This window comes from Bradyrhizobium tunisiense (genome assembly GCF_042263385.1).
GTDB classification, from domain to species: Bacteria; Pseudomonadota; Alphaproteobacteria; order Rhizobiales; family Xanthobacteraceae; genus Bradyrhizobium; species Bradyrhizobium tunisiense.
In genome coordinates, this window is record NZ_JBHLEV010000001.1 from 168084 (window position 1) to 625187 (window position 457104).

Genomic DNA, 457104 nt, shown 5'->3' on the forward strand with positions numbered 1-457104 from the left:
AGGAACGCCATGAAGGCGAAGCCGGCCGCCGCCGACAGGATCTCGAGCGCACGCTGCACCGGCGCCGGCACGTTCTTGAGCAGCAGCACGACGCGGATGTGGCCGCCGACGCGCAGGGTCATGGCGGCGCCGAAGGTGAAGGACGCCGCCATCAGATAGGACGAGTATTCCCAGGCGATCGAGATCGACGGCGGGAAGAATGAGAGGAAGTTGGAAAGGAAGCGCGTTGCGACCTCGCACAGCATCAGCAGCGTCAGCATCACGAGACAGCCGCCGCCGATCCAGCCGTCGAGCCGGCCAAGACGGTCGATGCCGTCGAGCAGGATCCGCAGCGGCACCGGCGCCGCTGCATTGAGACTCTGCGGAGCTTCGGGCGAGACGCTCACCACGGCCGCACCCTCACCCACGCTTCATCTCGGCGAGATAGGCTCGCACCGGCTTGTCGGCAGCCGGCACGCGCTTGAGAAACGCGTCGAGTTGCGGCGCGGTCTTGCCGCGAATGTCCTTCATCATGGCGTCCGAGACCGGCACGACCTCCATGCCGCCCTCCTTGAGACGGTTGAGGCTGTCGACGTCGGCCTTGAGCGAGTTCGCCCAGAAGGTCGGCTCCATCTTCGTCGCGATATCCGCAACCAGCTTCTGTTGGTCGGCGGACAGCGCCTTCCAGGCATCGAGATTGACGGTGAGCATCTGCGACGACCAGACGTGGTTGGTCGGGTAGACGTATTTCAGGAATTCCCAGAACTTGCCGTCGACACCCGAGACGGACGAGGTGGACACACCCGAGACCGCACCCGACGCCAGCGCCGGTATCGTTTCGCCCCAGGGGATCATCACCGGCGCCATGCCGACCACGGCCAGCATGTCGACGGCGTTTTTGTCGGGCACGCGGATCTTGATGTTCTTGAGGCCCTCGACGTCGGCGACCTTGACCTTGAGGTGCAGATACTGCGTCGGCCACGGCACGACGTAGAGGATCTTCTGGTTGTTGCGCGCGGCGACCTTCTCGTATTCGGGCCGCACATATTTGTGCAGCACCTTCAGCTCGTCCATCGAACTGCACAGGAAGGGAATGCTCTCGACGCCCATGAAGGGCTCGTCGCCGACCTGCTGGATGTTGAGGACGTCGGCGAGCGGCACCAGACCGTCGCGTACGGCGCGCAGATGCTCGGGGCCCTTGAATCCGAGCTGACCGCCCGCCTTCACGGTGATCGCGACCGTGCCGCCGCTCTGCTTCTTCACCTCCTCGGCGAAAGCAAACGCGTTCTGGGTGTGGAAATTGCCGTCGGGCCAGACCGTCGACATGTCCCAGCTCACGCTCGCCGCCCGGGCGCGCGTGGAGATTTGGCCGGCGGCAAGCAGCGTCGCTGCCCCCGCGGTGAAGTTCCGACGTGTGATCATCAACCCCCTCCGTTCGTTATGCCCGTCGCCGGATGGCGTCAGCGCGCATACCCATAAACTGCAACCGCATTGTCGGCAGACACGAGGCCGCTTTCGATGTCGTCCCTGATCGCTGCACGGTCACGCTCGGTTGGCGCACCGATGCCGGCACCGCCCGGCGTCAGCACCACGAGACGATCATCCGGCGGCACCTGCTGAAAGCCCTTGCCGCGCAGCTTCTTGCCGGACTTCAGGCCGACATAGCCGGCCTCTCCGTTCTTGCCGCCATCGCGGCCGCGCGGCGGATGATCGATGCGGTCGAACGCCGCCAGGATATCGAACGGCGCGTCGACGCCGCTGCCGACCTCGATGATCTGGCCGAGGCCGCCGCGGGTGCGCCCTGCCCCGCCGGAATCCGGCCGCAGCTCCTTGCGCCAGAAGATCAAGGGCGTCTGCGTCTCCGCGATCTCGACCGGCGTGCCGCGCACGCCGCTGGGATAGGCGGTCGCCGACAGTCCGTCCTTGCCGAAGCGCGCGCCCGTGCCGCCGTTGGACGTCACCGCCATCGAGAACCCGTAATTGCCGCCGACGCCGCTTCGCGTCTGGCCGCGCACGTTGAGATTCCACAGGCACGAGGTGCCCTCCGCCGGCACGCGCTCGGGAATGATCTGGCGCAGGCAGCCGAACACGACGTCTGGCAGCATCTGGCCGATGATGTGGCGCGAGGCGACCGGCGCGGGCTTCGGCGCATTGAGGATCGCCCCAGGGGGAGCGGATACCGTCAGCGGCGAGAGCGAGCCGGCATTGTTCGGGATCTGCGAGGCGACGACACAGCCGAGGCCGAACACGGTGTAGGCGGTTGTATATGAAAGGGGCACGTTGATGCCGAACTTCGAGGCCGCCGAGGTGCCGTCGAAATCGACGTGAATGCCCGTATCCGAGATCGTCAGCGTCGCGGCCAGCGTCACCGGCGCATCATAGCCGTCGACCACCATGGTGTTGCGCCAGCTGCCCTTCGGCAGCTTTGCGATCTCGGCCAGCACGGCCTCGCGGGAGCGCTCGCAGATGTAGTCGCCGAGATCGTCGAGCGTGTCGATGCCGAACTCGGTCATCATCTCGACCAGCCGCTCGCAGCCGACGTCGTTGCAGCCGGCGAGCGAATAGGTGTCGCCCTCGGTGTCGATGGGCAGCCGCGTGTTGGTGCGGATCATCGCCATCAGCGTCTCGTTGACGACGCCCTGGTCGATCAGCTTCAGCATGGGGATGTAGAGACCCTCCATGAACACGTCGGTCGCGTCGGGTCCGAAGCCGATGCCGCCGATGTCCATGAGATGGCTGGTGCAGGAGAACAGCGCCACCGGCTTGCCGTCCTTGAAGCAGGGCGTGGTGACGACGAAGTCGTTGAGGTGGCCGGTGCCCATCCAGGGATCGTTGGTGATGTAGGCGTCACCCTCCTTCATCGTCTCGATCGGAAAGTGGGCGATGAAATGCTTGACCGATTCCGCCATCGAGTTGACGTGACCGGGCGTGCCGGTCACCGCCTGCGCCAGCATCCGGCCCCTGAGGTCGAACACGCCGGCCGAGAGGTCGCCGCATTCACGCACGATCGGGCTGAAGGCGGTGCGCAGCAGCACCTGCGCCTGCTCTTCGACCACCGCGATCAGCCGGTGCCACATGATCTGAAGATCGATCAGGCTCGCGCCATTTGCCTTGCTCATGATCAGGCTGCCTTTCGTTCCATGACGATGCTGCCGGCACCGTCGATGTGGGCGTCGAAACTGTTGGAGACGAAGGTCGAGGTCTCGTCCTCCGCGATCACGGCCGGGCCCGCGATGGTCGCGCCCGGCGCCATGTCCTCGCGGCGATAGAGCGGGATCTCGATCACCTCGCCGGCGCGGCCATCGAAGAATTTGCGGCTGCCGGTGGCCTTTCCGGCGGGCTTGCGCGCGACGGCGGCGACCGCGGACGGATTGCGCGCGTCGGTGGTGGCCAGCACCGACCAGCTCAACACCTCGATCGCGGCACCCGGGATCGACCGCTCGAACATCGCGGAATAGTCCGCCTCGAACTTCCGGCGAAGGCCGGCGAGATCGGCCGCCGTCAGCCGCCGGTTAGGCAGCTCGACCGAGATCTCGTGACCCTGGCCGACATAGCGCATGAAGGCGGCGCGGCGCTCGCGCACCGGCGCACCGGCCGCGCCAGGCTCGACCAATGCGCGCGCTTCGGTCACCATCTCCTGCAGGAGGTCGGAGACCGCTTCGGTGTCGAAATCGTCGAGCCGGACATGACGGCTGCGCACCAGCTCATAGGCGATCGGCGCGGCCAGGAACCCGACAGCCGAGCCGACACCGGCATTCGACGGCACGATCACCCGGGAGACGCCGATCTTCTCTGCGACCCGCGCCGCATGCAGCGGCGCGGCACCGCCGAAGGCGATCAACGTGTGCTGGCCGACAATCTCGCCGCGCTCGACCGCATGGACGCGCGCCGCGCTCGCCATGTTCTCGCAGACGACTTCATGAACGGCATAGGCCGCGGTTTCCGCGGACAGGCCGAGCGGCTCGCCGACATCGCGCAGCAGCGCCTGCTTGGAAAGCTCCGGATCGAGCTTGATCGTCCCGGCTGCAAACGCGTCGGGATCGATCATGCCGAGAGCGACGTCCGCATCCGTCACGGCCGGACGCCGGCCGCCGCGGCCGTAGCAGGCCGGTCCCGGCTCCGATGAGGCACTTTCAGGCCCGACGGTGACGCGCTTCATGGCATCGACATGCGCGATCGAGCCGCCGCCGGCGCCGATCTCGACCATCTCGATCACGGGAATGCGCACCGGCAGGCCGGAGCCCTTGAGGAAACGCGCCGCGCGATCGACCTCGAACACGCGCGAGGTCTCGGGCTGGTACTTCTCGATCAGGCAGATCTTCGCGGTGGTGCCGCCCATGTCGAAGGACAGCACCTTGCTCTCGCCAAGACGCGCCGCGATCTGTGCCGCGAAAATGGCGCCGCCGGCGGGGCCGGATTCGACGAGACGCACCGGAAAGCGCCGCGCCGTCTCGATCGAGGTGACGCCGCCGCCGGAGGTGACGAGGTAGATCGCGCCGCGGAACTGCTCGACCTGCAGGGCGTCCGCCATGCGGGCGAGATAGCCGTCGATCAGCGGTTGCACATAGGCGTTGGCCACCGCTGTCGACGTGCGCTCATATTCGCGGATCTCGGGACACACGGCGGAGGACACGGTCACGGAGATCCCGGGCATCTCGTCCGCCAAAATCGCGGCCGCTCGTCGCTCATGCTCGGGATTGGCGTAGGAGTGCAGGAAGGCGATGGCGACGCTCTCGACACCCAGCTCACGCAATTTCGGCGCGAGTGCGCGCACCGAAGTTTCGTCGAGCGCGAGGCGGACGACGCCGTGGGCGTCGACGCGCTCGGGCACGGTGAAACGCAGGCTGCGCGGCGCCAGGGGCCTCGGCTTGTCGATGCCGAGATCGTACTGGTCGTAGCGGCTTTCGGTGCCGATATCGAGCACGTCGCGAAAGCCTTCGGTCGCGATCAGCGCGGTTTTCGCGCCGCGGCGCTCGATGATGGCGTTGGTGGCGAGCGTGGTGCCGTGAATGAAGACATCGATGTCGCTGATATGCGCGCGCGCGTCAGTGAGAATGAGGCGCATGCCGTCCAGAACTGCCTGTTCGGGCCGCTGCGGCGTGGTCAGCAGCTTGCGCGTCTTCCGTATCTCGCCCACGTCCAGCACGATGTCGGTGAACGTGCCACCGATATCCACGGCAAGCCGTACCTCGGCTCCCTCAAGCATTCCAAATTCTCCGTGCTGATCGTCGAGACTGAGGTCGAAAGCGCAGCAATTTCCATGCCATGGACGACGAGGACAACGCCGCGCCCGGCTATTCTGCTTGGCACCTATGCAATAGGCAAGGCGTGTTCGCCGCCGGTGCGATCAGAGCAGGAATGCAAGCGCCGCTTCGCAGCGCTCCTCGACCTTCAACGTCAAGAGATCGTCGGCGCGAGTGCGTCCGAGATTGACCGCCGCGATCGGGATCTGCAGTTTCGCAGCCGCCTGCACGAAGCGGAATCCCGAATAGACCATCAATGACGAACCGACGACGAGCATCGCGTCGGCCTGCGCCAGATGGTCGTGCGCCGTAGCGACGATGTCGCGCGGGACGTTCTCGCCGAAGAACACGACATCGGGCTTGAGGATGCCGCCACAGGCCTCGCAAGGAGGCACTTCGAACGACGAAAAATCTTCGTGCTCGAGATCAGCGTCGCCATCCGGCGCATCGGCGGCATCAAGCTTCAACCACGCCGCATTGGCGTGGCCAAGCGCACGCTGAAATTCCTCGCGCGGCATCTTCGCTTCGCAGCCCATGCAGCGGACCAGATCGAGCCGGCCATGCAGGTCGATCACCTGACGGTGGCCGGCGGACTGATGCAGCCGGTCGACGTTCTGGGTCAGCAGCATCCCGCACCGCCCGTTCGCCTCGAGCCGGGCCAGCGCGCGATGCGCATCGTTCGGCCGCGCCTGGCCGAACCGCCGCCAGCCGATCAGGCTGCGCGCCCAATAGCGCCGGCGCGTATGCTCGTCCGAGATGAAGGCCTGGAAATTGACCGGCTGGGTGCGCTTCCAATTGCCGTTTCTATCGCGATAATCGGGAATGCCCGAATTGGTGCTGCAGCCGGCGCCGGTCAGCACGAACAGATTTTCGTGGCGGCCGATGAAATCCTGGAGCGGAGGGTTTGCCTGCGGAGCATTGGTCATGGCACATGATGTAGTTCGCGCCGGCAGGTTTTGCCAGATCACGGGAGAGCCGGCTATTGCGGGGACCGGCGCCCGGTGAGATCGAGCGGACGAGCTTTTTCCTGTCCAGCAATGCGGGCGGCTTGCTGCAGCGTCAGACGGAATTCGTCCCGCTTCTCGTGCACCGAGGCGATGGCATGTCCGACCGCAACGCCGAGACCGACCAGGGCCGCTTCGGAAAGCTGCAGGCTTGCCTCGATGGTTTCGGGCACCGCGTCGGTTGCGCCGATCGCATAGAGGTGGCGGGCGTGATCGGCGTCCCGCGCGCGTGAAACGATCAGCACATCCGGTCGCGCCGCGCGAATCCGCTCGACGACGGCATCGATCGCCGGCCGCGACTGGATGGTGATGATCACACCGGTCGTCTGCATCAGGCCGCAAGCTTCGAGGAAGCCCGGCTCCGTCGCGTCGCCAAAATAGACCTTGTGGCCGTCGCGCCGGTCGCGCGCCACGGCAACGGCCTCGTGATCGACCGCGATGTAGTTCAGGCCATGGCCGGTCAGCAGCGAGCAGACGACCTTTCCGACGCGGCCGTAGCCGATCACGATCGCCTGCGCCTGGTCGCCGGGCGGCCGAACCGACAGCTCGGGATCAGGCGAGCGCTCGGGACCCAGCTTTGCGGCTAATCGTCGTCCGAGCATGCTCAGAAGCGGCGTCAACGCCATCGTCACGGCGGTGACGGCGACGGCAAAGCTCGACACGCGAGGCTCGATCAGACCGCCGGCCACCGCCATTCCGATGCTGACGAAAGCGAATTCGCCGACGGGACCCAGCAGGAAGCCGATTTCGATCGCCGCGGGCCAGGAGAGCCTGAAGAGACGGCCGAGGAGGATGAGCACGATCGCCTTGCCGGCGACAATGCCGATGACGGCGGCCAGCAGCCAACCGGGCTCGCGCATGAACACGCGGAAGTCGATGGCCATGCCGACGGTGAAGAAGAAGATGCCGAGCAGCAGGCCCTTGAACGGCTCGACGGTGGCCTCGATGGCCTTGCCATACTCCGTTTCCGCCAGCATCAGCCCCGCAACGAATGCCCCGAGCGCCATGGAGAGGCCGGCCTGGTGCGCGGCAAGCCCCGCGCCGACGATGACGAACAAGGTCGCTGCGACGAACAACTCCGTCGAATGAGTGCCTGCAACCATCTGGAACAGCGGACGCATCAGCAGCCGCCCGACCAGAGTGAGAAAAGCGACCGCCAGTGCGGCCTTCAGGACAGCACTGGAAATGTGAGTCAGGACCGAGCCGCCGCTGTCCGCCCCGAGCACCGAGACGAAAACCAGAATGGGGACCACGGCGAGGTCCTGGGCCAGCAGCACCGAGAAGCTGGCGCGACCGGCCGTGGTCGCAAGGCGCCTCTCGCTGGACAGAAGCTCGAGCACGATCGCCGTCGAGGACAGCGCAAGGCTCGCGCCGAGGATCACGGCCGTATCGGAGCCCTGCCCGGCGAGAAGCGCCACGCCGAAAATGATGGCTGAGGTCAGAAGGACCTGCAGGCCGCCAAGCCCGAACACCAGGCGTCGCATCGTGACCAGCCGCCGGAAAGACAGCTCGAGCCCGATCAGGAAGAGCAGGAACACGATGCCCAGATTGGCGATCCCCTCGACGTTCTGCGCGTCCGTCACCGTGAACCAGTACAGGAACGGGACTTCGCGAACGAGCGAACCAAGGCCGAGCGGACCGAGGATGGCGCCCGCACCGAGATAGCCCAGCACGGGATTGATGCCCCAATGGCGGACGATCGGCACCACGACGCCGGCGGTACCGAGCACCACCAGCGCGTCGCTATAGGCATTGATGTTGATCGCTGTGGTCACGAGCCCTTCACGTGTCGGCGACTGCCAATAGCGGCAGCGTCGTCCACGGTCGATAGCACACAGCGCCGCAGACGCCCAACTCGGCCTGCCCTCTAGCCTCACGAGGCATGGGGCGGCCGAAGCGGACGTTCAACTCGCCCAATTCTCCCGGAATTCGGGAAACAGCGTCAAGCCTCCGCAGGCATAGAGGGTCTGACCGGTGATGTAGCTGGCGTCGTCCGAGGCGAGGAAAGCAAACACGGCGGCGATCTCTTCCGGCGTGCCCACGCGTCCCATGGGAATGTGGGAGGTGACAACGCCGCGCTTCTCGGGATCTCCCGTCCAGGCCGCGTTGATCGGCGTGTCGATCGCGCCGGGACCGACCGCATTGACTCGGATGCCTTGGCCGGCGAATTCGAGCGCGAGAGTGCGCGTCAGATTGGCCATGCCGCCCTTGCTGATGGAATAAGCGAGATAGCCGGGCTTGGGAATGATCTGATGCACGCTCGAGCAGTTGATGATGCTGCCGCCTCCGCCGCGCTTGACGAAGTGCGCGAGTGCCTTCTGCGCGCAGAGCACGGCGCCGTTCAGGTTGACGTCGATGATGCGGCGATAGGTTTCGATGTCGAGCGCCTCGCTCGGCGATTCCTTCTGGAAGCCGGCGTTGTTGACGAGACAATCGAGGCGCTTCCAGCGCGCAAGGATCGTTTCGAACATCGCGGCGATGTCCTGTTCGTTGCCGACATTGGCCTTGACAATGCAATGTTCGGGCTCGCCGTGACCGCGATCGCGCGAAGCGGCCTGCGCGAGCGCGCGGGTTTCTTCCGCCCGGTCCTCGTGCTCGAAATAATTGATGGCGACGGTCGCGCCTTCCTGGGCAAGCCGGACGGCGACCGCACGGCCAATGCCTTGCGAGGCGCCGGTCACCAGCGCGTATTGGCCGACGAGGCGCGAGGGAAAGACGCTTGGGCGATCGGTTTGTGGCATGAGTGATCTCCGGGGATGCTGATCATCGACGGAACCGGCGCTTTGTTCCATCCCTCAGCGCATTGCTGTACTTCAGCCAGCGTGCCGGGCCCGGGTCAAGGTCAGGATCTGGTACAGGATGATGGCGCCGAAGGTTGCGGTGCCGATTCCGCCAATCGTGAACGCGCCGAATTTCAGTGTGAGATCGCCGGCGCCTGCGGTGAGCGCCACTGCGACGGTGATCAGGTTTGCAGGATCTGCAAAGTCGACCTTGTTCTCGACCCAGATCCGGCCAGCCATCGCCGCAATCAACCCGAACAGCACGATCGAGAGGCCGCCGATGACGGGCCCCGGGATCGACAGGATCAGCGCGCCGAATTTCGGCGAGAAGCCGAGCAGGATCGATACGATGGCGGCGAAGGCAAACAACAGCGTCGAATAGACCTTCGTCGCCGCCATCACGCCGATATTCTCGGCATAGGTGGTCACGCCGGTGCCGCCGCCGCAGGCCGCCACGATGGTGGCGAGGCTGTCGGCGAACAGGGCGCGGCCGAGATAGGCATCGAGGCTCCGGCCCGTCATGGCGGCGACAGCCTTGATGTGACCGAGGTTCTCGGCGACGAGAATGACCGCAACCGGCGCGATCAGGAAGATCGCATCGGCCTGGAACGTCGGCGTGGTGAAGTTCGGCAGCCCGAACCACGGCGCGGCCGCCAGTTGCGCGAAGTCGATCGGCTTGCCGAATCCGAGACCATTCGCGAGCAGCAAATACAAAAGATATCCGCCGATCGCGCCGAGGATGATCGGCAGCCGGCGCCACAGCCCTGGCGCTGCCACGGCAACCACGCCGATGATCAGAACGGTCGCGAGCCCGATTCCAGTGTCGAACCCATTGGCGCTCACCGCCTTGACCGCCACGGGCGCGAGGTTGAGGCCGATCGCCGCGACCACGGCGCCGGTGACGGCCGGCGGCAGCAGTCTCTCGACCCAGCCGACCCCCGACCACATCACGATCAGCGCGATCACGCCGTACAGGACCCCGGCGCCGACGATGCCGCCGAGCGCAACCGACAAATTCGGGTTCGGCCCCTGCCCGGCATACCCGGTCGCGGCGATGACGACGGCGATGAACGCGAAGCTCGAGCCCAGATAGCTTGGCACGCGCCCGGCGACGATGACGAAGAAGATCAGCGTGCCGATGCCGGAGAACAGGACTGCAACATTGGGATCGAACCCCATCAGCAGCGGCGCGATGATCGTCGAGCCCGACATGGCGACGCAATGCTGGAAGCCGGACACCGCGGTCTGCCCCCATGACAGCCGCTCCTCCGGCATGATCACGCCCGAGGTCTTGAGCTTCCAGCGGGGAAAATAGCCTTGGTCGGAGCTGGTTGCGGTCGCCATGTTCCCCCCAATGTCGGTGCAATGATCGATCTTCGTGCGATCCGACAAAAATGTGATTGTCACTTCTGCGGCGGCCGTCACATGGTGCGGATCAAGCACGATCCAAATCCCGCAAGATCAATGCGGTCCGGGGCACATTCTATGTCACAAGTCGCGATCCAGCCAGCCATCCAGCGCCGGCATCAACCCTGGTACAAGATCCTCTACATCCAGGTCCTGGTCGCGATCGCGCTCGGCGTGCTCATCGGCTACCTCTATCCCGATCTCGGCAAGGCCCTGAAACCGCTCGGCGATGGCTTCATCGCGCTGATCAAGATGATGATCGCGCCGGTGATCTTCTGCACCGTGGTGCACGGCATCTCCTCGATGGGCGACCTCAAGCGTGTCGGCCGGGTCGGGCTGAAGTCGCTGATCTATTTCGAGACGGTCTCGACCGTCGCGCTCGCGGTCGGCCTCCTGGTCGGCGAGGTTCTCCAGCCCGGGCGCGGCTTCAACATCGATCCCGCCACGATCGATCCGAAATCGGTGGCGACCTACGTCACCAAGGCCCACGAAGAAGGCATCGTCGCCCATCTGATGGCGATCATTCCCGACAGCTATCTGGGCGCGATCGCGCGGGGCGATCTCCTGCAGGTGCTGTTGATCTCGATCCTCTCGGGCTTCGCCATCGCCTTTCTCGGCAAGGCCGGCGAACCCATTGCGGACGCGATCGACAAGGCCGCGAAGATGTTCTTCGGCATCATCCGCATCATCGTGCGCGTGGCCCCGATCGGCGCTTTCGGTGCGATGGCGTTCACGGTCGGCGCCTACGGCCTCGGCTCGCTGCTCAACCTCGCAGCCCTGATCGGCACGTTCTATCTCACCAGCATGCTGTTCGTGCTGATCGTGCTGGGCGCGATCGCCCGGCTCGCCGGCTTCTCGATCCTGCGCTTCATCGCCTACATCAAGGACGAGCTGCTGATCGTGCTCGGCACCTCGTCCTCCGAGACGGTGCTGCCGCAGATGATCCAGAAGATGGAGCATCTTGGCGCCTCGCGCTCGGTGGTCGGCCTCGTCATCCCGACCGGCTACAGCTTCAACCTCGACGGCACCAACATCTACATGACGCTGGCGACGCTTTTTTTGGCGCAGGCCACCAACACCCATCTGACCATCTGGCAGGAGCTGGGCATCCTCGGCATAGCCATGATCACCTCGAAGGGCGCTTCCGGAGTCACCGGCGCCGGCTTCATCACGCTCGCCGCGACGCTCTCGATCGTGCCCGACATCCCGATCCAGTCGATCGCGATCCTGGTCGGCATCGACAAGTTCATGAGCGAGTGCCGTGCCCTCACCAATCTGATCGGCAACGGCGTCGCCTGCGTCGTCATCAGCATCTCCGAGGGTGAGCTCGACCGCGACGCGCTGCACGAGACCATGGCCCACCCGCTGGAGATGGGCGAAGCCCTGGAGCCCGGCGGGGGCGGATCCTCGTAGTTGCACATGTCGGGCACCGTCCGCTTCCGATGCGGTAGTATCCCGGAGTAGCAAATTGATGCGGCGCGAGTCACAACAGCGACGTTGGGATCACGGATTGATACTCAGTTTTTCCGCCCGACGCGCTGGGGGCAGGGCGTCGGGCTTTTGAAGATCTTCGCTACATTTTGACCGGGCGATGGGATCACACGATCCCATCATTAGCGTGCGACCTCATGGTCGCAAGATCGAGCCGTCGTGTGATTTCAATTGACTGCAGGAATGCCTCGTCGTGGCTGACGACGAGCAGCGCGCCGTCATAGCCTCTCAAGCCAGCTTCAACGGCCTCGATGGACTCGATGTCGAGATGATTGGTCGGCTCGTCCAGGATCAGCAGGGATGGCGGCCTCGTCCCGCCCAGCACGCAGGCAAGCCCCGCACGGAACGTTTGTCCGCCGCTCAGATTGCCGACGATTTGCAACGCTGCATCGGCGCGAAACATGAACCGGGCCAGCGCGGCATGGCACGCATTCGCGCCCGCCGCTGGATTGAGGCGGCCGAAGTTCTCCAGGATCGATAGGGCGGGATCGAGGAGGCTCACTCTCTGATCGAACAGCGCGAAGTCGGATCTGACCCGGACGGTTCCCGAGAACGGGCGCAACTCGCCGGCAATGAGTTTCAGCAACGTCGTCTTGCCCGAGCCATTGGGCCCGACGAACGCGACGCGCTCCGGACCGACGATCGTGAACGACAGATCACGCAAGACCGGCTGCTCCGGCCGATAGCCGGCGGTGACGCCGTCGAGCCAAGCCACCTCCTTGCCCGCCGGCAGACCAGTCGCCGGCAACTTCACCGACAGCGGCTGAAGAACCTCGATGCGGCGGCGCGCCGTGTCGACGGCCTCGCGCGCTTCCGCACGCTGCCGCTCGGCGATCTGCGCGCTCTTTCCGCCGCTGTCCTCGCTGCGGTCCTTGCGCGCGCCGGCCAGGATGCGCGGTATGTCGCCCTTGGCGCGCTTCTTCTTCCCGCCGCTGTCCTTGCGTTGTTTCCGCTCGGCAGCCTCCTGGGCTTTGCCATCGATGTCGGACAGGCGCCGCTCGGCGTGCGCGAGATCGTGCCTGACGGAAGCGAGCTCGATTGCCCTCTGCTCGCGGTATCGGCTCCAATTGCCGCCGTATCGGGTTGCGCCCAGCGACGTCAGCTCGACGATCGCATCCATGGTTTGGAGCAGATCCCGATCATGGCTGACGACGATCGCACCGCCGCGCCAGGCGGCGAGGAGGTCGGCCACCGCCTTGCGTCCGTCCCGGTCGAGATTGTTGGTGGGCTCGTCCAGCAGCAGGAAGTCGGGCTCGGCAAACACCAGCGCGGCGAGACGGACGCGCGTGATCTGGCCGCCGGACAGGCGCGAGAGCTGCGTCTCGGGCGATGGATCGGAGCCGAGGCGCGCCAGCGCGGCCTGAAGCCGCGCTTCGAGCGTCCAGTCGATCGCGGCGATGTCGTCAGCGGAGGCCTCGCCCCGCTCCGCACGGTGCATCAGCTCCAGGGCGTGGCGCACACCGAACAGTTCAGCCACCGTGCTATCTGCAGGCGGCTGCACGTCCTGGCGCAGCAGGCCGATGGTGCCATCGATCAGAACACCGCCGGACTGGGGAACGTGCTCCCCCAAGATCGACGCAAGCAGCGTCGTCTTGCCGACGCCGTTGCGGCCGACGAGCCCCGTGCGCTCGGCCGCAAATGTCAGATCGATGCCGGAAAGAAGTGAACGGCCGTCAGGCGTGGACAGCGAGAGGTTCGACAGGATGATCGAGGCAGGCATGGAGTTCCCCGTGAGCAAGGCGGATGGGCGTTGCGATCGGGGTGAAATCCATGGCTGCGAAGTTCCTGATTGAGAGGTCTCTAACTAGTCCCGCAAGTGGGCTAGATCAAGCCGCGGTTCGAGGGAACGACAGCGCCACGGAAAGCGCTGTCGTCGATAGGCCTGCGATCAACCCTTCAGCGCTGTCACCACCACCTCGATCAGAGCACCGCCGCCGAGGTCGGCGACGCCCACGGTGGCGCGGGTCGGCAGATTGTCACCGAAGAATTCGGTCCAGGCGGCATCCATCTCCTTCTTCTTGGAGAGGTCCGTGACGAAGATCGAGGCGCTGACGACGCGGCTCTTGTCGGTTCCCGCTTCCTTCAGATAGCCGGCGATCTTGCCGAGGATGTTGCGGGTCTGATCGCCCATCGAGACCGAGGTGTCGTCGGCGATGGTGCCACCGAGGAAGACGAAGCCATTGGCCTCGACGGCGCGGTGCATGATCGGCGTGCGGATGCTGCGGGTAATGCTCATGATGTCCTCGTGTTGCTAGAGCGTCGTGGGATGGAAGCGGTCGATGCCGAGATCGCTGACGCGGGTCTGGGTGCCGCCGTTGACGATCAGCTCCGCCATGACGGCACCGGCGCCGGGGCCGAGCTGGAAGCCGTGCAGCGAGAAGCCGAACTGGTGATAGAGGCCCTTGTGACGGCTGCTCGGTCCGAACACGGGGATATCGTCCTTCATCTTCGCCTCGATGCCGGCCCAGGCCCGCACGATGGTCGCGCTGCGCATCACCGGAAAGAGCTCGAACACGGTGCGGGCGCTGATCGCAAGGCTCTTCCAGTCCAGCACCGTCTCGTTGCGGTCCTGATAGGGCGTCGCCAGATGGCCGCCGCCGATCAGCACGGTGCCGTTCTTGAACTGCTTGAAGGACAATTTTCGACCGCGAAGGATGACGACGGGGTCGATGAAGTGCGGCACGCGCGAGGTGATCATCAGCATCGGCGCGACGGTCTCGACCGGCACGGGCTCGCCGAGCGCGGCCGCGATCTTGCCGGCCCAGGCGCCGGCGGCGTTGACCAGCACCGGCGCGGCGTAGGTGTCCAGGCCGACGTCGACATGCCAGAGGCCGTCACGGTACCGGATATTGCCGGCCGCCACGCCCTCACGCACGGTCGCGCCAAGCTGCTCGGCCTTGCGGCGGAATGCCGTCGTCGCCTGCGCCGGGTTGGCTGCGCCGTCGCGGCGCGAGACCACGCCGCCGGGACAGGTCTCGGCGACCGCCGGCACGAGACGACGCAGTTCGGCCGCGTCGATCAGCTCTTCATGGGTGAAGCCGAGTGCATTGAGCTCAGCAACACGCGCGCGGCAGACCGCGAGCTCCTCATCGTTCTCCGCAACCAGCACCTGGCCGTAGCTCTCAAAGCTGCAATCGTCATCGAGGAGATCAGAAATCTTCTCCCAGATCCCCATCGAGCGGATCGAGAGTGGAATTTCGGGGACGTGCCGCGCGAGCTGGCGCACGCCTCCAGCGTTGACGCCAGAGGCGTGACGGCCGGCATAGTCCTTCTCGATCAGCACCGGCTTCATGCCGGCAAGGCACAGATGCAGCGCGGTCGAGCACCCGTGGATGCCGCCGCCGACGACGATCGCATCCGCGTTCCTGGTCATCCGCGCACCACCGCCTTGACGTCGGCCTCGCTCTTCGGGACGGCAGCGAGCTCGGCCAGCGTGATCGGCTTCACCGGCGCGCGCAGCCGGTAGTATCCAATTTCCTGCGGAGTCTTGCCGCGGGCCTGCGCCATCAGCTCGGTGACGGTGAGACCGCAGAGCCGGCCCTGGCACGGACCCATGCCGGTGCGGCGATAGGCCTTGAGCTGGTTCGGCCCGGTCGCGCCGATCGCGACCGCGTCGAGAATGTCCTTCGCGGTGACCTCCTCGCAGCGGCAGACGATGGTGTCGCCTGCGGGAATACGGAACTGCGGTGAAGGACGAAACAACGTGTCGAGGAAGACGCGGCCGCGCTCGGCCTTGGCGAGATCGGAACGGAGCGTTGCCAGCGACGGCAGCTTCGCGCCGGCCGCAGGCGCCAATGCCTCCACCGCCGCGCGTGCCGCGATGCGACCGCGCACCACGGCCGCGTTGGCGCCACCGATGCCGGCGCCGTCGCCGGCAATCGCGATGCCGGCCACCGACGAATTACCGCTCGCATCGAGCACCGGCGACCAGCACAGTTGCAATTCATCCCAGCGATGCTCGACGCCTGCCGCCATCGCCAGATTGACGTTGGGCACGACGCCCTGATGCAGCAGCAGCAGATCGGCAGGAATGGTTCCGCGCTTGCCGCCGGCGACATAGCTCACGCTCGCGAGCTGGCCGTCACCGGATGCCGAGAGCTCGGTGACGCCGGAGACGACCTGCACCTTGGCCTTCACCTCGCGCATCATCGAGAGACCCTTGGCGAAATAGGGCGAGGTCAGGAAGGCAAAGGCGTGCGGGAGCGCCGCGAAGTAATTGCCGCGCTCGGTGGTGTCGAGAATGCGGTCGATGCGGCCGCCGAGCCGCAGGATCTGCGCGGCGAGCAGCCAGAGCAGCGGCCCCTGCCCTGCGATGACCGTGCGTCCGTCGGGCACGAGCGCCGACGATTTCAGCATCGTCTGCGCGGCGCCCGCGGTCATCACCCCCGGCAGCGTCCAGCCGGGAATCGGAAACGGCCGCTCCAGCGCGCCGGTCGCGAGGATCACGCGCTTGGCCTTGACGAAGGCGGACGCGCCGCCGATCGACACGGCGATATCGAGATTGCGATCGAGGCTCCAGACGGTGGCACGATGAATGACCTCGGCCTTGCTTGCGTGCAGCGACTGCACGAGATCGGCACCGGCCCAGTAATCGGCGCCGAGCTGGTCGCGCTCGGTGACCGGCGTCGAGGCGATGGCACGGAACACCTGGCCGCCGGGGCCGATATTCTCGTCGAGCAGCAGCGTCGACAGTCCTGCTTCGGCGGATGTCGCGGCGGCCGCCAGGCCCGCGGGCCCCGCGCCGATCACCACGACGTCGTAGTCTTCGCGCTTGGGAGCCATACTCATCTTCCGATCTCCCGCTTGCCCTTCTGAATCTCGATCTGCATGCCCTCGGCGACGGGCACGAGGCAGCCCTGGCGGTTGCCGACGCCGTCGATGGTGACGAGGCAGTCGAAGCACACGCCCATCATGCAATAGGGCAGACGCGGCGCGCCGCTCACCGCGGTCGAGCGACGCGCGTCGCAGCCAGATGCCAGCAAGGCTGCGGAGACGGTATCGCCCTGGCGCGCCGCTACGGCAACGCTGTCGACGAAGATCTGCACCTGTGGGCGCTTGTCCCGTTCGGATCGTCTAAACATCTGGCTTCCTCAATATCTCTAGTAGCCGCTGTTGTTCGCCGCGCCCGCAGCGCCAAAGCGCCTGGCGGAGAACGCGCCGACCAGCTCCGGCTCGAGCGCGCCCTGCGCCACCATGCGTGCGATCTCGAAGGCGTGGTTGGAGGCGAGCGTCACGCCGGAATGGCAGCAGGCGACGAAGGCGCCGGGATGCGTCTCCGACTGGTCGTAGATCGGAAAGCCGTCCTGCGGCATGACGCGGATGCCGGCCCAGCTCCTGACCACGTTGAGCCGCGAGAGATGCGGGAACATGCGCTGGGCGCGATCGGTCATCACGGCGCTGATCGAATGCTTCAGCGCGCGATCGTCCAGCTCGTCCTCCTTGCTGTCGCCGATCATCACCGTACCCTCGTCGGTCTGGCGGATCGTGGTCAGCGGATGCGGCAGGAACGGCATGGTGCGCTCGGTCACCACGATCTGGCCGCGGGTCGGCCCCATCGGCGCATACAGGCCCACCATCGGCGCCAGCGTCTGGTTGGCATTGCCGGCGGCAAGGACGATTTTCGCGGCGCGCAACTCGCCCTTCGGCGTGGCCAGGCGGAATTCGCCGCCGCTCTTGCTAATCGCCGAGACCGGACGCTCCGGAAGATAGTCGATGCCGAACGCCTTGAAGCCGGTGTGGAACGCACGGAACGTGCGCAGCGAATTGACATGGCCGTCGAGCGGGCAGTAGCTGCCGCCGGACACTTCGGGCCCGATCAGCGGCAACGCCTTCTTCACCTCGGAGGCCGGCAGCATCTCCATCTTGTAGTCGGCCGCGCCAGTCTGGTTGTGCATGCGCTTGACGAGCTCGGTGCGCTGGCCGAATTCGTCCTCGCCGAGCGTGAGATGAAAGCCGCCGTTCTGCTGGAGCGAAACGTCGAGACCGGTCTGCTGCTTCAGTTCGGAGGCAAGCCGGCTCCATGCCTGTGACGCCTGTACGGTCCAGACCGTATAGGCGGGCATGCCGAGCCCCTTGCTCTGGACCCACACCAGCGCAAAGTTCGCGCGCGAGGCGCGCTTGGTGATGTCGCCCTCGTCGAGCACGGCCACCTTCTTGCCGAGCCGGCCGAGGCCCCAGGCAATGGCGGAGCCGAGCAGCCCGCCGCCGACGACGGCGACGTCGTAGTCCCCTGACATAAGATTCTCCTATCGTCCGGCGTCGCCACCCTTGCCGGCGAGCACGCGGTCGAGCCCGTAGAAGCGGTCGAGCAGAATGAGGGCGGTCATGGTGATCGCGATCACGCAGGCCGAGACCGACGTGACCAGCGGATCGATGTTGTCCTGGATGTAGAGAAACATGCGCACCGGCAACGTCTCGGTGCCGGGTGCCGCGAGGAAGACGGTCATGGTGAGATCGTCGAAGGACTGGATGAAGGCGAGCGCCCAGCCGCTGATGACGCCGGGCAGGATCAGCGGCAGCGTGACCCGACGGAACAGGGTCCAGCCGCCGGCGCCGAGCGAGACCGCAGCCATCTCGACCGTGCGGTCCATGCCGGTCGCTGCCGCCAGGGTCAGCCGCAGCGCAAAGGGAAACACGATGATGACATGCGCGATGATCAGCGCCGCAAAACTGCCGCCGAGACCGGCCGACGTAAAGAAGCGCAGGAAGGCGATGCCGAGCACGACATGCGGGATCATCAGCGGCGACAGGAACAGCGCTGCGAGCGCATCACGTCCGCGGAAGCGATAGCGCGCGATCGCCAGCGCCGCCGGCACCGCGAACAGCAGCGCCACCAGGGACGACAGCGCGCCGAGCCCGAGGCTGACCCAGAACGCGTGAATGAACTCCGGGTAGTTCGCGATCGTCCTGAACCAGCGCAGCGAAAAGCCGTTGGTCGGCAGCGAAAGGAAACCTTCGGGAGTGAAGGCGACGAGGCAGACCACCAGGATCGGCGCCACCATGATGATGACGAAGACGGTGTGGAAGATCAGCGCGAGCGGGCCGTTCCGTCTCATCGAAACACCTCCGCATAGCGTCGCTCGATCAGCGCGTTGCTGCCGACGACGATCAGCACCAGTGCCGCCAGCAGCAGCGTGGCGACCGCAGCCCCGAGCGGCCAGTTCAAGGTGTTGAGGAATTCGTCATAAGCGAGCGTCGCAGCGACCTTGAGCCGGCGGCCGCCGATGATCGCCGGCGTCGCAAAGGCGCTGGCCGAAAGCGAGAACACGATGATGGCGCCGGACAGCACGCCCGGCATGATCTGCGGCATGATGATGCGGCGGATGATGGTGGCGGGGCCCGCGCCGAGCGACATCGCGGCATTCTCGATCTGCGGATCGAGCCGCTGCAGCGCCGCCCAGACCGACAGCACCATGAACGGCATCATCACATGCGCGAGCGCAATCACCATGCCGGTTTCAGTGAACATGAAGGGAATCGGCGAGCCGATCACGCCGAGCGACATCAGGAACTTGTTGACGAGCCCGTTATTGCCGCCGAACAGCAGCGCCCAGCCCAGCGTGCGCGCCACCACGGAGATCAAGAGCGGCCCGAGGATGATCAGCAGGAAGAAGCTCTTCCAGCGTCCGCTCATACGGTTGAGAATGTAGGCTTCGGGCGCGCCGAGCAGCGCGGTCAGCAGCGTCGTCAGGATCGCAACGCGAAACGTCCGCCAGAACATTTCCGCGTAATAGGGATCGGTCGCGATCTCGTGCCAGTTCTTGAGGATGAAGACCGGCTCGATGCCCTTGTACTGACCCCAATCGTGGAACGACAGCATCACCGTCATCGCCAGCGGAATCAGCAGCACGCCGACGAACAGCAACAGGGCGGGCGCGGTCAGGGCCCATGGCGCGCGTACGCTGCGCTCTTCCTCCGCGGCCATGCTCATGCAGCGGCCCTCGCGCGAACGCTCATGTCCTCAGGACGCCACGACAACCGAACCGCGTCGCCTTCGGCCGGCTGCGCCTGGCCGTCGTTCTGGCGGACCACGATCGCCGGGCCGCATTCGCTGTCGCACTGGAACAGCCAGTGATTGCCCTGGAAGATGCGCGTGACGATCTTGGCGCTGAGACCGACGTCGCCAAAGCCGATCCGCTCGGGGCGAATGCTGACGGTCACGGGGCCGCCAAACCCGGCCGGCGCCGGTGCGCGCCAGGAGCCCGCCACCAATTGTGTCGGCGAGACGGTCCGATCGATCGTCGCGGCAAAGTCGTTGGTCTTGCCCAGGAACTGCGAGACGAAGGCCGAGGCCGGCATCTCGTAAGTCTCCTGCGGCGTGCCGATCTGCTCGATCTTGCCCTGGCTCATCACCACGATGCGGTCGGACAGCGACATCGCCTCGTTCTGGTCGTGGGTGACCAGGATCGTGGTGGTGCCGATGGTGCGCTGGATCTGGCGCAGCTCGATCTGCATCTCCTCGCGCAGCTTGGCGTCGAGATTGGACAGCGGCTCGTCGAGCAGGAGCACGCTCGGCTTGATCACCAGCGCACGCGCCAACGCGACGCGCTGCTGCTGGCCGCCGGACATGCGGCGCGGATGGCGGTCCTCGTAGCCGGCGAGACCCACCATCGCCAGCGCGGCACGAACACGTTCGGCCCGCTCGCTACGCGGCACATTGCGCATCTCGAGGCCAAAGGCGACGTTCTCCGCTGCGGTCATGTGCGGAAACAGCGCGTAGCTCTGGAACACGATGCCGAGCCCGCGCCTGGCCGGGTGAATCGCGGTCAGATCCTTGCCCTCCAGGCGGATCGCGCCGCGCGTGGGGTCGAGGAAGCCCGCGATCATCTGCAACGTCGTGGTCTTGCCGCAGCCGGACGGGCCGAGGAAGGAGACGAACTCCCCCTTCCCCACCGACAGACTGAAGTCGTCGACCACAGTCTGCGTGCCGAACTGTTTTGCGACCCGATCGAGCTCGAGATAGGCCATGCGCTGTCTCCGCTAGCGACGATCAGATCAACGCTCGACCTCGCGATTCCAGCGCTTGGTCCATTCCTCGCGCTTCTCGTTGATGACGGTCCAGTCCGGATTGTAGAGCTTTGCCGCGCGCTCGCCGATCGGGGCCATCTTGCCGAGGTCGGGCGGGATCACCAGCGATTTCAGCACCGGGCCGTAGCCGTAATCCTTCAGCAGCACGAGCTGGATCTTGGGATCGAGCAGCATCTTGACGAAGCTTGCCGCGAGCGGCGAGGCGTTCGGCTTGTTGATCGGGCACGCCGTCGTCAGCAGCGTCGCCGCGCCTTCCTTGGGATAGACGAAATCGACGGGGAAGCCGGTATTGGCAAAGCTCTGCACGCGGCCGGTGCCCCACACCGCGATCACGGCCTGGCCGGACTGGAACAGCTCGGTCATCTTGCCGGGCGACGGCTCATAGGCGAGCACATTCGGATTGACCTCTTCCTTGAAGATCTTGAAGCCGGAATCGACGTTGGTCTCGCCGCCGCCGTTCATCTTCGACAGCATCACCAGCGCCTCAAGGCCATAGGTGTTGTTGATCGGCGGGATCACGAGCTGCTTGGCGTATTTCTTGTCCTTCAGGTCGTTCCACGAGGTCGGCGGCGCCCAGCCTTTCTCCTTGAACACCTTGGTGTTGTACATCAGGCCCGTCGCGACGATGCCGATCGCGACCGCGCGATCGTCCTTGAAGCGCGCGGTGTCGTAGAGATCGGCCGGCAGTCCCTCGAGCTTGCTGCAGAAGCCGAGCTGGATCGCCTGGTACATCGGGCCGTCATCGACGATGGCGACGTCGATCTGCTGATTGCCCTTCTGCGCCTGAAGCTTGGCCAGCGTGTCCGTGGAATTGCCGGCGACGTATTCGACCTTGACGCCGTTCTCCTTCTCGAAGGCCGGGATCACCTCATCGCGAATGGTCTTTTCGAACGAGCCGCCATAGCCGGCGATGTAGAGCGTCTTTTGCTGGGCCGAGCCGGCCGACGGGACGGCGATGAGCGCTGCGATGCTGACCGCGGTCAGAAGGCGAAAAGTTGTCATGTGGACCGATCTCCATACCGGAATGAGGTGACGCGCCGACAAATCTCCGGCTGGGGCGCCTTCCGCATTTCCTTCCGCGCAAATTCCTCTCAGATCAGGGCTCCGGCCCCTGATCGGCGGGTTTTGACGCGATTTGGAGGTTTGAACCCCTCCAATCTGCCGAAAAAGCGGGCTGGCTCCAGCGCTGATGAAAAAGATCGCAGAACCAGGCTTCCATCGTCCAATGAATAATGGCACCCTTTGCATGCCAGAATGTTATGAATGGACTTCGAGATGGCGCGGATCAATTCGCGGCAGGTGGAAGCCTTCCGCGCGACGATGCTCACCGGCAGCGTCACCGAGGCGGCAAAGCTGATGGTGGTGACGCAACCGGCGGTCAGCCGGCTGCTGCGCGACTTCCAGGCGCTGCTGAAGATGGAGCTGTTCGAGCGGCGGGGCACTGGCCTCGTGCCGACTGCCGCGGCCATGGCGCTCTATACGGAAGTGGAGCGCTCCTTCGTTGGCCTCGAACGTATCACCGCGGCGGCCGAAGAAATCCGTGGCCGCCGCACCGGCTCGCTGCGCATCGCCGCGCTGCCGGCGCTGGCGAACGGCTATCTGCCGCGGCTGGCCGGCCACTTTCTGATGGAGCGACCTAACCTGAACCTCGCCTTCTTCGGCGTGATCTCGCCGATCGTGGTCGATTGGGTGTTGAACAACCAGTGCGACATCGGCTTTGCCGAGGTGCCGATCGCCCATTCCGGCCTGCCAAGTCTGCGGCTGCCGGCGCCCGCGCGCGTCGCGGTGCTGCCGACCGGTCATCGCCTCGCGGAAAAGGAGGTTCTGGAGCCGCGGGATTTCGAGGGCGAGACGTTCATCTCGCTGTCGGCGGGATCATCGAGCCGGCATCTCGTTGACCAGGTCTTTCACCGTCACGATGTCCGCCGCGTGCTCAGGGTCGAGACGACGTTGTCGGAGATCATGTGCGGCATGGTCTCGTCAGGGCTTGGCGTCGCGATCTGCGATCCTTTCACCGCAGCGGAATTCGCCACCCGCGGCGTGGTCGCGCGTCGCTTCCTGCCGCGCATCGACTTCGAATTCTCCGCCGTCTTCCCGGCGCAGCGCAGTCCTTCACCGGTGGCGCTGGATCTGGTGGAGACGATGCGCAAGGCGCTCGTCGAACTCGAGCACGAATCCACACCGGATTTTGCGCCCGGCTGACTTGGACGCCTTGCGATTCCTGCTGTATCCTTCACGTCTCGCAGGCAGCACATGGCACGCATCACCATCATCGAGACCGGGCTCGTCCCGCAAGAATATCGCGAGCGTCACGGCTCGTTCCCGGACATGTTCGAGCGCATGGTCCGTGCCGAGGATCCCGAAGTCACGGTGGATGTCATCAGCATCCCGAAAGGCGATACACTTCCCGATCCGCGCCAGCTCAAGGCGGTGCTGATCACCGGCGCTGCGGCCGGCGTCTATGACGGGCTCGACTGGATCGCGCCACTGGAAGATTTCGTGCGCGCCGCTTACGCCAACAAGACGCCGATGGTCGGCGTCTGCTTCGGCCATCAGCTGATCGCGCAGGCACTCGGCGGCACCGTGCGCAAGTCGGAGAAAGGCTGGGGCATCGGCCGGCATGTCTATCAGGTACTGCCGGAGAACGGCGTCATTGCCGGCGAGGAAGTCGCCATCGCCGCCTCGCATCAGGACCAGGTGATCGAGCGGCCGAACGACGCGCTCACGATCCTCTCGTCAGAATTTACGCCACATGCCGGCCTGCTCTACGCCAACGGCACCACGCTGACCGTGCAGCCGCATCCCGAGTTCGACGTGGCGTTTGCGCAAGTGTGCTGCGACCTGCGCGACGGCAAGGCGCCGGATGACATCGTCGCCACGGCAAGGGCATCGCTGGCGGAGCCGATGGACAACGCGAAACTGGGTGGGGCGATCGCGCGGTTCTTGACGCGGCGCGTCTAGGGAACGGCACGCTCCCTTCCCTTCTCCCCTTGCGGGAGAAGGTGGTGCGAAGCGCCGGATGAGGGGTTCTACCCACTCGCTGGACTGCTCGTGAAGAGAGATACCCCTCACCCGTCTCGCCGCTGCGCGACGAGCCACCCGCTCCCACAGGGGGAGAGGGTGCAGGGTGCTCGCCGGCGAAATTCTAGAACGGTTCGGTCCCCAGCCCCGCCACATCCGCCGGCCGCGGCCCCGGCGCGGCCCAATGAAATCGTCGATCCTTCTCAGCTATCGCAATATCGTTGATCGAGGCCTCGCGCCGCTTCATCAGGCCGTGCTCGTCGAACTCCCATTGCTCGTTGCCGTAGGAGCGATACCACTGGCCGCCGGCATCGTGCCATTCGTACTGGAAGCGCACGGCGATGCGATTCTCGTCGAAGGCCCAGAGGTCCTTGATCAGGCGGTAGTCCTGCTCCTTCTCCCATTTGCGGGTGAGGAAGGCGACGATGGCCTCGCGACCCTGAAAAACCTCCGAACGATTGCGCCAGCGGCTGTCCTCGGTATAGGCGAGCGAGACGCGCACCGGATCGCGCGAATTCCAGGCGTCCTCGGCCATGCGCGCCTTTTGCGCGGCGGTCTCACGGGTAAAGGGCGGAAGCGGCGGGCGCGACATGATGAGCCTCATGGGTTGGCGAAAGCGCAATCTATCGCCACACGCCACGGAGTCGAGAGGCCGTCCCCAATCGGGCGATCACGAAACCAGATCGGCCTTCATCAAGGTCCGGATCGATTTCGGGATCGGCTGGGCCCGGCCGCCGCTGATGAAGGCGACACGCACCTCGGCTTTCACCAGCACGTCTTCACCCTTCTTCACCTCCTGCGCAAGCATGATGGAGGCACCCTTCACCGCGATCGGCCAGGTCACGACGTCGAGCACGTCGTCCATCCGCGCCGGCTTGAGGAAATCCAGATGCATCGAGCGCACCACGAAGGCAAAACCCGCGCCCTCGGTCTCGACCTGATCGAACAGCGCCTGCTGCTCGGCGCCCATCAGCCTGAGATGATTGGTCCGTCCGCGCTCCATGTAGCGCAGATAGTTGGCGTGATAGACGATCCCCGAAAAGTCGGTGTCCTCGTAATAGACGCGGACCTGCATGTGGTGGCGGCCGTCGCGGATCTCGCCGTCGAGATGGGCAGTCACGTCGCGAGCCTCTTCACTTGTCGATCACCGGCCCGTTTTGCGCAAAAACGGCCGGCCGCGCAAGCGTGTTAGGACACAACCGGTGAGGCTCGCCCCAGCGTCACCTCGACGATCTCCGGCGGAACGCCGAAGCGGAGCGGCATGATGCTGCAACCAAGGCCGCCCGAGATGATGATATCGCATTTCAGCCTGACGTGCCCGTAGGCGAGCTGGATGCCCTGCTGCGGCGGCACCGCCGGCGACCAGCCGAGCAGGCGGACCTGGCCACCATGGGTATGGCCGGACAGCTGCAGCGCGACGCGCGCGGGCACGCGCGGCGCAATGTTGGGCTCATGCGCCAACAAGATGATGGGCGCATTGTCCGTGACCTTGGCGAGCGTCGCGCTGAGATCGTCGGCGCCGAACCGAGCCATGCTGCGAAACCGGCGTGCCGGCAGGAAGGCGAGCTGATCGCCGAGGCCGGCAAGCCAGAACGGGCGGCCGTCCTTGACGAGGCGCACGGCGTCGTTCTCGTAAACAGGGATGCCGGCGGCCTCCAACGCACGATGCGCGATCGTCGGCCCGAGCCCGGTCCGCTGCACCGTCCTGTCGTCCCAATAATCGTGGTTGCCCATGACGGCATGGACGCCGAGCGGCGCCTTGAGGCCGGCCAACACCCTCGCCCACTCCCGCGACGGGATGAGGCGCGTGACCTGATGAAGGCCGGCGACATAGTCGCCGAGCAGCACGATGATATCAGGCTTCAGCGCATTGGTGCGCTCGACGATGCCCTCGATCCGCTCCAGCGACATCCAGGGATCGCAGGCATGGATGTCGGCGATGGCGGCGATCTTCAGCGGAAAATCCGCCGGCCACTGCCGCGGCGTTGGATGATAGCGGGTGACGCGAAGCCGTAGCACCGGCTCGACGCCCACGCCATAGGCGGCGGTCGAGACGCCGAGAGCGGACAGCCCGCCGATGGAACGAATGAAATGACGGCGCGTGATCATGGAAGCCCGTTTCTGATGCAGCCTCTCGATGCGATCCGATTGGAGCGGAATTGGGGTGCGCTCGTGCAGGCCGTTTGCATCCGTGTGCAGAGGCCTGCACAAACATTACCAGCGGCTCTCGCCGATCAGCGCATCCAGCCGTGCTTTCAATTCGTCGGGCGCGCGGTAGTACCAGATACCGCCGAGCAGATCGCGAAAGCGTTCGTTGACACGCGCCTCGCGCTCGATGCGGTCGATCGTGGCAGCGTTGATCACGTCTTCGAGGGGACCTGCGGCCAGCAGCGACAGCAGCACGGGGTTGGCCTCGATCTTCAGGACTTCGAGAACCAGGTCGATCAGGCCATCCGGGTCCTCTTCGCGCAGGTCGCGCTCGAAATCCATGATCGCGAACAGATTGTCATCCTGGTCACGGTCCGACTTGGAATATTGCTCGACCCAGGCGCGGGCGAGCGCTGCGGTCGACAGGCTGGCGCAATCGAGCGGCTCGCGCGGCGTGCGCTTGGCCAGATGGTCGGCCTGCCAAGCCTCGCTATCGGCATGCTCTGCAAGGCGCGACATCAAGGGATCGTCGGGCGCGACGTGCACACCGCCGAGCAGCCAGCGCAATCGGTCATTCTGCATGGCCTCGTGCTCGATACGCTCGATCACGGCCTCGCCGTGCGCATAGAGCAGCGACAGCAAGAACTTGTCGTTGAGCTGCATCACCGTGGGCTTGTCGGCCTCGGTCTTGAGCACCTCCAGCACGAGATCGAGCGCCTGTTGCGGCCGGCGGTGCGGCAGATGGTCGAAATACAGTTTCAAGGCCCAGATGCTGCCGGCCTGGTCGCGCCGGCTCACGCGCTGGAGCGCGCACCACATCGACGCCAGCTCACTGATCGGCATCGGATCGAGGAACGCCTCGGTCTCATCCGGCGTGCGCAGCTGCGGCGCGGCCACGATGACCTCGAGCAAAGCGGTATCGTTCGGCGGCCGCATTCTTCCTACTCCAATCCGTGTGCGTCAGCGGCACTCCAGATCGCCGCGTGTTCGGATTAGTGAGGGGATTGACGCCGCGGGTTCACCGGTTGCGGCTCTCAGTCGTCCTCGGGCGAATCCGTGCCAAACAAGCCGAATTGCGCGGCCGCATCGCGCGAGGGCTCGGCGATGCCGAGATGGCGGAAGGCGTGCGAGGTCAGCAGGCGGCCGCGCGGGGTGCGCTGGAGATAGCCACACTGGATCAGATAGGGCTCGATGATGTCCTCGATCGCATCGCGCGGCTCGGACAGGGCGGCAGCCATGGTCTCGACGCCTACGGGACCGCCGCCATAGTTCATCGCGATGGTCGTGAGATAGCGGCGGTCCATGGCGTCGAGCCCCGCGGCGTCGACCTCGAGCGCGCTCAGCGCGTGGTCGGCAATCTTGCGGTCGATCTTGTCCGCATCGGCCGCCGAGGCGAAATCGCGCACGCGGCGGAGCAGGCGGCCGGCAATGCGCGGCGTGCCGCGGGCACGGCGCGCGATCTCGTTGGCGCCATCGGCGCTCATGCCGACATTGAGCACGCGCGCGCCGCGACTGACGATGCTCTCCAATTCCTCGATCGTGTAGAAATTCAGCCGCACCGGAATGCCGAAGCGATCGCGCAAGGGATTGGTGAGCAGGCCAGCGCGCGTGGTGGCGCCGACGAGGGTGAATTTCGACAGCTCGATCTTCACCGAGCGCGCGGCCGGACCTTCGCCGATGATGAGGTCGAGCTGAAAATCCTCCATCGCGGGATAGAGCACCTCTTCGACCGCCGGGCTGAGGCGATGGATCTCGTCGATGAAGAGCACGTCGCGCTCTTCGAGATTGGTCAGCAGCGCAGCAAGATCGCCGGCCTTGGCGATGACAGGCCCTGACGTGGCGCGGAAACCGACGCCGAGCTCCTTGGCCACGATCTGCGCCAGCGTGGTCTTGCCGAGGCCGGGGGGACCGACGAACAGCACGTGATCCAGCGCCTCGCCGCGCTTGCGCGCCGCCTCGATGAAGATCGAGAGGTTCTTGCGCGCCTGCTGCTGGCCGACGAAATCGGACAGCGATTGCGGACGCAGCGCGGTATCGCCGACATCGTCGCTGCGGCGTTCGGGCGAGACCATGCGGTTGGCCTTGGGATCGCTCACTTCGCGAGCTCCTTCAGGCCGAGACGAATGAGCTGTGCCGTTTCGACATTCTCACCGGCACTACGCGACGCAGACGCAATCGCCGCAGCCGCCTGCGGCTGGCCATAGCCGAGATTGACCAATGCAGAGATCGCATCCGCCACGGGGCGCGGCGCGCGCTGGTCATCGACGGCGCCGGCGAGATGCACCACGGCCGGATCGACATTGGCGAAGGCCGGCGCCTTGTCCTTCAACTCGGTGACGATGCGCTCGGCGACCTTGGGGCCGACGCCGGGTGTCCGCGCCACCGCCGCCTTGTCACGCAACGCAATGGCATTGGCGAGATCGGACGGCGCCAGCGTGCCGAGCACCGCGAGCGCGACCTTGGCGCCGACGCCCTGCACGGTCTGAAGCAGGCGAAACCATTCGCGCTCCTGATCGGTGCGAAAGCCGAACAGCTTGATCTGGTCCTCGCGGACATAGGTCTCGATCGACAGCACGGCGGCTTCGCCCGGCGAGGGCAGATGCTGCAAGGTGCGTGAGGAGCAATGCACCTGATAGCCGACGCCGCCGACGTCGAGGATGACGAAATCCTCGCCGTAGGAATCGATCAGGCCCTTGAGCTTGCCGATCATATCCCCACCACCTTCAGCCTGAGCGCGGTGCTCTGGCGGTGATGGGCGTGGGTGATGGCGATGGCGAGTGCGTCGGCGGCATCCGCGGACGGCGGCTCGGCCTTGGGCAGCAGGATCTTCAGCATCATCGCGATCTGTTGCTTGTCGGCGTGACCGGCGCCGACCACGGTTTTCTTGACCTGGTTCGGCGCGTATTCGGCGACCGGGATGCCGAACATCGCGGGCGCCAGCATGGCGACGCCGCGGGCCTGGCCGAGCTTCAGCGTCGCAACGCCGTCCTTATTGACGAAAGTCTGCTCGACCGCGGCTTCCATCGGCTGATGATTCGCGAGCACGGCCGCGAGCCCCTCATGGATCGCGAGCAGCCGGCTCGCCAGCGGCAGATCGTCCGGCGGCTCCACCGAACCGCAGGCGATGTAGATCAGGCGGTTGCCCTCGGTCTCGATCACGCCCCAGCCGGTACGGCGCAGGCCGGGGTCAATGCCGATGATGCGAACGGGGCCACGAATCGGGAGCGCAGTCATGGGCCAGTGATAGCGGCTGGCCGTCGTGGGGGAAACAGAAACAGAACGGAAGTAACAGGGGAGTGGGGGTCCCGGATGAGCACCGCCGCCCAACCTACATTCCGTCGTCATACCCCGCGAAAGCGGGGTATCCAGTACGCCGCGGCTTATCCGTATCCCTCTGGCGTCTCTGGAATACTGGGTCGCCCGGTCAAGCCGGGCGACGACGGCAGAATTCGGAGCTGGCTATCAGCCGCCCATCTTCGCCATCAGCGCGTCCGACACCTCGAAATTGGCGTAGACCTGCTGGACGTCGTCGTGCTCGTTGAGCAAATCCATCAGCTTGAGCAGCTTCTCGCCGGTCTCGTCGTCGACCGCGACCGTGTTCTGCGGCTTCCAGATCAAAGCGGCCTTGCGCGGCTCGCCGAACTTGGCTTCCAGCGCCTTGGCGACGTCGCGGTAGCCTTCGGTCGAGGCGTAGATCTCGTGGCCGCCCTCGCCGGAGACCACGTCGTCGGCGCCGGCCTCGATTGCGGCATCCAGCACGGCGTCATCGGAGGCGACGCTGCGGTCGTATTCGATGATGCCGGTACGGTCGAACATGAAGGAGACCGAGCCGGTTTCGCCGAGATTGCCGCCCGATTTGGTGAAGAAGGAGCGGATGTCGGAGGCGGCGCGGTTGCGATTGTCGGTCAGCGCCTCGACGATGACGGCGACGCCACCGGGGCCATAGCCCTCGTAGCGGATTTCGTCATAGTTCTCGCCCTCATTGCCGAGCGCCTTCTTGACGGCACGCTCGATATTGTCCTTCGGCATGTTCTCCTGGCGCGCCGCGATGATGGCGGCACGCAGGCGGGGGTTCATGTTGGGGTCGGGCGTGCCCAGCTTGGCGGCGACCGTGATTTCCCGCGCCAGCTTGCCGAACAGCTTCGACTTCTGCGCATCCTGCCGCCCCTTGCGGTGCATGATGTTCTTGAATTGGGAATGTCCGGCCATGCGTGGTCTCTTGAATGGTCTTTGGAGGTGTTCGCCGATGGGGTGGGAAGCGCGGCCTTATAGGCCGCCGGCCCACCGGAATCAAAGGGCTCTGGTGCCCTAAGGTAGCACTGTAGAGGTAGCCGCCGTAATGGTTCGTGCCTAGAGGTCGGGCATCGTTAACCCTGATTTCATTCCGGACTGCGAAAATAGCGTCCACCCGTTCCACGACAAGAGAGACGTGATGGCGTTCGGACTATTTCGGAAGCGTCTGCCGGAGGCGGCTGCGCCTGCACCAGCCCTGCAGGCTGCGCAGCCGGCGGCCCATTCCGAGCCCGTGGCCGCGGCCCAAACTGATTCCGCCCGGGAAATCCTCGAACTGCTGGAACTCGAGCTCGGCGCCATGATCCGCCAGCTCGAGCGCGCCGCCAATTCGGTGGCCGGCGGCGCCGAGGCGACCGCGACGACGCTTGCCGCCATTCGCGACCGCACCGACGCCCTGACCGGCCGCACCAATGCCGCGCAATCGAACGCCTCCACCTTCGCCCATGCCGCCGACAAATTCACCCAGTCCGCCCTCGGCATCGGGGCCCAGGTCCGCGAAGCCGGCAAGCTTGCCGACGAGGCCAGTGCCGCGGCGCAGGAAGCCCGTGCCAATGTCGACCGCTTGCGCGAATCCTCTGCCGCCATCGGCAACGTCGTCAATCTGATCGCCCAGATCGCGCGACAGACGACGCTGCTCGCGCTCAACTCGACCATCGAGGCCGCGCGTGCGGGTGCCGCCGGCAGGGGCTTTGCGGTCGTCGCAACCGAGGTCAAGGCCCTCGCGGTGCAGACGCAAGGCGCCACGGAAGAGATCACGAAGAAGATCGACGCGCTGCAGCGCGACGCCGCCGGCTCGGCAGATGCCGTGCACCGCATTTCGCAGGCGATCGAGGCGATCCGCCCCGTGTTCGAAACCGTCAACGGCGCGGTCGCCGAGCAGAACGCCACCACCAGCGAAGTCTCCGGCAATGCCGCCAGCGCCTCGGAGTTCATCGTCGCGGTCGGCGAGAGCGCGGCCGAAATCGACGCCGCGACCAAGGCGGCCGAGAGCCACGGCGAAAACGTCGCCAGCGCCGGCAAGGCCGTCACGACTTTTGCTCAAAAGCTGAAATCGCGCTGCGCCGTGCTGCTCCGCCAGAGCGAGCACGACGATCGCCGCAAGACGGAACGGCTGCCCTGCCACCTCAAGTTCGAGAGCGCGCGCGGCGTGATGCCGGTCTATGAAATCTCGATGGACGGTGTGTTGATCGGCGGCGCGGATGCAGGCCGGCTCACACCGCAAGCGATGATCGAAGGCACGCTCGAAAACGTCGGCGCCTGCCGTCTGCGCGTGATCGAGCAATCCAAGGCCGGCGCCCGCGCGCAATTCGCCAGCCCCGATGCCGAGCTCCGCGAAAAGATCGAGGACAGGCTCTGGTCGATCCACGAGGAGAACACCGAGTTCGTCACCCGCGCCATGGAGGCGGGCAATGCGCTGACGAAGATATTCGAACAGGCGGTTGCGCGCGGCGAGGTCAAGATCGACGACCTCTTCGACACCGACTATGTCGAAATCGCCGGAACCGACCCCCAGCAATACCGCACGAAATATCTCGACTGGGCCGACCGCGCCCTGCCGCCGTTCCAGGAAGCATTCCTGGCGAAGGACCCGCGCATGGCGTTCTGCGCCATGGTCGATCGCAACGGCTTCCTGCCGGTGCACAACAAGATCTATTCGCATCCGCAGCGGCCGGGCGACGTCGTCTGGAACACGGCCAACAGCCGCAACCGGCGGATATTCAACGATCCGGCGGGGTTGGCCGCCGCACGCAACCTGCGATCGTATCTGGTCCAGAGCTATGCGCGCGACATGGGCAACGGGAATACCGTCATGATGCGGGAGATCGACGTCGCGATCCGCGTGCAGGGCCGTCACTGGGGTGGATTCAGGACGGCCTACAAACTGTAGTGCACGCTCAGGCAAGACGCCGGGCGCGAATCATCCCTTAAGATCGAAATTGGAATGGGAATGCCGCCGTGAGCCGGCTTACGGCTCTGACTGGAGGACTCATCGAACATGTCCGTCGCACAACTTGCCGTCATGGACACCGGCTCCAACCGCACGCTGGCCGAACGGCTGATTGATCAGCTCGCCGACCGCATCGGCGGCCTCGGCGTGGAACTCGCCGACATTGCCGGCAACGTTCAGGAAGTCGCAAACCGCGTCGCGAACCAGTCGGAACGGTTCCACCACCTCCAGAAGACGGCCGAGACGATGGTCTCGGCCAACCACGACATCGCCAATGCATCGCAGGCGGTGCAAACGACCACGACCGCCGCGGTCGGCGAGATCGCGCAGTCGCGCGGCGCCGTCGACACCGCGGTCAGCCACATCTCCGAGCTGGTCGCAGCGGTGGAGCGCATCGAAGCGCGCCTCAGCGCCGTCGGCTCGGCGCTGGCGCAGGTCGCGAAAGTCTCCGGTTCGATCGAGGCGATCGCGAAGCAGACCAATCTGCTCGCGCTGAATGCGACGATCGAAGCCGCGCGCGCCGGCAACGCCGGCCGCGGCTTCGCAGTGGTCGCGAGCGAGGTGAAGAACCTCGCGGAGGCCACCCGCCAGGCCACGCATCAGATCTCCGACACCGTGCGCGATCTCGACGGCCAGATCGAAGGCCTGATCGGCGAAAGCAGCGACGCATCGCAGCGCGCGAAGACCGCAGGTGAAGGCGCGCAAGCGATCTCCGGCATCATCTCGCGGGTCCAGCAGGGCTTTGCCTCCGTGGAGGCGGAGATCGGCAGCGTCACGCGCGCGGCGACCTCCAATCTCGGACATTGCGACACCGTCATCAGCGAGCTGAACGAGCTCGCCAAGGGCGTCGACCTCTCCTCTCGCGATCTCAAAAGCGCCGATCAGCGGGTGACGAAGCTGCTCGACACCTCCGAAGGCCTGATCGCGTTGATCGCGGACAGCGGCGTCGAGACATCGGACGCACCGCTGATCCGAATCGTCGTCGATACCGCGAAGCGGATCTCGGCCGAATTCGAGGCCGCGATCGACCGCGGCGACATCACGCTCGACCGGCTCATGGACGAGACCTATCGCGAGATCCCCGGCACCGATCCGAAGCAGTACCTCACCAACTACGTCGACTTCACCGACCGCGTGCTGCCCGCGATCCAGGACCCGATCCAGAAATGCGATCCCCGCATCGTGTTCTGCGTCGCCTGGGCCAGGGGCGGCTATCTGCCGACCCACAATCCCAACTACCGCCTGCCGCAGGGCAAGGACCCGGTCTGGAATAACGCCAACTGCCGCAACCGCCGCCTGTTCACCGACCGCGCGGTGCAGAAGGTCGCAGGCAACACCAAACCGTTCCTGCTGCAAACCTACCGCCGCGACATGGGCGGCGGACAGTTCGTGCTGATGAAGGACCTGTCCTCACCGATCATGGTTCGCGGCAAGCACTGGGGCGCGTTCAGGATGGGTTTCCGGCAGAGCTGACGGCCGCGGGAAGGCGTCCTTGAAACCATAAAATCTCGAAAACAACCCCATGCACAGTAGCCGGGGCGTGCGGAATCAATGGCTTGCGACGGCAGGTCATGGGCGTATTTTGACACGTCGGGCAAAACAGGAGCGTGATGCTCCTGTTCTGAAAGACCATCGTCGCATTGCCGTCGTCTCCGCCGGGATAGAGCTGCTCCGCGCTGCAGCCCGGGCTTTTCCAAGCATTGGTTCGGCACATCGTGCATCGGTGCAGGCATCTCGTCCGCCCGCACCGATGCGCTTTCCTCATGTGATCGCGATGGGGCAGCCGTTGCTTCCGGTAGCGCCCTTGATCGGGGCCGGGGTGAAACTATAGACGAACTGGTACTTCTTGTCGGCGATCAGCTCGTCGAAGATCAGGTTCTCGTGGTTGTGGATGCCGTTCTTGGTTTGCAGTTCGGCGTGAACCACGAAGGCGAGCGTCTTGTCGGGATTGGGCACCACCTCGACTGCCCAGGTGTCGGCCCCCGTCAGCGCGAGATCCTTCTCGACGATCCATTTCGCAGCGTCGAGGCCGATGCCCGGCTCTCCGCTGTTGAAGCGATCGTTGTTCTTCATCCAGAGCGAGCCCCAACCGGTGTGGAACATGATCGCGTCGCCGGGCTTGATGTCGCTCTCGGGGATATTCTGCTTCGCCAGCGCCGCCTTGATATCGGCTGAGGTGATCTCCTGCCCCACATCCATCATGCCGCCCTTGAGCGCGACCATGTCGATCAGATGCGCGCGGGTGAAAATTGGCTTGAGCTTCTCGATGCCGAGCTTCTTCAGGCCGTAGGCGTCGCTGATCTCGGCCGCTGTGAAGCCGTTGTAGAATCGCATCTCGCTCTTGTCGCCCTCCTTGCCCATCTGGATGCCGATGTGACCAAGACCGTCGAACTGCGTGCCGGTCTGGCCGATCTCGGTCGCAAGAAACTCGTCGTGATACACGAGCTTGTTGTCGCCGAACGGTCCGCCAGTCGGGCTGCCGGGAATACGCAGTGCGAACACGCGCGCGCCGAACAGCGGCATCGCGGCCTCATAGACGCGACCGATCTTGTAGATCTTGCCGTCCTTGATCCATTTCGCCGCGTCGAGGACCTTCGCCGGGGTGATGTGGTTGGATGCGCCAGCCTCGTCATCCTTGCCCCATTTCGAGGGCCACCATGGCTTGTCGACGTTCTTGGGCATGGAGGCTGCAGTCTGTGCCTGGGCTTGGCTGATCGGCGCGAGCGAGAACTTGCCGTGCATCGAGCCGGCGAGCGCCGCGCCGGCGACGCCAGCGATGCCCGCAGTGCGGAGCAAGGTCCGGCGGTCGGTCGTGGCGCCGCTGGCGTCTTGATCTACGTCGTTGATCTCATTAGACATTGCACCCTCCCAGGTTGTGGCCCAGATAAGCCTGGACTCTAAAATGATTTCTGCCACCCTCCTCCTCAGCTAGGTTGTTGTCCAGCGACAAAAATAAGACCGTTGGTGCGAGTGATTCCAATGAGCCTATTTGAAGGCGACAAATCCGCGCAGCGACTTCCTGTTTCGCTGATCACCGGCTTTCTCGGCAGCGGCAAGACGACGTTGCTCAATCGCCTGCTGCGCCACGACGGTATGAAGGACAGCGCCGTTATCATCAACGAGTATGGCGAGGTCAGTCTCGATCATCTTCTGGTCGAGCGCGTCGATGGCGAGGTCGCCGTGCTCGCAAGTGGCTGCATCTGCTGCACCATCCGCAGCGATCTCGAGGAGACGCTGCGAAGCCTTCTTGTGAAGCGCGACCGCGGCGAGATTCCGCCATTCCGGCGTATCCTGGTCGAGACCACCGGTCTTGCCGACCCCGCGCCGATCGTGCAGCTCCTGCTCAACAATCCCCTCGTCTCCCACTTCCTGCGGCTCGACACGGTCGTGACCACGGTCGATGCCATCAACGCGCCGCATCAACTCGATCGGCAATATGAGGCGGTGAAGCAGGTGGCGCTGGCCGACCGGCTGCTGATCACAAAGGGCGATCTGGTCGAGAACATCGCGACGCTGGAGCTACGCCTGCGGCGGCTCAATCCCGGTGCCAGAATCGAAAGCGTCAGTCATGGCGAGATCGATCCCGCGCGGCTATTCGGTGCCGGCCTTATCGATCCCGAGTTGAAGAGGATAGACGTAGAGCGGTGGCTCAACGAGCGGGCCTTCGCGGAACCCCATACGCATGCCGGTCAGTCGCATCGCGATCATCACGCGCACCATGACCACGGCCATCATGATCACGATGCGTCGATTGCCAGCTTCATGCTAGCGTTCGACGAGCCGCTCGACTGGATGGCGGTGACGCACTGGCTTTCCTATCTGCGCAACGCGCGCGGAGAGGACCTGCTGCGAGTAAAGGGAATTCTCAATCTCCGTGGGGAGCCGACGCCGATCGTGATCCACGGCGTGCACCACGTCTTCCATCCGCCGGTCGCGCTTGGTGACTGGCCCGATAGCGATCGCCGCTCGCGCATCGTTTTCATCACGCGCGGGATCGCGCGTGATGAAGTGCTCGAGCTCTGGCAGGCCGTCCGCGCGGCGGCCTGAGACAGCCGAACTTGCCGTCAGCTCAACCAGAATTTCGGCGTTGCCGGCTCCAGCCTTCCCCCGACGCGCACCGGCGCAATCTTGAGCGCAAGGCCCGTCGCGTCGTCCGTCTCCACCGCGACGCCGCTGAGCGTTGCAGCACCCGCGGCCGGCTCGAACCGGCCTGACGGAATTCCCGATGTGAACCGCCGCAGCGGTTCTTCCTTCTGCATGCCGATGATGGAATCGTAGTCGCCGGTCATGCCGGCATCGGTCATGTAGGCGGTGCCGCCCGAGAGGATCTGGTGATCGGCGGTGGGCACATGGGTGTGTGTGCCGACGACGAGGCTGGCGCGGCCGTCGCAGAAGAAGCCGATGCCCTGCTTCTCGCTCGACGCCTCGCAATGGAAATCGACGACGATGGCGTCGGCGGCAACGCCGAGCGGGCAAGCGCCGAGCTCGCGCTCCAGCGCGGCGAAGGGATCGTCGAACGGGGTCATGAAGACGCGGCCGAGCGCGTTGACGACGAGCGCATGCTTGCCGTTCTTGGTCTCGACCAGAGCGGCACCGCGGCCGGGCGTGCCGCGCGGATAGTTCGCCGGACGCACCAGGCGCTCGGCGCGTTCGATGAACACCAGGGCTTCGCGCTGATCCCAGGAGTGATTGCCGAGCGTCACCGCATCGGCGCCGGCATCGAGAAACTCCTGATAGATCGCTTCCGTGATGCCGAAGCCTCCGGCCGAATTCTCGCCGTTGACGACGACGAAATCGAGCGACCAGTCCTTGACCAAGCCGGGGAGATATTCGGCGATGGCATTGCGGCCGCTGCGGCCGACGACATCACCCACGAAGAGAATGCGCAACTTCAGAACTCCGGAAATCGAACACGTCCGATTCCGTTAGCACATAATCCAGCGCCACGTCGTGGGCCAATGCCGGAACCGCCTTGATCTCCTGCGCTGCAAAAGCGAGCCCGATGCCGACGATGTTCTTGGTCTTGCGCAAATGCGCGAAGGTGAAATCGTAATGCCCCGCACCATAGCCGATGCGGTGGCCGAGACGGTCGAACGCCGCGAGCGGCGTCAGCATGACGTCCGGAATGACTTCGGCCGCTGCCGGCGACGGCTCGGGGATGCCGAGCGGGCCGAGCATCAGACGATCGTTCGGATGGAAGATGCGGAAGATCAGCGACTGCCCGCGCGCGGAGACGCAAGGCAGCGCCAGCCTGGCCCCCTGCTCCGCGAGCCTCGTGAGCAGCGGCATCGGATCGATCTCGCTGCGGATCGGCGAATAGCCGGAGACGATGCTGCCGGGCAGCAGGTCGAACGGCAGCCCGCGCTTGGCGAGCTTTGCGGCCGCAGTGGCGCGCTTCTTCTCGCTCAGCGCGTCACGCGCCGCGAGAGCTTTGGCGCGGAGTTCGGCTTTGGTGTTGGGCATGTGCGTTTTCCCCCGAAGGCAGAGCCTTGCTCCGCCGTCATCGTCCGCCTTGTGCGCCTTTGCGCAGTGGGGCGGACGATCCAGTATTCCAGAGACGCCAGTGCTAGACCTCGACGCGGCGGCGTACTGGATGCCCCGCTTTCGCGGGGCATGACACCGAGATTGATTGAACCGCAGGCGTGTCGGGGACGCAATTCGACAGGCACGAACCAGAAGGAAGAAACAGTGCGAAGCCGCGTACGCCGTTGAAGCACTCGATCCCGGAGTTCCCTACGAAAGTAGGTGGGCACCATATGTCCGGGCCCACGGGCCCGGCCAGGGACAGTTCCCTAAAGGATCGATAAGGCCCCGGGGATATATGGCTCCTGACGCGCGTCGCAGCCTCGCGGAGCCAATGTAACAACGATACTGACGAATCGCCAGTGGCGTGAAGTGGGGCTGTGGCCATCCTTCGAGACGCCCGCTTGGCGGGCTCCTCAGGATGAGGACTGAGCGCTTGGCAGCAATTCTATAGGCAAAGCTGTCGGTCAGCCTCATCCTGAGGAGACCGCGGAGCGGTCGTCTCGAAGGACGAGGCGCTTGCGCAGGCCGCGCGGCAGCCCCCTAGCCGATCGCTATGCCATTGCCGACCGTCCGGTTCAGGACCTGGGTCGACTTCTCGATGCGTTCGGCGGCGGCGTTCAGGGCGTTCACCACCGCGGTCTGCGTCATCCTGGCGCGCTCGACGGCCGCATTGCGGAAATCGCGAAGCTCGGTCAACTCCTGCTCCATGGCGCGGACACGGTTGCCGACGTCGACAAGCTCGTCGCAGACGGTCAGCGCCGCCATCACGGTGAGGCGCGCATCGCCGATCTCGCCGAATTTTCCGCGCAGCGACTGAATCCGAGTCTCCAGGCTTTCGGCGAGCTTGAGCAGCCGCACCTCCTGGCCCTCCTCGCAGGCCATGCGGTATTGCCGGCCGTTGATGGTGACGTTGATGTGGCTCATCCGTCCTCTCCGGTATCGAGCACCGAGCGTATCGTGACGATCGCGGAATCCAGCCGATCGGAGATCTCGCGATTGGTGCGCTCGAGCTTGCGCGCCTTCACCAGCGCGCCGTCGAGCTCGTCGGCGAGGCGCGAGCGGTCGGCGCCGAGGGCCTGGATCCGCGCCGCGAGCTCGTTCTCGTCGCGATCGGCATCGCGCCGCCGCTCCACCGCGCTTTCGAGCGCGTCGAGCGCCGCCATCAGCCTGCGGGTCGCGATCTCGATCTCGACCGCGGAGGACTCCGTCATGGCGGAACTGTTGGACACGCGATCGTTCATTGCAGTCAGCGGTGGAACCTGGCGGCCTTTGCCCAGTGGCCTTTTTCCTGGGGCTTGCCGCCCGGCAAAAGACTCGGTTCGGCAAGCGGTTAGAAGCAGAAATTTACGTGGCAAGCTAGGGAAGCGCAACGTCGCCGCGAAACTATGCACCGATAGATCGGAAGGAGCCCGTCCCAATTCGACCGTTGCTCCCACGCGCGGGCCCGGCGGAAAAGCGATCTCCACAGAGGCAACTTTTGCGGCCAAATCCGCGTTTGACTGCCTTGGACTCCCGGAACCGAGGTGCTATCCCAGCCCCGACCTTCAGTGGCCGCCAGGCTCCTCCCGCGCGGGCGTGCATCGCCAAGCGCCTCATTTCAGACGGATTTCAGACATGACGCAGGTCGATCACTCCCGTATGGCCAACGCGATCCGCGGCCTTTCGATGGACGCTGTCGAGAAGGCGAAATCGGGCCATCCCGGCCTGCCGATGGGCGCCGCCGACATCGCCACGGTGCTGTTCACGCAGTTCCTGAAATTCGACGCCGCCGCGCCCGCCTGGCCGGACCGCGACCGCTTCGTGCTCTCGGCCGGTCACGGCTCGATGCTGCTCTATTCGCTGCTGTATCTGACCGGTAATGCCGAGATGACGCTGGACCAGATCAAGCAATTCCGCCAGGTGGACTCGCTCACCCCTGGCCATCCCGAGAATTTCCGTACCAAGGGCATCGAGACCACGACCGGTCCGCTCGGCCAGGGCATCTCGACCGCGGTCGGCATGGCGCTCGCCGAGAAGATGCTCGCCGCCGAGTTCGGCAAGAAGATCGTCGATCACCACACCTATGTGCTCGCCTCCGACGGCGACCTGATGGAGGGCGTGTCGCAGGAAGCGATCGCGATGGCCGGGCACTGGAAGCTCAACAAGCTGATCGTGCTCTACGACGACAACGGCATCTCGATCGACGGCCCGACCTCGATCTCCGATTCCGTCGACCAGGTGAAGCGCTTCAAGTCGGCGGGCTGGGCCGCCGAGAAGATCGACGGCCACGACCAGGCGGCGATCGCCGACGCGATCACGCGCGCCAAGAAGTCCAACAAGCCGACGCTGATCGCCTGCCGCACCACCATCGGCTTCGGCGCGCCCACCAAGGCCGGCACCTCGAAGGTGCATGGCGAGGCGCTGGGGGCCGACGAGCTCAAGGCCGCCAAGGAGAAGCTCGGTCTCTCGCTCGAGCCGTTCGCGGTCGCCGAGGACGTGCTGAAGGCGTGGCGCGCAGCCGGTAGCCGCGGCGCAGCCGCACGACAGGAATGGGAAACACGACTTGGCGAGCTCGGCAGCCGCAAGCGCGCCGAATTCGAACGCCGCCTGCGCCATGAGCGTCCGGCCTCGCTGGCAAAGGCGCTGCGCGCGTACAAGAAGGAATTGCTGGAAAAGCCGATGACCGCGGCGACCCGCAAATCCTCGGAAGCCGTGATCGAAGTCATTGCCGGCGCGATGCCGATGGAATTCCTGGCAGGCTCCGCCGATCTGACCGGCTCCAACAACAACAAGGCGAAATCGGCGACCGCGTTCTCGGCCAAGACGCCGAAGGGGCGTTTCATCCATTACGGCATTCGCGAGCACGGCATGGCCGCCGCGATGAACGGCATCTTCCTGCACGGCGGCTACGCGCCGAACGGCGCGACCTTCCTGGTGTTCACCGACTACGCACGTCCAGCGATGCGGCTTGCCGCGCTGATGGGCTCCGGCGTCGTCTATGTGATGACGCATGATTCCATCGGCCTCGGCGAAGACGGTCCGACCCATCAGCCGGTCGAGCATCTCGCCGCGCTTCGCGCCATTCCGAACATGCGCGTGTTCCGCCCGTGCGATGCGATGGAGGTCGCCGAATGCTGGGAGCTCGCGCTCAATCGCGTGGACGGACCGACCGTGCTGGCACTGACGCGCCAGAACCTGCCGCAGCTCCGCACCACCGCACCGAACGACAATCCGTGCGCGGCCGGCGCCTATGAGCTGGTCGCAGCCCAGGGCGAAGCCAAGGCGACGCTGTTCGCGTCCGGCTCCGAGGTCGAGATCGCGGTCGCCGCCCAGAAGCAGCTTGCGGAACGCGGCATCGCCTCGCGCGTTGTCTCCGTTCCCTCGCTCGAGCTGTTGTTAGCGCAACCAGAGGCCAAGCGCGCAGCCATCATCGGCAACGCGCCGGTCAGGATTGCAATCGAGGCCGCCGTGCGCTGGGGTTGGGACGCCGTGATCGGCCAGGATGGCGAATTCATCGGCATGCATTCCTTCGGCGAAAGCGGTCCTGCCAAGGAGCTATACAAGCATTTCGGCATTACCGCCGAGGCCGCGGTTAACGCCGTGCTGAAACGCGTTTCCTGAGAGTTGAGCTTGCCCCAAAAAAGGACTACGTAGTCTCTCATATGATCAAGCACCGCCCGGCCGAACCGGGCGCCCGCCCCTAAAAAACCCTCGCAGGCGCGCATAGCGCGTTGTGCGGGATGACAACGGTCATTGAAGGAGACGAAACATGGCAGTCCGCGTTGGAATTAACGGTTTTGGCCGCATTGGCCGCAACATCCTGCGGGCTATTGCCGAGTCGGGCCGCAAGGACATCGAGGTCGTCGGCATCAACGACCTCGGTCCGGTCGAAACCAACGCCCATCTGCTCCGCTTCGACAGCGTCCATGGCCGTTTTCCCGGTACCGTCACCGTCGACGGCGACTCGATCAACCTCGGCGGCGGCAAGATCAAGGTGACCGCCGAGCGCGATCCCTCGAAGCTGCCGTGGAAGGATCTCGGCGTCGACATCGCGATGGAATGCACCGGCATCTTCACCTCGAAGGACAAGGCTTCCGCGCACCTGACCGCCGGCGCCAAGCGCGTTCTGGTCTCCGCGCCCGCCGACGGCGCCGATGCCACCATCGTCTACGGCGTCAACCACGACACGCTGACCAGGGATCATCTGGTCATCTCGAACGGTTCCTGCACCACCAACTGCCTCGCGCCAGTCGCCAAGGTGCTGAACGACCTCGTCGGCATCGAGACCGGCTTCATGACCACGATCCACGCCTATACCGGCGACCAGCCGACGCTCGATACAATGCACAAGGATCTCTATCGCGGCCGTGCGGCTGCGATGTCGATGATCCCGACCTCGACCGGTGCGGCGAAGGCGATCGGCCTCGTGCTACCCGAGCTGAAGGGCAAGCTCGACGGCGTCGCGATTCGCGTGCCGACCCCGAACGTCTCGGTGGTCGATCTCAAGATCGTCGCCAAGCGCGCCACCGACGCCAAGGAAATCAACGCGGCGATGAAGCGCGCCAGCGAGCAGCAGCTCAAGGGCATCCTCGGCTACACCAGTGCGCCGAACGTCTCGATCGACTTCAACCACGACCCGCACTCCTCGACCTTCCACGAGGACCAGACCAAGGTGCAGAACGGCACGCTGGTGCGCGTGATGTCCTGGTACGACAACGAGTGGGGCTTCTCGAACCGCATGGCGGACACCGCCGCTGCGATCGCGAAGGTGATCTGAGGATTGGGCGCGTTCCAACTGCGCCGTCATTCCGGGATGGTCCGAAGGACCAGACCCGGAATCTCGAGATTCCGGGTTCGGTGCTAGCGCACCGCCCCGGAATGACCTCCTAGAGGCCCGGGACAAGAGAACTCAGAGATGACCAACAAATTCCGCACCCTCGACGACGTCGACGTGAAGGGCAAGCGCGTGCTGCTGCGCGTCGATCTCAACGTCCCCATGGACAATGGCCGCGTCAGCGACACGACCCGGCTCGAGCGCGTCGCGCCGACCATCACCGAAATCGCGGACAAGGGCGGCAAGGTCATCCTGCTCGCGCATTTCGGCCGGCCGAAGGGACGCGATGCCAAGGACTCGCTCAAGCCGGTTGCCGAGGCGCTGTCGAAGGTCGTGAAGAAGCCCGTCGCCTTCGCTGAAGACTGCATCGGCGAGCCCGCGGCCAAGGCGGTCGCCAGCCTGAAGGACGGCGATATCCTCTGTCTCGAAAACACCCGCTTCCACAAGGAAGAGGAAAAGAACGATGCCGCCTTCGTCGCGGAGCTCGCAAAGCTCGGCGACATCTGGGTCAATGACGCGTTCTCGGCGGCGCACCGCGCCCACGCATCGACCGAAGGTCTCGGCCACAAGCTGCCCGCCTATGCCGGCCGCACCATGCAGGCCGAGCTCGACGCGCTGGAGAAGGCGCTGGGCTCGCCGACCAAGCCTGTCATCGCGATCATCGGAGGCGCCAAGGTCTCGACCAAGATCGACCTGCTCGAAAACCTCGTCAGCAAGGTCGATGCGCTGGTGATCGGCGGCGGCATGGCCAACACTTTCCTGCACGCCCAGGGCGTCGGCGTCGGCAAGTCGCTGGCCGAGAAGGATCTCGCCGCCACCGCGCTGCGCATCATGGAGAAGGCGGAAGCCGCCAACTGCGCCATCATCCTCCCCGTGGACGCCACCGTCGCCTATCATTTCGCCGCCAACGCGCCCTCGCATGCCTATGGGCTCGACGCGATCCCGGCCGACGGCATGATCCTCGACGTCGGTCCGCAGTCGATCGCCCGCGTCCACGCCGCGATCGACGACGCTGCGACGCTGGTCTGGAACGGACCGCTGGGCGCCTTCGAGATGCAGCCGTTCGACCGCGGCACGGTCGCGGCCGCCAAGCACGCTGCCGAGCGCACCAAGGCCAAGAAGCTGATCTCGATCGCGGGCGGCGGCGACACCGTCGCGGCGCTCAACCAGGCCGGCGTCGCCGGCAGTTTCACCTATGTCTCGACCGCCGGTGGCGCGTTCCTTGAATGGATGGAAGGCAAGCCCCTGCCCGGCGTTGAGGTGCTGCGCGTCAAGTAAGCTTCGATCGGCAAACATTGAGCGGCCTTGGAAGGCCCAAACGGGAGAAAAAGACAGATGGCTCGGATCACGTTACGTCAATTGCTCGACCACGCGGCGGAGAACGATTACGGCGTACCGGCCTTCAACATCAACAACATGGAGCAGGCGCTGGCGATCATGGACGCGGCCAACCAGGTCGATGCCCCCGTCATCATCCAGGCCTCGCGCGGCGCGCGCTCCTATGCCAACGACATCATGCTCAAGCACATGATGGACGCGGTCACCGAAATCTACCCGCACATCCCGGTCTGCGTTCATCTCGACCACGGCAATGAAGCGGCGACCTGCATGACCGCGATCCAGGCCGGCTTCACCTCGGTGATGATGGACGGCTCGCTCAAGGCCGACGGCAAGACCCCCGGCGACTGGGCCTACAATGTCGGCGTCACCAAGACCGTGACCGACATGGCCCATCTCGGCGGCATCTCGGTCGAAGGCGAGCTCGGGGTGCTCGGCTCGCTCGAAACCGGCATGGGCGACAAGGAAGACGGCCACGGCGCCGAAGGCAAGCTCAGCCACGACCAGCTCCTGACCAATCCGGACGAAGCCGTGAAGTTCGTCCAGGAGACCAAGGTTGACGCGCTCGCGATCGCGATGGGGACTTCTCACGGCGCCTACAAGTTCACCCGCAAGCCCGATGGCGACATCCTCGCCATGAACGTGATCGAGGAGATCCATCGCAAGCTGCCGAACATGCATCTCGTCATGCACGGCTCCTCCTCCGTGCCGCAGGACCTGCAGGAGATCATCAACGCCAATGGCGGCAAGATGAAGCCGACCTGGGGCGTGCCGGTGGCCGAGATCCAGCGCGGCATCAAGAACGGCGTGCGCAAGATCAACATCGACACCGACAACCGCATGGCGATGACCGGCCAGATCCGCAAGGTGCTCAAGGACAGCCCGGAAGAGTTCGATCCGCGCAAGTACCTGAAGCCGGCGATGGAAGCCATGACCAAGCTGTGCAAGCAGCGGCTCCAGGAGTTCAACACCGCAGGGCAAGCCTCCAAGATCAAGCGGGTCCTGACCACCGCCGAGATGGCCAAGCGCTACGCCAAGGGCGAGCTGGATCCGAAGGTGGCGTAAGCGACGTAAGGGCAGGCACCGTCATTCCGGGGCGCGCGCAGCGCGGGCCCCGGAATCCACGGTGCCACCGTCGACGCGGCTCAATGGATTCCGGGCTCGCGCCAAGGGGCGCGCCCCGGAATGACCGGCCTCCCCCCTTTACCCTGCGACGAACGTTAACTCGGCAATTGCCCGAGAACGGTCTATTTTCACGGGCAAGGGCAGAATCGTTTTGGGAGGACCTCTCGATGAATCTGACTGAGCTCAACAAGGTGGCGACCGCCATGGTCGCATCAGGCAAGGGTATCCTTGCCGCCGACGAATCCTCCGGCACCATCAAGAAGCGCTTTGACGCGATCGGCGTGGACTCGACCGAAGAGAACCGCCGCGACTATCGCGAGATGCTGTTCCGCTCCAAGGATGCCATGAGCCAGTACATCTCCGGCGTGATCCTCTATGATGAGACGATCTGGCAGGATGCCAAGGACGGCACACCGCTGGTCAGGTTGATCGAACAGAGCGGCGCCATTCCCGGCATCAAGGTGGACGAGGGCACGCAAGCCGTGCCGATGTGCCCGGGAGAACTCGTCACCGTCGGGCTCGACAAGCTCGCCGAGCGGCTGAAGAAATATCATGAGCGCGGTGCACGCTTCGCCAAATGGCGCGCCGTGATCGACATCGGCGGCGGGATTCCCTCGATGACCGCGATCAGCGTCAACGCCCACGCGCTGGCGCGCTATGCCGCGCTGTGCCAGGCCGCCCAGATCGTGCCGATCGTCGAGCCCGAGGTGCTGATGGATGGCGACCACGACATCGACCGCTGCTATGACGTCACGCAACGCGTGCTCAACAAGACGTTTCAGGAATTGCGGGTGCAACGGGTCGCACTCGAAGGCATGGTGCTGAAGCCCAACATGGCGATCTCAGGCAAGAAATGCGCGAAACAGGCCTCCGTCGAGGAAGTCGCGGAGAAGACGATCCGGCTCTTGAAGGCCTGCGTGCCCGCGGCGGTGCCCGGCATCGCCTTCCTGTCCGGCGGACAGTCGGATGAAGAGGCGACCGCGCATCTCAACGCCATGCACAAGCTGGGCCCGCTACCCTGGGGCCTGACTTTCTCCTACGGCCGCGCGCTGCAGGCCGCGCCGCAGAAGGCCTGGTCCGGCAAGGCCGAGAACGTCGCGGCCGGGCAACGCGCCTTCAGCCATCGCGCGCGGATGAACGGACTGGCTTCCAAGGGCGAATGGCAAAGCAGCCTGGAAAAGAAGGCGGCCTAGATCTTGTCGAACAAACCACCTCCGCCGCGCCCGGCGCCGCGTCTCTATCTCGCGACGCCTGTCGTCGATGATCCCGCTTCGCTTCTTGCCGAGCTGCCGGGCCTGCTCGCCGCCGCCGATGTCGCGGCCGTGCTGCTGCGGCTGAAGGAGACCGACCAGCGCACCATGATCTCGCGCATCAAGGCCTTCGCACCGCCGGTGCAGAAGGCGGGCGCCGCGCTGCTGGTCGACGGCCACGCCGAGCTGGTCGCGCGGGGCGGTGCCGACGGCGCGCACCTGCCCGGCATCGCCGCGCTGAAGGAGGCGCTGCCATCGCTGAAGCCCGATCGCATCGCCGGCGTCGGCGGGCTGACGACGCGGCACCATTCCATGGATGCGGGCGAGATGGGAGCGGATTATTTGCTGTTCGGCGAGCCCGATGCGAAAGGCCAGCGTCCCCAGGCGCAAGCGATCGCGGAACGGCTGGACTGGTGGGCCGAGCTGTTCGAGCCGCCCTGCGTCGGCTTTGCGATGTCGCTGGAAGAAGCCCATGACTTCGCCGCCAGCGGCGCCGATTTCGTGCTGGTCGGCGACTTCATCTGGTCCGATCCGCGCGGGCCCAAGGCCGCGCTGATCGAGGCGGATGCCGCGATCAAGAAGGCCCATGCGACCGCGAGCCAAGATCCTGCGAGCCATGATCCTGCGAGCCGGGAGCACGGCTAGCGCCCGACATGAAGCTCCCGCGCATCACCATCTTGGTCACGCTGCTGCTCGCGACGCCCGCGGCGGCACAGCTCCAGATCACCCCGCCGGCCACGACGCCGAGCGCGGCGCCTGAGAAGCAGAAGGCCAAGCCGCCCGCGCCTGCCAAGAAGAAAGAGGCAGCGCCGGCGCCGAAGGCGTCACCATCCCCCAAGCCGTCGCCGTCGCCCTCGCCCAAGCCCGCGACCGTCATCCCCGCGCCTCCGGCCGACAATCCCAATGTCGATCTGGTGTACGGCGCCTATCAGCGCGGCCAGTACAAGACGGCGTTCGAGCTGGCCACCGCCCGCGCGCAAGCCGGCGATCCCAAGGCGATGACCATGCTCGGCGAACTCTATTCCAACGCCATGGGGATCCGGCGCGACTACGCCAAGGCTGCCGAATGGTACAAGCGCGCTGCGGACGCCGGCGACCGCGAGGCGATGTTCGCGCTCGCCATGCTGCGCATTTCGGGCCGCGGCGGCACGGTCGACAAGGGCGAAGCGGTGAAGCTGATGGCGTCCGCCGCCAAGCTCGGCGAGCCCAAGGCGGCCTACAATCTCGCTTTGCTCTATCTCGACGGCCAGACCCTGCCACAGGACGTCAAGCGCTCCGCCGAGCTGCTGCGCCAGGCCGCCGATGCCGGCCTGCCTGAGGCGCAATACGCGCTCGCGACCTTCTACAAGGAGGGCACCGGCGTCGCGAAGGACGCGGAACGCGCCGTGCGGCTGCTTCAAGCCGCCTCGCTCGCCGACAATGTCGACGCCGAGGTCGAATATGCCATCGCCATGTTCAACGGCACGGGCACGCCGAAGAACCAGCCGGCCGCCGTAGCCTTGCTCCGCAAGGCGTCCCGCCAGGGCAGTGCGGTCGCGCAGAACCGGCTGGCGTGGGTGCTGATCAACGGCGTGGGCACATCCGTGGACAAGGTCGAGGGCTTCAAATGGCACCTGGTGGCCAAGACCGCCGGCAAGGGCGACCCGGAGCTCGACAAGCAATTGTCCGACTTGCCGGCCGAAGACCGGGCCAAGGCGGAGGCCGCCGCCAAAAAATGGCTCGGAACCAAATGACTTGACCCAATGACTTGACGCAAGCGCCCTCGCAGGGCACCCCATTGCTCAAACAGGCGCGATTTCCCGCCCTTTCCCCCGATCAAGTCCGAAGGCTCATGCTGTATTCCGCCACAATCAATGTCATGGTCAAGGCCGCGCGCCGCGCCGGCCGCAGCCTCAAGCGCGATCTCGGCGAGATCGAGCATCTCCAGGTCTCGCTGAAAGGGCCGGCGAATTTCGTGTCGCTCGCCGACAAGCGCGCCGAGGAGATCGTCTATCAGGATCTCGCCAAGGCCCGCCCCGGCTACGGCTTCATCGGCGAGGAAGGCGGCACCCGCGAGGGCAGCGACAAGAGCCACACCTGGATCGTCGACCCGCTCGACGGCACCACCAACTTCCTGCACGGCATCCCGCAATTTGCGATCTCGATCGGCCTCGTGCGCGAGGGCACGATCATTGCGGGCGTGATCTACAACCCCGCCAATGACGAGCTGTACATCGCCGAGCGCGGCAAGGGCGCGTTCCTCAACGACCAGCGTCTGCGGGTGGCCGGGCGCCGCCAGCTCAACGAATGCGTGGTCGCCTGCGGCCTGCCCCATATCGGCCGCGGCGACCACGAGGAATTCCGCCGCGAGATGACCGCGATCCAGGACCGCGTCGCAGGCCTGCGCCGCTTCGGCGCCGCCTCGCTCGACCTCGCCTTCGTCGCCGCCGGCCGCCTCGACGGCTATTGGGAGCGCAACCTGCAATCCTGGGACATCGCCGCCGGCATGCTGATGGTGCGCGAGGCAGGTGGAACGGTGAGCGACATCGCGACTCCCGGCGATCCGCTGGTCACGGGCCACGTGGTATGCGGCAACGAGTTCGTGCACGGAGAATTGGTTAAGATCTTGAGGAAGCCCGCGTAAGGCGGCGCTCCCTCATCGGGGCCGCGCCTTTTGGCGCTGGCCGGAATCCATTGATCAGCGTCGCGATGGATTCTCAGATGCGCATTTGCGCATCCGAGTTCGCGCTACGCGCCCCGGAATGACGGAAAAACCGTCAGTGGCCGGTCCTTGCCGGCGCGGGCGGTCCGTACGCCGCACCCTCCTTCGCCTTCGGCTCCCGGTCTCCCGCGAGCACGCGCTGCACCGAGACGAAGAACACCGGCACCATCAAGAGCGCCAGGATCACGACCGCGATCATGCCGCCCATCACGACGCTGCCGAGCGCCTGCTGGCTGGCGCCGCCGGCGCCATGCGCAATCGCCATCGGCAGCACGCCGCAGATGAAGGCAAGACCCGTCATCAGGATCGGGCGGAAGCGCAGGCGGCAGGCTTCGATGGTGGCTTCCACCAGCGGCTTGCCCTCTTTTCGCAGATCCTTGGCGAATTCGATGATCAGGATCGCGTCCTTTGCCGCGAGGCCGATGATGGTGATCAGGCCGACGGTGAAGTAGACGTCGTTGGGCAGGCTCCGCAGCGTCGCTGCGACGACCGCACCGACGATGCCCAGCGGCACGGTGAGCAGCACCGCGAGCGGGATGGTCCAGCTCTCGTAGAGTGCCGCGAGGCACAGGAACACCACGAACACCGACAGCGCCAGCAGGAACGGCGCCTGCGAGCCCGAGAGCTTCTCCTGGAGCGACTGCCCGGTCCATTCATAGCCGAAGCCGCGCGGCAGCCTGCCGGCGAGCCGCTCCATCTCGGCGATGGCGTCGCCCGAGGTGAAGCCGGGTTTCGCCTCACCGGAGATGCGCACCGCCGGATAATAATTGAAACCGGCGATCTGCGTCGGTCCCCGCGCCCATTCCACCGTGGCAAAGGACGAGAACGGCACAAGCTGGCCGCGGCTGTTCTTGACGTTGTAGTTGAGGATGTCCTCAGTCCGCATCCGGTCGCGGGCGTCGGCCTGCACCACGACGCGCTGCATGCGGCCGCGGTTCGGGAAGTCGTTGATGTAGTTCGAGCCGAGATTGGTCGAGATCGTGTTGTTGATGTCCTCGAAGGTGACGCCGAAGGCGCCGGCCTTCTCGCGATCGATCATGAGATTGACCACGCCTGCCTCGGGCAGGCCCTCGATATAGACCTTCTGCAGCACCGGGCTCGCATTGGCCTCGGCAATCAGTTGATCGGCGGCGCGCATCAATTGCTGATAGCCCTTCTGGCCGCGGTCCTGGAGGCGGAACGAGAAGCCAGAGGAGTTGCCGAGATTGTCGATCGGCGGCGGCTGCAGCGCCGAGATTTTTGCGTCGCGGATCGACGAGCCCAGGTCGCGGTTGACGTCGTTGACGATCGCTGAAGCGGAATCCTTCGGCCCGCGCTCCGACCAGTCCTTCAAGGTGATGAAGGCCTGCGCGGTGTTCATGCCCTGGCCGGAGAAGCTGAAGCCGGTGAGGAAGGTGACGTTGTCGACGCCCGGCCGTGCGGCAAGGTATTTTTCCACCTTCTCGATCACGGCCTCGGTACGGGCATAGGACGAATCCGAGGGCGTCTGCACGTCGGTGGTGATGAAGCCCTGGTCGTCGACGGGCAGGAAGCCGCCAGGCAGATTGACGAAGGCCCAGGACAGGCCGACCAGCAGAGCGACATAGACCAGCATCAGGCGGCCGGTGCGGTTCAGCGAGAAGCCGACGGTGCGCGAATAGCGTTCCTTGATGCCTTCGAGCAGGCGGTTGAACCAGCCGAACACGCCCTTCTTCGCATGACCGTGCCCGGCCGCGACCGGCTTGAGCAGGGTCGCGCACAGCGCCGGTGTCAACGACAGCGCAAGGAAGGCGGAGAAACCGATCGCGGCGACCATGGTCACCGAGAACTGGCGATAGATGATGCCGACCGACCCCGGGAAGAATGCCATCGGCACGAACACTGCCATCAGCACCAGCGTGATGCCGATGATGGCGCCGGATATCTGCGACATCGCCTTGCGCGTCGCTTCCTTCGGCGGCAGTCCTTCCTCGGACATGATGCGCTCGACGTTCTCGACCACGACGATGGCGTCGTCGACGAGGATGCCGACCGCGAGCACCATGCCGAACATCGAGAGCATGTTGATGGAGTAGCCGGCGAGCAGAAGCGTGGTGCAGGCGCCCAGAAGCGCCACGGGCACCACGATGGTGGGGATGATGGTATAGCGGATGTTCTGGAGGAACAGGAACATCACCACGAACACCAGCACCACGGCTTCGACGAGCGTCGTCAGCACCTTCTTGATCGAGGCCTCGACCACGGGCGTGATGTTGTAGGGGATCTCGTAGGTGATGTTGGCCGGGAAGAAGCGCGACAGCTCCTTCATCTTCTCTTCGACCGCGCTCGCGGTCGCCAGCGCGTTGCCGGTCGGCGACATCAGGACGGAGAGGCCCGCGGTCGGCTTGCCGTCGAGCCGCGTGTTGAACTGATAGCTGAGACCACCGACCTCGACACGCGCGACGTCGCGCAAGCGTACGGTCGAACCGTCGGCATTGGCGCGCAGGATGATGGCGCCGAACTCGTCCGGTGACGAGAGCTGGCCTTTGACCAGCACCAGCGCGGAGGTGCGCTGGCTCGACGTCGACGGCTCGGCGCCGATGCTGCCCGAGGCGACCTGCGCGTTCTGTGCGGTGATGGCCTTGTTGACGTCGTCGGCGGTCAACCCGTAGCCGACGAGCTTGGCCGGATCGACCCAGACGCGCAAGCTGCGCTCGGTAGAGTACAGCGTGGCGCGGCCCACGCCGGGAATGCGGCGGACCTCGCCCAGCACGTTGCGGATCATGAAGTCGCCGAGGCCGACCTCGTCGAGGCTGCCATCGGTCGAATTCAGCGTGATGATCTGCAGCACCGCGCTGGATGCTTCCTCGATCAGAATGCCCTGCTGCATCACCGCGCGCGGCAGGCGCGCCTCGACGCGCTTGATGCGGTTCTGCACCTCGACCGAGGCGGCGCTGGTATCGGTGCCCGGCTGGAAGTTGGCGATGATCTCGACCTGGCCGAGCGAGTCGCTGGTCGATTCGAAGTTGAGGATGTTGGCGGCGCCGTTGAGTTCCTCCTCGATCAGCCGCGTGACGCTGTTGTAGAGGTTTTCCGGCGAGGCGCCGGGATAGCTGGTCGAGATAGAGATCGAGGGCGGCGCGATGATCGGATATTGCGCGATCGGGAGCAGCGGCACGGCGATCGCGCCGATCAAGCAGATGAACAGCGCGACCACCCAGGCGAAGATTGGCCTGTCGATGAAGAAGCTCGCCATGCCGCGTTACCGCGTGAGTTGCTGGGCGGCGTGCCGGTTGTCCGCGGTCGCGTCGGCTTCCGACCAGGATTGCGGTTTGACCTTGTCGCCGGCTGCGAACTTCTGGAAGCCTTCGACCACGACCTTGTCACCGGCTTTCAGGCCTTCAGTGACGAACCAGAGGCCGTCCTGCACCGAGCCGGTGCGCACCGCCTGCACGGCGATGTGGTTGTCGTCCTTGACGACGAACACCTCGCTGCCGCCGCCGCCATTGCGCTGGATCGCCTGCTGCGGCACCGCGATCGCGTCGGAATCGAGACCCTGGTCGAGACGGACGCGGACATACATGCCGGGCAGGAGCTCACGCTTGGGATTGGGAAACTGGCCACGCAGCGTCACCTGTCCGGTATGGGCATCGACCTTGGCATCGGAGAACAACAGCTTGCCGTCGAGCGCATAGATCGTGTTGTCGTCGAGCACGAGCCGGACCTTGGCGGTGTCGGACGCAATACGCTCGAGATCGCCGGTTTCGAAGGCGCGGCGAAGCTGATTGAGTTCGTTCACCGACTGGGTGAAGTCTGCATAGATCGGATCGAGCTGCTGGATGCTGGCGAGATTGGTCTCGTTCTGCACGACGAGCGCGCCCTCGCTGACGAGGGCCGCACCGACGACGCCGTCGATCGGCGCACGCACGGTCGCATAGTCGAGATTGAGCTTGGCGCGCGCGAGGTCCGCCTTGCGTCCCTCGACGTCGGCATGGGCCTGGCGCTCGGCCGCGATCGCCTTCTCGTTTTCGGCCTCCGGCGCGGCGCGGTCCTTGGTGAGCGCAGCGACGCGGCGTGCCTGCTGATGCGCCTGCATCGCAGCGGCCTCGGCCTTGGCCAGCGCCGCCTCGTTAGCTTGCACCTCGACCTCGAACGGGCGCGTATCGATGCGGTAGAGCGGATCGCCCGCCTTCACCTCGCTGCCCTGGCGGAACAGGCGCTCCACCACGATGCCGGAGACGCGCGGCCGCACGTCGGAGACGCGGGTCGGCGCGATGCGGCCCGGCAGCTCACGCACGATGGCGCGCGACTGCGGCTTCACGATCACGATGCTGACGTCAGGAGCCGACGGAGGCGCGGCAGAAATCGCGGAGCTGGATTCATCGCAGCCCGCCAACAGCGGCGCCAAGGCCGCGAGCATCATTGCAACGCATGCCGATCGCGCACGAAGTCCTGACATGAAGTGGGGTGCCCCAAAATTGTTGAAACTGGTCATGCTCGCGCGAGGCCCGTTCTGGGCCTTTTGCACGCGGCTGATGCCGCCAAAATAGAGTGCATCTGCTGCAATGCAACGCATCGCGCGGGCGGCTCAATGTCACACGGGCTATGGTGCTGAGTTCTTGGCGTTTTTTACAGCTCACCCGATTGTGAGTCCGGTTCCATCCCCGCGTGCCGCGACAGAAGACCGCAACGAGCGGTGCTCCCGCCCCCGGCAGGCGGCGTCGATCACCAGGTGAGGCGGAAGCCGCCGGTACCCTTGTAATTGCGGTTGTCCGCACTGTTGTTGAGGCTCGCATTGTAGGAGACCTCGCCGAACACAGCGTAGCGCCCATTGGCCCAGCTATAGGTGCCGCCACCGCCGATGCTGCCCCACAGCCGGTCCTGCGCATTGGCAAAACCGGTGCCGGCGACATCGACGTTGGTGCCGTCGAGAAACTCGTAGCGCAGGTTGGCGATGCCGTAGACGTCGGAGCGCACGATGCCGGTGCCGTCGTTCCAGGTCCTCTGATGGTTGAGGGCAAGCCCGGCGCGGCCGAGCAGGCTGTCGCCATCGCGCAACGCCACCGGCGCGCCGAACCGATCGGCAAAGCCGTCGAAGGCAACCTTCGAATAGGACAACTGCGCCTGCGGCGTCAGCAGCCAGCCGCTGCCCAAACCGATCCGCTTGCCGGCTTCGGCGCTGAAGGCGTAGCCGAAGCCTTCATTGCCGTGGATCAGGCTGCCGGCCGGCACGGAGGACAGATCGCTGCGATAGAACATCGACTGCGCCTGACCGTCGACATAGAAGCCGTTGTCGCCATACCAGGTCAGGGTGCTGCCGACGCCCGTGCCCTCGACGCGGATACGCCCGTTGCCGAAGAACGAGGCGACATCGGCGGTCGTCAGGCCGTATTGCGCCGTGAGGCCGACGAACAAGCGGCCCCGCTCGTTCTCCAGCACAAGGCCGTCGAGCCCGGTCTGCACTTTCAGATGGTCGGCCTTGTAGGTCGAGCCGGTGGTGCTGGAGGGCTGCAGGTCGGAATGCCCGCCTTCGATACGGCTCCAGAACGCCGTCGGCGGCGGTGAAGCCGCGCCCGGCATCGTCGTCGCGCCACCGGCGCGCGCAAACGCATCGCTGCCGCCCCAATAACGGTTGCCGACGCGCTGCTGCAGCGTCGGCAGATCGTTCATGCCGAGCAGCACCTGCGCATAATTCTCGTACAGCGGAACGCCGGGCTGGTAGAGCGGACCGGGGGGTGTCACCGGCGGCGGGTTGATCAGGCTCGAGCGCAGATACCAATCGCCGTCGCCGGGACTAGCGATGCCGTTCTTCTGCAACGTATAGGCATAGGCCCCGCCGACCACCGCCTGCTCGCCGTGAAAGACATAGCTGCCCAGCAGCGAAAAGCTGCCGTTGGACGCGCCTGCTACGTCGACCACCTTGATGCCCTCGACGGTCTGCGCGCCGCTGCCGCCGACATTGGTGATGCGCAGCGACGATGTGCCCGACGTGCTCCCCTGCACCCGCAACAGGTCGGTCGGCGAACTGTCGTCGCCGAGCCGGGTGTTGAGCTGCACGGTGCCGCCATTGCCGACATAATTGCCGGCCACGGTCAGCGTGGTGCCCGACGCGCCGCCGAGGCTGACCGTGCCGGCATTGTCCAGCGAAGTCAGCGTTTGATTGAAGCCGGCCAGGTCGAGCGTGCCGCCGGAGGCCACGGTGAAGGCCGAGGCGGCGCTGAATGTATTCGCGGCTCCGGCGCGGAGGATGCCGCCGTTCACAGTGGTCGCGCCGGTGTAATTGTTGCTCCCCGACAGCGTCTGGGTGCCGCCAGCGAGCGTCACGCCGCCGGTGCCGCCGATCACTCCGGCGAACTGATCGTTCGCGTTGGTGATGGTGAGATTCTTCGCGCCCAGCGCGACGGTGCCGGTTCCTGCCAGGCTTTGAATGCTGGTGCCGGCAGCAGTGATGCCCGAGATGCTGAAGGCTCCGTTTGCGACGACCCGGCTCGACGCTGCAACCGAGCCACTGCTGGCGAGGGCGAGCGTGCCGGCCTGGATCACCGTCGCACCAGCATAGGTATTGGCTGCGCGGAGATTGAAGGTGCCCGCGCCGGTCTTGGTCAATCCGCCGACGCCGGAAAAACCGGCGCCCGCGCTCACAGTGAAAGCCTGGCTGTCGACGGTCAGGCCGCCCGCCGCGATATTGAGCGTCCCTGGCGAAAATCCACTGATGAAGAAGTTGTTGTTTATCCGGGCGCGCAGGGTGGCGTTATCGAAATTGACCTGCCCGGCTCCTGAACCGCCCTTCGCGAGGTTGATCGTCTCGAGCGTGCCGCCACTATTGATATTCAGCGTGCCTGTGCCGCCTGCGAAGGTTCCGAGAAAAACCCCTGTTTGGGCGACGACTCTGGCGCCACTCTGGATGTTGAGCGTACCGTTGCCACTGGCGCCGATTTCGATCTGATCGCCGGATGTGATCCATTGCGATCCGGCGCCGCTGACAGTCACGGTGCCGTTATTCCCGCCTGCGACTCCAATCGCGAGAGACGCGCCGTTGCTCGTCAGCGTGCTGCCGTTCTGAATCGTCAGACTGCTGGAAGATCCGCCAAGGAAGAGGCTTCCGGTCGCTCCGACCGCTGCGCCACTGGCGCCGAGCACGGTCGGGTTTGGCGAGGTCGAATTGATGTTGACGACGTTGCCCGCGATTGGGACCACTCCGCCCGACCAGTTGCTGCCGACCGTCCAGTCGTTGCTGGTCGCGCCGGTCCAGTTGGCCTGGGCCGAGGCCGATCCTATCGAGGCGACCGTCAGCGCCGCTGCCGACAGGCTGGCCAGAAGCAAGCGAAATATTCGGGTACAGAGGGAAGATGGTCTGGTTCGAAACTGATTCCGGAAGGGCCGATTTTCCTGCCGTCTACGGATCGAGGCAGCCCGGATGCATTCACGCATACACTATTCCAATTGGGTCCACAGCTTCGAGGGTGCGGATTTTCTTATCATGTGATTCACGAAGGACGTCTGCGAGGCTTAAGCGAGCGGAAACAATCAGACAACAATCGAAACGTGTTTGCTCGAAGAAATACCCGGCGTGTGCCGTCCGCACAACGCAACACACTTAACGACTTCTTTAGAAGTCAATCCGCTCCGGCCGCTTTCATCCGATACTGGCTGACGCCCCATTCGGTTCCATCGGCGTAGCCGAACAGGCCCGATGTCGCGAGCAGGAACCAGCGCCAGCGCCGCAGCCAAAGTGCGGTCTGCTCGCCATGGGCCTTGCGCAACGACGCCTCGATCGCGTCCCGATGCGTATCGAAATTGGCGAGCCAGTCGTTCGCGGTGCGCTGATAATGCGTGCCGCTCCAGCACCATTCCTTTTCGACCGTGAAGATGTCGCCGAATTGCCTCACGAGGTGATGGCTCGGCATCAGCCCGCCGGTGAAGACGTGCTGCGCGATCCAGTCGTCGCGATCCAGCCGGTCGAACAGCTGCGAGCCGGAGCGATGGGTGACGATCTGCATGAAGAAGCGGCCGTCGGGCGCGAGCCATGTCCGCAGGCGCGTCATCAGCTTCCGCCAGTTCATCATCCGCTCGAACATCTCGACCGAGACGATGCGGTCGAACTGGCCGTCGGGCGCGAACACGTTCATGTCCGCTGTGACCACGCGAAGGTTCGGCAAGCCGCGCCGCTGCGCCTGCTCCTCGACATGGGCGCGCTGCGCCTGCGAGGTCGCCACCGCCGTCACCTCAGCATGCGGAAACTGCCGGGCCATCCACAGCGACAGCGAGCCCCAGCCGCAACCGAGCTCGAGGATGGTCTGGCCGTCGGCAAGACCGGCATGCTCGACAGTCTGGCGCAGCGCCTCCTCCTCCGCCTCCTGCAGGGTGGTCGCACCGGTCTTGTAGAAACAGCAGGAGAATTTGCGGCTGGGGCCGAGCATGTCGGCGAAGAACGAAGCGGGCACCTCGCCGCCCCCGGCCTCGGCATCCCCAGCGATCGGCCGCAGCATCATCCGGCCGGCGAAAGCGGCGTCGGCGGCGGCGTCATGTGCGGCGAGGCGGGTTGCGCTGCGGGAGCACAGGCGCTGGATCGCGGCGCGGATCACCACGTCCGGAAGCGGCACCCGTTCGGCAGTCCCGATGATCGCGGAAACGACGCTCATGCGCCCCCCCGAATGGCGAACTTCTGCAGATACCCGGCTATCAAAGCGCCGCTTCGGCTCCGGGTTCCCCGAGCTGTCCCCGAAATCGGCTCATCCGGCGCTTTTTTTGGGCCGGCGCTGTGCCATAGTGCGCGCCGCAAGCAAGCTTACGTAATGGATGATACCGGCCATGCCGCCTGGCACTTCCCGCTCCACCATGGATATCGAGTACACCAAACTGTCCTCACCCAGCGTCTTCCTGGTGCGGATGCTCGTCTTCCTGGTGCTGTGCACGCTGGTGGGCGTGGTGCTCTACAAGCAGATCATCCAGGCCTTCTTCGCCAATCCCGGGCTCAATGCCCTGATCGGGGCGGTGCTGTTCATCGGCATCATCCTGGCCTTCCGCCAGGTCATCCGGCTCTATCCTGAAGTGTCCTGGGTCAACAATTTCCGCATCGCCGATCCCGGCCTGGCGCCGGCGCGGCACCCGAAACTGCTGGCGCCTATGGCGGCGATCCTCGGCGGCGAGCGCTCGGGGCGGATGTCGATCACCCAGACCACCATGCGGCACCTGCTCGATTCGATCGCGACCCGCCTGGACGAAGCCCGCGACATCTCGCGCTACATGACCGGCCTTTTGGTCTTCCTCGGCCTGCTCGGCACCTTCTGGGGCCTGATCGAGACGGTCGGCTCGGTCGGCAAGGTGATCGACGGGCTCAAGGTCGGCGGCGATTCCGGCGCATTGTTCGACACGCTGAAGGAGGGCCTCGCCGCCCCGCTCGGCGGCATGGGCATCTCGTTCTCGAGCTCCCTGTTCGGCCTTGCCGGCTCGCTGATCCTCGGCTTCCTCGATCTGCAATCGAGCCAGGCGCAGAACCGCTTCTACACCGACCTCGAAGACTGGCTCGCCACCACGGTGCGGGAATATGGCAGCGGCGAAGTCGCGGTCGCTTCCGGTGGCGGCGGCGGGGTCGCCAGCGGCGAGCTCCAGGCCGCGGTCGAACGCTTGCGCTCCGTGCTCGAGGAAGGCAGCGCCAGCCGCGGCACCACGGCCGCGATGGCAAGCCTTGCCGAAGCCATCCAGGCACTGGTCTCGCACATGCGCACCGAGCAGCAGATGATCCGCGAATGGGCCGATGGCCAGGGCGAGCAGAACCGCGAGATCCGGCGGCTGCTGGAACGGCTCGCACGCCAGCCGGAGAAGAGTTAGCGATATGGCTCTAGCGCGCGGCCGCCGCAGCGACGGCGGCCTCAACTACTGGCCCGGCTTCGTCGACGCACTGTCGACGCTGGTGCTGTCGATCGTGTTCCTGCTGTCGGTATTCCTGGTGGTGCAGTTCTTCCTGTCGCAGGAGGTCACTGGCAAGGACAAGGCGCTGGAGCAACTCAACGCCAAGATCGCGCAGCTCAACGAGCTGTTGTCGCTCGAAAAGCTCGGCAAGCTCACGCTCGACGATCAGGTCTCATCGCTGAAGGCCGGCCTCGCCTCCGCCGAGAGCGAGCGCGACCGCATCAAGGGCCTCTATGACGGCCTGGCTGCCGCCGGCAACGACGCGCAAGGCAAGACCTCGGAGCTCGGCAAGGCGCTGGACTCGGAGAAGGCCGTTTCGGCGCGGGCGCTGGCGCAGATCGAGGTGCTAAACCAGCAGATCAGCGCTTTGCGCCGGCAGCTGGCGGCGCTGGAAGAAGCGCTCGACGCCAGCGAGAAGCGCGACAAGGAATCACAGAACCGGATCGCCGATCTCGGCTCTCGCCTCAACGTGGCACTGGCGCAGCGCGTGCAGGAATTGTCGCGCTACCGCTCGGAGTTCTTCGGCCGGCTGCGCGCCATCCTCGGCAACCGGCCCGACATCCGCATCGTCGGCGACCGCTTCGTGTTCCAGTCCGAAGTGTTCTTCGACACCGGACAGGCGATGCTTCTGCCCGAGGGCCGTGCGGAACTCGACACATTGGCGACCGCGCTGATCGAGCTCGACAAGAAGATCCCGAGCGAGATCCCCTGGGTGCTGCGCGTCGACGGCCATACCGACGTCCGCCCGGTGAGCGGTGCGAACTTCAAGTCGAACTGGGACCTGTCGGCTGCGCGCTCGATCTCGGTGGTGCAATATCTGGTCTCGCTCGGCGTGCCGGCCCAGCGCCTCGTCGCGGCCGGTTTCGGCGAATTCCAGCCGCTCGATGCCGGCAACACCGAAGAAGCCTACAAGCGGAACCGCCGCATCGAGCTGAAGCTGACGGAGCGGTAGTGAGCGCCCTCCACCTCCGCGCCTATCGCCCCGAGGACGAAGCAGCCTCGATCGACCTCTGGCATCGCACCTGGCAGCAGGCCTATCCGCAGATCGACTTCGCGGCCCGTCTGGAATGGTGGCGCGAGCGCTGGCGCAAGGATCTGGTGCCGAAGGCCCGGATCGTGGTGGCGGAACTGAATGGCGGGCCGATCGGTTTCGTCACGATCGATGGCGAGGGCTATCTCGACCAGCTCGTGGTCGACCCCGATCACTGGGGCTCGGATGCCGCAAAGCTGCTGGTCGAAGAGGCCAAGCGCCTGTCGCCATCAGGCATCACGCTGCTCGTCAACAAGGACAACAGCCGCGCCATCCGCTTCTACGAACGCAACGGCTTTGCCCATGCCGGGGACGATGTGAACCCGACCTCCGGGCGGCCGGTGCTGAAGATGGAATGGCGCGGGCGATGACAGTGCGGGTGAGGCGACGATCGCAGCGCTTCACCTCGCCCGGCTCGCCGCCTCAAGCGCCCTCGAACTGCAGCCGCGCCAGCCGCGCATAAAGCCCGTTCGCAGCCACGAGCTCGGCATGCGTGCCCTGCTCGACGATCCTGCCCTGGTCCATCACCAGGATGCGGTCGCAGGACAGCACGGTGGCGAGGCGATGCGCGATCACCAGCGTGGTGCGGTGGCGCATCAGCTCTTCGAGCGCGGTCTGCACCAGCGTCTCGCTTTCGGCATCGAGCGCGGAGGTGGCTTCATCGAGCAGAAGCAGAGGCGCATCGCGCAGAATCGCGCGGGCGATCGCGATGCGCTGGCGCTGGCCGCCTGACAGCGTCACGCCGCGCTCGCCGAGCGGGGTGTCGAAACCTTCGGGCAGGCGGCGGATGAATTCGGCGGCATGGGCGAGCTCGGCGGCGCGCTCGACCTCGGCGTCGGTCGCATCGGGCCGGCCGAAGCGGATGTTCTCGCGCGCGCTCGCGGCGAACACGTTGGATTCCTGCGGCACCAGCGCGATGCGCGCGCGGAAATCCCGGGGATCGGCGGATTTGACCGGCACGCCGTCGAGCGAGATCGCGCCGCTGCGCGGATCGTAGAAGCGCAGCAAGAGGTGAAAGATCGTGCTCTTGCCGGCGCCGGACGGACCGACGATCGCGACCTTCTCGCCGGGGCGCACCGTGAATGACACGGCATCGAGCACATTGACGTCGCGCCGCACCGGATAGGCAAAGCTGACCTGATCGAAACTGACCTCGCCGCGCGCCGGCACCGGCAGCGCTCGGGGGGACGCAGGCGCCTCGATGTCCGGCTTCACGTGCAAGATCTCGAACAGGCGCTCGGCCGCGCCTGATGCCGCCGACACCTCGCCCCAGACCTCGCTGAGCTGGCCGAGGCCGGCTGCGGCGAACACCGCATACAGCACGAACTGACCGAGCCGGCCCGGCGAGATCGCGCCTGACAGCACGTCGTGCGAGCCGATCCAGAGGATCGCGACCACGCTTGCGAACACGATGAAGATGATGATGGCGGTGAGCACCGCGCGGGCCTGCGTCGAGGTGCGCGCAGCCTCATAGGCCTGCTCGACCTCGCCGCCGAAACGCTTCTCGGCGAATTGCTCGCTGGTATAGGCTTGCACGGTGCGGATCGCGCCAACCAGCTCGCCGGCATAGGCCGAGGCGTCGGCGAGCGTGTCCTGCGCATTGCGCGACAGCCGCCGCACCCAGCGGCCGAAGGCGACCAGCGGCAGCACGATCAAGGGGATGGCCAGCAGCACGAAGCCCGACAGCTTGGGGCTCGTGATCACCATCATCGCCGCGGCGCCCAGGAACATCATCAAATTGCGCAGTGCGATCGACACGGAGGCGCCGACGGCCGATTTGAGCTGGGTGGTGTCGGCGGTGAGCCGCGAGATCAACTCGCCGCTGCGCGCGGAATCGAAGAAGGCTGGGGAGAGCGAGAGCAGATGAGCGAAGACGTCGCCTCTGAGGTCGGCAACGATGCGCTCGCCGATCGTCATCACGAGGTAGTAGCGCGCGGCGCTGGCGAGCGCGAGCACGGCGACCACCGCGAGCATGACCGAGAAGTAGCTGTTGATCAGCTCGATGCCCTCGGGCGTCAGGCCGAAATCGATCATCCGGCGCACCGCGATGGGCACCAGCAGCGTGGTCATCGCCGCGACCGTGAGTGCGACGAAGGCCAGCGCCGCCCGGCCGCGATAGCGGATGACATAGGGCGCCAGCGCGAGCAGCGGCCGCAGCTTGGCGCGACCTTTGGCCGGCTCTTCGATCAGCTCGGCTTCGATCGAGGGGGTCTCGGCCGAATTCACTTGGGAATTCATTCCAGGCCGATCGACATACTGGTCATCAAGCCGTTCCACTGCGCTCATGAGATCCGACCCATTGCATTCGTTTGCTCCCAATAGGCCGGTGCAAGAGTAGTGGCAAATCCGGGATGTCCCTTAGGGGGAAGCCCGGTTCGCGGCCTGCCATGTCTTGTTTTACCTGATATCGTGGGGTATAGAGCCGCCCAAATCCGTCATTCGTTAGCCACCAGAAGGCGCCGGGGCGCCGAGGAATTGCCATGAAAGCCGAAATTCACCCGAACTATCATACGATTAAGGTCGTGATGACCGACGGAACCGAGTACCTGACCCGCTCCACCTGGGGCAAGGAAGGCGACACGCTGAACCTCGACATCGACCCGAAATCGCACCCGGCCTGGACCGGCGGCAACGCCCAGCTGATGGATCGCGGCGGCCGCGTCTCGCGCTTCCAGAAGAAGTTTTCGGGCTTCCTCAAGAAGGACTGATCCGGCCCGCAAGGTTGGACACGAAAAACGCCCCCGGGAGAGCCGGGGGCGTTTTTGTTTGCGGGGTGCCTGAGCAAGGCCTAGATTTCGAAAGGTGGTCAAAGCGAAAGCGTGCCCACGAAACTCCAGCTGTAGTCCCAGGTGAAAGATGGTGGGCACAGCGCTACGCGCCTTTGCCCACCCTACGGCAGCGTGCCCTTAGGGCACGTAAGCTTTAACGCTCGAACGCCGCCTTCAGCGCGTTGAGATGCGGCACCAGCGGATTGCCGATCGCGACGTGCTCGGCCGGCGGGGTGTGGATGGTGGTGTCGAGGCGGCGCACGCGGGTCTGCAGGCTCATCGAGCGATGGATCAGGTCCTGGAGCTGCGAGGGCAGCCTCTCGATGGTGTCGGCGGGGCCGGGATCGGCCGCGCTGAGCTTGACCTTGGTCTTCTCGCGATTGGCCTGGCTCAGCGTCATCTCGCCTTCCTTCACCGCGCGGTGCAACAGCAGCCACGAAGCGAGCTGCATCAGGCGGGTGGTGAGACGCATGCTCTCGGTTGCGTAGGTGAGGCTCACGGCACGGTCGAGGGCCTTGGCCTCGGTGCGGCCGTCGCCGTCGAGATAGGCGGCAGTCTCTTCGACGAGGTCCATGCCCTCGCGGAACAGGACGCCGAACGCCGCAGAATTGGTAAACCGCTCGCTGAGTTGAACGAGAGCGCCGTCGGCCTGCAAACGTTCCATGGTTAACGCCTCTTACGCAACTGTTTGACGATCCGGCTTTGGCGCCGGCTTATGATGAACAAATCATTGCGCGCCGGGAGCGCCGAGTCCAGTGACAAGCGCGGATATGGTTTCCGCGGGTCAATCCCGGGAATTCAACCGCAACGCGATACAAAAACGTAAAAAAAGAGCCGCCGGAGACCGGCGGCTTTGAAAGTTGATAACAGGGAGGCGTCAAACAGAGTGGACAGGAGCCACTCGGTGTCCAAACGAGGACAGCTCCAGTCATAAACCCGAAAGCTTAATCGACGGTAAACGAGCCAATTTTTTGAGAGTTCGTTAGCCATATCGGCCAGTGGCCGAGCTAGGTCTCGTTCCCCGGAACGCGGTGCGGCACGAGGTGCTGCACTGCTGAGCCGGGGCCCAGTTCTTTGGCCGAGGCGTTCGGTGAGGCATGGGTCCCGGCTCTGCGGAGCGTCACTGCGTGCCGCACCGCGTCCGGGACACGAGAGCGTGAATCCTATTTCTTGAAGAAATGATCCGCCGCATCGCGCGAGGCGCGCTTTTTGGTGGCGGCTTCCTCCAGTCTGGCGATCTCGGTCTTGAGCAGCGTGACGCGCTCGGTCAGTTCCTCCACCGACAACAGTGAGAGATCCTGTCCGATTTCATGCGTGATCTTCTTGCGCGGGCGGTCATCGTCTTCCGTCGCCATCTCGTTCCTCCTGCGTTCGCGGCACAATGCTGAGGCGGTTGCCAGCGTCGGCCGCGCTGGCTAAGCAATGGCCTCGTTCTCCCGCACCTTTGCTCAAGGACACATCATGGACAAGCTGCCCGCGCAAATGACCGTGGTCGCCATCTCCAAGCCCGGCGGACCTGAGGTGCTGGTTCCGGAACAACGCGCGCTGCCGCAGCCGGGACCGGACGAGATCCTGGTCAAGGTGATGGCTGCCGGCGTCAACCGGCCCGACGTCGCGCAGCGCTCCGGCGCGTATCCGCCGCCGCCCGGCGCCAGCGACCTGCCGGGTCTGGAGATTGCGGGCGAAGTGGTTGCGGTCGGCAGCAACGCCAAGCGGCACAAGATCGGCGACAAGGTGATGTCGCTGGTCGCAGGCGGCGGTTATGCGCAGTACTGTATCGCGCAGGACGCCCAGGCGATGAGCGTGCCGCCGGCGCTGTCGATCAAGGAAGCCGGCGCGCTGCCGGAAACGCTGATGACGGTCTGGCACAACGTGTTCGAACGCGGCGGCCTGAAGGCCGGCGAGACGCTGTTGATCCATGGCGGCTCCTCCGGCATCGGTACCATGGCAATCCAGCTCGCGAAGGCGTTCGGTGCGAAGGTGTTCGTCACCGTGGGATCGCAGGACAAGATCGATGCCTGTCTCAAGCTCGGGGCTGATCGCGCCATCAACTACAAGAACGAAGACTTCGTCGCCGTGGTCAAGGAAGAGACAGGCAAGGAAGGCGTCAATCTGATCCTCGACATGGTCGCGGGCGACTATGTCGATCGCAACTATGATGCCGCCGCGATCGACGGCCGCATCGTGCAGATCGCGACGCTGAACGGGCCCAAGGTCAGCGTCAACATCGCCAAGGTGATGGTCAAACGCCTCACCCATACCGGCTCGACCCTGCGCCCCCGTAGTAATGCGGACAAGGCGGCCATGGTGGCGGCGATCGAACAGAAAGTGATGCCGCTTTTGCGTGAAGGCCGCGTCAAGCCGCTGATGGACAGCACTTTCCCGCTGGAAAAGGCAGCCGATGCTCATCGGCGCATGGAAACCAGCGCACATATTGGCAAAATTGTGTTGGAAGTGTAGGCCGCCGGCCCACAGGGCTGGGCGGAAACCCTTTGATTTTCCTTGCTTTCGTGGCATCTATCGCGACGCACCGGACGTTTCCGTCCGGCCGAAATCGCCTTTTAGAATCGCCTTGTAGAGTTGCCTTGCACTCGAAATTTGCGTCAAACGCGGAGAACTGACCTTGCGTCTGATCAGGTGCCTCGCGCCCATCGCGCTGGGCCTCATGATGCTCGTTGCCGCGTCTCCTGCACGCGCGCTCGACGCTGTCAGCGTTCGCAGCGACGCGCCCGCGATCGACCTCACCGGCGTGCTCGAGCACCAGCGCAGTGACGCCGATCGTATCCAGGTCTCCACCGCGCCCGGCACCGACGGCATCGTCCGCCGCATCGAGGTGCGCGCCCGCGAGGGCGGCCAGAACTGGATCGTGTTCGCGCTCGCCAACAACACCGACGACCAGCTCGACCGGCTGATCGTCGCTCCGCATTACCGCATCGTCTCCTCGGGGCTGCTGTGGCCCGACCTCGGCCTGTCGCGCATCGCCACCATCACGCCCTCGATCGGCGATCGGCCCGAGCGTCAGGAAAGCGCAACCGCCGACGTGTTCCGCATCACGCTCGATCCCGGCGCCGTCGTCACCTTCGTCGCCGAGCTGCGCACCGACAAGCTGCCGCAGCTCTATCTGTGGGAGCCGGAATCTTACAAGGACAAGGTCAACTCGTTCACGCTGTACCAGGGCATCGTGATCGGCATCTCCGGCTTGCTCGCGCTGGTGCTGACGATCCTGTTCGTGGTGAAGGGCAGCATCATGTTCCCGGCCGCCGCGGCGCTGGCCTGGGCGGTGCTGGTCTATATCGGCGTCGATTTCGGCTTCTGGGGCAAGGTGCTCGACATGTCGAACAACGCCGAGCGCATCTGGCGCGCGGCGGGTGAAGCGATCCTGGCGGCAACGCTGCTGGTGTTCCTGTTCGCCTATCTCAATCTCAGCCGATGGCATGTGCGCTATTCGCACATCACCGTGGGCTGGCTGGCCTTCCTGGGGTCCCTGGTCGCGCTCGCGCTGTTCGATCCCGCCGTCGCCTCCGGCATCGCGCGCATATCGCTGGTGCTGATCGCCTTCGCGGGCTTCGCGCTGATCGTCTATCTCTCCACCCACGGCTTCGACCGTGCCGTGCTCTTGATCCCGACCTGGTTCCTCCTGGTGGTCTGGGTGGTCGCGGCCGGCATGACGGTCGCGGGTTCCGTGACCAACGACATCGTGGGCCCTGCCCTGCTCGGCGGCCTCGTGCTGATCGTGATGCTGATCGGCTTCACGGTGATGCAGCACGCCTTCGCCGGCGGCGGCGCCAGCACCGGCGTCGTCTCCGACATCGAGCGGCGGGCGCTCGCCCTGGCCGGCTCCGGCGATCTGATCTGGGACTGGGACGTTTCCGCCGACAAGGTCTTCACCAGCCCCGAGACCGAAGCCCTGCTCGGACTGAAGCGCGGCACGCTCGAGGGACCGGCGGCCTCGTGGCTCGAGGTGCTGCATCCGCTCGACCAGGATCGTTTCCGCGCCGCGCTCGACAGCGTGCTCGACCAGCGCCGCGGCCGCCTGGTGCAGGATTTCCGCCTGCGCACGCCGGACGGCCATTTCATGTGGTTCGCGCTGAAGGCGCGCCCGGTGGTCGGCTCCGACGGCGAGGTCTCGCGCGTGGTCGGAACGCTCACCGACGTCACCGATCTGCGCAACGCGGAAGAGCGCCTGCTGCACGATTCCGTGCATGACAACCTCACCGGCCTGCCGAACCGCAAGCTGTTCATGGACCGGCTGGGTGCGGTCGCGCATTTCGCCAAGACCATGCCGACGCTGCGGCCGACGCTGATGGTGATCGATCTCGACCGCTTCAAGCAGGTCAACGATTCCGTCGGCATCGCGGTCGGCGATTCCATTCTGCTGACACTGGCCCGCCGCCTCACCCGCATCCTGAAGCCGCAGGATACGCTGGCCCGCATGGCCGGAGATCAGTTCGGCCTGATCCTTCTGTCGGAGCAGGACCCGGCCCGCATCACGGCCTTCGCCGAGACCATCCGCAAGACCATCCGCGCGCCGATCGCCTTCAACGACCGCGAGATCTTCCTCACCGCGTCGATCGGTCTGGCACTGTCCGATCCGCAAGTTCAGCTCACGGACGAGATCATCAAGGACGCCGAGCTGGCGATGTATCACTCCAAGCGCATCGGCGGCGACCGCATCGACGTCTACAAGCCCGCGATGCGGGCGCGGAAGACGGACCGCCTGACGTTGGAGAGCGAGCTGCGCCGCGCCATCGAGCGACAGGAGCTCACCATCCTGTACCAGCCGATCGTGCGGCTGGAGGATCGCTCCGTCGCCGGCTTCGAAGCGCTGGTGCGCTGGGATCACCCCAAGCTCGGACGCATGGCGCCGTCGGAGTTCATCACCATCGCGGAAGAGACCGGCCTGATCGTCGACCTCGGCATGTTCGTGCTCGACCAGACCGCCAAGCAGCTGTCGATCTGGCAGCGCGCGATGCGCTCCCGCGAGCCGATCTTCGCCTCCGTCAACGTCTCGTCACGGCAATTGCTGCGCCACGACCTGATCCACGACATCCGCACCGTGCTGTCGCGCTCCTCGGTGGCGCGCGGCACGCTCAAGCTCGAATTGACGGAATCGCTGGTGATGGAGAACCCGGAGCACGCGGCACAGATGCTGACGCGAATTCGCGAGCTCGGCACCGGGCTCTCGCTCGACGATTTCGGCACCGGCCATTCCTCGCTGGCCTATCTGCAGCGCTTCCCGTTCGACACCATCAAGATCGACCAGTCCTTCGTCCGCACCACCAACCGCGGCACGCGGCCGGTGATCCTGAAGTCGATCATCGCGCTCGCGCACGACCTCGGCATGGACGTGGTGGCCGAGGGCGCCGAGACCGATTCGGATGCGGTCGAGCTCTACCAGATGGGCTGCGAATACGCCCAAGGCTTCGCCTTCGGCGAGCCGATGGACGCCGATGCCGCGATGCGCCTGCTGACGGAAGTGCGGCTGGAAGCGGCGAGCTAGGTTGCAGCGCGCGCCGCCTTCCCTTCTCCCCTTGTGGGAAAAGGTGGCGAGAAGCGCACACAAGAGAAACAACGGCGCTCTATCCCGGCCTGCGCCCGTCCTTCTTCAGCCTCGTGAACCGCACGCTCGCCCCGTCGGGCATCCGCACGGCCTTGAACCCCGCGGCGAGACAGGCTTCGCGTTGCGGCATCTGGATGTCGGGGCTGCGCAGGCTGTCCCACCATGAGGCACGATTGGCCGCGCGCGGCAGCGCCGCGCCGATGATCTCCTCGATCTGTTCGAAGCTCAGGACGAATTCGGCCTGCTTCTGCCGCATCAGATAGTCGCGCAACGCGTCGTAGTCGTTCACAATCGTCCTCTCGCCTGGACCGTCCCATCGAGGTCTGCCCAAAACCGTGGGCCGTGTAAACCGATCCTTAACTCATTGTGGCAGCGAAATCCCGCCTTAAACACTGCTCAAGCTTTCGGGCGCATCCACTGATGTCGGGAGCAAGCGATGTTGTCTGGATGGCGCGAGTTCACGGTCCGCCGGCCGTGGCGGATTTCGGCGAAGCTGCTGATTATCTCGTCCGTGGTGACGGTGATCGGCTTTTCCGCCATTTGCGTCAACGTGATGCTCGACATGCGCCGGGGCGAGGAGGCGCTCGCCCGCCAGACGCTGGAGAACCTCGCGACGAGCATCGAGTCCGACGTCAGCCGTAACGTCGAGATCTACGATTTGTCGCTGAAGGCGGTGGCCGGCAACATGCTGCTGCCCGAGCTCGCAACCGTCTCCAAGACGATCCGTCACCTGATCCTGTTCGACCATGCAACCACCGCCAAGCATTTCGGCGCCATCCAGGTGTTCGATGCCGACGGCCGGCTGACCATCGACGCCTCCACGCTCGATCCCCTGCCGGAGAGCCGGGGCGAGGAGGACTACTTCAAGGTTCATCGCGATAATCCCAAAGCCGGGCTCTTCATCAGCCGCCCGATGCTGTTCCGCGGGGCCTATTCCATCGTGCTGAGCCGGCGCATCAGCGACACCGACGGCGGGTTCCTCGGCGTCGTAGCCGGCTCGATCCGCTTCAGCTATTTCCACGAATTGTTCGAAAGGCTGAACCTCGATCCCGAAGACACCATTACCGTGCTCAAGCGTGACCGCACCATCATGATGCGGCGGCCTTTCGACCTCGACGTGATCGGCACGAACCTGAACGACCGCAGAGCCTGGAAGCCCGAGAATCTCCCGATTGGCGCCTCCTATTCGGGACAGGGCCCGGTCGATCCGACGCCGCGGCTCTATGTCCGTAGCTCGGACAGCGGACCGCTGTTCGTGGTGGCGGGCAAGCCTCTGGCTGCGGTGTTCGCGCTCTGGCAGAGGGAAGCGTTTCGCATTGGCGCGGTGGTGCTGGTCCTTGCCCTGTTCGTGCTGGGATCGACGCTGGTGCTGGCGCGCGAGATCGGCCGGCGCGCCGAGGCCGAGCGCAAGCTCGAGGAGATGGCGACGACCGATGCGCTCACCGGCCTGAAGAACCGCCGCAAGTTCGATTCCGTCATCGACGTCGAATGGCGGCGCGCCATGCGCCAGAAGACCCCGCTCGCGCTGCTGATGATCGATGCCGATCACTTCAAGGCCTACAACGACACGTTCGGCCATCAGGCGGGCGACCAGGTGCTGGTCGGCATCGCCATTTGCATTTCCGATTCGGTGAGCCGGGCCGGCGACTGCGCCGCCCGCTATGGCGGCGAGGAGTTCGCCGTGCTGCTGCCGAACGTTTCGGCCAGCGATGCCTTCAAGGTCGCCGAGGCGATCCGCCTCAAGGTGCAGGGCTGGTCCGACGAGCCGGTGATTTCAACGGTCTCCTGCGGCGTCGCCAGCCTCATTCCCACTGCCGGCATGGACTGGCCGGTCCTGGTCGCCGCCGCCGACAAGGCGCTCTACGCCGCGAAGGCTGGCGGGCGAAACCAGTCGGTGGTTGCGAGCCTGCCGAAGCTGTCGCTGGTGGCGTGAAGCGCTCCCTCCACGTCATTGCGAGCGAAGCGAAGCAATCCAGACTTTCTCCTCGGAAGCAGTCTGGATTGCTTCGTCGCTTCGTTCCTCGCAATGACGAGGGGCGCTACTGCCCCAGATACTTCTTTATCTCTGCGATCAGCCCGTCGCGCAGCTCCGGCCGCTTCAGGCCGTAGGCGATGTTGGCGCGGAGGAAGCCGGGCTTTGAGCCGCAATCGTGGCGCTCGCCCTCGAACTCGACGCCGTAGAATTTCTGCGACTTGGCGAGCCCGATCATGGCGTCGGTGAGCTGGATCTCGCCGCCGGCGCCGCGCTCCTGCGTCTCCAGTATCTTGAAGATCTCGGGCTGGAGGATGTAGCGGCCGGTGATCGAGAGGTTGGAGGGCGCGGTGCCCTTGGCCGGCTTCTCGACCATGCCGTCGACCTCGAACATCTTGCCGCTGCGCTTGCCGACGCCGCAGATGCCGTATTGATGTGTGAGATGGTCGGGCACCGCCTCGACCGCGACCAGATTGGATTTCTCGCCAAGCGAGGATGCCATCTCGATCATCTGCTTGAGGCAGCCCGGGGTGTTGAGCACGAGCTCGTCGGGCAGCACGACCGCGAACGGCTCGTCGCCGACGATGTCGCGCGCGCACCAGACCGCGTGACCGAGGCCGAGCGGCGCCTGCTGCCGGGTGAAGCTGACGGCGCCAGCTTCGGGCTGGTTCTGCGCCAGGATGTCCTGCTCGGCCTTCTTGCCGCGCGCCGCGAGCGTGGCGTCGAGCTCGAACATCCGGTCGAAATGATCTTCAATGACATTCTTGTTGCGGCCGGTCACGAAGACGAAGTGCTCGATGCCGGCCTCCCTCGCCTCGTCATAGACGTATTGGATCAGCGGCTTGTCGACGATGGTCAGCATTTCCTTCGGCATCGCCTTGGTGGCGGGCAGGACGCGGGTGCCGAGGCCGGCGACGGGGAATACGGCTTTGCGAATTTTCATGTGATTGTTCGAATACCTGGGGGCACATGGGGACGGAGCAATCGGATCTTGCTAACCTGTTTGCAACCGCCAACAAAGGCGGTTGTGGGGCCTCATCCGCGCAGAGTTAAGAAAAAGGCCGCCACCAAAATTTCACCTTTGTTAAGCTATTGGCAACCGTAACCAGGCCTCCTGATGGCGGATTCCAGAGGCCGACGGGTGGGACATGATGCAATCGGTGGCAGGGCAGGCAGGACGGGTGGTATCCGCGACCGGCGCAATGATGATTGCCGCCGCTTTGCTGCTGCCCACCAGCGCGCACGCCCAGGCGCAGAACGGCCTTTCCAACCTGTTCGGCGGCATCTTCTCCGGTGCAAGCCCCGCACCTTCGCAAGCGGCGCCCAGCCCGGGCGGCGCGCCAACGGGAGCGATCCCCTGGAGCGGCGAGGACGGCGCTTCGGGCCATCCGCTGATGACGGCCGCGGCGATCCGCGAGGCCGCCGGCAATTTTGGCAATTGCGTCGCCGGGATGTGGCCCGATGCCGCACGGCGCAACATCACCCAGGAGAATTTCCAGCGCTTCACGGCCGGGCTCTCGCCTGACCTGCGCATCATGGACCTGATGGATTCGCAGCCGGAGTTCACCAAGTCGATCTGGGCCTATCTCGACATCCTCGTGAACGACAACCGCCTCGCCAGGGGCCGCGAGATCCTCACCCAATACAAGGCGCAGTTCGACGCCACGGAAAAGGCCACCGGCGTCGACCGCTACATCATCGCCTCGATCTGGGGCATCGAGTCCAATTACTCGACGCAGATGGGCGACCGTAGCGTGCTGCAATCGACCGCGACGCTCGCCTGCATTGGCCGCCGCCAGGCCTATTTCAAGGACGAATTCCTCTCCGCACTGGAAATCCTGAACCGCGGTGATCTCAGGCCCGAGCAGCTGCGCGGCTCCTGGGCCGGCGCGTTCGGCCCGACCCAATTCATGCCGACCGCGTTCAAGCGCTTTGCCGTCGACGGCGACGGCGACGGACGGCGCGACGTCGTCGACAATCCGACCGACCTGATCGCCTCGACCGCCAACAATCTGAAGAAGGACGGCTGGCAGGCCGGCCAGACCTGGGGCTTTGAAGTCGTGGTGCCGCAAGGCTTCAACTACATGCTGGCCGACCGCGCCAAGGCGATGACCATCGCGCAATGGGAGAAGCTCGGGCTGAAGCGGGCGACGGGGCAGCCATTCCCGCATCCGGCGGAGAAAGCCTATTTGCTGGCCCCGGCGGGCGCGCAAGGACCCGGCTTCCTGATGCTGCAGAATTACCGCGTCATCATGAAGTACAATCCGGCCGAGGCCTATGCGCTGGCGATCGGCCATTTCGCCGACCGCCTGCGCGGCGGGCAGCCTTTCGTGCAGCCCTGGCCGCGGCAGGAGCGCGAACTGTCGCGCACCGAGCGGCTGGAACTGCAGCAGCTGCTGGCCCAGCGTGGCTTCTACAAAGGCACTCCGGATGGCCAGTTCGGCGGCCAGACCAGGGAAGCGCTGCGCAACTTCCAGGTCTCGATCGGGGTCCCCGCGGACGGCTTTGCCTCCTCGAATGCACTGGATCGACTGCGCGGACGGTAAAATCGCCCCGAAAGTAACCCTGAACAGGGATTTTGGCACGCAGCCTTGACGGAGGCGGCTGTTCCCCGGTGTATGGGGCAAGAATCTGCAACGGAATTTGCCTGTTTGGCGCCCGATTCCGTTATTATGTTAAGCCGCTTCCGATCCCCGTTGCGCGTGCCCGAGATCGCATGTCGAAAAAGTCCCTGTTCAAGGCGCTGACCGAGACCGGCCCATTGATCGCGCTGGGGACGGCGCTCGCGATTCTGGTGGCGGTCGCGGGCCCCGCCTCTGCGCAGTTCTTCAACTTCCCCGGCTTCGGCGGCCCGCCGCAGCGCGCGGCCCCACCGCCACAACGCGGCGGCGGCGGTGGCGGCGGCTGGTTCGGCGGCGACTTCTTCGCGCCGTTCCAACAGCAACAGCAGCAGGCACCGCGCCAGGATTTTTCACGCGCGCCGGCGCCGGCGAAACGCGACACCATCCCCGAGAAGAACGTGCTGGTGATCGGCGACGCCATGGCCGACTGGCTCGCCTACGGACTGGAGGACGCCTACAGCGAGCAGCCCGACATGGGCGTGATCCGCAAGCACAGGACCACCTCTGGCCTGATCAAGTACCAGCCGAAGGGTGAGCCCTCGGATTGGGCGGCAGCGGCCAGGGGTATCCTCGAGACCGAGAAGCCCGACGTCATCGTCGTCATGCTCGGCCTCAACGACCGCGCCGCAATCCGCGAGCCTGTCGCCGACAAGCCGGACAAGGCCACGGAGAAGGACAAGAAGAACGACAAGGGCGCCCGCGCCAAACCACCGGCAAAACCCGGCGAGACCAAGCCCGGCACCGACAGCGCCGCCAAACCGGACGACAAGCCTGCCGATGCCGACTTGCCGCAGGACGACGCCGACAATGCCGACACACCTGCGGCCACGCCGGAAAAGACCGCACGCAATGCGAGCGGCCTCTACGAATTCCGTGACGAGCGCTGGATCGAGCTCTACGGCAAGAAGATCGAGGAACTGGCCAATATCCTCAAGGCCAAGGGCGTGCCGGTGCTCTGGGTCGGCCTTCCCGCCATCCGCGGCCAGAAGGGCACGGCGGACATGCTGTTCCTCGATTCGCTCTATCGCGAAGGCGCGGCCAAGGCCGGCATCACTTATGTCGACGTCTGGGATGGTTTTGTCGACGAGGCCGGCCGCTTCCTTCAGAAGGGCCCCGATTTCGAAGGCCAGATCCGTCAGCTCCGCAGCTCCGACGGCGTCTTTTTCACCAAGCCCGGCGCGCGCAAGCTCGCCCATTACGTCGAGCGCGAGATCACACGCCTGCTCGCAGGACGCTCCGGCCCGATCGCGCTGCCGAGCGAGCCGGCGACCCCCGACACCAGCGTCGAGCCCGGCAAGCCCGCGCCACGGCCGCTGGCGGGCCCGATCGTGCCACTGGTTGCGGCCTCGATCTCGGCCGATCAATTGCTGGGCGGACCGGGCTCGCGTCCCGCCGCCGTCGATGCGCTCGCTGCGAAGACGATGGTGAAGGGCGAGCCGCTGACGGCTCCGGCCGGCCGTGCCGACGACTATGCCTGGCCGCGCCGCGAAGTCGGCCGCGAGCAGGCCAAGGGCGATACGCCTGTTGCGGCGACGACGCCTGACGGCAATGCGGCTGCGGGCGCAGCGGCCGTGATCGCGCCGCCAAAGCTCGCACCGAAAAGGCCGCCGATGCAGCAGCCGGCCCAGGCCCAGCCGTTATTCCGGGATTTCTTTGGCTTCGGTTCGCCGCAGCCACCGCCGCCGCGTCAACTGGCGCCGCCGCCCGGGCCACGCAATCCGAATCTCAATCCCGGGGCTCCACGTCCGCCCGGGAACGTCGGGCGCTCAGCCGAGATGTTCCGGTAATTGCCGCCATGTCTGCCGCCGTGTCCTGGACGCGGCGCAGCACTTCTTGGTGATGCGCCGCAGCCGGGACCCAGCTCTCTCACGCCAACTCTCTTGCAAAAGAATGGGCCCCGGCTCTGCGCAGCAGCGCTCTGGCGCTGCGGCGCGTCCGGGGCACGAGTGCGCGTGCTTGTCGCCTAGCTGTTAGTAGCGCCAGCGCGGCGGCGGACGGCGGGCAGGCCGCGACATCAGAAGCGCGAGCGCAAACCCGATGCCGCCGGCCACCAGCAGCGAGCCGAGCGGATTGTCCTGCACCTTCTTCGTCAGTGCCTGGGTCCCGTCGCGGAAAGTCTCGCCGCTGTTCTCATAGGCGTCCTTGGCGTAGCCGGCCGCAGTCTCGCCGGCGTCGCGCACGGCATCCTTGGCCTGGCCGTACAGATTCTGCACTGTACCCGCGGCTTCCCGAGCCTTGCCCGATGCCTGCGTCTTCGCATCGCCTGCCATGTCTCCGATCGCGCCTTCCGCGCGTCCGGCATATTCCTTGGCCGATCCAACAATCCGATCCGTGTCCATGATGATCCTCCTCGGGGGTCAGCCGAAGTAACCGATCAGGCGCGGCACAGTTCCAAGTCGCGACGAAAGTGTAGCTCGCTCGACTACAAGATCAGCCCGCCGTCGACGACCAGCGTCTGGCCGATGATGTAGGACGACAGCGGCGAGGCCAGGAACAGCGCGGCGCCCGCCATGTCGGCCGGCGTGCCTAATCGCCGCAGCGGAATACGCGCAAGCGCGCCTTCGAGCCGCTTCGGATTGTCGGTCGTCACCTTCGTCATCTTGGTGTCGACGAGCCCGGGCGCGATGCCGTTGACGCGGATGCCGTCCTCGGCCCAGGCCTCGCCCAGCGTCCGCGTCAATCCGACAGCGCCGGTCTTCGAGGCGTTATAGGCGGGATTGCCCATGGTGGAATGATAGGCCGCGGTCGAGGACACCATGATCAGCGAGCCCTTCGCATCCCGCAAAATGGAATGAAACCGCGTCGCGCAGGCCATCAGACTCATGAGATTGACCTCGACCACCTTGCGGAAGCCGCTCATCTCGAATTCGCCGCGGCGATAGAGCACCGCGCCTTGCGCGAGCACGAGCACGTCGAGCCTGTCGAAGGACGGCTTGAACGCCTCGATCGCACCGGGGTTGCCGACATCGAGCTGCGCATAAGAGAGGCCCGTGAGATCAGAGCCTTCCTCGATCGAATAGTCCTTCGGCTGTGCCCGCGTGCCGCAAACCGCGACAAGCGCGCCCCTCGTGCGAAAAGCCTGCGCGATGCCGTTGCCGATCCCGCTCGAACCGCCGACGACCAGCACCTGCCTGCCTGAGAAATCCAGCTCGTTCGCCATCGCGGCCTCCCTTTTGTCTTGTTTGTTTGACCTGTCTGCGGATCGATGCCAGCCTTGTCAATCATAACAAGAACAAGCAGGCCGCGAGGAAACAGCATGCCCGATTTCAAGCAGCTCAGCCGGTCCGTCAAGGGCTTGACCGTTCTCGTCACCGGCGCGGCCAGCGGCATGGGGCGCGCGACCGCGCGCGTGTTCGCCGCGGAAGGCGCCAACGTCGCCGTCACCGACTTCGATGCGCAGGGCGCGCAGGCTGTGGCCGGGGAGATTGCCGCGAGCGGCGGCTCAGGAAGGGCGTGGAAGCTCGACGTTGCCGCTGGTGACGAGATCAAGCGCGTGGTCGGCGAGGCCGCCGCGCATTTCGGCGGGCTCGACATCGTCGTCAACAATGCCGGCATCTCCGTGCGGGTTGCGATCGACGACGAGGGCTATGAGGACGCCTGGGCCAAGGGGATCGCGGTGATGCTGACGGCGCATCCGCGCATCATCCGCGCTGCGCTGCCCTATTTACGCAAATCGAACAGTCCGCGGATCGTCAACATTGCCTCGACCGAGGCGCTCGGCGCGACCGCATTGCACAGCCCTTATTCGGCAGCGAAGGGCGGCGTTGCGAGCCTCACCCGCTCGCTCGCCGTCGAGCTCGGTCGCGAGGGCATCACCGTCAACTGCATCTGTCCGGGCCCGATCCGCACGGCGATCACCGACCGCATCTCGGAGGAGCACAAGACCATCTACGCCAAGCGCCGCACCGCACTCGGCCGCTACGGCGATCCCGAAGAGGTCGCGCATATGACGCTGAGCCTGTGCCTGCCGGCCGCGTCCTTCCTCACCGGCGCGGTGATCCCGGTCGACGGCGGGCTGATGGCGCGGAACGCGTGAGTGCCATGCGTGCTGCGCGTTGACATCGCCGGACGCGCGAGTCATTTTTTCCGCAAACAGAGCGGAGAAACCGCTCGCAGATGCGGGAGAGAACGTCATGACGATCGCCATCCGGCAGCTTCAGAAGCATTTCGTCGGCGAGGTGTCCGGCCTCGATTTGCGCAAGCCGCTCACGGCAGATGAGGCGCGCGAGATCGAGGCCGCCATGGACAAATACGCGGTTCTCGTCTTCCACGACCAGGATATCACCGACGAGCAGCAGATGGCGTTCGCGCTGAATTTCGGCCAGCGCGAGGAAGCGCGCGGCGGCAACATCACCAAGGCGGATGAATACCGCCTCACCTCGGGCCTGAACGACGTCTCCAACCTTGGCAAGGACGGCAAGCCGCTGCCGAAGGACAGTCGCGCCAATCTGTTCAACCTCGGCAATTGCCTGTGGCACTCCGACAGCTCGTTCCGTCCCATCCCGGCAAAATTCTCGCTGCTGTCCGCGCGCGTGGTGAACCCGAAGGGCGGCAACACCGAATTCGCCGACATGCGCGCGGCCTACGACGCGCTCGACGACGACATCAAGGCGGAGATCGAGGATCTCGTCTGCGAACACTCGCTGATGTATTCGCGCGGATCGCTCGGCTTCACCGAATATACCGACGAAGAGAAGGAGATGTTCAAGCCGGTGCTGCAACGGCTGGTGCGCACGCACCCCGTGCATCGGCGCAAGTCGCTGTACCTCTCATCGCATGCCGGCAAGATCGTCGGCATGAGCGTGCCGGAAGGCCGGCTGCTGCTGCGCGATCTCAACGAGCACGCGACGCAAGGAGAGTTCGTCTATGTGCACAAATGGAAGCTGCATGACCTCGTGATGTGGGACAACCGCCAGACCATGCACCGCGTCCGCCGCTACGACCAGTCGCAACCTCGCGACATGCGCCGCGCGACGGTGGCGGGCACGGAGCCGACGGTGCAGCAGCAGGCGGCGGAGTAGGCGCGGCACAGCCCCGCTCGGCAAATGGTGTCGTCGCCAGGTCAAGCCGGGCGACGACAGCGGTGGGCGGGGCAGATACAGCGGAGCCTAACGCTACGCGTGCCCGGCCTCGTTCGAGAGCATGCCGGGATCGATACCGATCTTGCGGAGCGCGCGGGAATATTTGTCGTCGACGTCGTCGCCGAAAATCAAATCCGCGTCTGCATCGCAATGCAGCCAGCCGTTGCTCTGGATCTCGGTCTCGAGCTGGCCCGGCGCCCAGCCGGCATAGCCGAGCGCGAGAATGGCGTGCTTGGGGCCGGAGCCGTTGGCGATGGCGCGCAGGATGTCGACGGTCGCCGTGAGGCAGACGCCGTCATCGATCCGCAACGTCGCGTTTTCGATGTAGAAGTCGCTGGAATGCAGCACGAAGCCGCGGCCGGTATCGACCGGGCCGCCACGCAGCACCTTCATGCTTTCGGCATTCTCCGGCAGCTTGATGTGCTCGCCCTTCCTGATGATGCCAAGCTGCTGCAAGAGCTCGGGGAAGTCGATGCTGCCGGCCGGGTGGTTCACGATGATGCCCATCGCTCCCTCCGCCGAATGGGCGCAGAGATAGATCACCGAACGCTCGAAGCGGGAATCGCCCATCACGGGCATCGCGATCAGCAGCCGGCCGTCCAGATAACCGGCCGAATTGGGAAGAGCGGGGCTTGCGCTGCGGGTGCTTTCGCCCGTCCTCTTGCCTGTGGGAGCCATCGGTGAAGCACTCCGGTTTCAATTCCTATCCTGATGTCGGACCTGGCCGCTGTCAAATCAAGGCTAGCAGAGGCTCGATTCAAGTGCACCATCACAAGCAATTCAATGGTTTGCCTAGGTTCGACCCTGTAAAGACGTGCCATGCTCACAAGAGTTCCCCTGCGTGCGGCGATTGGCGTCGCGACCGCCCTGCTTGCGTCGTCGCTGGCCATCGTAGCCCGCGCCGATGACGCTTCGCCGTGGCAGCGCGACGGACATTCCGCGGTGCGGCTATTGGCGGGATCGCGCAGCGGCGCTGTCCTGCTCGGCGGTATCGCCTTCCAGCTTCAGCAGGGGTGGAAGACCTATTGGCGCACCCCCGGGGATTCCGGTGTGCCGCCACGATTCGACTTCTCGAAGTCGGACAATGTCGAGGCGGTGACGGTGATGTGGCCGGCGCCGCTGAAATTCGCCGATGGCGCGGGCGGCCATTCGATCGGCTATCACAACCAGATCGTGCTGCCCTTGCGGATCGTCCCCAAGGCGGCCGACAAGCCGGTGACATTGCGTGCCGAGATCAACTACGCGGTATGCGAGAAGCTATGCATTCCGGTCGAGGCAAGCGTCGAACTCGGCTTCAACAGCGTCGCCTCGACCGAGGATGCCAATTTGCGTGCCGCGCTCGACACGGTGCCCAAGCCCGCCAATATCGGCGATCCCAATCCGCTCACCATCCGCGACGTCAAGCGCGATGGACCCAAGAACGTGGTGGTCGACGTGGTGACGCCGGACAGCCGCAACGTCAATCTGTTCGTGGAAGGGCCGACGCCCGATTGGGCGTTGCCGATCCCGGCCCCGGTGCAGCATAGCCCGCCCGGGGTGATGCGATTTTCCTTCGAGCTCGACGGCCTGCCGCCGGGCGCCAAGCCCGAGGGAGCAGCGCTGAAATTCACGCTGGTCGGGCCGGAGAAGTCTTACGAGTTCAATACGAATTTGGAGTGAGCAATAGTCGCGGCCTGGTTGCGCAGTGAGCAACGGAGCGCGACTGGATCACGATCGTATTGCACCGCCAATCCAATCACCGTGCCGGGATGGGACGCCCACCCAACCCAATCTTAACGAATGGTTGCTAATCCCTCACCTGCCACAGCATGCCTAGCGACCTGAGGGACCGTTCGAATTGGCCGTGATGGATGCAGAACCCGCAACGACCGGACCCGCCGGGCTGTTCGCAAGGCTGCGGGCCAAGCTGACGGGCGGCCCGAGCGAGGCCTCGCTGACGCGGCGGCTTGCCGGCACCATCTTCATCATCCGCGTGATCAGCGCCGGGCTCGCCTATGTCTCGCAGGTGCTGCTCGCCCGCTGGATGGGCACCTCCGATTACGGCGTCTATGTCTATGTCTGGACCTGGGTGCTGCTGCTCGGCAGCATGATGGATTTCGGCATCTCCGCCTCGGCGCAGAAAATCATTCCCGAGTATCGCAGCAGCGGCGAGCAGGCGTTGCTGCGCGGCTTTCTCTCCGGCAGCCGCTGGCTGACCTTTGCCGTCTCCACGCTGGTCTCGCTCGCCCTTGCCGGCACCGTCAGGCTGCTGTCGCCCTGGATCGACCCGGCCGAAATACTGCCGCTCTATATCGGCTGCATGACGCTGCCGGCCTTCGTCGTTGCCAACACCCAGGACGGCATCGCGCGCTCGCATGACTGGATGCAGCTCGGCCTGATGCCGCAATTCATCATCCGCCAGGCGCTGATCATCGGCATCACGGGCGCCGCCTTCCTGCTCGGCTACCATCTCGGCGCAGTCGCCGCGATGGCCGCGAGCGCCGGCGCGGTGTGGATCGCGATGACGGGGCAGATGGTGGTGCTGAACCGCAAGCTCGCCGACCACATCGAGCCCGGCCCCAAGACCTACGACATCGGCGGCTGGCTCGCCGTCTCGCTGCCGATCCTGCTGGTCGAGAGCTTCTACCTGCTGCTGTCCTACACCGACGTGCTGGTGCTGCAGCAATTTCGCCCCTCCGAAGAGGTCGGCGTCTATTTCGCTGTCGTGAAGACGCTGGCGCTGGTCTCCTTCATCCACTACGCGATGTCCGCGACGACGGCGCATCGCTTCGCCGAATACAACGCAAGCGGCGACAAGGCACGGCTATCGGCCTATGTCGCGCATGCGATCAGCTGGACGTTCTGGCCGTCGCTGGCGGCGACGATCGTGCTGCTCGCGCTCGGCAAGCCGTTGCTCTGGCTGTTCGGGCCGCAATTCACGATCGGCTACGACATCATGTTCGTCGCCGCGATTGGCCTGGTGGTGCGCTCTGCGATCGGGCCGGTCGAGCGGCTGCTCAACATGCTCGGTCAGCAGAAGATCTGCGCGCTCGCTTATGCGCTGGCCTTCGTGATGAACCTCGTGCTCTGCATCGCGCTGGTGCCGCGCTACGGCGGCCACGGAGCCGCGGCCGCAACCTCGATCTCCCTCACATTCGAGACCGTCCTCTTGTTCTGGATCGTACGGCAACGGCTCGGACTGCACGTGCTGGCTTTCGGCAAATAGGCGCCGCGCGCTCGCCGTGCCCGCTGCTTTCCAGGGGAACGGCTTTGTCAGAGCGCCCAAGCAAACGAGGCAAACCGCCTCCCCTTATTGAACCTAAAGCAAAATATTTCTTATTCCGCCCAAGCAGTTGCGCATTGGGGGAACTTTATTCTACGCCATATTGCCCAGTCAACGAGATCAACCTAAGATTTCCCTGACATGTTCGATCCACTTTACGTCGCCTCCGGCTTCGGCGTCGGCCTGCTTGTCGGGATGACCGGCGTGGGCGGCGGCTCGTTGATGACGCCGCTCTTGATCCTGCTGTTCGGCGTCCACCCCTCCACAGCGGTCGGAACCGACCTGCTCTATGCCGCAGCCACCAAGACCGGCGGCAGCGTGGTGCACGGCTGGTCGCGCAGCGTGCACTGGCCGGCGGTGCTGCGGCTTGCCTGCGGCAGCATTCCGGCGAGCGCGCTGACGCTGCTGGTGCTGTGGAAGCTCGACCTCAGAAGCGATTCCGAACGGAGCCTGGTCAATCTGGTGCTGTGCTTCGCGCTGCTGCTGACCGCGACCTCGCTGATCTTCCGCAAGTCCATCATGGAGCGTTATCGCGGTCGGCTCGAACGGGTCGACGAGCGCACCACCGCGATTGCGACCGTCGTCACCGGCATTCTGCTCGGCGTGCTGGTATCGATCTCGTCGGTCGGCGCCGGTGCGGTCGGCGTGACCGTGCTGCTGCTGCTCTACCCTCGCCTGCCCATGGTGACCATCGTCGGCTCCGATATCGCCCATGCGGTGCCCCTGACGCTGGTCGCCGGCATCGGACACTGGGCGCTCGGTGACGTGGATTGGGCCCTGATGGGCGTGCTGCTGCTGGGTTCGCTGCCCGGCATCATCGTCGGCAGCTTCAGCGCCACACGCGTGCCCGAGACGGTGCTGCGCCTGACGCTTGCCAGCGTGCTGTTCGTGGTCGCAGGCAAGATGTTGTTTGCCGAGCTGAACTTGTCGTCCGCCTTTGTGACGGCGCTGGCCTGGGGACATTGAGCGGGAAACGAACGCCGGAATCGCAGGGTAGGCAAAGCGCAAGCGTGCCCACCCTTTTCCCAATCACGGACAGGTGGTGGGCACGGCGCAAGTGCGCCTTTGCCCACCCCATAGCACCGCGCCCTACGCCGCGGTCCAGCCGCCGTCGATCGAGAGGTTGGTGCCGGTTATCTGCGCGGCATCGTCGCCGCACAGGAACAGCGCCAGCGCGGCGACCTGCTCGGAGGTGACGAACTCCTTGGTCGGCTGCGCATCGAGCAGCACGTCGTTGATGACCTGCTCGCGCGTCAGGTTGCGCGCCTTCATCGTATCGGGGATCTGCTTCTCGACCAGCGGCGTCCAGACGTAGCCGGGGCTGATGCAGTTGCAGGTGATCTTGTGGGTCGCGACCTCCAGAGCCACGGTCTTGGTGAGACCGGCAATGCCGTGCTTGGCCGAGACATAGGCCGACTTGAAGGGCGAGGCGACCAGCGAGTGCGCCGATGCCGTGTTGATGATGCGGCCCCAGCCCTTCTTCTTCATGCCGGGGACGGCTGCGCGGATGGCATGGAAGGCCGAGGACAGGTTGATCGCGATGATCTGGTCCCACTTCTCGAGCGGAAACTCCTCGATCGGCGAGACGAACTGGATGCCGGCATTGTTGACGAGGATATCGACCGAGCCGAAGGTCTTCTCGCCGAGCGCGATCATCCCGGCAATTTCGGCCGGCTTGGTCATGTCGGCAGGCGAATAGATCGCCTTGACGCCGAATTCGGACTCGATCTTCGCGCGTTCCTTTTCGATGTCCTCCGCCGAGCCGAAGCCGTTGATGACGACGTTGGCGCCGGCTGCGGCGAAGGCACGCGCATAAGCGAGCCCGATGCCGCTGGTGGACCCGGTCACGACGGCGTTCTTGCCTGACAGACTAACCATTTGATTCGCTCCTTTTTGCCGGGGATGCGGAGACGTCCCCCGTGAGATCGTAGGTCACCATGGTCTCGCCGGACTGCGGCCGCTCGAGCCAATCCCTGTGGCGCATCGACAGATGCACGTCGTTCACGCCGGCGTCCCAATGCTCGACCATGGCGACGTGCGAGAAGTCGTAATCCTTGGACGAGGATTCGTAGTTCTTGCTGCGGTAGATCAGATGCACCACGGTGACGGTGCTTTCGCGCGACACCTTCGCGAGGAATTCGACGGAAGGATCGTTCTTGAGATAATCAGGCAATTTGCCGATCAGGTCGCGCACAGCCCTACGGGCGTTGTGCAGCTGCTTGTTCTTGTCGGTGTTCATTCGCGTGCGGCTGGAATAGCGGATGTCCTTCTCGCGCTCGGCGGCTTCCAGCAGCGACGTGGGCAGATCGCCGCGCGCGGAAAACAGGTCGACCTGGAAGATCAGCATATCGCGATCGACCTCGGCATCGAGCACATAGTCGAGCGGGGTGTTGGAGGCGATGCCGCCGTCCCAATAATGCTCGCCGTCGATCATGACGGACGGAAAGCCGGGCGGCAGCGCGCCGGAGGCCATGATGTGCTCGGGGCCGATGGTCTTGCCGAGCTTCTTGAACTCATAACTGTCGAAATACCTGAAATTGCCGGAGGTGACGCCGACCGCCCCAACCGACAGGCGCGTCTTCAGGTCGTTGATGCGGTCGAAATCGACCAGACGCTCCAGCGTCTTCTTCAGCGGTCCGGTGTCGTAATAGCTCTCGGCCTCGGCATGCCCCGGCGGCCAGAACGGCGCGGGCGGCACGCGCGGAACGAAGAAGCCGGGCACCCCGAAAGTGGCGATCAGCGCGGCGCTGGTCGAGTTGAACAGCTCGCGGCTGTGATCGCTCTTGCCGAGCGGCTTCCACGGCACCGGCGCGGAGACCATTTCCCAGAATTCCTTGAGCCGCCTGACGCGCGTCGGGCCCTCATTGCCGGCGATGATGGCGGCATTGACCGCGCCGATCGAGATGCCGGCGACCCATTCCGGCTCGAAGCCGTGGCCGCATAGCGCCTGATAGGCGCCGGCCTGGTAGGAGCCAAGCGCGCCGCCGCCCTGCAGGACCAGGACGCGTTGCGCATTCGCGGGGATGCTGGGGGATTCCGGGCTATGATCGGTCATGGAGGATTAATAGCAAATGGCGCGCCACCGTGGCGACACACCGCCGCGGCGTCAATGCATGCCGGGATCAAGTCTGGCTTATCGAGGCTCGGTGGAGGCCAGGATCATGGTCCAGAACACCTTGTATTTGGTGCCGGGAGCATAGCTCGCCGCGATGCCCAATTTTGTGACACCGCCCTTGAGCATGTTGGCGCGGTGCGGAGGCGAGTCACGCCAGCCGGAAAACGCTTCCGCCAGCGTATGATAGCCGGCCGAGATGTTCTCGACCGCCACGGTTGCGGGATAGCCGCCGGCGGCCAGGCGCTTGGCCAGCGGCGCGCGGACGTCATGATCCATCTTGTTGGCAGCGGCCATGGCATTGGACTGGGATTCGGCAAGCCGCATCAGGTCGGGGTCGATGACCACGGTGCCGAGGGCGTTGTTCTGGCGGTATTGCGAGATCATGATCGCGGCCGCCTGCGCATCGAGCTTGGAGCCCGGGACCGCCATATCGGCATACATGGACGGCTGCTGGACCGGTGCCTCGTTGCCGGCACAGCCGGCGAGCAGCAAAGTGATGAGAATTGCGGCCGCAGCGCGCATGGAGGTGCCCCCGAATGAGCGGCCGTTGTTGCATACCAACCGTGGCTGAAAGGTGAATTTTGAAGAAAATCTGACCGGTGTCATTCCGGGGCAGCGCGAAGCGCTTAACTATGGTGCGCAATCGCGCCCCTGAGAGTCTCGCGCCACAATCCCGGGATTCCGGGTTCGATGCTCCGCATCGCCCCGACATGACGGTCGCTTACCCCGCAAAAATCCGGTAGTGGCGGGGCTCGAGCCCGATGGTGTCGCCGGCGCGCAGTTCCTTGCCGCGGGGCGCGTCGATCTCGATCGTCTGGCCGCCCGACAATGCGACCTCAGCCCGCTGCACCGGACCGAAATTGCGGACATGCTGCACGGCGCCCTCGAAGGCGCCGCTGCCGGGCGGGCCGACCAACATGTCATGTCGCCGCACGAACAGTTTCGACGCGCCAGACGCAAGCCCATCCGCCGCCAGCCGCAGCGGCCGGTCGCCGAGCCTGACGACGCCGCCTTCGACCTGAACCGGCAGCTCGATGGATTCGCCGATGAACCCGTGGACGAACGCGCTTGCCGGCCTTTCATAGACGTCGTCGGGCGAGCCGATCTGCTCGATCCGGCCCTTGTCCATCACTACGACGCGGTTGGCGACTTCCAGCGCTTCCTCCTGATCGTGGGTAACGAAGATCGAGGTGACGTGGATCTCGTGATGCAGCGAGCGTAGCCACCTTCGCAACTCTTTCCGCACCTTGGCATCGAGCGCACCGAACGGCTCGTCGAGCAGCAGGATGCGCGGCTCGATCGCCAGCGCGCGGGCGAGTGCGATGCGCTGGCGCTGGCCGCCGGACAGCTGGCTCGGATAACGATCGGCGAGCCAGTCGAGCTGCACGAGATCGAGCAGCTCTTTCACCCGCGCACGGATTGTGGCCTCGTCTTTCCGTATCGCGCGCGGCTGCACGCGCAGCCCGAAGGCGACGTTCTCGAACACCGTCATGTGGCGGAACAGCGCGTAATGCTGGAACACGAAGCCGACATGCCGCTCGCGCGCGCCCTGTGCCAGCGCGTCCTCGCCGTTGAAGAAGACCTCGCCGGCATCGGGCCAGTCGAGGCCTGCGATGATCCGCAGCAGCGTGGTCTTGCCGGAGCCGGAGGGGCCGAGCAGCGCGAGCAGCTCGCCGTCATTGACCTTGAGGTCCACGCCGTCGAGGGCCGCAAAGCCTCCGAATTTCTTGACGAGATTTCTGACTTCAATGGTCACTTGCGTCGTATCCTTCGTCGAGGTGACGTTCGAGAATGGTTTTCGCGATCAGCGTGATCAGCGCCAGCATCGCCAGCAGCGAGGCGATCGCGAAGGCGGCGACGAACTGGTATTCGTTGTACAGGATCTCGACCAGCAGCGGCATCGTATTTGTCTCGCCGCGGATGTGGCCCGAGACGACGGAGACCGCGCCGAACTCACCCATCGCGCGCGCGTTGCAGAGCAGGACGCCGTAGAGCACGCCCCACTTGATGTTGGGCAGCGTGACGCGGAAGAACGTTTGCAGGCCCGAGGCGCCGAGCGAGATCGCGGCCTCCTCCTCCTGCGTGCCCTGCTCCTGCATCAGGGGGATCAGAGCGCGCGCCACGAAGGGGAAGGTCACGAAGGTGGTGGCAAGCGCGATGCCGGGCACCGCGAACAGGATCTGGATGTCATGACCGCTGAGCCAGCTGCCGAAATAGCCCTGCGCGCCGAACAGCAGCACGAAGACGAGGCCCGAGATCACCGGGCTCACCGAGAACGGCAGGTCGATCAGGGTGATCAGGAAAGACTTGCCCGGGAATTCGAATTTGGCAATCGCCCAGGCGGCGACGAGGCCGAAAACGAGATTGAGGCCGACCGAAATCGCCGCAACCAGCAGCGTCAGCTTGATCGCCGCCAGCGCTTCGGGCTCGGCGAGCGCGGCAAAATAGGCGAGGATCCCCTTCGAAAACGCCTGCGCGAACACCAGGACAAGCGGCAGCACGACGAAGACGGAGAGAAACAGGACCGCCAGTGTGATGATGACGATGCGCACCGCAGGCGACTCGGTACGAAGACTGTCGCGCGCCGCGGCGGCGCGCGCACGCGCATCGGGCGAAGGTAGCGAAACTGAATCTGCGATTTGCATCGTCATGGTCCGCCCCTCAATGCGCCGGCATCCGGCTCTGCGCCCAGCGCTGGAGCCGGTTGACCGCGAAGATGATCACGAAGGAAACGACGAGCATGACCACCGCGATCGCGGTCGCGTCGGCGTAGCGGAATTCGGACAGGCGGATCACGATCAACAGCGGGGCGATCTCGGACACGTTGGGCAGATTTCCTGCGATGAAGATCACCGAGCCGTATTCACCGACCGCGCGCGCGAAGGCGAGCGCGAGCCCGGTCAGCAGCGCCGGTGCCAGCGAGGGCAGGATCACGCGGATGATGGTCTGCCAACGGCTGGCCCCCAGGCTGCCCGCGGCCTCCTCGATCTCGGGATCGAGATCCTGCAGCACCGGCTGCACCGTGCGCACCACGAAGGGAATACCGATGAAGATCATGGCGACGAAGATACCGACCGGCGTAAACGCCACCTTGATGCCGGCCGCGGCCAGCGGCGCGCCCAGCCAGCCCTTCTCGGCGAACAGCGCGGTCAGCGCCACGCCGGCGACCGCCGTCGGCAGCGCGAACGGCACATCGACGATGGCATCGAACAGCCGCCGGCCGGGGAAGCGGTACCGCACGAGCGCCCAGACGATGATGCTGCCCATCACGAGATTGACGCAGGCCGCCGCGAAGGCAAGGCCAAAGGACACGCGCAAGGCATTCAGGGTGCGGCGGCTGGTGAGGATATTCCAGAACTGCTCGGGGCTGAGCTCGAGCGATTTCAGGAACAGCCCGGCGAGCGGAATCAGGATGATGACGGACAGCCATGACAGCGTCAGTCCCATGGTGAGACCGAAGCCCGGCAATGTCCGACGTCTTGCTGCGAGTGCGCTCACCAGGCCCCCCTGCTAAAGCCCTTAAGACGGCGCTCGATCAGTTCTTGTAGATCCGGTCAAAGACGCCTCCGTCGGCAAAATGTTCCTTCTGCGCCTTGGTCCAACCCCCGAAAACGTCGTCGATCGTGAATAGTTCGACCTTGGCGAAGGCGTTTTCGTATTTTTTTGCGATATCGGCATCGCGCGGGCGGTAAAAATTGCGCGCAGCAATCTCCTGCCCCTCTTTGGTGTACCAGTACCGCAGGTAGGCGTCAGCCGCGTTGCGGGTGCCCTTTTTGTCGGCAACCTTGTCCACGATGGTGACCGGCGGCTCGGCGAGGATCGACTGCGGCGGCGCCACGATCTCGAACTTGTTCGCGCCGAACTCCTTCAGCGCGAGGAACGCCTCGTTCTCCCAGGCCAGCAGCACGTCGCCGACACCGCGCTCGACGAAGGTGACGGTGGCGCCGCGCGCGCCGGTGTCGAGCACCGGCACCTGCTGGTAGAGTTTTCCGATGAAATCCCTGGCCTTGTCGGCCGAGCCGTACTTCTTCTGCGCAAAGCCCCAGGCCGCCAGATAATTCCAGCGCGCCCCGCCCGACGTCTTCGGGTTCGGCGTGATCACGGCGACACCAGGCTTGACCAGATCGTCCCAGTCCTTGATGGCCTTGGGATTGCCCTTGCGCACCAGGAAGACGATGGTCGAGGTGTAGGGTGACGAATTCTGCGGCAGCCGCTTCTGCCAATCGGCCGTGGTGAGGCCCTTGGCAGCGATGGCGTCGACGTCATAGGCGAGCGCGAGGGTCACCACATCGGCCTGCAACCCGTCGATCACCGCGCGCGCCTGCGAGCCGCTGCCGCCATGCGACTGCTTGATCTCGACGCTCTTGCCGGTCTCCTTCTGATAGGCATTTGCAAACGCCTTGTTGAACTCGGCATAGAGCTCACGCGTCGGATCGTACGACACGTTCAACAGGTTGATTTCAGCAGCGAGAGCCGAGCTTGCCCAGAACAGTCCTGCGGCGAGCAGGACGATGCGGCGCATCATGTCCATCTCCATTCACCTCGACGACATCGGCGTCGTCGATGGCACGCGGGCATAACTCAGGGCGAAAGGCGCTCAAGTCAACGGAACCAGATTTTCTTGTTCGCAGCGTGGCAGCGCAAGCGTGCTACGAAGCCTTCATCGTGTGAATGCCGCATTCTGTCTTGGCCCGTCCGCGCCAGCGTCCGGCTCGAGAATCCTCACCTTCGGCCGTTCTGCTCGTGCAAGGCATACAACCGACCGACAAGAATCCTGACACAACCAGAGGATGCCGCGGCAATTCAGCGCGGACAAAGATCGCCTCGAGTTCCTCGCGCGAGACGTTGGCGAAGGGGTTGAACTTCAACCGGGCGCCATCCTCTTCGACGACCGGAATGTCGGCGCGTGTATTGCCCTGAAAGCGCTTGCGGCCGTTGATCCAGGCCGAGAACGGCTTCAGCGCACGCGCCAGCGGTTCCACCTTGCGAATGCGGCAGCAGGCGTCGGGATCGGAGAACCAGAGGTCGCGATCGGGATCCTCGCGCGACAGCGCTTCGTCGGCCGGCTTGATCGAACGGACGTCCTTCAGGCCCAGCGTGGCGATCAGCGTGTCGCGATAGGCGAGCGTCTCCTCGAACAACCAGCCGGTGTCGAGGAAGATCACCGGGATCGCCGGATCGACATCCGCCATGACCTTGAGCAGCGTCGCCGATTCCGTGCCGAAGGATGACACCAGCGCGAGCTTGTCGCGCCCGACCGTCTTCAGGGCCGCGGCGATGACCTCCGCGGGCGAGGCATCGCGCAGAGCGCGATCGAGCTCATCCGCCGAAGGTAGCGCGGACACGGAGGATATCCGAGGAGCGATCGCGTTCACGTGCCGATTCCTTCGGAGTGGCGCAGCTGCATGCGCCGGTGCAGCGCCGTGATGCGGCCGTCACCGGTCGGCTGGTAGAACACTGAATAGCGCTTGGCAGTCTGCATGAAGGCTTCCGCATCGGCCTGCTTCTTGACCTCGAAGGCATCGAAGCCGGCGCGCAGCATGAACACGAACTGGTCGCGCAGCACCTGACCGGTGGCGCGCAATTCGCCGCGGTAGTTATAGCGCTCGCGCAGCAGGCGGGCCTGGCTGTAGGCACGGCCGTCGCGGAAAGTCGGAAACACCAGCGCGACGACCGCGATCTTGCCGAGAAACGGCACGAGCTCGGCGATATCGCGACTGTTCGGCCAGATTACGCCGACCTTGCCGGCGCGCTTGACCAACGCATCCGCCTCGCCGAGGAACCGCTCGGCCGGCACCAGGATGTCGCCGCCCTCGGGCAGCGGCGTATCGACGGCCAGCTTCACGAAGCTGTCGTCGGCGATCTTTCCGCCGTTAACGAGTGGCATAGACGCGCTCCTTGAAGGGTTCGACGCCGAGACGCTTCACCGTGTCCATGAACAGCTCTTCGGGCCGCTCGCGCAGCGCCAGATAGGCTTCCACGACGTCCTCGATGACATCGGCGACTTCGTCGAATTTGACGCCGGGCCCGATCAGGGTTCCGAGCGCAGCGTTCTCGTCGGCACGGCCGCCGATGGTGATCTGGTAGACCTCCTCGCCGTTCTTCTCGACGCCGAGAATGCCGATATGGCCGACATGGTGATGGCCGCATGCGTTGATGCAGCCGGAGATGTTGATGTGGAGCCGGCCGATCAGGTTCGCAAGCTCGTGATTGGCAAAGCGCCGCGTCAGCTCCTGCGCGATCGGGATCGAGCGCGCATTCGCCAGCGAACAGTAGTCGAGCCCGGGGCAGGCGATGATGTCGGTGATCAGATTGACGTTCGGCGTCGCGAGCCCGAGCTTGTCGAGCGCCTTCCACAGCGCCGGCAGGTCGCGCTTGGCGACATGCGGCAGCGCCAGGTTCTGCTCATGGCCGACGCGGATCTCTCCGAAGGAATATTTGTCGGCGAGATCGGCCAGCGCATCCATCTGCTCGGCGGTGGCATCGCCCGGAGGGGCTCCGATCGGCTTCAGCGAGATCGTGACGATGGAATAGCCCTGTACCTTGTGCGGAGCCACCGAGTTCTTGCGCCACGCCTCGAAATCCGGATCGGCCGCGGCCTGCCGCAGCTCATCCGGCATGTGCGGCAGTTTCTCGTAAGAAGGATAGGTGAAGCGCGAACGGATGTCCTCGATCACCTCGTCGTCGATCTGGAGCGAGGAATTGCGGATATTCTGCCACTCCTCCTCGACCTCGCGGGAGAATTTCTCGATGCCGAGCTCGTGCACCAGGATCTTGATGCGCGCCTTGTAGATGTTGTCGCGCCGGCCGTACTGATTGTAGACGCGCAGGATCGCCTCGATATAGCTGAGGATGTCGCGGCCGTGCACGAAGTGCTTGATGGTCTTGGCGATGAACGGCGTACGGCCGAGACCGCCGCCGACCAGCACTTCGAAGCCGGTCTCGCCCTTCTCGTTCTTGATCAGCCTCAGGCCGATGTCGTGGATCTTGATCGCAGCGCGATCATGGTCCGATGCGGTGATCGCGATCTTGAACTTGCGCGGCAGGAACGAGAATTCCGGATGCAGCGTGGTGTGCTGGCGGATCAGCTCCGACCAGATGCGAGGATCCTCGATCTCGCCCGGCGCAACGCCGGCCCACTGGTCCGAGGTGACATTGCGCATGTTGTTGCCGGAGGTCTGCATCGCATGGATGCCGACCTTGGCGAGATCCTCCAGCGCGTCCGGCAGCTCGGCGAGCTTGATCCAGTTGAACTGAATGTTCTGCCGCGTGGTGAAGTGGCCGTAGCCGCGGTCGTATTTGCGCGCGACATGGGCAAGCGCCCGCAACTGGTCCGTCGCCAGCGTACCGTAGGGGATCGCGACGCGGAACATATACGCGTGCAGTTGCAGATAGACGCCGTTCTGCAGGCGCAGGATCTTGAACTCGTCCTCGGTGAGCTCGCCGGAGAGGCGCCGCTTCACCTGGTCGCGGAACTCCGAGACGCGCTCGTTGACGAGCGTGCGGTCGATTTCGTCGTAAGCGTACATAGGAAGGTGCCTTAAGCCTGGGCCGACTGTCCGATGGTCACGCCGGTGCGGCGGATCTGCTCGCGCAGATTGCCGGGTTCGATCTTGCCGTCCGCGCCGACCTGCACCGGGGCGATATAGGGCCCGATCGCGCCGACGTCGTCGGCGACGGACTCAGCAAGCAACGCCTTGGCCTCGTCGGAGTTGCGCACGATCGCAGCTTCCGACAGGTCCGCAGACCAGCTCTTGGCGGCGGTGCGATACACGACGATGCCGTCCCAGGTCCGGTTGGCGGTTACGATCGAGGGGCCGGCGATCTTGATCTTCTTCTGTTCAAGCGGGGAGGTCATTCGGCTGCATCCAGGAGGTCAGAGATGATTTGCTTTGGGGTGTGGCGGCTAAGCGGGCCGGCATGCCGGACCACCTCGCCGATGATGAGGATGGCAGGACCGCCTTGGGTCCGCCGCACCAGTTCGGGCAGATCGCGCAGCGTGCCGATCGCGCCCTGCGCATCGGGACGCGTGACGCGGGCGAACACGCCGACCGGCGTCTCCGGCGAGCGGCCGGCGGCGAACAGGCCGGCGCGTATCGCGGGCGCCGCGGTCATGCCCATGTAGACCACGACGGTCATCTTGGTGTCGGTCAGCGTCGACCAGTCCACGACTTCCGCATCGCGCGCCTTGTGCGCGGTGAGGAAGGTGATGCGGGTCGCTTCGTGACGATAGGTGAGCGGCACCTCGAAATCGGCGGCGCCGCCGAGCCCTGCGGTGATACCGGGAATGATCGAATAGGCGATGCCGGCGGCGCGCAGCGCTTCCACCTCTTCGCCGCCACGGCCAAACACGAAGGGATCGCCGCCCTTCAGCCGCACCACGCGCTGGCCGGATTGCGCGGCCTCGATCATGCGCTTGTTGATGGCGTCCTGGCCGATGCCGGGCTTGCCGACGCGGCGTCCGACGGCAACGCGCGTGGTGTCGCGGCGGATGCGGTCCAGAATCTCGGGCGAGACCAGCTCGTCATGGAAGACGATGTCCGCGTCCTGCAACGCACGCAGCGCCTTGATGGTGAGGAGGTCGGGATCGCCAGGTCCGGCGCCGACCAGCGCAACCGAGCCTTCCGGCTTGTCTGCGCGCGCGAATTCGGAGGGATCAGCGATAGCTTTGAGCGAGGCCTCCGCCTCGGACCTACGGCCTGAGAGCACGGCGGCGCCGATCGAGCCGTCGATGACGCGCTCCCAGAACCGGCGGCGCAGCGGAAACTCGGCGATGCGCTCGTTGATGGACTTGCGAAAGCCGCCGATGAACTCGGCCAGCTCGCCGATGCGCGCGGGAAGCAGCGCCTCGATCTTCTCGCGCACGCGCCGCGCGACCACCGGAGACGTGCCGCCGGTGCCGACAGCGACCACGACATCGCCGCGATCGACGATCGCGGGAAAGATGAAGCTGGAATGCTCGAGATCGTCCATGACGTTGACGGGGAGGCCGAGCGCCTTGGCGCGAACGGACATCGCAATGCCGACATCGCCTGCTCCTGCGCAGACGATCGCAATGACGCCCGAGAGCTCAGCGGTCAGCGGGTCACCGGCTGCGATTTCGATGCGCGCGTCGTCGGAGCCGAGGCCAAAATCCCGATTGCCGTCGATCGCATGCACGCGGACGCGCGCGCCGGCGGCGGCGAGCACGCGCAGCTTGGCGCGCAAAAGCTCGCCCGCGCCGATGAGGACCACCGGACCGGCCTTGAGATCGAGAAACACCGGCAAGAACCGCATACGATACTCGCTCCCCCACAAACGGGGTTGACTGGAATTATTTTCTATATATGTCTCGTTTCGAGGGCGCAAAGAGAAAATTTTTTCTTCTCTTCCGCGCTGCAACTATAGAATTTTCGCCTTCAAACGCAAAGTGGCAGAGATGCATCTTCTCAAGAACGATTCCGCTGCTGATCGAATGACCAACCCGGCGCTGGCCGAGCGCGTGCGCGCGCAAGAATTTTCTGCCGAACTTGCCCCGGGCATGGACCATCTCGACCAGCTCGAAGCGCAGAGCATCTACATCTTCCGCGAGGCCTTCGCCCGCCTCAAGAAGATTGCCCTGCTGTGGTCGCTCGGCAAGGACTCCAACGTCATGATCTGGCTGGCGCGGAAGGCCTTCTTCGGCAAGATGCCGTTCCCCGCCCTTCATGTCGATACCGGCAAGAAGTTTCCGGAGATGTATCGGTTCCGCGATCATTACGGCAAAGAGTGGGATCTCGATTTGCGCGTCGAGCCCTGCCCGCCGATCGATGCCGTCGACCCAACGCTGCCGCCGGCCGCGCGTTCCGCCGCGCGCAAGACCGAAGGCCTCAAGATGGCGCTCGCCAAATACGGCTTTGACGGCCTGATCGCCGGCATCCGCCGCGACGAGGAGGCGACGCGGGCCAAGGAGCGCGTGTTCTCGCCGCGAGGCCTCGAAGGCAATTGGGACGTGCGCGACCAGCCGCCCGAGTTCTGGGACCATTTCAACGCCTCGCCGCCGCAGGGGGCACACTTGCGCATCCACCCGATCCTGCATTGGACCGAGGCCGACATCTGGGCCTACACCAAGCGCGAGAACATCCCGATCATCCCGCTCTATCTGTCGCAGAACGGCAAGCGCTACCGCTCGCTCGGCGATCAGGACATCACCAACCCGGTCGTCTCGACTGCGTCGAGCATCGACGAGATCCTGATCGAGCTCGAACAGACCAAGGTGCCGGAGCGCGCCGGACGCGCGCTGGACCACGAGACCGAGGACGCCTTCGAGCGCCTTCGCGTCGCCGGCTATCTCTGATCCTGAGGACGCGAGCGCGCTATGAATATGATCGTCACCCCCGCTTCGCCCGCCACCCCGACCGGTACCACGTCGATGCCAAATGGCACGACGCGTCCGCAAGTGCGCATCGTCATCGTCGGCCATGTCGATCATGGCAAGTCGACGCTGGTCGGCCGCCTGCTGCACGAGACCGGCAGCCTGCCCGACGGCAAGCTGGAAATGCTGAAAGCGGTCAGCGCGCGGCGCGGCATGCCGTTCGAATGGTCGTTCCTGCTCGATGCGCTCCAGACCGAGCGCGATCAGGGCATCACCATCGACACCACCCAGATCCGCTTCCGCACCAATTCGCGCGACATCGTGCTGATCGACGCGCCCGGCCATGCCGAATTCCTGCGCAACATGATCACCGGCGCCTCACAGGCCGACGGCGCGGTGCTGATCATCGACGCGCTCGAAGGCGTGCGTGACCAGACCAGGCGGCACGGCTATCTCCTGCATCTGCTCGGCGTGAAGCAGGTCGCGATCGTCGTCAACAAGATGGACCGCGTCGACTTCTCCGCCGATCGCTTCAGGGAAATCAGCGATGAGATCACGGCTCATCTCAATGGTCTCGGCGTGAAGCCCACGGCCGTGATTCCGATTTCCGCCCGCGACGGCGACGGCGTCGCCGAGCGTACCGACCGGATCGGCTGGTACAAGGGACCGACGGTGGTCGAGGCGCTGGACCAGCTCGAGCCGGCGCGCCCGCTGGAAGCGCTGGCGCTGCGCCTGCCGGTGCAGGCGATCTACAAGTTCGACGATCGCCGCATCGTGGCGGGCCGCATCGAATCCGGCAGCCTGGTTGCCGGCGACGAGATCGTGATCATGCCGGCCGGCAAGATCGCCAAGATCAAGTCGGTCGAGAGCTGGCCGGCGACGCCGGTCGCGGGACGGCAGGGCGCGGGCCGCTCCGTCGGGATCACACTCGACCGTGAATTGTTCATCGAGCGCGGCGACATCGTCGCGCATGCCGGCACCGCCCCGCGCGAGACGCGCCGGCTGCGCGCGCGCATCTTCTGGCTGCACGACAAGCCGCTCGCCAAGGGCGACCAGCTCCTGGTGCGCTGCGGGCCGAAGGAAAGCCGCGCCACTGTGGTCGCCATCGAGAAGGCGGTCGATCCCGGCGAATTGTCGAGCAGCGAGAACAAGGCGATCGGCCGCAATCATGTCGGCGAGATCGATATTTCTCTTTCGAATCCGATTGCCACCGATCCCTATACCGAGAATCCGCGCACCGGCCGCCTCGTGATCGAAGTGTCCGGACGCATTGCCGGCGGCGGCCTGGTGCTGTCGGTTGATGCGGGCCAGCGCGCCGTGCCCGTCGACATCGTGCCGGTGGAATCGGCGCTGCGTCCCGATGAACGCTCCGCGCGCTACCGCCACAACGGTGCCGTGGTCTGGCTGACCGGCCTGCCCGCCTCCGGCAAGTCGACGCTGGCCAAGGCGCTGGAGCGGCGGCTGTTCACCAATGGCGGCTCGCCGATCCTGCTCGACGGCGACACGCTGCGCGCCGGGCTCAATAGCGATCTCGGTTTCTCCGCTGCCGATCGCAGCGAGAACATCCGCCGCCTCGCAGAAGTTGCGACGCATCTCGCGCGTAACGGCCACATCGCCATCGTCGCCGCGGTCTCGCCGGCCCGCGAGGATCGCGCGACCGCGCGCCGCATCGCCGACACCGCGTTCCGCGAGATCCACGTCGCGACACCGGCCGAGGTGTGCGAGGAGCGCGACCCCAAGGGTCATTATAAAAAGGCGAGAGCCGGCGCGCTGGCTTCCTTCACCGGCATCGGCAACGACTACGAGCAGCCTGAGTCCGCCGAGCTCGTGATCGACACATCGAAGCGGACGGTCGCCGAGGCCGCCGACGAGATCGAGCTGATGCTGAAGACCACGGGCGTGCTGTTCGACGAAGTCGTGGACCTCGCCGCGAATATTTGAGTGCGTCCTAATCCCCGCTGTCGTCGCCCGGCCTTGTGCGCAATTGCGCACTGGGACCGGGGCGACCCAGTATTCCAGAGACAGCATTGGGATACGGAAAGGCTGCGGCGTACTGGATTCCCCGCTTTCGCGGGGAATGCCAGTGGTATGCTGGGCCGTCACCTCCTTGACATTTTGACAGACCTTTGAGGTCTTCTCACCGCCCCTTTTTTGGGGCTAATAAGGCCCCGAAAGTCGCTCTCTATGGGCGCATTTTGCTGCTGACGGGTCAAAAGCAGCCAAAAACAGCCATTTCCAACAAGAAAGCCCATCATGAAACGCGTCGACGCCCACGGATTGAAGATCGCTCCCGTCCTGTTCGATTTCATCGCCAAGGAAGCTGCCCCGAAAACGGGGATCGCGCCGGATGCGTTCTGGGCCGGGCTTGCCGCCATCATCAAGGAGCTGGGGCCGAAGAACCGGTCGCTGCTGGCATTCCGCGACACGCTGCAGGCCAAGATCGACGACTGGCACCGTGCCAACAAAGGCAAGGCATTCGACCTCGACGCCTATACCGCCTTCCTGAAGGAGATCGGCTATCTCGTCCCTGAGCCTGCGACGCAGAAGGTCGAGACCGCCAATGTCGACGAGGAGATCGGCAAGATCTGCGGCCCGCAGCTCGTCGTGCCCCTCACCAACGCGCGTTACGCGCTCAACGCGGCGAATGCGCGCTGGGGCTCGCTCTATGACGCCTTCTACGGCACCGACGCGATCCCCCACGACGCTGCCGAGAGCGGCAAGGGCTACAACAAGGCGCGCGGCGACAAGGTGATCGCCAAGGCCAAGGCGTTCCTCGATACCGCCGTGCCGCTCGCGACCGGCAGCCACACCGACGTCACGGCCTACAGCGTCGTCGCGGGTCAGCTCGCGGTGAAGCTGAAGAGCGGCAACGCCACCGCATTGAAGAACGCCGCGCAGTTCGCCGGCTTCCAGGGCGATGCGGCGGCGCCATCCGCGGTGCTGCTCGTCAACAACGGCCTGCATGTCGAAGTGAAGGTCGACCGCAGCAGCGCGATCGGCAAGGACGATCCGGCCGGCGTCGCCGACATGATCATGGAGTCTGCGGTCTCGACCATCCTCGACATGGAGGACTCGGTCGCCGCGGTCGATGCCGAGGACAAGGTGCTGGTCTACCGCAACACGCTGGGCCTCATGAACGGCACGCTGTCGGCCGATTTCGAGAAGGGCGGCAAGACGCTGACGCGCTCGCTCAATGCCGACCGCAGCTACAAGACGCCAGACGGCAAGGGCGAGCTCAAGCTGCATGGCCGCAGCCTGCTGCTGATGCGCAATTGCGGTCACCACATGTTCACCGACGCCGTGCTGGACGAGAAGGGCGAGGAGATTCCGGAGGGCCTGCTCGACGCCGCCGTGTCCGGCCTGCTCGCCATTCACGACCTCAAGGGCAATTCCAAGGTCAAGAACAGCCGCACCGGCTCTGCCTATATCGTCAAGCCGAAGATGCACGGCCCGGACGAGGTGTCGCTGACCTGCGAGATCTTCGACCGGGTCGAGAAGATGCTGTCGCTGCCCGAGAATACGCTCAAGGTCGGCATCATGGACGAGGAGCGGCGTACCACCGTGAACCTCAAGGCCTGCATCCAGCGCGCCTCCAAGCGCATCATGTTCATCAACACCGGCTTCCTCGACCGCACCGGCGACGAGATCCACACCTCGATGGAAGCCGGCCCCATGATCCGCAAGAACGAGATGAAGGCGCAGGCCTGGATCAAGGCCTATGAGGACTGGAACGTCGACATGGGCCTGACCTGTGGCCTGCCCGGCCATGCCCAGATCGGCAAGGGCATGTGGGCCGCGCCCGACAAGATGGCGGACATGCTGGCGCAGAAGCTTGGCCATCCGCAGGCCGGCGCCACCACCGCCTGGGTGCCCTCGCCGACCGCCGCGACGCTGCACGCGCTGCACTACCACCAGATCAACGTCATCGCGCGCCAGGAGGAACTGACCAAGGGCGGCCCCCGCGCCAAGCTGTCCGACATCCTCACCATTCCGGTGTCGAAGTCGAACTGGGCCCCCGACGACGTCAAGCAGGAGATCGACAACAACTGCCAGGGCATCCTCGGCTATGTCGTGCGCTGGATCGACCAGGGCGTCGGCTGCTCCAAGGTGCCCGACATCCACGACGTCGGCCTGATGGAAGACCGCGCGACGTTGCGCATCTCCAGCCAGCATCTCGCCAACTGGCTGCACCAGGGCGTGATCACCGAAGCTCAGGTGATGGAATCGCTCAAGCGCATGGCGGTCGTCGTCGACAAGCAGAACGCCGCCGATGCCATCTACAAGCCCATGGCGCCCGCCTTCGACGGCGTCGCTTTCAAGGCCGCTTGCGACCTCATCTTCAAGGGGCGAGAGCAGCCGAACGGCTACACCGAATATATCCTCACCGCGCGCCGCCGCGAAGCCAAGGCCGACGGTTAGGTTCAGTCACTCGAATGGCAAAAGCCCCGGCACCCGCCGGGGCTTTTTTGTTGGACGAAACGTCGCGTCGCGCATCGGAACGGCCGCGCGCGCCTCGCGTTGTTCGGCCATCAACCAACGGGAGATGGTCATGGACTGGAATCGGATCGAAGGAAACTGGAAGCAGTTCAAGGGCTCGGCCAAGGAGAAATGGGGCAAGCTCACCGACGACGACCTCAGCTTGATCGAGGGACGCCGCGAGCAGCTCGAGGGCCGGCTCCAGGAACGCTACGGCAAAGCCAAGGACCAGGTTCGCCAGGACGTCGACGACTGGCTGAAATCGCTGCATTGAAGCAGGTACAAACCAAGCCCCGGCTCACGCCGGGGCTTTTTGGTTCGGCACAGCGACAAGCGCCTCCGCTAGAACACCGCGAGATATTTCAGCAACGAGACGATACCGATGATGATGACGATCACGCGCGCGATCTGTTTGGCGCGGCCGTCCATCGGCAACATGTTGATGAGATAAAGGACGAGAATGACGACAAGAAAAGTGACGAGTACACCCACCAGCATCGCGAGACCCCCTTCAGGCAAATTGCGACCGCTGCTCTAACGCGCGTCTCGGGTCCTGGTTCCATCACTGCAACCCGCTGCAATGTCTCGCGAATATGCACTTGTCCGACTGGCTGCAGGCGACGTCGGCCGGAATTCAGGCTCCGGGGCGCCGCGAACGCGGGCTAGCGCGGCAATGCAGCTAACGCCACCCTACTCCTTCGCCACCACCGGCACCTGGCGGAATTTGGCGCGCACCGAGTCCGGCAGCGGCGAGAAGTTCATCGCGACACCACCGCGCTCGTTGGCATTGCGGCTGGCGACCACGAGGCCGTCGGCGCCGGCGACGATATCACCCTTGCGTAAGGTAGGATCGTCCTCGACCTTGACCGATGCCAGCCCGGCCGGATCCTTGCCGTTGCAGGTGCAGCCCGCGACGATCTCGTTGCGATAGCGGAAGGCGTTCGGCAGGCTGGAATAGGATTTTCCGCTGTCCGTGGTGGCGTCGTCGATATTGCTGCCATAGACCAGCGAGGTTTCGGAAGCCGGACAGAAGCTCTTGCAGGATTGCACCTTGCTCTCGGCGTCGTTGCCTTGCGCCGGGAAGTAGCGGCCATCGCAGCTACGCACGCAGTAGGCTGTGCCCCCGCCATAGGCGGCCCGTTGGCGCGGCACATCGTAACGCGGCATGTCGTCATGGGGAAACGGCGCCCGGATTTGCGGAGGTCGGCCCCCAAACGCGCCGAACAGCGCCGAGAAGAAATCTTGCGCTTGTGCCGGCGACGTCAGCGCAAGTCCGGAGAGAGCAACGGCGAGCATTGCCGTCGTACCAGGGGCCAGTTTGCGGATCGAGCGTTTACTCATGTGACCTCACTGAAGCCTAGTTCACGGACGACGCCGATATATTCAGCGCCTGCCGCCCCGGGGGCATCGCCGTCACCACCGGGCGCTTGCGCATGGTGTCGCCGCCCTTGGCCATCAACGGCGCGTTCTTCGGCAGCACCACGACCTTGGCACCGACATTGACGCGGCCGAACAGGTCGATGACGTCCTCATTGGTCATGCGGATACAGCCGGAGGATACGAACTTGCCGATGGTAGAGGGATCGTTGGTGCCGTGGATGCGGTACGCGCTGGAGCCGAGATACATCGCACGAGCGCCGAGCGGGTTGCCGGGACCGCCGGCGACGAACCGCGGCAGATAGGGCTGACGCGCGATCATCTCGACCGGCGGATGCCAGTCCGGCCACTCCGCCTTGCGGCTGACGCTCTGCACGCCGGACCAGGTAAAGCCTTCGCGGCCGACGCCGACGCCATAACGGATCGCACGGCCGTTGCCGAGCACGTAGTAGAGATAGGTATTGTTGGTGTCGATCACGATGGTGCCGGCCGGCTCGCTGCGGTCGAAGCCGACGATCTGCCTGCGCAGGCGATCGGGCAGCTGGGTATCCTCGTCAGCCGCCTGCGGCGCCTCGTCCACGTAGCCCTGCGAATAATCCTGGTCCTGCGGGTACGCTTGCGGCTGCATCGGCACATAACCGAGGGTTTGCCCGCTCGCGCCGCCGAAGGGCACCGCGGCCAGAGCAGCTGCGAAGGCGAATGCGGCGACGGCGCGCGGCGAAAAGCTGCGACGGATTGCAGAGAACTTTGTCATGTGCTGCCCCGTTGGATGTGTGCATCAGGGTGATGCGCGTCCCAGTGAACTCCGCAGATGCGATCCAAGTTCCGGCGCGGTGCGCGGCAGCCTTGTCACAGTCAAGCGAGCGCGTGTTCACGAAGCCGCGATGGAACCGACCCGATGCTCACGCATTGTCAATCAGTCAATGGGCGCGCGGATCGAGGCTTCCGTGCGGGAGAGAGATTGTGCGCGTCCTTCCCAGTGAACGTCTGATTCCGGGCAACGGCGAAGGCGAGCCGCTCCCCGAGAGACATACCGAGCTACCGCCGGTCATCCGCCGCACCGAATTTGTCGCCTTCGCGCTCGCTGGCTTGCTCCTGATTGCCGTCGTCGCCGTGCTCTATCTCGGGAGGGCGTTCTTCCTGCCCGTGGTGATGGCCTTCGTCACCGGTACGATGCTGTCGCCGGCTGCGAATTTCCTCGAGCGATGCAAGGTGCCGCGCGGGCTCGGCGCCGCCCTGATCGTGATCGCGGTGACCGCCGTCGTTGCCTTCATTGTCGCACTGATCGCTGCTCCCGCCATGGAATGGAGCACGCGCCTGCCGGAACTCGGCGCGCAGTTGAAAGACAAGCTGCACGTGTTCGATCGGCCGCTGGCGCTTTGGCGTGAGCTGCAAGGCATGGTCGGCGGCTCCGAGGGGTTTCCCAGCATTCACATGCCGAAGGTGGAGTGGGTGCAGCCCACGCTGGAATACCTGTCGCCGACCTTTACCGAATTCCTGCTGTTCTTCGTCACCCTCATCCTGTTCATCGCAAGCTGGCGCGACCTGCGGCGGGCGGTGATCATGACTTTCAGCGATCATGAGGCGCGGCTGCGTACGCTCCGGATCCTCAACGAGATCGAGGTCCATCTCGGCAATTACCTGTTGACCGTCACCATCATCAATGTCGGCGTCGGCGTCGCCACCGGGATCATCTGCGCGCTCACCGGCATGCCCAATCCGGCGGGGCTCGGCGCGCTGGCGGCAACGCTCAATTTCATCCCGATCATCGGGCCCATCGCAATGTTCGTGGTGCTGGTCGTGGTGGGGCTGGTCGCCTTCCCGACCATCAGCGGCGGCCTCATGGCGGCGCTCGCCTTCGGCGGCCTCACCTTCCTGGAAGGACACTTCATCACCCCGACCATCATCGGCCGGCGGCTGGCGCTGAACGCACTTGCGGTCCTGCTTGCGCTGGCATTCTGGACCTGGATGTGGGGCCCGATGGGCGCCTTCCTGTCGTCGCCGCTGCTGATCGTCGCGCTGATCCTCAAGGAGCATCTGTTGCCGGCGGATGCGCCGCAGCTGCCGCAGGACTGACCGGTTTCCGCGATCGGAACTTCCCCGACGACGAAACGTTCTCCGGCTATCTCAGCCGTCAACAGTGCGGAGCTCCTGATGTCCATGCCCAATGCCGAAGCCGGGATGAGAGACTGGACCGACAAAGCCACCAGAGAACGCCTCGAGAAGGATGTAGCAGCCGTGAAAAGCGATATCGCCGCCCTCACCGACCAGATTACCGACGCGCTCAATACCTTCGCCAATTCCACCAGCAAACAGGCCCGCCGAGGCTATCGCCAGGCCCGCGAGAACGTGGACTCCGCGATGGACGACATGTCGGAGCGCGGCAGCGCAATGATGGGCGCGGCCCAGGAGGCCTACGGATCGATCGAAGAGACGCTCGAAGACGCGATCACGCAGCGCCCGCTCGCGACCGTCGGGCTCGCGCTCGGCATCGGCTTCCTGATCGGCGCCGCCTGGCGCCGGTAGGCAGCGCAAACGGATATTGAGACGGCGGCGCTACCGCGCCGCCGATGGCGGCCTGTGGACGATTCGGCTTGTGGGGATTTGAGGAGCAAGGCCATGTTTCAGCGCATCATCGACGGGATCAGTGCGTCCACCGGCACGACTGTGCGGCTGACCTCCCTGGCCGCGGGCGCGGCGTTCGCGCTGTTCATCACCACCTGCTTCCTGTGCGCGGCGGCGTTCATCTCGGTGCTCAACAAGTATGGTCCGGTGCAAGCCTGCCTCGCGGGTGCTGGCGTCTTCTTTCTCCTGACCGTGGCCGCAGCGGTGAGCTACTGGGTCTACAAGCGGGAGCTGCGCAAGCAAGCCCAGATCGCGGCCGAGCGGGCCGCGAAGTCGGCGGCGCAAAGCATGCTCGCGGATCCTATGCTGCTCGCCACCGGGCTCCAGATCGTTCGTGCCATCGGCGTCAAGCGGCTGCTGCCGATCCTGGCGATCGGCGGCGTCGCCCTCGGCATCATGGCGAGCCGCGCCGGCGTGTCCGACGAGGTATCGGCCGAACCGGCCGAGTAACGGTCCGATCGGGTTAGAAATTTCGTTACAATTATTGCATGCAGACGGCGCCGCTCAATTTGTCGCCATGCGGCGGGAATGCCCCCGCTCACGCAAACGCTACTCGGATGGGCAGGCGGTTGCCGGTAAAAGCATCACCCTGATTCCCAAAGCTATTTTACTCAATGAAACCTTCCGTCAAGGCGAACCTCTCCGCATTCCAGCACGACGCCAGGCTGTACTTGACGCTCGGCATCGCCAATTGGTCGATTTTCGTCGACCATATCCCGAACAACGTCGTCAACCTGCTGACGCTGCGCAACTTCGGCTTCAGCGGCGCCGCCGATTTGTTCGTATTCGTGGTCGGCTATGGCGTTGCCATCATCCACGGCCGGATGGCGCTGGAGCGCGGCTACATGGTCGCGGCGACGCGCATCTTCCGCCGCGTCTGGCGGCTCTATGCCGCCTATGTCGTGCTGTTCGTGATCTATATCGACACCATCGCCTATGTCGCCTCGCAGTCGATGGCGCCGGAAATCATCCACCAATACAACATCTCGGGAATTCTCGAGCACCCACTGCGCATCCTGGTCCGCGGCCTGGTGCTCCAGGAGGAGCCGCTGAACCTCGACCTGCTGCAACTGATGATCCCGTTGATGGCCTTCTTTCCATTTGCACTGTGGGGCCTGTTGCGGCGGCCGAACGTGACACTGGCGGCATCGGTCGCGCTGTATCTCGCCGCACGCTGGTTCGACTGGAATTTCCGGGTCTATCCGGACCAGGAGTGGACCTTCAATCCGCTCTGCTGGCAGATGCTGATGGTGCTCGGGGGCTGGTTCGCCGTGACAGGCGCGCCCGGACGCGCGTTACGCGACATGCCCTGGCTGCGGATACTGGCCGGGACCTATCTCGTGTTCGCGATGGCCGTCACCTTGCTGCGCCGTTCGCCGGAACTGTCCGCTTATTTGCCGGACCTTGTGCTCGACAGCATCGCGCCGACGGACAAGGAAAATCTTGCACCCTATCGCGTGGTTCACTTCCTCGCGCTCGCCTTCCTGGCGACCCATCTCATTCCAGCCGATCACCCCGGATTGCGGCTGAAGCCGCTCCAGGCGGTCATCAGATGCGGCGAGGAATGGCTCGCCGTGTTCTGCGTCGGAGTGTTCCTGTCCTTCGCCGGCCATCTCATCCTGATCACCAGTGCCAATCTGATGGTGATGCAGGTCGTGGTGAGCCTCGCCGGATTCGCCGCCATGACCGCAGTGGCCTACTACGTCGCCTGGTCGAAATGGCAGGATCTGCCCGCCGCTTTGCGGCAGCAAGCCTAGCCGGTCGCGATTCCGCTAGGTTGACCGTCGCGGCTGCGCTATCCCGGAACGGCAGCGGATTGCGCGAGGGAGATCGGGCGTGGTGACGGCGAATGGCGGGGGTGACGGGGCCGACAGCGCTCCTCGGCGCGGCCGGCCGCGGTCGATCGAGACCAGCAACGCCATTCTCGAAAGCGCCTACACGCTGATGGCGTCCACCGGACTTGCCGCCACCACCATCGACGCGGTCGCCCGCCACTCCAGCGTCTCCAAGATGACGATCTACAAATGGTGGCCGTCGCGCGAGGCGCTTTTGATCGACGCCTTTCTCCAGCATGCCGCGCAGATGCTGCCGCTGCCCCCGGCGAGTTACGGCAGCCCCGCGGCGCGCACTCGCCGCCATGCGGCGGCCTACGCCGAAGCGCTCCAGGGCGAGTTCGGCAGGGTTCAACTCGCCGTCATCTCCGAATGCATTTCCAAGACGGGCTCGGCCGAGTTGTTCTACGCCCGCTATCTGCAATTCCGTCGCGACGCGCTGGTGGAGATGATTGCGGCGGGCCAGGACGACGGCAGCATACTGGCCGAAGGCCCGGCTGAGGATCTCTACGACGCGATCTACGGCGGCCTCTTCTATCGCTACGTCTTCGGCATCGCGCCGATCACGCCTGGCTACGCCCGCCATCTGGTCGACGTCGTGTTGCGGCCGAAACCTTAGCCGCACGACGTTTATCGCGCAGGCCTCACCGGGGCCGAGATCCTGTCCGTGCGATCGCGTTCGGTCATGTCGACCACCGTCTCCATCGGTGCGGTCAGCTCATAGACGTAGGAGGCATCGGTGAAATAGCGCTTGGCCGTACCGCCGAGCGCCTCGGGGGCGACACGGTCGAGCAGGATCAGCCCGAAATCGGAATCGGGACGGCGCGTCGCCTCGCTGGTGTTGAGCTCCTCCCAGCGGAAATGGAAGACCTCGTCAGTCCCCTCGCCCGTCACCGTCCAACTGGCGGTGATGTGCGGATGCTTTCCGACCAGCGACAGTCCCTCGTCGGAATGCGAGGCCAGTTCGAAGAACAACAATGAGAGGCTCTGCGCCGCGCGCGCGCTGACGGCGATGTCGGGACCGGTCACGGCGATGCGATCGGCATGCGGAATGGCGCGTGCCTCGAACAGGCCCTTCAGCTTGACTCCCTGCCATTGGCTCTCGCTGAGCAGAGAAACCACGTTCGACATGGCGTGGATGCGACCGATCAGGAGCTCTCGGGCGACGTCGATGTCCGAGCCGTGACGCAAGGTTCGCGTCACGATCGACTGGATGACCGCAAGGATGTTCTTGACCCGGTGGTTGAGCTCGTCGATCACTGCGGTCAGTCGGCGCTCGAAGCCGATTCTTACCTGGATTTCCCGGCTGAGCCTCAGATTGTTGTAGGCAACATAGCCGAACAGCCCGCAGACCATCGCAGTGATCGCAAAGCCGATCGCCGCCACGATGATTGCGGTCTGCTCGGCACGGCGCAGCGAGTTGGTCTTCGCGTAGTAGCCGAGCTGCCAATCGCGGCCACCGAAGCTCACGGTGCGCGTTGCCGACGGCGCCGGTCCGTCCACCAACGCCCTGCGCGTCGAAACCACGCCTTGGTCGTTGGCGATCAGCTCGCCGCCTTCCTTGCGCGGATCCCTGAGCGCGACCGAAAACAACGACATGTCGTCATTGGTCAGCATCAGCGAGGCGAGCTCGTAGGAGAACGTAACGAACCCGGCCGGCTCGGTTGCCCCCTCGGGAACGACGGGCGCGGCCACGATGACGCCGACCGGCCCGTTGGCGTGCAACAGCGGAACCGGATCCGAAGCCACCGACCTCTTCTCGATCCGGGCGCGCGTCAACATGGCGCTGCGAACCGGGTCCTGATCGTAACTACGGCCCGGCAGGGCCTTGGTCTCGTCGCTGCGCGGCTCGAGATCCAACAGCACGTCGATCGGTTGCGTGATCTCGGCGGGATTGATCGGCTTGTCGTCATAGGTGCGGATCTTCGGATTCGGGAAGCCGGCGCCGCCAATGGCAGCCTGCGCCGCCGTAAGCTCGTTCGGCTTCAGCCGGGCGATCCAGCCGGCCACCACGAAATCCGTCTTGAAGGCGTAGATGGCCGAGCGCAGCGGCTCCAGCATGTTCGGCTTGATCACGGATGGCGTGCGGAACAGGCCTGAAGCGACGCGTGCGAGCAGCTCGCGCTCGGTGAGTCGATCCTGGACCAAACTGGCGTGAACGTCGATCGCACGCGCGAGCGCGATCCGATCCAGCGCCAGCTCCTGATCGTGGACGCGATAAGCCGCAAGCCCCGAGAGCAAGACTCCGAGCAGAGCAATGAAACCAATGATGAAACCCAGCCGGACCACGCGACTACTCAGGCGAACGCTGGAGGTCGGCAATAAACAACAAGCATATGAACGCCGTTCGAACGGCCACGTGCCGAAACAGGGTGGACCCCAGTGGCAGAGATAATGGAGGAGGAGACATCGGTACGCAACTTCGGTCGCCTGAAAAGCTTAATCGGCCCGGCCGAGGGTCTGGCGGGGATGGACTGCCCAGCGCCGGAGGTAATCAATCGCCGTGTCCGAAATTTGTTCCGCAGGTGCGGCGAGCCCCCAACGTTAACGACGAAAAGCGCATGCGCCAAGTCGTCGCGCCGTCAGCCGGCCCGTTTCAAACCGCCTTTGGCCTCGATGAAGCCGACGATGCGGTCAAGCCCCTCGCTCTTCTTCAGGTTGGTCATGACGAAAGGGCGCTCGCCGCGCATGCGCCTGGCATCCGTGTCCATCTTCTCCAGGGAGGCGCCGACATGGGGGGCGAGGTCGATCTTGTTGATGACCAGAAGGTCGGACCTGGTGATGCCGGGGCCGCCCTTGGACGGGATCTTGTCGCCGGCGGCGACGTCGATGACGTAAATGGTCAGGTCGGCCAGCTCCGGGGAAAAAGTGGCAGCGAGATTGTCGCCGCCAGACTCGATCAGCACGAGATCGAGCCCGGGAAACTTGGCGCGCATGTCCGCGACCGCGGCGAGATTCATCGAGGCATCCTCGCGGATCGCGGTGTGCGGGCAGCCGCCGGTCTCGACGCCGGCAATGCGGTCCGGCGTCAGCGAGCCCGAGCGCACGAGGAACTCCGCATCCCATTTGGTGTAGATGTCGTTGGTGATCGCAGCGATGTCATAGCGTTCGCGCATGGTCTTGCAGAGCAGGTCCATCAGCGCCGTCTTGCCCGATCCGACCGGGCCGCCGACGCCAACACGCAAGGGGCCGTGAGATTTCGACATGGATTTTGCTCGCTCTCGATGGGTTGAAGGCCGCCTCGCTCTCACGATCGAAACAGCCTGGTATATTGCGTCTCGTGCCGCAGGCTGGCGAGATCGGCGCGGAAGGTCGCGCTGCCGAGATCATCCAATATCGCATTCAGTGCACGATTGGCGGTCGCGGCCACAATGGCTTCCAGCCTCACCAGCACGCGCTGGCTGTCGGTCTGGCCGAGCGGGATGAGCCGGCTGGCCGCGGAAATCCAGTTCGAGACCAGCGCATGCAGGAAGGCGTGAAGCGTCGGCGCCAGCGGCACACCGTGCTTGGCCGCGACCACGCCGACCGCGACCGGATAGACCAATGGCGTGCGGCATGCCGCAACCATGGCATCCAGGCCGTCGGCATCCCACGCGGCGCGGGTGATGTCGATGAAGGCGCGGCCCTGCGAGCTCGTCTCCAGCTGCCGCTCGCGCGACGGCACGAAAGCAGCAGCGAGCTCTGCGATATCGTTCAAAGTGACCTCATCGCCCGCCTCCGTGGCGCGATAGGCATGGACCAGAAACGTCGCATCGCAGAAGCCGGAGCCGTCGCAGAGCATCGCGTCGAGCCAATCCGCCAGCGTCGCAGTATCCGTGATGTCGCCGGCCTCGACCGCCCATTCGATGCCGCTGGAGTAGGAGAATCCGCCGACCGGGAATGCGGGCGACAACCAGGTCATCAACCGGTACAGCGCCGCCGCCTCGCGCGCGGCGAGGTCACCGGCGCCGACCGGCTCATTTGTGGTCATGAGCATGCGTGTGGCCGTGGTGATGATCGGGATGGTCGCAATGTTCGTCGTGGTGATGGTGGTGATCGTGCCCATGGTCATGCGCGGCGTGATCATGGACATGATGATCGTGGCCGTGATGATCATGGTGATCGTGATCATGACGATGGCCGTGATCGTGATGCGCATGGTCATCGTGCCCTTGCGCGTGGCCGGCATCGGCATAGGCGCCGCCTTCGGGATCGAACGGCGCCTCGATCTCGATCACACGCGCGCCGAGCCCCTTCACCATGGCTTCGATGACGTGGTCACGGCGGATGCGCAAGGCTTTGGCCATGATCTGCGTCGGCAGATGACGATTGCCGAGATGCCAGCCGACGCGGATGAGATGGTGCGGATCGTGGCCGCGGATCTCGAGCAGCGGCTCGGGCGCCGCGACCACCTCGACCAGCCTTCCGTCCTCCAGTACCAGCGCATCACCGCCGCGCAGCGCGACGGCGTGCTCCAGGTCGAGCAGGAATTCGAGCCCCCGCGTCCCCGTCATCGCCATGCGGCGGCGGTGCCGATCGTCGAAATCGAGCACGACCGTATCCGCCGGCGCTTCCGTAAAGCGGTGCTGTCCCTTAACCTGCGTCGCCCGGATCATGCGCTTTTACCCTGTTACCGTGTCTCGACCTTCTCGGGCGTGATCACCTCGATCTTCGGCGGCGCGGTGAAGCACTTCACCGCGACCCGACCGAAGGTCTTCATGTGTTCCATGGCACGATGAGGCACCAGCGCCTCGGCATTCTCCCATTGCTCGACGAACACCATCTTGCTGGGGTCGGTGACGCTCTCATGCATGTCATAGGCGATATTGCCGGGCTCTTTCCGCGTCTCCTTGATGCAAGCGGTGGCGGCTGCAATGAATTCGGCGCGCGTTTCGGGCTTGATGGTCAAGGTGGCAACGACGTAGATCACGAGAAATCCTCCCGGCTTTTCTTCTGGGTTACGATACCGGGCGGGACATTAGACCAGGCGGGATCGAACGCAACAGCGGAAAGGCCATCCTGGACGCCGGCCAGGACATGCGTTGAGGCGCTATTTCAGTACATGAAATATCGCTGCGCCATCGGCAGCACTTCGGCGGGGGCGCAGGTGAGCAGCTCGCCATCGGCCCGCACCTCGTAGGTCTCGGGATCGACCTCGATATTGGGCGTGGCGTCGTTGTGGATCATGCTTTTCTTGGAGATCCTGCCGCGGGTGTTCTGGACGGCATAGAGCTTCTTGTCGATGCCGAGCTTTCGCGCGAGGCCGCCGGTGACGGCAGCCTTAGAGGTGAACACCACGGAGGATGCCGTGCGCGCCTTGCCGTAGGCGCCGAACATCGGCTGATAGTGCACCGGCTGCGGTGTCGGGATCGAGGCATTCGGATCGCCCATGGGCGCGGCCACGATGCTGCCGCCCTTGACGATGCAATCCGGCTTGACGCCGAAGAAGGCGGGCGACCACAGCACGAGATCGGCGAGCTTGCCCTTCTCCACGGAGCCGATCAGTTTCGAAACGCCATGCGCGATCGCCGGATTGATGGTGTATTTGGCGATGTAGCGCTTGACGCGAAAGTTGTCGTTGTCCTTGCCCTTGTCCTGCGGCAACGCCCCACGCTGCTTCTTCATCTTGTCGGCGGTCTGCCAGGTCCGGATGATGACCTCGCCGAGACGGCCCATGGCCTGCGAGTCCGAGGACATCATCGATAGCGCGCCGAGATCGTGCAGGATGTCCTCGGCGGCGATGGTTTCCTTGCGGATACGGCTCTCGGCGAAGGCGAGATCTTCGGCGATCGAGGGATCGAGGTGGTGGCACACCATCAGCATGTCCAGATGCTCGTCGATGGTGTTGCGCGTAAAGGGCCGCGTCGGGTTGGTCGAGGACGGCAGCACGTTTTTGAGCCCGGCGACCTTGATGATATCAGGGGCATGGCCGCCGCCGGCGCCTTCGGTGTGGAAGGCGTGGATGGTGCGACCCTTGAAGGCCTTGATGGTGTCTTCGACGAAGCCGGACTCGTTCAGCGTGTCGGTGTGGATCATCACCTGGATGTCGTGAGCATCGGCCACCGACAGGCAGTTGTCGATCGCCGCCGGCGTCGTGCCCCAGTCCTCGTGCAGCTTCAGCGCGCAGGCGCCGGCCTTGATCATCTCGACCAGTGCGGCCGGGCGTGATGCGTTGCCCTTGCCGGAAATGCCGAGATTGACCGGGAAGGCGTCGAACGACTGGATCATCCGCGCGATGTGCCACGGGCCCGGTGTACAGGTGGTGGCGAAGGTGCCATGCGAGGGGCCGGTGCCGCCGCCAAGCATCGAGGTGACGCCGGACATGAGCGCGTGCTCGATCTGCTGCGGGCAGATGAAATGGATGTGGCTGTCGAACCCGCCGGCGGTGAGGATCTTGCCTTCGCCCGCGATCACATCGGTGCCGGGGCCGATGATGATGGTCACGCCCGGCTGGATGTCGGGATTGCCGGCCTTGCCGATGCCGGCGATCATGCCGTCCTTGATGGCGACGTCCGCCTTCACGATGCCCCAGTGATCGACGATCAGCGCATTGGTGATGACGGTGTCGGCCGCGCCCTGCTTGTTGGTGACCTGCGACTGGCCCATGCCGTCGCGGATCACCTTGCCGCCGCCGAACTTAACCTCCTCGCCATAGGTGGTGAAATCCTTCTCGACCTCGATGATGAGATCGGTGTCGGCGAGCCGCACCTTGTCGCCGGTGGTCGGGCCGAACATGTCGGCGTAGACAGAACGCTTCATCTTGACGGACATCACAAGCCCCGTTTGCGTTTGAATGTTTGGTGGGTCACAGCAAGGCCCTCGCTGCTTTCACGGCATCATCGAATTTCTCGTCGAGCCAGACATTGCCGCCGCGGCAGCCCGCAACGACCTGCGTGGCCCAGCCGATGTAATCGGCGAGATCATCACGCTCCTCGGCGCTCAGGTCGGTGTGAATGCGCGCCCCTGTATTGCTGATCTTGTCGGCGATCTTGATCAGCTTGGCACCCGGCGATTTGTTGGGCGCGTCCTCGATCTGCTTCTGCCGCCGCTGCGCTTTCGGCAAGCTCATGTCGTCGGTGCACTCGGCGACGAGCGAGGCGACACGCTCCGAAAATCTGTGCGCAAGCTCCTCGCGCGTGGTGTCAGTGTCCTCGATGGTGTCGTGCAGCCAGCCGGCCGCGACCAGCTCGGCATCAGCACCGTCGGTCGCAGTCGCGAGCAGGTTCGCGACCTCGGCGAGATGATTGGTATAGGGCTCATTGCCGCGGCCCTTGCGCGCCATGCCGTTATGACGATGCGCGGCGAGCTCGGCAGCTTCTGAGACGAGGCGGATGGGGGACAGCATGATCATGCCTCCTCGACGCCGGGAGACGCGCCACTCTTGTCATCAGTCAGGGACGCATCGCTGGACGGGGTCCCTCCCCCCTTGCGGGGGAGGGTTAGGGAGAGGGGTACCGCTTGCTCCGCTGCTTCGATAATGGAAAGAACAACCCCCTCGAGATTTTTCATCACGTCGTCGTTGGTGAAACGCAGCACACGGTATCCGCGGGATACGAACCATTGGTCGCGTCGCTCATCGTGGCGTACGCGGTCTTCGAAATCGTGGCTCTCACCATCGAGCTCAACGATGAGCTTGCAGGAATGAGCGACGAAATCGGCGATGTAGGGGCCCATGGGTGTTTGACGGCGAAAGGCCAGGCCCGCGAGGCGATCGGCCTTCAGGTAGCGCCACAGCAGCGTCTCCGCGCGAGTCATCTCGCGCCTCAGTCGCTTGGCGCGGGTTCTTTGCAACTGAGGGACCTCGTCGTGTGGCATACCCCTCTCCCCAACCCTCCCCCGCAAGGGGGGAGGGAGCCCGACCGGCGTGCTAACCTCACTGTGGACCACGGCACTCGCCTCGGCTTACGTCACAGCTTCCCCATGACCTCGCCACGGAAGCCGTAAATCGTCTTCTTCCCCGCCACCGCGACGAGTTGCACGTCGCGGGTCTGGCCGGGCTCGAAGCGGACTGCCGTGCCGGCGGCGATGTCGAGGCGCATGCCACGAGCTTTCTTGCGGTCGAACTTCAGGGCCGGGTTGGTTTCGAAGAAATGATAGTGCGAGCCGACCTGGATCGGGCGATCGCCGGTGTTGGCCACCGTTAGCGTCACGGTCTTGCGGCCGGCATTGAGCTCGATCTCGCCGTTCTGGATGAAGAGTTCGCCGGGGATCATGTCGCGCTCCTACCTGATTGGCTCATGCACGGTCACGAGCTTCGTCCCGTCCGGAAAGGTCGCCTCGACCTGGATGTCGTGAATCATCTCGGGAATGCCCGGCATCACCTGGTCGCGGGTGAGAACCTGCGCGCCGGATTGCATCAGCTCGGCGACGGTGCGGCCGTCGCGCGCACCTTCGAGGATGAAATCAGAGATGATCGCGATCGCCTCGGGATGGTTGAGCTTGACGCCGCGATCCAGCCTGCGGCGCGCCACGATCGCCGCCATCGAGATCAAAAGCTTGTCCTTTTCGCGGGGAGACAGGTTCATGCAGAATCTCTTCCGTTCAACTCGTCAATTCAGCCAGTCAGTTCAGCCAGAGCCGCGGCAGGGCCGCACCGGTGCGCGCCAGCACGGCCATCATGTCGGCGCGCAAGCGCGCCGCATCTTGGGCACAGAACCGCGCCATTGCAAAGCCATTCCACGAGGAGATTCCGACCTCGCCGGAGAACGACTCCGAAGCCTCCCGAATGCGCTCGACCAGTGTCTCGTCACCGGGCACGATCAGAGCGGTCCCGATCGCGGCACCGGTTTTGGCCACGGCAGATCGCCCAAGTCTTGCGCCGATATCGCCGTCGAGCCGGACCGTCTCGGCGAATACCAGCCTGCCGCCGCGACGCAGCCGCCAGCGATCGACGAACTCGCCCTGCTCCATCCGCTCGCCCATAGCGATCCGGCCGAATACGACAATTTCACAAAGGAGCAGCGAGGCCGCCTCGTCGAGTTCGATGTCGAAGCAGCGATGGACCCGCGCGCGGTCGAACAGGATGGTTTCCTGCGGCAGCCAAGACAAATGCGCGCCTGCGCCGACCTTCAGCGCGATGCCGAGCTGCGCCGCCGCGCCCGGCGCGCGATAGACCTTTTCGGCCGCCGCCGTCGTCAAGGTCAGCCGCGAGCGATCCGCCGCCGAGATCTCGATGTCGAAGCGATCGCCGCCGGCAACGCCGCCGGCCGTGTTGACGAACACGCCGGAGAGTCCGTCGTCTTCCGGCGAAGGAAAGCGCACGCGCAACGAGCCGGATTCATGCAAAGTCCCGCGCCGTGTCACACCATCGCGCGCATGCACGTCGAAGCGCACCGCGCCGCGGGCCCGGTTCGCCTCGAAAACCCCTGACGTGACCAAAACGTCGCTGCGCATCCGCCTCCCCAGCCGATCGCGGCAGAATGGCTTACAGCGCCATCTGGCGGCTGATCTCGCCCGGATCGAGATTGGAGCGGTCGCAGCTGAACTTCACCGCGCCGCGATCCATCACGGCGAAACTGTCGCCGAGTTCGCAGGCAAAGTCGAGATATTGTTCGACCAGCACGATGGCGATGTTGCCGAGATTGCGCAGGTACGAGATCGCACGGCCGATGTCCTTGATGATCGAGGGCTGGATGCCCTCGGTCGGCTCGTCGAGCAGCAGCAATTTTGGTCGCATCACCAGTGCGCGGCCTATCGCGAGCTGCTGCTGCTGACCACCGGAGAGATCGCCGCCGCGCCGGCCCAACATGGACTGCAGCACCGGAAACAGCGAGAATACGTCGTCCGGAATGTGCCTGTCCTCGCGCTTGAGCGGACCGAAGCCGGTCTTGAGGTTTTCCTCGACCGTCAGCAGCGGAAAAATCTCGCGGCCCTGCGGCACGAAGCCGATGCCCTTACGCGCCCGCTCATAGGGCTTCAGGGCCGTGATGTCGCTGCCGTCGAGCACGATCGCACCCGACGAGATCGGATATTGCCCGACCATCGCGCGCAACAGCGACGTCTTGCCGACGCCGTTGCGCCCGAGCACGCAAGTGACCTTGCCCGGCTCGGCCGCGATGGAGACGCCGCGCAGCGCCTGCGCCGCGCCGTAGAACAGGTTGATGTCCTTGACCTCAAGCATCACTCAGCGCCCCAGATAAACTTCAATGACCCGCTCGTTGGACGAGACCTGGTCGATGGTTCCTTCCGCCAGCACCGTGCCTTCGTGCAGGCAGGTAACCTTGACGCCGAGCTCGCGCACGAACGTCATGTCGTGCTCGACCACCATCACGGTATGTGTCTTGTTGATCTCCTTGAGCAGCTCGGCGGTGAGATGGGTCTCGACGTCGGTCATCCCGGCGACCGGTTCGTCGACGAGAAGCAGCTTCGGATCCTGCGCCAGCAGCATTCCGATCTCGAGCCACTGCTTCTGGCCGTGGCTGAGGCTGCCTGCGAGACGGTTGCGGGCGTCGGTGAGACGGATCGTCTCCAGCACCTTGTCGATGCGCTCGGACTCGGCCTTGCTGCCGCGCCAGAACAGCGTGCCGCGGACCGAGTGGTCGACATTGAGCGCAAGCAGGAGATTGTCCTGCACCGTCTGGCTCTCGAACACGGTCGGCTTCTGGAACTTGCGGCCGATGCCGAGCTCGGCGATGCGGGTCTCGTCCAGGCGCGTCAGATCGGTGACGCCGTCGAACAGCACGGTGCCCTCATCCGGCTTGGTCTTGCCGGTGATGATGTCCATCATCGTGGTCTTGCCGGCCCCGTTGGGGCCGATGATGGCGCGCATCTCGCCGGGCTCGAGCGTCAGCGAAAGATTGTTGATGGCGTGGAAGCCGTCGAACGAGACGTGCACGCCGTCGAGATACAGCATCGCGGAAGTCGTGCGAGTATCCATGACGTTCATCGCGCTACTCCGCCATCTTGGGTTCGGTGACACCCTCTTCGGCCGCAGCGCTCGCCAGGTTCGCGGCGTTGCGCTTTTCCTTCGACTGGTCCCACCAGGCATTGAAAGTGCCGACAATCCCCTTCGGCAGCAGCAGCGTCACCAGGATGAACAGCGCGCCCAGCATGAACAGCCAGTACGGCGCCAGCATGCCGGAGGTGAAGAACGTCTTGGCATAGTTGACGACGACGGCACCGAGCGCGGCGCCGACCAGCGTGCCGCGGCCGCCGACTGCAACCCAGATCACCGCCTCGATCGAATTGCCCGGCGCGAATTCGGATGGATTGATGATGCCGACCTGCGGCACGTAGAGCGCGCCGGCGACGCCGGCCATGCAGGCCGACACCGTGAACACGAACAGCTTGTAGGATTCGACGCGGTAGCCGAGGAAGCGCGTGCGCGATTCCGCGTCCCGCACTGCAATCAGCACCTTGCCGAGCTTGGACGAGACGATGGCGCGGCAGATCAGGAAGCCGATGATCAGCGCCAGGCAGCTCAACGCGAACAATGCGGCGCGCGTGCCTTCGGCCTGGACGTTGAAACCGAGGATGTCCTTGAAGTCGGTCAGGCCGTTGTTGCCGCCGAAGCCGAAATCGTTGCGGAAGAAGGCGAGCAGCAGCGCATAGGTCATCGCCTGCGTGATGATCGACAGATAGACTCCCGTGACGCGGGAGCGGAAGGCGAGCCAGCCGAAGCAGAAGGCGAGCAGGCCGGGCACGACCAGCACCATCAGGGCGGCGAACCAGAACATGTCGAAGCCGTACCAGTACCAAGGCAGATTCGAATAGTTCAGGAACACCATGAAGTCGGGCAGAACAGGGTTGCCGTAGACGCCGCGGGTGCCGATCTGCCGCATCAGATACATACCCATGGCGTAGCCGCCGAGAGCGAAGAAGGCGCCGTGGCCGAGCGAGAGGATGCCGCAATAGCCCCAGATCAGGTCGATCGCGAGCGCGAGGAGGGCATAGCAGACATATTTGCCCCAGAGCGCGACGAGATAGGTCGGCACCTGCAGGAACGAGCCTGCGGGCAGCAGCAGGTTGGAGAGCGGGATGAGGATGCCGCAAGCCGCAACGACGGCAAGGAAGATCGTCGCGCTGCGGTCCAGCGATCGCGTCAGCATGTGAGGGGTCATGCTTCCACCGCACGGCCCTTGAGCGCGAACAGGCCGCGCGGCCGCTTTTGAATGAACAGGATGATCAGAACCAGGATGGCGATCTTGCCGAGGACGGCGCCGGCGACCGGCTCCAGGAATTTATTGGCGATGCCGAGCGTGAAGGCACCGACCAGCGTGCCCCAGAGATTGCCGACGCCGCCGAACACCACGACCATGAAACTGTCGATGATGTAGCTCTGGCCGAGATTGGGGCTGACATTGTCGATCTGCGACAGCGCCACCCCGGCGATGCCTGCAATGCCCGAACCCAGGCCGAAGGTCAGCGCGTCGACGCGCGAGGTGGCGATGCCCATCGAGGCCGCCATGCGGCGGTTCTGCGTCACCGCGCGCATCTCGAGGCCCAGCGCGGTGTAGCGCAGCATCGCGAGCAGGATGGCGAACACGGCAAGCGTGAACACCAGGATCCAGAGCCGGTTATAGGTGATGGTGATCTGCCCGAGCTCGAATGCGCCGCTCATCCAGGAGGGGTTGCCGACCTCGCGGTTGGTCGGGCCGAACATGGTGCGCACCGCCTGCTGCAGCACCAGCGACAGGCCCCAGGTCGCCAGCAGCGTCTCCAGCGGACGGCCATAGAGGAAGCGGATGATGCTGCGCTCGATCAATACGCCGATCGCGCCGGCGACGACAAAGGCAAGCGGCACGGCGATCAGCAGCGAATAGTCGAACAGGCCGGGATAGCGGGTGCGGATCACCTCCTGGACCACGAATGTGGTGTAGGCCCCGATCATCACCATCTCGCCATGCGCCATGTTGATCACGCCCATCACGCCGAAGGTGATGGCGAGCCCGATCGCGGCGAGCAGCAGCACCGAGCCGAGCGAGAGGCCGTACCAGGCATTCTGAACCGTGGACCAGATGGCGAGCGAAGACTGGATTGATCCGATCGCGCTCGCGGCGGCCTTGGTCACCGAAGCCGGCTGGTCGCCCATGCCGGTGAGCAGCGCCATCGCCTCCTGGTCGCCGCGGGCCTTGAGCGTGGCAACCGCGTCGAGCTTCTCGACCTCGGAGGCATCCGCCTTGAACAGCAGGATGGCCGCGCGGGCCTCGCCCAGCACCGTCTTGACGGATCTGTTGGTTTCCTTGGCAAGCGCGGCGTCGACGGCCTCGAGCGCGGTCTCCTCATGCGACTTGAAGACGGATTGCGCCGCCTGAAGCCGCGTCCCGACGTCCGGCGACTGGAGCGTCAGGCCGCCGAGCGCGGCATCGACGCTGCGGCGCAGACGGTTGTTGAGGCGGACCGCGCTCGCGCTGTCGGGAACGCTGGCCACCGCCTGACCCGTCGCGGCATCGATCGACTTGCCGTCGGTGCCGGTGACGTAGACCTTCTTGCTGTCGGGGTCGGCCATGAGGCGGCCGTCCTGGAGCGCGCTGATGATGGGGAAAGCCAGGGGATTGCCGCTGCCCGCGACCGCGCCGATTGCCTCTTCCGTGTCGGAAAAATCGTCATTGGCGAATTTGGCGACCCCGTCCTCGAACGGACCGGCGAAGGCCGGCAGTGCGAACGCGATCAGCAACATCGAGAGCGCAAGCGAGCAGAGGCGCGCGGACAAATAGGCTGGCACTGTGAATGACCCCGGCGGAAATGAGTGGAGAAGGCGGCGGGATCGCCGCCTTCTCCTATCGTGCAATGCGTGTCAGATCCGGATCAGGAGCCCGAACCGAGGCACTTGTTGGTCTTGGTGTTGAAGTTGCCGCACTTCTTGCCGACCCAGTCGCCGATCAGGTCCTTGGAACCGTCGAGCTCCTTCGACCAGGCATCGCCCGCCACGAGACCGGGGGTCTTCCAGACCACGTCGAACTGACCGTTGGCCTTGATCTCGCCGATGAACACCGGCTTGGTGATGTGGTGGTTCGGCAGCATCTTCGACACGCCACCGGTCAGGTTCGGCGCCTCGATGCCGGGAAGCGCATCGATCACCTTGTCCGCATCGGTCGACTTCACCTTCTCGACGGCCTTCACCCACATGTTGAAGCCGATCACATGCGCTTCCATCGGATCGTTGGTCACGCGCTTCGGGTTCTTGGTGTAGGTCTGCCAGTCCTTGATGAACTTCTCGTTCGATCCGTCCTTGGTCTTGATCGATTCGAAGTAGTTCCAGGCGGCGAGATGGCCGACCAGCGGCTTGGTGTCGATACCGGCGAGCTCTTCCTCACCCACCGAGAACGCCACGACGGGGATGTCCTTGGCCTTGATGCCCTGGTTGCCGAGCTCCTTGTAGAAGGGAACGTTGGCGTCGCCATTGATGGTCGAGACCACCGCGGTCTTCTTGCCGGCCGAGCCGAACTTCTTGATGTCGGCCACGATCGTCTGCCAGTCGGAGTGACCGAACGGCGTATAGTTGATCATGATGTCTTCCTGGGCGACACCCTTGGACTTCAGATAGGCTTCCAGGATCTTGTTGGTGGTGCGCGGATAGACGTAATCGGTGCCCGCGAGCACCCAGCGCTTCACCTTCTCTTCCTTCATCAGGTAGTCGACGGCGGGGATCGCCTGCTGGTTCGGCGCCGCACCCGTGTAGAACACGTTGCGCTCGCTTTCTTCACCCTCGTACTGCACGGGATAGAACAGGACGCTGTTCAGCTCCTTGAACACCGGAAGCACCGACTTGCGCGACACCGAGGTCCAGCAGCCGAACACCACCGAGACCTTCTCCTTGGTGATCAGCTCGCGCGCCTTCTCGGCGAACAGCGGCCAGTTGGAGGCCGGATCGACGACGACGGCCTCGAGCTTCTTGCCGTTCACGCCGCCTTTCTTGTTCTGCTGGTCGATCAGGAAGAGGATGGTGTCCTTCAGCGTGGTTTCGCTGATGGCCATGGTGCCGGAAAGGGAGTGCAGCACGCCGACCTTGATGGTGTCGTCGGCGGCTTTCGCGCCGGTCAATGGAGCCAGGCCGAGCATCAGGCCGGCGGTCGCAGCGAGAACGCCGCGGCGGCTAAATGACGCCGCTATATCGTGAATGGATTTGCTAAGCATGAGTGTCTGTTCTCCCTGACGCAGACGTGAAAAACGCTGCGAAACGGCCCCACGGCCGCCTGCGATTAACGGATTCGCAAGAACCGTGCCATGGACGAAACACCCATCAACATCTTGATTTCGCTGGAATAACTGGCAGAAATCAAAGTTTGGCCACTATCAATCAGCTCAAATATTGAGCACTTCAAATGTATGCCAAAGCGGCATTGAGGTTATCTTTTAGGCAGATCGCCAGCTCTGGCTAAATTTCCGGCAAAACTATTTCTGCACCGCAATCGCTATTTCGGGCGCCCCTGCCTTGAAACCGCCCCCTCGATGTTCCATATGAACAACCGAGATCTCTTGCGAATCAAGGGGTCGTTGCGAGCCGCGTGTTCTTAAGCCCCTACGGGCCTCTGGCTTGCCCCATATCTCCCAAGCCATCCGACACCCTAAACACGCAGGTGTCTTCTCGACACCCTCTTGCGCGCGCCGCGCTGAATGCGCCGGGCGCCCGCTTTTGACATGGAAAGAACCCATCTTTTGACTTCGTTTCAGGATTTCGGCCTCGCCGAACCGATCGCGCGTGCTCTCACCGAAGAGAACTACGTCACTCCCACCCCCATCCAGGCCCAGACCGTTCCGATCGCACTGACCGGCCGCGACGTCGTCGGCATCGCCCAGACGGGCACCGGCAAGACGGCGTCCTTCGCGCTGCCGATTCTGCATCGCCTGCTGGAGAACCGCATCAAGCCGCAGCCCAAGACCTGCCGGGTCCTGGTGCTGTCACCCACCCGCGAGCTGTCGGGCCAGATCCTCGACAGCTTCAACGCCTATGGCCGCCACATCCGCCTGTCCTCGACACTTGCCATCGGCGGCGTGCCGATGGGCCGTCAGGTCCGCGCTCTGATGCCGGGTGTCGATGTGCTGGTGGCCACCCCCGGCCGCCTGCTCGACCTCGTGCAGAGCAACGGGCTGAAGCTCGGAAGCGTCGAGTTCCTCGTGCTCGACGAAGCCGATCGCATGCTCGACATGGGCTTCATCAACGACATCCGCAAAATCGTCGCCAAGCTGCCGATCAAGCGGCAGACGCTGTTCTTCTCGGCCACCATGCCGAAGGACATCGCCGAGCTCGCCGACGCCATGCTGCGTGACCCCGCCCGCGTCGCGGTGACCCCGGTCTCCTCGACCGCCGAGCGGATCAACCAGCGCATCGTCCAGGTCGACTTCTCCGCCAAGCCCGCCTTCCTGACCAAGCTTCTGAAAGACGAGCCGGTCAACCGCGCACTGGTCTTCACCCGCACCAAGCACGGCGCCGACAAGGTGGTGAAGTCGCTCGAGAAGGCCGGCATCCCGGCCAGCGCCATCCACGGCAACAAGTCGCAGAACCATCGCGAGCGCACGCTCGCCCAGTTCCGCTCGGGCGAGATCCGGACCCTGGTCGCCACCGACATTGCCGCCCGCGGCATCGACGTCGACGGCATCAGCCACGTCATCAATTTCGACCTGCCCAACGTGCCGGAAACCTACGTCCATCGCATCGGCCGCACCGCGCGCGCCGGCGCCGACGGCACCGCGATCTCGCTGGTCGCAGGCGGCGAGGAGCTCAGCTATCTCCGCGACATCGAACGGCTGATCCGCGTGGCGCTGCCGCGCGAAGACCACCGCACCGACGCCGGCCGCCGCGATGCCGGCCCTCCCCCGGCGCAGCAGCGACAGGGCCGGTCAGGCCGCCCCGGCCAGCGCCCACAGGGTGCCCGGCACGGCGACGGACGGCGTAGCGACGACAGGCATGCCGACGGACGCCATCATAGCGCCAGCAGGCAGGGCGACGGACGACCCGGCGAAGGACGCCATGGCGAGGGCAGGCCTGTTGATGGCAGGCCCGGTGAGGGCCACAAGGCCTCCAAGGGGTCTCGCCGCCGCCACGGTTCCGGTGGTAAGATGAACTCCTCACCCGCCGATCGGTCGGAACAGCGTCCCGCGCATAGCGCCGGCAAGCCTGATGGAATACAAGGCGTTGCCTTTTTGCGTCGCGAGAGTCGCCCCAACGGCCGACCGAATCGCAATCCTCATTCGAACTAACAGTCCACGACTGGAGACCCCCCACATGGCTAAGGAAGAGCTGATCCAGTTCGAAGGACTGGTCACCGAAATCCTCCCCGACGCCCGCTACCGCGTGCAGCTCGACGCCGGACACGAGATCGTTGCCTATACCGCCGGCAAGATGAAGAAGAACCGCATCAAGACGCTGGCGGGCGACCGCGTGACGGTGGAGATGTCGCCTTATGATCTCGAGAAGGGCCGGCTGATTTTCCGCCACAAGGACGAGCGTCCCAGCGGGGTGGGTGGACCGCCTCGTCCGGGCCAGCGCGGCGGCCAGTTCCGCCGCCGCTAGGCGGTTGCCGGCGCGCGCGCCGCCAGCCAGATTCCGGCCTGCCTGTCGATCCGCCGTGGCCCCCGCGGCGGATCAAAAAATCGTGCATGGCCGGATTGTTTTGAGGCCTCAATTCCGATAAAATGAATTAATCGATTTTCGGCCGGACGACATTAGCATCCACCGGTACAGCCGGTTCAGACACGCTGACGACCCTTCCAAAAATTCGATCTAACCGGCCTGCGCGAGCGGGCTCCAACATTGTGTTATCTGAGAAGGGACTACCCCCGTGAGCATGGGAACCGTGAAGTGGTTTAACGCGACCAAAGGCTTCGGCTTCATTCAGCCCGACGACGGCGGCCAGGACGTGTTCGTTCACATCAGCGCTGTTGAGCGTGCAGGCCTCGGCACGCTGCGTGAAGGTCAGAAGATCTCCTACGAGATCGTGGCCGACCGCCGTTCCGGCAAGTCGGCAGCGGACAACCTGCGCTCCGCAGGCTGAACCGCAGGGCGCCTGGCCGATCGGCTTGCGTCACCAAAGAAAGCAGGAAGGCCGTGCGCGACGCACGGCCTTTTTCATTCCGGAAGCCCGCTCGTGGAAGTCAGCACGAGGACGGCACGCCGTTGTAGGGAACGCAGGTGACCTGGCGCGGCCGCGTGTAGGACAGATCGCTCAGCGGTATGCTCGACTTCAGCACGTAGCCCACGGAAGGTATGTAAGTGTAGCTCGCCTCGCTGAGTATGAGGTAGGTCGACGGAATCAACAGGGTCGAGGGAAGCTCGCTGGTGACCTTGTCGCCGGCCTTCCGAGCCGAGGTCGCCAGCGTCGCCTGCGTCGCCCCGCTCGCAATGGTCCCGGCCTTGCTCCACTGGACCGTGGCAATGCTGTTGGCGTCGATATAGATCTGGGAGATCGAGCCTTTCACAAGTGTCGCGTCGTAAGGCATGATGATCGAGATGCTTGCCGTGAACGCGTTCTGCATGTCGGAATCGGTCAGCGTCGTCGACTGCGATGTCAGGTCGGACAGCGTCCGTGCAATCAATGTGACTTTGCGATCGATCGCCACGGCCGACGAGAATTCGACGGTACCGAAGAACATCACCAGCATCAGCGGAACGATGACCGCGAACTCGGTCGCCGCGAGCGCGCGGCTGTCGTCGACGAAGTCGCGCATCGAACTGCGCACGTTCCTCGAGAAATTCGCAATCGTCTGCATCGGTGCGCTCAGATCCATCTGCCTCAGAAGGGTTCGTTCTTGAAGGCTGCGGTCGCCACCAGCAGCCGCTTGCTGCTGCAACCGATGTTGTAGCCGAGACCGGTGACGATGAGCGGCCACTGATAGAACAGCCGCACCACGACGACCTGGCTGGAGCTGCCGGGATTATATTGCACGCCGGTCGGATTGAAGTTGCAGGAATCGCCGTAGCTGGTGAGACTGAGCGCCGAGAAGGAGCTGGTGCTCACCACGTCGACGTAAAGCTTGCTGCAATCGAAGAGCGCCGGGATCTGGCTGCAGACATAGGTCTTGAACGTGTTTTGATCACAAGCCGAGACCACATTGGGCGTGGTCTGACAGGCTGCCACGGAGCCGCCCTGCGCTTGCGCCTGGCCGGTCAGAATGGCACGCGCGGAGTTCTGGGTGACGGTCTCGAGCACCTGGCCTGCGAAGAACACCAGCGCCGTCTCGATGATGGCGAACAGCAGCGCGAAGAAGATCGGAGCGACCAGCGCGAACTCGACCGCCGCGGAGCCGCGGCGGCTGCCATGAAACCGGGATAGCGCTTTCCGGAGCGTGAACCTCGTAGGTGGAAGCGATGGCATCGCGTCAAATTCTCCAGCAGAGGCGATCCTCTGCTTCGATCAATAGCTAAAACTGATTGTTTAAGTGTTGCAGACGATTCACGTCCGGCGAACCGCATCGTCAAGGATGCGTTAACCGTGCGCGCCGCGAGACAGTGGAAAGACGGCGCGCGCGAAGCGAGCTCGCCCTGACATCCGGAAAATGCCCCGGCGGGATCATGCGACCCAGCCCGGGCGAACCCGCCAGTCGGCGGGCTAATTGGGCTTGGTGCCGGTACCGGCATTGCCGCTGGCACTGCTGCTCAGCGAACCGGCCTGGCTCATCGTGTTGTTGAAGTAGTTGTCACTGTCGCCGAGCGTCACGCGACGCTGGCAAAGCGGCACGCAGCTGTAGGACTCGCGCTCGATCCCGCGATAGACGGTGACGAGCCGGTCACTCGGACCCTCGACCTGGATCTGGCGGTCGACCAGAATCTCGCCGCTCCGGTCGAGCGCAATGAAATTGGTGGCACCATACCCCTTGCCGGTCACGACGATCATGCCGCCGGGCTGGAGGGTGACGTCCGCGATCAGGGGATTGCCGACCACGATGGTCGCTACCTTGCCGGGCAGCCGCACCAGCTTGGCCTGATCGACATTGACGGCGATGGTATCGGCGGTGGGCTCGGCGAGGCCGGCAGCCGGCGATACCAGCATGGCGGCAGCAACCAGCAGACAGACGCGCCCATGACGGCGCAGCAATTCTTTACGCATACTCTTACCCCCGGGACGTCACAAACCGGCAGAAGCGACCAGATATTGGCGGAGCCAGTGCCCGACCCCGGTAACCTGCCTTTAATTCGTGAACGTTCCGCAAACTCGCCGACTATTGTTTGAACGGACTGCCTTTACGCGCCAATATTCCAATCCTATTGGCGGAACGGATAGGCCAGCTGGCCCCCGAACTCCTTCGGCATGGTCGCTTCATCCTTGCCGTAGTCCTGCGGCAACTGCCCCTCCGGCATGCGGAAGGTGCCGAACAGCACATCCCAGATCGGGAACGTCCCGGCGAAGTTGGTGTTGCCACCCTCTTCGAGGGAGGTGTGGTGCCAACGATGGAATACCGGCGTTGCCAGCAAATATTTGAACGGTCCGAAGGTCCAGTTCAGGTTGGCATGCACGAAGGCCGAATGAAAGGTGGTGAACGGGCCGACCCAGATCATGACGTTCGGGGAGATGCCGGCCATCAGCAACACGACGTCGACGCTGATCGTCCCGAGCATGAGATTGACGGGATGGAATCGGGCCGCGGAAATCCACCCGATTTCCTCCGACGAATGATGGACGGCGTGGTACTTCCAGAAGCCGCCGTCATGGAAGAGCCGGTGCAGCCAATACAACATGAAATCGGACAGCACCAGGAACAGCACGGCCTGCACCCACAGGGGCAGCTGCGCCAGCGGGCCATGGCCGTTGTCGTAGAAGGCGATGAGCCCGTCGGCATCGTGGATGTTGAAGATGGCGCTGGCGCCGACGATCAGAAGCCCGATCCGCATGGTGCGGGCGAACACCGGAACGAAGAACCAGTAACAGATGTCGGTGACGATCTCCCGCTTGCGCCACCACGGCGCACCGGGATTGCAGGCCCAGAAATGCTCGAGCACGGTGAACACGGCCGCGAGCGCGAAGGTGACGGGGATGACCTTCACGATGGTCTCGCCGAGCATCAGGGCGACTTGCATGGGCAGGCTCGACATCATCGCCTCTCTCCGCGGAATCCAGTTCTCTTATGCCTACTCCGCTAGATTTAAGGGACGGTGAAGCCGCCGTCGTGCTCCCGCTGCATCTGGAACCGGAGCGGATTCCAACCGCGGCTTTAAGGGGAAATTCACTCTGGGCGAAAGCATCGCGCCGGAATCGGGTTTGCTCGATCGAATTAACTCTACCGAAAGAGCTCGGCTCTCATGGTCAAGGGGTCAAAGACGGCGCCGAACGAGGCGATCTTCACCCCAGATGGAGTTTTGTTCATGAAGAACTTGATTGCGCGTTTCGCGAAGGATGAATCCGGCGCCACCGCCATCGAATACGGTCTGATCGCCGCCGGCATCGCGCTGGCCATCATCACCGTCGTCAACAATCTCGGCACCACGCTGAACACCAAGTTCACCTCGATCAGCACGTCGCTGAAGTAAGCGACCGACGAACGACGGCAAGAGCCCCGGATCTCCGGGGCCTTTGTTTTTGAAGACGGCGAGTTCCAGTGGCGTTGCGCGAGTACAGAACCGATGCCGCGGTCGCGGCGAACCAGGCAGGGGCTGCGCAGGCCGGCTCGCCGGTCTATTGGGTCTGCCTTGCGCTGCTGCTTGCGACAGTCGCGCTCGCCGCGCGCATTGCCGGCTCCTGGTGAGCCCGCGTTCCGCGGCTTCGGCGCCCGCGACTCATACTGCCGTTGTCGGTTTATTTAGCAGTCCCGATTAGCATCGCCGGACGCCAGTTCCCGCGGCAAAACCCTCGGCCACAAGACGCAGCCCATGATCCTCGACCTTGCGCGCCTTCTGCTCTTCCCGGCCCTGATGGCGTTCGCCGCCGCGAGCGATCTCTTCACGATGACGATCTCGAATCGCGTGTCGCTGGCGCTGGTCGCGGGCTTCTTCGCACTTGCCCTCGCCGGTGGCATGGCACCTTACGAGATGCTGACTCATGTCGGTGCCGGCGCGCTTGTCCTGGTCGTGGCCTTCACCTGTTTTGCGATGGGCTGGGTCGGCGGCGGCGACGCAAAGGTCGCGGCCTCGGTCGCGCTCTGGTTCGGATTCGCGCAGTTGATGAACTTCCTGCTCTACGCATCGCTGTTCGGCGGCGCGCTGACGCTGCTCCTGCTCCAGTTCCGGCAATGGCCCCTGCCCTATGGGCTGGCGGGTCAGGCCTGGCTTGCGCGGCTGCACGCCAAGGAGAGCGGCATCCCCTATGGCATCGCGCTCGCCCTGAGCGCGCTGATGGTCTACCCGGAGACCGAATGGGTGAAGGCGATCGACCTCGCCCACCTCGCGCTGCGCTGAACGCACTGGGTAAACCCAGCGTTAAGGCGATTTAGATACGCCTCATTAACCATGCTTTGACGAATAGCTGGTCAACTGCCGATTACGGCGGCGGCAGCGTCGCGGCGTTTTGTTGGAAAGTGAAGCGTATGAATAGGGCACGCATTGTCGTCCTGGCGGTCGCCATCTGCGCCGGCGGCGTCGCCGCGTACCTGGCGAGCGGCACGGACAATTCTGCGCCGCCTCCGGCCCCGGTCGCGCAGCTTCCGACCGTCGACGTTCTCGTGGCCAAGAACGACATCGGCCTCGGTCAGACCGTGAAGCTGGAAGACGTGCAATGGCAGACCTGGCCGGCCGCGACCGCCAGCGCTACCTTCATCCGGCGCAACGAGCGTCCCGAGGGCGCGACCCAGGTCAGCGGATCGATTGCGCGTGCCCCCTTCATCCAGGGTGAGCCGATTCGCGACCAGAAGCTGGTCAAGGCCGAGGGTTCCGGCTTCATGGCGGCAATCCTGCCCACCGGCATGCGGGCGATCTCGACCGAGATCTCGCCGGAGACCGGCGCAGGCGGCTTCATCCTGCCCAACGATCGCGTCGACGTCCTTCTCACACGCCGGCTGAAGAACCCGGACCAGAGCAGCGGCGCTCCCGACGTCGTCACCTCCGAGATCATCCTGGCCAATATCCGAGTCCTCGCCATCGATCAGGCGCCGAAGGAGAAGGACGGCCAGAACGCGGTGGTCGGCAAGACCGTCACCCTCGAGCTCAATCCCGCGCAGACCGCGACGCTCTCTGCAGCCCGCCAGAGCGGCACGCTGTCGCTGGCGTTGCGCAGCATCGTCGACGTCAAGATGAGCGAAATCACGCTCGATGATTCCGCGCAGAAGCGGGACGGTATTTCGATCATTCGCTACGGCATTCCAAGTCAGACGGCGAAAGCACGATGAAGACAGTCGATATGAAATGCAGGGTGGATCTGGCGACGATGCGGACCTCCGTGGTCCGCGCCCTGTCGTTTTCGGCCGCTATCGCGCTGGCGCTCAACCCGGTGCTGAGCCCCGTGGTCGCCGCCGATTACCGACCCGCGGCATCGGCTGCGGCGGACGGCCAGATGAACGCGCGCTTCCTCTCGCTCGGCGTCGGCAAGTCCATCGTGATCGACCTGCCCCGCGACATCAAGGACGTGCTCGTCGCCGATCCCAAGATCGCCAATGCGGTGGTCCGCTCGGCGCAGCGCGCCTATATCATCGGCGCCGCGGTCGGCCAGACCAACATCGTCTTCTTCGATTCCGCCGGGCAGCAGATTGCGGCCTATGACATCGCGGTCAAGCGCGACCTCAACGGTGTGCGGGCGGCGCTGAAGCAGGTCCTGCCCCATGCAGACATCCAGATCGACGGGCTCGGCGACGGCATCGTCCTGACCGGCACGGCGGCGAACCCCTTGGAAGCGCAGCAGGCCAATGATCTTGCCGCGCGCCTGGCCGGCGGCGCCGACAAGGTGGTGAACTCGATCATGGTCCGCGGCCGCGACCAGGTCATGCTCAAGGTGACGGTGGCCGAGGTCCAGCGCAACATCGTCAAGCAGCTCGGCATCGACCTGACCGCCAACCTCAACTACGGCACCTCCGTGGTGAGCTTCTCCAACTCGAATCCGTTCACGGCTCTCGGCAAGAATCTCGTGGACGGCAACAATCTGACCACGAAGTTCGGCGGCGCGCCGTCGGTGCAGGCCACCCTGCGCGCGATGGAAACCGCGGGCGTGATCCGCACGCTGGCCGAACCGAACCTGACCGCGATCTCCGGTGAATCGGCAACGTTCATCGCCGGCGGTGAATTCCCGGTCCCGGCAGGTTATGCGTGCGATCCCGTCACGCATGTCTGTACCACCCAGATCAGCTTCAAGAAGTTCGGTATCTCGCTCAATTTCACCCCCGTCGTGCTGAGCGAAGGCAAGATCAGCCTGCGGGTGATGACCGAGGTCTCCGAGCTCTCGAACGAAAATGCGATCACGCTGTCGCAGGCCGTCAGCTCGACGTCGGTGAACTCGCTGACGGTGCCCTCGATCAGGACCCGGCGCGCGGAGACCTCGCTGGAAATTCCCTCCGGCGGCGCGATGGCGATGGCCGGCCTGATCCAGCAGCAGACCAAGCAGGCGATCAACGGACTGCCGGGGCTGATGCAGCTCCCGATCCTCGGCACGCTGTTCCGCAGCCGTGACTTCGTCAACAACGCGACCGAGCTCGTCGTGATCGTGACGCCTTACGTCGTTCGCGCGGTGGCGCCGAAGGACCTGTCGCGGCCGGATGACGGCTTTGCCCCGCCGGCGGACCCGCAGGCCCAGCTGATCGGCAACATCAACCGCATCTACGGCGTGCCTGGCCGGACCGAACCGGCCAAGAACTACCGCGGCACCTACGGCTTCATCACCGACTGAAGCGGAACGGGGACTTCACGATGATCACAAGACCACCCCAGCTTCGCAAACGCGCCATCCGCCTCGGTGGCGCGCTCGTCGGCATCGCGCTGGCGCTCTGCGGCTGCCAGCACGACGAAGTCCTCACCGCTTCCATTCCCGACGACTACAAGCAGCGCCATCCGATCGCGATCGAGGAGCAGAACCGCTCGATCGTCGTCTTCGTCGGTCATGCCCGCGGCGGATTGACCGCCGCCCAGCGCGCAGACGTGATGGGTGTCGCATCGGCGTGGTTGCGCGAAGGTACGGGCGCCATCCGCATCGACGTTCCATCCGGCACGCCCAACACGCGTCCGGTCGCGGACACGATGCGTGAAATCCAGGCGATGCTGGCAGGCGCAGGCGTTCCGCCGCGCGGCGTCAACATTCGTCCCTACCAGCCGGAAGACAAACGTTTCCTGCCGCCGATCCGGCTCACCTATTCCAAGATCGCCGCGGTCGCGGGTCCTTGCGGCCTGTGGCCGGAGGACATCGGTCCTTCGATGAAGAACAAGAGGTGGTTCGAGAACAAGGACTACTACAATTACGGCTGCGCCTATCAGCGCAACCTCGCGGCGATGGTCGACAATCCGTCGGACCTGGAGCAGCCGCGGCCTGAAACGCCGTCCTACACGGCCCGACGCATCACTGGTCTCGAGAAGTACCGCAAGGGACTCTCGACGTCGACCACCTATTCCGACGCCGACAAGGCCAAACTCAGCGACACCGGCAAATGATCAGCTACGCTCGCCAGACACACGAAGAGCAGCCGGAAGCAGCTCCTCCCCCGGTCGAGGAGCATATTGCGCCCGCGCCGCGCGTCTCGGTCCAGGCCTTTTGCGAGACTGTGGAAACTGCTGCCGCCGTCCAGTCGGCCGGCGAGGATCGTCGGCTCGGCAAGGCTCATCTGAAGATCCAGATGGGCGGCATGGCGGCCGCGGTCGAAGCCTACCGCTCGGCCCCCACGCCGAACGTGATCGTGCTCGAGAGCGACGGCCGCAACGACCTCTTGGGTGGGCTCGACCAGCTCGCCACCGTCTGCGACGCCGGCACCCGCGTGGTCGTGATCGGCCGCATCAACGACGTCACGCTCTACCGCGAGCTGGTGCGCCGCGGCGTCAGCGACTATGTGCTCGCGCCGGTCGGCGCGATCGACGTCGTGCGCTCGATCTGCAACCTGTTCTCGGCCCCGGAAGCCAAGGCGGTCGGCCGCATCATCGCCGTGGTCGGCGCCAAGGGCGGCGTCGGGGCTTCCACCATCTCCCACAATGTCGCCTGGGCGATCGCGCGCGACCTTGCAATGGACGCCGTCGTCGCCGACCTCGACCTCGCGTTCGGCACCGCCGGGCTCGACTACAACCAGGATCCGCCGCAAGGCATTGCCGACGCCGTGTTCTCACCCGATCGCGTCGACACCGCCTTCATCGACCGCCTGCTGTCGAAATGCACCGACCATCTCAGCCTGCTGGCCGCGCCGGCGACGCTCGATCGGGTCTATGATTTCGGCAGCGACGCATTCGACTCCGTTTTCGACACGCTGCGTTCCACCATGCCCTGCATCGTGCTCGACATTCCGCATCAATGGTCGGGCTGGACCAAGCGCGCCCTGATCGGAGCGGATGACATCCTGATCGTGGCCGCTCCTGACCTCGCCAATCTGCGCAATACCAAGAACCTCTTTGATCTGCTGAAGGCCGCGCGTCCCAACGACCGGCCGCCGCTCTACTGCCTGAACCAGGTGGGCGTGCCGAAGCGGCCCGAAATCGCCGCTGCCGAGTTCGCCAAGGCGATCGAGAGCCAGCCGATCGTCTCGATCCCGTTCGAGCCGCAGATTTTCGGCTCTGCGGCCAACAACGGCCAGATGATCGCGGAGATCTCCGCCAACCACAAGTCGATCGAGATGTTCCTCCAGATCGCCCAGCGCCTGACCGGCCGCAGCGAGACCAAGAAACAAAAGTCGTCCCTGTTTTCACCCCTGATTGACAAGTTGCGGGGAAAATAAGCCGCCGCATGGAGTTGTTAAGTGTTCGGTAAGCGTAGCGGAACAGACACCGACCTTCGGGCGCCCAAGCCCGGCGCCGTGTCGCCCGAGCCTGTCCAGGCTCCGGCGCCGACGGTGTCGCGCGCCCCGCCTCCGCCGGCCGTCGCCTCCCCGCCGCTTGCGCCTGCCAAGGCTCCACCACCTCCGCCCATGGAGAGCCGGCGCTCGGACAATTATTACGAGGTCAAGGCGACCATCTTCGGCGCGCTGATCGAGGCGATCGACCTGGCCCAGCTCGCCAAGCTCGATTCGGAGTCCGCGCGCGAGGAAATCCGCGACATCGTCAACGAGATCATCGCGATCAAGAACATCGTGATGTCGATTGCCGAGCAGGAGGAACTGCTCGACGACATCTGCAACGACGTCCTCGGCTACGGCCCGCTCGAGCCGCTGCTGTCGCGCGACGACATCGCCGACATCATGGTCAACGGCGCCAACACCGTCTACATCGAAGTCGCCGGCAAGATCCAGCGCACGGGTATTCGCTTCCGCGACAACCAGCAGCTCCTCAACATCTGCCAACGCATCGTCAGCCAGGTCGGCCGGCGCGTCGACGAATCCTCGCCGATCTGCGACGCGCGCCTGGCCGATGGCTCCCGCGTCAACGCCATCGTGCCGCCGCTGTCGATCGACGGGCCGACGCTCACCATCCGCAAGTTCAAGAAGGACAAGCTGACGCTGGATCAGCTCGTCAAATTCGGCGCGATCTCACCGGAAGGCGCGGAGATCCTCCAGATCATCGGCCGCGTCCGCTGCAACGTCCTGATTTCCGGCGGTACCGGCTCGGGCAAGACCACGCTGCTCAACTGTCTGACCAACTATATCGAGCACGATGAACGCATCATCACCTGCGAGGATGCGGCCGAACTGCAACTGCAGCAGCCTCACGTGGTGCGACTGGAAACCCGTCCGCCCAACATCGAGGGCGAGGGCCAGGTCACCATGCGGGAGCTGGTGCGCAACTGCCTGCGCATGCGTCCTGAACGCATCATCGTCGGCGAAGTCCGCGGCCCGGAGGCGTTCGACCTGCTCCAGGCCATGAACACCGGCCACGACGGTTCGATGGGGACGCTGCACGCCAACAACCCGCGCGAGGCGCTGTCGCGCTGCGAATCCATGATCACGATGGGCGGCTTTTCGCTCCCTTCGCGCACCATCCGCGAGATGATCTGCGCCTCGATCGACGTCATCGTCCAGGCCGCGCGCCTGCGCGACGGCTCGCGCCGCATCACCCACATCACCGAGGTGATGGGCATGGAAGGCGACACCATCATCACCCAGGACGTCTTCCTCTACGACATGGTCGGCGAGGACGCCAACGGAAAGATCATCGGCCGGCACCGCTCGACCGGCATCGGCCGTCCGAGATTCTGGGAACGCGCCCGCTATTACGGCGACGAGAAGCGCCTTGCCGCTGCGTTGGACGCGGCGGAAGTCAAGCCGACGACGTGAGCAGGACGGCACCGCCATGAACATGCAAGTCCTCGCCCTCGCATTTCTTGCCACCGCAGCCGTCGGCGGCATCGCCTGGGTCTTTCTCTATCCGCTGTTGTCCGGGGAACGAAAGGCCGAAAGCCGTCGAGCCTCGATCTCGCGCGCCGAGGTGCCCACGGCTCGCCAGGCCGAGAAGACCCAGCGCTCACGCCGCGAACAGGTCGAGACCACCCTGAAGGATCTCGAAGCGCGTCGCCTTCAGGAAAAGAGCGTTTCGCTCAGCGTCCGCCTGACACAGGCTGGGCTCGACTGGACGACACAGAAATTCTGGGTGGTCTCCGCCGTTGTGGCGGGCGTCCTCTTCGCGGTCGCCCTGTTTGCCGGCGGCGGCCTGATCGGTGCGGCCGGCCTTGCCTTTGCCGGCGGATTCGGGCTGCCGCGCTGGGCGTTGGGCTTCCTGAAGAAGCGTCGCGAGACCAAATTCCTGGCGGCGCTGCCGGACGCAGTCGACGTGATCGTCCGCGGCATCAAGGCGGGCCTGCCGCTGTTCGAATCGATCAAGGTCGTTGCCGCAGACGCGCCCGAGCCGCTGCGCAGTGAATTCCTGTCGATCATCGAGACGCAGGCGATCGGCATGCCCCTCGGCGAGGCCTGCTCGCGGCTCTATGAGCGCATGCCGCTGCCTGAGGCCAATTTCTTCGGCATCGTGGTTTCGATCCAGCAGAAGTCTGGCGGCAACCTTTCCGAGGCACTCGGCAACCTCTCCAAGGTGCTGCGCGACCGCAAGAAAATGAAGGAGAAGATCCAGGCGATGTCGATGGAAGCCAAGGCTTCGGCCGGCATCATCGGTTCGCTGCCGCCGATCGTGATGTTCCTCGTCTATCTCACGACGCCGCAATACATCTCGCTGCTTTGGACTCATCCTACCGGCCAGCTGATGCTGGTCGGCTGCGTCGTCTGGATGTCGATCGGCATCATGGTGATGAAAAAGATGATCAATTTCGATTTTTGACGGTGCCGTATGGTCGATTTTCTCGTCTCGAAACTGCACGACGTTCGCTTCATGACCATGCTGCTGGCGGCCATTGCCGCCAGTGCCACCGTGTATACGCTGGTGATGCCACTGCTCGCCGGCGAAGGACTTTCCAAGCGCATGAAGGCGGTCGCGAGCGAGCGTGAACGCATTCGGCAGCGCGAGCGTGAGCGCCTTAACAAGAACGAAAAGGTCTCGCTGCGCCAGACCCCGAAGCAACTCGTCTCCAAGGTCGTCGAGGACTTCAACCTCACCAAATGGCTCGCGCAGGAGGCTGCGCGGGACAAGCTCATCATGGCTGGCTACCGCGGCCATGCGCCCTACATCACCTTCCTGTTTGCCCGCATGGTCGCGCCGATCGTGCTCTTCATCGGCTCGGTCATCTACGTTTTCGGGATCGCGCATATGGAGCAGGCGCTGCCGATCAAGATCGGCATCTGCGTCGGCGCCGCCTATCTCGGCCTCCAGGCGCCGATGCTGTTCCTCAGGAACGCGATTTCCAAACGTCAGCTCTCGATCAAGCGCGCCTTTCCCGATGCGCTCGACCTGCTCCTGATCTGCATCGAATCCGGCATGTCGGTGGAGATGGCGTTCCGGAAAGTCGCCACCGAGATCGTGGGGCAGTCGATCGCGCTGTCCGAAGAGTTCACGCTGACCACGGCCGAATTGTCCTACCTGCAGGATCGCAAGGTTGCCTATGAGAATCTGGCGCGACGCACCGGGCTCGAGGGCGTCAAGTCGGTGTGTCTCGCACTCATGCAGGCAGAGCGTTACGGCACCCCGCTCGGGCATTCCTTGCGGGTCATGGCGCAGGAAAACCGCGACATGCGCATGAACGAAGCCGAGAAGAAGGCGGCCGCCCTGCCGCCGAAGCTGACGGTGCCGATGATTCTGTTCTTCCTGCCGGTGCTGTTCGTCGTCATTCTCGGGCCGACCGGCATCAAGATCACCGAGCTGCATTGAGACGGGGCGATCCGCGCGGTTCCCCCTGACGCCGCAGTCTAGGGATCTGATCAGTCGGGCTGGCTGAGCGAAGCGACCGGTGTCCGCTTCGGTCCGCCGCGCGGGCCCTCGCTGCGGCTGAGCATGTCCTTGAGATAGGCGACGTTGGCGGCAGCCTGGTCCGGGGGCAGATCTGCCTTCACGATGGTCTCGGCTTCCGCGAAGCGGCCCTGAAGGCCGACGACGAGGCCGAGATTCTGCCGCACGCGGGTGCTCGCCCGCGGCGAAGCGTAGGCCTGCCGCAGCGCCTCTTCGGCCTTGGGAAGATCTCTCGACAACATGTAGGACAGGCCGAGATTGGAGAGCACGCCGGGATCGCCCGGTGCGATCTTGAGCGCGCTGGCGTAATAGGAACGCGCCTCCTCGTGACGGCCCATCTGGTCCAGCGCAGTGCCCTGCACCGAGAGCAGGCGCCAGTCCGGATTATCAGGCGAATGCGCTTTCGCCAGGACGTCGTAGGCTTGCTGGAATTTGCCGTTGTCGGCGAGCGCGCGACCATACAGGGCGAGGAGTGTCTTGTTGCCAGGATTGGCGATGGTCGCCTGCTCGAGCACGGCCGCGGCCTGGGCGCGCTGGCCGTTGCTGCGCAAGGCCTGCCCATAGGCAAGCGCGGCATCGGCATCCTTGGGATTGGCACGGTAGCGCTCGCCATAGGCTTCGACGGCGTGCACCGGATCTGCCGGTGTGCGATCGGTGGGAGGCGCCTCTGCCCGTGATCCGCCGACCGAGCCCGTCACGTCGGAGAGTTTCGACATGGCCGTGCAGCCGCCGAGGCCCATGGCCAATGCCGCGACCACTGACGTGGACGCAAGAAGTCGGGCTAGCCTGAACCGTTGACGCATGACGCCTTGACTCTCGAGCCGATTGATCGAGCCGAACGCGCCAGCAATAGACTGTTAACCCTAACGGCCGGTTAACGCCGCCTTGCAGTCCGCACCTCTCAGGGCGCCGTTTGGGGCGGCGCCTCACCGCCGAGATCCAGATCGAGGCCGAGCGCCATCATCGGTTCGTTCATCTCCCGCAGCAACTCCCGCCTTTGCCGCGCCGCCGGCTGGGTATCGACACCCTCGCCGGACAGGCTCGGCAGTTGGCGCAGGAAGTCGTCACGGTTGATCGAGCGCCTGCCGGAGAGCGAATCGAGCTGAGCGCGGTCGACGCCGAGCACCTCGGCGGACTGCGCGATCAATCGAGCGAGCAGTGTTCTCACCGCGGACAATGCGACGATGTCAGACCTCGGTCCCGACCTCACGACCTTGCCTTCGAGGTCCCTCCAGGCATGAGACGAGACGACGTAGGTGTAGAACGCGTTCGCCCAGTCCGGTTCGGCTTCATCGTAGAAGCCGCGGCGCGCGAACAATCGGCGGGCGAACGCGGCGACCTGATTCCGCTTCAGCGAGACGCATGAGGCGATCTCGATTGCCGACTGAACCGCCGGATCACGGGAAAAGTCCCGCCCTGCCGGCAGCCTGATGATTCCGTCCGGCAGGTTCGAATCGAGCAGCCTGAAAGCGCCTTCGTTGCGCGGTCTCGAGTAGCGCGCGACCGCGAAACGGTAGTCCATACGGCCGGCATGGGACACAGGACTAAAATGGATGATGTTGAAGCCGGCATCGTCGCCGGCTTGCCCGGTCGAGGACGGACAGGAGAGCACGTAGATGGTGCGCCAGAACGCTTCGCCGCTCTCGCTCGAGGTCGCGCGTGGATCGGGAATGGAATAGCGGGTCAATCCCTCGACATGCCGGTGACCGTGCAGCACCAGATCGACGTTGAGGGAGGTTGCCGCTTCGAGGAAGGTTGCGGGCGCTGCCAGATACATCAGCGGCTCGTCGGGCACGCCGAGAAAGCGCTTTCCTTCCCCGGTCGCCTGCGGCAGCGGATGATGATGCAGGGCCAGCACGCGCACCAGATTCTCCGTCGGTTCGGCATAGTCGGCGCGCCCCGCAGAGCCCATGCTGCCCGCGAGCTCGACGCTCAGCCGGGCGGAATCCGCGACCATCGTCTTGTACGTGCCCTCATCGATGTTGCCGCTCGCAAGCGTCGTCAGGCTTGCGCGGTTGGAATCCAGCAGCACCAAGTCGAGGCCGGCCTGCCGGTAATAGACGCTCTTCGAGGTCCGCGGCAGATTGAAGTAATCATAGACGTCGTGGCGGCCGGTCCAGCGGCTCGGCCGCTTGACGTCGTGATTGCCGGCAACGGCCTGGATGTCGGTGAACACGCGTGTCTGCCGGAGGGACGCGATGACGGCGAGCGCTTCGTCGAGCGCGCGCGGCGTCGGATCGTCCACGAGATCTCCCGTGATCAGCAGGATGCGGTCGGGGACGTCGGCGAGGCCCGCCATTCTCTCGCGGAGAGCGGCACTGAGCGTTTCGATCGCCGCAAGCAGCCGGCCCGATCCGTCGAGATGCAGATCGGAAATCTGCGCAATAACGAACGATCTATCCATTTTGCGCCGCTCATTTGCCGATGCTGCGCCGCCCAAAACGATGCGAGAAATACCTTTGACGAAACAGATCGAAGCCAGTCATAGCTCGGGCAAAGATCTTGCTCTTGAGGCGTGCAGAGGCGCACGACACAATCTAAAATATTCACCAATCATGACACAACCGTGGCGCTAGTAAAGCCCCGCGGCAACACTCGGGTGAACGGCAGTTCTCAACATGAAATACGAGACCTGCCGTACGACGGTTTCATTTCGTCCGATCAATATTCGATGGCAAGCCGCTTGCGGATTTCGTCGACGCGCCTGTCCAGCGCATCGAACCGCGCGTGGACGGATCGGTCATGGAGATAAAACACGTAACCGCCGACCAGGAGCGCGAAGATCCAGTGATGGTGCTCGATATAGCCAAAAATAGCCTCGACGGCCTGTCCGATGAATGTGACCACGCTCCACACAAATTCCATTGCGCTTCCTCCCGGCGGGCTTTGTCGTCGGTCGCCCGGTTTCCATCTCTGGCGGCCTTGCCGGAACCTAGCATGGGCCCCTAGCCGCGAGTAGCGCTCGCTGAACGGTGACGGCAAAGCCGATTGCAGCAGCGGCCAAACTCTGCGAAGTCTCGTCCGGTCGTATGACCCGTTTGATCTGACGATCGGGACCCGCCAATGCCTTCTGTCTTCGAGACGTCACCCGCCGCCATCCCGATCATCTTCGTCACCAAAGCGAGCTGGGATCAGGTCGCCGAGACGCTGCCGCCAGCGCAACGCCTGTTCGCCACGGCATGCGCCTTCACCGCCAAGCCGGGCGCCCATCTCGCGCTGCCCGCGCCCGACGGCGCGATTGCGCAGGTGCTGTTCGGCCTCGAGGACGAGGGCGCAAGATCGCGCGACCTGTTCCGGCCTGGCGCCCTGCCCGGGCTTTTGCCGCCGGGCACTTATCGCTTTGCCAATGCGCCGCATGATACGCGGCTGGCAGCGCTCGCCTTCGCGCTGGGATGCTACCGCTTCGCGCGCTACCGCAAGGCTAATCGCCCCGACGTCCGGCTGGTGCCTCCTGATGGCGTCGATGCGGCCGGGATCGAGCGGGTCGCTGAGGCCGCAATGCTCGCGCGCGACCTCATCAACACGCCGTCCAACGACATGGGACCGGCAGAGCTGGCCGCCGCCGCGCAAGACCTCGCGGCCGAGTTCGGTGCAAGTTTCGCCTGCACCATCGGCGAAGAGCTGGAGAAGAATTTCCCGCTCATCCACGCCGTTGGCATGGCATCCAGCCGCGCCCCGCGGCTGATCGACATCGGCTGGGGCGACCTTGCTCATCCCAAGGTGACGCTGGTCGGCAAGGGCGTCTGTTTCGACACCGGCGGGCTCGATCTGAAGCCGTCGAGCGGCATGCTGATCATGAAGAAGGACATGGGCGGCGCTGCCAACGTGCTGGCGCTGGCACGCATGGTGATGGTCGCCAAGCTGAAGGTGCGGCTGCGCGTGCTGATTCCGGCGGTCGAGAACGCGGTTGCCGGCAACGCCTTCCGCCCGCTCGATGTCTTCACCTCGCGCAAAGGGATCACGGTCGAGATCGGCAACACCGACGCTGAAGGGCGGCTGGTGCTCGCCGACGCGCTGGCGCTGGCCGACGAGGAGAAGCCCGACCTGCTGATCGATTTGGGCACACTGACCGGCGCGGCGCGGGTCGCGCTGGGTCCGGAACTGCCGCCGTTCTACACCAATGACGAAACCCTTGCCGCCGACCTCGCGCGCTGCGCGGTGCAGGAGAACGATCCGTTGTGGCGCATGCCGCTGTGGCCGCCTTACGATTCCTGGCTGGACTCCAAGACCGCCACCATCACAAACGCGCCGTCAGGCGGTTTTGCCGGCTCGATCACCTGCGCGCTGTTCCTGCAGCGCTTCGTCGAGCACGCCAAGAGCTGGCTGCATGTCGACATATACGGCTGGACGCCGTCGGCCAAGCCGGCGCGGCCCGAAGGGGGCGAGTGCCAGGCCGCCCGAGCCATCTACACCTTGCTGGGCGAGCGCTATGCATGATCCAAAATACGATCCGCGGCTGACGCCGGCGCGGGGCGACCTCGCCGCGAAATATCTCGAAGGCGAAGTTGAGGCTGATCGCTTCGTCACTGGTGAGGAATTCGAGGTGGTCGAACCGATCGCGCCGGTCCGCGAGCAGCCGTCTTCGAACGCGATGCTGATGACGGAGGCACTGCGCGGCGAACGCGTCACGGTTTACGACCGCAACGGCGAAGGCTGGGCCTGGGGCCAGCTCAATGACGACGGCTATGTCGGCTGGCTGCCGGACGCGGCGCTCGCGAAGCCCACGGCGGGCCCGACCCACAAGGTCAGCGCCCTCAGGACGTTTGCGTTTCCCGGCCCCTCTATCAAGCTGCCGCCGGCCGAGACGCTGGTGATGGGATCCAGGCTCGCGGTGGCGCGCCAAGACGGCAGCTTCGCCGTGACGCGGGACGGCAGGTATCTGCCGAAGTCCCATCTCGCCGCGCTCGATCACCGCGAGCCGGATTTCGTCGCCGTCGCCGAGCGCTTCGTCGGCACGCCCTATCTGTGGGGCGGCAAGAGCAGTTCTGGCATCGATTGCTCCGGCCTGGTTCAAGTCTCGCTGACAGCGTCAGGCACCGGCTGCCCGCGCGACAGCGACATGCAGCAGGCCGGGCTGGGCCGCGCACTGGAGCCGCATGAGCGAAGCCGCTTGCAGCGCGGCGATCTGATCTTCTGGAAGGGACATGTCGCGATCGTCCGCGACGGCAGCACCATGGTTCATGCCAACGCGCATCACATGGCGACTGTGATCGAGCCGATCGAGCCGGCCATCGCACGGATCAAGCAGGCCGGCAGCGAAGTCGTCGCGATCAAGCGGTTGTGACGGGGCTTACGTCGCCGCCGAGCCGTTCCCGGCGGCCTCCAGCCGGAACGCCGCCGCGAACAGCGCCCGCGTGTAATCCGTCTTCGGGGACTTGAACAGCTCGGCGGCCTGTCCCTCTTCGACGACCTTGCCGCCGCGCATCACGATCAGGTGGCTCGCAAGGGAAGCGACGACGCGCAAATCGTGCGAGATGAACATGTAGGTGAGCTCGCGCTTGCGCTGGAGCTCGCGCAAGAGATCGACCATCTGCGCCTGGAACAGCATGTCGAGCGCGCTTGTCGGCTCGTCCAGCACGACGAAATCCGGCTCCAGCACCACCGCCCGCGCGATGCTGATGCGCTGGCGCTGGCCGCCGGAGAATTCGTGCGGATAGCGGAAGCGCGTCTCAGGATTGAGCCCGACATCCTCGAGCGCCTTGACGACGCGCGCCTCGCGTTCTTCGCCCGACAGCTTCGGCTGATGCACGGAGAGACCTTCGGCGATGATATCGGCGACCGACATGCGTGGGCTGAGCGAGCCGAACGGATCCTGGAACACGATCTGCATGTCGCGGCGGAAAGGCCGCATCTCCTTGAAACGCAGTCCCTGGATGTCTTTTCCCAGGAATACGATGCGCCCGTTCGAGGAGATCAGCCGCAGCAGTGCCAGCCCCAGCGTGGTCTTGCCCGAGCCGGACTCGCCGACGACGCCGAGCGTCTCGCCCTTGCGCACGGCGACGCTGACGCCGTCGACCGCCTTGATGTGGCCGACCGTCTTGCGCATCAGGCCGCGCTTGATCGGAAACCAGACCTTCAAATCGTCCGCCGACATCACCACCGGCGCATCCGGCTGCGGCGGCGCCGGGTCCGGCTTCGGCTCGGCCGCGAGCAGATCGCGCGTATAGGGATGCTTCGGCGACTTGAAGACCTGCTCGACCGGTCCCTGCTCGACGATCTCGCCGCTCTTCATGACGCAGACGGTGTCGGCGATGCGGCGCACGATGCCGAGATCATGGGTGATGAAGAGCAGGCTCATGCCGAGCCGCGAGCGGATCTCGGCGAGCAGCGCCAGGATCTGTGCCTGCACGGTGACGTCGAGCGCCGTCGTCGGCTCGTCCGCGATCAGCAGATCCGGCTCGTTGGCGAGCGCCATCGCGATCATCACACGCTGGCGCTGACCGCCGGAGAGCTGATGCGGATAGCTCTTCAGCCGCGTCTCGGGCTCGGGGATGCCGACCTGCGTCAGCAGCTCCAGCGTCCGTTTGCGCGCCTCGGCATTACTGGTCGGATTGTGCAGCTGGATGATCTCGCCGATCTGCGCCTCGATCGTGTGCAACGGATTGAGCGAGGTCATCGGCTCCTGGAAGATGATGGAGATGTCACTGCCGCGAATCTCCCGCATCTGCTGCTCGGATCGGTCGATCAGCTCCTGCCCCTTGAAGCGGATGCTGCCCGAGGGATGCGAGGCGTTCGGATAGGGCAGGAGCTTGAGGATCGAGAGCGCGCTGACGGACTTGCCGGAACCGGATTCGCCGACCAATGCCAGGCATTCGCCGCGCTTGATCTGGAACGTGACCTTGTCGACCGCAAGCGTGGTGGCGCCGCCCTGGTGGAAGGCCACCGAGAGGTCGCGCACGCTGAGCAGGGGCTGGTTGATCGCGTCCATCGGCCTACCTGAACGTCTTGCGCGGATCGAAGGCGTCGCGAACGGCTTCGCCGATGAAAATCAGGAGTGACAGCATGATCGCGACCGAGAAGAAGCCGGAGAACCCGAGCCAGGGTGCCTGCACATTGGACTTGGCCTGCGACAGCAATTCGCCGAGCGAAGGTGACCCCGGCGGCAGGCCGAAGCCGAGGAAATCCAGCGCCGTCAATGTCATCACCGAACTCGACACGATGAAGGGCAGGAACGTCATGGTCGCCACCATCGCGTTCGGCAGCAGGTGGCGGAACATGATGGTCGGGTTGGAGACGCCGAGCGCCCGCGCCGCCTGGATGTACTCGAAGTTGCGCCCGCGCAGGAACTCGGCCCGCACGAGGCCGACCAGCGAGACCCAGGAAAACAGCAAGAGGATGCCGAGCAGCACGAAGAAGCCGGGCACGAGGACCGAGGACAGGATCAGGAGAAGATAGAGCGAGGGGATAGCCGTCCAGATCTCGATGAAGCGCTGGAAGATGAGATCGACCCGGCCGCCGAAATAGCCCTGCACCGCGCCCGCTGCGATGCCGATGACCGACGAAACGATCGTGAGACAAAGGCCGAACAGCACCGAGATGCGGAAGCCGTAGATCAGCCGTGCGACCACGTCGCGCCCCTGGTCGTCGGTGCCGAGCCAATTGTATTCGAGGTCGCGGCAACTCGTCAGCCCCTTCTTTTCCACCACCGGCTTGCATTGCTTCTCGGTCAGCATCCAGGTCGGCGGCGACGGCGCCGGCGTCGGCAAGTCGAGATTGTGGGTGTCGTAAGAGTAACGGATCAGCGGCCAGACGATGGTGCCGTTCTTCTCCTTGATCAGCTTCTGCAAATAGGGATCGCGGTAGTCAGCTGCGGTTTCGAAGTCCCCGCCGAAGGTGGTTTCGGAATAGGTCACGAACGCGGGCCAGTAGAGGCGACCGTCGAACTTGATCAGAAAAGGCCGATCGTTGGCGATCAACTCCGCGAACAGCGAGAGCACGAACAGCGCAATGAATAACCAGAACGACCAGTAGCCGCGGCGGTTGGCCTTGAAGTTCTGCCACCGCCGCCTGTTGAGCGGCGAAGGAGCGAACGGCTTGCGTGTGATCGGAACGACCTCGCCCAATGGGGACTGGGCCGTGGTCTCGATCGGCGTCGGTGCGGTGATCGTCATCAGACCTCCCGCGCTTCGAAATCGATCCGGGGGTCGATCCACATATACGTCAGGTCGGAGACCAGGTTGATCACGAGGCCGACCAGCGAGAAGATGTAGAGCGTGCCGAACACCACGGGATAGTCGCGGTTGAGCACGCTCTCGAAGCTGAGCAGGCCCAACCCGTCCAGCGAGAAGATGGTCTCGATCAGCAGCGAGCCGGAAAAGAAGGCGTGGATGAAGGTCCCCGGGAAGCCGGCGATCACGATGAGCATGGCATTGCGGAAGACGTGACCGTAGAGCACCCGGCCCTCGCTACAGCCCTTGGCGCGCGCGGTCATCACGTATTGCTTGCGAATCTCGTCCAGGAACGAGTTCTTGGTCAGGAACGTCATGGTGGTGAAGGCACCTAACCCCATGGCGATCAGCGGCAGCGTCAGATGCCAGAAATAGTCGATGATCTGCCAGTACCAGGGAAACTGCGACCAGCCGTCCGAGGTCAGTCCGCGCAGCGGGAACCAGTTGAAGAAGGAGCCGCCGGCGAACAGGATGATGAGAAGGATGGCGAACAGGAAGCCGGGAATGGCATAGCCCAGCACGAGAATGGTCGACGTCCAGGTGTCGAAGCGCGTGCCATCCTTCACCGCCTTGCGGATGCCGAGCGGAATCGAGATCAGATAGGTGATCAGCGTCAACCACAGGCCGAGCGAGATCGAAACCGGCAGCTTCTCCTTGATGAGTTGCAGAACGCTGACGTCGCGGAAATAGCTCTTGCCGAAATCGAAGCGGGCAAAATTCCACACCATCAGTGCGAAGCGTTCCGGTGCCGGCTTGTCGAAGCCGAACTGCACCTCGAGCTTCTTGATGAAGTCGGGATCAAGACCCTGCGCACCGCGATATTTCGAGTTGATGGCGTCGCCACCGGCCCCGACCTGCCCGGGCGCGCGCTGCGCAAAGTCGCTGCCGCCCGAAATGCGCGAAGTGCCGCCGGTGTCAGCCCCGGAGAGTTGCGCGATCACGCGCTCGACCGGGCCGCCCGGCGCGAACTGCACGACGACGAAAGACACGAAGAGAATCCCCAGCAGCGTAGGGATCATCAGGAGGATGCGGCGGGCGATATAGGCGCTCATGATTATTTCGCCTGTTCGAGCTTGGCGGCCTTGGCGGGTTCATGCCACCAGATGTCGGGCGCGCCGACGCCGTTGGCATAACGCGGCAGCTTCTGCGGGTGGCCGAACTGATCCCAATAGGCCAGCCGGTGCGTCTTGTTGTACCATTGCGGCACCCAGTAGCGGCCGGCGCGAAACAGGCGGTCGAAAGCACGACAAGCAAAGGTCAATTCCTCGCGGCTGTCGGCTGCCATGATCTTCTCGATCATGGCGTCGATGGCCGGGTTTGCGATGCCCGCGAGATTGTACGAGCCCTTGGTGTTCGCGACCTGCGAGGAGAAGAACGAGCGCATGGCATCGCCCGGCGTTGCCGACATGCTGAAGCGCTGGATCGTCAGGTCGAAATCGAAGTCATCCTGACGCGCCCTGTATTGCACCGCATCAACAAGGCGCACGTTCGCCTCGATGCCGAGCGTCGCGAGATTCTTGATGTAGGGCGCGTGATGCGGCTGGAAGGAGGGTTCGTCCAACAGGAACTCGATCTTGAACACCTCGCCGTTGGGCAGCATCCGCTTGCCATCCTTGATCGGCACGCCAGCCTCGCTCAGCAATTGCTGCGCCTTGCGCAACAGGCTGCGGTCCTGCCCGGAGCCGTCCGTGACCGGAGGCGTGAACGGTGCGGTGAAAACTTCGTCGGGAACCTGGCCGCGAAACGGCTCCAGCAGCTTCAGCTCTTCCGGCGAAGGCGGCACACCGCCCGCCATGAGGTCCGAATTCTGGAACGGCGACACGGTACGGGCATAGGCGCCGTACATGATGGTCTTGTTGGTCCATTCGAAATCGAAGGCGTTGATCAGGGCCTCGCGCACGCGCGGGTCCTTGAACTTGTCGCGCCTCGTATTGATGAACCAGCCCTGCGCGCCGGAGGGCGTGTCGTCGGGCACGACCTCCATCTTGACGCGGCCGTCCTTGACGGCCGGAAAGTCGTAGCGCGTTGCCCAGATGCGCGAGGTGAACTCTTCGCGATAGAGATAACTCTTGCCGGTGAAGCCCTCGAAGGCGACATCGCGGTCGCGATAGAATTCATAGCGCACGACATCGAAATTGTAGGTGCCGCGGCAGGGCGGCAGATCGGCCGCCCACCAATCCTTGACCCGCTCGAACTCGATGTAGCGATTGACCTCGAACCTCCCGACCTTGTACGGACCGGAGCCGAGCGGAATATCCAGCGTCGATTCATCGAACGGCCGGGACGTGTAATACGCTTTCGAAAAGATCGGAAGACCGGCGACATAGAGCGGCACGTCGCGGGCGCGTCCCTTGGCGAAGGTGACGACGAGCGTTGCGTCGTCGATGGCTTCCGCGCTCACGAAGTCGCGCATGTTCACGACGATCAGCGGGTGGCCCTTCGCCTTCAGCGTCGTCAGCGAGAACGCCGCATCATGCGCGGTGAGCCTGGTGCCGTCGTGGAATTTCGCTTCGGGCCGCATCGTGAAACGATAGACCAGCCTGTCCGGCGATATCTGCACGGATTTGGCGGCAAGCCCATACATCGCGTCGGGCTCGTCGCTCGCGCGCACCATCAGCGGCGAGAACGTCATGTCCATGCCTTGCGCGCCATCGCCCTTCAGAATGAACGCGTTGAGCGAGTTGAAGGTCTGGTAGGACTGGTTATGCGATTTCGTCGACGGAATCAGCGAGAACGTGCCCCCCTTCGGGGCAGCCGGATTGACGTAGTTGAAATGGTGGAAATCGGCGGGATATTTTAGATCGCCGAACGCGGAGATGCCATGGGCCTCGATTCCGGCCTCCGACGCGCCAGCCTTGCGCAACGGCGGCACGCCAAGGGACACCCCAAAGGCGCCGCCAACACCCAGGGCCAGCACATGGCGGCGTGACATCTGCGTCATGCGGGGGATGTCCTTCACGACTTCTTTGCGATCCGTGCCGCCTTGTCTGCGTCGTACCACCAGATGAACGGGAAGCCGGATTGGCCGTATTTGGGCAGTTCCGAGGGCCGCCCAAAGCGATCCCAGCGGGCGGTGCGGACCTTGTTGTAGGTCCACTGCGGCACGACGTAGTGATTCCACAGCAGCACGCGGTCAAGCGCCTTGGTAGCCGCGACGAGATCATCACGATCGGTAGCGTAGATCACCCGTTCGATCAGCTTGTCGATCGCCGGGTTCTTGATGCCGGCAATGTTGCGGGAGCCGGCGATATCAGCCGATTTGGACGACCAGAACTCGCGCTGCTCGTTGCCCGGCGACTGCGACTCGCCCCACGAGTTGGTGACGATGTCGAAATCCCACTCGCGTGTCCTGTTCTCGTACTGGGTCGGATCGACGGTACGCACGCTGACCGCGATGCCGAGCCGCTCCAGCGACGGCTTATAGAACAGCGTGATCCGCTCGAAGCTGGGATCCGAGTTCAGCAATTCGAGGGTGAACTGGGCGCCGGTCTTGACGTCGACCAGCTTGCGGTCGCGTACCTCGTAGCCGGCCTCCTTGAACAGGCGCAGCGCCTCGCGGAGATTATCGCGCACGGCTTCCGGATTACCGCCGACCGGATTGGTGTAGGCCGTGGTGAAGACTTCGGGCGGGACCTGGGCGCGGACGGTCTCGAGGATCTCGAGCTCCTTGCCCTGCGGCACGCCGGTTGCCATGAGCTCGTCGATGCCGTCGAAATAGCTGCTGACGCGCTTGTACTGGCCGAAGAAGATCTGCTTGTTCATCTCCTCGAAGTCGAACGCATAGTTGAGCGCACGCCGCACGCGCGGATCGCTGAACTTGCCGCGGCGCAGGTTCGGCACGAAGGCCTGCATCACGCCCGAACTGCGATTGGCGAACTCTTCGAGGATCACGCGCTTTTCGGTCACGGCCGGGAAGTCGTAGGCGGTCGCCCAGTTCTTCGCGCTGTTCTCGGTGCGCCAATCGACCTGGTCGGCCTTGAAAGCCTCGATCGCCACGGTGGCGTCGCGGAAATATTCGTAGCGTAGCTCGTCGAAATTGTTGCGGCCGACATTGGCAGGCAGATCGCGGCCCCAATAGTCCTTGACGCGCTCCAGCGCGATCGACCGTCCCGCCACGAAGTCCTTGATCTTGTAGGGACCGGAGCCGAGCGGAACTTCGAGCGTGGTCGCGGAGACATCGCGCTTGCGGCCCTGCGCGTCCGTTCCCTCCCACCAATGCTTCGGCAGGACCGTGAGCTGCCCCACGATCTGCGGCAGCTCGCGGTTGCCCGGCGCGTCGAATACGAACTTCACCTCGCGCTCGCCAACCTTCTCGGCCTTCACGACGTGGCTGTAATAGGCCGAGTACATCGGGTGATGCTTCTTGAAGGAATCCAGCGAGAAGATCACGTCCTCCGCGGTAACGGGCTTGCCGTCGTGCCATTTGGCCTGCGGCCGCAAACGGTAAGTGACGAAGGCGAAATCGTCGGGGTGGCTGACGGCCTCGGCCAGCGCGCCGTATTCGGTCGAGACTTCGTCGAGCGAGGCCGTCGTGAGGGACTCGTAGATGAATGCGACAGCGCCGGCGACCTGGCCCTTCACGCCCGACACAACGATGTTGAAATTGTCGAAGGTGCCGACGGCGATCTGGCGGGCGATGCCGCCCTTGGGCGCTTCCGGATTGACATAGTCGAAGCGCTTGAAATCAGCGGGGTACTTAACCTTCCCGAACAGGGACAGCGCGTGGCGCCAAGGCAGCTCATTCGCCGATTGCGCCGCGGCACTGCCGACGACGGAAAGGCCCGCTACGGAACCGAGGGCGGGAAGCGCTGCGGCCGCAGTGCCGGTGAGCAGGAGATCGCGTCGGGTAATGGCCAAATCAACATCCCTGTCTTGAAGGAGGCTACTCCTTTAAGTTCCCAATATAGGCGAGGTTTCGACCGAATATGTTGCTTTTTCCTCATCTTGGAAGCCCCGGCCGCCGATCGGATGCGGCCAAACGCCCCGATAAATTCACTGGGAGGGCCGGATAAGGAAACGGCCAGGCTTTTGAGCCTGGCCGCACATTCCAAGACGAGTTTGGGCGACGTTATTTCGCCGCCGTTGGCAGCGGCTGGGGTTTCTCCGACAGCGAATTCAGATAGGCAATGACGTCGGCCCGCTCGGAATCCTTCTGGATGCCGGCGAATCCCATCGCGGTACCCGGGACAAAGCCCTTCGGATTGGCGATGAACTTGTTGAGGTCATCGAACGTCCAGTTGCCGCCCTTGCCCTTGAGGGCCGCCGAGAAGTTGAAGCCGCCGCGGCCCTGGCCCTTTGGCTCGCCGACGACGCCATAGAGGTTGGGACCGACGCGATTCGGGCCACCCTTTTCGAAGGTGTGGCAGGCGCCGCACTTCTTGGCGGCGGCAGAGCCCTTTTCGACGGAGGCGGTCTGGAGCAGCTTTTCGATCGGTTCGGAGGCTGCCGCGGCGGCGCCTTCCTTGCCGTGGCCGGCATCTTCCTTCACGGCGATCTCGAAGCCGGGCTTTTCCGGCATCTTGGGCGAGAAAAGAGCCTGGGCGGTAAAGCTGGTCACCAGGAGAAAGAGACAGGTACCGAGCACGGCACCCATGATCTTATTGAGTTCGAAAGAGTCCATTTCCGGCCAGGCCCCACCGCAAGAAGGAAACAGCGGCGCAATCGGCCGCCAGGACGAGCCTCGGGAGAATCAAACGTACCCTATTGTTTCCCCGAGTTTTGCCATTGAGATATCGGTTTGCCCGGGGTCTGGCAACCCGTATAAGCGACCCGGCTTTCAACCCGTCCCACCTCCATTTCTCGGCGCGGAAAACGCCCTGTTTGCAGGCTCTTGACCCGATGATCGATCCTCGCATCCTGGTGCTGATCCCGGCCCGCATGGCCGCCACCCGCCTGCCCGGCAAGCCGCTCGCCGATATCGCGGGCCAGCCGATGATCGTGCATGTGCTGCGCCGCGCCGAGGCCGCCGGTATCGGCCGGGTCGCGGTCGCAACCGATACGCCGGAGATCGCCTCGGTCGTGACGGCCCATGGCGGCGAAGCCGTGATGACGCGCGCCGACCACCCCTCCGGTTCGGACCGCATCCACGAGGCCATGCAGAAGCTCGACCCGGACGGCAAGGCCGAGATCGTGATCAACCTGCAGGGCGATTTCCCGACCATCACGCCGCAGACCATCCGCGAGGTGCTGCCGCCCTTTTCCGAACCCGCGGTCGACATCGTGACGCTGGCCTCGCAGATCCACACCGAGGAGGAGGACCTCGCCCCCAGCGTCGTGAAGGCCATCGGCTCGCCGATCGGGCCGCGGCGGCTGCGGGCACTCTATTTTACCCGCGCCACAGCCCCTTACGGCAATGGACCGCGTTACCACCACATCGGCCTCTATGCATACCGCCGCGCGGCGCTGGAGCGGTTCGTGGCACTGCCGCCTTCGCCGCTGGAGCGTCAGGAAAGCCTGGAGCAGCTCCGGGCGGTCGAAGCCGGCATGCGCATCGACATCATGATCGTCGACAGCGTACCTCGCGGCGTCGACACGCCGCCTGATCTCGAAACCGCGCGCAGCATCCTTTCCAAATCCTGAGCGGCTGGTACAAGGCGCCGCAGGAGCACTATTAAGACATGAGCAAGCTGAAAATCGCATTCCAGGGCGAGCCCGGAGCCAATTCCCACATCGCCATCGTCGAAGCCTATCCCGACGCCGAGCCGATGCCCTGTGCCACCTTCGAGGATGCGCTGTCTGCGATCTCGTCGGGCGAGGCCGATCTCGGCATGATCCCGATCGAGAACTCGGTCGCCGGCCGCGTCGCCGACATCCATCATCTCTTGCCGGCCTCCGGTCTCTTCATCATCGGCGAGTGGTTTCTCCCCGTTCGGCATCAGCTGATGGCGGTGAAGGGCACCAGGCTCGACGACATCAAGAGCGTCGAGAGCCATGTGCATGCGCTCGGCCAGTGCCGCCGCATCATCCGCAAGCTCGGCATCAAGCCGATCGTGCACGCCGACACTGCCGGCAGCGCCCGCGACATCTCGGAACGCAAGGACAAGACGGTCGCCGCGATCGCCTCGCGCCTCGCCGCCAAGATCTATGGCCTCGACATCCTCGCCGAGGACATCGAGGACGAGGCCCACAACACGACGCGCTTCGTGGTGCTGGCGCGCGAGCCGAAATGGGCCGCGCAAGGCACGGGTCCGCTGGTCACGACCTTCGTCTTCCGGGTGCGCAATTTGCCGGCCGCGCTGTACAAGGCACTCGGCGGCTTTGCCACCAACGGCGTCAACATGACCAAGCTGGAAAGCTACATGGTCGACGGCAATTTCTTCGCCACGCAGTTCTATGCCGACGTCGATGGCCACCCCGAGGACAAGGGCCTCGCCTTCGCCATCGAGGAGCTGAAATTCTTCTCGCGCGAATTCCGCATCGTCGGCGTCTATCCGGGCCATCCGTTCCGCGCGACGTTCAGCGAAGCGCAGCAGGATTGAACTCGTGTCCCGGACGCGCGAAGCGCGAGCCGGGGCACGAGAGCGGGTTACGCGACTTCGCTTTTCGTCAGCCCAAACCCCTCCGCCAGCAGCGAATACGACTTCTTTCGCGCCTCGTGGTCATACACGGCGGTGATCACCATCAATTCGTCCGGCTTGCTCGCGTCCATCAGCGGCTGCAGCTTCCTCCGCACCGTCGTTGGGCTGCCGACGAACAGGCGGGAGCGGTTGCGGAGGATCGAGGTGCGCTCGGCGTCGGAGTAAGGATAGGCCAGCGCCTCCTCGACGCTCGGTAGCGGCAGATACTGACCGCGGTCGCGGCGCAGCCGGTTGAGGTCGAACGAAGAGGCGAGACGTTCGGCTTCCTCATCGGTATCGGCCGCGATGGCCGCGACTGCGAGGATCGCGTGCGGACTCGCACGCCAGGCCGACGGCTGGAAGCGGTTGCGGTAATGCACCATCGCATCGATCGCATCGTGGGACGCGAAATGATGGGCGAAGGCGAAGCCCATGCCGACTTGCGCGGCCAGCTCCGAGGAATAATCGCTGGAGCCGAGCAGCCAGATCGGCGGCAAAGCGGTGTCGTCAGGCATGGCGACGACATTGTTGTAGGGGTGGCCTGCAGGGAATTCGCGCGTCTGCCACAGAATCAGTTCGTGGAGCCGCTCCAGGAAATCGTCGCCTTCGCGGCGGTCGAGCCGGCTGCGCAGCGCGTAAGCCGTTGCTCCGTCGGTGCCGGGCGCACGGCCGAGGCCGAGGTCGATGCGGCCGGGAAACAGCGCCTCCAGCATCTTGAAGCGCTCGGCCACCACTAGCGGCGCGTGATTGGGCAGCATCACCCCGCCGGAGCCGACGCGGATATGCTTCGTCACGGCGGCGATCTGCCCGATCATGACGTCGGGCGCGGGGCTCGCCACCGAGGCGAGATTGTGGTGCTCGGCGAGCCAGTAGCGGACATAGCCAAGCCCGTCGACGTGGCGGGCCAGATCAATGCTGTTGCGCAGCGCCGCGGCAGGCTTGGTGCCCGTGGTGACGACGGAGAGGTCGAGAACGGAGAGCGGAATCATGGCGCGCTAAGTTAGTTGCGTGCGGCGACGCGGCAATGGGTCGGCTGCGCAGGTCTGACGTGTGCGGGAGGCGAGCCGGCCATCTGGCGACGTTGGGACAATTTACAGAGGCATGACCGCAAAATCATTCTGCCCACCTTCGTTCTCGGCGTGCATCATGGTCACGGCTGCGGTATTTTATTGAATTTTCATGATATTTTAGATCAATCTCACTTCCCACCGCTCAGTCAAAAGATGACGATACTCAGATTATCTCGCATGAAGTGGGCCACTTCCCATCCGCGATGGGCTGTAGATCAAACTGCCTTTGCCGTATCTTAGGTCATCCAAGCGAGAACCTGACTGTCGGCCGCCGAAACCCGGCGACAAATCTGGAGTGACTGGGGCCATGACCGATCTGACGATTCCTGCCCGCGCCGACGGGCAAGACGGGCACCTGAAGCGGCCTGCGATCTCCTTCGAGTTCTTTCCGCCGAAGACGGAAGAGATGGAGCGCAATCTCTGGGAGACCATCAACCGCCTCGCCCCGCTCGACCCGAAATTCGTGTCGGTGACTTACGGCGCCGGCGGCTCGACCCGCGAGCGGACGCACTCCACCATCTCGCGCATTCTGAAGGAGACCGCGCTGCTGCCGGCGGCGCATCTGACCTGCGTCGGCGCCTCGCGCGGCGAGATCGACGAGATCGTCGACCGCTATCACGAGGTCGGCGTCCGCCACATCGTGGGCCTGCGCGGCGATCCCGCCGGCGGCATCGGCACGCCCTATGCCAGCCATCCCGACGGCTACCAGAGCTCGGCGGAGCTCGTCGCGGGGATCAAGAGGCGGCATGCCGATATCGAGGTGTCGGTCTCGGCCTATCCAGAGAAGCACCCGGAGGCGCGCGACTTCGACGCCGACATCGACACACTGAGGGCCAAGGTCGACGCCGGCGCGAGCCGCGCGATCACCCAGGTGTTCTTCGACAACGATCTCTACTTCCGCTATCTCGACCGCGTCCGCGCCCGCGGCATCAGCATTCCGATCGTGCCCGGCATCATGCCCATGCACAATTTCAAGCAGGCGCGCAATTTCGTCACCCGCGCCGGCACGAGCGTGCCCGACTGGTTCGCCGCGAAGTTCGAGGGCCTCGATGACGACGCCGAGACCCGCAAGCTGGTGGCCGCGACGGTTGCGGCCGGCCAGGTGCAGAAGCTCGCCAAGCACGGCGTCGACACCTTCCACTTCTACACCATGAACCGCGCCGATCTCGTGTTCGCGATCAGCCATTTGCTCGGCATCCGCGCCAAGAGCGCGCAGAAGGCGGCTTAAGACACCATGACAGTATCCACCTCTCCGAAGCGAACTGCCCTGCTCAACGCCGCGCGCGAACGCATTCTCGTGCTCGATGGCGCCATGGGCACGATGATCCAGAACCTCCAGTTCGACGAGGCCGCCTTCCGCGGCGAGCGCTTCAAGAACTTCCATCGCGACCTGCGCGGCAACAACGACCTGCTGATCCTGACGCAGCCGCAGGCGATCGAGGACATCCACGCGGCGTATTTGCGTGCCGGCGCCGACATCGTCGCCACCAACACCTTCTCCACGACCTCGATCGCGCAGGCCGATTACGACCTCACCGACATCGTCTACGAGATGGCGCGCGAAGGCGCCCGCCTCGCCGGCAATGCCGCAAGGCGCGTCGAAGCCGAGGACGGCAAGCCGCGCTTCGTCGCGGGCGCCATCGGCCCGACCAACCGCACCGCCTCGATCTCGCCCGACGTGTCCAATCCCGGCTACCGCGCCGTCACCTTCGACGATCTGCGCAAGTCCTATGGCGAGCAGATCAACGGCATGCTTGACGGCGGCGTCGACCTGCTGCTGGTCGAAACCATCTTCGATACGCTGAACGCCAAGGCGGCGCTTTATGCGATCGCCGAGATTACCGAAGAACGCGGCATCGACATGCCCGTGATGGTGTCGGGCACCATCACCGACAAGTCCGGCCGCCTGCTCTCGGGCCAGATGCCGGAGGCGTTCTGGAATTCGGTGCGGCACGCCAAGCCCATCACCATCGGCTTCAACTGCGCGCTCGGCGCCGAAGATTTGCGCGCGCATATCGCCGATATCGGCCGCGTCGCCGACACGCTCGTCTGCGCCTACCCCAATGCCGGCCTGCCCAACGAATTCGGCCAATATGACGAGACGCCCGAATACATGGCGCGCCTGGTCGGCGAGTTCGCACGCGACGGCCTCGTCAACCTCGTAGGCGGCTGCTGTGGCACCACGCCGGACCATATCGCGGCGATTGCCGCCGCCGTTGCCTCGCACAAGCCGCGCATCGTGCCGGAGATTACGCCGCGACTACGGCTCTCCGGCCTCGAGCCGTTCGTGCTGACGGATGCGATTCCTTTCGTCAATGTCGGCGAGCGCACCAACGTCACGGGCTCGGCCCGCTTCCGCAAGCTGATCACCGCCGGCGACTACACCGCAGCGCTCCAGGTCGCGCGCGACCAGGTCGAGAACGGCGCGCAGATCATCGACGTCAACATGGACGAGGGGCTGCTCGATTCCGAAGCCGCGATGGTGACCTTCCTCAACCTCGTTGCCGCCGAGCCCGACATCGCCCGCGTCCCCGTCATGGTCGATTCCTCGAAATTCTCGGTGATCGAGGCCGGCCTGAAATGCGTGCAGGGCAAGCCGGTCGTCAACTCGATCTCGATGAAGGAAGGCGAGGAGAAGTTCATCCACGAGGCCAAGATTGCCCGCCGCCACGGCGCGGCCGTCGTCGTCATGGCGTTCGACGAGGTCGGCCAGGCCGATACGTTCGCGCGCAAAACCGAGATCTGCAAGCGCGCCTACGACATCCTGGTGAACAAGGTCGGCTTCCCGCCCGAGGACATCATCTTCGATCCCAACATTTTTGCGATCGCGACCGGCATCGAGGAGCACAACAATTACGGCGTCGACTTCATCGAGGCGACGCGCTGGATCCGCCAGAACCTGCCGGGCGCGCACATCTCCGGCGGCGTCTCCAACCTGTCGTTCTCGTTCCGCGGCAACGAGCCGGTGCGCGAGGCCATGCACTCGGTGTTCCTGTATCATGCCATCAAGGCCGGCATGGACATGGGCATCGTCAATGCCGGGCAGATGATCGTCTATGACGACATCGACCCCGAGCTGCGCCAGACCTGCGAGGACGTCGTCCTCAACCGCGATCCCGGTGCCTCCGAGCGCCTGCTGGCACTCGCCGAGAAGTTCCGCAGCAAGAAGACGGAGAGCAAGGAAGCCGATCTCGCCTGGCGTGAATGGCCGGTGGAGAAGCGGCTGTCGCATTCGCTGGTGCACGGCATCACCGAATTCATCGAAACTGACACTGAGGAGGCTCGCAAAGCTTCGAAGCGCCCGCTCGACGTGATCGAGGGACCGCTGATGGCCGGCATGAACGTGGTCGGCGATCTCTTTGGCGACGGCAAAATGTTCTTGCCGCAGGTGGTGAAGTCCGCGCGCGTGATGAAGCAGGCGGTCGCGTGGCTGATGCCGTTCATGGAGGAGGAGAAGGCGCGCAACCTCGCCAACGGCATCGGCACCGAGGGCTCCTCCTCCGCCGGCAAGATCGTGCTGGCGACGGTCAAGGGCGACGTCCACGACATCGGCAAGAACATCGTCGGCATCGTGCTCCAGTGCAACAATTTCGAGGTCATCGACCTCGGCGTGATGGTGCCAGCGGCCAAGATCGTCGAGACCGTGAAGGCGGAGAAGGCCGACATCGTCGGGCTCTCCGGCCTGATTACGCCCTCGCTCGACGAGATGGCGTTCTTCGCCGGCGAATTGCAGCGCGAAGGCCTCAAGCTGCCGCTGCTGATCGGCGGCGCCACCACCAGCCGCGTGCATACCGCGGTGAAAATCGACCCGAGCTATCGCGCCGGTCCGGTCGTGCACGTCAACGACGCCAGCCGCGCCGTCGGCGTCGCCTCCTCGCTGCTCTCGCCGGAGAAGCGCGAGGCCTATGCCGCCGAGGTGCGCGCCGAATATGCCAAGATCTCGGATGCACATCTGCGCGCGCAGGCCGACAAGAAGCGCCTGAAACTCGCCGCTGCCCGCGCCAACCGCGTGCCGGTCGATTTCGCCAGGAGCAGACCGCTGAAACCGACCTTCCTCGGCATCCGCAGCTTCGACGATTACGATCTCGGCGAGCTCGTGCCCTACATCGACTGGACGCCGTTCTTCCAGACCTGGGAGCTCGCCGGCCGCTTCCCCGCCATCCTCGACGACGCCAAGGTCGGCGAGGTCGCGCGCTCGCTCTATGACGACGCCCACAAGATGCTCGACACCATCGTCAAGGAAAAGTGGTTCCGCGCGCGCGCGACGATCGGCTTCTGGCCGGCGAATGCCGAAGGCGACGATATCGCGCTCTATGCGGACGATAGCCGCACGAAGAAGGTCGCGACGCTGCACACGCTGCGCCAGCAGCTCGAGAAGCGCGAGGGCCGCTTCAACGCGGCGCTCGCCGATTTCGTCGCGCCCGCGGGCGTGCCCGACTATGTCGGCGGCTTCGTCGTCACCGCCGGCATCGGCGAGGATGCGGTGGCCGATCGCTTCAAGATGGCGAACGACGATTACTCCTCGATCCTGTGCAAGGCGCTGGCCGATCGCCTGGCCGAAGCCTTCGCCGAGCGCATGCATGCCCGCGTGCGCCGCGAGTTCTGGGCCTATGCGCCGGACGAGACGCTCTCGACCGAGGAACTGATCCTCGAAAAGTACCAGGGCATCCGCCCCGCGCCCGGCTATCCCGCCCAGCCCGATCACACCGAGAAGGCAACGCTGTTCGAGCTGCTCGATGCGGAGGCCACGGCCGGCGTGAAGCTGACCGAGAGCTTTGCGATGTGGCCGGGCTCCTCCGTATCCGGGCTCTATTTCGCTGCGCCTGAGAGCTATTATTTCGGCGTCGGCAAGATCGAGCGCGACCAGGTCGAGGATTACGCCGCGCGCAAGGGCATGACGGTCGCGGAGACCGAGCGTTGGCTCGCGCCGGTGCTGAACTACATCCCGTCGCAACAGACCGACAAAGTCTTTGCGGCAACGCCGGCGAACGACGAGACGTCAAAGGATCTCGCCTCGCATCCGCCAGGCTGTACCTGCGCGGTGCATCTGGTCTGGCAGAAGAAGCGCGCGGGGGCGGGTTAGGCGCCTCCAAATCAAAAATTGAGAAAACAACCCCATGCACAGTAGTGATGGGGTTGAAAAGCTTGAACAATTTCGGTGTTGCCGAAATGGTGCTCCGTCGGGCAAAACACCTGTACTATTTCATCATCGGCTGCTGCGTGGCCTCAGGCTTTCGCCTCGCCGTCATTCCGGGGCGCGCCTCTTGGCGCGAGCCCGGAATCCATTTCTCCGCATCATCCGCCGCACGATGGATTCCGGGCTCGCGCTTCGCGCGCCCCGGAATGACAGAGGGGGGCCTCACCCCTTCGGCGGCGCCAGCGGCTGCACGATCTCCTTGAACGGAGCCAAGGCCTCGCAGCGCTCGGCATGCGCTGACAACGCCGGATAGCGCGAAGCATCGAACAACTGCGGATGCGCTTCGCGGGTGAAGCGAACGACGCAGGCCACCGCGACGTCGGCATGGCCGATGCGCGTCCCCAGCCAGTACGGCGTCGTCACCTTGACGCGCTCGGCCTCCAGCACTTTCAGGACGTCGCCGATCTGCGCCTGGCAACGCTCGACCCACAGCGCAAGCTGCTCCTTCCGCAGCACGCGCTCGTAGAGCAGGCTGACTGCCTTGTCGCCGAGGCCGGATGCGAGCGCGCAGATGCGCAAATGCCTGCGGCGTTCGGTGCCGGCGCGCGGCAGCATCGCCTTCTCGGGACCAACGAGGTCGTCGAGATAATCGAGAATGATGGTGCTCTCGATCAGCGCCTCGCCGTCGTCCAGCACCAGCGTCGGCACCCGGCGCAGCGGATTGTACGGCGCGATCTTGTCGGCATCGCCGAAGGTCGACCACGGCCGGTGCTCGAAGGCGAGCCCGTAAAGCCGCAGCGCAATCGCGACGCGGCGGACGAAGGGGGAATCATATTGGCCGATCAGGAACATGGTTCGCGTTCTTCCTGGTTGGACGAGGCAGGGCCGATCAGTCTCCACGACCAGCTCGGTGCGGCGCAACAGATATCTTGGAAATGGTGCGTTGCGCCGGTTGCAACGACGCCGGCGACAGCGTCACGTACCACGCGGTCAAAGCCCCTCCTGGATCGATCGCTTGATCGCAGCGATGGCCGTCTCGTTGCGCTTGTACATCGTCCACTGCTTGATCCGCTTGGCACGCACCAGCTTGGCTGATGTCAGCACCCGCATGTGCTCGCTCACCGTCGGGGCGCTGACGCCGAGCTTTTCGGCGATCAGCAATCCGCAAACACCGTCCTCGACCAGGTCGCCATCGGCCTGCTCGCGAAAATGCTTCCGCGGATCACGCAGCCAGTCCAGGATCTGCAGGCGGCGCTCGTTGGCGAGCGCGCGCAAGGCAACGGCAAATTTCATTTAGCCATTTTGCTAATTACCTAATTGATGTCAACCGGCCAATGGGGTATTCTGAACGCATCATGACAGCGACAATTGACATCACGCGGGAGCGGATTGCGGCGACCGAGGCCGTCATCCGTCCGCACATCAGACGCACGCCCCTTGTTCAGGTCGACCTCGCCGATTTCGGCCTGCCGGCAGCGCCCGTCACGCTCAAGCTTGAGATGCTGCAGCATTCCGGATCGTTCAAGGCGCGCGGAGCCTTCGCCAATCTGTTGCTGCGGCAGGTACCGCAAACCGGTGTCGTCGCCGCGTCCGGCGGCAATCACGGCGCGGCCGTCGCCTATGCGGCGCAGCGGCTCGGCCTTCCCGCCACGATCTTCGTGCCCGATATCACCTCGCCGGCCAAGGCCGAGCGCATCAGGGGTTATGGCGCAAAGCTCGTGATTGCCGGAAGTCGCTATGCCGATGCGCTGGCTGCGAGCGAGTCCCACGTCGCGCAGACCGGCGCGCTTGCGGTCCACGCCTACGATCAGGCCGAAACCCTGCTCGGCCAGGGCAGCGTCGGCCTGGAGCTGGAGCAGGACGCGCCCGGCACCGACACGCTGCTGGTCGCGGTCGGCGGCGGCGGATTGATCGGCGGCATCGCGGCGTGGTTCGCCGGCAGGACACGCATCATCGCGGTCGAGCCGGAGCAATCGCCAACCCTGCACGCCGCGTTCGCGGCGGGCGCGCCGGTCGATGCGCCCGCCGGCGGCATCGCCGCCGACAGCCTTGCGCCGCGGCGCGTCGGCGAGCTGATGTTTCCGATCGCGCGCGTACATGTGCACCGCGTCGTCCTCGTCAGCGACGAGGAAATCCGGCAGGCGCAGGAGGCGTTGTGGACCAGCGTGCGTCTGGTGGCCGAGCCCGGCGGCGCGGCCGCGTTTGCCGCGGTGCTCTCCGGCCGCTATCGTCCCTCGCCCGGCGAGCGGGTCGCGGTGCTGGTCTGCGGCGCCAACACCACGGCCGTGAATTTCGACGGCTAGTTAGGAGGCGACATGATCGGCCCGCGCGAGCTAATCCTGGTAGCGCTTCTCACGGCGGTCAGCACCGCCGTCCATGCCCAGGACCGTCCGATCGGCTTTCTGACGCCATCGAAAAACATCGTCTGCCAGTTCTTCACCGACAACGGACAGGGCGTGCTCCGTTGCGACATCATGAACATGGAGACCCGCGCGCGCCGCCCCGCCGATTGCGAGCTCGATTATGGCCACGCCTTCGAGATGAGCGCGAAGGGAGCCGCGGGGCGCATCTGCGCCGGCGACACCGTGATGGATGCCTCGCTGCCGGTGCTGGCCTATGGCGAGGTGTGGCAGCGCGCGGGATTCACATGCCGGTCGGAGCAGACGGGGCTGACGTGCTTCAACGCGATGCAGCGGGGGTTTTCGTTGGCAAGGAACAAGCAGGAGGTGTTTTGATAAGTCGTAGCCCGCATGAGCGTGGCGACATGCGGGCTACGACTGCTCAATGATCGGCACATGCTTCGCCGCGTCGCGCGGCGCCGTGCCGTCGAGGCGCGGGTCGTCGGCGATCTCGATCTGGCGGCGGAAGGGACGGAAGCCGGAGCGCTGGTAGAAGGCGACGGCGGAGGGATGATCGAGGGTGCAGGTGTGGACCCAGACGCGGCGGACCTCGCGCGACCACGCGCGCTCCAGCGCACGGTTCATCAGGAAGCGGGCGGCGCCGGTGCCGATCAAGGGTGCGGTGACGCCGAAATAGACCAGCTCGCACTGGCCGGGCTCGCGGAAATCCAGCTCGAGCAGGCCCTCATCGCGGCCGTCCACGCCCAGCGCGTAGACCTCGACATTGGGCGCGTGAATGATCGCGGCGAGCTCGGCATCGTTCATGCGGGCGCGCGAGAACCACAGCCAGTCCTCACCGACGCGGCGATGGAGGTCGCGGTACCAGGGAAGCGGCGGCGCGTCGGCCTTGCGCAGAGTCCACGCTCCCGGCGGATCGTCGCGGCGCTCGGGAGGTGCGGTCATCTCCAGATGGGTGACGACGGCGGCGATCTTGCCGGCGGGGACGTCGGAATAGCCGTCGGGGAGGATCATGGTTGGTTGGTACCCTTGATATTGAGCCGGCGGGCGGTGCCGTTTCTAGGAGCGACAGCAGCTTCACACTCCGTCATTGCGAGCGTAGCGAAGCAATCCAGGATCTTTCCGCGGAGGGACTCTGGATTGCTTCGTCGCAAGAACTCCTCGCAATGACGTGGAGAGACAGCGTGTACCGCTACCCCTCCCCCTCGTCGCTCGCCAGCACGCCTTTCACCGCGCGCGCCCAACCCGCAAGCTTCCGTTCGCGCGTTGCCTGGCTCATGTTCGGCTTGAAGCGGTGCTCGAGGCGCCAGTTGTCGGCGAACTTGGTCGGCTCGGGATAGACGCCGGCCTGGAGGCCGGCGAGGTAGGCGGCGCCGAGGGCCGTGGTCTCCTGGATCACGGGGCGGTCGACGGGCGCATCCAGGAGATCGGCGAGGCGCTGCATGGTCCAGTCGGACGCGGTCATGCCGCCGTCGACGCGGAGCACGACGCTGGCGGTTTCCGAGCTCGGCCAGTCCGCGCGCATCGCGGCCCAGAGATCGAAGGTCTGGTAGCAGACGCTTTCCAGCGCGGCATGGGCCAGCTCGGCAGGGCCAGTGTTGCGGGTGAGGCCGAACAGCGCGCCGCGCACCCGTGGATTCCAGTACGGCGCGCCCATGCCGACGAAAGCCGGCACGAGATAAACGCTCTGCATGGAGTCCGACTGATCGGCGAGAGGTCCCGTCTCGGCGGCGTGCTTGATGATGCCGAGGCCGTCGCGCAGCCATTGCACGGCTGAGCCTGCGACGAAGATCGAACCTTCGAGCGCGTAGGTGCGCTTGCCGTCGAGCTGATAGGCGACGGTGGTGAGCAGCTTGTTCTTCGACCCCACAGGCGTGGTGCCGGTGTTGAGCAAGGCAAAACAGCCGGTGCCATAGGTCGACTTCATCATGCCCGGGCGGAAGCAGGCTTGTCCAATGGTCGCGGCCTGCTGGTCGCCGGCGATGCCGGAGATGACGATGGGGCCGCCGAACAGATCGGGCGTGCTCTCGCCGAAGCGCGCGGAGGAATCCTTCACCTCGGGCAGCATCGAGCGCGGCACGCCGATGATCTCCAGGAGCTCGTCGTCCCACTCGCCCGTGTGGATGTTGAACAGCAGCGTGCGCGAGGCGTTGGTGGCGTCGGTGGCGTGCACCTTGCCGCCGGTGAGGCGCCAGAGCAGATAGCAGTCGACGGTGCCGAACATCAGCTCGCCGCGCGCGGCCCGTGCCCGCGCGCCGGGAACGTGATCCAGGATCCAGGCGACCTTGGTGCCGGAGAAATAGGGATCGATGATCAGTCCGGTCTTCCTGGAGATCACCGGCTCGCGGCCGTCGGCTTTCAGTTTCGCGCAGATGTCGGCAGTGCGGCGGTCCTGCCAGACGATGGCGCGGTGCACCGCCTGCCCGGTGGCGCGATCCCACACCACCGTGGTCTCGCGCTGGTTGGTGATGCCGATCGCCGCGATGTCCTTAGGCTTGATTCCGGCCTGCGCGATCGCGTCGCGGCACACGTTCACGGTCGAGGTCCAGATGTCCTCCGGCTCGTGCTCGACCCAGCCCGAAGCCGGGAAATGCTGCGGAAACTCGGCTTGCGCCTTCGCCGCAATGGAAATGTCGCCGCGAAACACGATAGCGCGCGAGGAGGTGGTGCCCTGGTCGATGGCGAGAACGAAAGACATGGCGGCTTACCCTTGGCGTATGTCGGCGTTTTGTTGGCAGTTTCTTGGCGTTGCCCCCGGAGGGATCATTGTGTCGCGCCAAAGGGAGCGGATTGGAGGCGGAAGGTCAAGACTCGCTTACCCTCCCCTGGAGGGGGAGGGTCGGCTCACATTGAGCAACGCGAAATGTGAGACGGGGTGGGGTGACGGTCTCTCCGCGTCGCACAGTCGTAGTCCTGCGCAAGGCTAGGACCGCTCCCGCAAAAATGCTACACGCCGGAGCGGGCACGCGGGGCGGCATGACTTTCACCTCCTTTCAGTTCGGCATCTTCGTCGCGGTCGTGTTCGGCGCGTATTACCTGCCGCCTCTGCGCCGCTTCCAGGTGCAGTTGCTGGTGGCCGCAAGCGTGTTCTTCTACGGCTTGGGGCAAACGGAGTTGCTGCCGCTGTTGCTCGTCGCGGTTCTGGGCACCCATGTCTGCCTGGTGCTCGCGTTCGAGAACCGCGCTGTCTGGATGCCGGCCGGCATCGTCTTCAATCTCGGCCTGCTGGCGTTCTTCAAGTACAAATTCCTGTTCGTCGACGCCGGCGCGGCCGATCTGAGCGGCGCCGCACCGATCGACTTCCTGCTGCGGCTACCGCTGCCGATCGGCATTTCGTTCTTCGCGTTCCACAATATCAGCCTGCTGGTCGACCTGACCCGCGAGAAACGCACCGCGCCCCTGCGCGACGTATTCCTCTACATCATCTTCTTCCCGCAGCTCGTCTCCGGGCCGATCACGCGCGCCGCCCAGTTCATGCCGCAGATCGTTCCCAAGCAGATCGGTGACGTCGCCTTCGTCGAGGCGGCGAAGTGGATTCTCGTCGGCTATTTCTTCAAGCTGTACGTCGCGAACAATCTGAACGAGATGACGGCCTACATGGACTTCCCGCTCTACGAGACGCTGCGCACGCAGGACCGCTGGCTGCTCGTGTTCCTCTACAGCTACCAGATCTATGCCGACTTCTTCGGCTACTCCGCGATCGCGCTCGGGCTCGGGCTGCTGTTCGGCTATCGGCTGCCCGTAAACTTCAACCTGCCCTACATCTCGACCTCGTTCTCCGAATTCTGGACGCGCTGGCATATCTCGCTGTCGAGCTGGCTCAGGACCTATCTGTACATTCCGCTCGGCGGCAACCGGCATGGACGGCTGCGAACTATCTCAACCTGATGATCGTGATGACGCTCGGCGGCCTCTGGCATGGCGCGAGCCTGAGCTACGCGCTGTGGGGCATGGCGCACGGGCTGCTGCTGGTCATCGAGCGGCCGTTCCTGAACCTTCTCGGCAATACAAGCCCCGCGGTGCGGGTGATCCGGATGGGCATCGTGTTCTTCTGCGTCACGATGCTCTGGATCTTCTTCAAGTTGCCGAATTTCGATCACGCGCTTGGCTACCTCAAGGGGATGTTCATCGCGACCGACGTCCCCAATCCGCCAAAGTTGTTCACCAATCTCGCTTTGCTCTACGCCTTGCCGGTGATCATCCAGCACATCGGCATCGGCACGTTCGTCGAAGGACGGTTGCGGCGATGGGAGCCCTAACTCTATGGTGCGCTCGCGGCGCTCGCTTATCTCGAAGCGGGACCCGACAGCGCGTTCATCTACTTCCAGTTCTGACATGCGGCAGGAATCAACGCTTTCGTGGACGATCAAATTCGCGGCAGATGTCGCTGCGCTGTTGCTTGCCTGCGGCCTGGCCACGGCGCGGTTCGGCTTGGACCGCAGCAGCCGGCGGTCACGACCCGCGGCGGCAGCCTCGTCAGCCTCAACCGCTATGTGCGGGATCCCATGCCTGATATCGTGCTGGTCGGCAGCTCGATCGCCTGGCGCCTCAAGGAAGGGTATTTCTCGCCTCCGCGCGTCCGCAATCTTTCGTTGGCGGGCGGCTCGCCGGTGACAGGTCTCGAGATCGTCGCGAACCGGCCGAACTCGCCGAAGATCGTTCTGATCGAGACGAATATCCTGACGCGCGAGCCGGACACCGCGCTCATCGAGAGATTTTCCGGCGGCGCGCGCACGGAAGCGCCGCTCTTGCGCCCGGTGCGAACAGCGGTCGCGGGCTATGAAACGTGGAAACACGGTGAACCCGATCCCGCCCAGGCACGCGCCGAGTGGGATCGCCTGCTCGGCCAGCCGCCGAGCACGTTCGACAACAAGGTCTATCTCGACCGTGCGCTGGCGCAGATGGACGAAGCCGACCCGGCCGTCGCTCGCGCGAGTGTAGCCCGCATCAGGCAGCTCATCGACGAGCTGCAGCGGCGTGGCACCCGCGCATTTCTGATCCGCGTTCCCTTTGCGCCGGAGGTCGAAGGCTCCCGCATGGTCCGGATGACCAACGAGATCGTCGACGAAGCCTTCCCTGATCGCGCGCTTTGGCTTCAAATCGATCCGCCGCGCCGCGAGCTGCGTTGGGACGACGGCGTGCACCTCGACGAACGTTCGGCGCTGATCGTCGTACGCGCCATCGAACGCGCCTTGGCCGAGCGCGACGCCCGTAACGGAAGACCGGCAGCTACACCGCCGCCGTCGTCACACCGCCGTCGATGACGATCGTCTGGCCGGTCATGAAGCTCGAGGCGTCGGAGGCGAGGTAGGCAACGGCGCCGGCGATTTCATCAGGCTCGCCGATGCGGCGCAGCGGCGTGGTCGCGGTGCGGCGCTTCAGCATGGCTTCGTCTTCCCACAGCGCACGCGCGAAATCGGTCTTGACCAGGCCAGGCGCGATGCAGTTGACGCGGACGCCTTTCGGACCCCATTCGCCGGCGAGGGAACGGCACAGCGCGAAATCGGCCGCCTTCGAGATGCCGTAAGCGCCGATCACGGTGGAGCCGCGCAAGCCGCCGATGGAAGAAATGATGATCACGGAGCCGCCGCCGCGCTCGGCCATTTGCGGGATCGCGAGCGCAGAGAGCCAGATGTTGCTCTTGACGTTCGAGCCCATGATCTTGTCGAAGGCCTCGTCGGTGATATCGAGCAACGGGCCATAATAGGGATTGACGGCGGCGTTGCAGACGAGGATGTCGATCTTGCCGTAATGCCTGGTCGCGCCCGCGATCAGCGCCTCGACCTCGGCCTTGCGGGCGATGTTGCAGGGGATGACGGTGGCCTCTCCGCCGGACGCGATGATGCCGTCGGCAACGTCCTTGCACGCATCCGCCTTGCGCGAGGACACCACGACCTTGGCCCCGAGCCTGGCGAGCAGCTCGGCGGAGGAGCGGCCGATGCCGCGGCTGGAGCCGGTGACCACGGCGACCTTGCCGGTGAGATCGAACGGGGTGTTTTTCATTGTTGTTGCTCCGCTGCGTCCGCTTGTTCGGTGTCATCGCCCGACGTGATCGGGCGATCCAGTACTCCGCGGCCGGAGTTACGTGGACCAACTGCCGCTGCGGAGTACTGGATGCCCCGGTCAAGCCGGGGCATGACAGTCGTCGTTGTCAGATCAACCCGCCCGCATCCGCGACGCGGCGCTGGTGGTAGTCGGTGTCGCCGAAGCTGTTCTCGATCATGGTGAGGCGCTTGAAGTAGTGGCCGATCTTCGCCTCCATGGTCATGCCGATGCCGCCGTGGAGCTGGATCGCCTGCTGCCCCACGAATTTCAGCGACTTGCCGATCTGCACCTTGGCCGCAGCGATCGCATTGCTGCGCTCTGCGGCGTCCTCGAAATCGCCAGCCATGGTCGCGAACATCGACATCGATCGCGCCTGCTCGGCCGCCACGAACATATCGGAGGCGCGGTGCTGCAGCGACTGGAACGAGCCGATCGCGACGCCGAACTGTTTTCGGGTCTTGATATACTCGACGGTGGTCTTCAGCGATTCGTCCATCAGGCCGACCGCCTCGGCGCAAAGCGCGATGCGGGCTTCATCGACCACGCGCTCGATCAGCGCGAGCGAGTCGTCGGGATTGCCGATCGCGGCATCCGGGCCGATTTCGACGCCGGTGAAGGTGATGTCGGCGGCATGCAGGCCGTCCTGGGTCGGGTAGGACTTCCTGGTCACGCCCTTGGCATTGGCAGGAACCAGGAACACGCCGATGCCGGTCTTGTCACGGCGGTCGCCCTTGGTGCGCGCGGTGACGATCAGCGTGTCGGCATTCTCGCCGTTGAGCACGACGAACTTCTCGCCGTCGATGACCCAGCCGTCGCCCTTCTTCTTCGCCGTCGTGGTGACGTCGAACAGATCGTAGCGCGAGTTCTTCTCGAGCTGGGCGAACGCCAGCGTCTTGCTGCCGTCGATGATCCCGGGCACGTAGGCGGCCTTCTGCGCATCGGTGCCGGCATGGCGCAGGAAGCCGCCGCCGATCACGACCGTCGCCAGATACGGCTCGAGCACCAGCGCCTTGCCGAGCGCCTCCATCACGATCATGGTCTCGACGCCGCCGCCGCCGAAGCCGCCATCGGCTTCGCTGAAGGGCAGGCCGAGCAGGCCATGCTCGGCGAGCTTGAGCCAGACCGTTTTGCTCCAGCCGCCCTTCTCCTTCATGTATTTCTTGCGCTGCTCGAAATCGTAGGAATCGGTCAGCAGGCCGTCGATGCTTTCCTTGAGAAGCCGCTGCTCCTCGTTCAGATCAAAATCCATTCTCTTGGTTCCTCGTACCGGGACTTACTTTGCTTCGTCATTCCGGGATGGCCCGAAGGGCCAGGCCCGAAAATCCATTTCACCTTTGAACGTGCGGCCCGATGGACTCCGGGTTCGCGACTTCGTCGCGCCCCGGAATGACGGTGGAAACATTGCCCTCCCCGCCTCGCGGAGAGGGAGAAGATCACAGCCCCAGCACCGCCTTGGCGATGATGTTGCGCTGGATCTCGTTGGAGCCGCCGTAGATCGAGACCTTGCGGTTGTTGAAGTAGCTCGGCGCGATCTGGGCAGTCCAGTCCATGGCTTCGTTCGAGCCGTCGTCGCCGTGTACATCGTAAGGCGCGGCGAAGGGGCCGATCACTTCCATGAGCAGCTCGGTGGTGGTCTGCTGGATCTCGGAGCCCTTGATCTTCAGCACCGAGGAGGCCGGATTGGGCTTGCCCTTGCCGTGCTTGCCTTCGTCGGCGACGACGCGAAGCTGCGTCAGCTCGAGTGCCTTCAGCTCGATCTCGCAGGCGGCGAGCTTTTCGCGGAAGGCGGGATCCTGGATGATCGGCTTGCCGCCTGACTCGACCTTGCCGGCGAGATCCCTGATGCGGCGGATGCGCTCCTTGGATACGCCGACGCGGGCGATGCCGGTGCGCTCATTGCCGAGCAGGAATTTGGCGTAATCCCAGCCCTTGTTCTCCTCGCCGATCAGGTTCTCGTAGGGCACCTCGACGTCGTCGAAGAACACCTCGTTGACCTCGACGCCGCCGTCGATGGTTTGGATCGGGCGCACGGTGACGCCCTTCGACTTCATCGAGAACACGATGAAGGAGATGCCCATCTGCTTCTTCGCATTGTTGTCGGTGCGGCACAGACAGAAGATCATGTCGGCGTGCTGGGCCAGCGTGGTCCAGGTCTTCTGGCCGTTGATGATCCACTTGTCGCCCTTGCGCTCGGCCTTGGTCTTGAGCGAGGCGAGGTCGGAGCCGGAGCCGGGCTCGGAGAAGCCCTGGCACCACCAATCGTCGACATTGGCGATACGCGGCAAATACTTCTTCTTCTGCTCCTCGTTGCCGAAGGTGTAGATGACCGGACCGACCATGCTGACGCCGAAGGCGAGCGGCTGCGGCGCCGGATAGGACTGCAGCTCCTCGTTGAAGATGTAATGCTGCACTGAGGTCCAGCCCGTGCCGCCATATTGCGTCGGCCAGTGGCTGACGCCCCAGCCCTTCTTGTTGAGGATGCGCCACCACGTCACCATCTCGTCCTTCGAGAGGTGGCGGCCCTCGACCATCTTGCGCCGCGTATCCGGCGGCACATTGTCGCGGAAGAACTGTCGCACTTCCTCGCGAAACGCCTGTTCTTCTTTCGTGAATGCGAGATCCATCGGATCCTCCTGTGAGCTTTCTTCTATGCGGATTGTGCTGGTTTCTGCCGCTGGCGCAATTCGTGGCGCGACAATTTTCCGACCGGCGTACGCGGCAGGTCGTCGACGAATTCGGCCGCGGCCGGCAATTCATGCTTGCCGAGCTTGCCGGCCAGCTGCGCGCGCAGCTGGTCGAGGGAAAACGGTTTTGCGTCCGGCCGCAGCTTGATGAAGGCCTTTGCGGCTTCGCCGCGATAGGGGTCGGGAATGCCGAGCACGATCACCTCGTGCACGCCCGGGATGGTGTAGATCGCCTGCTCGATCATCTGCGGATAGACGTTGAAGCCGCCGGAGATGATCATGTCCTTCTTGCGATCGACCAGGAAGAAGTAGCCATCGGTGTCGACATAGCCGATGTCGCCGGTGAGGAAGCGGCCATCGACGAAGGCCTCGGCCGACCCCTCCGGCTTGTTCCAATACCCCTTGGTGACGTTGGGGCCCTTGATGCGGATCTCGCCGACTTCGCCGGGTGGCAACACGCGCTTGGGATCGTCGAGCGCGACCACATCGAGCTCGATGCCGGGCAGCATCAGGCCGATCGAGCCCGGCTTGTCGGGACCGGTGGGCGGATGGCCGGTGCCGGGCGAGCAGGTCTCGGTCATGCCCCAGCCGCTGCGCAGCTTCTTGCCGACCTTGCGCTCGAAGAAGTTCGCGATCTCCACCGGCAGCGGCGCGCCGCCGGAGCCGATGCTGGCGAGCGAGGAGAAATCGCGCTTGTCGAGATCAGGCAGCGCGGCGATCGCGATCCACATCGTCGGCACGCCGGGAAAGTACGTCGCGCGTTTGACCTCGATGTCGCGCATGACCGCTTCGACGTCGAAACGCTGATGCAGCGAGATCAGATTGCCGCGGCTGAGTGAGGAGAGCAGCACCACGGTGAGCGCATAGATGTGGAACAGCGGGAGCACGCAGATCACGCGCTCGACCACGTCGCCGCGCGCAGCGCGCGACGGCTTGCCCCAGACGTCGTAGATCGACACGGCGGACGTGAGATTGCCGTGCGTCAGCATCGCGCCCTTGGGCAGGCCGGTGGTGCCGCCGGTATATTGCAGCAGCGCGACGTCGTCGGCCGTCACGTTCGGCCATCGTGCCGGCGCGGTCGCGCCCTCCACAAAAGCCTTGAAGGTGATGATGCGGGGATCATTCGGGATCGCCGCCTGCGGCGTGCCGACTTTGCCCCAATCGTCGTCCTCGCAAACGACGAGGCGGTCGATCAGGCCCTTCTCCAGGAATTTCAGCGCCGTCGGCAGCAGCGTCTGAAGGTTCGAGGTGACGAGCAGACGCGATCCTGAATCGGAAACCTTGTGCGTCAGCGCGATCTCGCCGTCGAGCGGCGACAGATGCGCTATGCGGGCGCCCGCCTTCAGCGCGCCGAAGAAGTTGACGGGGTGATCCGGCGTGTTGCCGAGGAATAGCGCGACGGAGGCGTTCTTGCCGATGCCTTCGCGCAGGAACGCCGCGGCGGCCCGCTCGGCCTGAGCTGCGAGCTCGGTGTAGGTGATGGGACGATCCCGGAATTCGAGCGCGGTGCGCGGGCCGTAGTCGGAAGCTGCGTTCGACAAAAGATCCGGAAGCGTGCCCTCGACGATGGCGTCGTCCCAACGCACGCCATCGGGATAAAATTGTTCGCCGGGATGGGTCATTTTCTGCATCATATTCCGTCGTCATTCCGGGGCGCGACAAAGTCGCGAGCCCGGAATCCATCAGGCCGCACGCTCCGAGGAGAGATGGATTCCGGGCCTGGCCCTTCGGGCCATCCCGGAATGACGTGCGGATAGACTGCGGCCATCACGCCGCCTTCGACGCCGCCGCCAGCGAGGCAAACGTCTTGCCTTCGGCCGCCAGCTTCTTCAGCAGCGGGGCGGGCTCGAGGCTGGGGTCGTCGGTCTCCTTGGCGTAGAAGGCCAGGCGATCGGCGATGTGCTTGAGGCCGACGCTGTCGGCCCAGAACATCGGGCCGCCGCGGTAGATCGGCCAGCCATAGCCGTAGAGCCAGACCACGTCGATGTCGGAGGGGCGCGCGGCGATGCCCTCTTCCAGGATTTTCGCGCCCTCGTTGATCATCGGATACATCATGCGCTCGAGGATCTCCTCGTCGCTGACGACGCGCTTCTTGCGGCCGAGGCGCAGCAGCGTCTCGTCGATCAGCTTCTCGACCTCGGGATCGGGCAGCGCCGAGCGCGAACCTGCCTCGTACTTGTAATAGCCCTTGCCGGTCTTCTGGCCGAAGCGGCCGGCTTCGCACAGCGCATCCGCGATCTCCGACTTGATGCCGCGGTCCTTGCGCGAGCGCCAGCCGATGTCGAGGCCGGCGAGGTCGCCCATCGCGAACGGTCCCATCGGCATGCCGAACTTCGTCACCACGGCATCGACCTGCTGCGGCAGGGCGCCTTCGAACAACAGCTTCTCGGACTGCTTGCCGCGCTGGGCGAGCATGCGGTTGCCGACGAAACCGTCGCAGACGCCGACCACGGCCGGCACTTTTGCAATCTTGCGCGCGATGGTGACCGCCGTCACGAGAGCGTCCGGCGCGGTCTTGTCGGCGCGCACGATCTCGCACAGCTTCATGACATTGGCCGGGGAGAAGAAGTGCATCCCGAGCACGTCCTGCGGACGCTTGGTCGACTTCGCGATCTCGTCGATGTTGAGATACGAGGTGTTGGAGGCCAGCACTGCGCCGGGCTTGACGTATTGGTCGAGCTTGCCGAACACTTCCTTCTTGACCGCCATGGTCTCGAACACCGCTTCGATGACCAGATCGGCATCGCCGACATTCTCGATGCCGACGACACCGTTGATCAGCGCCATGCGCTTGGCGGGCGCGTCAGCCGGGATACCGCCGCGCGCCGCGGTCGCTTCCCAGTTCTTCTGCATGATGCCCATGCCGCGCTTGAGCTGCTCCTCACCGGTCTCGATCAGGGTGACGGGAACGCCAGCATTGGCAAAGGACATCGCGATGCCGCCGCCCATGGTGCCGGCGCCGAGAATGGCGACGCGGTTCACGGGACGCGCCTTGGTGCCTTCAGGGACACCTGCGATCTTGCTGGCTTCGCGCTCGGCGAAGAAGGCATAGCGCTGCGCCTTGGACTGGTCGCTGGCGACGAGCTTCAGGAAGCCCTCGCGCTCCTTCTTCAGACCTTCGTCGAACGGCAGGTCAATGGCGTAGCCCACCGCGTCGGCGGCGGCGAAGGGCGCCTCGAGGCCGCGCGACTTCTTGGTCATCGCAGCAACCGCATTGGTGAAGATCGAACGATCGGCCTTGGCGGCCGCGATCTTGGAATCGTCGTCCCGCAGGCGGCGCAGCGGACGCTTCTCGGCGAGCAGCTTGCGCACGAAGGCCTCGCCGCCCGATGCCGGTCCCTCGACGATTTCCTCGATCAGGCCGTTCTTCAGCGCGTCCGCAGCACCAATGGGATCACCGCCGACGATCATCTTGACCGCGAGCTCGGGACCGACCGCGCGCGGCAGGCGCTGGGTCCCGCCGGCGCCCGGCAGCAGGCCGAGCTTCACCTCCGGCAGGCCGAGCTTGGCTTCCTTGACGGCGACGCGGAAATGACAGGCGAGCGCGACCTCGAGGCCGCCGCCAAGCGCCGTGCCATGGATCGCAGCAACCACCGGCTTCGGTGAGTTCTCGATCTCCGACAGCACATCGTTGAGGGCGGGCGGCTTCGGCGGCTTGCCGAATTCAGTGATGTCGGCCCCCGCAATGAAGGTACGGCCGGCACAGGTCAGCACGATGCCCTTGATGGCGGGATCGGCGATCGCGGCCTTGATGCATTCCAGGATCCCCCCGCGGACTGCGGCACTCAGCGCATTGACCGGAGGGCTATTGACCGTGACGATCCCGACTTCGTCATGACGCTCAAGCTTGACCACTTCGCTCACGGTGTCCCTCCTTGGTGGGGCTATGTACTTTTGTCGATTTCGCGGTGCGGAATTTAATTCCGCATCTTGACGGCAGGGTTATTTTGAAGCACGGACGTTGTCAACGACTCCGCGCAAGAAGCAGATCAGGGATGAAGCGTACAGGAAAGAAGACCGCGACCGATCGGAACTTCGTCGTCGCGCTTTCCCGCGGACTGGACGTATTGCGCGCATTCCAACCCAATGACGGCCTTCTCGGCAATCAGGAGATCGCGGCGCGGACCAACTTGCCGAAGCCGACCGTGTCGCGGCTGACCTATACGCTGACCAAGCTCGGCTATCTGGCGCCGGTTCCCCGCTTCGAGAAGTACCAGCTCACGCCCGCCGCCATGTCGCTCGGCTATGCAGCGCTCGCCAATCTCGGCGTTCGGCATTTGTCCGAACCGTTTCGCGAGGACCTGATGCGCGCGACCGGGGGCGCCGTCGCCGTCGGCGGCCGCGATCGTCACAGCATGATCTATTTCGGGCAGAGTCGCGGCACGGAAACGGTCGGTGTTCAACTTGACGTCGGCTCCCGCGTGCCGATTGCAACCAGCGCGATGGGGCGCGCCTATTTCTGGGCGCTCGACCCCGACGATCGCGCAGAACTCTCGCGTCTGCTGCGCGAGCATTACGGCAGCCGCTGGACCAAGATGCGCGACGGGCTGGAACGTTCCGGGGAGACCGTGGCGAAATACGGCTTTGCGATCTCCGTCGGCGACTGGCACGACGACATCGGCGCCGCCGGCGTCGCGCTCAAGCTCAACGACGGAACTGGTCCTTACGCCTTCAATTGCGGCGCGCCCGCATTCCGCTTCACGGAAGAGCGTTTGATCAAGGACATTGGACCGCGTCTCTTAGCGATGGTAAGGAACATCGAAGCGGCGCTCGGGGGTCTGATGCCGCATTCCAAAAAAGACATCGGCAAAAAGCTGAAATCAGGAGGAAAAGTTGCGCGTGTGGCCGAGGGGATCAGATAGCTTTTGTCATCACTGGGAGCGGTTCGCATCGCCCCTTCGCTCACTCAATGATGTGAGCGAGACGAGATGACGCAGGCACAGCTCGCGCAGGGGACATCGCCCCTGCTCGCGGTTCGCGACGTCAGCGTCGTGTTCGGCGGCATCGTCGCGCTCAACGGCGTGTCCTTCGACATGCACAAGGGCCAGATCCTCGGACTGATCGGCCCCAACGGCGCCGGCAAGACCACGCTCTTCAACTGCCTGTCCCGGCTCTATCAGCCATCGTCCGGCGATATCCTGATGGAAGGCGCGAGCATCCTGACGCGGGCGCCGCACCGGATCGCGGAGATCGGCATCGGCCGCACCTTCCAGAACGTGGCGCTGTTTCCGAACTTGTCGGTGATGGACAACGTCCGCGTCGGCGCGCATTCGAAGACCTCCAGCGACATCATCAGCGACTCCCTGAAGCTTGCCTGGGTCCGGCGCAGCGAGGCCACCGTCAACAAGAAGGTGCATGAGATCCTCGCTTATCTCAACCTCGAGGACGTCGCCCACACCGTCGTCTCCGGCCTGCCCTTCGGCACGCAGAAGCGCGTCGAGCTGGCGCGCGCGCTGGCAGCCGATCCGAAGATCCTGCTGCTCGACGAGCCGGCCGGCGGCCTCAACCATGAGGAAGTCCATGTTCTCGGCGACCTCATTCGCCGCATCCGCGACGAGCGCCACATGACCGTGCTGCTGGTCGAGCACCACATGGGCCTCGTGATGTCGATCGCCGACCACGTGGTCGCGTTGAATTTCGGCAAGAAGCTCGCGGAAGGCACGCCCGCCCAGGTGCAGGCGGACCCGGACGTCATCAAAGCCTATCTCGGGAGCAAGGATCAATGACGCCACTGCTCAACGTCAAGGACCTGCGCGCCTATTACGGCCAGGTTCAGGCGCTTCATGGCCTGTCCTTCTCGCTCAACGAAGGCTCGCTCGTGACGCTGCTGGGTGCCAACGGCGCCGGCAAGACCACCACGCTGCGCGCGATCTGCAACATGGTGCGCTCCACCGGCGGCGTCGAGTTCGAAGGCAAGCCGCTGAACAACCGCTCGACCGAGAGCATCGTGCGGTTCGGCATCGCCCACGTGCCGCAGGGCCGCGGCACCTTCACCAACATGACGGTGGAGGAGAATCTTCAGCTAGGGGCGATCACCCGTAAGGACCGCGCCGGCATCGTCTCCGACATCGAGCGCATGTATGCGCACTTCCCGGTCCTGAAGCAGCGCCACACCCAGCAGGCCGGCACGCTGTCCGGCGGCGAGCAGCAGATGCTCGCGGTCGCGCGCGCGCTGATGCTGCGCCCGCGGCTGATGCTGCTGGACGAGCCGTCCTTCGGCCTCGCGCCGCTGGTGGTGCGCGACCTGTTCGGCATCCTCGGCAAAATCAACCGCGAGGACAAGGTGTCGATCCTGGTGGTCGAGCAGAACGCCCAACTCGCGCTCGAACTCGCCGACCAGGCCTATGTGATCGAGACCGGTCGCATCGTGATGTCCGGCAAGGCCAAGGACATCGCGAACAACGAAGAAATCCGCAAATCCTATCTGGGTTACTGAGGGAGCCGGGACAATGGAGCTGTTCACCAACCAAGTCCTGGCCGGCATCGCCACGGGCGCGATCTACGCCTGCATGGCGCTCGCCGTGGTCATGATCTACCAGGCCATCGACCATCTCAACTTCGCGCAAGGCGAGATGGCGATGTTCTCGACCTTCATCTCCTGGCAGCTGATGCAATGGGGCGTGTCCTACTGGGCCGCCTTCGTGATCACGCTGGCCTTCTCCTTCGTCGCCGGCATCGCGATCGAGCGCATCCTGTTCAAGCCGCTGGCGAAAGCGCCGGTGCTGACCAACGTCGCCGGCTTCATCGCGCTCTTTGCGATCATCAACTCCTCGGCCGGCCTGATCTGGGACTTCACGATCAAGCAGTATCCGACCCCGTTCGGCTCCGCACCGTTCCTCGGCAGTCAGCTGATCTCCACCCACCAAGCTGGCATGATCGGCGTCACGATAGCGCTGCTGCTCGCGCTGTACTTCTTCTTCCAGTACACGCGGATCGGTCTTGCGATGCGCGCCGCCGCCTCGGTGCCTGAGTCGGCCCGCCTCGTCGGCATCAACACCAGCTGGATGATCGCGCTCGGCTGGGGCATGGCAACCGCGATCGGCTCGATCGCCGGCATGCTGATCGCCCCGGTCGTGTTCCTCGAGCCCAACATGATGGGCGGCGTCTTGATCTACGGGTTCGCCGCCGCGGTGCTCGGCGGACTGTCGAGCCCGTTCGGCGCGGTGGTCGGCGGCTTCCTGGTCGGCGTGTTCGAGAACCTCGCCGGCACCTACATCCCCGGCGTCGGCAACGAGCTGAAACTCCCGATCGCGCTTGCGCTGATCATCTCCGTCCTGGTCGTCAAACCCGCTGGCCTGTTCGGCCGGCACATCGTCAAGCGAGTTTGATCATGAGCGCAGCAGAAGAAGTCGTTGGCCAAGGCCACGAGGCGGTCGAGGCGGTTCCGAAGCGGGCCATGACGCTGGGCACCGGCACGTCGCTGGTGGTGCTGGCGGCGCTGTTGGTCGTGCCGTTGTTCGTCAAGAACTTCATCATCTTCCAGATGACGATGCTCCTGATCTACGGGCTCGCCGTGCTGGCGCTGAACATCCTGACCGGCGGAAGCGGCCAGTTCTCGCTCGGCCAGAGCGCGTTCTACGCCGTCGGCGCCTATGTGTCCGCGGTGCTGATGGAGCATGCGAACGTCAACTATGCGCTGACCATTCCGATTTCCGCGGCGATCTGCTTCGGCTTCGGATACCTGTTCGGCAAGCCGGCGTTGCGGTTGTCGGGCATCTATCTCGCGCTCGCGACCTTTGCGCTCGCCACCGCGATGCCGCAGCTGCTCAAGCTGAACTTCCTCGAGCACTGGACCGGCGGCGTGCAGGGCCTCGTCGTCACCAAGCCTGACGCGCCGTTCGGCCTGCCGATGTCGCAGGACATGTGGCTGTATTATTTCACCCTCCTCGTGACGCTCGCGATCTACATCTTCTCGGTGAACCTGCTGCGCTCCCGCTCGGGCCGCGCCTTCATGGCGATCCGCGACAACGAGATCGCGGCCTCCTCGATGGGTGTCAACGTCGCGCTGTACAAGACGCTGGCTTTCGGGGTGTCCGCCGGCATCACCGGCGTTGCCGGCTCGCTCGGCGCCATCGCCGTGCAGTTCGTCGCGCCCGACAGCTACACCATCACGCTGGCGATTTCGCTGTTCCTCGGCATGGTCGTCGGCGGCGTCGGCTGGCTGCCCGGCTCGTTCGTCGGCGCTGCCTTCATCATCTTCGTGCCGAACATGGCGGAGAGCATCTCCAAGGGCCTCTCCGGCGCCGTGTTCGGCGTGCTGCTGTTCCTGGTCATCTACCTCGTGCCGCACGGCGCACGGCAGGTGGCGATCCTGGGCCAACAACTTGCCGGCAAGCTCAAAAGAAACTGAAACTCTCTACAACTGTTGTTTAACGAAGGAGACCCAATTGCTTTCTGGAAGAACACTGCGAGCCGCCGCGCTGGTCACGGCAACGGCGGCCATTGCCCTCACCTCCGGCGCTGCACTCGCTCAGAAGAAATACGACACCGGCGCGTCCGATACCGAGATCAAGATCGGCAACATCATGCCGTACAGCGGTCCGGCGTCGGCTTATGGCATCATCGGCAAGACCGAAGAAGCCTATTTCAAGATGATCAACGACAAGGGCGGCATCAACGGCCGCAAGATCAACTTCGTCACCTATGACGACGGCTATTCGCCGCCCAAGGCCGTCGAGCAGGTCCGCAAGCTGATCGAGAGCGATGAAGTGCTGGCGGTGTTCAACCCGCTCGGCACGCCCTCGAACACGGCGATCCAGAAATACCTCAACTCCAAGAAGATCCCGCAGCTCTTCGTCGCGACCGGCGCCACCAAGTGGAACGACCCGAAGAACTTCCCCTGGACCATCGGCTGGCAGCCGTCCTACCAGAGCGAAGCGCAGATCTACGCGAAATGGCTGATGAAGGAGAAGCCGGACGCCAAGATCGCGATCCTCTACCAGAACGACGATTTCGGCAAAGACTACCTCAAGGGCACCAAGGACGGCCTCGGCGCCAAGGCCTCTTCCATGATCATCATGGAAGAAAGCTACGAAGTGTCCGAGCCGTCGATCGACGGCCACATCGTCAAGATCAAGGCCGCCAATCCCGACGTGCTGCTGATCTACACCACGCCGAAGTTCGCGGCCCAGACCATCAAGAAGACCGCCGAGCTGAGCTGGAAGCCGCTTCAGATCCTCACCAACGTGTCGATCTCGGTCGGCAGCGTGATGAAGCCGGCCGGCTTCGAGAACGCGCAGGGCGTGCTGTCGGCAGCCTATGCCAAGGATTCGACGGATCCGCAGTGGGCCAACGACCCCGGCATGAAGAAGTGGAACGAGTTCGTCGACAAGTATATGCCGGGTGCCGACAAGTCCGACACCAGCATGGTCTACGGCTATGGCGCCGCCTCGACGCTCGCCAAGGTGCTGGAAATGTGCGGCGACGATCTGACCCGCGCCAACATCATGAAGCAGGCGGCGAGCCTGAAGGACTTCGTGCCGGATACCCTGTTGCCGGGCGTCAAGATCAACACCAGCCCGACCGACTTCGCGCCGATCGCCCAGCTCCAGATGATGCGCTTCAAGGGCGAGAAGTGGGAACTGTTCGGCGAGATCATCAGCGGCGACGTCGCTTCCGAGTGACGCGCTGACGCAGCAGACCGAGCCCAGGAAGCCCCCGCGAACCATCGCGGGGGCTTTTTGTTGACGGCAGGCGCCAAACTTGTTCAATGCGGCGATCCAACCCGGGGTAGGAGAACAATGCCCGCCGTTCGTTTTCAGGTTGTAGCCCTGTGGACCGCGCTCGCTTTGTGCACTGCGACGAGCAGCCCGACACTGGCGCAGAAGAAATACGACAGCGGCGCTTCCGATGCCGAGATCAAGATCGGCAACATCATGCCCTATAGCGGCCCGGCCTCGGCCTATGCCGCGATCGGCAAGACGGAGCAGGCCTATTTCAACAAGATCAATGCCGAGGGCGGCATCAACGGACGCAAGATCAAGCTCATCTCCTATGACGACGCCTATTCGCCGCCGAAGACCGTGGAGCAGGCACGCAGGCTGGTCGAGAGCGACGGGGTGCTCCTGATCTTCGGCTCGCTCGGCACGTCCACCAACGGCGCCATCCGCAAATACATGAACGAGAAAAAGGTGCCGCAATTGTTCGTGGCGAGCGGCGCGTCCAAGTGGAACGATCCCAAGCAATATCCCTGGACCATGGGCTGGCAACCGAGCTATGCGAGCGAAGCGCGCATCTACGCCAAGTACATCATGAAGGAAAAGCCCGACGGAAAAATCGGGGTGCTCTACCAGAACGACGATTTCGGCAAGGACTATCTGAAAGGGCTGAAGGACGGTCTCGGCGCCAAGGCCTCGATGATCGTGATGCAGGAGACCTACGATACCTCCGAGCCCGCGATCGACGAACACGTCGTCAAGCTGAAGGCCTCGGGTGCCGACGTGTTCATCAGCATCACGACGCCGAAATTCGCCGCGCAGGCGATCAAGAAGGCGGCCGAGATCAACTGGCATCCGGTCCACATCGTCTCGAACGTCTCGGCCTCGGTCGGCGGCGTGATCGAGCCGGCCGGCCTCGAGATCTCCCAGGGCATCCTGTCGGCAAGCTACCTCAAGGACGGCTCCGATCCGCAGTGGAACGCCGACGACGGCATGAAGAAGTTCTATAACTTCCTCGCGCAATACGATCCCAAGGCCAACAAGCTCGAGGCCGGCGTGGTGTTCGGCTATGCCGCAGCTCAAACCATGGTGAAGGTGCTGCAGATGTGCGGCGACGATCTCACCCGCGAGAACGTCATGAAGCAGGCCGCCTCCTTAAAGGATTTCGAACCCGACACGCTGCTGCCCGGCATCAAGATCAACACCGCGCCGGACAATTTTGCCCCGATCGAGCAGCTCCAGATGATGCGTTTCAAGGGCCGGAAGTGGGAGCTGTTCGGCGACATCATATCGAGCGAGATCGGCCATTGAAGCCGCACACGACGCAATTATAAATTGCGTATGTTCCAGAAGGCAATTTTGGCGTAGCTGAGTGATGGCGCGCTTCATCTCGCGCGCCGGAATATTCCGCATCCCCTCGCAGAAGAAGACCTGGTGCGACGGCGCGTTCTCCTTGCTGGGCACCTGAGAAGGGTATTCAATGCGTGCTGGAGCGACGCGCAATGATCGCTCACGACAAGAACAATCGACACATTCAAACCGACCTAGGGAGATCAAGATGCCTGCAATGCATGTGCGATTGGGGGCCTTCTCGGCTGCCCTCGTGCTGGCTGCCACCCTGTCCACAACAGCGTCCGCGCAGAAGAAATACGACACCGGCGCATCCGACAGCGAGATCAAGATCGGCAATATCATGCCCTACAGCGGACCAGCCTCCGCCTACGGCGTGATCGGCAAGACCGAGGAGGCGTATTTCCGCAAGATCAATGCAGAAGGCGGCATCAACGGCCGCAAGATCAACTTCGTGACCTATGACGACGCCTATTCGCCGCCGAAGACCGTGGAGCAGGCGCGCAAGCTCATCGAGAGCGACGAGGTGCTGCTCATCTTCAACTCGCTTGGCACACCGCCGAACACCGCGATCCAGAAATACATGAACCAGAAGAAGGTGCCGCAGCTGTTCGTCGCCACCGGCGCCACCAAATGGGACGATCCCAAGGAGTTTCCGTGGACCATCGGCTGGCAGCCGAACTACCAGACTGAGGCCCGCATCTATGCAAAGTACATTCTGAAGGAAAGGCCGGACGCCAGGATAGCCATCCTCTACCAGAATGACGACTACGGCAAAGATTACGTCAAAGGCCTGAAGGACGGCCTGGGCGCCAAGGCGGCGTCGATGATCGTGGCCGAGGAAAGCTACGAGGTGGCGCAGCCGACCATCGACTCCAGCATCGTCAAGCTCAAGTCAACGGATGCCGACGTCTTCTTCGACGTCACCACGCCGAAATTTGCTGCTCAGACGATCAAGAAGATGCATGAGATCGGCTGGAAGCCGATGCATTTCCTCAACAACGTCTCGGTTTCCATCGGCAGCGTCATGAAGCCGGCCGGCTTCGAAGCCTCGCAAGGCATCATCTCCTCGAACTACTACAAGGATCCGACCGACACGCAATGGAAGAACGATCCGGCGATGAAGGCCTGGAATGAGTTCCTCGACAAGTACTATCCGGATGCCAACCGCACGGATTCGGCTGTGATGTACGGATACATCGTAGCCCAGGGTCTTGCGCATGTATTGAAGGCGTGCGGCGACGATCTGACGCGAGCCAACGTCATGAAGCAGGCAGCCGCCCTCCGGGACTTCGAACCCGGAGGCCTGCTGCCGGGCATCAAGGTTAACACCAGCCCCACCGACTTCGCGCCGCTGTCCCAAGTGCAACTCATGCGCTTCAAGGGCGAAAGCTGGGAGCTGTTCGGGGACGTCCTCAGTAGCGAGGTAGGCGGCTAAGGGCGCGGCCCTGCCCAATGACTACTAAAGAAGCAGCCCCTGCGGCGTCGTCGCAGGGGCTTTTTCTTGAAGGCGGCAACCAAATCGTATTGAATTGCGGCAGCGTCGCCAAAAACAATCAAGCCAAGAAAAGGGACGCCCACATCAAGAAAATAGGGAGAATGGAATGCCTGCTGTCACCGGCAAATTTGCCGCCGCGTCACTGGCGCTTGCGCTCATTGCGGCCTCGACCTCCACTGCATCGGCCCAGAAGAAATACGATACCGGCGCGACCGATACCGAAATCAAGATCGGCAACATCATGCCCTACAGCGGACCGGCCTCCGCCTACGGCATCATCGGCCGGACCGAAGCCGCCTATTTCAAGAAGATCAACGACGAGGGCGGAATCAACGGCCGCAAGATCAATTTCGTCTCTTACGACGACGCCTATTCGCCGCCCAAGACGGTGGAGCAGGCGCGCAAGCTGGTCGAGAGCGACGAGGTGCTGCTCGTCTTCAACTCGCTCGGCACCCCGCCGAACTCGGCGATCCAGAAGTACATGAACTCGAAGAAGGTGCCGCAGCTGTTCGTCGCAACCGGCGCCACCAAGTGGAACGATCCGCAGAACTTCCCCTGGACGATGGGCTGGCAGCCCAACTACCAGAGCGAGACGCAGATCTATGCAAAGTACATCCTGAAGGCCATGCCCAACGCCAAGATCGGCGTCCTGTACCAGAACGACGATTACGGCAAGGACTACCTGAAGGGCCTGAAGGACGGCCTCGGCGCCAAGGCCGCAAGCATGATCGTGCTGGAGGAAAGCTACGAGACGTCGGAGCCAACCATCGACAATCACATCGTCAAGCTGAAGGCGACCGGCGCCGACGTCTTCATCAACATCACCACGCCGAAGTTCGCGGCGCAGGCGATCAAGAAGATCTCCGAGATCGGCTGGAAGCCGACGCACTTCCTCAACAACGTCTCGGCCTCGGTCGGCAGCGTGATCAAGCCCGCGGGCTTCGAGAACTCGCAGGACATCATCTCGGCCGCGTATCTGAAGGACGTCTCCGATCCGCAGTGGAAGGACGACGCCGGCATGAAGGGCTTCCTGGACTTCATGGCGAAGTACTTCCCGGAAGGCGACAAGCTCGACGGCGGCACCATCGTCGGCTACGGCGTGGCACAGACGCTGGTCGAAGTGCTGAAGAAGTGCGGCGACAATCTCACGCGCGAGAACGTCATGAAACAGGCGGCCAGTCTGAAGGACTTCCGTACCGAAGTGCTGCTGCCCGGCATCAAGATCAACACCGGCGCGAACGACTTCGCACCGATCAGCTCGCTCCAGCTCATGAAGTTCAAGGGCGACAAGTGGGATCTGTTCGGCGACGTGATCAGCGCCGACGCCGGCGGCTAGTCGCTGGAAGACGTGGACGGCAGGCTCCCTGCGATGCTCTCGCAGGGAGCTTTTGTTTGCCCGCCGATTGCGATCACGCGATTGCACAATCGAATGATGGCCAAGGCCGCTTACGCTTTGGCGCCTGATGGGGTAGGCATGTGACCGGGGGCGCTTGCCGCCGATCCCTCCTGTTCGCCCAAGGCTTTTCGTCATGACCGACCGACGTCCCCTGCTCCGCGCGCTCTACGATGCCGCCGTTGCCGCCGCCCATCCCAACGTCGTGCTGGCACCGCATCTGCGCCCCGCGCCGAGGGGACGCGTGATCTGCCTTGCCGCCGGCAAGGGCGCGGGCGCGATGGCCGCGGCGGCGGAGCGGCATTATCTCGACACCCTGGGACTGGCGCCGGAGCGGCTGGTCGGCATCGCCACCACGCGCCACGGTTACGGCGTGCCGACGCGCCGCATCCGCGTGGTCGAGGCCGGCCATCCCGTGCCCGACGAGGCCGGCCTGAAGGGCGCGGCCGACACGCTCGCGCTGGCCGGCGAGGCCGGCCCTGACGATCTGCTCCTGGTGCTGCTCACCGGCGGCGGCTCGGCGAACTGGATCGCGCCGGTGGAGGGTATCAGCTTCGCGCAGAAGCAGGCGGTCAACAAGGCGCTGCTGCGCTCGGGCGCGCCGATCGGCGAGATGAACGTCGTGCGCAAGCATCTGTCGCGGATCAAGGGCGGCCGTCTCGCGCGCGCCGGCAGGAATGCCGCCGAGATCGTGACGCTCGCGATCTCCGACGTGCCGCATGACGATCCCTCCGCGATCGCCTCCGGCCCCACGGTGGCGGATCCGACCACCCTGGCCGATGCGCGCGCGATCGTGGCAAAGTACAGGCTCGACATCGACGATGCCGTTCGCCGCGCGCTCGACGATCCCGCCAACGAGAGCTGCAAGCCTGACGATGCGGCCTTTGCCCGGGCCCATTTCGAGCTGATCGCGCGGCCCAAGCAGTCGTTCGACGCCGCGGTGAAGCTCGCGCGCGAGGCCGGTTACGAGACCATCGGTCTCGGCGCCGATCTCGAAGGCGAGGCCCGCGAGGTCGCGGCCGATCATGCGAAGCTCGCGCTTCAGGCACGCGCGCAAGGCAAGCGCGTCGCGATCCTCTCCGGCGGCGAGCTCACGGTTACCGTGCGCGGCCAGGGGCGCGGCGGACCGAACCAGGAATACGCGCTGGCGCTCGCCAGCCTGCTGAAGGACACGCCGGATATCTCGGCGCTGGCCGCCGATACCGACGGTGCCGATGGCGGCGCCGGCAACCCCACCGATCCCGCCGGCGCGCTGATCGACGCGGCGACGTTCGCGAAGATGAAGGCGCAGGGACTTCAGCCACAGGCCTACCTCGACAACAACGACGCCACCACGTTCTTCGAGGCGACGGGGGATCTGCTGCTGCCCGGCCCGACGCTGACCAACGTGAACGACATAAGGGTGATCCTGGTGGATTGAGGCCGCCAGCCCCAACGACGGGGTCATTCCCCGCGCAGGCGGGGAATCCAGTACGCCGCAGCCTCTCGATGAACCACAACCGTCTCGGAGTACTGGATCGCTCGATCATGTCGGGCGATGACAGCGGAGAATGTGGGTTGGGCTCGTCACAAGCCAGCTTGGGCTCGACGGCCGCCCCTCAAAACTCGTTCGCGATCTTCGAGAGCATCGCGATGAGCGCCTCGCGGTTGCTCTGCCCGAGCAAGTCGTTCAGCCGGGCCTCGTGCTTGGTGGCGACGAGCTTCTTGGCGCGGGAAAGCACGGCCTTGCCCTTGTCGGTCAGCACCAGGATGTGTGAGCGGCGGTCGTTGGTGGAGCGGATCCGGGCGCAAAGATCGCGGCTCTCGAGATTGTCGAGCATCGCCACGAAGTTCGGCCTGAGGATGCCGAGGGTCGAGGCGATCTCGGTCTGGTTACGGCCGGGATTCTTCTCGACCAGCAGCAGCACGGAGAATTGCGCCGGCGTCAGCTGGAGCGAGGCCATGCAGCGCAGGAAGTTCTCGAACACCTTGAGCTGCGCCCGCTTCAGCACATAGCCGAGCTGCTCCGAGAGCTCGCCGAGCTGGAGGGCTTCGGCGGACCCCTGACCCTGCGCCTCGGCCACGTCCTTGCGGCCCTTGGCCGTATCGGCAGGCTTTTCAGAGGACTTTTCAGCAGCTTTGGAAACGGTCATCGCCTCGTGCTCGTAATCCCGCTAAATTCGGGACGGGTCATCCACCCCGCCCTTGATGTTATATTTGATAATTGTTATGGACCATATCAAATATCGCATGCGTTTTTCAATGGCTGTGAGCGTACCGTCCACCGCAATCCAGGGGACCGGTCCGTAATCTTTAGGGGGAGCGTCCGGTCTTGAATACCACCATCATGCTGTTCCTGGTGCAGGATGGCATCACCAATGGCGCGATCTACGCGCTGCTCGGCCTCGCGCTGGTGCTGGTGTTCGCCGTCACCCGGGTGATCCTCATTCCCCAGGGCGAGTTCGTCACCTACGGTGCGCTGACCTATGCCTCGCTGGCGGCAGGCCAGATGCCGGGCACGGCCAAGCTCGCGCTTGCGCTGGGCATCGGCGCCTTCGCGTTCGACCTGTTCGTGGCACGCAAGGCGCTGCATGGGCGGCTGATCGTGCGCAGCTTCGTCACCAACGTCGTGCTGCCGGCCATCGTGCTGGCGCTGACCGTGTATTTCGCCGCCCAGAAGCCGCCGGTCGCGATTTGCATCGCACTGTCGCTGGTGATCGTGGCGATGATCGGCCTCTATCTCTACCGCGTCGCGTTCCAGCCGCTGGCCCACACCTCCGTGCTGGTGCTGCTGATCGCCTCGGTGGGCGTCCATCTCGCGCTGCAGGGACTTGGCCTGCTTTTCTTCGGCGCCGAAGGCCAGCGCGGGCCGGCGGTGCTGTCCGGCGCCTTCACCGCCGGCGCATTGCGCTTCACCGGCCAGAGCCTCACCGTCTACGGCATCACCATCGCCTTCATCATCGGGCTCTGGCTGTTCTTCGGCCTGACGCTCTACGGCAAGGCGCTGCGCGCGACCGCCGTGAACCGGCTGGGGGCGCGGCTCGCGGGCATCCGCACCACGCTATCGGGGCAGATCGCCTTCCTGCTGGCATCCGTCATCGGCGCGCTGTCGGGCATCCTGATCGTGCCGATCACGACGCTCTACTATGACAGCGGCTTCCTGATCGGCCTGAAGGGTTTCGTCGCCGCGATCATCGGCGGCCTCGTCAGCTATCCCCTCACCGCCGCCGCGGCGCTGGTCGTCGGCCTCGTCGAGGCGTTCTCGTCCTTCTATGCCTCCAACTACAAGGAGGTGATCGTTTTCATGCTGCTGATCCCCGTGCTGCTGCTGCGCTCGCTCGCCGCGCCGGCGGTCGAGGAAGAGAAGGACTGACGCCAAGATGCAGAGCCGGCTTCCCATTCTCGTCTTCGCACTCGTCATGGCGGCGATCCCGTTCATCCCCGGCATGCCGCCGTTCTGGATCGTGCTGCTGGACAATATCGGCCTCGCGGCCCTGGTCGCGATGGGCCTCGTGCTGCTGACCGGCGTCGGCGGCCTGACCTCGTTCGGCCAGGCGGCCTTCGTCGGCTTCGGCGCCTACACCACCGCGGTGCTGTCGACGGCCTATGGCGTGTCGCCGTGGCTGACCCTTCCGCTGTCGCTCCTGGTCAGCGGATCGCTGGCGGTGCTGCTCGGACTGATCACCGTCCGCCTGTCCGGCCATTATCTGCCGCTCGGCACCCTCGCCTGGGGCCTCGGCCTGTTCTATCTCTTCAGCAAGCTGGAATTCCTGGGAAGAAACGACGGCATCTCGGCGATCCCGCCGCTGTCGATCGGCACGTTCAAGATGCTCTCGCCCGGCTCGATCTACTACGCGATCTGGTTCGCCGTGATCCTGTCGGCGCTGCTGACGATGAACCTGCTGGATTCCCGCACCGGCCGCGCCATCCGCGCGCTCAGGCGCGGCCATGTCGCGGCGGAAGCCTTTGGCGTGCACACGCCGCGCGCAAAGCTCCTGGTGTTCATCCACGCCGCCGTGCTTGCCGGGCTCTCGGGATGGCTCTACGCGCATCTTCAGCGTGCGGTGAACCCGACGCCGTTTGGCGCACATATGGGCATCGAATATCTCTTCATCGCCGTGGTCGGCGGCGCCGGCTATGTCTGGGGCGGCGTGCTGGGTGCCGCGATCGTCGTGATCCTGAAAGAGGTGCTGCAGAGCTATTTGCCGCTGCTTCTGCCCGGCTCCGGCCAAGTCGAGACCATCGTGTTCGGCATCATGCTGGTGGCGCTGCTCCAGCTTGCACCCGGCGGGCTCTGGCCCTGGCTGATATCGTTCTTCCCCGAGCGTACCAGTGGCAAGAAGCCCGACACCTCGCTGAAACTGGAGCATCGCGCCCGCGCACCCGGCCAGTCCAGCGCCCTGCTCCAGGTCGACAAGGCGCGGAAGCAATTCGGCGGCGTGGTCGCGGTCAACAACGTCTCCTTCGACGTCCAGGCCCGCGAGATCGTCGCGCTGATCGGCCCGAACGGCGCCGGCAAGAGCACGACGTTCAACCTGATCACGGGCGTCCTGTCGGCAACGTCGGGCTCGGTCTCGGTGCTCGGCAAGAAGGTCGACAAGGCGCCGCCGCAGGAGATCGTCAAGCTCGGCATCAGCAGGACCTTCCAGCACGTCAAGCTGGTCCCTGACATGACCGTGCTGGAGAATGTCGCGATCGGCGCGCATCTGCGCGGCCATTCGGGCCCCATCTCCTCGATGCTGCGGCTCGACCGCGCCGACGAGGCCAAGTTGCTCGCGGAGGCCGCCCGCCAGATCGAGCGTGTCGGCCTCGCTGAGCAGATGCACCAGCTCGCAGGCAGCCTTTCGCTCGGCCAGCAGCGCATCGTCGAGATCGCGCGCGCGCTCTGCGTCGATCCGATGCTGTTGCTGCTCGACGAGCCGGCCGCGGGCCTGCGCCACATGGAGAAACAGCAGCTCGCCACCCTGCTCCGCGAATTGCGCGACGGCGGCATGAGCGTCCTGCTGGTCGAGCACGACATGGGCTTCGTCATGAACCTCGCCGACCGCATCGTCGTGCTCGATTTCGGCACCAAGATCGCGGAGGGCACACCTGCCACGATCAAGTCAAATCCTGAAGTGATCAAGGCCTATCTCGGAGTGGCGGCATGAGCGCGCTGTTGTCCGTCACCGACGCCCATGTCGCCTATGGCAAGGTCGAGGCCGTGCGCTCGGTCTCGCTCGAGGTCGGCCAGAACCAGATCGTCACCATCGTCGGCGCCAACGGCGCCGGCAAGACCACGCTGCTTTCAGCCGTCATGGGCATCCTGCCGCTGAAGGGCCGCGTCACCTTTGCCGGCCAGGATCTCGCCCGGCTCGACATCGAGGATCGCGTCGCGATGGGACTTGGCCTCGTCCCGGAGCACCGCGAACTGTTCGTGACCATGAATGTCGAGGACAATCTCGAGTTGGGGGCCTTCCGCATCGAGCGAAGCAAGGCGAAGGCTTCGATGGAGCGCGTCTATACGCTGTTCCCGCGGCTGAAGGAGCGCCGCAAGCAGCTCGCCGGCACGCTCTCCGGCGGCGAGCAGCAGATGCTCGCGATGGGCCGCGCGCTCATGGGCGAGCCGAAGCTCCTGATGCTGGACGAGCCCAGCCTCGGCCTTGCCCCGATCATCGTCGCCGACATTTTCCGCATCGTCACCGAGCTCCGCGCCAGCGGCGTCTCGGTGCTGCTGGTGGAGCAGAATGCGCAGGCCGCCCTGAAGATCGCGGACCAGGCCTATGTGATGGAGCTCGGCGAGTTCGTGCTGAGCGGCAAGGCCAGCGACATCGCCGCGAACGAGCGCGTTGCGGCAAGCTACCTCGGCTTCCAGCACGAAGGCACGAGCGCGATCTGATTTCGTGCTGGGCGGTGACAGCTAGGCTCACGCTCTTTCCTCCTCGTCATTGCGAGCGCAGCGAAGCAATCCAGAATCCCTCCACGGAAAGCCTCTGGATTGCTTCGCTGCGCTCGCAATGACGGCGTTGACGGAGCGCGCGCTATCTCGGCTGGATGAATTCGCGGAGACTCCCGCCGGCCCCGCCCGAACTCATCGCGCCTGAATCTCTCCCCTCGCACGTTAATGCGTGATGCGAGGCTCGATGACCGCTCCACGATTGACGCTGACCGCTGATCTCTTCCGGCCCTATCTGGTCGGAACGACCTGGGAAAGCGGAACCTGGAAGCACGTCCGTTGGCTCGACGGCATTGTCGGCACCGCTGCGCGGCTCGGCGGATGGCAGGTCGGCACGGCGTCGTGGGATGCGCGGCTACGCGGGGACCATCACTATTTTCACACGCCCGATCTGTACGAGCAGGCCGGCTTGCCGCTGACAACGGAAGGATGGGGCAAGCTCCTGTCGCTCGAGACCCTGCCCGCCGGGATCGCGAACGCCGTGACCGAGCTGTTTCGCGGCACCACCGTGGTCGGCTACGAACTGCCGGATCTGATGTGCAGGCTGCTGGACCAGGCTGGAATCGCCGTCATCGATCTGATCCTCTATCCGGTCCGCTTCCTCGACGATGTGGTGTTCGCGGCCCGCACCAACCGAGCTTCGATCCATCGGATGCTGCTGCACAACATGCTCGATCTCCGCGACGCCGCGCTCCGCGCCGGCTTCGTCAGGAGCAAGGCGAGTTTCATGACACCGTTGAATCTCAGGCCCGGCACCACCCTCATCCTCGGGCAGGTTCCGGACGACCGTGCGGCGCTCGATCTCGAGACCGGACGCTTCGTTCAGCTTGGCGATTATCTTTCAGACCTGATCGAGCTGTCGGTGCGCTCGTCGGCGGTCCTGTTCAAGCCGCACCCCTATGACCAGCCGCACTCGGCGGCGCGCAAGGCCATCAAGAGCCTGCGCTCGGTCGGCTGGACCGACCTCAACCTCTACCAGCTCCTCGCGCAGCCGGAGATCGAGACCGTCTGCGCACTGAACTCGAGCGGCCTCGTCGAGGCAGAGCTGTTCGGCAAGCGGACGATCGCGTTGAAGCCGCCGCTCTGCCGCTTCGGCACCGGCGCCCCCGGCACCGACGGCGGATTCGGCGATGCGGTCCCGCAGAGCGCCGGCTGGTACAGCCCGCAGACGTGGCACTGTCTGCTGGATGAGAGCCACAGCCTGCCCAAATTCTCGCATGGCCTGGAGAAGGATCGTCTGCGTCGCGCGCTCAATGCGGATTGGGGCTTTAGTGCAATCGACAGAGTGGTGGCGTGATGCCCGGAAGCTGGAGCTCGGTCCTGTCGCTGCTGGAAGAGCAACGCTTTACCGACGTGGTCGCTCACCTCGATGCGACGCTGCGCAGCCAGCCGACCAATATCGAGGCTCTGCTGCTGCGCTCGATCGCCAGAGCCAATATCGGACTGACGCAGGAGGCCGAGGCGGACCTGTGGCGCGCACTCGTCGTCAATCCCGCTGCGCCCGGGATCCGAACCGCACTTGGCGATCGCTTCGTGCGCAATCCGGCGGCCAAGCTCGACGGCCACGATCTCTCGCTCGACAGCGGCGAACGTCAGACCGCGCATGAGGTCGGAGCCGTCAGACGGGACCACACCGCCCGCTACGAATTCGCCGCGCGCTGGCTCGGCCGCCACTTGACGGCGCCCCACGCGGCCAGCGGTCTCGACCTCTTTTGCGGCAACGGCTACGGAGCCAGAATCATCGCCGATCGCTGCGGTGCAAGAGTGATTGGCATCGACGGCTCCGCGCCGGCCGTTACACTGGCCGAACGATCCTACGGCGATCATCGCGTCGTCTTCACACAAGCCTACTTTCCGTTCGAGCTCGCTGCGGCGTCTGCCGACTTCGCGGTCTGCTTCGAATCGATCGAGCACGTCACCGAGTGCGACGAATTCCTCCGGCAGGCCGGCAAGGCCACCGCGGGACCGATTTTACTGTCGTGCCCGCTTGAAAGCGGTTTGCCTTTTGCTTTCCACAAATCGTCGTTCCGCTTCCATGTGCGGCATTTCACGATTGAGGAGATCGAGGACAAGCTCTGGCGCCTTGCCGGACGCCGCATCGCCGAGATCCGCGGACAAATGGTCTATCGTCTCGAGGCCGGCCGCCTTGCCGGCCTGCTCGCGCCTGCGCAAATGGAGCTTTCTCGCCTGAACGGCGACAGCCAGTTCGCAATCGTGGCCGCCGTCTAGGTCGCCGACTGTCCCTTCAGCGCCGCCACTTCCGCCTCCAACTCCGCTATCCTCGCGTCCCGCGCCGCCAGCGCCGCCGCGACATCACCCGCATCGAACTTCTGCGGGATGTGCTGCGGGCAGTTGGTGTCCCACGCGGAGATCTTGAACAGGATCACCTGCTCCGGCCGCGCGCGATAGCCTTTTGGCATCAGCGACGTGGTCAGTGCCTCGTCGTCCTCGACGACGCGCGCCTCGCCCCAGATCTTCACGCGGCGGCGGTGGGCGTAATCCATGACGAAGATGTAGGCCTTGGGGTTCTCCGAGAGGTTACCCTGCGTGATGTATTGCCGGTTGCCGGCATAGTCGGTGAAAGCCAGCGTCTGCTTGTCCAGCACCTTGAGAAAGCCCTTCGGGCCGCCGCGGTGCTGGATGTAGGGCTGGCCGTCGGCCGATGCCGTTGCAAGATAGAAGCTGTTGGCGTCAGCCAGGAACGCCGCGAGGTTCTCGTCGACCTCGGTGCGCCATCCGCGCTGCTCGGCATGGGCATAGCCCTCGCGCGACCCCTTTCGGGTCTGGATCGATTTCACCGCCGGCGAAAAGGCGATATCGCTGGCGTAGGTCTGAGTTGCCGTCATCGGAATGGCTCCTGAAATTCCGGCGCATTGCTACGTCTTTCGACGACCAATCTGGGTTTTTCTGCAGCCAGAACAATCCGGCCGCTTGACACTTCATCATTGCGATATATGCAATAATGCCATGGACCGCCTCGAAGCCATGCACGTCTTCGTCACCGTCGCCGATCTGCGAGGCTTTGCGCCGGCGGCGCGCAAGCTGCGACTCTCGCCCTCGGCGGTGACGCGGCTGATCGCGGCGCTGGAGGAGCATCTCGGCGCGCGGCTGCTGCAGCGGACCACGCGGCAGGTGAGATTGACCGATGTCGGCACGCGCTATCTGGAGCGCGCGCAGCGCATTCTCGCCGATGTCGAGGAAGCCGACGGCTCCGCGCGGCAAGAGCGCAACCGGCCGAGCGGACGGCTCGTGGTCTCGGCGCCGGTCGGCTTCGGCCGGCTGCATGTCGGGCCGGTCATGACCGCTTATCTCAAGCGCTATCCCGAGGTCGCCGGCGAATTGCGGCTCTCCGACCATCTCGTCAACCTGGTAGAGGATGCCGTCGACGCCGCGGTGCGGATCGGCCATCTCGCCGATTCCTCGCTGGTGGCACGCCAGGTCGGGGAGATGAGGCGGATCGTGGTGGCCTCGCCCGGCTATCTCAAGCGCCACGGCGAACCCAAGACGCCGGAAGCCCTCCCCGCACATCAGACCATCCAGTTCGGCCCCTGGTCGGAATGGCGCTTCCAGCACGACGGCCACGACATCGAGGTGAAGCCGTCTCCCCGCTTCATCAGCAACAGCGCCGACGCGGCGCTGCAATATGCCGAGGCCGGCGGCGGCGTGACGCGCGTGCTGGCCTATCAGGCGGCCGACGGGCTGAAACGCGGACGGCTCAAAATCGTGCTCGCGGCATATGAACAGCCGGCGCTTCCGATCCACATCGTCTATCCGACCTCGCGCCTGCTCTCGGCGAAGGTGCGTGCGTTCGTCGATCTCGTGGTGGAGATGGCAGAGTGGAGGTTCGGGTAGGTCTTGTGCCGGACGCGCTGCAACGCGTAGCGTTGCTGCGCAGAGCCGGGACCCGGTCGGCGGTACTGTAGCGTGTCGATGGATGGGCCCCGGCTCCGCGGAGCGCCACTTCGCGCCGCACCGCGTCCGGGGCACGGGAGAGCTTCACCCCTTCTTCGGCACCACGCGAAACGTCCCGCTCGCTCGCGCGATCAGGGCGTCGTCGGCCCTCACCAGGCATTGCGCGAAACAGATCGTGGAGCCGGTCTTGATCGCCTCGCCCTCGACCGCGAGCCATTGGCCGATCTCGGCCGCGCCGACATAATCGACCGACAGTGAGATTGTGACGAAGGACGTCGTCCAGCCGGTCGCCTGGGCGCAGCTATAGCCCATGGCGGCATCCGCCAGCGCCGCAATCAGCCCGCCATGGATCAGCCCGCGCGCGTTGGTGTGGGGCGTAGCCAGCCGCAATCCCACGGTGACGCCCTTGTCGGTCTTCCTGGAGTAGAGCGGCTCCCAGGGATCGGTGAGCGGCGCCTTGCGGAAATGCGGCTCGAAGCCGGAGGGGATGTCGGGAGAGGTCATTTCTGTCTCGCGCTGCTGTGTTGCCGGCATTGAACGCGATGTGCGTGACCGTTGCACCAATTACAAAGTTTTAAACGAAATTTGCGCAGGCGTTTGAAACGGACGATGCTGCAATGACGGAGCCGTAGGGTGGGCAAAGGCGCGAAGCGCCGTGCCCACGATCTCTCATAATTGAGAAAGCTGGTGGGCACGCTTACGCTTCGCCCACCCTACGGCACCTGCGCTCGTCCTAAAACGGCAGCCCGACATAATTCTCCGAGAGCGACGTCATCGCGGCCTGCGACTGCGTGACATAATCGAGCTCGGCAAGCTGGATGCGGGCACCGATGGTGCCGGTGTCGGGGAATTTGTGCAGCATCGAGGTCATCCACCAGGAGAAGCGCACGGCCTTCCAGACCCGCGCCAGCGCGGTGGCGGAATAGGCGTCGATCCCGGCGCTGGATTTCTCGTCATAGAACTCGCGCAAGGCGCTCGATAAATAATGCGCGTCGGAAGCGGCGAGGTTCAGGCCCTTGGCTCCGGTCGGCGGCACGATGTGCGCGGCATCGCCGCACAAGAACATCCGGCCGAAGCGCATCGGCTCGGCAACGAAGCTGCGCAAGGGCGCGATGCTCTTTTCGATCGACGGGCCCGTGACGAGGCTGTCGGCCGCCTCCTGGTCGAGCCGGCCCTTCAATTCGTCCCAGAAGCGATCGTCCGGCCATTGGTCGACGTGATCGTCGAGCGAACATTGGACATAGTAACGGCTGCGCTTCATCGAGCGCATGGTGCACAGCGCAAAGCCGCGCGCGTGGTTGGAATAGATCAGCTCGTGGCTGACCGGCGGCGTATCGGACAGAATGCCGAGCCAACCGAACGGATAGACCCGCTCGAACTCCTCGATCGAGGTCGCCGGAACGCTGGCGCGGCTGACGCCGTGGAAACCATCACAGCCGGCGATGAAATCGCAATCCAGCGTGTGGGTGACGCCGTCCTTCACCCAGGTTACGCGCGGGTGACTGCCGTCGAAATCATGCGGCTGCACGTCCCTGGCCTCGTAGACGGAGACGAGACCGGCAGCCTTGCGGGCATTCATCAGGTCGAGCGTAACCTCGGTCTGGCCATAGATCATCACCGTCTTGCCGGTCGCGCCCTTCATGTCGATGCGGTGACGGCGGCCGGAAAAGGCGAGTTCGATGCCCTCATGCACCAAGCCCTCGGCATGTGCCCGCGCGCCGGCGCCGATCTGGTCGAGCAGCGCGACGGTTCCCTCCTCCAGCAGGCCGGCGCGGATACGGCCGAGCACATAGTCCGGGCTCTGCCGCTCCAGAATGACGTTGTCGATGCCATATGCGTGCAGCAGTTGCCCAAGCAACAATCCGGCCGGCCCGGCCCCGATGATTGCGACTCTTGTCCGCAACACTTGCTCCTTCCGATCCTGTAGGCTTTGCGCGCGGCCCGCTTGTCGCGCCGGCCCGCAGACGATAATTATACTACATAATTGTTAGGCAGAAGGGGAGCGGTCGTCGCCCGAGCAGCGACAAATCCATGCAACATGGCTGACGTAGACGACGCGGCAAGGCCGCATGCCAGTTCCGGCTTGAACGCGCCAGCCAATTAGATAACATGTTAAGTAATGAGACCGGGCCATCGAAGCCCGCCGTCGAAAACAGGGAGAGACGCGTGATGAGAAAAGCCTGTCTGGCATTGCTGCTGGCCGCGAGCGTGACGCCTGCCTACGCGCAGGACAAGACCTTCGATTTGAAGATCTCGCATTGGGTGCCAGCCTCGCATCCCCTGCAGAAATCGCTGGAGGACTGGGCCGCGGCGGTCGAGAAGGATTCCGGCGGCACCATCAAGGGCAAGGTGTTTCCGGCCCAGCAACTCGGCAAGGCCTTCGACCATTACGACATGGCACGCGACGGCATCGCCGACGTCACCTATGTCAATCCCGGCTACCAGCCCGGCCGCTTCCCGGTCATCGGCGCCGGGGAATTGCCGTTCCTGATCTCGGATGCCAAGGGCGGCTCGATGGGGCTCGACGCCTGGTATCGCAAATATGCCGAGAAGGAGATGAAGGACGTCAAATACTGCCTCGCCTTCGTCCACTCGCCCTCCTCCTTCCATTCCAAGACCAAGAAAATCGTCAGCCCTGAGGACGTGAAGGGCATGAAGATCCGCCCTGCGCACGCCACCATGGCAAACTTCGTCACCTCGCTCGGCGGCACCAATGTGCAGTCCTCGGCACCGGAAGTGCGCGATATCATCGAGCGCGGCGTCGCCGACGGCGTCACCTTTCCCTGGGGCTCCCTGGTGCTGTTCGGCATCGACAAGGTGACCAAATACGACATGGAGGCGCCGCTCTACACCACGACGTTCGTGTTCGTGATCAACAAGGACAAGTACAATGCGATGTCCGACAAGCAGAAGGCCGCGATCGACAAGAACTGCACGGTCGAGACGGCAGGCGCGGTCGGCGAGCATTGGGGCAAGTTCGAGGACGCCGGCATCGCCAAGGTGAAGGCGGAATCCAGCCACGAGGTCTACAAGCTGACACCCGAGCAGACCGCCGCCTGGAAGAAGGCCGCCGAGCCGCTGGTCAAGACGTGGGGCGACAATGCCAAGAAGACCGGCGCCGATCCTGATGCGGCTCTCGCGGATCTGAAGGCCTCGCTGAAGAAGTACAACGCGCTGGCAGAGTGACGCCGCACCCGATCGGCCCTCCCTCTCCCTCTCCCCTTCTTGGTGGGAGAGGGCCGGGGGGAGGGCTGCTTCCGGCATGAAAGTGAGGGATGGGCTCGCCGAGCGGGTCCCTTCACCCGCATCGCGTCTTCGATGCGATGCCGCTCTTCCCGCACGCGGGGAGAGGCGAAGAACCGCCGCTGGAGTCGAGATCAAGCAATGACAGAACCCGACGGGCCACAGCCGACAAGACGCTCCTGGATGGATCGCGTGATCGACTCGATCGAATGGATCGCGGCCGGCTTCGTCGGCATCGTCGCGCTCGATATCTTCCTGTCGGTGCTGCTGCGCAACACGCTGAACTATTCGATCCCCGACAGCTTCGACATCGGCCGCATGCTACTCGGCATCCTCATCTTCTGGGGCATCGCGGCGACGTCCTATCGCGGCACCCACATCACCGTGGACCTGATCTGGGCCAATGTCGGGCCGCGCTACCAGCGCATGATCGACATATTTGCGACGCTGGTGCTGCTGTTCGTCGTCACCGTGCAGACCTGGACGCTGTTCGATAAGGTCCGGCTGACCTACAACGACAATGTTCAGACCTTCGACCTGCACATGCCGACATGGCCATTCTTCCTCGTCGCCTGGATCGGCGACGTCTGCGCCGTGCTGTTGATCGCGATCCGCACGTACCGCCTGATCTTCCATCCCGAAGAGATACATGAACCGAAAATCAAGGTGACGGAGTAAGCATGGATACCGACGCCGTCGCCGTCATCGGCTTTGTTGCCCTGTTCGCCCTGATGCTGCTGCGTGTGCCGGTCGGCATGGCAATGGGTCTCGTTGGCGTGTGCGGCTTCAGCTATCTCGTCGGCTCGACGCCGGCCCTGAAGATGGTCGGACAGGTCACGATGCGGACGGTGACCGACTACACCTTCGGCGTGATCCCGATGTTCCTGCTGATGGGCGCCTTCGTCACCAACTCCGGCATGAGCCGCGAGCTATTCCGCGCAGCCAACGGCTTCGTCGGCCATTTGCGCGGCGGGCTGGGCATCGCGACCGTCGGCGCCTGCGGCGGCTTTGCCGCGATCTGCGGCTCCTCGGTCGCGACGGCCGCAACCTTCTCCGCGGTCGCTTATCCGGAAATGCGGCGCTTCGGCTACCCGCAGTCCTTTGCCACGGGCGTGATCGCGGCCGGCGGCACGTTGGGTGCGATGCTGCCGCCCTCCACCGTGCTTGCGGTGTACGGCATCATCACCGAGCAGGACATCGGAAAGCTGTTCATCGCCGGCATCATCCCGGGCCTGCTCGCGATGACAATGTACATGCTGACGATCTTCCTGATCGGTTATTTCCGCCCTGACTTCCTGCCGAAGGGCAAGGTGACACCCTGGCGCGAGCGCTTCGCCGGATTGAAGGACATCTGGGCTCCGGTTCTGCTGTTCATATTCGTGATCGGCGGCCTCTACGGTCTGCCCTTCCTGCCGCGCTTCACGCCGACGGAAGCCGGCGGCGTCGGCGCCACCGGCGCCTTCATCATCGGCGTGGTGACGGGCCGGCTGGACCGCGAGAAGGTGCTGGCCTCGCTACTGCAGGCGACGCGCACCGCGGCCGCCGTCTTTACCGTGCTGATCGGCGCGCTGATCTTCGGCTATTTCCTGACGGTGACGCAGACGCCGCAGAAGGTCACGGAATTTCTGACCGGCCTTGGCCTAGGTCCCTACGGCGTGCTGGCGCTGATCATGGTGATGTATCTCGCGCTCGGCTGCCTGATGGATGCGATGGCGATGATCATCCTGACCGTGCCGATCGTCTTCCCTGTCATCATGCATCTCGGCTTCGACCCGATCTGGTTCGGCGTCATCATCGTCGTGACCGTCGAGCTCGGCCTGATCACTCCGCCGGTGGGCATGAATGTCTTCGTCATAAAAAGTGTGGTGAAGGGCGTCTCCTTCTCCACCATCTTCAAGGGCGTAAGCCCGTTCGTGGCAACGGACGTCGTGCGCCTCGTGATCCTGATCGCGTTCCCGCTGCTGGCGACCTGGCTGCCGACACGCATGATGGCGCATTGATGAGGGGAAGCGATGACCACACCGACGCTTGAGACCAGATACGTCTTCACCGTCACCGCCCGCATCGGCGATGTCGTCACCGCCGGCGAGACCGGCATCGGGGTGCGCCGCATCATTCCGATCGTCGGCGGTGAGGTGACGGGCGCGATCAATGGCAGAGTGCTTCCGTTCGGCGCCGATTTCCAGACCATCCGCCCCAATGAGCTGATCGATCTCGAGGCGAAATACGCCTTCGAGACCGATGACGGCGCGATCATCTATGTCGAGAACAAGGGCATGCGCTTCGGCCCGGTCGAACTGCTGCAGAAGCTCAAGCGCGGCGAGCCGGTCGATCCGAAGCTGATCTATTTCCGCACCGTGCCGAAGTTCGAGACCGGACACGAGAAATATCGCTGGCTGATGGAGCACATTTTCGTCGGCTCGGCGGCGCGGCACGCGGACCGGGTGGTGATCGACGTGCATCAGGTGATGTAACCGCACGCTCCGCCGTCGTCCCTGCCTGGTATGCAATTGCGCACCAGGCAGGGACGACACCGGATCCGGAGAACGAACTTGGCCGCCTGACCGGTACCATCCGCATTTCCCCTGCGTCCCCTTCTTGACTCCCCCAGAATTCGTTATACAACATAACTATTCTGACAAGGACGCAAATGACACAGGGAAACGCCGAGACCGCTGACGCGGGTGCCTCCGGGCTATTGAGGATCGAGCGGGCGGACCGGGTTCTGACGGTGGGTCTGAACCGGCCGGCCAAGCGCAATGCGCTCAACGACGGCATCATCCTGGAAATCGGCGAGTGTTTCGCGTCCCTACCCGAGGATATCGGCGCGGTCGTCATCCACGGCATCGGCGATCATTTCTCCAGTGGCCTGGATCTCTCCGAGCTGACCGAGCATGACGCGACCGGCGGACTGCTCCATTCCCAGATGTGGCACCGGGTGTTCGACCGCATCCAGTACAGCCGCGTGCCCGTGATCGCGGCCCTCAGGGGTGCGGTGATCGGCGGCGGGCTTGAGCTTGCCTGCTCGGCGCATATCCGCGTCGCCGAGCCCTCGACCTATTTCGCGCTGCCGGAGGGGCAACGCGGCATCTTCGTCGGCGGCGGCGGCTCGGTGCGGCTGCCGCGGCTGATCGGCGTCGCCAGGATGATGGACATGATGCTGACAGGGCGCGTGTATAGCGCCACCGAAGGCGCCTCCTACGGCTTCGCGCAATATGTGACGGAAGCCGGCAACGCCCTCGGCAAGGCGCTGGAGCTCGCGACCAAGGTCGCCTCCAACGCGCCGCTGACGAATTTCGCCGTGCTCCAGGCGCTGCCGATGATCGCGGAGGCCAATCCGCAGACCGGCCTCTTGATGGAATCGCTGATGGCGACCGTGGCGCAGAGCGACAAAGAGGCGAAGCGCAGGATCCGCGAATTCCTCGAGCACAAGACCGCAAAGGTGAAGCCAAAATCATGAGCGCGCAGCCGTCCTCTTCCAGCACGGAGCGCGGCGCGAGCACTTTTCCGCTGCGGCCCATTTCGTTCGGCGATCCCGTCGTCAACATCGAGCGCCGCGACGACGGCACGATCTACCTGCGGCCCAAACAGCCGCTCGGCGACTATCCCGTCCGCATCACCGACCGCCTGCATCATTGGGCCAAGACCACGCCGGACCGCGTCTTCATGGCCGAGCGCGAGGGCGGCCGCGGCTGGCGCAAGATCACTTACGCCGAGCTGCTCACCGCGAGCCGGCACATCGCGTCGAGCCTGATTGCGCGCGGCCTGTCGGCGGAGCGGCCGGTGGTGATCCTCTCCGGCAACTCGATCGACCATGCGTTGCTTGCGTTCGGCGCTTTCTATGCCGGCATCCCGTTCTGCCCGGTGTCGCCGGCTTATTCGCTGGTGTCGAAGGATTACGGCAAGCTGTCTTACCTGATGAAGCTGCTGACGCCCGGCCTCGTCTTTGCCGAGGATGCCGACAGATTCGCCGATGCGCTCACCGCCAATGTCTCGCTCGGCACCGAGATCGCGGCGTCCTATGGCCACGTGCCGGGCCGCGACGTCACCCTGCTCGCCGACCTCATGGCGACGCCGATCCGCAGCGATCTCGACGACGTCCATGGCAGGATAGGCCCTGACACGATCGCGAAATTCCTGCTGACCTCGGGTTCGACCGGCAACCCCAAGGCCGTCATCAACACGCAGCGCATGATCTGCGCCAACCAGGTGATGCTGCGCGAGACGCTCGCCTTCCTGAAGGACGAGCCGCCCGTCATCATCGACTGGCTGCCCTGGAATCACACCTTCGGCGGGAACCACAATATCGGGCTGACGCTCTACAATGGCGGCTCGATGTATCTGGACGCCGGCAAGCCGATGCCCGGGGGCATCGAGGAGACCGTGCGCAATCTCCAGGAGATCTCGCCGACGGTCTATTTCAACGTGCCCAAGGGTTATGAATCGCTGCTGCCCTATTTGCGCGACGACCAGGGCCTGCGGGCAAAGTTCTTCGACCGGCTGCATGCGATGTTCTTCTCGGGCGCCGCGCTGTCACCGTTCATCTGGGACAGCCTCGACGAGCTCGCTGTGAAGGAAAAAGGCTACCGCGTGCCGATGCTGACCGGCTTGGGTGCGACCGAAACTGCGCCGTTCTTCATGTCAGTCAATCCACGCACCAGCCGCTCCGGCCATGTCGGCCTGCCTGTTTCGGGCAACGACGCCAAGCTCGTTCCGAACAACGGCAAGCTGGAAGTGCGCGCCAAGGGGCCGAACGTCATGCCCGGTTACTGGCGCCAGCCCGACATCAGCGCGAAATCCTTCGACGAAGAAGGATTCTACAAGATGGGGGATGCGCTCAAGCCCGCCGATCCCGACGATCTCAACGCCGGGTTCGATTTCGACGGCCGTGTCGGTGAAGACTTCAAGCTCGCCAGCGGTACCTGGGTCAGCGTCGGCCCCTTACGCGCGCGCCTCACCGCGGCCTGCGCGCCGCTGGTGCGCGACGTCGTCATCGCCGGCATCAACCGCGACGAGGTCTCCGCGCTGGTCGTGCTCGACCTCGACGGTTGCCGGCTGATCAACCCGACGCTGCCGACCGACGACCTCGTCGTCGCGACGCGCGACCGGCTGGTGCGCGACGCCTTTCGCGAGCGCCTGACGCGCTTCCTCAGCCAGGCCACGGGATCCTCGACGCGGATCACGCGCGCGATCCTGATGGACGCGCCGCTCTCCATCGACAAGGGCGAGGTCACCGACAAGGGCTCGATCAACCAGCGCGCGGTGCTCGAGCATCGCGCCGCGCTGATCGAGGAGCTCTACGCTGCCAATCCGTCGGACCGTGTGATATCGGTCGGGTAAGAAACCAACGCCACAGGAGAACGCCATGTTGTTGAAGGATCAGGCAGCCATCGTCACCGGCGGTGCATCGGGGCTCGGCGCTGCCACTGCGCGAAAGCTGGCGGCGCAGGGCGCCAAGGTCGCGGTGTGCGATCTCAATGCCAAGCTTGCCGAGACGGTTGCCGCCGAGATCAACGGCGTGGCCGTGACTTGCGATGTCTCCGATGCCGCCTCCGCCGAGGCCGCGGTCGCGCAGGCTGCCAAAGCCCATGGCCCGGCCCGTGTGCTGGTCAATTGCGCCGGCATCGGCGTCGCCAAGCGCGTGGTCGGCCGCGACGGCCCGATGGCGCTCGCGGATTTCGACAAGGTGATCAAGGTCAATCTGATCGGCACCTTCAACATGTTGCGCCTGGCCGCGACCGAGATGTCAAAGCTGGAGCCGCAGGCAACCGGCGAGCGCGGCGTCATCATCAACACCGCTTCCGTTGCCGCCTATGACGGCCAGATCGGCCAATCCGCCTATTCGGCTTCGAAGGGCGGCATCGTCGGCATGACGCTGCCGATCGCGCGCGAGCTCGCGCAGTTCGGCGTCCGCGTGCTGACCATCGCGCCCGGCCTATTCCTGACGCCGCTGCTCGCGAACCTGCCGCAGGAAGCCCAGGACTCGCTCGCCGCCGCGATCCCGTTCCCGCGCCGGCTCGGCCAGGCCGACGAGTTCGCCGCGCTTGCGCTGCACATGGTCGAGAATGCGTACCTGAACGGCGAAGTGGTGCGCCTCGACGGCTCGCTGCGCATGGCGCCGAAATAAGGCACCGCGCATGTTCGTGAACCGGCGCGACGTCCAGATCCAGTGGGGTGATTGCGACCCCGCCAACATCGTTTACTACCCGCGCTATTTCGCGATGTTCGACGATTCGACCTCGACCCTGTTCGAGGTCGCCGGCTTCTCCAAGCAGGACCTGGTCCGCAAATACGGCCTGGTGGGGATTCCCATGGTCGACACGCGGGCCAAGTTCTACATCCCGTCGACCTATGGCGACTGGATCACCATCGAAACCAAGATCGAGAGCATCAAGCGCTCGAGCTTCGAGGTGAAGCACAATGTCTACAAGGACGATGCGCTGGCGATCGAGGGTTTCGAAACCCGCGTTCTGGTCGGCCGCGATCCCGTTAACTCCGACAAGCTGAAATCGGCACCATTCCCGGCGGAAATGGTAGCCAAATTCACGGGAAGCTAAATCGCCGCATCACCAAAAGAGGGGGCTGAATTACCCCCCGATTTCTGCTTTCAAGGACACACGTAAAGGGAGGAATAGATGAAACGCTTTTACCTGACTGCCGCCATCACCGCGGCGACACTGGCCCTGCCGGCCCTGCCCGCGCTGGCTCAGACCAGCGAAGTCACCATCGGCATCACCACCACCACGACCGGCCCCGGCGCAGCGCTGGGCATTCCCGAGCGCAACGCGCTGGAGTTCGTGCCGAAAGAGATCGGCGGCGTACCGCTCAAGGTGATCGTGCTCGACGACGGCGGCGATCCCACCACCGCGACGACCAACGCCCGCCGCTTCGTGACCGAATCCAAAGCCGACATCATCATGGGCTCGGCGCTGACGCCGCCGACGATCGCGGTCTCCAACGTCGCCAACGAAGCCGGCATCCCACATTTCGGCCTCGCGCCCTTCCCGATCACCCCCGAGCGCATGAAGTGGTCGGTGGCGATGCCGCAGCCGATCCCGATCGTGGGCAAGGTGCTGTACGAACACATGAAGTCCAAGGGCGTGAAGACGCTCGGCTATATCGGCTATTCCGACTCCTACGGCGACCTCTGGTTCAACGACCTCAAGGCCCAGGCCGTGCCGATGGGCATGACCATCGTCGACGAGGAGCGCTTCGCCCGTCCCGACACCTCGGTGACCGGACAGGTGCTCAAGCTCGTTGCCGCCAATCCCGACGCGATCCTGGTCGGCGCCTCCGGCACCGCGGCCGCCCTCCCGCAGACCGAGCTGCGTGAGCGTGGCTATCAGGGCCTGATCTACCAGACCCACGGCGCGGCCAGCATGGACTTCATCCGCATCGCCGGCAAAGCGGCCGAGGGCGTGCTGATGGCCTCCGGCCCCGTCATGGATCCCGAGGACCAGCCGGACACCGCGCTCACCAAGAAGCCGGGCCTCGCTCTCAACTCGGCCTATGAAGCCAAGTACGGTCCGAACAGCCGCAGCCAGTTCGCCGGCCATTCCTACGATGCATTCGAGATCCTCAAGCGCATCATTCCGGCGGCATTGAAGACGGCCAAGCCGGGCACGCCGGAATTCCGCGAAGCGATCCGCCAGGCGCTGCTGACGGAGAAGGAGCTGGCGGCGAGCCAGGGCGTCTACAATTTCACCGAAAAGGACCGCTATGGCCTCGACGAGCGTTCGCGCATCCTGCTGACGGTGAAGAACGGCAAGTACACGCTGGTGAAGTAACGGCAAGCGAGACTTCTGTGACGACGAGAGCCGGCCCGAGGGCCGGCTCTTTTGTTTTGTGCTTTACGCTGAGCTGCCGGCGTCGTTAACAGGCTTCCGTCCTACGAGCGTCAAGCCGCCTGCCGCAGCGGGGTCCAGGCGAACTCCGGGTAGTAATCGTCCATCATGCGGTCGACGTAAGCCGTGAGGTTCGGAAAGCCCTCGGCGCGCTCGCGCAGGATCGATTCGAAGAACGGCGAGAGGATACCGGCCAGCATGCCGAAGGCCGTGGCATCGACGCCGCAGGGCCTGTTGCCCATCAGGTACGCCTTGTCGCCGAGCTGCACCGACAATGCGAACAGCGAACGCACCGCGAGGTCGACGTCGTCATCGGGCGCGTGGCGGCCAAGGCCCGAGAGCAGATAGTTCTCGGCGACGCGGAATTGCGCATCCTCTCGCAACTTCTCGCGGTTGTGCTCCGGTGCGCCGTCGAAGAAGTGGGCAGGCCCCTTGGCGAAATTGACCGGGTCGACCCAGCGCGCCCCGACCAATCCCCAATAGACGTGGTGCTCGATCATCCGTTCGAACGCCCAGGCCTGGGCGCGCTCGGCCAGCGACAGGCCGGCGTCGAAATCGAAGCCGTAGCGCCGCTCGATATGGGCGCGGATGAAGGTGGAATCGGCCACCGCCTCACCGCCGTCGTCGATGAACGGCAGTTGCCCCTTGGGCGAGGCCGGCGGCATCGCCCGCTCCTTCCGGTAGGGCAATCCCGCCATCTTGAGCTGCACCTCGGTCTTGGTGACGAAGGGGCTGATTTCCGGCAGGCCAAAGCCGGCGCCAAAGCCGTAAAGCGTGATCATGCGTGCTCTCCTGAACCTCTCGAAGACGGAACCTAGCGACCGGCTGCTGCCACCATGGTGGCAGCAGCCGTGATATCTTCTGCGAAGCGGGCGCCTCGCCAGGCGCGGCCCATCACATGCCGCACCAGCGCGTCGGCGGCCTGGACCAGCGAACGTGTCACCACGCTCGCGAGCGCCAATCGGAGGTCGACGGCCATGAGATCGAGCGAAGCGAGGCGGCTGAGCGCCAATGCTTGCCAATTCCGGGCCTGCCACATCTGGGCGCGCCACAACGGAACGGCCGGGCCGAAATGGGTTGGAATGATCATGGACAAATCCTCTTCAGTCGATGTGTTGTCCCGGTATAGAACCCCCCTGCTGCCAACATCCTGTCAGCAGCCGCGCGCCGCCTTCTGAAAAGATCACCGACAAGGGACCACTCATGAGACGCGCCGACCGGCTGTTTCAAATCATCCAGGTGCTGAGGCGCACGCGTAAGCCGCTGACGGCGGATGCCATCGCGGCCGAGCTCGAGACCTCGAAGCGCACGATCTATCGCGATATCGCCACGCTGATCGGTCAGCGCGTGCCGATCCGCGGCGAAGCCGGCATGGGCTACATCCTGGAAAAGGGTTTTGACCTGCCGCCCTTGATGCTGACACCCGACGAGATCGAGGCGGCTGTGCTGGGCGCGCAATGGGTGGCGGGCCACGCCGACTCCGCGCTGGCACGCGCCGCCGAAGACCTGATGGCCAAGATCGCCGACACCGTCCCCGAGCGCCTGCGGCCCTTCGTGCTGGAGCCGGCGAGCCGCGCGCGGCCAAGCTGGAACAGGGAGCCGGACCGGCTGGACATGGCGCGCACGCGCACTCAGATCCACGAAGGCAAGAAGATCATGCTTCGCTATCGCGACGAGCAGGGCCGCGCCAGCGAGCGCATGATCTGGCCGATCTCGGTCGGCTATCTCGAAGCCGTGAGGCTGCTCGCAGCCTGGTGCGAGCTGCGCGGCGACTTCCGCAGCTTCCGCACCGACCGCGTCGTGGAGGCGAACTATCTCGACGAGAAATATCCGGAACGACGCGACGTGCTGCGCGCAAGATGGCGGCAGAGCCTGGTCTGGGGCCCTCCCAAAGACACTTGAAGAATACGTGACGATGATGGAAGAGCACTCCCCCACCGATCCGTCGAGCTGTTGCCAGAATTGCGGCGCGTGCTGCGGCTATTCGGCCAACTGGCCGCGCTTCTCGATCGAGAGCGACGAGGAGCTTGCAGCGATTCCGGAGACGCTGGTCAACGAACGCCAATCCGGCATGCGTTGCGAGGGCGATCGCTGCTCGGCCCTGCAGGGGGAAATTGGGAAAGCGACCGCCTGCGGCATCTATGCGCTGCGGCCGGAGGTGTGCCGCACCTGCATGCCGGGCGACGCCGAATGCGCGATGGCGCGGCGGAAGTTCGGGTTGCCGGCGATAGAGGCCGCTTAGGCCGGAACGGCTTCGCTGATCTCGTCGTCGAATTCGTCCTCGAGCGGTGCGAGCACCGAGAGCGGCTTGGTCGACAGCGTGATCGGCTTGCGGCCGCCCGACAGCGACGGCGAGGATTTCGCCGTGCCTTCGCGCGCCAGCGCGTACAGCGTCGAGCCGACGCGGCCACCATTCTCGATCAGGTCGCGCTCGCTGCAGCTTCCGGCGATCGCGACCGCCAGCGAATGCAGATGGCTGCGGCGATAGCAGAACAGCGCCAGCCTGGCGCGCGCGTCAGGGGAAACACTCTCGACCAACCTCGGCAGGCCACTCTCGCTGGCGCGATACATCTCGCCAAGGAGCTCGTCGCGGACCGGGCAGAAATCGCTTTCAATGGAATCGCGGCTTGAAAACATTGCAGTTCTCCCTCGTACGGCGAAGATGCAGCGCAATTCTCTAATGAAAGGTTAACCACGCTGCCCGGTAGTCACCCGGGGTGGTTGCGCCCTGGCCGCGAATCAGGCGGCCGCTTTGCCGATTGCCATCATTCCGGGCTCGCGAAGCGAGAACACGGAAATGACGGGTGCGGGCCAGCCTCAGTTCGCCGCCATATAGATGGAGAGGCCGAAGCCGGTGAGGTGATGCAGGGCCTGGTCGACGCCGATCAAGGTCCAGAACCAGGGATGCGCAAGGTCGACCCCGAAATTGGCCGAGACGAACCCTTTGGCGCGGTCGATCGTGATGTGGATCACGAAATCGATCAGCGCCACAAACCAGAATTTCGGCGCCACGATCAGGATCAGCGGCAACGCAACCGCAAGATGAACGAGGCAGTGCACCAGAAGTGGCAGGGCCCAGCCATGCTTCTGGTCCTTGCCGTGCGCCATCCAGGCGGTCTGGAGGACGAAATCGGCGATGATGTGCTTGAAGGTGAGCAGCAACATCCAGCCAATGAGCGCTTCGACCGGAACCGCCGATGACATGGGTGGAAACGACAAGCTGACGCCCTCATTGACGTGACAAGAAAAATTGGAGCGTTCAGCGCAACTTCTTCTTGGACCGGTCAAATCGCCGGGACGCGCGATTTATGACATCTCCCGCGGCGGAATGCAGCCGGGGGAACCGGAAAATCGCCAAGTGTGGCTAACTTGTGATATGATGACTAATCGCCGCGGCGGCCTGGAGTAAGGTTACCTCCGGCTCGAAATTTGCTTTCCGCTGCCTTCGCGCTATCATTGACGGCAGCGAATATCGTTCTTTTTTCAGATGTTTATGAATTGCAGAGGCGCCCGCCGCGATCACGTCCGCGAGCCGCCGGCCACCTAAAGAATAAGGCCCGAGTGCTGCCATGAGTACTGAAGGCCCCATTTCATCACCGACCGAGCCGCCGCCCCGGCGTCCCAAGGTCATCAAGACCAATCAGCAGCAGGTCTTTCTCTACGTCGTGCTGACCCTGTTGTTGTCGCTCGCCACTGTCTGGGGCGGCCGCGCCATGCTGCACAATTCGGAAACGCTGACTTTTGCCGTCAGCGCTCCCAACAGCGACGAGGCGCTGTTCGCGGCCAAGTTCGCCACCGTGCTGAAGACCAACGCCTCGCGCTTCCGGATCAAGATCGTCAACAACGCGGACAATGCCAAGGCGCTCGCACAGTTCGACCGCAAGGAGGCCGACCTTGCCGTCCTGCGCACCGACGCCAAGGTGCCGCTGCGGGCGCGCACGCTCGCGATTCTCGAGCACGATCTCGTGCTTCTGCTCGGTCCCGGCAGCAAGAAGATCAAGTCGATCGCCGAGTTGAGGAAGAAAAAGGTCGCGGTCGTCGCCGAGAACGAGTCGTCCCTCGCTTTCGTCCGCAGCATCCTCGACATCCCCGACGGTCCGGACGCCGCAAAAATCCAGATGGCGCCGCAGGGCTCGACGCTCGACAAGCTGTTTGCAGCGCCAAACGGCTTCGGCGCGGTGATCGCCATCGTCCATGCCTCCAGGGCAGTGCGGGACAAGACCTATGAGCAGGCCGCCAAGCGCGGCGGCTTCACGCTCAACGCGATCGACGAGGCCAAGGTGCTGGCGCGGAGATTGCCGGGCATTTCCAGCGAGACGCTGGCGGCGGGCACGCTGTCGGCCTCGCCGCAAATTCCCGAAGACGATCTCGACACGATCGGGCTTGAATGGCTGCTGGTCGCGCAATCCAGAATGTCGCCGAGCACGGCAGGCGAGCTCGCACGCATCATCTATGAAAACAAATCAGCGCTCGGGCTCGACAACGGCTTTGCCACCAGGATAGAGCCGGCTTCGGTCGAGAAGGACGCCTTCGTGATCGCGCATCAGGGCGCGGCCGACTACATCAACGACGACACCAAGTCGTTCATGGATAAGTACAGCGACCTGATGTATCTGGGCGCCGTCGCGCTCAGCGTCATCGGCTCGATCTTCGCCGCGATCTACGCCAAGATCACCCGCATCGCGCCCGAGAAGGCCAGCGAGCTCTCCACAGCCATCCTCGACATCGGCGAGCGGATCGAGCACGCTCACTCTCTGGATCAGCTCGAATGTCTCCAGGACGAATTGGAGGGGATCTTGCGCCGCGCCGTCATCGGCTTGCGCGACGGCACGATCAGTACTGACGGGCTCGACACCTTCAAGCTCGGCTACGAATTCGTCCGCGACGAAATCGGCATGCGTCGCGGCTATCTGAAACGTCATGCCGGCGAGGCCGAAAAGGCGCCCCGCGAGGCGGGTCCTGCCCAGCACGATGAGAGCAATGTCGTGGTGGTGAAGACCGCCCAGAGCGCCTGAAGGAGTCGATGCAGCTCGCCCGGAGCCCTGCCGGGTTCCCCGTCTAGCACGGGGCGAAATTCGGGAACCGCCGCGATCTGCAACCGTTGGTTTCCGGTTACAACCGGAGACCGCAGCATGCGTGCACTCCTCGTCGTCCTCCTCCTGGGAATGCTGGCGGCGGCCGGCTACTTCGCTTACTCCGCAATGGCGGTCGAAGGTGAGCCGATCCCGACGGAAGGCTATGTGGCGCTGGCGCTGGGCGCGGGATTTTCCATCATTATCGGCATCGGACTGATGGTGCTGCTGTTTTTCAGCAGCCGCCGCGGTTACGACGAGCCGCCACATTTCAGGTAGCGGCCCCAGCCGCTTTCTCATCGGCCCTCGGCCTGTTTCGACGACGCCGAGGCCCGGGCCTGTCGTTGACGGCCTCGACCCGTGCGGGCACTTTGGCGCCGACGTCCCAGCCGGGACCGTAAGAGCCAGAACCGAGCCGCCTTTCCGCATGTCCAAGCCGATGATCTCCGCTCTGGCCCAGTTCGCGGCCGCCACGGCCGGCCGCAACATGCCAAAGCAGCCCCTGCGCGGCACCCGGATCTCGCCGAGACCATCGACGCCGAGGCGAAACGGCGCGCGCTCGAAAACAGCTAAATGGAGACAAGAATGTCGGACATCACCGACGCAGCCACCGGCCCCCTGCTCGAACGCCGCGGCGCACGCGCCACCATCCGCCTCAACAGGCCCAAGCATCTCAACCGGCTCCAGGCGGAGGATCTCGACGAGCTCGTCAGACTGTTCGACCAGATCGAGACAGATCCAGCCATCCGCGTGCTGGTGCTGACCGGCACCGGCCGCGTCTTCTCCGCCGGTTACGACCTCAATTCGGTCGCCGAGCGCGCCGTCAGCGCAAACGAGCAGCAGAGCGCGGGCTCCGCCTTCGAAGTGGTCGTCAACCGGTTGGAGGATTTGGGCGTGCCGACGATCTGCCGGCTCAATGGCGGCGTCTACGGGGGCTCGACCGATCTCGCGCTCGCCTGCGATTTCCGCGTCGGGGTCGACACCGCCGAGATGTTCATGCCGGCGGCGCGGCTCGGGCTGCATTATTACCGGAGCGGCATCAAACGCTACGTCACGCGGCTCGGCGTCGACAATGCGAAAAAACTGTTCCTGACCGCGCAGAAGATCAGTGCACCGGAGATGCTGCGCATCGGCTATCTCACCGACATGGTGCCGGTGGAATTCCTGGACGAGGAGGTCGACAAGCTCGCTGGCGTCCTCGCCGGCAACGCGCCGCAGGCGATGCGTGGCATGAAGCGGGCGATCAACGAGTTCGCCCGCGGCGAGCTCGATGATCGCGCCGCCGACCAGCGCCACCGCGACAGCATGCGCGGTGACGAGATCAAGGAAGGCATCAAGGCGTTCGCGGAGAAGAGAGCGCCGAAGTTTTAGCTCCGAATCTTCGCAAAACACCACCCTGTGGTTATGGGTCCCGGGTCTGCGCTTACGCTTGCCCGGGACGACACCGAACGTGAGGCGCGCGCCCTCAGCCTCCGACCGCCTTGGCATGCTGCGCCGCCATCTCGTCGTCCGCCGCATTGACTCGCTGGAACGCCGGCCGTGCGGTCATGCGCTCGGCATAGCGGACGAAGACGTCCTTCCTCGGCACGATGCCGAACATCATGGTCCAGCTGAACGCGACGCCCCACAGCACATCGGCAGCCGTCATACGCTCGCCCAGCAAATACGGCCCCTTCGACAGCTGCGCTTCGAGCGCGCCGAGCATGGTGTCGTAGTCGGCATAGGGCGACTGCGTGATGGGCGCCGGCTCGCGCTGCATGAACTTATCGATCAGCGCCGGCTCGAAGGATGAGCCGTAATAGGCGATCCAGCGCAGATAGGGACCGCGCAACGAATCGTTCAGCGCCGGCGTCAGCCCCGCCTGCGGAAACAGATCGGCGAGATGGATGGTGATCGCGACCTGCTCGGTTACCAGGGCGTCGCCGTGGCGAATCGCCGGCACCTTGCCGAGCGGATTGATGGCGAGATAGGCGGGTTGACGCTGCTCGCCGGCCTTCATGTTGAGGACATGGAGATCGTAGGGCGCCCCCAGCTCCTCCAGCAGCACCCGCGTGCCGGTGGCGCGGCTTTGCGGCGAGTAGTACAGCGTGATGCGGCTCGGATCGGTCATGGCAGGTCCGGTCATAACAGGTCTCCTGGGGTGTCGTCTGACGACGCGTCTTGTAGAGACCCATACCTGACATCCTGTGTCAGGTATGGTTAAAGCAATCATGCGCGCGAGCCGGATGCTGTCGATCCTCACCACCCTCCAGGCCAGGGGGCAGGTTACCGCGCCCGAGCTCGCGGAGGCCTGCGAGGTCTCCGTGCGCACGATCTATCGCGACATCGACGCGCTGGCGGCGTCCGGCGTTCCCGTTTACGCCGATCGCGGCGCGGAGGGCGGCTATCGCCTGCTCGACGGCTATCGCGTGCGGCTGAACGGCCTGTCGCAGAGCGAGGCGGGCGCACTGTTCCTGGCGGGATTGCCGGGGCCGGCCGCGGCGCTCGGGTTCGATGCTGCGATGATCGCCGCGCAGAACAAGCTGATGGCCGCGCTGCCGGCTAATCTGCGCGAGGACGCCGGACGGATGCAGGAGCGTTTTCACCTGGACGCGCCGGGCTGGTTTGGCGAGACCGAAGACCCAAAGCACCTGCGCACGATCGCCGGGGCGGCCTTGCGCGGGTCGCTAATCAAGATTCGCTACCAGAGCTGGCGCTCAGAGAAGCAGCGCCGCGTTGCGCCGCTCGGCCTCGTGCTGAAGGGCGGCAGCTGGTATCTCGCAGGGCAGGTCGACGGCAACGTCCGCACCTATCGCGTCGCGCGCGTGCTCGACTGCACGGCGCTCGACGATCGCTTCGAGCGCCCCGCCGATTTCGATCTCGCCGCATATTGGCAGGCTTCGACGCTTCGTCTCGAGGCCGAGATGCATCCCAATGTCGCTGTCGTGCGGCTGTCGCCGTTCGGCGTCAAGCTGCTCGATGCCTTGAGCCAGCCCTATGTCAAGGCGCGCACGCAGCTCGAAGAGACCGCTGATGCCGACGGCTGGCGCATTGCGCGCGTGCCCGTCGGCAAGACATCCTGGCATGCTGCGGCCGAATTGTTGCGGCTGGGTCCCGAGGTGGAGGTGCTGGAGCCCGCCGATCTCCGCGACAAGATGACGGAGCTGACGCAGGCCATGGCCGCGCGCTACCGCGCGGCGCATAAAACCTGACCGCGGCGTGCATCGCCGCAGCCGACGAAACAATCCTGAAACACGATTCTCGGCCAACGGCGTGAACGCATTCGCGTCTCGGCCCGACCGAGATGCAGGGACACAGCAATGGCCCTAGCGCCAAATGGAGAATGAAGATGTTTCGTAAGCTTGCACTTGGTCTGATCGCCGCCGGCTCGCTCGCTGTCGCCGCTCTCGCCCCCACCGCCGCTTCTGCCGGCGGCTTCCATCATCACCACGGTCATCACCACTGGGGTCCCGGCTGGGGCTTTGGCGGCATCTACCTCAACACCGGCGTCAGCAACTGCTACCAGGAGCGCCTTGTCCGCACCCGTCACGGCATGCGCGTCCGCGTCGTGAATGTCTGCGCCTACGGGATCTACTGATATCGCCTTCACGACAAAGCTCCGGTCGCACCGCGACCGGAGTTTTGCATTTGACTAGCCGCCCTGCCGTTGCCGGCGAAACCAGGCCCAGGTCTCGCGCGTCGTTCTGAGGTAGCCGCGGCCGCGATAGACGATCTCGCCGTCGACGATCTCGTTCAGCTTCGGCAGCGCATGGAAGGGGATCGAGGGATAAGCATGGTGCTCGACGTGGTAGGGCATGTTCCACGCGAACCATTTGACGACCGCGCCGGTGTAGGTGGTGCGGGTGTTCTGGAAGGCGCTGCGGGTGCGGTCGCAGCCAGTATGCTCGGCATAGAGATAGGGCCGCAGGAAGAACTGCCCGATGACGAGCGGCACGATCCAGACCCAAAGCAGCAACGCTGACGAGAACCACAGCGAGAGCGCGAGCATCAGGACATAGAGCGCGACATAGGCGCGCGCCTCGATGACGATGGTGGCGCGCTTGCCCTCGGGAATCCAGGGGACAGTGACCTTGCCCGTGACGGCATGGCCGAGCATCAGCCGCAGACGGCCGGCGACCTGGAGCAGGCCGCTATAGGCAATCGCGAGCTGCGTGTCGGATTTGGGCTTCACGCCGACGACCAACTCGGGGTCCTTGTCCGGATCCTGGGTGTAACGGTGATGATCCCAGTGGAACAGGCAGTAATATTCGTAAGGCAATCCGACGATGAAGCCTGAGAGATAGCCGACCGCGAGGTTGAGACCGCGGCTTTTGAAGGCGGTCTTGTGCGCCGTCTCGTGCACAGCCATGAACAGGAAGGCGACGAAGTAGCCCTGCACCGCCATCAACGGCAGCGCCCAGAGGACGCCGTATGTCGCAGTAACCTTCCATATCAGCGTGCCGACCAGCGTGATCACGCCATAATGGCAGAGGCTACGCGCCGCGCCCTGGACATTGGAGCGAACCGACAATTCGCGCAGCATCGCGGGCGTCAGCGGCTTCAGGCGGTGGCCGGACTCTGAAACGGTCGCGTCAGTCATGGTCGGATGCCTCTGTCACTTGCCGAGAAGGGCTGCGATCTCTGCCTTGATGAAGGCCTGGTCGCGCGGATTGCCAACGGGGTTGCCGGCGCGATGGCCGTGCAGGGACGGGATCGGATGCAGCACGGCCGATCTCGCGTTGGTCAGCCGGCCGAGTTCGTCCTCGTTGTCGCGGACGTCGAAATAACGATCGGTCGCGCCCGGCATCAGCAGCATGTGCGCCCTGATCGCCGCCAGCGCCCGATCGAGGTTGCCGCCGAATGCTCCACAGCGACTGATGTCGCCACGCTGCCAGATGCCGATCTGCGCCAGGAGATCATTGGCGTCGCGGCGGGCAAAGGCCGCATCCCAGGTGCGAACGAGGTAGTCCTCCAGCGAGGCGAAGCCGGCCTCGCGCCAGAGCTCGTCGCGATAGAACCCGTGTGACATCGCCCAGCCGGCATAGACGCGCCCCATGGCGCGATAGCCGGCGACGGGCTTCCCGGCGAAACGGCCGTCGCGGAAGGCGGGATCGGCGGTGAGCGCCGCCTTCACGCTTTCCAGGAAAACGTAATTATAGGGCGCGCAACGTGCACTCCCGCAGACCACGGCCGCGCGCGCGACCATATCGGGATGCAGTGCCGCCCAGTGATAGGCCTGCATGCCGCCCATCGACCAGCCGTAGACGAGGGCAAGCCTTGCGATGCCGAAGCGTTCGGTGAGCAGCCGGTGCTGGACTGCGACCGCATCGTGATAAGTCACCTCGGGGAACGGCGCCGCGGTATTCGATGGCGAGGACGACAGGCCGTTGCCGAACAAGTTCGGGACAATGATGAAATAGCGCGTCGGATCGAGCACGCCGTCCGGGCTAATCAGCCACTCAGTGTCGAAATGCTGCGCGCTGAACGAGGTCGGATAGAGGATGACGTTGTCCTTTGCCGGGCTCAACGTGCCGTAGGTCTTGTAGGCGAGCTTCAGCGAGGAGAAGACGGCCCCGGACTGGAGGGGGACGTCGCCGGCTTCGAAGATGTCGTAATGTGCCGTCAAGAATCGAACTCCCGTTCGCCACCCGGAATGCGCCGCTTGAGGCGGGATGCATCGATCATGCCGAACCGGCAGACGCGCCGTTGCGTCACGCCACATAACTGTACTTATAGTACAGTTATTTTGGACCGGCAAGATACATCAGCGAACCGACTGCTCAGGCGATGGCGGCGATATAGCGCTCGACCGATGCCGCGAAAGCCGCCTTGGCCCCAGTGGCAATATTGCGCCCCCACCAAGCGCCGTAGATCCGATCGAAGGCGAGCGGCTCGACGGCGGTCGCGATCCGCCGCACCGCGGCGGCATTGAGCGGCATGTAATTGGGGTAGGAATACATGAAGCTGACGAAGCGGCGGTCCATCGTCACCTGGGCGATGTCGCCGGTGAGCAGCGCGCCCCTGCCGTCCGCGCCGCGCGCAGCGTGCAGCATGGTGGCGCCGGCGAAATGACCGCCGGTGCGCAGCAGCAGCACATCGTCGGAGATGCGGTGGTTCTCGCCGGTCCAGTGCACGATCGAGGGATGCGGTCGCGTCACGAAAGCGCGATCGTCGGCATGCAGGTAGACCGGCACTCCGCCAAATGTGTCGCTCCAGTCGGCGACCGCGCCGTAATAGTGCGGATGCGAGATCGCGATCGCCTTCAGTCCGCCGAGTGCCGCAACGTATTGGACGGCTTCATCGGTTACGAGCGGAATGCAATCCCACATCACGCAGCCGTGGCCTTGAGGCACCAGCAGCGCGCGCTGCCCGATGGCGAAGCTCGGCTCCAGACCGATGCCGGTGAGGCCGAGATCGTCGCGTCCCACCAGTCGGTACCCCCGCATGAGCTCCTCACGCGTGAGGAAGCTCTGCCCTTTCCAGTTCACGAATTGCCGCTCGTCCTCGCAAATCGGGCATGAGACGGGCGGATTTCTGCCGCTCGGGAATTGAGCGCCGCAGGTTTCGCAGGACCAGAGAGGCATGACGCGAGCTCCGTGGGGAATGATCGCAGGATGACATTACGAGCAAGCGTTCAGCAAGGTCGATGAGCAGCAAAGGAGTGCCTGGAACCAACGCGGCCAGCGCTCGTTACGCTTCAGATCAACGCCAGAGCGATCGGCAAGAGGATCACGACACACGAAGAGCATGTTCGAGTTTCGATGACATCGAGATCCCCTTCTCCGTCCCGTCTCTGGCCCCTGTTCGCGCTCAATTTCTTCATGGCCGACATGCAGTCGGGCATCGGGCCGTTCGTCGGCGTATTCCTCCAGGAGCGCGGCTGGGCGACCGGACTGATCGGCACTGCGCTGACGATCGGCAATGTCGCGGGCATGCTGATCACGACGCCGATCGGCGGCTTCATCGATGCCAGCCGCAACAAGCGGATGTGGGTCGTGATTCCCGGCATCTGCGTCGTTCTCGCCTCCTCCATCATCCTGATCTCGCAAAATTTCTGGGCGGTGACGTTCTCGCAAGTCGCGCAATCGCTGGCGAGCGCCGCGATCGTACCGGCGGTGACAGGCATCACGCTGGGCATCGCCAAGCAGAAGGGCTTCAATGCGCTCAACGGCCGCAACCAGGCGTACAACCACGCGGGCAACATGGTCGGCGCCGCCCTGTCGGGCTATCTCGGCTACAAATACGGCTATGTCGCCGTGTTCATGCTGGCGGCCTTGTTCGGTGCCATCGCGATCGCCTGCGTGCTGATGATTCCGGCCAAGGCAATCGATGACCGGGCCGCGCGCGGCAGCAAGGAGGATGACTCCAAGGCTCCGCCGGATGCGATGGCGATGCTGCTCAAGCACAAGGCACTGCTCGTGCTGGCACTCGCGCTCGCACTATTCCACCTCGGCAATGCCGCGATCGTTCCACTCTACGGGCTCGCGGCGGTCGCCGAGGGACAGGCCAACGGCCCGAGCTTCGTCGCGACCACCGTCGTCATTGCACAAGGCGTGATGGTCGTGACGTCGCTGATCGCGATGAAGGCCGCGAGCAAGCGCAATTACTGGCCGGTGATCCTGGTGTCCTTCATGTTCCTGCCCATCCGCGGCGTGCTCGCCTTCTTCGTGACGGGATGGTGGGGCGTCGTGCCGATGCAGGTGCTCGACGGCATCGGCACGGGTCTGCAGACCGTTGCCGTCCCCGGCATGGTCGCGCGCGCGCTCAACGGCACCGGCCGTATCAATCTCGGCCAGGGCGCCGTGATCACGGTGCAGGGTGTCGGCGCCAGCCTCAGCCCCGCGCTCGGCGGCTGGATCGCGCAATGGACCGGCTACGGTCCGGCCTTCCTGCTGCTCGGCGCGTTCGGGCTCGCATCAATGGCGCTGTGGTTCGCGTTCGGAGCGGCGGTGAAGAAGTATTGAGCTTCGCCCCCGCGCGAACACCATAGCGGGAATTGCCTGTGTGATCCCGGCGTACCGAACTGCGGCACCTGGTCGCGGTCCCCGCACGTCATCGCGAGTGGCTTATCACGCAATCCCGCGCTTTTGCCGTTGCGGCGCATCAGCCTGACGGTACAACCTGCCGGCAGATCGCCGACAAACCTGCGCCTTCCGATCGATGACACAGCCACAACTCTCGTTCAACGGCGATCCGACGGGGCCGGCCTATGAGGGGTGGCGCGAGCAGTTCTGCCGGCGGGTGATGGGGACCGACTTCGTTCCGATCGGAGACGGCCCGGTGCACCGAATGATCACGCCGGCCATCCTTCCGCGCCTGCGGCTGTCCGCCTCCTACGGTACGCCGATGAGCTTCGTGTCCATGGGCACCAACGACGAATTGGTTGTCGCCATGTCACCGAATTCGGCTCTGAACGGAACCATGGGCAGGCGCGGACTGAACATTGCGGCCGGCGACCTCACGATCGGCGATCCCTCGATCAAGGGTGCCCAAATCACCCAGACAGGGTACGGCAACTTCCAGACCGCACTGTTGCCCCGCAAGGCGTTACTGCGGGCGTGCCCGAATGCCGAGGACCTGATTGCCCAGTCGATTCCCGGCGCCAATCCGATCACGTCGATGTTCCTGCGGTATTACGATCTCGCGCATGCTTATCCCGACAAGCTCGCGCCTGCGGAGCTCGATGCGGTCTCCCAGCATTTGTTCGACCTTTCGGTGCTGATGATCGGAGCCCGCGGCGATGTCGCCGAGGAAGCTCGGACGCGCGGCCTTGCCGCAGCACGTCTCGAGACTCTCAAATCCGACATCCTGGCACAGTTGGACAGCCCCGCGCTGTCACTCACCGTCCTGTCGGCCATGCACCGGGTCAGCCCACGCACGATCCAGCTTCTGTTCGAGCAGGCCGGCATCACTTATAGCGGGTTCGTGCTGGAGCATCGCTTGCTGCGCGCCGAACGGCTGCTTCGAAACCCTGCCATGCGCACCCGCAAGATCATCGAGATCGCGCATCTCGCGGGCTTCCACGACGTATCCTACTTCCATCGCGCGTTTCGCCGCCGCTTCGGACAGACGCCCGACGACGTCAGGAAGCTGGCCGGCAACGTCGGCTAGCGAAGCTCGACCGCGACGCTGCCCAGCGCCGCCCGGTTCTATGCCCCAAAATTCTTCTGGATCGCCTTGTCCAGCGTCTCGCCGCCGACGAAGCGCTGGCGCAGCTCGCGCTTGAGCAGCTTGCCGCTCGGATTCTTCGGCAAGGCATCGACGAAAATGACGCGCTTGGGCACCTTGAAATGCGCCATCTGGGCAGCGCAGTGCTTGATGACGGCGTCCTCGTCCAGCTTTTCACCGCTCTTGACCACGACGATGGCGGTGACCGCCTCGATCCACCGCGGATCAGGCAAGCCGACGACGGCGACCTCCGAGACCGCGGGGATGCGGTAGACCATCTCTTCGACCTCGCGGCTGGCGACGTTCTCGCCGCCGGTCTTGATCATGTCCTTAACCCGATCGACCACGGTGATGTGGCCTTCCTCGTCGACCGTGGCGAGGTCTCCCGAGTGAAACCAGCCGCCCGAAAATGCTGCCGCAGTCTTCACCGGATCGTTGTAATAGCCGGACAGCAAATGCGGCGAGCGGTGCACGATCTCGCCGACTTCACCGACCTTGACGTCCTCCATCGCGGTGTTGACCACCCGAGTCTCGACATTGAGCACAGGCTTGCCAGCCGAGCCGGCTTTGCGCAGTTGGTCCTCCGGCCGCAGCACGGTCGCGAGCGGCGCGATCTCGGTTTGGCCGTAGAAGTTCCAGAACTTGACGTTGGGCAGGCGGCGCTGAAGCTCGAGCAACACCTCCACAGGCATGATCGAGGCGCCGTAATAGCCCTTCTGCAGGGTCGACAGATCGGTCTTGTCGAAGTTCGGCGAGCGCAGCATCGCAATCCAGATCGTCGGCGGCGCGAAGAACGACGTGATCCTGTGCGCCTGGATCAGCGCCAGGATGTTGTCGGCGGTCGGCTTGCCGGTGATCACGCAGGAGGCGCCGAGATAGATCTGCGGTCCCAGGAACACGTCGAGCTGGGCGCAGTGATAGAGCGGCAGCGCGTGCAGGAACTTGTCCTCCACGCTCATGCCGCCATCGATGATGCAGCTGACATACTGCCACATCACGGCTTCATGGGTCAGCATCGCGCCCTTTGGCAGCGATTCCGTGCCGCTGGTATAGACGATCTGAGCCAGATCGCGGCTGTCGACCGACGCTTCCAGGAACGAGCGGTCGGCATGAAGCAGATCGTCGAAGGTGGTGAGGCCCGCAGGCGCGGACGCAGGGTCTTCACCCGGCAGCCAGATCATCTTCTCGACCGCACAATCCCTCGCGCTGGCTGCGCGCGCAGGCTCGACGAAATCCGGTCCGGTCGCGAGCAGCTTTGCGCCGGAGCTCTTGAGGATGAAATTGATCTCGTCCGGATTGAGCATGAAGTTGATCGGCACCAGCACCGCGCCGATCCGCGCCACCGCGAAACGCAGCGCGGCAAAGGCGTGCGAATTGCGCGAGAGCACCGCAATGCGATCACCCTTTCCGACGCCGAGGCCGAGCAGGCCGCGGCCGAGCCGGTTGCAGATCGCATCCATCTCGGCGAAGGTCCAGCTCACGCCGCCGCAGCTCACCGCAAGCTTGCTCGGCTCTCGGCCGGCGGAACGGCGCAAGAGATCGCCGATTGAATGCTCGCGCGCTTTCGAGATGGTGGCTGCGGTGTCGCCGGTCATACGTTCCTCCACGTGATGTCTTTTTTGCTGGATTTATTACTTGAGATCTTGCGTCTTGTTTGTTTGCGCTACTTATGCCGGGCCGCCCGCGCGTGCTCCATGTACATGTGCTCGACCGAACGATCGAGCGAAGCAATCTTCTCGAATCCGCGGCGCCAGTCCTGAAGATGCCGGCGCGTCCACAGCACGCCGGCCTCGCGGTCGCGGTGACGGATCGCCTCGATGAGATGGCGGTGCGCCGCGACGAGACGCGGGCCGCCTTCGGCGACATTGGTCACGATCATCTCGGTGGTCGGATAGAACAATTGCGCTGCCGGCTCGCGCGCGAGCTGGAGCACGCGGTTCTGCGAGGCCTTGGCGACCAGAACGTGGAATTCGGCATCGCATTCGGCAAGCATCGCGGCATCGCCGACCACGGACTCGCTGCGCGCGAGGTTGTCATCGAGCTCGGCGAGATTCTCCTCGTTCGCCCGCTCCACCGCGCCTTCGATGCTGGCGACCTCCAGTGTCATGGAGGCCTCGTAGAGCTCGCGGAAGGTGACCTCGTGCAGGACCAGCGCACGGCTGAGACGGCTTGCGAGCTTGCTGTAGCGCGGCAGACAAGCGTGCAGGCGGCGCGAGGAATCGCGCCGGATCAGCCCGCCCTCCTCCAGCACACGGATGCCCTCACGGATGGTCGAACGGTTGACGCCGAACTGACGGACCAGATCGTGTTCGGTGCCGATGGGATCGCCCGGCTTGAGGCGGCCATTGACGATCTCGCGTTCGATGGCGTCCGCGACCTTCTGATAGGCCGGGGCGACATCGATCGGTCGGAAGAGCGGCGCGACAGGCAAAATCGACCTCCAATGGCGATTGTCGGACAAATCATACGCACGGGCGCCTTAGGCGTCAAACTCCGGCTATTCATGAGATCTTGGAGGAAATTGACTCTGTTGGGAGCCCGATCTAGCTTTGTCGGACAAAGGGACAGAATAGTCCCGTGTAAGAGGAAACGTATCCATGAGATTTATCGCACTCGTGTCCGCGGCCGGCTTGCTGTCCGCTGCCCTCATCGCCCCCACCTCCGCCCAGCAGGCACCGCTCAAGATCGGCGTGCTCTCCGACTTCTCCTCCGTCTATTCCGACATCGGCGGCATGGGGAATGTCGAGGCGACCAAAATGGCGATCGAGGACTTCGGCGGCCAGATGTTCGGCAGGCCGATCGAGATGCTCAGTGCCGACGTGCTCAACAAGCCCGACGTCGCCTCCACCATCGCCCGCAAATGGTGGGAGACCGAAGGCGTCGACATGATCATCGACCTGCCGACCTCGGCGACCGCGCTTGCCGTGATGGAGCTGTCGAAGCAGTACGAGAAGATCATGATCGTGACGGACGCGGCGAGCTCCGACATCACCGGAAAGTCGTGCTCGCCCTACACCGCGCACTGGACCTACGACACCTACGCCAACGCCCACACCGTCGGCAGCGCCATCGTCAAGACCGGCGGCGACACTTGGTTCTTCCTCACCGCCGACTACGTGTTCGGTCATTCGGTCGAACGCGATACCGGCGACGTGGTGAAGGCGGCGGGCGGCAAGGTGCTCGGCAGCGTCAAGCATCCGCTCAACACGGCGGATTTCTCCTCGTTCCTGCTCCAGGCGCAGGCCTCAAAGGCCAAGATCATCGGGCTCGCCAATGGCGGCGGCGACACCATCAACGCGATCAAGCAGGCGGGCGAGTTCGGCATCGTCGCCGGCGGCCAGAACCTGGCTGCGATCGTCATGTTCATCTCCGACGTGCACAGCCTCGGCCTCAAGCTCGCGCAGGGGCTGATCATCACCGAGGCGTATTACTGGGATCTCAACGACAAGACCCGCGCCTTCGGCAAGCGGTTCCTGGAGCGCGTCAAACGCATGCCGACGATGAACCAGGCCGCGACCTACAGCGCCACGCTGCATTACCTCAAGGCCGTACAGGCTGCGGGCACCCGCGATACCAAGACGGTGATGGCAAAGATGCGGGAGCTGCCGGTGCGCGACGCCTTCACCGACAACGGCGTGCTGCGCGAAGACGGCCGCATGGTGCACAGCATGTACCTGTTCCAGGTGAAGAAGCCGGAGGAGTCGAAAGGACCGTGGGATTACTACAAGCTGCTCGCCGAGGTGCCCGCCGACCAGGCGTTCCGGCCTCTGAAGGATGGCGGCTGCCCGCTGGTGAAGTGAGGCGGCCCGGATCGGGCCCATAGTCATCCGTTCGACAAGCCTCGCTCGTCCGCTTGACAATCTGGGCGGACGAGCGGCAAGGGCGCGCAGCTCAAAAAGCGGGCAGAGACGCCTCGCGCCGCCGTCTGATCTGCATCAAGCTGCGGTGCAAAATTCGCTGCAATGTTGAGGCCGCCCTTCCGCGCGTTCCGCGGCCGGGCGTTCGTATCTCAACAATGGGCGCCGCCGCACGGCGTTTTGAACAGATGAACTTCACGCCGGGTCGAGTCATCGCCGCGATCGCCGTGCTCGTTGCAGGTGGCGGCTACTATTATTGGCAGCACCGCGATGCCAACACGCTGCCGGCAGGCTTCGCCCGCGGCAACGGCCGCATCGAAGCGGTCGAGATCGACATCGCCACCAAGACGCCGGGACGGATTCGCGAGATCCTGGTCGGCGAAGGCGACTTCGTCCGCGCAGGTCAGATTCTGGCGCGCATGGACACCGAGCAGTTGCAGGCCCAGCGCCGCCAGGCCGATGCGCAGCTCCAGCGCGCAGCGATCAACGTCGAGACCGCGAAGAGCCTGGTGAACCAGCGCGAGGCCGAACGCAAAGCCGCCGAAGCCATGGTCGACCAGCGCATCGCCCAACTCGACAGCACGAGCCGCAAGCTCGATCGCTCCGAACAATTGATCAAGACGAGCGCGGTGTCGCAGCAGGTCCTGGACGACGACCGCTCCTCCAACGCCACCGCAAAGGCCGCGCTCGCCGCGTCCCACGCCCAGGTCGCAGCGTCCGAGGCCGCGATCAGCTCCGCTCGCGCGATGGTGATCGACGCTGGCGCCGCGGTCGACGCCGCCAAGGCCGCGATCGAGAGCATCAATGCCGACCTCAACGACAGCGTGCTGAAGGCGCCGCGCGACGGCCGCGTGCAGTATCGCGTGTCGCAGCCCGGCGAGGTGCTCGCCGCCGGCGGCCGCGTCCTCAACATGGTCGATCTCGGCGACGTCTACATGACGTTCTTCCTGCCGACGGCGGATGCGGGCCGCGTCGCGATCGGCGCCGAGGTTCGCCTCGTGCTCGACGCCATCCCCCAATATGTGATTCCCGCCAAGGCCACCTTCGTCGCCGACGTCGCACAATTCACGCCCAAGACCGTCGAGACCGAGGAAGAACGCCAGAAGCTGATGTTCCGCATCAAGGCGCATATCGCACCCGATCTGCTGCGCCAGCACATCGAGCACGTGAAGACCGGCCTGCCCGGCATGGCCTATGTGCAGCTCGATCCGGCCGCGCAATGGCCCGGCAATCTCAACATCAAGCTGACGAGATGAGCACGGCTGCCGCAGCCGAGCGACCTGCCGAGCGCGGCAGCGTGGCGCATCTCGACGACGTGGGCCTCAACTACGGCAAGACCCGCGCACTGGATGCCATCACGCTCGACCTCCCATCCGGCTGCATGGTCGGACTGATTGGCCCCGACGGCGTCGGCAAATCCAGCCTGCTCTCGCTGATCGCCGGGGCCCGCGCGATCCAGCAGGGACGTGTCCACGTGCTCGGCGGCGACATGGCGAGTTCGCGCCATCGCCGCAACGTGTGTCCCGACATCGCCTACATGCCGCAGGGGCTCGGCAAGAACCTATATCCGACACTGTCGGTGTTCGAGAATATCGACTTCTTCGGCCGCCTGTTCGGACACGACAAGGCCGAACGCAGCAGGCGGATCGCCGGCCTGCTGCGCGACACCGGGCTAACGCCGTTCGCCGACCGGCCGGCGGCAAAACTCTCCGGCGGCATGAAGCAGAAGGTCGGCCTGTGCTGCGCCCTGATCCACGATCCCGAGCTGCTGATCCTGGACGAGCCGACCACCGGCGTCGATCCGCTGTCGCGCCGCCAGTTCTGGGAACTGATCACCTCGATCCGCGCCAGCCGCCCCGGCATGAGCGTGATCGTCTCGACCGCCTACATGGAGGAGGCCGCGCAGTTCGATGTCCTGATCGCGATGAATGCCGGCCGCGTGCTGGCGACGGGAACGCCAGCCGAGCTCAAGCGGCAGACCGGCGCCGATACGCTCGATGACGCCTTCATCCGTCTCCTGCCCGATGCGGATCGCAGTAACTACACCAATATCGTCATCCCGCCGCGCGGCGAGGGGCATGACGAGATCGCGATCGAGGCCGATCATTTGACCCGACGGTTCAACGGCTTCGTGGCCGTCGACGATGTCAGCTTCCGCATCAGGAAGGGCGAGATCTTCGGCTTCCTCGGCTCGAACGGGTGCGGCAAGACCACGACCATGAAAATGCTCACCGGCCTCCTGCCGGTGAGCGAAGGCACCGCGCGATTGTTCGGCAAGACCATCGACGCCGGCGACATGTCGGTGCGGCGGCGCATTGGTTACATGTCGCAGGGGTTCTCGCTCTATTCGGAGCTCACGGTCGCGCAAAATCTCGATCTGCATGCGCGGCTGTTCAGGCTGCCGGCGGACACCATCGCCGCGCGCACCAAGGAGATGATCGCGCGGTTCGATCTCGCCGACGTCGCCGATTCCTTGCCCGACACGTTGCCGCTGGGTGTGCGGCAGCGTTTGTCGCTGGCAGTCGCCATGATCCATGCGCCCGACATTCTCATCCTCGACGAGCCGACGTCCGGCGTCGATCCAGTCGCCCGCGACCGCTTCTGGCAGATCCTCGCCGAGCTATCCCGCAAGGACAACGTCACGATTTTCGTCTCGACCCATTTCATGAACGAGGCCGAGCGCTGCGACCGGGTCTCGCTGATGCATGCGGGCAAGGTGCTGATATCGGACACGCCCGCGGCGATCGTGGCTGCACGCGGCACCGCCACGCTGGAGCAGGCCTTCATCGCCTGCCTGGAAGAGGCGATCGCGGACGGGGCGGAGCCGGCCGGCCGGCCGGCGGCCGTCTTGCCAACTCCCGCATCGGCAACCGCCGCCCCGCCCGCTCGGCGCAATGCTGCATTCAATCCGACGCGCATGCTCGCCTATTCCAGGCGGGAGACGCTCGAGCTGCGGCGCGATCCGATCCGCGCCACCCTCGCGATCCTCGGCAGCGTGCTGCTGCTGTTCGTGCTCGGATACGGCATCAGCATGGACGTCGCGAACCTGACCTTCGCCGTGCTCGACCGCGACGACAGCGCGATCAGCCGCGACTACAGCCTTCAGATCGCGGGCTCGCGCTACTTCACCCAGAAATCGCCGATCACGGATTATGCCGACCTCGACCGCCGTATGCGCGCCGGCGAGATCGGACTTGCCATCGAGCTGCCGCCGGGCTTCGGCCGCGACGTCAGCCGCGGCCGCCGTGTCGAGATCGGCGCCTGGGTCGACGGCGCCAATCCGACGCGGGCCGAGACGCTGCGCTCCTACGCGCAGGCGATCCACGCGACCTGGCTTGCGCAGAAGAGCCGCGAGCTCTACGGCGACGCGGCAATCACCGGCGCGTATCAGCTCCAGCTGCGCTACCGCTACAATCCTGATGTCATCAGCGTCGTCGCCATGGCGCCGGGCATCATCCCGCTTCTGCTGGTCATGATTCCGGCGGTGCTCGCAGCGCTTGCGGTGGTGCGCGAGAAGGAACTCGGCTCGATCGTCAATTTCTACGTCACGCCGGTGACCCGGCTGGAATTTCTGCTCGGCACGCAGCTGCCTTACGTCGTGCTGGCGTTCGGAAACTTCCTGCTCCTGGTCGCCTTCGCGCTCACCGTCTTCGGCGTCCCCTTCACGGGGAGCTTTGCGACCTACGCACTGGCCGCGCTCCTCTACGTCACGGCCACGACCGGCCTGGGGCTGGTGATCTCGGCCTTCATGAACAGCCAGATCGCGGCCTTGTTCGGCACCGTGCTGATCACCCTGATACCCGCCATCCAGTATTCCGGCCTGATCGATCCGGTCTCATCGTTGCAGGGACTGGGCGCCGTGATCGGGCGACTCTATCCCACCACCTATTTCGTCACGATCTCGCGCGGCACCTTCTCCAAGGGCCTGGCGTTCGACACCCTCCACAACGATCTCCTGGTGCTCGCCATCATGGTCCCCGTCCTGATGATTGCCGGCACGATGCTGCTGAAGAAACAGGCTCGCTGACCATGCGCTTCGACAATTTATTCCAGCTCGGTGTCAAGGAATTGCGCGGCCTGGTGCGCGACCCGATGCTGCTCGTGCTGATCGTCTATTCCTTCACGCTCGCGATCTATGCCGGAGCCAAGGCACTGCCCGAAACCTTGAACCACGCCGCGATCGCCATCGTCGACGAGGACCGTTCGCCGGTTTCCAGCCGCATCGAACTGGCATTCACGCCGCCATACTTCTCCGAGCCGCGCCTGATCTCGCAATATGAAATGGACCGGCGGATGGACGCGGGGCTCGACACGTTTGCGCTGAACATTCCCCCGGAATTCCAGCGCGACTTGCTGGCAGGGAAGTCGCCGGCGATTCAGCTCAACATCGACGCGACGCGGATCTCGCAGGCGTTCAACGGCGGCGGCTATATCGAGCAGATCGTCAGCGCGGAAATCGCCGAGTTCCTGGCGCGGACGCGCAATGCGCAGACCGCGCCGATCGAGCTGACCCTGCGGGCACGCTTCAACCCGGAGCTGAAGAAATCCTGGTTCGGCGCCGTCGACGAGGTCATTAACTCGATCACCATGCTCTCGATCATCCTGACGGGCGCCGCGCTGATCCGCGAGCGCGAGCACGGCACGATCGAGCACCTGCTGGTGATGCCGGTCACGCCGCTCGAGATCATGGTCAGCAAGGTGTGGTCGATGGGGCTGGTGGTGCTGGCCGCTTCGGCGTTGTCGATCGTCTTCGTGGTCAAGGGATGGCTTGCGGTGACCATCGACGGCTCGATCGCACTGTTCCTGCTCGGCGCGGCGCTGCAGCTGTTTGCGACGACCAGCATGGGCATCTTCCTCGCCACCGTCGCCGGATCGATGCCGCAGTTCGGATTGCTCCTGATGATGACCCTGCTGCCGCTGCAGACGCTGTCCGGCAGCATGACGCCGCGGGAGAGCATGCCGCAATTCGTCCAGGACATCATGTTGGCGGCGCCCAATACGCATTTCGTGATGCTCGCGCAGGCGATCCTGTTCCGTGGGGCGGGACTGGAGTCCGTGTGGCCGCAGCTCGTCGCGCTCGCCGTGATCGGCTGCGTCTTCTTCGTGATCGCGCTGCGGCGATTTCGCGCGTTCCTGGCGTGAGCCGCGAAGGGCTTCGCCTCAAATCTGCGAAAACAACCCCATGCACAGTAGCTAAGCTATTGCCTTGCCTGCAGAATTTTTTTGACCCGTCGAGCAGATTTGGTGCATCGCGGCGCTGACCCCGGCAGGCGGGGTCAGGTCAGCTCATTTCCCCGGGCGAGCAGCCCGGCCAGCATCGCCTCGGCCTTGCTCTGGAGCGGCTGCGCGCCGCATTCGGAGGCGATCGCGATCGCCGCGCGCAGAGCGGCGAGGATCGCGGCCTTGTTCGCCTCGCTCGAAGGAGGCGTCACCACGGCTTCACCGAACAGGGCCTCGGCTTCGAGGCCTGAAAACCCCTGCTGGCGGGCGGTGTTGCGCGCCTCGCGCAGCATGTACTGCGCCGCCTGGACGTCGTCGAGGCGGGAGGTCGCGAGCGCAAGGTAGATCGAGCTGCGCAGCACCGCCGAGGTATAGCCGACCGCCTTCGCCTCCTCGCGCGCTTCGGTCAGCATGCCGCGCGCCCGCTCGAACAGACCCCGCTCGAGATAGGCCATGCCGAGATGGCAACCGAGCACCGGCACGAACAGCCGGATGCCGTGCTTCTGCGCAAGAACGAAGCCGTCCTCGAGGATGGCGGCGGCCGCAGCGGGATCGTTCTGAGCGAGCTTCAGCCAGCCGCCACTATAAGCGGCGGCGACGCGGTCGTAGGGACGGCCCGTCTCCTCGGCAATGGCGGAAGCCTCGCGCTGGAGCTGCTCGGCGGCATCGAGCTCGCCCATGACGGCGTGGGTGATGCTGTTCATCATGCAGCAAAGCAACAACGCAGATTTCGGCGTCGAGCCGAAAGGAGCACTGGCCTCCGGCCCCGTCAGCTGGGCGCAGGTCCGCGCGAAGAGCCCATCAGCTTCACGATAGCGCCCGGCAAGGAAATACACCTGGCCAAGACCGTATTGCGCAGCGTTGAGCCAACCCGGATTGCCCCACTCCCGTGCAAGGCGCACCACCTCCTCGCCGACGATGACCGCTTCGACTGGGGTCCCGTAGAAATTCTGTGCAGCCGCCATGACCGTCAAAGCAGCTACTTTCCGCCCGATGTCGTTGATTGCGTCGGCACGACGCTCGGCCTCCTTGCCGAGGTTCAGCCATTCAGCAATCTGGCCGGACGCAATGAACGCCGCACGCGCTTCGATGCGAACGTCCACGGCATTCGCTTCCCTTGCGGGATTGGCCGGCGTCATGTCCAGCGATCTCATCGCGGTCTCGAAATAATCTGCCGCATCGCTAAATGCCGACCGCGCCAGACATCGTCTCGCCGAGGCCCTGCCGTAGACGAACGACTTGTCCCAATCCTTCGCTCGCGTGGCGTGATAGCAGAGCTTGTCGGGATCGTCGGCGCCACCTTCGCTGCCCTCCAGGGCTGAAAGAATGCGCGCGTGGATGTCTTCACGCACCTTTTCGACCATAGAGTCATAGGTGACCTGCCGGACCATCTCGTGCCGGAACTCCAGCGAATTTTCCAGTTCGCTGTCGATCCTGACGAGCAACTCGGCGCGATCAAGCGCTGCGAGGCACCCTTGCAGGACATCCTCGGGCAGGGCTGCGATCTTGCCCAGCATGGCTTCGTTCGATCTCGGCCCCAAGGTGGCGGCGATCTGCAATATGGATCGCTCTTGCTTGGACATCCGATCGAGACGCGCTGCAATCACGCCCTGGATGCTGGTGGGAATACCGAGTTCGTCGATCGGACGCACGAGCGCGAGATCGCCCCATTGGCCGCGCAGCGTGCCGCTATCCTTCAATCCGCGGCAGACCTCCTCGATGAACAGGGGGACGTTGGCGGTATGAGATATGATCCGGCTCTTCAGATCGGCGTTCGTCTCGGAGGAGCCAAGCATGTCTGCCAGCATGGCCAGCCCTGAATCGTCGTCGAGCGGCCGCATCGCGACGATCTCCGCCTGACAACGCGCAATCCAGACCGGCATGCCATTCGGCCGCGAGGTGAGGAGCACGAGAAGGCCGGCCGTCTGTAGCGAGGCGATGGCGGCCACGACGACGTCGCTGGCCCGATCGATCCAGTGCAGGTCCTCGAGCAGAACCACCGTTCGCTGGCGGCTGGCGAGGCCTCCGATGATGGCACAGCTTGCATCGGAGAACGCTCGCCCCCGTGCATGAGGCTCCAGCTCATCCCAGTGCGGATTCGATACAGGCAGATCAAGCACCGCGTCGAGCGCAGTTTGCTGGATCGCCGGCAGGTCCTTGCGAGGATCCTCCGCGCCGTGGGCTTCCTTCGCCGCATCCATCGCCGCCAGCAAAATCCGCTTGAGCGTGCTGAACGGGGCCCCCTGCAGGTTCGGGCTGGACTCCGCGTCGATCAACCGCCAACCATCGGCTTTCAACTGCTGGGCAAACTCATGCGCAAGCCGCGATTTGCCGATACCCGCATCGCCCAGCAGCAGGATTGTCTGTCGGGCGGCCCTGGCGTTTCCGGCGGCGCGCTCCAGCAGAGCCCGCTCGGTCGTTCGATCGACGAAGCGGGAGACGCTGCGCGCCCGGCGCACCCGCCAGCTCGACAGGTCGCTCGCGCCTACGATCCGATAGACCGGCACGGGCTGGCTGAATCCGCGCAGGGACTTGCCGCCCAGCGCTTCGAACCGGACATGTCCCTCGGCGAGCTTTTGACAGGCTTCCGAGGCATAGATCTGGTTCGCCTCAGCCGCCGTCTCCAGCCGTGCGGCCAGATGCTGGGCCGCGCCACCGATCTCGTAGACTTTCGAGAACTCGCTGGCGACCATGTAGGCAACGACATGGCCGGAGTGGAGGCCGACCCGCACCTGAAGCCCGGGATCACCCAGGCTTGCGACGCGCCTGACCAGCTCGATCGCCGCGTGGCAGGCCATGGGCGCATGGTTGTCGTCGGCGATCGGGGCACCGAACACCGCGGCGAGCCCGTCGCCCAGCTCCTTGCTGACGATGCCGCCGAACTGCCGAACCGCCCCTCGCATAGCCGCCAAGGCTGGCTCCAGCCGCGAGACTGCCTCCTCCGGGTCCAGTTCGGCAACCAGCCCGGTGGAATCGACGACATCGGCCCGGAGAATTGTGACAAACCGTCGTTCGCTGTCGGGATCGACGCGCTGGCGGACGGCCGCTCCGCATTTGGGGCATCGGCTATCGCCCTGGTCGATCGTCGACTGACACGCCGTGCAAAGCATTCCCGTGCTCTCAGGACATTGCGGCGGCATCCTCTGTCGGCCTCCGCAATCGATGGCGATAAGATCGCTTAAGGAAACCTGCTTAGCAACGGCGCATGCAATTCATCTCGGGCATAGCGTCCTCCACCGGTTGGCGATCTGGACGATTCACAGTTCCAGGTGGTAGCTTGCAGGAGCTGCGCGAAAAAGAGGCTGCGAACAACGGACCGTCAGGCCCGTGTTCAAGCCGTCGACAAGCTGCATATTTCCCGAGGAAGCCAAGCACTTACTGAGAGGCAAGATACATGGGTATGTTAGTCTATACGGGTAAGCCATTTAAAGACCTGATGAACAGCAATTACTATCCCCTCGCGAACATGAAGAGGAGCGTCGCCAAGCTCAAGGCATCCGAAGACATCGATCTGCCCACCCTCGAATACGGCCAGTATCACCTGATCTTGAACCCGCCTTCGACGTGGCCGCAGGGAAGCGCCAAATACTGGCACAAGGAGAAGGGCCGGGCCCGCGTCGATCTCAGCACCCAGCCGAACACCGTTCCTCTGTCCAAGGACGAGCCCGGCGTCATCCCGCTGACGCGATGCGACCTGCTCGATGCCTGCGTCCGGAAGTGCTTCAATTCCGAACCGCCGATCCCGATGAAGACGAAGGTCATCACTCACGCTGCCAGCGACGCCTATGCGCACCGGCATGAGATCCGGCTGGAGTGGGAATACAAGAAGGGCTCGGACAAGCCGACGCTGCTCCATCTGACGATGGTGTGCCCGTTCAGATCGTGATTGGAAACGTTTGACGCCGTTGAAATGATCGTCGCCCGCGCCACAGGCGCGGGCCTTTTGTATGCTGCCTGACTGCGGAGAAGGCCCGGCGGACTCGCCGTGGTCCGGCATCTGCCCTATACGGCCTCACCCCAAGGCTTCAGGATGATCTTGCCCGCACTGGCTCGCTCGGCGAGGATACGATGCGCCTCTGCCGCCTTGCTCAGGGGGAGAATGTGGCCGATCTGAACGTCGATATCGCCGGACCTGATGAATCCGATCAGCTTCCGCAAGGCGGCGGCCGCTTCTTGCGGCCGTGACTGAAACCAGCCACCAACATAATACGTGATCAGCGACTGATTCAGGCCAAGCATGGCGTAGGGATTGACCGGCTTACGTTCGCGGGACGCCGCGCCGTATACGACGATACGGCCGAACGGTCCCATGGTTTGAAGACTTTGGTTCAGAACATCACCGCCGGTGGCCTCGAGCACCACGTCAATGCCCTTGCCAGCGGTGAGCTCGCGCGCCTCTTTGACCCAATCGGGCTTGGTGTAATCGATGGCGGCATCCGCACCGAGCTTCAAGGCGAGTTCGCGCTTGGCCGGGGTACTGGCGGCGGCGATGACCTTGCCGGCGCCCAGCAGCTTGGCGAGCTGCACCGCGTAGGTGCCGACACCGCCGCCGGCCGCCTGCACCAGGACGGTTTCGCCCGGCTGCAACCGGGCGCAATCGGCAAGCGTTTGAAATGCGGTCATGCCGGCCACCACCAGCGAACAGGCTTGGTCCGGGGTCAGGCCATCCGGGAGAGGGATGACCTTCCCGAGTTTGGCGACCGCATATTGAGCGTAGCCCCCGGCCCCACCGTTTTCGAGCGAGGCAAAGACCTTGGCTCCGACCGGAATGGTCGTCACGCCCTCGCCAGCAGCTTCGACCACACCCGCGACCTCGCTGCCGGGAATAAACGGAAGCGGCGAAGGAAACGGATAGGGATCGTTGTTGCGCCTGACGACGTCGGCAAAATTGACGCTCGCGGATTCAACCTTGATCAGGACCTCGCCGGCAGCAGGTGTCGGCTTTGGCGCGTCCTCGTAGACCAGAACGTCCGGTCCGCCATACTCGTGCAGTTGGGCAACTTTCATTGCACTCACTCCGCAGCTTCCGCCGATTCAAGCGCGGGGTAGTCGACGTAACCGGGCGCGCCGCCGCCATAGAAGGTCGCGCGATCGTAGGGATTGAGCGGAGCGCCGATCTGCAGGCGGCGCGGCAAATCCGGATTGGCGATGAAGTGCCGCCCGAAGGCAACGGCGTCGCCCTGCCCAGCTCGGATCGCCGCATCCGCCGACGGGCCGATGAAGCCGCCGGCGAGAATCAAGGTGCCGGGCCAGAACGGACGTAGATCGTTGATCGCGAGCGGCGCTCCGGCCTCCCCCGCATCGGTGTTACGGGATTCGATCAGGTGGACATAGGCGATATCGAGCGGAGCAAGCTGGGACAGGACGTGGCCGTAGAGTCCGATCGGGTCGGCCTCGCCGGCATCATTGACCACGCCGAACGGAGAGAACCGGACGCCGACGCGATCTCCGCCCCAGATCTCGACCAGCGCTGTCATCACCTCGATCAGCAGGCGCGAGCGGTTTTCGACCGAGCCGCCATAAGCGTCCGTGCGGTGATTGGTCTTGCTGTGAAGGAATTGCTCGATCAGATAGCCGTTCGCCCCGTGAAGCTCGACGCCGTCGAAGCCGGCAGCCAGCGCATTGCGGGCGCCTTCGCGATAGGCTTCGACGATTCCCGGAATTTCGGCGAGATCGAGCGCACGCGGCGTCTCGAACGGCACCATCGCGAAAGAGGGCGTGAACGCCTTGCCCGCCGGGGTGATCGCCGAAGGCGCGACAGGCTGCACGCCACCCGGCTGGAAGCTCGAATGAGAGATCCGACCGGTGTGCCAGAGCTGCAGAAAGATGATGCCGCCCTTGGCGTGAACCGCGTCGGTGATCTTCTTCCATCCGGCAACCTGTTCGGCGGAATGAATGCCCGGCGTTGCCGGATAGCCCTGCCCATAAGGTGTGACCTGGGACGCCTCGGTGATGATCAACCCGCCGGATGATGCGCGCTGCGAATAATAGGCGATGGCGAGGTCCGTCGGCACATTGCCGGTCGAGCGCATCCGCGTGAGCGGCGCCATCACGACGCGATGCGAGAGCGTGTAGCGGCCGAGCTTGAGCGGGGCGAACAAGTCCGTGGAAGTCATGGCGTCATCCTTCGTTTCGGAACGAGCTGGAAGCCCGGGAGATGGGGCCCTCATTCTGGTTTAATCTTGAAACCATCGACAAGATGGCCGAGATGGTTTAAATTTGCAACCAGTTAATTCATCACATCGCCGTGGGCGGGTGGCAGACGAGGGAAGGCATGAAAGGCAAGCGGACCAACCTCGATGATGCAGGCTGCGCCATTGCGCGCTCGCTCGGCGTGATCGGCGACTGGTGGTCGCTCCTGATCATCCGCGATGCGCTGGGTGGAAAGCGGCGGTTCGGCGAGCTTCAGAAAAGCCTTGGGATGGCCAAGAACATCTTGTCGGCGCGGCTGCAGAAGCTCGTCGAGCACGGCATTCTCGCCACCGCGCCAGCTTCGGATGGCACCGCCTACAAGGAGTATGTCCTCACCCCCAAGGGAAAGAAGCTCTATCTCGTCCTGGTTGCGCTCTGGCAGTGGGGCGAGGAATTCTGCTTCGCGCCCGGCGAGCTCACCTATGACATGGTCGACAGACAGACGCAGAAGCCATTCCAGCCGCTCGAACTCAAGGCGCGCGATGGAGGCCTGCGCGGACCGGACGATATGCGGGCATTGTCGCGTCCGGCGGCAAAGGCGCCGCGCAGAGCTTCAGTGAGGCGCTAGAGGCAAAGTACGCCCCACGGAATGCTGCCGTCCACCGCCGCGCCGAATTTCTGAAAGCGGCGCTGCTCAATCATCCCCAAAACAAAAATGGCCCGCTTCAAGCGGGCCATTTTCGTATCGGATCCGGTAAAAATCCGAATTTGGTTGCGGGGATAGGATTTGAACCTATGACCTTCAGGTTATGAGCCTGACGAGCTACCGGGCTGCTCCACCCCGCGTTAACACTTGCACGCCTTCAGCCAGATCCTGGGGACGGTCGGTTGAGGCCGACGCTGTTCGCGTGGCTTTCCTCTTCCGTCCCAAAGGTTTCCTTGGAAGGCAACCCCGGGGCAGTGCCCATCGGGTGCGGGGCGTATGTATCAAGGCGTGCTGACTTTGGAAAGGGCTGCGGGAACGTTTTTTTCGACTTTATGACAGGAGAAGCGACCGATTTTCGCGGCGTTCCGCGTGCTCTTGCCAGAAGTTCCACAAAGGGCCAGCTTGCGGCAACAAGATTAAGGCCAAAGTGCCGGCTGAGGGAGGAACGCCCGTGGACAATGCCTGATCAGCGCCCCGCGGCGGGCGCCGGAGGAGGCCTTCCGCGCCATGGTTGCGTTCTCGCGGGACGAGCTCGGCCTGGATGGCGCCGCAGCGGATCGCGATTTTCCGGGCTCGCGACTTCGTCGCGCCGGGGAATGACGACCAACAAGAAGACTCTCGGGGGGAACAAACATTGAGTGACACATTCGATTTCGTCGTCGTGGGCGCTGGCTCCGGCGGCTGCACCGTTGCGGGCCGCCTGTCGGAGGATGCGGCCACGTCGGTGGCGCTGCTCGATGCGGGCGGCCGGAACGACAATTGGCGGATCAGCACGCCGTTCGGGCTCGCTTTGCCGTACAGTCCGGCCAACTGGGCCTTCGATACGGTGCCGCAGAAGGGATTGAACGGCCGCATCGGCTATCAGCCGCGCGGCAAGGGTCTCGGCGGCTCCTCGGCGATCAACGCCATGGTCTACATCCGCGGCAACAAATGGGACTACGACCACTGGGCCGCGCTCGGCAACACCGGCTGGTCGTATGCGGACGTGCTGCCCTATTTCAAGGCTTCCGAGAACAACGCCGATTTTGACGGCGCGCATCATGGCAAGGGCGGCCCGCTGCACGTCAACAGGCTGCGCTCGGACAATCCGATCCATGACGTCTTCCATCAGGCCGCGCGCGAGGCGCAGTTCCGCATCCGCGAAGATTTCAATGCGGAGGACCAGGAAGGGCTCGGCAGCTACCAGGTGACGCAGCACAATGGCGAGCGCTGGAGCGCGGCGCGCGCCTATGTGCACCCCTACATGAACAAGCGCCCCAATCTGCGCGTCGAGATTGGAGCACAGGCCACGAAGATCCTGTTCGAAGCCGGCCGCGCGGTCGGCATCGAATATGTGCAGGGGAAGCAGACCAAGCGGCTGCTCGCCCGGCGCGAGGTGATCCTCGCCGCAGGAGCCTTCCAGTCACCGCAACTGCTGATGCTGTCGGGCATAGGTGAAGGCGATGCGCTGCGTTCGCATGGCATTGGCGTCATGCATCATTTGCCGGGCGTCGGGCGCAACCTGCAGGATCATCCGGATTTCGTTTTCGTCTACGCCTCCGACTATCCGCACTTCGTGCACTCGTCGATCCGTCGGCTGCCGTCCCTGCTCCGCGCCGTCCGGCGGTACCGCCGCGAGCGACGCGGCCTGATGACCACCAATTTCGCCGAATGCGGCGGCTTCCTGAAGACGCAGGTCCACCTCGACGTGCCTGACATCCAGCTGCACTTCGTCATCGCGATGCTCGACGACCATGGCCGCAAGAAGCACAAGGAGGCAGGGTTCTCGTGCCATGTCTGCCTGCTCAGACCGAAGAGCCGTGGCAGTGTCTGGCTGAAAAGCGCCGATCCGCTCGCAGCGCCGATGATCGATCCGAATTTTCTGGGCGAGGAGGAGGATCTCGAAACCCTGGTCGCGGGCTTCAAGACCACGCGGCGGCTGATGGAGACGCCTGCGCTACGCGCGTTGCAGAAGAAGGACATGTTCACCGCGAACGTGAAAACGGACGACGACATCCGCGCCATCCTGCGCAACCGCGTCGACACCGTCTATCACCCGGTCGGCACCTGCAAGATGGGGACGGATGCGATGGCCGTGGTCGATCCCACATTGAAGGTGCACGGGGTCGAGGGCTTGCGCGTCGTCGATGCCTCCATCATGCCGACCTTGATCGGCGGCAACACCAATGCGCCGACCATCATGATCGGAGAGAAGGCTGCGGACATGATCAGGGCGGAGATGCGGGCGAGTTAGGCGATAACGTCGCGCCAAGCGACGTTATCGAAGCCAGCAGCAGCATCGCGCCAGTGATGGTTTCTTTACTGACGCCGAATAGGTCTGACATGACGATCACCCTGACGCACCCCTGAGCTTTCGGAGGCACCAATACAGACGATTTTATCGATCTGAAACCGGAATGACCGGTCCGGCGTTCATTCGTTCCATCGAGGCGGGGTTTTGCTCATGAACAGTTTCGATCTCGCCGTCTATGCCGCGCTCGCCATCGCGGTCGGATTCGGCTTCAGGACCGGCCTGCTGCGCAGCGCCATGACCATCCTCGCCTATCTTCTTGCCGCGCCGATCGCGGTTGCGCTGATGCCGCTGATTGCGCCGCAAATCGCAGGTAACCCGAATTCACCGTTGCTGCAGAACTGGATCTGGTTCTTCGCCATCTTCGTCGTGGTCGGCATGCTGTTCGGGCATATCGGCCGCATCGCGCTGAACGACACCATCGGAGAGGCCGGCATCGGCGACCGGCTCGGCGGCGCCGCGCTCGGCGCCATCAGGGTCGGTCTCGTCGCCACCACGCTGGTCCTGGTGTTCGACCAGATCGTGCCGGCCAATCGCCAGCCGCCCTTTCTCGCCGGCTCGTATTTGCGGCCGCTGTTCTCGACGGCAGGTCAGATGGGGTTCAAGTCATTGCCGCCGGAAGCAGCCTCCGCAATCGACCGCCTCAAGCAGGAGCAGCGCATCTAGAGCGCATTTGCATCGCCGCAGACCGCGCCATGCATTTTGACGTGGGCCCCTCCCTTATCAGCGGCGCCACGATTGGCTAGAGTGCCGCCATCCAAAACCTGCCTGACATTACGGGAGTGAAACAGTGGATCTTGGGATCAAAGGTCGCCGCGCCATCGTCTGCGCATCCAGCAAGGGCCTCGGCCGAGCCTGCGCCATCTCGCTTGCCGACGCCGGCGTTCACGTCACGCTGACCGCGCGCGGCGCCGAGGCTCTGAAGAAGACGGCCGACGACATCCGCAAGGCCTATCCCGACGTGACGGTCACCGAGATCGTCGGCGACATCACGACGCCGGCGGGCCGCGAAGCCGTGCTGAAGGCGTGCCCCGAGCCCGACATCCTGATCAACAATGCCGGCGGCCCGCCGCCTGGCGATTTCCGCAACTGGACCCGGGACGACTGGATCAAGGCGATCGACGCCAACATGCTGACGCCGATCGAGCTGATCAAGGCGACCGTGGACGGCATGATGGCGCGCAAGTTCGGCCGCATCGTCAACATCACCTCGGCCGCGGTGAAGGCGCCGATCGACATTCTCGGCCTCTCCAACGGTGCGCGCGCCGGCCTCACCGGTTTCATCGCCGGCCTGTCGCGCAAGACCGTGATCAACAACGTCACCATCAACGGCCTGCTGCCGGGTCCGTTCGAGACCGATCGCTTGACCAGCACCGCGAAGGGCGAAGCCGACAAGCGTGGCGTGACGCCGCAACAAATCCTGGCCGAGCGCGCCAAGCTCAATCCCGCCGGCCGCTTCGGCCAGCCCGACGAGTTCGGCTACGCCTGCGCCTTCCTGTGCGGCGCCAAGGCCGGCTTCATCACCGGGCAGAACATTCTGCTCGATGGTGGTGCATTCCCGGGGACGTTGTAACGCCCCCTTCGCTCTCTCCCCTCGATGCGGGGAGAGAGCGCTTCGCGGATCACCGCTGCCTGGTCGGCTCGTCTTCGTCCTGCTGACTGGGACCGGAGGAATCGGCCGTCGTGCGCTCGTCGGTCCAGTCGACGCCGAATTCGTCGAGCCCGTCCGCGAGCAGGTCGCCCAGCATCGGCTCGCCGAGCAGGTAGTGCACCGTTTCGCGGCGCGGGCTGCGGTACTCGGCGCGCGCCTCGACCGCGCGGGCGCGCAGATCGTCCCAATCATCGATCGTGCCGTCGCCGCGACCGAGCCAGGTCAGCGCGACGAGATCGACCTGCTCGTCCTCGTTCAAGGCGATCATAAAACTTCCGAGCTCGTTGACGACAGGATCGGAGCCGTCGTCCGCGAGCACATCGACCGCATCGTCATCGGCCGGGTTCGAGCCGGAATCCGGATCGGAATCGCCCTCCTTGACGTCGAATTCGCGCGCCTTCTCGATGATGAAGGCAACCTTCTCCGCGGATATTGCAAGCTCTGGCATGGCTCTCTCCAGGGTTCCGGCGATAACGCCGCACCGCGTCAGATGATCCATTGCGCATCATGGCGGAACACCGCATGTTTCGGCGTTCTCTCCTCGTCATTCCGGGGCGAAGCGCAGTCGCGAACCGGGAATCTCGTGAAACAAGAAAATGGGAAGGTGCCGGATGCAGTGGAAGGTCGGCCAGGTCAAAATCACCAAGGTTGTGGAATTGGAGACGGTCGGCTCGACCCGTTTCATCCTGCCGCTCGCGAGCAATGATGAAATCCGCAGGCTGCCCTGGCTGATCCCGCATTTCGCCACCGAAGAGGGCCGCCTGAAAATGTCGATCCATTCGCTGGTGGTGGAGACGCCTTCGCAGCGCATCGTGGTCGACACCGGCCTTGGCAACGACAAGCAGGGCCGCAGCGTTCCGACCTGGAATAACCGCACCACGCCGTTCCTGGCGACGATGATGGCGGCAGGCTTTGCGCCCGACAGCATCGACACGGTGCTGTGCACGCATCTTCATGTCGATCATGTCGGCTGGAATACGAAGCTGGTCGAGGACCGATGGGTGCCGACCTTTCCCAAGGCGCGCTACGTCTTCGGCAAGACCGAGTACGAATACTGGCTGGAGCATTCGACCGAGCCGGACAAGCGGGCCGTGTTTGACGATTCCGTCAAGCCGATCGTCGATGCCGGCAGGGCCGATCTGATCCCGAGCGACCACCGGCTCTGCGAGGAGATCAGCATGATCCCGACACCGGGCCACAGTCCCGGCCATATGAGCATTCTGATCCGATCGGACGGCGAACAGGCCCTGCTCACCGGAGACGTCGCCCATCATCCCTGCCAGATGACACATCTCGACTGGTCCTCGACCGCGGATTCCGACCAGACGCAGTCTGCCACGACGCGCCGTGAACTGTTCGGCCGATTTGCCGATACGCCGACGCTGGTGATCGGCGGCCATTTCTCGGCCGGGCATATCAAGCGGGATGGGGATGCGTTCAGGCTCGAGGCGCTGGGGTGATCTCCGTTTTTGGGCGGTTGAATTTCCGGCCGCCCTGTTCCATGAAGCTGTTAACCGATCGGTCCAATCCCAAGGGAGAAACGAAAATGAAGCTTGTTCGCTATGGCGAGAAGGGTGCGGAAAAGCCCGGCCTGATCGACAAATCCGGCCAGTTGCGCGACCTGTCGGCGCATCTGAAGGACCTCACCGGCGAGGCCTATTCGCCCGAGAGCCTGAAGAAGCTGGCAGGCCTCGATCCCGCCTCGCTGCCTGCCGTATCGGGCAAGCCGCGTTTCGGCGCGCCGGTCACCGGCATTTCGAAATTCGTCGCCATCGGCCTCAACTACTCCGACCATGCCAAGGAGACGGGCGCTGCGATCCCGACCGAGCCGATCATCTTCATGAAGGCGAACACGTCGCTATCAGGCCCGAACGACGCCGTCGAGAAGCCGCGCGGCTCGACCAAGCTCGATTGGGAGGTCGAGATCGCTGCCGTCATCGGCACCCGTGCGAAATATGTCTCGGAAGCCGATGCGCTGGACCACGTCGCCGGCTACTGCGTCTGCAACGACGTCTCCGAGCGCGCCTTCCAGATCGAGCGCCTGGGACAGTGGACGAAGGGCAAGTCGCACGACACGTTCGGCCCGCTCGGACCGTGGCTTGCCACCAAGGACGAGATCAAGGACGTGCAGAACCTGTCGATGTGGCTGGATGTCAACGGCCAGCGCCGCCAGACCGGCTCGACCAAGACCATGATCTTCTCCATGGCCAAGTGCATTTCCTATGTCTCGCAGTTCATGACGCTGCTGCCCGGCGACGTCATCACGACAGGCACCCCGCCCGGTGTCGGCCTCGGCATGAAGCCGCCGACCTTCCTCAATGTCGGCGACGTCGTGACGCTTGGCATCGAGGGTCTCGGCGAGCAGCGCCAGGAGATCATCGCGGCGTAAGGGCCTCCGGCCCTCTCCACGTCATTGCGAGGGAAGCGAAGCAATCCAGAATCCCTCCGCGGCGACACTCTGGATTGCTTCGTCGCTTCGCTCCTCGCAATGACGAAGCAAAACGTTCATTTGTGGGATACTCTGGATGAAACTCACCTTCTCCCCCGCCTCGCCCTTCGCCCGCAAGGTGCGCATCGCCGCGATCGAGCTCGGACTGATCGACAAGATCGAGCTGACGCCGGCGACCGTTGCGCCCGGCACGGCCAATGAGGACTATTCGAAGATCACGCCGCTGAAGAAGCTGCCGGTGCTGATCACCAATGACGGCGACGTCATCTTGGATTCCTACGTCATCGTCGAATATCTCAACGAGATGGCCGGCGGCAGCCTGATCCCGGATTACGGCCCGCGGCGCTGGAAGGCCAAGACCAATCACTCCCTGATCAACGGCATGCTCGATTCGATGCTGCTGTGCCGTTACGAGAAGATGGTGCGGCCGCAGGGCCTGCAATGGCAGGCGTGGTCGGACGACCACTGGAACCGGGCCTGGATCGGCATGGCGCGCTTCGAGAACATGCCCGACGTCCTGGATGGCCCGTTCGACATCTCGCAGATCGGCCTCGTTTGCGTGCTCGGCTATGCCGACTTCCGCTTCGCCGATTGCAACTGGCGCAAGGCCTATCCGAAGCTCGATGCCTTCCACCAGAAGATGCTGGAGCGGCCCTCGGTCAAGATCTCGGTGCCGCCGGCGGCGTAACAGGAACATGCCGGGAGAATGATGATGCGCGATCGCTTCTCCCGTCTCACACGTCTCGGCGCGAGCCTCGTGCTCGCGCTCTCCGTCTCAGCCACTCCTCCACGGGCCGAGAGCATGTCGCCTGGACCAGCCGATCAGGCCTGCGGATCGCCGTCATCGATCGACGATGGCTGGGAGATCGCCTCGCCCGCCAGCGTAGGCATGGACGGCGCGCAGCTGTGCACAGTCGCCGTGCGACTCACGCAGCGGTCAACCGCGGTCCATTCGGTCGTCGTCGCCAGGCATGGCAAGCTCGTCTTCGAGCAATATTTTCCCGGCTACGACCAGCCTTGGGGACAGCCCGACGGCCAATACGAATTCACCGCAGTAACCAAGCACGACATGCGCTCGGCGTCCAAGAGCGTGACCTCGCTGCTGATTGGAATCGCGATCGACCGCAAGCTCATCGCGGGCGTCGACGAGCCCGTCCTGAAATTCTTCCCCGACACCGCAGCGGTGAAGCAGCCGGGATGGGACGCGATCACGCTGCGTCATCTGCTGACGATGTCATCGGGCTTCACATGGGATGAGGCACGCGCCTGGACTGATCCGAAGAACGACGAGCCGCATCTTGTCTTCGAGCCGGACCCGATTGGCTATGTGTTGTCGCGACCGATCGCGGCACCACCCGATATGCTATGGACCTATAATGGCGGCGGCACCGAGCTGCTCGGCAACATCATCGAACGCGTCTCGAACAAATCTCTGGAGGCCTTCGCGCGCGAGACACTGTTTCAGCCGCTCGGCATCACCGATGTCAAATGGAAGTCATACAAGAACGGCAAGATCGCAGCGGCCTCGGGCCTGCGCCTGCGGCCGCGCGATGCGGCGAAGATCGGCCAGATCGTGCTCAGTCGCGGCCAGTGGAACGGCCGACAGATCGTCCCGGCCGACTGGATCGCACAATCGATCACGCCGCGCTTCCAGGCGGTCGGCTTTTTCGGCGGCACGCTGTTCTACGGCTATCAATGGTGGATGGGCCGCTCGTTCGCCGGCGGCAAGGAGATCAAATGGGTTGCCGCATTCGGCTGGGGCGGGCAACGCATCTTCATCGTACCGGAGCTTGATCTCGTCATGATGACGACTGCCGCGCAATACGGCCAACCCAAAGAAGGCCTGACTGCGATCGACATCCTCTCCAATATCGTCATTCCGTCCGTGCGCGACGCGCACTGATCACGAGGGAAGCGAACATGAGTCTGAAATTCTCGGTCGGCGATCTCACCATCCATCGCGTCATCGAGCAGGAAACCTCGTTCGTCCCGGCGCTGGAGATGCTGCCGGACCTGACGAGCGACGTGCTGGCCGAGAACCGCGCATGGATGCGCGAAGCGAAGGCGCTGGACGAGGAGGATGTGCTGCTGCTGTGCTTCCAGTCCTATGTGGTGAAGACGCCGCACCACACCATTCTGATCGACAGCTGCATCGGCAACGACAAGCCGCGGCCGCAGCGGCCGAAATGGAACATGAAGACCGACGATACTTATTTGCGCGGCCTCGACGCCGCCGGGTTCTCGGTCGACGACATCGACTTCGTGATGTGCACGCATCTGCATGTCGACCACGTCGGCTGGAACACGCGGCTCGAGAACGGCCACTGGGTGCCGACCTTCCCCAAGGCACGCTACGTCTTCGCCAGGCAGGAATTCGACCACTGGTCGGCGCAGAACGCGAAGGCGGCGGTCCCGCCCTTCGCCGACAGCGTCCTGCCGGTGGTCGAGGCCAAGCGCCACGAGCTCGTCGGCAATGATCATCAGATCGGCGACCACGTCCGCATCCTGCCGACGCCCGGCCACACGCCGGGCCATATCGCCATCACGATGGGCCGCAGCAAGGACGATGCCGTGTTCTCGGGCGACCTGATGCACTCGCCGTTGCAGACGCTCTATCCGGAGCTGTCGATCAAGTTCGACGTCGATCCGGCCAGGGCGGCGACGACGCGCCGCAGCTTCCTGGAACGCTATTGCGACACCGACACGCTGTGCTGCACCGCGCATTTCCCCTCGCCATCGGTCGGGAAGATCAGGCGCAAGGGCAGCGGCTTCGTTTGTGCTGCGGTTTGATGTAAGGCGGTTGCACCGCGAACTCCCGTCCTCCCCTGGAGGGGGAGGATCGGTTCGCATGCAGCGCTGCGGAATGCGAACCGAGGTGGGGTGACGGTCTCTCCACAACGGACGCTGCCCGTGTTGAGAGATCACCCACCCCGCTCGCGCTTCGCGCGATCGACCCTCCCCCTCCGGGGAGGGTAAGGAGGAAGCACCGATGGCCGATCTTCCCGACGTTCCTCTCCCCGCCAGCATCCGCTCGCGCTATGTCGACGGCATCAACGGCTTGCGCATGCATGTGCTGGAGGCCGGCTTCGAGAGCAAGGGCCGTCCCTGCATCCTTCTGCTGCACGGCTTTCCCGAGCTGGCCTTCTCCTGGCGCAAGGTGATGCCTACGCTCGCTGCGGCCGGCTACCACGTGATCGCACCGGATCAGCGCGGCTATGGCCGCACCACGGGATGGAGCGCGGACTATGACGGCGATCTGGTCCCGTTCTCGCTGCTCAACCTGGTGCGGGATGCGCTGGCCCTCGTGTCTGCGTTCGGTTACAGGCAGGTCGACGTCGTCGGGCACGATTTCGGCAGTCCGGTCGCGGCCTGGTGCTCGCTGATCCGGCCCGACGTGTTTCGGTCGGTGACGATGATGAGCGCGCCGTTCGGCGGACCGCCATCGCTGCCCTTCAACACCGCGGGCGAGCCCGCCAAGCCCGCGGTGGAAGACCCCGTCCATCGCGAGCTCGCCGCGCTGCCGCGTCCACGCAAGCATTATCAATGGTATTATTCGACACGGCAGGCCAATGGCGACATGCAGCACGCGCCGCAGGGCGTGCATGATTTCCTGCGCGCCTATTATCATCACAAGAGCGCGGACTGGACCGGCAACAAGCCCTATCCGCTAAGATCGTGGTCGGCGAGCGAGCTGGCAAAGCTGCCGACGTATTATGTGATGGATGCCGGCGAGACCATGGCCGAGACGGTGGCGAAGGAGATGCCCTCACCGGCCACGATTGCCGCCAACCAATGGCTGCCGGATAGCGACCTCGCCTATTACAGCGCCGAATATGGCCGCACCGGCTTCCAGGGCGGCCTGCAATGGTATCGCTGCGGCACGTCAGGCGCTTTCAACTCCGAACTGCAATTGTTCGCCGGCCGCAGCATCGACGTTCCCTCATGCTTCATCTCGGGCATGCAGGATTGGGGCACATATCAGCGCCCGGGCGTGTTCGAGACGATGCAGGCGCGCGCGTGTACGCAGATGCTCGGCTGCCATCTCATCGACGGCGCCGGCCATTGGGTCCAGCAGGAGCAGCCCGGGGAGGTGAGCCGGCGGCTGTTGGACTTCCTCGCCCAAACCCGCAAGGCCTGATTTGACCCGGGAACCTCGGCTCCCTATATAGTTTAGAACAATTCTAAACTATGGGACATTGGGTTACCGTGAAGAATTTTGCCGATCTCACTGAGCGCGAGGTGCTTGCGGTCGCGATCTCCTCCGAAGAGGAGGACAGCCGTATCTACATGACCTTCGCAGAGGATCTCCGCGAGCGTTACCCGGACACGGCGAAGATTTTTGAAGAGATGGCCGAGGAGGAGCACGGCCACCGCCACATGTTGCTGGAATTGTACGAGCAGCGCTTCGGCCCGCATCTGCCACCGATCCGCCGCGAGGACGTCAAGGGATTCCTGCGCCGCCGCCCGGTCTGGCTCACCAAGAACCTGTCGCTCGATGCCATCCGCAGGGAAGTCGAGACCATGGAGATGCAGGCGGAGCGCTTCTACGTGAAGGCCGCCGAAAAGGCTCAGGACGTCGGCGTGCGCCGCCTGCTCGGCGATCTCGCCGAAGCAGAGAAAGGTCACGAGGAGACCGCCGCAAAGCTCACGGGCGAGATCCTGAGTTCCGACGTCCGCGCCGAGGAGGACCGCACCAACCGCCGCATGTTCGTGCTGCAATATGTGCAGCCGGGCCTCGCAGGCTTGATGGATGGTTCGGTCTCGACGCTGGCGCCGCTGTTTGCGGCGGCGTTCGCCACTCACCAGAACTGGCAGACGTTCCTCGTCGGCCTTGCCGCCTCGATCGGCGCCGGCATCAGCATGGGCTTCGCCGAAGCACTGTCCGACGACGGCTCGCTGACGGGACGCGGATCGCCTTGGCTGCGCGGGGTCACCTGCGGCGCGATGACGACGCTTGGCGGGCTCGGCCACACCGCGCCCTATCTCGTGCCGGATAGCTGGGCCAATGCGTTCTGGATCGCAACGGCCATCGCCTGCGTCGTGGTGTTCTTCGAATTGTGGGCGATCGCATTCATCCGCTCGCGCTACATGGACACGCCGTTCCTCCAGGCGGCGTTCCAGATCGTGCTCGGCGGCGCGATCGTGCTCGCGGTGGGGATATTGATCGGGGCGGCGTAGTCGTGGTCTCCGCTGTCGTCCCGGACAAGCGGGATATGGGTCCCGGCCTTCGCCGGGACGACAGCGAATGCGTGGCGGAGCTTTCGCGTCTCGCTCGACCTCTCCGGCATAGCAATCGCCATCAAACGCCGGTTGCGGCATTCGGCCAAACTGCGCATCATCCTTCGACAAGAACAGGAGAAACGCCGTGGCCAAATCGCAGTGGAGTTTCAGGAGCGCCGTCGAGCTATCGGCCGCGCTGGCGGCGAAGAAGGTCTCGTCAGTCGAGCTCACGAGGGACGCGATCGACCGCATCGAGCGGCACGACGGCAAGGTCAACGCCATCTGCGTGCGGGATTTCGACCGCGCGCTCAGTGCCGCGCGAGACGCGGACGCTGCTTTGGCACGCGGCGAGCGCAAGCCTTTGCTCGGCCTGCCCGTGACCGTGAAGGAATCCTTCAACATCGCGGGCCTGCCGACGACTTGGGGCTGGACGCCGCAGAAGGATTTCAGGCCGCCGGAGGACGCGCTCTCGATCAGCCGGGTGAAGACCGCCGGCGGCGTCATTGTCGGCAAGACCAACGTTCCCGTCGGCTTGGGAGACTGGCAGAGCTACAACGACATCTATGGCACGACGAACAATCCGTACGATCTCGGCCGCACGCCCGGCGGCTCGTCTGGCGGCTCGTCGGCAGCGCTTGCCGCCGGCTACGGGCCGCTGTCGCTCGGTTCCGACATTGGCGGCTCGCTGCGCGTGCCGGCCTTCCATTGCGGGGTCTATGCGCACAAGCCGACCTACAATCTCTGTCCGACGCGCGGCCACACGCCGCCGCCATTTCCCGCGATCCCGATGGAGCGCGATATGGCGGTGATCGGTCCGATGGCGCGGAGTGCCGTCGATCTGACGCTGCTGCTGGACGTGATGGCCGGCCCCGATCCGCTCGACCTCGGCGTCGGATACAGGCTTGCGCTGCCGGAGGCGCGCCACGCCGGGCTGAAGGATTTCCGCCTCCTGATGATCGACGGCCATCCGCTGCTGCCCGCGAATGCCGAAATTCGCGGCGCGATCGAAAAGCTGGCCGGGCAGCTGACGAACGCCGGCGCGAAAGTCGCGCGCGAGAGCCCGCTGTTTCCGGACTTCCGGGAGGCCTCGCGGCTCTACATGCGCATGCTCATGGGCTTTCTCGGCGCGTTCTTTCCGCCTGATATTCTCGCCGGCGCACGTGCCGGCGCGGCGCAGCTCTCACCCGACGACAAGAGCCTTGCGGCCGAGCGGCTGCGCGGCATGACCTCCAGCCATCAGGCCTGGGTGTTCGACGAGGGCGCGCGCGCCGGCCTGCGCGCGCAATGGCGGCAATTGTTCAGGACGTTCGATGCCGTGATCTGCCCGATCATGCCGACCCCAGCCTATCCGCATGATCATTCGCCGGAGCAGGAGAAGCGGCGGATCAATATCGACGGCAAGGACCATTCCTATCCGGACCAGCTCGCCTGGCCCGGAATCGCCACGCTGACGGGCCTGCCGGCCACGGCCGTCCCGCTCGGCCTGTCGAAGGACGGCCTGCCGGTCGGCGTCCAGATCATCGGGCCTTTCCTCGAAGACCGCACGCCGCTCAAGCTCGCCGAGCTGATCGAGCGCGAGTTCGGCGGGTTCGTGCCGCCGAAGATGTTCGACGATTAGTGCCGCCTCGTCATTGCGAGCGTGGCGAAGCAATCCAGGCTGCATCCGCGGAGACACTTCCGGATTGCTTCGCTACGCTCGCAATGACGGAGCAAGACAATGTCGGGATTTCCGGGGTCGCCCTTCGCGCGCCCCGGAATGACAGGGAGGCAGGAACACCATGAGCAACGACCTCGATCAACTCACCGCGCTCAACCGCGACTACGTTGCCTCCGTGCAGAACTGCGACGTCAGGCGTTTCGACGAGATCCTGGCGCCGGATTTCTATTGCTCCAATCCCGACAAGACGCTGGTCGACCGCGCGGCTTTCCTGGAGCAAACGGCACGGCCGATCGCGATCCGCAATCTGCATGCACATGATGTCATCATCCGCATCTTGGGCGACTTCGCGATCATTCATGCCGCGACGAGCTACACCACCGCGGACGGACAGCGGGCGACCGGGCGATATACCGATTGCTGGGCGAAGCAGAACGGCAGATGGCTGGCGGTGTCCGCGCACGTGTCGCGGTGAGATGGCAAGCCATTCTCATACCCACCGTCATGCCCCGGCTTGCCGCCTTCGCTGAAGCTTCGGCGAGCCTTGGCGGAGCCGGGACCGGGGCATCCAGTACCCGGCGGCCGTCATCAGCCCACACAACTCCGCCACGGCGTACTGGACGCCCGGTCGAGCGGGGCGATGACACCGATTTTGGAGCGACGCTGGGGAGCGCCAGCGCTCAACTGTCAAACATGATCACGCTCCGCAGCGTCTTGCCGGCTTTCATGTTGGCAAAGCCGTCGTTGATCTCGCTCAGCTTCAGCTTGGCCGAGATCCAGTCCTCCAGGTGCAGCCGTCCTCGCAGGTAGAAATCGACCAGGCGCGGCATGTCGACGCGAAAATGGTTCGAGCCCATCGAGGAGCCCTGGATCTTGCGCTCGCGCAGGAAGTCGAAGCCGTGCAGCTCGATCTTCTGGCCGAACGGAATCATGCCGACGATGGTGGCGGTGCCGCCGGAGGCGAGCATGCCGAACGCCTGCTCCGCCGTTTCCTTGCGGCCGAGCACCTCGAAGGAATGATGCACGCCGCCATTGGTGAGATCGCGCACCTGTTTCACGACGTCGCCATCGGCGGGATTGATGATGTCGGTCGCACCCAGCTTGGTCGCGAGCTGGAGCTTCGCCGGATTGGTGTCGATGGCGATGATGCGGCCGGCGCCCGCGATTTGCGCGCCGTTGATCGCGGCCATGCCGACGCCGCCGCAGCCGATCACGGCAACGGTCTCGCCCGCCGTCACTTTGGCCGTGTTCACGACCGCGCCGTAGCCCGTGATGACCCCGCAGCCGATCAGCGCGGCGAGATCGAGCGGCATCTCCTTGCGGATTTTGACGATCGCGTTCTCGTGCACCAGCATCTGCTCGGCAAAGGACGAGAGATTGAGGAACTGGTGCAGCTTTTCCGGCTTGGACCATTGCATCCGGTTGGAGACACCCGGCAGCAGCTTAACCGTGGTGTCGGTGCAGAGCACGGTGCGGCCGGTGGTGCAGTTGTCGCAGGTGCCGCAGAACACCGACAGGCAAGTGACGACGTGATCGCCCGGCTTGACGTAAGTGACGTCGGAGCCGACCTGTTCGACGACGCCGGCGGATTCGTGGCCGAGGACCGCTGGCAGCGGATGCGGATAGAGCCCTTCCATGAAGTGCAAATCGGAATGGCAGAGCCCGGCGACCGCCGTGCGGATCAGCACTTCGCGCGGGCCCGGTTTCGGCAGGCTGACATCCTCGATGACCAGCGGCTGGTTGACTTCATAGAGGACGGCGGCCTTCATCGAGCACTCCCTGTCGCTTCTTTTGGTTGAGCGTGGCGCGCAGCCTACGCCGCCAGAACGAGTTCGCCAACCTCGCTCATGCCGGCTGAGCTGTCGCCGAGCAGCAGCGCGGCGATCTTCGCCTGCACGGCATTTTCCGTGAGCCGGAACGGATCGTTCGGTGATACCCGGTGATCGATCACGAGCCGCGACAACAGCAGCCGGCGCGCATCGCCGCGCATCTCGTGGATGCGGTGGGCCTCCCAGGCGAGCGCGACCGCACTTGCGACATGATAGAGCAGGCTGGTGGCACGCCGCGCATCGGATTCGTTGTCGGCCTTGCCCGCCACTTCGCGCGCGAAGCCGACGGCGCGATCGACGAGACCGCGCAAACGGTCGCGCCAGGCCTGCGGCACCGAGGCGCTGTCGTCGAGCCGGGCGTGCAGATCGGCGGCGAGCGCGGACTCCGCACCGTGACGTCCGACCGCGCGCCTGAGCGCATCGATGGCGACGATGTTGCCGGTGCCCTCCCAGACCGAGCCGAGATGTGCATCGCGAAGCAAGCGGGCCGTGGCGAACTCCTCGATATAGCCGATGCCGCCGCGCATCTCGAGCGCATCGCCGCAAACCTTTCGCGCATCGCGCGTGGCGCGGAATTTCAGCGTCGGGGTGAGGATACGCAGCAGCGCTGCCGCATCCTGGCTGCCGGCTTCGGCGCGGTCGAGAGCATCTGCGGTGAGAAAACTCATCGAGAGGGCCTGCTCGACCGGCAGCATGATTTTCAGCATCTGCCGCCGTCCGAGCGGCAGATCGATGATGCGCTGACCGAACACGACACGGTTGGTCGCCACGGTCATCGCATCATGATAGGCGCGGCGCATCAGCGCGGTGGATTTGACGCCGTTGGACAGCCGCGAGGAGTTCACCATCTCGGCCATCTGCACGAAGCCGCGGTCGAGCTTGCCAACCGCGTACGCAATTGCGCCTTCGAGCTTGATCTCGCCCGAGGCCATCGAGCGGGTGCCGAGCTTGTCCTTGAGGCGGACGATCCGGTAGTGGTTTTGCGAGCCGTCGTCGAGGAAGCGCGGCATCAGGAACAGGCCGACGCCGCGCGTGCCGGGACCGGCGCCTTCGGGACGCGCCAGCAGCATCACGACCTTGGCATCGGCATTCGAGCAGAACCATTTCTCGCCGGTGAGGCGCCAATGGTCGCCTTCCTGCACCGCCCGCGTCGTCAGCGTGCCGACATCGGAGCCGCCCTCCTTCTCGGTCATGAACTGGCCGCCTTGCGTCAGCTTGCTCATGTCGGTCGATGTCAGGCCGTCCAGATATTTCGCCTTCAGTGCCTCGCTGCCGAAATTCGCCAGCAGCTTGGCGCAGCCGTCGGTCACGTTGATCGGGCAGCCCATGCCGAATTCGGTCTGGTTGAACAGGAAGGTGAAGGCGTGTTTGGCCACGACAGGATATTTGTCCGGCCAGCCCATGATGCCCTTGCGGATCGAGAGCGCGTGGATGCCGAATTCGCCGAACGCTGCATTCTCCAGCTCGCGATAGGCCGGGTGATATTCGATCCACTGCACGTCGCGGCCGAACTTGTCGCGCTGGTGCAGCACCGGCGTGTGCCGGTCGGCGAGCCGCGCGCACTCGTCGAGACGGCCGCCGGCCAGTTCGCCGAGACGGTCGAGATGCGGCTCGATGTGACGGAACAGCATGTCCGGCAGATGGATGCGCAAGAGATCGGTGAGCGCGGGATCGGCGCGGTAGAAGTTCATGCCTGACGTATCGGGTGCCAGCAGACCGGGTTGCTCGGCCGCGACGTGTTTCGGCTGCGCCGTGACCGGCTTGTGCATGATGGTTCTCTCGTTTCCGCTGGCCCGGACGTTCAACGCCACTTTAGCGCTTGCCGCTCGGGATGATGTCGATCATGCTCCAGCCGCAGACACGTATAAAGCCGCAAATTGTCAGGGCGGCATGATCGCCGTGAGGGAGCAATTCGCCGCCCTGCGGAATTGTGACCGCGCCGGCTGGTTGTTCGCGCGGCCCATGCATAGATCAGCGTCGCCCTGTCCCAAGAGATCACGCCCATGGAACATCCGAATTACAAGATCGCCCTCATCGTCGGCGCCGGCGAAGGCCTGAGCGCCTCGCTGGCGCGCTTGCTCGCCGCGCAAGGCATTCGCGTTGCGCTGGCCGCCCGAAAGATCGAGAAGCTTGGCGCGCTCTGCACTGAGACCGGCGCGAAGGCCTATTCCTGCAATGCCACCGAGCCTGACGAGGTCGAGCGCCTGTTCGGCCTCGTCGAGCGCGAGATCGGCACCCCCGATCTCGTCATCTACAACGCCAGCGGCCGCGCCCGCGGGCCCATCGTGGATCTCGTCCCGGCCGATGTCGCGCAGGCGATCGCGGTCAGTGCCTATGGCGGCTTTCTGGTGGCGCAGCAGGCGGCCAAGCGCATGCTGCCGAACAAGCACGGCGCGATCCTGTTCACCGGCGCCTCTGCCAGCGTCAAGGGCTACGCGCAGTCCGCCTCCTTCGCGATGGGCAAGTTCGCGTTGCGTGGACTCGCACAGAGCCTGGCGCGCGAATTGTCGCCGCAAGGCATCCATGTCGCGCATTTCGTGATCGACGGCGGCATCAAGAGCGCAGCGCGGAGCGAGCCGGATGACAAGCCGGATTCGATGCTCGATCCCGACGCGATCGCGGAGAGCTACTGGAACGTGTTGCAGCAGCCGCGTAGCGCCTGGAGCTGGGAGATCGAGCTGCGGCCCTGGGTGGAGACGTTTTGAGCACCAACGTCGCCACAATCCTCATTGCGAGGAGCCCTGGCGACGAAGCAATCCAGGGCTGTCACCGCGGAAACATCTCTGGATTGCTTCGCTTCGCTCGCAATGACGGCAAGGAGGAACGATGAGCACGGAAACCACCATCGATACCGGCACCAATGAACTCCTCTGCAGCATCCGCGACCGGGTCGCAATCATCACGCTGAACCGACCGGAGGCGCGCAATTCGTTGTCGGACACGCTGACGCCGGCGCTGCGCACGATGATCCGGAGCTGCGGCGAGAATCCCGATGTCGGCGCGCTGCTGCTGACGGGTGCGGGTGAAGCCTTCTGCGCCGGCGGCAACGTCAAGGGCATGGGCGCGCATCGCGATCCGAAGAAGCTGGAGATGTCGCTCGACGAGCGCATTGCCGACCTCCAGGAGCGGCAGCGGCTGCTCACGGGTGCGCTGGTGTCGGTGCGCAAGCCGACTATCGCCGCGCTGCCCGGCCCCGCCGTCGGCGCCGGGCTCGCCATCGCCATGGCCTGCGACATCCGCATTGCCGCGCAATCGGCTTTCGTCGCCACCGGCTATGCGCGCATCGCGCTGTCAGGCGATTACGGCATCGCCTGGCTGCTGACGCGGCTGGTCGGCACCGCGCGGGCGCGCGAATTGATGTTCACCGGCGATCGGATTGATGCTGTCAGGTGCGAGACGATCGGGCTCGTCAATCGCGTCGTGCCCGACGACAAGCTGCAGACCGAGGCCTTTGCTCTGGCCAAGTCGCTCGCCGAAGGTCCGCGCCTGGCGCTGCGCTACATGAAGGACAATCTCGACGAGGCACTGCTGTTCGACTTCGAGACGGCGCGCGACCACGAGGCCGAACGTCTGACCCGCCTGACCACGACCGCCGACCACAAGGAGGCGGTGCAGGCCTTCATCGAGAAGCGCAAGGCGATGTTCACGGGGAGGTAGGTGCTCGCTTTGCAACAGGCCGTCGAGACGGGTAACCGGCTGTCATTCCGGGCGATGCGAAGCATCGAGCCCGGAATCCATCTGGCCGCAAGACACGTCGTGAAGTAGATTCCGGGTTCGCGCTACGCGCGCCCCGGAATGACGATGTGGGGAGGGTCTTCGCACGAACCGCAACCGGGCAAAAAGAAGACCCGGCACTGGGGTCGCCAGGCCGGGCTGCAGTGGTGTCAGACCGAGGCTGAGGGGCTATCGGCCTGACGGGAAAGCGCGGCGAGGCGCCAGCTCGCGCAGGGAATGTCTTTCGGGGCGACCGAGATTTCCTTGTCGAAGTGCACCAGCTTCCAATCATCAGGATGATTGACGAAGGCGAACCCGGATTTGCGGGCGAGCGAGAGCATGGTTTCGTTGGAGCGCAGCGTCTCGCCGAAGATGCGCTCGGCGCCGAGCGCCGCGGCGCGGCATTCGAGGTTCTTCAACAGCGCGGTGGCGATGCCGTGGCCCTGCCAGCGATCATCGACCGACAGGCCGAATTCGAACATTGCGGTTTCGGCATTCAGCGCGTATCGCGCCTCGGCCACGATGGTCTCGAAGCCGTCGATGATCATGGTCGCGACCACGCTAAAACGTTCGCGCTCGCCGACCTGAAGGAAGTCGTGCAGCAGTCCGTACGGCAGCTCGCTGATCGCGCCGAAAAAACGGTTGTAGCGCGAGCGAGTCGAGAGCGAGCGGAAATAGTGCTGGAGCTCGTCCGCGTCACGCGGCTCGACAAAGCGGACGTCGAGCGCCTCGCCATGACGGGTGCGCAGCGTGTCCGAATATTGCCGGAGGTCTTCGAGGCGAAGGGTGCTCATCACACAAGCCCTGCGGAAAAGGGTCCGCCGGCGCCCCTGTCTTCAGGCGGCGCCGGCCTGGCGGCCAATCAGGCCCGCCAGAAGGGTTTGTCGGCCTCGTAGGCGATGTCGCTCCAGGACAGTCCGACGTCCTGGAGATCACGCGCGGTCCAATGGGTGAGCTCGCGCCTGTTGCGGTAGCGCTCGTACCAGACGTGAAGCGTCTCAAGGACCTGATTGATCAGGCCGGGCGCATGATGATTTGTCATCGAGGTGTGGGTCAAAGTAGACATTTTGAGCTCCTAGAGCTAACTTGGATGCAAATATCTGCTTCTTGGTGCACTGCGACAAACGACAATTTGTACCTTTTCGCATGAAATAACGTCATGTATCCTGCTGCCAAATGACTGCCAGATTGCCGTCCCTGAACGGATTGCGGGCGTTCGAGGCCGCCGCGCGCCATCTCAGCTTCACGCTGGCAGCCAGCGAGCTGAACGTGACGCAGACCGCGATCAGCCATCAGATCCGAAGGCTGGAGGAGGAGCTCGGCATCCGCCTGTTCATCCGGCAGAACCGCGCGCTGGCGCTGACGCCGGAAGCGCGCGACTACCTCCCGGGCGTCCGTGCCGCCTTCAACGACCTCCGGCTTGCAACCGACCGGTTGCTGCGCAAGGACGACGACAAGGTGCTGACGGTCTCGACGTTGGCCTCGCTCGCCGCGAAATGGCTGCTGCCGCGGCTGACGGATTTCCAGGAGCAGCATCCCGGCATCGATGTCCGCATCACCACCTCGGCCAGCCTGGTCGATTTCCAGCGCGACAATGTCGATGCTGCGATCCGCTACGGCCGCGGCCAGTGGCCCGGCCTGCGCGCCGACTGGCTGATGGCCGATGAGCTGTTTCCGGTGTGCAGCCCCTCCCTGCTGCGCGGCGACAAGCCGCTGCGCCGTCCAGAGGATCTCCGACACCATCCGCTGCTGCACACCTCGAGCTCCAACAGCGATGATTGGCGGCTGTGGCTGACCGCGGCGGGCCTGCCGGCCGACATCGCCAGGCACCCCGGCATCACCTTCGACATGATCTTCATGACCATCCAGGCAGCGATCGACGGCATCGGCGTGGCGATGGGGCGGACGTCCTACGTCCAGGACGACATCGCCAAGGGCCGCCTCGTGGTCCCCTTCAAGATCGCCCTGCCGGCGGATGCCGGCTTCTACCTTGTGGCGCCCGAGGGGCGCCGGGAAGCGCCGAAGCTGATGGCGTTCCGGAACTGGATGCTTGCTGCAACGCAAAATAAGGCCTGAAAAATCAGCGGCTTCCGCGGCGAAAGCGATTGACTTGCACCGCCCCGCGCGGGAAGGGGTATGACAGATTGTCGCAGCATCAATCTGTCGCCTTGCCGGGAAGACGATTTCCGGCAGGCGCGCCTTTCCAAGGGGAGAACGCCATGGCTGGATCAGCCGCATCGACCAATTCACCCGCGATCAAGTCGCGCGTCGGCGCGATCCTGCGCGCCACGTCAGGCAATTTCCTCGAGCAGTTCGACTTCTTCCTGTTCGGCTTCTATGCGGCCGCGATCGGCAAGGCGTTCTTCCCCTCCTCCGACGAGACCGCATCGCTGCTCAACACCTTCGGCGTGTTCTGGCTCGGCGCCTTGATGCGGCCGGTCGGCGCGATCGTGCTCGGCTCTTACATCGATCGCATCGGCCGCCGCCAGGGCCTGATCGTCACGCTCGGCATCATGGCCTTCGGCACCGTGGTGATCGCGTTCTGCCCGAGCTATGCGACCATCGGCATCGCCGCGCCCGTGATCGTGCTGCTCGGCCGGCTGCTGCAGGGCTTCTCGGCGGGCGTCGAGCTCGGCGGTGTCTCGGTCTATCTCGCGGAGATCGCAACGCCCGGCAATCGCGGCTTCTACACCTCGTTCCAGTCGGCGAGCCAGCAGGTCGCGATCTTCGTAGCCTCGATCCTCGGCTTCATCCTGTCCGAAGTGATGCCCGCCGACACGGTGGCCGCCTGGGGCTGGCGCATTCCCTTCTTCGTCGGCTGCCTGATCATTCCGCTGATCTTTGTCCTGCGGCGGACGCTCGAGGAGACGCCGGCCTTCCTCGCCATGAAGAAGCATCCGACAACGAACGAGGTATTCGCTTCCGCGCTCGCCAACTGGCGCATCGTCGTCCTCGGCATGATGATCGCGATCCTGACCACGACGACGTTCTATTTCGTCACCGTCTACACGCCGACCTTCGGCAAGACCGTGCTGAAGCTGTCGACACAGGACGCGTTGCTGGTGACCCTGCTGGTCGCGGTGAGCAACTTCATCTGGAATCCGGTCGGCGGCGCGCTGTCCGATCGCATCGGCCGCAAGCCGGTGCTGCTCGCCATCGCCGGCCTCTCGCTCGTCACCGCCTACCCTGCGCTGCACTGGCTGGTCATCGCGCCGAGCTTCGGCAAGCTGCTCGCGGTCGAGATGATGTTCTCGTTCTATTTCGGCGTCTACAGCGGCACCATGTTAGGTGCGCTCGTCGAGATCGTGCCGGCGCATGTCCGCACCACCTGCTTCTCACTCGCCTTCGCGCTCGCCGCCGCCCTGTTCGGCACCTTCACGCCGTTCGCCTCGACCTGGTTGATCGAGCGCACCGGCGACAAGGCTTCGCCCGGCTTCTGGCTGATGCTCGCCGCCCTGCTCGGCATCATCGCGGCCACCACGGTGTATCGCGGTGGCGGCAAGGCGGCGCCGGCATATGATGCGGTCCCGGAGCCGGTCGCGGGGCGCTAGGACAGTGTCATTCCGGGGCGCCTCTTACCCTCCCCTTCCAGGGGAGGGTCATGCGCCGCCTACAGCTCCACCACCACGTAATCGCTCTCGACCCTGACCGGGATGGTCTCGGCGACATACGGCCCCTTCACGACGCTCGCGCCCGGCTCGACATGGGCGGGATAAGCCTTCACGCGGAAGCGGCGAGGGTCGCAATAGGACTGGCCGGTGCGGATGTCGAACTCCCAGCCGTGCCAGGGGCAACGGATGATCTCCCCTAGTTTGGTATATTCGATTTCGCCGGGCTCGCTGGATTGCGCGAGCCCGATCAATGGCCCCTCGCACAGCGCGGCGCCCTGATGCGGGCAGCGGTTCATCAGGCCGAAATATTCGCCCTTGATGTTGAAGACCGCGATCGGCCGTCCGTCGATCTCCAGGAATTTCCGCGTGCCCGGCGGAAGCTCGTCGACCGCGGCAATGACGTGTCTTGCCATCATGAAACGCCGTAGAGCTTCTTCGCATTACCGAGGTAGAACGCCTCGCGATCGGCCTCGCTGACGCCCGCCGGGAGCACGCGCGACGGCTCGTCATAGTCCCAATGCGGATAGTCGGTGGCGAACAAAAGCCGGTCCCAGCCGATCCAGTTGATGACGTCGAAAAGATCCTCGCGCCGCTCCGGATCCTCCATCGGCTGTGTCGTCCACCACACCTGCTCGCGGATATATTCCGACGGCGGCCGCTTCACATGCGGCACCTCGCTGCGCAGGCGCTGCCAGGCCTTGTCGAGCCGCCACGCCAGCGACGGCGCCCAGCCGAAGCCGGCCTCGATCATCACCATCTTCAGCTTCGGGAAGCGCTCGAACACGCCTTCCAGAACGAGGCTCGCCAGCGCGGATTGCTGGCACTGCGAATGCCCCACCATCTCCTCGATGTAATAGGAGGGCCAGCCCGACGGCGTGATCGGATTGCCGCCGAAGCCGAAGGCGTGCACGCCGACGGGCAGCCCTGCTTCTTCCGCGGCCTGATAGATCGGCCAGTAGCGGCGCTGGCCGAGCGGTTCGACATTGCGGCTGAGCAGCAGCACTTGCACGAAGTTCTTGTCGCCGGCGCGCTCGCGGATCTCGGCGGCGGCCGACAAACCATCCTCGTTACCGACGACGATCGACGCCTTCAGCCGCTTGTCCCTACTGGTCCATTTGTCGATCTGCCAGTCGTTGATCGCCGAGCACAAGGCGGCCGAGAGCTCGTGATTGCGGATGCCCTGCCCTGTGTTGAGCGGATTGAGCACGCCCAATTGCACGTTGTTGGGATCGAGCAGCTGCTTCTGCATGAAGGAAAGCGAGGAGCCCTGCGGCCCGCCTTCCGGTGGATAGGCATCGCGGCGCGAGGCATTGGGCTGGGCTTTGGGATAGGGCGGGCCGTCCATCATACCCTGATAGGCATGAACCCCGTAGACTTCGAGATGATGCTGCCAGCGTTTGGCGAGATAAGGATAAAGCTCGGTGCGGGTGGCGCGGGCCGGATGGATGTCGCAGTCCGCGATCGCGGTCTTCGTCGTCAGTGGGGAAGCAGCTTCTTGGCTCTCGCGGAACTGGATATTCATCGCCTTGCCTCCTTTGGCAGCGGGCTCACCTCAGGCGGGGATAGGTCGCATGCGGATTGTCGATCATGATCTTGCGCACGAGATCGGGGGTGAGACCTTCGGGCAGCGCGTCCTGGCCGTCGAACTGCCAGTGCGGATAGTCCGTGGAGAATAGGACCAATTCGTCCGACTGCATATGATCAAACAGGCGAATTAATGTCGCGTCGTCTGGCGGTGCATCAAATGGCTGCAACGAGAAACGGATGTTGCTGCGCACAATCTCCAGCGGCGCACGATCGACCCAAGGCGTCTCCATCCGCACCCCGCGCCAGAACTTGTGCAGGCGCCAGAGATAGGGGGAGATCCAGGAGACGCCCGACTCCAGCATCACCATTTTCAGCCGCGGATATTTGGCAAACACGCCCTCGACGATCAGGCTGGTGAGCTGGGTCTGGAACGCCTGGGCCTGCCCGACATAATCCTCGATATGGTAGGACCCCCATCCCACGGCGGTCGGCGGATTGTGATAGGCGGAACCCGCGTGGACACCGACGGGAAGTTCCAGACGTTCCGCGGCTTCGTAGATCGGCCACAGCGCGCGCTTGCCGAGCGGCGTGTCACCCATGACCAGCACCAGCACCTGCACGAAACGCTTGTCCTGTGCGCAGCGCTCGATCTCGGCAACGGCCTTCTCGACGTTTTGCGCCGGAATCACGATCGAGCCGCGCAGCCGGGAATCGCGATCGAGCCATTCCTTCGCGAGCCAATCGTTCAGCGCGCGGCAGAAGGCTGCCTGCATGTCTTCCGAAAATACCATCTGCACGCCGTAGAGCGGATTGCATATGGCGAGCTCGAGCTTGAAAGGATCGAGCACATGGCGCTGCATGTCCTCCAGGCTCTCGCCCGGCTTGCCGCGTTCGGGACGCCAGTCGGGCCGGGCCGTGATCGGCGAATTCTCCGGATAGGATTGCGAGACGAGATCGGCCATGCCACGCGTCGTCACCTGATCGCGCCAGTAGTCGTTCAGGTACGGCAAAAGGCTGGTCAGATGCGGCACGGCCGGATGCACATCGCAATCGACCCCGCCCGCGATCAGGGACGCCATGAGGTCTCCTTTGCGTTTCCTCGTCTCTCGACTTGTGTTCCCGCTATTCAAGCAGGCCTGCCCGTCGCCCGCAACTCGGCCAAGGCTTCCGTCATATGCTAGGAAGGCTGAGCTCGATTGCGAGGGAATGAGAGGTCAAAAGAGATGAAAGAGCTCGTCGGCATTGCGGAGCAGGTCGCCGCCAAACTGATCGCAAGCAAACAGACCGTCGCGGTGGCTGAGTCCTCGACCGGCGGACTGATCTCCGCCAGCCTGCTCGCGGTGCCCGGCGCCTCCGCTTATTTCCTCGGCGGCGCCGTGGTCTACACCCGCGATGCCAGGCGCGTGCTGATGGATATTTCGGATGAAGGAATGAAGGGCTTTCGCTCCTCGTCGGAGCCCTACGCAAGCCTGCTGGCCGAGCAGATTCGGACGCGCTTCAAAAGCGACTGGGGCCTGTCCGAGACCGGGGCCGCCGGCCCCACCGGCAACCGCTACGGCGATGCCGCCGGCCACAGCTGCATGGCAGTTGCGGGGCCGGCGGTGGAGGTGATGACGCTGGAGACGGGCAGTAACGACCGGTTCGCCAACATGCAGGTGTTCGCGGCGACGGCACTGAAATTGTTGTTGAGGAAGCTGGAGCGATGAGTTGCGCGATGTGAGTGAGTTGGGACCGTCTCACCTCAACCACTGTCGTCGCCGGGCTTGACCGGGCGATCGAGTACCCCGAGGCCGTCGTGATGGAATCGACAGGCCGCGGCGTGGTGGGACGCCCCGGTCCCGGCTCCGCCAAGGCTACGCCGAGGCTCACGGAGTTTAATCGGCGCGCCGGAGCTTCAGCGAAGGCGGCAAGCCCGGGGGGCATGACAGCGCCGGGCGTGGCGGCGCTACCGCCCCAGATGCCGCATGAAAATCCGCACCACGTAGCCCTGGAAGCGCGGTGCCTCGTCGTACAGATCTGACGCGATCCGCTCGATGGTCTCGCGCAGCGACAGGAATTGTGCCTGCCGCGCGCTGCTTTCGGTGCCCTGCATGCCCGCGAGCTCGTCCATTGCGGCGTCGCTGATCTGGCACTGCACGACCTCGTCGTCGTTCAGCATGGTGAAGCGAAAGGCCAGCCGTTCGAGATCATGGCCAATGATCTTGTCGCGCATCAACGGCATCAAGTCGTCCCGGTCGAGCCCCCGCGCCGACAATGCTGAAAATCCGCCGCCTTGTCAGCAGCAAAGAGCGGCTTCGTCCTACTGGAACGCGACTTCGGCGAAACTGCGGAGCTTTCGCGAATGCAGCCGCTCCGATTCCTGCTGCTTGAGCCGCTCCAGCGCCTTCAGGCCGATCTCCAGATGCTGGCCCACGCGGCGGCGGTAGAATTCGCTGGCCATGCCGGCGAGCTTGATCTCGCCGTGCAGCGGCTTGTCGGAGACGCAGAGCAGCGTGCCGTAGGGCACGCGGAAGCGGTATCCATTGGCGGCGATCGCGGCCGATTCCATGTCGAGCGCGACCGCGCGCGATTGCGACAGGCGGCGGATCACCCCTGGGCCCGAGATCTCCCAATTGCGATTGTCGACGCTCGCGACGGTGCCCGTGCGCATCAGCCGCTTCAGCTCGAAACCTTCCAGCCCGGTGACGTCCTCGACCGCCTCTTCGAGCGCGACCTGCATCTCGGCCAGTGCCGGGATCGGCACCCAGAGCGGCAGCTCGCGGTCGAGCACGTGATCCTCGCGCACGTAGCCATGCGCGAGCACGTAGTCGCCGAGCCGCTGCGTGTTGCGCAGGCCCGCGCAATGGCCGAGCATCAGCCAGGCATGCGGGCGCAGCACCGCGACGTGGTCGGTGACGTTGCGTGCGTTGGACGGACCGGTACCGATGTTGATCAGGGTGATGCCGCGATAGCCCGGCGCGACCAGGTGGAAGGCCGGCATTTGCGGCGTGCGCGCGGGCGCGCCCCCGCTGATCGCGCCACCGCTGCGCGTGATGACATTGCCGGGCGCGACGAAGGCTTCGAGGCCGGCTTCGCCGGACTGGAGCCGCTGCTGGCAGGCTTGCGCGAATGCGTCGACATAAAACTGGTAGTTGGTGAAGATTACGAAGTTCTGGAAATGCTCGGGATCGGTGCCGGTGTAATGATAGAGACGGCGCAGCGAGTAATCGACGCGAGCAGCGCGAAAAAGCGACAGCGGCTCGGGCGCGCCCGGCTGCAGCTCAAACGTGCCGTCGGCGATGGAATCGTCCATCGTCGCGAGATCCGGCACGTCGAACGCATCGCGCAGCGACCGCGTCACAAGTGAATTCTCGCTGGTGGTGATGGCGGCCTCGATGTTGATGTCGCGGCGGTAGGCGAAGTGGATCGGAATCGGCTCGGAGGATTCCCCGATCTCGACAGGCACGCCATGGTTCTGGATCAGCAGCCCGATCTGTTCGACCAGATAGCTGCGGAACAGATCCGGTCGCGTGACGCTGGTCTCGTGCACGCCGGGGCCGGCGACGAAGCCATAGGCGAGACGCGAATCCAGCCGCGCGTGCGTCGCGGTGGTGACGCGCACGAACGGATAGTAGGCCCGCACCCGCGTCGTGATCGCTTCGCCGCCAACATAGGCCTCGAACCGGTCGCGCAGGAACTTCGTGTTGCGCTCGTAGATCTCTTCGAGGCGGGCAACGGCAAGGGTCGCGTCGGAGAAGGATTCGGTGGCGATGGAGGGGAGAGATCGCATGGGTCGACCGCCGGGCTGTCTGAGCTTCGAGTCGAACTATAGCAAAGAAGGCGGTGTCGTAGGATGGGTTAGCGCAGCATAACCCACCACTTCTGCTTCTGCTGACGCAGAAGCGGTGGGTTGCGGCTTCGCCTAACCCACCCTACGAGATCTCCGGAATCACGCGCTTTCGCGCGTCACTTCTCGCGGAACGCGCGCATCAGCTGGTCGTGCAGCGGCTTCATCAGATAGGACAGCATGGTGCGGTCGCCGGTCTGGACGAAGGCTTCCACGGGCATGCCGGGAATCATCTTGACGTCGCCGAGGCGGGCGATCTCCTCGGCCGGCATCGAGACGCGGATGGTGTAGTAGCTCTGACCGGTGCGCTGGTCGGTGGTGACGTCGGGCGAGACGCGGCTGACGAGGCCGTTGAGCTCCGGCGTGGTGCGCTGGTTGAAGGCAGAGAGCCGCAGCAGCGTCTTCTGGCCGATCTGGAGCTTGTCGATGTCCACCGGGTTGACCTTAGCTTCGACCTGGAGATCGTCGGCCTGCGGCACGATCAGCATCAACGCATCGCCGGCGGTGATGACGCCGCCGACGGTGTGCACCGTCGATTGCAGCACCATGCCGTCCTGCGGCGCGCGGATGTCGATGCGGCGAAGCTGGTCTTCGGCGGCGACCTTGCGCTCGATCAGCTCACCGATCTTGTCGTTGGTCTCGCGCAGGTCCTTGGAGACTTCGCTCACCACGTCCTTGTCGACCTGGATGATCTGCAGCTCGGTCTCGGTGATCTTGCCCTTGGCCTGGGCGCGCGCGGCGATGTACTGCGCGCGCTCACCGTTAAGGCGGGCCGAGTCGCGTTCGAGCTGGGTCAGGCGCGAGATCTGCACCAGGCGCTTGTCGTAAAGCTCCCGCACGCCGGTGAGCTCGTTCTGCACCAGCGCGATCTCCTGGTCCTTGGCCTTCTCCTGGGCGCTGAGGCCGGAGATTTCCTCGTTGAGCTGCGTGATGCGCTCGCGTAGCTGGGCCTTCTGTCCGGTGCGGCCGTTGACACGGACGTCGAACAGCTTGGTTTCGGCGGAAAGCAGCAGCTTGACGTCAGGATCGACGGCGCGATCGAGCAGGGCCTGCGGAAATTCGATTCTGTCCACACCGCGCTGCTCGGCCTGCAACCGCGCCGCGCGCGCCTGCGCGGCGTCGAGATTCTTGGTGACGATGGCAAGGTTCGCCTTGGTGACGGTGTCGTCGAGCCGAACCACGATGTCGCCGGCCTTGACCCGGTCGCCGTCGCGGGCGCGCACCTCGCCGACCACGCCGCCGGTCGGGTGCTGCACCTTCTTGACGTTGGATTCGACCACGATCTGCCCCGGCGCGATCAGCGCGCCCGAGATCAGCACCGTGGACGCCCAGCCGCCGAGACCGACGACCAGGACCAGCACGATCACGAGGCCGAGGATCAGGTGAAACTTGATGGATTCGCGCACGGTCTTCTTCGCGGCAGGCTTCGGGCCGCCGATGGCCATCGTGCTCATGGCTTGGCCACTCCGCCTTCGCTGACGATCTTGATCGGTGCGGGCGGCGTCACGCGCGGCTGCAGCACCTGGGCGAGCACCTGCTCTTTCGGGCCGAACGCCTGCATGCGTCCGTCGCGCAGCACCAGGATCTGGTCGACCGCCTCGACGCCGATCGGGCGGTGCGCCACCACGACGACGATGGCGCCACGCTCGCGCGCGGCACGGACGGCGCGGGTCAGCGCCTCATCGCCTTCGGTGTCGAGATTGGAGTTGGGCTCGTCGAGCACGATCAGGAAGGGGTTGCCATAGAGCGCACGCGCCAGCGCCACGCGCTGCGCCTGGCCAGCGGAAAGCGCAGCGCCCTGCTCGCCGACTTGCGTGTTGTAGCCCTCGCGCATCTTGATGATCATCTCGTGCACGCCGGCTTCTTTCGCCGCCGCGATGATGGCGTCGGAGGTCGCCTCGGGATCGAATCGGCTGATGTTCTGCGCGATGGTGCCGCCGAACAATTCGACGTCCTGCGGCAGATAGCCGATGTGCCGGCCGAGCATGTCGGACGACCATTGATCGAGCGCCGCACCGTCGAGCCGCACCTTGCCGCGCACCGGCTGCCAGACCCCGACCAGCGCGCGAATCAACGACGACTTGCCGGAGCCGCTCGGGCCGATCACGCCGAGACCGTTGCCGGCCACGAGCGCGAAGGTGATGTCCTGCACGATGAGGCGTTGATCCCCGGGCGGCACCATGGCGATGCCTTCGACCGAGAGCCGGCTGGTGGGCGCCTGCAACTGCGTCGGCATCGTCTGGGCCGGCATCTGCTCCAACAGGCGGGTGAGGCGATGCCAGCTCTGGCGTGCCGCGACGAAGGATTTCCAGTGCGCGATGGCGAGATCGACCGGTGCAAGCGCGCGGGCGGAGAGGATCGAGCCGGCGATGATGATGCCGGCGGTCGCCTCCTGGTGAATGACGAGATAGGCACCGACCGCGAGCACGGCCGATTGCAGCATCATGCGGAGCACCTTTGCGACCGCGCCCAGACCGCCGGCGACATCGCTCGCACGCTGATTGCCGGCGAGGTATTTTTCGTTGGCCTCGCTCCAGCGCGCGTTCATCCGGCCGGCCATGCCCATCGACACCATGACCTCGGCGTTGCGGCGGCTGGCCTGGGCGATATCGTTGCGCTGCGCGGCAAGTCCCATCGCCTCCTTCGCCGGCTGGCGGGACATGAATTCGGTGACCAGCGTCAGGCCGACCAGGATGATGGCGCCGATCAAGGCGGTGACGCCGATCATGACGTGGAAGGCGAAGCAGATGGCGAGATAGAGCGGCAGCCAGGGCAGATCGAAGAACGCGCTCGGACCCATGCTGCCGAGGAAGGAGCGGACATTGTCGAGATCACGCAGCGGCTGAAGCCCTTCGTTGCGGCTGCCGACCAGGAGCGGCAGGCGCACGATGGTGTCGAACACGCGCTTGTTGAGGGCTTCGTCCAGCGCGGTGCCGATCCGTCCGAGGATCCGGTTGCGGATCATGTCGAGCAGGCCCTGCGCCATGTAGAGGAAGCTGGCGAGGATGATAAGGCCGACGAGGGTGGGGATGCTGCGGCTCGGCAGCACCCGGTCGTAGACCTCCAGCATGAAGATCGACCCGGTCAGATAGAGCAGGTTGATCATGCAGCTCATCAAGCCGACGCCGACGAACGCCGTGCGACAAGCGCGCATGGCGTCACCGAGCTCTGAACGGCGGGCGCCAGGGATGGCTGCCATCAGTCTGATCTCTTTCCGGTGAGAGGCAAAGCCCCTGATTTCAAAGGCGAAATCAGGAGTACTTGACTCGGATTAATATGGCGTTTTCCGCCTGTCCAACGCGGCCGACCTAATCTAGGCCTTCATGAGCCACATCTACCCCTGGTGGCCTCGCGCGCAAGTCCGGATTTTCACAGGCTTGCGGCTTTTTCTTGCGGTCTTTCAGGCTCTTCCCGGAAAAACCAGAGCGCGAAAGTTCCGATCCGTCGGGCGCGGGCTAGAACCGACCCCCGCCACGCACCAGCCGCACCACCAGCAGCAGGATGACCGCGCCGATGGCGGAATAGACGATCTCCGACACAAGGCCGGTGCCAAGACGAATGCCGAGCTTCGGAAACAGGAAGCTCGCCACCAGCGCGCCGGCGATGCCGACCACGATATCGCCGATAATGCCGAACCCGGTCCCGCGCACCACCTTGCCGGCGAGCCAGCCGGCCACCAGGCCGACGAACAGGATGACAAGCAGGCCTTCGTTGGAAATGTGCATAAGTGAGGTCCCTCTCCGTGACCGCGCCATGGAACGGGAACCGGAATGAATGAGGTGTGAATGCTGTTCCCCGGCGGCCGGTTGAGGCCGGAAACAGAAAAAGTCGAAAAACAACCCCATGCACAGTAGCCAAGTCGGTGTTGTCGCAGAGAAATTTCGAAGGGCGTATTACGGCATTGCGGCCGCCTGCTCCGCCAGCACACATCGCGCCGCCCGGCCCGGCCCGACCTCCACATTTGCAGGCAATTGCTCCAGGCAACGAGGCTGGGCCGCCGCGCAGCGGGGAGCGAAGGAGCAGTTGTGGGGCTGTTCGGCCAGCGAGGGCGGCGTGCCGGGAATGGTTTCGAGGCGCTGCCCGCGCTTGGCGCCGTGGACGGTCGAGGCAAGCAGGCCCTTGGCGTAGGGGTGCACCGGGCTGCGGACGATGTCGCGCAAGCTGCCCTGCTCCACGATCTGGCCGGCATACATCACCGCAACCCGGTCGCAGATCTCGATGGCGACGCCGATGTCGTGGGTAACGAAGATGACGGACATGCCGAACTCGCGCTGCAGCTCGCGAAGCAGCAACAGGATCTGGATCTGCACGGTGGCATCGAGCGCCGTGGTCGGCTCGTCCGCGAGCAGGATCTTGGGCCGGCAGGCCAGCGCCAGCGCAATCATCGCGCGCTGCCGCATGCCGCCGGACATCTCGTGCGGATAGGCGTCCAGCCGGCGCTTGGCCGAGGGAATGCGCACGACCTCGAGCATCTCGAGCGCCCGCGCCCTGCCCTCCGCATGAGATTTTCCTTCGTGCCGCACCACGCTTTCAGCGATCTGCGCCCCGATGGTGTAGACCGGGTCGAGTGCCAGTGCCGGCTCCTGGAAGATCATCGAGACGGTCTGGCCGCGGAACGCCGACAGCTCCTCGTCGTTCATGGCGAGCACATCGCGGCCCATCACGTTGACCCTGCCCGAGATCTGCGTGCGCTTCTTCGGCAATAGCCGCATCAACGCCCGCAATGTCACGCTCTTGCCGGAGCCGGACTCGCCGAGCAGGCCCAGCACCTCGCTGGTTCCGAGCGAGAGGCTGAGATCGTTCACGGCATAGACCGTGCGCTCGCCGGTGAAGCGGATGTTGAGGCCTGAGATCTCGACGAGGTTGGTCATGACGGCAGTTTCGGCAATCGATCGTGATAGTCGGTGACGCGCTGGAAGGCGGCGCCGATGGTGAGCAGGGTGGCTTCGTCGAAGGAACGGCCGATCAGTTGCATGCCGACCGGCAGGCCGCTTCTGGTAAAGCCGGAGGGCACCGTGAGCGACGGCAGGCCGAGATAGTTCACCGGGCGGGTGAACAACGTCAGGCGCTGCACCATGGCCGGCGCGTTCGGTCCGCCGCCGACATCGCTCTCCTCGATGGTCGGCGCAGGCACCGGCGAGGCCGGTGCGATGATCGCGTCGACGCCGGCGGTGGCTGCGTTGTGCGCGGCGAGTGCCGGACCGCGCCAGCGCATCGCCTCGAGATAGGTGATGGCGGGAACGGCGAGGCCGTTCTGAAGCCGCATCAGCACCTGCGGGCCATAATCCTGCGGACGCTCGATCATCCAGCGCTTGTGGAAGGCGGCAGCTTCCGCGGCGAGCACGAGCTGGCTCGCCGCGGACAATTGCCGTTGGTCCGGCAGCTCGACCTTGACGATGTCGGCGCCCTCGCGCTTCAGCACCGCGATGGTCTCGTCCAGCACGCGCGCGACCTCGCTGTCGAGATCGTCGACATAAAAGGTCCCGGGCACGCCGATCTTGAGGCCCTTCAGCGAGCCCTTGGTCGCAGCGACATAGTCCGACAGCGGCTCGTGGCTGCATGTCGAATCGGCGGGGTCTGGGCCGGCCATCAAAGCCAGCAGCAGCGCGCAATCCTCGGCGGTCCGTGCGAGCGGACCGACCGTGTCGAGCGATTGCGACAGCGGCATTGCGCCGGCGCGGCTGACGCGGCCCACGGTCGTCTTGAGGCCGGTGACGCCGCAGAAATGCGCGGGCATGCGGATCGATCCGCCGGTGTCCGAGCCAAGCGCCGCATAGGTCAAACGCGCGGCAACCGCCGAGCCCGAGCCCGACGAGGAACCGCCGGTAATGTGGGCGACGTTCCACGGATTGCGCACCGGACCATAATGGGCGTTATGGCCGGTCGGGCCGTAGGCGAACTCCGCCAGATGCAGCGTGCCGAGGCGCACCTGTCCGGCGTCCTTCAGCCGCTGCAAGGCGGTGGAAGTCACGGTCGGCACGAAATCGCGGCGGATCAGCGAGCCGCAGGTCGAAACCTTGCCGGCATCGTAATACATGTCCTTGTGCGCGAGAGGCACGCCATGCAAGGGACCGCGGACATTGCCCTTGGCGAGCTCGGAATCGGCAGCTTCGGCCGCCTTCAATGCAGCCTCGGCCTCGACCGACATGAAGGCGTTGAGATGCGGCTGCCACTGCGCGATGCGGTGCAGCAGCGCGCGCGTCGCCTCATGCGAGGATACCTGCTTCATCGCGATCGCGCGCGCGACCTCGGTGAGCGTCATCAATGCAGGCTCAGTGCTCATTTCGAGACCTTCTGCGTCTGCGCGAGCACATAGCCGGCGGGCTCGAGGTCGAACGGCAGCGTGCCGGCGATGGCCTCGAAGCCTTCGAAGGCGGGCCCGATGGAATTGGAGATGCGCGTTGCGATCTCATCATCCACGGGGACGCCTGCGATTTGCGCGATGGGCTTGATCTCTTTCGGTGTCGGTCTCGTCATGCGGTCTTCTCCCTGGGCGCGCGGCTATGGCCTGAGCCCGGTATCGCCATGTAGCACGCGGCCTCGTGGCCCATTCTATCCAGAGCTGTGAGCTTTGGTGTCGCATTTGCGCAGAGCGGCTCCGCAAACGGGCAGCGCGTGTGGAAGCGGCAGCCCGAGGGCGGATCGATCGGATTGGGCGGATCGCCCGTGATCGGCGGCGTCTCGGTGCGCCTGTCGGGATCCGAGGACGGCATCGCGGCCAGCAGCGCGCTCGTATAGGGATGCGCAGGCCGATCCCAGACCTGGTCGACCGGGCCGAGCTCGACGACCTCGCCGAGATACATCACCAGCACACGGTCCGAAATGTAGCGGACCACGTTGAGGTCGTGGCTAATGAACAGGTAGGTCAACCCGAACTCGCGCTTGAGGTCGGCGAGCAGATTGAGCACCTGCGCCTCGACGGATTTGTCGAGCGCGGAGACGGCCTCATCCAGGATCACCAGCCTTGGCGACAATGCCAGCGCGCGCGCGATGTTGACCCGCTGGCGCTGGCCGCCGGAGATCTCGTGCGGATAACGGCTCGCGAAGTTCTCCGGGCGCAGGCCGACCTTGCCGAGCAGCTCGCGCGCGAGGGCGCGCGCCGCGCCGTCGGCCATGCCGTGGACCTTGGGGCCGAAGGCGATCGATTCCTCGATTGTCAGGCGCGGATTGAGCGAGGCGTAGGAATCCTGGAACACCATCTGCATGCCGCGGCGCAGCTCGCGCAGCGACAGCGACTGTCCGACGGTCATGCCGTCATAGATGATGTCGCCAGTATCGCGCGGCATCAGATGCATCAGCAGCCGCGCCGTGGTCGACTTGCCGCAGCCGGACTCGCCGACGATGCCGACGGTCTCGCCCTTGGCGACAGTGAAGGAGACATCGTCGACGGCGCGCACGGTACGCTTGGCGGCGAACAGCCCGCCGCGCACGGGAAAATGCTTGGTCAGCCCGTTGACCTGAAGCAGCGGCTGCGCCACGCCACCGACGTCCTCGACCTGCTCCAGCATTTCGACGGATGCGCTGTTCTCGCTCATCGCTAGTTCCTGATGTCCATGGCGCTGCGCAGGCCGTCCGAGAGCAGGTTGAAGCAGATCGAGACCGCGAAGATCATCGCGCCCGGCAATGCTGCGACCCAGGGATTGACGTAGATCGCGGTTCGCAAGGTGTTCAGCATCAACCCCCATTCCGGCTCCGGCGGCTTGGTGCCGAGACCGAGGAAGGAAAGACCGGCGGCGAGGATCATCGAAACCGAAATGAGACTGGTCGCATAGACGAAGATCGACCCCAGCACATTGCCGAGGATGTGCACGCGCATGATTGTGAAGGGCCCTGCGCCAGAGGCACGCGCGGCCTCGACGAAATCCATGTTGCGCACGCCCGTGGTGACGCTCTCGGCGACGCGGGTGATCTGCGGCACGAACACGACCGTCAGCGACACGATGGAATTGAGGATGCCGGCCCCCAGCGCGCCGGAGATCGCAATCGCCAGCAACACGGAAGGAAAAGCGTAGAACACGTCGATCGTGCGCATGATCGCGGTGTTGAGCTTGCCGCCGACATAGCCGGCAACGAGACCGAGCGAGGTGCCGATGCAGAAGGCGAGGATCACGGGCAGGATGCCGATGACCAGCGACAGCCGTCCGCCATAGATCAGGCGCGCCAGCATGTCGCGGCCGAGTTCGTCCGTCCCGAGCGGGTAGCCCGCTGTGCCGATGTGGCGCAGGCGGCGGATCATCGATCCCTTGTAGGGATCCTCCAGACCCAGCCATGGCGCGAGGATCGCGGAGAGGACGATCAACAGCAGCACCACCGCGCAGGCCATGCTGACCTTGTCGCGCCTGATGCGGCGGCCGACGGTCGCCCAATATCCGCGCGCCCTGGTGGCGGGCGCGACCTGCAGCGCGGAATCGGCGGTCGCAGACAATGGAAGCTCGCTCATTCCGCTAGCCCCGCTTGATTCGCGGATCGATCGCGGCTTGCGCGATGTCGACCAGGAGATTGAGGAAGACGAAGAACAGCGCCAGGATCAGGATCGTGCCCTGCAGCAGCGGCAGATCGCGCTGGAAGATCGCCGAATTGAGCAGGAAGCCCGATCCCGGCCAGGAGAACACGGTCTCGATCAGGATCGAGCCGCCGAGCATATAGCCGAGCTGAAGTCCCATCACCGCAAGCGCCGTGGGCGCGGCGTTCTTGATGACGTGGCGGAAGACGCCGCGCTCATGCAGGCCTTTTGCGCGCAAGGCCTCGACGAAGTCCTGGCTGAGGATGTCGCCGGTGAGCGCGCGCACGGTGCGGGTGACGATGCCCATGGGGATCACCGACGTCGTGATCGCCGGCAGCACCAGATATTTCAGATGCGCCCAGTCCCAGGCCCATGAGTTGGAGCCGTTCGGCCCGGCGCCGACCGCGGGCAGCCAGTTCAGCTGCACCGAGAAGATGATGACCAGTACCATGCCGAGCCAGTAATGCGGCACCGACACGCCGGCGATGGCGAAGGAGGTCGCGATCTTGTCGATCCAGGTCTCGCGGAAATAGCCGGCGATCAGGCCGAGCAGGATGCCCATGGTGAAGCCAATGATCGCGGCGGCGATCGCCAGCGTGACGGTGTTGCCGACGGCGCGCATGACCTCGGCGAGCACGGGGCGGCCGGTGGCGATGGAATTGCCGAGATCGCCATGAAGGGCCCGGAGCAACCATAGCCCGAATTGCACCGGCAGCGGGCGATCGAAGCCATAGGCGGTACGCAGTTGCGCGGCAAGCTCCTGCGAGGCGTCGGCCGGCAGCACCGCCACAAGCGGATCGCCCGGCGTGATGTGCACGAGCAGGAAGCACACCAGCGCCACGCTGATGACGATCGGAACGACATAGACAATGCGTCTGGCGATATAGGCGAGCACGTTGTTTCTTCTTCTTCCCTCCCCCCTTGTGGGAGAAGGTGGCGCGAAGCGCCGGATGAGGGTTCTATCCGCGGAGAGAGTCGTTACGAACGCGAGAGGGTTATCTGCGGAGAGAGACCCCTCACCCGGCTTCGCTTTCGCGAAGCCACCCTCTCCCACGAGGGGAGAGGGTGCACTGAGCGTATGGCACTCACTACTGCGCGATCGACACCGGCGAGAAGTCGATGAACCAGCTCTTCGGCTGCACGACGCCCGTCACCTTGGGGCTCATGGCGCGGGGGCCGACGTCGTGGGCAACGTAGAGGAACGCCGCATCATCGACCGAGGCCGCGTGCAGCTCGGCGAGCGCGGCGTCACGCGCGGCGGGATCGAAGGTTTGGCGAGCCTTCTTCACCAGCTCGTCGAACTTGGGGTCGTTGATGAAGCCCCAATTGTTCGAGACCGGCGGAGCCATACCCGATTGCAGGAAGCGCACCAGCGCGAAGAACGGGTCCATCGCCGCATAGGTGACGTTGGTCGCGTTCGAGCCGTTGGCCGAGGGGTCCTTGGCGCCGCGGCGCCAGTTGGTGAACAGCGTATTCCATTCGATGACGTCGAGCTTCACGTCGAAATAGCAGTCGGCGAGCGCCTGCTGGAGATATTCGTTCATCGCCAGTGGCTGCATCTGTCCCGAGCCCGACGCCGAGGTCTGGGTCTTGACCGTCAGCTTCTTGCTCGGACCGAATCCGGCCTCCTGCATCAGCTTTTGCGCAGCCGCCTTGTCATACTTGATCTGAAAGCTCGGCTTGCCGCGCCAGGGATGGCCGGGCTCGAAAGTGCCGGTCGCGGGCACCATCAACCCGGCGAGCAGGCCGTCCCTGAGGCCTTCGCGATCGATGCAGAGGTTCGCCGCCTTGCGCACGCGGATATCGTTCCAGGGCGAACCCTCGACGCGCGAGAACTGCCAGGGCCAGACATGCGGCTGCTCGTTGGCGTAGAGCTTGAAGCCGCGCTGCTTCAATTCGGGCAACGCATCCGGCGCGGGCGCCTCGACCCAATCGACCTGCCCGGAGAGCAGCGCCGCGGTGCGCGCGTTTGCCTCCGGCATCGGCAAGAGCACCATCTTGTCGACCTTGGGCACGCGATCCTTGTTCCAGTAGGCCGCATTCTTCACCAGCTCGAGCCGCTCGCGCGGCGTGAAGCTCGCCATTTTCCACGGACCGGTGCCCGCTGCGTCCTTGGCAAACGCAGTCCATGCGGCCTGCGATTTCGCCTTGGCATCAGCGCCTTCGGCCTTGTCATAGAAGTGCTGCCACTTCGCAGGACTCGCCATGAAGAGGTTGGTGAGGTTGATCGGCAGGAAGCTGTCGGGCTCCTTGGTGGTGAGCTCGACGGTCATGTCGTCGATCTTCTTGGCGGAGGCCAGCGTCGGCATGCGCGAGGCCGTGACGCCGACCTGGCTGGCGTCGAATTGCGGCGCATCCTGCTTCAGCACCTTCTCGACGTTCCACACCACGGCGTCCGCATTGAAGGGCGAGCCGTCGTGGAAAGTCACGCCGGGGCGCAGCTTGAAGACCCATTTGGTCTTGTCGGCATCATCGACCTTCCACTCGGTGGCAAGGCCAGGGATCACCACGCTCGCCTTGTCGGCGGAGGACAAATCCCAGCCGGTGAGCGCGTCATACATGGTAAGGCCGGTGAAGCGGTTGCCCTCAAAACCCTGATCCGGCTGGCCCAGCGTGCGTGGAATATCGGCAGCGGTCATGCCGATACGCAGCACAGTCTGGGCGCTGACCGCACGCGGCCATGCAGCGGCAGTCGTTAGAGCGAGCACCGCGATCAATGCCGCGCGTGTAGTCTTCTTGGTAAGCATCGCCTTAATCCTTTTCCGGCTTCGATGACTATTTTTGATGCAATCGTATGCAATGGCTATGCCAAAGAGAAACTTATTCTGTCATTTGTCACTGCGACGACAAGTCCTTGTGGCCCGCGCGCGGGTAAGTGCATCACGCTGCCTATTCTGGCATCAAGATTGCAGGTCAGGCTCCGAAATTCGTTGGGAGCTTTGGGCCATGCGTCTTCGTTTATCGACCTGTCTCGCCGTGCTTGCGCTGGCGTCGTTCGCACTCTCGGCGCGCGCCGAAACGGTGGTGCGCTACGGCATCTCGATGGCGGATATCCCGCTGACGACGGGGCAGCCCGATCGCGGTGCCGGCGCCTATCAGTTCACGGCGTACACGATCTACGATCCCCTGGTGGCCTGGGAGATGGACGTCAGCGACCGTCCCGGCAAGCTGGTGCCGGGGCTCGCGACCGAGTGGAAGGTCGATGACACCGACAAGACCAAATGGCGCTTCACGCTTCGCAAGGGCGTCAAGTTTCACGACGGCAGCGAGTTCAACGCCGATGCGGTGATCTGGAATCTGGACAAGGTGCTCAACGACAAGGCGCCGCAATTCGACAAGCGGCAGAGCGCGCAGGTTAAGACCCGCCTGCCCTCCGTCGCAAGCTACGCCAAGATCGACGACTTCACGGTGGAGATCACGACCAAGACGGTCGATTCCTTCTTCCCCTACCAGATGCTGTGGTTCCTGGTCTCGAGCCCCGCGCAGTATGAGAAGCTGGGCAAGGATTGGGACAAGTTCGCGAGCCAGCCCTCCGGCACCGGGCCGTTCAAATTGACAAAACTGGTGCCGCGCGAGCTCGCCGAGCTCAGCAGGAATCCGGATTATTGGAACAAGAAGCGCATCCCCAAGGCCGACAAGATCGTGCTCGTGCCGATGCCGGAAGCGCTGACACGCACCAATGCGCTGCTTGCGGGGCAGGTCGACCTGATCGAGACGCCGGCACCGGATGCCGTGCCGCAGCTCAAGGCCGCGGGCATGAAGCTCGTCGACAACGTCACGCCCCATGTCTGGAATTATCATCTCAGCGTGCTGCCGGGCTCGCCCTGGACCGATATCCGCCTGCGCAAGGCGCTGAACCTCGCAATCGATCGCGATGCGGTGGTCGGCTTGATGAATGGCCTCGCAAAGCCCGCGAAGGGCCAGGTCGACCCGTCGAGCCCATGGTTCGGCAAGCCGGGCTTCGAGCTCAAATATGATCTGGCCGCGGCGAAGAAGCTGGTCGAGGAGGCCGGCTATTCCAAGGCGAAGCCGCTGAAGGCCACCTTCATCATCGCGCAAGGCGGCACCGGCCAGATGCTGTCGCTGCCGATGAATGAATTCCTGCAGCAGAGTTTCAAGGAGATCGGTATCGACATCGACTTCAAGGTGGTCGAGCTCGAGACGCTCTACACGCACTGGCGCAAGGGCGCGGCCGACGAGATGAACGCCGGCATCACCGCCAACAACATCGCCTATGTCACGTCAGATCCGCTCTACGCCATCGTCCGCTTCTTCCACTCGGGCCAGATCGCGCCCGTCGGCGTCAATTGGGGCGGCTACAAGAACCCGAAGGTCGACGCGCTGATCGACGAGGCCAAGCAGACGTTCGATTCCGTCAAGCAGGACGCGCTGCTGGCGCAGGCGCATGCCCTGATCGTGGACGATGCCACGCTGGTGTGGGTCGTCCACGACACCAATCCGCACGCGCTGTCGCCGAAGATCAAGCAGTTCGTGCAGGCGCAGCACTGGTTTCAGGATCTGACGACGATCGGGATGGAGTGAGAGCGGCAACGCCGGACATCGCTGCGGTAGCCAACCATCACCGTCGTCCCGGGCAAGCGGCAGCGCAGACCCGGGACCCATAACCAGAGGCAGTCCCTGCGTTCGGGACGGCAGCGCATATGTGGCTGCCTTCAAACCACATCTGACTCCACTACTTCGTCAGCAGCGCATACGCTCCGGTCCAGCCCTCGGCCGGTGGATTGATCTGGAACTCCTTGATGCGGGCCTCGTAGAGCCTGAACAGCTTTTCCAGCGTGTCGGCATCTTCGCTGCGACGGCCGCGTTCGATCGCATCCAGCGCACCCTGCCAGTCGCGGCCACGGTAGCAGCCGAGCATCTCGATGGTGATGTTGCGCAGGCGCTGGAAGGCGGCCGAATGCATCACGTCCTCGCGACCGGCGATGGCATAGATCACCTCCGGCTCGGTCTTGCCCTTCACCATGATGAAGTCGAGCTCGAGGATCGCGAATTTATCCTTGACGGCAAGCGCGGTCCTGGAGCCCACGATGATGGGAAAGCCGTATTCCTTCGACTGGCCTTCCAGACGCGAGGCGAGGTTCACGCTGTCGCCGAGCACCGAATAGTTCTTCTTCAGGTCGGAGCCCATATTGCCGACGACGCCGATGCCGGTGTTGAGGCCGATGCCGACATTGAGCGGAATGTAGACATGGCCGCCCTCGGCGGCCTCCTCCTCGCGCTCCTTGTTGACCGCGTCGATCTGCTCGAGCATCCGGATCGCGGCCTCGCAGGCATTGACCTCATGTTCGGCATCGTCGAGCGGCGCGTTCCAGAACGCCATGATGGCGTCGCCCATGTACTTGTCGATATACCCCTTCCGGTCGATGATCACGTCGGTCAGCGGCGTCAGGAAGCGATTCATCAGCGCGATCAGGCCTTGCGGGTCGTGCTTGTAGCTTTCCGAGATCGTCGTGAAGCCGCGCACGTCGGAGAACATGATCGTCATCTCGCGCTCCTCGCCGCCGAGCACGAGCTTTTCCGGCGACTGCGCCAGCTGCTCGACCAGGACCGGCGACATGTACTGCGCGAACATGCCGCGGATCTGCACGCGCTGGCGCTGCTCGCGCACGAAGCTGGCGAAGATCAGGGTCAGATAGATCGCGGTGGTCGAGAGCAGCGGATAGGTGAAGTCGATGAGGTAGCGATGCTGCGCGTAGAAGAACCAGGACACGCCGACCAGGATGGCGGCAAAGGCAGCGCCAGCGAGCACCAGGCGCACCGGTCCGAGATTCGGCGTGAAGATGATGACCAGCAGGCCGATGATCAACGCCGCGATCAGCTCGACACCGAGCGCATAGTTCGGCTGCGAAATGACCGCCTTGCTCAGCACGCTTTCGAGCACCTGAGCGTGGATCTCGACCCCCGGCATGGCCCGGGACACCGGCGTGGTCTTGATGTCGTTCAACCCGCCGGCGGAGGTGCCGACCAGCACCAGCTTGCCGGCGATCTTGGCGGCCGGTACGATGTTGTCGATGACATCGACGGCCGAGACATAGATCGAGGGATCGCGGCGGGCATAGTGGACCCAGAGCTGGCCGTTCCGGTCGGTCGGGATTTCCACGCCCTTGAGGCGGACGCCCTTGAGGCCGGTCTTGTCGGTCCTCACAAGCAGCGTCGGCGTGCCGGTCGCAACGCGCAGGATCTCGAGGCTGAGCGAGGGCATGATGTTGCCCTGGGCGAGCATGATCATCGGCACGCGGCGAATCAATCCATCGCGCTCGGTCCTGATCGAGAACAGGCCGCGGCCGGCCGCGGCCTTCTCGATGACCGGCACGTTGCGCAACAAGCCGGGGAATTCGAACAGGAACCGTTCGGCCCCCTCCTCGCCGACGGTCGCGACGCCGGTGAACGGAAGTGACTTGTCCAGCTCGGACAGGACCTCGGGCAGCCCGGTCTCGCCCAGCACCACGCGCGAGCGCTTGATCGCGTCGGCGAGGATCTGGTCGTTGCTCGGCAGTTCGCGGAGCTTGGCGCGGGTCGCCTCGTCCAGCGAGCGCATCTGGCCCGCGACCAGATCCGGATTGAGACGGTCGGCCTCCGAGAACACCACGTCGAAACCGATCACGACCGCGCCGTGATTGGTCAGGTTCTGGATCATATCCGCGATCCGCGTCCGCGGCCACGGCCATTGCCCGAGCCTGGCGAGGCTCTTGTCGTCGATGTCGACGATGGTGACCGGCCGCGCCGCCTTCTGGCGGGGGTCGATCAGCTGGAACATGTCGAAGGTGCGCAGCCGCAATTCCTGGATCGGCGGCGGATCCCAGAGGCGCGCGCCGGCAAACAGGACCAGCAGCGCAAGGCACATCAGCCGCGCAAGGCCGAACTTGCGCGCAAACCACCGCCGCAGGATTTTGAGCCGTTTCATGATGGATGGATATCACGCTTTTGCGGCGGGCGGCAGCGCGGATCGGCTGAGCAGTCGTTCACGTATCAAGCGGCCATCAGGCGTGGAGTATGTCGTTCGTCTGAAGGCTGCTGACGCCCTTGAGGACCACCGTGTTTGCCGCATCAATCGTGATCAGGGTGTCCTCCGTCCCGGACGGGGCCACATGCTGATTCATCCACGCCGCGATGTCACTGATCGGCCCCAAGGCCGACAGGTCGATGTGATCCGTGCCAGACGTGAAGTCCAGGATCACATCGTGGTTCGAATTGGCAGCGAACACGAACTGATCCTGATAGCCGGTCCCGAACAGCACGTCCTTACCGTTGGTGCTGGCGAGGGTCACCGGGCCTTGTTCGGACAGATTGAAGATCAGGTTGACCGTATCGCTCACGCCGTGGCCGTCGGTGACGGTGATCGCGACCTTGTCCGTCGCAGGCGCGGTCGGGCCCGGATCGGTGTAGGTCAGCGTCTGCAGCGCCGAATTGACGTTATCGAGCGTGTCGGAAGTCGATGCTGGGTCCACACTGGTTTGTGAATCTGCCACCGCCGTGAGCGCGAAGGTTTCGTCGGCGAGCGCGTCGGCATCGCTGACCGAGAGGCCGTGAACGAAGACCTGATCACCCTCCTGGGTCACGCTGATCTCAGCGATGTTGATCACGGGCGCATAGGTCGTTTCGTTCGCGCCCGTCACGTCCACCGTGAGCGTGGCCGTGCCGGTCGCGCCATGAGCGTCTGTGGTTTGGATGGTGAACGTATCGACATACGATCCGTCCGCCAGCGCGTTGATCGCCGTCGCGCTGGGAACGTAACTGTAGCTGCCGTTAGGGTTGACCGTCAGCGAGCCGTAGTGCCCGGCTAGCGTCGTCACCGCATGGTGGTCCGCATCCAGAATGGCATAGGACAGCGTTGCCGTCTCGCCGCTGTCGTCGTCGGTTCCGGACAAGAGGCCAGTGAGCTCGGGGAAGGTGTCGGCCGCAGCGGTATCCGCGAGCGTGCCGATGTTGGCATCGGCGAGCGCCGGCGCGTCGTTCGTGCCGGCGATGTTGATGGTGACGACTGCACTCGCACCCATATCGTACCCGTCATCCGGAACGATCGTGTATTGCAGCGACAGCGTCTGCCCGGCGGCGAGGAAATCCAAGGCCTGGCTGCCCGAGCTGAATTGCCAGGCGAACTGGGCGTGCGTCGCCGTGCCGTTGAGAACGGCGCCAGCCGGGACAGAGAGATAATTCAACAGGGTCTCGTGCGACAGCCCGCCGACGCCGGCGGCTTGCGGCGCGCCGTTGAGCGAGACCTGCACCTGGCTGACCGACACCGTGACGTGATCGGTGGCGTCGACGTCGGAGACCGCCAGCACTCCACGCGAGAGCTGGCCGGCATTGGTTTCGATGAGATCGGCGATGGCGCCGCCCGGCCCCGTGGTGCTGCTTCTCCAGTCCGCATCGCCATCGATTGCGAGGTTCTTGTCGGGGTCGACCGTATTGGAGACCGCGCTTCCGCTGCCATCGCGAAGCTGATAGTACGCGGCCAGATCCGCCTCGTTGCCGGTGAGTGCTGTGAAGTCGATCGACTGGATCTGCGCCTGCGTGAGCGCCGTGGTCCAGACGCTGACGTCGGCGATCGAGCCGGTGAAGCCTTGGGCTGCGAAGCCAGGGGCGTACCTGTCGCTCGCCGCCCCGATCATCATGTAGGACGGCTCCTGGCCGTTCCCGAACGGGTTCACGTTCCCGCTGCCGGAATAGACGGCGTTGCCGTCGACGTAGAGCGTGAAAATGCCATCGTCGCGCGTGAGGGCGAGGTTGTGCCATTGCCCTGCCGACAGCGCGAAGCCGGTATCCTGGATCTCGACGCCTCCCTCGAGGATCTCGAGCTCCAGCTTGCCGGCGACGACCGTGCCGATGACGCCGAAGCCGGCGCTCGAGGTATTGCCGTTATAGAACAAGACCTGACCGTCGGGCGAAGCGTCTCCGTTCCAATTCACCCAGCCGTCCAGCGTCACGTCATCGGTGGCGACCGTCGGCACCTCGCCGACCGCAATCGTCTCGCCGTCGAAGTTCATGTAGTCCGATGTCACATAGGAGACGGCGGGCTCATCGTTGGTGCCGGTGATGGTGACGGTGACGTCCTGCGAGACTTGAGCGCCGTGATTGTCGGTGAAGGTGACGGTGTAGACTTGGGTGATGGTCTGGCCTTCGGCCAGCGACTGCAGCACCGGATTGCTGTTGTCCAACGTGAACTGCCAGTTCAGCGTCGCACCGTTGCTGGTGTCGGCATTGGACTCGGACACCGAACCGATCGAGAAGGTGCCGATATGCGAACCTGTCTCGAAGCCTGGCAGAGCCGAGCTGATCGACGACGACTTGAATCCCGCCTGTGCCGTGTGCGTGTCGATCAGGTCGACGTCCTGGATCGCCAGCGTGCCGCTGGCCGTCAGAGTTGCGCCGGCATCCTCGGTGACGCCGCCCTCTGCCGCGCCTGCATTGCTCGCGATCGTCGGTGCGTCGTTGGCGCCGTTGATGGTAACCGTGACTGCCTGCGAGACTTGCGCACCGTGATCGTCGGTGAACGTGACGGTGTAGACCTGGGTGATGGTCTGGCCCTGCGCCAGCGACTGCAGCATCGCATTGCTGTTGTCGAGGCTGAAGTGCCAGCCCAGCGTGGCGCCGTTGTTGGTGTCCGTGCTGCATTCCAGCACCGACGGATCGATCGTGAAGGTACCGATGTTCGCGTTGGCACCGAACCCCGGCAGGGGCGAGCTGAGGGATGACGACGTGAACACCGCCTGTGCCGTATGGGTGTCGATCAGGTCCAGATCCTGGATCGCCAGCGTGCCGCCGATCGAGAGCGTCAGGCCGCTGTCCTCGGTGACGTCTCCCTTTGCTGCGTCCGCATCGCTCGTGATGGCCGGCGCGTCGTTGGTGCCGGTGATGATGACCGTGACGTCCCGGGTGACGATCCCACCGTGATGGTCGTCGACGGTCACGGTGTAGACTTGCGTGATGATCTGGCCCTCGGCCAGCGACTGTAGCACCGGATCGCTATTGTTGAGCGTGAAGGTCCAGCCTACCGACCCTCGTGTGCTGACACCAGGGCTCTCGCTCACCGCCGTTAGCGCAAAAGTGCCGATATGCGAGGTGCCGCTACCGAAGCCGGGCAGATGCGCGCTCGACGTCGTCGACTTCAAGACAAAGCTCGCGCTGTGCGTGTCCGTGAGGTCGGGATCATTGAAGGAAACGGTGCCGTTCGCCGTCAAGGTTGTCGCCGAATCCTCAGTGACCGCGCCGGTCGGCGTCGTCGAGTCTTCGACGATCGTCGGCAGGTCATTTGTGCCCTCGACATTGACGTCCGCGCCATCGATGGACACCGTCAACGGCGTGCTGACGACACCGCCGTGGCCGTCATCGACCTGTACCACGTAGTTGAGGATCAGCTTCTCGTCCTCGCCGAGGAAATCGAACAGATAGTCCGGAACGCTGTAGGTCCAGGTGGCCGAGCCGTTGTTGCCGTTTCCAGCGCCCTGAACCACGGTCAGCGGCACCTCGACGGCGGCGATCGCCGCACGCTGCTCCGGCGTCAGCGTTGCGGTGATATCGTTGCCTTCGGCGTCGAGATATTTGAACGGCTGGGCGGACGAGAGCGCCGCACTCACGATCGGCCGGTCGGTCAGATCGACGTCGGTGAAGGTGACCGTGCCCGTGATGACGTCCAGCGCCTCGTTGCCGGTTCCGACCTGCTCGATGACGGTGCCGCCCGACGTCGCGACCGTGGGCTTGTCGTTCGTTCCCGTGACCGTGATGGTGATGGGAATGAACTTGCTCTCGGGGCTCACCGAGAAATTGGTGTCGACGCGGACCATGTAGGTCAGCGTCACCGTTTCGCCGGCGGCAAGGAAGTCGAAGACCTTGTCCGGGATCGTATAGGTCCAGACCGCCGAGCCGTTGTTGTTGTTGCCGGGGTCGGGGGCCACGCTGATCTGGATCTGCGTCGCCGCGATATTCTGCTTCTGGAGCGCGCTGAGCGAGCCGGTGACGTCCTGCTGGCCGGCATTCTTGTAGACGTAGTTCGGCGCCTCGGCGAGGCTGATGCTCACCGTTGGGCGGTCGCCGAGGTTCTGATCGACGAAGGTGATCCGACCGGAGACCGTGTCGGGCTGCGCGTCACCCGTCGTGTCGGCGCGCTCGGTCAGCGCGAACGCCGTCTTCACGTTACCGCTCGAATCGAGGCTTTGCACCAGCGGCTGGCCGGGCATACGGGTGACGATCGGCGTGGAAGTGCCGGGACTGTCCTGTCCCTGCGGATTGAGGTTGACGAATGTCGCGGTCACGATGGCGCCGGCCGCCGACTTCAACAACACTTCCTGGTAGATCGGCGTGAGCGTATCGGTGAAGTTCGTGGTCAGCTTGGTGTTGGTGTTGTTGTCGGTGAACTTCAGCGTGAACACGTCGGTGATCAGCTTCTGCACGTCCGGCGACATCAGTGCATTGGAGATCGAGACGTTGCCGCCGCTGATCTGGATCATCTGGCCGGCCTGGTTGACCGTCGCGATCGGCAGCAGCGTGACCTTGTCGAACAGGATGTAGGAGCCCGTCGTGCCGTTCGGCTCGACCAGCACCTGGAAACTCGCCTGCGGCTGCGGATCGCCGCCGCCGGCGGGAACGACGAAGTTGATCTGGGTCAGCACGGCGGTGCCGCGGATGCCCATGGTCGCGACCGGCGTGTCGATCTTCATGTCGCCGTGCTTGGCGGTCTCGCCGGCGACGAAGGTGATGGTGCCGGCAACCAGGCTCAGCAGCGAGGAATTGCTCGACCCGTTCGGGTCGTAGACCATCTCATTCAGCACCATCCGCGCGTTGGAGGACAGGCCGAACACGGTGCCGTCGATGAAGGTGATGCCGAGCGTCGAGTCGGCGCCGGTCGAGACCACGTCGCCTTTTTCGACGTTGTCGCCGTTGTTCAGGATGACCGAGACGCCGTTGCGGATCGCGGTCGCGCTGCCCACGAGCTTGGTGACGTGGCCGATGACCTGGGCCGCGGCCGCGCCGGGCGCGGCTTGCGCAACCTGGACATGGCCCGTGAGCGCGTTGACGACGTCGCCGGTGAGGTGGGCGCCGTCGGGCGAGGCAAGCGCGGCGCGCTTGTCACCCCTGAAATAATCGTGAACGACGAACTCGTGCCCCTCGTGGGACAGCACAAGATCGAGACCCGTGCGCTTGAACTCGCCGTTGAAGATCAGATTGGGGTCGGGAACAACGAACGCGCCCTCGGGCACGTGCCCCTGCGCCTTTGCCGTAAAGGAATCGACATGGGTTCCCAAAGGCGAACGGGAACCTTGGCCGTCCAAAGAAATCGCGGCGTCAAATTGGCCAGCGTAGTTCAACCGGGCACCGTAAAAAGGGTTAAAATTTAAGTAAGTATCGACTGCCTAAGCTTGCATAGCATTAGCTAGTCCTTAGCGATACCACCTATTGCTTGTGTGATTTCGCATCACTTTGCCCCAGAAGGCGGCACGGGTCAGATCACTTCCAGCCAGGCTGAAGTAATCGCTCGGATATTTTAAAGTCGAATTCAGCCTGTTTCCACGCATTTCCAGTCATCCCAAGTATCCTTTCGTATAGTCGTGGAGCAGATACTTGTGTCATCTTCCCTTCGCGGGGTCCCGCAGCATCCTGCGGCAAATACGGAGTTAAATCTGTGACCTAACTAACAGAACCCCATGAAATAGGGGGTCGTTAGCCATGGAACGCAGATTCGACAGTCCTACAACCTGTGTCTGTATTACTTCCCTTTCGCAGCAACAGGACCTCCTAGCCTCCGAATCGTAAAATTTTACGCAATCTGGACAGGCCGGTTTCAGCCTGTTCCCGCTTTTGGGAAGCCCTGCCGGGCGCGTTAAGCAGAACAAAACGGCCCGTCTCGCACTATCTCCACGAAAGCAACAAAGCCCGGCGCGTCGAGGTCGAGGGGGACCTGGCGAAGCTCGGAAGGGGATGTCAGATGGAGACCGCTGCTCGCTCGCGCGCCTGGCGCGCAATCCTTGTCCTGTGCGGATTGGTCCTGCTCGGATCGTCCGCCGAGCTTCGCGCCGGCACGCTGCTGTCGCCGGGAGCAGGTCTTCTCGTGCGCAAATCCGCCGAGCCGTTCGGCGTGTTCGCCTTCGCCATCTCGTCCGGCAGCCTGCAGCAGAAATGGTCCGCGCTGAAGACCAGGCTCGACGACGACATGGTGCAGCTCGCGCTCTGCGACGGCGACCGGGACAATTGCGCATCGCCTGCGGCCGTGAAACTGCTCGCCATTGTCGACCAGGCCCGCACCCGCGATGGCCGCGCGCGGCTCGGCGAGACCAACCGGGCCGTCAACCTTGCCATCCGGGCCGCCAATGACGGCATCGACGACGTCTGGAGTTCGCCGCTTGCGACGTTCGCCCGCGGCGCCGGCGATTGCGAAGACTATGCCATCGCCAAGCTGGCCGCGCTGCGGCTGGCCGGCATTTCGTCCGAGGACCTCCGCATCGTCGTGGTGCGCGACACCCGGGCCGGCGAAGAGCATGCTGTCGTCGCAGCAAAGCTCGACGGGCGCTGGCTGATGCTCGACAACCGCCGCATGGCGATGATCGAGGACAACGCTGCGCAGGGCTACCAACCGCTGTTCACGCTCTACCAGTCGGCCGTGATGAAATATGTCGACGAACCCGCGCGGCTATCGATGCTCGCCTCCGAGGCACGTTGATCCATTCGGACGACATCCTCCACAAACCCATTCCACCGCGAGATCCGAGACGCTAGCATGGCGCCTTCCATGCGGAGGCGACTGGAATGCGGTTCGTGGTACCGACTGTGCTTGCGCTGCTGGTGTTGCCGGCGGCACCGGGCTTCGCGCAGTCCGGCACATCCGACCGCTCCGTCGCCGACCGGCTGCCGCTGTTTGCCAAAAACAACTGCCAGCAGATTCGTGATCCCGGCAATCAATTGTTCTGCGGTGATGCCGCGCTCGCCGCCGCCGCCGAGAAGCTGAGCGCAGCGATCGAGGCGCGGCTCGCCCGCCTGCCCGATCGCCTGCCCGCGATCGAGGAAAACGCGATCTGGATCCGCCAGCGCAACCTCGGCTGCGGCATCGTCGGCCAGACTTCGATCCGCACCGACGATTTCGATCGGGTCAAAGCCTGCCTGCTCAAGGTGACGGAGGAACGCACCGCAATCGTGCGCGATCCTGATTTCGACTGTCTCGCAGCCAACACCGCAGCGGGCGCACTGATCTGTGCGGACCCGTCGCTGGCGCTGGCCGAAACCGAGCTCAACGGCCAGATGCTCGGCCTGATCGGCAAGCTGGACCCGACCGCGGCACGCTTTGCCTTCGCCGAATATGGCAGGTGGACACGCGAGCGCGATCGCAAATGCAATCTGGTCGGCAAGGAGAATGTGCCGCTCCAGGAGCTCGAAGCCGCGGAGGAGTGCCTTGCGGAGCATTCGCGGCGCAAGACCGACGAGATCCGCGCGGCCAGGGGCGACCCGAAGAAGGTGTTCGGCCGGCAGGTCGCGGCCCGCATCCCCGACACCGACGCGGTCGACTTCTGCGCAGCGCGCATCCATGCCGCCAATTCGTGCGGCAGTTTCCTCCGCATCAACCGCGTCTACGCACTCGACAGCCAGGTGACAGGGCAGGAGGCGCAAGTCACAGGCGAAATCGAGATGGCCGTGCTCGCGCCCTTCAACATGTGCAGCAGGGTCGCCTCCACCTGCACCGGCACCTGCTGGGACGCCAAGACGGGTCGTCCGCAGCCGGGAGCCGGCAATGAGCGTTCCGCCGAGGCCTTCACCGTCACGCGACGCCTGCGGATCCAGCGAACGTTCGCTTTCGTGAAAGCCGCCGACGGCTGGCGTTGCCGGGAGGACGAGTTGGCGCCGGTGATTTCGGGCACGGCAAGCGGGGGGTCGTAGGCTCTTACCCTCCCCTGGAGGGGGAGGGTCGCCACGCATGTAGCGAAGCGGAATGCGTAGCGGGGTGGGGTGACAGTCTCTCTACCGGAGTAGTGCCCGTTTAGAGAGATCACCCCACCCCGCTCGCGCTTCGCGCGATCGACCCTCCCCCTCCAGGGGAGGGTGAAAGCGAAGCATCAAAACATCAGATTGTCCTTCACCAGCACCCAGCGGCCGTTCTTCACCTGCTGCACCTGGGTGACGGTCGTGGCGAGATGGTTGGTCTTCGAGAACACGGTCGGCGGCGAATTGAAGATATCCTGGAACTGGTCGCCGGACTCGAGCGCGTCGAGCATCTTCTGGCCCGTGAGATCCTTGCCAGCCTTGTTGACGTAATGCGCGAACGTCATCACCGCATTGTAGCCGATGATCGCCTGGGTGTTGGCGTCGGCGCCAAACATCTTCTTGTAATTGACGAGCCAGTCCTTGACCTTGCCTTTCGCGGTGTCTTCATAGGGAATTTCGAAGCCGCTCGCGGCGTAGAGACCTTCGACGGCCTCCTTGCCGAGCGCCGGCACTTCGAGCACGTTAACGGGCGTGGCGCCGAGGAAGGTGACGTCCCATCCGAGCTTCTTCGCTTCACTCATCGTGCCGATCGGCTCACGCAGCACCGCGCCGAGCACGACGAGGTCGCAGCCATCGGACTTCATCTTGGCGACCTGCGCGCTGAAATCGGAGGCGCCGCGCTTGTAGCTCGTGATCGAAGCCGGCTGCACCTTCATGGCGGTGAGCTGCTGGTTGAAGCCGTCGAGCACGTTTTTGCCGTACTCGTCATCCTGATGCATGATGCAGGGCTTCTTGAAGTTCTTCCACTCCATCATGTATTTCAGCGCCGCGCGCGTGCTCTCGACATAGGGCAGGAGGTTGTTGAACTTCAATCGCTCCTGCGGCTTGGCCGGATCGAACTTGAAAGTGAACTCGGCCGCAGTCAGTGGAAAGAGCTGAAGCACGCCGGCGTCGAGCAGGATGTCCTGCGCGGCGAGCACGGTGGGCGATCCCATCGGCCCGACCATCGCGAAGATCTTGTCGCGCTCGATCAGTTTTTGCGACGCCAGCACGGCCTTCTTCGGATCGTAGCCGCTGTCCTCGACCACCAGCCGGATCTTGCGGCCGTTGATCCCGCCCGCAGCGTTGACCTCCTCGACGGCCATCTTCATGCCGTTGGAGACCGGGACGCCCCAGCCCTTGATCGGGCCCGACAGGTCCTGATGGGTGCCGATGACGATCTCGGTTGCCGAGATGCCCTCGTTGGTGACCTTGGTCTGCGCTGTGGCCGGCACACAGGTGAGCACCACGGCACCCACAGCAAGGCCGAATGCGCTGAACGATTTCGACATTGACGTCTCCTCTCCTAAGGGCCCGTATTACGCGAAGGGCGGGGGCCATCGCTCCTTCGCTTTCCCAAACGTGCTTTTCTCCTTTGCGCATGTCCCTTCTCGGAAAACCGGTTCCCGCTTTTCCGGGGCATGCGCATGCGTCACGCCACCGCGCGCTGGCGATACATCGCTTCGATCTCGGCGGCGTAGCGCTTGTTCACGAAACCGCGCTTCAGCTTCATGGTCGGGGTCAGTTCTTCGTCTTCCGGCGTAAGCTGGCGCTCGATCAGGTAGAACTTCTTGATGGTCTCGACGCGGGCAAAATTGCCATTGACCTGCTCGATCTCGCGACCGATCAGATCCTGGATCTCCGTCGCCCGGCACAGGCTGGCATAATTGGTGAAGGGGATGTCATGGTCCTGGGCGAACTTCTCGACATTCTCCTGGTCTATCATCACGAGGCAGGTCAGGTACGGCCGCTTGTCGCCGATCACCACGGCGTCAGAGATGTAGGGCGAGAATTTGAGCTGGTTCTCGATCTCCGAGGGCGTGATGTTCTTGCCGCCGGAGGTGATGATGATGTCCTTCATCCGGTCGGTGATCCGGACGAAGCCCTCGTTGTCGATGGTGCCGACGTCCCCGGTGTGCAGCCAGCCGCGGGAATCGATGGTCTCGGCGGTCTTCTCCGGCTGGTTCAGATAACCCATGAACAGGAAATCGCCCTTGATCAGGATCTCGCCGTCGGGCGACAGCGCGACCTCGCCCCAGGGCACCGCCGTGCCGACCGAACCGAGCTTGATCCGCTCCGCCGGCATCATGGTGGCGACGCCGCAATTCTCGGTCTGACCGTAGAGCTCGTGCACGTCGATTCCGAGCGCGAGGTACCAGCGGATGAGCTCCGGCGCGATCGGCGCGGCGCCGGTGAAAGCGATACGGCAACGGTCGAGCCCGATCATGCGACGGATGTTGCGGAATGCGATGCGATAGGCGAGACCATTGGCGATGCGCAGCGACAGCGGCGGCGTCTTGCCTTCGAGCCGATAATCGACCATGCGGTAGCCGATGCCGATGGCACCGCGATAGACCCATTGCTGGAGCGGCGTCGCATCCTTCAGCGCGATGGTGATCGCGGAATAGAATTTCTCCCAGATGCGCGGCACCGCGAGGAAAACGGTCGGCTGCACCTCGCGCAAATTGTCCGGCACGGTCTCCGGGCTCTCGGCAAAATTCATCACCGAACCGAGCGCGACCGAGATGTAGTAGCCCCCGACGCGTTCGGCGACGTGGCAGAGCGGCAGGAAGATCAACCGCTCATCGTCATCTCGCGCCGGGATGAAGTCATTGGCATGCCGCATCTGGTGCGTGACGCTGCGGTTGGCGTGCATCGCGCCCTTGGGCGGACCGGTCGTACCGGACGTATAGACGAGGATGGCGAGATCGTCGGCGCCGCGGCTGTCGATCATTTCCTGCCACAGCGCTTCGCGGCCGACCATGTGATTGCGGCCCAGCGCGCGAAATTCGTCGAGCGACATCACCATGTCGTCGGAGAAGCCGCTCAGGCCTTCCATGTCGAACACGATGATCTTCCGCAAGCTCGCGCAGCGCGCGCGGCAGGCGAGGATCTTGTCGAGCTGCTCCTCGTCCTCGGCGAAGATCACCTTCGTCCTGGAATCATTGACGACATATTCGACCTGGGACGACGCATCGGTGGGATAGATACCCGAGGAGACGCCGCCTGCGCACAGGACGCCCATGTCGGCATGGACCCATTCGGGAACCGCGTTGGCGATGATGGAGGCGACGTCGCCGGGCATGAAGTCGATCGCGCGAAGCGCGTAGGCGATTTCCTTCGATGCCTCCAGCCACTCGCGCCAGCTCGTCGGCTGCCAGATGCCGAATTTCTTCTCGCGGATCGCCGGCCGCTCGCCCCGCGTCTCGGCAGCGCGCAAAAAGCTCCTTGCGATCGTATCAGCGACCGTCAGCACCGCCGGCCGGACCATGCGCCTCTCCTCCCTGTCGCCCCCGCCGCTGCCTGCCTTGCCGGCGGTCTTTGCTTGCGGATGGGCCATCACATCTTACTGCCGGCTCTTCCTCACCGCCACGTCTTCTTCTTTTTCCAGCGCCGCTCGCCCCGCGCGCCAGCTTCCTTGGCGCCAAGGTAGAACTCCTGGATGTCCTGGGAATGCATCAAGCGGTCGCAGCTGTCGTTCATCACGATGCGGCCGATCTCCAGCACATAGCCGTAATGCGCGGTCTCCAGCGCCACCTTGGCGTTCTGCTCGACCAGCAGGATTGACATGCCCTGCTCCTCGTTGACCCGGCGGATGATGGTAAAGATCTCCTTCACCAGCAGCGGCGACAGGCCGAGCGAGGGCTCGTCGAGCAGAAGCAGCGTCGGCCGGTTCATCAGGGCACGCCCGATCGCCAGCATCTGCTGCTCGCCGCCGGAGAGCTGGCCGGCCGGCTGGTTGATGCGCTCCTTCAGCCGCGGGAAATAGCCGTAAACCCGCTCCAGATCCTCCGCGACGCCGTCGCGGTCCTTGCGCGGATAGGCCCCCATCATCAGGTTCTCGCGCACGGACAGGAACGGAAACACCTCGCGCCCCTCCGGCACGTGACTGAGGCCGAGCCGCACGATCCTGTCGGCTTCCATGCGCTGGATCGGCTTGCCCATGAATTCGATCGAGCCCTTCTGGGGATCGAGAATGCCCGAGATTGTCTTCAGGACCGTGGTCTTGCCGGCGCCGTTGGCCCCCAGCAGCGTGACGATGCGGCCGCGCGGCACCTCCAGCGAGATGCCGCGGATCGCCATGATCGGCCCGTAGTAGCTCTCGATATTGGAGAGCTTCAGGATTGTCTCGGGTGTCACCGCAGCATCCATACATCAGGCTCCCAGATAGGCGGCGACGACATCGGGATGCTGCTGAACCTCTGCGGGCGATCCCATCGCCAGCACCCTTCCGTAGTTCAGCGCGATGACGCGGTCGGAGACGCGGTTGACCAGCGACATGTCGTGCTCGACCATCAGCACGGTGATGCCGAGCTCGTTCTTCAAGTCGCGGATCCAGAACGACATGTCGTCGGTCTCCTCAACATTGAGGCCGGACGACGGCTCGTCGAGCAGGATCAGCTTCGGCTCCGAGCACAGTGCGCGCGCCAGCTCGATCACCTTGCGCACGCCGTACGGCAGGCCGGAGATCAACTTGTCGCGATAGGGCTCGAGATCGAGGAGTTCGATGACCTGCTCGACCCGGCGGCGGTGCACCTTTTCGTTGGCCCGCACGCTCGGCAGGAACAGGAATTCCTGCCAGAGCTGCGTGGTCGAATGCCGATGGCGGCCGACCAGGAGGTTGGCGAGCACGGTCGCATTCTCGAACAGCTCGATGTTCTGGAAGGTCCGGGCGATGCCGAGCTTCGCGATGTCGTAGGGTGGCTCCTCCGTGATGTCCTGGTCCTCGAAGAAGATGCGGCCAGAGGTCGGCCGGTAGATCCGCGAGATCAGGTTGAAGATCGAGCTCTTGCCGGCGCCGTTCGGCCCGATGATCGACAGGATCTCGCCCTTCTCGACCGCAAAGGACACCGCATCGACGGCCTTGAGGCCCCCGAAATGCAGCGACAGATTCTCGGCGCGAAAATAGCTCATCGGTTCCGCTCCGACTTCACGTAGATCTTCTGCCGCTTGAAGGTGGCGCGCTTGTAGAGCGGGAACAGCTGGAAGAAGAGCTTGATCTTGAGCCAGCGGCCGTAGAGCCCGAGCGGCTCGAACAACACGAAAAGCACGATGATGATGCCGTAGATCGCGCCCTTCAGGCCGTTGAGCGAGGCGAAGGCCGCGACGCTCGACTGGATGTTGGCCGCGGTCGCCGCGCCCGCGCCGAACGCGGCGGCGATGCCGGCGATGATGCCGGGCATGTCGTCCTTCAGGTAGGTCAGGAACGGATCGATCATCACGATGAAGATCGCGCCCAGCACCGCGCCGTGCAGGCTGAAGGTGCCGCCGATCAGGATCACGATGATGAACTCGATCGAGAGCTGGAGCGTGAACATCTCCGGCGAGATGAAGGAGAGCTTGTGGGCGAACAGCACGCCGGCAAAGCCGGTGATTGCCGCCGAGATCGCAAAGGACTTCACCTTGTAGAGCGCGACGTTGACGCCCATGCTGCGCGCCGCCGTCTCGGAGTCGCGGATCGCAACGAAGGCCCGGCCTGTCGGCGAGCGCAGCAGATTGAGCGTACCGACGATGGTCAGCACCAGCACGGCGAGGCAGAGGAAATAGAAGGCCGGGCTGTCGCGCGGCACCGCGACGCCGAGCAGCGACAGCGTCTTGACCCGCATGCCCTCATTGCCGTGAGTGACGCTCTCCCAGCGCGCCAGAATCTCCTCGACGATCAGGGCAAAGGAGATGGTGGCGATGACGAGATAGATGCCGGTCAGGCGCAGCGCCGGAAAGCCGACCATCGCTCCGATCAGGCCGGCCAACGCGCCGGCGGCGAGGAAGTAGACCGGGAACGGAACATTGTATTTCTGGAGATATGCGGCAGTGTAAGCGCCGATCGCGAGGAACGCGGCGTGGCCGAGCGAGGCCTGGCCGGTAAAGCCGGTCAGGATCAGCAGCGCGACGCCGACGGTCGCATAGATGCAGACGAAGACGAGCTGGCTCATTAGATAGCTGGAGAGCACAAAGGGTGCGATCAGCAGCAGCGTGAGCAGGATGCCGTAGGTGACGATGTAGCCCGAATGCGGGAACAGCTTGATGTCGTCTTCATAGTCGGTCTTGAACAGGAAGCGCATGGCGTTCAGACCTTCTTGCGGACGTGATGGCCGAACAGACCTTCCGGCTTCAGGAGCAGCACCGCGAGCAGCACGAGGTACGGCGCGACGTCCTTCCAGCCCTCGGGCAGGTAGAAGCCCGCCATGCTCTCGATCACGCCGATCAGGACGCCGCCGACCACCGCCCCCGGGATCGAGCCGAAGCCGCCGAGGACCGCGGCGGGAAACGCCTTCAGGCCGAGCACGAGGCCAACATTGGAGTGGATGAAGGTGATCGGCGCCAGCAGCACGCCGGCGCAGGTCGCGACCGCCGCGCTGATCGCCCAGACGATCGACACCACGCGCTTGACCGGGATGCCCATGTAGTAGGCAGCGAGCATGTTCTCGGAACTGGCGCGCATCGCAGTGCCGAGCGTGGTCTTGTTGAAGAAGAGATAGAGCAGCGTGCACAGGATCATCGTCGCCGCGATCACCGACAGCTTGTCGTAGGCGAGCACCAGCGATCCGATCCGCAGCACGCCCTGGCTGAACGGTGTCTCGATCTTCAGATCATCGGTGCCCCATATCATGCCGGCGATCGAGCGCAGGAAATAGCCGAGGCCGATGGTCGCCATGATGATCGAGAACTGGGGATAGCCGAGGATCGGCCGTACCACCACGCGCTCCGCCACCATGCCGAACAGCGCCATTGCGGCCACCGCACCGGCAAAGCCGAGCCAGTAGTTCAGGCCCATCATGCCGATGAAGGTGAAGGCGAAGAAGCCGCCGAGCATCATCAGATCGCCCTGGGCGAAATTGACGACCTCGGTGGCCTTGTAGACGAGCACGAAGCCGAGCGCGATCAGGCCGTAAACGCAGCCGAGCGCAACACCGCTGACCAGCTGCTGAACGAAATCCAGCATTGACGCGCGTCCTCCCGATACAACGGGCGGTTCTTCTCGACCGCCCTGCCGCATCTTGTGTCCAGTCGCTACGCAGTCGTTTCGCCGCGTCAGCGCCATTTGTCCGGAACCAATTCAGCCTGAACCGTCCTGCGCTGTCAACAAACGGTGACTTGCCGGGGTGACTTGCCTTTAGTCCAATCCGGAGCACGGAATTTGCGGCAGCGCGATTCACGGTGCCGAAACATCTTCGAGTCATGGTCGCGGGCGATGCAGAACCGCATGGTATGGCCGTCATGAAGCCGGATAGCTCGGCGCTGGAAGTGCTGGGGTTAACGAAGCGTTTTGACCGTCTGGCGGTCGACGGCCTCGATCTCACCATCCACGCCGGCGAATTCTATGCGCTGGTGGGGCCCAACGGCGCCGGCAAGACCACGACGCTGCGCATGGTTGCGGGCCTGCTGCGCCCCGATGCCGGCTCGGTCTCGATCTTCGGCGTCGATGCGCTCCAGGACCCCGTCGCGGCCAAGCAGGTGATGGCGTGGGTCTCCGACGAGCCGATGATCTACGACAAGCTGACCCCGCTCGAATATCTCGAATTCGTCGCCGGCCTCTGGGGCATCGCACCATCGGCCTCGGAGCCGGTCGCGCAGGAACTCCTCACCTCGCTCGGCCTCGCGCCGCACCGGCACGAGCGCTGCGAGGGCTTTTCCAAGGGCATGCGCCAAAAGGTGGCGCTGGCCGGCGCGCTGGTCCACGATCCCCGCCTCATCATCCTCGACGAGCCGCTGACGGGGCTCGATGCCGTCTCTGCCCGCCACGTGAAGGGTCTTCTCGGCGAGCGCGTCCGCGCCGGCTGCACCGTGATCATGACCACGCATATTCTCGAGGTGGCCGAGCGGATGGCCGACCGCATCGGCGTGATCGCCTCGGGCCGCCTCGTCGCCCAGGGCACGCTGACCGAGCTGCGCCAGCAGAACGGCCACGCCGACACCAGCCTGGAGGATCTCTTCATCGCGCTGGTGACGCTTCCGGAAGCCGCATGAGCTCGGCAACCGCGCTCTCTTGGTTTGCCCGCCACGAGCTGCGGCTCGCCTGGCGCGAATGGCTCGCCATGATGACCAGCGGACGACGCAAGCGGACGCGCGCCGCCATCATCGGCCTGATCTGCTTCGCCGCGCTGCTGCACCTGCCGGCCTGGGCGGTGATCGGCCGCTTCGCCGATCTGCAATTGCCGCTCGACAAGGCCTCGCTGATCGTGATCTCGGCGACGATTTTTCTCGCCTGGACCTTGATGCTGTCGCAGGCGATCGAATCCGTGACACGGGTGTTCTACGCCCGCGCCGATCTCGACCTGATCATGTCCTCGCCGGCGAGGCTGGCCAATCTGTTCTCGGTCCGCATCGCCGCGATCGCGCTGACCGTCACCGCGATGGCGCTGCTGTTCTCGACGCCCTTCATCGACGTGCTCGTGATCGGCGGCGGGGCACGCTGGCTCGCGACATTCGGGGTGGTCGTCGCCATGGGCCTGTCGGCCGCGGCGATCGCGATCGCCGTCACCATCCTGCTGTTCCGTCTGATCGGCCCGGCGCGGACGCGCCTCATTGCCCAGATCCTCGCCGCGGTCATCGGCGCCGGATTCGTGATCGCGCTCCAGGTCGCCGCGATCATGTCCTACGGCACGCTGTCGCGCATCACCATCCTGACCTCGGGCAGCCTGGCCGCTCATGCCCCCGATGTCGACAGCATCTGGTGGTGGCCGGCGCGGGCCGTGATGGGCGACAGCGAAGCGCTGCTGCTGCTCCTCGCGCTCGCTTTGGTGCTGCTCGGAAGCGTCATGGCGATCTTCTCGCACCGCTTTGCCGACACGGCGATCGATGCCGCAGCCTACGGCACCTCCGGCAGCAAGCGCACCAGGGAGCGTCCGTTCCGCCGCGGGTCGCGGCAACAGGCGCTGCGGCGCAAGGAATTCTCGCTGCTCTGGCGGGATCCCTGGCTGATCTCGCAGACATTGATGCAACTGCTCTATCTGGTGCCGCCGGCGCTGCTGCTTTGGCGCAACTTTGCCGACAGCTCAGCGGCGCTGACGCTGATCACGCCCGTCATCGTGATGGCGGCCGGACAGCTTGCCGGCGGGCTCGCCTGGCTGACGATCTCGGGCGAGGACGCCCCCGACCTGGTCGCGACCGCGCCGCTGACACCGTCGAGCGTCACCCGCGCCAAAATCGAGGTGGTACTGATCGCCATCGCCGTCATCTTCTGCCCACTGGTCGCGGCACTCGCTTTCGCCTCGCCCTACCAGGCCGCGATCAGTGCCGGCGCGATCATCGTCAGTGCGGCTTCGGCAACCGCGATCCAGCTCTGGTTCCGGGTGCAGGCACGGCGCAGCCAATTCCGCCGTCGCCAGACCTCGTCGCGGCTCGCGACCTTCGCCGAAGCCTTCTCCTCGATCGGCTGGGCCGCGACCGCCGCGCTGCTGCTTGCGCTCCCCATCGCGGGCCTCATCAGCGGCCTGATCACCGCGAGCCTCGTTGCGATCACCTGGAAGCTCCGCCCAAGACGCGAGCAATAGGTGCGACACTGACGCGCTGTTGATCCCAGCCCATTGGCGAGGCGCTGCATTGCACGTTAGACTTCGCCGTGAAGTCATCGGGGACGGATACATGCGGCGACTGGTTTCGGCGGCTCTGGCTCTGTTCGGTGCATTCCTCACCCCTGCTCTCGCCCAGCAACCGCAGCGCAGCGAGTGCCTGGCGATGGCCAATGCCGCGCCGCGGGCCATACCGGTCGCGTTCCGGCAGGCCGCCGGCTCCGCCGAGGTCGAGATCACTTACGCCGGCCATTCGACCTACTACATCGACACGCCCGCCGGCTTGCGTATCGCCACCGACTATAGCGGCGCCTATCAGGTCGGCCGGCTGCCCGACGTCGTCACCATGAACCGCGCCCACAGCACGCACTACACCTTGTTCCCGGACAGGCGTATTCCCCATGTGCTGCATGGCTGGAGCGAGGACGGCAAGCCCGCGATCGTGTCGACCCGCGTCGGAGACACCATCATCCGCAACGTCACGACCGACATCCGCCGCTATTTCGGTGATGATGCCGGCGCCGACATGATCCGCGACGGCAATTCGATCTTCATCTTCGAGGTCGCCGGCCTCTGCATCGGCCATCTCGGCCATCTCCACCACAAGCTCGACGACAGCCATTTCGCCCAGATCGGACGGCTCGACATCGTGATGGTGCCGATCGACGGCACCTATACCATGTCGCTAGGAGGCATCTCCGAGATCACCAAGCGCCTGCGCTCCTCCGTGGTGCTGCCGATGCACCGCTTCGCCACGCCGCTCGACGATTTCATGCGCCGGATCGGCCAGGACTTCGAGATCGACCGCCGTACCGAACGCTCGTTCCGGATGTCGCGGGATGGACTGCCGTCGAAGCCGACGGTGATCATCCTCGACGGGGTCTGAGGCGCAATTTTCTCCAAGTCGTCTGCGGCCGGTCGTGCTGGTCTCCTCGCAACAGGAGATCGACATGACCGACTTTGCAAGATTGTTGCACGCGGACGGACCAAACCTCGAGCATGAGGCGGCGCTCCAACTTTACGGCCGCTTCGTCGGGGACTGGGATGCCGAGATCACCGCTTACGGCTCCGATGGAACGAGGCATACCGCGCCAGGCGAGATCCATTTCGGCTGGGTGCTGCAGGGCCGCGCCGTGCAGGACGTCTGGATCATCCCCCGGCTTGCAGGCGCGCCGGAATTTCCGATCGCCGGCAATTGGTACGGCACGACGTTTCGAGTATATGACCCGACCATCGCGGGATGGCGGATTTCCTGGTTCGACCCCGGCCGGAGCTTGTTCCGCCAGCAGATCGGCCGTCCGCGCGGCGATGACATCGTGCAGGAAGGCACGACCGAGGCGGGCGAATTGACGCGCTGGAGCTTCACCGAGATCACCGGCGATTCCTTCCATTGGCTTGGCGAGGTCAAGCCTGCCGCGGCTGCGGACTGGCGGCTCACGGTGGCTGTGAGAGCGAGGCGGCGCAAGGGCTGACGACGACCCGGCTGTGCTCACGACGATAGGCGCGGTTGCATAGCGCGCGCTGCTGCGCGTCGAGATGAAGTGCTAGGCTCCCGCCACAAGAACAAGGAGGGAGCGAATGCCGATGGCTGCAAGCGGAGTGCCCGCCAACACGAGCGGGCTGTTCGTCGAGCCGCGCGAGGACTGGCTCGCGCTGCACCAGGAGGAGATCATCGATCCGGCGCGGCCGATCGTCGATCCCCATCACCATCTCTGGAATCGCGGGCACCGTTATCTGATCGAGGAGATGGCCGCGGACATCGCGAGCGGCCACAACGTCATCGCCACGGTCTATGTCGACTGCCGCTCGATGTACCGCGCGCATGGGCCGGAGGCGTTCCGGCCGGTCGGCGAGGTCGAGTTCGCCAACGGCGTCGCCGCGATGAGCGCGAGCGGCGCTTACGGCAAAGCGGCGATCTGTGCCGGCATCGTCAGCCACGCCAATCTGTTGCTCGGCGACGCCGCCAAGGGGGTGCTGGAAGCCGAGATCGCGGCCGGCAACGGCCGCTTCCGCGGCATCAGGCATTCCTCGGCCTGGGACCAGGACCCCGTCGTCGCCGGCATGTACGCCAACAGGCAGAAAGGCCTGTTGCAGGACCCAGCCTTCCGCCGAGGCTTTGCTTGCCTCGCGCCGCTGAACCTTAGCTTCGATGCCTGGCTGTTCCACCCGCAGATCGGCGAACTGACTGAACTGGCCCGCGCCTTCCCCGATACCAGGATCGTGCTTGACCATTGCGGCGGCCCCGCCGGTATCGGCCGCTTTGCAGGACGGCGCGAGGAGGTGTTTCCGCAATGGCGCGCCTCGATCCGGGAAATCGCAAAATGCGAGAACGTGGTGGTGAAGCTCGGCGGGCTCGCCATGTGCCTGCTCGGCTACGACTTCCATCTGCGCGAGAGGCCGCCGTCATCCGAGGAGCTTGCCGCGGCCTGGCGACCCTATATCGAAACCTGCATCGAGGCGTTCGGACCCAAGCGCGCGATGTTCGAAAGCAATTTCCCGCCGGACAAGGGCCAGTGCAGCTACCAGGTGATCTTCAACGCCTTCAAGCACATCGCATCGCCCCTGAGCGAGGCCGAGAAGACAGCGCTGTTCTCGCAGACCGCGATCGACGTCTATCGGCTTGAATTGCCGTCATGACGAGAAGAGGGGCCGGGATGTAATCCCGACCCCTCTTCCGTCGTAGCCGCTGGGAAGCGTCCTTGAAACCTGATTGCGAACTCTAGCCGGCACCCATCAGCGAGGCCGGACGGCGCTCGCCGCCGAAAGCGAAAATCTTCTTGAGCTTGTTGACGACGCGGATCAGGAAACCGATCATCACGGGATTGGTCTTGCGGCAGAAGGCGATCTTCTTGACGTGGCCTTCGACATGCCATTTGGCATGCGCGCCGTCGCGGAAGAAGATGACATCGCCGGGGCCATAGCGCTTCGGCGGCATGCCGTCGCTTTCGAGCACGATCGAACCTTCCATGATCATGATCGTCTCGTCGATATCGTAGTACCAGTTGAAACGTCCTTCGGTGCACTGCCAGATGATGGTCTGGGCCGTGCCGTCGGCGCTGGTCGACAGGACGCGTGAGCGCGATACCGGATTACCCTCGATGACCCAGGACGGCTCGATCGGCCGCAGCTCGAGATCCACATTGCAACTACCGACTTCAATCAATGCGCGCGACATTTGCTTCCTCGGAAATGATATTTGCGGCCGATCCGGGCCGGGATTGTTTCGAAAGATATTGGGACGCTAGTCATCCGTTTTTAATTCTTTCTTACATCGACTTCGAGAATCAGCCGGATGCGAAACGTGCTCACGGTTAACGTCGCAATTCCCTTGCAAATCCGCGGACATGCCCCGGTCGTCTTCCCGGGTGCGACAAAATGCGCGAAGGCACGGACGATGCCTATGCCTCGACGCTCGAGCCTCTGCTAGTCGCTCCGGTCGCGCGCTCAACGCTGCCCGGATGAGGACGGGACCTCTTCAAGGAACGGCGCAACAACTATGGCCGGAGAATCGACCACAGAGAATATGTCGCGCGGCGCTCACGTCTCCCAGAAGAAAGGTACGCGCGCTACTTCGCCCACTCGCCCTTGCGGAATACCGGCACCTTGCTGCCATCGGGCAAAATGCCGTCGATATCCGTCTCGGCCGAACCGATCATCCAGTCGATATGGATCAGGCTCTGGTTGCCGCCTTGCGCCGCGATCTGCTGCGGGGTGAGCTGCGCGCCGTTGACGAAGCATTTCGAATAGCACTGGCCGAGCGCGATGTGAGACGCCGCATTCTCGTCGAACAGCGTGTTGTAGAACAACAACCCGCTTTGCGAGATCGGCGATGAATGCGGCACCAGAGCCACTTCGCCGAGACGGCGTGCGCCCTCGTCGGTGTCGAGCACCTTGTTCAGCACTTCCGCGCCGCGCGAGGCCTTCGCATCCACGATCTTGCCGTCCTCGAAGCGCACGGCGATGTTGTCGATCAGCGTGCCCTGGTAGGACAGCGGCTTCGAGCTCACGACATGGCCGTAGACCCGGCGGCAATGCGGCGTGGTGAACACCTCTTCGGTCGGGATGTTGGCGTTGCAGCTGATGCCGTTCTTGGACAGCGAGGCGCCGCCCTCCCATTCGTGGCCGTCGGCAAGGCCGATGGTCAGGTCGGTCCCCGGCCCCGAATACTGCAGTGCGCGGAAACGCTGGCCATTCAGCCAGTTGGTACGCTCGCGCAGCACCGCATTGTGGCTCGCCCAATTGCCCATCGCGTCCTCGCGGTCGACGCGCGAGGCCGCGAAGATCGCATCGGCGAGCTTGCCGATCGCGACGTCCTCGGGGTCATTGGGAAACACCTGCCTGGCCCAGGACGGGCTTGGATAGGCGATGATGTTCCAGTTGGTGTCGAAATTGACGATCTTTTCCAGTGCGGGCTGATAGGCCATCGAATTGGCCTTGCTGGCGCGCGCCACTTTCGACGGATCCTCGCCGGACAACAGCATCGGATTGTCGCCGACGATTGCGAGCCGCGCGGTGTTGTCCGAGAACGCCTTGGCCATGCCCTCGTACAGCCAGCCGGCGGCACGATCGAAACTGCTGTCGTGGCCATGGCGGTAGCGCGCCAGCGTCATCTCCTCGTCCGACAGGATCGGCGTCACAATGCCGGCGCCGGCCTTGTAAGCATGCACCGCGATCCGCCGCACCAGCGGCAGCGCGATCGCAGGCGCGGTCAAAAGAAGATCCTGCCCCGGCCGCAAGCCCAGGCCCACCTTCACCGCCACCTCGGCCAGCCGGTCGAGTTTGGCGGGATCGATGGTGGTAGCGGAATTGCGGTGATCAGTCATGCGAGTCCCTCTGCCGAAAATCTCTCGTTCAATCTAAGTCTAGCATCGTGGGGCGCAAGTACGCGAGCACCTTGCGACGTCGAGAAGATACGCAGTTTCGCGCATTTTGGTTTTCAACGCGTTGCCGATTTCAGCACCCGGTCAACCATGGCAGGCGCAAGCCCGAGGTAATTTTTCGGTGAGGTGAGCGCCTCGATTGTGGCGCGATCGATGCGGCTCGTGATCCGCGTGTCCCCTGACAGCGCATCGGCCAGGCTCATTCCCTCGTCGTTGGCCCGACGGCAGGCGTCATAGACCACGTCATGTGCCTCTTGCCGGCCGAGTTGCGGCGCGAGCCCCATCATGACCGCTTCGGCCACGATCAGGCCACGGCTGATGGCGAGATTGTCGTTCATCTTCGCCTCATCGACGATGAGACCTGCGAGCGCAAACTTCGCCTGGTGCAGCGCGCCGGCGGTCAGCACGAAGCTCTCGGGGATCGCCATCCATTCGGCGTGCCAGGGACCCGTGGCGCGCTCGAAATCCTGCACCATGGCATCGAGCATCAGGCCGGCGTGCTGGCGTACCGCCTTGGAGGCCGCCAGCATCAGTTCCGACGAGATCGGGTTGCGCTTCTGCGGCATGGTCGAGGAGGCGCCGCGTCCCTTGACGAAAGGCTCGTAGACTTCGGCGAACTCGGTCGAGGCCATGATCATGATGTCGAGCGCGATCTTGCCGAGCGAGCCGGTGACGAGCGCGAGGAAGTTCACGGCCTCGGCAAAGCCGTCGCGCGCGACGTGCCAGGTCGAGGCGGGAACGCCGAGCTTCAGCTCGGCGCAGAGCGCCTCCTGCACCTCGAAGCCCTTGTCGCCCAGCGAGGCCAGCGTGCCCGCGGCACCGGCGAACTGGCCGACCAGGACGCGCGGCTTCAGCTGCGCCAGCCGCTCGGCATGGCGATCGAACATGGCGAGCCAGATTGCAGTCTTGTAGCCGAAGGTCACCGGCAGCGCCTGCTGGAGATGGGTGCGGCCCGCCATCGGCGTGTCGCGATGGCGTTTCGAGAGGCTCGCCAGGACGCGGCGAAGCTCGTCGATGTCGCGCGCGACGATCTCCAGCGCGGCGCGGAGCTGCAGCACCACGGCGGTATCCATGATGTCCTGCGTGGTCGCGCCCCAATGCACGTAGCGGCCGGCCTCGCCGCATTGTTTCACCATCTGGTGCACCAGCGGGAGGATCGGATAGCCGACGATGTCGGTCTCCTGCCGCAACAGCTCGAAATCGAGCGCGGCAACGTCAGTCCGCGCAGCGATCTGATCGGCAGCCTGCTGCGGGATCACGCCACATTTCGCCTCCGCCTTGGCCAGCGCCACCTCGACCTCGGCATAGCGCGCCACCAGCGCAAGATCGGAGAACACCTCCCGCATCTCCGGCGTGCCGAAGGCGTCGCGGAACAGCATGGAATCGAGCACGGTGGTGGAAGCGGCAAAGGCGGGCATGGGCGTTTCTTCGTGGTTGATGTTGGTGTGCGCGACAGCTTACGCAGTCGGCGCAGCTCGGCAAAGGACATTCGCCGATCACCACATCTGCCGCGCGACGGCATTATGACGACACCTCACGCTCTCACATGGGATGCAACGCGTCTCGTGGTGAGCCCGGAAGGACGAGCGGCCGCGCTGGAGCCGAGCCGTCCATCCTTCGAGGCCTCCGCCCAGCGGCGCAATTGCGCCGCAAGGCTCCGGGCGCCTCAGGATGACGGAGCTGGATGAGCGAACATGATCCCATTGGCAATCGGCCCGCAACATTCTGGCCGCGATTATATTCGCGCCCCGAAAACGACATGACAGCCATCTTTCGATGGCGGTGAACCAATCATGACCTTCGGCAGACTCACAGTTTTCAACCCAATTTTTCACTTTTTGTCATTCTGCCTGTCCGATTTCGTAACGAAGCCTGAGTTTTCGACGTGCAGTTTCTGTTCAGGGACCATCTTCTCGATACCGACCTGCGCGAGCTGAGCCGCGAGCAGGTTCCCGTTGCCGTGGAGCCGCAGGTTTTCGATCTCGTCGTCCACCTCATGCAGAACCGCGACCGGGTGGTCAGCAAGGACGAATTGATCGACAAGATCTGGCACGGCCGCAGCGTCTCCGAATCCACCCTGACCAGCCGGATCAACGCCGCGCGCAAGGCGATCGGCGACAGTGGCGCGAGTCAGGCGCTGATCCGCACCATCGCCCGCAAGGGTTTTCGTTTCGTCGGCGACGTCGAGGCCAAGGGGGGCGAGCTCGCCCCGGAGCACGGCCGCACCGCATGGGCGTCGCGGGCGGCACTCGCGCTTCCCGAGCGGCCCGCGATCGCCGTGCTGCCCTTCACCAACATGAGCGGCGAGGCCGAGCAGGATTATTTTTCCGACGGCATCAGCGAAGATATCATTACCGCGCTGTCGAAGCTGCGCTGGTTCTTCGTTGTCGCGCGGAACTCCTCCTTCGTCTACAAGGGTCGCGCCGTGCACATCCGCGAGGTGGCGCGCGAGCTCGGGGTACGCTACGTGGTCGAAGGCAGCGTGCGGCGGAGCGGCGATCGCGTGCGCATCTCGGCCCAGCTCAACGACGTCTCGACCGGCAGCCATCTCTGGGCCGAGCGCTATGATCGTGAGCTCGCCGACATCTTCGCCGTGCAGGACGAAATCACCGAGGCGATCGTCGCCGCGATCGAGCCTCAGCTCTATGCCGCCGAAAACTTTCGCGCCCAGCAGAAGCCGCCGGGCAGCCTGGACGCCTGGGACCTCGTGATGCGCGCCTTGTCGCATCATTGGCGCAGCACGCGCGAGGACAATGCCGCCGCGCAAGAGCTGCTCGAAAAAGCCATCGCGATCGATCCGGCCTATGGCAAGGCGCTGGGCCTGCTCGCGACGAGCCATATCTTCGGTGCGCATATGGGCTGGGCCGACATGGCCGCGACGGTGCCGATCGCCGAACGCGCGGCGCTCGCGGCGGTGGAGGCCGATCGCGAGGATGCCTTTGCCCATCACGGCCTCGCCTACACCTATCTGTTCCGCCGCCGCTTCGACGACGCGCTGGCGGAGTTCGAACTGGCGCTGCAGCTCAATCCGAATTTTGCAATGGCGCACGCATTCTATGGCGTGACGCTTTGTTATGCCGGACGATGGCAGGATGGCGATGCTGCTGCGCGCCGCGCGCTGCGGCTCAGCCCGCGCGACCCGCTCGCGGCGATCTATTGCGGGATTGCGGCCTATGCCCGGTTCGTCGGCCGCGACTACGGGGGGGCCGTGCAGATGGCGCGGGAGTCGCTGCGGCAACGCGGCGATTTCGTCGGGGCGCATCGCGTGCTGACCGCCGCCGCCGGGATGTCAGGCGATACGGCGCTCGCGGCTTCCGCGCTCGATGGCCTGCGCCGCGCGCAACCCGCGGTCTCGCTCGCCTGGATCACGCGCGAGCTGCCGATGCTGCGGGACGAGGATCGTGCGCATTATCTCGAGGGATTGCGGCGCGCGGGACTGAAATGACGGCGGCGCGATCGTGACGGCGCACCTTCCACCATTGCGGCCGCGATCCCGGGCCAGCCGCTAATCGTCGTCGGGCCCGAACAGCCTGATCTGCGGGAAGCTGCTGCGCGGCCGGCCGGCGTAATCGCGCGCCTCGGAATCTTCGCGGACGTTGCGGGCAACGTCGTCCCAATCGGGACGGCCGCGCTGCTCGCGGGAATCGTAGTAGCGGCGCTCGGCCCAGCGGTCACGGCGCTCCATCCGGCGCCGCTCGGACGCCGCACGCTTCACTTCCGACTCCCTGGCCTTGGCATAGGCATTCTCGGGTGAGGACGTCGGATCGGCCGAGGCCTGCTGCTCGGTGGATTTAGCGGCCTTCGAGGAGGAGCCGATTGCTGGCTTGGCCTGTTCCTTCGGCGGCTCGACGGCGGCCGCTTGTGAAGGCGGCGGTGCCGGCGGCTCGGCGTTCGCCTGAGCAGGCTGCGTGTCAGGCTTTGCGGCTTCAGGCTTGGTGGTCTCAGGCTTGGTGGTCTCAGGCTTGGCTTCGGCTTGCGCCGGCGCGGCCATGATCGTGCCGAAGGCTTGCGAACCGGTGAGGTAATTGACGCGTTCCGAAGCTGCGTTTGCCGAAGGCGCGTTTGTCGCCGCCGTCGCGCCGGCGGATTCGGCACGCTGCGCCATCTTGCTGGTGTCCGGGCCCCGTTTGGACGTGACCGGATTCATGATGTTGCCGGCAACGATGCCGCCGCCGAGGCCGATAGCAATCGCTGCAACAATGGTTCCGGCACCGACGAAATAGGCGGTCGAGGCGCGCATTGATCCACTCCCTCTTTGGGGCGAGCAACGCACGTTGATTGCCAGATGTTCCTGATGCGAGAGCGGTTCCGAAAGGAACCCGCGTCAGATCTGCTGCGCGACCTTTTCAAGCCCGATGAGGCGGGCCAGCTTACGCACTTCTTCCTTCTGATCGTCACGCAGCTGGAACAGCAGGGGCATTGCTGCCGACTTCAACTGCTGGACCTCATCGCAATTCGGATCGATCTGCGCGCTAGGTGGCGCGTGCGGATTGGAGAGCCTGTTGGCCGAGATCTTGCGGACGACGTTTCTCAGCGCGGTCTCGACCGAAGGCCAGTAATATTCCTGCGACGAGGACAGCTTCAGACGATCCCTGATCCCCGCGATCTGTGCGTCGGAGAGCAGCGAATAGTTTTTCTGCGGCTGCGGCTTCGCCACAACCTTCGGCTTGGCCGGGACTTCGACGGCGGGAACCTCCGCTGCGGCGGGCGCCTCATGCGCGCTTGGTTTCGGCATCGGAAAGTCCGACGGCGTGGCGGCAGCGAAGGCCTGGCGCAACGGCTCGGTCAGCACGGGAGCCTGGGCAAGCCTGTCGGCGGGCACCTGGACCGGCTCATACGCGGCCGAAGCCAGCGCCAGCGTCGGAACCAGACGGTCGGCCTTGGCGGCGCGGTTGGCTGCGAGCGGCTTCGGCGGAGGGGTCTGCGAGATCATCTCTTCGCTGACGCTGGGTACGCTGTCGCGGCCAAGGATGGCGGTGGTGGCGGCGCCCAGAACGAGGAAACAGGTCAGCACAACGATGGTGATGGCTTTGGACAAACGTCTCTCCGGGAACGGACGCTTCACGAGTTTGTTAACGTTGCCCGGGAAAAGGGCACGAATTAAGGCTTGAGTGTGCCATCGTTGCGACAATCAGTATGTTTGCCGCGACATAGCCCCGTAAAAATCCTGGTAAATCAAGCAGCTACGGCCAGCTCGTAGGCGTCCTGGATGTCGGCGACGATCTCCGAGGCCTCCCAGACCGCGCGCGGCTCGACCGATTGCAGCGCCACTGTCCAGTTACCGCCCCGGCGGGTGCGGGGGACGCTGACGATGTCGAAACGGACGTTGCGGCACAGCGGGTGGCGGGCCAGGGCATGAGCGACGCGAACGCGGATTTCGTCCAGCGAAGCCGCCGTCTTGGTGTTGAGATAATCGAAGTCCATCGCCTGTCCCTCTCGGTCCTGATTGGCGGCCGTGAGGGATTCTTGGCGGGCGTTGGTTAATCTGCCGTTAAGCGTGGCGTTTCGAGCGCGCCCTGGATTAACCGTGATCGGACGAGCGCCCCTGACTTTCCGCATTCTTACGGGGAGAGACGTGCCCTCGCCTCACGATATTCGACCCCCGTCCGCGCAACGAGCTCGTCGACAGGGAGCACGTCGGTGACACCAGAGGTGGAGTGCCCGCCGCTCCAGATGTCACGCCAGCGCTTCGGCCGGTTTTCGCGCGCGGCCAGATCGATATCCTCGGCGATGTCGATCGCGCCGCGCGCCGGCAGATCGTCGGGATCAAGCCCGGCGGCCACGATCGACGGCCTCAGCATACTGGTCTGCAGGCCGGTAAAGGCGGTAGTGAGCAGGACGTCGTCGGCGCTGCTCTCGACCAGCATCCGCTTGTGCCGGTCGTCCGCCATGCTCTCGCGCGTCGCGATGAACTTCGTGCCCATATAGGCGAGATCGCAGCCGAGCACTTCGGCCGCGTGCAGCGAATGGCCGTCGCTGATGCCGCCCGCGAGCACGATGACGCCGTCGTAGAATGCACGGACCGCGCGGACGAAGGCGAACGGGTTGAGCCAGCCGGTCTGGCCGCCGGCGCCCGCGGTGAGCAGCACCAGCCCGTCGGCACCTGCTTCCGCCGCGCGTTCGGCATGGCGGATGGAAGCGACATCGGCCAGCACAAGCGCACCGGCATCGTGCAGCGGCTTCAACACGGGCGCGGGCGAGCCGACCGACGTGATGACGACCTCGGGTCTGTGCCGCAGCAGCACGGCGAGATCCTGCTCCAGCCGCGCATTGGAGCGGTGCACGATCAGGTTCGGACAGAGCGGCGCCGCCTTGCGGCCGGTCTGGTCTTCGTGCTGGCGCAGCCGCGTCTCGATCGCGGAGAGCCATGCATCGAGCTGGTCCGTGCTGCGGCAATTCACGGTCGGGAAGCTGCCGATGACCCCGTTGCGGCAGGCCGCGACCATGAGCTCGACGCCCGACACCAGGAACATCGGCGCAGCGATCAAGGGCAGAGCGAGACGATCGCGAAAGCGTTGCAGTCGATCGGATGCCACCCAATTCTCCTTGTCACTCTTGCCTCGCAGCACGGGCTTTGTCGTTTCATCCCGCGGTCCCTGTGCTAGCGTCATCAGCAACATTGGCACGCCAGAAGCCGGTGACAAGCAACGAGGAAACATATGTCCGATCCGCTCCACGCATCGTCCCCGACTTGCGCGCAGACGCTACGGGCGCTGTCGCGCTATCCCGGCCGCACCGCTTTCGCATGGCCCGGGGGATCGCTGAGCTATCAAGGCACCATCGATTTGATCGGACGCATCCAGGGCGTGTTCATGCGGCTTGGATTGCAGGCGGGCGCGCGCGTCGCCTTCCTCACCGCGAACCGTGCCGATACCTGGTGCGCCGGCGTCGCCGCGCAATTGTCGCGGCTCTGCATCACCTGGCTGCATCCGCTGGGATCGCTGGAGGACCAGCTGTTCCAGCTCGAGGATTCCGAGGCGGAGATGCTGGTGGTCGATGCAGCCGCCTTCCGCGACCGCGGCGGCGAGCTCGCTGCGAAAGCGAGCCTGCTCAAGGCGGTCTTCACCATGGGGCCGGCCGGCTACGGCGTCGATCTGCTGGCGGCCATCGAGAGCGCGGGACACGCCAGCGCGCAGTGTCTTGCCAGCCTCGACGATCTCTCCACGCTGAACTACACCGGCGGCACCACCGGCAAGTCCAAGGGCGCGTTGCGCTATCACCGCGAGAATGCCGGGGCCGCCGCTGCGATCCTCGCCGACTTCGAGATCCCCGACGCGGCACGCTACCTCACCGTCGCCCCGATCAGTCATGTCGCCGGCACGAAAGTGCTGCCGACCCTCATGCGCGGCGGCACCGTGCACATGCTGAGGGGATTCGATCCCGAGGCCGTGCTGGCCACGATCGCGCGCGAGCGCATCGACTTCACGCTGTTCGTGCCGACCATGATCTACGTGCTGCTCGACCATCCTGCGCTTGACAAGACCGATCTGTCCTCGCTCGATCTGGTGCTCTACGGAGCGTCCGCGATGTCGCCGAGCCGGCTCGTCGAGGGCATCGAACGCATCGGACCGGTGTTCTCGCAGCTTTACGGCCAGACCGAATGCTATCCGGTCTCGGTGCTGCGCAAGGCGGACCACGATCCCAGGACGCCCGAGCTGTTCCTGTCCTGCGGCTTCCCGATCGCGGCCTGCGAGGTCAGGATCCTCGACGATAACGATCAGGAAGTGAAGACGGGCGAGGCCGGTGAGATCTGCGTGCGCGCCCCGCATGTCATGGCCGAATACTGGAAGCGGCCCGACATCACCGCCGAGACGCTGAAGAACGGCTGGGTCCACACCGGCGACATCGCGCGCAAGGACGAGCGCGGCTACATGTTCATCCTCGACCGCAAGAAGGACATGATCGTGTCCGGCGGCTTCAACATCTTCCCGCGCGAAGTCGAGGACGTGCTGTCGCAACATGCCGATGTCGCCATGGTCGCGGTCGTCGGCATCCCCGACGAGAAATGGGGCGAAGCCGTCACCGCCATCGTCGTGCCGCGCGAGGGCGCACGGCCCGATCCGGACGAACTGATCAACCTGGTCAAGACACGAAAGGGCTCGGCACATGCGCCCAAGCAGATCCAGTTCGTCAACCAGCTCCCGATGACCGGCGTCGGCAAGGTCGACAAGAAGGTGCTGCGTGCGGGCTTCTGGAGCGGAAGGGACCGGATGGTGGGGTAAAACCCCCGGGATTCTACGGTGTCGTTGTGGCGCCGACACCACAGCGCGCGACGGAGTGCCTGGCGGCGATGCCCCCGCAATTGCCTGCGAATCGGGGAATCACCTAGACCGCTGACGGGGCTGGGAAGCGGAGAGTAGGATGAGAGTCGCTTCCCTGGAAAGTGCAGTCGCCGCGATCGCGTTGATCACGGCTATCATCGTGGTGCTGTGGGAGATCAAGATCTTCTACGGAATCTGAACAGGCAGGATGCCTCTGAACACGACCAAGCATCCCTTCCGCGGCGGCGGAAGCCTGCCGTTCAATCGGACCAAAGAGCAATCGCGGCGCTCGCCGTCACGCTCACCGCTTCTCGATCACGAGGCTCTGCACCGCGCGGCCGAAATAGCCCTGGCGGTCGGCGAGGCGCGACATTGCGAGTCCGGCGCCGTCAGCGCCGATCCAGGACTCACCGTCGAGCAGGATCCACTCGCCGACCGGCTGGCGCGAAAAACTCACGGTGAGATCGGCGTTGATGTAGGTCCAGGCGCGGAAGTCGAGCATCGACGCGGTGCCGTTGGAAAAGTCGGCGGCGACCACTGCGCGCATCGCCTGCGAGATCGCCTCGCCCTCGATCAGCGGATTGTCGACGCGAAACCAGATCGCGCCGGCGCCGGCCTGACCGAAGCGGCCGCGCGCGGCGCGCATCGAGACCAATCGCACGAACGGGCTGGTGACGGCGGCACTCTCCTCGACCAGCGAATCCTCGGGCGAAGGTAATGTGACCGGCAGCTCCTTGACGCCATCGGGCAGCGTCAGCGCCTGGCGCCTGATCTTGAGCACGGTGGCGCCGACCACCTGCACGCCGTCGGCGAGCAGCTTGATCTGGCAGAGCTGAATCTTGCGGCCCTCGCGCAAGACTTCGGTCGCGATCGTGAGCGGCCCGACCGGCACCGGGCGCATGAGATCGATCGTGACGCGCGCGATGTCCATCGCAACAGGCGTCGGAATGCGCTCGGCCGCCCATGTCACCAGCGAAGCGGGCGCCGAGCCGTGCTGCATGCGCGGGTCCCAGGGGCCGGCGGCATCCGGACTGCTGACGACATTGTTGCCGTCGACGCGGTAGACGGGGGGCATATCTGTTCGATACCTCGGCTGGCGTTCCCCGGACGCAGCGCAGCAGCGTTACACGCTGCCGCGCGTCCGGGACACGAGAACTACAACGGCGGATCGATGGCTTCGTCGTATTCCTTCTTGAAACGCGCGATCAGTTCGGCGGCAGGTACGATGCCGTCGATGCTGCCGATGCCCTGGCCCGAGCCCCAGATCTCCTTCCAGGCCTTCGGCTTGGCGCGCTCGCCGGAGGCGTCGGTGCCGAAATTCATCTTGGAGGGATCGGAGGTCGGCAGATTCTCGGGATCCATGCCGGCAGCGAGGATCGAAGGTTTCAGGTAGTTGCCGTGCACGCCAGTGAAGAGGTTGGAATAGACGATGTCGTCGGCCGTCGCGCCCGCGATCATCTCCTTGTACTTCTCGACCGCATTGGCTTCCTTGGTCGCGATGAAAGCCGAGCCGATATAGGCGAAGTCGGCGCCGAGGATTCGTGCGGCGCGGATCGCCTTGCCGTTGCCGATCGCCCCTGACAGCGCGATCGGACCATCGAACCACTTGCGGGTTTCGGCGACGAAGGCCAGCGGTGAGATCGTGCCGGCATGGCCACCGGCGCCGGCCGCGACCAGGATCAGACCGTCAGCGCCCTTCTCGATCGCCTTGTGCGCGAATTTCTGGTTGATCACGTCGTGGAAGACGATGCCGCCCCAGCCGTGCACGGCCTGGTTCAGCTCCTCGCGGGCGCCGAGCGAGGAGATGATCATCGGCACCTTGTACTTGGCGCAGAGCTGCATGTCGTGGTCGAGCCGGTTGTTCGACTTGTGCACGATCTGGTTGACCGCGAACGGCGCCGACGGCTTGTCGGGATGGGCGCGGTCATAGGCCGCGAGTTCTTCGGTGATGCGCGCGAGCCATTCGTCGAGCAGCTCCGGCGGCCGGGCATTCAGCGACGGAAACGAGCCGACCACCCCCGCCTTGCACTGCGCGATCACGAGATCGGGCACCGAGATGATGAAGAGCGGCGAGCCGATCACGGGGATCGACAGGCGTCCCTTGAACAGGGCAGGCATGGACATAGCGAAACGATCCTCTGTTGGCCGGTCAATGGAAGGTTGGGCAACATACCAACAAGGCAATCTTTCCACTGTCAAGTATTGCGTTTTGGCGCCGTAGGCGGCACCAGCGATACTATTCCAAGGTGCGGAATTCTCTCCTCGTCATTCCGGGGCGACGCATCAGCGTCGAACGCGGAATCCATCGGGCATCAGTATGCGTGGCGAAATGGATTCCGGGGTTGCGCTGCGCGCGCCCCGGATGACGGCGCCCCCTACCCAATCAAATCCGGATTGATCAGCCGCTCGAACGAGAACATCTCGTCCCACTTCTCCTGCGTCAGCAGCTTGCGTTCGACCACGACGATCTGGTGCAGCGACTTGCCGCTCTTGTAGCCCTCGCGGGCGATCTCGGCGCATTGCTTGTAGCCGAGCAGCGGCTTCAGCACCGTGACGATGCCGAGGGAATTGAGCACCATGTTGCGGGTGTGCTCCTCGTTGGCGGTGATGCCGACGATGCAGTTTTCGCGCAGGCTGTTGACGGCGCGCTCCATGGTGCGGATCGAGAAGAACAGCGCGAACGAGATCACCGGCTCCATCACGTTGAGCTGGAGCTGGCCGGCCGAGGCCGCGAGCGTCACCGTGGTGTCGAGCCCGATGACGAGGAAGCTGGTCTGGTTGACGACCTCGGGGATGACGGGATTGACCTTGCCGGGCATGATGGAGGAGCCGGGCTGAAGCTGCGGCAAGTTGATCTCGTTGAAGCCGGCGCGCGGGCCGGAGGCAAGCAGGCGGATGTCGTTGCAGATCTTCGTCAGCTTGCTCGCGGTGCGCTTCAGGACGCCGGAGAGCTGCACATAGGCGCCGGTGTCGGACGTCGCCTCGACAAGGTCGCCGGCGAGGATGAAATCGACGCCGGTCAGGGCACTGAGATGCCGGACCGCGAGCTTGGGATAGCCGACGGCCGCGGTCACGGAGGTGCCGATCGCGGTGGCACCGAGATTGATTTCGCGCAGTAATGCTCGCGCTTCCGAGATGCGATCGACTTCCTCGCCGATGGTGGTGCCCCAGCCCCGGAATTCCGCGCCGAGCGACATCGGCACCGCGTCCTGAAGATGCGTGCGTCCCATCTTCAGCACGCGGTCGAACTCGCGGCCCTTGGCGAAGAAGGCTTCCTGGAGCTGGCGCAGCGCCGTCATGTAGCTCTCGAGCCGCAGGATCAGCGCCAGGCGAAAGGCCGTCGGATAGGTATCGTTGGTGGACTGGCCATAATTGACGTGATCGTTGGGGCTGACGTGCTGGTAGTCGCCCTTGCCGAAGCCGAGCGATTCCAGCGCGAGGTTCGCGATCACCTCGTTGGCGTTCATGTTGGTCGACGTACCGGCGCCGCCCTGGATGAAGTCGGTGACGAACTGATCCATCATGTCGCCGGCGATGACCCGCTCGCAGCCCAGGATGATCGCGTCCGCGACCCTGGCGTCGATCGCGCCGAGATCGCGATTGGCCATGGCGGCGGCCTTCTTGACGTAACCGAGCGCCTTCACGAAGTAAGGCTCCTGGTTCATCGGAATGCCGGTGATGTGGAAGTTCTCCTTACCCCGGATGGTCTGAACGCCGTAATAGATGTCGTCGGCGATCTCACGCTGTCCGAGGAAATCCTGCTCCGTACGGCTCATGGGCGCTCCTTGCTGCATGCGCGCGAGGCCTTCACGTCAGTTCTGGCACAGCGCGCTGGTCACGAAAGTATCGGTGCGGCAGTCGTCGGGCTTGCGTTGCCGGCCCGGGATCAGGACCTTGGCCGAGCATTTCTCGGCGGAGTCGGCATTCAGGCTCTTGCCTTCCTTGTAGCCCTTGCTCTGGCAGAGCTGGTCGGCGGCCTGCTTGCAGTCGGGCGCGCCGTTCGACGAAGCTGGACAGGCGACGCGACCCGAGACCATGGTCGACGGCTTGGCGAGCCGCGACAGGTCGTCCATGGTTTCACTGGGGCTTTTGATCGGCGGCAGGATCGAGGGCAGCTTGTCGAACAGCTTGCCCATTTCATTGATCAGGCCGGGATTTTCCTCGCGCGCCGGCGGCGCCGATGGAGCGGGTGTCGACGGCTGAGGCGCGGCTTGTTGCCCCTGCTCCTGCAAACCGAGCGCCGGCGGAGCGGATTGCGCCCACCCGGTCCCGTCGGCGCCGAGCAGCACCAGCAGCACTGCTGAAATCAGCGTCCCGAGCCGCAAGGCCGGATTGCCGGATCGAACCATCATGACGGCAACCGTAGCCGAAGCCGGCGCGGCGGCAAAGCCGCTCGCCTCTAGATCAGCTTGATGGCGACGACGAAGCCGAGCACCAGCACGATGGCGCCGACCGCCACCACGAGACCGAGATGCTTCTCGATCTTCACGCGGATCCAGTCGCCATAGCGGTTGAGCAGGATCGCGACGACGAAGAAGCGTCCGCCGCGCGCAACGATCGAGCACAGGATGAACAGGATGATGTTGTAGCCGGCAAAGCCCGAGGTGATGGTGACGAGCTTGTAGGGGATCGGCGTCAGCCCCTTGAGCAGGATGATGACTGCCCCCCATTCCGCATAGGAGGCGCGGAAAGCCTCGACCTTGCCGCCGAGGCCGTAGACGTCAATCAGCCATTGGCCGACCGAGTCGAACAGCAGCGCGCCGATGGCATAGCCGACGATGCCACCCAGCACCGAGGTCACGGTGCAGACCGCGGCATAGAGCCAGGCGCGCTGCGGACGCGCCAGTGACATCGGAATCAGCATCACATCCGGCGGCACCGGAAAGAAGGAGCTTTCGGCGAAAGACACAATGCCCATGATCCAGAGTGCGTAGGGCTTGTGGGCGGCGTCGATGCACCAATCGTAAATACGTTTCAGCATGGCGCCGCGATGAAGCACCATGGGATGGATTTGTCCATGCCGAGATTGAGGCGAATTATGACGTTTCGAGCATGATCCGGCCCCGCGTGACCGCGCCAGCGCAAGGTGCGCAGCGGTCTTCCAAAAAGATCATGCTCAAACAAGAGGCTGAAGCGCGATGCCCCATTCACCCCGGTTTCATCGCGGTTTAGTGGCGCTTGCGCGCGGTGCGGCCCTCGAGCGCGACAATTGGCCGCCTGGCGGCCACGCGAGGTGACGCGACTTTGGGCAGCTTCATCGCGGATTTCGGCAGCTTCTCGGCGATGCCGAGCATGTCTTCACGCCGCGTCATTTCGCGCCAGACGTCCTCGGGGCGCACGCCGGCCGATGCCCAGAGCACGGTGAGATTGTAGAGGAGATCGGCGCTTTCCCGGATCACGGCCTCGCTGTCGCCGTTGACCGCGTCGATCACGACTTCGATGGCCTCTTCGGCCAGCTTCTTCGCCATTTTGGAAGGCCCGCGCTGAAACAGCCGGGCCGTACGCGATGTTGCCGGATCAAGATCTCTGGCCGCGAGCACAGCCAGATATAGCCGCTCTAGCGAATCACTCATGTACTCAAAATTACTCTAAACCCGTGGCGCGGGCGTTAACGCGCGACAATAAAAGCAGAAAACAGGCCGGCGCGGCAAGCGCGACGGCCTGTTCGCCGATGGCGTATGGCCGATCAGCTAGTAGCAGCTGTAGCCGGAATAGCCGTGGGCGCAGGGGTTCTTGTAGCCGCCATAGGTGTAGCGGTTGGGCGAGTCGTAATAATAGGATCCATAGCCGGGGCTGCTGTAATAGACCGGGCCGCCGCCGTAATAGTAACCCGGGCCCGGATCGTAGGCGTAGGCGTCCCGGGTGGCTGCGATCGCAAGACCGGTCGCGGCCAGGCCGAACATCGCTGCAGCGGCGGCGCCGCCGCCACCACCATGCCAATGACGACCGCCCGCGTAGGAGGCGGTGGGTGCAGCGGCGGTCAGAGCCACCACGGCGGCCGTGGCAAGGACGGCCTTGCGGCCGACAAACTTCGAAAGGCTGTCAAACATGATTTGGACCCTCCTTGGGACCTCGGATGGTGCCTGACGACAGGCTGATGTCTGTCAAACACTCGCGACCTAAGTAGGTTCCCCAACCCCAACACAAGCTGAACGGGGTTGCGTAACGATGCCGCAACGCCGCTCATCCTCCGTTCATGTTGGCGCGGACAGACTGACTGCCGGCCGGCGCTGCGAGCGTCACGAAGCCATAACAATGCGGGACCGGCGCAACTGATGTCGGAATTCAAGACGATCGCGCTTCGTTGCCTGCTGGCCCTCTCGATCCCGCTTGCGATGCTGATCGCCCGCGATGTCAGCGCGGCCGAGACTGCGCCTTCCATTGCGATCCATTTCAGCTTCGACCGACCATTGGATGCGAGCATGGCACCGTTCTTCCTTGCGGCGAAGGACGGCAGGTTCAGCGCCGAGCGTCTCAACGTGTCCTTCGCCAGCGCAACCGGATCGCCGGAGGCGCTCGCACGCGTCGCCAAGGGCGACAGCGAGCTTGCGCTCGTCGACATCAACGAGCTGATCCGCTTTCGCGACAAGGAAGATGCGGCGCCGGTCAAGGCGGTGTTCGTGCTGTTCAACCGCGCGCCCTACGCGATCGTCGCGCGCAGGAGCCGAGGCATCCAGGTATTGCCGGATCTCGACGGCAAGACCGTCGGCGTTGCCGACGGCGATCTGTCGATGCGGCTGTGGCCGGCGCTGGCACAGCAGAACGGCATCAAGGCATCGCGCGTCAAATTCCACAAGATTGGCGCCGCGGTGCGCGAGCCGATCCTGTCCGCGGGACAGGTCGATGCGGTCGCGGGCTTCAACTATCTCTCGGCGGTGAATTTGCGCGACCGCGGCGTGCCCGGAGCCGATCTCGTCGTGCTGCGTTACGCCGACTATGGCTGCGAAGCCTATGGCTTTGCCGTGGCGGTCAATGCCGCCTTCGCCGCAGCAAGGCCGGATGCCGTGAAGGGCTTCGTCCGCGCCTTGATCGCCGGCATCGCCGCGACCGTCAAGGAGCCTGCGCGTGCGGCTGACGAGGCCGCGAGCCGCATCGACGGCAGCGAGCGCGACCTGGAGCTGGAGCGCCTGCGCACCGTCCTCGCCGAAAACGTCCTGACCGACGAGGTCAGGCGCAACGGTCTCGGCGGCATCGAACCGCCGCGCCTGGAGCGCTCGATCGACCAGATCGCGCAGGAGTTCAAATTCCGCAAGCGGCCGACCGCGGCCGATATCTTCGACGACCGGTTCCTGCCGCCGGTGGCGGGGCGGCTGATCAACTGAGCAAAACTGACAGCTTCCGCTATATCTCGCGGAAATCCCTGCTTAGAATACGGACACCGTCATCCGTTCGAGTTCGTCGCCCGCATGTCCATCCTCCGCCTCTACACCCGCGTTCTCGAGCTGCTCGGCAAGGAGGCGCGGCTGGGCTGGCTGCTCGCGGTCGCCAATCTCCTGCTGGCGGCTTCGCAATTCGCCGAGCCCGTTCTGTTCGGCCGGATCATCGACGTGCTCTCGGGCAAGACGGTGGCCGGCTCGAACTCGGCCTGGCCGTTCCTCGTGGCCTGGGTCGCATTCGGGATCTTCACCATCCTGTGTAGCGCGCTCGTGGCCTTGCAGGCCGACCGGCTCTCGCACCGCCAGCGCCAGGCGGTGCTGACAGATTATTTCGAGCACATCCTGCAGCTGCCGCTGACATTCCATTCCGGCACGCATTCGGGCCGGCTGATGAAAGTGATGCTCAACGGCACTGATGCCTTGTGGCGGCTCTGGCTCGGTTTCTTCCGCGAGCATTTCGCTGCCATTCTGTCGGTCGTGGTGCTGCTGCCGCTGTCGCTCTACCTGAACTGGCGCCTTGCCATCCTGCTGTTCGTGCTCTGCATCGTCTTCACCGCCCTGACGACCTTCGTGGTGCGCAGGACCTTCGGCATGCAGATGGAGGTCGAGGAGCATTACAGCGAACTCTCGGCTCGCGCCTCGGACGCGCTCGGCAATGTCGCGCTGGTGCAGAGCTTCGTCCGCGTCGAGTCCGAGGTCAAAGGGCTGCGCTCCGTCGCCGACGAACTGCTGGCCGCGCAGATGCCGGTGCTGTCGTGGTGGGCGCTCGTCACCGTCATCACGCGCGCCTCCACCACCATCACGGTGCTTGCGATCTTCACCTTCGGCATCGCGCTGCACGACCAGGGACTCACCTCCGTCGGCGAGATCGTGATGTTCGTGAGCTTCGCGACCATGCTCATCCAGAAGCTCGAGCAGGTCGTCAGCTTCATCAACAACGTGTTCATGGAAGCCCCGCGCTTGCGCGAGTTCTTCAATGTGCTCGACGCCGTGCCTGCGGTGCACGACCGGCCCGACGCGATCGATGCCGGCAGGCTGTCCGGCCTCGTCGAGTTCAACGACGTCACCTTCTCCTATGACGGCAAGCGGCCGGCGATCGAGGACCTCACCTTCACCGCGCTGCCCGGCCAGACCATCGCGCTGGTCGGCCCGACCGGCGCCGGCAAATCGACCGCGATCGCGCTCCTGCATCGCGCCTTCGATCCGCAATCCGGCTTCATCAGGATCGACGGCATGGACGTGCGCGGCGTGACGCTGACGTCGCTGCGGCGGAACATCGGCGTCGTGTTCCAGGAAGCGCTGCTGTTCAACCGCTCGATCGAGGAGAATTTGCGCGTCGGCAAGCCGGACGCGACCGAGGCCGAGATGCGCAAGGCGGCCGAGCGCGCGCAGGCGCTGGATTTCATCGAGCGCAGCGGCGGCTTCACGACCAATGCCGGCGAGCGCGGCCGCATGCTGTCCGGCGGCGAGCGGCAGCGCCTGTCGATCGCCCGCGCGCTGCTGAAGGACCCGCCGATCCTGATCCTGGACGAAGCCACCAGCGCGCTCGACGCCGTCACCGAGACCAAGGTGAATGCCGCTCTCGACGAAGTGATGAAGGGCCGCACCACCTTCGTGATCGCCCATCGCCTCTCCACCATCCGCAATGCCACGCGGATCCTGGTGTTCGAGAACGGGCGCGTGATCGAAAGTGGAACTTTCGATGAACTCGTGGCCAAAGGCGGCCATTTTGCCGAGCTCGCGAGGGCCCAGTTCATGGTCCATGAGACCGCTCAAGCGAGCACACGGGCCAGCATGACAGCGGCTGAGGCTGCCGCGACGGCGGCCAAATCCCCGTAGTAATTCCTCATAACATCGTCGAAATTCGGCCTATTTCATTGCGGAATACCGCACTGATCCCCCTATTCTCGACACACCAGCCGGTATAGGTTTGCGGCGCCGCAAGCGGCGGCGCTGGATTTCAAAACCGAACATCAGATCACGAGGACCGTCCGGAACCGGCCGGTCTCCAAGGACCGGAATCGGATAGTGCACGCCCTACGCCCGCTGCTTCGCAAATCCCTGTTCAACCTGTTGGCTGCGAGCCTCGCATGCGCCGCATTGCTCGCGCCGCGCGCGGCGAGCGCCGAGGCGCTGCTGCTGATCGAGGCCGACACCGGTAAGGTGCTGCAGGCGGATAACGCGACCATTCCCTGGTACCCCGCTTCCGTCACCAAGATCATGACGACCTATGTGACGTTGAGGGCGGTCAAGGACCGCAGGCTCACGCTGGACACGCTCCTCACGGTATCGCCAACGGCAGCCTCGCAATCGCCGTCGAAAATGGGTTTCCGTCCGGGAACGCAGGTCACGGTCGACAATGCGCTCAAGATGATGATGGTCAAGTCGGCTAACGACATGGCCGTGGTGCTAGCCGAAGGCGTCGGCGGTTCGGTCGACGGCTTCTCCGCGATGATGAACGACACCGCGAAGAAGCTCGGCATGACGCAGACGAGCTACGTCAACCCGAACGGCCTGCCCGCCGACGGCCAGGTCACGTCGGCGCGCGATCTCGGAATCCTGGCGCGCGCGTTCCTGCGCGATCTACCGGAATACGAGTACTTCGTGCACATTCCAGCGATCCGCTTCGGCAAGCGCGTCACCGGCAATTTCAACAAGCTGATCGGCCGCTATCCCGGCGCCGACGGGTTCAAGACCGGCTTCATCTGCGCCTCCGGCTACAACCTCGTGGCCTCGGCGACCCGCAACGGCCGCCGGCTCATCGCGGTCGTGCTGGGTGCGAGTTCCGGCACCGCGCGCGCGGTGAAGGCGGCGCAACTGCTCGAGCGCGGCTTCGCGCAGGACAATCTCACCTGGCTGCGCCCCTCGCTCGGCACGGTCGACAACCTCGTGCCGATCGACGCCTCGCCGCCGAACCTGCGCGACGAGATGTGCGGGCCCCACCGCAAGCGGCCGGCCAGCGACGACGACGGTGCATTGATTGCAGCAAATGGCGGCACCACCGGCTCGGCCTCGGCCACTGGCGGCGAAGCCCAGATCACGTTCTTCACCGCCGGCCTCCAGCCGCCCCCGATGAAGGCGTCCGAGCTGATGGCCTTGCCTCCGGCGGCCGCCGAGCCCGTGCCGGTCTATACCGGCCCGACCCGCACCGGCACCGCCCTGATTGCGGCGGTCGCGGCCGATGCCGACCAGCAGGCCGCCTCCAAGCCGCGTGGCAAGAAGTCGCGCGTCGCCAAGAAGCCCGACGCGGCCGACAAGCCGAAAGATCCGGGCAAGGACAGCAGCAAGGATACCAAGACGGCGGCGGCCAAGCCGGATGCTAAGCCGGATGCCAAGCCGGCTGCGGCCAAGAGCGACAGCAAGAGCGACACCAGGACAGCGGCGAAGCCGGCGGCGCCCAAGCACGCCGCCGCCAAGCACGATACGGCGGCAAAACCCGCCGAGAAGCCTGCGGCGAGCGGCGATCCGAAGCCCGCCAAGCCCAAGGCCGCGACCAAGCCCGCCGCCAAGCCGGCCAACAACAGTTAAGGGCCCCCTCACCGCGACAGCCGGCGCTTCGCACCTGCGGCAGCGCCGTTCAGGATAATTCCAGTAGCGACACCCCGACCTTTGCCCTAAGCCTCGACCGCTTGCCACGCGTTCCGGCAGGTTCGATACTGGCGGCAATGAGGCAAGCCCGAGACACAACGGGCTCTGGTCAATGAGGGGAGTTTTCCATGGAGCGCATCTGGCTCAAGCAATATCCGCCCGGCGTGCCCGCCGATATCGAGCCGACGCAATACGCATCGCTGGTCGACCTGCTGGAGGAGAGCTTCACGAAGTTCGCCGACCGCAAGGCGTTCATCTGCATGGACAAGTCGATCAGCTACCGCGACCTCGACCAGATGTCGGTCGCGCTCGCGGCTTATTTGCAGGGCCGCGGCCTGCAGCGCGGCGCCCGCGTCGCCCTCATGATGCCGAACGTATTGCAATATCCGGTCGCGACCGCCGCGGTGCTGCGGGCCGGCTTCGCGGTCGTCAACGTCAACCCGCTCTACACCCCGCGTGAGCTCGAGCATCAACTCAAGGATTCCGGCGCCGAAGCCATCATCGTGCTGGAGAACTTTGCCCACACCGTCGAGCAGGTGATCGGGAAGACCGCGGTGAAGCATGTCATCGTCGCCAGCATGGGCGACCTGCTCGGCTTCAAGGGCGTGATCGTCAACCTCGTCGTCCGCCGCGTCAAGAAGATGGTGCCGGCCTGGTCGCTGCCCGGCGCGGTGTCCTACAACGAGGCGGTTGCGGCCGGCCGCGGCATGACCTTCAGCAAGCCGAAGCTCTCGCCGGGTGACGTCGCCTTCCTGCAATATACCGGCGGCACCACCGGCCTTTCCAAGGGTGCCACCCTGCTCCACCGCAACATCGTTGCCAACGTCCTGCAGAACGACGCCTGGCTCCAGCCGGCGATGGCCGCGCCGCCGCATGTCGATCAGCTCATGATCGTCTGCGCGCTGCCGCTCTATCACATCTTCGCGCTGACGGCCTGCTACCTGCTCGCGGTGCGCGCCGGCGGCTGCAATCTCCTGATTCCCAATCCGCGCGACATTCCCGGTTTCATCAAGGAGCTGGCGAAATACCAGGTCAACAGCTTCCCGGCCGTGAACACGCTCTACAACGGGCTGATGCACCATCCCGATTTCAAGAAGCTCGACTTCTCCAAGCTGAAGATCTCGAATGGCGGCGGCATGGCGGTGCAGCGTCCCGTCGCCGATCAGTGGAAGGCGATCACTGGCTGCTTCATCGCCGAAGGCTACGGCCTGTCGGAGACCTCGCCGACGCTGACCTGCAACCCCGCAACCGCGACCGAGTTCACGGGCTCGATCGGCATCCCCGTGCCGTCGACCTACATCTCGATCCGCGACGACGACGGCAACGAGGTGCCGCTCGGCCAGGCCGGCGAGATCTGCGCCAAGGGTCCACAGGTGATGTCGGGCTACTGGAACAGGCCGGAAGAGACCGCGAAGGTGATGACTGCGGACGGCTTTTTCCGCACCGGCGACATCGGCATCATGGACGAGAGGGGCTACACCAAGATCGTCGACCGAAAGAAGGACATGATCCTGGTCTCCGGCTTCAACGTTTATCCAAATGAGGTCGAGGAAGTGATCGCGAGCCATCCGGGCGTGCTCGAATGTGCCGTGATCGGCATTCCCGATTCCAAGTCGGGTGAAGCGGTGAAGGCTTTCGTGGTGAAGAAGGACCCCAACCTCACCGCAGAGGCGGTGATAAAGTTCTGTCACGAGCAGCTCACCGGCTACAAGGTGCCCAAGCACATCGAATTCCGCACCGACCTGCCCAAGACCAATGTCGGCAAGATCCTGCGCCGGCAGCTCCGCGACGAGAAGAAGGCGGAGGCGGCGTAAGGCCGCCTTTGGTTCATGACTGACGTCGGGCACATCACGCCATCAGGCATTCTCGCCTTCTGGCGCGAGGCCGGCCGCGAGCGCTGGTACAAGCGCGACGCCGTTTTCGACGCGGAGGTCCGACGCCGCTTTCTCGCCCTGTGGCAGAAGGCGGCCTCCGGCGAGCTTGCATCATGGGAGACCAGCGACGACGGCGCGCTCGCGCTGGTCATCGTGCTCGACCAGTTCCCTCGCAACATGTTTCGCGACACGCCGCAGGCCTTTGCCACCGATGCGCTGGCGCGCGACGTTGCCCGCCGCGCCATCGAAAGAGGCACGGATCGCAGGGTCGATCCCATCCTGCTCGAATTCCTCTATCTGCCTTTCATGCATTCCGAGCATCTGCCCGATCAGCTGCATTGCGTCGCGCTGTTTCAAAACGCCGATAATGCCGAGAATCTGAAATACGCCCGCGAGCACGCCGACATCATCCGGCGGTTCGGTCGCTTCCCCCACCGCAACCGTCTCCTCAACCGGGACACCACCGAGGAAGAGCAGGCCTTCCTCGACGGGGGCGGCTTCGCCGGCTGATGACATCATGGTGAAGGGTCCAGACAGAGGCGCGGCTTCCGCCGCCGGCAATATTGTGCAGGCCGGCGCACCGGTCTAAAAAGCGGGATCGATATTCAGGGAGACTGACGATGGCGATCCAGACTGGCGACAAGCTGCCCGAGGCGAAATTCCGCGTGATGACGGCGGAAGGCCCGCAGGTGAAGACCACCGACGATATCTTCAAGGGCAAGAAGGTCGCGCTGTTCGCGGTGCCCGGCGCCTATACCGGCACCTGCCACAAGATGCATCTGCCGAGCATCTTCCTCAATGCCTACGCCATGAAGGACAAGGGCGTCGACACCATCGCCATCGTCTCCGTCAACGACGCCTTCGTCATGAACGCCTGGAAGCGCGACACCGACCAGCGCGACGAGGCCGTCTTCCTCGCCGACGGCAATGCCGAGTTCGCCAAGGCGATCGGCATGGAGCTGGACGCCTCCGCCAACGGCCTCGGCATTCGTTCCAAGCGCTATTCGATGCTGGTCGAGGACGGCGTGGTGAAGAAGCTGAACCTCGAGGCGATGCCCGGCAAGGTCGAGGTCTCCGGCGGCGATACGCTGCTGGGGCAGCTGTAAGACTCTCGTCGCGACAAGAGACGCTGTCATGCCCCGGCTTGGCCGGGGCATCCAGTGCGCCGAGGCTTCTCGGCTCAATCACGGCCGTCTCTGGGATACTGGATCGCCCGGTCAAGCCGGGCGACGACAGTTGAGAGTGGAGCGCCGATTGCGCCCCCTACTCGCTCACCCTCTGCTGCAACCGTGCCTTCACGATCCCGTCGCGTGCCAGCTGATCCGCACGTTCGTTCTCGGGGTGGCCGGCATGGCCCTTGACCCAGTGCCAGCGGACCTCATGCTGCTTCAGCGCGGCATCCAGGCGCTGCCATAGCTCGACGTTCTTCACCGGCTTCTTGTCGGCGGTGCGCCAGCCGTTGCGCTTCCAGCCGAAGATCCATCCCGTGATGCCTTGCCGGACATACTGGCTGTCGGTGTAGAGATCGACGGTGCACGGCTTCTTCAGCGCTTCGAGCGCGGAGATCGCCGCCATCAGCTCCATCTGGTTGTTGGTGGTGTGCGGCTGGCCGCCGTTCAGCTCCTTCTCCTTGTCGCCGAACCTCAGGATCGCACCCCAGCCGCCCGGCCCGGGATTTCCCGAGCAGGCGCCGTCGGTATAGATCGTGACATTGGGAAGCTCGCTCACGCCGCCTGTCCTGACGGCATCAGCCCATAGTCGCGCACGCTCGTCACGCTCTGGTGAAAGCGCAGCTTGCGGACATATTCCAGCGGATCCTTCGGCTTGACCAGCGCACCCACGGGCACGTTGAGCCAGTCCACCAGCCGCGTCAGCAGGAAGCGGATCGCAGCGCCACGCGCGAGCAGCGGCAACGCGGCCTCTTCCGCCTCCGAGAGCTTCCGCACCCGGCCATAGGCGTTGAGGAAGGCCCGCGCCTTGGTGACATTGAAGGAATGATCCGGCTCGAAGCACCAGGCGTTGAGGCAGATCGCGACGTCATAGGCCAGCATGTCGTTGCAGGCGAACGTGAAATCGATGATCCCGGAGAGCTGGTCGCCGAGGAAGAAGACATTGTCGTTGAAGAGGTCGGCGTGGATCACGCCCTCCGGCAGATCGGTCGGCCAGACCCCGCTCGAGAGATGATCGAGTTCGGCCGCGAGAAACGCGCACAGGCCCGGCTGCACTTCGTCGGCACGGTGTGAGGCCGCATCGAACAGCGGCCGCCAGCCGGAGACCGACAGCGCATTGGCGCGCCGAATCGCAAAGTTCGCGCCGGCCAGATGCATCTTCGCCAGCGCCGCGCCGACGCCGGCGCAATGAGCCACGTTCGGCTTGCGTGGCCACATGCCTTCGAGAAAGGTGATGATCGCCGCGGGACGCCCCGACAGCTCGCGCAGCGCCTCGCCGTCCGTTCCCTTCACCGGCAGCGGGCAGTTGATGCCGTGCTCCGCCAGATGCGTCATCAGGGCGAGGAAGAACGGCAGATCGTTCTTCGCCACGCGCTTCTCGTAGAGCGTGAGGATGAACGAGCCTGTACTCGTATGCAGCAGGAAGTTGGTGTTCTCGACGCCCTCGGCGATGCCCTTGTAGGAGAGCAGTTCGCCGAGATCATATTGCTTCAGGAAATCCGCAAGCTCGTCGGCGGCAACGTCGGTGTAGACCGCCATAAAAGTCTACTCGGCGGCGGCTTCAGGGCGCACCTGACGCGGCAGCGGGAAGAACTCGTTCTCCTCCGCAGCCGAGACCGTCTCCACATGCAGCGTGTAACGCTCGGCGAACGCGTCCATGATCTCCTCGACGATCACCTCCGGCGCGGATGCGCCTGCGGTGATGCCGAGACTCGTGATGTTGCCGAACTTGGTCCAGTCGATGTCGGTGGCGCGCTGCGCCAGCACCGCGATCCCGCAGCCCTCGCGCTCGGCGACCTCGCGAAGGCGCTGCGAGTTCGAGGAGTTCGGCGCACCGACCACGATCAGCGCGTCGACCACCGGCGCCACCTTCTTCACCGCGAGCTGGCGGTTGGTGGTGGCGTAGCAGATGTCTTCCTTGTGCGGCCCGTTGATGTTCGGGAAGCGCTCCTTCAGGAGCGCCACGATCTCCGCGGTGTCGTCGATCGACAGCGTGGTCTGGGTCACGAAGGCGAGGTTGTTGGGGTCCTTCGGAGCGATGGTCTTGGCGTCCTCGGCAGTCTCGATCAGGGTCACGGCCCCGGTCGGAAGCTGGCCGAGCGTGCCGACCACCTCGGGATGATGGGAGTGGCCGATCAGGAAGATCTCGCGGCCACGCTTGAAGTGGATCGCGGCCTCGCGGTGCACCTTGGTCACCAGCGGGCAGGTCGCATCCAGCGAGAACAGATTGCGCGACTGGGCGTCGGCCGGAACCGATTTCGGCACGCCATGGGCCGAGAACACCACCGGTGCGGTGGTGTTTTCCGGGATTTCGGCGAGCTCCTCGACAAAGATGGCGCCCTTCTTCTTCAACCCATCGACGACGTACTTGTTGTGCACAATCTCGTGGCGAACATAGACGGGGGCGCCGTATTTATCGAGCGCCCGTTCCACGGTGTCGATCGCCCGGACCACCCCGGCGCAGAAGCCACGGGGAGAACAAAGCACGATCTTGAGGTCTGGTTTGGCTGACATTGAGCGATCTCGGGACCGAATCACCTCGCCAAATGGGCGGGGAGCGGTCGATGAATGGAATAGGGCTTAGGTACGGGCTTACAGGGAATTGGGCCCCCTTTCGGGCGCTGTCAAGGCACTATCTATAGCAGAACCATTGCGTGGCTACCCCCTCCGGGCTTATATAGCGCGAATTCCCAGTCATCGCTGATGACCACCGGCTTCGCCTCCAGAGGGGTGGGCGAAGCACAAAGGAGATTTGCCATGAGCAACGCACCTCTGATGCCCAAGGCGACCGCCGTCTGGCTGCTCGACAACACCGCGCTGACCTTCGACCAGGTCGCCGATTTCACCAAGATGCATCCCCTCGAGGTGCGCGCGATCGCCGACGGCGATGCGGCCCAGGGCATCAAGGGCATGGATCCCCTCTCCAATGGCCAGCTGACCCGCGAGGAGATCGAGAAGGGCGAGAGCAATCCGGATTACCGGCTCCGCCTCCAGGAAAGCAAGGTGGTGCTGCCGCCCCAGCCCAAGCGCAAGGGCCCGCGCTACACCCCGGTCTCGCGCCGCCATGAGCGTCCGAGCGCCATCCTCTGGCTGCTCCGTAACCATGCCGAGCTCAAGGACGCCCAGATCATGCGCCTGGTCGGGACCACCAAGAGCACGATCGCGAGCGTGCGGGACCGCACCCACTGGAATACCTCCCAGCTGACCCCGATCGACCCCGTCACCCTTGGCCTCTGCTCGCAGATCGAGCTCGATTTCGAGGTGGCGCGCGCGGCCAAGGAGAAGCCGATCGACGCAGCCTATGGCGGCGCAACCCTGCTGCCGGCGTCCGAGACCACCAAGAAGGACGAGTTCGAGCCGGCCGAGCGATCGAGCGACGACCTCAACCTCGACGCCGTATTCGCCAAGCTCAAGACGCTCGGCGGCAAGAAGCAGGAAGACGAGGAGGAGTAGTTCCTCTCTCGTTCATTCACCATCGAATGCAAACGCGGCGGGAGAACCCGCCGCGTTTTTGTTTGTGAGAGGGGTTTGAGCGATAGAGCGCGCCACACCCACGCAGTCGTCCCCGGGACGACTGCGGAGTTGTCGTTCTATGCGAGCGTCCCTCAGAACTTGTACGTCACGCCCGCGCCGACCAGCCACGGATCGATATGCGCGGTGCCGGTCACCGGCAGGCCGGAGACGGTCGCGCTGTAATCCGGACGCAGCCAGAGCTTCTTGACGTCGACGTTGAGACCCCAGTGCCGGTCGATCATGTAGTCGAAGCCGAACTGCACGGCGCCGCCCCATGCGTTGCTGACGTGCAGGTTGGTTGTGGTGGCGACGATCGCGGGCGGACCGGCGATGGCGGCCGGCGCATTGGCCGCCGAATTGTTGAAGAACACGGTGTAGTTGACGCCGGCGCCGATATACGGCTTGAACGCGCCGAACTGGTCGAAGTGATATTGCAGCGTCAGCGTCGGCGGCAGCAGCGTGGTCTTTCCGATCGGCAGGTTCGCAAGCGAGCCGGTGCCGCTGATCGAGTGCCGGGTGACGCCGAGGATCAGTTCGGCCGCGATGTTCTTGGTGAAAAAATAGCTGATGTCGAGCTCGGGGACGACCTGGTCGCTGATCGACAGGCCGGAATTCGGCGACGACAGCGAGGGCACGCCCGCCACATTGACGGTCGAGCCGCCGGCATCGGGCAACACGCCGAGCACGCGCAGGCGCACCATCCACGGATTGAACGCCTCCACCTGCGGCGGCGCCTTCTTGTAAACCGGCAAATCGGCCGCCTGCACCGATGCAAACGTGCCCGCGATCATCGCACCAACCGTCGCAAGCCGCGCCAGGTTTCTTGTCGTTCTCTGCATTTCAATCCCCTTCAGCCGTCTCTCGCGCGTCGTTGCGCGACAAGAGCGTCAGAGCAGAAAGGGGATGGTGAAGGATTTGATGCCGATCAAACCAGGCGAAGGTCGCCACGATTTGGCCACGGCGTTGCAGCTGTGCCACGGAAACAGCGCATGCGTTGTACGCGGCGCGGCAGGATAATGCCGCAGCTCACATCAAGGCCGCTCGGGATGGTTCAGCATGTATTCGCCGAGGTCGCGCTGGCGACGGTCGGCACGCGCGGTGGCGGCGTTGCGCTGGACGTCGCGGTCCTTGCGGCAGGCCACGTATTCCGGCGAGCCTACCGCATAGCCGCGGCTCTGGCAGACCGCGTCGTCATCGTCACCACCCGCCGCCACCGGCGTCTGATAGCGCGAGGAGCAGGCGGAGAGCATGAGGCCGGCAAACACAATCGCAAGAAACGGCTTCGAATTCATAGCAGCTCTTTCGTCCTCATGGCGAGGAGCCCGCGCAGCGGGCGTCGCGAACCATGCAGGCCCGGATGCAGCAGCGGGGCCTTTCATCCTTCGAGATGCGCGCCGGGCGCGCCTCAGGATGAGGGTTGAGCGGAAAAATGCGGCCTATTCAAGCCCCATCTGATCGCCTCACACCCTCCCCTTCAGCGCCTCCCCGATCTCGTCGAGCGTCTTGGGATCTTCGATCGTCGCCGGCATCGTCCAGGACTCGCCGTCGGCGATCTTCTTGATGGTGCCGCGAAGAATCTTGCCGGAACGCGTCTTCGGCAGGCGGCCGACCGTGATCGCGAGCTTGAAGGCGGCGACCGGGCCGAGCTTGTCGCGCACCAGCGCGACGATCTCCTTCTCGATCTCCGCCGGCGCACGTTTCACGCCGGCCTTGAGCACCAGGAAGCCGCAGGGCACCTCGCCCTTGATCGCGTCCTTGACGCCGAGCACGGCACATTCGGCAACATCGGGATGCGAGGCCAGAATCTCCTCCATGCCGCCGGTGGAGAGCCGATGGCCGGCGACGTTGATGATGTCGTCGGTACGGCCCATGACGAAAACGTAGCCGTCCTCGTCCTTGTAGCCGGCATCGGATGTTTTGTAATAGCCGGGGAATTCGCTGAGATACGCCTCCCTGAAGCGCTCATCCTGATTCCACAGCGTCGGCAGGCAGCCGGGCGGCATCGGCAGCTTGATGACGATCGAGCCCATGGTGTTGGGTCCCACGGGCTTTGCCGCCTCGTCGACCACGTCCACCTGGTAGCCCGGCATCGGCACCGTCGGCGAGCCGTGCTTCACCGGCAGCATGCCGAGTCCGACCGGGTTGCCGGCGATGCACCAGCCGGTCTCGGTCTGCCACCAATGGTCGATCACCGGCACCTTCAGCTGCTGCTCAGCCCATTCCACCGTCGGCGGATCGGCGCGCTCGCCGGCCAAAAAGAGCGTGCGGAATTTCGACAGGTCGTACTGCCGGATGAACTTTCCTTCCGGATCCTCTTTCCGGATCGCGCGGAACGCGGTCGGCGCGGTGAAGAACGCGACCGCCTTGTGCTCCGAGATGACGCGCCAGAACGCGCCGGCATCGGGCGTACCGACCGGCTTGCCCTCGTACATGATCGTCGTCGCGCCGTGCAGCAGCGGACCGTAGACGATGTAGCTGTGGCCGACCACCCAGCCGATATCGGAGCCGCACCACCACACCTCGCCCGGCTTGACGCCGTAGAGGTTGAACATCGACCATTTCACCGCGACGAGATGGCCGCCATTGTCACGCACGACGCCCTTGGGAATGCCCGTGGTGCCTGAAGTATAGAGGATGTAGAGCGGATCGGTCGCGGCGACCGGGACGCAAGGCGCTTTCTTGCCGTCGTTCAGCGCCTTGCGGCGCAGGCTCGCCCAATCATAGTCCCGGCCCGGGGTCAGGTCGCAAGTCAGTTGTGGACGTTGCAGCACGATGCAGGCCTTCGGCTTGCTGCCGGCAAGCCTGATCGCCTCGTCGAGCAGCGGCTTGTACTGCACGATCCGGCCCGGCTCGATGCCGCAGCTTGCGGAGAGAATGAGTTTCGGCTGCGCGTCGTCGATTCGGGTGGCGAGCTCTTTCGCGGCAAAGCCGCCGAATACCACGGAATGCACTGCACCGATCCGCGCGCAGGCGAGCATCGCGACCACGGCCTCCGTCACCATCGGCATATAGAGGATGACACGATCGCCCTTGGCGACGCCGAAATCCTGCATGATCGCGGCGAGCGCCTGCACCTCGTTCAGCAGTTCCGCATAGGTCAGTTGGGTGACGCTGCCCGTCAGCGGCGAATCATGGATCAGCGCGACCAGGTCGGCGCGGCCGCGTTCGACATGGCGATCGAGCGCGTTGTAGCAGGTATTGACGACACCGCCGGCGAACCAGCGGCCGTAGGTTCCCTGCGAGGGATCGAAGATCGTCTTCGGCGGCTCGATCCAGTCGATCTCCTTTGCCGCCTCGGCCCAGAAGCCTTCGGGATCGGCCAGCGAGCGCGCATGGACTTCGTGATAACGACTTTTACCGTCGGCGTTCATTCCCGCGCTCCCGTCCCTTTATTAGCCTGATCTTGAACCTTGCGGCAGGACGGTCGCCCCGCCATGACCCGGATCAAGTATCGGACTTGTTTGGGGGCTATTTTCCCGGGAACGAGCCGCGGTTCAAGCTGAAAAGGATGGGGCATTACTCCCTCTCCCTCTCGCGGAGGAGGGCTGGGGGTGGGGGGGCCGCCGCGCCGGGATTGCCAGAGGCGTTCGAGGAAATCCCCAAGGGGAGAAAGCCCTCACCCGCCGCGCTCTTCGAGCGCGTCGACCTCTCCCGCAAGCGAGAGAGGTAACCGGAGCCAGCCGCGCGACTTCGGCCCGCGGTTCTCAGCTCTCCATCGCATTCAGCCGTTGCAGACGGTCCTGCATGATCTTCTTCAGGTCGTAGCCGGGACGACCAAAGCTGGCGTTACGGAGGCTGAGGAAATCGCGCTGGGTCTTGCGCAGCTCGCCGGCCGCGCGCTTGCCCGCCGATTTGAGCACGCGCTCGAACGTCTCGGCGATCTGGCGGTCAAGCACGCCCAGTTGCGGATCGGCACAGATCACCTTCTCGACCTCACGCCTGGCCGTCGCGCATGGGAAGGACGGACCATTGCCGGACGCCGCATTCAGCGCCCGCGGCGGCTCGCCGCCGAACTTGGCGATCTCCGCCATCGTGCTGCGGCGGCCGTTCGCTGCATTCTCGTTGCCGGGGTCCAGCTTGAGCGCCGTTTCATAATCGGCCAGCGCCTTCTTCCGCTCTCCCATCTTCTTGTAGAGCACGGCGCGGTTGTTGTAGGTCTTTGCGAAATTCGGATCGAGCTCGAGCGCGGCATCATAGTCGCTCAGCGCAGCTCCGAGCTCGCCCTTGAACTGATGGGAATCGCCGCGATTGGTCAGGAAATTGGCGCGCCGCTCCCGGCGGATCGCCTGGTCGTAATCGGCAATCGCCTTGTCGTACTCGCCCATCGCAGCGTAGGTCAGGCCGCGATTGTCGTAGTATTCCGGCACCTTCGGATCGAGCCTGATCGCCTCGCCGTCATCGGCGACCGCCTTGTCGAGCTGGCCGAGCTTCTTCCAGGCCGCGCCACGGTTGGTGTAGGTGCGGGGCCGGTCGAGGTCGAGCCGCAAGGCCTCGTCGAAATTCTTGATCGCCTTTTCGTTGTCACCGGCGAGGTAATAGGCCACGCCGCGGTCGGACCAGGCCTGCGCATAATCCGGCTTCAGCTTGATGGCCTGGTCGTAATCGGCGAGCGCGCGGTCGAGCCGGCGCTGGTTGGTATAGACGACGCCGCGCAGCTCGAAGGCTTCCGCATTCTCGGGATCAAGCTCGATCGCCTTGCTGAGGTCAGCCGCAGCGCGGTTGAGGTCTCCGCCGGCCTCGCGCAGAAGGTCTCCCCGCAGGCGCCAGGCCTTTGCATCCTTGCCGTTGAGCGCAATGGCGCGGTCGATGTCTCGCAGCGCCTGAGTGAGGCCGCCCGAGGTGCGCGCATGGGCGTCGGCGCGAACCAGCAGGGCCGCGGCGCGGTCGGAAGCGGGATTGGCGGCCTGGTCGATGATGGTGCTGCAGGCCAGGATCAACTCGGCCGGAGCAGCCTTGCTGCCCGGCACGCAATCGGCGGCAGAGGCCGGGGCGGCGACAAGGAAGCTCATTGCCGCGCTGAACAGAAAGATTCGCAGCGAACTCTTGGCAAACGAAGAGGTTTGCGCGGAAGGTAGCGTGCCGCACATGGGAGAGGACTCCGTGACGTCGGGTTCTCACCATTGTCGCGGCTGGCAAGGGATGGGTTCAATGAGGGCTGTAGTCAGGGGCAGACGATGCTTGCACTCGCTCGCCCCGCTTGCGGGGAGAGGCGAAGAGCTCAAAACCCGTCCACCCCGTTGAGCCGTTGCAATCGCTCCTGCATCGCCTTCTTCAGATCGTACCCCGGCCGGCCGAATTCGGCGTTGCGGCGCGCGATGAACTCGTCCTGCTCGCGCTGGAGGTTCTTCGCTTCCGCCGCATTGCGCGCCTCCCGGATCGCACGTGCGTTCGACCCAAAAATCTCGCGATCGAGATCGGCGAGCTCGCGATTGCCGCAGATCGCCTTCTCGACGGCTCGGGCCGCACGCCTGCAATTGAAGCTGGGCTTGCCGGCGAGGGCCATCTGCGCGCCGATCCGCTCGATCTCGCGTGCCATCGCCTTGTGATTGGCCTTGGCCTTCTCGTGGTTCGGATTGATCTTCAGTGCCGCGCCGAAATCCTGCACCGCCTTGGGCTTGTCGCCCTTCCTGAGCCAGAGCTCGCCGCGCGCATTGAAGATGTCGGCAAGGGTGGGGTCGAGCAGAAGCGCGCGGCTGTCGTCGGCGATGGCCCGATCGATCTGGTCGTGCCGCGCATAGACCGCCGCGCGTGCGATCAGCGCCTTGATCAGATCCGCCTTCGCCGTCTTTTCATTGTCGATCACGGCGGCGCAGGCTGTGGCGGCCTTGTTCATGTCGTCGACTGCTGCCGCCGCAAGGCATGAGGCAATATCGACCTGTATGACCCCAGCCGGCTCGCCGCCGGTCGCAGCCTGAGCGACGGCGAGCGGGAGCGCGCAAAGCAACAGGCCAGCTGACGATTGAATGAGGTTTCGGAAACGCATGCTCATTGCAGTCGGAGTCTTGCTTTCGGTCTCTTAACTCTTGCTTCAAGTCTTGCCTCGGGGCCGTACTATCCATCATAGACCCGGATTGGTGCTAGCTTGTGGCGCCGCTCATATCGGCTTCGGGGATCATCGTGTCGACATTCGAATGGATCATCACGCTTTTGCTCGGCGCCGTTGCCTTATCGGCGCTGGCGCGACGGATCAAGGTCCCTTACCCGACCTTTCTCGCCATCGGCGGCGCACTGATCGCCTTCGTGCCATCCAGTCCGTCCTGGACGCTGGAGCCGGACCTGGCATTAGCGCTTTTTGTCGCACCGGTGCTGCTCGACGCCGCCTTCGACACCTCGCTGCGCGATCTGCGCAACAACTGGGTTCCCGTCTCGACCCTGGTCGTCGCCGCGGTCGGCCTGACCACGGCTGGCGTCGCCTTCGTCGCGCACCGGCTGATGCCCGATATGCCGTGGGCCGCCGCGGTTGCCCTCGGCGCCATCGTGGCGCCACCCGATGCGGCCGCGGCGGTCGCGATCCTGAGCCAGGTCAAGCTGCCCCACCGCATGGTGAAGGTGCTGGAAGGCGAAAGCCTGCTCAACGATGCCACCGCGCTCCTGATCTATCGCATCGCGGTCGGTGCGGTCGCCGCCGAGCATCTGACATGGAGCCAGGTCGCGCCGACCATGGCACTGGCGCTGGTCGGCAGCGTCGTGGCGGGATTCGTCGCAGGACGCATCATTCCGCTGTTCATGGAGCGCGTGACCGAGGCGCCGAGCGCGATCATCGTGCAATTCGCCACGACGTTCATGATCTGGATCGCCGCAGAGCATCTCGGCCTCTCCGGCATCCTCACCATCGTGGTCTACGGCATCACCCTCGCGCGCACGGCGGGGGCGCGCATGCCGGCACGGCTGCGGGTGCCGTCCTATGCGGTCTGGGAGACGATGGTGTTCGTGCTCAACGTGCTCGCCTTCATGCTGATCGGCATGCAGATGCGGCCGATCTGGACGCGGCTGGACGCGGACGTGCGCTGGGAATATTGCGTGGCAGCGGCCTGGATCCTGCTCACCGTGGTGCTGGTCCGGCTGCTCTGGGTGACGTTCTACCGCACGAGCTTGCGTGTGCTGGTCGCGCAGGGGATCTATCACCCGAAGGATCCGAAGCAGGTCGCTTCGGCCAAGGGCGGCCTCATCATCTCCTGGTGCGGCATGCGCGGTCTCGTCACGCTCGCCACCGCCTTCGCACTGCCGGAGAATTTTCCCTATCGCGACTTCATCGTCTTCATCGCCTTTGCGGTGGTGCTGGGATCGCTGGTGATCCAGGGCCTGACGCTGCGGCCGCTGATTCTGGCGCTCGACCTCAGGGACGACGATCCCGTCGGCACCGAGGTCGCGCACGCCCGCGCCGTCGCCTATCGCGCCGCGCTCGATGCGATCGAGAGCGATCCGTCGGAGGAAGCGGAGATCCTGCGGCTCGAATATCGCGCGATCCTGATGCAGGCCGAAAACGATCCAGGCGGCGGCATCGCCAATAGCGAACTGCCCGCCGATCCCCTGCGCCGCCGCGCCATCGAGGCGGCGCGCAGATCGATTTTCGATCTCCGCGCCACCGAGGTGATCGGCGACGACGCCTTCCACCGGATCGAAGAGGAGCTCGATCGCGCAGAATTGAGCGCGGGGGGATGAGGCACATAGAAAGCCGGTGTCGGCCGGCATTGAACCAAACCCCACCGCCCCAGACTCACTCCTGATGACGACTCTGACCGACGACCGTCGTGTCCGCGCGCGTGATGCGTCGCCTGCACGATATTTTTATCTGCAAATGGCCCTGGCCTGCGCGGCCACCGCGTTTCTCGGCTTCGCGCCGACCTATTGGCTACCCCTCGCCCGCGGTGCGTTGTCCGCAAGCCCGGTGGTTCACTTTCACGGACTCTTGTTCTTCACCTGGTCGCTCTATTTCGTGCTGCAGACCTGGCTCGCCGCCTCGGGCCGCGTCGCCAATCATCGTTCGCTCGGCATTGCCGGCGTGTCACTCGCCACCGCGATGACGATCTTCGGCTTCCTCGTCTCCGTGCATGTCATGCAGCATTCCGCGGCGCTCGGGCAGCGCGAGGCCGGCATCGGTTTCTCGATCGTGCCGATGAGCGGGATCGCGTTCTTCGCGATCGTCTTCGTGCTCGCGATCATGAACACGCGCAGACCCGAAATTCACAAGCGCCTGATGCTGCTGGCCGCGGTCTCGATCCTCGATGCCGCGATCGCGCGCTGGTTCCTGACATTCCTGGCGCCTCCAGGACCGCCCGGTCCGCCGCCGGTGCCGGTGACGATCGCGCCGGCTGTCGTGGCATCGCTCCTGCTCGTCGTCGCCATGGTGCGCGACTGGCGTGTGGAAGGCCGCGTGCATCCGGTCTACGTCTACGGCACGATCGCGCTGCTGGCGGTGAAGGTGCTGAACTGGCCGATCAGCGAGAGCGCGGCCTGGCACGCGTTTGCCGGCGGGATATTGGCGCTGTCGCAGTAACCACCGCTGTCGTCCCGGACAAGCGAAGCGCAGATCCGGGACGACGGCGAAGGTTGAAGCTACGCCCCCGCCTTGCACGTGATGCCGCCGTCCACCACGAGCTCGATCCCGGTCACATATTTCGCTTCGTCCGACGCAAGGAACAGCGCGGCGTTGGCGACGTCGAAAGCATCGCCCATGTGCCCCATCGGCACTTGCGCGTCGCGGGCGCGCCACATCGCCTCGACATCGCCCTTGGCGTAGCTGGCGGCAAGGCCTGCGGAATGCTCGACCATCGGCGTCTTCATCAGGCCGGGCAGGATCGCATTCACCCGCACATGATGGCGCGCGAATTCGATTGCGGTCGTACGCGTCATCTGGTTCATCGCCGCCTTCGAGGTGCCGTAGGTCACGTAGGAGATGCCCATGTGGCGAATCGAGGCAATCGACGAGATGTTGATGATCGAACCGCCGCCCTGCTTCACCATGACGGGGATGACGTGCTTCATGGCGAAATAGGCGCTTTTGAGGTTGACGCTGAAGACACGGTCCCAGCTTTCCTCGGTCACCTCGACCACGCTGCCCATCTCGGCGATGCCGACATTGTTGTCGAGAACGTCGATGCGGCCATAGGCCTTCAGGCACGCCGCCACCATCGCCTCGACCTCGGCAGGCCGCGAGACGTCCGCGGTGAACGCGATTGCCTTGCCGCCCTCGCCGGTAATGATCTTCGCGGTCTCCTCGGCCGCAGTGCCATTGCGATCGACGCAAAACACCTGCGCCCCCTCGCGCGCGAAGGTCACCGCGGTCGCCTTGCCATTGCCCCAGCCCGGCCCGATCGAGCCGGCCCCCACCACCATCGCAACCTTGCCCTTGAGCCGATCCATCGCGTTTCTCCCTTGTTGTTCTTCATGGCCCGAATGAGCGGAGCGATATCCGGGGACAGTGGTCCGGCATATCGCTCGCTCATGCGGGCTAGCGATCTTTACAGGCGCTCATCGTCGTTACGTTAGCACCAATGGGATGCCCGACAATCTCCGACAGCGTCCGGCACTGTCCGTCGTGGCACAGCCGCCATTCCCCCGCCGCGGCCGAATTGCCCAGCACGACCTCTTGCAGGGCTGCGCGCTTCGGCTGCCACTGAAACCAGCCGTCGACCAGCCGCGCCTCCGGCGGCGGCTCCATGCCCGGGCCGGTGCCCTTGATGCGGGCCTGCACCAGCTCCAGGCCGGCGGGCGTGACGCGCCAGTCCTCCTGCCATTCGACCTTCGCGATCGAATGCGTCCAGGCCAGCGTGAAGGTGGACAGCGCCAGCGCCTTCACGCCTGCAGCCGTTGCGAAGCAGAGGCTCACATCGCCTCGACCGTTACAGCCGGACGCTGCCGCCATTGCCACACCGCGAGCATTGCGGCGAGCACGAAGCCCGCGGTGTCGCTGAACGGGAATTCGCCGAGCAGGCAGAACGCGGCGCCGAGTGCGACCAGGCGTTCGATCAGCGTCAACCGCGTGAACAGGAATCCGATCGCGACCATACCGAACAGCGCAATTGCCACCAGCGCCTTGAAGCTCGCGAGCGCCACTGCGCCGTAGAAGCCGAGCGTGGCTGCCATGGGATCGCCGGGCTGCAGCATCAATGCCGGTGAGAAGACGAAGATGAAGGGGATGACATAGCCGGCGAGCGCGATACGCATCGCTTCCCAGCCGATCTTGTCCGGATTCTCCTTGGCGATCGGCGCCGCCGCGAGCGCCGCCAGCGCCACCGGCGGCGAGAGGTCGGCCATGATGCCGTAGTAGAACGCGAACATGTGGCTCGCGATCAGGGGCACCCCTAACTTGGCCAGCGCAGGCGCGGCGAGCGCGGCGGTGATGATATAGGTCGGGATGGTCGGGATGCCGGTGCCGAGCAGGATCGACAGCAGCATGGTCATGACCAGCGCCAGGAAAATGCTCTTCTCGCCGAGCCCGATCACCCAGCCGCCGAAGATGGTGCCGACGCCGGTCTGCGACATCATGCCGATGATGACGCCGACGATGGCGCAGGCCATGCCGACGGTGATGGCGGATTTGGCGCTTTCGGCCAGCGCATCGCGGCAGGCGCGCAAGGCCGCGAAGCCGCCGCGCACGAATGCCGTGATCACGATCAGGGCAACCACGACGGTTGCGACCGGCGCGATCTGCAGGCCGTCACGCGACAGCGCAGCAACCACGAGCGCAAGCCCGATCCAGAAGATGTAGCGGATCACATTCGAGGAGGCCCCGGTCGTGATGGCGGTGCCGAGGATCAGCGTCACCGTCAGCGCAAGGCCCATGCTGCCGGCATAGAGCGGCGTAAAGCCTTCGAACAACATGTAGACCAGCGCGGCGAGGGGCAGCACGAGGTACCAGCGCGTCACCAGAGCCTTCCAGGCGCTCGGGATCTCCGAGCGCTTCATGCCGACGAGGCCGTGCTTGCCGGCTTCCAGGTGCACCATCCAGAACGCGGACGCGAAATAGAGGATCGCAGGGATCGCCGCCGCCTTCACGATCTCCGAATATTGCACGCCCAGCGTCTCCGCCATGATGAAGGCGACCGCGCCCATCACCGGCGGCATGATCTGTCCGCCCATCGAGGCCGTGGCCTCGACGCCGGCCGCGAAGGCGCGGCGATAGCCGAACCTGATCATCAGGGGAATCGTGAACTGGCCGACGGTGACGACGTTGGCGACGCCCGAGCCGGAAATCGTGCCCATCATGCCCGAGGCGAACACCGCGACTTTCGCAGGTCCGCCGCGGGTGCGGCCGAACAGGCCGAGCGAGACGTCGGTAAAGAGCTGGATCATGCCGGCGCGTTCCAGGAACGAGCCGAACAGGATGAACAGGAAGATGTAGGTCGCCGAGACGTAGATCGGCACGCCGTAGAAGCCCTCGGTGCCGAACGACAGATGCGTGACGATCTGGTCGAAATCGTAGCCGCGGTGATTGAGCGGCGACGGCAAATACTGGCCGAAGAACCAGTAGACGAGGCACGCGCCGCACATCAGCGGCAGCGCCGCGCCCATCAGCCGCCGCGTGCCTTCGAAGATCAGCACCGCGAGCAGCGTGCCGACCACGAGATCGAGTCGCGTCGGATCACCGTCGCGTGCGATCAGATCGGCGTAGAAGATCCACTGGTAGAGCCCGCAGAAGAAACCGGCAGCGCCGATAGCCCAGCCGAGCACGCGGCCGAAACTGCTCCTCGCGGTGAAATTGGCGATCAGGCCGAAGGTGAGCAGGACCAGGAAGCCGACATGGACTCCGCGCACCACCTGGCTCGGCAGATAGTTGAAGGCGGCGACATAGAGCTGGAAGGTGGCGAAGGCGATGCCGATCCAGTAGGCGAGACGGCCCCACCAGCCCGGGCCGAAGCCTTCGGGAAAGCCGTGCTCGAAATTGTCGAACTCGACCTTGACCTTCTCGGGCGCCGTCTCGGTGCCCTCTGGCTTTTCCAGCATCTATTCGTCCTCAGTCGTCCAGCGCGTATGCTGCGCGGTCCACCCGCCGTCATGCCCGGGCTCGTCCCGGGCATCCACGAACTTTCTCACCTAGCCCAAGAACGTGGATGGCCGGGACGAGCCCGGCCATGACGCCCTGCTGCGAGAGCCGATCTTACTTGATCAGCCCTTTTTCCTTGTAATAGCGGATCGCGCCGGGGTGCAGCGGAACCGGGCTGCCACTGGCGGCGGTCTCGAGCTTGATCTCCTTGCCGGCGGCGTGCGCGTTCACGAGTTCCGGCAGCGACTCGAAAACCAGCTTGGTCATCTGATAGGCGAGATCGTCCGACACCGCGGAGCTGGTGACGAGGTAGTTGATCACGGCCGCCGTCGGCACGTCCTTGTCCTGGCCGCTATAGGTGTTGGCCGGAATGATCGCGGAGACGAAGGGCGGGCCGATCTTGTCGACCGTCTCCTTCGGCACCGACACCACCGTGATCGGGCTCGAGGTCGACAGGTCCTTCAGCGAGGCGACGCCGAGACCAGCCGATTGCAGGGTTGCGTTGAGCTGCCGGTTCTTCATGAGATCGACGGATTCGGCGAATGGCAGATACTCGACCTTGCCGAGATCCTTGTAGCTCATGCCGGCGGCGCTGAGGATCGCCCGCGAATTCAGCTCCGTCCCCGACTTCGGCGCACCGACCGAGAGGCTCTTGCCCTTGAGGTCGGCCAGCGTCTTGATGCCGGATTCAGTGGTGGCGACGATCTGGATGTAGTTCGGATAGATGGCGCCGATGGTCCTGAGCTTGTCGAGCTTGGTCTTGAAGCCCGCCTCCTCCTCGCCGTCCCAGGCGGCCTTGAGCGAGTCGCCCAGCGTGAACGCCAGCTCGCCGCGGCCCTGCTGCAGCAGGATCAAATTCTCGACCGACGCCTTGGTGGCCTGCACCTGCGTCTTCACGTTCGGAATCTTGTCGCCGTAGATCTTCCCGATCGCGACCCCCAGCGGATAATAGACGCCGGAGGTGCCGCCGGTCAGCACGTTGATGAAGGATTGCGCCTGCGCGCAAGGTGCCGACGCCGCCAGAGCAAGTGCCGCGGCCGCGCCGAAAATCGTCCGTTTCATGGTTGTTGTACTCCCCAAACCGGCGGGGAAATTGGCCGGATGAAGCGAGCGGGTCAACCCATCCAAAAGGCAAAACAGGACTGCGGTAAACGGCCTTTCCGGCTCGATTATTCGGGAACTGACGGGTGCGGCGAGGTGGCACAGCGGGTTGGAGCGGCGTTAGGCGCGATAGCTGGCGCGGCTTGCTCGGTCACCTCTCCCGCTTGCGGGAGAGGTCGCGCCGAAGGCGCGGGTGAGGGTTCTTTCCTCCAGGGAAGTGTCTCTTTGTCCCTTTGTGGAGACACCCTCGCCCTCCCCCGCGAGCGGGGGAGGGAGCGCAGCATCTACGAGGCGATCAACCAGGCGCTCATTGGAACGTCATATCCAGGCACTTGGAGATATCGGAGCCGAGGCCCGAGGAGATGGTGATGCAGCCGCGGATCTTCTGCGCGCCGACGTCGGCGGCCCAGATCGAATAGCCGCCGGGGCCGAAGAACGAGTTGGTGTTCGGCGGCTCGGTCTCGGTGGCGTCGAAATCGTATTTGCCGTCGGTCTCGAAGATGCGCGGCTTCTTGATGCAGCCGCCGTCGGTCTGGACGTTGATGACTTCCTTGTTGTCGCGGGTCAGCGCCAGCGAGACCTGGCAGCGGAAATATTCCGAGGTCTTGGTGTTGAAGAGATAGGTGTAGGATCTGCAGGTCGCCGTGTTCAGCTTGCCCGGCGCAAGGCCGCGGCTGCATGAGATGCGCTGGTTGTGGCTGAGCTGGTAATCATCGGCCCGGGCGGCCGGCGCCAGCGCCGTCAGTGACAATGCAGCAGCCCAGCAAAGTTTGATCACATGGCGCATCCGAATCATCCCTACCCCTAATTTTGTCGAGTTGCGTTCTAGACGGAAAGCGGAACATAGTCGCGAGGGGACGAAGGGAAAATCACAAACTACTGGACAAGACGTGATGCGCTGCGGCGCTATCGCAAATTGACCCGGGCACGCCGTTCGTGATTTGTTCAAACCCGGAATGTCCCGACGTGGGAGGATGGGAATGACGGTATTTTCAATCAAGACATTTGCAATCGTAGTCGCGCTCGGCGCCTTCGCCGCGCCCGCATCGGCGCAAGCCCCGGCAACGCCGTGGGAGCTCAAGTCCGACACAGGCTATGCCTATGACAAGGAAGGCAAGACCTTTTCCTACAAGATGGGCACCAGCAACGCCGGCGAACTGCTGAAGGGCGCCAAGAAGGTGCCGAAGGGCACGCTGTTCTTCATCGGCCACAACGGCCAGCTCTACATGCGCAGCGGCCCGTACCTGGAAGGCGACGGCAAGTTCAAGTTCGGCCCGGATCAGTAGGGAGCGCCGGCGACAGTCTCGTAGGGTGGGCAAAGGCGCCCTTGCGCCGTGCCCACCATCTCTCTCTATCGCAAAAGGTGCGTGGGCACGCTTCCTTCGCTCTTCGAGCTACGGCGGACGAGTTGCTTTGCCCACCTACGACAGTCCTACGGCAGTCCGCTAAAACGCCCCCGCCAGCTCCCTTGCGCCGGGCTTGCCGCTGTTCACATCCATGCGCTCATCCGTCACCGCCAGCAGCTTGGCCACCGTGTTGTGGCGGATCGCGACCGGGTTGCGCTCGTAGCCGCCGCGCTGGAAGAAGTTCGAGGTCGGCACCTGCTCGCGCATCGCCTGCGGCATCGTCACCATGTCGAGGCCGGTGCCGTCGCCGGTGAGGTTCATCATCTCGAGCTCGGCCGCGGAGAGCGGACGGGTGTAGCCCTTGGCGCGCGCGAACAGCACCGAGGTCAGGAGCTTATGCGTCTGCAGCATCGGACCGATATCGATGTCGAGCACCATCGCATGCATGGCCCAGCCCTGCGGGGTGACGCCCATCTTTTCGTGCTCCGACCAGGTGTCGGGCACCGACTTGGCATGCGCCACCATCTTCTTGAGCACCACGAGCTTGTGCTCGAGCGCCTGCCGCGCCGGGCCCGAGCTGCGCGCGACCTTATCCGAAAGCGCACGGATGATCTCATGGCCCTGCTCGGCCAGCAGCTCGACGCTGTTGGTGGTCAGGAGCTGGTTGTACCCCATCGCGGTCGAGATCGCTCGCTTGCCGCCATGCTCGATGCCCGCCTGCACGTCGTGCGTGCCGGTGCCCCCGGTCTCGAAGGCGTAGACCCGCACCGCCTGCTCGCGCGTCAGGCCGTTGGCGAGCGCGTAGCGCGCATAGGCGCGTTTGAACTCGACCTCGCTGGAGGGGCGCTGCGGCGTGAACTGGTAGAGCTCCTGCGCCGCGCGCAGGAAATCGGTGACGACGGGGATCGGCTTGCGGGGCGGCCGGTCGGGCGTTTCCTCGGGATCCGGGTTCACCGGCTTCTTGGGCCCGCTGTAGAGCGGTGGATGCACCAGCACGTAGTCATCGAGCGTGATCTGCTGTCCGCTGCGCCGCTTGGCGTTGCGGCCCTTCCGCTTCTCCGAGATCTGACTCCAATAGGCGCCGGCCTCGGCGTCGAAAGCGGCACGGGCCGCCTGATATTCGGCGAGCTTGCGGCGATATTCGAGCACGGCCGGCGAGGCCCCGCCTTGCGCAAAAAACTGCGACAGCAACTGGGCGTTGGCATCGCGGATGGCCGGTGGCAACGCGTCGGCCTCGCCGCTCCGCGCGGGCAGCGTGAACAGGGCGAGCGCGAGCGGAACCAGCGCGAGGCTATGTCGAATCGAATGATGCATGATGCCCTCTTAGCAGGCATCCGGTAACCGTCACGTTAACGCGCCGTTTACCATGTCATTTCCACGCGAAAACCGGCTGTTCCAGCTCGGTCACGCGGGTGTGCCGGCCCGCCAGCACCTCGCGGAACTGGTAGATCAGCGCCGCGGTCGGCGCGTGGATCAGGCTCATCTGGTGGTGAAAGCGGATCACGCGGCGCGCGCTCTCGGCGATGGCGACGAAGTCGAAGGCGTCCTCGCGCTCGATCGTGGCGAGCGCGATGCGATGGACGGAAGCGACCTCGTCCGGGTTCGGCCTGATTGCCGTGCTATCTGCGACCCAGACCACGACCGGCGTGATCAGATAGCCGGAGCGTGTCGGATAATCGTCGAGCGTGCCGAGCACGTCCGCGCTGGTGAGGCGAAGACCAAGCTCCTCGTCGAGCTCGCGCAGCGCCGCCTCGACCGGCGTCTCGCCGCCGTCGCAGCGTCCGCCCGGCAAGGCCCATTGGCCGCGATGGGCGCGCAGATGCGACGCGCGCAGCGTGAGCAGGAATGCGGTCTCGTCGCGCTCGCTCGCGGTCAGCGCAACCGCCACCGCAGCACGCTTCAACGCCATTGGTGCTTCTTCCTCCGGCAGACGCGTGAAGGCGGCGCAGGCAGCCGCGATATTCCGCCGTGTGGCATCGTCGAACGGTCTCATGATGCTTGACTACACCACGTGCGGCCCCGATGAAACGAAAACGCAAGCACAGGAATGGACGAGATGACCAGCAAGGCCGCCGCAAGGCTCAAATCAGACGGCTGGAGCATTCTGGAGACCACGGGTTTCCTGCACCTGATCGGCCCCTTGTGGGAACGCAAGGTCGACGGCCATTACGAATTCGCGCTCGCGACCGAAGACAAGCACCACAACCGCCGCGGCATGGTCCAGGGCGGTGTGATGATGACCTTCGCCGACCGCACCTGCGGCATGGCCGCCCGCTACGCGTCGGGCAAGGAATTTTTGGCGACGGTGCAGCTCGACACCCATTTCGTCGAGGCCGGCCAGATCGGCGACATCCTGTTCTCCCGCCCGCGCGTGGTGCGTTCGACGCGCAGCCTGATCTTCATGAGCACGGAGGTGATGGTGGATGATCGTTGCATCGTGATGGCGAATGGCGTGTTCAAGATCTTGAAGGGGCCGGGGTAGATCTGCTCGGCGAGGCTGCCACCGTCGCCAGCCATACACTCCGCGTCATCCCCGCGAACGCGGGGATCCATAACCCCAGGACGTAGTTGTTGCCCGAAGCTGATCACTCCGAGTCTTCGCCAAACAACTCCCTGGGGTGATGGGTCCCGGATCTGCGCTTCGCTTGTCCGGGACGACGAGAGAATGAAGGGGGGCCTTCCTCACCTCGTCATTGCGAGCGACGAAGCAATCCAGCATCTCCCCGCGCACGCAGTTCTGGATTGCTTCGCTGCGCTCGCAATGACGGGCGTTGCTGGCTATGCTGCCTCTCACCAATATCGAGGACCCGCCCATGCAATACCGCCAGCTTGGCCGCAGCGGCCTGAAAGTATCGCCGATTTGTCTGGGCACCATGATGTTTGGCGGGCCGACCAATGAAGCGGCCTCCAAGAGGATCATCGACAAGGCGCACGGGGCCGGCATCAACTTCATCGACACCGCGGACGCCTATTCGAAGGGCGCCTCCGAGGAGGTCGTCGGACGTGCCATTGCCGGCAATCGCCACGCCTGGGTGCTCGCCACCAAGCTCGCCAATCCCATGGGCAACGATCCCAATCGCGTCGGGCTGTCGCGGCGCTGGGTGTTGCAGGCCGCCGACGAGAGCTTGCAGCGGCTCGGCACCGAACACATCGACATCTACTATCTGCACAAGGAAGACCATGCGACGCCGCTGGAGGAGACGGTGCGCGCAATGGGCGATTTGATCCGTGCGGGCAAGGTGCGCTATTTCGGCGTGTCGAACTACCGCGCCTGGCGCGTCGCCGAGATCTGCAACATCTGCGACCGCCTCGGCATCGACCGTCCCGCGGTGAGCCAGCCCTATTACAACGCGATGAACCGCATGCCCGAGGTCGAGCATTTTCCGGCCTGTTCCTATTACGGCCTCGGCATCGTGCCCTACAGTCCTCTGGCGCGCGGTGTCCTTACCGGCAAGTACAAGCCCGATGCCGCCCCGGACAAGGAGACGCGCGCGGGCCGCAACGACACCCGCATGATGCAGACCGAATGGCGGCCGGAATCACTCCAGCTCGCGCAGGAGATCAAGGCGCACGCGGAGAGGAAGGGCATCACCGCCGGCCAGTTCGCGGTTGCATGGGTGCTGAATTCCGCCTTCGTCTCCTCGATCGTCGCGGGCCCACGCACCGAGGAGCAGTGGGACGGCTACGTCAGTGCGCTCGATTATCGCTTCACTGGAGATGACGAGGCGCTGGTCGACAGGCTGGTCGTCCCAGGCCATCCCTCGACGCCCGGCTATAACGATCCCGCCTACCCGATCGAAGGCCGCCGCGCGCGGACGGCTTGAACCCCGGAGACGTCCATGGCGCTTGAAGACCGCTACGGCCTGCCGCTCTCCACCGCATCCGACGCAGCGGCATCAGCCTATCGAGAAGGCGTCGATCTCATGCTCTCGGGCTGGACCGGAACGGCAGAGGCGCTGGAGCGTGCGATTGCGGCCGACCCGGATTTCGCGCTGGCCCATATCGCCCGCGCCCGCGTGCACGCCTTCTACCAGCAGGGCGACCTGGCGCGGATCAAGGCGGCGCTCGCGCGCGAGCTGGTGGCGAAGCGCGGCACCGCGCGCGAGCGCTCGCATGTCGCGACGCTGGCACTCGCGATCGAGGGCCGCTTGCCGGAAGCGATCGCATCGACGCTGAAGCACATTGACGAATGGCCGCGCGATGCATTGGTGCTGTCGCTGCCGCTCGGCGCGTTCGGCCTGTTCGCCTTCTCCGGCATGGCCGATCACGACCGTGCGCGGCACGAGCTGTGCGAGCGCGTGGCGCAGTATTACGGCGAGGACTGGTGGTTCCTCACCATGCATGGCTGGGCGATGACCGAGAATGGCGATGTCGCGCGCGGCCGCGGCGTCACCGAGCGCGGCTTCAATTTGCACCGGGCGAACGCCCATGCCGCGCATGCGGTGCTGCATGCGATGTTCGAGGACGGCTCGATCGATGCGGCCGATCGCCTGGTTGACGAGTGGATACCCGGTTACGACCGCGCCGGAATCCTGCACGGCCATATCCGCTGGCACCAGGCGCTCGGCGCGCTCGAGCATGGCGATGCGGTTCGCGCGCTGTCGATCTATGCCGACGTGCTCCGGCCATCAGTCACGCAGGCGCCGCCGCTCAACGTCATCACCGATGCCGCCTCGCTGCTCTGGCGCCTGTCGGCGTATGGCCACACCGTACCGAAGACGCTGTGGCTGGAAGCCGACAACGCCGCGCAAAAACTGTTTCCAAAGTCGAGCCTGTCTTTCGCCGACGTCCACATGGCGCTGTTCGCGGCGGCGACGCAGAACCGCGAGGCGCTCACCGCGCGCCTTGCGGTCATCGAGCAGCGGCTCGCCGAGGGCAAGCTGCCGGCCGGCCCCGTCGTGCCGGCGGTCTTCCGCGCGCTGGCCGCCTTCGCGGATGAGGACTACGCCGCATGCGTGCAAACGCTCGCCCCGGTGCTCGGCGAGGTCGTGCGCATCGGTGGCAGCCATGCCCAGCGCGAGTTGATCGAAGATACCTATATCGTCGCCCTCATGCGCGGCGGTGAGCTGCCACGCGGCCGCGCCCTGCTGGACGCCCGCCTGCACCGCCGGCCCTCCTTACGCGACAGGCGCTGGCAGGCGGCCATGGGTTAGCTCCGCCACGAAAAAAACACCGGCCTCACGGCATGTGGCGGCGGGACGGGTTGGCGATTTGGGTTAATCGCCGTTGGGGTGGCGCAGTGGTATTCCATGCGGGGTCGGCGAGACAAACGGGATCGCAACCAATTTGCGGTTCGATGGTTATGGTGCGGAACCTGTCCCTGGTTCCCTGGCATGTGAGCCCTCCGATGCGCCTCTGCCGACCGCCGCTGGCCGCCATTCTTGCTTTGGCCATCACCCTTGCCGCTTCGGCAAGTCCTTGTTTTGCCGAAACTTCCAGGCCGATCCCGGTCAACAATCCGTCGGCACAGCAGAACGCCTATATCGACCTGCTGGCGCTGATGTCCGGTCACTGCAAGACGTTCAAGGTCGCCGGCCGCACCTTCGCCTGCAAGACGGTGGCCTACGCCCATGGCGACAAGGGCCGGGTCAATTTCGCGGTCGCGGTCGACGATCCCTCGGACGACAGCCACGTGGTGTCGTTTTCCGGCGAGAACGGCAAGCGCGCCGACGACAATTCCTACGAGCTGCCGATCGACCGCATGCTGCTCAACTCGAAGGACCGGCCCAAGGTCGACGGTCTGCCGGTACCGGCCGAGCAGACCTCCACCGGCGTCTGCCGCCAGACCGGCAATTTCGCCGCCAGGAAGGTGACCGATGTCACCTGCTCGGCGACCGACAACGAAGGCCGTCGATATGAACTGCTGTTCGTCTCCGACGGTACGCCGGTGAGCGTGCGCCGCATCCGGCAGTCCGCGCCGTCGATCCAGGATCCGTTCAAGTAGCGACACTTCCGCCCGGCTTGGCGTGGTAGCGCAACCGTCACGCATCGCTCCGTTGAAACTCCAGGCGAGGCGGTTATGCTCACCCGAGCGTCCTCATCGCGGAGACGCGATCGCAGTGGGGACGGGCCGACGGTCCAGTAGCGCGCGTATGATCACCGGGCTGGTGCGCATCCTGATCGTCTGCCTGCTCGCAAGCTTGTCGCGCGACTGCATCGCAGCCGAGAGCAAGCGGCAGCGTTCGATCCTGGTTCTTGAAGAAGCCGATTTTCGCTCGCCGTTTTATTCCGAGATCTTTACCGGCATCCGCGCCGCTGCGAAGCAGAGCGGGACGGCTCACACGGTGATCTACGGCGAGAGCCTCGATCTCAGCCGCTTCCCGGGGCCCGGCTATGAAGAGAGCCTGGTCGGCCACCTCAGGGCCAAATATGCACAGCGGCCGATCGACGTCATCGTTTCAATTGGCGTCACATCGGCGAAATTCCTTCAAAAGCGCAAGCAGGAGATTTGGCCGGCCGCGCCAGTCGTCTACGGCTTTGTGCCTGATCTGCCCGAAACGCGCGCGCTGTTTCTGCCCGATACCACCGCGGTCTTCGCCCGCGTGACGCCGGCACATTTGCTGAAAGCTGCGCGCGCCATCGTCCCCGACCTGACCCGTGTCGTCCTCGTGGGCGATGCCTGGAGGAATCCGCTGGTGTATGGACATTGGAGGCAGGACTTCGCGGCCATGATGCCAGGCCTCGAAGTCACAGATCTCTCCGATGCCGTGCTGCGCGACGTCCGCAAGCAAGTCGCTTCGCTGCCCGACCGTTCCGCGATCCTGACCTCCGCGATGTATTCCGACGGCGAAGGCACCTATTATTCCCCGGCGTCGGCGCTCGCGCTCGTCGCCGAGACTGCGAACCGTCCGATTGTCATCACGTCCGACACATTCCTCGGGCGATCGGGCGTAGGCGGCTTCCTGCTGATGCCGGAGATCATCGGACGGGAAGCCGGCGAAGTCGCTATGCGGATACTCGACGGCGAAGCGCCGTCGAACATCGTCCCCTTCGGCGGGGACAACGTAAAGCCGATCTTCGACTGGCGCCAGCTGAAGCGCTGGAACGTGAACGAGGCCAATCTGCCCCCCGGCAGCGAGGTACGTTTCCGTGAACCGACCTTCTGGGGGCAGTATCGCTGGCACGTCACCATCGTTGCGAGCATCGTTCTGCTGCAGGCGATGATGATCGCGATTCTGCTGCGCGAGCGCCACCTGCGCTTCATGGCCGAGGTCGAAGCGCGGCAGCGCATGTCGGAGCTCGCCCACTTGAATCGCCGCGCCACCGTGGGCGAGATGACTGCCTCGCTCGCCCACGAGCTGAACCAGCCGCTCGCCGCCATCATGATCAATGCCGAGTCCGCCCAGCTTATATTGCGGAATCCGGCTCCCGACCTCGGCGAGATCGATGACATATTGGCCCACATTCGCCGAGACGATCAGCGGGCCGCCGAAATCATCAGCCGGCTGCGTGCGTTTCTGAAACGAGACCCGACCGCACGGCACGAGCTCGACCTCAATGCGATGGTCGGCGAGGTGTTTCGCTTCCTATCTGTGCAGGCCTTGACGCACGATGTCGAGCTCGCAACGGAACCCTCGTCCACGGATATCCGCGTCAAGGGCGACAAGGTTCAGCTCCAGCAGGCCATTCTGAATCTGGCCATGAACGGCATCGACGCCGTGGCCCATCTACCGAACAAGCGGCGCCGCGTGGTCGGCCGAACCAGTCTCGCCGAGGGCAATCTGGCTCTCGTCTCCGTCGCCGATGCCGGTGACGGAATCCTTCCAGAGAAGGTGACGGAGATATTCAAGCCGTTCTTCACGACCAAGGCGCAAGGCATGGGCATCGGCCTGTCGATCGCCCATACCATCGTCGAAGCGCATGGCGGGCGGATCTGGGCCGAGAACGCGCCCTCAGGCGGCGCCGTCTTTCACGTCGCCCTGCCGCTGGCGGCGCCGCCATAGCCGCGATCGCAGGCACCAGCGCCGCCGAACCGGCATCACGCGAACGCCTTCTCCAGCGTCGCGAAGATCACCGCGAGCGACCTGTCGTGCCGCGTCACCGGCGGCACCGGGCGATCGACCTTCATGAGCTGATAGACCGCCATCTGTGCTGCCCGCACCGAATATTCGACGGTGAACACGACGTCGTCGGGGATTTCGACGAACTGGCTGACGAACGCGAGGTTGACCGAATTCTTCGGCACCGGCAGCGGCCGATCAGTCAGGTTACGCGGCATGAACATGCTGGTGATGTAGGGCATGCGGCAGGGAACGCAGATTGCGTCCTCGAACACATCGGGATCGAAGTTCAGGTGCCCGCACAGCTCCTTCAAAATATCCGCGCCGCCGCAGTCGGACATCGGCTTGCCGACGAAATTGCCGACGCGATCGGGATGCAGCGCATAGCCCCAGAACACCTGCACGTTCTTTGGCTGCCCTGCGAAATGCGGCTGGTGATAGAGCACGACCGACATCAGCCAGTTGGAATCCTTGAACGTCACGAGCCCGCCGGTGCCGGCCCTGTTGCCGGAGAACGCCTCCATCCGGGCGAAGAAGCGTGGATCCCGGCAGGTGACGGTGAAGGACAGCCAATAGGATTCAAGGATCGAGCTGTTGAAGGCGGCGGGATTGCCGAACTCGGGACGGCCTTTCGCGATCGTCTCCCAGAGCGTCCAACCCTGACTGTCCCTCTTGGTCAGGCGCGGCGGCGGCTCGGTCATCGTGCCCAGGCTCGAGGCGTCCGTCATCGATCCGTTCTGAAAGAACACGAGGTCGCCGTCCTCGATCCGAACGTTGGCGGTGCGGCCGTCGCGGTCGAGCACGAGCTGGCGCACCCGCAAGCGTCCGTCCTCGCTCTCGATCGCCATGTCGGTGACTGCAGTGCCGCGCACGAATTGCACGCCCTGCCGCTTCAGCCAGTCGGCGAGCGGCCGCACGATCGCATCATACTGATTGTAGACGGTGCGCTTGACGCCGGCGAGCGTCTCGATGCGCGGAAACTCGCTCATGAAGCGATGCAGATAACGCTTCAGCTCGACCGCGCTGTGCCAGGGCTGGAACGCGAAGGTGGTCTGCCACATGTACCAGAAATTGGACTCGAAGAACTTCGGCGAGAGCCAGTCGGTGATGCGGCTGTTGCCGAGCGTCTCCTCCGAAGCTTCGGTGAGCCGCAGCAGCTCCAGCCGGTCGCGTGCGGAAAAACCCATATGCGAGACGTCGACCTTGAAGCGGTTGCGGTCGACCAGCCGCGCCTGCGAGTTCGCCGGGTTCTCCAGATTGAACGCGACGGTCTCGTCGCGCACGCTGAGGCCCGGATGCTCGAGCGAGGGGATGCTGGAGAGCAGATCCCAGGTGCATTCATAATGGTCGTTTGTCAGCATGCGCCCGCCGCGCAGCGAATAGGCGCCGTTCGCGAGCTGGGCGCCGTCGAGACTGCCACCGACCAGCGGCTGCGCCTCGTAGATCACGATGTCACGCCCCGCCTGCTGCGCGTCCCGGATCAGGAACGCCGCGCCCGCGAGCGATCCAATGCCGCCGCCGACGAAATACGCCTTCATGACTTGCCTCGATTGCTGTACGAATTGTCGCGGGCGACATTGCATGCGCAGGCCGCGGCCGAGCTTGCGATGGATCAAGCGCGGCGGACGCTGCGTTCAAGAGCATGTGAGCGCTCACGCCGGGAGGGCCGAAACGTTCGCCTTCCTTGCATCTCGTCCGCCTTGATCCTCAGCAAGGCGCGAAGCTTCGGAGCGATCCATGACGCGCGACCGCCTATTTCTGCTGCGCCCCGGCTTCGAGGACCCGGCCTTTCCGGGGCGAGTGTTCTATTGCTGGCATTGCGCGTTGATTGAGGGCGTGCTGGCCTCGTTTCCGCAGCTCGCCGAAAAGCTGGATGTCGAGCGCATCGCATGGCCGCGCCCCAGGCAGCCGGTGGTCGCGCTTCTCGGCGAGGAGAACCAATCGCTGCCGCTGCTGGTGCTGGCTGACGGAACGACCTCGCCGCACCGGACCGGCATTCATCAGGGTCACGCCTTCATTGCCGACAAGGACGCGATCCTCGCCGCGCTCTCCGAACGGCACGGCTTTCCCGATCCGCATCCGTGACGATGAGAGCGTCGCTCGTCGCATCGCAAGGGAGACGCTGCGCTCAGTCCGGGGCACGAGAGTCACGAAGCCGGTAACGTAATCGCCTTATCCGCGGCCAAGTGATGGCAACAATGCGATCGACGCCGGTGCTGCACGATAAAGCTTACGACATCGTTCATGTCGCGCATGGAACGCCCGCGCTGCGTCCTTTCGACGCCCGCAACTTGCTGGAACGCAGTCGCCGCCCATCTGTTGTCACACGACATTCAACTGGAGTGATGACATGAAGTATCTCATTGTCGCGATGGCCGTCGGAACTGCGGCGCTTGCCGGCGGAACGGCGGCAAACGCGGCCGGCGGTTCAAGCGCGAAACAGAGCGCGCAGGAAAGCCAGACCACCGACATCAGCGCGCATCGCAGGCACCATCGCTGGCATGGTCACCATCATCATTGGCGGCATCATCACGGCTACTACCGTCCGCATTATCGCAGCTACGGCTATTACCCCCGCCACCACGGCTATTACGGCGGTGGACCGTACGGATATTATGGCGGCGGCGGCCCCGGCGTGACGTTCAGCTTCGGCGGCGGACGCTGGTGAGAGATGAGACCGTGAGAGAGATTAAGGCCCGCGGGATGCGGGCCTTTTTCTTGCCGGTCGGTCATCTCCGCAAGATCATTCCCGCCGTTTCCAGACCGCTCGCCAGCGCCGCCTCGACCGTGCCCATGTCGGCTCCGCGATAGAGCGCCTCGCCCGAGAACCGCACCGCGCCATCGGCACGCGCAAGGATCGCTTGCGCCGCGCGCGTTGCCGGCGTCGCCCAGGAATAGGCGCCGCGGGCGAAGGGATCGTGCGCCCAGTTGGTCGCCGTCGCCGCCACGAGCTCGCGCGCGATGGTCTCGCGCGACAGTTTGAAGATGGCGGCGAGTGAACCGAGCCCGGCCTCGATCAGTCCCTGCGGATCGAGGTTTTCCAGTTCCGCCGTGCGCGGACCGCCGAACCAGCCGGTGAGCACGGCATGCCGACTCGGATATTGCGTCCACCACACCGGGATCGTCTCGTCCGATAGCAGGAAGGTCATGCCAGCGAGACCCCGCTCGCGCTCGCACCACCATGGCCGCGCGAAGCCCAGCAGGATCTTGACGACATTGCCGAAGCCGATGTCGCCGCTAGCTGCCAACTTCGCGCGCGCGCTCGCCGGCAGAACCATCTCGCGCAGCAGCGGCAGCGGCACGGTGAGGATCACGCGGTCGCAACCATGGACATCGCCGCCGGTGCAGTGAACGGTCAGCATGCGGCCGTCCTCCTCGATCGCCGACACCACACAGCCGAGATGGATGGTGACGCCCAGGCCCCGGCAATCCGCCGCCAGAAAGTCGATCAGCGCGCCATAGCCCCCGTCGATGCGCGCCTGCGGCGCGTGCCCGCCATCCATCCATTCCTCACGCAGCGCCAGCGTCGAGGCGCGCTCGGGGTCGGCCGCGTCATAGCCCTCGACCATTCGCGCGATCGACTGGCGCATCGGCGCATAATCATCTCCGGCAAAATGCCGGCGCAGGAATTCGGCGACGGAGATATCGTCCTTCAAGTCGCGTAGCACGGCCTGAAGCTCCGCCTTGTGCAGATCGTCGCGCCCTTCGCGCGAGAGCGTCGTGCCGTCAAAGCTCCACTGCTCGCCCTCGAGCGCCCGAAGCGACAGCCCGGCCTCGCGCAGCAGTGTGCGCGTGACGGGCGCCTCGCCATGGACGAATTCGGCGCCGCCCGCGGCGGGATAGCCGAACTCTTCAGCAGGCAGCGGATGGATGCGGCCGCCGCAGCGCCTTCGCGCCTCTAGGACCGTCACCTTCCGGCCGGCCCGCGCCAGCTCGCGCGCCGCCATCAGGCCGGCTGCGCCCGCGCCGACGATGACGATATGCTCCGTTGTCTCGGGCATGGCCGCAGCTACCGGCCCGCGGCTTGCGGATCGTTCCTGATCAGATAACGCAGCAGCAGGACGCCGCCGCCGAGATCGCGCGAGCTCTCCAGCGTCATCGCGGCGATCGGCGCGCGCTTGTCGCTGTCCGCCTCCGTCGAAGAGAACACGAAGGGTGCGCCGCTTGCGCCGTCGATCGCGGGGCTGAGGATCAGGTTGAACTCGTCGATGAGACCGGCCCGCAGGAACGCGCCATTGGCGACGCCGCCGCCTTCCACCAGCAGGCGCTTCACACCGAGCTCGCGGTTGAGGATGTCCAGTGTCAGCGCCAGATCGATCTCGGACTTGCCGGCAAAGATGTAGGAGACGCCCTCGCCGCGCAGCCCTGCGAGATGCGAATCCGGCACGCTTTCGGTCAGCACCACCACGATCGGATCACCCCCGATATCCGAGCGGCCCCAACCGATCTTGCCTTGCGCATCGAGCACGATCCCGTAGGTTTTCGCATCGCGTCGCGCGAACCAGTTTTCGCGAGGAAATGTCTCGCGCGTCTCGGTCGGGTACGGCTTGCCCTTGGCGAACTCGGATCCGGTGACGCGGCCGATCACCCAGGCATCGCCGCCGAGCTCGTCATGGATCTTCTCGAACCAGTCCGTTCCCGCCCCCTTCGGGCGCCAACGGCTGGGGTGGGTGCGGCCGTCGAGGCTGGAGTGCATCAGACAGATGACATACGGTTTCATGCAATCCTCCGGGCTGCGCTCAGGCCGCGGATCCATCGCCGCCCGCATTCTCCCTGGCGCGATCATTGACGATCGCCGCGAGCGGGTTGAGCTTCGGCGGCGCGACCAGCTGCAGCGTGTTGGTGTCGCGATGATTGAACGGCTTGCCGCGCACGAACAACTCGGTCTGGATCAGATAGGTCCAGCTGCCGTCGTCATTGAAGGTGATGTCGCAGCGGTAGGCATCGGTGCGGAAGGCCTGTTCCAGAAAATCGGTCGAGCAGATCCCGTAGGCGGTATCGCCGCGCTTGGCGGTGACGGAGATTGTCCTGTCATCAGGCCCGGCCTTGCCCGAGGCCAGCAGCACCTGTCCGCGCGGAATGGCCAGCGTCTGCATGACCAGCCCGGTCGCGGGCTCCCACAGCCAATAGCCGACCTGGTCGTGGAAGGTGATGTCCTCCTCGGGCGTGTTGATGTGGATGTGATAGCGCAGCCCGTACAATAGCTGCGGCCCGTTGGCCTGCGGATCGATCGGATCCATGCGGATGCGCTCGATGAAGGTCCGCCGCTCCGGCCCGTCCGCCTTGGGATTGATGTCGATGCCCTTGTCCGCCTGCCACTGGCCTGCGAGGCGGCGGAGCGGGCCGAGATTGGCAAGGCCGTCGGGCGAAACGTCCTCGGGCTCGGTGAAGATGTCGGCGGGAATGGGGAGCATGGCGGCCTCGCATCGTTGCGATGGGAGCCATAGCATGAGGGCAAGGGCCTGGCGCGTGCTCAGGCCTCACAATCGCGAATGACATGAGCGCCATGCGCAGCGATTTCGCATGTTTCCGCAGCGCCCCGCGAGCCGGCGTCTCCAACGCTTGTCGCCCGGCTTGAATCTCAACCGGTCGCAGCCGCAGTCCGCTCTAAGCCGCTTCGGACACTGATTTCGCACGCTCCTCGAGCATGCCGATCGTGGAGACCAGATTGTCGCGCCGCGCGCGAAGGTTGAGCGCAAGCAGCGGATAAGTCGGCTGCTGCGCGTCGAACACCCCGGCTTTAGCCTCCGCTTCGAGAATATCGGTATTCAAGAGGCGAACGCGCCACCACAAATCGGCGATCAACGCGTCGAGCTTGAGTTCACCGGTAGCACCAGAACGGGACACATTCTGCATCGCTTGCCTCAACCTGAAACGGCCTCCCTGCTGAGGCCTGGATTTGGTCATGACACAGCAAGCGGAGTGCCAGGGCCGGACCGCTCTGCCCGCGGGCGGTCCGGAACCTGCAACAATGCGCCTTTCGCGGTGATCCGGCGGCCGACGCCGGTCGTTGTCAACTCGAGAGACCGCTTGTCGAGGCGTCATGATCGCTGCTATCCGGGCTTTGAAGGTGCCGATCCGGGCTGAGGCCGGTTTACCCCGGAGGGTGCCGGCGCGGCTGTCGATTGGTGCGAGCAGAGGGCCGAAGGCAAAGGTGGATTGGGCTGATTTGATCGGACGGGTTGCTGCTGACGGCGACCGCGAGGCTTTCAAGCGGCTGTTCGAGCATTTCGCGCCCCGCATCAAGGGGCTGATGCTGAAAGCCGGTTGCAGCTCCGACGAGGCAGAAGAGATCGCTCAAAGCACTTTGATCGCCGTGTGGCGGAAGGCGCACCAGTTCGATCCTGCGACCGCGGGAGCGCCGGCCTGGATCTTCACGATCGCGCGCAATCTGCGGATCGATTTGTTCCGCCGCAAGGCGCGGACAGACCGTTTGCAAGCCGGTTCCGAACTGCCGGACGGGCCGGATCAAGCCGAGCCGGCCGATATCCTGATATCGCGCGGGCAGGATGCGGCGCGGATCAAGTCGGCCATCCAGCAGCTCTCGGTGGAGCAATCCATGGTGGTGAGGCTATCCTTCATCGAGGAGAGGCCGCATCCCGAAATAGCGAGCGCGCTCGGGATTCCGCTTGGGACGGTCAAGTCCCGGATCAGGCTGGCGATGAACCGGTTGCGAGACATTTTGGACGAAGAAGCATGACGATCAGCCATCATCCGCCGGAAGATCTTCTGGCCGATTTCGCGGCCGGCAAGCTGGAAGAAGCCCATCAGCTGGTCGTCGGTGTGCATGTCGCAGGCTGCGCGCGCTGCGCCCGTTTCGTGCAGGCCATCGAGCAGCTCGCGGGGGCGGCGCTCGAGGATATCGAGCCAGTGCCGATTGCATCGGATGCGTTCGATCGCGTGATGTCACGAATTCACGAGGCTCCGAATGAGATAGCCGCGCCTCCGCTGGAGTCGGCCACGGATGACGATGTTCCGCCGGCCCTGCGCAAATATCGCATCGGCAAGCGTCGACGGGTCGCGCCCGGTCTCAGCCTGCGGCCGATCGAGCTCTCCGGTTCAGGCACGGCGCGCGCCTTCCTGCTTCGGTCGGCGCCGGGCTCGCGGATGCTCGAGCACACCCACACCGGCACCGAGCTGACGCTCGTGCTCGAGGGCAGCTTCAGCCATGAGGGCGGACGCTTTGGTCCTGGTGATTTCGACTATGGCGACGACGAGGTCGATCACCGTCCCATCGTCGGTGACGAAGGTCCTTGCCTCTGCCTGGTCGCGATGACCGGCGACTTGCGCATGAACGGCTTCCTCGGACGGTTGATCGGCCCCTTCGTGCGGCTCTGAACTGCTGCGTCCCTTTCCCGTCAGGTGATCCGGGCCCGCGCTCGGAGCGTTTCGTAAGGAAACGCAAGGGAGAGACCGGACATGACCTGTTCGAGCCTGGCCAATCGGGCGCAGAGCGAGATGTTGCCCGGACTGCTGGTACGTGTCTCAGCAGGCGAGACACGCGCCTTCGCAGAACTTCATACGATGACCCGCGGCAGGCTGCGCAGGATTGCGCTGGCCGTCGGGACGGCGCCGCACGATGCGGACGACATCCTTCAGGAAAGTTTCCTGAAGATCTGGCGCAATGCGGCTCGGTTCGATCCCGGTCGGGCATCGGCCATGACCTGGATGGCCGCAATCGTCCGCCACACCGCGATTGACCATCTGCGGACCAGGCGGCAGCCCAGTGTCGAACTGGACAAGGCGCTCGCGGTCCCCGCAACGGCCGGGCTGTCACCAACCGAGCACTTCGATTACGCCAGCGCCGAACCCATTGCGCTGGGCGCATTGGCCCGCTTGCCGGAAGATCGCCGCAGGCTGATCGCACTGGCCTATCTCGAAGGCGAGAGCCGCGCGAGCCTGTCTCAACGCTTCGGTGTGCCGGTGGGCACGATCAAGACCTGGCTGCACCGAACCATCTTGTCGATGCGCAAGGATTGCCTCAGCGCATCGGCTGCGGCGTGAAGCCGACGAGAACGCATGCATGGACGCAGAGATTATTGAATTTCCCGAGCGTGGGCGCGAGAAGCGGCTCGTTTCCTCGACGGCAAGGCTCGAAGCGATCGTGAGAGAAGTCGAAAGTGTCGTTGCTCACGAGCCTGCGGCCGGTGTCGATCGGCTACTCGCAATCATGGAGCGCATGGGCGACCGATTGGTCGATCTCGCAAGCCTCGTACTCGACGAGGAGTCGAAGCTGAAGGCTCAGAAGGTCTTCATATCCTTGTCCGACAAGATCGCGGAAACCAGGGAGGCGGTGGAGCAGCTCGGAGGCCACAAGCGCACGTGACATGATTGGCACGACTCAATGCGACAGCTTTTGAGCGACGAGAAACCCGATCCAGGCACTGACGCCGGCGAGACAGGATCCCCAGCACACGTCGGCGAGGGTCAGTCCGGTTGACCAGTTCCGCAGCGTCGCCTGGTTGGTCAGATCGTAGGTTGCATAGGTGAAGCAGCCAAGCAGCAGGCCGGATGTGAAAGCGCGCAGCGCGCCTCCGTCCTGCTGCGCCGGCAGCACGGCAAACCAGATCAATCCGAGGGGATACAACACGTAGAACGCGGCCGCGGCCGGCAGGTTGGGCTGAGCCCGCAACATATCACCCAGCACGGGTCGATACAGTCTTTCGACCATGATCGTCAGCCAGACCATATCGACGGCAACGAAGGTCACGGCCACAGCCAGGTAGGTCCAGAATAAACTCATGTCCGTGCGTCTCGTCGCTCTTGATCCGGCCGATCGGCCGCCGTCAGTTTAACGCTACACAAGCCGCAGCGGATCACTTGGGGCGCTTATTCGGCTCACCGCCCAGTCAGTAGGCCGGCATCGCGCGCGCCTCCGGGCCGATCACATACGGAAGCGATGAGGAGACTGCGCAGCTGTCGTCTCGAATGGCGAGGCGCGCGCTCAGATCCGACGTGGCGGCCATGGGAAGAAGGCGCCGGTGCGCGCCTGATACGCACGATAGCGGTCGCCGCGCGATCGCAGCATCTGCTCCTCGAGCGGCGGGATGCCCGTCACGTGAACCAGGATCCAGTACATGATCACCGGGGCCGCCAGGCTGGCCCAACCCCAGGCATATCCTGATGATAGCGCGATGACCGGGTAAGCCAGCCACCCCAGCCATTCGAAGAAATAGTTCGGATGCCGCGACCAGCGCCACAGACCGACATCGCAGACCTGTCCCTTGCTCGAGGGGTCGCGTTTGAAGCGCTGCAGCTGCCGGTCCGCCAGGGCCTCGCCGGCGACGGCAATCAGGACGATGACGATGCCGATGTAGTCCTGCAGCCGTAGCCCCGGCGCTGGTGCGTGCGCCGCGAGGAACACGGCGAAGGGGAGCGGCAGCGAGACCAGCGCCTGTGACTGCAGGAAGAAGAACATCCGGCGCGGGGCATCCGCCCCCCATTCGCGCGCATAGTTCGCATATCTGGGATCGTCGACCCCGGCCGCAGAGCGACGCGCAATGTGCGTGCCGAGCCTCACCGACCAGAGCAGCACAAGCCCCGCAACGAGCACTTGGCGAGCCGGCAGCGCGCCGTCAAGCGGCCACAGGGCAGCGGCTGCACCGACGAGACCGCTCGAATACGACCAGATCGCGTCGACCCAGCCGGAGTTTCCCGTGCGCTGTTGGACAACCCAGGCCAGTCCCATCAAGAGACAGAAGGCCAGCGCCATGCAGCCGATCGCCTGAATATACGGAAGGATCATGCCCTCACCCGAATTGATCCTGTCCGATACGTCATGTCCGGGCCGCGGTTTCGCCCCGGGCGCCGGGATCGAGCGAGTGATCCGCGCCCTCTTGCCGAACGTTTCCTGAAAGTTGCTTCGAGGGCCGTAGCTGACGGTACCGCAGTGGGGGCGAAAAAGCATGCGTTTGGCCGTGATCGGGACGGGAATTGCCGGCAATGCGGCCGCGTGGCTCCTTTCGAAACGTTACGCAGTCACCGTTTACGAGCGTGAGCTGCAGCCGGGTGGGCATAGCCACACTGTTCGCGTCGACTACGACGGCGAGCCCATTGATGTCGATGTCGGCTTCATCGTGTTCAACGAGACCAACTACCCGCAATTGACGTCGCTGTTCACCCATCTCGGCGTGAACACCGTCGAGACGTGCATGAGTTTCGCCCTGTCCGCCGACCACGGCCGGTTCGAATGGCGCGGTGGCGGCGAGAGCGCCTTGCAGACGGTCTGCGGCCTGTTCGCGCAACCCCGCAACCTCGCATCTCCGTCATATTTCCGCATGCTGGCCGAGGTCGCGCGGTTCAACAAGCAAAGCGTGGCCGATCTGCGCGCCGGCCGGCTGCATGGCCTGACCCTCGGCGAATATCTGCGCCGGCAATCGTTCGGGCCGCGCGTGTTCTCCGACTATCTCGGTCCGATGGGGGCGGCGATCTGGTCGTCTTCGTCCGACGACATCCTGTCGTTCCCGGCGGAGAACTTCGTCGCCTTCTTCGACAATCACCGCCTCCTGCATCTCGATCGACCGCGCTGGCGCACGGTCGAGGGTGGCAGCCGGCGCTATGTCGAGAAGCTGACCACTTCGTTCAGGCACAACATTCGGCTAGGCTGCGCGGTGACATCGATCGACCGAACGGGGCATGGCGTGACCGTCCGCGACAGTCATGGCGGAGTTGAAAATTACGATGCGGTGGTGATGGCTTGTCACAGCGATCAGGCCTTGGCGACCCTGTCGGACGCCGACGCCACGGAGCGTTCCATCCTTGGCGCCATCAGATATGCTCCAAACACCATCTATCTGCACCGCGATCCCAGCCTCATGCCCCGGCGGCGTCAGGCGTGGGCCTCCTGGAACTTCCTGCGCTGGCCGCGGCAAACGCCTGCCCTGAACGACGTCGCGGTGACCTATTGGATGAACCGGCTGCAGGGGATCGACGAGCGCAGACCCTTGTTCGTCAGCCTCAACCCTCCCTTCGAGCCGGCGGCCGGTCTGACGTTCGGAAAATTCACCTTCGCCCATCCGCAATACGATTTGGCGGCATTCGCGGCGCAGCGACGGCTCCCCGCGATTCAAGGACGCCGCCGAACCTGGTTCTGCGGCGCCTGGACCGGCTATGGCTTTCACGAGGATGGCCTGCAGGCCGGCATTTCCGTTGCCGAGGCACTCGGCGTCGAACTTCCTTGGCGTCAACCGGATCCGGCCCTGGCCGAGGCTGCCGAGTAAGGCGATGGTCCGAACCACACCAGCCGAACCCGAGGATGCGACAGCGCCCGCCGCGCTCTATTGGGGGAAAGTGATGCACGCGCGATGGCAGCCAGTGCAGCACAGGTTCACCTATCGCGTGATGAACCTGCTGATCGACCTCGACCGGCTGAAGGAAGCTGATCGCCAGTCATGGCTGTTCGGCATCAACCGCGCGGCACCTTTCAGCTTTCACGAACGCGACCACGGCGACGGCAGAGGCACGGGCCTCAGCCAACACGCCCGACAGCTCGCGGCGGAACGCGGCATCGACCTTTCCGGGGGCTGCATTCTGCTCCTGTGCTATCCTCGGGTCTTCGGCTACGTGTTCAATCCGCTCTCGATCTACTTTTGCTATCGCGCGTCCGGCAATCTCGCGCTGCTGATCTACGAGGTCCGCAACACCTTCGGTGAGATGCATTCCTACATCCTGCCTGTGCAGGAGAACTGCGTAAGCTCCGTCGTCCGCCAGAGCCAATCGAAGTCCTTCTACGTTTCACCCTTCATGGAGATGGAAACGCATTACCGCTTCAGCGTTTCTCCACCACGGCAGGATGTGAGAGTGCGGATCCTGCAGAGCGGCGCGCAGGGCGCGATGTTTGCGGCTGCATTTTGTGGGCGACGCCGCACTCTGACGAGCCGCTCTCTGCTGGCGGCGCTCCTCGGATTGCCTTTCCTGACCTTGAAGGTCATCGCAGCCATTCACTGGGAAGCGATGCGGCTCTGGCTGAAAGGCGTTCCGTACGTGCCTCGTTTAAAACAACGCGAGATCTGAACCATGGACCTGGCAGCTACCCATCCCGCCGTTCAATTTGATGGCGTCCCGTTCTTCGCCCGCCTGGCTCTGCGCCTTGCATCACAGCTTCGCTGTGGCACCCTTCATGTGCGTCTCCCCGACCAGAGGATGGTGACGTTGCGCGGCGCGCTTCAAGGTCCGTCGGCCACGATCGAGCTCAAGAACTACAGGTTCGCGCGCAGCCTCGTCATCGGTGGCGACATCGGCATGGCCGAGGCCTACATCCGAGGCGACTGGACCACGCCCGATCTCGCTCAGCTTCTGTACGTGCTCTGTCTCAACGAGGAGCTGGTCGACAGCGCATTCGCCGGGAATATGCTGGTTCGCCTCTGCCGGCGAGCGCTCCATCGCCTGCGCCGCAACACCAAGGAAGGATCGCGGCACAACATCCACCAGCATTACGATCTCGGAAACGAGTTCTTCGCGGCGTGGCTCGATTCCAGCATGACCTACTCGTCGGGGCTGTTCTCGGCCGAGACAGCCGACCTTCCCGCCGCACAACAGCATAAATATGAGCAGCTGGCGAAGGCGATCGAATTGGAGCCGGGCCAGAGCGTGCTCGAGATCGGTTGCGGTTGGGGCGGCTTTGCAGAATTCGCCGCCAAGACTTACGGCGCCAAGGTGTTGGCGCTGACCATCAGCAAGGAGCAGCATGATTTTGCCCGTCGCCGGATCCACAGGGCCGGGCTCGCCGAGAAGGTCGAAATCCGCTTGCAGGATTACCGCGACCAGGAGGGCCGCTTCGACCGCATCGCCTCCATTGAGATGATCGAAGCCGTCGGCGAACAATTTTGGCCTGCCTATTTCAATCAGCTGAAGCAGCGGCTGAAGCCCGGCGGACTTGCCGGCATCCAGGCCATCACGGTTCACGACGAACTCTTCGGCAGCTATCGGCAGCGGGTCGACTTCATCCAGAGATATATTTTCCCGGGCGGCATGCTGCCGTCGGCCGCCATCCTGCGGACGCTCGGCGAACGTTTCGAAATGCCCATCGTTCGCGAGCGCATGTTCGGGCAGGACTACGCCAGGACGATCTCGCTCTGGCGCGACAATTTCAGCCGGGCCTGGATCGATCTGACCTCTCTGGGATACGACGAGCCCTTCCGCCGGATGTGGGAATACTATTTGTGCTACTGCGAGGCAGGCTTCCGGGCGGGGAAGATCGACGTCGGGCATTTCGTGTTTGCGCGACAGGGGTGAGGGGGAATCGTGCGCCCGCTGGCCTGCTAAAATCCTGCCGCCGGCACCGTCAGTGGGCGTCCGCGTATCGCCCGTCCCGCAGGGTCCTTGCCGCTCTGGATGTCGTCGGTCCAGGCCGCGAAGGCCACTTCCTGGCTTGGGCCTGAAGCCGCGACAGCCGCGAGGCTGAAGCGATTGTGGCCGGTGGACGTGTTGAACTGGACGACCTGGCCCAGCGGACCCTTGGTCGAGAAAACCCGCGCCTTCACGTTGGTGGTGGCCGGCTGGTCGACGTTGAGCTGGACCCAGCCGATCAGGAAGCGCCCGCCCGAGAGCGGCGACAGCGTCGGCCAGGTGGCCTGGATGCGTTGCTCGCTGGTCGAGACGAAGTGGAGGTTGGCGGGCGAGCCGTCGGCCTTGTACAAATCCGCTTCCACGACGATCAGGGTGTTAGCCGTGGCGTCTTCCCCGAAATCGTTCAGATGCGCGATGACGAACTGGCCGCCGTCGATCGCGGCCATGGCTGCCGCGGTGGCAGTCGCTGGCGTGATGCGCTCGCTGCCCATTGCTCCCTTCGCGTTGAAGAGCTGATAGCGGATATGCAGCGGACCTGTGATCCGCGCCCTCCATCCGATGACGACGTCGCCAGTGGTCAGGCACGCCACCATCGGGACCTTGTGCAGCCCGGCGGTGGTGTTGGCGCGAAACTCGGCGCCGATCCTGCTTCCGTCGGCGCCGAAACGTTGCGCGCGGATGCGCTGGTCGGCCCGCTTGTCCGCCCAGACGACGATAAAGTTTCCGTCCTTCAGGCGCGCCAGAGCGGGCCGCGTCAAAGGCTCGACCGGCGACGTAGAGACCTGGATTTCCGGTCCGGACAGCGTATCGGCATCGAAGATGCGAAGCTTGAGCTGGGTGGTCGCCGTCGCGGCGCTGCCGGCCGCCTGCTCGACGCGGTCCCGGCGGCGTCGGCAAGTTGATCAGGATCTGGTCGCTGCTCTTGGCGCCGCCCGCACCGAACATCTGGCCCTTGATCGTGTTGTCGCTGTGGTCCTCCCACACCACGACGAATTGGGTGCCCTGAAGGCCGCATACGCTGGGCTGGCTTTGATCGCTGGCTGTGGTCGTGTTGATCAAGACCTCGTCCATGGTGTTTCCCTTCCTCAATCCAAACGTGATGAAAAGCGCGGGGTCGACCGAAAGTTGGGACTATAACACGGGCGCTTGTGGCGATTGCAATTGAGCAAGGGGGCAATGCGGCCCATGGCGCGCAGGTTCGGCGGGCGACTGGCGTTGTCGCCCTATGTCTACGAGCATTTCCATTTGAGGCTGGGCTTCAACGTGGGGAAGCGACAGCGCCCGCCTGGATGCGGCAACGACTTTCCGCGCGAGCTGCGAACCATAGTCACTGCCGGTCGGCGACCTTCACGCGTTCGCTGGGGGATGAGCGTGGCTACGCTACACGTAACCGAAGCGTGGTGCCCAGGGGCGGACTGGACATCAATCGACCAAACAACAACAAAATCAACTACTTACCAGGGCGTTAGACACTCTGTTTGTACCACTCAAATGTGTGTCTGTCGACCTACTCTAGTCGACTAGTTGCAGCCCCTCTGCGCGTCGATCGATGTCAGCCTTCGGCGCTTCCTTCAGCAACTAGCGATATGTCCAACCGGGGCACGCTTGCCCGAGTTCGGCTCCACTACGCACCCAAAGAATCCGGCTCAGGAGGGCCTTCATAGCCGGAGCCCCAGGTGCACCTCAGGCAGATAAACCAAGACAGCAAGACCGGCACGGCGGAGACTTAGTGCCGGTTTGGCCGGGCGAGCTGCTCGCATTAGGCTCCCCTTGCTTTAGCGAGCGGGAGCTCAAGGCCTCCGCAAGTTCGCACTTTCGATAAATAACCCGCGGAAGATGGAAACCGGACGTAGTGCCCCAGGCCAAAGCTCGGACCCTCTTGCCCTTGCGTTCTGCGAGAGACCTATGACCGCCCCTGGCAGCAGCGTCCGCGGGAGCCGTTCCCGGGGATCCTGCGCGGGCAGCCGGCACTGACGGCCTCGAGTTTGGTGGGGTCTGGCCAACAACTGAGCGGTCGGAAGGGTCAGGACGCCTCCCTACTCTCCCGACTTCTTGGTCGTATCAATAGCTGCACCGAGTTCAGTCACCGCCGCACCTGTTCGTAGCCTCTCAAGAGCGCGACGATGTTCTTCAATGCTCAGCCCAGATCGCGCCGGGTTCTCCTTGGAATATACCTTTTTCACGTAATCCGAACTGAGGCCCTTCTCTACTGCGACTTCTTCAAAGACATCGGCTTGGCTCTTGGCGCGAGTCATAACGCTGTCTTCAAACATCTTGCTGTCAACGAGTTGGACCAGGGCTTGGCGGTCCTTATGAGCTTTATATCGCTCGAACTCGCTATAGCCTCCTTGGTCGTTGCGAGTACCGAGCACCAGATCAGCCACATCCGCTCGCGCCCCCTCTCTCCCAACCAACTCAAGCAGCCCGGCGGATACTCCGAGCAAGAACCTCCTTATCTGCTTTGGAAGTGTAAGATCGTGCTCAAGACACAATCTCACGACCTCCCACAGGGCCAGAGCATTCTCCGTCTTGCGATAGTCACTGAGTGCCTCGTTGACCGTCTTCGCAAGGTCAGTCGGATATCCAGGCTCGTGAGGAATCGGCTCGACTTCTTCAGGCTTGGGCAGGTAATTGCTTCTATTCAACAAGGGTTGAGCTCCCAACTGCTTCGAAATTGTTGCCGGGGTCGGAGAGAGGCTCGGCAGATCAAGCTCTACTCGGGCGATGTAAGCTCGACTTCGCTGCCCCTTCACCGCTACTGCGCCATTTACAACACGTTTATTTTGCAGGATTAAAGGACCTATCTTGCAAGAACGCGCGCGGCGAAGGCGATCGCCCCTATCTATAACTTATTGATTTCACTATCGTTTTCAGCTCCAAAAATGCGATTACCCGAAAGCAGCTACTTTTTCTGCTGCAACCACCAACCCCGCCAGGACCGTCGGCGATCTTGTCCCAGCTTTGGACAACGGGCTTGGTGCGCTGCAATTTCCTCCGCTTTTCGAGCTTTGCTAAAGGCATTCTGATCTGCAAAAGTTTGCCCGATTTTGGCGATGGCTTGGTTCCGCTCCTTCCTCTCAATAAGACGATCACGAAACTCGTCCAGTTCCCAGCCAGTATCCGCCGCAGCCCAGGCGCAATCATCGATAGCGGAAAGGAAACGCATGTTTTCAGCTTGGGCAAGCTTCAGACGCGAATGGCCGAGCGAATGAGATTGCCCGCGTTGCTTTCTTCTTTTCTGATGCACCAATGGCGCGAGCCACGCTCGCGGAATGCCTAGCAAGGTCACCAGGGGAATGGGCCGACCCTGAGGACCTTGAACTGCGACATCAGCATCTAATCCCCGGATTAGTGAGCGCACCGCGCGCCAGTGAAACGCGATAGCACCTTCGCGCGCGTTTCGCGCCCGCCAGCTCACAGTGACGCTGGCCGCACGATAGCTTTTCTTAAGAAAGCACGTATTGATCCAGTCTCGTGCCGGCAAAACAAACTGGTCGTTGATCGACAGTGCCATTCGGACGGCGAACCCGTTCTCGAACTCCTCCAGTTGCCACATCCAATGAAAAGTAACGTCCGGCTGACACGACCACTCCTTTAAGCGCATGTGGAGTTGCCTGGTCAACTCGGAGGCTTCCGCGATAACGACTGCGGGGTTTCCACCGCGAAGCGCAAGCCTGACATTGAAAAGCTCACCATAGTGCTGCGTCATGAACGAGGCGGTGTTCCAGGTGAGCCGAACATTGCTCCAAGTCAGGAAGCTACTCGCATCTTTGCTTTTGCAGAAGATTTTGCGCGGTTTACGTAGCGGTTTTCCCGTTGAACTTTTTTCCCCATCACTCACGACCATCATCTTGTTGAGCTTCAACGCCACGGTCGCCAGTTTTGCATCCGATATCTCCGACGAACTCGTCACGCATTCTAACAAACCCTGCCAGATGTCATGGATCGGAATTCGCAAGCGTTCTGAGCAGTGCAGAACGCGCTGGCAAAGATTAGAGGTCAACATCGAGTTATACCCTCGCAGGAGCGGATCCTCCCGACGAAGCTTCAAAAACTTATCGAAATAGACGAACGCCAGATATCGCTCGACTAATTGGAGTTTACGGCCAGGCAGCTCGGTCCATCGATCTAAGGCTTCGAATTGAAGGGGAATATTGTCATTCAGCAGGGCCGCAAAAAAGCTCTCAAGGTGTCCGACCACGTCGAGGTTGAGTTCGTCTCTAACCACTCTCTCGGTGAGAGGCCCACTCGCCGCGACCTTTTCCAGCGCTCGGAGCAACAGACGAGGAGCCCCCGGAATGGCATTTGCTAACAAGGACACCGCACCGGGCTCATACATCAGCCCTTCGCGGTCGCAAACCTGAGCTAAGAACTTCTGTGCGGTTGACTCGTCCAGAAGCTCCAATTCGATGTGCTTCAATCGAGATTGAAGCGAGGTTGGAATTCTCTGAATGTGCGATGTCAAAAGGATGAGGGTTAGCAGAGCAGGTGGCCGCTCTGTTATTGCGAGCAATGCTTCCATCGCACGGGCCGATGCATTTTGAAGCTCATCCAAAATGATCACCCTTCTCGGAGCAGAGTTTGGCGCCACACGGGCGACCGTAAGGAGATTATGGAAATCGGCGATGGTCGACTGCTCACCGCACTCAAAGATGGTCACATCTGAAGCGAGACCGCGCCTATCAAAATCGTGGCAATAGCAGCATTCCTCGCATCCGTCCCCCTCGATCGGCGATTCACACATTATCCCCTTTCCGTAGAGATACCCCAAGCTGGTCTTACCTGTCCCCACGGGCCCTGACAGGAGTACTGATCGTCCTTCCTGAGTGCAGACCTGATCTCTTATGAACGTCACCGCCTTACGCTGGCCAAGCACGTCGCTTAGCCGATTAGGGCGGTATTTACGCGCCAAGTCATGCATTGTGTGCTCCCTGCCAAGAAGCAGCAGAGTATTTTGAGCATGAGAGCTGAGAAAGGGGCTGTACCGCGTCGGCATGAACCCCTGCTCGGAGAACCGGATAGGGCTAAGACATTCTCCGCTATGTGGAGAGCCCAGCATGTCTAACGTACCCTCTTCGATCCCCTCCGAGTGTGAGAAATTTCAGCTCGAACTGCCTCTCTGGAACAAACGCGATCCCAATCTGCATGCCGTGGGGATCCATGAGTTCTCGATGGATGGAGCATCGTTGCAACGGATCGTCAAATCGGTTTCGCTGCCCAGACTCGAAGGCCGTCAGGTCATTTTTGAATTGTCAGATAAGTTCCTGACCGCCCACGCAGAAACGAGGGACGGCGCGCTGCACCTTTCTGCACGCGCTCCACTGTCAGGCTCCTGCAGTATGGGCCCATCGACGATCTGCTTCGAGATTGCGATGGAAACGGCTCGCAAGGCTGCTGAAGCCTTCCAAGGGTCGTTGCATTTTCGATTGGCCGAGAGCGAGTCTATTCTGTGGGCCAGAACGAACGACGAGACTACGGTTGCTATCGCGGCCAAGTTGCATGAGCGCCCGCCCGCACGGGCCGTTCTCACAACCCTGGCCGAAGCTCCAGCACATGTGCTCCGCACAGCTCTGCAAACTGCCGGCGTCTACCATGCTTGTAAGGACCCCTCTACGGGCCTCAAACGAGATCTGCTCATCAGAGACGGCGTGGCTTGGCATGGCTACTTATACGCAGCGGCCCGTTATTCGTCTGTATCACTGCCGTTTGACTTGAATATCCCAGGCCTTCACATTCTCAATCTCACCGCCATGCTGTCTCGATGCAGTGGCCGCGTCACTATAGGCGAACTTGGCGACCGCTTCTTTTTGCAATCCGACGATGCAGTTGTCGCTTGTTGGTCGAAGAACCTGTTAACCTCCTCAGCCTGTCCTCGATTTGACCATCCGGATTCAATTTCGGTAACGGTCCGGACTGATTGGCTGCAGCCACGTATTTCCCTCTTTGCAGCGCTCGTTGATCAAGTGCAGTTCACCCACCTCGGCGGCGACCAGGGCGAGATGGTCCTGATGTCAGGTTCTTTCGCCGGGAACACAATCAAGTCATGGCACCGACTGCCCGAAGCAACGGCTGAGTTCAACTGTATAGTGCGATCACGTGACCTGATGCGCGCCTGTTTCCTGTTCGAAAGCCAACAACTAAAGCTAACTTTCAGCCATAGATGCATGAAGGTGGACGGTGTTGGCAGCGACCTGGATGCGAGCGTGATCCTTTTCAACGTGGCCGTACCCTGAACCAACACCTGGGGTCTCTGGTAGATTGTCTTACTGCATCATCTATATGCCACTAGTTGGTTGTTCTCGTGAAAGCCCGTAATCTCCGGGGCGGTGCATTCGTCGTCCGCTCTGACAAGCATACGGGAAGCGAGCCGCTGCTGGCCCGTGCGGCAACCGTTAAGTGCATTCTGAATGCTGGGAGGAGTTTTTCCTCGTTAGTGCGCGAGCAACGCTCTACCCTCGGCGCAAGAATGGCAACGAATTAGCTGGTCGAGGGCTGGTAAGTTGAAGATATTATCTACCTCCTTTCCTAACCGCCGGCATTGCCGGCGCCACCTCTACCTACCTACTCTAACCCACTCTACCCTACTCCACTCTACCTTACCCCAACTCTACTCTTTGGGTTCAGTAGGTTGTTTTAGCCATGCGCGCCGCTCACCCACCTATTGGATGATCTGCCTAGTCGAGCATGCCCGTGTTAGCTGGCAGGGGCCTTCTCCCGGTTCGGGGAAAGGTAAAGACCACGGCCGCTTCATTGGCTGCCCACTATTTTGATGATGGGCCTGGGAAGCGTCCATGCTCCCAACAGCTCGCAACTTCACACGTCGAGTTCTGAATCTCATTGGCATTAGCCACCACGAGGTTCTGCATGCAAACGACAGCTCGCGCCGACATCACGCCCCTCTCGCGCGTTCCGCTAATCCCCGAACACATCGTTCGGCGGCATAACGTTCATTTCGAAATCGACACCCGCTTCCGCCGCGCAGCCCGCTTGCTGCAGTACCTTTGGCTAAGTGACCACGACATTCCGACCGGTATTCATGTCCAGGGAACGGGGCAAGATGCCGTTACCATGGACATCGGCTCCTGCCTTAGTGCCGAAGCCGCCGAAGCCGGTAAGAACTTCATGTCGCCGGCTATTCATGGCTTGGTGCGCCACGAGTTGATCATGCGCGAGGAGGGAGCCATGATCGATGAGGACCGTCTTTTCAGAAATGCGCTGAGCTCGATGCCATTGGTCTTCAATCTCTTTGGTCCAATGGTCATCGACCCTCGTCTCGCAACGACCATCTTCCACGCCCTTCTGCCGGACTTCGTCAATACGGTCGAAAGTATCCGATTTGAGCATTCGCCTGGCCGCCACGAAGACCGGTTTCTCTCGGATGGGACTGCGGTAGACGTTGCCATGTCCGTTATCACCCCTGATGGGGAAGAGGCTACAGTCTTCGTCGAAGTGAAATATTCGGAGGACATGACCGGCCCTGCGGCGCGGCTACGGCCTCGATATGATGAAGCATCGAGGCAGGTTCGCCTCTTCAAAGATCCAGACAGCCAGCTGCTGCGGTCCCTGGCGCTTGAGCAGCTTTGGCGCGAACATATGATCGCGCAGCTCTCCGTCGATCATGGCATCACGTCCAGAGCCTTGTTCATCACGATTGCTCCAAGGCTCAATCGTCGCGCGAACGCGGCTTTTCGCGTCTATCGGAGCGAATTGTTGGACGCCGAAGCCGAACGCAACGATCAGGTCGGCTTCCGGTCCCTCGATCTGGAAGCCGTGATTAAGGCAATGGGCCAAACCGATGCCTCAGAGATGGCTAGTAAGCTGTGGGCTCGATACTGTGACTTCGAGCGTGTCTATCGCCTCGCTCTGAATGAATTCCCAGACACAGCAACCCTGAACATCACCTCTGGAGCTGCAAATCACGCCACGAAGCTATCGGCCAGTCGTCAACGTCGCCACCTTAAGGCGCGTGGCCCTTCATCGCTCGAAAAGTGAGGAGTGGTTTGATGTCCAACGTCGATCTCCTCACGGTGGCAGACCGCGTCCAACTTTTGGTGAACGCAATCAACGGCGGTGACCACGTACCAGTGGTGAAGTTTTTCACACCGGACGCTCAAGCCACGTGGCTCATCACTGAAGTTGATCCAGACGACCCCGATCGCCTCTTCGGACTGTGCGACCTCGGTCTCGGCTGCCCGGAACTCGGCTACGTTTCCCTCGCCGAGCTGTCGGAGCTCCGCGGCCCTCTTGGTCTCCCCGTGGAGCGCGATGTTCATTTCGCTCCTGACAAACCGCTGTCAGCTTTCGTTGAAGACGCGCGGAACAGAGGCAAAGTCGTTACATAGTCGTACTCTGTTTGGAGAGTCGCTGAGACGCTGGGCATTCGTTGCTCAGCGTCTGCAGCGTAGTACCGCACCATAGTTCGACTTTCTTAGCCCTCGGCGATCGAGTTTATGGACTATCCAGCCGGCCTTTGTCTGCGCAACATCCGCGTCAAACAAGAGAATAAGACGTCCCACCGTTTGAAAGCAAATTCCTCATCCTATACCGGGCGGGATGGGAAGTTAGTTAGCAAGCGCGAGCTCTGACGGCTCCGCCCTTCGGTGAACACCAACCATTGTGATCCGGCTGACAAAGCACCCGGGCGAATCGATTTCCCCGCACCGAAAACGCTATGAGCAACCTTCTGAGCTGGCTGCGAGCTGATTCGCGAAGGAAGGATCATAGCCAGCCCCCGACGGGCACCGGTCCTCGACGTTAGCCAGACGATTCGGGGATAGCCGGTTGATAGGCCGAATGGCATCGGCAGAAGCGCAAATTTTGCAGCAGGAGTGGGCTCCGGGATGCCCCGACCCACGGATGACGATTTCGCAGATTGATTGTGCGGGGTTCTCCATCCGCGTCAGAATTGAAGCAGCGCATAAAGGCCGACCGCCTGACCCCGGCCTCCCCGTCACAGGGTTGCGTTCAATCAAACAGCTTACCGACGGCGTGGCTCCGAGGTTCGGATTCATCAGGTAAGAAGGCTTCGCCACTGCAGGCGAAGCCTTGCCCTTCGGTCAAGGAACAGCCCCTCAAGCGTTCACCAAGGTTCGAACGATCGCTCTGGACCTCTCAATCCCGAGAGGTCCACTTGCATGGTGCTGAATTCAGCAACCCCAGCCCGCATCACACAGCCCATCCAGTCATTCGACCAAACGGCCCCGCGAGCACCTGCGACACTCACCCTGCTGAGCTCACCCGCAACTTAAACGCCGCCAGGCAGAATAGTGTGTCGAAAGACTAGGGTTTGCACACATGGATTTCACGGCTGTCTTTTTGTATCTCAAGGCAGCCATCTCGAAGAGGCTGGCAGAACATTCAATCGACCTCACCGGCACTCTAAAGACAAGCCTGGTTAAAGGGACGATTGCCGCCGCTCTGGCTGTGGTGCTGTTCGCTGGCTACGCGTTCATCCGCGGCGGAGTTCAATTCAAACCTGGCCATATGCCTCAATGCGAGAGCCCCTTCACGCGAGACCTGCTCACGAAAGTGGTCAACGGTTCGATTGCCGGGCGGCAAGGCGTCAAGCTGCTCCAGGTCGATGAGATCGCGGACTTCGCCGTCCGGGTACCCGCAACGGCCGGCGACCCGCACGCTGAGTTCAGAAACTGCAGCGCTTTCGTCCGCACCAACGCGGGCAGGGCCATTCTATTTTTCCAACTGACCTGGGGAAGTCGCAAAAAGGATGAGGTTTGGCTCGAGATTACCGAATCATCTCTCTAGCGTTTCGAGTCCGGCGTGCTTCGCCGTTACCGCGCGCCCCAAGATTAAGCCCCGCCCGAAAGGTTGATCGCCGTGCTACACATTAGTGGTCCTAGCGGTCGAGCGATATGTGGGGGAGGGAAATCTTCAACAGCCGAACCCGCTCAAAGGGCTTCGATGCAGTGTCCCAGTTCGAGAACAACGCTCACTCCCTAGATCAAGAATAGGGACGAATCGGCTGGTTGAGGGCTGGCGGTCCGCGCATATTATCTACTCCCTTCCGTGCCGAACGGCACGGCATCCACCACCTACTCTCCCCTACCCTCCCTACTCTCCCTACTCTCCCTACTCTCCCTACTCTCCCTACTCTCCCTACTCTCCCTACTCTCCCTACTCTCCCTACTCTCCCTACTCTCCCTACTCTCCCTTGCTCGCACCACATCTATCCGCAAGGGCTAGGACGGCGTCATTTCGGTGCCGACGCCGCTCCGGTTGCCAACGTCTGCGGGCTTCGTCGCCGATGTGCTCGTGATCTAGCGGAAGAAGTAAACTGTTGGACCTGCGGCTTGGATGATGTACGCATTTACGTAATCCAACGACCACTACAATGCCGACGCCATCTCTGCGTACCGACAAAAGGCATTAGCTAGTTGCATTTGACGAGGGGTCCGACACTCGGCCTCGAACAAACACGGCGAAGCGACCACTATGCAAATGCACTTTGCTCGCGAAACAGCGACGTTCAGTCGATTGGCGCTGTAGAGGAATTCCATTCCGCGCGGCGCATCCGCATGACTTGAGGTCGCCATAGAATAGATGACAATTGGCGCTTCCTGGCCTTGAAATTTGTCCACGGTGCCGACGCGCGCGCCTGGAAGTCGCTCCTGAAGCTCGAAGACTTGCGCATTGTACGGCGCGATGATCAGGACGTCGTCGAGGGAAATCGGGGACTCACTACCTTTTCGGTCGACCCAGGTCGTGCCGGATCGCAGGATGTCCGCAATCAGGTTGCGGATCGCATCGGCTTCTTCCGGCGACGAACTCTGATTTCCGTCGTGGTGGACCGGAAGGTACCGGAGGCCAGAACCGTTGAGCCCGGACTCGATCCTGATTTCCTGCCGCTCAAGTCCCGGCCGAGACTTCAGGCGTCCTTCGTAGAATAGTTCCGAATTGAAGGCACAGATGAGCGGATGAAGCCGCCACGTCTCGGCGAGGAACAGACCCCGATCGGCAGGAATGGTGGCATGTTGGCCGAGGACATGGTCCAGGGCCGAAACTCCGACGCCATCAGGATGGCTTCCTTGAATCGGCTGCTCCAATTGCCGCGGGTCTCCCAGCAGAACGATGCTCTGCGCAGCTTGTGCGACGGCCAACACGTTCGCGAGAGCCATCTGCGCGGCTTCATCGATGAACAGCACGTCGACGCTGAGGCGTGCGTCTGGCCGCGCCCAGAAATACGATGTCCCTCCGCCGACCGAACAGTTCGTCCGCAACGCGTCGAGGGCATGCTCGTTCTTCTTGACGAAATTCAAGCTGTCGAGATCGTCTTCTTGATGCTTCTCATCGACCTTCTGAACGCAGTGGATCGGAAGACCTTCCTCGCCTGCAGCTTTGACGACCTCGTCGAGAAGATTGCGAATGACCTTGTGACTATTGGCGGTTATCCCAACTCGCTTTCCTGCGCGCACAAGAGTGCAGATCATGCGGGCTCCCGTAAATGTCTTCCCGGCGCCCGGCGGCCCTTGAACCGGGTAGACGCTCTGGTCCAACGCAAGCGCAACTCGGGTGGCGGTCTTCAAACTTTCCTCGCCCATGACCTGCAGGCTCCCTCCCCTCAGCCGCGGCGCGGTCGACAGGAGAAGATCGCGGGCGGCGCGGTGCTCGCCGGCTCCTTCAATTCCGTTTTCCGCCACGTACTGTCCCAGCCGGAAGAGAGCCTCGGGGCGTTCGTCACGATCCACCGATTTGTGAGCGAAGACGGCTTCCGGATGGAATTCCGCTGTGTCGCCTCGCTTCTTGATGTCGATGGTCCGATCTTCATGCGAAATGGCGACGACGCTACCGAACTTCGGCCCGCCGACGCTCCTGAGCTCGCTGTCGGGCCGAAGATCGGTATCTTGAAGGACGAAGCTGTACCTATGAACTGGCACCTTTGCGGTGCCACCGGCTGCTTCCTTGAACGTAAGCCCGGAGAGACCGGCGCGCTCGTGAAGGAGGTCCTCGGCGGAAAGATCGCGTAGCCGGAAATATTCCCACCAAACCGCCTTCTTCTCCCGGCCGTGAAAGTCCAGCATGAATGCCAGCAGCCAGCGGGCCTGCTGCTCAAGCGTCCGTTCGGCGACATCGTCCGGAATGCCTTCCGTAAGCTGACCGACGAGCACTGCCACCCTCTTCTGCCAATCGCCGAGTTTTTCGCTGGCCTCCGCGGGCTTTGGAACGGGCCGTTCGATCACTTCGCCGCTGGCAATGAGACTGGCGCGCAGCGCTTCGAGCCACTCGCGCAGCGCGCCGGTCGAGTCGCAGTCGTCCTTGTTGTAGCCTCGGATCGTGTCCTTGTCCGCGTCGGGAATGCCGGCGGCATCCGCCATTTCGAGGCGCGCCTGTATCCTGGCCATGACCGCCCCGACGTCTTCCAGCGGAACGCTGCGGGTAAATGAGTACAAGGGCTCCAGCTTCTTGATCGAATAGCTCTCCACGCTGGCGCGAATCCCGTGGCGAACGACGGCGAACAGATCGACGAAGATTTCGGCTCGCAGAAGGTTGTCGACCTCGTTCTCGCGCGTGGCGTAACGGCCCATCAGGCGCTTCATGGTGGCCGGTTCGTACGGCGCGAAATGGTAGATGTGCAGATTGGGGTAGGACTTGAGGCGCTCGGTCACGAAGTCGACGAAACGCTCGAACGCGGCTCGCTCTTCCCGCCGGTCCGAGGCCCAGTCGCCCACGTACTTCTGCTTCCCTTCATGATCGAGGAAGGAGTAGCCGAACAGGAATTCCAAACCACCTTCCCCGACGAAAGGATCACCCTCGAAATCGAAGAAGATGTCGCCTTGAGACGGCGCGGGAAGACGTGACAGGCCGAAGCCGGCGATCGGCGGTAGCGCTTCGTATTTCATCGAGCCGCTTGTTCTGCCTTCGACCTGGATTCTCGCCTGCTCGCGTACCTTTTCGTAGCTTTTGGCAGCTCCACGTTCCGGCCTCCATTCCAGGGGGATGGGCATGGCGGCGAGCGCGGCCGTGCTGCCGACTCCGCGTCTGGTCAATTCTCCAATCTGCGACTTGCTGATACCGGCGACCAGCGACAAGTGGTCGTCCCGCCGCCTTCGATCGTCGCAATCGCGGCGCCACCGGCAAATGTCGCAATGTTCGATCGGTTCGGGATAGGCGGCGCCGGCGCCGTTGGTGATCGCCGTTTCGAGGCTGGATCTCACATGCCGGTAGTAGGCTGAGTAGTCGGCGATACGGTAGGTTTCCGGCTCAAAATTCGTACCCGGGGTCACGACGTGGGCCGCAGTCGGCTCGACATCCTGCATCGCGGAAAGCATGTCCGAATACAGCGATATCTGCAGAACCGTATTCCCCTTCGTTTCGCGAGCGAGCTTCGTATCGGTAACTTCATACGACCAGGCGCCGAACCGACTTGGCGTTTCCACGCGGCGGAGCACGTCGGCCCGACCGTTCCACTTCCCCGATTGCAATCCTCCTTGAACGATGACCGCATCGCCGCGGGTCATGGCCTCCAAGGTCGCCGAAATGGACGTGGGATCGAGCCCTACTCCATCGATTACCGTCACGGTCATGCCGAGCGTCTTGAGGTGATCGATGAAGGCTTGTTCGTGCGCGGCACCGCGCTCGGCGAGGGTCGCGAGAACCGGGTCCCAGACCTTGGGCTTCGGAAGCTCGCCGTTGACCACCTTGAGGTCGAGTTCCGTCAAATACCTACAGTTCAGGTGTCCGACCAGATCGGTCGAACTAAGGTACAAATTCCCACCAACGTTCTGCATGCCCCACCATAATGCCGTTCGCGGCGACCTACTCGGCCGTCTAGCGTACGCCCATTATGCCATTTTCCTAGGCGATCGGGCTCGAAAGAGGCGAATAATCTACTATAGTCGCGCAAAGAGTGTGGACGGGGGTTGAGCTGGTGGGGGCTGGTACGGTCGAGAAGGCGAGATGGCTGCGCGATTTGATCCGGTTTCTGCCCCTGCGAAGCCAGTTCGTCCTGTCGGGCAATACCAGGGATCTCCAGATCCATGAGGCCGCGCCCGGCCAGATCACATCCGTATCCTTGACCAGAGCGCTGCCGGACGCACTGAAGGACGCCGGCTATGGCCGGATAGCTAGCTTCGATCTTTTGAACGGCTTTAGAGCCCTCGAACCGTCCGACGATAGCTTTTTGATGCATCTTGGGCTGTCGCCCGCAAACGGAACCGCTGCCGGCGGTATCGATCTTTTGGCCTCGACCCTTGAACGGCATGTTCCATCCGACGGCCCACCCTCGGCCCTCATTATCGACTTCGCGTCGCGCTTGATCACTCGCAGCGAGGCCCTCTCTCCCGCCGAACATCAGCTATTTTCGCGCGCATTGATCCTTTCCCATTCTGCGCGCGCGCGCCCGGCCGGCGATCGTCGTCAGCCATTTTTCAACACGGTGATCTGGATCGTGGACAAGGAGGGAGACCTTCCCGATTGGTTCCTGATCGGCAATCCACGCATTCGGCACATACCGATCGGTCGGCCCGACCACCTGGCCAGGCGGACCATGATCACTTCGTTGATGCGGGGACTTCCCGGCGCTCAAAATTCCGCGCCGGCCGACCTGGAGAAATCGACCAATGGATTCGTCGACGAGACCGAAGGACTCCTGCTCCTCGACCTCAGCGCGATCGCACAGCTCTCCCGAAGCGAAAACGTCTCGTTCGATCGCATCTCCGATGCGGTTCGGCGGTTCAAGGTCGGCGTCACCGAAGACCCGTGGCGCAAAATAAGCCACGACAAGATCAGCTCGGCGGACGAGTTCGTAAGGCGCCGCGTGAAGGGGCAGGCGCACGCCGTCACTCACATGCTGGACATCGTTAAACGCGCCGTCACCGGCATCGGGCAATCGCCGAGGGGTGGCCGACCGAGAGGTGTCGCTTTCCTCGCCGGCCCCACGGGGGTCGGGAAGACGGAACTCGCGAAGACCATTACTAGCCTACTCTTCGGCGACGACAGCGCATACATCCGCTTCGACATGTCCGAGTTCAGCGCCGAGCATTCCGATCAGCGCTTGATCGGTGCCCCACCCGGCTACGTCGGCTACGACGTCGGCGGCGAGCTCACCAACGCGATCCGGGAAAAGCCATTCAGCGTCGTCCTTTTCGACGAGATCGAGAAGGCACACCCGCGAATCCTCGATAAATTCCTTCAGATCCTGGACGACGGCGTTCTCACCTCGGGACGAGGGGATCGCGTCTACTTCTCCGAAGCTTTCATCGTCTTCACGTCCAATCTCGGTATCTACACCCCCGGCCCTACGGGCGAGCGGATCGCGAACGTGACGCCCGAGGAGACGTTCGATGCGGTCAAGCGGAAGGTCCGCGCCGAGATCGAAAAGCATTTCAAGCAAGTGCTCAACCGTCCGGAAATCCTGAATCGCATCGGCGAGAACGTGATCGTCTTCGATTTCATTCGCGGAGATGTCGCCAACGAGATCTTCGATCAGATGGTGGACAATCTGCTGAACGACGTCAAATCGCTAGGCTACGACGTGACACTGTCGGAGCAGGCCCGCGCGACGCTGCGCGGTCTGTGTCTGGCGGATCTTTCGAACGGCGGACGCGGCATACGCAATCAGGTCGAAGCCCATCTCATCAACCCGCTTTCGCGCGGTCTGTTCGATAGCGGCGCAGCAGCAGGAAGCCGATTTCGAGTCTTGGAAGTTCAAACCGGGGCATCGTCGACGCTTCGTCTCGAAAGCGAGCCCTAGAGATGACGATTCGCATCACCGTCTCGCGCATCCATTTTCCCGTGACGACTTTAGGACCCGGACGACGGCTCGGCATTTGGTTTCAGGGTTGCTCCATTCGTTGTCCGGGCTGCATTTCCATGGACACCTGGGTGGAAGGACGGGGAAGCACGACTGTCGAAGAAGTCGTCAATTCCATCATTCCGTGGATCTCGAAGGCCGACGGCATCACCATCTCAGGAGGCGAGCCTTTCGACCAACCCGACGCTCTGTTGGAACTAACGGCACGAATTAGGTCTAAGACTGAGGCCGATATACTCGTCTTCACCGGATATCCGTGGGCGCACATCCGCGACATAGTTGGCAGGTCCCCTGGTACGATCGATGCCCTCGTTACGGGGCCTTTCGACTTCGAGGAAAAGCAGACACTTGCTCTGCGAGGAAGCGACAATCAGGAACTTCACTTCATCACGGAAAAAGGGCGCGCCCGGTTCGCCAGCTTCGAGCGCCTGGCCGACGAGCGGGATCGGTCCGTCGACGTCATGTTCGACGAAAACGGCGACGTCTGGTTTGCCGGTATACCCGCGCGCAATGATTTTCGCAGACTGCAGGAATTACTCGAAAGCAATGGATCGACACTCGACACCTCCGAGGACAAGCGAATTTCCTCCAAGCTGGCTCGCCCGGCATGATTAGACTTTGCCCGAATTGCGATACCGAGCGTCCCGTCACCGAGTTCTTTTGCGAAGGCACGGTCGACGGTCACAATTGCGGATGGGACCTGTCATCGATCGATCCCACGCCCCCTGGCCAGCCGCAACCTGTCCCTCCGGCACCGACGCCATCCAATCCGACTTGTCGCAACGGGCACGCCAATTCGCCGGGCGACCTCATCTGCAGCTCCTGCGGAGAAATTCTCGACGAACCAGGGCTACCCGTACCGCTGCCCGAACCGGGACCCCAACCGGATCCCGAGCCATCGCCGACCGAGACCATCATCGACGGCTGGCGTCTTCTCGACAGGATCAAGTCGTCGAGTACCGTTCGCGAACGTTACACTGCCGTGCAGGACGCCAGCGGACGTCGCGGAGTACTTACGTTATATGCGATCGCGTCCGAACCGGACGGAGCGATCTACGATCTGCTGCGAGAACTTCCGCGCGATCACGTCGCCGAGGTAATCGCGACCGGTCGATGGTGCGAGCGCGCTTATGAGGTCGCGGAGGAATTCCCGGGCGGCACCATCGCGGATCTGTCGCTGGACATCGGCGATCGGACGGCGCTGGAGAGCTTCATCAGCGAACTTGCCCGAGCCGTACATTCGCTGACCGAGGCAGGCCTGCGCCATAGGGACCTCCGTCCCTCCACCATTTTCGTCCGCTCCCGGGATCCGCTCGACCTCGCTATCGGCAGCTTCGGCTCCGCACGGCTTTCAGAATTCGATCTCGACATCGCCTCTCCGCTTGAAACGACCCGCTACATGGCGCCTGAAGCGATTGCAGGCGGCGTAGCGGCGGCTTCGGACTGGTGGAGCCTGGGGATGATCCTGCTGGAGCGGATCACCGCAGGAGCCTGCTTCAAAGGCATCAACGAGCAGGCCTTCCTGATCCACGTGCTGACCAACGGCGTGCCGCTGCCGGAGAATCTGGATCCTTCCATGGACCTGCTTCTTCGGGGCCTTCTCGCAAGTGATCGCCGTCAGCGGTGGCAATGGAAAGAAGTTCAGGCCTGGCTGGCGGGCGAAGCAGTGTCGGCGCCTGCAGGGCAGAAAGCTGGCGAAGCGGAGGGGCGGGCGTCCATCACGCTCGGCGGCAAGCAGTACAGGTCGGCCGGCTCATTCGCACTTGCCGCTGCTGAAGCATCCAACTGGGATGAGGCAAGAGGCCTTCTTCTGCGAGGAGCGGTGGCGACCTGGGCTACGGAGGCGGGCTTCGATGCCAAAGTGCCCGCGGCGCTGCGACAGTTCGCAAGGGTCGAGGAACTGAACGAAGACCTGAAGCTATCGATCTCGTTGAAGACGCTGAACCCGTCGATGCCTTTGATCGTCCGGGGAAACATCGTTACCCCCGGTTGGCTGCTCGACCATCCCGACGACGGCTTCAGCCTCATCACGGGCCCGGCTCCAGATCTTCTTCGAAAGGTCGATGCGGACGATCTGCTTTGGCGGCTGAAACTGCGCGCCGAGACCGTGCGGAAGCGCCTGGAGCAACTCGATATCGACGTCGAGGAGGACCTGCTTCGCGTGCACCTCCTTTCGACGTCGATGGCCCGTTTGTCGGCCCTGTGGGAGGAGAAGCGGAGGCTGCTTCCCGACAGCGACCATGCGGGCATCGTTTCGCTGGTGGAGAGGCGACAGTCGGCCGAAGAGGATCTGATAATTCTTCTCAGCGCATCGCCGAGCCAATTCCGCTCGGTGGAGGAGGTGATCGAGGAGGTGGCCAAGCAGGCTTCATCGGCAGGCTTGAGCGCCTTTTCGAAGGAGGAGGCTGCGGCGAGACTCGCGCGCCCTCGTCGTGAAATCTACCAGGCCGTAGACGAGCGTATACAGAATTTCGCCAGGTGCGGGATTTTGACTGTCGACGAATGGGCCGACGAATTTCGACTTGACCGACGCATGCCGATCGGGCGGGCCCTCGCACTTCTCTCGGTTCCGAAAGACACTTGGAAGCCGCTTCCCAAGCAAGGCTACGTTTCGACCATTCTTGATTTCTTCGCGAAAAGAATATCTGGCGGCGTACTGCGTGGACCGCTGACGCGGATGCTCATCGGCAAGTCCGCGCGGATAGATCTGACCGAGTTGAATACGGCGCGACTGCCGGGATCGGAGATCCTCAGTCTTCTTTTGGCAAGGGCCGGCCGAGCAGTGAACGTCGATCCTGCCGCGTTTTCCGAGAACGAGGGACTGGAACGCAGACTGCGGTCTCTCCATTCCCATGCACTCCTCTACAAGCGAGATACCGGGATCGACGGTCTATACATGGGATTTCCGTTCCTCCTCATGCGGGACGGGAAGCCGAACACGAAGCCGAGGATCGCGCCCGTCCTGCTCTGGCCGGTCAGCGTGTCGCCCGAGGTCGGAAACCGCGGTCACGTTACGATCGGGTACGGACGCGAAAAGAACGCCGAGACGGAAGCCGAACACGTCGTTGTCAACCCAGCCCTCGAAGGAATGGTGGGAATTCCCGAAGCAAGGCGATGGCAGGAAGCGGCGGACGAGTTGCTCACCCGCGGCAGTCTTACGGCTCAGGATGTGCTGGACGCGTTCAGTCAGCTCGCCACGCCGACGGGAAGCGAGTTGACGCCCCTTCCCGGGAAGGACGTCAAGGTCGGCTCGCACGAACGACAAATCGTGCCGGCAGCCGTGCTGTTCCATCTCGCCTTTATGGGGCAGGCGGTCATGAAGGACCTCCAGCTCTTGAGAGGAATGCCGCCCACGGCGACCGCGCTCGAGGCAGCACTCCGTCTCACGGATCTGAAGTCGGCGCCGCCGACGCCGGCCCCGGTACGGGAGATCGATCGCTACTTCACGGCCGACAGCGATCCCTCCCAGGAGGCGGCGGTGATCGAAGCTCGACAGGCACCAGGCCTCGTCATTGAGGGGCCACCGGGGACGGGCAAAAGCCAAACCATCGTCAACATGGTGGCGGACGCGATCGGCAGAGGCAAATCGCTGCTTGTGATTTGCCAGAAGCAACCGGCAATTGACGTCGTCAGGAAGCGCCTCGAAAGAGAGCGACTTGCTGACCGGTTCGTTATGATCACGGATGCGACGCGAGACCGCGAGGCCATCGTCGGCTCGATCCGTTCCCAGGTCGAAGCCCTGCATAATCGTCCCGCGGGCGGCTCGCCCGCCTGGAAACGCGATCGCGAACGATTGGCGGCTCGCATCGACGTGCTCGAAGCGGAACTCGATCGTCAACAGGCCGCCTTGCACGAAGTCGAAAATCGGACGGGATTGACCTATCGGTCATTGCTCGGCGAACTCCTGGCCATCGAGGAAAACGAGCCGAAGCCGATCGATGCGCCGGCGCTTCGTTCGCTGCTATCGGATTTGCATCCGTCAGACATCGCGACGGTCGAGGAGAATTGTGGACCGCTTGCGAGATATTGGCTTCCGGCCAAGTTCGAGGGCAATCCCCTGTCCTCTCTCAAGGTCTTCAACCCGGACCGCGGAGCAGCGGAGGAGTTCGGTACATCCCTTCGTGCCTTCTCGGACTTGGAGGCAGGACGCAGGAACGCGGAAGCGGAGACCGCAGACTCTTTGAGGATTTCAGATTTCGACGCCTTCAGACAATGGCTTCGGACGGCCGAGCAGCTTCGATCGATCAGCGAGGGCCTTTGCGCCAATCTCGGACGCTGGCTTCCCATGTTTAGAAGTCCCGAGGGCGGCGGGTCCAAGGGCACGAACATGCTCGCCGGCCTCCTTTGGCTTGAGGAACGCCTCGCTTCGCTTGATCAATCGGCCCACCAGCCAGATCAGGTCCGGAAGCTGGTAGGAGTCCACGATGACGAGCTGAGATCCGCTTCGGAGTTGGCGGCTGCGGTACTCCAGCCAGCGAATGGATTGGCAATGATCAATCCCATGCGTTGGCTTCGAAAACGTCGTCTTCGCGCTCTGCTGACGACCATGAGTTTTGCCAACGACGACCGAGCCATCTCGTCTTTCCATCGCGGGGCCGAACTGGAGTTGGTGCTCAGGCCGCTGAGAATGCAGTTGGCGGGATATCTCACCGCGCTTTTCGGCAAGGCTCCCGATCACGACGTTGCTCCCGGCAAACTCGCCGAATTTTCCAAAAACCTGCATTCGATACTTGCGGTCGTCCACAACCTCGTGACCGTCATCGACGATTGCCCCAACCGGGCTGAGCTCGACGGGGCAGCCATGACCGGCAAGGTCGAAGAGATCGACTGGTTCTTCGGGCGAGCGGATCGCGCCCTCCGAAGGCAGGATGTCCGGCAGCAAAGCCATGCGGCGCTGGATGATCTCGCCCGATATGTTGACGCGGCCTGGATCGAAGCGCGACGCGCAACGATCGACGGCGGCCGGTCCAACGAGGCCGCCCTCGCCGAAATACTCCAAGCGTTACCCATGCTGGTGCCATACCAGGAATTTCGACTCCGCTCCGTTCGTCTTGGCGACAAGGAACGCGCTATCTTCCGCACTCTTCGCTTGAAGGAAGCTGAACTCTCGCTGATCGGTACCGGTGATCTTGATTCTTGCATCCGGGCAACCATCGGGCGGGAGGCGCGGCTGGCCTGGAAGAGCGCGATGGAAGCCGCCAATCCGGAGGTACTCCTCGATAGCGGAGCGGTCGAAGCGAAGGTGACGTCGCTTGCCGAAGCCGACGCGCAGATCAGGGATTGCAACAGGGAGCTCCTGATCCATGGCATCGATGTCAGCCGCGTCCACCCGACGCGAGAGTGGGAACCGATCACTCGACTTCGCGGACCGAGGGCGTTGCGACTTCGAGAGTTTATCGAGAAGGCCGCTCCGCTTGGCCTTTTCGCGCTACGACCGGTTTGGCTGATGACGCCCGACATCGCGAGCCGCGTGCTGCAGGCGCGTCCAGGCACGTTCGATACCGTCATTTTCGACGAAGCCTCCCAGATGCCGGTGGAATACGCGTTGCCATCGCTATTCCGCAGCAAGATCGTGATCGTCAGCGGCGACGAGAAGCAGATGCCACCCACGACATTCTTCGCGAGCAAGGTCGAGAACGACGAAGCGGCGATCTTCGATGGCGAGGAGCCTGAAGAGGAATCGACCGAAGAGGAGCGCGAAGCTTTCGCGGAAACGTGGAATCGGCGGGAGATCAAGGATTGTCCCGACCTGCTCCAGCTTGCGCGCTCTGCTCTCCAAAGTCGAACCCTGCAGGTCCACTATCGTTCGAAATACCGCGAGCTCATCTCGTTCTCAAACGCTTCGTTCTACGCGAACGGGCTCAGTGTGCCGGTTCGCCACCCCGACGAAACGATCCGGAGGATCAAACCTATCGAGGTTCTCCGCTCGGACGGCATCTACAAGAGCCAGACCAATCCCAAGGAAGCCTCCGATGTGGTAGAGTATCTCAGCAGCCTCTGGGAGGACGCTTCGCCGCCATCAGTCGGTGTCGTGACATTCAATCGCAAGCAGGCGGACACAATCGAGGATGCGCTGGAAGAGCGCGCCGAAAACGACGAAGCGTTTCGCGATGCCTTGATGCGGGAGCGTGAGCGCGTCGAAGGCGGCGAGGACATGGGCTTCTTCGTGAAGAACGTGGAGAACGTTCAGGGCGACGAACGCGACATCATCGTGTTCTCCACCACTTTCGGACGCAATGAGCATGGCGTATTCCGCAAGAGCTTCGGTGCACTCGGTCATGCCGGCGGCGAGCGGCGCTTGAACGTGGCCGTGACCAGGGCGAGGGAAAAGGTCGTCATCGTCACGTCGATGCCGGTATCCGAGATCTCCGACCTCCTGACCCGGCGCAGCGGACCCCGTGTACCGCGTGACTATCTGCAGGGTTACCTCGAATACGCTCGTACCGTTTCGGAGGGATCGGCGGACTCCGGCAGGACCTTGCTCGAACGCCTTGTGACGGAAAAGAGCGCGGATCACGAATATGAAAGCCACGTAGAGGATGGCTTCACGAAATCCGTCGAGAAATTCCTGGAGACCAATGGATGGAAGCCGGCCAAGGCGCGCGACGGTGGCGCATTCAGTCTTGATTTCGCAATCATCGATCCTCGCACGGGTCTGTATGCGTTAGGCGTAGAATGCGACGCTCCACGGCATTTGTTGCTCCAGAGAGCGCGAGCGCGCGAGGTCTGGCGTCCAAAAGTCCTGAATGGAGCAGTCCCGTTCATTCACCGCGTCTCATCCTACGCTTGGACCCATGCCGGGGACGAAGAGCGTCAACGCCTCAAGGAAGCCGTCGAAAACGCCCTGCATAACGGAGGAGGATACAAATGAGTGGTCCGAAAGCCTTCCGGATAGTCACCCGCGGGGAAATCATCTCGATTTGCCGCCGCAGCTTGGCGCGCCTGGACGCGGCCATCGAATTTTGGACTTCGACCTGCAAACGCAACGGGACGATCAATCAGTCGGATATCGACCTAGTTATCGCTCGAAGTGACGAAATTCGCCGGATGCTCGACGCGGACAGGTTCGCGGACCTTCAAAAGCAGGTCATAGCCGAAATCTCATATTTGAGCGCCGATGCCGAGCGACGCGCGGAAAAGGCCGCAGAATCTGAAGCGAAGCGCAAGGGCGATCAGAGGCGTGCCAAGTCCGCCGCCCAGGCACTCCTCGCGAAGTTCGAAGTTTCCCACATCGAGATCCCGGTCGATCTTCGACGAGAGCTTACGACCCCCGCGGCGTCCGTCGAGAGTCTCAACAAGGCTGTCAGCAAGGGGCTAATGCTGCTGCTTCAGCCAACCGACCGCTCCGAAGGCGTCACCGAGCGTCAGCGGGCGCTCGCCGACCGGCTCGGTGCCGGCGACCGTCGTATCACGCTCGAGGAGTGGACTTCCCAGCAAACCGGCGCAAGCGACGACCAGGCGCTTTCGAAGGTGGACAAGCTCCTCGGCGAACTTGCTGGCCTTGGGATCGATCCCAGTCCTTTTTCCGCCCGGATCACGGCTCTCGAGGCCGAGCCGCGCGCCCGGCAGGCTCTTGTTGCTGACAGCCTGCTCCTCGATCTCAGCTCTGCGATTAAGGCCGGACGCGAGCGCGCGCGCCTCGAACGGGATCTTGCCGAGCGGCATGCCGAACTGTCGGAGATGAAATCGGCCGAATCGGCCGCGCTGCGCGCCGAGATCGAGCAGGCCCTTGCGAAGTCTGGCGCCAACGACCAAGAACTCGTCAAACGCGCCGACTTCCTGATCGAGGCCGAAGTTCGCTCCATGGCTGCGGAGGAGCGGCGACGCGCCGTCTTGGAGGGGCTCGCGAACCTCGGTTATGAGGTCTCCGAGGGGATGATGACGGCTTGGGTCTCGGGCGGTCGGATCATTCTCCGAAAGCCTGCCAATCCCGGGTACGGAGTCGAACTGTCGGGCGGATCGCAGGCGGACGTTATGCAGGTGAGGGCCGTCGGTATTGGAAATCCTGCCGAGGCGCGGGACACGGGCCGCGATCGGGACATGGAGACGATCTGGTGCGGCGAGTTCGAGCGCCTGCAGTCGCTTGTCGCGAAAGCGGGAGGCAACGTCTCCATCGAAAGCGCCCGTCCGGTAGGGCAATACCCTCTCAAGGTGGTCGCAGATATCTTTGCCAAACCAGCAGATGTCGAAGTCGCCGCGACGCGGCAGATCAATCGCTAAGATGGTAGATGCGTGCGTCATAAGTCGCACCGTCAGCCGCGAGAGCCTTCGAGCGTTCGGCAGTACCAGTCCGTCAGCGTCCGGGCCGCCGAAATGCACTATGGCGCAGCCCGCACTTTCCTATTCGCTTCTTAACGCTAGGACTTTGCCGCTCTCGGCATCCTTTCCAACCGCCAGGAACGCTTCGTCCTTGTCGAGATGGGCGCCGCTGCCGATCTCGCCCTTCTGGCCACGCTTGTAGCTGAACAACGCATCCCGTCCGTAGACCTGATGGTGACAGTTGCCGATGAGCAGGCTGTTGATCCCTGCGACCATTTCCTTCTCGGCCGGGACGACGCTCTCGTCACCCTCGAAACGACCAAGGAGCGCGAGCTTGTGTTTCGGCGTGGAATAAGGTCCCCGTATTCGGGGTGATCGGCATCCAATCGGGGCTCTGACGCAATCTTGGTGCAGCTCCTTTCATTCTGCGCCGACTAACCGGGCTTGGAGCAGATCGATCTTCCCGCGGCCATACATTTGGCGCCTGACGAGCTTGAGGCGCGTAATCTGTCCTTCGGTTTGTCCGTTCGACCAGGGCGACGTGATTGCGGCTCGGACTGCCGCTTGGTCTCTCCCGACGCCGCTCGCGAACGAGGCGACGAGACTGGCGCGGGCACGCTCGATCCAAGGAGCGAGGCCCGCCTCGGTCTTACGCCGGATCATCAGGTGGAATTCGGCGATGATCTCGCGTGCCTCGACCAGAGTTGGCACGCCAGCTTCGATCGCCGCGACCGTGACGGTCTCCGCTTTGGTGAGCAGGTCCCGTCCGATTGTCATGAGGCGAGCGATCGTTCTGGCCGACGGAATCCTCTGAAGGTTTTGTGTGTCGGTCCTTTCCGCTCGTCGTCTGCGGGTTGCCCACTCGCTGATGACACGGAGCGAGCCTCGGAAGCCACGCCCTTTCAAACGGCGCCAAAGTTCAGCACCGTTGCGGCAGCCAGACGCCCACTGCTCGTCCAGCCATGGCAAGTGCACATCCAACGAACTTTGCCGGGTTCGGAACTCGTCGTGACGTTCGCCGCGGACCACCTGTCGCACCAGCTTCCTGCTGTGGCCGGTCTGACGCACGATCTGCTTGATAGGTATGCCATTCTTCGACAGAGCCAGGATGACCGCGTTGGTCTCCTCGCGGCGCAGATAGCCCTCATACTGGAGGCGCTCAGCGGCGGTGAGTAGCTTGGGATCGATCGTGGTCGCACCGATGACGGTGCGTATCTGGCGCATCGATTTGCGGACGGCATCGAGGAAGGCCCGACTGGCGTTCTCCATCAGATGCCAACGGTCGGCGACCTGTACTGCGTGCGGCAGGGCCTTGGCCGCGGCTTCGCCATATCCGCCGCCGCGGTCACGGGCGACGATTGCGATCGTGGGATGAGCAGCGAGCCAGGCTTGCGCGTCGCCGGCTCACGATCCGGCAACAAAGTGACGACCCTGCGCCTTTCCAGGTTGCAGACGATGCTGGCGTATCGGTGATTGCGCCGCCAGGCCCAGTCATCAATGCCGATGACCCTGAGCGGGTCAGCTGGGGGACGGCTACGGTGCCGAACCACCCGAAGAAGGGTATCTTTGCTCACCGGCAGCATCAGCCGCTTTGCGAAGACTGCTGCCGGTCTACCCCCAAGCGCCAAGCCAAGGTGGTGAACGATGGACTCCAGCCTCGCGGTGCGGCGCGCCGAAGGCGCCAGTACGCCTTCGCCGAAGCGCTCAGTGAAGATCTGACGCCCGCACAGAACCGCGTCGCAGCGAAAACGGCGGGCGATTACCAGGAGCTGGACGATCCGACCCGAGAGCGGCAGATCGGTCACGCGGCGCCGGTAGCGGCTATGGACACGCCGCGAAACCGTTCCGCACGATGGACACAGGCCGACGCTGCCGGACGCCCGAACCACAACGATCGCCTTATTACCCTCGTAGTAAGCACTCTCTACAACAAACCCACGCGGCACCAAACTGGAGCGGTGGAGTGCCTGCTGCATGGCGCTGATTCTCCTCCAATCAAAGCGCCAGACATCCTCCAAACTGCATCAAAAGTGAGTCAGAGCCCCTTTTGGATGCCGATCGGGGGGCCCAGTCCAATGCCGATTGACAATTGGCGTCTCGAGGGGCGCTATCGTCTACATGACCCTTGGCGAAATCGTATGGGTGGAGCGCCGCTCAGCGCACTGAGCAATGCTGAGGGTCTAAATGCAATTGATCGCGAGACTCATCAGTCTTATCCGATTCGGATCGGTGTCGCTTCCGGCTAGTGAGAGAGACCGCTGAACATCGATCTGATCTCATCATCCGAAACATCCGGTTCATCATCGGATTGATCATGCCTTCCATAATGAGAACCGGAGCGCCGTACCTCGCCTTCGTAGATTGCCTGCCTTCGATACTCTATATCTCGAGCGACGCGACCGTCCTCGTATCCGAACTTCGTCATGAGCGCCTTGAGGTCCTTCTCGAAGTCGTCAAGTTCGTCCGGATCGTCCATTTCTCCCAAAGAGTCATCAATTCGATCGATGAACTCCTTTAGTGCCATTTGAACGTTAGCGACGGCGTCCGACGGCAACGTGCCGAACTCCCGGAGCGCTTCTGCTGCCGCATCGAGGTCCTCCAGAGGCATGTAGCCGCCCCAATAGCCCAACACGCGCCCCATGGCCTGCGAAACCGCGTCGCGTACTTCCTGCTTTTGGGCGTCCGGCAGCGCCGAATGAAGCGCTCCTTCGAGCAATGACCGGCATAAATCGGCATCATCCTGATCCAGATCGGCATCCCGCAGATCGGCTGCCGCCACCGTTACATGCGGAAGCAATGCCGCGCTGCCAAGCGTTTCAAACGACTCCTTGACTAGTGCGAGACGCTGAAGTTCGTTTCCCGTGCCACTTTGAACCATGCGCGACATCGCGTCCGACCAAACCTGCGCGAAACCCGGGCCTGCACGTTCGGGCCCGCGACCGTATACGTTCCAGCATTGCTTCAGCTCGGCATAATCGGTCAGGACACCCACTGCCGCCTGCAAGAAGCGATCCTCAGCGATGGCTCGATCAAGAAAGTCCCTGACGCCGGGATTGGAGAACCGTATCTTGCGATCCTGTATCGCCAGCACCGAGCCCTCCAATTCTTTGATTGCCATACGAAATGCGGCGGGCCGTTCCGCTGCCGACAGGCCACCGCCGAGCGCATCAAGCATTCTCCCAAATGTTCGTTCCAAATCTGGAAACTTGGTCAGCGGTTCGTTGAAGTACAGCGCCAGCATGAGCGCTCGAGCTTCTCGCCCGAGTTGCGTACGATAGGGTCGCTCCCAGAGTTCCGACGGATTGTCCAGAACTGCCTGGATCATGGCCTGAGTCGGCTTCGCGATGGCGAGATAATCGGGCGATGTGAGAAGATCGATGAGGCGCGGATTGAAATTGCGATGGTCGATGACCTTGAGGAAGAAATCCCGACCCAGCATCGTCTTGAGGTCTGCCCTGCTCATCTCCGAAAAATAGAGATGATTGTACAACATCTTCGCCCTGACCGACCTCGTATAGCGACCGACGTCGAGAACGAATTCGCTGGTGTTGATCGACGGCTCCGCAAGGCGGCCTGAAACCGCCTGCGCTTGCCTCAAGATGTAATTCCGCGTGGTCAGGACGAAGCGAAGATTGTCGTGCGATCGCACTTTCTGCAGGAACGGAGGAAATCGTTGATCGGTGCTTCGCACAAGGTCGCTCGAAAGTGCGACTTGCCCGAGAAAGTCGTCGAAGAAAACGAGCCGCTTCGTTTCGTCAAGCGGTATCTCGAAGGCCTCCCGGATGTCGTCAATCACCGAGATATTCCATCCCTGCTCCGCGTGAAGCCAAACGAGCATCCGCGCAAGGGTGGTTTTGCCGACCCCCGGTTCTCCGGAGACAATCAATGATCCGGCCCTGGCCAGTATTGCTTCGGCCGCCGGAACGCTTTCGTTGTGGACGAATTTCTGCGTCATATTCTTGATGAGCGCCATCTCGGTCTCGGTGCGATTATAGACGCCGCTATGCAAGACGCGTTCGAGCACCGCCGAGCTGGCGAGCCATAGCTTGAAATGTTTGCGCTCAATCTGCGGATGGCGACCCAAGAAATTGTTAAGGTCTTCCGGGCCGAACACGTCAGCATCGGCTAGAGGCGCCGAGGGCATTGCCGCCCTTATTTTCGACTTCTGAGATAATGACAATGGCACAGAAGTGGCCAACAGATAGCGGCGAGGACGAACCTTGGCGACCTTCGCATCCTCTGCCCTGCATGCTCGAATCAGGGCCGGAAACGTGCTGCCGACGAGGTGCTTGGCCTGAACAACGGCGTGACCGGCGCCGCTGGCGAACCTGAAGTCGACACCCTGATCTTTTCCGGGCTTGAAACTTTCGAACCTGACGCCGAGTTCGGCCTGCAGCAGATCGCGCGCAAGTTCCTCGAAGTCGATCGGCGAAAGTGTTTTGAAGTCGTACACTGAGGAGCCAATCCAATGTGCAGCAGGTGAGCGGTGATCGAGGCTCAAGGAGTGTAGATTAAATTGGTTCGAAGACTTACGCCACTATGACAAGATGCCCGACCCGCTGGTGACGTGATCCAACCCGCGCAAGTGAACGACCACGGTTGGCTTCCATTCGAGCGGCTCCTTAGTCTGCGCTGGCGCTGGTTCTGACCGCCAACGGAATGGACTCGCAGCGCGCTGCACGTTCGGGCCCGATCAATCGAAGCACCCAATCCACCGCCGAGCGAGGGACCCGCATCCGGGCGAAGCGGAGAGCGTTGAAGACGGCATCCGCTGTTCCGTCTTGGCCCAGCTCCGCCAGGACGGCGCTGTGAGCGAGCACATCGAAGGTATTGCCGACGAGGAGCTCCGGATACTGCTCGCCACATATTCTCCCGGCCTTTCTTTCATCGATCAACGCGATCGCCCTTTTCTCGACGCCAAAGGCAATCGTGGCAGCCTCTCCGTCATCGAGGGTCGCGTTCCCTCGCCCGATGACCAGATCCGCAAAATGCATCTCGGAAAGCTCATCGAGCTTCGCGACGGATAAGAGGCCGTCGGAAATGAGCTCGGCTACGAGGCGCCCGTCTTGTCGGCCATTCCGCCGGTCTTCGCGCAACTCCTCCTGCACCACGTCCATAACGACGAAGAGATTCGGGATCGCTCTCAGAATCCGCGGACCGAAGGTCGTGGCGTTCAGATTGATGACGGTGCTCGCATCGAGAACGACCGGTGCCTTGGGGTCAATCAGGCATGAGAGCCCCATCGGACTCGCTCCCTTCAATTTCTAGGCCGTCGAACATACGTCGGAGTTCGACACGATCCAGATGAAGCATCCGTGCGAGCTGGCCTTCGCTCAAAATCCCGCGACGCCAAGCCTCGCCCGCCAAGAGCCCGAGCCGAAGCGTGGTCGGTCGGTCGGCATCGGCGCGATGAATGTCCGCACTGTTCAGCTCTCCCAGCACCTGGGCCGCCTGCTGATCGGTGATGTTTCCGTTCGCCTGAAACCAATCCCACGTGCCGGGTTTCGCCAGCTTTAGCTCCTCCAACCGTCGGACGATGGCCTCGCGCGAGACGCCAAAGAAATGCGCAAGCACGATTACGTGCCGCCGGGTCAGCTTTTCCGATCCGAGAGTGACCTCCTTGAGTTTTTGCATAACTGCGCGCGCAGGAGTCATAAATGCTCTACCGAACGTGTTCGCGTAGCGCTCCTCGCGCGAATTTTCAGTGACGCCTTCTTCCAGCACCTCCGGTTCACGTCGCGTTGACACGAGATGACCCAATTCATGGGCTGCAGTTTGCGCGCGGCGATCGCGGGGATGGTTCCCGTTGAGGAGAATGCATGCTCCTAGCGCGTCGTCGTACGCGAACAGGCCTGAAATTCCGCCATCGATGCGACGGATGTAGACCCGCACGCCAAGCTCGAGCTCCAATAGCGTCACGATGTCGGAGATCGGACCGAGGCCCAATCCCAAGCGCTGTCGAAGTTCGAGGGCATCTTGTTCAGCCTGCGCTCTAACATCGCCCGGAAGGATCGGCCGTTCCGGCGGATAGTTACGTGGCGGCTGGATGCCGAGGAGCCGTTCCAACTCCGCCTCGGCCTTCGCCAAGCCCTCGAGTTGTTTTACGGCAAGTTCGACCGCATCATCTTCCTGTTGGAAAAGCTTGCGAAACTTGGGGGTGAAGTTCGCGTGGATCGCCTCCTGCCGCATCAGTTCGTTGATGGACATTTTGTAAAGATTCGCGAGGTCACGAAGCTCATTGATGCGAACGCGCCGCTGGCCTTGCTCGATCGCGACCAGCGTGGTCCGCGAGAGCCCGACCGACTCCGCCGCGTCCGCTTGCTTGAGCTTAACGCGCTCGCGCGCCTCGCGGAGACGTTCGCCGACTTCCGTCAGCGACATGGTTTCAAGTAGGCTGACCATTTTCGGCCCACTGAGCAACGAATGACTGCGGTCCCAGTGATTCCATGAAAGCTTTCCATTCCTTTTGATGTTGCGAGAGCAGCCTGTCCAACTTCGGTCGAACGACTGCTTCCGGCTCGTCTAGGGCGCGCGCCAGATGAAAGACAGCAAGGCTGAGCGGGCGCTCTGCCGTGCTCGATTGTCTTAAAGATGCAAGATGATCGAGATGCAACGAACCCGCGATTGCATATTGCTTGTGCGCATTCTTGGGTCCGTCGAAACCTTCGGCGACGGCGTCGCTGAAATTTGTCGCCGAAAGATTCGCCCACAGATAGGCGTCGTCGTGCTCCCTGAGGTGGGCCGCATGCACGCTCAAGCGGCGTAGCATGCAAGCCGCGCAGATTCCACACTGACGACGAAGACCATCGACGGACGCGTGGCGATTGTCGCGCCAGCACGACCTCGTTTCGGACCATTCTGTGTCCTTTTCGCCGGTCAATTTGACGTACGCCGCAAGCGTCTCGCCCTTGGTAAACCACAAGCGAGGGAACATGAAGTCGATATCAACGCCAAGGAGCGCGCCGAAGAACTTCGTCATCTGCTTCATAAAGCGCGGGTGATTACGATAGTCCTCGTACGCCTGCCCGACCGGGACAAGCGTCGGGCCGATGGCGCCTTGCCCGCTCTCCGGCACGATGACTTTGCCCACTTTAGCAAAGTATGCTGCCACCCCGCTCAACACGGCGAATTTGAACCCCCGCGATCGCGCACTTGATTCGATGAAGCGGGAGTCGCCCGGCCTCACTTGATACGGCAGTGTCATAAAGGGCTGCTTTCGGCCGGCCGAATCTTTGGGCTGGTCCTTCTTTTTCGAGCCGAGCCGCACACGTATCAACCGGCTGCCGTACTCTTCCGCCATCAAAGCGCCGACCGCGCGCGAATCGAGGCCATCGCTGAAGGGAATGACGGCCTCGGCTCCAGTATCCAGGTGGAACAGCCGCTGCACGGGCGGGTCGGCCGGGATTCTGCGCGTGTTGAAGGTGACTCTCCACCGGTCGCCCGTCAGCAGCTCGAGCGCTTCATGCAAGTGGTCCGAAACGTCTTTCCGGCTCCAAACGTCGGGGTCATGCACCGGGACACGCAATTCGAAAGCGCGGCTCCAGGCTAAACCTGGACGGCGCTTGATGCGATCGCAGAATTCGACCGACGCCGCGAGCAGCATCAGATCGAAGACGATCGGCTCCCACGCCGCAAAAAAATAGGCCGCAAGATCGTGCGTCTTGAAGATGAGGTTGGTTTCGATTTCGCACGAAACCCGTCCGGCCCGCGCGCGTCCGCCGGCCTCATGCACATCGACCTTGATTCCAGTGATATCATCATCGTTCATGGAAGCCTCACGCCATCTTCGAGGCCTTGTTGCTTAGCCGGCGCCGGTTGGGAGGGCCCGTCGAGGCCCGACAGGCGACGCGCGAGGGCAGCAATCGGAGCGCTCACGATGGCGTCGTCCATGCGAAGTCTGACGCGGGTCGCCTCTGCATCGGGACTCTGCTTGCGCAGATAGTGCTCTTCCACTTGCCTGCTACCGCGAGCTGCGCGGTCGCGCAGGGCGCTTTCGACGCCATCGGATACCGGGTCGACGCCTGGCTGCGGGTTGGAGACCGATTGCGTTACGTGATCGAATACCAGCCGACGCATTGGACTTCCGGCCGAAAGCTCCCTGCGCACAGCTTCGAGTTCGGCCGATCTATCGTTGCCAAACATATCGATCTGTCTGGGGTCGCCTAGGATTTGGCGAATGGCCCGAACGACTTCGCTGCAGCCCTCGTCACGCCACGTTTCTTCCAAGGCCGGAACAACACGTTCGGCAACTTCGAGGGGCTCAAACGCCGCCTTGTGCGCCCACCCCGCCAATTTCTTCCAAGCGGCCGTCATATTGAGGCTTTTGTACGGACCATCACTCACGGGCGATCCTCCATGTCAGAAATAGTATCAAAAAAAATGACAATGTCAAAGGTAGATTGGCTGCTGCCTCCGACGGCATCGAAGTCCGTCGATTTGCGATTTCCGTTACTGTACCGACCGGTCGGGGCGAAGAACGGCTGACGACCTCGCAGAGACGCGATCGTTGCCGAAGGGAAACTTATCTCGACGTTGCGCCGCCAATCACGAGCATCCGCTCACGTCCTATCGGCTCGATGTTCAGTCGCAGGCGTCAGCGCCGCGTACGAGGCGCGGCGCGCAACTCTGACTAACCGGCCCTCGCGCCATTCGGAGCCGCCTGGAAGATGGCCTGCAAGACTTCCTCGACCGAACCGGCCACACAAAAAATATCGCCGGTTACGCGATGCGCATGACCGCTGATTTCTTCGAAGCGATAGCTCGCTTCGAAATCCTCGTACGATTCCGACTTCGGTTTCAGATTAGCCGACGCGACGGTCTCAAATACGTCGACCGCACCATTGAAAACACAGGGCTGAATGTTCACGACTTTTCCGTACCATTTGAAAGCACCTCTTATCGCGTCCTGTTGCTCGGCCTTTTCTCGCGACACCGCCCGGTTCACAACAGCGGCATCGACAAGGCACACGACGCCGAGATCCGTCACGAATTGCGGCATCCTCGACGTCGGAATAATTTTGATCTCGTGCAACAATTCCGTTTCGTGGTGAAACAGATTGCGAAGCGCCTTGAGCGCCATAAAATTGGAGGAGCCGAATAGGCTCCCCTTTCCCGCCTTCCTCAGTTTGTCGTTGAAGCTGTGAAGCGCATCGAGGAGATTGAAGAGCGAGTCCTCGTCGGGCTCCACGCAATGGCGAGCGTAAGCCCGAAAAAACCTATCGGCTGCGGCGTCAATCGTCTGGGGAGAACTCGTCATTTCGAACCTGATAGGATAGATCGACCAAGTGTGCACGCTTGGGACCGTTTAGGTGCCCAAATCTGGCGAGCGCGCAATCAAACCCATCCGCAAACGGGCTTCGAAACACTCTAACGCCGATCAATACCTTTAGCTGCTTCTTCACTTTCGTCGAACAGTTCCACCAGGCTAAAGGCGAGCTCACGAATGGATCCGAATTCAATTGGCTCCGTTATGAGACCGTAATGGCGCGCGAAGACTGCGAGCAGACCCGCGCAGACCGCCCACAAGCTCGGCGGTGCGTCGTCTTCGACTTCCATCAACAGTTCCCGTATGCGGTCTCCGACCGAAGGATGGTCGTCCGAGGATGCCCAAATCGACTTCGGCGTGATAGCGACGATGACCAGCTTCGCGAAAAGTATTCCGATGATCCGCTTGGCCCTCACGAGCGAAGCGGGGTAGGTCGCGGCTTCCGCATAGTCGGCCACTTTTCCGAGCAGCATTTCGCGTGCGTATGCATCGCAGGCCTTCTCCTCGGCGACCGGATCGAGTTCACCGCATGCCGGGTCGGCCTGGATCAACCCGTGCTTGATCTCGTGAAGGACGACGTAGGCCCCGGCGAAGCACACGAGGTCGAAAGCGAACTTTTGGTTCTGGTCCGTAAACTTCGCACCGAAATCGGGGGCGGGAATGTTCGACGGCCAGTCGAATTCCGAAATCGTCAGCGCCTCGTTCAGATGCCGGACCCGCTCCATTGTCTCGGCGAATTCGAGATCGTATTCGTCCTGTCCGGGAATGCTGTCAAGCAGCTCAAGATCGAACGGCTTGCGCGCGGCCAGAAGCGCCGGAATTGCATCGCTATAGGCCTCCAGCGCCTTCCATGCCGCGAAGCCCACCAGCCAGATCGACTTGAGCGCGGTTTCGTTGACCTGGACGGTGCCGTAGTTCTGCTCGAGCTTAAAGCCCTGTCCGTCCTGAAGACGGACGCGATCCTGGTGCTCACCCCAGGCCTGTTTGAGTTCCTGCATTCGCTCCGGAACGGCCCCCTCAAGCAGGAGATCGGTTTCCCGCGAAATATCCATCGATCGACCCCACTATCTTCCACGCATTCTTGAGCGCCACATTGTCGGATTATGAGCCGAACTTCTCGGCCAACGCGCGCTGTGCAAGCGCCTCGAACGAGGGTTCGCGTAGACCAACGCGCCGCCGCGAAGGCCGCCACAAGTCTCGGTTTTGCTGGGCCACGACTTCAAAAGTGCGGAACGCCAATCGCGCCTTGAAGGCGCTCACGCTACCCGCCCGGCGGCCGAGCGCGGCGTTCACTTCTTCTGGCGAAACTTCCGATGCCGCTCCTACGATGATCTCCTTGAGCACGAGGGGCGAATCCGCGCCCGAGAACTTCATGAAGCACAAGCCTGACCGATTCTTCGGTCTGTTTTCCAGCGGTACGAAGACGCGGTGCTCCTGCTCGTAGCTCCAGTGATCGAATTTCAGAGTGAGCAGATCCAGCATATGCCGTCTTGCCGCAGGCCCATCCTTCCTCATCGCCTTGAGGTTCGCCGGTATGCGATTGGCGACGTACCGAACCTTGTTTGCGGCGGCCGCATCGACGTCGAAGCCGAGACAGATGCCGCGATGGCTCTGCCCGTAGTGACTCCACTGAACCGGGTTCTTCCAGTTCTCGCTCAGACAGATCAGCCCCATGTATTCGGACAACGAGCGCTTGACGAACTGGTAACGCGCCCGCGTCCGTGGATCTTCGGAGGCCACCTGAAGAAACTCGAACGGATCGTTCAGTTCGGAGATGCGCGCGATCTTCAGATGCTGCCTGCGGATTGCCTGCAGGCCGTATTTCGCGTTCAAGAAATGGTATAGGCGCACTCGTTCGCTCCCAGGGCGCGGCAGTCTACGCGGATGATCGCCGTCATAAGCCCCTCTTCTCGGTATCCGCAAGGTCGCGATACCTGGTCCCGCGCACCCATGCCGTCGTCAGCGTGAACAGGCGAGAGACCGCGCTCCTGACCCGACGCAGCGCGCGCGGCTTGTCCACCCGTGGTCGACCCTGCACTTTGCGGATATCGAAGCTCATGTCTCCGACCGACGGTGCCGGGGAGTGTCTGCACTCGGCCTCGGACCAGCGGCGGAAGCGCTCGGGCTCGGCGACGAGTCCGGAGTTGCCATCGAAGGCCAGATAGGATCCCGGGCGGGTCCGTCGGCTCCAGGGCACGATGGCCTGCACCACCAGGCCGACGGCGAGGGACGCGAGAACGCCGTTGGGCCAGACGACCTGCGGCCGTCCGCCCGCGGCACCATATCTCTTGGCTTCCTCGGCCAAAGCATCGTCCGTGACGATACCCATGCAGCGGAGGCAGGGACCGCTCGGCTCCGACAGAAACACCTGACCGGCGACCAAATGGCCGTGACCGCCACCGAGCTGGTGCACGTCCATGCCTTGATCCACGTAGGGGACGAGATGCCGGCGGCAGAATGCATCCAGCTCGTCCTTGCTCCGCACGTTGTCGAGCCCGCCCACGACGACATCGCAACGCTTTAGCGCATTGGCGGCAAGCTGCCATTGCTCGGTATGCACCTCGACCCGTGCGTTCGGGTTGATCGCGCGGATCATCCGCTTGGCGATCAGAACCTTCGCAGTCCGCCTAAGCACGTGCCACCAAGTGCCGCCGATCAACCTGTTCAGATTGGTGGGCGAGATACGGTCGGCATCGATCAGCACGAAATTTCCGATGCCGACGTGAGCCAATTGTTGAGCGACGTGCGAGTTGCCGCCGCCCAGCCCTACGAGTCCGACCGTCGCATGAGCCAGCCGCGCTTCGCTGCCGAGACCGAGGAAACTCTGACGATCAAGCCAGTTCATGGGCGGTCCTCCATTGTTCGACTACCGGCCGATCAACACGGACGAAGCGACCGATCGCTACGGGCGCCGCGTTCGCATCGACCCAGAGAATGCCGGTCGCGCTGTCGTCGCTGAGAACCAGCAGCCCATGAGGCATCCTCGGGCAGGACTGGAAGAAGCCGGGAACGAACGCATTCGCACTATCGAGATCCACGCCGCTGAAGCGAGGCAGACCGCGACCGCCGTGGGAATGGACATGCAGGAGACAGGACGGCGGCCGATAGGCGGACTGCACGGCCTTGCGCATGGCCGCGGACCCGATCCGCGCGCCGACCCCGGGCGCGGGTTCGTAGTCTTCGTCAGCGACCGGAAGATACCCACGGACCAGCAGCAACAAGCCGTCCGGCGTCGAGGCCGCCCCCGCCGTCAAGAAGCCGACGCGTTCATGCGCGAAGCGGTGCGGTCTCGCCAGGTCATGCCGGAGGTGGTCGAGCAGCGAACCCGAGATCTTGAGTCGTATCGTCATTTCAATTGTCCCAGATGGATTGCGAGGATTTCCGGCCAAGGCAACGATGCTGGGACGTTGTTGTAGGACATGGCGTGCCATGCGCGGCCCAGAATCTGATGGACCGTCCAGTTCTGGCCGCGGCTCGCAAAGGGCTGCGACAGGAACAGCCGCGTCGTGTAACCGCAATGCTGGCGCGGGCAGAGCAGCCCATCGACCGAAACCGCGCCCCCGGCGTGACGCACCTTCATGGCCGGCAAGAAGACGAGTGGCTGCCCGCCGTCGTCCCAGAGCTCGGCACCGCGGTTGATCCGGCGCAAGCGCTCCATGTGGGCGGTGGTCACGACGACTGCCCCGCCGGCGGATGGGAGGCGAACTCCATGCCGTTCTTCACCTTGATCCGCTCGCCGGGCTCCAGTTCGCGGAAGCTGCCGTCTGCGCCGATGATGTCCAGCTTGTAGCCGGCCGGCACGCCGAACACCGTCATCAGCTCCTCGGTGGTGTAGACGCGACGTTCCAGCACGAACTCGACGTCCGAGCCGTAGATGACGGTCACCGTCCGTTCCCGGCGACTCAGGTGGAAACGCTCGACCTCCTCGCCGCCGATGAAGACCTCATCGTCGTCGTCGAACACCTCGACCGCACCGTGGCGCTCAAGCGTCAGGGCCATCTCCTCGCCGGCACCGACGAGAAACTTGATCTGCCAGGCGACGAGCTTTCGATACGGCCATTCCATCGCGAAGTCGTCGACGAAGAAGCGGTGCGTTTCGGCGCCCTTGACGACGAAAAAGCGGTTAACCCCGTGCTCGTCGAGCTTCGAGGTCTCGGAGGGGCGCAGCGTCTCCAGTTCCCCAGACTTTAGGTGCTTCAAGACCACGTAGTCCTCGATCGGGTGCCGGCCCGCCGCCGTACCTATCCGGGCGCCGGTCACCTCGGCGTCGGCGAAGTGGAACTCCGCAAAGACGAAGTCGGCATCGCCGATCTGCGCCTTGAACTTCGAACCGGCCTTCGCGTGCTCGCCGTCAGCCGCCAACGTCACCACATTCATGATCGTTCTCCATCGCGTGGCACACGGACCGGGTGCCGTCGCGCTTGACGAAATCCCGAACGAGACAGATGATCTCGAATCAGTCCATAATGAGACTGTATCTAATGGGACTTAAAATGCAATACAAGTCCTATTTGGGACTAACGAGGAAATCCTATGGACCGACCCCAGCGGACATTCGCAAAGGAGCACATCGATGGAACAAGCCCAGCAAACCCTTCTCCTCTCGACGTTTTTTTTAAACTGGCCGAAATTTGGGATCTCACCACCGAGCAACAGGTGAAGTTGCTGGGATCGCCGGGACGCTCGACGTATTTCCGCTGGCGCAAGGACGGCGGCGACCTTTCGGCCGATACGCTTGAGCGGATTTCGCACCTTGGTTCCATCTACAAGGCGCTCAGCATCCTGCTGGACTCGCCCGAAGCTGCAATCGGCTGGATCCGACGCCCGAACCGCTTCTTCGATGGCGCATCCGCTCTCGACATCATGCTCAGCGGCAACCTGAGCGACATCATCAGGGTACGACAGTACGTCGATGCCCAACGCGGAGGGTGAGTTTGGATTATCCTCACATCTCAATCGACAGCGAGTACCGCCGGCTCATCCCGTCGAAATGGCCGACCATCGACATCTACGAGAAGTTCGGTTCTCGCGAGATGCAGGCGGCGGCCGCCGACCTCGAGACGCTGACCAACCCGAGGCTCGCGGCCAAGGCGCGCATCACTGGCGGAGACCTCTCCGCGGATTCCAGTTCTCCCAATCTGCAGAACTGGAATCACGCGCCGTTCGCCTATCCCATGCCGGAGGGAACGCACCTGCTCCCGCCGCCATACTCCGTGCTGGAGTTGGCGGCGTCGGAGCGGGGCGCACTCGCCCGGGCCATTCTGCGTCGGGAGGAGTTTCTCGGTCGTACCGACGAGCCGGCCTGCGGCGTCGACATGCGGATGATCACGAACAGGGTCGTCGGCAAATTCGTCGACCTGCGCGGGCTGCCTCCCGACATGACGCAGATCGCACGCTGGATACTCGGAAGACGTCTGTACGAAGACGGCGGGCATGGGGCGCTCTTCAGGATCGCCGATCTACCAGGCTACGACTTCATCAGCATCTTCAACCGGGACGTCCTCGTCGAACGCGGCGTCCAAGGCGCCCACTATCGATTCCGATGGGACGGCCGTCGCATCAGTCGGCTCTACGATTTCGCCGCCGATCGGGACATCGATCGCGACGACATCATGTCGGGATCAATGGCGGCCTGATCGAAACATCTCGCGGAGGTCGGAATGCGTACTTGGCTTCTCGTCGCGGTCTCCGCCTTCTTGGCCATATTGATCGGACAGGCACCCGAATTCGCGCAGCAATATGCGCAGCGTATCGGCGGCGCCATCGAGGAACTGCAACGCATCGTCGATCACTTCGACGACGACTCACGCCGCTCGGGATACGATCGCCAGGGAGCGCTCGCCCTCATGGGTCGAAATTCCGAGCAACTGGTCCGCGATCAGGGAACGAGGATGTCCGAAACGATCGATCGACTTGCGCGCCTACGTGCGCAGCAGATCGCGATGAATCAAAGAGGCGCGTTCACGCGCGTCACCGCGCTCGCGACAGGCGCCGATCGGGAAATCGCCGCTCGCGCGTGGCGGGACTTCGAATTTGCCCTGCCGCTTTCGATGGACGCGATCCTGTTCACCCTGCTCGGCTTCATCGCGTCGCTCGGACTAACGTGGGCGGCGGCCTTTGGATTTACGAGAATGCAGGAAGCTTGATCACCAATTTCGCTTCGATGCCGTTAGGTCGTCGGTTCGGCCACGTTGCAACTCGCTTATCATCGTGGCAAATTGAGGCTACCCGAGGGCTACACCTCGGGGCTACACCAGAGACCTCTGGCGTGCAGTAAGGCCTGATTTTACGGGGCTTTCTCGAAGCCGTTTTATTATGGCGGAGAGGGAGGGACTCTCCCCCGCCCGTGCGAAAACCCCCGGTAAATACAAGTTTAGCTGTGTTTTTGGGCGTTCCTTGAGCCGTCGGTTCTACACCGAGGGTCTACACCAATGGGAACGACCAGAATGCCGACCCCCTTCCGGCCCAAGAAGGCCAGCGGCAACGAGCAGAACGTCTATTGGATCCGGAAGAAGGTCCCGAGCCGGTACCGCGCCCTGGTCGGCAAGACCGAGGTCTGGCGGTCCCTGAAGACCACCGACCGACGGACCGCCAACGCCAGGGTCGCGGTCGCCTCCGTCGAGCTAGAGCGCGAATGGGAACTTCTGGCGCTGGAGGCGAAGCGGGGACCGAAGGCCTCCAGGGCGGGTTTGGCGCATCAGGACCTGTTCGCGATCCAGCGCGAGACCCACGTCCGGATCCGCGACGCCCACATCGCCGAGCCCGGCACGGGATTTGGTGCCCTTAGGTGGCTCGCCCTCACGGAAAACGACGATGATCCCGGAGCCGAAGAGGCTCTCGATCGCTGGGCGCGCGAGGTCCTGACCCGTGAACTTGGAGGGTCGCCGGCCGAGCCTCAGGTCGAAAAGCTGAAGCCCCTTCTCGCCGAAGCGAGGAAGGGCGCCTACGGCGACGTCTTCCGCGCAACGAAGGGCGACTACAAGGAGAACGAAAAACTCGGCGAACTGCCCAAGACTAGGACGAAGCCCAAGGTCGACATCATGGAGGCCTTCGAGCTCTACTGCAGCCAGCCTCGGATCAAGGGCGGCCTCGACGGGCCGACGGCTAAGCGCTGGCGTCCCGTCATCGAGCGCTTCATCGAATGGATCAAGCACCGGGACCTTGCGCGGGTGACGCCGCAGGACGCGGTCCGCTGGCGCGACTACATGATTTCCCAGGGCATCGCTCCCAAGGCCGTCCGCGACGTCTGGCTGGCGGCGCCGCGGTCGGTGGCCACCCACATGCTCAACGCGCTGCGGCTCGAGATCAATCCCTTCGCCGGAATCAAGGTGGAGGGTGTCAAGGCCTGGAAGGAAGACGACGAGCGAGGATTCGATCCGGAGCAGGCGCTCACGATCCTGTCGGCGACCGTCGCCACGCCGTCGCACCTGACCTCCGCCGAGATGAGGGCCGCCAGGCGCTGGGTCCCCTGGATCTGCGCCTACACCGGCGCCCGCGTCAACGAAATCACCTCGCTTTTACCGTCCGACGTCCAGCAAATTCTCGGTCATTGGTGCTTCGTACTGAGACCCGAGATCACGAAAGGCAAACGGCTGCGCCGCGTGCCGGTCCACAAGCATCTGCGCGACCAAAAGTTCATGGCCTTCGTCGAAGCCCGCCGCAAGCTCGGCAAGCCGCTGTTCTACGATCCCGACCGCGCCCGCGGAGGAAAGGGAGCCAATCCCCAATGGCAGAAGGTCGCCGAACGGCTGGGAGATTGGGTGCGCGATACGCTCAAGATCACGGGCGTGCAGCCCAATCACGGCTGGCGCCACCTCTGGCGCGAGATCGTGCGCGGGACGAAGATGAAGCCGGAGTTGTGCGACTACATGTGCGGGCACGAAAGCAAGTCCGGGACCGGGGCGCGGTACGGCAAACGAAAGGTGCCCGTGCTCGCGAAGGAGCTGGACCTCTTCCCGAGATTCAAGGTTCCAGCCTTGAATCGACCGCCAGCGCCTCTCAAGCGGACGCGGCGCTCACCGCAGCAAATCGCCGCAGACAAAGCCGAAAGGACGGCTCGGCATACGGCCGCCTGACGGCCCGGCGGCGAAGCACGCCTGGCGAGACCCCGAGACGCAGCCGCTCTGCGTTCCCCTTCGCGGCGTGAGACGGTTCGTGCTAGTCATTAGGGGACCGAGACAGCGACCGCCCGCCTTGACAGCCACGACCATTGCCGACCCGCAATCCTTCATCCGCGCCAACACCCGGCTGCGGTCGGTGCCGCTGGTGCCGGAAATCGCGCTGTTCCTGGCCGATGAATCGGTGCCGCTCTGGCAGCAGACCGAGAACGAGCTGAACGAGGCCGGCCTTCCGCCGCCCTTCTGGGCCTTTGCCTGGGCGGGTGGCCAAGCGCTGGCTCGCTACGTTCTCGATCATCCCGATACCGTGCGGAACCGGCACGTGCTCGACATCGCTTCTGGCTCCGGAATCGTCGGCATCGCGGCGATGAAGGCCGGCGCGGTCGGGGTGACAGTGTCTGATATCGACACCTTCGCGATCGCGGCGGCCGAATTCAATGCGGAACGTGCTGGACACTCAACCAAGCGACCGATGGCAGACCATCCTCGCGGGCGACATTTTCTATGAACGGGACACCGCGGCGCGTGCCTTCGCATTTCTGGCCAACCATGCGCGCGCCGGCGCAACCATCTTGATCGGCGACCCCGGGCGCACTTTCCTTCCGAAGGCAGCGTACCGGTGACCCGCGACCTAGAAGACAAGCAAACGGCTGTTTGGACCATCTCGCCGGATTACCTGTAAGATGCATCGAGCCGCGTTGCGATTTCCAAGCGGCTCGACGAAATAACATGGGTCATTCTCAACGACGGAACATGCGCTTTATAGCGCACTGTGGCGGAGAGAGTGGGATCTCTGTCCCTAGGTCGCAATGGCGCCAGAATCCGCGGAAAATTAGGATTCCCGAAAAGCCCGGCCGAATTTTGTGACCACCGCTGTGTACCACTCTTTCGTCCGGTTGGGCCGTCAATCTCGGCCGGTTTCGAGGCGCCCCGGTAAAAGCCATTCAAGCCGCGGCAGAGCGGCAATGAGCGTTTGGAAGCCAGAGCCTCAAATAGCCTGCATTGGCGTCAGCTCACCTCCCCACAGCAGGCATGGCAGCGGGTCCAGCGAAAGTGGCGTCGATTCGCCTCCCGCCCATCTAACCCGCGTTGTCCCACGGCTGTGCCTCGACCGACGCCGCTCCGCGCGGGCGCGCCCGGAAACCTACGTCGGACCATGGCTGCCGGATCCTCTCGTGGATTCCATGGAGCCGGACGGAGACAGTCGCCGACGACGTCACGGTCACGTTGATGCTGGCCCTTGAGCGTCTGTCCCCTCTGGAGCGGGCCGCTTTCCTTCTCCACGACGTCTTCGACGTGCCGCTGACCGAATTGGCCATCACCCTCGGTCGCGAGCCGGCCGCGGTTCGTAAGCTCGCGGCGCGCGCTCGTGTTTGGATGAATAGAACGCATCCTGATCGAAGCCCGTGCAACTTCGAAGCGGCCGGGCCTCGATCAGCGATTTCTTCGCCGTCCCTCGATAAGATCGAGAACTGCCATAGCGGCCTCAAGTACGTTGGTACCAGGCCCGAACACGGCTGCCACTCCGCTCCGAAGCAATTCCTCGTAGTCCTGCCGTGGGACGACGCCCCCGCAAACAACAATGATGCCGCCAGCGCCAGCCAGCTTCAACTCCCTGACAACCTGAGGAACGAGCGTCCTGTGACCGGCCGCGAGCGATGAGACCCCCAGAACATGTACTTTTGCCCGAACGGCCATCGCGGCAGCTTCGGCTGGCGTCTGAAACAAAGGACCGGCAACAACATCGAACCCCATATCGCCGAATGCCGACGCAATAACCTTCGCACCTCGATCATGACCATCTTGTCCTAGCTTGGCGATCATAATCTTTGGCCTCACGCCGATCGCTTGTGACACTTCGTCGAGCCGCGAGACAAGATTCGTGAACTCGGGATCGTTTCCATAAGCAGGGCCATAGATACTCGAAACAACATCTGGTATCGCCTGGTGATCTCCAAAAGCCTGCCGCATTGCGTCAGACATTTCGCCGACGGTTGCTCGAGACCTAGCGGCCTCAATCGCGGCTTCCAGCAGATTTCCTTCACCTGACTGCGCGACCCGGGTCAGTCGAGCCAACGCACTGGAGGCGCTCTTAGAATCTCCCGACCGTTTGATATCGGTCAGACGACGAATTTGCGAGGCGCGCACAGTCGAATTGTCGATCTACAGAATGTCGATTGGCTCCTCTTGTTCAAGCCGAAACCGATTAACTCCGACGATGACCTGATCACCGCGATCAATCGCGGCCTGCTTCCGTATCGCCGATTCTTCGATCAATCGCTTAGGCCACCCTGTCGCGATCGCGTTCGCCATCCCTCCCCGCTCTTCGACCTCCTCCATGAGTTGCCAGGCAGCCTTGACGAGATCGTCCGTCAGGCGCTCGACATAATAGGATCCCGCGAGGGGATCGACGACGTCGGCGACGCCGGTCTCATGCTGAAGGATTAGCTGGGTGTTCCGGGCAATCCGAGCCGAAAACTCAGTGGGCAATGCGATGGCTTCGTCGAACGAATTTGTGTGCAGCGATTGCGTGCCGCCCAGAACGGCGGCTAAGGCCTCATAAGCGGTCCGCACGATATTGTTATACGGATCATGCTCCTGGAGCGACACTCCCGACGTCTGACAGTGCGTACGAAGCACTAAGGACGACTGCTTTTTAGGGTTGAATTCCGCCATAACACGCGACCAGATAAGTCGAGCAGCGCGCAACTTCGCCGCTTCCATGAAGAAATTCATTCCGATAGCGAAGAAGAATGAAAGCCGCCCTGCGAAATCATCGATGTTAAGGCCCTTGGCAAGAGCAGACCGGACGTATTCACGTCCATCAGCGAGCGTAAAGGCCAACTCCTGGACGAGCGTCGCCCCCGCCTCTTGCATATGGTAGCCTGAAATCGAGATGGAGTTGAAGCGCGGCATGTTCTGCGCGGTGAACGCTATAATGTCAGCAACAATGCGCATCGATGGTTCCGGCGGATAAATGTATGTATTGCGGACCATGAACTCCTTCAGAATGTCATTTTGGACAGTTCCCGAAAGAGCTTCGCGCGGAATTCCCTGCTCTTCACCGGCGACAATGAAGGTTGCGAGAATGGGGATTATAGCTCCGTTCATAGTCATCGACACCGACGTTTCCCCGAGGGGAATGCCGTCAAAGAGGATCTTCATGTCTTCGACTGAGTCGATGGCAACGCCCGCCTTCCCGACATCACCTAGGACGCGAGGATGATCAGAATCATAGCCGCGGTGGGTCGCCAAATCGAATGCAACCGACAAGCCCTTCTGTCCTGAGGAAAGGGCGGAACGATAGAATGCGTTTGACGCCTCTGCAGTCGAGAATCCCGCATACTGGCGGATTGTCCACGGTCTACCAGTATACATCGTCGCCTTAGGACCACGAACGAACGGCGACATGCCAGGTAACGTGTCCAGATGCTCGATCCCATCTAAATCAGACGCCGTATAGATCGGTTTGACTTCAATGCCCTCCGGAGCCTTCCGCACGAGCGCGATGGGATCGCCTTTTAGTTCCTTCTCGGCAATCCTCTTCCATTCATCTGGAAATGACATCGACATTCTTGATCTCGCACCGGTTACCGGCCTAATTGTCAACCACGCATCGCGGGCTACATGGCCTGCTTATGCAAATTCCAAGATCAGCGCGTCCACCGCCAGCGTCGCACCGGCACTGGCGTGGATCTTCTTCACCGTGCCGTCCTGCTCGGCGCGCAGCACGTTCTGCATCTTCATGGCTTCGACCACCGCCAGCGTCTCGCCGGCCTTGACCTCCTGCCCCTCGCTCACCGCGATCGAGACCACGAGGCCGGGCATCGGACAGAGCAGCTTCTTGCCGCTGTCGGAGGCCGTCGTCACCGGCATCAGCCGCGCCGAGGTCGCCTCCGCTTCGGTCCAGACATAGACCGGCACCTCGACGCCCTGATGCGCGAGGCGGATGCCGTTCGGGATCGGCCGCGCCTGCAGCGCGACGAACTGGCCGTCGATGGTGCCCTGCCAGACCGCATCGCCCGGCTTCCATGACGAGGCCAGCAGATGCGCGTTGCCGGCCTTGCCGTTGGCATCGATGAAGCGGATCGCGATGGCCTCGTCTTCGCGCGCGATCTCGAGCTGGATCTCCTGGCGGTCGAGCCAGACCGCGCGGCGCCGCTCGCGCTGCACGACGCGGCCGCCCATCTGGCCCGAGATCTGCCGCTTGCGCTCACCCAGCACGTGATCGATGGCGGCGCCGACCGCGGCGATGCGCCGTGCGACCTCGCCTTCCGGCACGCGCACCGCAAACCCCTTGGGGAATTCCTCGGCGATGAAGCCGGTCGACAGCCGCCCCTCGCGCCAGCGCGGATGATGCATCAAGGCCGACAGGAACGGGATGTTGTGACGGATGCCGTCGACGTAGAACGAATCCAGCGCGGTCGCTTGCGCCTCGATCGCGGCGGCACGCGACGGCGCATGGGTGACGAGCTTGGCGATCATCGGATCGTAATGGATCGAGATCTCGCCGCCCTCCTGCACGCCGGTGTCGTTGCGGATGGTGATGCCGTCCTGGCTGGCTTCCGCCGGCGGACGATATTTCACCAAGCGACCGATCGAGGGCAGGAAGTTGCGGAACGGATCTTCCGCGTAGAGGCGCGATTCCACCGCCCAGCCCGTCAGCGTGACGTCCTTCTGCGCGAGGGCGAGCTTCTCGCCGGCGGCAACGCGGATCATCTGCTCGACGAGATCGATGCCGGTCACGAGCTCGGTGACGGGATGCTCGACCTGGAGGCGCGTGTTCATCTCCAGGAAATAGAAGCTCTTGTCCTGCCCGGCGACGAACTCGACGGTGCCGGCGGAATCATAGTTCACGGCCTTGGCCAGTGCGACGGCCTGCTCGCCCATCTTGCGGCGCGTCGCCTCGTCGAGCAGCGGCGACGGCGCCTCCTCGATGACCTTCTGGTTGCGGCGCTGGATCGAGCATTCGCGCTCGCCGAGATAGATGACGTTGCCGTGCTTGTCGCCCAGCACCTGGATCTCGATGTGACGGGGATCGACGATGAACTTTTCGACGAAGACGCGGTCGTCGCCGAACGAGGCCTTCGCCTCGGCCTTGGCGAGATTGAAGCCTTCGGCGACCTCGGCCTTCGAATGCGCGATGCGCATGCCCTTGCCGCCGCCGCCCGCGGACGCCTTGATCATCACGGGGTAGCCGATCTCGTCGGCGATCGTGACCGCGTGCTTGTCGTCCTCGATGACGCCGAGATAGCCTGGCACGGTCGAGACCTTGGCCTTGGCGGCCGCCTTCTTCGACTCGATCTTGTCGCCCATCGCCGCGATCGCGCCGGGGTTGGGACCGATGAAGACGATCCCGGCCGCCTCCAGCGCGCGCGGAAACGACTCGCGCTCGGACAGGAAGCCGTAGCCGGGATGCACCGCCTCGGCGCCCGTCTTGCGGCAGGCCTCCACGATCTTCTCGATCACCAGATAGCTCTCGGCGGCCGCCGGCGGGCCGATCAGCACGGCCTCGTCGGCCATCTCGACATGGAGGGCGTCGCGGTCGGCCTCGGAATAGACCGCAACCGTCTGAATTCCCATGCGGCGAGCGGTCTTGATGACCCGGCAGGCGATTTCGCCGCGATTGGCGATCAGAATGCGTTTGAACACTGCTCTTCTCACAACGGCAAATTGTCGTGCTTCTTCGCCGGCATTTCCGTCTTCTTGTCCTTCAGCATCGCCAGCGCCCGCGCGATCCGCTTCCTGGTCGAATGCGGCATGATGACGTCGTCGATGTAGCCGCGCTCGGCGGCGATGAACGGGGACAGGAAGCGGTCTTCGTATTCCTTGGTACGGGCGGCGATCTTGTCGGGGTCGCCGATGTCGCTGCGGAAGATGATCTCGACCGCGCCCTTGGCACCCATCACCGCGATCTGGGCGGTCGGCCAGGCGTAGTTCATGTCGGCGCCGATCTCCTTGGAGGCCATGACGTCGAAGGCGCCGCCATAGGCCTTGCGGGTGATGACGGTGACGAGCGGCACGGTGCATTGCGAATAGGCGAACAGCAGTTTTGCGCCGTGCTTGATCAGGCCGCCATATTCCTGCGCGGTCCCGGGCAGGAAGCCCGGCACGTCGACGAAGGTGACGATCGGGATGTTGAAGGCGTCGCAGAAGCGGACGAAGCGCGCCGCCTTGCGCGACGCATCGCTGTCGAGCACGCCGGCCAGCACCATCGGCTGGTTGGCGACGAAGCCGACGGTGCGCCCCGCGATGCGGCCGAAGCCGGTGACGATGTTCTTGGCGAAGCCTTCCGCGATCTCGAAAAAGTCGCCCTCGTCCACGACCTTCAGGATCAGCTCCTTCATGTCGTAGGGCTTGTTCGGATTGTCGGGGATCAGCGTGTCCAGCGACATGTCGACCCGGCCGATGTCGTCGAAGCTCGGCCATTCCGCCACGCCGTCGGTGTTGTTGGACGGCAGGAAGTCGGTCAGGCGGCGCATCTGCAAGAGCGTCTCGACGTCGTTCTCGAAGGCGCCGTCCGCGATCGAGGAGCGCGTGGCGTGCACCGAGGCGCCGCCGAGCTCTTCCGCCGTGACGACCTCGTTGGTCACGGTCTTCACCACGTCGGGTCCGGTGACGAACATGTAGCTGGTGTTTTTCACCATGAAGATGAAGTCGGTCATCGCCGGCGAATAGACGTCGCCGCCGGCGCAGGGCCCCATGATGACGGAGATCTGCGGGATCACGCCCGAGGCGAGCACGTTGCGGCGGAACACGTAGGAATAGCCGGCGAGCGCGGCGACGCCTTCCTGGATGCGGGCGCCGCCGGCGTCATAGAGGCCGATGATGGGCGCCCTCGCCTTCATCGCCATGTCCTGGAGTTTTGTAATTTTCAGCGCGTGGGTCTCGGACAGCGAGCCGCCGAACACGGTAAAATCCTTGGCAAAGACGAAGGTCTTGCGGCCGTTGACGGTGCCCCAGCCGGTGACGACGCCGTCGCCGGGTACCTTCGTCTTCTCCATCCCGAATTCGGTGGAGCGGTGCTCCACGAACATGTCGAATTCCTCGAACGACCCCTTGTCGAGCAACAGCTCGATCCGCTCGCGCGCCGTCAGCTTGCCGCGGGCGTGCTGCGCCTCGATGCGCTTCTCCCCGCCGCCGAGCTTGGCGCCGGCGCGACGATCTTCAAGGGTTTCGATAACGGACATCGATCGGGCCAACTGATCTACCGCTTTCTGACGATTGGAGGCAGGTCGGTGCAAACGCCCTCATAGACCTCGGCAGCCATGCCGATCGTCTCGCCGAGGGTCGGATGCGGGTGAATGGTCTTGCCGATATCGATGGCGTCAGCCCCCATTTCGATCGCGAGACAGATTTCCCCGATCATATCGCCGGCATGCGGCCCGACGATCACGCCCCCGACGATGCGACCGGTTTCGACGTCGAACAACAGCTTCGTCATGCCATAGGACGCGCCGGACGCGATGGCCCGGCCGGACGCGACCCATGGGAATTTTGCCGAACGGATCTTCCCTCCGGATTCGGCGACATCACGCTCGGACTTGCCGACCCAGGCGATCTCAGGATCGGTGTAGGCGACATTGGGGACGATCTTCGCCGTAGAGGCCGCCGGCTTTCCGGCAGCTACTTCCGCGGCGACGTGCCCCTCGTGAACGGCCTTGTGGGCCAACATCGAACCGCCGACGACGTCGCCGATGGCGAAGACGTTGCGCGCCGTCGTTCTCATCTGCTCGTCGACCTGAATGAAGCCGTTCGGATCGATGGCAACGTCGATCCGTTCGAGGCCGAGTTCGCCGCTGTTAGGAACGCGGCCTGCAGATTGCAGCACGAGATCGTAGGATCGCGTCTCAACTGACGCGCCCGTGATACCAACCGTCACGCCGTCGGGCGTCACCGCGGCAGTTGATACGCTGCTTGCAAGGTCGATATGCTCGAAGCGATGCGCGTTGCGCGAACGCCAGATCTTCACCGCATCGGCATCCACGCCCGCCAGGATATCGGGAAGCCTTTCGACAAGATCGATCTTGGCGCCGAGCGCGCTGTAGACGGTCGCCATCTCCAGCCCGATGATCCCCGCTCCGATCACGAGCATGCGGCCCGGAATGCTTCGCAGCGCGAGCGCGCCGGTCGAGGTCACGACCCGCTCATCCTTGGGAAGCACCGCCAACTGCACCGCGCGCGAGCCCGTCGCGATGATACATTGTCCGAAATCGATCTGCTGCGAGCTTGCCCCCTCGCAGGCAATCTCAAGCCGCGTGGCGGAGACGAATTTCGCGGTACCGCGGATCACCGTGACGCGGCGCGCCGCCGCCATCTGGCTCAGCCCATCCGTCAGCTTCGCGACGGTGCCGTCCTTGAAGGCGCGCAGCGCCTGCAGATCGATCCGCGGCGCGCCGAGGCGAATGCCCATGTCGGCGATCCGCTCGGCTTCCTCTTTGACGGCCGCAACATGAAGCAGCGCCTTCGACGGGATGCATCCGACATTCAGGCAAACTCCGCCCAAGGCGCCGTAGCGTTCGACGATCGCGGTCCTCAATCCAAGATCTGCGGCCCGAAACGCAGCTGAATAGCCGCCCGGCCCGCCTCCGATCACGACAAGATCGTAGCGTGTATGATCCGTTGCGCGCTGGCCAGCATCGGCCTGATCCGCCGAGACCGTCTCGCCTTGCGCGCCCGCTTCGTCCGACGCCGATGCCGTGCCAATCATGGAGCCTCGAGACACCTTGTCTCCAACGCGCAGCGAAATGCTCGTGATCACCCCTGCAATCGGCGACGGAATCTCCAGCGTCGCCTTGTCGGATTCCACGGTGATCAAAGCCTGCTCTCGCGCGACGACGTCGCCCGCCCTGACGTGGACCTCGAGGACTTCGACGTCTCGGAAATCCCCGATGTCGGGGACCCGGATCTCCTTTGTCCGCATCTGCGTCCTCACAATGCGAAGCGCCGCAGATCGGAGAGAACGGACGCGACGAAGCCCAGGAACCGGGCCCCGGCCACGCCGTCGACGACCCGGTGATCCCACGACAGACTCAGGAGAAGGACGAGCCGCGGTTCGAATTCGCGTCCATTCCAGACTGCCTCGGTGGCGGCACGACCGGCTCCGAGGATTGCCACCTCGGGCGCGTTGATGATGGGCGTAAATCCCTGACCGCCGACACCTCCCAGAGACGACACCGAGAAACAGCCGCCCTGCATGTCGCCCGACGCGAGCTGCCCCGCGAGCGCCTTGTCGGCGAGCGAGCGCATCTCCACGGCGATCTGCCAAAGGCCCTTCTTATCGCAGTCCCGGATCACCGGCACGACCAGACCTTTCGGCGTGTCGACGGCGAAACCGATGTGGACGTAGTGCTTGAGGATCAGCTCATCGCCATCGAGCGACGAATTGAAGCGCGGGTATTTCTGCAGCGCCAAGGCCGCGGCCTTGATCAGCAGCGACACCATGGTGAGCTTCGCCGTGTCCTTCGCGGCCTCGGCATTGGCGAGCTGACGAAAGGCTTCGGCGTCGGTCACATCCGCTTTGTCGAAATTCGTCACATGGGGAATGACGTTCCGGTTGCGCGAGAGGTTCGCGCCGGTCAGCTTCTGGATCCGCGTCAGCGGCAAGCGCTCGACCGCGCCGTACCTCTCGAAATCCACCTTGGGCCAATCGACCGGCGCGCCGGGCGCAGGTGCCATCGCCGGTCCCGATCGCACCAGTCCGTTGACGAAGGCCGCCACATCCTCACGAAGAATCCGGCCCTTGGGGCCGGTGGGCACGACAGAGTCCAGCGCCACGCCGAGCTCCCGCGCCAAAGCGCGGACCGACGGCGACGCATGCGCAGCCCCGCTGGGCTGCGGCTGCTGTGCACGTGCTGGCGAGCCATCGACTCGAGCGGCGGGCGCCGGCTGTGACAGCGCCTCCTGCTGCGGGAACCGACGCTCCACCTGTGGCACCGACGCAGCCGCCGGCGGAGGCGCGGTGGATTCACCGCGACCTTCGAGGATCATCAGAACCGAACCTTGAGAAACCCGCGCCCCGACGTCGATCATCAGTTTGGCCACCGTGCCTGCGGCCGGGGATGGCACCTCCATCGTCGCCTTGTCGGACTCGATCGACAGCAACGGCATGTCGATCGTGACCTCGTCGCCGACCGACACATTGATTTCGACTACCGGAACATCCTTGTAGTCCCCAATATCCGGCAGAACGACTTCAATTGAATGAGACATGCGCGCTCCGCCCTCTGTCAGCGAGACCAAGGCGATGCAACGCCGGTCGGCAATTCGTAGCTGGCGATGGCCTCGGCTACCTGCTCGCGCGCCACTTCACCCAATTTTGCCAGCGCCGACAGCGCCGCAACGACGATCTGCTTGCGATCGACCTCGAAGAAAGATCTCAGCGCGGCGCGTGTATCGCTGCGCCCGAAGCCGTCGGTGCCCAGCACCGTATAGGGCGCCTCGATGTAAGAACCGATCAGTTGCGGATACGCCCGGACATAATCCGATGCCGCGACGATCGGCACCGTGCCGCCGAGGCATTGTGCGACGTGGCTCTCGACCGGGGTCGACAGCGGCGAGAGCCGATTAGTTCGCTCCACCTCACGCGCCTCCCGCGCCAGCTCGGAAAAGCTCGTTGCCGACCAGACTTCACTGGGCACTTTCCATTCGCTTTGCAGCATCGCCGCGGCGGCGAGCGCCTCCGGAAGAATGGCGCCCGAGCCGACCAGCCTGATCTTCGCCGGCCCGTCAGCGCTCGGCAGAACCCGATAGAGACCCTTGATGATGCCGTCGCGCGCATCGTCGGGCATCGAGGGCTGCGGATAGTTCTCGTTCATCGCCGTGAGGTAATAGAACTCGTCGTTGCCCTGCTCGAGCATCGACCGCATGCCGTGATCGACGATGACGGCCACCTCGTAGGAGAATGCCGGATCGTAGGCCCGGCAGTTCGGAACGGTCGCCGCCATCAGATGGCTGGACCCGTCTTGATGCTGCAAGCCTTCGCCGCCGAGCGTCGTCCGGCCGGCCGTCGCCCCGATCAGAAAGCCACGCGCGCGCTGGTCCGCCGCCGCCCAGATCAGATCGCCGACCCGCTGAAAGCCGAACATCGAATAGTAGATATAGAACGGCAGCAACGGGAAGTTATGGGTGCTGTAGGAGGTCGCCGCCGCGGTCCAGGACGAAATCGCCCCCGCCTCGGTGATCCCTTCCTCCAGCAATTGACCGTCGATCGCTTCCTTGTAGTACAGCATCGAACCGGCATCTTCCGGCTCGTAGCGCTGCCCCGCCGGCGAGTAGATGCCGACCTGCCTGAACAGGTTCGCCATTCCGAAGGTGCGGGCTTCGTCGGCGACGATCGGAACGATGCGCGGGCCGAGCGTCCTGTCCTTGAGCAAATTGGTGAACAGCCGCACGATCGCCATCGTGGTCGACGTCTCCTTGCCGTCGCCGCGCAACGCGAACTCCGCGTAGGATTGCAGCGGCGGCACCGGCAGCGCTGCCGAAGCGCGTCGCCGCGCCGGCATGTAGCCGCCGAGTGCCGCGCGACGGGCGCGCAGATACTGAATTTCCGCGCTGTCTTCCGCAGGCCTGAAGAATTTCAGATTCTCGACTTGCTCGTTGCTGAGCGGCAGAGCGAACCGGTCGCGGAACGCATACAGCGCGTCGACGTCGAGCTTCTTGGCCTGGTGCGACGTCATGCGCGACTCGCCGGCGCCGCCCATGCCGTAGCCCTTCTTGGTCTTCGCCAGAATGACGGTCGGCCGACCCTTCATGTCCTTAGCGGCGGCAAAGGCCGCGAACAGCTTCTTGAAGTCGTGGCCACCGCGCTTCAGGCCGTCGATATCCGCGTCCGACATGTGCGCAACCAGCGCCCGGACCTCGGGGTCCTCGCTGAAGAAGTTGGCGAGGTTGTAGGCCCCATCCTTGGCGCCGAGCGTCTGATATTTGCCATCGACGGTGTCGGCGAATTTGCGCAGCAGCGCATGCTTGCTGTCGCGCGCGAAGATATCGTCCCAGTCCGATCCCCACAGCACCTTGATGACGTTCCAGCCGGCGCCCTGGAAGAGAGATTCGAGTTCCTGAATCACCTGCCCGTTGCCGCGGACCGGCCCATCCAGGCGCTGCAGGTTGCAATTGACGACGAAGGTGAGGTTGTCGAGACTTTCCCGCGCCGCCAGGGCGAGCCCGGCGATCGATTCCGGCTCGTCCATCTCGCCGTCGCCGAACACACCCCAGACGTGGCGACCAGCCGTCTGCACCAAGCCGCGATGCTGCAGATACTTCATGAACCGCGCCTGGTAGATCGCGCTGATCGGGCCGAGGCCCATCGACGCCGACGGCACCTGCCAGAACTCCGGCATCAGCCAGGGATGCGGATAGGACGGCAGACCGGGGCCGCTCAGTTCCTGGCGATACAGCTTCAGATTTTCGTCCGACAGTCGGCCTTCGAGATACGCTCGTGCATAGACTCCGGGGGACGAATGCGGCTGGAAATACACCAAGTCCCCCTCCGACTCGGAGCTTGACGCGCGAAAGAAATGATTGAAGCCGACCTCGAAAATCTCCGCGGCCGAGGCGTAGCTGGCGACGTGCCCGCCGAGTTCCCCATTGGCCTTGTTGGCACGGACCACCATCGCGAGCGCGTTCCAGCGAATGATCGCCGTCAGGCGGGTCTCGATCGCGATGTCGCCGGGGTAGGGCTTCTGCTGCTCGAGCGGAATTGAATTTCGATAGGGCGAAAACGGCGGAGAGTCCGGCAGAACGCCGAGCTCCTTTGCACGCCGATCGAGCGCAGCCAGGATGTATCGCACGCGCTCGGCACCGGCGCTGTGGTGGAGCGATCCAAGCGATGCGAGCCAATCGGCGGTTTCGACCGCGTCCTGATCGGCGTTGACGGCCTTGCGTGGCGGATCGATGTGTGCGGTCATGCGTCGGGCTCCCAGAAAGCCCGCGCTTGGTAGCATCGGGTGCAGTGGCACGTGCTGCTGAATACGGCCGCGTTCCGACGGATTGCCCGGCTCCGAGGGACGCCGAAGCTCGCATCGCAGCATTCTCTGCTGTTGGTTTAATCAGGCAAGTGATCGAGCCGTGGGCCGCCTGACAGATGCTTCCGCTTGGTCACGGCGCAACATGACGCATCACTAAGCGCTCACGCCGCAAGAGCTAGGCATCTTGTCGCAGATCAGTGAACTCGACGGCTCGCCGCGACTAGTGACCTGGCCATTCAAAACAGCTAACCTGGGTTAGCAGCAGGATCTGCATCAAAGCTTGACTGACTTGACGAATTGGCAGGATTGAAATGCCGCCCGAGACCGAGTTCGATCCGGATTTTGCGCGAATGGATCTGCCCGATCTTCGGATCAACTATGACCCGGTCGATCCGGATCAGTTCGATCGACCCGTCACTTCATTCTGTCTCGAAACCAGCAAAGACAACGACGACCTGCCGCTGCACTCACACCGCAAAGGCCAATTGGTCGTCGCATCGCATGGCTCGGTGATGTGCCGGGCGCCTGGCGGCTTGTGGATCGTGCCTCCGCAAGGCGCGGTATGGATTCCGGCCGGCGTGCAGCACAGCAATTGCGTGGCCGATTTCGGCAAACTCTACACCGTGTTCATCGATCCACAGGTCAGCATGCTGCCTCGGACCTGCTGCACGCTAATGATCACGTCACTGGTGCGCGAATTGATCCACCGCCTCTCGGTGTTCCCACCGCTCTATCCGCTGGAAGGACCGACCAGCCGTCTCGGCCGGGTTTTGCTCGACGAACTCGTGCAGATGCCGACGACGGATGAAATGTATCTGCCGATCTCCCCCGACGCCCGTCTTCAACACCTCGCGACCTCCTTGTTGAATAATCCGGGCGACCGCAGCACGATGGACGAAGTCGCCTCGCGCTACGCGATGAGCGAGAGTACGTTCGCACGCTTCATCGCCAAGGAAACAGGGATGACCTTCGGGCGCTGGCGCCAGCGTCTCCACATTCTGATCGCCATGCAACGCCTCACGGCGGGCAGTTCGGTCCAGGCCGTGTCGCTGGAACTGGGCTACGAAACGCCCAGCGCGTTCATCACGATGTTCAAGAAGACGATGGGACAGAGCCCCCGCCGCTTCCTCGCCGAGCGGTCGCGCCTGATCAATTCGGACAGTTTGCCCTAGCTCGCACGTCCTTACCTCGGCATTTGACGACCGCGGCGCCACGACGCTTTCGCGGGGCCGCACGGAACGACGTCAGCGTTTGCTGTAAGGCGCAAGCGGATACTCGAGCGACGCCTCCGCGATGGCCTTTGGAGCCACCACCCGCGGCCTGCCTTTCAGACCCTGCAGCATCACCATCGAACAGTGGATGTTCTGGCCGGTCTCGTCGAACTTGGTGTTGTCGCCGTACATTAGGAAAGGCTTCATGTCGGTCGTCTTGAGCGCGCCGTGAATCGCCGGCGACTCCGGCGACGCCGCTCGCGTCACGGCGTCTGCGACGATCTGCACCGCCTCGAACGCGCAGCCCGCATTGGCATCGAACCAGTCGTTCGGGTAGTCGGCCGCGAACATCTTCATGATCTTGTCGGTCTCGGCGCCCTTGGGATTGAGCCACAACGCCGACAGAACCGGACCATCACCGTACTTTCCGAGCGCGTCGTGATACGCCTTGTCCGACACGCCGTTGGAGTTGGGCGAAAACACCATCTTGGGATCCCAGCCCTGTTTGATGCATTCGCGCGCGATCATGATCGCGTCGTTGACGCGCGTGACCGAGATCAAAGCATCGGCACCCGACGCTTTCGCCTTGGCGACCTCTACCGACAGATCCTTGGCCTTCTCGTCATAGGCAACGTACTGCGCGATCTTGAGCGGAACACCCACTTCCTTCCACGCCTGATCGATGCTGGCCGCCGTCGACTGCCCCATCGTGTTGTTGAGATGGAGAACGACGGCGCTGCTCGGCGGATCCTTCAGCGTGCCGAGCACGGACTTCAGCTCCGCCAGCGATTGCCGCACGATGGTCAGCGACGTGGGGTAATAGCGGAACACTTGGGTGAAGCCCTGCGAAGTCACCTGGGTGGCGCTCGCGATGTGGACCACCATCGGCACCTTGGCGGCCTCGCAGGCCTGCAGCGCCGAAATGGTGGCGCCGGAATCCCACGCGCCGATCAGCACGGTGCAGCCCTGCCGGATCAGGCTCTCGGCGGCAATCCGGCCGTTCTCCGGACGGCTTTGCGTATCGGCGTGAACGATTTCGATGTCGAGTCCGAACTTCTCACGCGCGAACTTGGCGCCGAGATCGATGCCGCGCACGCAGGCCTGACCGGGAAACGCCAGCACGCCGCTGCTGGGCATGATCGCTCCGACCTTCACCTTCGTGTTCGCCGCAAACGATGGCCTTGATACCAGGCCTGCCGCAATTCCCAATCCGCTTCCGACAATCGTCCGCCGCGTGATTCCGCTTCGCTTGGTCATCTCGATGTCCTGTTGCTGAAGGAGTGCACTGTATCTTGACTAGTAGCTTCGTAGGTTTGGGGAGCGGCCGCCGACGTCAAAGGCCCATCTCGGCCTTGATCAGCTTTTCCTCGGTTTCGTCGTAGAGCGACGCGATCAGCGACTGATAGCGCTCGTTGATCTGCTTGCGACGCTTCTTCCGCGTCGGGGTCATCACGCCGTTCTCGAGCGACAGCTCCTCCGGCAGAATGCGGAACGCCTTGATCTGCTCGGCTCGCGCCAGCCTTCCGTTGGCTTTGCCGATCTCCGCCTCGATCAGCCGGTTGACGATCTCGGAGGCTGCCAGGTCGGCGTAACTCGTGATCTTGTCGTCGCGCGACTTCGCCCAGTCCATTGTGGCGGTGGCATCCACTTCGATCAGGGCGGTGAGATATTTTCGCCCCTCGCCGATGACCGCCGCCTCGGAGATGAAGGGACTGTGCCTCAGCTCGTTTTCGATCTGAGTTGGGCTGATCGATTTGCCGTTCGACGTGTTGATGATCTCCTTCTTCCGGTCGACCAGCTTGAAGATTCCTTCCGGCGACACTTCGACGATGTCGCCGGTGTAGAGCCAGCCGTCGCGAAGCGCCGCTTTCGTTTCGTCCGGCTTGTTCCAATAGCCCGCGAACAATCCCGGTCCGCGGACGATCATCTCGCCGTCCTGGAGCACGGCGGTTTCCCAAGCCGGATCCGGCAACGGGACCCCGACGTTGCCGGCCTTCGGCCACTCCGCCATCTGCACCAGATTGGCACCGACCAATTCGGTCTGGCCGTAGCATTCCTTGAGCTGCAAGCCCCACAGCTGCCACAGCGACATCAGCTCGGACGGCATCGCCGCCGACGAGGTGAACGCGACCTTCAGCTCGTCGAAACCGACCTCCGCAAGCAGCGGCAGGAACACTTGCTCGCGGCAGGCCGCGAACAGTTTCGAGACGAAGGCATCTTCGTGGCCGCGCTGACGGTCTTCGAGCACCCTGCGCGCGATCGTCATGGCGAGCGCGTAGTTCTGATCTCCCGCACCGCCGGCGGGATGCACCTTGCTGAGAATTTGCGTCGCAAAACGCTGGTAGAACCGGGGCGGCGCCATGTAGTAGGTCGGCTTCACCTCTTTGATCGTCTGGGCAAAGTCCGCGGTCGTCTCGCCGAAATAAGGAACTGCGTCGGCGATCAGCGGCAACGTCGTCGCCTGCCCGCGCGCGACGGTGTGCGACATCGGCAAATGAACGACCACCCGGTGTTCCTCTTCGCGCATGCTGGGGCCGAACAGGGTGATGCAATGAACGCCGGCGAGAATGGAAAGGTGCGTCAGCATAGCGCCCTTGGGGTTTCCGGTCGTCCCGGACGTATAGCCGATGCTGACGACATCGGACGCCTTTGCTGTCGCGCTCTCCTTCTGCAGATAATCATGCGCATCGACATCGTGTGCTCCGACAAAGTCGGCCAGCGACTTGATCGACGCCGTGGCCTCGCCGGTCCAATCCGGGTCGAGCACGATGATGCCGCGGAGCTGGTCGGTCCGACCGGAGGCGATCACGATGCGAAGCTGCTGCTCCCCGCCGACGAACGCGAACTTCGCGCCTGAATCCGTGAGACAGTAAGCCACTTCTTCGGGTGACGAGGTGAAGTACACGCCCACCATGACGCCGCCGGCGCACATCGTGGCCATGTCGGCGATCAGCCATTCCTCGGACGAATCGCCCATGATCGCGACCCGATCGCCGCGCTCGAGACCAGCACGCCGCAGCGCGCTGGCCAGGTTCACGACACGCTGCGCATAGGCGCCCCACGTCATGGCGGTCCAGGCGCCGTGACGCTTTTGTTGCACGGCGATCTTGTCGGGCCGCTCCGCGAGTCGTGCAGCCAAAAGCTGCGCGACGGTCGTATCGGCCAACTGGGCGCCGGATGTAATCGCAGCGACGTTCATCTCAGCGCTCCGCGAAACGCTTGCGCTTGGCCGCGAATGCGGCAACCGCCTCGGCCCGCTCGGGCGACTTGAAGGTCAACATCTCCAGCGCCGCAGAGGTGTCGAGCAGCAGGTGGGCGTACTGCTTGATGATCTTGTTGACGCTGTACTTGGTCCACACGATCGATTCCTTCGGCCCGCTTGCCAGCAGTTCGGCGTATTCGATCGCGGCATCGAGAACGTTGCCGTCCGCGACCACCTCGTTGATCATGCCGATAGCAACCGCCTTCTCGGCGGAGATGAATTCGCCGGTCATCAGATAGTGCTTCGCGCGCACCGGCCCCATCAGCAGCGGCCAGATCACCGCGCCGCCATCGCCCGCGACGACGCCGGCATTGACGTGCGTGTCGGCGAAACGAGCTGTCGAGCTCGCATAGATCACGTCGCAGAATAGCGCGAGCGTGGCACCCAGGCCGACCGCGACACCGTTGACGGCCGCGACGATCGGCACTTCGACTTCCAGCATGTTGCGGATGAGGTGGCGACCGCTGCGCGTCGGGGACGGCAGCGTTCCCTTATCCAGCGACTTCTGATCGCCACCGGAGCAGAATCCGCGGCCCGCACCGGTGAGAACGATCGCGTTGACAGAACTGTCGTGATCCAGCTTGACGAAGACGTCTTCGAGCTCCTCGTGCATCACCCAGTTGATCGCGTTGAGGATCTCCGGGCGGTTCATCGTGACGATCGCGACGCCTGTGGCGCGCTGTTCGACGATCAGGTACTTGTAGCCGTATTGCGACATTGATTTCACCGCTGGATTACTTGTTCTGGGTCCGCATCAGCCGGATCTGCCCGAGGATCTCCTCGGTCGGCCGCACGACGTTGTTTCTGTCGTTGAAATGCGGGATGACGTAGCGACCGACCATATCGATCGCCTCCATGATCTTTTCGTGCGGCACGGAGTCCATGTGCAGCAGCACTTCGTCGATCCCCATGGCCTCGAACTTCTCGATCTGACGAATGACCGTATCGGGGCTGCCGCATACCGTCGTGGCCGACTCGTTGACCAGATAGTCCCAGTCGTTGGCGGCACGCTCCATCGACGGCACGCTCTCTCCCATGTACTTGTAGTCGTCGGCAATCGCCGCGAGACGCGGATAGGCATCGGTCGAGATCTTGGCATAGTGCATCAGCGGGCCGGCATAATCCGCCTTGGCCTGCTCGTCCGTTTTCCCGATGCCGATGAACAGCGGAATGCCGATACGGGGACGCGGCAGCGGTCCCCCCTCGTCGCGCTTCCAGTTCTTCTGATAGGCGCCGATCAGCTTCTGCTGCGCTTCCCAGCCCTGATAAATGTTGCTGCTCATCACGGCGAAGCCCTGCGAGGCGGCCCAGACGTGACTGCGCTCGCTGGTCGCCGCGATCCCGATCACCGGATGCGGCTTCTGCAGCGGCTTCGGAACCAGCTGGCGCGGAGGGATCTGGTAGTACTTGCCGTCAAACGTGAAAATGTCCTGGCGCATCGCCGTTTTCAGCAGCGCCAGTCCTTCTTCCATCTGCGCCAGCGTTTCGTTCGGATCGACGTTGAACGCCCGCATCGCGATGGTGGTGTTGGCGCGGCCGCCGTAGAATTCCATGCGGCCGTTGGACAGGATGTCGGTCACCGCAAGCCGCTCGGCCGAACGCAAGGCGTGGTTGATGCGCTGCGGCATCAGCGTCACGGCTGCGCGCAGCTTGACGCGCGACGTCACCGCGGCCAGATAGCCGAACACCACTTCGGGCGCCGAGCTCGAGATCCCGCCCAGTGCCACGTGCTGCTCGGAGAGCGCGACGCAGTCGAAGCCGACCTTCTCGGCCAGACGGACTTCGTCGACCAGTTCGTGAAGCCTGCGCGAGTAACTGTGGCCGACCTTGGTTTCCTGTTCAGACCAGAACCCAAACGTAAGTGCCATGTCTCAATCCTTTTAGCTTTCGAGATGGCACAGCGTTTCATAGGCGGGGCGATATTTTCGCCCGAAAGCCGCGTTGCGTAGCAAAGCTTTCCGAATTTTATGCTGTCAGTATTCGCAACATGCCAGACGCCGCGGGAAGCTTCGCCCGCGCAGCGGACGGGCTGACCGTCAACGGCGGGCGCCGGCGACTCCGGCCTCGCTATCGAAGGTCTTGATCAGCAACTCGGCGACCGCCGCGAGGCAGGCTTCGCCGATGTTGTGGCTCGAGCCGAACGGACTTCCGATCACGCCGTTATGCGAAACCGATCGGATGCCGTTCTTCCACATCAGCTCGAGATCAACCTCCGACAAGCCGCCAAGATGGCCCACCTCGAAGCGGTCCGGTCTGACGCTGTCGGGCCGAATGACCATCATCAGCGACGTCTCGGCGATATCGGCGTGGCCGCCGACGGCCGACACGTCTCCTCCGGCTTCGCGCACCGCATCGCGCCACGTGTCGATCCATTTCGTCGAGTCGAAGAACGCCAGGATCGCAACATCCGAGGGGACGGCCTCGCGCAAGCGACTGAGCATGTCCTTCAGGACCGGAAAATTGCCGATGTGGCCCGAGTGAATCAGGATTCGCTTGAAGCCGTGCCGCGCCAGGCTTGTGCAATAATCGACACAAATCGCTTCCAGCGTCTCCGGCCGTAGCGAGATCGTACCCGGGAATGGCAGATGGTGAGACGAGCAGCCGACCGTGATGGTCGGCGCCACCAGCGTGTTGCCGCGGCTGCGCGCGATCCGCTCGGCCAGAGCATCGGCATGATCCGCATCCATGCCCAAAGACAAATGCGGTCCATGCTGCTCGACGGCCCCCAGCGGGATCACCACCGTCGTGCACCCATCGGCCAGCGCCGCGGCGACTTCCTCGTGGCTCATCTGCTCCAGATAGATCTGATCGGGATATCCGCGCGCCATCGGCTCAGCCCTTACTGCTCTTTGACAAGAATCTCGCACGCGCGTTGGTTGAGCTCTCGGCTGTGACATAGGCGTCGAGGTCGGCCACGGTCATTTCTTCGAGCGCCTGATCGCTCATTTGCGCGGTGAGGTTGAGCGACCGTTTGATGGCGTGGAACAGCTTGCGGTCTTTCTGCCGCAACGCGCCGCACACGTCTCGCGCACGGGACGCGACGTCCTCGGTCGCGACGATCTCGTTCACGGCGCCGATCGCCACGGCGCGCTCCGCGCCGACGAGCTCGCCCCAATACAGCAGCTCTTGCGCCGCCCGCACGCCGAGCTTCTCGACGGCCCGGCGCATGCCTTTGGTCACCGGCAGCAGGCCGTGGTTGATTTCCGGGAATCCGATCTTGCACGCCGCATCGGCCACGACGTAGTCCGCATGCAGCAGAAACTCCAGGGCGCCTCCGACCGCATAGCCGCGGACGGCGCAGACGATCGGGCCCGGATAGTTCTCCATCGCCGCGAGGAGTTCGTGGAAGAACCGGATGCGCGGCCTCGCGACATCGATCCCGACGACTTCCTTGATGTCGCCGCCTGCGCTGAAGAAGCGGTCGCCGCTTCCGGTGAGCACGATGCCGGGCGGATTCTCGTCGTCGGCAAAGCGCCGGATCGCCTCCAGCAACTCGACGATGAGTTGCGCATTCAGCGCATTGGCCGGCGGCCGGTTCATCGTGATCGTGACCAGGTCTTGATCACGCTCGATCAGGAGAGAAGTGGCAGTGTTCATAAGTAAGACCCAAGCGAGAGCGGCTGCAACAGCCGGGGAGCGGACCAAACGGCGGCGCGACGAGAGCGGCAACGCCCGACGCCTCGCCGAGACGGCGCGCCTCACAATCCCAGATAGGCGCGCTGGACATCGGGGTTCTCGAGCAGATCACGGCTCGATCCGTGCAACACCACGGAGCCGTTCTCGAGCACATAGCCGCGGCTGCTCAGCGCGAGCGACTTGGCGACATTCTGCTCCACGAGAAGGACCGTGATGCCCTGCTCGTTGAGGGATTTGACGACGCCGAACATCACGTCGGTCAGCGCCGGCGACAGCCCGATCGACGGCTCGTCGAACATCACGAGTTCTGGCTTCGACATGATCGCCCGACCGATCGCCAGCATCTGTTGCTCGCCGCCGGACAACGTGCCGGCGAGCTGGTCGCGGCGCTCGCGAAGCCGCCCGAACAGCTGATAGACGGAATCAAGCGTGTTTGCCCGGTCGTGCCTGGCCCGCTTCAGCGAGCCTCCGATCAGCAGATTGTCCTCGACAGAGAGCGCACCGAAGATCTGGCGGCCCTCGGCGACCTGAGCGATGCCCATTTCGCAGATGTCCCACGGCGGTCGCCGCGAGATTTCGACTCCGTTGATCCTGACGGAACCGCGCGACGACGGCACGATCCCTGCGATTGATCGGATCAGAGAGGTCTTGCCGGCGCCGTTGGCGCCGACCACGCAGATCAGTTCACCCTTGCCGATGCGGAGCGACACGCCGTTCAGCGCATTGGATCCGTCATAGGCCACGCACAGGTCGTCGATGGCGAGAAGCGCGTCGTCAGGCACGGAACCCGGCTCCCAGATAACTTTCCAGCACCGCAGGATCCGCCACCACCTCCGACGGCTTGCCCTCGGCGATCTTGGCGCCGTGGTGAAGCACCACCACGGTCGACGCCACCTCCATCACGATCCGCATCACGTGCTCGACCAGCAGGATCGTCAGTCCGCCCTCGGCGAGCCTGTGCAGCACGCCGACGACGCCGGCCGCTTCGGTCGGACGCAGCCCCGCCATCACTTCGTCGAGCAGCAGCAGCTTGGGGCGGGTCGAGAGCGCCTTCGCCATCTCCAGCATCTTGCGATCGGGCAACGTCAACTGATCCGTCCGGGCATTCGCCTTGCCGGCGAGCCCGACATTTTCGAGCGACTCATAGGCCTTGTCCCGCGCCTCCTTGACGTTCGTCGTCCAGCTGAAGGCGCCCACCATGGCATTCTCGAGCACCGACATATCTTTCATCGGCCGGACGATCTGGAAGGTGCGCGCAATGCCCATGCGGCACACCGCTTCGGGCGGCTCGCGCTCGAGCGAACGCCCCTCGAACAGCACCTGCCCGGCAGTCGGTCTCAGCGCCCCGGCGACGAGATTGAAGCAGGTGGTCTTGCCGGCGCCGTTCGGCCCGATCAGGGCGGTGATGCGCCCTGCCTGCAGTGAGAAGCTGACGTCATTGACCGCGACCAATCCAACGAACGCTCTGGTCAGGTTCTTCACTTCGAGCAGCGCGGTCATTCCTCGACCTTCCGCAGTTGTGGGATCCGGCCGCGCGCCGGCAGCTGGATCGCCCCGTAGAGCCGGACGATCGCCGGCCAGATACCGTCGGGCAGAAACCACACGACCAGGATCAGCACCGCCCCGTAGGCGACGCTGTTCAGTCCGGGGAGCCCCAGGCTGTCGCCGAGAGCTCCCATGGCGTGATGCAGCGGGATCGCGGCCATCGAGCCGACCAGCGGGCCGAACGCAGTGCCTAATCCGCCGACCACGGGGCCGATCAGTACGTCGACCGAGATCGCCATGCCCATGATCGAATCCGGAAAGATCGCGCCCTGCACCAGGCCCAGCACGCCGCCGCCGATCGCGGCCGTCGCGGCCGATATCGAGACCACCAGCACCTTGTGGCGAAACGTCCGCACCCCCAGCGCGCGGGCGGCCTCGTCGTCATCCCGCATCGCCCGCCAGACATAGCCCCAATAGGACCGCGAGATCAGCTCCGTTCCCGCGACGCCGATGGCCGCAAGCGCGAGCGCGACGAAGTAGTAGAACCGCGCGTCACCGCGCAGCATCCCGAGGTCCATCGCGCCGCTCGGCGCCTGATAGAACAGGCCCTGCATGCCGCCGACATAGTCCCACCCGCCGAACATGATCCGGGCGAATTCGGCGGCTGCGATCGTGAGCAGCGCGAAATAGATGCCACGGACCTCGAAGCGGAAGCTCAGCCACGCCAGCACCGCGCCGACGAAGCCCGCAATCACCGCGCCCAGCAGCAGACCGATCCACGGGGTGACGCCGTATTTGATGTTCAGGATCGCCACCGCATACGCACCGATTCCAACGAACAGCGCGTGACCGATGGAGAGCTGCCCGCCGATCCCGAGCATCAGGTTCCACGATTGTCCCATGAAGGTGAACAACAGGACGATCGTCAGAAGCGAGATGACGTAGGCGTTGGACATGCCACCCACCACGGCCAGGGCGGCGAAGACCAGAGCGCCGGCGCCCCAACGCTTGGTGTCGCTGGCTTGATCAGATGTCCTTTGCACCAAAAAACCCCCTCGGACGGAAAATCAGGATGATGATCAGGAGCGCGTAAGGGAGTGCTGTTTTCATCGACGGCGTGAACATCAAGGCCGCGATCGCTTCGGCGACCCCGATCGTCAGGCCGCCCAGAAGAGCGCCGCCGAAGCTGCCGAGACCGCCGACGATCACCGTCACGAAGGCCAGCAGCGTGAAGTCGACGGCGAGATAGGGCTGCGCATCGAACAGCGGCGAGATCAATGCGCCAGCGACGCCAGCGCAGGCGGTTCCGATGCCGAAGGTCACCGCATAGACCCGAGGGATATTCAGCCCGACCACCAGTCCGCCCAGTCGATTATTGGCGGCGCCCCGCAGCGATCGGCCGAATGCGGAGTACTTCAGATAGGCTCCCAGTGCGGCGATCAGCAGTCCGGCCGTAGCGGCCGCCTGGATGCGGGCCCAATCCAAGGTGAGCGGTCCCACGCTCACGGTCTGGAAGGACAGCTGAGACGCCGTCGGCCGCGGATCCGGACCGAATGACATCAGCAATACGCCGCTGAAAAGCAGTGAGAGGCCGATGAAGACGATGAACTGATAGTGATGCGGCCGATTGACGAACCGCTTCACGACGAGCGTCTCCAGCAGATAGCCGAACACGAACATGACGAACGCGGCGATCGCGGCGGCTAAAACGATCGGGACGTCCCAGATTCGAACGGTCCAGTATCCGATGTAGATCCCGAACACGACCATCTCGCCATGAGCGAAATTGACCACGCGCATGACGCCGAAGATGATCGTGAGACCGAGCGCGACGAGCCCGTAAACCAGCCCGATGAGCACCCCGCCGGCGATTACATTGAGCCAGAGTGACAGCATCAGCGACCGACCGCTGATGGATGTGCGATGGAAAGTCTTCGTCTTCCTTGCATGCTGATCGGTCCATCTTGGTTGTAGCGGAAAACGTAGCGGTGTCGGACGTCGTCCTGTGTTTCAGACCGCCTTTGGCGCGGCGAAACATCCGTCGATGTAGATGAGCGACTCACATCCGGCTCTCGTCGTCTGAGCCACCACCTCTCCGGTGAAGATGGTGTGACTAGCGTCGCTGTAAGCATTCACCACGCGGCAATCGAAGCTGCCGACCGCGCCGACCAGACTTGGTGCTCCGGTTTTGAGATCGCACCACACACCGTCGCCGAAGCGGATATCGCCCTTGCTGCCGTCCTGCCCGGAAAACTTGAGCGCCAGATCGCGATGCTCGACCCCCAGAATATTCCAGCAGAACGACCCACTGCTGAGAATGGTGTCGTGCGCACCGGCAGATCGATTGACGCAAACCAGCACGCTGGGCGGAGCCGCCGACAGCGAGCAGCCCGCCGTCAGTGTCAGACCATGGCGGTTCGGCGCCCGACCTGTCGTGACGATCGACACGGTGCCCGGCACGTTGCGCATCGCAGCGCGGAATGCTGCGGCATCGAGTGGGCCCGGTTCGGACAGCGGCGGTGTTGCGGACGACATGGCTACGACTCTTGGATTCATGGGATGGATGCGCCCTATTTGTCTGGTTGTGAGTCCGGGCATGCAGCGCTGCCCCGGCGAACGTTTGGGCTATCCGGCTGCTTGATAGAACTGGATGACGTTGCCGCCCGGATCCCGCACCTTCACCGCGCGGCCGTGACTGGCCATGTCCCGAACCGCGCCGACTTGCGCACCCAAGGCTGCGGCACGCTCCATGGCGGCCTCGAGGCTGTCGACATCGAAGACGAGAACGGCATCCTTGAGTTGTTCCGACGCGGACTCCGTCGGGTCGACGACGCAGAACGCAACCGCATCGCTCACGAACTGGATCCACTTGCCGGGATCAGCGAAGCGCACCTTCAGACCCAAGCCTTCGTAGAACTCGGCCAGGCGTCCAGGATCGTTCGCTGTCAGATAGACTTGCTTCAGTTTCACGCTCGACAATCCAACCGTCCGCCGCCCCAGTGCGATCGTGGATGAATAGTCGCTCGAGCCTCTCAGCATTACTGCTTGAACAACGCGTGTCGCAGAAGCTTCATCAGCATTTTATGCTGCAGCGACTTGTCGGGTCGCTTGATCCAGCTCTGCGTCCGGCCGATCTTTGCCATTTTCTGGTCGTCGAGGGTGGGCTGTCGTTCCTGCCGAACCACTTGTCTCGCGCAACGCCGGCGGTGTGGTCAGCGACGTGGGACCACGGCCACACGCAGCGAAAGGCGGTCGTACGAAACAGGGCCGCAGAGTTGCGGCGCTCGACACCGAAGCTCTGCTGCACATCCCGTCAAGTGCCAGGGGAGCCCCTCGATGAAGCGCCGGCCGTTACCTCGTGATCGATCCGTCGGATCAACATCGGCCTGCATATCGCATGTGCAAAAAATGTATCGAAATTAGGCAACTAACACTCTGATCGCAATGCACAATTCGAAGGTTGACGGTTTTTCGATACAAGTCGGCGATTTGTCGAAATTCCACAAGCGCAATTGCGGTTAGCGTTTACCACGCGATTGTCATCGCCCCGCAAACGATGGTGATAAGCGCCGCAAGAAGACTGCCAGATTTGGGAGACACGCGATGTCGACAACCTCTCTCGACAGAATAGATATCAAGATCCTCAACGAGCTCCAGCAGAATGCGAGCTTGACCAATGTCGAGCTCGCATCACGCGTCAATCTCTCGCCGTCGCCGTGTCTGGCTCGCGTCAGAACACTCGAGAAACTCGGCGTGATCTATCGACGGATCGCCCTTCTCGATCCCGCCGTGCTCGGCATTGGTGTAACGGCTTTCATCCAGATCAAGCTGGAAAAGCAGGTCCAGACGTCCCTCGAGAATTTCACCCGATCCATCGACCGGCTGGCCCAGGTAATGGAATGCTATCTGATGACCGGTGAGAGCGACTACATGCTCCGCGTCATGGCGGCCGACATCGAAGATCTCGAAGACCTGATTGTCAACAAACTATCCCGCATTCCCGGCGTCAGCAGCATTCGATCAAATCTGGCCCTCAAGCGCATTTCGCACAAGACCGTGCTGCCGATCGACGCCAATCGGCCGGTCACCGTCAAGGCTTGCGCCAACCCCTCGCGCCCTCTGGAGCGCTCCCCAAGACCCCGATACGACACAGCTGGTCCTTTGCTGTCCGACGCGCCGATCGGGCTCGACACCAATTGTCCCAGCTACAGCGTGGAAAGACTATGAGGTGCCCCGCCATGGGCTCCGGCCAGTTAGCAATAGTGGTGAAGTCAAGATCGGCAGAGTGCTCGAGCGGCGCTCCGAGCCTGACAATCCGCACACGACCCAACGCGAGCACACGTCGGCTCCAGCCAGCAGAGCGACCGAGATGACGGCATCGATCGAAGCGGCCCTGCAGGCGTTCGCCGACGGCGAAATCGTCGTGGTCACCGACGACGACGATCGCGAGGGCGAAGGCGACCTCGTCGTCGCCGCCTCGCGGTGTACGGCTGGGAAGATGGCCTTCATCATCCGCCATACATCGGGAATCGTCTGCGCTCCGATTACCCTCGAAGGCGCGAGACGCCTGCGGCTTGACCCGATGGTTCTCAACAACGACTCGGCTCAAACCACGGCGTTCACCGTATCTGTGGACTACCGGCCGGATAACGGAACGGGCATCTCGGCCGAAGAGCGGGCCTCGTGCTGCCGTGCACTCGCAAACCCCAACGCTGGCGCCGGCGATTTTTGCCGGCCGGGACACGTCTTCCCTCTGATTGCAAAGGAGGGGGGCGTACTCATGCGCTCGGGTCACACCGAGGCCGCCGTCGACCTGTGCAGACTGGCAGGTCTCGAGCCGGTCGGTGTCATCAGCGAACTGATGAACGACGATGGCTCAGTGATGAAGGGTCCGCAAGTCGCGGCGTTCGCCGACAAGCACAAGCTGAAACAGATCACCATCGCTGACCTCATCAGCTTCCGGCAGGCCCGCGAGACGCTGATCGAGCGCGTCTCGAGCGTCACGGCGGAGAGCCCGATCGGCCCGCTCCAGGGCTATTCGTATCGCTCGCCGTTCGACCCCATTCATCACGTCGCCTATATCTACGGAGAACTGGGCGACGGCACCAACGTCCTCACGCGCTTCTACAAACCCAACATCCTGCGCGATTTGTTCTCGGGTCAGGAACAGGCCAAGATGAACGTCATTCTGCAACGCTTCAAGGATGATGGCGGCGGCGTGCTCGTCTATCTGCGCGACGGCGCGGCGGGCGTTCCGCCTGCGCCGCTAGGCCCGATCGGTTCGCGCGAAGACGACCGCAATCGGCAATGGCGCGAAATCGGCGTCGGCGCCCAGATCCTGCGAGATCTCAAGATCAGCTCCATCCGTCACCTCACGTCGTCGACGCATCACTTCAAGGGACTGTCAGGCTTCGGCATCGAGATCGTCCGAAACGAAGCGCTCTAACTCCAGCCATCTGCGTTGCGAAAGTCCATTGAGCGCGTCCCGCATCTCGGGCATCCGGCGAAGCTTGCAGTTCGTCTCACGACAGATTTCCCCCGGCCCAGTCTGGCCGGCCTCGCGCTCGGAGAAGTAGCGCGCCGGCGACTTGCCAAGCGCCTTCTTGAACATGGTGATGAACGCGCTCACCGACTCGTAGCCGAGCGCCCCGGACACGGACTGAACCGTGTCGCCAGCAGACAATTTCTGGATGGCGACGATGATCTGAAGCTGCTGAAGCCAGCGACTGAAGGTCATGCCGGTCTCGGCGAGCACAATGCTCATCAAGTCCGCTCGCCGAGCGCGACGGCTTGCGCCCACTCTGCCACGGTCCGGCGATCGGCCGGATTGTCCATCAAGGTATCGGCGATCATACGCAGTTTCGAACTCCGCGTGATCGGAAGACGCAGCCGTTCGGTCGGCATGGCGATCAACTCGTTGAGGAGCACCGCGGCGATCTGCGCGGGCGGGCCGTCGGGATCGTAGAGCGGGGGCAGCGTCGCCATGCGATGGATCAGCTCGCGCAACAGCGGTGAGATCGACAGCGTGCAGCATTTCTGCGGCACGCTCGCCGCATCCATGACCACATAGAGAAACAGCAGGCTGGAGTTGCCGCTGACGCGATTGCTGTGGGGCATGCCGCCGGGAATCCAGACGCCGCGGCGCGGCGGGACCACCCGCAGCCCGCTCGGCACTTCGCACGTCACACCGCCGCGCCGGGCGAGGACTAGCTGTCCCTTGCGATGGGTGTGAACCGGCAGTCGATCCCAATCGGCCCCCCGGCCGAGGTCGCGGAAGCTTTTGCGACGTGTTATTTGGCGCCCCGAGGCAAAAAAGAACGCCGGCGATCCTTTGGTTCCAGGGGCATATGGTGGAGAGAGTGGGAACCTCCACCAGAAGCGCCTGAAGACCAATAATCCCTTGTTTGTCAGGCTTTAGCCGGATAGCAAGGTGTGGTTTTCGGGTATGGTTTGATGGCAGATACCAAGTTTCTACAGAAGAAGGGCAACACGTGGCGTGTCGTCGTGGAGATACCAAAGTCCCTTCGACACGCGGCGAACGGGAAGCCCCGCTTCATCAAGTCTCTGGGCACTGAAAGCCTTACGGAGGCCAATCGGCTCAAGCACAGCCACGTCGCGGAATTTAAGCGCCGCATCAAGATGTTTGAGAAGGGGCAAGCTGACCCGCTCGCCGCAGCGATTGGAGCGGCCATCGCCTTCCGTGAAGCGTTCGCATCCTCCGACAACGAGTACCTTGCACACGGCGATCAGGAGAGCCTTGCCGCCAGCGAACTGCTCGACGTGGTGAACCAAGAGGCTGAAGCGCTGTTGGAGGCTCAAGGGCCTGAAGCAGAGCGGCTATTCCGTAGTCTCGCAACTGGCAAAGCAACGCTCATCCGTGACCATTTCCCAACGTGGCTGACCATCTGCGAGGGCACAGAGCAAACTAAGGCGCAGCACGAGGCCGCGATTAAGCGCTATCTCGCTTGGGCAGGCGAGTACACGTCCATCCAAGCCACCGACCGGCGCAAGGCGGGCGTATACGTTCAACGGCTCAGAGACGAGAAACTAGCGCCCAAGACCATCCAGAGGCATCTTTCGACGCTATCCACCTTCTGGCGATGGCTGATGAGCAGCGGGCTCACCGACCCGAACAACCGCGACAATCCATGGCGTGAACACGGCGTCAGCAAGAAGTCCCGCAAGGGCAAGGCGGCTACGCGGAAGGGCCTTAGCAACGAGAAGCTATTGAAGCTCCTCAAAGGCCGGTATGGCACCCCCCGCTATGCTAACGTGCTCGCAGACCTCACACGCCTCGCCCTGCTGCATGGAGCCCGGCTCGATGAGCTTTGCTCCCTCAAGAAGGCCGACGTTCACAAGCGCGCCGATGGCTATTGGTTCGTCATCAACGAAGGCAAGACGGATGCCGCTGCACGCGAAGTTCCCCTCCACAAGCTCGCTGAGCCAATCGTAAAGCGGCGCATGAAGGGCGGTGATGAATACCTGTTTGCGGGCTTAGTGCCAGGAGGTCCCGACGACAAGCGCTCTTGGAACGTCAGCAAAGCCTATGGGCGCTTCCGCAAGCAGCAGGACGTTGGTGTTAGCGCGCGCTTCGAGGACTTCCACGCGCTTCGGAAGACTTTTGTGGACTTGATGGAGGGCTTGGAGGTCCCTGAGAGCACAGTGAAGCTTATCATTGGTCACGACCGGGGCGAAGATATCACCTACGGGGTCTACTCGACCGGCCAGCGCTTGGACCTCCGCAAGATCATCGACAGGGTGGATTATGGACCTGAAGTGATGACGGCGTTGGCTTCGCCTACTGGCTCGGACCGCGTCTAAATCTGCACTCAGGGGTGGTCACGCCATGGAGCGTAGTCGGTCCCGTCGAAGCCTTCTTCAGGCGGACCGAATGCAGCGGTAGCATCGAAGCGCCCCACCAACTTGATCACTCGCACGGCATCCGGCCACAGCGAGACACCACGTTTCACACCCTTCTCCCACACGGCAATGACGCCGCTGATGCGGATGAGCGAGCCGCTACGGATGATGATGCCAACCTTGAGCGGTGCGCCTTTAGCATCGGTAAGCAGCGGTTGTTTTTTGGGGGACTTGAAGTTGAAGGCGATAGCACCTTCCTTCGTCTCCTTCCACGGAGCATGCACGTTCTTCTTGCCAGCGAAGTGCCGGTCGAGGACGGCCTGAATTTCCTCTTGCAATCGTCCCGCATACCCCTCGTCAGCAGTCGCTTCGGTCTTGTACTTGCCGTCAGCGTACTCACCTTCCATATCCGGCTCTGAGAGCTTCGGGTAGCGAGCGGTCATGACCTCGGTAACGAACGGTACGTGCTCGAAGTCCTCCATCACAATACTATTTCGTCGATGTTGAGCTTAGCCATTGGCAGTTCGCTCCCGACCAGAGTGAGACGATCCATGACTTCTCTCTTGAGCCCATCTAGCGGCTTGCCAATGTGACGCTCAAGTCCGCGCGAAAATTCTGTCCCGAACAAAACCGTTCCGCGCGAGGCCATCTCGACCCGCTTCTGAATGCGCCTAATGTCTTTATCGCTCGCTTGAGGCTGGCCAATAGCGTAGCCCGGCACAACCAACCGCCTCCACTCCGCTGACCGAGCCTTGTAGTCGTCCTCTAATCTTGATGAACATAGGAATATCAATTTAAGCCGCTGATTGGTTGCGCCACGTATTTCCTGATAGAGGCGCTTCGATATTGGAGGGTATCCCGAGAAAAGTACGACGGCTCCCCGTTCGCCGCCCCGCACCTCTTGGCCAAGGCTTCGGGCAAAATCGGCCCTCATCCTGTCGTACGGCTCTCTCAAGCTCCCCCTGATGCGGTCTGCGGCAGCGCGATTTGACAGATAGGGATACACACCGATGTCATCGGATGTCTTGTCAGTCCTTAGTAGGTCGAAGAAATTTTTCTCAAGAGAAGAAGCGACAAGTTCGTGGCGATACTTGTATGCCTTTGAATAGAACCAGACGAACTTGGCACGATCAGGGCCGACCGAGAGAGGACCAGAGAGGTCATTAAAAACCGAGCACAATCGCTTCGTGAGAATATCTTGCTCTGCCGAACTGTCATAGAACGCCAACATCGGTGCCGTGCTGTCGTCGAAGCCTCGGATAACGGCGTCAACTATCCAATCAGCGTTTTGATACTTGGACACCGTCATCGCAACAGCATCAAGCATCGGACTTGTGACACGTGCCACACTGGCTTCAGGTGATGGGCCGTGGTGAGGCACTTTGAGCAAATCTCCGGCCCCGAGAATTTGCCTGCATCTGACATTAGAGAGGTTTGCACCTCCGATGCTGGAGCCGGTCAAGTTCAGGATATCGGCTGTGAGATGGCCAAAATCGACGTTGGTGAGGTCGCAATTTTGGAGGTCAACAGCTGGATCGATGCCGAAGCGCTCGACTAACGCGGCAAAATCTTCCTCTTCAGTCTCAAGCAGCGTAAACAGAGCATCCAGCGCGTTACTCATCGTTCTTGATGTCACCTCGCAATGTCGATGACCAACCCGCAATCGAAGCCGATCCGCTTTTGTCCTCCAGCAGATTGATCTCTTTCAGATGCTTAGCGAGCAGCACTTTCGCGATGGCTGCTTGGTTCGGAGACTTCTTAAATCGGTCAAGAAACGCTGGCTGCGCCTCAACGTCTATCATCACAATATCTTTAGGCTGGAAGGAAAGCCGTCCCTCAACCCTGATTGAGGGCGCATTGACGCGCAGCTTGCAGAGGGCTTCGTCGCCTGAATATCGCGACTGCATGTAGGCTTCCGCGACTGCGGAGAAGCGCCACCTATTCCCCGAAATGGCGACTACCGGCTCTTCTCGCGTGTCCGCTACTTGAGTTTCTGTAGCTGAGACCTTGCTGTCCTTAGACGCCCCGGCGCTTACGGTCGCCTCATTCTTCCCCAGGCCGATTGCGCCGCCCTTCACTTGGGCACCAAGCGAAACACTGCCCCCCGCCCGTAGTGTTTTCGTAGCAGCCGTGGTGCGTTGGATATGCGTCTTCGTCGAAGCCGGTTTCTTATCCCCGAAACGGTGCGCAGAGGGATCAATCTCACAGCCCGTCAGGTCTAAGCTAAGCGTGGCCCTCGCCAGCCCTATTTCCACGGACTTGGACCAGTCTTCCGAAGACACAATCATCGTCCCAAATCGAACGTCTGCTCCGAGATGAAAGTCGTGCTCGTTCGCGCCCTGAGGAGCGAACAGGGCGACCTCAAGCAGATCGCCGCATCCCGCCTGCGCAACCTGTTCGAGAGCAATCGGCTTCGGTTTCTTCGCTGCCACGGCGACTTCCTCAACTTCAGTCGCGAAGGAAGATGCTCAGGAACTGTCCGGAGTGCAAGCGGAGGGAGCTATGCTCGTCACTTCTCCACCGTTGCACGAAAATGCTTGCCGCCGTACACGAATTGATCTAACGTCCGTTACATCAAGACGTGTATGAGGGCTTTTGGCGGTGGCACAGGGAAAATTCATCTCCTACCTGCGGGTATCGACCGACAAGCAGGGTCGAAGCGGCCTTGGTATCGAGGCGCAACGCGAAGCCGTCACGAGCTACCTCAACGGCGGTCGGTGGACCTTGGTGGCTGAGTACGTCGAGACGGAGAGCGGCCGGAAGTCTGACAGGCCCAAGCTCGCAGCAGCACTCTCGCACGCCAAGGCCATCGGCGCGAAGATGGTCTTCGCCAAGCTCGACCGCCTCACACGCAATGTGGACCTCTTGCGTTCCCTCGTGGCGAGCGACGTGGACCTTGTGTTCTGTGACCTTCCGAGTGTTCCTCCCGGCCCCATGGGCAAGTTCCTGCTCACACAGATGGCGTCAGTAGCAGAACTTGAGGCTGGCTTGATCGGAGAGCGCACTAAAAAGGCGCTTGCCGCTGCGAAGGCGCGCGGAGTGAAGCTCGGAAACCCCAACGGGGCTCGTGCTCTCCGTGGGAAACAGACCGGCAACGCTGAAGCGGTTGCCAGGATCAAAGAGAAGGCAACACAGCGCGCTATGGACCTTCAAGGTATCCTTGAGACCATCAGACGCTCAGGCATCACGAGCGTTCGCGCCGTCACTGAAGAACTCAACCGCCAAGGCATCACCGCGCCTCGTGGCGGCGAGTGGCACCCTACCGCCGTTGCGCGGCTGCTCAGCCGCCTTCCCAAAGCTGCCTAAGTCTCGTCGAGGAACGCACCGCATGCTGATACAGATTGCCATAGCCGCCGTCATTGTCTCTGCCCTGGTACAAGACCGCTGCATGATCCTTGGGAGCTTGGCAGGGCTTGGTGCGGCCCTCTACGTTGGCTGAGTGCAGTGCTGGAATTAAGGCTATCTGAACCCGACGGTGCTGAGCTTGCTCGGATAGAGGCCGCTGCACATGCTTTGTGGCCAGGATGCAGCGTGACCATTGACCCGCTTCGGTCATTCACGTTCGTTCGCATTTCGCCTGTGCCTGAAGACTTCACTGACACAAAAGTGATTTTGGTGTTCGGTGTTGCGCCCTGGTGGCGTGAGTGACCCATTGTCGGGAAGCGCTGGCCTGATTTTGGGATGGCACTTACGGGCGTATGAAACCTCTTGCGCTCTGAAGCGCTGCTTGCCGCTCCTCGCCTTCTCTCGCTGGCGCGGGGCTCAAGGGACGTTAGGGTCCTCCGGCATCGCCCGAATTGGCAAGATGTTTACGGAGATAACTTCAAAATCGGGGCTTAAAGACGCCGTTGTTGTTTGACCAAATCGTCGTGTGAAGAAGCATGGATCCTCCTGATCTGCACAGATGGGCGAAGGGTCCTCCTGCACCAAACAGCTAAGGAATGACATGCAGCCTCAACAGTCGAAACGAGACAGAGACCGGCGCGGCGCGGCTTACCACGAGGCAGGGCACGCTGTTGTTGCGTCCGCGTTGGGGCTCGCCGTCACGCGAATAGAGATAGGCATAGACGGCAAAGATGGAAGCGGCGAAGTGGACGTTCAGGCGGATGCTCATCTGCCCCTCCTAGATCGCCTTGCCCTCTGTGTAGCGGGCTTGGAGGCTCAAGAAGTCTTCAAAGCTCCTACGCACGACCTGTCTGGCTGGGGTGACCACGAGAAGGTGGTGGACCTGCTAGACGACGTGGATGAAGAGGACGGATTGCAGCTTCGGATGGATGCGCACAAGCGGGCTCACGATTTATTGAGTATGCACGAGGCGAAGGTCCATCGAGTGGCTAAAGCGCTCCTGAGCCACACCAAGATTGACGCGGAAGATGCGCAGCGATTGCTCGCTTAGCAGAGGCCGGGCGAAACGATTACATCAATCCTAATTCTTAGCTGCATCCCGTTTTGCAATACCGTTCAGCGCGCCGGTCGGAAGATTGCTAAACATCTCGGCAATCCTTTTCTGAGTGGAGATGCGGCGCTCTACCACAAGGTTTATCAATTGAAGTAGCGCCATCGCCGTAGACGCATCATCCTTCAAATCTAACTCGCCCGGATGGACCGCGTTGTTTCCGACCACACGCACCACGTCCAGCGCCTGCTGTATCTCGACCTCCAAACCCTTCTTCACAAGCGCCCCAATATCATCGTTGATATTCTCACCCTTCTCTCCGAGTGCGATCATCAACTTCTGGATCATGAGCCGGGAGATTGCTGCCGAACCTCTTGGAGACCGCTCGACAACGTCAGCCGCTTCAATAAAGTCGTCTCGCAGATTTGCAGGAATGTCAGGATGCGGCTCAACCTTTACAGAGTGAGCAGGCCACACAATCCGGTCTTTGATCCAGACTGCGAAACCTTCACAGGAATGACAACGGCTCATGAACATATTCATCATGCGCCAAGAAGAATTACTGGCGGACCTCATATCCTCATAGGTGACTTCGTTTTGCTTGAAACGATCGTAAAAAGCTTGCCACCGCGAAATTGCGTCGTCTCCGACCTTCAAGTTGCTTATGAAATCGTCCACCATGCTCCGCTCAACCACTCCGGGCGTCGATTTCCTATCAAAGCTGTCCGGGACAACATGAAACCAGAATTGGTGCGCTAGTGCTCCACAGTGCGGGCATGAGAAGGAGCTTAAACCAAGCGCAGGCATTGTTTCTTTAGCGGCCATTTCAAGTCCTTCGCAATCAATGCTCTAGTATCCAACGTAAGAAGCGCTCTGTGCGCTCTGCATGGGACTTCGTCGCTGGAGGATCGAACTGCAATCCCGAGAGCGCTCCAGCAGCTACAGGCACTCGTGGAGCCTTGTAGGTCCCAGCAGCCTTTTGCCTTTCCCTCCGCACCCAACCGGCCTTCGTATTCCTTGTCTTCGGAAGGAATGGCTCAACGTGAGCTTGGACCGTCTTGCCGAACAGCGGCAACGGGCCTCGATAGTTCTCAACAGCCTCTAAAAGTTTCCGCACCATGTGCCATGCGGTCTTATACGTTACGCCCAATGTCTGCTCGACCTCTCGCACTGTGACTGCCTTGGGCAGCGTGTTGAGCATGTGTGCCGCCTGAAGCCAGGCGCTGAGCGGGAGTTTGGACCCTTCGAGAGGCGTTCCGACCGTGACGGTGAATTGCTTCCTGCATTCGGAGCAGAGGTAGAGACCGGGACGGTGGGACGTGCCCCCTATCTCGGAAACAACATGGCCGGACGCGGAGCAGTGGGGGCATACGGGACCGTCCGGCCACCTGATCCGCTCCAACGCCTCTCTGCAATCTTCAGCCCTCACAAGGCCTCCAGAGTGTTTTGTCTCGTATATACGAACCGAGCCGAAACAGCAACATTACTCCACGATGTCAGCGAGATAGGAATTACAGCGTGTCCCTATACACGGAGAGGCGCGTTTCCGGCCAACGGGTCCTGCACGGCTCGCCAATCCGACGACGCCCGCTCAAATCGGCTTCGGGAAAGCCACGCTAAAGTCTCGACCGTTGTTCGACGATTGCCCAAAGAGAACAGCGGGTTAGGTCGGTAATCTGACGCCTATACACAGGAGCCGTCACCCCATCAACTTCACCGAGCCTCACGATTATTTCGGTGCCTTCTTCCACGCCTGCATGACACCCGCAGAGCTTTCCAAGCTCAACACGGCGCTCCACCAAGGATGGACCGAAGATATACTTGCCGAGTTCGCCAGGTGGCACACCGGCAGGCCCTTCTTCGCCGTCAACAGACGCATGCTAATGGCGGTGATTAACTCGGCTTTGCTGCGCGACCGCTTCGCTAAACAGTTCCTCAAGGAACGCAAACAGCGTCCCATCGCCCTGCATGCCTCCCCTCTCCTACCCTCAACAATCTGAAGAATGACCAACGCACCACGACCCGGAACACGAGAGGCGTTCAAATTCCTCCGCTCTGTTTGCCGCACCTTCCAAGAACGTCTGATGCTTGGGGAGGCCATCCGCCAAGGGTGGACCGCGCCCGGTATCGAAGCCGAAGCCAGACGATACAGCGGCAAGGGCGACCTCAAATTCCGCATCGCCATTCAAGACGCCTCGAAGCGCCGCTACTACAGCCCTGAAGAGCAATCCGCCGATCAGGCACGATGGAAAGAGCCTGAGGACGCACAAGCCGCACGAGCCGCCATAAAGGCCACTCGCACCACAAGGCCCAACGTGCCTCCAGAGTTCGCTGCAATCCGCGCGGCCTGCCGCAACATGTTGGATTGTGACCGGCTATCGGCCGCTTTTGAAGCAGGATGGTCAGCAAGCGACATCAGCTACCTTGCACGCCAGTTCAGCGAAGTAGCTTGTGGCGTGCAGATGAAAGTAACGCCTTCGGCCATCCGCTTTACGTTAGAGACGATCCAAGGGAAGCCGGGAGGGCAGCTCTCGCCCTACCTGCCACGGCGCAAGAATTAACCTGCAATCCGCGTCGGCTGATCGTACACGGCTCTGACACGAGAGAACTGCTTCAACTGAGATAGCCAGCTAATCGGGCCAACCACCAAGCGACCGCTCCCAAAATCCCGGTCGTGATAATCTTCACGATGATCAGTCCAGATAATCCTACACCGGGCTCAAGACCGGCATTCATCCGCTTGCTCATGTACCAGGTAGGGTCTGCAATCGACCTCACGACAGCCAGCAAGCCGCTCGCGATGGCGAAAATGACAATCCAAAAAGCCCAGCTGTACTTGCCGACAAAATAACAAAATGCTGCTATTGCAGCGAGCATGAAATCCATTCGCGCCCCCTTGGCGATCTAAGATCGTATCAAATTCAGGTGGAGCTTCAAGCTTCCCCGACGCCAGCTGCCAGGAGACGATAGCGGACCAGACCAATGGGTGCGGCTTGCACGAGAAGACTGGACTATGATCAAACCAAGCGACAGAAACCATGACACGTTGGGAAGCGCTCGTCAGATACGATGACGAGATCAGAGAAGCGGCATCCAAACTCATGCCTTTGGGAGCTATGTGGGTCGAGAGGCTTGGAGAGGCCTTCTTCGCCCTCAATGAAGATCGCCAGTACCTATCCAACATCGTCGATGGCTTGGTGAGAGAGGCGAAACAGGAAGCCGAAATTGAGTGGCTCGATAACTTTTCCAAAACGAAAGAGGGCGAGACTACCAGTCAGGAGGCGCTCCGTGTGTTACTGGAGGCCAAGGCAGCAGGCTTTCAGATATCGAAGACCGATAGCGGCATCTTTGAGATAGTCAGCAACAGCACTGGCGTTAAGAAATACCTTTGGTCGAACGAAGACATCGTTGGGTTCGGCAAGCTCGTCTCGAAGCGTTAATGCGCCTTTCTTCGTCACCTAATTGCGTGGCAAGCCATAGCGGATAGTGAGAGAAGCAGCATTGCCGCTTGGCGTCTCGAAAACGATTTCCGAGTTACCACGACGCTGCTCGGCGCGCATAACGCTGCAACAGAGGGGCATGCTGTGGTTCTCTCCCGCTTTGGCAGGGTAGCCGCCCAATGTGCGGTGAAGTTCTCCAGCGTTGACCTCGATGTGAGGGCGTCCTTGCCGCGTGGCACGTTCAATCTGCGCACTTAATTCGTGCCGGAAGTCGTCAACAGACAACATCAGCGATATCCTTCTCAAGAAACATCACTTTGGCGGTAAGTCGCGTCGTTTCATAAATCAATGAGCTTTCATCTGCTGCTCTAAGATGCGCTCCCAATTCGGCATGCGAGGGCATTTCGTTGGCGAACAGATATAAGGCACTGCAAGTTCTTCCGCGATCAATGTCGCCCCCACGTTCTTCCCGTCGAGCGACAGAATGGCACACTTGCGCCCATGATTGCAGGTGCCCTTGCTCAGCGCGCTCTTGGAGCACGAACAGGGGACTTCGGCGAGGTCGAGACTGCCCGCGTGGATAAGCTCCCCCAGCCTCTCCTTTGCCAGCAGCGCCACTGCCTTCTCATCTGCTCCGACCTTGCGTCGAGACGTGGCAACCTCTGGAGTATCGTATCCGATCATTCGATACCGCTGACCGTGTGCGTCTATCGTATCGCCGTCCACGACCACTATCTCTGCGGCTGTGATCGGCTCCGCGCGCAGCGGACCGCCACAGAGTGCCAGCATAAGCGCCAGCACGGTCATCAAGGTCTTCATAACCCCCTCGCTTCCATCTGGAGGGCAGGAAACCTCAAGGGGGGCTCGGAGGCAAGCACAACCAAAGACGGTTAGTGATGCGCTGTTCCTGCTGTTGCCTAACTGCGTCACCTTCAAAGGTCCTGAAGGGCACCAAGGATGATGACCATGACCGCCATCAGGAACGGCTCTCAGGATTCCAGCGGGCCTCACTGGTGCGGCCATGGGGCTGGAAGGCGGAGCAGCAGCCTGAAGGCTAAAACGGCTCTATGGAGTCCCTAGAGGCTCCTGAAGCCAAGTCTTCGATGACCAAATAAACACCCCCTCGAAAGCCCCTAAGAAGACTTCTTCCTTCTCTCTTTAGGGGGTTATCCGGGGGTGTTTCTCATGCCGTAGTCGCGCCCAATGGGCGTTCGGACACCCAACACGGCATCTCCAAATCAACATCAAAGGTAAATCAATGCAAACCCCCATAGGTCTGCACGGGCATCGCTATGCGCTCGTGCCACCGCAAGAGTTCACTACTCGAATGAAAGATCACTGGATCAACAAGCACGGCCTGTGTTCCTCAAAGCCCTTAGAGCGGCTGTGGACCATCATGGCTGAGACTTTCAACAGCGCCATTGCTGATGCTGCCAATGGCCTTAGAGCCCCTTGGCGCATCCTCCAACCCCCTACCGGGTCGGGAAAGACCACAGGAGCCCGTCTGTTCGCTGCCATGCAGGCAGAGTGCAACCGGGCCTCTACCGGCGCGCGGGAGCCGGTAGGCATCATCATAGTCACACGCTTAATTGCTGATGCTGACAGCCTTGCCGCCGAAATCAATGAGCATGCTGGCTGCGCGGTTGCGATAGCTCATCATTCAGATGATCCAAAGCGTGAGGATATCCTGTTTGAGCACGACACCATCGTCATCACGCATCAGGCTTACGTCAATGCCTCTGCGGCTCATGGGGACCGTTGGCAGCGCCTGACGGCTTGGAAGGGGGGCAAGCGCCTTCTGACTATTGTAGATGAGGCTCTGGCGAATGTGGTCGAGAGCGCCAAAGTGACCTCCGATGACATAGCTCAGGTTCTTCGATACGTGAGCGCCGACATGGAGAGAGACCACTTAGCCGAGTGTGTTGGCCTGCGGCTGCTGAAGCGGAAGCTGGATGCTCTCGCATCTGCATCAAGGGACGGCGGTGGCTCCGCCAAGGGTCTATGGGCTGAAGCAATTAACGAGGCCGGCCTACCTCCTTTGGTGAACTTCACGGGACTGCGGAAAGCTCTCAAAGGCGTCTCGTTCGATAAGTTGGGCGCAATGATGGAGGACAATGGCACTCGCTTGCGGATCGGCAGGAAGGTGGATGAGACATTGAAGCACGCACAGGCCCTCTATGATCAATGGGCCTACTACGCCAAGACGGGAGATGAGCACGCCATACACTCTTCCGCGTTGGCGGTGCCTTCTGACGCTCCCGGCCCTGTAGTGCTGGACGCTACAGCACGCGCGGACTTCCTTTGGGACCTCTTCGAGGATCGGGCGCTGCGTGTTCCAACGCCAAGCCACGTGCGCGATTACAGCAACGTCACGCTGCATGTTGCTCGTGCCTCAGGTGTCGGCAAGCGGAACATGAGGGAGAACTTCAGCAAGCGCTTCTCTCGATTGATAGCTGACCTCGAAGGCCGCCTACCGTCGGAGCGTTCGGTGTTCTTGTGCCTTCACAAAGTCAACCGCCCCCTTGCCCTCGACTACGCCCCATCATTCGAGCAGTTCTCAATCGGCCACTGGGGCAAGGTGGACGGAAACAACGAGTGGAGGGACCACGACACGGCCGTCATCTTCGGTCTGCCGTACCGGGATCAGGTTTGGTCTAACGATACCTTCTTCGCGCTACAGGGCTTCCAAGAAGATGAATGGTTCAACGACCCGCGGTGGAAGCACCATAGGGACGTTCGCCGTGTGATGAAGCAGAGACAGCTTTCCGTGTCGATCATTCAGGCCATCGGACGCATCCGCCTTCGGCGCGTCGTAGATGAGCGCGGCAATTGCCCACCCGCCGACGTGTTCATTGTGCTGCCTAAGAGCCAAGAGGGCGATGAAGTCCTACAGGATATCCTCGCGGACCTCCCAGGGCTCAAGGTCGCTGATTGGGGCTTCTCCATGGATGGCCCTAAGGTTCGCAAGCTGCGCAAGGGCTCCTCGCACGAGGCGGTTGTAGCCTACATGGATCAGCGTTTGCCGGGGACAGTCTCCATGTCGAAGCTGGCGTCAGACCTGAGCCTCGATGGCAAGAGGGAGAAGGTCCGGGAGCAACTGAGCAAGCCTTCGAGCCCCCTCTCAGCAGCGCTCAGAGCGATTGGCGTCGAGTATCGCGTGGAAGGTAGAGGTCGAGGAGCGAAGAGCTTCCTCGTGAAGCACGAAGCCGCCTAAGCGGTTGGACTAAGACTGGCCGGTGAGGTCCCATGCAGGGCCTCATCGGTCGTTTTTCAGTCAAACAATAACGTCACGATGAAGCGGGGCTCGTGTGACATCAACGCAGGCGCGCGGCAAACCTATAAGGGAATAGAAAAGGCCCCGTGGCGAAACCACGAGGCCCCTGTGTCCTTCGCGACCCTTCGGCGGCGAAGTGATGGACGAATAATGTCGATCAGGGTCGAGATGCGGCCTTACGCGCTCTCTCGGCCGTCGGCTTCTTCGTGCCTGCTCGCTCCTCTACGAAGGTCTGATGGACCTCGCCAAAGGGCACTCCGAACCGCTCCGCAATCTTCTCCAGCGACCCTCCAACTTGGTTCGCGAGCACGTCCAACTCTTGGCTGAGCTTGGAGGCGGACTGCATCAGGCCAAGGAGCGTTGTGAGGTCCGCAAGTTGCTGCGCGCTCCGGGTGTGGTTGGCGGGTGTGGTTTGAGATTTCTTGCTCATCGTGAAGTCCTTGTTTTATAAGGTTTTATAGGACTTCAGGAGGACTGGCGGAGAGAGTGGGACTCTCTTCCCCTTCGGCCAGGTTGCTCGAAAAACCGCGGAAAACAAGGATTCCAGAAAAGTCCCGTCGGATTTTGTGACCACCGCCGTGTACCACTTGTTCGGCCCATCGGGCCCTCGAGCGATTTCGAGACTTTCAAGGACCCGCACGAACCCGGCTCGCTCCGCCCGTCCTCCGGCATTTACGCGCATTAGCCTGACTGCGTGCCGAGGCTCTCTCCCGCACTCAGGCGCGGGTCATCGTGCCTATTGCGATATTCGAGGCCAAGCGGGCCGATCGCGGACACCTGCGTGACGTATTCGCCGGACTTTGCCCAATGGAAATGCCAGGTATCACCGGGCAGCACGAGGACGGTGCCCGGCGGATAGGCCTCCACCTTGCCACCGTCGAAGGTCTCGCCGAGTCCTATGTAGAAGACGCCGGACATCACCGTGTAAATCCGATCCTCCGGATGCTTGTGCGGCATCAACTTCGTGCCGCCGGGCACTTTCACTCGGACGACGTAGGGACCAGATTCAGCCGGATGTCCGACCATGACGGCCAGCCGCGCGCCCAGCGGAAAGGCTGGAAACGGCTTCCACGCGATATCCTCGGGCAGGATGGCTCGGAACCTGTCTTCATCAGGCTGATGCATTTTGGTCTCCTTTGCCGAGATGTGCTTCAGGCACTCACGTCTTGAGTGCGTCGGGGTCGATCGGCATTTTCCGCAATCGCCTGCTGGTGGCAGAAAAAATCGCGTTCGCCACGGCTGGGACGATGCCCGAGGTTCCAGCCTCGCCCATTCCGCCGGGAGGCTCCGCTGACTTTACGAGGTAAACCTCGATGGCCGGCGCCTGGTCGATGCGCAGCATCTGATAGGTATCGAAATTGGCCTGTTCGACGCGACCGCTTTTCAGTGTGATCTCACCGTACAGGGCCGCGGTGACGCCGAACATGACGCCGCTCTGGATCTGCGCCTGCACCGTGTCGGGATTGACCACGATGCCGCAGTCCATGGCGCACACGACGCGGTGCACGCGGACCGATCCGTCCTTGGCAACCTCGACCTCCGCAACCTGCGCGAGGTGGCTTCCGAACACATTTTGCAGGGCGACGCCCCGGCCTCGCCCCTGGGGCAATGGCGTGCCCCATCCCGCCTTTTCCGCCGCAAGCTCGAGTACAGCCTTCGCACGCGGGTTGTGGTCCAGCAGCGCACGGCGATAGGCGACCGGATCCTGCTTGGCCGCCGCCGCCAATTCATCGATGAAGCTTTCGGTGACGAATACGTTGTGCGAGGGACCGACGCTGCGCCAGAAGGCCGTCGGAATGCCCGGCGGTTCGACGCGAACATATTCGACATGGAAGTTCGGAAGCGAATAGACGAGGTCGATCGCGCCTTCCGTCGTGTCTGGATCTAGCCCGTTCCTGAATGCGGGCGGAAGCCACCGCGCGATCACGGAGGAGCCGGCGAAGCGGTTGGTCCATGCCACGGGTCTACCGCTCTTGTCGAGACCGGCCTCGATGCGGTCAACCCAATAGGGACGGTACATGTCGTGTTGGATGTCCTCCTCCCGCGTCCACACGACCTTCACGGGACCATCGACTTGCCTGGCGATCTCGACGGCGCGTACCGCGCCATCGGCCTCGAGGCGGCGTCCAAAGCCTCCGCCGATCAGATGATTGTGTACGGTGACCTTGTCGGGCGGCAGGCCAGCTGCCTTCGCTGCCATCGCCTGGACTCTTGCGATCGCCTGCGTGCCTAGCCAGATCTCGCATTCATTGCCGCGGAAGTGGACTGTGCAGTTCATCGGCTCCATCGTGGCATGCGCCAAAAATGGCAGGTGATAGCTTGCCTGGACCCGGGTCGCGGCGCCGGCCAACGCCTTCGCGGCGTCGCCGATGTCTTGCGCAACCGGACCGGCCTTCAGAGTGGCGTCCTCGAGCTCGCGGGCGATGTCCTGCGTGCCGAGACCAGCATTGCGCCCGTCCTCCCACTCGATCTTGAGCGCCGCCAGACCCTTCTTGGCCGCGCCCATGTGATCCGCGACGACGGCAATGGCATCGTCGAGCCGGACGATCTGGCGCACGCCTTTGATGGCCATCGCCGCGCCGTCATCCACCTTCTTCAGTCGACCGCCGAACACCGGCGATTGAGCCAATGTCGCGATCTTCAGCCCGGGTGCCCGCGCGTCAATTCCATAGAGGGCGGAACCGTTCACCTTGCCCGACATGTCGAGCCGCCGCACCGGCGTGCCGATCAGCTTGAACTGATCCGCATTCTTCAGAACCACGCTGGCAGGCGGAGGGATCATCGCAGCCTCGGCGGCGAGCTCACCGTACTTGAGGCGACGCCCGCTCGGCGCATGGATGACCTCGCCCGCCTCGGCCCGGCAGTGGCTTGCATCGACGCCCCAGCGCCGCGCGGCCGCTTCGATCAGCATGATCCGCGCGGTTGCACCGGCTTCTCGCAACGGCTTCCAGGCACCGCGAATCGCGTCCGAATTGCCGGTGGCCTGCACACCCAGCAGCGGGTTGGCATAGAGCTTTTCGTTGGGCGGCGCATGTTCGAGCCGCACCTGCCCGAGGCCGACTTCCAGCTCTTCAGCGATCAGCATCGGAATGGAGGTGTAGGTGCCTTGCCCCATTTCGACATACGGCATGGTCAGGACCACCTGACCGTCACGGCCGATCCGGATAAAGGCGTTCGGTTCGAACGTCCCGGCGGAGGAGCTTCTGCTCTCGCGGAGCGGCAAGCTCAGGCTCAGCACCAGTCCGCCGCCGGCCAGGGCCGTCTTCACCAGAAAGTTGCGACGGGAGAGCGCGACAGTGGCGTGAGAAGCCGTGCGATCCGATGTCATGATCAACGCTCCTTCACCTGCGGTCCGGCGGCAAGCTTGATCGCCTCCCGAATGCGGACATACGTCCCACAGCGGCAGATGTTGCCGCTCATGGCATCATCGATATCCGCGTCGGTCGGATGAGGCTTGTCGGCGAGCAGCGCCGAGGCCGACATGATCTGGCCGGACTGGCAATAGCCACATTGCGGCACTTCGTGCTCGAGCCAGGCTCTCTGAATCTTCGCGCCTGCCGGCGTCCCGCCGATCGCTTCAATCGTGGTGACCTTGCCCTCGCCGATGCTGTCGACAGTGGTGATGCAGGAGCGGACCGCCGCGCCGTCGAGATGGACGGTGCACGCTCCGCACAATGCCATGCCGCAGCCGAATTTGGTGCCGGTCATGCCGAGCACGTCGCGCAACACCCAGAGCAGCGGGGTGTCGCCATCGACGTCGACGCTGTGCGGGATTCCGTTTACATCGATCGTAAAGCTCATATGATCCTCCTTGTATTGCGACAGAAAGGGCACGACTTGCGGTCTCGCGCGCCGGACCGTCGATTCATCCGCCCAGCTGGCCGACGTGGAAACCGAGTCGATTCTCGACGTCGCCGGGGCGGTGAAAGCCGCGGGCCATGAGCGCCTTGATGCGGCTCTGAGCTGCGGGGCGTGCGAGAGCGGCCAGGAACGCGTCCCACTCGGGCTTGATCTCGACATCGGGCGGCAGGCTGGCGATATCGACGAGGCGCTTGGTCTCGGCGATGGCGTCCTTGTCGAACGTGGCGATACGCATCGCGAGCGCCTCGACGAAGCCGTCGAGCTCGGCATCCGGCAAGGATCGGTTCACATAGCCATATCGTTCGGCCAGATCACCATGGACGTCGTCGGCGCTCAGTAGAACCTCGAGCGCGCGACCACGGCCCATCAGGCGTGGCAATCGCGCCATCGGTCCTCCGCCCGGCACGAGGCCCGCGCCGACCTCCCATTGCGACAGGATCGCCTTCTCGCGGCTGGCAAAACGCATGTCGCTGGCGAGCGCGAGCTCGCTGCCGACACCAGTCGCGCGGCCCCGGATCGAAGCAATGGAGACAACAGGCGCGCGGCTGAGGCGCACCAGGGTGTCGGGCAGCGATGGCAGGCCCGTCGGTCCGGGCGGCACGGCAAGCGACTCCTCCAGCGGCGCGAGGAAATTGTAATGCGTGATGAAGAAGCCTTCGACGGCGCTGTCGAACACCACCACCTTCACTTGCGGATCGGTCTCGATCGCGGTCACAATGTCGCTGAGCAGCGGAAGGTGCTTCGGTCCGAAGATATTGACCGGCGGCATGTCGAAGGTGACGCGCCAGTAGGTCGGCAGCCGGCGTTCAAGGCGGATCTCGTCGGTCGCGAAGCTACGTTCGGGACGGTTCATGGTCTCACTCCTGATCTATGCCGATTTCAGATTGACTGGCGCAGCGGGCGGAATGCGGTGCGCATCTCCGCGGTGAACAATGCGGGCTGCTCCCAGGCTGCGAAGTGACCGCCCTTGTCGAGACGGTTGTAATGCATCAGCCTCGGATAGGCCTTCTCGGCCCAGCTGCGCGGCGCGGCATAGATCTCGTCGGGAAAGACGCTGACGGCGACGGGAATCTGCACGTGCTTGGGCGCGAAGAACACCAGCTTGTTCTCCCAATAGAGCCGCGCCGACGAGACCGCGGTGTTGGTGAGCCAGTAGAGCGTGATGTTGTCGATCACATCGTCCCGCGACAGGCCCTCCGTCTTGCCGTCGAAGACACGCGCGATCATCGCGGCGCTGCGCGCATCATGGTCGAGCATCCAGGACGCGAGGCCCGCGGGGGAGTCGACCAGGCCGTAAAGCGTCTGCGGCCGGTTGGACATCTCGATCGCATAGCCGAGGCCGTGCTTGTAGAAATCGTCGAGCTGGTCGTAGGCGATGCGTTCCTCAGCCGAGAGGTTCGCCGGTCGCGTTCCGCCCGGCTGAAGTGCCTTGGCGATATCATCGGGGATGGTGGCGGGCATGTTGGTGTGGATGCCGAGCAGCTCCGGCGGCGCGATCAGCGCCATCTGTTCGGTGACCGCATTGCCCCAATCACCGCCTTGCGCCACGTAGCGAGTGTAGCCGAGACGCTTCATCAGCACGATCCAGGCGCGGGCGATGCGCTGCGGATCCCAGCCGAGCGTGGTCGGCTTGCCGGAGAAGCCGTGACCGGGCAGCGAGGGAATGACCAGATCGAACGCGTCCCTGGCGTGCCCGCCGTGCGCGGTCGGATCGGTGAGCGGCGCGATGATCTTGATCTGCTCGATGATCGAGCCCGGCCAGCCATGCGTGACGATCATCGGCAGCGCGTTTTCGTGCCTGGAGCGGACGTGAATGAAATGGATGTCGACACCGTCGATCTCGGTGACGAATTGCGGCAGGGCATTCAACCGCGCCTCCATCCTGCGCCAGTCGTAATCGCTCTGCCAATAGCGCACGAGCTCCTGCACGGTCCTCAGCTGCACTCCTTGTGACTGGTCGGTGACGATCTCCCGATCCGGCCAGCGCGTTGCCGCCAGGCGACGGCGCAGATCGAGTAGATCCGCCTCGGGCACGTTGACGCGGAACGGGCGGATCGCGTCGCTCGTGGCCGCCTTCGCCGGATGCAGCGGCAGCAGGCTCGATACACTGGCGGCGACGGCTCCCATCGCGGCTTTGCTCAGCAGTTGACGACGGTCGGGGTTGAGGATGTCGGCGCGTGCCTGCGTGGTCATTGCGAATCTCCCTTGCTATGATCGGTGTCGATGGCCGATCTCGAGATCGGTCCGTCGTTTCGTCGTGCATGGAGATTGACGCAGCCCCCTCTGCTTGGCGAGTTATCGGTTGTTAGGCCTCGTTAGCCCTTGCGAGTCTGCACGATCCCGACGAGTGGCGATGTTGCTTCGGGCGATGCAACGCGAAACGGCGCACGACAGCGAACCGCCGTGCGCCGTGGACATAAAATGCTCTCGCCTTAGGATGGCAGTGACTGACCGGCCTGCTCGCGGGCGAGATACTCGGCGTACCAGTCGGGCCAGTTTTCGTCGTGCAAGCCAGTGCGCTTCTCGTGCTCGCCATGCGCTACCGCCGCACGACGCAGCGCGGCAGCCAGATCCGCCGTGGAGGAAAATGTCGCGCCGTCGCGCTCGATGCGTCCGGGCAGTCGCGTGGTCACCTCCTGCAGGAACCAGCCATTGCCGTCAGGATCGCTGAAGGAGACGAACGAGCTGTAGCTGCCGCGCTGCGGATCGACGCCGCCGCTCCGGACGCTGCCGAACAGGTAGGGGTCATCGGCGCCAATATGGACATCGCCGCCGCCATGAAACGCCTCGCTGACAGCAATTCCGCGCTCGATCAGCTCATTCCTTGCGGCAATGAGATCCGATACGATCAGATACAGACCGCGTGCCGAGCCCGGCGATGCTGACGTGACATTGCGGCCGAAGATCACCGAGCAGGCAGAGCCCGGCGGTGTGAGCTGGACCACCCGCCATCCATCGCCGGAGGCGAAATCGGCGTCCAGTCGCCAGCCGAGACGCTCGTAGAACGCCTTGGAGCGGTCGACGTCGGACACCGGAATTACGACGACTTCGAGCTTTAGATCAGCGCTATGCGGGGCCGGGGTCCCTTTCTCTGCGTCGCGATCGATTTCACATTTTGCCATATCGAACTCCCGATGTGAGGGGCGGGTGCAAAGCTGAACCCGCTGTTGCATTACCAGTTTGCTCTTAGTGTTGTGGCGCAGCGTTCGTGAGAGCCGTCCATCTTCAGGCGGTCGTCGGCATCTCAATTGAGATGCGAGTGCCGCCGTGTCCCGCCTCGCCATTCAGGCGGGCGTAAATGCTGCGCGCAAGCCCTTCCAGGATACGGCTGCCAGTGCCCCGGAGCTGATCCGTCACACCGACGCCGTTGTCTGCCACCGTGCAGATCCATGTGCCATCTCGGCAGACGACCTCGATCCGGATCAATCCTCCAGTCTTGCTCGGGAAGGCGTGTTTCGCCGCATTCGTGACCAGCTCGGTGATCATCAGCGCAAGCCGATGACATTGTGATGCGGGCAGAACGCCGCCTTCGATCAAAGCTTCGCAGCGGACGCCGGCGGGCTCCAGGACCGCTGCCGAAAGTGCTTCGCAGAGGTTCTCAAAGAAGGTTGCGACGGACACGGACGGCTCATCGCTGCTCGAAAGCAGTTGGTAGAGCCTGCCGAAGGCACAGATTCGCCGTTCGAACCGGTCCACCGCCCCGGAGACGTCCCGGCTGCCGGCTCGGGTGAAGTCGCGGCGGACCGAAGCGCCCAGCAGTGTCAGCGTGTTCTTCATGCGGTGATGGGATTCCTGCAGCACGCGCTCCCAATCCCGCGATTGATCCTCAAGGCCAGAGACGAACTGAGATCGAACGGTACTGCCGTTCGAAATGGAGCCGATGGCGGACATGATAGCCTCCCCGTTGGTTGAAACCGGCGCGAGCCTCATACTGGCTGCGCAGAGCGGGTTTGGCTCGTTAGACGTTGCGAGATTTTGTTATGATCGGCGCGGTCGCAATCCAAAGCGGACCCTCTTGCCTCGAACTGTCGCGGCGCCGCGATAAGCTGCTCACGTTAAAGCAGAAAGGCTGGGGTCCGCGTCTCGCTCTCAACTCATAACAATACTTAACGAGCTAACAGACGGTTTCGGGTGCAGATTGCACCCGCGACATCGGAGCGATGACATGAGCATTCCAGCCACCCTCGCCCTCTCAGCGGCCCTGGCTTGCGCGACCGTGCAGGCTTCGGCCCACGATCTGCGGTCGAGCCGCCGCTCGATCAGCTATCACACAGTCGATATCCGAGGCCTCAAGGTCTTCTATCGCGAAGCCGGGCCGCCGGACGCGCCGACCGTGCTTCTGCTGCACGGCTTCCCTTCCTCCTCGCGGATGTGGGAACCGTTGTTGCCGCTGCTTGCGGACCGGTATCATCTGATCGCGCCCGACTATCCTGGCTTCGGCAACAGCAGCGCGCCGCCGCCCTCCGACTTCACCTACACCTTCGACAACATCGCCGACGTGATCGGCGAGCTTGCGAACCGGCTCGGCCTCACCAGCTACGTTCTCCTGATGCAGGACTATGGTGGCCCGGTAGGCTTCCGCATGGCGCTGGACCACCCGGAACGTGTTCGCGCCATGATTATCCAGAACGCTGTTGCACACGAGCAGGGTTTGAGCCTGCTCTGGGAAGCGCGTCGCAAATACTGGGCCGACCCCGCGCATGAACTCGAGGCGCTCAAGGTGAACTTCACGTCTCTCGAGGCGACGCGTCAGCGTCACCTCGGCTCAAGCCCACATCCCGAGCGCTACGACCCCGACGCCTGGCGGGATGAATATGCCTTCCTCACGCGTTCCGGCCAGCCCGAGATCCAGACTGCGTTGTTCCTGGACTACCGGACCAATGTCGCTGCCTATCCGAAATGGCAGGATTGGCTGCGCAAGAGGCAACCTCCGATCTTGGTGATGTGGGGCAAGTACGATCCCTCCTTCACCGTCGCCGGCGCAAGCGCCTATCGCGACGATGTCCCGACTGCGGAAGTCCACATCCTGGAAGCCGGCCACTTCGCACTGGATGAGGCGACCGACGAAATTGCCGCCTTGGTCCGCGACTTTCTTGCGCGGCTCGAGGGGCAAAGGGGCTGAACACCACAATCCAGGCCGCGCTGAAAACAACGGAACCACGATAGGAGCCTTTCATGTCAGATGATGTTGATCACGAACGCCGCCGCTTCTTCGCAGGCGCCGCGACGATGCTCGCTGCAGCCCAGCTTGCGCCAAGCACAGCCGTGGCCAAGCCTGCGAGGCCTGCTACCGCCGCCAAAACAGGAGGCAACACGTCATTTCCGTCGTTCAAGCAGGTCGATGCCGGCCTGCTCAACGTCGGCTATGCCGAAGCAGGACCGGTCGACGGTCCAGCCGTGATCCTGTTGCACGGATGGCCGTACGACATCTACAGCTTCGTCGATGTCGCGCCAATTCTCGCTGCCGCGGGCTACCGCGTGATCATGCCCTATTTACGTGGCTACGGCACCACGCGGTTCCTTTCCGACGGGACGATGCGTAATGGGCAGCCATCGGCGATTGCTGTGGACATCATCGCTGTGATGGATGCGCTCAAAATCGACAAAGCCACGATCGCCGGCTTCGACTGGGGTGCGCGGACTGCCAACATCATCGCGGCGCTGTGGCCGGAGCGCTGCAAGGCGATGGTCTCGGTGAGCGGCTATCTCATCGGCAGCCAGCAGGCCGGCAAGATGCCCCTGCCGCCAAAGGCAGAGCTTCAATGGTGGTATCAGTTCTACTTCGCGACCGAGCGTGGTCGCGAAGGCTACGAGAAGTATCGTCGGGAGTTTTCGAAATTGATCTGGCAGCTCGCGTCCCCGCAATGGCACTTCGATGATGCCACTTTCGAGCGCAGTGCCGCAGCATTCGATAATCCGGACCACGTCGCGATCGTGATCCACAACTACCGTTGGCGCCTCGGCCTTGCCGAAGGCGAAGCAAGGTATGATGACTATGAGGCGCTGCTTTCACGGGCTCCTGTCATTGGTGTCCCGACCATTACCATGGAGGCCGACGCCAATGGGGCTCCGCATCCCGATCCGTCGGCCTATGCCAAGATGTTCTCCGGCAAATATTCGCACCGCACGATCAAGGGAGGCGTGGGCCATAACCTCCCGCAAGAGGCGCCCAAGGCATTTGCCGCTGCCATCATGGACGTTACCGCCGACGTCTGATCGAAGCGCGGCCGTCTAGCCGGCCCCGAGGTTCGGCTGGACGGCACCTCTGCTGTTTGGATGAGAGATCCGGGTTTCTACGGCGTTTCTTCGGTTATGCAGCGCCACTTAACAACGCTTAACGAGCGATCATCCGTATTTGGGCATACCTGTCGGGGTAGTTCTCACGCGAAGGAAAGTCGACGGATGATTGTGCTGCTGGCGAATGCGATTGAGGCTCATGGCGGCCTGAACCGATGGAATGCCCGCAAGCGCCTCACCGCCACTATCGCGACGGGCGGCGACGTTTCGGCCCTGAAAGGCGTCGAACAGGATCATCTGCAGCGAACCGTGCGGATTGACCTTCACCGGGAGCAGGCTCTCATTGAGCCGTTTGGAAAGAACGGCCAGCACAGCGAGTTCAGCCCCGAGCGGGTCGCCATTGTTGCCGCCGACGAACGTGTCGTTGCGGAACGAAAGGACCCGCGCACCTCATTCGCGCGGCACGATATGCGGACGCATTGGGATCCGCTGCACCGCATCTACTTCGAAAGCTGCGCCCTCTGGACCTGCCTCACCACGCCGTTCCTGCTTTCCGAGAAGGCTTCGGAAGTGCACGAGATCGAGCCATGCCATGAGGGAGGTGAGGTGTGGCGGGGGCTGCGGGCGACCTTCTCGCCGGCGATCGCAAGCCACAGCATCGAGCAGGACTTCTACTTCGGTCCCGACCTGCTCATCCGCCGCCATGACTATCGAGTCGAAATAGCAGGGAATTTTCCCGTCGCCGAGTACGCGTCCAACCCCGTCAACGTCGATGACATCAAGATCCCGACGAGACGGCGCACCTATCTACGTGACGAGACGACCCTGACCCCGATGCTCGATACGCTGATGATATCCATCGATCTCTGGGATTTGCGGTTCGACTGACGCTCAACCGGTCAGACGAGCGACGAATCGAGCATGAGCCGAGCGGCCTTTAGATCAGCCGTGTCAAACCCTTCCGAGAACCTCGCATAGGTCGCGGCAAGCTCCTCCAGGTGACTTCCCGTTCCCTGCTCGCGCCTCAGACGCACCATCGACATATCAGTCCGCAATCGCCAGGAGAGCGCGCCCTGCTGGTCAGCCAACGCTGCCGACGACCGGAGACTTGCTTCTGCGGCATCAAGATCCCCATTGCGCAGCTCCAGTTCCGCCCGCACGCGCAAGAGCTCCGGCATGTCGAAGGCGCCGCCTGCAAGCTCGATGCGCGCGATCGCTTCGTGCAGGATTCCAAGTCCATCGGACGGTTGCCCGAGTTCGGCCAATCCCCAAGACAGGTCAGCAACGAATGCGGACGCATAGAGCTCGTAGCGGTCAGCATGCAGGCGCGGAAGTGCGATTCTCAGTAACTCGACGCCGCCGCGCAAATCCGCGCCGGCGATCATCGTCTGCGCCCGGAAACCGGCCGCGACAGCCTGGTAGGGCGCGAGCCCATGCAGGCCGGCATGCGTTTCGAGCCGACCGGCCATCGCCTCGACCGCGGTCCAGTCTCCGATCCATCCGTACAGCGAGGCGGACCAGCAGAGCGCGATACAGTGCATGACGACATCGCGAGGCGCGCCAGCGCCCGTCAGTGGACGAGCACATTCCACGGCTCGATCGGGAAAGCCGCGCAGCCACAACACGCGAGCAAGCGGTATCTGCGGTGTTCTGGAATAGGCAAAATGGCCAGGTTGCGCGCCGCGTAGCGCCGCATCGTTGCGAACCCCTTCGTCCAAATGAAGCTGCGCCTCGGCCTGGTTGCCGACGAGATGATGGGATACCCCGATGAGGGCCTTTGCGCCGGCAATCCCCGCCGCATCACCGATCAGACGAGCGACGCGCTCGGCCTCGAGTGCCACCGGCAGCAGATGCCGATAGTCGCCTGTCCGGCGATAGAACATGTTCAGCCGCGCCAACAGCCTGAATGTGTTGGCGTCGTCTCCGATCGCGGCCGCGATCTCGAGTCCGCGTCGAAGTGCGGCCTCGGCTCGCTCGCCATTGCGTTCCGTGAACATGAAGGCATGACCGAGCGTGGCTTGAAGCTCCAGCTCCCACTTGCCTCCACGGTGGCGGTCGTCGAGAACTGAAAGCGCGCGCTCAGACCATATGCGCGCCTCATTGAGCAGGTTGAGCTCGACGAACAGACGTGCACAACTGCCTGCGAGCGGAACACGAAGCTCGTCATCGTGAGCGTAGCTCCATTGAAGCGCGGCGCGGGCGTCCGCCAACAGACCGCCGCGGCTCAGCTCAGGCAACATGCGATCCGCAGAGCCAGAATCGGCCATACCCGCTTCGAGGGAGCGGTGAATGTGTTCGGCGTGACGCCGCGCGACGTCCTGGGCTTGGCCGCTCTCACCGAGCTTCTGGAGTGCATAGGCGCGGGTGGCGTCGAGGAGGCGGAAGCTTCGCGACAAGCGGCTCGGTTGCGTCGACAACAGAGACTTGGCTACGAGTTGCTCCAGTGCGTCGACAGCGCCTTCGACAGGCTCCCCCTCTTCCACCACTACGGCAATCGCATCCTGCAGCGTGAAGGGCCCAGCAAAGATGGCGAGACGTTGCAAGACCAGCCTCTCTACCTCGCCAATCAGACCGAAACTCCAGTCAAGCGTGGCGCCGAGCGTCTGTTGTCGTGGCGGCGCCGTGCGTCGGCCCCGCCATTCGAGCTTGAGCCGGCCATCGAGCAATGTTGCTATCTCCCGCAAGCCGTAAACGCCAACGCGAGCGGCAGCGAGTTCGATCGCCAGCGCGATGCCGTCAAGCTTGCTGCAAATATCTGCAAGAACCTCCGCATCCTGGTCGGTGATATCCAAGCGGTGGCCGGCGGCAGCTGCACGTTCGGCGAAAAGACGCGCGGCCGGATAGCTCAGCACCTCACCAGCATTGAGCCGAGCGCCCTGCGGAGGGCCTGGTAGCGGAACGAGTTCGTAAATGTGCTCTCCTTGCACTAATAGCGACTCGCGACTGGTCGCAAGAATGGTGATGCCGGATGCTTCGCGGTGAATCGTCTCTGCCAGACGGGCAACATCGTCGATCACATGTTCGCAGCTATCGAGCACGAGAAGCAGCCGACGATTGCGAAGAAAACTGACGATGCTTTCGGTTGGGTCGGCGTGATGAACGACGAGGCCCAGAGCAGCGGCCACCGTGGAGGCAACGAGCGTCGTATCCTTCAAGGGGCCAAGATCGAGGAAGTGGATCTTGCCGTCGAACTCATCCCACATCTTATGCGCGATCGCGACGGCAACGGTTGTCTTGCCAATGCCGCCCGGTCCCCTCAGAGTGACGAAGCGCTCGCTCAGCAGACGTGCCGAGAGCTCGGCCAGGACGTCCTCTCGTCCGACCATTCGGTCGAGGCGATACGGGAGTGCGGAAGACGGGTCCATCGCACCGGCGTGGGTCTGCGGGATCTCCGCCGGCGCCGAATTGCGTTCGCCCCGTCTCACGGGCGCGACGAAGCAATATCCTCGGCTCGGAATATTGGTGATATAGCGGGCTCCGTCCTTCCCATCGCCCAGGGCTTTCCGGAGTTCGGCAACGTGCACGCGCAGGCTGATCTCTTCTACCGCGAGGCCAGCCCACACATATGCGAGGATATCACTCTTCGGCACGACTTCGCCGGCGCGATCCACGAGCAGGCGCAGGATGTCAGTTGCCCGGCTGCCAAGCTTGACTGGCAACCCGTCCTTTTCGAGTATTCGTGATCGAAGAGAAAACGGACCGAACGTGACCGGATCGAAATCCCGGCCTG

At 63.8% G+C, this 457104-nt stretch carries 410 protein-coding genes, 1 tRNA gene, 1 other RNA gene and 4 pseudogenes (2 of these 416 running past the window's edge); 179 read left to right on the forward strand and 237 right to left on the reverse strand.

Translation table 11 applies throughout. The features are described 5' to 3' along the window. From ACFDR6_RS00805 to ACFDR6_RS00840, 8 genes are all read right to left on the reverse strand, one after another. Positions 1 to 389, reverse strand: partial view of a TRAP transporter small permease subunit gene (locus ACFDR6_RS00805; RefSeq protein WP_317244008.1) — the 5' portion only. Its footprint begins 205 nt before the window's first position; 389 of the gene's 594 nt are visible here — the first part of the coding sequence; its start codon is at positions 387 to 389; its stop codon lies beyond the left edge, outside the window. A 10-nt stretch (positions 390 to 399) separates the two neighbouring features. Continuing rightward, positions 400 to 1401 (reverse strand): TRAP transporter substrate-binding protein, encoded by a 1002-nt coding sequence (locus ACFDR6_RS00810; protein WP_317241095.1) that lies wholly within the window; start codon positions 1399 to 1401, stop codon positions 400 to 402. A 38-nt stretch (positions 1402 to 1439) separates the two neighbouring features. Next, entirely contained in the window at positions 1440 to 3098 is a 1659-nt protein-coding gene (locus ACFDR6_RS00815; protein WP_375857074.1) for a hydantoinase B/oxoprolinase family protein, read from the reverse strand. A 2-nt stretch (positions 3099 to 3100) separates the two neighbouring features. Continuing rightward, the gene (locus ACFDR6_RS00820; protein ID WP_375857075.1) at positions 3101 to 5185 is read right to left on the reverse strand and encodes a hydantoinase/oxoprolinase family protein; all 2085 of its coding nucleotides are present in this window, start codon (positions 5183 to 5185) and stop codon (positions 3101 to 3103) included. Between the two features lie 141 nt (positions 5186 to 5326). Then, positions 5327 to 6148 (reverse strand): NAD-dependent protein deacetylase, encoded by an 822-nt coding sequence (locus ACFDR6_RS00825; protein ID WP_375857076.1) that lies wholly within the window; start codon positions 6146 to 6148, stop codon positions 5327 to 5329. Between the two features lie 53 nt (positions 6149 to 6201). Then, positions 6202 to 8001: a cation:proton antiporter domain-containing protein gene (locus tag ACFDR6_RS00830; RefSeq protein WP_375857077.1), complete on the reverse strand. Its 1800-nt coding sequence runs from the start codon at positions 7999 to 8001 to the stop codon at positions 6202 to 6204. Between the two features lie 129 nt (positions 8002 to 8130). Next, a complete protein-coding gene (locus tag ACFDR6_RS00835; RefSeq protein ID WP_317241100.1) occupies positions 8131 to 8967 on the reverse strand; it encodes an SDR family oxidoreductase in 837 nt (278 codons plus the stop codon). Between the two features lie 72 nt (positions 8968 to 9039). Next, complete coding sequence (locus ACFDR6_RS00840) at positions 9040 to 10350, reverse strand: solute carrier family 23 protein (RefSeq protein WP_317241101.1); 1311 nt, start codon at positions 10348 to 10350, stop codon at positions 9040 to 9042. Between the two features lie 141 nt (positions 10351 to 10491). Between ACFDR6_RS00840 and ACFDR6_RS00845 the strand changes: the two genes are divergently transcribed. Next, entirely contained in the window at positions 10492 to 11826 is a 1335-nt protein-coding gene (locus ACFDR6_RS00845) for a dicarboxylate/amino acid:cation symporter (protein ID WP_212088057.1), read from the forward strand. Between the two features lie 184 nt (positions 11827 to 12010). Here ACFDR6_RS00845 and ACFDR6_RS00850 read toward each other — a convergent pair whose 3' ends face one another. The 10 genes from ACFDR6_RS00850 to ACFDR6_RS00895 form a co-directional block, all read right to left on the reverse strand. Next, the gene (locus tag ACFDR6_RS00850) at positions 12011 to 13624 is read right to left on the reverse strand and encodes an ABC-F family ATP-binding cassette domain-containing protein (RefSeq protein ID WP_375857078.1); all 1614 of its coding nucleotides are present in this window, start codon (positions 13622 to 13624) and stop codon (positions 12011 to 12013) included. A gap of 168 nt (positions 13625 to 13792) precedes the next feature. After that, positions 13793 to 14140 carry a RidA family protein gene (locus tag ACFDR6_RS00855; RefSeq protein WP_025034068.1) on the reverse strand — a complete coding sequence of 116 codons (348 nt, stop codon included), beginning with the start codon at positions 14138 to 14140 and terminating at the stop codon, positions 13793 to 13795. Between the two features lie 15 nt (positions 14141 to 14155). Continuing rightward, positions 14156 to 15277, reverse strand: a complete 1122-nt coding sequence (locus ACFDR6_RS00860; protein ID WP_375857079.1) for an NAD(P)/FAD-dependent oxidoreductase — start codon at positions 15275 to 15277, stop codon at positions 14156 to 14158. Beyond that, positions 15274 to 16692, reverse strand: coding sequence for an FAD/NAD(P)-dependent oxidoreductase (locus tag ACFDR6_RS00865; RefSeq protein WP_375857080.1), 1419 nt, complete (start codon positions 16690 to 16692; stop codon positions 15274 to 15276). Before ACFDR6_RS00865 ends, ACFDR6_RS00860 begins: the two co-directional genes overlap by 4 nt. Beyond that, on the reverse strand, positions 16689 to 16985 hold the full coding sequence (locus ACFDR6_RS00870; RefSeq protein ID WP_375857081.1) for a (2Fe-2S)-binding protein: 297 nt from the start codon (positions 16983 to 16985) through the stop codon (positions 16689 to 16691). The genes ACFDR6_RS00865 and ACFDR6_RS00870 overlap by 4 nt, the downstream gene beginning before the upstream one ends. 18 nt (positions 16986 to 17003) lie before the next feature. Then, the gene (locus ACFDR6_RS00875; protein WP_375857082.1) at positions 17004 to 18140 is read right to left on the reverse strand and encodes an NAD(P)/FAD-dependent oxidoreductase; all 1137 of its coding nucleotides are present in this window, start codon (positions 18138 to 18140) and stop codon (positions 17004 to 17006) included. 9 nt (positions 18141 to 18149) lie between these two features. Then, a complete protein-coding gene (locus ACFDR6_RS00880; protein WP_317241107.1) occupies positions 18150 to 18959 on the reverse strand; it encodes an ABC transporter permease in 810 nt (269 codons plus the stop codon). Beyond that, positions 18956 to 19834: an ABC transporter permease gene (locus tag ACFDR6_RS00885; protein WP_375857083.1), complete on the reverse strand. Its 879-nt coding sequence runs from the start codon at positions 19832 to 19834 to the stop codon at positions 18956 to 18958. The genes ACFDR6_RS00880 and ACFDR6_RS00885 overlap by 4 nt, the downstream gene beginning before the upstream one ends. Then, positions 19831 to 20871, reverse strand: coding sequence for an ABC transporter ATP-binding protein (locus tag ACFDR6_RS00890; protein WP_375857084.1), 1041 nt, complete (start codon positions 20869 to 20871; stop codon positions 19831 to 19833). Before ACFDR6_RS00890 ends, ACFDR6_RS00885 begins: the two co-directional genes overlap by 4 nt. Before the next feature lie 27 nt (positions 20872 to 20898). After that, positions 20899 to 21933, reverse strand: coding sequence for an ABC transporter substrate-binding protein (locus tag ACFDR6_RS00895; protein ID WP_375857085.1), 1035 nt, complete (start codon positions 21931 to 21933; stop codon positions 20899 to 20901). Positions 21934 to 22206: 273 nt separating this feature from the next. Here ACFDR6_RS00895 and ACFDR6_RS00900 point away from each other — a divergent pair, with 273 nt between their 5' ends. Together ACFDR6_RS00900 and ACFDR6_RS00905 are read left to right on the forward strand one after the other, a co-directional pair. After that, positions 22207 to 23133, forward strand: a complete 927-nt coding sequence (locus ACFDR6_RS00900) for a LysR substrate-binding domain-containing protein (protein WP_317241111.1) — start codon at positions 22207 to 22209, stop codon at positions 23131 to 23133. A gap of 51 nt (positions 23134 to 23184) precedes the next feature. Then, positions 23185 to 23892: a type 1 glutamine amidotransferase gene (locus tag ACFDR6_RS00905; RefSeq protein WP_375857086.1), complete on the forward strand. Its 708-nt coding sequence runs from the start codon at positions 23185 to 23187 to the stop codon at positions 23890 to 23892. Between the two features lie 184 nt (positions 23893 to 24076). Here the strand turns inward: ACFDR6_RS00905 and ACFDR6_RS00910 are convergent, their stop codons facing one another. The 8 genes from ACFDR6_RS00910 to ACFDR6_RS00945 all read right to left on the reverse strand — a co-directional run bounded on the left by ACFDR6_RS00910 (position 24077) and on the right by ACFDR6_RS00945 (position 30309). Continuing rightward, positions 24077 to 24544: a nuclear transport factor 2 family protein gene (locus ACFDR6_RS00910; protein ID WP_212088037.1), complete on the reverse strand. Its 468-nt coding sequence runs from the start codon at positions 24542 to 24544 to the stop codon at positions 24077 to 24079. 78 nt (positions 24545 to 24622) lie between these two features. Next, positions 24623 to 25072, reverse strand: coding sequence for a tol-pal system-associated acyl-CoA thioesterase (gene ybgC, locus ACFDR6_RS00915; protein WP_212088036.1), 450 nt, complete (start codon positions 25070 to 25072; stop codon positions 24623 to 24625). Positions 25073 to 25140: 68 nt separating this feature from the next. Beyond that, the gene (locus tag ACFDR6_RS00920; RefSeq protein WP_375857087.1) at positions 25141 to 26061 is read right to left on the reverse strand and encodes a metallophosphoesterase; all 921 of its coding nucleotides are present in this window, start codon (positions 26059 to 26061) and stop codon (positions 25141 to 25143) included. 105 nt (positions 26062 to 26166) lie between these two features. Continuing rightward, positions 26167 to 27036, reverse strand: coding sequence for a DUF6869 domain-containing protein (locus tag ACFDR6_RS00925; RefSeq protein ID WP_212088034.1), 870 nt, complete (start codon positions 27034 to 27036; stop codon positions 26167 to 26169). 98 nt (positions 27037 to 27134) lie between these two features. Continuing rightward, positions 27135 to 28172, reverse strand: a complete 1038-nt coding sequence (ruvB, locus tag ACFDR6_RS00930; protein ID WP_212089077.1) for a Holliday junction branch migration DNA helicase RuvB — start codon at positions 28170 to 28172, stop codon at positions 27135 to 27137. 20 nt (positions 28173 to 28192) lie between these two features. Continuing rightward, positions 28193 to 28810, reverse strand: coding sequence for a Holliday junction branch migration protein RuvA (gene ruvA / locus ACFDR6_RS00935; RefSeq protein WP_375857088.1), 618 nt, complete (start codon positions 28808 to 28810; stop codon positions 28193 to 28195). Then, positions 28807 to 29334, reverse strand: a complete 528-nt coding sequence (gene ruvC, locus ACFDR6_RS00940) for a crossover junction endodeoxyribonuclease RuvC (RefSeq protein ID WP_212088033.1) — start codon at positions 29332 to 29334, stop codon at positions 28807 to 28809. The genes ruvA and ruvC overlap by 4 nt, the downstream gene beginning before the upstream one ends. A gap of 228 nt (positions 29335 to 29562) precedes the next feature. Next, positions 29563 to 30309 carry a YebC/PmpR family DNA-binding transcriptional regulator gene (locus ACFDR6_RS00945; protein WP_014492334.1) on the reverse strand — a complete coding sequence of 249 codons (747 nt, stop codon included), beginning with the start codon at positions 30307 to 30309 and terminating at the stop codon, positions 29563 to 29565. A gap of 223 nt (positions 30310 to 30532) precedes the next feature. Between ACFDR6_RS00945 and ACFDR6_RS00950 the strand changes: the two genes are divergently transcribed. After that, complete coding sequence (locus ACFDR6_RS00950; RefSeq protein ID WP_375857089.1) at positions 30533 to 32281, forward strand: methyl-accepting chemotaxis protein; 1749 nt, start codon at positions 30533 to 30535, stop codon at positions 32279 to 32281. A 108-nt stretch (positions 32282 to 32389) separates the two neighbouring features. After that, positions 32390 to 33814 (forward strand): methyl-accepting chemotaxis protein, encoded by a 1425-nt coding sequence (locus ACFDR6_RS00955; protein ID WP_375857090.1) that lies wholly within the window; start codon positions 32390 to 32392, stop codon positions 33812 to 33814. A 288-nt stretch (positions 33815 to 34102) separates the two neighbouring features. Here the strand turns inward: ACFDR6_RS00955 and ACFDR6_RS00960 are convergent, their stop codons facing one another. Then, complete coding sequence (locus ACFDR6_RS00960; RefSeq protein WP_375857091.1) at positions 34103 to 35200, reverse strand: cyclase family protein; 1098 nt, start codon at positions 35198 to 35200, stop codon at positions 34103 to 34105. Positions 35201 to 35320: 120 nt separating this feature from the next. Between ACFDR6_RS00960 and ACFDR6_RS00965 the strand changes: the two genes are divergently transcribed. Continuing rightward, complete coding sequence (locus tag ACFDR6_RS00965; protein ID WP_375857092.1) at positions 35321 to 36388, forward strand: CobW family GTP-binding protein; 1068 nt, start codon at positions 35321 to 35323, stop codon at positions 36386 to 36388. Between the two features lie 17 nt (positions 36389 to 36405). Here the strand turns inward: ACFDR6_RS00965 and ACFDR6_RS00970 are convergent, their stop codons facing one another. The 5 genes from ACFDR6_RS00970 to ACFDR6_RS00990 all read right to left on the reverse strand — a co-directional run bounded on the left by ACFDR6_RS00970 (position 36406) and on the right by ACFDR6_RS00990 (position 39108). Then, positions 36406 to 37230 carry a TIGR00282 family metallophosphoesterase gene (locus ACFDR6_RS00970; RefSeq protein ID WP_212088023.1) on the reverse strand — a complete coding sequence of 275 codons (825 nt, stop codon included), beginning with the start codon at positions 37228 to 37230 and terminating at the stop codon, positions 36406 to 36408. Beyond that, positions 37208 to 37804 (reverse strand): 5-formyltetrahydrofolate cyclo-ligase, encoded by a 597-nt coding sequence (locus ACFDR6_RS00975; RefSeq protein WP_375857093.1) that lies wholly within the window; start codon positions 37802 to 37804, stop codon positions 37208 to 37210. The genes ACFDR6_RS00970 and ACFDR6_RS00975 overlap by 23 nt, the downstream gene beginning before the upstream one ends. 226 nt (positions 37805 to 38030) lie before the next feature. After that, positions 38031 to 38191, reverse strand: a non-coding RNA gene (gene ssrS, locus ACFDR6_RS00980) — 6S RNA. Between the two features lie 216 nt (positions 38192 to 38407). Beyond that, positions 38408 to 38791: a cell division protein ZapA gene (locus ACFDR6_RS00985; protein WP_212088021.1), complete on the reverse strand. Its 384-nt coding sequence runs from the start codon at positions 38789 to 38791 to the stop codon at positions 38408 to 38410. After that, the gene (locus tag ACFDR6_RS00990; protein WP_020608063.1) at positions 38788 to 39108 is read right to left on the reverse strand and encodes a DUF4164 domain-containing protein; all 321 of its coding nucleotides are present in this window, start codon (positions 39106 to 39108) and stop codon (positions 38788 to 38790) included. Before ACFDR6_RS00990 ends, ACFDR6_RS00985 begins: the two co-directional genes overlap by 4 nt. Before the next feature lie 373 nt (positions 39109 to 39481). On the opposite strand from ACFDR6_RS00990, the gene tkt reads away from it, so the two are divergent. From tkt to ACFDR6_RS01030, 8 genes are all read left to right on the forward strand, one after another. Then, positions 39482 to 41467, forward strand: coding sequence for a transketolase (gene tkt, locus ACFDR6_RS00995; protein ID WP_317241130.1), 1986 nt, complete (start codon positions 39482 to 39484; stop codon positions 41465 to 41467). 148 nt (positions 41468 to 41615) lie between these two features. After that, the gene (gap, locus tag ACFDR6_RS01000; RefSeq protein ID WP_212088019.1) at positions 41616 to 42623 is read left to right on the forward strand and encodes a type I glyceraldehyde-3-phosphate dehydrogenase; all 1008 of its coding nucleotides are present in this window, start codon (positions 41616 to 41618) and stop codon (positions 42621 to 42623) included. 138 nt (positions 42624 to 42761) lie between these two features. Further along, entirely contained in the window at positions 42762 to 43958 is a 1197-nt protein-coding gene (locus ACFDR6_RS01005) for a phosphoglycerate kinase (protein WP_212088018.1), read from the forward strand. Between the two features lie 57 nt (positions 43959 to 44015). Continuing rightward, positions 44016 to 45083, forward strand: a complete 1068-nt coding sequence (gene fba, locus ACFDR6_RS01010; RefSeq protein ID WP_211415912.1) for a class II fructose-bisphosphate aldolase — start codon at positions 44016 to 44018, stop codon at positions 45081 to 45083. A gap of 227 nt (positions 45084 to 45310) precedes the next feature. Continuing rightward, positions 45311 to 46336 (forward strand): class I fructose-bisphosphate aldolase, encoded by a 1026-nt coding sequence (locus ACFDR6_RS01015; protein ID WP_375857094.1) that lies wholly within the window; start codon positions 45311 to 45313, stop codon positions 46334 to 46336. A gap of 3 nt (positions 46337 to 46339) precedes the next feature. Next, positions 46340 to 47038 (forward strand): thiamine phosphate synthase, encoded by a 699-nt coding sequence (locus tag ACFDR6_RS01020; RefSeq protein WP_212088013.1) that lies wholly within the window; start codon positions 46340 to 46342, stop codon positions 47036 to 47038. A gap of 8 nt (positions 47039 to 47046) precedes the next feature. Then, a complete protein-coding gene (locus ACFDR6_RS01025) occupies positions 47047 to 48126 on the forward strand; it encodes a tetratricopeptide repeat protein (protein ID WP_375857095.1) in 1080 nt (359 codons plus the stop codon). Between the two features lie 98 nt (positions 48127 to 48224). Then, positions 48225 to 49016, forward strand: a complete 792-nt coding sequence (locus ACFDR6_RS01030) for an inositol monophosphatase family protein (protein ID WP_317241136.1) — start codon at positions 48225 to 48227, stop codon at positions 49014 to 49016. 133 nt (positions 49017 to 49149) lie between these two features. On the opposite strand, the gene ACFDR6_RS01035 is transcribed toward ACFDR6_RS01030, so the two are convergent. The 4 genes from ACFDR6_RS01035 to ACFDR6_RS01050 all read right to left on the reverse strand — a co-directional run bounded on the left by ACFDR6_RS01035 (position 49150) and on the right by ACFDR6_RS01050 (position 57694). Continuing rightward, a complete protein-coding gene (locus tag ACFDR6_RS01035) occupies positions 49150 to 52308 on the reverse strand; it encodes a multidrug efflux RND transporter permease subunit (RefSeq protein ID WP_212088001.1) in 3159 nt (1052 codons plus the stop codon). 6 nt (positions 52309 to 52314) lie between these two features. Further along, complete coding sequence (locus tag ACFDR6_RS01040) at positions 52315 to 53511, reverse strand: efflux RND transporter periplasmic adaptor subunit (RefSeq protein ID WP_212088000.1); 1197 nt, start codon at positions 53509 to 53511, stop codon at positions 52315 to 52317. 266 nt (positions 53512 to 53777) lie between these two features. Further along, complete coding sequence (locus tag ACFDR6_RS01045; protein ID WP_375857096.1) at positions 53778 to 56375, reverse strand: autotransporter family protein; 2598 nt, start codon at positions 56373 to 56375, stop codon at positions 53778 to 53780. 293 nt (positions 56376 to 56668) lie between these two features. Then, positions 56669 to 57694 carry an SAM-dependent methyltransferase gene (locus ACFDR6_RS01050; RefSeq protein WP_375857097.1) on the reverse strand — a complete coding sequence of 342 codons (1026 nt, stop codon included), beginning with the start codon at positions 57692 to 57694 and terminating at the stop codon, positions 56669 to 56671. A 169-nt stretch (positions 57695 to 57863) separates the two neighbouring features. Here ACFDR6_RS01050 and ACFDR6_RS01055 point away from each other — a divergent pair, with 169 nt between their 5' ends. The 3 genes from ACFDR6_RS01055 to ACFDR6_RS01065 are packed head-to-tail and all read left to right on the forward strand — an operon-like array spanning position 57864 to position 60365. Next, on the forward strand, positions 57864 to 58883 hold the full coding sequence (locus ACFDR6_RS01055; RefSeq protein ID WP_212087997.1) for a flagellar motor protein MotA: 1020 nt from the start codon (positions 57864 to 57866) through the stop codon (positions 58881 to 58883). Positions 58884 to 58887: 4 nt separating this feature from the next. Beyond that, positions 58888 to 59916, forward strand: coding sequence for a peptidoglycan -binding protein (locus ACFDR6_RS01060; RefSeq protein ID WP_212087995.1), 1029 nt, complete (start codon positions 58888 to 58890; stop codon positions 59914 to 59916). Beyond that, entirely contained in the window at positions 59916 to 60365 is a 450-nt protein-coding gene (locus ACFDR6_RS01065) for a GNAT family N-acetyltransferase (protein WP_212087993.1), read from the forward strand. The genes ACFDR6_RS01060 and ACFDR6_RS01065 overlap by 1 nt, the downstream gene beginning before the upstream one ends. A gap of 52 nt (positions 60366 to 60417) precedes the next feature. On the opposite strand, the gene ACFDR6_RS01070 is transcribed toward ACFDR6_RS01065, so the two are convergent. Further along, positions 60418 to 62280 carry an ABC transporter ATP-binding protein/permease gene (locus ACFDR6_RS01070; RefSeq protein ID WP_375857098.1) on the reverse strand — a complete coding sequence of 621 codons (1863 nt, stop codon included), beginning with the start codon at positions 62278 to 62280 and terminating at the stop codon, positions 60418 to 60420. A 194-nt stretch (positions 62281 to 62474) separates the two neighbouring features. Here ACFDR6_RS01070 and rpmE point away from each other — a divergent pair, with 194 nt between their 5' ends. After that, positions 62475 to 62702, forward strand: coding sequence for a 50S ribosomal protein L31 (gene rpmE / locus ACFDR6_RS01075; RefSeq protein WP_007599895.1), 228 nt, complete (start codon positions 62475 to 62477; stop codon positions 62700 to 62702). Between the two features lie 214 nt (positions 62703 to 62916). On the opposite strand, the gene rcdA is transcribed toward rpmE, so the two are convergent. Continuing rightward, a complete protein-coding gene (gene rcdA / locus ACFDR6_RS01080; RefSeq protein WP_375857099.1) occupies positions 62917 to 63426 on the reverse strand; it encodes a protease adaptor protein RcdA in 510 nt (169 codons plus the stop codon). A 499-nt stretch (positions 63427 to 63925) separates the two neighbouring features. Then, complete coding sequence (locus ACFDR6_RS01085) at positions 63926 to 64117, reverse strand: DUF1192 domain-containing protein (RefSeq protein ID WP_212087988.1); 192 nt, start codon at positions 64115 to 64117, stop codon at positions 63926 to 63928. 106 nt (positions 64118 to 64223) lie between these two features. On the opposite strand from ACFDR6_RS01085, the gene ACFDR6_RS01090 reads away from it, so the two are divergent. Together ACFDR6_RS01090 and ACFDR6_RS01095 are read left to right on the forward strand one after the other, a co-directional pair. After that, positions 64224 to 65222, forward strand: coding sequence for an NAD(P)H-quinone oxidoreductase (locus ACFDR6_RS01090; protein ID WP_212087986.1), 999 nt, complete (start codon positions 64224 to 64226; stop codon positions 65220 to 65222). Between the two features lie 163 nt (positions 65223 to 65385). Next, positions 65386 to 68262 carry an EAL domain-containing protein gene (locus tag ACFDR6_RS01095; RefSeq protein WP_212087984.1) on the forward strand — a complete coding sequence of 959 codons (2877 nt, stop codon included), beginning with the start codon at positions 65386 to 65388 and terminating at the stop codon, positions 68260 to 68262. 79 nt (positions 68263 to 68341) lie between these two features. Here ACFDR6_RS01095 and ACFDR6_RS01100 read toward each other — a convergent pair whose 3' ends face one another. After that, complete coding sequence (locus ACFDR6_RS01100) at positions 68342 to 68611, reverse strand: DUF7662 domain-containing protein (RefSeq protein WP_375857100.1); 270 nt, start codon at positions 68609 to 68611, stop codon at positions 68342 to 68344. 147 nt (positions 68612 to 68758) lie between these two features. Here ACFDR6_RS01100 and ACFDR6_RS01105 point away from each other — a divergent pair, with 147 nt between their 5' ends. Next, positions 68759 to 70255, forward strand: coding sequence for a sensor domain-containing diguanylate cyclase (locus ACFDR6_RS01105; RefSeq protein WP_375857101.1), 1497 nt, complete (start codon positions 68759 to 68761; stop codon positions 70253 to 70255). A gap of 106 nt (positions 70256 to 70361) precedes the next feature. On the opposite strand, the gene ACFDR6_RS01110 is transcribed toward ACFDR6_RS01105, so the two are convergent. Further along, a complete protein-coding gene (locus tag ACFDR6_RS01110) occupies positions 70362 to 71237 on the reverse strand; it encodes a UTP--glucose-1-phosphate uridylyltransferase (RefSeq protein WP_375857102.1) in 876 nt (291 codons plus the stop codon). Positions 71238 to 71442: 205 nt separating this feature from the next. On the opposite strand from ACFDR6_RS01110, the gene ACFDR6_RS01115 reads away from it, so the two are divergent. Further along, the gene (locus ACFDR6_RS01115) at positions 71443 to 72840 is read left to right on the forward strand and encodes a lytic murein transglycosylase (RefSeq protein WP_375857103.1); all 1398 of its coding nucleotides are present in this window, start codon (positions 71443 to 71445) and stop codon (positions 72838 to 72840) included. A 170-nt stretch (positions 72841 to 73010) separates the two neighbouring features. Further along, positions 73011 to 74702, forward strand: coding sequence for an SGNH/GDSL hydrolase family protein (locus ACFDR6_RS01120; protein ID WP_375857104.1), 1692 nt, complete (start codon positions 73011 to 73013; stop codon positions 74700 to 74702). 183 nt (positions 74703 to 74885) lie between these two features. Here ACFDR6_RS01120 and ACFDR6_RS01125 read toward each other — a convergent pair whose 3' ends face one another. Together ACFDR6_RS01125 and ACFDR6_RS01130 are read right to left on the reverse strand one after the other, a co-directional pair. After that, complete coding sequence (locus ACFDR6_RS01125; RefSeq protein ID WP_212087974.1) at positions 74886 to 75254, reverse strand: CsbD family protein; 369 nt, start codon at positions 75252 to 75254, stop codon at positions 74886 to 74888. 83 nt (positions 75255 to 75337) lie between these two features. Further along, entirely contained in the window at positions 75338 to 76075 is a 738-nt protein-coding gene (locus ACFDR6_RS01130; RefSeq protein ID WP_375857105.1) for an SDR family NAD(P)-dependent oxidoreductase, read from the reverse strand. Between the two features lie 96 nt (positions 76076 to 76171). On the opposite strand from ACFDR6_RS01130, the gene ACFDR6_RS01135 reads away from it, so the two are divergent. Both ACFDR6_RS01135 and ACFDR6_RS01140 read left to right on the forward strand, forming a co-directional pair. Next, the gene (locus ACFDR6_RS01135; RefSeq protein WP_375857106.1) at positions 76172 to 76951 is read left to right on the forward strand and encodes an SDR family NAD(P)-dependent oxidoreductase; all 780 of its coding nucleotides are present in this window, start codon (positions 76172 to 76174) and stop codon (positions 76949 to 76951) included. A 97-nt stretch (positions 76952 to 77048) separates the two neighbouring features. Then, positions 77049 to 77936: a TauD/TfdA dioxygenase family protein gene (locus ACFDR6_RS01140; protein ID WP_212087969.1), complete on the forward strand. Its 888-nt coding sequence runs from the start codon at positions 77049 to 77051 to the stop codon at positions 77934 to 77936. Positions 77937 to 78029: 93 nt separating this feature from the next. On the opposite strand, the gene ACFDR6_RS01145 is transcribed toward ACFDR6_RS01140, so the two are convergent. Then, positions 78030 to 78674, reverse strand: coding sequence for a YqgE/AlgH family protein (locus ACFDR6_RS01145; RefSeq protein WP_317241148.1), 645 nt, complete (start codon positions 78672 to 78674; stop codon positions 78030 to 78032). A 141-nt stretch (positions 78675 to 78815) separates the two neighbouring features. Here ACFDR6_RS01145 and ACFDR6_RS01150 point away from each other — a divergent pair, with 141 nt between their 5' ends. The 3 genes from ACFDR6_RS01150 to ACFDR6_RS01160 all read left to right on the forward strand — a co-directional run bounded on the left by ACFDR6_RS01150 (position 78816) and on the right by ACFDR6_RS01160 (position 82224). Next, on the forward strand, positions 78816 to 79655 hold the full coding sequence (locus ACFDR6_RS01150) for a protein-disulfide reductase DsbD domain-containing protein (protein WP_317241149.1): 840 nt from the start codon (positions 78816 to 78818) through the stop codon (positions 79653 to 79655). 178 nt (positions 79656 to 79833) lie between these two features. After that, positions 79834 to 81201: a lipopolysaccharide biosynthesis protein gene (locus ACFDR6_RS01155; RefSeq protein ID WP_375857107.1), complete on the forward strand. Its 1368-nt coding sequence runs from the start codon at positions 79834 to 79836 to the stop codon at positions 81199 to 81201. A 198-nt stretch (positions 81202 to 81399) separates the two neighbouring features. After that, positions 81400 to 82224 (forward strand): sulfite exporter TauE/SafE family protein, encoded by an 825-nt coding sequence (locus tag ACFDR6_RS01160; protein WP_317241152.1) that lies wholly within the window; start codon positions 81400 to 81402, stop codon positions 82222 to 82224. Positions 82225 to 82347: 123 nt separating this feature from the next. On the opposite strand, the gene ACFDR6_RS01165 is transcribed toward ACFDR6_RS01160, so the two are convergent. The 12 genes from ACFDR6_RS01165 to cysG all read right to left on the reverse strand — a co-directional run bounded on the left by ACFDR6_RS01165 (position 82348) and on the right by cysG (position 93649). Beyond that, positions 82348 to 83136 carry a 3-hydroxybutyrate dehydrogenase gene (locus ACFDR6_RS01165; RefSeq protein WP_212087953.1) on the reverse strand — a complete coding sequence of 263 codons (789 nt, stop codon included), beginning with the start codon at positions 83134 to 83136 and terminating at the stop codon, positions 82348 to 82350. Next, positions 83129 to 84313 carry a DUF3734 domain-containing protein gene (locus ACFDR6_RS01170; RefSeq protein WP_212087951.1) on the reverse strand — a complete coding sequence of 395 codons (1185 nt, stop codon included), beginning with the start codon at positions 84311 to 84313 and terminating at the stop codon, positions 83129 to 83131. The genes ACFDR6_RS01165 and ACFDR6_RS01170 overlap by 8 nt, the downstream gene beginning before the upstream one ends. Positions 84314 to 84391: 78 nt before the next feature. After that, complete coding sequence (locus ACFDR6_RS01175; RefSeq protein ID WP_375857108.1) at positions 84392 to 84895, reverse strand: CAP domain-containing protein; 504 nt, start codon at positions 84893 to 84895, stop codon at positions 84392 to 84394. A gap of 199 nt (positions 84896 to 85094) precedes the next feature. Next, positions 85095 to 86129 (reverse strand): sulfate/molybdate ABC transporter ATP-binding protein, encoded by a 1035-nt coding sequence (locus tag ACFDR6_RS01180; RefSeq protein WP_212087947.1) that lies wholly within the window; start codon positions 86127 to 86129, stop codon positions 85095 to 85097. Continuing rightward, complete coding sequence (gene cysW / locus ACFDR6_RS01185; RefSeq protein WP_212087945.1) at positions 86119 to 87024, reverse strand: sulfate ABC transporter permease subunit CysW; 906 nt, start codon at positions 87022 to 87024, stop codon at positions 86119 to 86121. Before cysW ends, ACFDR6_RS01180 begins: the two co-directional genes overlap by 11 nt. Before the next feature lie 10 nt (positions 87025 to 87034). Continuing rightward, entirely contained in the window at positions 87035 to 87871 is an 837-nt protein-coding gene (gene cysT, locus ACFDR6_RS01190) for a sulfate ABC transporter permease subunit CysT (RefSeq protein ID WP_212087943.1), read from the reverse strand. Between the two features lie 37 nt (positions 87872 to 87908). Further along, a complete protein-coding gene (locus tag ACFDR6_RS01195; protein WP_375857109.1) occupies positions 87909 to 88910 on the reverse strand; it encodes a sulfate ABC transporter substrate-binding protein in 1002 nt (333 codons plus the stop codon). A gap of 112 nt (positions 88911 to 89022) precedes the next feature. Continuing rightward, positions 89023 to 89748: a phosphoadenylyl-sulfate reductase gene (locus ACFDR6_RS01200; protein ID WP_375857110.1), complete on the reverse strand. Its 726-nt coding sequence runs from the start codon at positions 89746 to 89748 to the stop codon at positions 89023 to 89025. Continuing rightward, on the reverse strand, positions 89745 to 90260 hold the full coding sequence (locus ACFDR6_RS01205) for a DUF934 domain-containing protein (RefSeq protein ID WP_375857111.1): 516 nt from the start codon (positions 90258 to 90260) through the stop codon (positions 89745 to 89747). Before ACFDR6_RS01205 ends, ACFDR6_RS01200 begins: the two co-directional genes overlap by 4 nt. Then, positions 90247 to 91902: a nitrite/sulfite reductase gene (locus ACFDR6_RS01210; protein WP_375857112.1), complete on the reverse strand. Its 1656-nt coding sequence runs from the start codon at positions 91900 to 91902 to the stop codon at positions 90247 to 90249. Before ACFDR6_RS01210 ends, ACFDR6_RS01205 begins: the two co-directional genes overlap by 14 nt. Positions 91903 to 91913: 11 nt before the next feature. Next, positions 91914 to 92231 carry a DUF2849 domain-containing protein gene (locus tag ACFDR6_RS01215; RefSeq protein WP_135166566.1) on the reverse strand — a complete coding sequence of 106 codons (318 nt, stop codon included), beginning with the start codon at positions 92229 to 92231 and terminating at the stop codon, positions 91914 to 91916. Next, a complete protein-coding gene (gene cysG / locus ACFDR6_RS01220) occupies positions 92228 to 93649 on the reverse strand; it encodes a siroheme synthase CysG (RefSeq protein ID WP_375857113.1) in 1422 nt (473 codons plus the stop codon). Before cysG ends, ACFDR6_RS01215 begins: the two co-directional genes overlap by 4 nt. A gap of 244 nt (positions 93650 to 93893) precedes the next feature. Between cysG and cysD the strand changes: the two genes are divergently transcribed. The 3 genes from cysD to ACFDR6_RS01235 all read left to right on the forward strand — a co-directional run bounded on the left by cysD (position 93894) and on the right by ACFDR6_RS01235 (position 99125). Further along, positions 93894 to 94688 carry a sulfate adenylyltransferase subunit CysD gene (gene cysD / locus ACFDR6_RS01225; protein ID WP_212089073.1) on the forward strand — a complete coding sequence of 265 codons (795 nt, stop codon included), beginning with the start codon at positions 93894 to 93896 and terminating at the stop codon, positions 94686 to 94688. A 21-nt stretch (positions 94689 to 94709) separates the two neighbouring features. Next, positions 94710 to 96647 carry an adenylyl-sulfate kinase gene (cysC, locus tag ACFDR6_RS01230; RefSeq protein WP_375857114.1) on the forward strand — a complete coding sequence of 646 codons (1938 nt, stop codon included), beginning with the start codon at positions 94710 to 94712 and terminating at the stop codon, positions 96645 to 96647. A 312-nt stretch (positions 96648 to 96959) separates the two neighbouring features. Continuing rightward, positions 96960 to 99125: a malate synthase G gene (locus tag ACFDR6_RS01235; protein ID WP_375857115.1), complete on the forward strand. Its 2166-nt coding sequence runs from the start codon at positions 96960 to 96962 to the stop codon at positions 99123 to 99125. 6 nt (positions 99126 to 99131) lie between these two features. Here ACFDR6_RS01235 and ACFDR6_RS01240 read toward each other — a convergent pair whose 3' ends face one another. Next, positions 99132 to 99257, reverse strand: coding sequence for a hypothetical protein (locus ACFDR6_RS01240; RefSeq protein WP_375857116.1), 126 nt, complete (start codon positions 99255 to 99257; stop codon positions 99132 to 99134). Here ACFDR6_RS01240 and ACFDR6_RS01245 point away from each other — a divergent pair. Further along, the gene (locus ACFDR6_RS01245) at positions 99256 to 99456 is read left to right on the forward strand and encodes a CsbD family protein (RefSeq protein ID WP_164718867.1); all 201 of its coding nucleotides are present in this window, start codon (positions 99256 to 99258) and stop codon (positions 99454 to 99456) included. The genes ACFDR6_RS01240 and ACFDR6_RS01245 overlap by 2 nt on opposite strands. A 68-nt stretch (positions 99457 to 99524) precedes the next feature. On the opposite strand, the gene ACFDR6_RS01250 is transcribed toward ACFDR6_RS01245, so the two are convergent. From ACFDR6_RS01250 to ACFDR6_RS01260, 3 genes are all read right to left on the reverse strand, one after another. Beyond that, complete coding sequence (locus ACFDR6_RS01250) at positions 99525 to 99680, reverse strand: Thivi_2564 family membrane protein (RefSeq protein WP_008546817.1); 156 nt, start codon at positions 99678 to 99680, stop codon at positions 99525 to 99527. Positions 99681 to 99872: 192 nt separating this feature from the next. Beyond that, a complete protein-coding gene (locus tag ACFDR6_RS01255) occupies positions 99873 to 100523 on the reverse strand; it encodes a DUF2865 domain-containing protein (protein ID WP_375857117.1) in 651 nt (216 codons plus the stop codon). Positions 100524 to 100539: 16 nt separating this feature from the next. Next, entirely contained in the window at positions 100540 to 101313 is a 774-nt protein-coding gene (locus ACFDR6_RS01260) for a L,D-transpeptidase (protein ID WP_375857118.1), read from the reverse strand. Positions 101314 to 101522: 209 nt separating this feature from the next. Between ACFDR6_RS01260 and ACFDR6_RS01265 the strand changes: the two genes are divergently transcribed. The 5 genes from ACFDR6_RS01265 (at position 101523) to ACFDR6_RS01285 (ending at position 105635) form a co-directional block, all read left to right on the forward strand. After that, positions 101523 to 102635, forward strand: coding sequence for an AI-2E family transporter (locus ACFDR6_RS01265; protein WP_375857119.1), 1113 nt, complete (start codon positions 101523 to 101525; stop codon positions 102633 to 102635). Positions 102636 to 102713: 78 nt separating this feature from the next. Then, positions 102714 to 103085, forward strand: coding sequence for an ElaB/YgaM/YqjD family protein (locus ACFDR6_RS01270; protein ID WP_212087921.1), 372 nt, complete (start codon positions 102714 to 102716; stop codon positions 103083 to 103085). 93 nt (positions 103086 to 103178) lie between these two features. Further along, positions 103179 to 103634, forward strand: coding sequence for a hypothetical protein (locus ACFDR6_RS01275; protein WP_317241161.1), 456 nt, complete (start codon positions 103179 to 103181; stop codon positions 103632 to 103634). Between the two features lie 164 nt (positions 103635 to 103798). Continuing rightward, positions 103799 to 104941, forward strand: coding sequence for an OpgC domain-containing protein (locus ACFDR6_RS01280; protein ID WP_375848077.1), 1143 nt, complete (start codon positions 103799 to 103801; stop codon positions 104939 to 104941). 79 nt (positions 104942 to 105020) lie between these two features. Then, positions 105021 to 105635: a TetR/AcrR family transcriptional regulator gene (locus tag ACFDR6_RS01285; RefSeq protein ID WP_375857120.1), complete on the forward strand. Its 615-nt coding sequence runs from the start codon at positions 105021 to 105023 to the stop codon at positions 105633 to 105635. Positions 105636 to 105646: 11 nt separating this feature from the next. Here the strand turns inward: ACFDR6_RS01285 and ACFDR6_RS01290 are convergent, their stop codons facing one another. From ACFDR6_RS01290 to urtA, 16 genes are all read right to left on the reverse strand, one after another. Next, the gene (locus ACFDR6_RS01290; protein ID WP_212087911.1) at positions 105647 to 107305 is read right to left on the reverse strand and encodes a CHASE domain-containing protein; all 1659 of its coding nucleotides are present in this window, start codon (positions 107303 to 107305) and stop codon (positions 105647 to 105649) included. A 293-nt stretch (positions 107306 to 107598) separates the two neighbouring features. Then, the gene (gene ureG, locus ACFDR6_RS01295; RefSeq protein ID WP_008131868.1) at positions 107599 to 108222 is read right to left on the reverse strand and encodes an urease accessory protein UreG; all 624 of its coding nucleotides are present in this window, start codon (positions 108220 to 108222) and stop codon (positions 107599 to 107601) included. 41 nt (positions 108223 to 108263) lie between these two features. Continuing rightward, entirely contained in the window at positions 108264 to 108992 is a 729-nt protein-coding gene (locus ACFDR6_RS01300) for an urease accessory protein UreF (protein WP_212089071.1), read from the reverse strand. Then, positions 108973 to 109611: an urease accessory protein UreE gene (locus tag ACFDR6_RS01305; protein ID WP_375857121.1), complete on the reverse strand. Its 639-nt coding sequence runs from the start codon at positions 109609 to 109611 to the stop codon at positions 108973 to 108975. The genes ACFDR6_RS01300 and ACFDR6_RS01305 overlap by 20 nt, the downstream gene beginning before the upstream one ends. A 14-nt stretch (positions 109612 to 109625) precedes the next feature. Next, positions 109626 to 109925, reverse strand: a complete 300-nt coding sequence (locus ACFDR6_RS01310; RefSeq protein ID WP_024340528.1) for a putative quinol monooxygenase — start codon at positions 109923 to 109925, stop codon at positions 109626 to 109628. 125 nt (positions 109926 to 110050) lie between these two features. Further along, a complete protein-coding gene (gene ureC, locus ACFDR6_RS01315; RefSeq protein WP_212087904.1) occupies positions 110051 to 111766 on the reverse strand; it encodes an urease subunit alpha in 1716 nt (571 codons plus the stop codon). Positions 111767 to 111800: 34 nt separating this feature from the next. Continuing rightward, positions 111801 to 112340 (reverse strand): HD domain-containing protein, encoded by a 540-nt coding sequence (locus tag ACFDR6_RS01320; RefSeq protein ID WP_375857122.1) that lies wholly within the window; start codon positions 112338 to 112340, stop codon positions 111801 to 111803. Positions 112341 to 112342: 2 nt separating this feature from the next. After that, on the reverse strand, positions 112343 to 112810 hold the full coding sequence (locus ACFDR6_RS01325; protein ID WP_375857123.1) for an endonuclease domain-containing protein: 468 nt from the start codon (positions 112808 to 112810) through the stop codon (positions 112343 to 112345). Positions 112811 to 112902: 92 nt separating this feature from the next. Continuing rightward, positions 112903 to 113208: an urease subunit beta gene (locus ACFDR6_RS01330; RefSeq protein WP_317241168.1), complete on the reverse strand. Its 306-nt coding sequence runs from the start codon at positions 113206 to 113208 to the stop codon at positions 112903 to 112905. Between the two features lie 9 nt (positions 113209 to 113217). Beyond that, a complete protein-coding gene (locus ACFDR6_RS01335; protein WP_007605424.1) occupies positions 113218 to 113520 on the reverse strand; it encodes an urease subunit gamma in 303 nt (100 codons plus the stop codon). 37 nt (positions 113521 to 113557) lie between these two features. Then, complete coding sequence (locus ACFDR6_RS01340; protein WP_212087892.1) at positions 113558 to 114388, reverse strand: urease accessory protein UreD; 831 nt, start codon at positions 114386 to 114388, stop codon at positions 113558 to 113560. Between the two features lie 31 nt (positions 114389 to 114419). Further along, positions 114420 to 115115 carry an urea ABC transporter ATP-binding subunit UrtE gene (gene urtE / locus ACFDR6_RS01345; RefSeq protein WP_212087890.1) on the reverse strand — a complete coding sequence of 232 codons (696 nt, stop codon included), beginning with the start codon at positions 115113 to 115115 and terminating at the stop codon, positions 114420 to 114422. A 3-nt stretch (positions 115116 to 115118) separates the two neighbouring features. Continuing rightward, positions 115119 to 115880, reverse strand: a complete 762-nt coding sequence (gene urtD / locus ACFDR6_RS01350; protein WP_212087888.1) for an urea ABC transporter ATP-binding protein UrtD — start codon at positions 115878 to 115880, stop codon at positions 115119 to 115121. A 4-nt stretch (positions 115881 to 115884) separates the two neighbouring features. Next, complete coding sequence (gene urtC / locus ACFDR6_RS01355; RefSeq protein ID WP_212087885.1) at positions 115885 to 117054, reverse strand: urea ABC transporter permease subunit UrtC; 1170 nt, start codon at positions 117052 to 117054, stop codon at positions 115885 to 115887. Next, positions 117051 to 118658, reverse strand: a complete 1608-nt coding sequence (urtB, locus tag ACFDR6_RS01360; RefSeq protein ID WP_212087877.1) for an urea ABC transporter permease subunit UrtB — start codon at positions 118656 to 118658, stop codon at positions 117051 to 117053. Before urtB ends, urtC begins: the two co-directional genes overlap by 4 nt. Positions 118659 to 118741: 83 nt before the next feature. Further along, the gene (gene urtA / locus ACFDR6_RS01365) at positions 118742 to 120070 is read right to left on the reverse strand and encodes an urea ABC transporter substrate-binding protein (RefSeq protein WP_212087875.1); all 1329 of its coding nucleotides are present in this window, start codon (positions 120068 to 120070) and stop codon (positions 118742 to 118744) included. A gap of 480 nt (positions 120071 to 120550) precedes the next feature. On the opposite strand from urtA, the gene ACFDR6_RS01370 reads away from it, so the two are divergent. From ACFDR6_RS01370 to ACFDR6_RS01380, 3 genes are all read left to right on the forward strand, one after another. Next, complete coding sequence (locus ACFDR6_RS01370; protein ID WP_212087873.1) at positions 120551 to 122134, forward strand: DEAD/DEAH box helicase; 1584 nt, start codon at positions 120551 to 120553, stop codon at positions 122132 to 122134. 25 nt (positions 122135 to 122159) lie between these two features. Further along, complete coding sequence (gene infA / locus ACFDR6_RS01375) at positions 122160 to 122447, forward strand: translation initiation factor IF-1 (protein WP_008131890.1); 288 nt, start codon at positions 122160 to 122162, stop codon at positions 122445 to 122447. Positions 122448 to 122715: 268 nt separating this feature from the next. Continuing rightward, positions 122716 to 122928, forward strand: coding sequence for a cold-shock protein (locus tag ACFDR6_RS01380; RefSeq protein ID WP_007599788.1), 213 nt, complete (start codon positions 122716 to 122718; stop codon positions 122926 to 122928). Positions 122929 to 123028: 100 nt separating this feature from the next. Here ACFDR6_RS01380 and ACFDR6_RS01385 read toward each other — a convergent pair whose 3' ends face one another. The 4 genes from ACFDR6_RS01385 to ACFDR6_RS01400 all read right to left on the reverse strand — a co-directional run bounded on the left by ACFDR6_RS01385 (position 123029) and on the right by ACFDR6_RS01400 (position 125963). Beyond that, positions 123029 to 123643: a TadE/TadG family type IV pilus assembly protein gene (locus ACFDR6_RS01385; RefSeq protein WP_249153341.1), complete on the reverse strand. Its 615-nt coding sequence runs from the start codon at positions 123641 to 123643 to the stop codon at positions 123029 to 123031. Positions 123644 to 123666: 23 nt separating this feature from the next. Continuing rightward, positions 123667 to 124248 (reverse strand): TadE/TadG family type IV pilus assembly protein, encoded by a 582-nt coding sequence (locus ACFDR6_RS01390; RefSeq protein ID WP_317241175.1) that lies wholly within the window; start codon positions 124246 to 124248, stop codon positions 123667 to 123669. 234 nt (positions 124249 to 124482) lie between these two features. Beyond that, positions 124483 to 124980, reverse strand: coding sequence for a pilus assembly protein N-terminal domain-containing protein (locus ACFDR6_RS01395; protein ID WP_212087869.1), 498 nt, complete (start codon positions 124978 to 124980; stop codon positions 124483 to 124485). A gap of 155 nt (positions 124981 to 125135) precedes the next feature. Further along, positions 125136 to 125963, reverse strand: coding sequence for a sterol desaturase family protein (locus ACFDR6_RS01400; protein ID WP_212087867.1), 828 nt, complete (start codon positions 125961 to 125963; stop codon positions 125136 to 125138). Between the two features lie 270 nt (positions 125964 to 126233). Between ACFDR6_RS01400 and ACFDR6_RS01405 the strand changes: the two genes are divergently transcribed. From ACFDR6_RS01405 to ACFDR6_RS01450, 10 genes are all read left to right on the forward strand, one after another. Next, on the forward strand, positions 126234 to 126398 hold the full coding sequence (locus ACFDR6_RS01405; RefSeq protein ID WP_027544253.1) for a Flp family type IVb pilin: 165 nt from the start codon (positions 126234 to 126236) through the stop codon (positions 126396 to 126398). A 68-nt stretch (positions 126399 to 126466) separates the two neighbouring features. Continuing rightward, positions 126467 to 126613 carry a hypothetical protein gene (locus ACFDR6_RS01410; RefSeq protein WP_375857124.1) on the forward strand — a complete coding sequence of 49 codons (147 nt, stop codon included), beginning with the start codon at positions 126467 to 126469 and terminating at the stop codon, positions 126611 to 126613. Between the two features lie 124 nt (positions 126614 to 126737). Beyond that, positions 126738 to 127262: an A24 family peptidase gene (locus ACFDR6_RS01415; protein ID WP_212087865.1), complete on the forward strand. Its 525-nt coding sequence runs from the start codon at positions 126738 to 126740 to the stop codon at positions 127260 to 127262. A gap of 128 nt (positions 127263 to 127390) precedes the next feature. Then, on the forward strand, positions 127391 to 128188 hold the full coding sequence (cpaB, locus tag ACFDR6_RS01420; protein ID WP_212087863.1) for a Flp pilus assembly protein CpaB: 798 nt from the start codon (positions 127391 to 127393) through the stop codon (positions 128186 to 128188). 11 nt (positions 128189 to 128199) lie between these two features. Then, positions 128200 to 129675: a type II and III secretion system protein family protein gene (locus tag ACFDR6_RS01425; protein ID WP_212089067.1), complete on the forward strand. Its 1476-nt coding sequence runs from the start codon at positions 128200 to 128202 to the stop codon at positions 129673 to 129675. Between the two features lie 20 nt (positions 129676 to 129695). Next, a complete protein-coding gene (locus ACFDR6_RS01430; protein ID WP_375857125.1) occupies positions 129696 to 130430 on the forward strand; it encodes a CpaD family pilus assembly protein in 735 nt (244 codons plus the stop codon). Continuing rightward, a complete protein-coding gene (locus tag ACFDR6_RS01435) occupies positions 130427 to 131695 on the forward strand; it encodes a CpaE/TadZ family protein (protein ID WP_212087859.1) in 1269 nt (422 codons plus the stop codon). Before ACFDR6_RS01430 ends, ACFDR6_RS01435 begins: the two co-directional genes overlap by 4 nt. Positions 131696 to 131716: 21 nt before the next feature. After that, positions 131717 to 133186, forward strand: coding sequence for a TadA family conjugal transfer-associated ATPase (locus ACFDR6_RS01440; RefSeq protein ID WP_317241176.1), 1470 nt, complete (start codon positions 131717 to 131719; stop codon positions 133184 to 133186). 16 nt (positions 133187 to 133202) lie between these two features. Then, complete coding sequence (locus tag ACFDR6_RS01445; RefSeq protein ID WP_317241177.1) at positions 133203 to 134180, forward strand: type II secretion system F family protein; 978 nt, start codon at positions 133203 to 133205, stop codon at positions 134178 to 134180. 9 nt (positions 134181 to 134189) lie between these two features. Continuing rightward, complete coding sequence (locus ACFDR6_RS01450; protein WP_212087853.1) at positions 134190 to 135164, forward strand: type II secretion system F family protein; 975 nt, start codon at positions 134190 to 134192, stop codon at positions 135162 to 135164. Positions 135165 to 135214: 50 nt separating this feature from the next. Here the strand turns inward: ACFDR6_RS01450 and ACFDR6_RS01455 are convergent, their stop codons facing one another. The 3 genes from ACFDR6_RS01455 to ACFDR6_RS01465 all read right to left on the reverse strand — a co-directional run bounded on the left by ACFDR6_RS01455 (position 135215) and on the right by ACFDR6_RS01465 (position 138107). Beyond that, positions 135215 to 136045 (reverse strand): tetratricopeptide repeat protein, encoded by an 831-nt coding sequence (locus ACFDR6_RS01455; protein WP_375857126.1) that lies wholly within the window; start codon positions 136043 to 136045, stop codon positions 135215 to 135217. A gap of 98 nt (positions 136046 to 136143) precedes the next feature. After that, positions 136144 to 137646: a metallophosphoesterase family protein gene (locus tag ACFDR6_RS01460; RefSeq protein WP_375857127.1), complete on the reverse strand. Its 1503-nt coding sequence runs from the start codon at positions 137644 to 137646 to the stop codon at positions 136144 to 136146. 257 nt (positions 137647 to 137903) lie between these two features. Continuing rightward, on the reverse strand, positions 137904 to 138107 hold the full coding sequence (locus ACFDR6_RS01465; RefSeq protein WP_212087840.1) for a hypothetical protein: 204 nt from the start codon (positions 138105 to 138107) through the stop codon (positions 137904 to 137906). A 198-nt stretch (positions 138108 to 138305) separates the two neighbouring features. On the opposite strand from ACFDR6_RS01465, the gene ACFDR6_RS01470 reads away from it, so the two are divergent. Beyond that, positions 138306 to 139679, forward strand: a complete 1374-nt coding sequence (locus ACFDR6_RS01470) for a leucyl aminopeptidase family protein (RefSeq protein ID WP_375857128.1) — start codon at positions 138306 to 138308, stop codon at positions 139677 to 139679. Continuing rightward, a complete protein-coding gene (locus ACFDR6_RS01475) occupies positions 139672 to 140526 on the forward strand; it encodes a C40 family peptidase (protein WP_375857129.1) in 855 nt (284 codons plus the stop codon). Before ACFDR6_RS01470 ends, ACFDR6_RS01475 begins: the two co-directional genes overlap by 8 nt. Positions 140527 to 140532: 6 nt before the next feature. Here ACFDR6_RS01475 and ACFDR6_RS01480 read toward each other — a convergent pair whose 3' ends face one another. From ACFDR6_RS01480 to ACFDR6_RS01505, 6 genes are all read right to left on the reverse strand, one after another. Then, positions 140533 to 142170 carry an ABC transporter ATP-binding protein gene (locus ACFDR6_RS01480; RefSeq protein WP_375857130.1) on the reverse strand — a complete coding sequence of 546 codons (1638 nt, stop codon included), beginning with the start codon at positions 142168 to 142170 and terminating at the stop codon, positions 140533 to 140535. A gap of 4 nt (positions 142171 to 142174) precedes the next feature. After that, the gene (locus ACFDR6_RS01485) at positions 142175 to 143353 is read right to left on the reverse strand and encodes an ABC transporter permease (protein ID WP_212087832.1); all 1179 of its coding nucleotides are present in this window, start codon (positions 143351 to 143353) and stop codon (positions 142175 to 142177) included. Continuing rightward, positions 143353 to 144462, reverse strand: a complete 1110-nt coding sequence (locus ACFDR6_RS01490; protein ID WP_212087830.1) for a microcin C ABC transporter permease YejB — start codon at positions 144460 to 144462, stop codon at positions 143353 to 143355. The genes ACFDR6_RS01485 and ACFDR6_RS01490 overlap by 1 nt, the downstream gene beginning before the upstream one ends. Positions 144463 to 144464: 2 nt before the next feature. Further along, positions 144465 to 146351 (reverse strand): extracellular solute-binding protein, encoded by a 1887-nt coding sequence (locus ACFDR6_RS01495; protein WP_375857131.1) that lies wholly within the window; start codon positions 146349 to 146351, stop codon positions 144465 to 144467. Between the two features lie 14 nt (positions 146352 to 146365). Beyond that, positions 146366 to 148267: an extracellular solute-binding protein gene (locus ACFDR6_RS01500; protein ID WP_375857132.1), complete on the reverse strand. Its 1902-nt coding sequence runs from the start codon at positions 148265 to 148267 to the stop codon at positions 146366 to 146368. A 211-nt stretch (positions 148268 to 148478) separates the two neighbouring features. Then, on the reverse strand, positions 148479 to 149030 hold the full coding sequence (locus tag ACFDR6_RS01505; RefSeq protein ID WP_375857133.1) for a c-type cytochrome: 552 nt from the start codon (positions 149028 to 149030) through the stop codon (positions 148479 to 148481). A gap of 218 nt (positions 149031 to 149248) precedes the next feature. Here ACFDR6_RS01505 and ACFDR6_RS01510 point away from each other — a divergent pair, with 218 nt between their 5' ends. Next, a complete protein-coding gene (locus ACFDR6_RS01510; RefSeq protein WP_212087823.1) occupies positions 149249 to 149989 on the forward strand; it encodes a 3-deoxy-manno-octulosonate cytidylyltransferase in 741 nt (246 codons plus the stop codon). Positions 149990 to 150027: 38 nt separating this feature from the next. Beyond that, the gene (locus ACFDR6_RS01515) at positions 150028 to 150888 is read left to right on the forward strand and encodes a prephenate dehydratase (RefSeq protein WP_212087822.1); all 861 of its coding nucleotides are present in this window, start codon (positions 150028 to 150030) and stop codon (positions 150886 to 150888) included. A 47-nt stretch (positions 150889 to 150935) separates the two neighbouring features. Here ACFDR6_RS01515 and ACFDR6_RS01520 read toward each other — a convergent pair whose 3' ends face one another. Beyond that, positions 150936 to 151955: an LLM class flavin-dependent oxidoreductase gene (locus ACFDR6_RS01520; RefSeq protein ID WP_375857134.1), complete on the reverse strand. Its 1020-nt coding sequence runs from the start codon at positions 151953 to 151955 to the stop codon at positions 150936 to 150938. A 388-nt stretch (positions 151956 to 152343) separates the two neighbouring features. On the opposite strand from ACFDR6_RS01520, the gene metF reads away from it, so the two are divergent. Both metF and metH read left to right on the forward strand, forming a co-directional pair. After that, the gene (gene metF / locus ACFDR6_RS01525; protein ID WP_375857135.1) at positions 152344 to 153264 is read left to right on the forward strand and encodes a methylenetetrahydrofolate reductase [NAD(P)H]; all 921 of its coding nucleotides are present in this window, start codon (positions 152344 to 152346) and stop codon (positions 153262 to 153264) included. 6 nt (positions 153265 to 153270) lie between these two features. Then, the gene (metH, locus tag ACFDR6_RS01530; protein ID WP_375857136.1) at positions 153271 to 157119 is read left to right on the forward strand and encodes a methionine synthase; all 3849 of its coding nucleotides are present in this window, start codon (positions 153271 to 153273) and stop codon (positions 157117 to 157119) included. Positions 157120 to 157395: 276 nt separating this feature from the next. Here metH and ACFDR6_RS01535 read toward each other — a convergent pair whose 3' ends face one another. Further along, complete coding sequence (locus ACFDR6_RS01535; RefSeq protein WP_375857137.1) at positions 157396 to 158025, reverse strand: glutathione S-transferase family protein; 630 nt, start codon at positions 158023 to 158025, stop codon at positions 157396 to 157398. A gap of 138 nt (positions 158026 to 158163) precedes the next feature. Further along, positions 158164 to 158466, reverse strand: a complete 303-nt coding sequence (locus tag ACFDR6_RS01540; protein ID WP_212087815.1) for an ArsR/SmtB family transcription factor — start codon at positions 158464 to 158466, stop codon at positions 158164 to 158166. 62 nt (positions 158467 to 158528) lie between these two features. Here ACFDR6_RS01540 and ACFDR6_RS01545 point away from each other — a divergent pair, with 62 nt between their 5' ends. After that, entirely contained in the window at positions 158529 to 159476 is a 948-nt protein-coding gene (locus tag ACFDR6_RS01545; RefSeq protein WP_375857138.1) for a threonine/serine dehydratase, read from the forward strand. 12 nt (positions 159477 to 159488) lie between these two features. Next, entirely contained in the window at positions 159489 to 159908 is a 420-nt protein-coding gene (locus tag ACFDR6_RS01550) for a DUF6636 domain-containing protein (protein ID WP_375857139.1), read from the forward strand. A 36-nt stretch (positions 159909 to 159944) separates the two neighbouring features. On the opposite strand, the gene ACFDR6_RS01555 is transcribed toward ACFDR6_RS01550, so the two are convergent. Beyond that, positions 159945 to 160544, reverse strand: a complete 600-nt coding sequence (locus ACFDR6_RS01555) for a GNAT family N-acetyltransferase (RefSeq protein WP_375857140.1) — start codon at positions 160542 to 160544, stop codon at positions 159945 to 159947. A gap of 178 nt (positions 160545 to 160722) precedes the next feature. Beyond that, positions 160723 to 162228 carry a glycerol kinase GlpK gene (gene glpK, locus ACFDR6_RS01560; protein WP_375857141.1) on the reverse strand — a complete coding sequence of 502 codons (1506 nt, stop codon included), beginning with the start codon at positions 162226 to 162228 and terminating at the stop codon, positions 160723 to 160725. Positions 162229 to 162506: 278 nt separating this feature from the next. Here glpK and ACFDR6_RS01565 point away from each other — a divergent pair, with 278 nt between their 5' ends. The 3 genes from ACFDR6_RS01565 (at position 162507) to ACFDR6_RS01575 (ending at position 164794) form a co-directional block, all read left to right on the forward strand. Further along, positions 162507 to 163418 carry an MBOAT family O-acyltransferase gene (locus tag ACFDR6_RS01565; protein ID WP_375857142.1) on the forward strand — a complete coding sequence of 304 codons (912 nt, stop codon included), beginning with the start codon at positions 162507 to 162509 and terminating at the stop codon, positions 163416 to 163418. Further along, on the forward strand, positions 163418 to 163789 hold the full coding sequence (locus ACFDR6_RS01570) for an MBOAT family O-acyltransferase (RefSeq protein WP_375857143.1): 372 nt from the start codon (positions 163418 to 163420) through the stop codon (positions 163787 to 163789). The genes ACFDR6_RS01565 and ACFDR6_RS01570 overlap by 1 nt, the downstream gene beginning before the upstream one ends. Positions 163790 to 163888: 99 nt before the next feature. Beyond that, positions 163889 to 164794, forward strand: coding sequence for a hypothetical protein (locus ACFDR6_RS01575; protein ID WP_375857144.1), 906 nt, complete (start codon positions 163889 to 163891; stop codon positions 164792 to 164794). Here ACFDR6_RS01575 and ACFDR6_RS01580 read toward each other — a convergent pair. The 5 genes from ACFDR6_RS01580 to ACFDR6_RS01600 form a co-directional block, all read right to left on the reverse strand. After that, positions 164760 to 165533, reverse strand: a complete 774-nt coding sequence (locus tag ACFDR6_RS01580; protein ID WP_375857145.1) for an SDR family NAD(P)-dependent oxidoreductase — start codon at positions 165531 to 165533, stop codon at positions 164760 to 164762. The two genes, ACFDR6_RS01575 and ACFDR6_RS01580, sit on opposite strands and share 35 nt — an antisense overlap. 148 nt (positions 165534 to 165681) lie before the next feature. Continuing rightward, entirely contained in the window at positions 165682 to 166824 is a 1143-nt protein-coding gene (gene pimD / locus ACFDR6_RS01585; RefSeq protein WP_375857146.1) for a pimeloyl-CoA dehydrogenase small subunit, read from the reverse strand. A gap of 184 nt (positions 166825 to 167008) precedes the next feature. Next, the gene (pimC, locus tag ACFDR6_RS01590) at positions 167009 to 168199 is read right to left on the reverse strand and encodes a pimeloyl-CoA dehydrogenase large subunit (protein ID WP_317241199.1); all 1191 of its coding nucleotides are present in this window, start codon (positions 168197 to 168199) and stop codon (positions 167009 to 167011) included. A gap of 23 nt (positions 168200 to 168222) precedes the next feature. Next, on the reverse strand, positions 168223 to 169881 hold the full coding sequence (gene pimA, locus ACFDR6_RS01595) for a dicarboxylate--CoA ligase PimA (RefSeq protein WP_375857147.1): 1659 nt from the start codon (positions 169879 to 169881) through the stop codon (positions 168223 to 168225). Positions 169882 to 170026: 145 nt separating this feature from the next. Then, positions 170027 to 172123: a 3-hydroxyacyl-CoA dehydrogenase NAD-binding domain-containing protein gene (locus tag ACFDR6_RS01600; RefSeq protein ID WP_375857148.1), complete on the reverse strand. Its 2097-nt coding sequence runs from the start codon at positions 172121 to 172123 to the stop codon at positions 170027 to 170029. Positions 172124 to 172254: 131 nt separating this feature from the next. On the opposite strand from ACFDR6_RS01600, the gene ACFDR6_RS01605 reads away from it, so the two are divergent. The 10 genes from ACFDR6_RS01605 (at position 172255) to ACFDR6_RS01650 (ending at position 183576) form a co-directional block, all read left to right on the forward strand. After that, complete coding sequence (locus ACFDR6_RS01605) at positions 172255 to 173121, forward strand: IclR family transcriptional regulator (RefSeq protein WP_212087797.1); 867 nt, start codon at positions 172255 to 172257, stop codon at positions 173119 to 173121. 66 nt (positions 173122 to 173187) lie between these two features. After that, positions 173188 to 173985 carry an ABC transporter ATP-binding protein gene (locus ACFDR6_RS01610; protein WP_212087795.1) on the forward strand — a complete coding sequence of 266 codons (798 nt, stop codon included), beginning with the start codon at positions 173188 to 173190 and terminating at the stop codon, positions 173983 to 173985. Then, positions 173982 to 174695, forward strand: coding sequence for an ABC transporter ATP-binding protein (locus ACFDR6_RS01615; RefSeq protein WP_035997952.1), 714 nt, complete (start codon positions 173982 to 173984; stop codon positions 174693 to 174695). The genes ACFDR6_RS01610 and ACFDR6_RS01615 overlap by 4 nt, the downstream gene beginning before the upstream one ends. 13 nt (positions 174696 to 174708) lie before the next feature. After that, positions 174709 to 175587: a branched-chain amino acid ABC transporter permease gene (locus tag ACFDR6_RS01620; protein ID WP_212087793.1), complete on the forward strand. Its 879-nt coding sequence runs from the start codon at positions 174709 to 174711 to the stop codon at positions 175585 to 175587. Positions 175588 to 175589: 2 nt separating this feature from the next. Then, a complete protein-coding gene (locus ACFDR6_RS01625; protein ID WP_212087791.1) occupies positions 175590 to 176609 on the forward strand; it encodes a branched-chain amino acid ABC transporter permease in 1020 nt (339 codons plus the stop codon). Between the two features lie 37 nt (positions 176610 to 176646). Beyond that, the gene (locus ACFDR6_RS01630) at positions 176647 to 177882 is read left to right on the forward strand and encodes an ABC transporter substrate-binding protein (protein ID WP_212087789.1); all 1236 of its coding nucleotides are present in this window, start codon (positions 176647 to 176649) and stop codon (positions 177880 to 177882) included. Positions 177883 to 177999: 117 nt separating this feature from the next. Next, on the forward strand, positions 178000 to 179226 hold the full coding sequence (locus tag ACFDR6_RS01635) for an ABC transporter substrate-binding protein (RefSeq protein ID WP_317241201.1): 1227 nt from the start codon (positions 178000 to 178002) through the stop codon (positions 179224 to 179226). A 247-nt stretch (positions 179227 to 179473) separates the two neighbouring features. Continuing rightward, positions 179474 to 180703: an ABC transporter substrate-binding protein gene (locus tag ACFDR6_RS01640; RefSeq protein ID WP_375857149.1), complete on the forward strand. Its 1230-nt coding sequence runs from the start codon at positions 179474 to 179476 to the stop codon at positions 180701 to 180703. A gap of 166 nt (positions 180704 to 180869) precedes the next feature. Then, a complete protein-coding gene (locus tag ACFDR6_RS01645; protein WP_212087783.1) occupies positions 180870 to 182099 on the forward strand; it encodes an ABC transporter substrate-binding protein in 1230 nt (409 codons plus the stop codon). Positions 182100 to 182292: 193 nt separating this feature from the next. After that, complete coding sequence (locus ACFDR6_RS01650) at positions 182293 to 183576, forward strand: glycerate kinase type-2 family protein (RefSeq protein ID WP_375857150.1); 1284 nt, start codon at positions 182293 to 182295, stop codon at positions 183574 to 183576. A gap of 178 nt (positions 183577 to 183754) precedes the next feature. On the opposite strand, the gene ACFDR6_RS01655 is transcribed toward ACFDR6_RS01650, so the two are convergent. Further along, positions 183755 to 184288 (reverse strand): MarR family winged helix-turn-helix transcriptional regulator, encoded by a 534-nt coding sequence (locus ACFDR6_RS01655; RefSeq protein WP_212087778.1) that lies wholly within the window; start codon positions 184286 to 184288, stop codon positions 183755 to 183757. Positions 184289 to 184467: 179 nt separating this feature from the next. Between ACFDR6_RS01655 and ACFDR6_RS01660 the strand changes: the two genes are divergently transcribed. The 5 genes from ACFDR6_RS01660 (at position 184468) to ACFDR6_RS01680 (ending at position 190299) form a co-directional block, all read left to right on the forward strand. Then, the gene (locus ACFDR6_RS01660; RefSeq protein ID WP_212087776.1) at positions 184468 to 185508 is read left to right on the forward strand and encodes a branched-chain amino acid ABC transporter permease; all 1041 of its coding nucleotides are present in this window, start codon (positions 184468 to 184470) and stop codon (positions 185506 to 185508) included. Positions 185509 to 185515: 7 nt separating this feature from the next. Then, positions 185516 to 187285 (forward strand): branched-chain amino acid ABC transporter ATP-binding protein/permease, encoded by a 1770-nt coding sequence (locus tag ACFDR6_RS01665; RefSeq protein WP_375857151.1) that lies wholly within the window; start codon positions 185516 to 185518, stop codon positions 187283 to 187285. Then, the gene (locus tag ACFDR6_RS01670) at positions 187282 to 188013 is read left to right on the forward strand and encodes an ABC transporter ATP-binding protein (RefSeq protein WP_317241203.1); all 732 of its coding nucleotides are present in this window, start codon (positions 187282 to 187284) and stop codon (positions 188011 to 188013) included. Before ACFDR6_RS01665 ends, ACFDR6_RS01670 begins: the two co-directional genes overlap by 4 nt. Before the next feature lie 244 nt (positions 188014 to 188257). Continuing rightward, complete coding sequence (locus tag ACFDR6_RS01675) at positions 188258 to 189367, forward strand: hypothetical protein (RefSeq protein WP_375857152.1); 1110 nt, start codon at positions 188258 to 188260, stop codon at positions 189365 to 189367. After that, positions 189367 to 190299 carry a class I SAM-dependent methyltransferase gene (locus ACFDR6_RS01680; protein ID WP_375857153.1) on the forward strand — a complete coding sequence of 311 codons (933 nt, stop codon included), beginning with the start codon at positions 189367 to 189369 and terminating at the stop codon, positions 190297 to 190299. Before ACFDR6_RS01675 ends, ACFDR6_RS01680 begins: the two co-directional genes overlap by 1 nt. Here the strand turns inward: ACFDR6_RS01680 and ACFDR6_RS01685 are convergent. Beyond that, positions 190296 to 190916, reverse strand: coding sequence for a pyridoxamine 5'-phosphate oxidase family protein (locus ACFDR6_RS01685; protein ID WP_375857154.1), 621 nt, complete (start codon positions 190914 to 190916; stop codon positions 190296 to 190298). The genes ACFDR6_RS01680 and ACFDR6_RS01685 overlap by 4 nt on opposite strands. A 121-nt stretch (positions 190917 to 191037) precedes the next feature. Between ACFDR6_RS01685 and ACFDR6_RS01690 the strand changes: the two genes are divergently transcribed. Continuing rightward, positions 191038 to 191922 carry a LysR family transcriptional regulator gene (locus tag ACFDR6_RS01690; protein WP_317241208.1) on the forward strand — a complete coding sequence of 295 codons (885 nt, stop codon included), beginning with the start codon at positions 191038 to 191040 and terminating at the stop codon, positions 191920 to 191922. 144 nt (positions 191923 to 192066) lie between these two features. On the opposite strand, the gene ACFDR6_RS01695 is transcribed toward ACFDR6_RS01690, so the two are convergent. Both ACFDR6_RS01695 and pobA read right to left on the reverse strand, forming a co-directional pair. Beyond that, positions 192067 to 192486: a PaaI family thioesterase gene (locus tag ACFDR6_RS01695; protein ID WP_212087763.1), complete on the reverse strand. Its 420-nt coding sequence runs from the start codon at positions 192484 to 192486 to the stop codon at positions 192067 to 192069. Between the two features lie 229 nt (positions 192487 to 192715). Continuing rightward, complete coding sequence (gene pobA, locus ACFDR6_RS01700) at positions 192716 to 193885, reverse strand: 4-hydroxybenzoate 3-monooxygenase (RefSeq protein WP_375857155.1); 1170 nt, start codon at positions 193883 to 193885, stop codon at positions 192716 to 192718. Positions 193886 to 194151: 266 nt separating this feature from the next. Between pobA and ACFDR6_RS01705 the strand changes: the two genes are divergently transcribed. The 9 genes from ACFDR6_RS01705 (at position 194152) to ACFDR6_RS01745 (ending at position 203012) form a co-directional block, all read left to right on the forward strand. After that, positions 194152 to 195168 carry a TRAP transporter substrate-binding protein gene (locus ACFDR6_RS01705; RefSeq protein WP_375857156.1) on the forward strand — a complete coding sequence of 339 codons (1017 nt, stop codon included), beginning with the start codon at positions 194152 to 194154 and terminating at the stop codon, positions 195166 to 195168. A gap of 198 nt (positions 195169 to 195366) precedes the next feature. Then, a complete protein-coding gene (locus ACFDR6_RS01710; RefSeq protein ID WP_317241212.1) occupies positions 195367 to 195903 on the forward strand; it encodes a TRAP transporter small permease in 537 nt (178 codons plus the stop codon). Between the two features lie 2 nt (positions 195904 to 195905). Further along, a complete protein-coding gene (locus ACFDR6_RS01715) occupies positions 195906 to 197225 on the forward strand; it encodes a TRAP transporter large permease (RefSeq protein ID WP_317241213.1) in 1320 nt (439 codons plus the stop codon). 12 nt (positions 197226 to 197237) lie between these two features. After that, a complete protein-coding gene (locus ACFDR6_RS01720; protein WP_375857157.1) occupies positions 197238 to 197699 on the forward strand; it encodes a DUF3237 domain-containing protein in 462 nt (153 codons plus the stop codon). A 176-nt stretch (positions 197700 to 197875) separates the two neighbouring features. After that, positions 197876 to 198685, forward strand: a complete 810-nt coding sequence (locus ACFDR6_RS01725) for a crotonase/enoyl-CoA hydratase family protein (protein WP_375857158.1) — start codon at positions 197876 to 197878, stop codon at positions 198683 to 198685. Beyond that, positions 198682 to 200565 (forward strand): feruloyl-CoA synthase, encoded by a 1884-nt coding sequence (locus ACFDR6_RS01730; protein WP_212087749.1) that lies wholly within the window; start codon positions 198682 to 198684, stop codon positions 200563 to 200565. Before ACFDR6_RS01725 ends, ACFDR6_RS01730 begins: the two co-directional genes overlap by 4 nt. 25 nt (positions 200566 to 200590) lie before the next feature. Further along, positions 200591 to 201352 (forward strand): SDR family NAD(P)-dependent oxidoreductase, encoded by a 762-nt coding sequence (locus ACFDR6_RS01735; RefSeq protein WP_375857159.1) that lies wholly within the window; start codon positions 200591 to 200593, stop codon positions 201350 to 201352. A gap of 10 nt (positions 201353 to 201362) precedes the next feature. Further along, complete coding sequence (locus ACFDR6_RS01740; protein ID WP_212087745.1) at positions 201363 to 201782, forward strand: acyl-CoA thioesterase; 420 nt, start codon at positions 201363 to 201365, stop codon at positions 201780 to 201782. 78 nt (positions 201783 to 201860) lie between these two features. Next, positions 201861 to 203012, forward strand: a complete 1152-nt coding sequence (locus ACFDR6_RS01745; protein ID WP_212087743.1) for an ABC transporter substrate-binding protein — start codon at positions 201861 to 201863, stop codon at positions 203010 to 203012. 110 nt (positions 203013 to 203122) lie between these two features. On the opposite strand, the gene ACFDR6_RS01750 is transcribed toward ACFDR6_RS01745, so the two are convergent. Together ACFDR6_RS01750 and ACFDR6_RS01755 are read right to left on the reverse strand one after the other, a co-directional pair. Further along, positions 203123 to 203851 (reverse strand): glutathione S-transferase family protein, encoded by a 729-nt coding sequence (locus ACFDR6_RS01750; protein WP_212087741.1) that lies wholly within the window; start codon positions 203849 to 203851, stop codon positions 203123 to 203125. A gap of 32 nt (positions 203852 to 203883) precedes the next feature. Next, positions 203884 to 204159 (reverse strand): hypothetical protein, encoded by a 276-nt coding sequence (locus tag ACFDR6_RS01755; protein ID WP_212087739.1) that lies wholly within the window; start codon positions 204157 to 204159, stop codon positions 203884 to 203886. 113 nt (positions 204160 to 204272) lie between these two features. On the opposite strand from ACFDR6_RS01755, the gene ACFDR6_RS01760 reads away from it, so the two are divergent. Both ACFDR6_RS01760 and ACFDR6_RS01765 read left to right on the forward strand, forming a co-directional pair. Next, positions 204273 to 204971: a helix-turn-helix transcriptional regulator gene (locus ACFDR6_RS01760; RefSeq protein WP_212087737.1), complete on the forward strand. Its 699-nt coding sequence runs from the start codon at positions 204273 to 204275 to the stop codon at positions 204969 to 204971. 16 nt (positions 204972 to 204987) lie between these two features. Then, entirely contained in the window at positions 204988 to 205311 is a 324-nt protein-coding gene (locus ACFDR6_RS01765; RefSeq protein WP_317244014.1) for a YkgJ family cysteine cluster protein, read from the forward strand. Here the strand turns inward: ACFDR6_RS01765 and ACFDR6_RS01770 are convergent. Both ACFDR6_RS01770 and ACFDR6_RS01775 read right to left on the reverse strand, forming a co-directional pair. After that, positions 205308 to 205706 carry a hypothetical protein gene (locus tag ACFDR6_RS01770; RefSeq protein ID WP_212087735.1) on the reverse strand — a complete coding sequence of 133 codons (399 nt, stop codon included), beginning with the start codon at positions 205704 to 205706 and terminating at the stop codon, positions 205308 to 205310. The genes ACFDR6_RS01765 and ACFDR6_RS01770 overlap by 4 nt on opposite strands. A 180-nt stretch (positions 205707 to 205886) precedes the next feature. Then, positions 205887 to 206234: a DUF3307 domain-containing protein gene (locus tag ACFDR6_RS01775; protein WP_212089061.1), complete on the reverse strand. Its 348-nt coding sequence runs from the start codon at positions 206232 to 206234 to the stop codon at positions 205887 to 205889. Positions 206235 to 206638: 404 nt separating this feature from the next. Here ACFDR6_RS01775 and ACFDR6_RS01780 point away from each other — a divergent pair, with 404 nt between their 5' ends. From ACFDR6_RS01780 to ACFDR6_RS01790, 3 genes are all read left to right on the forward strand, one after another. Next, positions 206639 to 208084, forward strand: a complete 1446-nt coding sequence (locus ACFDR6_RS01780) for a TAXI family TRAP transporter solute-binding subunit (RefSeq protein WP_375857160.1) — start codon at positions 206639 to 206641, stop codon at positions 208082 to 208084. Positions 208085 to 208201: 117 nt separating this feature from the next. After that, the gene (locus ACFDR6_RS01785; RefSeq protein WP_212087731.1) at positions 208202 to 208420 is read left to right on the forward strand and encodes a hypothetical protein; all 219 of its coding nucleotides are present in this window, start codon (positions 208202 to 208204) and stop codon (positions 208418 to 208420) included. 306 nt (positions 208421 to 208726) lie between these two features. Continuing rightward, the gene (locus tag ACFDR6_RS01790) at positions 208727 to 209512 is read left to right on the forward strand and encodes an enoyl-CoA hydratase/isomerase family protein (RefSeq protein ID WP_375857161.1); all 786 of its coding nucleotides are present in this window, start codon (positions 208727 to 208729) and stop codon (positions 209510 to 209512) included. 94 nt (positions 209513 to 209606) lie between these two features. Here the strand turns inward: ACFDR6_RS01790 and ACFDR6_RS01795 are convergent, their stop codons facing one another. After that, the gene (locus ACFDR6_RS01795; protein WP_212089059.1) at positions 209607 to 210251 is read right to left on the reverse strand and encodes a glutathione S-transferase family protein; all 645 of its coding nucleotides are present in this window, start codon (positions 210249 to 210251) and stop codon (positions 209607 to 209609) included. Between the two features lie 100 nt (positions 210252 to 210351). On the opposite strand from ACFDR6_RS01795, the gene ACFDR6_RS01800 reads away from it, so the two are divergent. Together ACFDR6_RS01800 and ACFDR6_RS01805 are read left to right on the forward strand one after the other, a co-directional pair. Then, a complete protein-coding gene (locus tag ACFDR6_RS01800) occupies positions 210352 to 211332 on the forward strand; it encodes a helix-turn-helix transcriptional regulator (protein ID WP_375857900.1) in 981 nt (326 codons plus the stop codon). 137 nt (positions 211333 to 211469) lie between these two features. After that, positions 211470 to 211718, forward strand: coding sequence for a hypothetical protein (locus tag ACFDR6_RS01805; protein ID WP_212087727.1), 249 nt, complete (start codon positions 211470 to 211472; stop codon positions 211716 to 211718). Between the two features lie 54 nt (positions 211719 to 211772). On the opposite strand, the gene ACFDR6_RS01810 is transcribed toward ACFDR6_RS01805, so the two are convergent. The 3 genes from ACFDR6_RS01810 to ACFDR6_RS01820 form a co-directional block, all read right to left on the reverse strand. Beyond that, positions 211773 to 212720, reverse strand: coding sequence for a fatty acid desaturase (locus tag ACFDR6_RS01810; protein WP_375857162.1), 948 nt, complete (start codon positions 212718 to 212720; stop codon positions 211773 to 211775). A gap of 15 nt (positions 212721 to 212735) precedes the next feature. Then, positions 212736 to 213746, reverse strand: a complete 1011-nt coding sequence (locus ACFDR6_RS01815) for an alpha/beta fold hydrolase (protein ID WP_375857163.1) — start codon at positions 213744 to 213746, stop codon at positions 212736 to 212738. A 154-nt stretch (positions 213747 to 213900) separates the two neighbouring features. Further along, complete coding sequence (locus tag ACFDR6_RS01820; protein WP_375857164.1) at positions 213901 to 214704, reverse strand: MBL fold metallo-hydrolase; 804 nt, start codon at positions 214702 to 214704, stop codon at positions 213901 to 213903. Between the two features lie 177 nt (positions 214705 to 214881). Here ACFDR6_RS01820 and ACFDR6_RS01825 point away from each other — a divergent pair, with 177 nt between their 5' ends. Both ACFDR6_RS01825 and ACFDR6_RS01830 read left to right on the forward strand, forming a co-directional pair. After that, entirely contained in the window at positions 214882 to 216084 is a 1203-nt protein-coding gene (locus ACFDR6_RS01825) for an MFS transporter (protein ID WP_375857165.1), read from the forward strand. Between the two features lie 196 nt (positions 216085 to 216280). Then, entirely contained in the window at positions 216281 to 217231 is a 951-nt protein-coding gene (locus ACFDR6_RS01830) for a helix-turn-helix transcriptional regulator (protein WP_375857166.1), read from the forward strand. 38 nt (positions 217232 to 217269) lie between these two features. Here the strand turns inward: ACFDR6_RS01830 and ACFDR6_RS01835 are convergent, their stop codons facing one another. Then, positions 217270 to 218883, reverse strand: a complete 1614-nt coding sequence (locus ACFDR6_RS01835) for an acyl-CoA synthetase (protein ID WP_375857167.1) — start codon at positions 218881 to 218883, stop codon at positions 217270 to 217272. Between the two features lie 68 nt (positions 218884 to 218951). Further along, positions 218952 to 219719: a FadR/GntR family transcriptional regulator gene (locus ACFDR6_RS01840; protein WP_375857168.1), complete on the reverse strand. Its 768-nt coding sequence runs from the start codon at positions 219717 to 219719 to the stop codon at positions 218952 to 218954. Positions 219720 to 219885: 166 nt separating this feature from the next. On the opposite strand from ACFDR6_RS01840, the gene ACFDR6_RS01845 reads away from it, so the two are divergent. The 4 genes from ACFDR6_RS01845 to ACFDR6_RS01860 all read left to right on the forward strand — a co-directional run bounded on the left by ACFDR6_RS01845 (position 219886) and on the right by ACFDR6_RS01860 (position 226287). After that, positions 219886 to 221088 (forward strand): ABC transporter substrate-binding protein, encoded by a 1203-nt coding sequence (locus ACFDR6_RS01845; protein ID WP_212087706.1) that lies wholly within the window; start codon positions 219886 to 219888, stop codon positions 221086 to 221088. Positions 221089 to 221333: 245 nt separating this feature from the next. After that, positions 221334 to 222401 carry an HlyD family secretion protein gene (locus ACFDR6_RS01850; RefSeq protein ID WP_375857169.1) on the forward strand — a complete coding sequence of 356 codons (1068 nt, stop codon included), beginning with the start codon at positions 221334 to 221336 and terminating at the stop codon, positions 222399 to 222401. Further along, positions 222398 to 225172 (forward strand): ribosome-associated ATPase/putative transporter RbbA, encoded by a 2775-nt coding sequence (gene rbbA / locus ACFDR6_RS01855; RefSeq protein ID WP_375857170.1) that lies wholly within the window; start codon positions 222398 to 222400, stop codon positions 225170 to 225172. The genes ACFDR6_RS01850 and rbbA overlap by 4 nt, the downstream gene beginning before the upstream one ends. Positions 225173 to 225174: 2 nt before the next feature. Further along, positions 225175 to 226287 (forward strand): ABC transporter permease, encoded by a 1113-nt coding sequence (locus ACFDR6_RS01860; RefSeq protein ID WP_212087701.1) that lies wholly within the window; start codon positions 225175 to 225177, stop codon positions 226285 to 226287. Positions 226288 to 226421: 134 nt separating this feature from the next. Here ACFDR6_RS01860 and ACFDR6_RS01865 read toward each other — a convergent pair whose 3' ends face one another. Further along, complete coding sequence (locus ACFDR6_RS01865) at positions 226422 to 229475, reverse strand: ATP-binding protein (RefSeq protein WP_375857171.1); 3054 nt, start codon at positions 229473 to 229475, stop codon at positions 226422 to 226424. A gap of 284 nt (positions 229476 to 229759) precedes the next feature. Between ACFDR6_RS01865 and ACFDR6_RS01870 the strand changes: the two genes are divergently transcribed. Further along, on the forward strand, positions 229760 to 230251 hold the full coding sequence (locus ACFDR6_RS01870; protein ID WP_212087697.1) for a hypothetical protein: 492 nt from the start codon (positions 229760 to 229762) through the stop codon (positions 230249 to 230251). A 116-nt stretch (positions 230252 to 230367) separates the two neighbouring features. Here ACFDR6_RS01870 and ACFDR6_RS01875 read toward each other — a convergent pair whose 3' ends face one another. Both ACFDR6_RS01875 and ACFDR6_RS01880 read right to left on the reverse strand, forming a co-directional pair. Beyond that, positions 230368 to 231372 carry a quinone oxidoreductase family protein gene (locus ACFDR6_RS01875; RefSeq protein ID WP_212087690.1) on the reverse strand — a complete coding sequence of 335 codons (1005 nt, stop codon included), beginning with the start codon at positions 231370 to 231372 and terminating at the stop codon, positions 230368 to 230370. Between the two features lie 5 nt (positions 231373 to 231377). Next, positions 231378 to 232481, reverse strand: coding sequence for an alkene reductase (locus tag ACFDR6_RS01880; RefSeq protein WP_375857172.1), 1104 nt, complete (start codon positions 232479 to 232481; stop codon positions 231378 to 231380). A gap of 158 nt (positions 232482 to 232639) precedes the next feature. Here ACFDR6_RS01880 and ACFDR6_RS01885 point away from each other — a divergent pair, with 158 nt between their 5' ends. Further along, positions 232640 to 233125, forward strand: coding sequence for a winged helix-turn-helix transcriptional regulator (locus ACFDR6_RS01885; RefSeq protein WP_375857173.1), 486 nt, complete (start codon positions 232640 to 232642; stop codon positions 233123 to 233125). Positions 233126 to 233266: 141 nt separating this feature from the next. On the opposite strand, the gene ACFDR6_RS01890 is transcribed toward ACFDR6_RS01885, so the two are convergent. Continuing rightward, positions 233267 to 233343: transfer RNA gene (locus tag ACFDR6_RS01890), tRNA-Met, on the reverse strand. A gap of 494 nt (positions 233344 to 233837) precedes the next feature. Between ACFDR6_RS01890 and ACFDR6_RS01895 the strand changes: the two genes are divergently transcribed. The 3 genes from ACFDR6_RS01895 (at position 233838) to ACFDR6_RS01905 (ending at position 237066) form a co-directional block, all read left to right on the forward strand. Then, positions 233838 to 235436, forward strand: a complete 1599-nt coding sequence (locus ACFDR6_RS01895) for a GMC family oxidoreductase (protein WP_375857174.1) — start codon at positions 233838 to 233840, stop codon at positions 235434 to 235436. A 210-nt stretch (positions 235437 to 235646) separates the two neighbouring features. Further along, positions 235647 to 236159: a CvpA family protein gene (locus ACFDR6_RS01900; RefSeq protein ID WP_317241233.1), complete on the forward strand. Its 513-nt coding sequence runs from the start codon at positions 235647 to 235649 to the stop codon at positions 236157 to 236159. Between the two features lie 124 nt (positions 236160 to 236283). Next, positions 236284 to 237066, forward strand: coding sequence for an SDR family oxidoreductase (locus tag ACFDR6_RS01905; protein WP_212087685.1), 783 nt, complete (start codon positions 236284 to 236286; stop codon positions 237064 to 237066). A 49-nt stretch (positions 237067 to 237115) separates the two neighbouring features. Here the strand turns inward: ACFDR6_RS01905 and ACFDR6_RS01910 are convergent, their stop codons facing one another. Continuing rightward, complete coding sequence (locus ACFDR6_RS01910; RefSeq protein WP_375857175.1) at positions 237116 to 237592, reverse strand: DUF3775 domain-containing protein; 477 nt, start codon at positions 237590 to 237592, stop codon at positions 237116 to 237118. Positions 237593 to 237755: 163 nt separating this feature from the next. Here ACFDR6_RS01910 and ACFDR6_RS01915 point away from each other — a divergent pair, with 163 nt between their 5' ends. The 9 genes from ACFDR6_RS01915 (at position 237756) to ACFDR6_RS01955 (ending at position 246945) form a co-directional block, all read left to right on the forward strand. Continuing rightward, complete coding sequence (locus tag ACFDR6_RS01915) at positions 237756 to 238604, forward strand: MBL fold metallo-hydrolase (protein WP_375857176.1); 849 nt, start codon at positions 237756 to 237758, stop codon at positions 238602 to 238604. An 86-nt stretch (positions 238605 to 238690) separates the two neighbouring features. Next, on the forward strand, positions 238691 to 239533 hold the full coding sequence (locus ACFDR6_RS01920) for a fumarylacetoacetate hydrolase family protein (protein WP_375857177.1): 843 nt from the start codon (positions 238691 to 238693) through the stop codon (positions 239531 to 239533). A 136-nt stretch (positions 239534 to 239669) separates the two neighbouring features. Further along, entirely contained in the window at positions 239670 to 240281 is a 612-nt protein-coding gene (locus ACFDR6_RS01925; RefSeq protein WP_317241236.1) for a glutathione S-transferase family protein, read from the forward strand. A gap of 24 nt (positions 240282 to 240305) precedes the next feature. Continuing rightward, positions 240306 to 241496: a serine hydrolase domain-containing protein gene (locus tag ACFDR6_RS01930; protein ID WP_375857178.1), complete on the forward strand. Its 1191-nt coding sequence runs from the start codon at positions 240306 to 240308 to the stop codon at positions 241494 to 241496. Between the two features lie 17 nt (positions 241497 to 241513). Beyond that, complete coding sequence (locus tag ACFDR6_RS01935) at positions 241514 to 242383, forward strand: MBL fold metallo-hydrolase (RefSeq protein WP_375857179.1); 870 nt, start codon at positions 241514 to 241516, stop codon at positions 242381 to 242383. Positions 242384 to 242582: 199 nt separating this feature from the next. After that, positions 242583 to 243731, forward strand: coding sequence for an alpha/beta hydrolase (locus ACFDR6_RS01940; RefSeq protein WP_375857180.1), 1149 nt, complete (start codon positions 242583 to 242585; stop codon positions 243729 to 243731). 68 nt (positions 243732 to 243799) lie between these two features. Continuing rightward, positions 243800 to 244771, forward strand: coding sequence for an iron exporter MbfA (gene mbfA, locus ACFDR6_RS01945; RefSeq protein ID WP_375857181.1), 972 nt, complete (start codon positions 243800 to 243802; stop codon positions 244769 to 244771). 187 nt (positions 244772 to 244958) lie between these two features. Next, positions 244959 to 246431, forward strand: a complete 1473-nt coding sequence (locus ACFDR6_RS01950; RefSeq protein ID WP_317241240.1) for an amidase — start codon at positions 244959 to 244961, stop codon at positions 246429 to 246431. Between the two features lie 160 nt (positions 246432 to 246591). After that, positions 246592 to 246945, forward strand: a complete 354-nt coding sequence (locus ACFDR6_RS01955; RefSeq protein WP_375857182.1) for a nuclear transport factor 2 family protein — start codon at positions 246592 to 246594, stop codon at positions 246943 to 246945. Between the two features lie 205 nt (positions 246946 to 247150). Here the strand turns inward: ACFDR6_RS01955 and ACFDR6_RS01960 are convergent, their stop codons facing one another. Beyond that, the gene (locus tag ACFDR6_RS01960) at positions 247151 to 248239 is read right to left on the reverse strand and encodes a Zn-dependent alcohol dehydrogenase (protein ID WP_375857183.1); all 1089 of its coding nucleotides are present in this window, start codon (positions 248237 to 248239) and stop codon (positions 247151 to 247153) included. Between the two features lie 44 nt (positions 248240 to 248283). After that, entirely contained in the window at positions 248284 to 250068 is a 1785-nt protein-coding gene (locus tag ACFDR6_RS01965; RefSeq protein WP_375857184.1) for an acyl-CoA dehydrogenase family protein, read from the reverse strand. Between the two features lie 234 nt (positions 250069 to 250302). On the opposite strand from ACFDR6_RS01965, the gene ACFDR6_RS01970 reads away from it, so the two are divergent. Next, the gene (locus ACFDR6_RS01970) at positions 250303 to 251004 is read left to right on the forward strand and encodes an SDR family oxidoreductase (protein WP_375857185.1); all 702 of its coding nucleotides are present in this window, start codon (positions 250303 to 250305) and stop codon (positions 251002 to 251004) included. A gap of 121 nt (positions 251005 to 251125) precedes the next feature. Next, positions 251126 to 251956, forward strand: coding sequence for an enoyl-CoA hydratase (locus tag ACFDR6_RS01975; RefSeq protein ID WP_375857186.1), 831 nt, complete (start codon positions 251126 to 251128; stop codon positions 251954 to 251956). A gap of 227 nt (positions 251957 to 252183) precedes the next feature. Here ACFDR6_RS01975 and ACFDR6_RS01980 read toward each other — a convergent pair whose 3' ends face one another. Both ACFDR6_RS01980 and ACFDR6_RS01985 read right to left on the reverse strand, forming a co-directional pair. Further along, positions 252184 to 252807 carry a GNAT family N-acetyltransferase gene (locus ACFDR6_RS01980; RefSeq protein ID WP_375857187.1) on the reverse strand — a complete coding sequence of 208 codons (624 nt, stop codon included), beginning with the start codon at positions 252805 to 252807 and terminating at the stop codon, positions 252184 to 252186. 68 nt (positions 252808 to 252875) lie between these two features. Further along, positions 252876 to 253079, reverse strand: a complete 204-nt coding sequence (locus ACFDR6_RS01985; RefSeq protein ID WP_375857188.1) for a DUF1127 domain-containing protein — start codon at positions 253077 to 253079, stop codon at positions 252876 to 252878. A 110-nt stretch (positions 253080 to 253189) separates the two neighbouring features. Here ACFDR6_RS01985 and ACFDR6_RS01990 point away from each other — a divergent pair, with 110 nt between their 5' ends. Beyond that, entirely contained in the window at positions 253190 to 254089 is a 900-nt protein-coding gene (locus ACFDR6_RS01990) for a transcriptional regulator GcvA (protein ID WP_375857189.1), read from the forward strand. 143 nt (positions 254090 to 254232) lie between these two features. Further along, on the forward strand, positions 254233 to 255564 hold the full coding sequence (locus ACFDR6_RS01995) for an MFS transporter (protein ID WP_375857190.1): 1332 nt from the start codon (positions 254233 to 254235) through the stop codon (positions 255562 to 255564). A gap of 59 nt (positions 255565 to 255623) precedes the next feature. Here ACFDR6_RS01995 and ACFDR6_RS02000 read toward each other — a convergent pair whose 3' ends face one another. From ACFDR6_RS02000 to ACFDR6_RS02010, 3 genes are read right to left on the reverse strand one after another with little or no spacing between them, the layout of a single operon-like run. Further along, positions 255624 to 256037, reverse strand: a complete 414-nt coding sequence (locus ACFDR6_RS02000) for a Rieske (2Fe-2S) protein (RefSeq protein ID WP_375857191.1) — start codon at positions 256035 to 256037, stop codon at positions 255624 to 255626. After that, positions 256037 to 257146, reverse strand: a complete 1110-nt coding sequence (locus tag ACFDR6_RS02005; RefSeq protein WP_212087649.1) for an amidohydrolase family protein — start codon at positions 257144 to 257146, stop codon at positions 256037 to 256039. Before ACFDR6_RS02005 ends, ACFDR6_RS02000 begins: the two co-directional genes overlap by 1 nt. A 25-nt stretch (positions 257147 to 257171) precedes the next feature. Then, on the reverse strand, positions 257172 to 258230 hold the full coding sequence (locus ACFDR6_RS02010; RefSeq protein WP_375857192.1) for an amidohydrolase family protein: 1059 nt from the start codon (positions 258228 to 258230) through the stop codon (positions 257172 to 257174). A gap of 144 nt (positions 258231 to 258374) precedes the next feature. Here ACFDR6_RS02010 and ACFDR6_RS02015 point away from each other — a divergent pair, with 144 nt between their 5' ends. Further along, a complete protein-coding gene (locus ACFDR6_RS02015; RefSeq protein ID WP_375857193.1) occupies positions 258375 to 258857 on the forward strand; it encodes a CinA family protein in 483 nt (160 codons plus the stop codon). Between the two features lie 239 nt (positions 258858 to 259096). On the opposite strand, the gene ACFDR6_RS02020 is transcribed toward ACFDR6_RS02015, so the two are convergent. The 12 genes from ACFDR6_RS02020 to ACFDR6_RS02075 form a co-directional block, all read right to left on the reverse strand. After that, on the reverse strand, positions 259097 to 259363 hold the full coding sequence (locus tag ACFDR6_RS02020) for a DUF1488 family protein (RefSeq protein ID WP_375857194.1): 267 nt from the start codon (positions 259361 to 259363) through the stop codon (positions 259097 to 259099). 87 nt (positions 259364 to 259450) lie between these two features. Continuing rightward, entirely contained in the window at positions 259451 to 260920 is a 1470-nt protein-coding gene (locus ACFDR6_RS02025; protein ID WP_375857195.1) for an AMP nucleosidase, read from the reverse strand. 176 nt (positions 260921 to 261096) lie between these two features. Further along, the gene (locus ACFDR6_RS02030; protein ID WP_212087640.1) at positions 261097 to 262431 is read right to left on the reverse strand and encodes an HlyD family type I secretion periplasmic adaptor subunit; all 1335 of its coding nucleotides are present in this window, start codon (positions 262429 to 262431) and stop codon (positions 261097 to 261099) included. Continuing rightward, positions 262428 to 264176 (reverse strand): type I secretion system permease/ATPase, encoded by a 1749-nt coding sequence (locus ACFDR6_RS02035; RefSeq protein WP_212087638.1) that lies wholly within the window; start codon positions 264174 to 264176, stop codon positions 262428 to 262430. Before ACFDR6_RS02035 ends, ACFDR6_RS02030 begins: the two co-directional genes overlap by 4 nt. 256 nt (positions 264177 to 264432) lie before the next feature. Beyond that, positions 264433 to 264702 carry a GlsB/YeaQ/YmgE family stress response membrane protein gene (locus ACFDR6_RS02040; RefSeq protein WP_028140658.1) on the reverse strand — a complete coding sequence of 90 codons (270 nt, stop codon included), beginning with the start codon at positions 264700 to 264702 and terminating at the stop codon, positions 264433 to 264435. Between the two features lie 168 nt (positions 264703 to 264870). Continuing rightward, entirely contained in the window at positions 264871 to 265848 is a 978-nt protein-coding gene (locus ACFDR6_RS02045; protein ID WP_375857196.1) for an ABC transporter ATP-binding protein, read from the reverse strand. Next, complete coding sequence (locus ACFDR6_RS02050; protein ID WP_212087633.1) at positions 265845 to 267260, reverse strand: amidase; 1416 nt, start codon at positions 267258 to 267260, stop codon at positions 265845 to 265847. The genes ACFDR6_RS02045 and ACFDR6_RS02050 overlap by 4 nt, the downstream gene beginning before the upstream one ends. After that, positions 267257 to 267454 (reverse strand): hypothetical protein, encoded by a 198-nt coding sequence (locus ACFDR6_RS02055; protein WP_212087632.1) that lies wholly within the window; start codon positions 267452 to 267454, stop codon positions 267257 to 267259. The genes ACFDR6_RS02050 and ACFDR6_RS02055 overlap by 4 nt, the downstream gene beginning before the upstream one ends. After that, positions 267451 to 268512: an ABC transporter ATP-binding protein gene (locus ACFDR6_RS02060; RefSeq protein WP_375857197.1), complete on the reverse strand. Its 1062-nt coding sequence runs from the start codon at positions 268510 to 268512 to the stop codon at positions 267451 to 267453. Before ACFDR6_RS02060 ends, ACFDR6_RS02055 begins: the two co-directional genes overlap by 4 nt. Before the next feature lie 2 nt (positions 268513 to 268514). Then, positions 268515 to 269417, reverse strand: a complete 903-nt coding sequence (locus ACFDR6_RS02065; protein ID WP_212087628.1) for an ABC transporter permease — start codon at positions 269415 to 269417, stop codon at positions 268515 to 268517. A gap of 4 nt (positions 269418 to 269421) precedes the next feature. Continuing rightward, positions 269422 to 270375 (reverse strand): ABC transporter permease, encoded by a 954-nt coding sequence (locus ACFDR6_RS02070; protein WP_212087627.1) that lies wholly within the window; start codon positions 270373 to 270375, stop codon positions 269422 to 269424. 193 nt (positions 270376 to 270568) lie between these two features. After that, positions 270569 to 272227: an ABC transporter substrate-binding protein gene (locus tag ACFDR6_RS02075; RefSeq protein WP_212087626.1), complete on the reverse strand. Its 1659-nt coding sequence runs from the start codon at positions 272225 to 272227 to the stop codon at positions 270569 to 270571. Between the two features lie 199 nt (positions 272228 to 272426). On the opposite strand from ACFDR6_RS02075, the gene ACFDR6_RS02080 reads away from it, so the two are divergent. Beyond that, positions 272427 to 274022: an ABC transporter substrate-binding protein gene (locus tag ACFDR6_RS02080; protein WP_212087624.1), complete on the forward strand. Its 1596-nt coding sequence runs from the start codon at positions 272427 to 272429 to the stop codon at positions 274020 to 274022. A 151-nt stretch (positions 274023 to 274173) separates the two neighbouring features. Here ACFDR6_RS02080 and ACFDR6_RS02085 read toward each other — a convergent pair whose 3' ends face one another. Both ACFDR6_RS02085 and ACFDR6_RS02090 read right to left on the reverse strand, forming a co-directional pair. Beyond that, positions 274174 to 276405: a CHASE2 domain-containing protein gene (locus tag ACFDR6_RS02085; RefSeq protein ID WP_317241256.1), complete on the reverse strand. Its 2232-nt coding sequence runs from the start codon at positions 276403 to 276405 to the stop codon at positions 274174 to 274176. A 76-nt stretch (positions 276406 to 276481) separates the two neighbouring features. Beyond that, positions 276482 to 281695 (reverse strand): VCBS domain-containing protein, encoded by a 5214-nt coding sequence (locus tag ACFDR6_RS02090; RefSeq protein ID WP_375857198.1) that lies wholly within the window; start codon positions 281693 to 281695, stop codon positions 276482 to 276484. Between the two features lie 725 nt (positions 281696 to 282420). Between ACFDR6_RS02090 and ACFDR6_RS02095 the strand changes: the two genes are divergently transcribed. Next, positions 282421 to 283152, forward strand: a complete 732-nt coding sequence (locus tag ACFDR6_RS02095; RefSeq protein WP_212087617.1) for a transglutaminase-like cysteine peptidase — start codon at positions 282421 to 282423, stop codon at positions 283150 to 283152. 86 nt (positions 283153 to 283238) lie between these two features. Continuing rightward, positions 283239 to 284360 (forward strand): lysozyme inhibitor LprI family protein, encoded by a 1122-nt coding sequence (locus ACFDR6_RS02100; RefSeq protein ID WP_375857199.1) that lies wholly within the window; start codon positions 283239 to 283241, stop codon positions 284358 to 284360. A 176-nt stretch (positions 284361 to 284536) separates the two neighbouring features. Here the strand turns inward: ACFDR6_RS02100 and ACFDR6_RS02105 are convergent, their stop codons facing one another. The 6 genes from ACFDR6_RS02105 to ACFDR6_RS02130 form a co-directional block, all read right to left on the reverse strand. Next, positions 284537 to 285736, reverse strand: a complete 1200-nt coding sequence (locus ACFDR6_RS02105) for an ABC transporter substrate-binding protein (protein WP_375857200.1) — start codon at positions 285734 to 285736, stop codon at positions 284537 to 284539. Positions 285737 to 285876: 140 nt separating this feature from the next. Next, positions 285877 to 287715, reverse strand: a complete 1839-nt coding sequence (locus tag ACFDR6_RS02110; protein ID WP_212087611.1) for an AMP-dependent synthetase/ligase — start codon at positions 287713 to 287715, stop codon at positions 285877 to 285879. Positions 287716 to 287807: 92 nt separating this feature from the next. Continuing rightward, positions 287808 to 288596 (reverse strand): ABC transporter ATP-binding protein, encoded by a 789-nt coding sequence (locus ACFDR6_RS02115; RefSeq protein ID WP_212087609.1) that lies wholly within the window; start codon positions 288594 to 288596, stop codon positions 287808 to 287810. A gap of 3 nt (positions 288597 to 288599) precedes the next feature. After that, a complete protein-coding gene (locus ACFDR6_RS02120; RefSeq protein WP_212087607.1) occupies positions 288600 to 289358 on the reverse strand; it encodes an ABC transporter ATP-binding protein in 759 nt (252 codons plus the stop codon). Beyond that, positions 289355 to 290506, reverse strand: a complete 1152-nt coding sequence (locus tag ACFDR6_RS02125; RefSeq protein WP_212087605.1) for a branched-chain amino acid ABC transporter permease — start codon at positions 290504 to 290506, stop codon at positions 289355 to 289357. The genes ACFDR6_RS02120 and ACFDR6_RS02125 overlap by 4 nt, the downstream gene beginning before the upstream one ends. Before the next feature lie 5 nt (positions 290507 to 290511). Beyond that, positions 290512 to 291387, reverse strand: a complete 876-nt coding sequence (locus tag ACFDR6_RS02130) for a branched-chain amino acid ABC transporter permease (protein WP_212087603.1) — start codon at positions 291385 to 291387, stop codon at positions 290512 to 290514. Between the two features lie 275 nt (positions 291388 to 291662). Between ACFDR6_RS02130 and ACFDR6_RS02135 the strand changes: the two genes are divergently transcribed. The 5 genes from ACFDR6_RS02135 (at position 291663) to ACFDR6_RS02155 (ending at position 296593) form a co-directional block, all read left to right on the forward strand. Beyond that, positions 291663 to 292412, forward strand: coding sequence for an ABC transporter ATP-binding protein (locus ACFDR6_RS02135; protein ID WP_212089053.1), 750 nt, complete (start codon positions 291663 to 291665; stop codon positions 292410 to 292412). Next, positions 292409 to 293938: a permease gene (locus tag ACFDR6_RS02140; RefSeq protein ID WP_375857201.1), complete on the forward strand. Its 1530-nt coding sequence runs from the start codon at positions 292409 to 292411 to the stop codon at positions 293936 to 293938. Before ACFDR6_RS02135 ends, ACFDR6_RS02140 begins: the two co-directional genes overlap by 4 nt. A gap of 91 nt (positions 293939 to 294029) precedes the next feature. After that, positions 294030 to 294842 (forward strand): MBL fold metallo-hydrolase, encoded by an 813-nt coding sequence (locus ACFDR6_RS02145; RefSeq protein ID WP_375857202.1) that lies wholly within the window; start codon positions 294030 to 294032, stop codon positions 294840 to 294842. Between the two features lie 64 nt (positions 294843 to 294906). Next, a complete protein-coding gene (locus tag ACFDR6_RS02150; protein ID WP_375857203.1) occupies positions 294907 to 295428 on the forward strand; it encodes a hypothetical protein in 522 nt (173 codons plus the stop codon). A 112-nt stretch (positions 295429 to 295540) separates the two neighbouring features. Further along, on the forward strand, positions 295541 to 296593 hold the full coding sequence (locus tag ACFDR6_RS02155; RefSeq protein ID WP_375857901.1) for an amidohydrolase family protein: 1053 nt from the start codon (positions 295541 to 295543) through the stop codon (positions 296591 to 296593). A gap of 82 nt (positions 296594 to 296675) precedes the next feature. Here the strand turns inward: ACFDR6_RS02155 and ACFDR6_RS02160 are convergent, their stop codons facing one another. The 3 genes from ACFDR6_RS02160 to pcaB form a co-directional block, all read right to left on the reverse strand. Then, positions 296676 to 297131, reverse strand: a complete 456-nt coding sequence (locus tag ACFDR6_RS02160; RefSeq protein ID WP_061850604.1) for a cupin domain-containing protein — start codon at positions 297129 to 297131, stop codon at positions 296676 to 296678. Positions 297132 to 297522: 391 nt separating this feature from the next. Continuing rightward, on the reverse strand, positions 297523 to 298779 hold the full coding sequence (locus ACFDR6_RS02165; protein WP_375857204.1) for an aminopeptidase: 1257 nt from the start codon (positions 298777 to 298779) through the stop codon (positions 297523 to 297525). Between the two features lie 113 nt (positions 298780 to 298892). After that, positions 298893 to 300254: a 3-carboxy-cis,cis-muconate cycloisomerase gene (pcaB, locus tag ACFDR6_RS02170; protein ID WP_212087598.1), complete on the reverse strand. Its 1362-nt coding sequence runs from the start codon at positions 300252 to 300254 to the stop codon at positions 298893 to 298895. Positions 300255 to 300721: 467 nt separating this feature from the next. On the opposite strand from pcaB, the gene ACFDR6_RS02175 reads away from it, so the two are divergent. Continuing rightward, positions 300722 to 302281: a winged helix-turn-helix domain-containing protein gene (locus ACFDR6_RS02175; protein ID WP_375857205.1), complete on the forward strand. Its 1560-nt coding sequence runs from the start codon at positions 300722 to 300724 to the stop codon at positions 302279 to 302281. A gap of 60 nt (positions 302282 to 302341) precedes the next feature. Here ACFDR6_RS02175 and ACFDR6_RS02180 read toward each other — a convergent pair whose 3' ends face one another. The 4 genes from ACFDR6_RS02180 to ACFDR6_RS02195 all read right to left on the reverse strand — a co-directional run bounded on the left by ACFDR6_RS02180 (position 302342) and on the right by ACFDR6_RS02195 (position 305372). Continuing rightward, entirely contained in the window at positions 302342 to 303076 is a 735-nt protein-coding gene (locus tag ACFDR6_RS02180) for a hypothetical protein (protein ID WP_375857206.1), read from the reverse strand. An 84-nt stretch (positions 303077 to 303160) separates the two neighbouring features. Next, positions 303161 to 303874, reverse strand: coding sequence for a hypothetical protein (locus ACFDR6_RS02185; protein WP_212087592.1), 714 nt, complete (start codon positions 303872 to 303874; stop codon positions 303161 to 303163). A 137-nt stretch (positions 303875 to 304011) separates the two neighbouring features. Beyond that, on the reverse strand, positions 304012 to 304260 hold the full coding sequence (locus tag ACFDR6_RS02190) for a hypothetical protein (protein ID WP_212087590.1): 249 nt from the start codon (positions 304258 to 304260) through the stop codon (positions 304012 to 304014). Between the two features lie 137 nt (positions 304261 to 304397). Beyond that, positions 304398 to 305372, reverse strand: coding sequence for an NAD(P)H-dependent flavin oxidoreductase (locus tag ACFDR6_RS02195; protein ID WP_375857207.1), 975 nt, complete (start codon positions 305370 to 305372; stop codon positions 304398 to 304400). Positions 305373 to 305495: 123 nt separating this feature from the next. On the opposite strand from ACFDR6_RS02195, the gene ACFDR6_RS02200 reads away from it, so the two are divergent. Further along, positions 305496 to 307058: an AMP-binding protein gene (locus ACFDR6_RS02200; RefSeq protein WP_375857208.1), complete on the forward strand. Its 1563-nt coding sequence runs from the start codon at positions 305496 to 305498 to the stop codon at positions 307056 to 307058. A gap of 340 nt (positions 307059 to 307398) precedes the next feature. On the opposite strand, the gene ACFDR6_RS02205 is transcribed toward ACFDR6_RS02200, so the two are convergent. The 7 genes from ACFDR6_RS02205 to ACFDR6_RS02235 form a co-directional block, all read right to left on the reverse strand. Further along, entirely contained in the window at positions 307399 to 308172 is a 774-nt protein-coding gene (locus tag ACFDR6_RS02205; RefSeq protein WP_375857209.1) for a thioesterase family protein, read from the reverse strand. An 80-nt stretch (positions 308173 to 308252) separates the two neighbouring features. Beyond that, positions 308253 to 309221, reverse strand: coding sequence for an NAD(P)H-dependent flavin oxidoreductase (locus tag ACFDR6_RS02210; RefSeq protein ID WP_212087581.1), 969 nt, complete (start codon positions 309219 to 309221; stop codon positions 308253 to 308255). 251 nt (positions 309222 to 309472) lie between these two features. After that, the gene (locus ACFDR6_RS02215; RefSeq protein WP_212087579.1) at positions 309473 to 310873 is read right to left on the reverse strand and encodes an aspartate ammonia-lyase; all 1401 of its coding nucleotides are present in this window, start codon (positions 310871 to 310873) and stop codon (positions 309473 to 309475) included. 36 nt (positions 310874 to 310909) lie between these two features. Further along, positions 310910 to 311449: a hypothetical protein gene (locus ACFDR6_RS02220; RefSeq protein WP_375857210.1), complete on the reverse strand. Its 540-nt coding sequence runs from the start codon at positions 311447 to 311449 to the stop codon at positions 310910 to 310912. 47 nt (positions 311450 to 311496) lie between these two features. Further along, entirely contained in the window at positions 311497 to 312099 is a 603-nt protein-coding gene (locus tag ACFDR6_RS02225) for a YqaA family protein (protein WP_212087574.1), read from the reverse strand. Positions 312100 to 312265: 166 nt separating this feature from the next. Next, a complete protein-coding gene (hisE, locus tag ACFDR6_RS02230; protein ID WP_007597487.1) occupies positions 312266 to 312670 on the reverse strand; it encodes a phosphoribosyl-ATP diphosphatase in 405 nt (134 codons plus the stop codon). Between the two features lie 117 nt (positions 312671 to 312787). After that, positions 312788 to 313147, reverse strand: coding sequence for a hypothetical protein (locus ACFDR6_RS02235; RefSeq protein WP_212087571.1), 360 nt, complete (start codon positions 313145 to 313147; stop codon positions 312788 to 312790). A 225-nt stretch (positions 313148 to 313372) separates the two neighbouring features. Here ACFDR6_RS02235 and ACFDR6_RS02240 point away from each other — a divergent pair, with 225 nt between their 5' ends. The 6 genes from ACFDR6_RS02240 to ACFDR6_RS02265 all read left to right on the forward strand — a co-directional run bounded on the left by ACFDR6_RS02240 (position 313373) and on the right by ACFDR6_RS02265 (position 321041). After that, positions 313373 to 314419, forward strand: a complete 1047-nt coding sequence (locus tag ACFDR6_RS02240) for an ABC transporter substrate-binding protein (RefSeq protein ID WP_375857211.1) — start codon at positions 313373 to 313375, stop codon at positions 314417 to 314419. A gap of 84 nt (positions 314420 to 314503) precedes the next feature. After that, entirely contained in the window at positions 314504 to 316312 is a 1809-nt protein-coding gene (locus ACFDR6_RS02245) for a glucan ABC transporter ATP-binding protein/ permease (protein ID WP_212087566.1), read from the forward strand. Positions 316313 to 316501: 189 nt separating this feature from the next. Further along, complete coding sequence (locus tag ACFDR6_RS02250; protein WP_375857212.1) at positions 316502 to 318001, forward strand: D-alanyl-D-alanine carboxypeptidase family protein; 1500 nt, start codon at positions 316502 to 316504, stop codon at positions 317999 to 318001. A 188-nt stretch (positions 318002 to 318189) separates the two neighbouring features. Next, positions 318190 to 319875 carry a long-chain fatty acid--CoA ligase gene (locus tag ACFDR6_RS02255; protein ID WP_375857213.1) on the forward strand — a complete coding sequence of 562 codons (1686 nt, stop codon included), beginning with the start codon at positions 318190 to 318192 and terminating at the stop codon, positions 319873 to 319875. Between the two features lie 15 nt (positions 319876 to 319890). Next, positions 319891 to 320445 (forward strand): DUF924 family protein, encoded by a 555-nt coding sequence (locus ACFDR6_RS02260; protein WP_375857214.1) that lies wholly within the window; start codon positions 319891 to 319893, stop codon positions 320443 to 320445. Between the two features lie 110 nt (positions 320446 to 320555). After that, entirely contained in the window at positions 320556 to 321041 is a 486-nt protein-coding gene (locus tag ACFDR6_RS02265; RefSeq protein ID WP_212087554.1) for a peroxiredoxin, read from the forward strand. Between the two features lie 157 nt (positions 321042 to 321198). Here the strand turns inward: ACFDR6_RS02265 and rnhA are convergent, their stop codons facing one another. Genes rnhA through ispH form a run of 3 tightly spaced genes read right to left on the reverse strand, consistent with a single transcriptional unit; the run spans position 321199 to position 323618 of the window. Continuing rightward, the gene (gene rnhA / locus ACFDR6_RS02270) at positions 321199 to 321663 is read right to left on the reverse strand and encodes a ribonuclease HI (RefSeq protein ID WP_212087551.1); all 465 of its coding nucleotides are present in this window, start codon (positions 321661 to 321663) and stop codon (positions 321199 to 321201) included. Next, the gene (locus ACFDR6_RS02275) at positions 321660 to 322643 is read right to left on the reverse strand and encodes a homoserine kinase (RefSeq protein ID WP_375857215.1); all 984 of its coding nucleotides are present in this window, start codon (positions 322641 to 322643) and stop codon (positions 321660 to 321662) included. The genes rnhA and ACFDR6_RS02275 overlap by 4 nt, the downstream gene beginning before the upstream one ends. Positions 322644 to 322649: 6 nt before the next feature. Continuing rightward, positions 322650 to 323618, reverse strand: coding sequence for a 4-hydroxy-3-methylbut-2-enyl diphosphate reductase (gene ispH, locus ACFDR6_RS02280; protein ID WP_212087544.1), 969 nt, complete (start codon positions 323616 to 323618; stop codon positions 322650 to 322652). Between the two features lie 243 nt (positions 323619 to 323861). Between ispH and ACFDR6_RS02285 the strand changes: the two genes are divergently transcribed. Next, a complete protein-coding gene (locus tag ACFDR6_RS02285; RefSeq protein WP_212087541.1) occupies positions 323862 to 324557 on the forward strand; it encodes a DUF1013 domain-containing protein in 696 nt (231 codons plus the stop codon). Positions 324558 to 324709: 152 nt separating this feature from the next. Here the strand turns inward: ACFDR6_RS02285 and ACFDR6_RS02290 are convergent, their stop codons facing one another. The 5 genes from ACFDR6_RS02290 to ACFDR6_RS02310 all read right to left on the reverse strand — a co-directional run bounded on the left by ACFDR6_RS02290 (position 324710) and on the right by ACFDR6_RS02310 (position 330600). Continuing rightward, the gene (locus tag ACFDR6_RS02290) at positions 324710 to 325456 is read right to left on the reverse strand and encodes an OmpW/AlkL family protein (RefSeq protein WP_375857216.1); all 747 of its coding nucleotides are present in this window, start codon (positions 325454 to 325456) and stop codon (positions 324710 to 324712) included. Between the two features lie 192 nt (positions 325457 to 325648). Then, positions 325649 to 325909, reverse strand: coding sequence for a hypothetical protein (locus ACFDR6_RS02295; protein WP_212087535.1), 261 nt, complete (start codon positions 325907 to 325909; stop codon positions 325649 to 325651). A gap of 168 nt (positions 325910 to 326077) precedes the next feature. Next, a complete protein-coding gene (locus ACFDR6_RS02300; RefSeq protein ID WP_375857217.1) occupies positions 326078 to 327988 on the reverse strand; it encodes a propionyl-CoA synthetase in 1911 nt (636 codons plus the stop codon). 333 nt (positions 327989 to 328321) lie between these two features. Next, the gene (locus ACFDR6_RS02305) at positions 328322 to 329704 is read right to left on the reverse strand and encodes a tetratricopeptide repeat protein (protein WP_375857218.1); all 1383 of its coding nucleotides are present in this window, start codon (positions 329702 to 329704) and stop codon (positions 328322 to 328324) included. 131 nt (positions 329705 to 329835) lie between these two features. Then, entirely contained in the window at positions 329836 to 330600 is a 765-nt protein-coding gene (locus ACFDR6_RS02310; protein WP_375857902.1) for a tetratricopeptide repeat protein, read from the reverse strand. 101 nt (positions 330601 to 330701) lie between these two features. Here ACFDR6_RS02310 and ACFDR6_RS02315 point away from each other — a divergent pair, with 101 nt between their 5' ends. Together ACFDR6_RS02315 and ACFDR6_RS02320 are read left to right on the forward strand one after the other, a co-directional pair. Next, a complete protein-coding gene (locus tag ACFDR6_RS02315) occupies positions 330702 to 332279 on the forward strand; it encodes a cation:proton antiporter (RefSeq protein ID WP_375857219.1) in 1578 nt (525 codons plus the stop codon). Between the two features lie 64 nt (positions 332280 to 332343). After that, the gene (locus ACFDR6_RS02320; RefSeq protein ID WP_375857220.1) at positions 332344 to 333114 is read left to right on the forward strand and encodes a hypothetical protein; all 771 of its coding nucleotides are present in this window, start codon (positions 332344 to 332346) and stop codon (positions 333112 to 333114) included. A gap of 59 nt (positions 333115 to 333173) precedes the next feature. Here ACFDR6_RS02320 and ACFDR6_RS02325 read toward each other — a convergent pair whose 3' ends face one another. The 5 genes from ACFDR6_RS02325 to ACFDR6_RS02345 form a co-directional block, all read right to left on the reverse strand. Continuing rightward, positions 333174 to 333980, reverse strand: a complete 807-nt coding sequence (locus tag ACFDR6_RS02325; protein WP_212087519.1) for an SDR family NAD(P)-dependent oxidoreductase — start codon at positions 333978 to 333980, stop codon at positions 333174 to 333176. Positions 333981 to 334068: 88 nt separating this feature from the next. Further along, positions 334069 to 334482 carry a DUF1850 domain-containing protein gene (locus tag ACFDR6_RS02330; protein ID WP_375857221.1) on the reverse strand — a complete coding sequence of 138 codons (414 nt, stop codon included), beginning with the start codon at positions 334480 to 334482 and terminating at the stop codon, positions 334069 to 334071. Further along, positions 334443 to 336563 carry a TRAP transporter permease gene (locus ACFDR6_RS02335; RefSeq protein ID WP_212087513.1) on the reverse strand — a complete coding sequence of 707 codons (2121 nt, stop codon included), beginning with the start codon at positions 336561 to 336563 and terminating at the stop codon, positions 334443 to 334445. Before ACFDR6_RS02335 ends, ACFDR6_RS02330 begins: the two co-directional genes overlap by 40 nt. A 154-nt stretch (positions 336564 to 336717) precedes the next feature. After that, entirely contained in the window at positions 336718 to 337665 is a 948-nt protein-coding gene (locus ACFDR6_RS02340; protein ID WP_212087510.1) for a TAXI family TRAP transporter solute-binding subunit, read from the reverse strand. Between the two features lie 346 nt (positions 337666 to 338011). Next, a complete protein-coding gene (locus tag ACFDR6_RS02345) occupies positions 338012 to 338491 on the reverse strand; it encodes a hypothetical protein (protein WP_212087507.1) in 480 nt (159 codons plus the stop codon). A 193-nt stretch (positions 338492 to 338684) separates the two neighbouring features. Here ACFDR6_RS02345 and ACFDR6_RS02350 point away from each other — a divergent pair, with 193 nt between their 5' ends. After that, complete coding sequence (locus ACFDR6_RS02350; protein ID WP_212087504.1) at positions 338685 to 338990, forward strand: hypothetical protein; 306 nt, start codon at positions 338685 to 338687, stop codon at positions 338988 to 338990. A 159-nt stretch (positions 338991 to 339149) separates the two neighbouring features. On the opposite strand, the gene ACFDR6_RS02355 is transcribed toward ACFDR6_RS02350, so the two are convergent. Next, complete coding sequence (locus ACFDR6_RS02355; RefSeq protein WP_375857222.1) at positions 339150 to 340364, reverse strand: hypothetical protein; 1215 nt, start codon at positions 340362 to 340364, stop codon at positions 339150 to 339152. A 55-nt stretch (positions 340365 to 340419) separates the two neighbouring features. Further along, complete coding sequence (locus tag ACFDR6_RS02360; RefSeq protein ID WP_375857903.1) at positions 340420 to 341046, reverse strand: NUDIX hydrolase; 627 nt, start codon at positions 341044 to 341046, stop codon at positions 340420 to 340422. Between the two features lie 60 nt (positions 341047 to 341106). Here ACFDR6_RS02360 and ACFDR6_RS02365 point away from each other — a divergent pair, with 60 nt between their 5' ends. From ACFDR6_RS02365 to ACFDR6_RS02385, 5 genes are all read left to right on the forward strand, one after another. After that, on the forward strand, positions 341107 to 341532 hold the full coding sequence (locus tag ACFDR6_RS02365) for a PaaI family thioesterase (RefSeq protein WP_212087497.1): 426 nt from the start codon (positions 341107 to 341109) through the stop codon (positions 341530 to 341532). 331 nt (positions 341533 to 341863) lie between these two features. Further along, the gene (locus ACFDR6_RS02370) at positions 341864 to 342874 is read left to right on the forward strand and encodes an aldo/keto reductase (protein ID WP_212087493.1); all 1011 of its coding nucleotides are present in this window, start codon (positions 341864 to 341866) and stop codon (positions 342872 to 342874) included. Positions 342875 to 342889: 15 nt separating this feature from the next. Then, entirely contained in the window at positions 342890 to 344203 is a 1314-nt protein-coding gene (locus tag ACFDR6_RS02375) for a tetratricopeptide repeat protein (protein ID WP_375857223.1), read from the forward strand. Between the two features lie 194 nt (positions 344204 to 344397). After that, on the forward strand, positions 344398 to 344994 hold the full coding sequence (locus tag ACFDR6_RS02380; protein WP_317241287.1) for a hypothetical protein: 597 nt from the start codon (positions 344398 to 344400) through the stop codon (positions 344992 to 344994). A 148-nt stretch (positions 344995 to 345142) separates the two neighbouring features. Further along, the gene (locus tag ACFDR6_RS02385) at positions 345143 to 346993 is read left to right on the forward strand and encodes a sensor histidine kinase (protein WP_317241288.1); all 1851 of its coding nucleotides are present in this window, start codon (positions 345143 to 345145) and stop codon (positions 346991 to 346993) included. Between the two features lie 35 nt (positions 346994 to 347028). Here the strand turns inward: ACFDR6_RS02385 and ACFDR6_RS02390 are convergent, their stop codons facing one another. Next, positions 347029 to 348633: an oleate hydratase gene (locus tag ACFDR6_RS02390; RefSeq protein WP_375857904.1), complete on the reverse strand. Its 1605-nt coding sequence runs from the start codon at positions 348631 to 348633 to the stop codon at positions 347029 to 347031. 154 nt (positions 348634 to 348787) lie between these two features. Here ACFDR6_RS02390 and ACFDR6_RS02395 point away from each other — a divergent pair, with 154 nt between their 5' ends. Both ACFDR6_RS02395 and ACFDR6_RS02400 read left to right on the forward strand, forming a co-directional pair. Next, the gene (locus tag ACFDR6_RS02395; RefSeq protein WP_375857224.1) at positions 348788 to 349135 is read left to right on the forward strand and encodes a DUF3088 domain-containing protein; all 348 of its coding nucleotides are present in this window, start codon (positions 348788 to 348790) and stop codon (positions 349133 to 349135) included. Between the two features lie 265 nt (positions 349136 to 349400). Further along, a complete protein-coding gene (locus tag ACFDR6_RS02400; protein ID WP_212087477.1) occupies positions 349401 to 349718 on the forward strand; it encodes a hypothetical protein in 318 nt (105 codons plus the stop codon). A gap of 61 nt (positions 349719 to 349779) precedes the next feature. On the opposite strand, the gene ACFDR6_RS02405 is transcribed toward ACFDR6_RS02400, so the two are convergent. The 4 genes from ACFDR6_RS02405 to ACFDR6_RS02420 all read right to left on the reverse strand — a co-directional run bounded on the left by ACFDR6_RS02405 (position 349780) and on the right by ACFDR6_RS02420 (position 352906). Continuing rightward, positions 349780 to 351051 carry a flavin monoamine oxidase family protein gene (locus tag ACFDR6_RS02405; protein WP_375857225.1) on the reverse strand — a complete coding sequence of 424 codons (1272 nt, stop codon included), beginning with the start codon at positions 351049 to 351051 and terminating at the stop codon, positions 349780 to 349782. Positions 351052 to 351059: 8 nt separating this feature from the next. Continuing rightward, a complete protein-coding gene (locus ACFDR6_RS02410) occupies positions 351060 to 351770 on the reverse strand; it encodes a RibD family protein (protein WP_375857226.1) in 711 nt (236 codons plus the stop codon). Between the two features lie 19 nt (positions 351771 to 351789). Continuing rightward, a complete protein-coding gene (locus ACFDR6_RS02415) occupies positions 351790 to 352464 on the reverse strand; it encodes an FABP family protein (RefSeq protein WP_375857227.1) in 675 nt (224 codons plus the stop codon). Between the two features lie 193 nt (positions 352465 to 352657). Then, positions 352658 to 352906, reverse strand: a complete 249-nt coding sequence (locus ACFDR6_RS02420; RefSeq protein WP_212087468.1) for a hypothetical protein — start codon at positions 352904 to 352906, stop codon at positions 352658 to 352660. A gap of 298 nt (positions 352907 to 353204) precedes the next feature. On the opposite strand from ACFDR6_RS02420, the gene ACFDR6_RS02425 reads away from it, so the two are divergent. From ACFDR6_RS02425 to ACFDR6_RS02440, 4 genes are all read left to right on the forward strand, one after another. Next, positions 353205 to 353750 carry a sigma-70 family RNA polymerase sigma factor gene (locus ACFDR6_RS02425; RefSeq protein WP_317244021.1) on the forward strand — a complete coding sequence of 182 codons (546 nt, stop codon included), beginning with the start codon at positions 353205 to 353207 and terminating at the stop codon, positions 353748 to 353750. Beyond that, complete coding sequence (locus ACFDR6_RS02430) at positions 353747 to 354388, forward strand: ChrR family anti-sigma-E factor (RefSeq protein WP_317241294.1); 642 nt, start codon at positions 353747 to 353749, stop codon at positions 354386 to 354388. The genes ACFDR6_RS02425 and ACFDR6_RS02430 overlap by 4 nt, the downstream gene beginning before the upstream one ends. A gap of 120 nt (positions 354389 to 354508) precedes the next feature. Then, positions 354509 to 355054: an RNA polymerase sigma factor gene (locus ACFDR6_RS02435; protein WP_375848263.1), complete on the forward strand. Its 546-nt coding sequence runs from the start codon at positions 354509 to 354511 to the stop codon at positions 355052 to 355054. A gap of 19 nt (positions 355055 to 355073) precedes the next feature. Further along, the gene (locus tag ACFDR6_RS02440; protein ID WP_317241296.1) at positions 355074 to 355376 is read left to right on the forward strand and encodes a hypothetical protein; all 303 of its coding nucleotides are present in this window, start codon (positions 355074 to 355076) and stop codon (positions 355374 to 355376) included. Between the two features lie 15 nt (positions 355377 to 355391). Here ACFDR6_RS02440 and ACFDR6_RS02445 read toward each other — a convergent pair whose 3' ends face one another. After that, positions 355392 to 355793: a DUF2177 family protein gene (locus ACFDR6_RS02445; RefSeq protein WP_317241297.1), complete on the reverse strand. Its 402-nt coding sequence runs from the start codon at positions 355791 to 355793 to the stop codon at positions 355392 to 355394. Between the two features lie 201 nt (positions 355794 to 355994). Then, on the reverse strand, positions 355995 to 356762 hold the full coding sequence (locus ACFDR6_RS02450; RefSeq protein ID WP_375857228.1) for a DUF1295 domain-containing protein: 768 nt from the start codon (positions 356760 to 356762) through the stop codon (positions 355995 to 355997). 193 nt (positions 356763 to 356955) lie between these two features. Here ACFDR6_RS02450 and ACFDR6_RS02455 point away from each other — a divergent pair, with 193 nt between their 5' ends. The 3 genes from ACFDR6_RS02455 to ACFDR6_RS02465 are packed head-to-tail and all read left to right on the forward strand — an operon-like array spanning position 356956 to position 360283. After that, entirely contained in the window at positions 356956 to 358269 is a 1314-nt protein-coding gene (locus tag ACFDR6_RS02455; protein WP_375857229.1) for an NAD(P)/FAD-dependent oxidoreductase, read from the forward strand. Between the two features lie 4 nt (positions 358270 to 358273). Next, on the forward strand, positions 358274 to 359062 hold the full coding sequence (locus tag ACFDR6_RS02460) for a DUF1365 domain-containing protein (protein WP_375857230.1): 789 nt from the start codon (positions 358274 to 358276) through the stop codon (positions 359060 to 359062). A gap of 3 nt (positions 359063 to 359065) precedes the next feature. After that, complete coding sequence (locus ACFDR6_RS02465; protein WP_375857231.1) at positions 359066 to 360283, forward strand: class I SAM-dependent methyltransferase; 1218 nt, start codon at positions 359066 to 359068, stop codon at positions 360281 to 360283. Between the two features lie 26 nt (positions 360284 to 360309). On the opposite strand, the gene ACFDR6_RS02470 is transcribed toward ACFDR6_RS02465, so the two are convergent. Then, positions 360310 to 361095 (reverse strand): hypothetical protein, encoded by a 786-nt coding sequence (locus ACFDR6_RS02470; RefSeq protein ID WP_375857232.1) that lies wholly within the window; start codon positions 361093 to 361095, stop codon positions 360310 to 360312. A 70-nt stretch (positions 361096 to 361165) separates the two neighbouring features. Here ACFDR6_RS02470 and ACFDR6_RS02475 point away from each other — a divergent pair, with 70 nt between their 5' ends. Further along, entirely contained in the window at positions 361166 to 361474 is a 309-nt protein-coding gene (locus tag ACFDR6_RS02475; RefSeq protein ID WP_375857233.1) for a hypothetical protein, read from the forward strand. Between the two features lie 899 nt (positions 361475 to 362373). Here ACFDR6_RS02475 and ACFDR6_RS02480 read toward each other — a convergent pair. Both ACFDR6_RS02480 and ACFDR6_RS02485 read right to left on the reverse strand, forming a co-directional pair. Continuing rightward, on the reverse strand, positions 362374 to 362985 hold the full coding sequence (locus tag ACFDR6_RS02480) for a hypothetical protein (protein ID WP_375857234.1): 612 nt from the start codon (positions 362983 to 362985) through the stop codon (positions 362374 to 362376). A gap of 254 nt (positions 362986 to 363239) precedes the next feature. Then, positions 363240 to 365396: a DNA polymerase III delta subunit-related protein gene (locus ACFDR6_RS02485; protein WP_375857235.1), complete on the reverse strand. Its 2157-nt coding sequence runs from the start codon at positions 365394 to 365396 to the stop codon at positions 363240 to 363242. On the opposite strand from ACFDR6_RS02485, the gene ACFDR6_RS02490 reads away from it, so the two are divergent. The 4 genes from ACFDR6_RS02490 to ACFDR6_RS02505 all read left to right on the forward strand — a co-directional run bounded on the left by ACFDR6_RS02490 (position 365395) and on the right by ACFDR6_RS02505 (position 370099). After that, complete coding sequence (locus ACFDR6_RS02490) at positions 365395 to 366570, forward strand: hypothetical protein (RefSeq protein WP_375857236.1); 1176 nt, start codon at positions 365395 to 365397, stop codon at positions 366568 to 366570. The genes ACFDR6_RS02485 and ACFDR6_RS02490 overlap by 2 nt on opposite strands. Before the next feature lie 631 nt (positions 366571 to 367201). Beyond that, positions 367202 to 368329 carry a PGN_0703 family putative restriction endonuclease gene (locus ACFDR6_RS02495; RefSeq protein WP_375857237.1) on the forward strand — a complete coding sequence of 376 codons (1128 nt, stop codon included), beginning with the start codon at positions 367202 to 367204 and terminating at the stop codon, positions 368327 to 368329. Positions 368330 to 368340: 11 nt separating this feature from the next. Then, the gene (locus ACFDR6_RS02500; protein WP_375857238.1) at positions 368341 to 368679 is read left to right on the forward strand and encodes a DUF2958 domain-containing protein; all 339 of its coding nucleotides are present in this window, start codon (positions 368341 to 368343) and stop codon (positions 368677 to 368679) included. 952 nt (positions 368680 to 369631) lie between these two features. Then, on the forward strand, positions 369632 to 370099 hold the full coding sequence (locus ACFDR6_RS02505; RefSeq protein ID WP_375857239.1) for a hypothetical protein: 468 nt from the start codon (positions 369632 to 369634) through the stop codon (positions 370097 to 370099). A 581-nt stretch (positions 370100 to 370680) separates the two neighbouring features. On the opposite strand, the gene ACFDR6_RS02510 is transcribed toward ACFDR6_RS02505, so the two are convergent. Beyond that, entirely contained in the window at positions 370681 to 374079 is a 3399-nt protein-coding gene (locus ACFDR6_RS02510) for a TM0106 family RecB-like putative nuclease (RefSeq protein WP_375857240.1), read from the reverse strand. Between the two features lie 140 nt (positions 374080 to 374219). On the opposite strand from ACFDR6_RS02510, the gene ACFDR6_RS02515 reads away from it, so the two are divergent. From ACFDR6_RS02515 to ACFDR6_RS02530, 4 genes are read left to right on the forward strand one after another with little or no spacing between them, the layout of a single operon-like run. Continuing rightward, the gene (locus tag ACFDR6_RS02515; protein ID WP_375857241.1) at positions 374220 to 376043 is read left to right on the forward strand and encodes an AAA family ATPase; all 1824 of its coding nucleotides are present in this window, start codon (positions 374220 to 374222) and stop codon (positions 376041 to 376043) included. Between the two features lie 2 nt (positions 376044 to 376045). Continuing rightward, entirely contained in the window at positions 376046 to 376714 is a 669-nt protein-coding gene (locus ACFDR6_RS02520; RefSeq protein WP_375857242.1) for a 4Fe-4S single cluster domain-containing protein, read from the forward strand. After that, entirely contained in the window at positions 376711 to 382974 is a 6264-nt protein-coding gene (locus tag ACFDR6_RS02525; protein ID WP_375857243.1) for an AAA domain-containing protein, read from the forward strand. The genes ACFDR6_RS02520 and ACFDR6_RS02525 overlap by 4 nt, the downstream gene beginning before the upstream one ends. Next, positions 382971 to 384323, forward strand: coding sequence for a hypothetical protein (locus ACFDR6_RS02530; protein WP_375857244.1), 1353 nt, complete (start codon positions 382971 to 382973; stop codon positions 384321 to 384323). The genes ACFDR6_RS02525 and ACFDR6_RS02530 overlap by 4 nt, the downstream gene beginning before the upstream one ends. A 120-nt stretch (positions 384324 to 384443) precedes the next feature. Here the strand turns inward: ACFDR6_RS02530 and ACFDR6_RS02535 are convergent, their stop codons facing one another. The 14 genes and pseudogenes from ACFDR6_RS02535 to ACFDR6_RS02600 all read right to left on the reverse strand — a co-directional run bounded on the left by ACFDR6_RS02535 (position 384444) and on the right by ACFDR6_RS02600 (position 397989). Further along, positions 384444 to 384638 (reverse strand): hypothetical protein, encoded by a 195-nt coding sequence (locus ACFDR6_RS02535; protein ID WP_375857245.1) that lies wholly within the window; start codon positions 384636 to 384638, stop codon positions 384444 to 384446. Between the two features lie 144 nt (positions 384639 to 384782). Then, positions 384783 to 386338, reverse strand: a pseudogene (locus ACFDR6_RS02540) (ISL3 family transposase). Between the two features lie 266 nt (positions 386339 to 386604). Beyond that, positions 386605 to 388815, reverse strand: coding sequence for an nSTAND3 domain-containing NTPase (locus ACFDR6_RS02545; RefSeq protein WP_375857246.1), 2211 nt, complete (start codon positions 388813 to 388815; stop codon positions 386605 to 386607). Between the two features lie 169 nt (positions 388816 to 388984). After that, positions 388985 to 389605, reverse strand: a complete 621-nt coding sequence (locus tag ACFDR6_RS02550) for a PIN domain-containing protein (protein ID WP_375857247.1) — start codon at positions 389603 to 389605, stop codon at positions 388985 to 388987. Then, positions 389583 to 390764 (reverse strand): ImmA/IrrE family metallo-endopeptidase, encoded by a 1182-nt coding sequence (locus tag ACFDR6_RS02555; RefSeq protein WP_375857248.1) that lies wholly within the window; start codon positions 390762 to 390764, stop codon positions 389583 to 389585. Before ACFDR6_RS02555 ends, ACFDR6_RS02550 begins: the two co-directional genes overlap by 23 nt. Further along, the gene (locus tag ACFDR6_RS02560; RefSeq protein ID WP_375857249.1) at positions 390748 to 392130 is read right to left on the reverse strand and encodes a 7-cyano-7-deazaguanine synthase; all 1383 of its coding nucleotides are present in this window, start codon (positions 392128 to 392130) and stop codon (positions 390748 to 390750) included. Before ACFDR6_RS02560 ends, ACFDR6_RS02555 begins: the two co-directional genes overlap by 17 nt. Next, a complete protein-coding gene (locus ACFDR6_RS02565; protein WP_375857250.1) occupies positions 392127 to 392705 on the reverse strand; it encodes a hypothetical protein in 579 nt (192 codons plus the stop codon). Before ACFDR6_RS02565 ends, ACFDR6_RS02560 begins: the two co-directional genes overlap by 4 nt. Before the next feature lie 286 nt (positions 392706 to 392991). Further along, positions 392992 to 393618, reverse strand: a complete 627-nt coding sequence (locus ACFDR6_RS02570; RefSeq protein ID WP_375857251.1) for a hypothetical protein — start codon at positions 393616 to 393618, stop codon at positions 392992 to 392994. Between the two features lie 110 nt (positions 393619 to 393728). Next, positions 393729 to 394679, reverse strand: a complete 951-nt coding sequence (locus ACFDR6_RS02575) for a phage exclusion protein Lit family protein (protein ID WP_375857252.1) — start codon at positions 394677 to 394679, stop codon at positions 393729 to 393731. A gap of 49 nt (positions 394680 to 394728) precedes the next feature. After that, entirely contained in the window at positions 394729 to 395460 is a 732-nt protein-coding gene (locus ACFDR6_RS02580) for a DUF2971 domain-containing protein (protein ID WP_375857253.1), read from the reverse strand. Positions 395461 to 395521: 61 nt separating this feature from the next. Beyond that, positions 395522 to 396472, reverse strand: a complete 951-nt coding sequence (locus ACFDR6_RS02585) for a HesA/MoeB/ThiF family protein (protein WP_375857254.1) — start codon at positions 396470 to 396472, stop codon at positions 395522 to 395524. Beyond that, positions 396459 to 396977 (reverse strand): hypothetical protein, encoded by a 519-nt coding sequence (locus tag ACFDR6_RS02590; protein WP_375857255.1) that lies wholly within the window; start codon positions 396975 to 396977, stop codon positions 396459 to 396461. Before ACFDR6_RS02590 ends, ACFDR6_RS02585 begins: the two co-directional genes overlap by 14 nt. Further along, complete coding sequence (locus tag ACFDR6_RS02595; RefSeq protein ID WP_375857256.1) at positions 396974 to 397300, reverse strand: hypothetical protein; 327 nt, start codon at positions 397298 to 397300, stop codon at positions 396974 to 396976. The genes ACFDR6_RS02590 and ACFDR6_RS02595 overlap by 4 nt, the downstream gene beginning before the upstream one ends. Next, the gene (locus ACFDR6_RS02600; RefSeq protein ID WP_375857257.1) at positions 397297 to 397989 is read right to left on the reverse strand and encodes a multiubiquitin domain-containing protein; all 693 of its coding nucleotides are present in this window, start codon (positions 397987 to 397989) and stop codon (positions 397297 to 397299) included. Before ACFDR6_RS02600 ends, ACFDR6_RS02595 begins: the two co-directional genes overlap by 4 nt. A 171-nt stretch (positions 397990 to 398160) precedes the next feature. Between ACFDR6_RS02600 and ACFDR6_RS02605 the strand changes: the two genes are divergently transcribed. The 6 genes and pseudogenes from ACFDR6_RS02605 to ACFDR6_RS02630 all read left to right on the forward strand — a co-directional run. Continuing rightward, on the forward strand, positions 398161 to 398559 hold the full coding sequence (locus ACFDR6_RS02605; RefSeq protein ID WP_375857258.1) for an antitoxin Xre/MbcA/ParS toxin-binding domain-containing protein: 399 nt from the start codon (positions 398161 to 398163) through the stop codon (positions 398557 to 398559). 2 nt (positions 398560 to 398561) lie between these two features. Then, positions 398562 to 399263, forward strand: coding sequence for an RES family NAD+ phosphorylase (locus ACFDR6_RS02610; RefSeq protein WP_375857259.1), 702 nt, complete (start codon positions 398562 to 398564; stop codon positions 399261 to 399263). 24 nt (positions 399264 to 399287) lie between these two features. Then, positions 399288 to 399773, forward strand: a complete 486-nt coding sequence (locus tag ACFDR6_RS02615; RefSeq protein WP_375857260.1) for a DUF2937 family protein — start codon at positions 399288 to 399290, stop codon at positions 399771 to 399773. Positions 399774 to 400073: 300 nt separating this feature from the next. Beyond that, complete coding sequence (locus tag ACFDR6_RS02620; protein ID WP_375857261.1) at positions 400074 to 401702, forward strand: DUF6538 domain-containing protein; 1629 nt, start codon at positions 400074 to 400076, stop codon at positions 401700 to 401702. 118 nt (positions 401703 to 401820) lie between these two features. Continuing rightward, positions 401821 to 402426 (forward strand): annotated as a pseudogene (locus ACFDR6_RS02625) (class I SAM-dependent methyltransferase). A gap of 367 nt (positions 402427 to 402793) precedes the next feature. Continuing rightward, positions 402794 to 403115 (forward strand): annotated as a pseudogene (locus ACFDR6_RS02630) (sigma factor-like helix-turn-helix DNA-binding protein); the annotation flags it as partial. A 63-nt stretch (positions 403116 to 403178) separates the two neighbouring features. Here the strand turns inward: ACFDR6_RS02630 and scpA are convergent. The 6 genes and pseudogenes from scpA to mdeB form a co-directional block, all read right to left on the reverse strand. Further along, positions 403179 to 405317 (reverse strand): annotated as a pseudogene (gene scpA, locus ACFDR6_RS02635) (methylmalonyl-CoA mutase). Between the two features lie 63 nt (positions 405318 to 405380). Then, a complete protein-coding gene (locus ACFDR6_RS02640; protein ID WP_375857262.1) occupies positions 405381 to 407396 on the reverse strand; it encodes an acetyl-CoA carboxylase biotin carboxylase subunit in 2016 nt (671 codons plus the stop codon). A gap of 8 nt (positions 407397 to 407404) precedes the next feature. Beyond that, entirely contained in the window at positions 407405 to 408934 is a 1530-nt protein-coding gene (locus ACFDR6_RS02645) for an acyl-CoA carboxylase subunit beta (RefSeq protein WP_375857263.1), read from the reverse strand. 17 nt (positions 408935 to 408951) lie between these two features. Next, positions 408952 to 410667, reverse strand: coding sequence for a dihydrolipoyl dehydrogenase (lpdA, locus tag ACFDR6_RS02650; RefSeq protein WP_375857264.1), 1716 nt, complete (start codon positions 410665 to 410667; stop codon positions 408952 to 408954). A gap of 8 nt (positions 410668 to 410675) precedes the next feature. After that, positions 410676 to 411956 (reverse strand): 2-oxo acid dehydrogenase subunit E2, encoded by a 1281-nt coding sequence (locus ACFDR6_RS02655; RefSeq protein ID WP_375857265.1) that lies wholly within the window; start codon positions 411954 to 411956, stop codon positions 410676 to 410678. Between the two features lie 17 nt (positions 411957 to 411973). Further along, a complete protein-coding gene (gene mdeB, locus ACFDR6_RS02660) occupies positions 411974 to 414652 on the reverse strand; it encodes an alpha-ketoglutarate dehydrogenase (protein ID WP_375857266.1) in 2679 nt (892 codons plus the stop codon). 371 nt (positions 414653 to 415023) lie between these two features. Between mdeB and ACFDR6_RS02665 the strand changes: the two genes are divergently transcribed. After that, positions 415024 to 415884 carry an AraC family transcriptional regulator gene (locus ACFDR6_RS02665; protein WP_018316658.1) on the forward strand — a complete coding sequence of 287 codons (861 nt, stop codon included), beginning with the start codon at positions 415024 to 415026 and terminating at the stop codon, positions 415882 to 415884. Positions 415885 to 415956: 72 nt separating this feature from the next. Here ACFDR6_RS02665 and ACFDR6_RS02670 read toward each other — a convergent pair whose 3' ends face one another. The 12 genes from ACFDR6_RS02670 to ACFDR6_RS02725 form a co-directional block, all read right to left on the reverse strand. Beyond that, positions 415957 to 417180: an ABC transporter substrate-binding protein gene (locus ACFDR6_RS02670; RefSeq protein WP_375857267.1), complete on the reverse strand. Its 1224-nt coding sequence runs from the start codon at positions 417178 to 417180 to the stop codon at positions 415957 to 415959. 76 nt (positions 417181 to 417256) lie between these two features. Next, on the reverse strand, positions 417257 to 419122 hold the full coding sequence (locus ACFDR6_RS02675) for an AMP-dependent synthetase/ligase (RefSeq protein WP_375857268.1): 1866 nt from the start codon (positions 419120 to 419122) through the stop codon (positions 417257 to 417259). A 1-nt stretch (position 419123) separates the two neighbouring features. Next, positions 419124 to 419903 carry an enoyl-CoA hydratase/isomerase family protein gene (locus ACFDR6_RS02680; protein ID WP_375857269.1) on the reverse strand — a complete coding sequence of 260 codons (780 nt, stop codon included), beginning with the start codon at positions 419901 to 419903 and terminating at the stop codon, positions 419124 to 419126. Between the two features lie 16 nt (positions 419904 to 419919). Then, positions 419920 to 421053 carry an LLM class flavin-dependent oxidoreductase gene (locus ACFDR6_RS02685; RefSeq protein ID WP_375857270.1) on the reverse strand — a complete coding sequence of 378 codons (1134 nt, stop codon included), beginning with the start codon at positions 421051 to 421053 and terminating at the stop codon, positions 419920 to 419922. Positions 421054 to 421221: 168 nt separating this feature from the next. Then, positions 421222 to 422013, reverse strand: a complete 792-nt coding sequence (locus tag ACFDR6_RS02690; protein ID WP_375857271.1) for a creatininase family protein — start codon at positions 422011 to 422013, stop codon at positions 421222 to 421224. A 4-nt stretch (positions 422014 to 422017) separates the two neighbouring features. Continuing rightward, a complete protein-coding gene (locus ACFDR6_RS02695; protein ID WP_375857272.1) occupies positions 422018 to 422854 on the reverse strand; it encodes an enoyl-CoA hydratase/isomerase family protein in 837 nt (278 codons plus the stop codon). A gap of 29 nt (positions 422855 to 422883) precedes the next feature. After that, the gene (locus ACFDR6_RS02700) at positions 422884 to 423603 is read right to left on the reverse strand and encodes an ABC transporter ATP-binding protein (protein WP_354056973.1); all 720 of its coding nucleotides are present in this window, start codon (positions 423601 to 423603) and stop codon (positions 422884 to 422886) included. Beyond that, the gene (locus ACFDR6_RS02705) at positions 423596 to 424321 is read right to left on the reverse strand and encodes an ABC transporter ATP-binding protein (protein WP_375857273.1); all 726 of its coding nucleotides are present in this window, start codon (positions 424319 to 424321) and stop codon (positions 423596 to 423598) included. Before ACFDR6_RS02705 ends, ACFDR6_RS02700 begins: the two co-directional genes overlap by 8 nt. After that, positions 424318 to 425349: a branched-chain amino acid ABC transporter permease gene (locus tag ACFDR6_RS02710; protein ID WP_375857274.1), complete on the reverse strand. Its 1032-nt coding sequence runs from the start codon at positions 425347 to 425349 to the stop codon at positions 424318 to 424320. The genes ACFDR6_RS02705 and ACFDR6_RS02710 overlap by 4 nt, the downstream gene beginning before the upstream one ends. Further along, the gene (locus tag ACFDR6_RS02715; RefSeq protein WP_375857275.1) at positions 425333 to 426202 is read right to left on the reverse strand and encodes a branched-chain amino acid ABC transporter permease; all 870 of its coding nucleotides are present in this window, start codon (positions 426200 to 426202) and stop codon (positions 425333 to 425335) included. Before ACFDR6_RS02715 ends, ACFDR6_RS02710 begins: the two co-directional genes overlap by 17 nt. A 114-nt stretch (positions 426203 to 426316) precedes the next feature. Then, positions 426317 to 426841, reverse strand: a complete 525-nt coding sequence (locus ACFDR6_RS02720; RefSeq protein WP_375857276.1) for a flavin reductase family protein — start codon at positions 426839 to 426841, stop codon at positions 426317 to 426319. 90 nt (positions 426842 to 426931) lie between these two features. Next, entirely contained in the window at positions 426932 to 427276 is a 345-nt protein-coding gene (locus ACFDR6_RS02725; RefSeq protein WP_375857277.1) for a VOC family protein, read from the reverse strand. 699 nt (positions 427277 to 427975) lie between these two features. Here ACFDR6_RS02725 and ACFDR6_RS02730 point away from each other — a divergent pair. Together ACFDR6_RS02730 and ribB are read left to right on the forward strand one after the other, a co-directional pair. Further along, positions 427976 to 428533: an Lrp/AsnC family transcriptional regulator gene (locus ACFDR6_RS02730; RefSeq protein ID WP_375857278.1), complete on the forward strand. Its 558-nt coding sequence runs from the start codon at positions 427976 to 427978 to the stop codon at positions 428531 to 428533. Positions 428534 to 428675: 142 nt separating this feature from the next. Then, positions 428676 to 429752 (forward strand): 3,4-dihydroxy-2-butanone-4-phosphate synthase, encoded by a 1077-nt coding sequence (gene ribB, locus ACFDR6_RS02735; protein ID WP_375857279.1) that lies wholly within the window; start codon positions 428676 to 428678, stop codon positions 429750 to 429752. Here ribB and ACFDR6_RS02740 read toward each other — a convergent pair. Together ACFDR6_RS02740 and ACFDR6_RS02745 are read right to left on the reverse strand one after the other, a co-directional pair. Beyond that, positions 429711 to 430061 carry a helix-turn-helix domain-containing protein gene (locus ACFDR6_RS02740; RefSeq protein WP_375857280.1) on the reverse strand — a complete coding sequence of 117 codons (351 nt, stop codon included), beginning with the start codon at positions 430059 to 430061 and terminating at the stop codon, positions 429711 to 429713. The two genes, ribB and ACFDR6_RS02740, sit on opposite strands and share 42 nt — an antisense overlap. Before the next feature lie 8 nt (positions 430062 to 430069). Further along, positions 430070 to 430423, reverse strand: coding sequence for a cupin domain-containing protein (locus ACFDR6_RS02745; RefSeq protein WP_375857281.1), 354 nt, complete (start codon positions 430421 to 430423; stop codon positions 430070 to 430072). Between the two features lie 336 nt (positions 430424 to 430759). On the opposite strand from ACFDR6_RS02745, the gene ACFDR6_RS02750 reads away from it, so the two are divergent. Then, positions 430760 to 432127 carry a DUF6538 domain-containing protein gene (locus ACFDR6_RS02750; protein ID WP_375857282.1) on the forward strand — a complete coding sequence of 456 codons (1368 nt, stop codon included), beginning with the start codon at positions 430760 to 430762 and terminating at the stop codon, positions 432125 to 432127. Between the two features lie 8 nt (positions 432128 to 432135). Here the strand turns inward: ACFDR6_RS02750 and ACFDR6_RS02755 are convergent, their stop codons facing one another. From ACFDR6_RS02755 to ACFDR6_RS02765, 3 genes are read right to left on the reverse strand one after another with little or no spacing between them, the layout of a single operon-like run. After that, positions 432136 to 432648 carry a hypothetical protein gene (locus ACFDR6_RS02755; RefSeq protein WP_375857283.1) on the reverse strand — a complete coding sequence of 171 codons (513 nt, stop codon included), beginning with the start codon at positions 432646 to 432648 and terminating at the stop codon, positions 432136 to 432138. Beyond that, positions 432648 to 433787 (reverse strand): hypothetical protein, encoded by a 1140-nt coding sequence (locus ACFDR6_RS02760; RefSeq protein ID WP_375857284.1) that lies wholly within the window; start codon positions 433785 to 433787, stop codon positions 432648 to 432650. Before ACFDR6_RS02760 ends, ACFDR6_RS02755 begins: the two co-directional genes overlap by 1 nt. Beyond that, positions 433780 to 434598 (reverse strand): hypothetical protein, encoded by an 819-nt coding sequence (locus ACFDR6_RS02765; RefSeq protein WP_375857285.1) that lies wholly within the window; start codon positions 434596 to 434598, stop codon positions 433780 to 433782. The genes ACFDR6_RS02760 and ACFDR6_RS02765 overlap by 8 nt, the downstream gene beginning before the upstream one ends. 169 nt (positions 434599 to 434767) lie before the next feature. Between ACFDR6_RS02765 and ACFDR6_RS02770 the strand changes: the two genes are divergently transcribed. Next, on the forward strand, positions 434768 to 435472 hold the full coding sequence (locus ACFDR6_RS02770) for a recombinase family protein (protein ID WP_375857905.1): 705 nt from the start codon (positions 434768 to 434770) through the stop codon (positions 435470 to 435472). Between the two features lie 628 nt (positions 435473 to 436100). Here ACFDR6_RS02770 and ACFDR6_RS02775 read toward each other — a convergent pair. Next, positions 436101 to 436280, reverse strand: a complete 180-nt coding sequence (locus ACFDR6_RS02775) for a hypothetical protein (protein WP_375857286.1) — start codon at positions 436278 to 436280, stop codon at positions 436101 to 436103. Positions 436281 to 436388: 108 nt separating this feature from the next. Between ACFDR6_RS02775 and ACFDR6_RS02780 the strand changes: the two genes are divergently transcribed. Beyond that, a complete protein-coding gene (locus ACFDR6_RS02780; protein ID WP_375857287.1) occupies positions 436389 to 436562 on the forward strand; it encodes a hypothetical protein in 174 nt (57 codons plus the stop codon). Positions 436563 to 436592: 30 nt separating this feature from the next. Here ACFDR6_RS02780 and ACFDR6_RS02785 read toward each other — a convergent pair whose 3' ends face one another. Then, positions 436593 to 437243 carry a DUF4145 domain-containing protein gene (locus tag ACFDR6_RS02785; protein ID WP_375857288.1) on the reverse strand — a complete coding sequence of 217 codons (651 nt, stop codon included), beginning with the start codon at positions 437241 to 437243 and terminating at the stop codon, positions 436593 to 436595. Positions 437244 to 437403: 160 nt separating this feature from the next. Then, the gene (locus ACFDR6_RS02790; protein WP_375857289.1) at positions 437404 to 437991 is read right to left on the reverse strand and encodes a transposase; all 588 of its coding nucleotides are present in this window, start codon (positions 437989 to 437991) and stop codon (positions 437404 to 437406) included. Between the two features lie 574 nt (positions 437992 to 438565). Between ACFDR6_RS02790 and ACFDR6_RS02795 the strand changes: the two genes are divergently transcribed. Beyond that, on the forward strand, positions 438566 to 439123 hold the full coding sequence (locus ACFDR6_RS02795) for a hypothetical protein (protein WP_375857290.1): 558 nt from the start codon (positions 438566 to 438568) through the stop codon (positions 439121 to 439123). Positions 439124 to 439175: 52 nt separating this feature from the next. Here ACFDR6_RS02795 and ACFDR6_RS02800 read toward each other — a convergent pair whose 3' ends face one another. Next, positions 439176 to 439448, reverse strand: coding sequence for a hypothetical protein (locus tag ACFDR6_RS02800; RefSeq protein ID WP_375857291.1), 273 nt, complete (start codon positions 439446 to 439448; stop codon positions 439176 to 439178). A gap of 152 nt (positions 439449 to 439600) precedes the next feature. On the opposite strand from ACFDR6_RS02800, the gene ACFDR6_RS02805 reads away from it, so the two are divergent. Then, positions 439601 to 440002, forward strand: a complete 402-nt coding sequence (locus ACFDR6_RS02805; RefSeq protein ID WP_375857292.1) for a hypothetical protein — start codon at positions 439601 to 439603, stop codon at positions 440000 to 440002. An 18-nt stretch (positions 440003 to 440020) separates the two neighbouring features. On the opposite strand, the gene ACFDR6_RS02810 is transcribed toward ACFDR6_RS02805, so the two are convergent. Together ACFDR6_RS02810 and ACFDR6_RS02815 are read right to left on the reverse strand one after the other, a co-directional pair. Further along, positions 440021 to 440290 carry a hypothetical protein gene (locus tag ACFDR6_RS02810; RefSeq protein ID WP_375857293.1) on the reverse strand — a complete coding sequence of 90 codons (270 nt, stop codon included), beginning with the start codon at positions 440288 to 440290 and terminating at the stop codon, positions 440021 to 440023. 57 nt (positions 440291 to 440347) lie between these two features. Continuing rightward, a complete protein-coding gene (locus ACFDR6_RS02815; RefSeq protein WP_375857294.1) occupies positions 440348 to 440821 on the reverse strand; it encodes a thermonuclease family protein in 474 nt (157 codons plus the stop codon). Positions 440822 to 441260: 439 nt separating this feature from the next. Between ACFDR6_RS02815 and ACFDR6_RS02820 the strand changes: the two genes are divergently transcribed. Further along, complete coding sequence (locus ACFDR6_RS02820) at positions 441261 to 443216, forward strand: DEAD/DEAH box helicase family protein (protein WP_375857295.1); 1956 nt, start codon at positions 441261 to 441263, stop codon at positions 443214 to 443216. Between the two features lie 217 nt (positions 443217 to 443433). Here the strand turns inward: ACFDR6_RS02820 and ACFDR6_RS02825 are convergent, their stop codons facing one another. From ACFDR6_RS02825 to ACFDR6_RS02860, 8 genes are all read right to left on the reverse strand, one after another. Next, positions 443434 to 443706 (reverse strand): hypothetical protein, encoded by a 273-nt coding sequence (locus ACFDR6_RS02825; protein ID WP_375857296.1) that lies wholly within the window; start codon positions 443704 to 443706, stop codon positions 443434 to 443436. Between the two features lie 251 nt (positions 443707 to 443957). Continuing rightward, complete coding sequence (locus tag ACFDR6_RS02830) at positions 443958 to 444401, reverse strand: cupin domain-containing protein (protein ID WP_375857297.1); 444 nt, start codon at positions 444399 to 444401, stop codon at positions 443958 to 443960. 34 nt (positions 444402 to 444435) lie between these two features. Beyond that, positions 444436 to 446604, reverse strand: a complete 2169-nt coding sequence (locus tag ACFDR6_RS02835; protein ID WP_375857298.1) for a xanthine dehydrogenase family protein molybdopterin-binding subunit — start codon at positions 446602 to 446604, stop codon at positions 444436 to 444438. Between the two features lie 2 nt (positions 446605 to 446606). Continuing rightward, positions 446607 to 447077 carry a (2Fe-2S)-binding protein gene (locus ACFDR6_RS02840; protein ID WP_375857299.1) on the reverse strand — a complete coding sequence of 157 codons (471 nt, stop codon included), beginning with the start codon at positions 447075 to 447077 and terminating at the stop codon, positions 446607 to 446609. Positions 447078 to 447141: 64 nt separating this feature from the next. Continuing rightward, on the reverse strand, positions 447142 to 447990 hold the full coding sequence (locus ACFDR6_RS02845; protein WP_375857300.1) for an enoyl-CoA hydratase/isomerase family protein: 849 nt from the start codon (positions 447988 to 447990) through the stop codon (positions 447142 to 447144). A 26-nt stretch (positions 447991 to 448016) separates the two neighbouring features. Beyond that, entirely contained in the window at positions 448017 to 449330 is a 1314-nt protein-coding gene (locus tag ACFDR6_RS02850) for an epoxide hydrolase family protein (protein ID WP_375857301.1), read from the reverse strand. A gap of 239 nt (positions 449331 to 449569) precedes the next feature. After that, positions 449570 to 450259, reverse strand: a complete 690-nt coding sequence (locus tag ACFDR6_RS02855; RefSeq protein ID WP_375857302.1) for a VOC family protein — start codon at positions 450257 to 450259, stop codon at positions 449570 to 449572. Between the two features lie 103 nt (positions 450260 to 450362). Continuing rightward, positions 450363 to 451028 carry a sensor histidine kinase gene (locus ACFDR6_RS02860; protein ID WP_375857303.1) on the reverse strand — a complete coding sequence of 222 codons (666 nt, stop codon included), beginning with the start codon at positions 451026 to 451028 and terminating at the stop codon, positions 450363 to 450365. A 274-nt stretch (positions 451029 to 451302) separates the two neighbouring features. Here ACFDR6_RS02860 and ACFDR6_RS02865 point away from each other — a divergent pair, with 274 nt between their 5' ends. The 3 genes from ACFDR6_RS02865 to ACFDR6_RS02875 all read left to right on the forward strand — a co-directional run bounded on the left by ACFDR6_RS02865 (position 451303) and on the right by ACFDR6_RS02875 (position 454262). Next, positions 451303 to 452259, forward strand: coding sequence for an alpha/beta fold hydrolase (locus ACFDR6_RS02865; RefSeq protein ID WP_375857304.1), 957 nt, complete (start codon positions 451303 to 451305; stop codon positions 452257 to 452259). A 53-nt stretch (positions 452260 to 452312) separates the two neighbouring features. Further along, on the forward strand, positions 452313 to 453353 hold the full coding sequence (locus ACFDR6_RS02870) for an alpha/beta fold hydrolase (protein ID WP_024341662.1): 1041 nt from the start codon (positions 452313 to 452315) through the stop codon (positions 453351 to 453353). 186 nt (positions 453354 to 453539) lie between these two features. Further along, entirely contained in the window at positions 453540 to 454262 is a 723-nt protein-coding gene (locus ACFDR6_RS02875) for a hypothetical protein (RefSeq protein ID WP_375857305.1), read from the forward strand. 11 nt (positions 454263 to 454273) lie between these two features. On the opposite strand, the gene ACFDR6_RS02880 is transcribed toward ACFDR6_RS02875, so the two are convergent. Continuing rightward, a protein-coding gene (locus tag ACFDR6_RS02880) for an ATP-binding protein (protein WP_375857306.1) crosses the window boundary here: on the reverse strand, positions 454274 to 457104 show its 3' portion. It continues 67 nt past the right edge of the window; the window shows 2831 of its 2898 coding nt (coding positions 68-2898); the start codon falls outside the window, past its right edge; the stop codon is at positions 454274 to 454276.

Bases quoted from the DNA above. Each gene is read 5' to 3' on its own strand.
- ACFDR6_RS00810 (WP_317241095.1), bottom strand. From the start codon at position 1,401: ATGATCACACGTCGGAACTTCACCGCGGGGGCAGCGACGCTGCTTGCC.
- ACFDR6_RS00815 (WP_375857074.1), bottom strand. From the start codon at position 3,098: ATGAGCAAGGCAAATGGCGCGAGCCTGATCGATCTTCAGATCATGTGG.
- ACFDR6_RS00820 (WP_375857075.1), bottom strand. From the start codon at position 5,185: ATGCTTGAGGGAGCCGAGGTACGGCTTGCCGTGGATATCGGTGGCACG.
- ACFDR6_RS00825 (WP_375857076.1), bottom strand. From the start codon at position 6,148: ATGACCAATGCTCCGCAGGCAAACCCTCCGCTCCAGGATTTCATCGGC.
- ACFDR6_RS00835 (WP_317241100.1), bottom strand. From the start codon at position 8,967: ATGCCACAAACCGATCGCCCAAGCGTCTTTCCCTCGCGCCTCGTCGGC.
- ACFDR6_RS00840 (WP_317241101.1), bottom strand. From the start codon at position 10,350: ATGGCGACCGCAACCAGCTCCGACCAAGGCTATTTTCCCCGCTGGAAG.
- ACFDR6_RS00845 (WP_212088057.1), top strand. From the start codon at position 10,492: ATGTCACAAGTCGCGATCCAGCCAGCCATCCAGCGCCGGCATCAACCC.
- ACFDR6_RS00850 (WP_375857078.1), bottom strand. From the start codon at position 13,624: ATGCCTGCCTCGATCATCCTGTCGAACCTCTCGCTGTCCACGCCTGAC.
- ACFDR6_RS00855 (WP_025034068.1), bottom strand. From the start codon at position 14,140: ATGAGCATTACCCGCAGCATCCGCACGCCGATCATGCACCGCGCCGTC.
- ACFDR6_RS00860 (WP_375857079.1), bottom strand. From the start codon at position 15,277: ATGACCAGGAACGCGGATGCGATCGTCGTCGGCGGCGGCATCCACGGG.
- ACFDR6_RS00865 (WP_375857080.1), bottom strand. From the start codon at position 16,692: ATGAGTATGGCTCCCAAGCGCGAAGACTACGACGTCGTGGTGATCGGC.
- ACFDR6_RS00870 (WP_375857081.1), bottom strand. From the start codon at position 16,985: ATGTTTAGACGATCCGAACGGGACAAGCGCCCACAGGTGCAGATCTTC.
- ACFDR6_RS00875 (WP_375857082.1), bottom strand. From the start codon at position 18,140: ATGTCAGGGGACTACGACGTCGCCGTCGTCGGCGGCGGGCTGCTCGGC.
- ACFDR6_RS00880 (WP_317241107.1), bottom strand. From the start codon at position 18,959: ATGAGACGGAACGGCCCGCTCGCGCTGATCTTCCACACCGTCTTCGTC.
- ACFDR6_RS00885 (WP_375857083.1), bottom strand. From the start codon at position 19,834: ATGAGCATGGCCGCGGAGGAAGAGCGCAGCGTACGCGCGCCATGGGCC.
- ACFDR6_RS00890 (WP_375857084.1), bottom strand. From the start codon at position 20,871: ATGGCCTATCTCGAGCTCGATCGGGTCGCAAAACAGTTCGGCACGCAG.
- ACFDR6_RS00895 (WP_375857085.1), bottom strand. From the start codon at position 21,933: ATGACAACTTTTCGCCTTCTGACCGCGGTCAGCATCGCAGCGCTCATC.
- ACFDR6_RS00900 (WP_317241111.1), top strand. From the start codon at position 22,207: ATGGCGCGGATCAATTCGCGGCAGGTGGAAGCCTTCCGCGCGACGATG.
- ACFDR6_RS00905 (WP_375857086.1), top strand. From the start codon at position 23,185: ATGGCACGCATCACCATCATCGAGACCGGGCTCGTCCCGCAAGAATAT.
- ACFDR6_RS00910 (WP_212088037.1), bottom strand. From the start codon at position 24,544: ATGTCGCGCCCGCCGCTTCCGCCCTTTACCCGTGAGACCGCCGCGCAA.
- ACFDR6_RS00920 (WP_375857087.1), bottom strand. From the start codon at position 26,061: ATGATCACGCGCCGTCATTTCATTCGTTCCATCGGCGGGCTGTCCGCT.
- ACFDR6_RS00925 (WP_212088034.1), bottom strand. From the start codon at position 27,036: ATGCGGCCGCCGAACGATACCGCTTTGCTCGAGGTCATCGTGGCCGCG.
- ruvB (WP_212089077.1), bottom strand. From the start codon at position 28,172: ATGGTCTCGCCCGAACGCCGCAGCGACGATGTCGGCGATACCGCGCTG.
- ruvA (WP_375857088.1), bottom strand. From the start codon at position 28,810: ATGATCGGCAAGCTCAAGGGCCTGATCGATTCCTACGGCGAGGATTTC.
- ruvC (WP_212088033.1), bottom strand. From the start codon at position 29,334: ATGACTGCGCTCCCGATTCGTGGCCCCGTTCGCATCATCGGCATTGAC.
- ACFDR6_RS00945 (WP_014492334.1), bottom strand. From the start codon at position 30,309: ATGGCCGGACATTCCCAATTCAAGAACATCATGCACCGCAAGGGGCGG.
- ACFDR6_RS00950 (WP_375857089.1), top strand. From the start codon at position 30,533: ATGGCGTTCGGACTATTTCGGAAGCGTCTGCCGGAGGCGGCTGCGCCT.
- ACFDR6_RS00955 (WP_375857090.1), top strand. From the start codon at position 32,390: ATGTCCGTCGCACAACTTGCCGTCATGGACACCGGCTCCAACCGCACG.
- ACFDR6_RS00960 (WP_375857091.1), bottom strand. From the start codon at position 35,200: ATGTCTAATGAGATCAACGACGTAGATCAAGACGCCAGCGGCGCCACG.
- ACFDR6_RS00965 (WP_375857092.1), top strand. From the start codon at position 35,321: ATGAGCCTATTTGAAGGCGACAAATCCGCGCAGCGACTTCCTGTTTCG.
- ACFDR6_RS00975 (WP_375857093.1), bottom strand. From the start codon at position 37,804: ATGCCCAACACCAAAGCCGAACTCCGCGCCAAAGCTCTCGCGGCGCGT.
- ACFDR6_RS00985 (WP_212088021.1), bottom strand. From the start codon at position 38,791: ATGAGCCACATCAACGTCACCATCAACGGCCGGCAATACCGCATGGCC.
- ACFDR6_RS00990 (WP_020608063.1), bottom strand. From the start codon at position 39,108: ATGAACGATCGCGTGTCCAACAGTTCCGCCATGACGGAGTCCTCCGCG.
- tkt (WP_317241130.1), top strand. From the start codon at position 39,482: ATGACGCAGGTCGATCACTCCCGTATGGCCAACGCGATCCGCGGCCTT.
- gap (WP_212088019.1), top strand. From the start codon at position 41,616: ATGGCAGTCCGCGTTGGAATTAACGGTTTTGGCCGCATTGGCCGCAAC.
- ACFDR6_RS01005 (WP_212088018.1), top strand. From the start codon at position 42,762: ATGACCAACAAATTCCGCACCCTCGACGACGTCGACGTGAAGGGCAAG.
- fba (WP_211415912.1), top strand. From the start codon at position 44,016: ATGGCTCGGATCACGTTACGTCAATTGCTCGACCACGCGGCGGAGAAC.
- ACFDR6_RS01015 (WP_375857094.1), top strand. From the start codon at position 45,311: ATGAATCTGACTGAGCTCAACAAGGTGGCGACCGCCATGGTCGCATCA.
- ACFDR6_RS01025 (WP_375857095.1), top strand. From the start codon at position 47,047: ATGAAGCTCCCGCGCATCACCATCTTGGTCACGCTGCTGCTCGCGACG.
- ACFDR6_RS01030 (WP_317241136.1), top strand. From the start codon at position 48,225: ATGCTGTATTCCGCCACAATCAATGTCATGGTCAAGGCCGCGCGCCGC.
- ACFDR6_RS01035 (WP_212088001.1), bottom strand. From the start codon at position 52,308: ATGGCGAGCTTCTTCATCGACAGGCCAATCTTCGCCTGGGTGGTCGCG.
- ACFDR6_RS01040 (WP_212088000.1), bottom strand. From the start codon at position 53,511: ATGTCAGGACTTCGTGCGCGATCGGCATGCGTTGCAATGATGCTCGCG.
- ACFDR6_RS01050 (WP_375857097.1), bottom strand. From the start codon at position 57,694: ATGAGCGTCGTTTCCGCGATCATCGGGACTGCCGAACGGGTGCCGCTT.
- ACFDR6_RS01055 (WP_212087997.1), top strand. From the start codon at position 57,864: ATGCCGCCTGGCACTTCCCGCTCCACCATGGATATCGAGTACACCAAA.
- ACFDR6_RS01060 (WP_212087995.1), top strand. From the start codon at position 58,888: ATGGCTCTAGCGCGCGGCCGCCGCAGCGACGGCGGCCTCAACTACTGG.
- ACFDR6_RS01070 (WP_375857098.1), bottom strand. From the start codon at position 62,280: ATGAGCGCAGTGGAACGGCTTGATGACCAGTATGTCGATCGGCCTGGA.
- rpmE (WP_007599895.1), top strand. From the start codon at position 62,475: ATGAAAGCCGAAATTCACCCGAACTATCATACGATTAAGGTCGTGATG.
- rcdA (WP_375857099.1), bottom strand. From the start codon at position 63,426: ATGGAACGTTTGCAGGCCGACGGCGCTCTCGTTCAACTCAGCGAGCGG.
- ACFDR6_RS01085 (WP_212087988.1), bottom strand. From the start codon at position 64,117: ATGGCGACGGAAGACGATGACCGCCCGCGCAAGAAGATCACGCATGAA.
- ACFDR6_RS01090 (WP_212087986.1), top strand. From the start codon at position 64,224: ATGGACAAGCTGCCCGCGCAAATGACCGTGGTCGCCATCTCCAAGCCC.
- ACFDR6_RS01105 (WP_375857101.1), top strand. From the start codon at position 68,759: ATGTTGTCTGGATGGCGCGAGTTCACGGTCCGCCGGCCGTGGCGGATT.
- ACFDR6_RS01110 (WP_375857102.1), bottom strand. From the start codon at position 71,237: ATGAAAATTCGCAAAGCCGTATTCCCCGTCGCCGGCCTCGGCACCCGC.
- ACFDR6_RS01115 (WP_375857103.1), top strand. From the start codon at position 71,443: ATGATGCAATCGGTGGCAGGGCAGGCAGGACGGGTGGTATCCGCGACC.
- ACFDR6_RS01120 (WP_375857104.1), top strand. From the start codon at position 73,011: ATGTCGAAAAAGTCCCTGTTCAAGGCGCTGACCGAGACCGGCCCATTG.
- ACFDR6_RS01125 (WP_212087974.1), bottom strand. From the start codon at position 75,254: ATGGACACGGATCGGATTGTTGGATCGGCCAAGGAATATGCCGGACGC.
- ACFDR6_RS01130 (WP_375857105.1), bottom strand. From the start codon at position 76,075: ATGGCGAACGAGCTGGATTTCTCAGGCAGGCAGGTGCTGGTCGTCGGC.
- ACFDR6_RS01135 (WP_375857106.1), top strand. From the start codon at position 76,172: ATGCCCGATTTCAAGCAGCTCAGCCGGTCCGTCAAGGGCTTGACCGTT.
- ACFDR6_RS01140 (WP_212087969.1), top strand. From the start codon at position 77,049: ATGACGATCGCCATCCGGCAGCTTCAGAAGCATTTCGTCGGCGAGGTG.
- ACFDR6_RS01145 (WP_317241148.1), bottom strand. From the start codon at position 78,674: ATGGCTCCCACAGGCAAGAGGACGGGCGAAAGCACCCGCAGCGCAAGC.
- ACFDR6_RS01150 (WP_317241149.1), top strand. From the start codon at position 78,816: ATGCTCACAAGAGTTCCCCTGCGTGCGGCGATTGGCGTCGCGACCGCC.
- ACFDR6_RS01160 (WP_317241152.1), top strand. From the start codon at position 81,400: ATGTTCGATCCACTTTACGTCGCCTCCGGCTTCGGCGTCGGCCTGCTT.
- ACFDR6_RS01165 (WP_212087953.1), bottom strand. From the start codon at position 83,136: ATGGTTAGTCTGTCAGGCAAGAACGCCGTCGTGACCGGGTCCACCAGC.
- ACFDR6_RS01170 (WP_212087951.1), bottom strand. From the start codon at position 84,313: ATGACCGATCATAGCCCGGAATCCCCCAGCATCCCCGCGAATGCGCAA.
- ACFDR6_RS01175 (WP_375857108.1), bottom strand. From the start codon at position 84,895: ATGCGCGCTGCGGCCGCAATTCTCATCACTTTGCTGCTCGCCGGCTGT.
- cysW (WP_212087945.1), bottom strand. From the start codon at position 87,024: ATGACGATGCAAATCGCAGATTCAGTTTCGCTACCTTCGCCCGATGCG.
- ACFDR6_RS01195 (WP_375857109.1), bottom strand. From the start codon at position 88,910: ATGGAGATGGACATGATGCGCCGCATCGTCCTGCTCGCCGCAGGACTG.
- ACFDR6_RS01205 (WP_375857111.1), bottom strand. From the start codon at position 90,260: ATGCCACTCGTTAACGGCGGAAAGATCGCCGACGACAGCTTCGTGAAG.
- ACFDR6_RS01210 (WP_375857112.1), bottom strand. From the start codon at position 91,902: ATGTACGCTTACGACGAAATCGACCGCACGCTCGTCAACGAGCGCGTC.
- ACFDR6_RS01215 (WP_135166566.1), bottom strand. From the start codon at position 92,231: ATGACCTCCCCGCTTGAACAGAAGAAGATCAAGATCGCCGGCCCCTCG.
- cysG (WP_375857113.1), bottom strand. From the start codon at position 93,649: ATGCGGTTCTTGCCGGTGTTTCTCGATCTCAAGGCCGGTCCGGTGGTC.
- cysD (WP_212089073.1), top strand. From the start codon at position 93,894: ATGGACCATCTCGACCAGCTCGAAGCGCAGAGCATCTACATCTTCCGC.
- cysC (WP_375857114.1), top strand. From the start codon at position 94,710: ATGAATATGATCGTCACCCCCGCTTCGCCCGCCACCCCGACCGGTACC.
- ACFDR6_RS01235 (WP_375857115.1), top strand. From the start codon at position 96,960: ATGAAACGCGTCGACGCCCACGGATTGAAGATCGCTCCCGTCCTGTTC.
- ACFDR6_RS01245 (WP_164718867.1), top strand. From the start codon at position 99,256: ATGGACTGGAATCGGATCGAAGGAAACTGGAAGCAGTTCAAGGGCTCG.
- ACFDR6_RS01240 (WP_375857116.1), bottom strand. From the start codon at position 99,257: ATGACCATCTCCCGTTGGTTGATGGCCGAACAACGCGAGGCGCGCGCG.
- ACFDR6_RS01250 (WP_008546817.1), bottom strand. From the start codon at position 99,680: ATGCTGGTGGGTGTACTCGTCACTTTTCTTGTCGTCATTCTCGTCCTT.
- ACFDR6_RS01255 (WP_375857117.1), bottom strand. From the start codon at position 100,523: ATGAGTAAACGCTCGATCCGCAAACTGGCCCCTGGTACGACGGCAATG.
- ACFDR6_RS01260 (WP_375857118.1), bottom strand. From the start codon at position 101,313: ATGACAAAGTTCTCTGCAATCCGTCGCAGCTTTTCGCCGCGCGCCGTC.
- ACFDR6_RS01270 (WP_212087921.1), top strand. From the start codon at position 102,714: ATGTCCATGCCCAATGCCGAAGCCGGGATGAGAGACTGGACCGACAAA.
- ACFDR6_RS01275 (WP_317241161.1), top strand. From the start codon at position 103,179: ATGTTTCAGCGCATCATCGACGGGATCAGTGCGTCCACCGGCACGACT.
- ACFDR6_RS01280 (WP_375848077.1), top strand. From the start codon at position 103,799: ATGAAACCTTCCGTCAAGGCGAACCTCTCCGCATTCCAGCACGACGCC.
- ureG (WP_008131868.1), bottom strand. From the start codon at position 108,222: ATGTCGAAATCTCACGGCCCCTTGCGTGTTGGCGTCGGCGGCCCGGTC.
- ACFDR6_RS01300 (WP_212089071.1), bottom strand. From the start codon at position 108,992: ATGCTCATGACCACAAATGAGCCGGTCGGCGCCGGTGACCTCGCCGCG.
- ACFDR6_RS01305 (WP_375857121.1), bottom strand. From the start codon at position 109,611: ATGATCCGGGCGACGCAGGTTAAGGGACAGCACCGCTTTACGGAAGCG.
- ureC (WP_212087904.1), bottom strand. From the start codon at position 111,766: ATGTCCGTCAAGATGAAGCGTTCTGTCTACGCCGACATGTTCGGCCCG.
- ACFDR6_RS01320 (WP_375857122.1), bottom strand. From the start codon at position 112,340: ATGCTGTCCCCCATCCGCCTCGTCTCAGAAGCTGCCGAGCTCGCCGCG.
- ACFDR6_RS01325 (WP_375857123.1), bottom strand. From the start codon at position 112,810: ATGCCACACGACGAGGTCCCTCAGTTGCAAAGAACCCGCGCCAAGCGA.
- ACFDR6_RS01330 (WP_317241168.1), bottom strand. From the start codon at position 113,208: ATGATCCCCGGCGAACTCTTCATCCAGAACGGCGAGATCGAGCTCAAT.
- ACFDR6_RS01335 (WP_007605424.1), bottom strand. From the start codon at position 113,520: ATGAACCTGTCTCCCCGCGAAAAGGACAAGCTTTTGATCTCGATGGCG.
- ACFDR6_RS01340 (WP_212087892.1), bottom strand. From the start codon at position 114,388: ATGCGCAGCGACGTTTTGGTCACGTCAGGGGTTTTCGAGGCGAACCGG.
- urtE (WP_212087890.1), bottom strand. From the start codon at position 115,115: ATGCTTGAGGTCAAGGACATCAACCTGTTCTACGGCGCGGCGCAGGCG.
- urtD (WP_212087888.1), bottom strand. From the start codon at position 115,880: ATGAACGTCATGGATACTCGCACGACTTCCGCGATGCTGTATCTCGAC.
- urtC (WP_212087885.1), bottom strand. From the start codon at position 117,054: ATGACCCCTCACATGCTGACGCGATCGCTGGACCGCAGCGCGACGATC.
- urtA (WP_212087875.1), bottom strand. From the start codon at position 120,070: ATGCTTAGCAAATCCATTCACGATATAGCGGCGTCATTTAGCCGCCGC.
- ACFDR6_RS01370 (WP_212087873.1), top strand. From the start codon at position 120,551: ATGCGCCGGGCGCCCGCTTTTGACATGGAAAGAACCCATCTTTTGACT.
- infA (WP_008131890.1), top strand. From the start codon at position 122,160: ATGGCTAAGGAAGAGCTGATCCAGTTCGAAGGACTGGTCACCGAAATC.
- ACFDR6_RS01385 (WP_249153341.1), bottom strand. From the start codon at position 123,643: ATGCAGACGATTGCGAATTTCTCGAGGAACGTGCGCAGTTCGATGCGC.
- ACFDR6_RS01390 (WP_317241175.1), bottom strand. From the start codon at position 124,248: ATGCCATCGCTTCCACCTACGAGGTTCACGCTCCGGAAAGCGCTATCC.
- ACFDR6_RS01395 (WP_212087869.1), bottom strand. From the start codon at position 124,980: ATGCGTAAAGAATTGCTGCGCCGTCATGGGCGCGTCTGTCTGCTGGTT.
- ACFDR6_RS01400 (WP_212087867.1), bottom strand. From the start codon at position 125,963: ATGTCGAGCCTGCCCATGCAAGTCGCCCTGATGCTCGGCGAGACCATC.
- ACFDR6_RS01405 (WP_027544253.1), top strand. From the start codon at position 126,234: ATGAAGAACTTGATTGCGCGTTTCGCGAAGGATGAATCCGGCGCCACC.
- ACFDR6_RS01415 (WP_212087865.1), top strand. From the start codon at position 126,738: ATGATCCTCGACCTTGCGCGCCTTCTGCTCTTCCCGGCCCTGATGGCG.
- cpaB (WP_212087863.1), top strand. From the start codon at position 127,391: ATGAATAGGGCACGCATTGTCGTCCTGGCGGTCGCCATCTGCGCCGGC.
- ACFDR6_RS01425 (WP_212089067.1), top strand. From the start codon at position 128,200: ATGAAATGCAGGGTGGATCTGGCGACGATGCGGACCTCCGTGGTCCGC.
- ACFDR6_RS01430 (WP_375857125.1), top strand. From the start codon at position 129,696: ATGATCACAAGACCACCCCAGCTTCGCAAACGCGCCATCCGCCTCGGT.
- ACFDR6_RS01435 (WP_212087859.1), top strand. From the start codon at position 130,427: ATGATCAGCTACGCTCGCCAGACACACGAAGAGCAGCCGGAAGCAGCT.
- ACFDR6_RS01445 (WP_317241177.1), top strand. From the start codon at position 133,203: ATGAACATGCAAGTCCTCGCCCTCGCATTTCTTGCCACCGCAGCCGTC.
- ACFDR6_RS01450 (WP_212087853.1), top strand. From the start codon at position 134,190: ATGGTCGATTTTCTCGTCTCGAAACTGCACGACGTTCGCTTCATGACC.
- ACFDR6_RS01455 (WP_375857126.1), bottom strand. From the start codon at position 136,045: ATGCGTCAACGGTTCAGGCTAGCCCGACTTCTTGCGTCCACGTCAGTG.
- ACFDR6_RS01460 (WP_375857127.1), bottom strand. From the start codon at position 137,646: ATGGATAGATCGTTCGTTATTGCGCAGATTTCCGATCTGCATCTCGAC.
- ACFDR6_RS01465 (WP_212087840.1), bottom strand. From the start codon at position 138,107: ATGGAATTTGTGTGGAGCGTGGTCACATTCATCGGACAGGCCGTCGAG.
- ACFDR6_RS01470 (WP_375857128.1), top strand. From the start codon at position 138,306: ATGCCTTCTGTCTTCGAGACGTCACCCGCCGCCATCCCGATCATCTTC.
- ACFDR6_RS01475 (WP_375857129.1), top strand. From the start codon at position 139,672: ATGCATGATCCAAAATACGATCCGCGGCTGACGCCGGCGCGGGGCGAC.
- ACFDR6_RS01480 (WP_375857130.1), bottom strand. From the start codon at position 142,170: ATGGACGCGATCAACCAGCCCCTGCTCAGCGTGCGCGACCTCTCGGTG.
- ACFDR6_RS01485 (WP_212087832.1), bottom strand. From the start codon at position 143,353: ATGACGATCACCGCACCGACGCCGATCGAGACCACGGCCCAGTCCCCA.
- ACFDR6_RS01490 (WP_212087830.1), bottom strand. From the start codon at position 144,462: ATGAGCGCCTATATCGCCCGCCGCATCCTCCTGATGATCCCTACGCTG.
- ACFDR6_RS01495 (WP_375857131.1), bottom strand. From the start codon at position 146,351: ATGACGCAGATGTCACGCCGCCATGTGCTGGCCCTGGGTGTTGGCGGC.
- ACFDR6_RS01505 (WP_375857133.1), bottom strand. From the start codon at position 149,030: ATGGACTCTTTCGAACTCAATAAGATCATGGGTGCCGTGCTCGGTACC.
- ACFDR6_RS01510 (WP_212087823.1), top strand. From the start codon at position 149,249: ATGATCGATCCTCGCATCCTGGTGCTGATCCCGGCCCGCATGGCCGCC.
- ACFDR6_RS01515 (WP_212087822.1), top strand. From the start codon at position 150,028: ATGAGCAAGCTGAAAATCGCATTCCAGGGCGAGCCCGGAGCCAATTCC.
- ACFDR6_RS01520 (WP_375857134.1), bottom strand. From the start codon at position 151,955: ATGATTCCGCTCTCCGTTCTCGACCTCTCCGTCGTCACCACGGGCACC.
- metF (WP_375857135.1), top strand. From the start codon at position 152,344: ATGACCGATCTGACGATTCCTGCCCGCGCCGACGGGCAAGACGGGCAC.
- metH (WP_375857136.1), top strand. From the start codon at position 153,271: ATGACAGTATCCACCTCTCCGAAGCGAACTGCCCTGCTCAACGCCGCG.
- ACFDR6_RS01535 (WP_375857137.1), bottom strand. From the start codon at position 158,025: ATGTTCCTGATCGGCCAATATGATTCCCCCTTCGTCCGCCGCGTCGCG.
- ACFDR6_RS01540 (WP_212087815.1), bottom strand. From the start codon at position 158,466: ATGAAATTTGCCGTTGCCTTGCGCGCGCTCGCCAACGAGCGCCGCCTG.
- ACFDR6_RS01545 (WP_375857138.1), top strand. From the start codon at position 158,529: ATGACAGCGACAATTGACATCACGCGGGAGCGGATTGCGGCGACCGAG.
- ACFDR6_RS01550 (WP_375857139.1), top strand. From the start codon at position 159,489: ATGATCGGCCCGCGCGAGCTAATCCTGGTAGCGCTTCTCACGGCGGTC.
- ACFDR6_RS01555 (WP_375857140.1), bottom strand. From the start codon at position 160,544: ATGATCCTCCCCGACGGCTATTCCGACGTCCCCGCCGGCAAGATCGCC.
- glpK (WP_375857141.1), bottom strand. From the start codon at position 162,228: ATGTCTTTCGTTCTCGCCATCGACCAGGGCACCACCTCCTCGCGCGCT.
- ACFDR6_RS01565 (WP_375857142.1), top strand. From the start codon at position 162,507: ATGACTTTCACCTCCTTTCAGTTCGGCATCTTCGTCGCGGTCGTGTTC.
- ACFDR6_RS01570 (WP_375857143.1), top strand. From the start codon at position 163,418: ATGATCGTGATGACGCTCGGCGGCCTCTGGCATGGCGCGAGCCTGAGC.
- ACFDR6_RS01580 (WP_375857145.1), bottom strand. From the start codon at position 165,533: ATGAAAAACACCCCGTTCGATCTCACCGGCAAGGTCGCCGTGGTCACC.
- pimD (WP_375857146.1), bottom strand. From the start codon at position 166,824: ATGGATTTTGATCTGAACGAGGAGCAGCGGCTTCTCAAGGAAAGCATC.
- pimC (WP_317241199.1), bottom strand. From the start codon at position 168,199: ATGGATCTCGCATTCACGAAAGAAGAACAGGCGTTTCGCGAGGAAGTG.
- pimA (WP_375857147.1), bottom strand. From the start codon at position 169,881: ATGACCCATCCCGGCGAACAATTTTATCCCGATGGCGTGCGTTGGGAC.
- ACFDR6_RS01605 (WP_212087797.1), top strand. From the start codon at position 172,255: ATGAAGCGTACAGGAAAGAAGACCGCGACCGATCGGAACTTCGTCGTC.
- ACFDR6_RS01610 (WP_212087795.1), top strand. From the start codon at position 173,188: ATGACGCAGGCACAGCTCGCGCAGGGGACATCGCCCCTGCTCGCGGTT.
- ACFDR6_RS01615 (WP_035997952.1), top strand. From the start codon at position 173,982: ATGACGCCACTGCTCAACGTCAAGGACCTGCGCGCCTATTACGGCCAG.
- ACFDR6_RS01620 (WP_212087793.1), top strand. From the start codon at position 174,709: ATGGAGCTGTTCACCAACCAAGTCCTGGCCGGCATCGCCACGGGCGCG.
- ACFDR6_RS01625 (WP_212087791.1), top strand. From the start codon at position 175,590: ATGAGCGCAGCAGAAGAAGTCGTTGGCCAAGGCCACGAGGCGGTCGAG.
- ACFDR6_RS01635 (WP_317241201.1), top strand. From the start codon at position 178,000: ATGCCCGCCGTTCGTTTTCAGGTTGTAGCCCTGTGGACCGCGCTCGCT.
- ACFDR6_RS01640 (WP_375857149.1), top strand. From the start codon at position 179,474: ATGCCTGCAATGCATGTGCGATTGGGGGCCTTCTCGGCTGCCCTCGTG.
- ACFDR6_RS01645 (WP_212087783.1), top strand. From the start codon at position 180,870: ATGCCTGCTGTCACCGGCAAATTTGCCGCCGCGTCACTGGCGCTTGCG.
- ACFDR6_RS01650 (WP_375857150.1), top strand. From the start codon at position 182,293: ATGACCGACCGACGTCCCCTGCTCCGCGCGCTCTACGATGCCGCCGTT.
- ACFDR6_RS01655 (WP_212087778.1), bottom strand. From the start codon at position 184,288: ATGACCGTTTCCAAAGCTGCTGAAAAGTCCTCTGAAAAGCCTGCCGAT.
- ACFDR6_RS01665 (WP_375857151.1), top strand. From the start codon at position 185,516: ATGCAGAGCCGGCTTCCCATTCTCGTCTTCGCACTCGTCATGGCGGCG.
- ACFDR6_RS01670 (WP_317241203.1), top strand. From the start codon at position 187,282: ATGAGCGCGCTGTTGTCCGTCACCGACGCCCATGTCGCCTATGGCAAG.
- ACFDR6_RS01675 (WP_375857152.1), top strand. From the start codon at position 188,258: ATGACCGCTCCACGATTGACGCTGACCGCTGATCTCTTCCGGCCCTAT.
- ACFDR6_RS01680 (WP_375857153.1), top strand. From the start codon at position 189,367: ATGCCCGGAAGCTGGAGCTCGGTCCTGTCGCTGCTGGAAGAGCAACGC.
- ACFDR6_RS01685 (WP_375857154.1), bottom strand. From the start codon at position 190,916: ATGACGGCAACTCAGACCTACGCCAGCGATATCGCCTTTTCGCCGGCG.
- ACFDR6_RS01690 (WP_317241208.1), top strand. From the start codon at position 191,038: ATGGACCGCCTCGAAGCCATGCACGTCTTCGTCACCGTCGCCGATCTG.
- ACFDR6_RS01695 (WP_212087763.1), bottom strand. From the start codon at position 192,486: ATGACCTCTCCCGACATCCCCTCCGGCTTCGAGCCGCATTTCCGCAAG.
- ACFDR6_RS01705 (WP_375857156.1), top strand. From the start codon at position 194,152: ATGAGAAAAGCCTGTCTGGCATTGCTGCTGGCCGCGAGCGTGACGCCT.
- ACFDR6_RS01710 (WP_317241212.1), top strand. From the start codon at position 195,367: ATGACAGAACCCGACGGGCCACAGCCGACAAGACGCTCCTGGATGGAT.
- ACFDR6_RS01715 (WP_317241213.1), top strand. From the start codon at position 195,906: ATGGATACCGACGCCGTCGCCGTCATCGGCTTTGTTGCCCTGTTCGCC.
- ACFDR6_RS01720 (WP_375857157.1), top strand. From the start codon at position 197,238: ATGACCACACCGACGCTTGAGACCAGATACGTCTTCACCGTCACCGCC.
- ACFDR6_RS01725 (WP_375857158.1), top strand. From the start codon at position 197,876: ATGACACAGGGAAACGCCGAGACCGCTGACGCGGGTGCCTCCGGGCTA.
- ACFDR6_RS01730 (WP_212087749.1), top strand. From the start codon at position 198,682: ATGAGCGCGCAGCCGTCCTCTTCCAGCACGGAGCGCGGCGCGAGCACT.
- ACFDR6_RS01735 (WP_375857159.1), top strand. From the start codon at position 200,591: ATGTTGTTGAAGGATCAGGCAGCCATCGTCACCGGCGGTGCATCGGGG.
- ACFDR6_RS01740 (WP_212087745.1), top strand. From the start codon at position 201,363: ATGTTCGTGAACCGGCGCGACGTCCAGATCCAGTGGGGTGATTGCGAC.
- ACFDR6_RS01745 (WP_212087743.1), top strand. From the start codon at position 201,861: ATGAAACGCTTTTACCTGACTGCCGCCATCACCGCGGCGACACTGGCC.
- ACFDR6_RS01750 (WP_212087741.1), bottom strand. From the start codon at position 203,851: ATGATCACGCTTTACGGCTTTGGCGCCGGCTTTGGCCTGCCGGAAATC.
- ACFDR6_RS01755 (WP_212087739.1), bottom strand. From the start codon at position 204,159: ATGATCATTCCAACCCATTTCGGCCCGGCCGTTCCGTTGTGGCGCGCC.
- ACFDR6_RS01760 (WP_212087737.1), top strand. From the start codon at position 204,273: ATGAGACGCGCCGACCGGCTGTTTCAAATCATCCAGGTGCTGAGGCGC.
- ACFDR6_RS01765 (WP_317244014.1), top strand. From the start codon at position 204,988: ATGGAAGAGCACTCCCCCACCGATCCGTCGAGCTGTTGCCAGAATTGC.
- ACFDR6_RS01770 (WP_212087735.1), bottom strand. From the start codon at position 205,706: ATGTTTTCAAGCCGCGATTCCATTGAAAGCGATTTCTGCCCGGTCCGC.
- ACFDR6_RS01775 (WP_212089061.1), bottom strand. From the start codon at position 206,234: ATGTTGCTGCTCACCTTCAAGCACATCATCGCCGATTTCGTCCTCCAG.
- ACFDR6_RS01780 (WP_375857160.1), top strand. From the start codon at position 206,639: ATGAGTACTGAAGGCCCCATTTCATCACCGACCGAGCCGCCGCCCCGG.
- ACFDR6_RS01785 (WP_212087731.1), top strand. From the start codon at position 208,202: ATGCGTGCACTCCTCGTCGTCCTCCTCCTGGGAATGCTGGCGGCGGCC.
- ACFDR6_RS01790 (WP_375857161.1), top strand. From the start codon at position 208,727: ATGTCGGACATCACCGACGCAGCCACCGGCCCCCTGCTCGAACGCCGC.
- ACFDR6_RS01795 (WP_212089059.1), bottom strand. From the start codon at position 210,251: ATGACCGATCCGAGCCGCATCACGCTGTACTACTCGCCGCAAAGCCGC.
- ACFDR6_RS01800 (WP_375857900.1), top strand. From the start codon at position 210,352: ATGCGCGCGAGCCGGATGCTGTCGATCCTCACCACCCTCCAGGCCAGG.
- ACFDR6_RS01805 (WP_212087727.1), top strand. From the start codon at position 211,470: ATGTTTCGTAAGCTTGCACTTGGTCTGATCGCCGCCGGCTCGCTCGCT.
- ACFDR6_RS01810 (WP_375857162.1), bottom strand. From the start codon at position 212,720: ATGACTGACGCGACCGTTTCAGAGTCCGGCCACCGCCTGAAGCCGCTG.
- ACFDR6_RS01820 (WP_375857164.1), bottom strand. From the start codon at position 214,704: ATGCCTCTCTGGTCCTGCGAAACCTGCGGCGCTCAATTCCCGAGCGGC.
- ACFDR6_RS01825 (WP_375857165.1), top strand. From the start codon at position 214,882: ATGACATCGAGATCCCCTTCTCCGTCCCGTCTCTGGCCCCTGTTCGCG.
- ACFDR6_RS01830 (WP_375857166.1), top strand. From the start codon at position 216,281: ATGACACAGCCACAACTCTCGTTCAACGGCGATCCGACGGGGCCGGCC.
- ACFDR6_RS01835 (WP_375857167.1), bottom strand. From the start codon at position 218,883: ATGACCGGCGACACCGCAGCCACCATCTCGAAAGCGCGCGAGCATTCA.
- ACFDR6_RS01845 (WP_212087706.1), top strand. From the start codon at position 219,886: ATGAGATTTATCGCACTCGTGTCCGCGGCCGGCTTGCTGTCCGCTGCC.
- ACFDR6_RS01850 (WP_375857169.1), top strand. From the start codon at position 221,334: ATGAACTTCACGCCGGGTCGAGTCATCGCCGCGATCGCCGTGCTCGTT.
- rbbA (WP_375857170.1), top strand. From the start codon at position 222,398: ATGAGCACGGCTGCCGCAGCCGAGCGACCTGCCGAGCGCGGCAGCGTG.
- ACFDR6_RS01860 (WP_212087701.1), top strand. From the start codon at position 225,175: ATGCGCTTCGACAATTTATTCCAGCTCGGTGTCAAGGAATTGCGCGGC.
- ACFDR6_RS01865 (WP_375857171.1), bottom strand. From the start codon at position 229,475: ATGCTTTGCACGGCGTGTCAGTCGACGATCGACCAGGGCGATAGCCGA.
- ACFDR6_RS01870 (WP_212087697.1), top strand. From the start codon at position 229,760: ATGGGTATGTTAGTCTATACGGGTAAGCCATTTAAAGACCTGATGAAC.
- ACFDR6_RS01875 (WP_212087690.1), bottom strand. From the start codon at position 231,372: ATGAAAGTTGCCCAACTGCACGAGTATGGCGGACCGGACGTTCTGGTC.
- ACFDR6_RS01880 (WP_375857172.1), bottom strand. From the start codon at position 232,481: ATGACTTCCACGGACTTGTTCGCCCCGCTCAAGCTCGGCCGCTACACG.
- ACFDR6_RS01885 (WP_375857173.1), top strand. From the start codon at position 232,640: ATGAAAGGCAAGCGGACCAACCTCGATGATGCAGGCTGCGCCATTGCG.
- ACFDR6_RS01900 (WP_317241233.1), top strand. From the start codon at position 235,647: ATGAACAGTTTCGATCTCGCCGTCTATGCCGCGCTCGCCATCGCGGTC.
- ACFDR6_RS01910 (WP_375857175.1), bottom strand. From the start codon at position 237,592: ATGCCAGAGCTTGCAATATCCGCGGAGAAGGTTGCCTTCATCATCGAG.
- ACFDR6_RS01915 (WP_375857176.1), top strand. From the start codon at position 237,756: ATGCAGTGGAAGGTCGGCCAGGTCAAAATCACCAAGGTTGTGGAATTG.
- ACFDR6_RS01920 (WP_375857177.1), top strand. From the start codon at position 238,691: ATGAAGCTTGTTCGCTATGGCGAGAAGGGTGCGGAAAAGCCCGGCCTG.
- ACFDR6_RS01925 (WP_317241236.1), top strand. From the start codon at position 239,670: ATGAAACTCACCTTCTCCCCCGCCTCGCCCTTCGCCCGCAAGGTGCGC.
- ACFDR6_RS01930 (WP_375857178.1), top strand. From the start codon at position 240,306: ATGCGCGATCGCTTCTCCCGTCTCACACGTCTCGGCGCGAGCCTCGTG.
- ACFDR6_RS01935 (WP_375857179.1), top strand. From the start codon at position 241,514: ATGAGTCTGAAATTCTCGGTCGGCGATCTCACCATCCATCGCGTCATC.
- ACFDR6_RS01940 (WP_375857180.1), top strand. From the start codon at position 242,583: ATGGCCGATCTTCCCGACGTTCCTCTCCCCGCCAGCATCCGCTCGCGC.
- ACFDR6_RS01955 (WP_375857182.1), top strand. From the start codon at position 246,592: ATGAGCAACGACCTCGATCAACTCACCGCGCTCAACCGCGACTACGTT.
- ACFDR6_RS01960 (WP_375857183.1), bottom strand. From the start codon at position 248,239: ATGAAGGCCGCCGTCCTCTATGAAGTCAACCAGCCGCTGGTCATCGAG.
- ACFDR6_RS01965 (WP_375857184.1), bottom strand. From the start codon at position 250,068: ATGCACAAGCCGGTCACGGCGCAGCCGAAACACGTCGCGGCCGAGCAA.
- ACFDR6_RS01970 (WP_375857185.1), top strand. From the start codon at position 250,303: ATGGAACATCCGAATTACAAGATCGCCCTCATCGTCGGCGCCGGCGAA.
- ACFDR6_RS01975 (WP_375857186.1), top strand. From the start codon at position 251,126: ATGAGCACGGAAACCACCATCGATACCGGCACCAATGAACTCCTCTGC.
- ACFDR6_RS01980 (WP_375857187.1), bottom strand. From the start codon at position 252,807: ATGAGCACCCTTCGCCTCGAAGACCTCCGGCAATATTCGGACACGCTG.
- ACFDR6_RS01985 (WP_375857188.1), bottom strand. From the start codon at position 253,079: ATGTCTACTTTGACCCACACCTCGATGACAAATCATCATGCGCCCGGC.
- ACFDR6_RS01990 (WP_375857189.1), top strand. From the start codon at position 253,190: ATGACTGCCAGATTGCCGTCCCTGAACGGATTGCGGGCGTTCGAGGCC.
- ACFDR6_RS01995 (WP_375857190.1), top strand. From the start codon at position 254,233: ATGGCTGGATCAGCCGCATCGACCAATTCACCCGCGATCAAGTCGCGC.
- ACFDR6_RS02000 (WP_375857191.1), bottom strand. From the start codon at position 256,037: ATGGCAAGACACGTCATTGCCGCGGTCGACGAGCTTCCGCCGGGCACG.
- ACFDR6_RS02005 (WP_212087649.1), bottom strand. From the start codon at position 257,146: ATGAATATCCAGTTCCGCGAGAGCCAAGAAGCTGCTTCCCCACTGACG.
- ACFDR6_RS02010 (WP_375857192.1), bottom strand. From the start codon at position 258,230: ATGGCGTCCCTGATCGCGGGCGGGGTCGATTGCGATGTGCATCCGGCC.
- ACFDR6_RS02015 (WP_375857193.1), top strand. From the start codon at position 258,375: ATGAAAGAGCTCGTCGGCATTGCGGAGCAGGTCGCCGCCAAACTGATC.
- ACFDR6_RS02020 (WP_375857194.1), bottom strand. From the start codon at position 259,363: ATGCGCGACAAGATCATTGGCCATGATCTCGAACGGCTGGCCTTTCGC.
- ACFDR6_RS02025 (WP_375857195.1), bottom strand. From the start codon at position 260,920: ATGCGATCTCTCCCCTCCATCGCCACCGAATCCTTCTCCGACGCGACC.
- ACFDR6_RS02030 (WP_212087640.1), bottom strand. From the start codon at position 262,431: ATGAGCACGATGGCCATCGGCGGCCCGAAGCCTGCCGCGAAGAAGACC.
- ACFDR6_RS02035 (WP_212087638.1), bottom strand. From the start codon at position 264,176: ATGGCAGCCATCCCTGGCGCCCGCCGTTCAGAGCTCGGTGACGCCATG.
- ACFDR6_RS02040 (WP_028140658.1), bottom strand. From the start codon at position 264,702: ATGCACATTTCCAACGAAGGCCTGCTTGTCATCCTGTTCGTCGGCCTG.
- ACFDR6_RS02045 (WP_375857196.1), bottom strand. From the start codon at position 265,848: ATGACCAACCTCGTCGAGATCTCAGGCCTCAACATCCGCTTCACCGGC.
- ACFDR6_RS02050 (WP_212087633.1), bottom strand. From the start codon at position 267,260: ATGAGCACTGAGCCTGCATTGATGACGCTCACCGAGGTCGCGCGCGCG.
- ACFDR6_RS02055 (WP_212087632.1), bottom strand. From the start codon at position 267,454: ATGACGAGACCGACACCGAAAGAGATCAAGCCCATCGCGCAAATCGCA.
- ACFDR6_RS02060 (WP_375857197.1), bottom strand. From the start codon at position 268,512: ATGAGCGAGAACAGCGCATCCGTCGAAATGCTGGAGCAGGTCGAGGAC.
- ACFDR6_RS02065 (WP_212087628.1), bottom strand. From the start codon at position 269,417: ATGAGCGAGCTTCCATTGTCTGCGACCGCCGATTCCGCGCTGCAGGTC.
- ACFDR6_RS02075 (WP_212087626.1), bottom strand. From the start codon at position 272,227: ATGCTTACCAAGAAGACTACACGCGCGGCATTGATCGCGGTGCTCGCT.
- ACFDR6_RS02080 (WP_212087624.1), top strand. From the start codon at position 272,427: ATGCGTCTTCGTTTATCGACCTGTCTCGCCGTGCTTGCGCTGGCGTCG.
- ACFDR6_RS02085 (WP_317241256.1), bottom strand. From the start codon at position 276,405: ATGAAACGGCTCAAAATCCTGCGGCGGTGGTTTGCGCGCAAGTTCGGC.
- ACFDR6_RS02095 (WP_212087617.1), top strand. From the start codon at position 282,421: ATGGAGACCGCTGCTCGCTCGCGCGCCTGGCGCGCAATCCTTGTCCTG.
- ACFDR6_RS02100 (WP_375857199.1), top strand. From the start codon at position 283,239: ATGCGGTTCGTGGTACCGACTGTGCTTGCGCTGCTGGTGTTGCCGGCG.
- ACFDR6_RS02105 (WP_375857200.1), bottom strand. From the start codon at position 285,736: ATGTCGAAATCGTTCAGCGCATTCGGCCTTGCTGTGGGTGCCGTGGTG.
- ACFDR6_RS02110 (WP_212087611.1), bottom strand. From the start codon at position 287,715: ATGGTCCGGCCGGCGGTGCTGACGGTCGCTGATACGATCGCAAGGAGC.
- ACFDR6_RS02115 (WP_212087609.1), bottom strand. From the start codon at position 288,596: ATGGATGCTGCGGTGACACCCGAGACAATCCTGAAGCTCTCCAATATC.
- ACFDR6_RS02120 (WP_212087607.1), bottom strand. From the start codon at position 289,358: ATGAGCTATTTTCGCGCCGAGAATCTGTCGCTGCATTTCGGGGGCCTC.
- ACFDR6_RS02125 (WP_212087605.1), bottom strand. From the start codon at position 290,506: ATGCGCTTCCTGTTCAAGACCGACTATGAAGACGACATCAAGCTGTTC.
- ACFDR6_RS02130 (WP_212087603.1), bottom strand. From the start codon at position 291,387: ATGCTGGATTTCGTTCAGCAGCTGGTCAGCGGTGTTGCGCTCGGCTGC.
- ACFDR6_RS02135 (WP_212089053.1), top strand. From the start codon at position 291,663: ATGAAGCCGGATAGCTCGGCGCTGGAAGTGCTGGGGTTAACGAAGCGT.
- ACFDR6_RS02140 (WP_375857201.1), top strand. From the start codon at position 292,409: ATGAGCTCGGCAACCGCGCTCTCTTGGTTTGCCCGCCACGAGCTGCGG.
- ACFDR6_RS02145 (WP_375857202.1), top strand. From the start codon at position 294,030: ATGCGGCGACTGGTTTCGGCGGCTCTGGCTCTGTTCGGTGCATTCCTC.
- ACFDR6_RS02150 (WP_375857203.1), top strand. From the start codon at position 294,907: ATGACCGACTTTGCAAGATTGTTGCACGCGGACGGACCAAACCTCGAG.
- ACFDR6_RS02155 (WP_375857901.1), top strand. From the start codon at position 295,541: ATGGCTGCAAGCGGAGTGCCCGCCAACACGAGCGGGCTGTTCGTCGAG.
- ACFDR6_RS02160 (WP_061850604.1), bottom strand. From the start codon at position 297,131: ATGTCGCGCGCATTGATTGAAGTCGGTAGTTGCAATGTGGATCTCGAG.
- ACFDR6_RS02165 (WP_375857204.1), bottom strand. From the start codon at position 298,779: ATGACTGATCACCGCAATTCCGCTACCACCATCGATCCCGCCAAACTC.
- pcaB (WP_212087598.1), bottom strand. From the start codon at position 300,254: ATGCCCGCCTTTGCCGCTTCCACCACCGTGCTCGATTCCATGCTGTTC.
- ACFDR6_RS02180 (WP_375857206.1), bottom strand. From the start codon at position 303,076: ATGCGCGCCTCGACCGCCTATTTCGTCGGTGCCGGAACCATTGTTGCA.
- ACFDR6_RS02190 (WP_212087590.1), bottom strand. From the start codon at position 304,260: ATGGACTTCGATTATCTCAACACCAAGACGGCGGCTTCGCTGGACGAA.
- ACFDR6_RS02200 (WP_375857208.1), top strand. From the start codon at position 305,496: ATGTCCGATCCGCTCCACGCATCGTCCCCGACTTGCGCGCAGACGCTA.
- ACFDR6_RS02205 (WP_375857209.1), bottom strand. From the start codon at position 308,172: ATGCCCCCCGTCTACCGCGTCGACGGCAACAATGTCGTCAGCAGTCCG.
- ACFDR6_RS02210 (WP_212087581.1), bottom strand. From the start codon at position 309,221: ATGTCCATGCCTGCCCTGTTCAAGGGACGCCTGTCGATCCCCGTGATC.
- ACFDR6_RS02215 (WP_212087579.1), bottom strand. From the start codon at position 310,873: ATGAGCCGTACGGAGCAGGATTTCCTCGGACAGCGTGAGATCGCCGAC.
- ACFDR6_RS02220 (WP_375857210.1), bottom strand. From the start codon at position 311,449: ATGATGGTTCGATCCGGCAATCCGGCCTTGCGGCTCGGGACGCTGATT.
- ACFDR6_RS02225 (WP_212087574.1), bottom strand. From the start codon at position 312,099: ATGGTGCTTCATCGCGGCGCCATGCTGAAACGTATTTACGATTGGTGC.
- hisE (WP_007597487.1), bottom strand. From the start codon at position 312,670: ATGAGTGATTCGCTAGAGCGGCTATATCTGGCTGTGCTCGCGGCCAGA.
- ACFDR6_RS02235 (WP_212087571.1), bottom strand. From the start codon at position 313,147: ATGTTTGACAGCCTTTCGAAGTTTGTCGGCCGCAAGGCCGTCCTTGCC.
- ACFDR6_RS02240 (WP_375857211.1), top strand. From the start codon at position 313,373: ATGTCGGAATTCAAGACGATCGCGCTTCGTTGCCTGCTGGCCCTCTCG.
- ACFDR6_RS02245 (WP_212087566.1), top strand. From the start codon at position 314,504: ATGTCCATCCTCCGCCTCTACACCCGCGTTCTCGAGCTGCTCGGCAAG.
- ACFDR6_RS02255 (WP_375857213.1), top strand. From the start codon at position 318,190: ATGGAGCGCATCTGGCTCAAGCAATATCCGCCCGGCGTGCCCGCCGAT.
- ACFDR6_RS02260 (WP_375857214.1), top strand. From the start codon at position 319,891: ATGACTGACGTCGGGCACATCACGCCATCAGGCATTCTCGCCTTCTGG.
- ACFDR6_RS02265 (WP_212087554.1), top strand. From the start codon at position 320,556: ATGGCGATCCAGACTGGCGACAAGCTGCCCGAGGCGAAATTCCGCGTG.
- ACFDR6_RS02275 (WP_375857215.1), bottom strand. From the start codon at position 322,643: ATGGCGGTCTACACCGACGTTGCCGCCGACGAGCTTGCGGATTTCCTG.
- ispH (WP_212087544.1), bottom strand. From the start codon at position 323,618: ATGTCAGCCAAACCAGACCTCAAGATCGTGCTTTGTTCTCCCCGTGGC.
- ACFDR6_RS02285 (WP_212087541.1), top strand. From the start codon at position 323,862: ATGAGCAACGCACCTCTGATGCCCAAGGCGACCGCCGTCTGGCTGCTC.
- ACFDR6_RS02290 (WP_375857216.1), bottom strand. From the start codon at position 325,456: ATGCAGAGAACGACAAGAAACCTGGCGCGGCTTGCGACGGTTGGTGCG.
- ACFDR6_RS02295 (WP_212087535.1), bottom strand. From the start codon at position 325,909: ATGAATTCGAAGCCGTTTCTTGCGATTGTGTTTGCCGGCCTCATGCTC.
- ACFDR6_RS02300 (WP_375857217.1), bottom strand. From the start codon at position 327,988: ATGAACGCCGACGGTAAAAGTCGTTATCACGAAGTCCATGCGCGCTCG.
- ACFDR6_RS02305 (WP_375857218.1), bottom strand. From the start codon at position 329,704: ATGTGCGGCACGCTACCTTCCGCGCAAACCTCTTCGTTTGCCAAGAGT.
- ACFDR6_RS02310 (WP_375857902.1), bottom strand. From the start codon at position 330,600: ATGCGTTTCCGAAACCTCATTCAATCGTCAGCTGGCCTGTTGCTTTGC.
- ACFDR6_RS02320 (WP_375857220.1), top strand. From the start codon at position 332,344: ATGACGACTCTGACCGACGACCGTCGTGTCCGCGCGCGTGATGCGTCG.
- ACFDR6_RS02325 (WP_212087519.1), bottom strand. From the start codon at position 333,980: ATGGATCGGCTCAAGGGCAAGGTTGCGATGGTGGTGGGGGCCGGCTCG.
- ACFDR6_RS02330 (WP_375857221.1), bottom strand. From the start codon at position 334,482: ATGGCGGCAGCGTCCGGCTGTAACGGTCGAGGCGATGTGAGCCTCTGC.
- ACFDR6_RS02335 (WP_212087513.1), bottom strand. From the start codon at position 336,563: ATGCTGGAAAAGCCAGAGGGCACCGAGACGGCGCCCGAGAAGGTCAAG.
- ACFDR6_RS02340 (WP_212087510.1), bottom strand. From the start codon at position 337,665: ATGAAACGGACGATTTTCGGCGCGGCCGCGGCACTTGCTCTGGCGGCG.
- ACFDR6_RS02345 (WP_212087507.1), bottom strand. From the start codon at position 338,491: ATGCGCCATGTGATCAAACTTTGCTGGGCTGCTGCATTGTCACTGACG.
- ACFDR6_RS02350 (WP_212087504.1), top strand. From the start codon at position 338,685: ATGACGGTATTTTCAATCAAGACATTTGCAATCGTAGTCGCGCTCGGC.
- ACFDR6_RS02355 (WP_375857222.1), bottom strand. From the start codon at position 340,364: ATGCATCATTCGATTCGACATAGCCTCGCGCTGGTTCCGCTCGCGCTC.
- ACFDR6_RS02365 (WP_212087497.1), top strand. From the start codon at position 341,107: ATGACCAGCAAGGCCGCCGCAAGGCTCAAATCAGACGGCTGGAGCATT.
- ACFDR6_RS02370 (WP_212087493.1), top strand. From the start codon at position 341,864: ATGCAATACCGCCAGCTTGGCCGCAGCGGCCTGAAAGTATCGCCGATT.
- ACFDR6_RS02375 (WP_375857223.1), top strand. From the start codon at position 342,890: ATGGCGCTTGAAGACCGCTACGGCCTGCCGCTCTCCACCGCATCCGAC.
- ACFDR6_RS02380 (WP_317241287.1), top strand. From the start codon at position 344,398: ATGCGCCTCTGCCGACCGCCGCTGGCCGCCATTCTTGCTTTGGCCATC.
- ACFDR6_RS02385 (WP_317241288.1), top strand. From the start codon at position 345,143: ATGATCACCGGGCTGGTGCGCATCCTGATCGTCTGCCTGCTCGCAAGC.
- ACFDR6_RS02390 (WP_375857904.1), bottom strand. From the start codon at position 348,633: ATGCAATGTCGCCCGCGACAATTCGTACAGCAATCGAGGCAAGTCATG.
- ACFDR6_RS02395 (WP_375857224.1), top strand. From the start codon at position 348,788: ATGACGCGCGACCGCCTATTTCTGCTGCGCCCCGGCTTCGAGGACCCG.
- ACFDR6_RS02400 (WP_212087477.1), top strand. From the start codon at position 349,401: ATGAAGTATCTCATTGTCGCGATGGCCGTCGGAACTGCGGCGCTTGCC.
- ACFDR6_RS02405 (WP_375857225.1), bottom strand. From the start codon at position 351,051: ATGCCCGAGACAACGGAGCATATCGTCATCGTCGGCGCGGGCGCAGCC.
- ACFDR6_RS02410 (WP_375857226.1), bottom strand. From the start codon at position 351,770: ATGAAACCGTATGTCATCTGTCTGATGCACTCCAGCCTCGACGGCCGC.
- ACFDR6_RS02415 (WP_375857227.1), bottom strand. From the start codon at position 352,464: ATGCTCCCCATTCCCGCCGACATCTTCACCGAGCCCGAGGACGTTTCG.
- ACFDR6_RS02420 (WP_212087468.1), bottom strand. From the start codon at position 352,906: ATGCAGAATGTGTCCCGTTCTGGTGCTACCGGTGAACTCAAGCTCGAC.
- ACFDR6_RS02430 (WP_317241294.1), top strand. From the start codon at position 353,747: ATGACGATCAGCCATCATCCGCCGGAAGATCTTCTGGCCGATTTCGCG.
- ACFDR6_RS02435 (WP_375848263.1), top strand. From the start codon at position 354,509: ATGTTGCCCGGACTGCTGGTACGTGTCTCAGCAGGCGAGACACGCGCC.
- ACFDR6_RS02440 (WP_317241296.1), top strand. From the start codon at position 355,074: ATGGACGCAGAGATTATTGAATTTCCCGAGCGTGGGCGCGAGAAGCGG.
- ACFDR6_RS02445 (WP_317241297.1), bottom strand. From the start codon at position 355,793: ATGAGTTTATTCTGGACCTACCTGGCTGTGGCCGTGACCTTCGTTGCC.
- ACFDR6_RS02450 (WP_375857228.1), bottom strand. From the start codon at position 356,762: ATGGCGCTGGCCTTCTGTCTCTTGATGGGACTGGCCTGGGTTGTCCAA.
- ACFDR6_RS02455 (WP_375857229.1), top strand. From the start codon at position 356,956: ATGCGTTTGGCCGTGATCGGGACGGGAATTGCCGGCAATGCGGCCGCG.
- ACFDR6_RS02460 (WP_375857230.1), top strand. From the start codon at position 358,274: ATGGTCCGAACCACACCAGCCGAACCCGAGGATGCGACAGCGCCCGCC.
- ACFDR6_RS02465 (WP_375857231.1), top strand. From the start codon at position 359,066: ATGGACCTGGCAGCTACCCATCCCGCCGTTCAATTTGATGGCGTCCCG.
- ACFDR6_RS02490 (WP_375857236.1), top strand. From the start codon at position 365,395: ATGTCTAACGTACCCTCTTCGATCCCCTCCGAGTGTGAGAAATTTCAG.
- ACFDR6_RS02485 (WP_375857235.1), bottom strand. From the start codon at position 365,396: ATGCTGGGCTCTCCACATAGCGGAGAATGTCTTAGCCCTATCCGGTTC.
- ACFDR6_RS02495 (WP_375857237.1), top strand. From the start codon at position 367,202: ATGCAAACGACAGCTCGCGCCGACATCACGCCCCTCTCGCGCGTTCCG.
- ACFDR6_RS02500 (WP_375857238.1), top strand. From the start codon at position 368,341: ATGTCCAACGTCGATCTCCTCACGGTGGCAGACCGCGTCCAACTTTTG.
- ACFDR6_RS02505 (WP_375857239.1), top strand. From the start codon at position 369,632: ATGGATTTCACGGCTGTCTTTTTGTATCTCAAGGCAGCCATCTCGAAG.
- ACFDR6_RS02510 (WP_375857240.1), bottom strand. From the start codon at position 374,079: ATGCAGAACGTTGGTGGGAATTTGTACCTTAGTTCGACCGATCTGGTC.
- ACFDR6_RS02520 (WP_375857242.1), top strand. From the start codon at position 376,046: ATGACGATTCGCATCACCGTCTCGCGCATCCATTTTCCCGTGACGACT.
- ACFDR6_RS02525 (WP_375857243.1), top strand. From the start codon at position 376,711: ATGATTAGACTTTGCCCGAATTGCGATACCGAGCGTCCCGTCACCGAG.
- ACFDR6_RS02530 (WP_375857244.1), top strand. From the start codon at position 382,971: ATGAGTGGTCCGAAAGCCTTCCGGATAGTCACCCGCGGGGAAATCATC.
- ACFDR6_RS02535 (WP_375857245.1), bottom strand. From the start codon at position 384,638: ATGGTCGCAGGGATCAACAGCCTGCTCATCGGCAACTGTCACCATCAG.
- ACFDR6_RS02550 (WP_375857247.1), bottom strand. From the start codon at position 389,605: ATGGGGCTCTCATGCCTGATTGACCCCAAGGCACCGGTCGTTCTCGAT.
- ACFDR6_RS02555 (WP_375857248.1), bottom strand. From the start codon at position 390,764: ATGGTCAGCCTACTTGAAACCATGTCGCTGACGGAAGTCGGCGAACGT.
- ACFDR6_RS02560 (WP_375857249.1), bottom strand. From the start codon at position 392,130: ATGAACGATGATGATATCACTGGAATCAAGGTCGATGTGCATGAGGCC.
- ACFDR6_RS02570 (WP_375857251.1), bottom strand. From the start codon at position 393,618: ATGACGAGTTCTCCCCAGACGATTGACGCCGCAGCCGATAGGTTTTTT.
- ACFDR6_RS02575 (WP_375857252.1), bottom strand. From the start codon at position 394,679: ATGGATATTTCGCGGGAAACCGATCTCCTGCTTGAGGGGGCCGTTCCG.
- ACFDR6_RS02585 (WP_375857254.1), bottom strand. From the start codon at position 396,472: ATGAACTGGCTTGATCGTCAGAGTTTCCTCGGTCTCGGCAGCGAAGCG.
- ACFDR6_RS02590 (WP_375857255.1), bottom strand. From the start codon at position 396,977: ATGACGATACGACTCAAGATCTCGGGTTCGCTGCTCGACCACCTCCGG.
- ACFDR6_RS02605 (WP_375857258.1), top strand. From the start codon at position 398,161: ATGGACCGACCCCAGCGGACATTCGCAAAGGAGCACATCGATGGAACA.
- ACFDR6_RS02615 (WP_375857260.1), top strand. From the start codon at position 399,288: ATGCGTACTTGGCTTCTCGTCGCGGTCTCCGCCTTCTTGGCCATATTG.
- ACFDR6_RS02620 (WP_375857261.1), top strand. From the start codon at position 400,074: ATGCCGACCCCCTTCCGGCCCAAGAAGGCCAGCGGCAACGAGCAGAAC.
- ACFDR6_RS02645 (WP_375857263.1), bottom strand. From the start codon at position 408,934: ATGTCCGTTATCGAAACCCTTGAAGATCGTCGCGCCGGCGCCAAGCTC.
- lpdA (WP_375857264.1), bottom strand. From the start codon at position 410,667: ATGCGGACAAAGGAGATCCGGGTCCCCGACATCGGGGATTTCCGAGAC.
- ACFDR6_RS02655 (WP_375857265.1), bottom strand. From the start codon at position 411,956: ATGTCTCATTCAATTGAAGTCGTTCTGCCGGATATTGGGGACTACAAG.
- mdeB (WP_375857266.1), bottom strand. From the start codon at position 414,652: ATGACCGCACACATCGATCCGCCACGCAAGGCCGTCAACGCCGATCAG.
- ACFDR6_RS02665 (WP_018316658.1), top strand. From the start codon at position 415,024: ATGCCGCCCGAGACCGAGTTCGATCCGGATTTTGCGCGAATGGATCTG.
- ACFDR6_RS02670 (WP_375857267.1), bottom strand. From the start codon at position 417,180: ATGACCAAGCGAAGCGGAATCACGCGGCGGACGATTGTCGGAAGCGGA.
- ACFDR6_RS02675 (WP_375857268.1), bottom strand. From the start codon at position 419,122: ATGAACGTCGCTGCGATTACATCCGGCGCCCAGTTGGCCGATACGACC.
- ACFDR6_RS02680 (WP_375857269.1), bottom strand. From the start codon at position 419,903: ATGTCGCAATACGGCTACAAGTACCTGATCGTCGAACAGCGCGCCACA.
- ACFDR6_RS02685 (WP_375857270.1), bottom strand. From the start codon at position 421,053: ATGGCACTTACGTTTGGGTTCTGGTCTGAACAGGAAACCAAGGTCGGC.
- ACFDR6_RS02690 (WP_375857271.1), bottom strand. From the start codon at position 422,013: ATGGCGCGCGGATATCCCGATCAGATCTATCTGGAGCAGATGAGCCAC.
- ACFDR6_RS02705 (WP_375857273.1), bottom strand. From the start codon at position 424,321: ATGACCGCGCTGCTCGAAGTGAAGAACCTGACCAGAGCGTTCGTTGGA.
- ACFDR6_RS02715 (WP_375857275.1), bottom strand. From the start codon at position 426,202: ATGCTGTCACTCTGGCTCAATGTAATCGCCGGCGGGGTGCTCATCGGG.
- ACFDR6_RS02720 (WP_375857276.1), bottom strand. From the start codon at position 426,841: ATGTCGTCCGCAACACCGCCGCTGTCCGAACCGGGCCCACTCGATGCC.
- ribB (WP_375857279.1), top strand. From the start codon at position 428,676: ATGACGGCATCGATCGAAGCGGCCCTGCAGGCGTTCGCCGACGGCGAA.
- ACFDR6_RS02745 (WP_375857281.1), bottom strand. From the start codon at position 430,423: ATGCCCCACAGCAATCGCGTCAGCGGCAACTCCAGCCTGCTGTTTCTC.
- ACFDR6_RS02750 (WP_375857282.1), top strand. From the start codon at position 430,760: ATGGCAGATACCAAGTTTCTACAGAAGAAGGGCAACACGTGGCGTGTC.
- ACFDR6_RS02755 (WP_375857283.1), bottom strand. From the start codon at position 432,648: ATGGAGGACTTCGAGCACGTACCGTTCGTTACCGAGGTCATGACCGCT.
- ACFDR6_RS02760 (WP_375857284.1), bottom strand. From the start codon at position 433,787: ATGAGTAACGCGCTGGATGCTCTGTTTACGCTGCTTGAGACTGAAGAG.
- ACFDR6_RS02775 (WP_375857286.1), bottom strand. From the start codon at position 436,280: ATGAGCATCCGCCTGAACGTCCACTTCGCCGCTTCCATCTTTGCCGTC.
- ACFDR6_RS02785 (WP_375857288.1), bottom strand. From the start codon at position 437,243: ATGGTGGACGATTTCATAAGCAACTTGAAGGTCGGAGACGACGCAATT.
- ACFDR6_RS02795 (WP_375857290.1), top strand. From the start codon at position 438,566: ATGACCAACGCACCACGACCCGGAACACGAGAGGCGTTCAAATTCCTC.
- ACFDR6_RS02800 (WP_375857291.1), bottom strand. From the start codon at position 439,448: ATGGATTTCATGCTCGCTGCAATAGCAGCATTTTGTTATTTTGTCGGC.
- ACFDR6_RS02805 (WP_375857292.1), top strand. From the start codon at position 439,601: ATGACACGTTGGGAAGCGCTCGTCAGATACGATGACGAGATCAGAGAA.
- ACFDR6_RS02810 (WP_375857293.1), bottom strand. From the start codon at position 440,290: ATGTTGTCTGTTGACGACTTCCGGCACGAATTAAGTGCGCAGATTGAA.
- ACFDR6_RS02815 (WP_375857294.1), bottom strand. From the start codon at position 440,821: ATGAAGACCTTGATGACCGTGCTGGCGCTTATGCTGGCACTCTGTGGC.
- ACFDR6_RS02820 (WP_375857295.1), top strand. From the start codon at position 441,261: ATGCAAACCCCCATAGGTCTGCACGGGCATCGCTATGCGCTCGTGCCA.
- ACFDR6_RS02825 (WP_375857296.1), bottom strand. From the start codon at position 443,706: ATGAGCAAGAAATCTCAAACCACACCCGCCAACCACACCCGGAGCGCG.
- ACFDR6_RS02830 (WP_375857297.1), bottom strand. From the start codon at position 444,401: ATGCATCAGCCTGATGAAGACAGGTTCCGAGCCATCCTGCCCGAGGAT.
- ACFDR6_RS02835 (WP_375857298.1), bottom strand. From the start codon at position 446,604: ATGACATCGGATCGCACGGCTTCTCACGCCACTGTCGCGCTCTCCCGT.
- ACFDR6_RS02840 (WP_375857299.1), bottom strand. From the start codon at position 447,077: ATGAGCTTTACGATCGATGTAAACGGAATCCCGCACAGCGTCGACGTC.
- ACFDR6_RS02845 (WP_375857300.1), bottom strand. From the start codon at position 447,990: ATGAACCGTCCCGAACGTAGCTTCGCGACCGACGAGATCCGCCTTGAA.
- ACFDR6_RS02850 (WP_375857301.1), bottom strand. From the start codon at position 449,330: ATGACCACGCAGGCACGCGCCGACATCCTCAACCCCGACCGTCGTCAA.
- ACFDR6_RS02855 (WP_375857302.1), bottom strand. From the start codon at position 450,259: ATGGCAAAATGTGAAATCGATCGCGACGCAGAGAAAGGGACCCCGGCC.
- ACFDR6_RS02860 (WP_375857303.1), bottom strand. From the start codon at position 451,028: ATGTCCGCCATCGGCTCCATTTCGAACGGCAGTACCGTTCGATCTCAG.
- ACFDR6_RS02865 (WP_375857304.1), top strand. From the start codon at position 451,303: ATGAGCATTCCAGCCACCCTCGCCCTCTCAGCGGCCCTGGCTTGCGCG.
- ACFDR6_RS02870 (WP_024341662.1), top strand. From the start codon at position 452,313: ATGTCAGATGATGTTGATCACGAACGCCGCCGCTTCTTCGCAGGCGCC.
- ACFDR6_RS02875 (WP_375857305.1), top strand. From the start codon at position 453,540: ATGATTGTGCTGCTGGCGAATGCGATTGAGGCTCATGGCGGCCTGAAC.